The organism is Actinomadura sp. ATCC 39365, from assembly GCF_054392275.1.
The window spans coordinates 5331236-5782721 of sequence record NZ_CP184335.1 but is presented as its reverse complement, the minus strand read 5'-3'; the positions used below and the strand labels follow the sequence as shown (position 1 = coordinate 5782721).

General features: G+C 73.6%; 412 protein-coding genes, 5 pseudogenes and 1 riboswitch (2 of these 418 cut by a window edge). Of the genes and pseudogenes, 203 read left to right on the top strand and 214 right to left on the bottom strand.

The genetic code is table 11. The features are described 5' to 3' along the window. Positions 1 to 1034, top strand: partial view of an FAD-dependent monooxygenase gene (locus ACNF49_RS28235; protein ID WP_482939331.1) — the 3' portion only. 496 nt of this gene lie to the left of the window's left edge; the window shows 1034 of its 1530 coding nt (coding positions 497-1530); its start codon lies off the left edge, out of view; the stop codon is at positions 1032 to 1034. A gap of 163 nt (positions 1035 to 1197) precedes the next feature. Here ACNF49_RS28235 and ACNF49_RS28230 read toward each other — a convergent pair whose 3' ends face one another. Continuing rightward, positions 1198 to 1725 carry a TetR/AcrR family transcriptional regulator gene (locus ACNF49_RS28230; protein ID WP_482939330.1) on the bottom strand — a complete coding sequence of 176 codons (528 nt, stop codon included), beginning with the start codon at positions 1723 to 1725 and terminating at the stop codon, positions 1198 to 1200. Between the two features lie 96 nt (positions 1726 to 1821). Here ACNF49_RS28230 and ACNF49_RS28225 point away from each other — a divergent pair, with 96 nt between their 5' ends. Next, positions 1822 to 2991 (top strand): cytochrome P450, encoded by a 1170-nt coding sequence (locus ACNF49_RS28225; RefSeq protein ID WP_482939329.1) that lies wholly within the window; start codon positions 1822 to 1824, stop codon positions 2989 to 2991. Positions 2992 to 3120: 129 nt separating this feature from the next. Further along, positions 3121 to 4275 carry a serine hydrolase domain-containing protein gene (locus tag ACNF49_RS28220; protein WP_482939328.1) on the top strand — a complete coding sequence of 385 codons (1155 nt, stop codon included), beginning with the start codon at positions 3121 to 3123 and terminating at the stop codon, positions 4273 to 4275. A 44-nt stretch (positions 4276 to 4319) separates the two neighbouring features. On the opposite strand, the gene ACNF49_RS28215 is transcribed toward ACNF49_RS28220, so the two are convergent. Continuing rightward, a complete protein-coding gene (locus tag ACNF49_RS28215) occupies positions 4320 to 5636 on the bottom strand; it encodes a hypothetical protein (RefSeq protein ID WP_482939327.1) in 1317 nt (438 codons plus the stop codon). A gap of 113 nt (positions 5637 to 5749) precedes the next feature. Continuing rightward, positions 5750 to 6655: an RDD family protein gene (locus tag ACNF49_RS28210; RefSeq protein ID WP_357977959.1), complete on the bottom strand. Its 906-nt coding sequence runs from the start codon at positions 6653 to 6655 to the stop codon at positions 5750 to 5752. A 225-nt stretch (positions 6656 to 6880) separates the two neighbouring features. On the opposite strand from ACNF49_RS28210, the gene lgt reads away from it, so the two are divergent. Continuing rightward, on the top strand, positions 6881 to 7717 hold the full coding sequence (lgt, locus tag ACNF49_RS28205; protein WP_482939326.1) for a prolipoprotein diacylglyceryl transferase: 837 nt from the start codon (positions 6881 to 6883) through the stop codon (positions 7715 to 7717). A gap of 14 nt (positions 7718 to 7731) precedes the next feature. On the opposite strand, the gene ACNF49_RS28200 is transcribed toward lgt, so the two are convergent. The 4 genes from ACNF49_RS28200 to ACNF49_RS28185 form a co-directional block, all read right to left on the bottom strand. Beyond that, on the bottom strand, positions 7732 to 8169 hold the full coding sequence (locus ACNF49_RS28200) for a DsbA family oxidoreductase (protein ID WP_482939325.1): 438 nt from the start codon (positions 8167 to 8169) through the stop codon (positions 7732 to 7734). Beyond that, complete coding sequence (locus tag ACNF49_RS28195) at positions 8100 to 8354, bottom strand: DsbA family protein (RefSeq protein ID WP_482939324.1); 255 nt, start codon at positions 8352 to 8354, stop codon at positions 8100 to 8102. Before ACNF49_RS28195 ends, ACNF49_RS28200 begins: the two co-directional genes overlap by 70 nt. A gap of 139 nt (positions 8355 to 8493) precedes the next feature. Continuing rightward, on the bottom strand, positions 8494 to 10479 hold the full coding sequence (locus ACNF49_RS28190; protein WP_482939323.1) for a right-handed parallel beta-helix repeat-containing protein: 1986 nt from the start codon (positions 10477 to 10479) through the stop codon (positions 8494 to 8496). 47 nt (positions 10480 to 10526) lie between these two features. Next, complete coding sequence (locus ACNF49_RS28185; protein ID WP_498703120.1) at positions 10527 to 11642, bottom strand: ROK family transcriptional regulator; 1116 nt, start codon at positions 11640 to 11642, stop codon at positions 10527 to 10529. An 18-nt stretch (positions 11643 to 11660) separates the two neighbouring features. On the opposite strand from ACNF49_RS28185, the pseudogene ACNF49_RS28180 reads away from it, so the two are divergent. From ACNF49_RS28180 to ACNF49_RS28150, 7 genes and pseudogenes are all read left to right on the top strand, one after another. Next, positions 11661 to 12974 (top strand): annotated as a pseudogene (locus tag ACNF49_RS28180) (Gfo/Idh/MocA family protein); the annotation flags it as partial. A 97-nt stretch (positions 12975 to 13071) separates the two neighbouring features. Further along, positions 13072 to 14367 (top strand): ABC transporter substrate-binding protein, encoded by a 1296-nt coding sequence (locus tag ACNF49_RS28175; protein ID WP_482939321.1) that lies wholly within the window; start codon positions 13072 to 13074, stop codon positions 14365 to 14367. 1 nt (position 14368) lies between these two features. After that, the gene (locus ACNF49_RS28170) at positions 14369 to 15319 is read left to right on the top strand and encodes a carbohydrate ABC transporter permease (RefSeq protein WP_357977939.1); all 951 of its coding nucleotides are present in this window, start codon (positions 14369 to 14371) and stop codon (positions 15317 to 15319) included. Next, positions 15316 to 16209, top strand: a complete 894-nt coding sequence (locus ACNF49_RS28165) for a carbohydrate ABC transporter permease (protein ID WP_357977937.1) — start codon at positions 15316 to 15318, stop codon at positions 16207 to 16209. The genes ACNF49_RS28170 and ACNF49_RS28165 overlap by 4 nt, the downstream gene beginning before the upstream one ends. A 20-nt stretch (positions 16210 to 16229) precedes the next feature. After that, complete coding sequence (locus tag ACNF49_RS28160; protein ID WP_498703118.1) at positions 16230 to 18575, top strand: discoidin domain-containing protein; 2346 nt, start codon at positions 16230 to 16232, stop codon at positions 18573 to 18575. 21 nt (positions 18576 to 18596) lie between these two features. Beyond that, complete coding sequence (locus ACNF49_RS28155) at positions 18597 to 20297, top strand: glycoside hydrolase family 35 protein (protein ID WP_482939319.1); 1701 nt, start codon at positions 18597 to 18599, stop codon at positions 20295 to 20297. Beyond that, positions 20290 to 21696 carry a beta-N-acetylhexosaminidase gene (locus tag ACNF49_RS28150; RefSeq protein ID WP_482939318.1) on the top strand — a complete coding sequence of 469 codons (1407 nt, stop codon included), beginning with the start codon at positions 20290 to 20292 and terminating at the stop codon, positions 21694 to 21696. Before ACNF49_RS28155 ends, ACNF49_RS28150 begins: the two co-directional genes overlap by 8 nt. A gap of 5 nt (positions 21697 to 21701) precedes the next feature. Here ACNF49_RS28150 and ACNF49_RS28145 read toward each other — a convergent pair whose 3' ends face one another. The 3 genes from ACNF49_RS28145 to ACNF49_RS28135 are packed head-to-tail and all read right to left on the bottom strand — an operon-like array spanning position 21702 to position 24505. Continuing rightward, positions 21702 to 22190: a hypothetical protein gene (locus ACNF49_RS28145; protein WP_482939317.1), complete on the bottom strand. Its 489-nt coding sequence runs from the start codon at positions 22188 to 22190 to the stop codon at positions 21702 to 21704. Then, positions 22187 to 23032 (bottom strand): alpha/beta hydrolase, encoded by an 846-nt coding sequence (locus tag ACNF49_RS28140; protein WP_482939316.1) that lies wholly within the window; start codon positions 23030 to 23032, stop codon positions 22187 to 22189. Before ACNF49_RS28140 ends, ACNF49_RS28145 begins: the two co-directional genes overlap by 4 nt. Positions 23033 to 23065: 33 nt before the next feature. Then, on the bottom strand, positions 23066 to 24505 hold the full coding sequence (locus ACNF49_RS28135) for an MFS transporter (protein ID WP_482939315.1): 1440 nt from the start codon (positions 24503 to 24505) through the stop codon (positions 23066 to 23068). A 143-nt stretch (positions 24506 to 24648) separates the two neighbouring features. Between ACNF49_RS28135 and ACNF49_RS28130 the strand changes: the two genes are divergently transcribed. Beyond that, the gene (locus ACNF49_RS28130) at positions 24649 to 25251 is read left to right on the top strand and encodes a TetR/AcrR family transcriptional regulator (RefSeq protein ID WP_482939314.1); all 603 of its coding nucleotides are present in this window, start codon (positions 24649 to 24651) and stop codon (positions 25249 to 25251) included. 39 nt (positions 25252 to 25290) lie between these two features. Here ACNF49_RS28130 and ACNF49_RS28125 read toward each other — a convergent pair whose 3' ends face one another. After that, entirely contained in the window at positions 25291 to 26301 is a 1011-nt protein-coding gene (locus tag ACNF49_RS28125; protein ID WP_357977914.1) for a hypothetical protein, read from the bottom strand. Positions 26302 to 26409: 108 nt separating this feature from the next. Between ACNF49_RS28125 and ACNF49_RS28120 the strand changes: the two genes are divergently transcribed. Both ACNF49_RS28120 and ACNF49_RS28115 read left to right on the top strand, forming a co-directional pair. After that, positions 26410 to 28215: a hypothetical protein gene (locus tag ACNF49_RS28120; RefSeq protein WP_482939313.1), complete on the top strand. Its 1806-nt coding sequence runs from the start codon at positions 26410 to 26412 to the stop codon at positions 28213 to 28215. 202 nt (positions 28216 to 28417) lie between these two features. Beyond that, entirely contained in the window at positions 28418 to 31903 is a 3486-nt protein-coding gene (locus ACNF49_RS28115; RefSeq protein WP_482939312.1) for a S8 family peptidase, read from the top strand. A 4-nt stretch (positions 31904 to 31907) separates the two neighbouring features. Here the strand turns inward: ACNF49_RS28115 and ACNF49_RS28110 are convergent, their stop codons facing one another. Both ACNF49_RS28110 and ACNF49_RS28105 read right to left on the bottom strand, forming a co-directional pair. Beyond that, on the bottom strand, positions 31908 to 32879 hold the full coding sequence (locus ACNF49_RS28110) for a helix-turn-helix domain-containing protein (RefSeq protein WP_482939311.1): 972 nt from the start codon (positions 32877 to 32879) through the stop codon (positions 31908 to 31910). Positions 32880 to 32955: 76 nt separating this feature from the next. Then, positions 32956 to 33864, bottom strand: coding sequence for a glycoside hydrolase family protein (locus ACNF49_RS28105; protein WP_482939310.1), 909 nt, complete (start codon positions 33862 to 33864; stop codon positions 32956 to 32958). A 235-nt stretch (positions 33865 to 34099) separates the two neighbouring features. Here ACNF49_RS28105 and ACNF49_RS28100 point away from each other — a divergent pair, with 235 nt between their 5' ends. Next, positions 34100 to 34789 carry an NUDIX domain-containing protein gene (locus ACNF49_RS28100; RefSeq protein ID WP_482939309.1) on the top strand — a complete coding sequence of 230 codons (690 nt, stop codon included), beginning with the start codon at positions 34100 to 34102 and terminating at the stop codon, positions 34787 to 34789. 30 nt (positions 34790 to 34819) lie between these two features. Here the strand turns inward: ACNF49_RS28100 and ACNF49_RS28095 are convergent, their stop codons facing one another. Then, on the bottom strand, positions 34820 to 35773 hold the full coding sequence (locus ACNF49_RS28095; RefSeq protein ID WP_482945598.1) for a helix-turn-helix domain-containing protein: 954 nt from the start codon (positions 35771 to 35773) through the stop codon (positions 34820 to 34822). A 173-nt stretch (positions 35774 to 35946) separates the two neighbouring features. Between ACNF49_RS28095 and ACNF49_RS28090 the strand changes: the two genes are divergently transcribed. Together ACNF49_RS28090 and ACNF49_RS28085 are read left to right on the top strand one after the other, a co-directional pair. After that, on the top strand, positions 35947 to 36168 hold the full coding sequence (locus ACNF49_RS28090; protein WP_482939308.1) for a DUF3072 domain-containing protein: 222 nt from the start codon (positions 35947 to 35949) through the stop codon (positions 36166 to 36168). A 93-nt stretch (positions 36169 to 36261) separates the two neighbouring features. Beyond that, entirely contained in the window at positions 36262 to 37023 is a 762-nt protein-coding gene (locus ACNF49_RS28085; protein ID WP_482939307.1) for a hypothetical protein, read from the top strand. Here the strand turns inward: ACNF49_RS28085 and ACNF49_RS28080 are convergent. Next, on the bottom strand, positions 37010 to 38455 hold the full coding sequence (locus ACNF49_RS28080) for a multicopper oxidase family protein (protein WP_482939306.1): 1446 nt from the start codon (positions 38453 to 38455) through the stop codon (positions 37010 to 37012). The genes ACNF49_RS28085 and ACNF49_RS28080 overlap by 14 nt on opposite strands. 213 nt (positions 38456 to 38668) lie before the next feature. Between ACNF49_RS28080 and ACNF49_RS28075 the strand changes: the two genes are divergently transcribed. Beyond that, positions 38669 to 39781, top strand: a complete 1113-nt coding sequence (locus ACNF49_RS28075) for an ABC transporter substrate-binding protein (protein WP_357977884.1) — start codon at positions 38669 to 38671, stop codon at positions 39779 to 39781. A 15-nt stretch (positions 39782 to 39796) separates the two neighbouring features. On the opposite strand, the gene ACNF49_RS28070 is transcribed toward ACNF49_RS28075, so the two are convergent. The 4 genes from ACNF49_RS28070 to ACNF49_RS28055 all read right to left on the bottom strand — a co-directional run bounded on the left by ACNF49_RS28070 (position 39797) and on the right by ACNF49_RS28055 (position 45549). Next, complete coding sequence (locus ACNF49_RS28070) at positions 39797 to 41533, bottom strand: GNAT family N-acetyltransferase (protein WP_482939305.1); 1737 nt, start codon at positions 41531 to 41533, stop codon at positions 39797 to 39799. Beyond that, positions 41530 to 42570 carry a hypothetical protein gene (locus tag ACNF49_RS28065; protein WP_482939304.1) on the bottom strand — a complete coding sequence of 347 codons (1041 nt, stop codon included), beginning with the start codon at positions 42568 to 42570 and terminating at the stop codon, positions 41530 to 41532. The genes ACNF49_RS28070 and ACNF49_RS28065 overlap by 4 nt, the downstream gene beginning before the upstream one ends. Then, positions 42563 to 42895, bottom strand: a complete 333-nt coding sequence (locus ACNF49_RS28060) for an RNA polymerase sigma factor (RefSeq protein ID WP_482945597.1) — start codon at positions 42893 to 42895, stop codon at positions 42563 to 42565. The genes ACNF49_RS28065 and ACNF49_RS28060 overlap by 8 nt, the downstream gene beginning before the upstream one ends. Before the next feature lie 386 nt (positions 42896 to 43281). Continuing rightward, a complete protein-coding gene (locus tag ACNF49_RS28055; protein WP_482939303.1) occupies positions 43282 to 45549 on the bottom strand; it encodes a catalase in 2268 nt (755 codons plus the stop codon). Between the two features lie 253 nt (positions 45550 to 45802). On the opposite strand from ACNF49_RS28055, the gene ACNF49_RS28050 reads away from it, so the two are divergent. From ACNF49_RS28050 to ACNF49_RS28040, 3 genes are read left to right on the top strand one after another with little or no spacing between them, the layout of a single operon-like run. Then, positions 45803 to 46492: a hypothetical protein gene (locus ACNF49_RS28050; protein ID WP_357977870.1), complete on the top strand. Its 690-nt coding sequence runs from the start codon at positions 45803 to 45805 to the stop codon at positions 46490 to 46492. Further along, on the top strand, positions 46489 to 46881 hold the full coding sequence (locus tag ACNF49_RS28045; protein WP_357977867.1) for a phage holin family protein: 393 nt from the start codon (positions 46489 to 46491) through the stop codon (positions 46879 to 46881). The genes ACNF49_RS28050 and ACNF49_RS28045 overlap by 4 nt, the downstream gene beginning before the upstream one ends. Further along, on the top strand, positions 46857 to 47444 hold the full coding sequence (locus tag ACNF49_RS28040; RefSeq protein ID WP_482939302.1) for a DUF3618 domain-containing protein: 588 nt from the start codon (positions 46857 to 46859) through the stop codon (positions 47442 to 47444). Before ACNF49_RS28045 ends, ACNF49_RS28040 begins: the two co-directional genes overlap by 25 nt. A 71-nt stretch (positions 47445 to 47515) precedes the next feature. Here ACNF49_RS28040 and ACNF49_RS28035 read toward each other — a convergent pair whose 3' ends face one another. From ACNF49_RS28035 to ACNF49_RS28020, 4 genes are all read right to left on the bottom strand, one after another. Further along, positions 47516 to 48001, bottom strand: coding sequence for an ester cyclase (locus ACNF49_RS28035; RefSeq protein WP_482939301.1), 486 nt, complete (start codon positions 47999 to 48001; stop codon positions 47516 to 47518). A gap of 57 nt (positions 48002 to 48058) precedes the next feature. Next, positions 48059 to 48949, bottom strand: a complete 891-nt coding sequence (locus tag ACNF49_RS28030; RefSeq protein ID WP_357977858.1) for a LysR family transcriptional regulator — start codon at positions 48947 to 48949, stop codon at positions 48059 to 48061. Positions 48950 to 49003: 54 nt separating this feature from the next. Then, complete coding sequence (locus ACNF49_RS28025) at positions 49004 to 49750, bottom strand: class I SAM-dependent methyltransferase (protein WP_482939300.1); 747 nt, start codon at positions 49748 to 49750, stop codon at positions 49004 to 49006. Between the two features lie 114 nt (positions 49751 to 49864). Further along, the gene (locus ACNF49_RS28020; protein ID WP_357977852.1) at positions 49865 to 50644 is read right to left on the bottom strand and encodes a class I SAM-dependent methyltransferase; all 780 of its coding nucleotides are present in this window, start codon (positions 50642 to 50644) and stop codon (positions 49865 to 49867) included. Positions 50645 to 50795: 151 nt separating this feature from the next. Between ACNF49_RS28020 and ACNF49_RS28015 the strand changes: the two genes are divergently transcribed. Continuing rightward, positions 50796 to 52538, top strand: a complete 1743-nt coding sequence (locus ACNF49_RS28015; RefSeq protein WP_482939299.1) for a leucine-rich repeat domain-containing protein — start codon at positions 50796 to 50798, stop codon at positions 52536 to 52538. Positions 52539 to 52641: 103 nt separating this feature from the next. Here the strand turns inward: ACNF49_RS28015 and ACNF49_RS28010 are convergent, their stop codons facing one another. From ACNF49_RS28010 to ACNF49_RS27995, 4 genes are all read right to left on the bottom strand, one after another. After that, positions 52642 to 53109 (bottom strand): alpha/beta fold hydrolase, encoded by a 468-nt coding sequence (locus tag ACNF49_RS28010; protein ID WP_482939298.1) that lies wholly within the window; start codon positions 53107 to 53109, stop codon positions 52642 to 52644. Between the two features lie 14 nt (positions 53110 to 53123). After that, positions 53124 to 53900 (bottom strand): alpha/beta hydrolase, encoded by a 777-nt coding sequence (locus ACNF49_RS28005; RefSeq protein WP_482939297.1) that lies wholly within the window; start codon positions 53898 to 53900, stop codon positions 53124 to 53126. 78 nt (positions 53901 to 53978) lie between these two features. Continuing rightward, positions 53979 to 54632, bottom strand: a complete 654-nt coding sequence (locus ACNF49_RS28000) for a response regulator (protein WP_482939296.1) — start codon at positions 54630 to 54632, stop codon at positions 53979 to 53981. Further along, positions 54629 to 56536, bottom strand: coding sequence for a sensor histidine kinase (locus tag ACNF49_RS27995; protein WP_482939295.1), 1908 nt, complete (start codon positions 56534 to 56536; stop codon positions 54629 to 54631). The genes ACNF49_RS28000 and ACNF49_RS27995 overlap by 4 nt, the downstream gene beginning before the upstream one ends. A 65-nt stretch (positions 56537 to 56601) precedes the next feature. Between ACNF49_RS27995 and ACNF49_RS27990 the strand changes: the two genes are divergently transcribed. Then, positions 56602 to 56787 (top strand): hypothetical protein, encoded by a 186-nt coding sequence (locus ACNF49_RS27990; RefSeq protein WP_357977837.1) that lies wholly within the window; start codon positions 56602 to 56604, stop codon positions 56785 to 56787. On the opposite strand, the gene ACNF49_RS27985 is transcribed toward ACNF49_RS27990, so the two are convergent. Together ACNF49_RS27985 and ACNF49_RS27980 are read right to left on the bottom strand one after the other, a co-directional pair. After that, the gene (locus ACNF49_RS27985) at positions 56784 to 56981 is read right to left on the bottom strand and encodes a dihydrofolate reductase family protein (protein ID WP_482939294.1); all 198 of its coding nucleotides are present in this window, start codon (positions 56979 to 56981) and stop codon (positions 56784 to 56786) included. The two genes, ACNF49_RS27990 and ACNF49_RS27985, sit on opposite strands and share 4 nt — an antisense overlap. A gap of 489 nt (positions 56982 to 57470) precedes the next feature. After that, complete coding sequence (locus ACNF49_RS27980; protein ID WP_482939293.1) at positions 57471 to 58313, bottom strand: helix-turn-helix domain-containing protein; 843 nt, start codon at positions 58311 to 58313, stop codon at positions 57471 to 57473. A gap of 91 nt (positions 58314 to 58404) precedes the next feature. On the opposite strand from ACNF49_RS27980, the gene ACNF49_RS27975 reads away from it, so the two are divergent. The 7 genes from ACNF49_RS27975 (at position 58405) to ACNF49_RS27945 (ending at position 66858) form a co-directional block, all read left to right on the top strand. Continuing rightward, positions 58405 to 58662: a hypothetical protein gene (locus ACNF49_RS27975; protein WP_482939292.1), complete on the top strand. Its 258-nt coding sequence runs from the start codon at positions 58405 to 58407 to the stop codon at positions 58660 to 58662. Between the two features lie 52 nt (positions 58663 to 58714). Further along, complete coding sequence (locus ACNF49_RS27970; RefSeq protein ID WP_482939291.1) at positions 58715 to 61456, top strand: helix-turn-helix transcriptional regulator; 2742 nt, start codon at positions 58715 to 58717, stop codon at positions 61454 to 61456. A 3-nt stretch (positions 61457 to 61459) separates the two neighbouring features. Next, positions 61460 to 62347: an alpha/beta fold hydrolase gene (locus tag ACNF49_RS27965; protein ID WP_482939290.1), complete on the top strand. Its 888-nt coding sequence runs from the start codon at positions 61460 to 61462 to the stop codon at positions 62345 to 62347. 36 nt (positions 62348 to 62383) lie between these two features. Continuing rightward, positions 62384 to 62785, top strand: coding sequence for a hypothetical protein (locus ACNF49_RS27960; protein WP_482939289.1), 402 nt, complete (start codon positions 62384 to 62386; stop codon positions 62783 to 62785). A 148-nt stretch (positions 62786 to 62933) separates the two neighbouring features. Next, a complete protein-coding gene (locus tag ACNF49_RS27955; RefSeq protein WP_482939288.1) occupies positions 62934 to 63338 on the top strand; it encodes a YbaB/EbfC family nucleoid-associated protein in 405 nt (134 codons plus the stop codon). A gap of 507 nt (positions 63339 to 63845) precedes the next feature. Beyond that, the gene (locus ACNF49_RS27950; protein ID WP_498703111.1) at positions 63846 to 66434 is read left to right on the top strand and encodes an ADP-ribosyltransferase; all 2589 of its coding nucleotides are present in this window, start codon (positions 63846 to 63848) and stop codon (positions 66432 to 66434) included. Positions 66435 to 66486: 52 nt separating this feature from the next. Beyond that, a complete protein-coding gene (locus ACNF49_RS27945) occupies positions 66487 to 66858 on the top strand; it encodes a hypothetical protein (protein WP_357977808.1) in 372 nt (123 codons plus the stop codon). Between the two features lie 39 nt (positions 66859 to 66897). On the opposite strand, the gene ACNF49_RS27940 is transcribed toward ACNF49_RS27945, so the two are convergent. The 5 genes from ACNF49_RS27940 to ACNF49_RS27920 form a co-directional block, all read right to left on the bottom strand. Next, positions 66898 to 68079 (bottom strand): amidohydrolase, encoded by a 1182-nt coding sequence (locus ACNF49_RS27940; RefSeq protein WP_482939286.1) that lies wholly within the window; start codon positions 68077 to 68079, stop codon positions 66898 to 66900. 56 nt (positions 68080 to 68135) lie between these two features. Continuing rightward, positions 68136 to 69947 (bottom strand): S9 family peptidase, encoded by a 1812-nt coding sequence (locus ACNF49_RS27935; RefSeq protein WP_357977804.1) that lies wholly within the window; start codon positions 69945 to 69947, stop codon positions 68136 to 68138. After that, a complete protein-coding gene (locus tag ACNF49_RS27930; protein WP_482939285.1) occupies positions 69947 to 71734 on the bottom strand; it encodes an N-acetylglutaminylglutamine amidotransferase in 1788 nt (595 codons plus the stop codon). Before ACNF49_RS27930 ends, ACNF49_RS27935 begins: the two co-directional genes overlap by 1 nt. A gap of 31 nt (positions 71735 to 71765) precedes the next feature. Continuing rightward, complete coding sequence (locus ACNF49_RS27925) at positions 71766 to 72932, bottom strand: carboxylate-amine ligase (RefSeq protein WP_482939284.1); 1167 nt, start codon at positions 72930 to 72932, stop codon at positions 71766 to 71768. Between the two features lie 103 nt (positions 72933 to 73035). Then, positions 73036 to 73614 (bottom strand): helix-turn-helix domain-containing protein, encoded by a 579-nt coding sequence (locus tag ACNF49_RS27920; RefSeq protein ID WP_482945596.1) that lies wholly within the window; start codon positions 73612 to 73614, stop codon positions 73036 to 73038. Between the two features lie 100 nt (positions 73615 to 73714). Between ACNF49_RS27920 and ACNF49_RS27915 the strand changes: the two genes are divergently transcribed. Genes ACNF49_RS27915 through ACNF49_RS27900 form a run of 4 tightly spaced genes read left to right on the top strand, consistent with a single transcriptional unit; the run spans position 73715 to position 75901 of the window. Continuing rightward, a complete protein-coding gene (locus tag ACNF49_RS27915; RefSeq protein WP_357977795.1) occupies positions 73715 to 74326 on the top strand; it encodes a class I SAM-dependent methyltransferase in 612 nt (203 codons plus the stop codon). Positions 74327 to 74358: 32 nt separating this feature from the next. Continuing rightward, entirely contained in the window at positions 74359 to 74763 is a 405-nt protein-coding gene (locus ACNF49_RS27910; RefSeq protein WP_482939283.1) for a mycothiol transferase, read from the top strand. Then, the gene (locus tag ACNF49_RS27905) at positions 74760 to 74837 is read left to right on the top strand and encodes a mycothiol transferase (RefSeq protein ID WP_482945595.1); all 78 of its coding nucleotides are present in this window, start codon (positions 74760 to 74762) and stop codon (positions 74835 to 74837) included. The genes ACNF49_RS27910 and ACNF49_RS27905 overlap by 4 nt, the downstream gene beginning before the upstream one ends. 29 nt (positions 74838 to 74866) lie before the next feature. Beyond that, entirely contained in the window at positions 74867 to 75901 is a 1035-nt protein-coding gene (locus ACNF49_RS27900; protein WP_482939282.1) for an alpha/beta fold hydrolase, read from the top strand. Here the strand turns inward: ACNF49_RS27900 and ACNF49_RS27895 are convergent. Together ACNF49_RS27895 and ACNF49_RS27890 are read right to left on the bottom strand one after the other, a co-directional pair. Continuing rightward, the gene (locus ACNF49_RS27895; RefSeq protein ID WP_482939281.1) at positions 75785 to 76690 is read right to left on the bottom strand and encodes a MerR family transcriptional regulator; all 906 of its coding nucleotides are present in this window, start codon (positions 76688 to 76690) and stop codon (positions 75785 to 75787) included. The two genes, ACNF49_RS27900 and ACNF49_RS27895, sit on opposite strands and share 117 nt — an antisense overlap. A 22-nt stretch (positions 76691 to 76712) precedes the next feature. Next, a complete protein-coding gene (locus ACNF49_RS27890; protein ID WP_357977784.1) occupies positions 76713 to 77522 on the bottom strand; it encodes an alpha/beta fold hydrolase in 810 nt (269 codons plus the stop codon). A 172-nt stretch (positions 77523 to 77694) separates the two neighbouring features. Here ACNF49_RS27890 and ACNF49_RS27885 point away from each other — a divergent pair, with 172 nt between their 5' ends. Beyond that, positions 77695 to 78012 (top strand): hypothetical protein, encoded by a 318-nt coding sequence (locus ACNF49_RS27885; protein ID WP_357977782.1) that lies wholly within the window; start codon positions 77695 to 77697, stop codon positions 78010 to 78012. A 13-nt stretch (positions 78013 to 78025) separates the two neighbouring features. Here ACNF49_RS27885 and ACNF49_RS27880 read toward each other — a convergent pair whose 3' ends face one another. From ACNF49_RS27880 to ACNF49_RS27870, 3 genes are all read right to left on the bottom strand, one after another. Then, complete coding sequence (locus tag ACNF49_RS27880) at positions 78026 to 79351, bottom strand: serine/threonine-protein kinase (protein WP_482939280.1); 1326 nt, start codon at positions 79349 to 79351, stop codon at positions 78026 to 78028. A gap of 77 nt (positions 79352 to 79428) precedes the next feature. Continuing rightward, positions 79429 to 80211, bottom strand: a complete 783-nt coding sequence (locus tag ACNF49_RS27875; RefSeq protein ID WP_482939279.1) for a helix-turn-helix transcriptional regulator — start codon at positions 80209 to 80211, stop codon at positions 79429 to 79431. 172 nt (positions 80212 to 80383) lie between these two features. Next, positions 80384 to 80881, bottom strand: a complete 498-nt coding sequence (locus ACNF49_RS27870; RefSeq protein ID WP_357977774.1) for a GyrI-like domain-containing protein — start codon at positions 80879 to 80881, stop codon at positions 80384 to 80386. 129 nt (positions 80882 to 81010) lie between these two features. Here ACNF49_RS27870 and ACNF49_RS27865 point away from each other — a divergent pair, with 129 nt between their 5' ends. Beyond that, positions 81011 to 81436 (top strand): nuclear transport factor 2 family protein, encoded by a 426-nt coding sequence (locus ACNF49_RS27865; RefSeq protein ID WP_357977770.1) that lies wholly within the window; start codon positions 81011 to 81013, stop codon positions 81434 to 81436. A 47-nt stretch (positions 81437 to 81483) separates the two neighbouring features. Here the strand turns inward: ACNF49_RS27865 and ACNF49_RS27860 are convergent, their stop codons facing one another. Further along, positions 81484 to 82557: a DUF2867 domain-containing protein gene (locus ACNF49_RS27860; RefSeq protein ID WP_482939278.1), complete on the bottom strand. Its 1074-nt coding sequence runs from the start codon at positions 82555 to 82557 to the stop codon at positions 81484 to 81486. A gap of 82 nt (positions 82558 to 82639) precedes the next feature. On the opposite strand from ACNF49_RS27860, the gene ACNF49_RS27855 reads away from it, so the two are divergent. Continuing rightward, positions 82640 to 83212, top strand: coding sequence for a TetR/AcrR family transcriptional regulator (locus ACNF49_RS27855; protein WP_482939277.1), 573 nt, complete (start codon positions 82640 to 82642; stop codon positions 83210 to 83212). 74 nt (positions 83213 to 83286) lie between these two features. After that, positions 83287 to 84045: a class I SAM-dependent methyltransferase gene (locus ACNF49_RS27850; protein WP_357977761.1), complete on the top strand. Its 759-nt coding sequence runs from the start codon at positions 83287 to 83289 to the stop codon at positions 84043 to 84045. A gap of 31 nt (positions 84046 to 84076) precedes the next feature. Here the strand turns inward: ACNF49_RS27850 and ACNF49_RS27845 are convergent, their stop codons facing one another. Further along, positions 84077 to 85720 carry a YncE family protein gene (locus ACNF49_RS27845; protein WP_482939276.1) on the bottom strand — a complete coding sequence of 548 codons (1644 nt, stop codon included), beginning with the start codon at positions 85718 to 85720 and terminating at the stop codon, positions 84077 to 84079. A gap of 167 nt (positions 85721 to 85887) precedes the next feature. Here ACNF49_RS27845 and ACNF49_RS27840 point away from each other — a divergent pair, with 167 nt between their 5' ends. Beyond that, positions 85888 to 87114 carry a cytochrome P450 gene (locus ACNF49_RS27840; RefSeq protein WP_482939275.1) on the top strand — a complete coding sequence of 409 codons (1227 nt, stop codon included), beginning with the start codon at positions 85888 to 85890 and terminating at the stop codon, positions 87112 to 87114. Between the two features lie 9 nt (positions 87115 to 87123). Here ACNF49_RS27840 and ACNF49_RS27835 read toward each other — a convergent pair whose 3' ends face one another. Next, positions 87124 to 89397: an alpha/beta fold hydrolase gene (locus tag ACNF49_RS27835; protein ID WP_482939274.1), complete on the bottom strand. Its 2274-nt coding sequence runs from the start codon at positions 89395 to 89397 to the stop codon at positions 87124 to 87126. Beyond that, the gene (locus ACNF49_RS27830) at positions 89394 to 90347 is read right to left on the bottom strand and encodes an ABC transporter ATP-binding protein (protein WP_482939273.1); all 954 of its coding nucleotides are present in this window, start codon (positions 90345 to 90347) and stop codon (positions 89394 to 89396) included. The genes ACNF49_RS27835 and ACNF49_RS27830 overlap by 4 nt, the downstream gene beginning before the upstream one ends. A 155-nt stretch (positions 90348 to 90502) precedes the next feature. Between ACNF49_RS27830 and ACNF49_RS27825 the strand changes: the two genes are divergently transcribed. The 3 genes and pseudogenes from ACNF49_RS27825 (at position 90503) to ACNF49_RS27815 (ending at position 92993) form a co-directional block, all read left to right on the top strand. Next, positions 90503 to 91720 (top strand): sensor histidine kinase, encoded by a 1218-nt coding sequence (locus ACNF49_RS27825; RefSeq protein ID WP_482939272.1) that lies wholly within the window; start codon positions 90503 to 90505, stop codon positions 91718 to 91720. Beyond that, a complete protein-coding gene (locus ACNF49_RS27820; RefSeq protein WP_482939271.1) occupies positions 91705 to 92412 on the top strand; it encodes a response regulator in 708 nt (235 codons plus the stop codon). The genes ACNF49_RS27825 and ACNF49_RS27820 overlap by 16 nt, the downstream gene beginning before the upstream one ends. A 21-nt stretch (positions 92413 to 92433) precedes the next feature. Continuing rightward, positions 92434 to 92993: pseudogene (locus ACNF49_RS27815) on the top strand (GNAT family N-acetyltransferase). Between the two features lie 19 nt (positions 92994 to 93012). Here ACNF49_RS27815 and ACNF49_RS27810 read toward each other — a convergent pair. The 6 genes from ACNF49_RS27810 to ACNF49_RS27785 all read right to left on the bottom strand — a co-directional run bounded on the left by ACNF49_RS27810 (position 93013) and on the right by ACNF49_RS27785 (position 100157). Then, the gene (locus ACNF49_RS27810; RefSeq protein WP_357977739.1) at positions 93013 to 93420 is read right to left on the bottom strand and encodes a nuclear transport factor 2-like protein; all 408 of its coding nucleotides are present in this window, start codon (positions 93418 to 93420) and stop codon (positions 93013 to 93015) included. A gap of 150 nt (positions 93421 to 93570) precedes the next feature. Beyond that, positions 93571 to 94575, bottom strand: coding sequence for a C-terminal binding protein (locus tag ACNF49_RS27805; RefSeq protein ID WP_482939270.1), 1005 nt, complete (start codon positions 94573 to 94575; stop codon positions 93571 to 93573). Then, positions 94562 to 96334, bottom strand: coding sequence for an IlvD/Edd family dehydratase (locus ACNF49_RS27800; RefSeq protein WP_357977733.1), 1773 nt, complete (start codon positions 96332 to 96334; stop codon positions 94562 to 94564). The genes ACNF49_RS27805 and ACNF49_RS27800 overlap by 14 nt, the downstream gene beginning before the upstream one ends. Before the next feature lie 98 nt (positions 96335 to 96432). Next, positions 96433 to 97212 (bottom strand): LLM class flavin-dependent oxidoreductase, encoded by a 780-nt coding sequence (locus ACNF49_RS27795; RefSeq protein ID WP_482939269.1) that lies wholly within the window; start codon positions 97210 to 97212, stop codon positions 96433 to 96435. After that, complete coding sequence (locus ACNF49_RS27790; protein WP_482939268.1) at positions 97212 to 99563, bottom strand: ATP-binding cassette domain-containing protein; 2352 nt, start codon at positions 99561 to 99563, stop codon at positions 97212 to 97214. The genes ACNF49_RS27795 and ACNF49_RS27790 overlap by 1 nt, the downstream gene beginning before the upstream one ends. Positions 99564 to 99602: 39 nt before the next feature. Further along, entirely contained in the window at positions 99603 to 100157 is a 555-nt protein-coding gene (locus tag ACNF49_RS27785; RefSeq protein WP_482939267.1) for an NADPH-dependent FMN reductase, read from the bottom strand. Between the two features lie 116 nt (positions 100158 to 100273). On the opposite strand from ACNF49_RS27785, the gene ACNF49_RS27780 reads away from it, so the two are divergent. Beyond that, positions 100274 to 101191 carry an AraC family transcriptional regulator gene (locus ACNF49_RS27780; protein ID WP_357977722.1) on the top strand — a complete coding sequence of 306 codons (918 nt, stop codon included), beginning with the start codon at positions 100274 to 100276 and terminating at the stop codon, positions 101189 to 101191. 25 nt (positions 101192 to 101216) lie between these two features. Here ACNF49_RS27780 and ACNF49_RS27775 read toward each other — a convergent pair whose 3' ends face one another. Next, positions 101217 to 101735, bottom strand: coding sequence for a hypothetical protein (locus ACNF49_RS27775; RefSeq protein ID WP_357977720.1), 519 nt, complete (start codon positions 101733 to 101735; stop codon positions 101217 to 101219). A gap of 200 nt (positions 101736 to 101935) precedes the next feature. Between ACNF49_RS27775 and ACNF49_RS27770 the strand changes: the two genes are divergently transcribed. Further along, a complete protein-coding gene (locus tag ACNF49_RS27770) occupies positions 101936 to 102520 on the top strand; it encodes a cysteine hydrolase family protein (protein WP_482939266.1) in 585 nt (194 codons plus the stop codon). Between the two features lie 13 nt (positions 102521 to 102533). Next, on the top strand, positions 102534 to 103436 hold the full coding sequence (locus tag ACNF49_RS27765; protein ID WP_482939265.1) for a GlxA family transcriptional regulator: 903 nt from the start codon (positions 102534 to 102536) through the stop codon (positions 103434 to 103436). A gap of 28 nt (positions 103437 to 103464) precedes the next feature. Here the strand turns inward: ACNF49_RS27765 and ACNF49_RS27760 are convergent, their stop codons facing one another. After that, entirely contained in the window at positions 103465 to 103932 is a 468-nt protein-coding gene (locus tag ACNF49_RS27760) for a cupin domain-containing protein (protein WP_357977712.1), read from the bottom strand. A gap of 158 nt (positions 103933 to 104090) precedes the next feature. On the opposite strand from ACNF49_RS27760, the gene ACNF49_RS27755 reads away from it, so the two are divergent. Further along, on the top strand, positions 104091 to 104600 hold the full coding sequence (locus tag ACNF49_RS27755; protein ID WP_482945594.1) for a pyridoxamine 5'-phosphate oxidase family protein: 510 nt from the start codon (positions 104091 to 104093) through the stop codon (positions 104598 to 104600). A 15-nt stretch (positions 104601 to 104615) separates the two neighbouring features. On the opposite strand, the gene ACNF49_RS27750 is transcribed toward ACNF49_RS27755, so the two are convergent. Then, the gene (locus ACNF49_RS27750; protein WP_482939264.1) at positions 104616 to 105452 is read right to left on the bottom strand and encodes an aminoglycoside phosphotransferase family protein; all 837 of its coding nucleotides are present in this window, start codon (positions 105450 to 105452) and stop codon (positions 104616 to 104618) included. Between the two features lie 112 nt (positions 105453 to 105564). On the opposite strand from ACNF49_RS27750, the gene ACNF49_RS27745 reads away from it, so the two are divergent. The 5 genes from ACNF49_RS27745 to ACNF49_RS27725 all read left to right on the top strand — a co-directional run bounded on the left by ACNF49_RS27745 (position 105565) and on the right by ACNF49_RS27725 (position 108970). Beyond that, positions 105565 to 106059, top strand: a complete 495-nt coding sequence (locus tag ACNF49_RS27745; RefSeq protein WP_482939263.1) for a DUF6653 family protein — start codon at positions 105565 to 105567, stop codon at positions 106057 to 106059. A 45-nt stretch (positions 106060 to 106104) separates the two neighbouring features. Continuing rightward, on the top strand, positions 106105 to 106719 hold the full coding sequence (locus tag ACNF49_RS27740; protein WP_482939262.1) for a TetR/AcrR family transcriptional regulator: 615 nt from the start codon (positions 106105 to 106107) through the stop codon (positions 106717 to 106719). Positions 106720 to 106818: 99 nt separating this feature from the next. After that, a complete protein-coding gene (locus ACNF49_RS27735) occupies positions 106819 to 107040 on the top strand; it encodes a hypothetical protein (protein WP_498703103.1) in 222 nt (73 codons plus the stop codon). Between the two features lie 77 nt (positions 107041 to 107117). Next, a complete protein-coding gene (locus ACNF49_RS27730; protein WP_482939260.1) occupies positions 107118 to 108335 on the top strand; it encodes a sensor histidine kinase in 1218 nt (405 codons plus the stop codon). 44 nt (positions 108336 to 108379) lie between these two features. Beyond that, positions 108380 to 108970, top strand: coding sequence for a LuxR C-terminal-related transcriptional regulator (locus tag ACNF49_RS27725; protein ID WP_357978136.1), 591 nt, complete (start codon positions 108380 to 108382; stop codon positions 108968 to 108970). Here the strand turns inward: ACNF49_RS27725 and ACNF49_RS27720 are convergent. Continuing rightward, a complete protein-coding gene (locus ACNF49_RS27720; protein WP_482939259.1) occupies positions 108960 to 109604 on the bottom strand; it encodes a TetR/AcrR family transcriptional regulator in 645 nt (214 codons plus the stop codon). The two genes, ACNF49_RS27725 and ACNF49_RS27720, sit on opposite strands and share 11 nt — an antisense overlap. 99 nt (positions 109605 to 109703) lie before the next feature. Here ACNF49_RS27720 and ACNF49_RS27715 point away from each other — a divergent pair, with 99 nt between their 5' ends. After that, the gene (locus tag ACNF49_RS27715) at positions 109704 to 111122 is read left to right on the top strand and encodes an MDR family MFS transporter (protein ID WP_482939258.1); all 1419 of its coding nucleotides are present in this window, start codon (positions 109704 to 109706) and stop codon (positions 111120 to 111122) included. On the opposite strand, the gene ACNF49_RS27710 is transcribed toward ACNF49_RS27715, so the two are convergent. Beyond that, complete coding sequence (locus tag ACNF49_RS27710) at positions 111061 to 111540, bottom strand: MarR family winged helix-turn-helix transcriptional regulator (protein ID WP_482939257.1); 480 nt, start codon at positions 111538 to 111540, stop codon at positions 111061 to 111063. The genes ACNF49_RS27715 and ACNF49_RS27710 overlap by 62 nt on opposite strands. Before the next feature lie 95 nt (positions 111541 to 111635). Here ACNF49_RS27710 and ACNF49_RS27705 point away from each other — a divergent pair, with 95 nt between their 5' ends. Continuing rightward, entirely contained in the window at positions 111636 to 113048 is a 1413-nt protein-coding gene (locus tag ACNF49_RS27705) for an FAD-binding oxidoreductase (RefSeq protein WP_482939256.1), read from the top strand. A 46-nt stretch (positions 113049 to 113094) separates the two neighbouring features. On the opposite strand, the gene ACNF49_RS27700 is transcribed toward ACNF49_RS27705, so the two are convergent. Next, positions 113095 to 113697, bottom strand: a complete 603-nt coding sequence (locus ACNF49_RS27700; RefSeq protein WP_357977679.1) for an RICIN domain-containing protein — start codon at positions 113695 to 113697, stop codon at positions 113095 to 113097. 138 nt (positions 113698 to 113835) lie between these two features. Here ACNF49_RS27700 and ACNF49_RS27695 point away from each other — a divergent pair, with 138 nt between their 5' ends. Further along, positions 113836 to 114417: a hypothetical protein gene (locus ACNF49_RS27695; RefSeq protein WP_357977677.1), complete on the top strand. Its 582-nt coding sequence runs from the start codon at positions 113836 to 113838 to the stop codon at positions 114415 to 114417. Between the two features lie 13 nt (positions 114418 to 114430). Here the strand turns inward: ACNF49_RS27695 and ACNF49_RS27690 are convergent, their stop codons facing one another. Together ACNF49_RS27690 and ACNF49_RS27685 are read right to left on the bottom strand one after the other, a co-directional pair. Continuing rightward, positions 114431 to 114682, bottom strand: a complete 252-nt coding sequence (locus ACNF49_RS27690; protein WP_498703843.1) for an acetylxylan esterase — start codon at positions 114680 to 114682, stop codon at positions 114431 to 114433. A gap of 60 nt (positions 114683 to 114742) precedes the next feature. Then, positions 114743 to 115540, bottom strand: coding sequence for a class I SAM-dependent methyltransferase (locus ACNF49_RS27685; protein WP_482939254.1), 798 nt, complete (start codon positions 115538 to 115540; stop codon positions 114743 to 114745). Between the two features lie 194 nt (positions 115541 to 115734). Between ACNF49_RS27685 and ACNF49_RS27680 the strand changes: the two genes are divergently transcribed. Beyond that, positions 115735 to 116184 carry a hemerythrin domain-containing protein gene (locus ACNF49_RS27680; protein ID WP_357977640.1) on the top strand — a complete coding sequence of 150 codons (450 nt, stop codon included), beginning with the start codon at positions 115735 to 115737 and terminating at the stop codon, positions 116182 to 116184. A 16-nt stretch (positions 116185 to 116200) separates the two neighbouring features. Here the strand turns inward: ACNF49_RS27680 and ACNF49_RS27675 are convergent, their stop codons facing one another. The 9 genes from ACNF49_RS27675 to ACNF49_RS27635 form a co-directional block, all read right to left on the bottom strand. Further along, entirely contained in the window at positions 116201 to 118858 is a 2658-nt protein-coding gene (locus tag ACNF49_RS27675) for a multicopper oxidase domain-containing protein (RefSeq protein WP_482939253.1), read from the bottom strand. A 57-nt stretch (positions 118859 to 118915) separates the two neighbouring features. Beyond that, a complete protein-coding gene (locus tag ACNF49_RS27670) occupies positions 118916 to 119920 on the bottom strand; it encodes an Acg family FMN-binding oxidoreductase (protein WP_357977635.1) in 1005 nt (334 codons plus the stop codon). 110 nt (positions 119921 to 120030) lie between these two features. After that, complete coding sequence (locus ACNF49_RS27665) at positions 120031 to 120468, bottom strand: hypothetical protein (protein WP_357977632.1); 438 nt, start codon at positions 120466 to 120468, stop codon at positions 120031 to 120033. Beyond that, a complete protein-coding gene (locus tag ACNF49_RS27660) occupies positions 120465 to 120836 on the bottom strand; it encodes a hypothetical protein (protein ID WP_357977629.1) in 372 nt (123 codons plus the stop codon). The genes ACNF49_RS27665 and ACNF49_RS27660 overlap by 4 nt, the downstream gene beginning before the upstream one ends. A 7-nt stretch (positions 120837 to 120843) precedes the next feature. Beyond that, on the bottom strand, positions 120844 to 122034 hold the full coding sequence (locus ACNF49_RS27655) for a TIGR04053 family radical SAM/SPASM domain-containing protein (protein WP_357977626.1): 1191 nt from the start codon (positions 122032 to 122034) through the stop codon (positions 120844 to 120846). Next, a complete protein-coding gene (locus ACNF49_RS27650) occupies positions 122031 to 123452 on the bottom strand; it encodes a nitronate monooxygenase (protein ID WP_482939252.1) in 1422 nt (473 codons plus the stop codon). Before ACNF49_RS27650 ends, ACNF49_RS27655 begins: the two co-directional genes overlap by 4 nt. Further along, positions 123445 to 124002 carry a hemerythrin domain-containing protein gene (locus ACNF49_RS27645; RefSeq protein ID WP_357977620.1) on the bottom strand — a complete coding sequence of 186 codons (558 nt, stop codon included), beginning with the start codon at positions 124000 to 124002 and terminating at the stop codon, positions 123445 to 123447. The genes ACNF49_RS27650 and ACNF49_RS27645 overlap by 8 nt, the downstream gene beginning before the upstream one ends. 14 nt (positions 124003 to 124016) lie before the next feature. Continuing rightward, a complete protein-coding gene (locus ACNF49_RS27640) occupies positions 124017 to 124508 on the bottom strand; it encodes a hypothetical protein (RefSeq protein ID WP_482939251.1) in 492 nt (163 codons plus the stop codon). 71 nt (positions 124509 to 124579) lie between these two features. Next, a complete protein-coding gene (locus ACNF49_RS27635; protein WP_482939250.1) occupies positions 124580 to 125746 on the bottom strand; it encodes a globin domain-containing protein in 1167 nt (388 codons plus the stop codon). Between the two features lie 212 nt (positions 125747 to 125958). On the opposite strand from ACNF49_RS27635, the gene ACNF49_RS27630 reads away from it, so the two are divergent. Then, complete coding sequence (locus ACNF49_RS27630) at positions 125959 to 126384, top strand: pyridoxamine 5'-phosphate oxidase family protein (RefSeq protein WP_357977612.1); 426 nt, start codon at positions 125959 to 125961, stop codon at positions 126382 to 126384. A 51-nt stretch (positions 126385 to 126435) separates the two neighbouring features. Here the strand turns inward: ACNF49_RS27630 and ACNF49_RS27625 are convergent, their stop codons facing one another. From ACNF49_RS27625 to ACNF49_RS27615, 3 genes are all read right to left on the bottom strand, one after another. Then, complete coding sequence (locus tag ACNF49_RS27625) at positions 126436 to 126561, bottom strand: sigma 54 modulation/S30EA ribosomal C-terminal domain-containing protein (protein WP_482945593.1); 126 nt, start codon at positions 126559 to 126561, stop codon at positions 126436 to 126438. After that, positions 126558 to 127202, bottom strand: a complete 645-nt coding sequence (locus tag ACNF49_RS27620; protein WP_482939249.1) for a sigma 54 modulation/S30EA ribosomal C-terminal domain-containing protein — start codon at positions 127200 to 127202, stop codon at positions 126558 to 126560. The genes ACNF49_RS27625 and ACNF49_RS27620 overlap by 4 nt, the downstream gene beginning before the upstream one ends. A gap of 123 nt (positions 127203 to 127325) precedes the next feature. Beyond that, a complete protein-coding gene (locus ACNF49_RS27615) occupies positions 127326 to 127793 on the bottom strand; it encodes a MarR family winged helix-turn-helix transcriptional regulator (protein WP_357977606.1) in 468 nt (155 codons plus the stop codon). A gap of 69 nt (positions 127794 to 127862) precedes the next feature. Here ACNF49_RS27615 and ACNF49_RS27610 point away from each other — a divergent pair, with 69 nt between their 5' ends. The 4 genes from ACNF49_RS27610 (at position 127863) to ACNF49_RS27595 (ending at position 132916) form a co-directional block, all read left to right on the top strand. Continuing rightward, positions 127863 to 128642, top strand: a complete 780-nt coding sequence (locus ACNF49_RS27610; protein ID WP_482939248.1) for an SDR family NAD(P)-dependent oxidoreductase — start codon at positions 127863 to 127865, stop codon at positions 128640 to 128642. Positions 128643 to 128694: 52 nt separating this feature from the next. Further along, complete coding sequence (locus ACNF49_RS27605) at positions 128695 to 129540, top strand: SGNH/GDSL hydrolase family protein (RefSeq protein WP_482939247.1); 846 nt, start codon at positions 128695 to 128697, stop codon at positions 129538 to 129540. Beyond that, positions 129537 to 130178, top strand: coding sequence for an NAD(P)-dependent oxidoreductase (locus ACNF49_RS27600; protein WP_482939246.1), 642 nt, complete (start codon positions 129537 to 129539; stop codon positions 130176 to 130178). The genes ACNF49_RS27605 and ACNF49_RS27600 overlap by 4 nt, the downstream gene beginning before the upstream one ends. Positions 130179 to 130342: 164 nt before the next feature. Continuing rightward, positions 130343 to 132916 carry an AAA family ATPase gene (locus tag ACNF49_RS27595; protein WP_482939245.1) on the top strand — a complete coding sequence of 858 codons (2574 nt, stop codon included), beginning with the start codon at positions 130343 to 130345 and terminating at the stop codon, positions 132914 to 132916. A gap of 509 nt (positions 132917 to 133425) precedes the next feature. Here the strand turns inward: ACNF49_RS27595 and ACNF49_RS27590 are convergent. From ACNF49_RS27590 to ACNF49_RS27575, 4 genes are all read right to left on the bottom strand, one after another. Continuing rightward, positions 133426 to 133752, bottom strand: coding sequence for a hypothetical protein (locus ACNF49_RS27590; protein WP_482939244.1), 327 nt, complete (start codon positions 133750 to 133752; stop codon positions 133426 to 133428). Positions 133753 to 133898: 146 nt separating this feature from the next. Then, positions 133899 to 134615, bottom strand: a complete 717-nt coding sequence (locus tag ACNF49_RS27585) for a dienelactone hydrolase family protein (RefSeq protein ID WP_482939243.1) — start codon at positions 134613 to 134615, stop codon at positions 133899 to 133901. Positions 134616 to 134748: 133 nt separating this feature from the next. After that, the gene (locus ACNF49_RS27580; protein WP_482939242.1) at positions 134749 to 135255 is read right to left on the bottom strand and encodes a GNAT family N-acetyltransferase; all 507 of its coding nucleotides are present in this window, start codon (positions 135253 to 135255) and stop codon (positions 134749 to 134751) included. A gap of 82 nt (positions 135256 to 135337) precedes the next feature. Then, on the bottom strand, positions 135338 to 136183 hold the full coding sequence (locus tag ACNF49_RS27575) for an alpha/beta hydrolase (RefSeq protein ID WP_482939241.1): 846 nt from the start codon (positions 136181 to 136183) through the stop codon (positions 135338 to 135340). Between the two features lie 105 nt (positions 136184 to 136288). On the opposite strand from ACNF49_RS27575, the gene ACNF49_RS27570 reads away from it, so the two are divergent. After that, entirely contained in the window at positions 136289 to 136585 is a 297-nt protein-coding gene (locus tag ACNF49_RS27570) for a DUF4287 domain-containing protein (protein WP_357987925.1), read from the top strand. A 57-nt stretch (positions 136586 to 136642) separates the two neighbouring features. On the opposite strand, the gene ACNF49_RS27565 is transcribed toward ACNF49_RS27570, so the two are convergent. Further along, positions 136643 to 137674: a ribonucleotide-diphosphate reductase subunit beta gene (locus ACNF49_RS27565; protein WP_357987928.1), complete on the bottom strand. Its 1032-nt coding sequence runs from the start codon at positions 137672 to 137674 to the stop codon at positions 136643 to 136645. Further along, the gene (locus ACNF49_RS27560) at positions 137656 to 140061 is read right to left on the bottom strand and encodes a ribonucleoside-diphosphate reductase subunit alpha (protein ID WP_482939240.1); all 2406 of its coding nucleotides are present in this window, start codon (positions 140059 to 140061) and stop codon (positions 137656 to 137658) included. Before ACNF49_RS27560 ends, ACNF49_RS27565 begins: the two co-directional genes overlap by 19 nt. Before the next feature lie 129 nt (positions 140062 to 140190). Further along, positions 140191 to 140395, bottom strand: a riboswitch (cobalamin riboswitch). 209 nt (positions 140396 to 140604) lie between these two features. Here ACNF49_RS27560 and ACNF49_RS27555 point away from each other — a divergent pair. Together ACNF49_RS27555 and ACNF49_RS27550 are read left to right on the top strand one after the other, a co-directional pair. After that, positions 140605 to 141627, top strand: a complete 1023-nt coding sequence (locus tag ACNF49_RS27555; RefSeq protein ID WP_482939239.1) for an alpha/beta hydrolase — start codon at positions 140605 to 140607, stop codon at positions 141625 to 141627. 41 nt (positions 141628 to 141668) lie between these two features. After that, positions 141669 to 142643: a hypothetical protein gene (locus tag ACNF49_RS27550; protein WP_357987938.1), complete on the top strand. Its 975-nt coding sequence runs from the start codon at positions 141669 to 141671 to the stop codon at positions 142641 to 142643. A 16-nt stretch (positions 142644 to 142659) separates the two neighbouring features. Here ACNF49_RS27550 and ACNF49_RS27545 read toward each other — a convergent pair whose 3' ends face one another. Further along, the gene (locus tag ACNF49_RS27545) at positions 142660 to 143280 is read right to left on the bottom strand and encodes a TetR/AcrR family transcriptional regulator (RefSeq protein ID WP_482939238.1); all 621 of its coding nucleotides are present in this window, start codon (positions 143278 to 143280) and stop codon (positions 142660 to 142662) included. A gap of 112 nt (positions 143281 to 143392) precedes the next feature. Between ACNF49_RS27545 and ACNF49_RS27540 the strand changes: the two genes are divergently transcribed. Both ACNF49_RS27540 and ACNF49_RS27535 read left to right on the top strand, forming a co-directional pair. Beyond that, entirely contained in the window at positions 143393 to 144040 is a 648-nt protein-coding gene (locus ACNF49_RS27540; protein WP_357987944.1) for an FMN-dependent NADH-azoreductase, read from the top strand. A gap of 2 nt (positions 144041 to 144042) precedes the next feature. Continuing rightward, the gene (locus tag ACNF49_RS27535) at positions 144043 to 144363 is read left to right on the top strand and encodes a DMT family transporter (protein ID WP_357987947.1); all 321 of its coding nucleotides are present in this window, start codon (positions 144043 to 144045) and stop codon (positions 144361 to 144363) included. A 29-nt stretch (positions 144364 to 144392) separates the two neighbouring features. Here ACNF49_RS27535 and ACNF49_RS27530 read toward each other — a convergent pair whose 3' ends face one another. After that, positions 144393 to 145925: an FAD-dependent monooxygenase gene (locus tag ACNF49_RS27530; RefSeq protein ID WP_482939237.1), complete on the bottom strand. Its 1533-nt coding sequence runs from the start codon at positions 145923 to 145925 to the stop codon at positions 144393 to 144395. Positions 145926 to 145994: 69 nt separating this feature from the next. Here ACNF49_RS27530 and ACNF49_RS27525 point away from each other — a divergent pair, with 69 nt between their 5' ends. Next, positions 145995 to 146600, top strand: coding sequence for a TetR/AcrR family transcriptional regulator (locus ACNF49_RS27525; protein ID WP_482939236.1), 606 nt, complete (start codon positions 145995 to 145997; stop codon positions 146598 to 146600). A gap of 7 nt (positions 146601 to 146607) precedes the next feature. On the opposite strand, the gene ACNF49_RS27520 is transcribed toward ACNF49_RS27525, so the two are convergent. Beyond that, entirely contained in the window at positions 146608 to 147303 is a 696-nt protein-coding gene (locus ACNF49_RS27520) for an SDR family oxidoreductase (RefSeq protein ID WP_482939235.1), read from the bottom strand. Between the two features lie 75 nt (positions 147304 to 147378). Between ACNF49_RS27520 and ACNF49_RS27515 the strand changes: the two genes are divergently transcribed. Further along, positions 147379 to 147978: a TetR/AcrR family transcriptional regulator gene (locus tag ACNF49_RS27515; RefSeq protein WP_482939234.1), complete on the top strand. Its 600-nt coding sequence runs from the start codon at positions 147379 to 147381 to the stop codon at positions 147976 to 147978. Positions 147979 to 148039: 61 nt separating this feature from the next. Here the strand turns inward: ACNF49_RS27515 and ACNF49_RS27510 are convergent, their stop codons facing one another. Beyond that, positions 148040 to 148588 (bottom strand): RICIN domain-containing protein, encoded by a 549-nt coding sequence (locus ACNF49_RS27510; protein ID WP_357987962.1) that lies wholly within the window; start codon positions 148586 to 148588, stop codon positions 148040 to 148042. A 105-nt stretch (positions 148589 to 148693) separates the two neighbouring features. Between ACNF49_RS27510 and ACNF49_RS27505 the strand changes: the two genes are divergently transcribed. Beyond that, positions 148694 to 149470 carry a class I SAM-dependent methyltransferase gene (locus tag ACNF49_RS27505; RefSeq protein ID WP_357987965.1) on the top strand — a complete coding sequence of 259 codons (777 nt, stop codon included), beginning with the start codon at positions 148694 to 148696 and terminating at the stop codon, positions 149468 to 149470. Positions 149471 to 149501: 31 nt separating this feature from the next. On the opposite strand, the gene ACNF49_RS27500 is transcribed toward ACNF49_RS27505, so the two are convergent. Next, positions 149502 to 150131, bottom strand: a complete 630-nt coding sequence (locus ACNF49_RS27500; RefSeq protein WP_357987968.1) for a response regulator — start codon at positions 150129 to 150131, stop codon at positions 149502 to 149504. Next, positions 150128 to 150820, bottom strand: a complete 693-nt coding sequence (locus tag ACNF49_RS27495) for a sensor histidine kinase (protein ID WP_482939233.1) — start codon at positions 150818 to 150820, stop codon at positions 150128 to 150130. The genes ACNF49_RS27500 and ACNF49_RS27495 overlap by 4 nt, the downstream gene beginning before the upstream one ends. Before the next feature lie 30 nt (positions 150821 to 150850). On the opposite strand from ACNF49_RS27495, the gene ACNF49_RS27490 reads away from it, so the two are divergent. Beyond that, complete coding sequence (locus ACNF49_RS27490) at positions 150851 to 152374, top strand: hypothetical protein (protein ID WP_482939232.1); 1524 nt, start codon at positions 150851 to 150853, stop codon at positions 152372 to 152374. Here ACNF49_RS27490 and ACNF49_RS27485 read toward each other — a convergent pair. Further along, positions 152343 to 152723, bottom strand: a complete 381-nt coding sequence (locus tag ACNF49_RS27485; protein ID WP_482939231.1) for a PPOX class F420-dependent oxidoreductase — start codon at positions 152721 to 152723, stop codon at positions 152343 to 152345. The genes ACNF49_RS27490 and ACNF49_RS27485 overlap by 32 nt on opposite strands. A 94-nt stretch (positions 152724 to 152817) precedes the next feature. Between ACNF49_RS27485 and ACNF49_RS27480 the strand changes: the two genes are divergently transcribed. Both ACNF49_RS27480 and ACNF49_RS27475 read left to right on the top strand, forming a co-directional pair. After that, on the top strand, positions 152818 to 153294 hold the full coding sequence (locus ACNF49_RS27480) for a winged helix-turn-helix transcriptional regulator (RefSeq protein ID WP_482939230.1): 477 nt from the start codon (positions 152818 to 152820) through the stop codon (positions 153292 to 153294). A gap of 94 nt (positions 153295 to 153388) precedes the next feature. After that, positions 153389 to 155626, top strand: a complete 2238-nt coding sequence (locus ACNF49_RS27475) for an Orn/Lys/Arg family decarboxylase (RefSeq protein ID WP_482939229.1) — start codon at positions 153389 to 153391, stop codon at positions 155624 to 155626. 60 nt (positions 155627 to 155686) lie between these two features. On the opposite strand, the gene ACNF49_RS27470 is transcribed toward ACNF49_RS27475, so the two are convergent. Further along, positions 155687 to 156586, bottom strand: coding sequence for a hypothetical protein (locus tag ACNF49_RS27470; protein WP_482939228.1), 900 nt, complete (start codon positions 156584 to 156586; stop codon positions 155687 to 155689). 115 nt (positions 156587 to 156701) lie between these two features. Between ACNF49_RS27470 and ACNF49_RS27465 the strand changes: the two genes are divergently transcribed. The 6 genes from ACNF49_RS27465 (at position 156702) to ACNF49_RS27440 (ending at position 161941) form a co-directional block, all read left to right on the top strand. After that, positions 156702 to 157214, top strand: a complete 513-nt coding sequence (locus tag ACNF49_RS27465) for a SigE family RNA polymerase sigma factor (protein WP_357987989.1) — start codon at positions 156702 to 156704, stop codon at positions 157212 to 157214. Further along, positions 157201 to 157929: a hypothetical protein gene (locus ACNF49_RS27460; protein WP_357987992.1), complete on the top strand. Its 729-nt coding sequence runs from the start codon at positions 157201 to 157203 to the stop codon at positions 157927 to 157929. Before ACNF49_RS27465 ends, ACNF49_RS27460 begins: the two co-directional genes overlap by 14 nt. Before the next feature lie 86 nt (positions 157930 to 158015). After that, positions 158016 to 158285, top strand: coding sequence for a metal-sensitive transcriptional regulator (locus ACNF49_RS27455; protein ID WP_357987995.1), 270 nt, complete (start codon positions 158016 to 158018; stop codon positions 158283 to 158285). 149 nt (positions 158286 to 158434) lie between these two features. Beyond that, positions 158435 to 159826 carry an MBL fold metallo-hydrolase gene (locus tag ACNF49_RS27450; RefSeq protein ID WP_482939227.1) on the top strand — a complete coding sequence of 464 codons (1392 nt, stop codon included), beginning with the start codon at positions 158435 to 158437 and terminating at the stop codon, positions 159824 to 159826. Positions 159827 to 160067: 241 nt separating this feature from the next. Continuing rightward, complete coding sequence (locus tag ACNF49_RS27445) at positions 160068 to 161288, top strand: IS110 family RNA-guided transposase (protein ID WP_482945514.1); 1221 nt, start codon at positions 160068 to 160070, stop codon at positions 161286 to 161288. A 59-nt stretch (positions 161289 to 161347) separates the two neighbouring features. Beyond that, positions 161348 to 161941, top strand: coding sequence for a rhodanese-like domain-containing protein (locus tag ACNF49_RS27440; protein WP_482939226.1), 594 nt, complete (start codon positions 161348 to 161350; stop codon positions 161939 to 161941). 22 nt (positions 161942 to 161963) lie between these two features. On the opposite strand, the gene ACNF49_RS27435 is transcribed toward ACNF49_RS27440, so the two are convergent. Both ACNF49_RS27435 and ACNF49_RS27430 read right to left on the bottom strand, forming a co-directional pair. Further along, positions 161964 to 162599, bottom strand: coding sequence for a transcriptional regulator (locus ACNF49_RS27435; RefSeq protein ID WP_482939225.1), 636 nt, complete (start codon positions 162597 to 162599; stop codon positions 161964 to 161966). Continuing rightward, the gene (locus tag ACNF49_RS27430) at positions 162596 to 162991 is read right to left on the bottom strand and encodes a DNA-binding protein (protein WP_357987425.1); all 396 of its coding nucleotides are present in this window, start codon (positions 162989 to 162991) and stop codon (positions 162596 to 162598) included. Before ACNF49_RS27430 ends, ACNF49_RS27435 begins: the two co-directional genes overlap by 4 nt. Before the next feature lie 58 nt (positions 162992 to 163049). On the opposite strand from ACNF49_RS27430, the gene ACNF49_RS27425 reads away from it, so the two are divergent. Next, the gene (locus ACNF49_RS27425) at positions 163050 to 164294 is read left to right on the top strand and encodes a PEP/pyruvate-binding domain-containing protein (protein WP_482939224.1); all 1245 of its coding nucleotides are present in this window, start codon (positions 163050 to 163052) and stop codon (positions 164292 to 164294) included. Positions 164295 to 164346: 52 nt separating this feature from the next. Next, positions 164347 to 164964 carry a histidine phosphatase family protein gene (locus ACNF49_RS27420; RefSeq protein WP_357987431.1) on the top strand — a complete coding sequence of 206 codons (618 nt, stop codon included), beginning with the start codon at positions 164347 to 164349 and terminating at the stop codon, positions 164962 to 164964. A 16-nt stretch (positions 164965 to 164980) separates the two neighbouring features. Here ACNF49_RS27420 and ACNF49_RS27415 read toward each other — a convergent pair whose 3' ends face one another. Genes ACNF49_RS27415 through ACNF49_RS27395 form a run of 5 tightly spaced genes read right to left on the bottom strand, consistent with a single transcriptional unit; the run spans position 164981 to position 174484 of the window. Further along, positions 164981 to 168076: a DUF5722 domain-containing protein gene (locus ACNF49_RS27415; RefSeq protein ID WP_482939223.1), complete on the bottom strand. Its 3096-nt coding sequence runs from the start codon at positions 168074 to 168076 to the stop codon at positions 164981 to 164983. A 10-nt stretch (positions 168077 to 168086) separates the two neighbouring features. Then, on the bottom strand, positions 168087 to 169538 hold the full coding sequence (locus ACNF49_RS27410; RefSeq protein WP_357987437.1) for an ABC transporter substrate-binding protein: 1452 nt from the start codon (positions 169536 to 169538) through the stop codon (positions 168087 to 168089). Positions 169539 to 169587: 49 nt separating this feature from the next. Next, positions 169588 to 170412 carry a carbohydrate ABC transporter permease gene (locus tag ACNF49_RS27405; RefSeq protein ID WP_357987440.1) on the bottom strand — a complete coding sequence of 275 codons (825 nt, stop codon included), beginning with the start codon at positions 170410 to 170412 and terminating at the stop codon, positions 169588 to 169590. Continuing rightward, on the bottom strand, positions 170409 to 171299 hold the full coding sequence (locus tag ACNF49_RS27400; protein WP_482939222.1) for a carbohydrate ABC transporter permease: 891 nt from the start codon (positions 171297 to 171299) through the stop codon (positions 170409 to 170411). Before ACNF49_RS27400 ends, ACNF49_RS27405 begins: the two co-directional genes overlap by 4 nt. Before the next feature lie 5 nt (positions 171300 to 171304). Next, on the bottom strand, positions 171305 to 174484 hold the full coding sequence (locus ACNF49_RS27395) for a family 78 glycoside hydrolase catalytic domain (protein ID WP_482939221.1): 3180 nt from the start codon (positions 174482 to 174484) through the stop codon (positions 171305 to 171307). A 168-nt stretch (positions 174485 to 174652) separates the two neighbouring features. Between ACNF49_RS27395 and ACNF49_RS27390 the strand changes: the two genes are divergently transcribed. After that, positions 174653 to 175690: a LacI family DNA-binding transcriptional regulator gene (locus tag ACNF49_RS27390; protein WP_482939220.1), complete on the top strand. Its 1038-nt coding sequence runs from the start codon at positions 174653 to 174655 to the stop codon at positions 175688 to 175690. An 89-nt stretch (positions 175691 to 175779) separates the two neighbouring features. After that, positions 175780 to 177330 carry a DUF5722 domain-containing protein gene (locus tag ACNF49_RS27385; protein WP_482945483.1) on the top strand — a complete coding sequence of 517 codons (1551 nt, stop codon included), beginning with the start codon at positions 175780 to 175782 and terminating at the stop codon, positions 177328 to 177330. 48 nt (positions 177331 to 177378) lie between these two features. Here ACNF49_RS27385 and ACNF49_RS27380 read toward each other — a convergent pair whose 3' ends face one another. Continuing rightward, positions 177379 to 181833: a ThuA domain-containing protein gene (locus ACNF49_RS27380; RefSeq protein WP_482945482.1), complete on the bottom strand. Its 4455-nt coding sequence runs from the start codon at positions 181831 to 181833 to the stop codon at positions 177379 to 177381. A gap of 295 nt (positions 181834 to 182128) precedes the next feature. On the opposite strand from ACNF49_RS27380, the gene ACNF49_RS27375 reads away from it, so the two are divergent. Beyond that, complete coding sequence (locus tag ACNF49_RS27375; RefSeq protein ID WP_482945592.1) at positions 182129 to 182485, top strand: ester cyclase; 357 nt, start codon at positions 182129 to 182131, stop codon at positions 182483 to 182485. Positions 182486 to 182625: 140 nt separating this feature from the next. Here the strand turns inward: ACNF49_RS27375 and ACNF49_RS27370 are convergent. The 3 genes and pseudogenes from ACNF49_RS27370 to ACNF49_RS27360 form a co-directional block, all read right to left on the bottom strand. Next, a pseudogene (locus ACNF49_RS27370) lies at positions 182626 to 183281 on the bottom strand (transposase); the annotation flags it as partial. A 79-nt stretch (positions 183282 to 183360) separates the two neighbouring features. Continuing rightward, entirely contained in the window at positions 183361 to 184548 is a 1188-nt protein-coding gene (locus ACNF49_RS27365) for an ROK family transcriptional regulator (protein ID WP_357987464.1), read from the bottom strand. A gap of 113 nt (positions 184549 to 184661) precedes the next feature. Then, entirely contained in the window at positions 184662 to 185807 is a 1146-nt protein-coding gene (locus tag ACNF49_RS27360) for a sensor histidine kinase (RefSeq protein WP_498703089.1), read from the bottom strand. A 103-nt stretch (positions 185808 to 185910) separates the two neighbouring features. Between ACNF49_RS27360 and ACNF49_RS27355 the strand changes: the two genes are divergently transcribed. The 5 genes from ACNF49_RS27355 to ACNF49_RS27335 are packed head-to-tail and all read left to right on the top strand — an operon-like array spanning position 185911 to position 189300. Then, complete coding sequence (locus tag ACNF49_RS27355; protein ID WP_482945480.1) at positions 185911 to 186453, top strand: helix-turn-helix domain-containing protein; 543 nt, start codon at positions 185911 to 185913, stop codon at positions 186451 to 186453. Positions 186454 to 186456: 3 nt separating this feature from the next. Then, complete coding sequence (locus ACNF49_RS27350) at positions 186457 to 186819, top strand: hypothetical protein (protein ID WP_357987473.1); 363 nt, start codon at positions 186457 to 186459, stop codon at positions 186817 to 186819. Further along, positions 186816 to 187841, top strand: a complete 1026-nt coding sequence (locus tag ACNF49_RS27345; RefSeq protein ID WP_482945479.1) for an ABC transporter ATP-binding protein — start codon at positions 186816 to 186818, stop codon at positions 187839 to 187841. Before ACNF49_RS27350 ends, ACNF49_RS27345 begins: the two co-directional genes overlap by 4 nt. After that, positions 187838 to 188635, top strand: a complete 798-nt coding sequence (locus ACNF49_RS27340; protein ID WP_482945478.1) for an ABC transporter permease — start codon at positions 187838 to 187840, stop codon at positions 188633 to 188635. Before ACNF49_RS27345 ends, ACNF49_RS27340 begins: the two co-directional genes overlap by 4 nt. 8 nt (positions 188636 to 188643) lie before the next feature. Next, the gene (locus tag ACNF49_RS27335; protein ID WP_498703840.1) at positions 188644 to 189300 is read left to right on the top strand and encodes an alpha/beta fold hydrolase; all 657 of its coding nucleotides are present in this window, start codon (positions 188644 to 188646) and stop codon (positions 189298 to 189300) included. Positions 189301 to 189366: 66 nt separating this feature from the next. On the opposite strand, the gene ACNF49_RS27330 is transcribed toward ACNF49_RS27335, so the two are convergent. The 4 genes from ACNF49_RS27330 to ACNF49_RS27315 all read right to left on the bottom strand — a co-directional run bounded on the left by ACNF49_RS27330 (position 189367) and on the right by ACNF49_RS27315 (position 200290). After that, complete coding sequence (locus tag ACNF49_RS27330; protein ID WP_482945476.1) at positions 189367 to 195606, bottom strand: RHS repeat domain-containing protein; 6240 nt, start codon at positions 195604 to 195606, stop codon at positions 189367 to 189369. 19 nt (positions 195607 to 195625) lie between these two features. Further along, positions 195626 to 195853, bottom strand: a complete 228-nt coding sequence (locus tag ACNF49_RS27325) for a LamG-like jellyroll fold domain-containing protein (RefSeq protein WP_482945475.1) — start codon at positions 195851 to 195853, stop codon at positions 195626 to 195628. After that, entirely contained in the window at positions 195775 to 198894 is a 3120-nt protein-coding gene (locus ACNF49_RS27320; protein WP_482945474.1) for a LamG-like jellyroll fold domain-containing protein, read from the bottom strand. The genes ACNF49_RS27325 and ACNF49_RS27320 overlap by 79 nt, the downstream gene beginning before the upstream one ends. A gap of 163 nt (positions 198895 to 199057) precedes the next feature. Beyond that, positions 199058 to 200290 carry an aminotransferase class V-fold PLP-dependent enzyme gene (locus ACNF49_RS27315; protein ID WP_482945473.1) on the bottom strand — a complete coding sequence of 411 codons (1233 nt, stop codon included), beginning with the start codon at positions 200288 to 200290 and terminating at the stop codon, positions 199058 to 199060. Between ACNF49_RS27315 and ACNF49_RS27310 the strand changes: the two genes are divergently transcribed. Both ACNF49_RS27310 and ACNF49_RS27305 read left to right on the top strand, forming a co-directional pair. Beyond that, positions 200289 to 200708: a winged helix-turn-helix domain-containing protein gene (locus ACNF49_RS27310; protein ID WP_482945472.1), complete on the top strand. Its 420-nt coding sequence runs from the start codon at positions 200289 to 200291 to the stop codon at positions 200706 to 200708. The genes ACNF49_RS27315 and ACNF49_RS27310 overlap by 2 nt on opposite strands. Positions 200709 to 200747: 39 nt before the next feature. Continuing rightward, the gene (locus ACNF49_RS27305; protein WP_482945471.1) at positions 200748 to 201701 is read left to right on the top strand and encodes an aminotransferase-like domain-containing protein; all 954 of its coding nucleotides are present in this window, start codon (positions 200748 to 200750) and stop codon (positions 201699 to 201701) included. Between the two features lie 35 nt (positions 201702 to 201736). On the opposite strand, the gene ACNF49_RS27300 is transcribed toward ACNF49_RS27305, so the two are convergent. Both ACNF49_RS27300 and ACNF49_RS27295 read right to left on the bottom strand, forming a co-directional pair. Further along, a complete protein-coding gene (locus ACNF49_RS27300) occupies positions 201737 to 202093 on the bottom strand; it encodes a hypothetical protein (protein WP_357987494.1) in 357 nt (118 codons plus the stop codon). A 1-nt stretch (position 202094) separates the two neighbouring features. After that, the gene (locus tag ACNF49_RS27295; protein ID WP_482945470.1) at positions 202095 to 202652 is read right to left on the bottom strand and encodes a TetR/AcrR family transcriptional regulator; all 558 of its coding nucleotides are present in this window, start codon (positions 202650 to 202652) and stop codon (positions 202095 to 202097) included. A 6-nt stretch (positions 202653 to 202658) separates the two neighbouring features. Between ACNF49_RS27295 and ACNF49_RS27290 the strand changes: the two genes are divergently transcribed. Then, on the top strand, positions 202659 to 203546 hold the full coding sequence (locus ACNF49_RS27290; RefSeq protein WP_498703839.1) for a serine hydrolase domain-containing protein: 888 nt from the start codon (positions 202659 to 202661) through the stop codon (positions 203544 to 203546). Positions 203547 to 203564: 18 nt separating this feature from the next. Here ACNF49_RS27290 and ACNF49_RS27285 read toward each other — a convergent pair whose 3' ends face one another. Next, positions 203565 to 204026, bottom strand: coding sequence for a winged helix-turn-helix transcriptional regulator (locus tag ACNF49_RS27285; protein WP_357987503.1), 462 nt, complete (start codon positions 204024 to 204026; stop codon positions 203565 to 203567). Between the two features lie 83 nt (positions 204027 to 204109). Between ACNF49_RS27285 and ACNF49_RS27280 the strand changes: the two genes are divergently transcribed. After that, positions 204110 to 205306 (top strand): MFS transporter, encoded by a 1197-nt coding sequence (locus ACNF49_RS27280; RefSeq protein WP_482945468.1) that lies wholly within the window; start codon positions 204110 to 204112, stop codon positions 205304 to 205306. Between the two features lie 6 nt (positions 205307 to 205312). Here the strand turns inward: ACNF49_RS27280 and ACNF49_RS27275 are convergent, their stop codons facing one another. Then, positions 205313 to 206137 (bottom strand): nitroreductase/quinone reductase family protein, encoded by an 825-nt coding sequence (locus ACNF49_RS27275; protein ID WP_482945467.1) that lies wholly within the window; start codon positions 206135 to 206137, stop codon positions 205313 to 205315. Positions 206138 to 206411: 274 nt separating this feature from the next. Further along, positions 206412 to 206825 (bottom strand): VOC family protein, encoded by a 414-nt coding sequence (locus tag ACNF49_RS27270; RefSeq protein ID WP_357987512.1) that lies wholly within the window; start codon positions 206823 to 206825, stop codon positions 206412 to 206414. A gap of 196 nt (positions 206826 to 207021) precedes the next feature. On the opposite strand from ACNF49_RS27270, the gene ACNF49_RS27265 reads away from it, so the two are divergent. Together ACNF49_RS27265 and ACNF49_RS27260 are read left to right on the top strand one after the other, a co-directional pair. After that, the gene (locus tag ACNF49_RS27265; RefSeq protein ID WP_357987515.1) at positions 207022 to 207204 is read left to right on the top strand and encodes a glycine zipper domain-containing protein; all 183 of its coding nucleotides are present in this window, start codon (positions 207022 to 207024) and stop codon (positions 207202 to 207204) included. 166 nt (positions 207205 to 207370) lie between these two features. Continuing rightward, the gene (locus ACNF49_RS27260; RefSeq protein WP_482945466.1) at positions 207371 to 208756 is read left to right on the top strand and encodes an MFS transporter; all 1386 of its coding nucleotides are present in this window, start codon (positions 207371 to 207373) and stop codon (positions 208754 to 208756) included. Between the two features lie 17 nt (positions 208757 to 208773). On the opposite strand, the gene ACNF49_RS27255 is transcribed toward ACNF49_RS27260, so the two are convergent. After that, positions 208774 to 209388, bottom strand: a complete 615-nt coding sequence (locus ACNF49_RS27255) for a dihydrofolate reductase family protein (protein WP_357987520.1) — start codon at positions 209386 to 209388, stop codon at positions 208774 to 208776. 128 nt (positions 209389 to 209516) lie between these two features. Here ACNF49_RS27255 and ACNF49_RS27250 point away from each other — a divergent pair, with 128 nt between their 5' ends. Further along, positions 209517 to 212243 carry a helix-turn-helix transcriptional regulator gene (locus ACNF49_RS27250; protein WP_482945465.1) on the top strand — a complete coding sequence of 909 codons (2727 nt, stop codon included), beginning with the start codon at positions 209517 to 209519 and terminating at the stop codon, positions 212241 to 212243. On the opposite strand, the gene ACNF49_RS27245 is transcribed toward ACNF49_RS27250, so the two are convergent. After that, positions 212227 to 214701 (bottom strand): tetratricopeptide repeat protein, encoded by a 2475-nt coding sequence (locus tag ACNF49_RS27245; protein ID WP_482945464.1) that lies wholly within the window; start codon positions 214699 to 214701, stop codon positions 212227 to 212229. The two genes, ACNF49_RS27250 and ACNF49_RS27245, sit on opposite strands and share 17 nt — an antisense overlap. A 179-nt stretch (positions 214702 to 214880) precedes the next feature. On the opposite strand from ACNF49_RS27245, the gene ACNF49_RS27240 reads away from it, so the two are divergent. Both ACNF49_RS27240 and ACNF49_RS27235 read left to right on the top strand, forming a co-directional pair. After that, positions 214881 to 215336 (top strand): carboxymuconolactone decarboxylase family protein, encoded by a 456-nt coding sequence (locus tag ACNF49_RS27240; protein WP_357987528.1) that lies wholly within the window; start codon positions 214881 to 214883, stop codon positions 215334 to 215336. 62 nt (positions 215337 to 215398) lie between these two features. Continuing rightward, the gene (locus ACNF49_RS27235) at positions 215399 to 215863 is read left to right on the top strand and encodes an iron chaperone (protein WP_482945463.1); all 465 of its coding nucleotides are present in this window, start codon (positions 215399 to 215401) and stop codon (positions 215861 to 215863) included. 85 nt (positions 215864 to 215948) lie between these two features. Here ACNF49_RS27235 and rpoB read toward each other — a convergent pair whose 3' ends face one another. Beyond that, positions 215949 to 219404, bottom strand: a complete 3456-nt coding sequence (gene rpoB / locus ACNF49_RS27230) for a DNA-directed RNA polymerase subunit beta (RefSeq protein WP_498703081.1) — start codon at positions 219402 to 219404, stop codon at positions 215949 to 215951. 262 nt (positions 219405 to 219666) lie between these two features. On the opposite strand from rpoB, the gene ACNF49_RS27225 reads away from it, so the two are divergent. Further along, on the top strand, positions 219667 to 220101 hold the full coding sequence (locus ACNF49_RS27225; RefSeq protein ID WP_482945461.1) for a nuclear transport factor 2 family protein: 435 nt from the start codon (positions 219667 to 219669) through the stop codon (positions 220099 to 220101). A gap of 72 nt (positions 220102 to 220173) precedes the next feature. Here ACNF49_RS27225 and ACNF49_RS27220 read toward each other — a convergent pair whose 3' ends face one another. After that, positions 220174 to 222126, bottom strand: a complete 1953-nt coding sequence (locus ACNF49_RS27220) for an endo-1,3-alpha-glucanase family glycosylhydrolase (protein WP_482945460.1) — start codon at positions 222124 to 222126, stop codon at positions 220174 to 220176. 314 nt (positions 222127 to 222440) lie between these two features. Here ACNF49_RS27220 and ACNF49_RS27215 point away from each other — a divergent pair, with 314 nt between their 5' ends. Then, the gene (locus ACNF49_RS27215) at positions 222441 to 222848 is read left to right on the top strand and encodes an ATP-binding protein (protein ID WP_357980874.1); all 408 of its coding nucleotides are present in this window, start codon (positions 222441 to 222443) and stop codon (positions 222846 to 222848) included. A gap of 130 nt (positions 222849 to 222978) precedes the next feature. On the opposite strand, the gene ACNF49_RS27210 is transcribed toward ACNF49_RS27215, so the two are convergent. Next, positions 222979 to 223500: a hypothetical protein gene (locus tag ACNF49_RS27210; protein WP_482945459.1), complete on the bottom strand. Its 522-nt coding sequence runs from the start codon at positions 223498 to 223500 to the stop codon at positions 222979 to 222981. 73 nt (positions 223501 to 223573) lie between these two features. Here ACNF49_RS27210 and ACNF49_RS27205 point away from each other — a divergent pair, with 73 nt between their 5' ends. Continuing rightward, positions 223574 to 224533, top strand: coding sequence for a YbgA family protein (locus ACNF49_RS27205; RefSeq protein ID WP_357981300.1), 960 nt, complete (start codon positions 223574 to 223576; stop codon positions 224531 to 224533). Positions 224534 to 224574: 41 nt separating this feature from the next. Here ACNF49_RS27205 and ACNF49_RS27200 read toward each other — a convergent pair whose 3' ends face one another. The 4 genes from ACNF49_RS27200 to ACNF49_RS27185 all read right to left on the bottom strand — a co-directional run bounded on the left by ACNF49_RS27200 (position 224575) and on the right by ACNF49_RS27185 (position 229030). Beyond that, on the bottom strand, positions 224575 to 226770 hold the full coding sequence (locus tag ACNF49_RS27200) for a SulP family inorganic anion transporter (RefSeq protein ID WP_482945458.1): 2196 nt from the start codon (positions 226768 to 226770) through the stop codon (positions 224575 to 224577). Positions 226771 to 226905: 135 nt separating this feature from the next. Next, positions 226906 to 227223: a hypothetical protein gene (locus tag ACNF49_RS27195; protein WP_482945457.1), complete on the bottom strand. Its 318-nt coding sequence runs from the start codon at positions 227221 to 227223 to the stop codon at positions 226906 to 226908. 74 nt (positions 227224 to 227297) lie between these two features. After that, a complete protein-coding gene (locus ACNF49_RS27190; protein ID WP_357980919.1) occupies positions 227298 to 227771 on the bottom strand; it encodes a hemerythrin domain-containing protein in 474 nt (157 codons plus the stop codon). Between the two features lie 101 nt (positions 227772 to 227872). Continuing rightward, positions 227873 to 229030: an AI-2E family transporter gene (locus ACNF49_RS27185; protein ID WP_482945456.1), complete on the bottom strand. Its 1158-nt coding sequence runs from the start codon at positions 229028 to 229030 to the stop codon at positions 227873 to 227875. A 258-nt stretch (positions 229031 to 229288) separates the two neighbouring features. Between ACNF49_RS27185 and ACNF49_RS27180 the strand changes: the two genes are divergently transcribed. From ACNF49_RS27180 to ACNF49_RS27170, 3 genes are all read left to right on the top strand, one after another. Continuing rightward, positions 229289 to 229603: a hypothetical protein gene (locus ACNF49_RS27180; RefSeq protein WP_352363572.1), complete on the top strand. Its 315-nt coding sequence runs from the start codon at positions 229289 to 229291 to the stop codon at positions 229601 to 229603. 130 nt (positions 229604 to 229733) lie between these two features. Next, positions 229734 to 230279, top strand: coding sequence for a copper chaperone PCu(A)C (locus tag ACNF49_RS27175; protein WP_482945455.1), 546 nt, complete (start codon positions 229734 to 229736; stop codon positions 230277 to 230279). Between the two features lie 460 nt (positions 230280 to 230739). After that, positions 230740 to 231153, top strand: a complete 414-nt coding sequence (locus ACNF49_RS27170; RefSeq protein WP_357980929.1) for a VOC family protein — start codon at positions 230740 to 230742, stop codon at positions 231151 to 231153. 10 nt (positions 231154 to 231163) lie between these two features. On the opposite strand, the gene ACNF49_RS27165 is transcribed toward ACNF49_RS27170, so the two are convergent. From ACNF49_RS27165 to ACNF49_RS27150, 4 genes are all read right to left on the bottom strand, one after another. After that, positions 231164 to 231994: a sugar nucleotide-binding protein gene (locus tag ACNF49_RS27165; protein WP_482945454.1), complete on the bottom strand. Its 831-nt coding sequence runs from the start codon at positions 231992 to 231994 to the stop codon at positions 231164 to 231166. Then, a complete protein-coding gene (locus ACNF49_RS27160) occupies positions 231991 to 234378 on the bottom strand; it encodes an ATP-binding cassette domain-containing protein (RefSeq protein ID WP_482945453.1) in 2388 nt (795 codons plus the stop codon). Before ACNF49_RS27160 ends, ACNF49_RS27165 begins: the two co-directional genes overlap by 4 nt. A gap of 149 nt (positions 234379 to 234527) precedes the next feature. Next, positions 234528 to 235355: an alpha/beta fold hydrolase gene (locus tag ACNF49_RS27155; RefSeq protein ID WP_482945452.1), complete on the bottom strand. Its 828-nt coding sequence runs from the start codon at positions 235353 to 235355 to the stop codon at positions 234528 to 234530. Positions 235356 to 235443: 88 nt separating this feature from the next. Continuing rightward, complete coding sequence (locus tag ACNF49_RS27150) at positions 235444 to 236064, bottom strand: TetR/AcrR family transcriptional regulator (RefSeq protein ID WP_482945451.1); 621 nt, start codon at positions 236062 to 236064, stop codon at positions 235444 to 235446. A gap of 47 nt (positions 236065 to 236111) precedes the next feature. On the opposite strand from ACNF49_RS27150, the gene ACNF49_RS27145 reads away from it, so the two are divergent. Next, on the top strand, positions 236112 to 237602 hold the full coding sequence (locus ACNF49_RS27145) for an FAD-dependent monooxygenase (protein ID WP_482945450.1): 1491 nt from the start codon (positions 236112 to 236114) through the stop codon (positions 237600 to 237602). 7 nt (positions 237603 to 237609) lie between these two features. On the opposite strand, the gene ACNF49_RS27140 is transcribed toward ACNF49_RS27145, so the two are convergent. Further along, positions 237610 to 238353, bottom strand: a complete 744-nt coding sequence (locus ACNF49_RS27140) for an SDR family oxidoreductase (protein ID WP_482945449.1) — start codon at positions 238351 to 238353, stop codon at positions 237610 to 237612. 157 nt (positions 238354 to 238510) lie between these two features. Next, on the bottom strand, positions 238511 to 239098 hold the full coding sequence (locus ACNF49_RS27135; protein WP_482945448.1) for a TetR/AcrR family transcriptional regulator: 588 nt from the start codon (positions 239096 to 239098) through the stop codon (positions 238511 to 238513). 58 nt (positions 239099 to 239156) lie between these two features. Between ACNF49_RS27135 and ACNF49_RS27130 the strand changes: the two genes are divergently transcribed. Further along, complete coding sequence (locus ACNF49_RS27130; RefSeq protein WP_352363589.1) at positions 239157 to 239435, top strand: antibiotic biosynthesis monooxygenase family protein; 279 nt, start codon at positions 239157 to 239159, stop codon at positions 239433 to 239435. Positions 239436 to 239437: 2 nt separating this feature from the next. Here ACNF49_RS27130 and ACNF49_RS27125 read toward each other — a convergent pair whose 3' ends face one another. From ACNF49_RS27125 to ACNF49_RS27110, 4 genes are all read right to left on the bottom strand, one after another. Then, positions 239438 to 240109 carry a response regulator gene (locus ACNF49_RS27125; protein ID WP_357980950.1) on the bottom strand — a complete coding sequence of 224 codons (672 nt, stop codon included), beginning with the start codon at positions 240107 to 240109 and terminating at the stop codon, positions 239438 to 239440. Continuing rightward, entirely contained in the window at positions 240106 to 241413 is a 1308-nt protein-coding gene (locus ACNF49_RS27120; RefSeq protein WP_357980953.1) for a sensor histidine kinase, read from the bottom strand. The genes ACNF49_RS27125 and ACNF49_RS27120 overlap by 4 nt, the downstream gene beginning before the upstream one ends. A gap of 217 nt (positions 241414 to 241630) precedes the next feature. Beyond that, a complete protein-coding gene (locus tag ACNF49_RS27115; protein ID WP_482945447.1) occupies positions 241631 to 243496 on the bottom strand; it encodes an ABC-F family ATP-binding cassette domain-containing protein in 1866 nt (621 codons plus the stop codon). A gap of 323 nt (positions 243497 to 243819) precedes the next feature. Beyond that, positions 243820 to 244737, bottom strand: a complete 918-nt coding sequence (locus tag ACNF49_RS27110) for an NADP-dependent oxidoreductase (RefSeq protein WP_482945446.1) — start codon at positions 244735 to 244737, stop codon at positions 243820 to 243822. Between the two features lie 156 nt (positions 244738 to 244893). Here ACNF49_RS27110 and ACNF49_RS27105 point away from each other — a divergent pair, with 156 nt between their 5' ends. Then, positions 244894 to 245664 (top strand): methyltransferase domain-containing protein, encoded by a 771-nt coding sequence (locus ACNF49_RS27105; protein ID WP_482945445.1) that lies wholly within the window; start codon positions 244894 to 244896, stop codon positions 245662 to 245664. Here ACNF49_RS27105 and ACNF49_RS27100 read toward each other — a convergent pair. Further along, entirely contained in the window at positions 245661 to 246833 is a 1173-nt protein-coding gene (locus tag ACNF49_RS27100; RefSeq protein ID WP_482945444.1) for an FAD-dependent oxidoreductase, read from the bottom strand. The genes ACNF49_RS27105 and ACNF49_RS27100 overlap by 4 nt on opposite strands. 128 nt (positions 246834 to 246961) lie before the next feature. Between ACNF49_RS27100 and ACNF49_RS27095 the strand changes: the two genes are divergently transcribed. Continuing rightward, complete coding sequence (locus tag ACNF49_RS27095) at positions 246962 to 247543, top strand: TetR/AcrR family transcriptional regulator (RefSeq protein WP_482945443.1); 582 nt, start codon at positions 246962 to 246964, stop codon at positions 247541 to 247543. 22 nt (positions 247544 to 247565) lie between these two features. Here the strand turns inward: ACNF49_RS27095 and ACNF49_RS27090 are convergent, their stop codons facing one another. Then, positions 247566 to 247955 (bottom strand): PPOX class F420-dependent oxidoreductase, encoded by a 390-nt coding sequence (locus ACNF49_RS27090; RefSeq protein WP_482945442.1) that lies wholly within the window; start codon positions 247953 to 247955, stop codon positions 247566 to 247568. Positions 247956 to 248216: 261 nt separating this feature from the next. Between ACNF49_RS27090 and ACNF49_RS27085 the strand changes: the two genes are divergently transcribed. Further along, a complete protein-coding gene (locus ACNF49_RS27085) occupies positions 248217 to 248345 on the top strand; it encodes a hypothetical protein (RefSeq protein WP_482945441.1) in 129 nt (42 codons plus the stop codon). Between the two features lie 72 nt (positions 248346 to 248417). On the opposite strand, the gene ACNF49_RS27080 is transcribed toward ACNF49_RS27085, so the two are convergent. Beyond that, the gene (locus tag ACNF49_RS27080) at positions 248418 to 250217 is read right to left on the bottom strand and encodes a CocE/NonD family hydrolase (protein WP_482945440.1); all 1800 of its coding nucleotides are present in this window, start codon (positions 250215 to 250217) and stop codon (positions 248418 to 248420) included. A gap of 105 nt (positions 250218 to 250322) precedes the next feature. Continuing rightward, positions 250323 to 251609 (bottom strand): cytochrome P450, encoded by a 1287-nt coding sequence (locus ACNF49_RS27075; RefSeq protein ID WP_482945439.1) that lies wholly within the window; start codon positions 251607 to 251609, stop codon positions 250323 to 250325. Between the two features lie 119 nt (positions 251610 to 251728). Between ACNF49_RS27075 and ACNF49_RS27070 the strand changes: the two genes are divergently transcribed. Both ACNF49_RS27070 and ACNF49_RS27065 read left to right on the top strand, forming a co-directional pair. Then, positions 251729 to 252628 (top strand): sigma-70 family RNA polymerase sigma factor, encoded by a 900-nt coding sequence (locus tag ACNF49_RS27070; protein WP_482945437.1) that lies wholly within the window; start codon positions 251729 to 251731, stop codon positions 252626 to 252628. Positions 252629 to 252720: 92 nt separating this feature from the next. Then, on the top strand, positions 252721 to 253617 hold the full coding sequence (locus ACNF49_RS27065; protein WP_482945436.1) for a polysaccharide deacetylase family protein: 897 nt from the start codon (positions 252721 to 252723) through the stop codon (positions 253615 to 253617). Positions 253618 to 253649: 32 nt separating this feature from the next. On the opposite strand, the gene ACNF49_RS27060 is transcribed toward ACNF49_RS27065, so the two are convergent. Genes ACNF49_RS27060 through ACNF49_RS27050 form a run of 3 tightly spaced genes read right to left on the bottom strand, consistent with a single transcriptional unit; the run spans position 253650 to position 255190 of the window. Then, complete coding sequence (locus tag ACNF49_RS27060; RefSeq protein WP_482945435.1) at positions 253650 to 254177, bottom strand: GNAT family N-acetyltransferase; 528 nt, start codon at positions 254175 to 254177, stop codon at positions 253650 to 253652. A 25-nt stretch (positions 254178 to 254202) separates the two neighbouring features. After that, a complete protein-coding gene (locus tag ACNF49_RS27055) occupies positions 254203 to 254799 on the bottom strand; it encodes a TetR/AcrR family transcriptional regulator (protein WP_482945434.1) in 597 nt (198 codons plus the stop codon). 1 nt (position 254800) lies between these two features. Then, complete coding sequence (locus ACNF49_RS27050; protein ID WP_482945433.1) at positions 254801 to 255190, bottom strand: hypothetical protein; 390 nt, start codon at positions 255188 to 255190, stop codon at positions 254801 to 254803. A gap of 82 nt (positions 255191 to 255272) precedes the next feature. Here ACNF49_RS27050 and ACNF49_RS27045 point away from each other — a divergent pair, with 82 nt between their 5' ends. Beyond that, complete coding sequence (locus ACNF49_RS27045) at positions 255273 to 256061, top strand: class I SAM-dependent methyltransferase (protein ID WP_482945432.1); 789 nt, start codon at positions 255273 to 255275, stop codon at positions 256059 to 256061. Positions 256062 to 256110: 49 nt separating this feature from the next. Here ACNF49_RS27045 and ACNF49_RS27040 read toward each other — a convergent pair whose 3' ends face one another. Next, positions 256111 to 256875 (bottom strand): NAD(P)-binding domain-containing protein, encoded by a 765-nt coding sequence (locus ACNF49_RS27040; RefSeq protein ID WP_357981010.1) that lies wholly within the window; start codon positions 256873 to 256875, stop codon positions 256111 to 256113. Between the two features lie 107 nt (positions 256876 to 256982). Here ACNF49_RS27040 and ACNF49_RS27035 point away from each other — a divergent pair, with 107 nt between their 5' ends. The 5 genes from ACNF49_RS27035 to ACNF49_RS27015 are packed head-to-tail and all read left to right on the top strand — an operon-like array spanning position 256983 to position 262215. Then, positions 256983 to 257225: a hypothetical protein gene (locus ACNF49_RS27035; RefSeq protein WP_482945431.1), complete on the top strand. Its 243-nt coding sequence runs from the start codon at positions 256983 to 256985 to the stop codon at positions 257223 to 257225. An 8-nt stretch (positions 257226 to 257233) separates the two neighbouring features. Continuing rightward, positions 257234 to 257959, top strand: a complete 726-nt coding sequence (locus tag ACNF49_RS27030) for an ABC transporter ATP-binding protein (protein ID WP_357981016.1) — start codon at positions 257234 to 257236, stop codon at positions 257957 to 257959. Next, entirely contained in the window at positions 257956 to 260355 is a 2400-nt protein-coding gene (locus tag ACNF49_RS27025) for an FtsX-like permease family protein (protein WP_482945430.1), read from the top strand. The genes ACNF49_RS27030 and ACNF49_RS27025 overlap by 4 nt, the downstream gene beginning before the upstream one ends. A 40-nt stretch (positions 260356 to 260395) precedes the next feature. Further along, complete coding sequence (locus tag ACNF49_RS27020; RefSeq protein WP_482945429.1) at positions 260396 to 261586, top strand: sensor histidine kinase; 1191 nt, start codon at positions 260396 to 260398, stop codon at positions 261584 to 261586. After that, complete coding sequence (locus ACNF49_RS27015) at positions 261574 to 262215, top strand: response regulator transcription factor (protein ID WP_357981025.1); 642 nt, start codon at positions 261574 to 261576, stop codon at positions 262213 to 262215. The genes ACNF49_RS27020 and ACNF49_RS27015 overlap by 13 nt, the downstream gene beginning before the upstream one ends. Before the next feature lie 10 nt (positions 262216 to 262225). On the opposite strand, the gene ACNF49_RS27010 is transcribed toward ACNF49_RS27015, so the two are convergent. Both ACNF49_RS27010 and ACNF49_RS27005 read right to left on the bottom strand, forming a co-directional pair. Continuing rightward, positions 262226 to 263128 carry an aldo/keto reductase gene (locus tag ACNF49_RS27010; RefSeq protein WP_482945428.1) on the bottom strand — a complete coding sequence of 301 codons (903 nt, stop codon included), beginning with the start codon at positions 263126 to 263128 and terminating at the stop codon, positions 262226 to 262228. 1 nt (position 263129) lies between these two features. Then, positions 263130 to 264155, bottom strand: a complete 1026-nt coding sequence (locus ACNF49_RS27005; RefSeq protein WP_482945427.1) for a glycoside hydrolase family 113 protein — start codon at positions 264153 to 264155, stop codon at positions 263130 to 263132. Between the two features lie 85 nt (positions 264156 to 264240). Between ACNF49_RS27005 and ACNF49_RS27000 the strand changes: the two are divergent. Continuing rightward, positions 264241 to 264708: pseudogene (locus ACNF49_RS27000) on the top strand (TetR/AcrR family transcriptional regulator); the annotation flags it as partial. Between the two features lie 135 nt (positions 264709 to 264843). On the opposite strand, the gene ACNF49_RS26995 reads toward ACNF49_RS27000, so the two are convergent. Together ACNF49_RS26995 and ACNF49_RS26990 are read right to left on the bottom strand one after the other, a co-directional pair. Continuing rightward, a complete protein-coding gene (locus ACNF49_RS26995; RefSeq protein WP_482945426.1) occupies positions 264844 to 265425 on the bottom strand; it encodes a GNAT family N-acetyltransferase in 582 nt (193 codons plus the stop codon). Between the two features lie 59 nt (positions 265426 to 265484). Next, positions 265485 to 266669: an FUSC family protein gene (locus ACNF49_RS26990; RefSeq protein WP_357981038.1), complete on the bottom strand. Its 1185-nt coding sequence runs from the start codon at positions 266667 to 266669 to the stop codon at positions 265485 to 265487. A 112-nt stretch (positions 266670 to 266781) separates the two neighbouring features. On the opposite strand from ACNF49_RS26990, the gene ACNF49_RS26985 reads away from it, so the two are divergent. Further along, entirely contained in the window at positions 266782 to 267111 is a 330-nt protein-coding gene (locus ACNF49_RS26985) for a cupin domain-containing protein (RefSeq protein ID WP_357981041.1), read from the top strand. Between the two features lie 171 nt (positions 267112 to 267282). Continuing rightward, positions 267283 to 267759, top strand: a complete 477-nt coding sequence (locus ACNF49_RS26980; RefSeq protein WP_357981043.1) for a hypothetical protein — start codon at positions 267283 to 267285, stop codon at positions 267757 to 267759. On the opposite strand, the gene ACNF49_RS26975 is transcribed toward ACNF49_RS26980, so the two are convergent. Beyond that, entirely contained in the window at positions 267725 to 269521 is a 1797-nt protein-coding gene (locus tag ACNF49_RS26975) for a glycoside hydrolase family 15 protein (RefSeq protein ID WP_482945425.1), read from the bottom strand. The two genes, ACNF49_RS26980 and ACNF49_RS26975, sit on opposite strands and share 35 nt — an antisense overlap. Positions 269522 to 269539: 18 nt before the next feature. Next, positions 269540 to 270637 carry an enolase C-terminal domain-like protein gene (locus ACNF49_RS26970; RefSeq protein ID WP_482945424.1) on the bottom strand — a complete coding sequence of 366 codons (1098 nt, stop codon included), beginning with the start codon at positions 270635 to 270637 and terminating at the stop codon, positions 269540 to 269542. Between the two features lie 101 nt (positions 270638 to 270738). Here ACNF49_RS26970 and ACNF49_RS26965 point away from each other — a divergent pair, with 101 nt between their 5' ends. From ACNF49_RS26965 to ACNF49_RS26955, 3 genes are all read left to right on the top strand, one after another. Next, complete coding sequence (locus ACNF49_RS26965; protein ID WP_357981053.1) at positions 270739 to 270954, top strand: hypothetical protein; 216 nt, start codon at positions 270739 to 270741, stop codon at positions 270952 to 270954. Further along, positions 270951 to 271415: a Clp protease N-terminal domain-containing protein gene (locus ACNF49_RS26960; RefSeq protein ID WP_482945423.1), complete on the top strand. Its 465-nt coding sequence runs from the start codon at positions 270951 to 270953 to the stop codon at positions 271413 to 271415. The genes ACNF49_RS26965 and ACNF49_RS26960 overlap by 4 nt, the downstream gene beginning before the upstream one ends. Positions 271416 to 271494: 79 nt before the next feature. Further along, positions 271495 to 272331, top strand: coding sequence for an SMP-30/gluconolactonase/LRE family protein (locus ACNF49_RS26955; RefSeq protein ID WP_482945422.1), 837 nt, complete (start codon positions 271495 to 271497; stop codon positions 272329 to 272331). 19 nt (positions 272332 to 272350) lie between these two features. Here the strand turns inward: ACNF49_RS26955 and ACNF49_RS26950 are convergent, their stop codons facing one another. After that, positions 272351 to 273352 (bottom strand): serine hydrolase domain-containing protein, encoded by a 1002-nt coding sequence (locus tag ACNF49_RS26950; RefSeq protein WP_482945421.1) that lies wholly within the window; start codon positions 273350 to 273352, stop codon positions 272351 to 272353. 107 nt (positions 273353 to 273459) lie between these two features. Next, entirely contained in the window at positions 273460 to 273912 is a 453-nt protein-coding gene (locus ACNF49_RS26945) for a MarR family winged helix-turn-helix transcriptional regulator (RefSeq protein ID WP_387682213.1), read from the bottom strand. A 114-nt stretch (positions 273913 to 274026) separates the two neighbouring features. Here ACNF49_RS26945 and ACNF49_RS26940 point away from each other — a divergent pair, with 114 nt between their 5' ends. Next, complete coding sequence (locus ACNF49_RS26940) at positions 274027 to 274203, top strand: hypothetical protein (protein WP_357981063.1); 177 nt, start codon at positions 274027 to 274029, stop codon at positions 274201 to 274203. A gap of 220 nt (positions 274204 to 274423) precedes the next feature. Here the strand turns inward: ACNF49_RS26940 and ACNF49_RS26935 are convergent, their stop codons facing one another. Beyond that, positions 274424 to 274843 carry a MarR family winged helix-turn-helix transcriptional regulator gene (locus tag ACNF49_RS26935; RefSeq protein WP_482945420.1) on the bottom strand — a complete coding sequence of 140 codons (420 nt, stop codon included), beginning with the start codon at positions 274841 to 274843 and terminating at the stop codon, positions 274424 to 274426. 98 nt (positions 274844 to 274941) lie between these two features. Between ACNF49_RS26935 and ACNF49_RS26930 the strand changes: the two genes are divergently transcribed. Both ACNF49_RS26930 and ACNF49_RS26925 read left to right on the top strand, forming a co-directional pair. Continuing rightward, positions 274942 to 276396 carry an MFS transporter gene (locus tag ACNF49_RS26930; protein WP_482945419.1) on the top strand — a complete coding sequence of 485 codons (1455 nt, stop codon included), beginning with the start codon at positions 274942 to 274944 and terminating at the stop codon, positions 276394 to 276396. A gap of 80 nt (positions 276397 to 276476) precedes the next feature. After that, positions 276477 to 277427, top strand: coding sequence for a sulfotransferase family protein (locus ACNF49_RS26925; protein ID WP_482945418.1), 951 nt, complete (start codon positions 276477 to 276479; stop codon positions 277425 to 277427). Positions 277428 to 277467: 40 nt separating this feature from the next. Here ACNF49_RS26925 and ACNF49_RS26920 read toward each other — a convergent pair whose 3' ends face one another. After that, entirely contained in the window at positions 277468 to 278373 is a 906-nt protein-coding gene (locus tag ACNF49_RS26920) for a glycoside hydrolase family protein (RefSeq protein ID WP_482945417.1), read from the bottom strand. 197 nt (positions 278374 to 278570) lie between these two features. Here ACNF49_RS26920 and ACNF49_RS26915 point away from each other — a divergent pair, with 197 nt between their 5' ends. The 5 genes from ACNF49_RS26915 (at position 278571) to ACNF49_RS26895 (ending at position 282905) form a co-directional block, all read left to right on the top strand. Further along, positions 278571 to 279047, top strand: coding sequence for an NUDIX hydrolase (locus tag ACNF49_RS26915; protein WP_482945416.1), 477 nt, complete (start codon positions 278571 to 278573; stop codon positions 279045 to 279047). 85 nt (positions 279048 to 279132) lie between these two features. After that, positions 279133 to 279954, top strand: coding sequence for an SDR family NAD(P)-dependent oxidoreductase (locus tag ACNF49_RS26910; protein WP_482945415.1), 822 nt, complete (start codon positions 279133 to 279135; stop codon positions 279952 to 279954). Positions 279955 to 280090: 136 nt separating this feature from the next. Beyond that, positions 280091 to 281242 (top strand): sensor histidine kinase, encoded by a 1152-nt coding sequence (locus ACNF49_RS26905; RefSeq protein ID WP_482945414.1) that lies wholly within the window; start codon positions 280091 to 280093, stop codon positions 281240 to 281242. Continuing rightward, positions 281239 to 281895, top strand: a complete 657-nt coding sequence (locus ACNF49_RS26900; protein WP_482945413.1) for a response regulator transcription factor — start codon at positions 281239 to 281241, stop codon at positions 281893 to 281895. The genes ACNF49_RS26905 and ACNF49_RS26900 overlap by 4 nt, the downstream gene beginning before the upstream one ends. A gap of 221 nt (positions 281896 to 282116) precedes the next feature. After that, positions 282117 to 282905 (top strand): alpha/beta fold hydrolase, encoded by a 789-nt coding sequence (locus ACNF49_RS26895; protein ID WP_482945412.1) that lies wholly within the window; start codon positions 282117 to 282119, stop codon positions 282903 to 282905. 11 nt (positions 282906 to 282916) lie between these two features. Here the strand turns inward: ACNF49_RS26895 and ACNF49_RS26890 are convergent, their stop codons facing one another. After that, the gene (locus ACNF49_RS26890; protein ID WP_482945411.1) at positions 282917 to 283300 is read right to left on the bottom strand and encodes a VOC family protein; all 384 of its coding nucleotides are present in this window, start codon (positions 283298 to 283300) and stop codon (positions 282917 to 282919) included. Between the two features lie 538 nt (positions 283301 to 283838). Between ACNF49_RS26890 and ACNF49_RS26885 the strand changes: the two genes are divergently transcribed. Continuing rightward, positions 283839 to 284483, top strand: a complete 645-nt coding sequence (locus tag ACNF49_RS26885) for a TetR/AcrR family transcriptional regulator (protein ID WP_357981094.1) — start codon at positions 283839 to 283841, stop codon at positions 284481 to 284483. A gap of 627 nt (positions 284484 to 285110) precedes the next feature. Here ACNF49_RS26885 and ACNF49_RS26880 read toward each other — a convergent pair. Together ACNF49_RS26880 and ACNF49_RS26875 are read right to left on the bottom strand one after the other, a co-directional pair. Then, on the bottom strand, positions 285111 to 286169 hold the full coding sequence (locus ACNF49_RS26880) for a Glu/Leu/Phe/Val dehydrogenase dimerization domain-containing protein (protein ID WP_482945410.1): 1059 nt from the start codon (positions 286167 to 286169) through the stop codon (positions 285111 to 285113). Between the two features lie 72 nt (positions 286170 to 286241). Then, entirely contained in the window at positions 286242 to 288101 is a 1860-nt protein-coding gene (locus tag ACNF49_RS26875; protein WP_482945409.1) for a trypsin-like peptidase domain-containing protein, read from the bottom strand. A 332-nt stretch (positions 288102 to 288433) separates the two neighbouring features. On the opposite strand from ACNF49_RS26875, the gene ACNF49_RS26870 reads away from it, so the two are divergent. After that, positions 288434 to 289402, top strand: a complete 969-nt coding sequence (locus ACNF49_RS26870; RefSeq protein ID WP_482945408.1) for an NAD(P)-dependent alcohol dehydrogenase — start codon at positions 288434 to 288436, stop codon at positions 289400 to 289402. 1 nt (position 289403) lies between these two features. On the opposite strand, the gene ACNF49_RS26865 is transcribed toward ACNF49_RS26870, so the two are convergent. Further along, positions 289404 to 290003 (bottom strand): ThuA domain-containing protein, encoded by a 600-nt coding sequence (locus ACNF49_RS26865; protein WP_482945407.1) that lies wholly within the window; start codon positions 290001 to 290003, stop codon positions 289404 to 289406. Positions 290004 to 290276: 273 nt separating this feature from the next. Between ACNF49_RS26865 and ACNF49_RS26860 the strand changes: the two genes are divergently transcribed. Next, on the top strand, positions 290277 to 291362 hold the full coding sequence (locus tag ACNF49_RS26860) for a hypothetical protein (RefSeq protein WP_482945406.1): 1086 nt from the start codon (positions 290277 to 290279) through the stop codon (positions 291360 to 291362). On the opposite strand, the gene ACNF49_RS26855 is transcribed toward ACNF49_RS26860, so the two are convergent. After that, positions 291302 to 291907, bottom strand: coding sequence for a TetR/AcrR family transcriptional regulator (locus tag ACNF49_RS26855; protein WP_482945405.1), 606 nt, complete (start codon positions 291905 to 291907; stop codon positions 291302 to 291304). The genes ACNF49_RS26860 and ACNF49_RS26855 overlap by 61 nt on opposite strands. Positions 291908 to 292022: 115 nt before the next feature. Here ACNF49_RS26855 and manA point away from each other — a divergent pair, with 115 nt between their 5' ends. Next, entirely contained in the window at positions 292023 to 293204 is a 1182-nt protein-coding gene (gene manA, locus ACNF49_RS26850) for a mannose-6-phosphate isomerase, class I (RefSeq protein ID WP_482945404.1), read from the top strand. Between the two features lie 59 nt (positions 293205 to 293263). Continuing rightward, positions 293264 to 293887, top strand: coding sequence for a flavin reductase family protein (locus ACNF49_RS26845; RefSeq protein WP_357981118.1), 624 nt, complete (start codon positions 293264 to 293266; stop codon positions 293885 to 293887). Between the two features lie 13 nt (positions 293888 to 293900). Here the strand turns inward: ACNF49_RS26845 and ACNF49_RS26840 are convergent, their stop codons facing one another. Beyond that, positions 293901 to 294602, bottom strand: coding sequence for a 4'-phosphopantetheinyl transferase family protein (locus ACNF49_RS26840; protein WP_357981121.1), 702 nt, complete (start codon positions 294600 to 294602; stop codon positions 293901 to 293903). Positions 294603 to 294868: 266 nt separating this feature from the next. On the opposite strand from ACNF49_RS26840, the gene ACNF49_RS26835 reads away from it, so the two are divergent. The 4 genes from ACNF49_RS26835 to ACNF49_RS26820 all read left to right on the top strand — a co-directional run bounded on the left by ACNF49_RS26835 (position 294869) and on the right by ACNF49_RS26820 (position 298116). After that, positions 294869 to 295360 (top strand): GNAT family N-acetyltransferase, encoded by a 492-nt coding sequence (locus ACNF49_RS26835; protein ID WP_482945403.1) that lies wholly within the window; start codon positions 294869 to 294871, stop codon positions 295358 to 295360. Between the two features lie 172 nt (positions 295361 to 295532). Then, complete coding sequence (locus ACNF49_RS26830; protein WP_357981127.1) at positions 295533 to 296429, top strand: alpha/beta fold hydrolase; 897 nt, start codon at positions 295533 to 295535, stop codon at positions 296427 to 296429. Positions 296430 to 296454: 25 nt separating this feature from the next. Beyond that, on the top strand, positions 296455 to 296916 hold the full coding sequence (locus ACNF49_RS26825; protein ID WP_357697088.1) for a nuclear transport factor 2 family protein: 462 nt from the start codon (positions 296455 to 296457) through the stop codon (positions 296914 to 296916). A 114-nt stretch (positions 296917 to 297030) separates the two neighbouring features. Beyond that, positions 297031 to 298116, top strand: coding sequence for a ligand-binding sensor domain-containing protein (locus ACNF49_RS26820; RefSeq protein ID WP_357981129.1), 1086 nt, complete (start codon positions 297031 to 297033; stop codon positions 298114 to 298116). A 50-nt stretch (positions 298117 to 298166) separates the two neighbouring features. Here the strand turns inward: ACNF49_RS26820 and ACNF49_RS26815 are convergent, their stop codons facing one another. After that, the gene (locus tag ACNF49_RS26815) at positions 298167 to 299444 is read right to left on the bottom strand and encodes an MFS transporter (protein ID WP_482945402.1); all 1278 of its coding nucleotides are present in this window, start codon (positions 299442 to 299444) and stop codon (positions 298167 to 298169) included. Continuing rightward, on the bottom strand, positions 299441 to 299821 hold the full coding sequence (locus tag ACNF49_RS26810; RefSeq protein ID WP_357981135.1) for a MerR family transcriptional regulator: 381 nt from the start codon (positions 299819 to 299821) through the stop codon (positions 299441 to 299443). Before ACNF49_RS26810 ends, ACNF49_RS26815 begins: the two co-directional genes overlap by 4 nt. 284 nt (positions 299822 to 300105) lie before the next feature. Between ACNF49_RS26810 and ACNF49_RS26805 the strand changes: the two genes are divergently transcribed. From ACNF49_RS26805 to glgB, 17 genes are read left to right on the top strand one after another with little or no spacing between them, the layout of a single operon-like run. Beyond that, positions 300106 to 300351 carry a hypothetical protein gene (locus tag ACNF49_RS26805; protein ID WP_352363715.1) on the top strand — a complete coding sequence of 82 codons (246 nt, stop codon included), beginning with the start codon at positions 300106 to 300108 and terminating at the stop codon, positions 300349 to 300351. Further along, positions 300348 to 300656: a Nif11-like leader peptide family natural product precursor gene (locus tag ACNF49_RS26800; protein ID WP_357981138.1), complete on the top strand. Its 309-nt coding sequence runs from the start codon at positions 300348 to 300350 to the stop codon at positions 300654 to 300656. The genes ACNF49_RS26805 and ACNF49_RS26800 overlap by 4 nt, the downstream gene beginning before the upstream one ends. Next, entirely contained in the window at positions 300653 to 302182 is a 1530-nt protein-coding gene (locus tag ACNF49_RS26795; protein ID WP_482945401.1) for a GMC family oxidoreductase, read from the top strand. The genes ACNF49_RS26800 and ACNF49_RS26795 overlap by 4 nt, the downstream gene beginning before the upstream one ends. 6 nt (positions 302183 to 302188) lie before the next feature. Continuing rightward, positions 302189 to 303796 (top strand): GMC family oxidoreductase, encoded by a 1608-nt coding sequence (locus ACNF49_RS26790; RefSeq protein ID WP_357981144.1) that lies wholly within the window; start codon positions 302189 to 302191, stop codon positions 303794 to 303796. Continuing rightward, on the top strand, positions 303793 to 304494 hold the full coding sequence (locus ACNF49_RS26785; protein WP_357981146.1) for an EthD domain-containing protein: 702 nt from the start codon (positions 303793 to 303795) through the stop codon (positions 304492 to 304494). Before ACNF49_RS26790 ends, ACNF49_RS26785 begins: the two co-directional genes overlap by 4 nt. After that, positions 304491 to 305318 (top strand): type 1 glutamine amidotransferase domain-containing protein, encoded by an 828-nt coding sequence (locus ACNF49_RS26780; protein WP_357981149.1) that lies wholly within the window; start codon positions 304491 to 304493, stop codon positions 305316 to 305318. The genes ACNF49_RS26785 and ACNF49_RS26780 overlap by 4 nt, the downstream gene beginning before the upstream one ends. A 9-nt stretch (positions 305319 to 305327) precedes the next feature. Further along, entirely contained in the window at positions 305328 to 306968 is a 1641-nt protein-coding gene (locus ACNF49_RS26775; RefSeq protein ID WP_357981152.1) for a thiamine pyrophosphate-binding protein, read from the top strand. After that, the gene (locus ACNF49_RS26770; protein WP_357981155.1) at positions 306965 to 307564 is read left to right on the top strand and encodes a DJ-1/PfpI family protein; all 600 of its coding nucleotides are present in this window, start codon (positions 306965 to 306967) and stop codon (positions 307562 to 307564) included. The genes ACNF49_RS26775 and ACNF49_RS26770 overlap by 4 nt, the downstream gene beginning before the upstream one ends. 8 nt (positions 307565 to 307572) lie before the next feature. Further along, entirely contained in the window at positions 307573 to 309375 is a 1803-nt protein-coding gene (locus ACNF49_RS26765; protein WP_357981158.1) for an AGE family epimerase/isomerase, read from the top strand. Positions 309376 to 309386: 11 nt separating this feature from the next. After that, on the top strand, positions 309387 to 309746 hold the full coding sequence (locus ACNF49_RS26760) for an anti-sigma factor antagonist (protein WP_357981161.1): 360 nt from the start codon (positions 309387 to 309389) through the stop codon (positions 309744 to 309746). Then, on the top strand, positions 309743 to 311875 hold the full coding sequence (gene glgX, locus ACNF49_RS26755; protein WP_482945400.1) for a glycogen debranching protein GlgX: 2133 nt from the start codon (positions 309743 to 309745) through the stop codon (positions 311873 to 311875). Before ACNF49_RS26760 ends, glgX begins: the two co-directional genes overlap by 4 nt. Before the next feature lie 20 nt (positions 311876 to 311895). After that, positions 311896 to 312216, top strand: coding sequence for an anti-sigma factor antagonist (locus tag ACNF49_RS26750; protein ID WP_352329001.1), 321 nt, complete (start codon positions 311896 to 311898; stop codon positions 312214 to 312216). Beyond that, positions 312200 to 312631, top strand: coding sequence for an ATP-binding protein (locus ACNF49_RS26745; protein ID WP_357981167.1), 432 nt, complete (start codon positions 312200 to 312202; stop codon positions 312629 to 312631). The genes ACNF49_RS26750 and ACNF49_RS26745 overlap by 17 nt, the downstream gene beginning before the upstream one ends. A 9-nt stretch (positions 312632 to 312640) precedes the next feature. Next, on the top strand, positions 312641 to 313813 hold the full coding sequence (locus ACNF49_RS26740) for a PP2C family protein-serine/threonine phosphatase (RefSeq protein WP_357981170.1): 1173 nt from the start codon (positions 312641 to 312643) through the stop codon (positions 313811 to 313813). Beyond that, positions 313810 to 315117, top strand: a complete 1308-nt coding sequence (locus tag ACNF49_RS26735) for a sugar phosphate nucleotidyltransferase (protein ID WP_357981173.1) — start codon at positions 313810 to 313812, stop codon at positions 315115 to 315117. Before ACNF49_RS26740 ends, ACNF49_RS26735 begins: the two co-directional genes overlap by 4 nt. Before the next feature lie 3 nt (positions 315118 to 315120). Next, positions 315121 to 317103: an alpha-1,4-glucan--maltose-1-phosphate maltosyltransferase gene (locus ACNF49_RS26730; RefSeq protein WP_357981176.1), complete on the top strand. Its 1983-nt coding sequence runs from the start codon at positions 315121 to 315123 to the stop codon at positions 317101 to 317103. Then, positions 317103 to 319004 carry a 1,4-alpha-glucan branching protein GlgB gene (glgB, locus tag ACNF49_RS26725; RefSeq protein WP_482945399.1) on the top strand — a complete coding sequence of 634 codons (1902 nt, stop codon included), beginning with the start codon at positions 317103 to 317105 and terminating at the stop codon, positions 319002 to 319004. The genes ACNF49_RS26730 and glgB overlap by 1 nt, the downstream gene beginning before the upstream one ends. Here glgB and ACNF49_RS26720 read toward each other — a convergent pair. Both ACNF49_RS26720 and ACNF49_RS26715 read right to left on the bottom strand, forming a co-directional pair. Further along, the gene (locus ACNF49_RS26720) at positions 318987 to 319625 is read right to left on the bottom strand and encodes a response regulator (RefSeq protein ID WP_357981182.1); all 639 of its coding nucleotides are present in this window, start codon (positions 319623 to 319625) and stop codon (positions 318987 to 318989) included. The two genes, glgB and ACNF49_RS26720, sit on opposite strands and share 18 nt — an antisense overlap. Continuing rightward, positions 319603 to 320484, bottom strand: a complete 882-nt coding sequence (locus ACNF49_RS26715) for a sensor histidine kinase (RefSeq protein ID WP_357981185.1) — start codon at positions 320482 to 320484, stop codon at positions 319603 to 319605. Before ACNF49_RS26715 ends, ACNF49_RS26720 begins: the two co-directional genes overlap by 23 nt. A gap of 330 nt (positions 320485 to 320814) precedes the next feature. Here ACNF49_RS26715 and ACNF49_RS26710 point away from each other — a divergent pair, with 330 nt between their 5' ends. The 3 genes and pseudogenes from ACNF49_RS26710 (at position 320815) to ACNF49_RS26700 (ending at position 324178) form a co-directional block, all read left to right on the top strand. After that, positions 320815 to 321966, top strand: a complete 1152-nt coding sequence (locus ACNF49_RS26710; protein WP_357981188.1) for an IS701 family transposase — start codon at positions 320815 to 320817, stop codon at positions 321964 to 321966. Between the two features lie 35 nt (positions 321967 to 322001). Next, positions 322002 to 323113, top strand: a pseudogene (locus tag ACNF49_RS26705) (low temperature requirement protein A). Positions 323114 to 323203: 90 nt separating this feature from the next. After that, positions 323204 to 324178 (top strand): hypothetical protein, encoded by a 975-nt coding sequence (locus ACNF49_RS26700; protein WP_482945398.1) that lies wholly within the window; start codon positions 323204 to 323206, stop codon positions 324176 to 324178. A gap of 88 nt (positions 324179 to 324266) precedes the next feature. Here the strand turns inward: ACNF49_RS26700 and ACNF49_RS26695 are convergent, their stop codons facing one another. From ACNF49_RS26695 to ACNF49_RS26685, 3 genes are read right to left on the bottom strand one after another with little or no spacing between them, the layout of a single operon-like run. After that, positions 324267 to 325601 (bottom strand): sensor histidine kinase, encoded by a 1335-nt coding sequence (locus ACNF49_RS26695; protein WP_482945397.1) that lies wholly within the window; start codon positions 325599 to 325601, stop codon positions 324267 to 324269. Further along, a complete protein-coding gene (locus tag ACNF49_RS26690) occupies positions 325598 to 326269 on the bottom strand; it encodes a response regulator transcription factor (protein ID WP_357981200.1) in 672 nt (223 codons plus the stop codon). The genes ACNF49_RS26695 and ACNF49_RS26690 overlap by 4 nt, the downstream gene beginning before the upstream one ends. A 51-nt stretch (positions 326270 to 326320) precedes the next feature. Next, entirely contained in the window at positions 326321 to 326839 is a 519-nt protein-coding gene (locus tag ACNF49_RS26685; RefSeq protein WP_482945396.1) for a hypothetical protein, read from the bottom strand. 228 nt (positions 326840 to 327067) lie between these two features. Between ACNF49_RS26685 and ACNF49_RS26680 the strand changes: the two genes are divergently transcribed. Then, positions 327068 to 327943 (top strand): diacylglycerol/lipid kinase family protein, encoded by an 876-nt coding sequence (locus ACNF49_RS26680; RefSeq protein ID WP_482945395.1) that lies wholly within the window; start codon positions 327068 to 327070, stop codon positions 327941 to 327943. A gap of 5 nt (positions 327944 to 327948) precedes the next feature. Here the strand turns inward: ACNF49_RS26680 and atpB are convergent, their stop codons facing one another. From atpB to ACNF49_RS26655, 5 genes are all read right to left on the bottom strand, one after another. Next, complete coding sequence (gene atpB / locus ACNF49_RS26675) at positions 327949 to 328725, bottom strand: F0F1 ATP synthase subunit A (protein ID WP_357981209.1); 777 nt, start codon at positions 328723 to 328725, stop codon at positions 327949 to 327951. Positions 328726 to 328780: 55 nt separating this feature from the next. Further along, positions 328781 to 329374, bottom strand: coding sequence for a response regulator (locus tag ACNF49_RS26670; RefSeq protein WP_482945394.1), 594 nt, complete (start codon positions 329372 to 329374; stop codon positions 328781 to 328783). Beyond that, positions 329371 to 330570, bottom strand: a complete 1200-nt coding sequence (locus ACNF49_RS26665; RefSeq protein WP_482945393.1) for a sensor histidine kinase — start codon at positions 330568 to 330570, stop codon at positions 329371 to 329373. The genes ACNF49_RS26670 and ACNF49_RS26665 overlap by 4 nt, the downstream gene beginning before the upstream one ends. Positions 330571 to 330708: 138 nt before the next feature. Next, positions 330709 to 331956, bottom strand: a complete 1248-nt coding sequence (locus tag ACNF49_RS26660) for an MFS transporter (RefSeq protein WP_482945392.1) — start codon at positions 331954 to 331956, stop codon at positions 330709 to 330711. Positions 331957 to 332116: 160 nt separating this feature from the next. Continuing rightward, positions 332117 to 332710, bottom strand: coding sequence for a winged helix-turn-helix domain-containing protein (locus ACNF49_RS26655; RefSeq protein WP_482945391.1), 594 nt, complete (start codon positions 332708 to 332710; stop codon positions 332117 to 332119). Positions 332711 to 332823: 113 nt separating this feature from the next. On the opposite strand from ACNF49_RS26655, the gene ACNF49_RS26650 reads away from it, so the two are divergent. From ACNF49_RS26650 to ACNF49_RS26620, 7 genes are all read left to right on the top strand, one after another. Next, a complete protein-coding gene (locus ACNF49_RS26650; RefSeq protein ID WP_357981222.1) occupies positions 332824 to 333246 on the top strand; it encodes a nuclear transport factor 2 family protein in 423 nt (140 codons plus the stop codon). Between the two features lie 386 nt (positions 333247 to 333632). Continuing rightward, entirely contained in the window at positions 333633 to 333977 is a 345-nt protein-coding gene (locus tag ACNF49_RS26645) for a (2Fe-2S)-binding protein (protein ID WP_482945390.1), read from the top strand. After that, positions 333974 to 334981 carry an FAD binding domain-containing protein gene (locus ACNF49_RS26640; RefSeq protein ID WP_357981228.1) on the top strand — a complete coding sequence of 336 codons (1008 nt, stop codon included), beginning with the start codon at positions 333974 to 333976 and terminating at the stop codon, positions 334979 to 334981. The genes ACNF49_RS26645 and ACNF49_RS26640 overlap by 4 nt, the downstream gene beginning before the upstream one ends. Positions 334982 to 335104: 123 nt before the next feature. Next, positions 335105 to 336076 carry a prolyl aminopeptidase gene (gene pip, locus ACNF49_RS26635; protein ID WP_482945591.1) on the top strand — a complete coding sequence of 324 codons (972 nt, stop codon included), beginning with the start codon at positions 335105 to 335107 and terminating at the stop codon, positions 336074 to 336076. A gap of 107 nt (positions 336077 to 336183) precedes the next feature. Next, positions 336184 to 336858, top strand: coding sequence for a LuxR C-terminal-related transcriptional regulator (locus tag ACNF49_RS26630; RefSeq protein WP_357981231.1), 675 nt, complete (start codon positions 336184 to 336186; stop codon positions 336856 to 336858). Continuing rightward, a complete protein-coding gene (locus tag ACNF49_RS26625) occupies positions 336855 to 338039 on the top strand; it encodes a sensor histidine kinase (protein ID WP_357981234.1) in 1185 nt (394 codons plus the stop codon). Before ACNF49_RS26630 ends, ACNF49_RS26625 begins: the two co-directional genes overlap by 4 nt. A 98-nt stretch (positions 338040 to 338137) precedes the next feature. Further along, positions 338138 to 338644: a DUF2690 domain-containing protein gene (locus tag ACNF49_RS26620; RefSeq protein WP_357981237.1), complete on the top strand. Its 507-nt coding sequence runs from the start codon at positions 338138 to 338140 to the stop codon at positions 338642 to 338644. Positions 338645 to 338686: 42 nt separating this feature from the next. Here the strand turns inward: ACNF49_RS26620 and ACNF49_RS26615 are convergent, their stop codons facing one another. The 5 genes from ACNF49_RS26615 to ACNF49_RS26595 form a co-directional block, all read right to left on the bottom strand. Continuing rightward, the gene (locus tag ACNF49_RS26615; RefSeq protein ID WP_482945389.1) at positions 338687 to 340309 is read right to left on the bottom strand and encodes a serine/threonine-protein kinase; all 1623 of its coding nucleotides are present in this window, start codon (positions 340307 to 340309) and stop codon (positions 338687 to 338689) included. A gap of 71 nt (positions 340310 to 340380) precedes the next feature. After that, positions 340381 to 343170 carry an FAD-binding and (Fe-S)-binding domain-containing protein gene (locus ACNF49_RS26610; protein WP_482945388.1) on the bottom strand — a complete coding sequence of 930 codons (2790 nt, stop codon included), beginning with the start codon at positions 343168 to 343170 and terminating at the stop codon, positions 340381 to 340383. Between the two features lie 20 nt (positions 343171 to 343190). Further along, entirely contained in the window at positions 343191 to 344204 is a 1014-nt protein-coding gene (locus ACNF49_RS26605; protein ID WP_482945387.1) for a zinc-dependent alcohol dehydrogenase, read from the bottom strand. Beyond that, positions 344204 to 345052 (bottom strand): fumarylacetoacetate hydrolase family protein, encoded by an 849-nt coding sequence (locus tag ACNF49_RS26600; protein WP_482945386.1) that lies wholly within the window; start codon positions 345050 to 345052, stop codon positions 344204 to 344206. Before ACNF49_RS26600 ends, ACNF49_RS26605 begins: the two co-directional genes overlap by 1 nt. Positions 345053 to 345077: 25 nt before the next feature. Further along, a complete protein-coding gene (locus ACNF49_RS26595; protein ID WP_482945385.1) occupies positions 345078 to 345842 on the bottom strand; it encodes an IclR family transcriptional regulator in 765 nt (254 codons plus the stop codon). A gap of 112 nt (positions 345843 to 345954) precedes the next feature. Between ACNF49_RS26595 and ACNF49_RS26590 the strand changes: the two genes are divergently transcribed. The 3 genes from ACNF49_RS26590 to ACNF49_RS26580 are packed head-to-tail and all read left to right on the top strand — an operon-like array spanning position 345955 to position 348141. Next, positions 345955 to 347331, top strand: a complete 1377-nt coding sequence (locus ACNF49_RS26590; protein ID WP_482945384.1) for an MFS transporter — start codon at positions 345955 to 345957, stop codon at positions 347329 to 347331. 59 nt (positions 347332 to 347390) lie between these two features. After that, a complete protein-coding gene (locus ACNF49_RS26585; RefSeq protein WP_357981257.1) occupies positions 347391 to 347822 on the top strand; it encodes an SRPBCC domain-containing protein in 432 nt (143 codons plus the stop codon). Further along, positions 347809 to 348141, top strand: coding sequence for an ArsR/SmtB family transcription factor (locus tag ACNF49_RS26580; protein ID WP_357981259.1), 333 nt, complete (start codon positions 347809 to 347811; stop codon positions 348139 to 348141). Before ACNF49_RS26585 ends, ACNF49_RS26580 begins: the two co-directional genes overlap by 14 nt. Positions 348142 to 348160: 19 nt before the next feature. Here the strand turns inward: ACNF49_RS26580 and ACNF49_RS26575 are convergent, their stop codons facing one another. After that, positions 348161 to 349345 carry an MFS transporter gene (locus ACNF49_RS26575; RefSeq protein ID WP_482945383.1) on the bottom strand — a complete coding sequence of 395 codons (1185 nt, stop codon included), beginning with the start codon at positions 349343 to 349345 and terminating at the stop codon, positions 348161 to 348163. Between the two features lie 9 nt (positions 349346 to 349354). Further along, complete coding sequence (locus ACNF49_RS26570) at positions 349355 to 351676, bottom strand: arylsulfatase (RefSeq protein ID WP_482945382.1); 2322 nt, start codon at positions 351674 to 351676, stop codon at positions 349355 to 349357. Between the two features lie 110 nt (positions 351677 to 351786). Here ACNF49_RS26570 and ACNF49_RS26565 point away from each other — a divergent pair, with 110 nt between their 5' ends. Continuing rightward, a complete protein-coding gene (locus ACNF49_RS26565) occupies positions 351787 to 352374 on the top strand; it encodes a TetR/AcrR family transcriptional regulator (protein WP_482945381.1) in 588 nt (195 codons plus the stop codon). A gap of 100 nt (positions 352375 to 352474) precedes the next feature. Here the strand turns inward: ACNF49_RS26565 and katG are convergent, their stop codons facing one another. The 6 genes from katG to ACNF49_RS26535 all read right to left on the bottom strand — a co-directional run bounded on the left by katG (position 352475) and on the right by ACNF49_RS26535 (position 358740). Beyond that, a complete protein-coding gene (gene katG, locus ACNF49_RS26560) occupies positions 352475 to 354703 on the bottom strand; it encodes a catalase/peroxidase HPI (RefSeq protein WP_482945380.1) in 2229 nt (742 codons plus the stop codon). A 34-nt stretch (positions 354704 to 354737) separates the two neighbouring features. Next, positions 354738 to 355175 (bottom strand): Fur family transcriptional regulator, encoded by a 438-nt coding sequence (locus tag ACNF49_RS26555; protein ID WP_352327424.1) that lies wholly within the window; start codon positions 355173 to 355175, stop codon positions 354738 to 354740. A gap of 94 nt (positions 355176 to 355269) precedes the next feature. After that, on the bottom strand, positions 355270 to 356895 hold the full coding sequence (locus ACNF49_RS26550) for an ABC-F family ATP-binding cassette domain-containing protein (RefSeq protein WP_482945379.1): 1626 nt from the start codon (positions 356893 to 356895) through the stop codon (positions 355270 to 355272). A gap of 335 nt (positions 356896 to 357230) precedes the next feature. Then, a complete protein-coding gene (locus tag ACNF49_RS26545; protein WP_482945378.1) occupies positions 357231 to 357380 on the bottom strand; it encodes a hypothetical protein in 150 nt (49 codons plus the stop codon). A 78-nt stretch (positions 357381 to 357458) separates the two neighbouring features. After that, complete coding sequence (locus ACNF49_RS26540) at positions 357459 to 358133, bottom strand: ankyrin repeat domain-containing protein (RefSeq protein WP_482945377.1); 675 nt, start codon at positions 358131 to 358133, stop codon at positions 357459 to 357461. Between the two features lie 58 nt (positions 358134 to 358191). Continuing rightward, on the bottom strand, positions 358192 to 358740 hold the full coding sequence (locus ACNF49_RS26535) for a GlcG/HbpS family heme-binding protein (RefSeq protein ID WP_482945376.1): 549 nt from the start codon (positions 358738 to 358740) through the stop codon (positions 358192 to 358194). A gap of 200 nt (positions 358741 to 358940) precedes the next feature. Here ACNF49_RS26535 and ACNF49_RS26530 point away from each other — a divergent pair, with 200 nt between their 5' ends. Both ACNF49_RS26530 and ACNF49_RS26525 read left to right on the top strand, forming a co-directional pair. Next, positions 358941 to 360137, top strand: a complete 1197-nt coding sequence (locus tag ACNF49_RS26530) for a sensor histidine kinase (RefSeq protein ID WP_482945375.1) — start codon at positions 358941 to 358943, stop codon at positions 360135 to 360137. Next, the gene (locus ACNF49_RS26525) at positions 360134 to 360757 is read left to right on the top strand and encodes a response regulator (protein ID WP_482945374.1); all 624 of its coding nucleotides are present in this window, start codon (positions 360134 to 360136) and stop codon (positions 360755 to 360757) included. The genes ACNF49_RS26530 and ACNF49_RS26525 overlap by 4 nt, the downstream gene beginning before the upstream one ends. Before the next feature lie 25 nt (positions 360758 to 360782). Here the strand turns inward: ACNF49_RS26525 and ACNF49_RS26520 are convergent, their stop codons facing one another. From ACNF49_RS26520 to ACNF49_RS26485, 8 genes are all read right to left on the bottom strand, one after another. Next, the gene (locus ACNF49_RS26520) at positions 360783 to 361718 is read right to left on the bottom strand and encodes a TolB family protein (RefSeq protein WP_357981288.1); all 936 of its coding nucleotides are present in this window, start codon (positions 361716 to 361718) and stop codon (positions 360783 to 360785) included. 13 nt (positions 361719 to 361731) lie between these two features. Beyond that, positions 361732 to 362904: an MFS transporter gene (locus ACNF49_RS26515; protein WP_357981291.1), complete on the bottom strand. Its 1173-nt coding sequence runs from the start codon at positions 362902 to 362904 to the stop codon at positions 361732 to 361734. After that, positions 362905 to 364212, bottom strand: a complete 1308-nt coding sequence (locus ACNF49_RS26510; protein ID WP_482945373.1) for a discoidin domain-containing protein — start codon at positions 364210 to 364212, stop codon at positions 362905 to 362907. Between the two features lie 255 nt (positions 364213 to 364467). After that, entirely contained in the window at positions 364468 to 365595 is a 1128-nt protein-coding gene (locus ACNF49_RS26505) for a right-handed parallel beta-helix repeat-containing protein (RefSeq protein ID WP_482945372.1), read from the bottom strand. A gap of 69 nt (positions 365596 to 365664) precedes the next feature. Next, entirely contained in the window at positions 365665 to 367629 is a 1965-nt protein-coding gene (locus tag ACNF49_RS26500) for a glycosyl hydrolase family 8 (RefSeq protein ID WP_482945371.1), read from the bottom strand. A 552-nt stretch (positions 367630 to 368181) separates the two neighbouring features. Continuing rightward, positions 368182 to 368901, bottom strand: coding sequence for a DUF305 domain-containing protein (locus ACNF49_RS26495; RefSeq protein ID WP_482945370.1), 720 nt, complete (start codon positions 368899 to 368901; stop codon positions 368182 to 368184). 86 nt (positions 368902 to 368987) lie between these two features. Continuing rightward, positions 368988 to 369380 carry a DUF6153 family protein gene (locus ACNF49_RS26490; protein ID WP_482945369.1) on the bottom strand — a complete coding sequence of 131 codons (393 nt, stop codon included), beginning with the start codon at positions 369378 to 369380 and terminating at the stop codon, positions 368988 to 368990. Between the two features lie 193 nt (positions 369381 to 369573). Further along, positions 369574 to 370032: a hypothetical protein gene (locus ACNF49_RS26485; RefSeq protein WP_357988995.1), complete on the bottom strand. Its 459-nt coding sequence runs from the start codon at positions 370030 to 370032 to the stop codon at positions 369574 to 369576. A 116-nt stretch (positions 370033 to 370148) separates the two neighbouring features. Between ACNF49_RS26485 and ACNF49_RS26480 the strand changes: the two genes are divergently transcribed. Beyond that, the gene (locus ACNF49_RS26480; RefSeq protein WP_482945368.1) at positions 370149 to 370523 is read left to right on the top strand and encodes a PASTA domain-containing protein; all 375 of its coding nucleotides are present in this window, start codon (positions 370149 to 370151) and stop codon (positions 370521 to 370523) included. A 46-nt stretch (positions 370524 to 370569) separates the two neighbouring features. Here ACNF49_RS26480 and ACNF49_RS26475 read toward each other — a convergent pair whose 3' ends face one another. After that, positions 370570 to 376068: an ATP-binding protein gene (locus ACNF49_RS26475; protein WP_482945367.1), complete on the bottom strand. Its 5499-nt coding sequence runs from the start codon at positions 376066 to 376068 to the stop codon at positions 370570 to 370572. A gap of 348 nt (positions 376069 to 376416) precedes the next feature. Between ACNF49_RS26475 and ACNF49_RS26470 the strand changes: the two genes are divergently transcribed. After that, on the top strand, positions 376417 to 377235 hold the full coding sequence (locus ACNF49_RS26470; protein ID WP_482945366.1) for a glycerophosphodiester phosphodiesterase family protein: 819 nt from the start codon (positions 376417 to 376419) through the stop codon (positions 377233 to 377235). A gap of 60 nt (positions 377236 to 377295) precedes the next feature. On the opposite strand, the gene ACNF49_RS26465 is transcribed toward ACNF49_RS26470, so the two are convergent. Next, positions 377296 to 377712 (bottom strand): CBS domain-containing protein, encoded by a 417-nt coding sequence (locus ACNF49_RS26465; protein ID WP_357982139.1) that lies wholly within the window; start codon positions 377710 to 377712, stop codon positions 377296 to 377298. A gap of 77 nt (positions 377713 to 377789) precedes the next feature. Beyond that, entirely contained in the window at positions 377790 to 379106 is a 1317-nt protein-coding gene (locus ACNF49_RS26460) for a sensor histidine kinase (RefSeq protein WP_357982142.1), read from the bottom strand. A gap of 440 nt (positions 379107 to 379546) precedes the next feature. On the opposite strand from ACNF49_RS26460, the gene ACNF49_RS26455 reads away from it, so the two are divergent. From ACNF49_RS26455 to ACNF49_RS26445, 3 genes are read left to right on the top strand one after another with little or no spacing between them, the layout of a single operon-like run. After that, positions 379547 to 380524 (top strand): ABC transporter substrate-binding protein, encoded by a 978-nt coding sequence (locus tag ACNF49_RS26455; RefSeq protein WP_482945365.1) that lies wholly within the window; start codon positions 379547 to 379549, stop codon positions 380522 to 380524. After that, positions 380521 to 381297: an ABC transporter permease gene (locus ACNF49_RS26450; RefSeq protein WP_482945364.1), complete on the top strand. Its 777-nt coding sequence runs from the start codon at positions 380521 to 380523 to the stop codon at positions 381295 to 381297. The genes ACNF49_RS26455 and ACNF49_RS26450 overlap by 4 nt, the downstream gene beginning before the upstream one ends. Continuing rightward, positions 381294 to 382100, top strand: coding sequence for an ABC transporter permease (locus ACNF49_RS26445; RefSeq protein ID WP_357982151.1), 807 nt, complete (start codon positions 381294 to 381296; stop codon positions 382098 to 382100). Before ACNF49_RS26450 ends, ACNF49_RS26445 begins: the two co-directional genes overlap by 4 nt. 3 nt (positions 382101 to 382103) lie before the next feature. On the opposite strand, the gene ACNF49_RS26440 is transcribed toward ACNF49_RS26445, so the two are convergent. Genes ACNF49_RS26440 through ACNF49_RS26430 form a run of 3 tightly spaced genes read right to left on the bottom strand, consistent with a single transcriptional unit; the run spans position 382104 to position 384954 of the window. Further along, the gene (locus tag ACNF49_RS26440) at positions 382104 to 383096 is read right to left on the bottom strand and encodes a nitrilase-related carbon-nitrogen hydrolase (protein ID WP_482945363.1); all 993 of its coding nucleotides are present in this window, start codon (positions 383094 to 383096) and stop codon (positions 382104 to 382106) included. A gap of 1 nt (position 383097) precedes the next feature. Next, positions 383098 to 383541: a hypothetical protein gene (locus ACNF49_RS26435; protein ID WP_357982157.1), complete on the bottom strand. Its 444-nt coding sequence runs from the start codon at positions 383539 to 383541 to the stop codon at positions 383098 to 383100. Between the two features lie 3 nt (positions 383542 to 383544). After that, on the bottom strand, positions 383545 to 384954 hold the full coding sequence (locus tag ACNF49_RS26430; RefSeq protein WP_482945362.1) for an aldehyde dehydrogenase family protein: 1410 nt from the start codon (positions 384952 to 384954) through the stop codon (positions 383545 to 383547). 55 nt (positions 384955 to 385009) lie between these two features. On the opposite strand from ACNF49_RS26430, the gene ACNF49_RS26425 reads away from it, so the two are divergent. Next, positions 385010 to 385513: a nucleotidyltransferase domain-containing protein gene (locus ACNF49_RS26425; RefSeq protein ID WP_482945361.1), complete on the top strand. Its 504-nt coding sequence runs from the start codon at positions 385010 to 385012 to the stop codon at positions 385511 to 385513. A 19-nt stretch (positions 385514 to 385532) separates the two neighbouring features. On the opposite strand, the gene ACNF49_RS26420 is transcribed toward ACNF49_RS26425, so the two are convergent. Next, positions 385533 to 386987: a serine/threonine-protein kinase gene (locus ACNF49_RS26420; protein WP_357982166.1), complete on the bottom strand. Its 1455-nt coding sequence runs from the start codon at positions 386985 to 386987 to the stop codon at positions 385533 to 385535. A gap of 135 nt (positions 386988 to 387122) precedes the next feature. Then, complete coding sequence (locus tag ACNF49_RS26415) at positions 387123 to 388121, bottom strand: hypothetical protein (RefSeq protein ID WP_482945360.1); 999 nt, start codon at positions 388119 to 388121, stop codon at positions 387123 to 387125. 153 nt (positions 388122 to 388274) lie between these two features. On the opposite strand from ACNF49_RS26415, the gene ACNF49_RS26410 reads away from it, so the two are divergent. Continuing rightward, positions 388275 to 391232 (top strand): S8 family serine peptidase, encoded by a 2958-nt coding sequence (locus ACNF49_RS26410; RefSeq protein WP_482945359.1) that lies wholly within the window; start codon positions 388275 to 388277, stop codon positions 391230 to 391232. Here the strand turns inward: ACNF49_RS26410 and ACNF49_RS26405 are convergent. Then, positions 391225 to 392082 (bottom strand): SDR family NAD(P)-dependent oxidoreductase, encoded by an 858-nt coding sequence (locus tag ACNF49_RS26405; RefSeq protein ID WP_482945358.1) that lies wholly within the window; start codon positions 392080 to 392082, stop codon positions 391225 to 391227. The two genes, ACNF49_RS26410 and ACNF49_RS26405, sit on opposite strands and share 8 nt — an antisense overlap. A gap of 120 nt (positions 392083 to 392202) precedes the next feature. Here ACNF49_RS26405 and ACNF49_RS26400 point away from each other — a divergent pair, with 120 nt between their 5' ends. The 4 genes from ACNF49_RS26400 to ACNF49_RS26385 all read left to right on the top strand — a co-directional run bounded on the left by ACNF49_RS26400 (position 392203) and on the right by ACNF49_RS26385 (position 395286). After that, positions 392203 to 393120: a LysR family transcriptional regulator gene (locus ACNF49_RS26400; protein ID WP_482945357.1), complete on the top strand. Its 918-nt coding sequence runs from the start codon at positions 392203 to 392205 to the stop codon at positions 393118 to 393120. Between the two features lie 26 nt (positions 393121 to 393146). Next, positions 393147 to 393839, top strand: coding sequence for an HAD family hydrolase (locus ACNF49_RS26395; protein ID WP_498703038.1), 693 nt, complete (start codon positions 393147 to 393149; stop codon positions 393837 to 393839). A 166-nt stretch (positions 393840 to 394005) separates the two neighbouring features. Then, positions 394006 to 394881: a hypothetical protein gene (locus ACNF49_RS26390; RefSeq protein WP_482945355.1), complete on the top strand. Its 876-nt coding sequence runs from the start codon at positions 394006 to 394008 to the stop codon at positions 394879 to 394881. 66 nt (positions 394882 to 394947) lie between these two features. Next, positions 394948 to 395286 (top strand): hypothetical protein, encoded by a 339-nt coding sequence (locus tag ACNF49_RS26385; protein ID WP_482945354.1) that lies wholly within the window; start codon positions 394948 to 394950, stop codon positions 395284 to 395286. 9 nt (positions 395287 to 395295) lie between these two features. On the opposite strand, the gene ACNF49_RS26380 is transcribed toward ACNF49_RS26385, so the two are convergent. Next, entirely contained in the window at positions 395296 to 396861 is a 1566-nt protein-coding gene (locus ACNF49_RS26380; protein WP_482945353.1) for an FAD-dependent oxidoreductase, read from the bottom strand. Positions 396862 to 396952: 91 nt separating this feature from the next. Between ACNF49_RS26380 and ACNF49_RS26375 the strand changes: the two genes are divergently transcribed. Then, complete coding sequence (locus ACNF49_RS26375) at positions 396953 to 397543, top strand: helix-turn-helix domain-containing protein (protein ID WP_357982192.1); 591 nt, start codon at positions 396953 to 396955, stop codon at positions 397541 to 397543. A gap of 22 nt (positions 397544 to 397565) precedes the next feature. On the opposite strand, the gene ACNF49_RS26370 is transcribed toward ACNF49_RS26375, so the two are convergent. Both ACNF49_RS26370 and ACNF49_RS26365 read right to left on the bottom strand, forming a co-directional pair. Continuing rightward, positions 397566 to 398021 carry a VOC family protein gene (locus tag ACNF49_RS26370; protein ID WP_357982195.1) on the bottom strand — a complete coding sequence of 152 codons (456 nt, stop codon included), beginning with the start codon at positions 398019 to 398021 and terminating at the stop codon, positions 397566 to 397568. A gap of 86 nt (positions 398022 to 398107) precedes the next feature. Beyond that, positions 398108 to 399064, bottom strand: coding sequence for an ABC transporter substrate-binding protein (locus tag ACNF49_RS26365; RefSeq protein WP_482945352.1), 957 nt, complete (start codon positions 399062 to 399064; stop codon positions 398108 to 398110). A gap of 59 nt (positions 399065 to 399123) precedes the next feature. Here ACNF49_RS26365 and ACNF49_RS26360 point away from each other — a divergent pair, with 59 nt between their 5' ends. From ACNF49_RS26360 to ACNF49_RS26350, 3 genes are all read left to right on the top strand, one after another. Next, a complete protein-coding gene (locus ACNF49_RS26360; RefSeq protein ID WP_482945351.1) occupies positions 399124 to 401208 on the top strand; it encodes an iron chelate uptake ABC transporter family permease subunit in 2085 nt (694 codons plus the stop codon). 1 nt (position 401209) lies between these two features. Beyond that, entirely contained in the window at positions 401210 to 402301 is a 1092-nt protein-coding gene (gene fes, locus ACNF49_RS26355; RefSeq protein WP_357982204.1) for an enterochelin esterase, read from the top strand. A 207-nt stretch (positions 402302 to 402508) separates the two neighbouring features. Next, a complete protein-coding gene (locus ACNF49_RS26350) occupies positions 402509 to 403402 on the top strand; it encodes an amidohydrolase (protein ID WP_482945350.1) in 894 nt (297 codons plus the stop codon). On the opposite strand, the gene ACNF49_RS26345 is transcribed toward ACNF49_RS26350, so the two are convergent. From ACNF49_RS26345 to ACNF49_RS26315, 7 genes are all read right to left on the bottom strand, one after another. Further along, a complete protein-coding gene (locus ACNF49_RS26345; protein ID WP_482945349.1) occupies positions 403392 to 404726 on the bottom strand; it encodes an MFS transporter in 1335 nt (444 codons plus the stop codon). The two genes, ACNF49_RS26350 and ACNF49_RS26345, sit on opposite strands and share 11 nt — an antisense overlap. Then, complete coding sequence (locus tag ACNF49_RS26340) at positions 404723 to 404917, bottom strand: MbtH family protein (RefSeq protein ID WP_482945348.1); 195 nt, start codon at positions 404915 to 404917, stop codon at positions 404723 to 404725. Before ACNF49_RS26340 ends, ACNF49_RS26345 begins: the two co-directional genes overlap by 4 nt. Beyond that, positions 404914 to 411801 (bottom strand): non-ribosomal peptide synthetase, encoded by a 6888-nt coding sequence (locus ACNF49_RS26335; protein ID WP_482945347.1) that lies wholly within the window; start codon positions 411799 to 411801, stop codon positions 404914 to 404916. Before ACNF49_RS26335 ends, ACNF49_RS26340 begins: the two co-directional genes overlap by 4 nt. After that, on the bottom strand, positions 411798 to 412016 hold the full coding sequence (locus ACNF49_RS26330; RefSeq protein WP_357982218.1) for a phosphopantetheine-binding protein: 219 nt from the start codon (positions 412014 to 412016) through the stop codon (positions 411798 to 411800). Before ACNF49_RS26330 ends, ACNF49_RS26335 begins: the two co-directional genes overlap by 4 nt. After that, positions 412009 to 412656 (bottom strand): isochorismatase family protein, encoded by a 648-nt coding sequence (locus ACNF49_RS26325; protein WP_482945346.1) that lies wholly within the window; start codon positions 412654 to 412656, stop codon positions 412009 to 412011. The genes ACNF49_RS26330 and ACNF49_RS26325 overlap by 8 nt, the downstream gene beginning before the upstream one ends. Before the next feature lies 1 nt (position 412657). Continuing rightward, positions 412658 to 414211 carry a (2,3-dihydroxybenzoyl)adenylate synthase gene (locus ACNF49_RS26320; RefSeq protein ID WP_482945345.1) on the bottom strand — a complete coding sequence of 518 codons (1554 nt, stop codon included), beginning with the start codon at positions 414209 to 414211 and terminating at the stop codon, positions 412658 to 412660. A gap of 68 nt (positions 414212 to 414279) precedes the next feature. Further along, positions 414280 to 415095, bottom strand: a complete 816-nt coding sequence (locus ACNF49_RS26315; protein ID WP_482945344.1) for an isochorismate synthase — start codon at positions 415093 to 415095, stop codon at positions 414280 to 414282. Between the two features lie 78 nt (positions 415096 to 415173). Here ACNF49_RS26315 and ACNF49_RS26310 point away from each other — a divergent pair, with 78 nt between their 5' ends. Next, the gene (locus ACNF49_RS26310; RefSeq protein WP_482945343.1) at positions 415174 to 415335 is read left to right on the top strand and encodes a hypothetical protein; all 162 of its coding nucleotides are present in this window, start codon (positions 415174 to 415176) and stop codon (positions 415333 to 415335) included. 128 nt (positions 415336 to 415463) lie between these two features. On the opposite strand, the gene ACNF49_RS26305 is transcribed toward ACNF49_RS26310, so the two are convergent. Together ACNF49_RS26305 and ACNF49_RS26300 are read right to left on the bottom strand one after the other, a co-directional pair. Further along, positions 415464 to 416219: a 2,3-dihydro-2,3-dihydroxybenzoate dehydrogenase gene (locus ACNF49_RS26305; protein ID WP_357982232.1), complete on the bottom strand. Its 756-nt coding sequence runs from the start codon at positions 416217 to 416219 to the stop codon at positions 415464 to 415466. Between the two features lie 220 nt (positions 416220 to 416439). Then, the gene (locus ACNF49_RS26300; protein WP_482945342.1) at positions 416440 to 417540 is read right to left on the bottom strand and encodes an alkene reductase; all 1101 of its coding nucleotides are present in this window, start codon (positions 417538 to 417540) and stop codon (positions 416440 to 416442) included. Positions 417541 to 417665: 125 nt separating this feature from the next. Here ACNF49_RS26300 and ACNF49_RS26295 point away from each other — a divergent pair, with 125 nt between their 5' ends. The 8 genes from ACNF49_RS26295 to ACNF49_RS26260 all read left to right on the top strand — a co-directional run bounded on the left by ACNF49_RS26295 (position 417666) and on the right by ACNF49_RS26260 (position 429088). Then, positions 417666 to 420839, top strand: a complete 3174-nt coding sequence (locus tag ACNF49_RS26295; protein WP_482945341.1) for an AfsR/SARP family transcriptional regulator — start codon at positions 417666 to 417668, stop codon at positions 420837 to 420839. Positions 420840 to 421026: 187 nt separating this feature from the next. Next, positions 421027 to 422136 carry a S1 family peptidase gene (locus ACNF49_RS26290; protein ID WP_357982241.1) on the top strand — a complete coding sequence of 370 codons (1110 nt, stop codon included), beginning with the start codon at positions 421027 to 421029 and terminating at the stop codon, positions 422134 to 422136. Between the two features lie 265 nt (positions 422137 to 422401). Further along, on the top strand, positions 422402 to 423412 hold the full coding sequence (locus ACNF49_RS26285) for a cucumopine synthase-related protein (protein WP_482945340.1): 1011 nt from the start codon (positions 422402 to 422404) through the stop codon (positions 423410 to 423412). Continuing rightward, the gene (locus ACNF49_RS26280) at positions 423409 to 424518 is read left to right on the top strand and encodes an NAD(P)/FAD-dependent oxidoreductase (protein ID WP_482945339.1); all 1110 of its coding nucleotides are present in this window, start codon (positions 423409 to 423411) and stop codon (positions 424516 to 424518) included. The genes ACNF49_RS26285 and ACNF49_RS26280 overlap by 4 nt, the downstream gene beginning before the upstream one ends. A 117-nt stretch (positions 424519 to 424635) precedes the next feature. Continuing rightward, complete coding sequence (locus ACNF49_RS26275) at positions 424636 to 425772, top strand: 2,5-dihydroxypyridine 5,6-dioxygenase NicX family protein (RefSeq protein WP_357982250.1); 1137 nt, start codon at positions 424636 to 424638, stop codon at positions 425770 to 425772. A gap of 32 nt (positions 425773 to 425804) precedes the next feature. Then, on the top strand, positions 425805 to 427022 hold the full coding sequence (locus ACNF49_RS26270; RefSeq protein ID WP_358000856.1) for a cytochrome P450 family protein: 1218 nt from the start codon (positions 425805 to 425807) through the stop codon (positions 427020 to 427022). 163 nt (positions 427023 to 427185) lie between these two features. Next, positions 427186 to 428499 carry a cation:proton antiporter gene (locus ACNF49_RS26265; RefSeq protein WP_482945338.1) on the top strand — a complete coding sequence of 438 codons (1314 nt, stop codon included), beginning with the start codon at positions 427186 to 427188 and terminating at the stop codon, positions 428497 to 428499. A gap of 40 nt (positions 428500 to 428539) precedes the next feature. Beyond that, on the top strand, positions 428540 to 429088 hold the full coding sequence (locus tag ACNF49_RS26260; RefSeq protein WP_482945337.1) for a GNAT family N-acetyltransferase: 549 nt from the start codon (positions 428540 to 428542) through the stop codon (positions 429086 to 429088). Between the two features lie 15 nt (positions 429089 to 429103). Here the strand turns inward: ACNF49_RS26260 and ACNF49_RS26255 are convergent, their stop codons facing one another. Beyond that, on the bottom strand, positions 429104 to 429688 hold the full coding sequence (locus ACNF49_RS26255) for an RDD family protein (RefSeq protein WP_482945336.1): 585 nt from the start codon (positions 429686 to 429688) through the stop codon (positions 429104 to 429106). A 90-nt stretch (positions 429689 to 429778) separates the two neighbouring features. On the opposite strand from ACNF49_RS26255, the gene ACNF49_RS26250 reads away from it, so the two are divergent. After that, positions 429779 to 431221, top strand: coding sequence for a carboxylesterase/lipase family protein (locus tag ACNF49_RS26250; RefSeq protein ID WP_482945335.1), 1443 nt, complete (start codon positions 429779 to 429781; stop codon positions 431219 to 431221). A gap of 46 nt (positions 431222 to 431267) precedes the next feature. Here ACNF49_RS26250 and ACNF49_RS26245 read toward each other — a convergent pair whose 3' ends face one another. After that, positions 431268 to 432302: a trypsin-like serine peptidase gene (locus ACNF49_RS26245; protein WP_357982265.1), complete on the bottom strand. Its 1035-nt coding sequence runs from the start codon at positions 432300 to 432302 to the stop codon at positions 431268 to 431270. A gap of 196 nt (positions 432303 to 432498) precedes the next feature. Next, positions 432499 to 433284 (bottom strand): SAM-dependent methyltransferase, encoded by a 786-nt coding sequence (locus ACNF49_RS26240; RefSeq protein WP_482945334.1) that lies wholly within the window; start codon positions 433282 to 433284, stop codon positions 432499 to 432501. A gap of 47 nt (positions 433285 to 433331) precedes the next feature. On the opposite strand from ACNF49_RS26240, the gene ACNF49_RS26235 reads away from it, so the two are divergent. After that, the gene (locus ACNF49_RS26235; RefSeq protein ID WP_482945333.1) at positions 433332 to 434657 is read left to right on the top strand and encodes an MFS transporter; all 1326 of its coding nucleotides are present in this window, start codon (positions 433332 to 433334) and stop codon (positions 434655 to 434657) included. 41 nt (positions 434658 to 434698) lie between these two features. Here the strand turns inward: ACNF49_RS26235 and ACNF49_RS26230 are convergent, their stop codons facing one another. Genes ACNF49_RS26230 through ACNF49_RS26185 form a run of 10 tightly spaced genes read right to left on the bottom strand, consistent with a single transcriptional unit; the run spans position 434699 to position 445915 of the window. Then, complete coding sequence (locus ACNF49_RS26230; RefSeq protein ID WP_482945332.1) at positions 434699 to 435853, bottom strand: aminotransferase class I/II-fold pyridoxal phosphate-dependent enzyme; 1155 nt, start codon at positions 435851 to 435853, stop codon at positions 434699 to 434701. Next, complete coding sequence (locus ACNF49_RS26225; RefSeq protein WP_357982276.1) at positions 435840 to 436595, bottom strand: class I SAM-dependent methyltransferase; 756 nt, start codon at positions 436593 to 436595, stop codon at positions 435840 to 435842. The genes ACNF49_RS26230 and ACNF49_RS26225 overlap by 14 nt, the downstream gene beginning before the upstream one ends. 11 nt (positions 436596 to 436606) lie before the next feature. Then, positions 436607 to 437878 carry a class I SAM-dependent methyltransferase gene (locus tag ACNF49_RS26220; protein WP_357982279.1) on the bottom strand — a complete coding sequence of 424 codons (1272 nt, stop codon included), beginning with the start codon at positions 437876 to 437878 and terminating at the stop codon, positions 436607 to 436609. A gap of 18 nt (positions 437879 to 437896) precedes the next feature. Further along, the gene (rfbB, locus tag ACNF49_RS26215; protein WP_352327799.1) at positions 437897 to 438880 is read right to left on the bottom strand and encodes a dTDP-glucose 4,6-dehydratase; all 984 of its coding nucleotides are present in this window, start codon (positions 438878 to 438880) and stop codon (positions 437897 to 437899) included. Between the two features lie 30 nt (positions 438881 to 438910). After that, positions 438911 to 440266, bottom strand: a complete 1356-nt coding sequence (locus ACNF49_RS26210; RefSeq protein ID WP_482945331.1) for a nucleotide disphospho-sugar-binding domain-containing protein — start codon at positions 440264 to 440266, stop codon at positions 438911 to 438913. Between the two features lie 5 nt (positions 440267 to 440271). Then, entirely contained in the window at positions 440272 to 441624 is a 1353-nt protein-coding gene (locus tag ACNF49_RS26205) for a condensation domain-containing protein (protein WP_357982285.1), read from the bottom strand. Then, positions 441621 to 442712 (bottom strand): 4-hydroxyphenylpyruvate dioxygenase, encoded by a 1092-nt coding sequence (hppD, locus tag ACNF49_RS26200; protein ID WP_482945330.1) that lies wholly within the window; start codon positions 442710 to 442712, stop codon positions 441621 to 441623. Before hppD ends, ACNF49_RS26205 begins: the two co-directional genes overlap by 4 nt. After that, positions 442709 to 442921, bottom strand: coding sequence for an MbtH family protein (locus ACNF49_RS26195; RefSeq protein ID WP_482945329.1), 213 nt, complete (start codon positions 442919 to 442921; stop codon positions 442709 to 442711). Before ACNF49_RS26195 ends, hppD begins: the two co-directional genes overlap by 4 nt. 10 nt (positions 442922 to 442931) lie before the next feature. Next, a complete protein-coding gene (locus ACNF49_RS26190) occupies positions 442932 to 444686 on the bottom strand; it encodes an amino acid adenylation domain-containing protein (protein WP_482945328.1) in 1755 nt (584 codons plus the stop codon). 11 nt (positions 444687 to 444697) lie between these two features. Continuing rightward, positions 444698 to 445915 carry an NAD(P)/FAD-dependent oxidoreductase gene (locus ACNF49_RS26185; protein ID WP_357982296.1) on the bottom strand — a complete coding sequence of 406 codons (1218 nt, stop codon included), beginning with the start codon at positions 445913 to 445915 and terminating at the stop codon, positions 444698 to 444700. A gap of 148 nt (positions 445916 to 446063) precedes the next feature. Between ACNF49_RS26185 and ACNF49_RS26180 the strand changes: the two genes are divergently transcribed. From ACNF49_RS26180 to ACNF49_RS26165, 4 genes are all read left to right on the top strand, one after another. Next, positions 446064 to 447377 carry an extracellular solute-binding protein gene (locus tag ACNF49_RS26180; RefSeq protein ID WP_357982299.1) on the top strand — a complete coding sequence of 438 codons (1314 nt, stop codon included), beginning with the start codon at positions 446064 to 446066 and terminating at the stop codon, positions 447375 to 447377. A 141-nt stretch (positions 447378 to 447518) separates the two neighbouring features. Continuing rightward, positions 447519 to 448985: a multicopper oxidase family protein gene (locus ACNF49_RS26175; RefSeq protein ID WP_357982302.1), complete on the top strand. Its 1467-nt coding sequence runs from the start codon at positions 447519 to 447521 to the stop codon at positions 448983 to 448985. Positions 448986 to 449003: 18 nt separating this feature from the next. After that, positions 449004 to 449411, top strand: a complete 408-nt coding sequence (locus ACNF49_RS26170; RefSeq protein WP_357982305.1) for a DoxX family protein — start codon at positions 449004 to 449006, stop codon at positions 449409 to 449411. Positions 449412 to 449472: 61 nt separating this feature from the next. Beyond that, complete coding sequence (locus tag ACNF49_RS26165) at positions 449473 to 449925, top strand: DUF1579 family protein (RefSeq protein WP_352359900.1); 453 nt, start codon at positions 449473 to 449475, stop codon at positions 449923 to 449925. Positions 449926 to 449970: 45 nt separating this feature from the next. Here the strand turns inward: ACNF49_RS26165 and ACNF49_RS26160 are convergent, their stop codons facing one another. Beyond that, positions 449971 to 450840, bottom strand: coding sequence for a GlxA family transcriptional regulator (locus ACNF49_RS26160; RefSeq protein WP_482945327.1), 870 nt, complete (start codon positions 450838 to 450840; stop codon positions 449971 to 449973). A gap of 104 nt (positions 450841 to 450944) precedes the next feature. Here ACNF49_RS26160 and ACNF49_RS26155 point away from each other — a divergent pair, with 104 nt between their 5' ends. Beyond that, a protein-coding gene (locus ACNF49_RS26155; protein ID WP_482945326.1) for an MFS transporter crosses the window boundary here: on the top strand, positions 450945 to 451486 show its 5' portion. It continues 16 nt past the right edge of the window; 542 of the gene's 558 nt are visible here — the first part of the coding sequence; it begins with the start codon at positions 450945 to 450947; its stop codon lies beyond the right edge, outside the window.

Sequence of the window (451486 nt, the reverse complement as noted above, 5' to 3'; positions counted from 1 at the left end):
GGGCCGGCATCGGCTTCCCCGGCACCGTCTACCCCGAGGTCAACCGGCTGGCCCAGGTCACCCTGCCCGACGAGGTCACCGTGCTGGACACCGGCGATCTGGACGTCCCCGGATTCGGCACGGTCCGCGCGGGCTTCACCCGCACGGACCAGGGCCTGCTCGGCGTCGGCTCCTCACCCGGCGCCCCGAGCGTCTCCCTCTACACCATCGAGGACGAGACCACCGAGTACGACGACGACGTCCCGATGCCCCTGACCGAACTGCAGGACAGCCTGCGTCGCGTGCTCGGCGTGCACCTGCCACTGGCGGGATCGACCCGGCTGTCGCGCTTCACCTTCAAGGCCCGCCAGGCCGAGCGCTACCGCGCCGGGCGCATCCTGCTGGCCGGGGACGCGGCGCATCTGTTCCCCGCCACCGGCGTGGCGCTCAACGCCGGCCTGCTGGACGCGGTCAACCTGGCCTGGAAACTGGCCGCCGACCTGCACGGCCGGGCGCCGGACGGCCTGCTGGACACCTACCACGCCGAACGCCACCTCGCCGGCGCCCGCACCATGCTGCACACCCGCGCCCAGGTCGCGCTGCGACGCGGGCACGACGCGGCCGCCGAAGCGCTCCGGGAGATGTTCCAGGAGCTGCTCACCGACGAGCAGCCGTTGCGCCGTATGGGATCCATGGTCGCGGGCGCCGACATCCGCTACCCGATGCCCGGCACGAACCCCCACCCCCTGGCCGGGACATTCGCGCCCGACCTCACCCTGAACACCGGCCAGGGAACCACCCGCGTCGCCGAACTCCTGCATCCCGCCCGGCCCGTCCTCCTCGACCTCGCCGACCGCCCCGGCCTTCGCGAGGCCGCCCGTCCCTGGGGACAGCGTGTCGACGTCCACACCGCCAGGACCGACCGGCGACCGTCCGACGCCCTGCTGATCCGGCCGGACGCCCACATCGCCTGGGCCGCATCCGTCGACGAACCCGCCGACACCGCCGTACCGGCGCTGCGCGAAGCGCTCTCCGTCTGGTTCGGCACCCCCTGACGTGGACCGGAAGCCGACCGGGTGCGGGCAGGTTCGTACCCGGTCGGGTAGGCGCCACTGGGACCAGAGGATCAGGAATCCTGTGACCCGCTCGCGGACGCCGGCCGCTCCCGCCCCGCCGCGCCGACGAGCGGGAGGACGACGTCGTCCACGATGGAGGCGATCACGTCGTCGGCGAGCGGCAGGCCGCCCAGGACCACCTCGTTGCGTGCCAGGTCGAAGGGCAGCCGGAGCACCCGCGCGGGAAGGTCGGCGGTGGGGATCTCCCCCGCCCGGCCGCGCGCGCCAGGATGGCGGCCATCGCGGGCCCGGTCGTGGAGCGTGCGATCCACGCGCGCACCGCGGCGGCGGCGTCCGGGTCACGGGCCGTTTCCGCGAGCAACCCGGCCAGCACCTCGCCGCGGACGGCGCCGAACCCGTTGACGGCCTCCCGCAGCAGATCGATCAGGTCCGGGCGCAGGCCGCCGGTGTCCGGCACCGCGGCGACGGGCGGCGCGGCGCGTTCCATGGCCGCGAGCGCGAGCTCGGCCCGGGTGGGCCAGCGCCTGCTGAGCACCGGGCGGCTGGTGCCGGCCACCGCCGCGACCGCTTCGAACGTCAGCCTGGCGTATCCGGCCTCGTGCAGGATCTGCCAGGTCGCGTCGAGGATGGCGTCGTCCAGCCGCTGTCCCCGTCGGCGCGTGGGCGTCATCGAACCAACTCCTTAAGATGCGCTTCGAATCTTATCTGTGCTAGCGTGCGAAGTGGGATTAGATACGTTGTGCATCTTATGGAGGGTGAGAAGATCATGACGGAACCCGCCACCGGCGGCCTGCCCGGCCTGCCGACCGTCAAGTCCTGCCCGTACCTCCCGGCCGACGGCCACGGCCCCGGCACTGTCACGAAGGTCCGGCTGCCCGACGGGCGCCAAGCCTGGGCGGTGACCGGATACGCCGAGGGCCGCGCCCTGCTGGCCGACCCCCGGCTGACCGCCGACCGCGCGCACCCCGGCTCCCCTCTGCCGCTTCCGTTCACACCCGGCCCGCGCACCCGGCCGATGTTGCTCGGCGCCGAAGGGCAGGAGCACCAGCGACAGCGCAGGGCGCTGATCTCCGCGTTCACCGTCAGGCGCGTCACGGCGCTGCGTCCCCGGCTCGAACACCTCGTGCACGAGCGGCTCGACGCCCTGCTGGCCGCCGGGCCGCCCGCCGACCTGGTGGCCGGCTTCGCCCTGCCGGTGCCCTCGCTGGCGATCTGCGAGCTCCTCGGCGTCCCGTACGAGGACCATGCCTTCTTCGAGCGGCAGGCCAGGCTCCGGCACGACGCCGAGCAGGCCCCGGCGGCCATGGCTGAACTCGGCCGCTACCTCGAGGACCTGGTGCGGGCCAAGCAGTCGGCCCCCGGCGACGGCCTGATCGACGCCCTGCTCGCCCATCAGGCCGAGCAGGGCGCGACCGACCTGGACGAGGTCACCGGGCTGGCGCTCGTCCTGCTGATCGCCGGCCACGTCACCACCTCCAGCATGATCTCGCTGGGCACACTCGCGCTGCTCGAACACCCCGAACAGCTCGCCGCCGTACGCGACGGCACGCCCGCGTGGCCCGGCGTCGTGGAGGAGCTCCTGCGGTACGTCGCCGGCGAGGGCACACTCCCCCGGGTCGCGATCGAGGACGTCGAGATCGGCGGGCAGCTCATCCGCGAGGGCGACGGCGTACTGATCGTCACCTCCGTCGCCAACCGCGACGAGGCGCTGCTCGACCGCCCCCTGGAGCTGGACGTGCGGCGGCCAGCCGGACGACACCTCACCTTCGGCCACGGCATCCACCAGTGCCTCGGACAGAACCTGGCCCGCGCCGAACTGGAGACGGCCTTCCGCGCCCTGTTCACCCGCATCCCCACGCTCACCCTGGCCGCACCGGCCGGCGAACTGACCACCACCCGCGGATCGGGCCTGGAGAGGCTGCCGGTCACCTGGTGACGGACTCCGCGGACCGGCTCGGACTACTCCCGGCGTCGTAGCCGGCCGTCCACTGATCCCCCGGCGGTAGCGACAGGTCACTCCGCCGGCAGGACGCCACCGGACGGCGGCGCGGCCATCATGACGGGCATGAGATCAGCAGTGAACGACCGGAAGCGGTCGGAGGTTCTCGATTCCGCGCTGGACGGCGTGCGCCGCGCGGGAGTGCCGGGCGTGTACGCCGAAGTGCGCGACGCCGGCCGGGTGTGGCGGGGTGCCGCCGGGGTCGCCGACGTGGAGACCGGCCGTCCCGTCGAGCCGGGGATGGTGCAGCGTGTGGGCAGCATCACCAAGACCTTCGTCGCGGCCGCCGTCCTGCAGCGGGCCGAGCGGGGCGACATCCAGCTCGACGCCCCGATCGGCCGCTACCTGCCCCGGCTGGTGCCGGGCGGGCGCGGGCAGCGGATCACCGTCCGGATGCTGCTCAACCACACCAGCGGCATCGCCGAGTATCTTCCCGCCGCGTTCCCGTCACTGGGCGGATTCCCCTCCCTGCCGGACATCTCGCCGGCGAGCCTGGACGGCAACCGGTTCACGTACTTCCCCCCGGCCGAGCTGATCAGGATGGGGCTCGCGGCGCCCCCGACCGGCGAGCCCGGCGGCTCGCCCGGCGTCTACTCCAACACCAACTACATGATCCTCGGCCGGCTTCTGGAGCACGTGACCGGTGCCACGGCCGAGGGGTACGTCACCCGGCACGTCATCGAACATGCCGGGCTGCGCAACACCGCCTTCCCCGGCGGGCCGCGGATCGAGGAACCGCACCCGCGGATCTACGAGTCGTTCTTCGGCATGATCGACCCGCCCCGCGACTACAGCGTGTACGACATGTCCTGGGTGCGGACGGCGGCCTCCCTGGTGTCCACCATGGAGGACCTCAACACCTTCTACGGCCTGCTGCTCTGCGGCGAGATCGTGGGCCTGTCCCTCCTCGCGGAGATGCACCGCACGGTCCCGGTCCGCGCCCACACCGGGGAGATGATCGACTATGGCCTCGGCCTGCAGAGGGTCGAGATCCCGGGAGGCGGCACCTGCTGGGGCCACGGCGGCACGGTCTGGGGAGCCACGACGATGTCGCTGACCCGCGACGACGGCAGGCGGCAGATGTCCATCACGACGAACCTCGCGAGATGGAACAGGCCGGACTCGTCGGGCAGGCCCCGGCCCCACCCGATCGATGCCGCCCTGGCCGCCTTCAGCCGGCAGGTCATGGGTCCTCGCACCCGAGGTGGCAGCCGTGCGTGAACGTGCCCGCGCCGTCACCGCCGTGGCCGGACGTGGAGCCGGGCTCAGTCCGCGCGCCGGTACTGGAAGTCGTCGAAGTAGGCACGAAGCCGCTGGTTGTGCCTCTCCACGGCCCCGGGATCGACGATCCAGAACGCGTACGTCTCCGCGAACAGCTCCCCCGCCGAGGTCCGCGCGTACGGGGTGAGGTCCTGGCCCACGTTCTCCTTGCTCACGAACGTGACGAAGTTCCGCAGGCACGGGGTGATGTCGCGACCCTGCGGCGTCCTGTACTTCGCCCGCCAGCGAGCCTCGAGGATCTGCGCGTCGCACCACCGGACGACCTCGTCGCGGTAGGTCTGCCAGGTCGCCTGGGTCACCTTGGCCGTCACGTCGTTCTTGAGCTGCACGAACGCGTTCTCCGGCTGGTAGACGCCCTGCTCGCCCGCCTCGATCCACTCCTGGACCTTCTCGATCGCGTCGAGCAGGGCGTCGTACTCGGCCTTGGCGGTGGCGCCCGAGAGCTTGGCGCCGAGCTTGTTCAGCGCGGTGTTGTCCGTGTTGAGCTGGAGGGCCTCGGTCACCACGTCATCCGGGACGCGCGCGAACGGGCGGTACCGCTGCCCACCGGCGCCCTGGACGACCCGGGCCGCGTTGTTCCAGGAGTCGACCCGGCACGCGGCGCTCTCCACGGCATGGCCGACCTCGTGCAGGATGTCGCGCACGCTCGGCAGGCAGCCACGCGAGGTGACGCCGCCGTAGAAGCCGATCCCGTCCTCCCGGAAGATCGCGTCCGCCAATTTGAGCGTGCCGGGCGATCCGGCCCAGGGGCCTCTTTCGTAGCTGAACTTGCCCTTGTCGTGACCGTCCGCGCCGGCGAGTCCACCCACCCGCTGGATCTCGACGCCCTGCAGCGCGGGACGGTCGGCGACGGGGACGAGCCGCAGCGCTTCGTGCAGCTTGACCAGCTCCTCGACCGTCCACGGGCCGGTGATCCCGGCGAGGCCGTAGGTGTTCGTGAGCGATTGCGCCAGCTGGTTCAGGTCGCGGCTGACAGGCTCGACACCGGCCGGCAGGCCGCGCCCGACCAGGGTCGCGGTCGCGTGGCGGCCCTCGCCGTAGGCGAGGATCACCTGGCCGACGGTGGTGGCCGTGAGGGGCAGGATCTGGTGGTTGGTCTGGGTGCGGTACGGCCGCGGGACGTACGAGGCGAGCAGCCACGTCAGGGCGTGGCGTTCCGGGTCGGTCAGCCGTCCGTCCGGGAAGGCGACGTCCGCCGTGGCGAGGCCGCTCTCCTTGACCATCAGCGCGGCGACGTCGGCGTTCAGCGGCTGCGGCAGCCGCAGATCCTCAAGTCTCACGAACGTGTAGTCGATCGGCATGGGGCTTCTCCTCCTGATCCCCGCACCCGGCGTCGGGTGCCCTGCCCTGTCCCGGAGCGGCCCTGGGCCGGTCCTGATACGACCGGACGCCTTTACAATGTAGATTCCTTCCGTCAGGGCAGATCGCGGACGACCCGGGTGCCGGCCAGGCGGTCACGCAGGGTGCGGGCCGCCGGGTCCGGCACCGCCCACAGGCCGTCCACCAGCAGCACGATCAGCCCGAACTCCGGCAGGCAGACGAGCACGGGGAACACGAGCGCCCGGACGGCCGCCCGGCGCCCGCCCGGCCAGTGTCCCGTGGTGTCGGAGACGACGCGGATGCGCATGAGCTGCTTGCCGAACGTCCGTCCGCTCAGGACGTACAGGAACATGGCGGCCACGGCGATCAGGGGCGTCGGCTCGTCGAGCCGCACCCAGTTCCGCAGCCCGAAGTCCAGACGACTCCACCTCGGTTCGAGGGCGGCCAGGAAGGTCACGAAGAACAGGTAGTCGAACGCGAAGGCCACCGCCCGGCGACCGGTGAGCCCGTCCGGGACGGGCCGCCCACCGGTCCCGGTGGCCGCCAGAACCAGCAGGGCGGAGAGCAGGAGGGCCGACTCGTATGGCCCGTACGCGTTCGCCACGGCCGCGAACCAGTCGTTGGTCAGCACGGGGATGGTCGAGCAGCCGTCGTCGGCGGTGTAGGACGGGCTGAGCGGCCCGGCGACCGCGAGCAGGGTGAGCAGGCCGGCCACGCGGCGGCCGATCATGCCACCGTCGCGCGTGCCGGCCGACATGAGCCATCCCGCCAGGACGGCGAGCGCGGGCACTCCCCACTGAAGGGCCGAGCAGGCCAGGCCGTAGGCGTCCGCCAGCGGCGGCGAGACCAGGTGCGCGAGTTCGCGGCCGTGGCCGGAGAAGGCGCCCACACAGCCGTGAATGGTGTACTCGCCGCCGTCCTCGGGCTGGTGCAGGTCCCACGTGGGGTAAGCGGCGGCGGCCAGGGAGAGCAGCCAGGCGAGCGGAGTGGATCGCGACACGAATGATCTCCGTTTTTCGCGACACCCTAGCGCTGACGGGCCGGAGGACACCCGCGCGGCGGCCGGACGGGTAGGGGCGGGGTGGGGGCGCCGGGCGTGGCGGCCTCGGGGGTGTCGCGGGAGGCGCACGGGCCGTCGGGGAATGTTCGCGGGGTGGTCGCGGATGGCTCGCGATCAGGTCACGGGAACGGCTCCGGGGGGCGTTCGTTGGCTAGCGTCACCGGCATGCCCCTCGCCTCGATTCCCAGCCCTGCCCAAGGGGTCTGGTATCTCGGATTCGTCCCGATCCGGGCCTACGCGTTGTGCTTCATCGTCGCCATCGGGTTCGGCATCTGGCTGAGCGAGCGCCGCTGGCGCGCCCGGGGCGGCGAGCGGGGCACGATCGGCGACATCGCGATGCCCGCGGTGATCTTCGGGCTGGTCGGCGGCCGTCTGTACCACGTCCTCGTCGACTGGCAGACCTACTTCGGCCCGCGCGCGATCAAGGAGCCGTACCAGGCGCTGTTCGTCTGGGAGGGCGGGCTCGGCATCTGGGGCGCGGTCGCCCTGGGCGGCGTGGGCGTGTGGCTGGCCTGCCGCCGCCGGGGGCTGCCCCTCGGGCCGGTGGCCGACACGATCGCGCCCGGCATCGCGTTCGGGCAGGCCATCGCCCGCTGGGGCAACTGGTTCAACCAGGAGCTGTACGGCAGCCCGACCACCCTGCCGTGGGGCCTGGAGATCGACCAGGCGCACGGCGGCCTGCCGGGCACGCTCTACCACCCGACGTTCCTGTACGAGTCCTTGTGGGACGTGGCCCTCGGCTTCGTGCTGATCCTGGCCGGCCGGCGGCTGAGGCCGGACCGCGGCCGGCTGTTCGCCCTCTACGTCGCCGGTTACACCGCCGGACGCTTCTGGATCGAGGGGCTGCGGATCGACCCGGTCGGCGGCGTGGACCACGCGGTGACGCTCCTGGGCCTGCGGATCAACCAGTGGACCTCGATCGTGCTGTTCGCCGGCGCGCTGATCTTCCTCTGGGCGACCCGCCACAAGGAGAACGAACCGGCCCTGGAACACAGCCGCTGACGGCCGGGACGGCGTCAGCCGGCCGGGGCCGGGTCGAGCAGCCGTCGAAGGTCGGCGACCGGCTGGACCCCGGAGACCGGCGGACGGCCGTCGATCACCAGGCTGGGCACGCCGGTGACGCCGTGCTCGGCCGCGCGGCGCCGGTCGGCGCGCACCTGCTCGGCGTGCTCGTCGCCGGCCAGGACGGCGCGCACCTCCGCGTCGTCCAGCCCGGCCTGGCCGGCCAGGCGCCGCAGGACCTCCGCGTCGGCCACGTTGAGCCCTTCGGTGTGGTACGCGTACAGCAGAGCCTCCATCATCTCCTCGGCCCGTCCGCGGCCGGCGGCCAGCTTGACCAGCCGGTGGGCGTCGAAGGTGTTCACCGGCCGGGCCAGGTGCAGGTTCAGCTCCAGGCCCTCGGCCGCGCCCAGCTCCCGGATGTGGGCGACGCGGGCGGGAGCCTGCTCCCCCACCAGCCCGCCATGGCCTCGGCGGCGGTCGGGCCGGGGGTCCGGCCCTCCTCGGGCGCGAGTTCGAGGCTGCGCCAGAGGATCTCGACGCCGTAGCGGGCCGGGTGCCCGGCCAGCGCGCGGGACAGGCGTCTCTTGCCGATGTAGCACCAGGGGCACAGCACGTCGGCATAGATCTCAAGCTTCATGAACGTCCTGTCCGTCGGGAAAGCGGTCGGAAGACGGGGGGTGTCCGGGACATCGTGCAATCTCAACCGCGGTTGAGGTCAACCCGGCGGCGGGGAGGTCGCGCCGGGAGCCCCGGCGCGACCTCGGTGAGGGACGGGCTCAGCGGGTCGTGATCTCGCTGACGGACAGATTGCCCCAGGTGTGGTTGGCGGCCTTGACGACCAGGCGCACCTGGGTGGTCGTGACCGGCGCGGGCAGCGGCACCGACCGGCGTTCCACCGTGGCGGTGCTGCTCGCCCAGCTGATCGCCGCGCCGGCCGTCTGGGTCACCCACGCCGAGCCGTTCCAGGTCTGGACGTCGAGGGAGGTGATGCCCTGGCCCTGGCCGAAGTGGGTGGCCAGCACGACCTCGCCGACCGTCCTGGGGTTGGGGAAGGTGAGCGTGACGGTGCCCGGATAGGTGACGCCGGAGGACGGGCTGGCCCAGGTCGTGTAGTCCCAGCCGTCGGTGAGGGCGGCGGGGGTGGTGCTCTGGCCGTTGCCGAAGGAGGTGGTCACGGTCGCGGCCGGCTCGGACAGGCCGGCGCCCGCCGTCCGCTGGGCGGCGCCGAGGTCGGGCATGCCCGAAGGCAGGGCCGTGCCGGAGACGTCGCGGCCGCCGTCGGAGGCGATCTCCAGGCCCTGCCGCAGGACCGGGGACGACGCCGCCGGGAGGTAGCCGGACAGGTCGGCGAGCGTGGTGGCGGTGCCGGGCGCGGTCAGCAGCGGGTTGCCGGACAGGGCCGCCCTGTCACCGCCGGGGACCGGCCCGGAGTAGTAGAGGTTGCGGTCGTACTGCACGGCGCCGCCGTCGTTGTAGGGCAGGTTGGCGCCGTTGTGGATGACGTTGTTGCGCAGCCGGATGTTGCTCACCGAGCTGCTCCACACCTTCACCAGGCTGAACGAGGCCCGGTCCGGATGGTTCTGGATGAACGGCGTCAGCGGCACCCAGACGGTGTTGTTGTAGGCGTCGATGTTCCTGGTGTTGGTGGAGAAGGCGAAGACCTGGTTGGCGTCGTTCTGGCTGACGTTGTAGCGGATGGTCGCCTCGGCCGGCCCGGTGCCGGTCGAGACGGCGATGAAGAAGCCGCCCTCGTTGTCGTGGCTGAAGTTGTACTGGACCAGGCTGCGGTGGACGGAGGCGTCGGCGTCGAAGGCGTTGCCGTCGCTGGCCAGGCCCCAGTACTTCGTCCCGGACACCTCGTTGAACTGGACGACGGTGTCGTCGGCCCCGGCCCACCAGATGCCGACGTTGCCGTGGTTCTGGGCGGTCCTGGCGACCCGGTTGCGTTCGATGAGCGCGCCCTGGGCCTGCATGACGGTGATGCCGCCCGCCGAGATGTCGTGCACGTCGTTGCCGCGGACGACGACGCCCGCGCTCGGCGTCCAGGGCCGGTAGTCGGCGGCGGGGATGCCCATGAGGTCGCTCCACAGCGACGTCCAGCCTTCGCGCTGCATCCACTGCGACCAGGTGACGATCCCGTACGAGCGGGAGTCGGCCACCTCGTTGCCCTCGATGAGCAGGTCCTGGTAGTAGGTGGCGGTGTTCTTGCCCAGCGCGCTGACGATGATCCCGCCCGCCGACGGGTTGGAGGACTGCGATCCGGAGGTGGCGCCCTGGATGGCGTGCACGTAGTTGCCGCGCACGGTGATCCGGGGGACGGCGCCGAGGTCGGTCGCGGTGACCGCGATGCCGATGCGCGGCGTGCTCCCCGAACCGGTGTTGGTCACCTCGAACCCGTCCAGGACGACGTCGTGCAGGTCAGCGAGCTTGACGGCCGCGTCCACGACGCCGCCGCCGGCGATGGACGGCCGGGCGCCGGTGCCGTAGGAGGTGAAGGTGACCGGGCTGCCGGCCGAGCCCGAGCCGCGCGGCGCGAGCCGGCCGGTCCACTGCCCGCCGGCCTTGAAGCGGACGGTGTCGCCGGGCTGGAAGGTCTGGGCGTTGACCTTGTCCAGGGTCCGCCAGGCGGTGGACGGGGAGTGCCCGTCGGCCGTGTCGTTCCCGGCGGGGTCGACGTAGTAGGAGGTGGCGGCGTAGGCGGGGGCGGGCGCGGCCACGAAGGTCAGGACCAGCGCAGCGCACGGTAAGAGAACTCGGAACACGGCAACTCCTTGGGAGGTGACGGTCGGGCGCCCGAGTTACTAATTAATCAAGGTTTAATATCTTGCCTGAAGAGGGTCAGGTCAAGAGGGAGATCCACGTCGTAGAGAAGCTCGTCCACGTGGTTGAGCGCGTGCCGTACGGCGCCGAGGACGACGGCCTGGTCGGCGAGGGTGGAGATCTCCAGGGCGGGCGGTTCGAGGCAGAGCGGGTCCAGGTGCCGGCGCAGCGGCTCCATGAGCACGTCGCCCGAGCGCGAGACGCCGCCGCCCACCACCACGAGGTCGGGGTCCACGGTCAGCACGATGGCGGCGATGCCCTCGGCCAGGTCGTGCGCGTACTGCTCGACCGCCCACCGGGCGGCGGGGTCGCCGTCCCTGGCCGCGGCGAAGACCAGCCCGGCCACCTCCTCCGGCGCGGCGCCGGGGGCGAAGCGCGCCAGGTGGTCGGGGGCGCGGTGCCAGCCGACCAGGTGCAGCGCGCCGATCTCCCCTGCCATGCCGCGCCCGCCGCGGTGCAGCTCGCCGCGCACCAGGATGCCGGCGCCGGTGCGCACGCCCGACAGCACGAACACCACGTCGTCCACCTCGCGGGCCACCCCGGCCCACCGTTCGGCCAGGGCGGCGAGGTTGCAGTCGTTCTCCACCAGGATCCGGCAGGGGTAGTCGCGGCCCACCTCGGCCGCCAGGTCCAGGCCCGTCCACTCGGGCAGCCCCACGCACAGGCGGACCGTCCCGGACGGGCTCACCACGCCGGTGGTGCCCACGGCCACCGACAACACCTGGTCGGCGGTGACGCCGCCGTCCCGCAGCGCGGCCGCCATCGTCGCGCGGACGGCCGCCAGCCGCTCGGCCCTGCCGTAGTCGGCCTGGACGCGGGTGAAGCCGAGGCCGACGGGGTCGCCCTCCAGGTCGGTCACCTGGGCCCGGACGCTGGAGGAGCCGATGTCGACGCCGACGACATAGCCGGTCGTGGCCCGGAACCGGTAGAGGCGGGCCGGCCTGCCCATCTGGCCGGCCTCGGGGGCGACCTCCTCCAGCCATCCGTGTCCGTGCAGCTCCTCGACCAGGCCCTCAACGGTCGGCCTGGACAGCCCGGCGCGGCGGGCCAGGTCGGTGAGCGGGACGACGCCCGCAGCGCGGATCGCCCGCAGCGTCGCGATCATGTTGATCCGCCGCAAGCGATGTGCGTCGCTTCCTTGGAGCGCGACCTTCCGCATGGACCCCCCTTGACAGTGCTGCCTGGCGACCAATACAAACAGGGACTAATAAAAACAGCTTTAATTACTAAGTGGCAAACCGGAAGGACATCGATGTCGGAACCCGTCGTCACGCTCGCCGTCGCGGGCGCGGGGCTGCGGAGCACGCTGTACGCCCGCCGGGCCCTGACGACCGGCCGCGCGAGGATCGTGGCCGTCGCCGAGCCTGATCCGCGACGCCGCGCCGCCTTCGCCGCCGAGCACGGCATCGCGCCCGGCAACGTCTTCGCCGACTGGGCCGACCTCGTCGCGGCGGGCCGGCTGGCCGACGCCATGATCATCGGCACCCAGGACCGGATGCACGCCGAGCCCGCGGTCGCCGCGGCCGACCTCGGCTACCACATCCTGCTGGAGAAGCCGATGGCCCCGACCGAGGAGGAGGCCGGGCGCATCACCGAGGCCGCCGAGCGCAACGGGGTCATCCTGGCCGTCTGCCACGTCATGCGGTACACCGACTACACGCGGGCCCTCAAGTCGCTCGTCGACCAGGGCGCCGTCGGCCAGATCATGAACATCCAGCATCTGGAGCAGGTCGGCTGGTGGCACCAGGCGCACTCCTTCGTCCGCGGGAACTGGCGCAACGAGGCGGAGTCGGCTCCGCTGCTGCTGGCCAAGGCCTGCCACGACCTCGACTGGATGGCCTACATCAAGGGCAGTCTGCCGCACCGGGTGTCCTCCTTCGGCGATCTCCTCTATTTCCGCGAGGAGCAGGCCCCGGCCGGCGCCACGGCCAACTGCCTCGACTGCCCGGTGGAGGCCAGCTGCCCGTACTCGGCCAAGCGGCTCTACCTGGGCTGCCTGGGCGACCCGGACAAGGAGTGGTGGCCGCTGTCGGCGGTCACCGCCGACCACACGGCGCAGGGCGTGCTGACCGCGCTGCGCGAGGGCCCGTACGGCAGGTGCGTGTTCGCCTGCGACAACGACGTGGTCGACAGCCAGGTGGTGAACCTGGAGTTCGCCGACGGCGCCACCGCCTCGTTCACCGTCACCGCCTTCGCCGCCCTGGAGCACCGCAAGACCCGGATCTTCGGCACGCACGGCTCCATCGAGGGCGACGGCGTGCGCCTGCGCCTGCACGACTTCCTCACCGACCGGATCACCGAGATCGACACCCGGACCGGCGCGGAAGCCTCGATGGCCGGCGGCCACGGAGGCGGCGACGACGGCCTGATGGACGCCTTCCTCGACGCCGTGGCCAGCGGCGACCCGACGATGATCCGTTCCAGCGGTCACGAGAGTTTGGCCACGCACCGCGTGGTCTGGGCGGCCGAGCGCGCCCGCCTGTCCGGCACGGTGATCACTCTCGCCGAGCCCTCCCCCTTGAAAGGTGACAACCATGACCAACGTCCTCTCCCGGACGGCCGCGCTGGTGGCGGTCGGCGCGCTCGCGTTCGGTGTGACCGCGTGCGGCAACAAGAACAGCGGCGGCCCGGCCGGGCAGGCCGAGCAGAAGTCCCTCGTCTACCGCTCCTCCTGGGGCGAGCAGGAGCCGCAGGCCAAGATCTTCAAGGCGATTCTGGACGACTTCGCCAAGCAGAACAACGTCAAGGTGGACGCCAAGTTCGTCGGCCGCAAGGGCACCGAGAACCTGCCCACCGAGATGGCCGCCGGCCAGGGCCCCGACCTGTTCGACGTCGCGACCGACAACCTGCCCGGCTGGCGGGCCCAGAACCTGGCCGCCCCGCTGGACGACCTGCTCACCAAGCAGGTGCCCGGCGAGGGCAAGACCGTCGGCGACGTGCTGCCCGAGTCGGTCAGGCAGGCCGCCTCCGACGACAAGGGGATGGGCTTCCTCCCGCACACCGTGATCTCCACCGCCGTCTGGTACGACGCCGCCAAGCGCCCCGAGCTGGCCGACAACCCGCCGCGCAGCTGGGCGGACCTGATCGCCTTCCTCGACAAGGAGAAGGCCGCGGGCCGGACCGCCATCGGCCAGGACGGCACCATCCCGTTCTACAACGTCTACTGGTTCTACTCGGCCCTGGTCCGCGCCAACGGCGCCGGCAGCCTGCTGGCGCTGTCGAAGGACGCCGCCGCCTGGGACAAGCCCGAGGTGCTCGCCGCCGCCAAGCAGGTCGAGCAGCTCACCAAGGGCGGCTACTTCCAGAAGGACCACATGGCCACGAAGTACCCGGCCGCGCAGGACGACTGGGCGCAGGGCAACTCGGCCCTGAACATCAACGGCACCTGGCTGGCCAGCGAGGTCAAGACGAAGACCCCGGCCGGCGCCAAGATCCGTTCCTTCCAGCTCCCGGCCGGCGGCAAGGACTCCGTCGAGGTCGGCGCGCTCGGCTGGGGCGTCAACGTCAAGGGCAAGAACGTCGGGACGGCCAAGGAGTTCCTGGCCTTCGCGCTGCAGAGCAAGCACCTGAGCCGCATCTCCACCGAGGCGCTCAACATCCCCTCGCGGCCCGACATCCCCGCCCCCGACTTCCTCGCCGACGTGCAGAAGGCGATCGCCGAGGCGCCCGCCGTGCACAAGACCTACGACACCCTGGCCGCCGACAAGGCCTACTGGGTCGACCTCCTGCTGCCCCTGGACGACCAGCTCCTGGCGGGCAAGATCGACGCCGCCGAGTTCGTCGCGCAGGGCAAGAAGAAGACCGCCGACTACCTCGCGAACAAGGGCTGACATGGCATACGGCTCCCTCGTTGCGGAGACGGCGCTCCCGTCGCGGGATCCGTACCGCGGCAAGATCCTGCGGCCGGCGCGGGAACGGGCCTTCTGGCCCTTCCTGCTGCCCGCGCTCGCGCTCTACACGCTGCTGTTCGTGCTGCCCTCCTTCTACGGCGTGTGGGTCAGCCTGTACCGCTGGGCCGGTCCGGGCGCCGAGATGGAGTGGCGCGGCCTGCGCAACTACCAGGCGCTGCTGCGCAACGACGCGTTCCTGCAGTCGTTCGCCAACACGTTCCTCCTGGCGGTCGCCGGCGGCGCGCTGGTCTTCGGGATCACGTTCCTGTCGATGATGGCGCTGCGCCACCTGAAGGGACGGGCCTTCATCCGGTCCGTCGTCTTCCTGCCGATGATCATCTCGGCGATCGCGGTCGGCGCCGCGGTCGGCTTCCTGCTCAACCCCGGCGGCGTCGTCAACCAGGTGCTGGGCTGGGCGGGCATCGACGGGCTCCCCTGGCTCGGCCCCGACCTGGTCTTCCGGTGCGTCATCGGCGGGCTGGTCTGGTCCTCCACCGGCTTCTACATCGCGCTGATGATGTCGGCCGTGGACGGCATCCCGCCCCACCTGTACGAGGACGCGGTGCTCGGCGGCGCGACCAAGTGGGAGCAGTTCCGCCACATCACGCTGCCGCTCACCTGGGACGTGTTCGCGGTCGCCGCCGTGTTGTGGGTGGTCAACAGCCTCAAGGTGTTCGAGATCGTGATCGCCTTCACCACCGGCGGCACGCCCGGCGCCCCGCCGCTGCAGGCCAGGACCGTGGCCGTGCAGCAGTACACGGTGATCACCGGGGGCGGCGTGCCCGATCTGGGGTCCGGCGCCGCGATGGGGGTGGTGGTGACCCTGATCACCATCGTGCTGATCGTCCTGGTTCGCCGCATCACCCGCCGAGAGAGCGTGGAGCTGTCATGACGACCGTCCCGGTGAGGCGTCCCCTGGCCCGGCTGGTGGGCGACCTGCTGCTGCCCCGGCTGACCGCCCTCGCCCTGTGGGCGTGGGTGGCCTTCAACCTGGCCCTGGTCGCCTGGGTCGGCCTGCAGTCGCTGAAGTCCTCCGGCGAGGTGTGGCTGCACCCGTTCGCGCTGCCCGACTCCCCCGCCTGGGAGAACTACGACTCGGCCTGGCAGGCCGGCCAGTTCTCGATCGCCGCGCTCAACAGCGTCGTCCTGACCGCGCTCGGCTCGTTCCTCATCGTCGCGATCGCGGCGCCCGCCGCCTACGCGCTGTCGCGTTCGTCGCGGCGGATCGCCGGGCCGATCACCGGGTTCTTCGCCGTCGGGCTGAGCATCCCGCTGCAGACCATGGCGATCCCGATCGTGGTGGCCAAGCTGTCGGTCTACACGTTCATGGAGGACTGGGTCACCGGCTGGTGGGACAACCGCATCACGCTGCTGGTGTTCGAGGTCGTCCTGTCGCTGCCGTTCGCGGTGTTCGTCCTGACCGGCTACTTCCGGTCGCTGCCCAGGGAGGTCGAGGAGGCCGCCGAGCTCGACGGCGCCGGGCCACTGACGGCCTTCGTCCGCGTGATCGCGCCGCTGGCCCGGCCGGGCCTGACCACCGTGCTCGTGCTCAACGTGATCGGCCTGTGGAACTCCACGCTGCTGGTCCTGCTCATCACCCCGCTGCCCGAGGAACGCACGCTCCCGGCGGCCCTGCTCAACCTGTACTCGACCATGCAGTACAGCTCCGACTGGGGCGGCCTGTTCGCCGGGATCGTGATCCTCATCTATCCGATGGTCATCCTCTACATCTGGCTCGGCCGGCGGGTCGTCGAAGGCATGACGGCCGGTATCGGCAAATGACCTGGAAAGGACGCCCGCTCTTGCGCGTCATCGTCACCGCTTTAACGCTGTTCGCCGGACTCCTGGCCGCCACCCCCGCGCAGGCCGCGACCGGCACCACCTACTACGTCGACGCCTCGGCCGGCGACGACGCCGCCGACGGATCGAGCCCGGACACCGCCTGGCGGAGCCTGGACAAGGCGAGCGAGCTGACGCTCGGCCCCGGCGACCGGCTGCTGTTCCGGGCCGGGCAGCGCTGGACCGGCCGGCTCACCCTGAAGGGCGCAGGCAGGCCCGGCGACCCGGCGACGGTCGGCGCCTACGGCCAGGGCGCCAAGCCGCTGATCGAGGGCGGCGGGCTCGACACCGCCGCCGTCACGATCGCCGACGTGCACGACTTCGTCGTGGACGGCCTCCAGGTGACCAACAGCGACGGCCGGGCCGTCTACCGCACCGGCGTCAACCTGTACGCCAAGGACTCCGGCAAGCTGGCCAACGTCACCCTGCGCAACCTCGACATCCACGACGTGGACGGCGCCGGCGGCCACAGCGTCGCCACGGCCGGGCTGCTGATCTCGATCAGGGGCAACCGGACGCCGACCTGGTTCGACCGGCTGGTCATCGAGGACAACGAGATCTCGAAGATCGGCTCCTACGGGATCATCATGTGGTCCACCTGGTCCCGCCGCAACGGCATGACCAGCCTCTACCCGGTCGAGACCGGCATCCCCGACAGCGAGGTGGTCACCTGGACGCCGAGCACGGGCGTCGTCATCCGCGGCAACCGCGTCCATGACGTGACCGGCGGCGGCATCACCCCGATGCACACCAAGGGCGCGCTCGTCGAGGGCAACAAGGTCGAGCGGGCGGTGACCGGCCGCACCAAGCCGACCGGCGGCAACGTCGGCATCTGGTGGCAGGGCAACGACGACCTCGTCGTCCAGCGCAACGAGGTCAGCGGCACCGGGTTCAACGGTCCGGGCTCGGACGGGCACGGCTTCGACTCCGACGCCGACAACAACCGCAGCATCGTGCAGTACAACTACAGCCACCACAACGACGGCGGGTTCTTCATCGCGGTGTCCTTCGCCGGCGCGCCCACCCGCGACACCGTGGTCCGCTACAACGTCAGCGAGAGCGACGGCTACGAGGTCTTCGGGCTGTCCACCGCCACCCACGGCACCGTCATCCACAACAACACCGTCTACGCCGACGGCCGGGTGGTCGAGGTCAAGCCGCCGCTGGCCGGGGCCGGCAAGTATCCCCTGGGCAAGGTGGTGCGCATCTACAACGACGCCGCGGGCGTCACGGTGCGCGACAACGTGTTCCTCAACGCGGCCGGCGCCGGGTTCGACGGCAAGAACGGCGCGATCTACGACCACAACCTCTACTGGGGCACCCCGCAGCCGCCGACCGGGCCCGACCACAAGGCGATCGTGGCCGACCCCCGGCTGGCCTCGCCCGGCTCCGGCGGCCTGGCCGGTTACCGTCCGCTCGACGGCTCGCCGGTGTTCGACGCGGGCGTGACCCTGCCCGCCGTCTCCGACCTGGCCGGCACGCCCGTCCCGGACGCGGCGCCCGACCTCGGGGCCTACCAGCGGGCCGTCCCGCTGCCCGAGGTGAGCAGCACGTTCACGCCCAGGGGCCACCTGGAGCGGCTGGCCGACCGTGACCCGGCCACCTTCTGGCAGAGCGTGCCCAGGCCGCGCTTCCCCGGCACCGTCGACCTGACCTACGCCCTGTCCCGCACCTTCAGCCGCGTCGAGGTGAGCGGCTCGCCGGACATCGTGTTCGACGTCCAGACCTCCGAGGACGGCCGCACCTGGCAGACCAGGGCGAGCGGCGCGAAGCAGGCGGTGACGCTCGCCGCGGAGGTCACCACGCGCCGGGTGCGGCTGGTCGTCACGGGCGAGGGCCGCCTCCGGATCGGTGAGGTGCGCCTGAGCGTGCCCGCCGCCACCGAGCCGTACCTGCCGCCCGGCGGCGTGCCGGTGGCCACCTCGTCGTTCGTGTCGGCGTCCGCGCTGGAGAACCTGATCGACGGCGACCCCGGCACGCCGTGGGCCTCGGCCTCGACCGGGGTGACCTTCCCCGGCGACATCACCGTCGACTACCGCACGCCGCGGACCGTCTCGGAGGTGACCCTGCACACCGCCTGGGCCAAGGGCCAGGGCATCACGGACGTGTCGCTGCAGACCTGGGACGGCGACTCCTGGGTCACCCGGGTGGACCACCACCTCATCGACTGGCCGTCCAGCAGCGCCACCGTCGAGACCAGCACGATGCGGCTGCCCGCGCCGGTCTCCACCCAGAAGATCCGGCTGATCGTCCACAAGGCGAACCTCGAATGGGGCAACCTCGCCCTCTACGAGATCGTCACCCGCTGACCAGATCAGGAGAATGAAGGCATGACTCAGGTGCTGTCGGGAGCGATGCATTACTTCCGGGTCCTTCCGGAGCAGTGGCGGCAGCGCCTGGCCATGCTGCGGGCCATGGGCCTGGACACCGTCGAGACGTACGTGGCCTGGAACCTGCACGAACCACGGCCCGGCCACTTCGACTTCACCGGCCGGGCCGACCTGGGCCGCTTCCTGGACCTGGCGGCCGAGGAGGGGCTGCGGGCGATCGTGCGGCCGGGGCCCTACATCTGCGCCGAATGGGACAACGGCGGCCTGCCCTGGTGGCTGCTCGCCGACCGGGACGCCCCGCTGCGCTGCCACGACGAGACCTTCCTCGGCCACGTCGGGCGCTTCTTCGACGAGGTGATCCCGGTCGTCGCCGCCCGGCAGGTCACCCGGGGCGGCAACGTGAGCATGGTCCAGGTCGAGAACGAGTACGGCTCCTACGGCTCCGACCGGCGCTACCTGGCCTGGCTGGCCGACGGGCTGCGGGAGCGCGGCCTGGACGTCCCGCTGTTCACCTCCGACGGCGCGATCGACCACATGCTCTCCGGCGGCACCCTGCCGGGCGTGCGGGCGACGGTGAACTTCGGCTCCGACCCCGAAGGCTCCTTCGCCGAGCTGGCCCGCTTCCGGCCCGAGGACCCGCCGGCGTGCATGGAGTTCTGGAACGGCTGGTTCGACCACTGGGGCGACACCCACACCACCCGGGACGCCGCCGAGGTGGCCGGCATCCTGGAACGCATGCTCGCCGCGGGCGCGTCGGTCAACCTCTACATGGCCCACGGCGGCACCAACTTCGGCACCTGGGCCGGCGCCAACCTGGGCGGCGACCTGCAGGACGGGGAGTACCAGCCGACCGTCACCTCCTACGACTACGACGCCCCGATCGACGAGCGGGGCGCGCCGACCGAGAAGTTCTGGGCCTTCAGGAAGGTGCTGGCCGCCCACCGGCAAGGCCCGGTGCCCGAGCCGGAGCCGCTGCCGCCGACGCTGCCGCCCGGCGCCGTCGAGCTGACGCAGTCGTTGCGGCTGTTCGACGCGCTCCCGCCGGTCGCGGGCCGCTCGGCGCGGCCGCCGACGTTCGAGGAGCTCGGGCTGGCCCACGGGCTGGTGCTCTACCGGGCCACCGTGCATGGGCCGCGGGGGCCGTACGAGCTGCACGTCGACGGCCTGGCAGACCGGGCCCACCTGTTCGTGGACGGCGAGCCGGTGGCGGTGCTCGAACGGGACCGGCTGACCGGCGTGCCCGTCGCGGTGCCCGGCCCGTCGGCGGTGGTGGAGCTGCTGGTCGAGTCGATGGGCCGGGTCAACTACGGCCCCCGGCTGGGCGACCGCAAGGGCATCGTCGGCGGCGTGCGGCACGAGCGGCAGTACGTGCACGACTGGGAGGCCGTGCCCATCCCGCTGGACGACGTGTCCGGGCTGCCGTGGGGCCGTACGGGCGCGACGACCGGGCCGGTCTTCCACCGCGGCACGCTCACCGTGGCCGAGCCGCGCGACGCCTACCTCGCCCTGCCGGGCTGGACCAAGGGGTACGTCTGGGTCAACGGGTTCTGCCTGGGCCGCTACTGGGACCGGGGCCCTCAGCGCACCCTCTACCTGCCCTGGCCGCTGCTGCGCGCGGGCGGCAACGAGCTCGTCGTCCTCGAGCTGGACGGCTGCCAGGAGCCGGTCGTGGAGATCCGGGAGGAGGCCGGCCTTGGGTAACGCGTGCCCGGTCGTCGTCCCCCGCCTGCAGCGGTGGGACGGCGGCGCCGGCGTACTCCCCCGGGCCGCGCTGGCCAGGGTCGTGAGCGACGAGGCCGGCCTGCGTGACCGGCTCGTCCAGGAGATCGGGCAGGTCACCGGCCTGACCCTGGCCGCGGCCGGCGGGCCGGCGGGCGCCGGTGACGTCGTGCTGACCCTCGACCCGGCGCTGACGTGCGAGGCGGGCGGCGCCCGCTTCGCCGAGGAGGGTTACCTGCTCGCCGTCACCGGCGAGCAGGTCCGGATCTCCGCGCCCACGGCCACCGGCCTGTTCTACGGCACGCGCAGCCTGCTGCAGATCCTGCGCACCACCGCCGAGCTGCCGGTGGGCGCCGCCGCCGACTGGCCCGACTACCCGGTGCGCGGCTTCATGCTGGACGTGGGCCGCCGCTTCTTCACGCCGGGCTTCGTCCGCGAGCAGCTGGCCGTCATGGGCTGGTTCAAGCTCAACGAGCTGCAGCTCCACCTCAACGACAACGGCTTCCTGGCCCCTGACGGCACGTGGTCGGAGGTGCAGGCGGGCTTCCGGCTGGTGCCCGAGGACCCCGCGCTGGCCGGGCTGGCCTCGGCCGACGGCGCCTACGACCGGGCGGACTGGGACTCCTTCGAGGAGGCGGCGGCGGCCGAAGGCGTCACCCTCGTCCCCGAGATCGACGCGCCCGCCCACGCGCTGGCGTTCGTCCGGTTCCGTCCCTCGCTCGGGCTGGGCGACGATCATCTGGACCTGTCGAAGCCGGAGTCCACGCAGTTCGTCAAGGACCTGTTCACCGAGTTCGTCCCCTGGTTCCGCGGCCCGCATGCGCACTTCGGCGCCGACGAGTACCTGGCCGACGAACCGCGCTACAAGGAGTTCTTCAACGCGATGGCGGCCCACCTGCGGGCGCTGGGCAAACGTCCGCGCGCGTGGGGCAGCCTGACCAGGATGGCGGGCGGCGTCCCCGAGGGCTACGACCCGGACGTGGTGATCAACTGCTGGGCCACCGTCTGGTACGGCCCGCACGAGGCCAGGCGGGACGGCTACTCCTTCGTCAACACCAGCGACTCCCTGCTCTACATCGTCCCGGCCGCCACCTACTACCACCCCGACGGCCTGGACGGTGAGTACCTGTACGACCACTGGGCGCCGCACGTCTTCCCCGACGGCCAGAGCGTCGCCCCCGGCGATCCGCGGCTGCTGGGCGCCATGTCGGCGGTGTGGAACGACATCACCGCGGCGCCCTACACCGAGGACGACGTGCGTGACCTGGTCGAGCCGACCTTCGCCGTCCTGGCCCAGAAGATGTGGAGCGGCGCGGGCGGCATGCCGTACCACGCCTTCATGGACGCCGTACGGGAGGCCGGCGGGCCGGTGGGCCCGTAGTTCCGTCAAGGATGGACGGCCGGCACGATGCGCCAGTCGCGCTGGAAGACGAGGTTGTGCAGGTCGGCGGCGGCGATGGCGCGCAGGACGGGGACGAGCTCCGCCGCCTGCTCCGCGTCCGCGACGTTGAGCGGCCACTCCCCGACGGTGGCGCCCCGCAGGTGCGGATGGTGGAATCCGGCGCCGTAGTGGGCGGTCAGGGTGATCGGCGCGAGGCCCGCCGCCCGCTGCGCCGGCCACGACAGCGACCAGACGGCGAAGCTGCCGCCGGTGGCGTCGGCCCGCGTGCCGGTGGCCTCGACGGCGCCGGTGCCGAGCAGCAGGTGGCGGTCGAACTCGGCCAGCACCTGCCGTGCGGGCGCGTCGAGGAGTTCGACGGCCCGCCGGAAGGCGTCCTGCTTGCCCTGGCGGGTGACGTGCCCGGCGTGGGTGCCGTCGCGCAGGTCGGCGAAGTGGCGGACGAGCGCCTCAAGGGGGGCGGGGGGAACGTTCATCGGTGGTCCTTTCGCTGGTCGGAGGGGGCCTGCTCGCGCAGGGCGCGGGCCAGCAGGCGGAGAAGGGGACGGTCCGGGCGCAGCACGTCGCCGTGGACGGCGCCCGGCGGGCGCAGCAGCCGCACCGGGACGCCGTCCGCGCGCAGCCGTCGCGCGTAGGACTCGACGTCGTCGTGCACGGGGTCGTCGCGGCCGACGGCGAGGACGGCGGGGGCGACCCCGGCCAGGGTGGGCGCCTCCCAGTGCGTCGTGTACAGGCGGGTGCCGTCGGCGTCGCGGACGGCGGCCGGCCGGTCGCCGCGCCAGGCGCGCCAGGCCCGGCGCAGCGGCTCCGCCTGCGGGAACGCCGACGGCGAGCGGCGGTAGGACGCCCCGGCGCAGGCGGGGTCGAACGGCGGATAGGCCAGCACCTGCGCGGCCAGCGGCAGGCCGCGGTCCCGGGCGGCCAGCGCGGCGCCGGCGGCGAGCGTGCCGCCCGCGCTGTCGCCGCCCACCGCGAGCGGGATCCCGGCCGCCTGGCCGTGGGCCCAGGCGAGGGCGGCGAGGACGTCCCGCACGGCGCCGGGGTGGCGGTGGCGCGGCGCGAGCCGGTAGTCGACGCTGATCACCGTCCAGCCGGACCAGGCGGCCAGGGCCGCGGTGGCGTCGTGCCATTCGGCGGCCGAGCCGCGCTGCCAGCTGCCGCCGTGCGCCCACACCAGCAGCCCGGCGGGCGGCAGGCCCTGTGGCCGATGGAGCCGGACCGGCACGGGAGGCGAGCCGGGAAGGACGAGACGTGACCACGACGGTTCCGGGCGTACGCCGGTCTCGGGAATCACCGCGCCGCTGGGCTGAGGATCCATGATGTGCTCCGCGAACGAGAGAGGGATGGCGGGTCAGGCGTGCGCGCGATCGCGCCGGCCGCGCAGGAAGAGCGCCGCGACCAGCACGCCGAGCAGGACGAGGGCGGTGTTGGCGGCGATCGCGACGGTGACGCCGTGCAGGACGGCCGCGCCGGTCACGGCCCCGGCCGTCGCGGCGGTGACGATCGCGGACATGATCGGGGTGCCCATGGTGATGCCGATCTGCTGGGACATCGAGGCCAGGCCGGTGGCCAGGCCCTGCTCCCGGTCGGGCAGGCCGGTGGTGGCGGTGACCATGAAGCCGACGATGACCAGCATGTTCCCCACGCCGCCCAGGAAGGTGGCGGGCAGCAGCAACCCCATCGAGCCCGAGGTGCCGCCGAGGAGCAGCAGGGCGCCGGTGCTGACGGCCTGCAGCAGCCCGCCGCCGACCAGCACGGCCACGGTCGAGGTGCGGGCGATCGCCTTCGGGGCGAGCAGGCCGCCGGCCACGGTGCCGAGACCGAGCACGCCGAACGACAGCCCGGCGGCCAGGGCGGTGAAGCCGAGGGTCTTCTGCAGGTAGAGGGTGAGCAGGTACACCAGGGACGTCTCGGTGACGAAGGCGAGCAGGCCGAGCAGGTTGCCCCAGGCCACGGTCGGCTTGCGCAGGACGTGCAGCGGCACGAGCGGCGCGGCGGCGCGGCGTTCGACCAGGTGGAACAGGCCGAGCAGGACGGCCCCGCCCAGCAGCCCGGTCAGGGCGAGCGGGTGGGTCCAGCCGTGCTCGCCGGCCTGCGTCAGGCCGTAGACGACGCCGAGCAGCCCGAGGGTCACGCTGAGCGCGCCGGGCAGGTCGAGCCGGGGACGGTCGGCGGGCCGGGACTCGGCGATGACGGCGGGCGCGACCAGGAGCACGGCGAGGGCGACGGGCACGTTGACGAAGAACGCCCAGCGCCAGGAGAGCAGGTCGGTCAGGACGCCGCCGAGCACGGCTCCGGCGGTGAACCCGGCGGACATGAGCGCTCCGTTGAGGCCCAGCGCCTTCTGCCGCAGCGGCCCTTCGGGGAAGGACGTGGTGAGCAGGGCGAGCCCGGCCGGGGTGGCGGCGGCGGTGGCCAGGCCCTGGGCGATGCGGGCCACGATGAGGATCTCGGGGGTGGGGGCGAGCCCGCCGGCGAGCGAGGCCACGCCGAGCAGCGCCAGGCTGCCGAGGAAGATGCGCTTGCGGCCGACCAGGTCGCCGATGCGGCCGAAGAAGAGGGTGAAGCCGGCCGCGCACAGGGCGAAGGCGGTGGCGATCCACTGGAGGCCGGACAGGGAGAAGCCGAGGTCGTCGCCGATGGCCGGCAGGGCCACGTTCAGGATCGAGAAGTCGACGGCCAGCATGAACTGGGCGACCAGGAGCACCGCGAGGACGAGACGCAGGCGGCCGGTCAGGTGCCGCGGCGGGGCCTGGGCGGCGGACGTGGGCAGGGGTGTGGTGGTGGTCATGGCAGGGCTTTCTCTCGGGCGTGCCGGTCGGCATGCCGCCATAAACGGTTCTCTAGTTCCGTTAAGATGAGAGAACAGTAGCACCAGAACTGCCACTAAGGGAACTACGGTTCCGATAAGGGTTCGAACGAGGAGGAGTCCGTATGGCCGCCGTCCCACCGCCGGGTGCCGTCCGTCCTGGTGGGCGCACCGCCCGCGTCCGCGAGGCCGTCCTGCGGGCTGCCGGCGACACCCTGGTCGAGAAGGGCTTCGCCGGGCTCGACCTCGCCGACATCGCCCGCCTCGCGGAGGTCGGCAAGACCACCGTCTACCGCCGCTGGGGCACGCCCGGCGCGCTCGCCGCCGACCTGCTCAAGGACATGGCGGAGACCTCGCTGCCCCGCGCCCGCAACGGCGACGTGCACGCGGACCTGCGCGACAACGCCCGCCTGGTCGTGCGGACCCTCACCGACCCCCGCCAGGGCCGCCTGTTCAAGGCGCTGATCGCCGCCTCGCTCTGCGACGGGGAGGCCGCCCGGGCGCTGCACCGTTTCTACGCCGTGCGCATAGAGGAGTGGGCCGGCTGCGTCACCGACGCGATCGGGCGCGGCGAACTGCCGCCGGGCACCGACCCGCGCCGGGTGATCGCCGCCGTGTCCGCGCCCCTGTACTACGCCCTGCTCAACACCGGGGAGGCCCTGGACGAGGCGGCCGCCGACCGGGCCGCCGCGGCGGCGCTGGCGGCGGCCCGCGCCGGGGCCCTCTGAGGCCGGGCTCCGGCCTGATGCCGCCGTCCCGCGAGCCCGTCAGATCTTGAGCTCGGCGTAGACGGTGTCGAGGTAGCCGGCGAAGTCCGCGGTGTACTCCCGGTACCGCCTGCGCCAGCGCTCCAGGTCGGCGGCCGACACCGAGGAGCCGAGGACCTCCGTCAGGTGGGCGATGAGGAAGGTGTCGTCCTGGCCCGCCTCGAACCGCACCCGGCTCTCGACGATCTCGAACCTGCGCATGAGGTCGAGGCGGAGCAGCTGGTAGAGGAAGGACTCGGCGGCGAACCTGAGGGACTCCGGCATCTCCTTCGAGATCGACTGCGGGCCGTGGTACCAGGAGAGGTAGATGGCGTCGTCGAAGATCTCGAACCGGTAGGTCGCGGTGTCCTCGATGTAGGCCAGGTCCACCGGGCAGATGTGCCGGTAGTCGAACAGCGCGACCGTGCTCATGATGAGCTCCTCGCGCAGCTCCTCCGACAGGGTGGAGTTGTCCTTGCCCGCCAGCCTGGCCCAGCTGGTCCGGTCGGTGGCGCGGCGCGAGATGGCCAGCTTGTCGCCGGGGTTGAGCATCGCGACCCGGACCTGGTGGGGGAAGTGGCGGGACCTGGTCAGCCGGGCCGACACGTAGCGGGCGCTCGGGCCGCAGAAGGCGTAGAACCCGGTGGCCTCCAGGCTCGCGGTCACGTCCTTGTTGAAGGCGTCCCCGTACGTGCCGTCCACCGGGTCGAAGGACGGGTAGACGGCCGTCGGCATGAAGCCCTTGTGCATCGAGGCCACCTCGGTGCGCAGCCCCGTGGCCAGGTCGTCCAGGTGCTGGGCGATGTTCTCCTCCATGCTGCGCTGCTGCACCTGGGAGCTCAGGACGGAGAACACGACGGCGAAGGCCACGGACGCGATCAGGTTGAGGCCGATCGAGGAGAGCACCGCCGCCCTGGTGAGGGCCGGGTCGAAGAACAGCATGAGCACCGCGGCGAGCAGCGTCACCGCGCAGGAGAGGCCGAACGCGTACCAGCTGAGGGTGTTGCGCAGCTTGCGAGGAGTCGTACGCATGCAGAGATCTCGCTTCGTCGCCGAGTGTCGCCACGATCCCCGATCCCGTTCCATGCTAACCGCGGCGGCGGCGTGGCGCGGGGCACCGGGGCGGCGCGACGGCCCAATATGATCATTCGCATCGCCGCCTTACTCCGGGCCGTCGCCCGCCACCGCTTCGGGCGTCCGGCCGTCGCCGCCGTCGCGCTCTACCTGACCGCTGCCGCCGTCGCCGCCTGGTACGACGGCGGGCGGTGGTTCGTCGCCGTCGCGGCGGCCGGCGTCCGGCCGGGGGCCGACGGGGCGCGGCTCCTGACCGCCGCGGTCTGCGTGCTCAACGCGTGGGCGTTGTGGCAGATCCTGCGCGGGCCCGTCCGGGCGGGCGCCGGGGCGTTGCCGCGTGACGTGGTGTGGCTGCGGCGCCTGCTCTACGCGGACGTGGCCGGCGACCTGCTGCTCTGGGACCTCCTCGACGACCTCTCCAGCCTCGCGGAGTACGTCGCCCGCTGGGCCGTGTGGGCCGCCACCATGCTGCTGCTGGTGCGGACACTCGCCGGGGTCACGGCCCGGTTCCGGATGATCACGCTCGGGCTCGGCCTGGCCGGGGTCCTGGGCGCGGCGTCGCGGCCGTTCGCCGAGATCCCGCTGCTGGCGCTGTCGTTCCCGCTCGCGCTGGCCACCCTCGCGTGCAAAGCGTTGATCATCACCGGGCAGGGACGCGACAGCCGGTTCGGCGCCGTCACGGTCGCCGTCGGCTGGACGGCCCTGCTGGTCCCGCAGGCCTACTCGCTCCTTCAGGCCGGACGGCTGACGTTCGACGGCCTGTCGCTCGTCGTGCACGCGCTCGACGGGCTGCTCGTCGTCTGGGCGGCGCGCACCGCGCACGAGCTCGCCGTGCCCGTCCCGGACGGCGCGGCGTCCGGGACCGGGCGGGCGCCACGGCTGCTCGCCGCCGCCGCGATCCTGCTCGTGCTGCCGATGGCGGTCGTCGGCGCGGAGCGGGACGCCCGGCTCACCTACACGGCCGCGGACGAGGGCTGCCGAGGCCGGCTCCGGCCCGCGGCCGGCCTCGGCCCGCAGGAGCAGCGGCGGTCGTTCCTCTGCCTGGCCAGGAGCGAGACCTTCGCCGCGGGCACGATGTTCCCCGGACGGCTGGCCGACCAGCGCGTCCTGGCCTACGGCGGGCAGCTGTGCGCGCTGCGCGGCGACCAGGAACGGCTCGCGCTGCACGAGCGGGCCGGCGGCATGGGGGACTCCATCGAGCTGGCCGCGGCCCTGGAGTACCTGTGCCCCGGCATCGTCGCCCGGCAGACCGCCGACGCCGACCGCCGCCAGGCCGAGCGCGACCTTCAGGAGGCCAGGTGGAAGGCCGAGGCGAACGCCCGGTGCGCCGACCCGTGGCCCCGGGTGCGGGCCAGGCGGCAGGGCACCGCCGCGTACATGTTGTTCGAGGGGGGCGGCTACGCCGTCTTCGACGACCGCGACGACAGCGCGGGCGACCCCGGCAACATCTATGACGCCGGCGAGGAGGCCGCCGACATCTTCGACGCCGTCGAGGACGGGTTCATCGACGCCGCGGGCAGCGGCGCCGCCATCGTGACCGCCGAGGAGAACGCGCCGATGTGCCTGACGGTCAAGGCGTTCGACCGCGCCCCGCCGCTGCGGCTCGCCGGCTGGGACCGGGTGGTCGAGGTGGGCATCGCCAGCCGCAGCGGCCGCCTGGTGGTGCCGGCCTACCCCAGGGGCGGCGACAGCGGGGCGGCCGGGCCGCTGCCCAGCCTGGCCGTCGCCGGTCCGGGCCGCTACCGCCTGCGCGTGCACGCCCGCACGATGCCCTGGGACGAGGACGACCCCGACGCGCCGCTGGAGGAGCACCTGATCGTGGTCTATCCCGGCCGCTCGACGGAGAAGGTCGTCCACCGCCCGCGCGGCTGACCTCGCGAGGTCCGGGCGTCCCGGGTGGGCGTCGGCGCCGTGTCGCAATCACGACATGGCAGACAAACGGCACGGGTGACACCTGGCGCGCCGCGCCTCTGATCACTCACTCTCATGTGCACTGGTTGTTGCTACGAGAGGTTTCACCCCCATGCACTGGTCCGCCCATGTGACGGTGGCAGGAGTCACCACCGCCGCCCTGTTGAGCTCCCCGTTATCGGCAGCCTCGGCCGCGGCCGAGCCCGCCGGTGGGAGCGTCCACCGCGTCACGCTGATCACCGGGGACGTGGTGACCGTCAGGCAGGCCGAGCCGGGCAGGCACGCGGTGGAGGTGAAACCGGGGCCGGGCCGTGAGCGGATGGCGTTCACCACCACCGAGGAGAACGGCGAGCTACGGGTCCTGCCCAAGGACGTCGTGCCCTTCCTGGCGGCCAAGCGGCTGGACCCGGCCCTGTTCTCGGTCACCCGGCTGATCGCCCAGGGATACGACGACGCGAAGGCGGACAAGCTGCCGCTGCTGTTCCTCTACGACGGCGCCGCGCCGAAGAGCGCGTCCGCGCCCGAGCTGGAGAGCGTCAACGGCCGGGTGGTCGCCGCCGACAAACGCACGATCGGCGGGTTGTGGAAGTCGCTCGACGGGCAGCGGGCCACGCTGTCGCAGGGCGTGTCGAAGATCTGGCTGGACGCCAAGGTCAAGGCCACCCTCGACCACAGCGTGCCGCAGGTGGGCGCGCCGGAGGCGTGGCAGGCCGGGTTCGACGGCAAGGGCGTCAAGGTCGCCGTCCTGGACACCGGCGTCGACGCCACCCATCCCGACCTGGCCGGACGCGTCAAGCAGAGCAAGGTGTTCACCGGCGAGCCGAGCGTCCAGGACGGCAACGGGCACGGCACCCACGTGGCCGCCACCATCGCCGGCGGCGACGGCAGGAAGGGCGTCGCCCCCGGCGCCGAACTGATGGTCGGCAAGGTGCTCGGCGACGACGGCTCGGGCACCCTGTCCGGCGTCATCGAGGGCATGGAGTGGGCCGCCGCCGAAGGCGCGTCGGTGATCAACATGAGCCTCGGCGGCAGCGCGACCGACGGCACCGACCCGCTCAGCGAGGCCGTGAACACCCTCACCGAGCGCACCGGCGCCCTGTTCGTGGTCGCGGCGGGCAACGACGGCGCGGCCTACTCGATCGGCACGCCCGGCGCGGCGACCTCGGCACTGACCGTCGGCGCGGTCGACGGCAAGGACGTGCTGGCGGACTTCTCCAGCCGCGGCCCGCGCCTGGACGACGCGCCCAAGCCCGACCTCACCGCCCCCGGCGTGGCCATCGTCGCGGCCCGCGCGGCGGGCACCAGCATGGGCGAGCCGGTGGACGAGCGTTACACGGCCGCGTCCGGCACCTCGATGGCCACGCCGCACGTGGCGGGGGCCGCCGCGATCGTCAAGCAGCGCCACCCCGGCTGGACGGCCGGGCAGATCAAGGACGCGCTGGTCGGCTCCGCCAAGCCCATCGCCGGTCAGCAGATCGACGACGCCGGCGCCGGCCGCCTGGACGTGGCCCGCGCGGTGCGCCAGGGCGTGACCGCGACGGGTGTGGTCGACCTCGGCAAGCACCAGCAGGACCAGGGTCCGGCCACGGCCGGGGGCACCATCACCTACGCCAACGGCACGGCCGCCCCCGTCACGCTGGAGCTGGCCACCACCCTCGACAAGGCCGAGCTCAGCGCCAGGACCGTGACGGTCCCGGCGGGCGGCACCGCCGACGTCAAGGTCACGGTGGACCTGCCCGGTCTCACCTTCGGCCGGTACGGCGGGCTGGTCACCGCCACGGCGGGCGCGGAGCAGGTGCACACCACGCTGGCGCTGACCTGGAAGGGGCCGCAGCACAAGGTCCGCTTCACCGCCATCGACGCCGCCGGCAAGCAGACCGGCGCCGACACGCTGTCGATGTTCGGCGCGTCGCAGCAGGACGACCTGTTCACCTGGCTGCCCCAGGAAGGGCTGACCGTGGAGGTGTCCGAGGGCACCTACATGACGCAGTCGCTCAACCTGGGCAGCGGCTGGGGCCGGACGCACCCGCGTGACGGCATGGTCGTCATCCCCGAGCTCAAGGTCGACCGCGACCTGGACGTGGTGCTCGACTTCCGCAAGACCACCCCGGTGACCATCAGAACCAAGGAGCCCGCCGAGCAGGTGGGCATCTACACCTACTTCACCTATCGTGCGTTCGGCTCGCGCAAGATCTCCCAGGGCGTCATGAACTTCGACGTCATCGAGGGGCTCAACGTCTCACCGACCCAGCCCGTGCGGGACGGCTCGTTCGAGTTCGCCTCGCGCTGGCAGCTCGTCGCGCCCAAGCTCACCGCCCGCGTGCCCGGCTCGGGCGAGCCGTACCCGATGGGGTTCCTGGGCCGGTCGCCGGGCGTGGACGGGCGGCACATGTGGCGGCTCGCCGACGGGGCGGCCGGGTCCAAGGGCAAGGCCGCGGTCGTCCGCAGCGAGGACATTGACTGGTCCGACCCGTCCGGGGCCGCGATCAAGGCGGGCGCGGTCGCGGTGATCCTGGTGCTGTCCCCCGACGACGCGTTCGGGCACGGCTGGAAGCCGGTCGGCGCGGACCTGCCGATCCCGGCGCTGGTGGTCGCCAATGACGACGGGCAGCGGATGCTGGAGCGGATGAAGAAGGGCAACGCCAGGCTGGAGGTCACGGGGCAGATGGACTCGCCCTACCTCTACGACGTCATGCAGGTCTCCGACGGCCGGGTGCCGGACAAGATCGTGCACGAGGTGAACGACGGCAACACCGCCCGGGTCGCCACGACCTACGCCGACAACGGGGGCTTCGGCTGGGCCAAGGAGCAGCGCTTCGGCTGGCGTCCCTGGCAGTCGTACTCGCTGGGCCAGCAGATGGAGACCCAGCGGATCGTGAAGACCCCGCTGCGCCGCACCGAGTACGTCAGCGCCAACGGCTCCTACTGGCAGCACCTCGTCAACCACCAGTACGTCTGGGACGAGATGGGCCGGCTGCTCGACGGCATGACCGAGCAGCCGCGCACCTACCAGCCCGGCACGCGGATCAGCGAGAGCTGGCACGCCCCGGTGGTCCGCCCGGCGATCCCCGGCTGGCTCAAGCCGTCCACCCGGGAGGGCGACACGATGGAGATCCGCGTCCCCGAGTTCGTGGACTCCTCCGGGCACGTCTCCCGCGCGGGCGTCGACAACGACACCGCCTCGGCCCGGTTCTTCCGCGACGGCACGCTGGTGGCCGAGCGCGAGGCCGCCTGGGGCGCGTTCCCCGCGGCGCCGCAGGAGGCCGCCTACCGGCTGGAGCTGTCCACCAAGCGCACCTCGGAGGAGTGGACCACGGCCACCGCGACCGAGACGGCCTGGACATTCCGCTCCAAGCCGGGCGACCGGGTGCTGCCGCTGCTGCAGGTCGACTATGACGTACGCCCGGAGCGCCCCGGTCTGGTGGGCTTCGCCGTACGGCATCAGGAGGGCGTGACCGGCGCGCGCCCGAAGGACCTGAAGCTGGAGCTGTCCTACGACGACGGCGCGACGTGGCGCCGGCAGCCGGTGATCCCGCTCGGCGGCGGCCGCTACGACGCGATCGTCCTGCGCCCGCACCCGTCGCTGCGGGTCACCGCCACCGACTCGGCCGGCAACACGGTCCGGCAGACGGTGATCAGGGCCTACTGATCGGTCAGAGCCAGTTCTCGCGGGCGGCGTGCCAGGCCAGTTGCATCCGGGTCTGCGCACCCGCCCGCTCCATCAGGTAGGCGATCCTGCGCTGCACCGTCCGCTGGGAGATCTTGAGCTGGGTGGCGATCGACTTGTCCGGAACGCCGGCGACCAGCAGCGACAGCAGGTAGAGATGGTCGGCGTCGAGCGGGCTGCCGGGGTTGGTGAGGCTGACCGGGGTGGCCCGCTCCCACAGGCTCTCGAACAGGGCCTTGAGGGCGTCGAGCAGGCTGCTGGGCCGGATCAGCGCGGCGGTGAGCTGGGTCAGGCCGTCGGTGTGCTGGATGAGCGGGAGCACCCCGAGCTCGCCGTCCGCGATGATCATCCGTACCGGCAGGACGGGCAGCGCGCGGGCCTGCTCCCCCAGCGTGATGCCGTCGGCGAGGTTGACCAGCATGCCGGGTTCCTCCAGCAACGCCCCTTCGTAGATGACGCGGTAGCCGACGCCGCGCCGCAGGGCCGCGAGCTCCTCGCTGTTCTCCTGCGAGCTCATCGCCACGTGCCCGGCCCGGCAGAGGCTGAGCACCTCGTGGCGGGCGCCGTCCTGCAGCAGCCGGAGCTGCTCGCGCAGCGCCGCCCGGCTGGTGATCACCTCGATGAGCTGCGCGGCCTCGCGCCGCCGGGCGTGCGCCAGGTACTCCCCCGTGAGCTGCTCCATGGCATGCCGCGCGCGGTCGACCTCGGCCTGCCGCCGGTGCAGCCGGGCCGCGAGCGCGACGTCGGGGGCGACCGCCGTGAACCGGCCGGGCTCGCCCGGCACGGCGCGCGCCAGGCCCTTGGCCAGCAGCGAGCCGAGCGCCTGCCGCGCCACCTCGGCCGCCACGCCCAGCTCCTCGGCCAGGGCGTCGGACTCCACCTCGGTGGTCCTGACCAGCAGCCGGTAGGCGGCCTCCTCCTCCGCGCCCAGCCCCGCAGCGCTCAGCACGTGCCGCACACGGCCCGATCCAGATTCACCCGGCCATTGTAGAGAGCGGCCGCCGGGCCGGCGGCCGGGCCGGTGACGGCGCCTGTCAGGTCACCCGTTCGGTGCGCAGTTCGTGGCTGCCGTCGGGGAGCCGGGCCTCGTAGAAGAGCCGGTGGGTGCCGTCGGGGAGCGGGAGCACGTCGAGGTAGCGGACGTCGGCCACCGGCGGCCCGTCCACCGGCGTCAGCAGCGGCGCTTCGCCTGCCCCGGTCGCGCCGGCCGGTGTGGCCAGGCCGGTGCGTTCGCGCCAGTTCTCCGCCGCCGAGGCCCGCCCGTCGTAGCAGGCCCGGCCGTCGGGCAGGACGCTGGTCAGCCGGGCTCCGCGGGCGTCCCACGAGCCGGGCCGGCCGGTGAGGACGGTCCCGTGCCGGCGCCAGCTCAGCCCGTCGCGGCTGGTGGCGTACGCGGTGCTCATCCGGTCCTCCGCGCCGGGCGTCTCCAGCGGGTGGCAGCAGATCCAGGCCCGCCATCCGGTGCCGTCGTACCGGATCACCGGGTCCTTGACGCCGGTCCGGGCGTCGCCGGTGAGCACCGGCCGCACGTCCGCCCCGGCCAGGCCCTCCGGGGACGCGGCCTCGACGACGCCGATCCACCAGTGCCTGGTTCCCGGCGTGGCGCAGCTGACGTACAACCGCCACCGGCCGGAGGGCAGGCGTACCAGGGCGGGGCGCTCCACCATCGCGGCGCCGAAGCGGCCGCGCGGCAGCACGGCGACCGTGGTGAAACGCTCGCCGTCCGTGGAGCGGGCCACCGCGTTGTGGTCCTCGCCGCCGTCGCGTACGCGGTAGGCCAGGACGTACGTGCCGTCGGCGTCGAGCGTGGCGCTCGGCGCGCCGGCCCAGTGCCGCGGCCCGCGGCCGGGCGCCGGAACGGCGACGGCGTGGCGCCCGGTCCCGGAGCCGGGCAGCGGGAAGGACGGCACGAGCGGAGGACGGGGGTACGTGCTTGCGGTCATGGTCCGAGTCTGCGCGGGGGCGGGATCGTGCGGCAGTGGCAGCACTGCTCACATACGGGAATTTCCTGCCATACTCGGTGACCGGGATCCGGCATCCATCACGAAAGGGCGACATGACGCCACGATCGGCACGACAGCCCGCTCCCGTCCGCGCGGGCAGAGCGGCGGAGAGGCCGGTCCCTCCCGGCCGCCACATCCCCGCGGCGGGCGCGTCCGCCGGGCGTGGACGGTCGTCGTGACCGCGGGCGTCGACGTTCCCGACGGGCGTGGCCGTACCGGCCTGGACCAGGCGGGACGCGACCTGACCGGCAACCCCCGGGTGCGGGTGCGCGACGTGCGGCTCCTGGCCTGCAACTGGTACGTGCTGCGCACCACCACCTTCGACTACCAGCACGCCGACGGCCGCTGGAGCACCCAGCAGCGGGAGACCTACGACCGCGGCAACGGCGCCACCGTGCTGCTGTACGACCCCGACCGCCGCACCGTCCTGCTGACCCGGCAGTTCCGCTACCCGGCCTACGTCAACGGCCACCCCGACGGGATGCTCCTGGAGACCGCGGCCGGGCTGCTGGACGACGAGGCGCCGGAGGAGGCGATCCGGCGCGAGGCCGCCGAGGAGACCGGCCACACCGTCGGCGAGGTCGAGCGGGTCTTCTCCGTCTACATGAGCCCGGGGTCGGTGACCGAACGCCTGCACTTCTACGCCGCGCCCTACAGCGCCGCGACCCGCACCTCCGCGGGCGGCGGGGTCGCCGCGGAAGGCGAGGACATCGAGGTCATGGAGCTCGGCTTCGACCACGCCCTCGATCTGGTCGGGCGCGGTGAGATCGCCGACGCCAAGACCATCATGCTGCTGCAGTGGGCGGCGCTGAGCGGCCCCTTCTCCCCCGCCCGTACGCCGGACCGGCCCGTGACGCGGCCGTAGGGGCCGTCGCCGAGCTGTCGCGGCCCGGCGTCACGGAAGGCGGCGGAAGGCCCGGCGGTAGGCGGCGGGGGCGACGCCGCGGCGGGCGGCGAAGTGGTGGCGCAGGGTGTCGGCGCCGCCGAACCCGGCCCGGACGGCCACGGCGTCCACGCCCAGATCGGTGGTCTCCAGCAGCTCCTCGGCGAACTGAAGGCGGCGTTCGAGCAGCCAGCGGTGCGGGGTGGTGCCCGTCAGGGTCTTGAACCGCCGGGCGAACGTGCGCGGCGACATGGCCGCGCGCGCCGCGAGCGCCTCCACCGTCAGCGGCCGGTCGAGGTGCGCCAGGATCCAGTCGAGCAGCTCCGCCAGTTCGTACGGGGTGCGCTGCGGCGGCATGGGCGCCTCGACGTACTGGGCCTGCCCGCCGGCGCGATGGGCCGGTACGACCAGGCGCCGGGCCAGGGCGTTGGCCGTGGCGGCGCCGTACTCCAGCCTGATGAGGTGCAGGCAGGCGTCGATCCCGGCCGCGGCTCCTGCGCTGCTGAGCACGGGGCCGTCCTCGACGTACAGGATGCCGGGCTCGACGGTGATCTCGGGATGACGGCGGGCGAGCAGGTCGGCGAACTGCCAGTGGGTGGTGGCGCGCCTGCCGTCGAGCAGCCCGGCGGCGGCCGGCAGGAACGCGCCCGTGCAGACGGTCAGCACCCTGGCGCCGCGCCCGACCGCGTCCCGCAGCGCCGCCAGCAGCGGGGCGGGGACGGGCGCGTCGAGCCGCGGCCAGGCCGGTACGGCCACCAGATCCGCGTCGGCGAGCCGGTCGAGCCCGTGCTCGACGTGGACGGCGAACCCCGAGGTCGTGGGGATGGCGCCGGGCTCCGCCGCGCAGACCGCGAAGTCGTGGACGGGCAGCCCGTCGTCGGTGCGGTCCAGCCCGAACACCTGGCAGACGATCCCGAGCTCGAACGCGGCGACCATGTCTCCGACCACGGCCGCGACCCTGCGTATCACGCCCGCCAGTATGGCAGGAACTTCCCGAACCATGGCATTTCCGCCACGGTCAGTCGATGGCCCGCACCGGCGGAAGAGCCCGCCGGACCACCGGCGTCTTCGCGTTTGCGGCGCGCTTCTGCGGGCATGGCGTGCTGACCCAGGAGAACGTGAGTTCTAGGAGAGTCGGCATGAGTCACGGACCGGTGGAGAAGGACCCCGACGACTGGACGACCGGGGACGAGTCCATGACCGGCCCGCAGGAGTCCTACCTGCACACCCTGGCCAGGGAGGTGGGCAGGGAGGTGCCCGGCGGGCTGAGCAAGGCCGAGGCGTCCCGGTTGATCGACGAGCTGCAGGAGAACAGCGAGCGCCTGCGCGCGTCCGGCACTCCGCCGGAGGGCACCGGCTGATCCGGCGCGTCCCGGCTCTGCCCCGCGCAGGGGAGGCGTTTCCCTCTCGGGAGGGAGATCGCGGGCGGGCCGCGCGGCCTACCGTGGGCGGCCATGAGATCACTCACACGGCCCGCGCTGCTGGCCGCGGGCTGGGCGGCGGCGGCCGCCCTCGTGCTGGTGGCGCCCGGGAACCTGGTCATGCGGCTGGCGTTCGGCAAGCTCGACGACCCCGCGCTGGCCCGGCAGTCGCTGCTCGCCGCGCTGGGGGTGCTGCTGGCGCTGGCGGCCGTCCGCTTCGGGACGCGTACCGCCGCGCGGCCGCACCGGCGGCGGGCCGACGGGACGGTCCGGCCCGCCCTCTGGGCCAGGACGGCGACCTGGACGGCGGCCGTCCTGCCGGTGCTGGGCTTCTCGGTGCCGCACCTGCTGTGGGGGCTGGGCCTGCCGCTGGGCGTGGCGGAGGGCTCCCGCGCGGGCCTGGCCGAGCTGGGCGGCTCGGCGGTGTTCTGGGTGCTGCTCGTCGCCGGGCCGGTGGCCGGGGGGCTGCTCACCCTGGGGCTGATCGCCCGATGGGGACAGGTCGTCCCGCGCTGGGTGCCCCTGGCGGGGGGACGGCGAGTGCCGCGCGCGCTCGCGGTGGTCCCGGCGGCCGTGGTCGGCATGCTGGTCGGCCAGTACGGCGCGATGATGACGAACTGCCTCGCGTTCGGCGTCACCCGCACGTGCGCGCCCGGCGGCGGCACCGAGGTCCTCGACGGGAGCTGGGGCTTCGCCGGGACCTACCCCGTCTTCCTGCTCTGGGGGGCGTCACTGCTCGCCGCCGTGGCCGGTTACCTGCACACGACCGCGCGGACGCCGGTCAGTGGCTCATGACGTGCCGCCGCTTCGGGGGCTTGCCGTAGCCGAGCAGGCCCATCATGCCCTGCTCCTGGTGGTAGAGGTTGTGGCAGTGGAACATCCACTCGCCGGGGTTGTCGGCGTGCACGTCGATGCTGATCCGCTTGTACGGCATGACGTTCACGGTGTCCTTCCGCGGCCCGCCGCGCTCGGTCGTCCGGACCTGGAAGGTGTGGCCGTGCAGGTGCATCGGGTGCCACATGTGCGTGTCGTTGTGCATGACGATCCGGATCGTCTCGCCCCGGTCGACCCGCAGGCGCAGCGGGTCGTCGGAGAGGTGCCCGTTGAGCGGCCACTCGCTGCCGGCGGTGCCCTGGCGCCAGCCGAGCGTGACGGTGACGGTCCTGGACGGCGGGCGCAGCTGGTCGCGGCGGCGCGCCTGGAGGTCCTGGTAGGCGAGCTGCCGCCGCTGGAGCTCCGGCACGGCGCCGTCCGGTGACGGGGTGCGGGCGCCCGGCGTGGTGCGCACCACCGCGAACGCCCGCCCGGCCTTGCCCTCCGCCATCGCCATCAGCGGGAACGCCCCCGCCTCGAGCGTGACGACGAAGTCGTAGCGCTCCCCCATGCCGATCACGACCGTGTCCACGGTGACCGGCTTGACCGGGAAACCGTCGGTGTGGGTGATGGTCAGGCGGTGGCCGCCGAGCGCCACCCGGAAGGCGGTGTCGGCGGCCGCGTTGATCACCCGGAACCTGGCGCGCACGCGGGGACGGCTCACGAAGGTGGTGGGCTCGTCGGCGGTGCGGCCGTTGACCAGGTAGTACGGGTAGCGCACGTGACCGGACGTGCCGCCGAGGACGTGGCTGCTCAGGGTGTCGTCGTGCGGGGTGGTGTTCAGCGTGCGCAGCGTGTCGTCGGGCGTGCCGTTGACGCCGTCCTGCCAGTCGTCGAGCACGACCGTGAACTCCTGGTCGTACTCGAGCGGCTCCGCCGGGTCCTCCACGATCAGCGGGCCGTACAGGCCGCGGTCGCTCTGCATGCCCACGTGGGAGTGGTAGAAGTAGGTGCCGGGGTCGGGGACGGTGAACACGTAGTCGAACGTCCCGCCGGGCTGGGTCGGCCGCTGCGAGAGGCCGGGCGCGCCGTCCATGTCGGCGGCGATCCTGATGCCGTGCCAGTGCACGGTGGTCGGCGCGGGCAGGTCGTTGACGAGCCTGGTCCGCACGGTGCCGCCGGCCGTGGCCCGGATGGTCGGGCCGGGCAGCAGGCCGTCGTAGGCCCAGGTGGACACGGTCCGCCCGCCGAGGGACACGGTGGCGGGCGCGGCCCGCAACACCCTCCTGCCGGACTCCCAGGCGGCCCCTCCCCCCGGCGGCCGGGCGGACGGCCCGGCGGACGCTCCGGCGGCGGCCGCCGGAACGGTGCCCAGGGCGGCGAACATGCCGCTGACGAACAACCTGCGGGACACGGTCCCACGCGAATCAGTCACTACGGATCCCCCTCATCCATCTCGCAAAATAACGGAGAGTCACCGCGAAACGACGACGCCACGCGCGTCGGGGCGGTTCAAGATCGCCGTACTCGGGCCCGGGGACGATCCGCACCCGGACCCGGCGCCGACGCGACGCCGCGATCCCGGCATACTGGGCCGACAGATCATCACCTGAGGGAGATCATGCGCATGAGCACGCCGTCATCGCAGCCGGGAGCCGAGCGGGCCGGCGGGCCGTCCGTCCGGATCGGCGCGCTCGTCCCGCTCACCCCGCCCGGCTGGGTCGAGGCGGGCCGCCACCTGCTCGCCGGGCTGGAACTGGCGGTGCGGGACGTCAACGACGCCGGCGGCATCGGCGGACGGCCGCTGGAGCTGGTGGTCCGTGACACCGCGGCCGACCCGCGGAAGGCGGAGGCGGCCGTGGACGAGCTGGCCGGGCTCGGGGTGGCCGCGCTGGCCGGCGAGTACCACAGCGTGGTCGCCCGTGCCGCCGCCGCCCGCGCCGACGCCGTCGGCCTGCCGTTCCTCTGCTCCTCGGCGGTCCTCGACGCGCTCACCGACGAGCCCGCGAAGTGGGTCGCGCGCCTGGCCCCGGCGCAGTCGCGCGGCTGGCGGATCTACGCGGACTTCCTCCTCGGCGCGGGCCACGAGCGCGTCGCGGTGGCGACGCAGCCGAGCGTCTACTGGGCGTCGGGGCTCGGCATCCTGCGCGACCACCTCGCCGCCCGCGGCGGCACGGTCACCGAACTCGACATGACCGCCCGCACCCCCGAGGCCGTGTGCGACGAGCTCGCCCGCGACGGCGCGACGGCCCTGCTTCTCCTGGTCGGCCACCCGGAGCCGGCGGTGCCGATCGTCAGGGCCGTGCGCCGCGACCCGCGGCTGGCCGGGACCCTGATCGGCGCGCCGGCCGGGCAGCCGGAGTTCCCGGGGTGGGCCGAGTCGCTGGGCGACGACGGCGCCGCGATCCCGTTCCTGCGCTACCTGCCCGAAAGCCTGAGCCCCCTCGGCGTGCGGGCCGGGACGGCCCTTCGCGAGCGGCTGGCCGGAACGCCGTCGTTCGTCGCCTTCGAGGGCTACGACACGGTCACCGTCCTGGCCGAGGCGCTGCGTTCGCACGGGGTGGACCGGGCGGCCGTCGCCGGATCCTGGCCGCAGGTCGCGGTCGAGGGCACCCGGGGGCCGATCCGGTTCTCCCGCGCGCCGGGCATCAGCGTCTGGCAGTGGGCCTGGCCCCCGATCCAGGTGGCCGACCGCGACCCGGCGAACCCGGAACACTTCCGCACCCTGCACACCGCCTGACCCCCACCCGGCGCCTCAGGAGGGGTGGCGGGACACGTCGAGTCTCTCCGCCAGCCGCTCGAGGCCGGCCGACCGGTAGGTGGCGACGGCACCGGCGTTGGAGCTCGGGCAGCACACCAGCACGCTGGACGAACCCGCCTCCCGCAGCGCGCGCGCCGCGGCGACCGTGATCGCCCGGCCGTGCCCGCGCCCCCGGTGGGCCGGGTGCACCCCCATCGGCTCGATCAGCCCCGGCCTGCCCTCACCGGCCGACCACACCGCCACGGCCGCCACGGCCTCGCCCTGGTCGTCGCGGGCGAGCAGGCACCGCGCGCCGGTGTACGGGACGCCCGCCGCCATCGCGTGCCAGCGCTCCTCGGTGAAGGTCGAGCCGTCGAACGACGCCCGCAGGACCGCGGCCCACTCGTGCGCCTGCCCCGGCCCGACCGCCTCGACGTGCACGCCGGGATCCGGGACGGGTGCGCCGAGGTCGCGCCCGAGCACCGTCCACGGGTCGTCGGCCACCCAGCCGTCCTTCAGCAACAGCTCCCGGACCAGCGCGCCCGGCGGCGACTCGACGTACACCCGCCCCTCGGGCAGCACCCCGCGGCCGGGGACCGACACGTCGCCGGCCACCCGCCGGGCCAGCTCCTCGTCCTGCGACGCCCCCGGCGCGAACGCCAGCCGCAGCAGGTCGGCGCCGTCCAGCAGCCCGGCGGCGACGATCTGCCCGGCCCGGCTCCAGGTCACGGTGGCCTCCGCCGTGCGCCGCGCGCCGAACCGCCAGAACCATCCCACGTCACCCGGATGCAGTTGCACGGGCTCTCCGTCGTGCTGCCACTCCCCCAGCAGCCGCACCACGTCGCCGAGCCCGTCGATCCCCGGCCTGCCCGTCTCGATCGTCATCCCCCGATCACACACCATCCCGCCCGCGCACCGCACCTGGATTTCCCGCGGGTGAGGAGGACGGCTAGGGAACCCGCGGGGCCGCGAGCCGGTCGTCGGTCCAGGCCGCCGTGATCGTCGTGACGCCGGACTTGCCGAGTCCGGCAGCGCCAGCTTCCGGCCGGAGCGCCCGAGCGGGTCCTTGGCGGCGCCGAGGTCGTCCACGCCCTTGGTGGTCCTGAGCACCTGGTAGGCGGCGGCCCTGAGCTTGTCCGGCGCCGGGACCGCGTACAGCAGGGTGACGGCCTCCTCGGCGACGTACCGGTCGCGCTGGTCCAGCCAGTCCTGCTTGCGCGCCTTCGGGTCCGTGGTCGTGGCCTCCTGCGACGCCTTGTCGATCCAGGCGTCGACGTCGGCGGCCAGGCGCGTCCGCAGCCCCTCGGCGTCCGCGGGCAGGGACTGCAGCTGCTGGAGGCTCACGTACTTCCCGTCGCCGAGCCGGAAGCCGGGCGGGCGCTTCTCGGCCACGAGGGTGCCCTTGCCGGGGCCGGTGGACAGGCGGATCTTCATGCCCTCCGTCCGGTACGCCCAGCTCGACGGCGAGCCGTCGGCGCGCCAGGCCGCCTCGTCCTTCGCGGTCGCGGGCCTGGCGCCCAGGTCGCGGTACCCGTTCCAGCTCCTGCCCTCGGGCGACGACCAGTGGGTGCTGACGCTGCGCTGGGTCACGTGATAGCCGCTGCCGACCGTGCGGGGATGGACGCTGGTGCGGATCGACTCGACCCGCCAGTACGCCCCCTTGGGCGCGTCGGCCGAGGCGGGGGTCGCGGTGGCTGCGAGGCCGGCGGCCAGCACCAGAGCGGCGGCGGCGAGGGCATGGGTGTGTCTCATCGGTTCTCCTTCAAGGGGTTGACGTCCGCCCAGCGGCTGTCCTTGATCGCGACGTACGTCAGGAGCAGGCCGTCGGCGACGGAACGGGTTTCGACGGAAAGCGGGCTGCCGGAGACCGGGTCGATCACCAGCCGGGTCCTGGCCGCGCCTGGAAGGGCGGACGGGGCGAACTCGCCGGCGTCGTACTCGACCGCCTGACCGGCGCGGCCCAGCACGTCGGTCACCGGCCCGGCGGCGGTGACCCCGGGCAGGGAGGCGAGCAGCCGGTACGCGGCCGCCCTGGTCCGGCTCGTCACCGGCGCGAACAGCAGCAGCCGCGCCGCCGCGTCGACGGTCGCGCGGTCGTCGGAGCCGAGGTACGCCTTCAGCCCTTCCGGCGTGTCGGGCACCTCGCCGGCCTTGGTCAGCGGCTTGCCCGCGGTCAGCACGCGGAAGTCCCGGTCCTCGGTGGACCAGGTCCGCGGCGGGCCGGGCCGGGCCCGCACGACCCCGGTCCGGCCGTCCGCCGCCGGCTGGTCGAAGGTCCAGGACGTGGGCGAGCCGTCGGCGGCCCAGGCGGCCTCGTCCTGCGGTGTCGCCGGCACGATCCCCTGCGGGACCTTCCGGTACCAGGTCAGGCCCTCGGGGTCGGCCGGGATCCAGGTCTCGACCGACTCGCTCTCCCGAAGGACGTACCGGCCGCCGGGTTCGCGGAACTGCCGGCCGCGCACCTCCGTGCCGCCCCACCAGGCGCCCGCGTCCGGCTGCGCGGCCACCGAGTCCGCCGCGACCAGCAGGAAGCGTTTGCCGTCCGCCTGGGTGGGCGCGGCCGGGCGGGCGGGCCCGTCCGGCGGGGGCGTGAGCCGCGGGACGGCGATCGCGGCGGCGGCGGCCGCGGCCAGCAGCACCGACCACGCGCGCCGCCTCGCGGTCCGGCCCGCCGGTCGGCGGCGTTCGCGGGCGACGGCGGCGTCCAGCCGTTCCCGGCCGGCCCGCTCGATCTCCGGTCGCAGCGGCGGTGCGGGCAGCAGATCCCGGACCGCCCGGTAGTCATCCATCCGAGCCTCCATGCAAGGGGTTGACGCCGCCGAGGGCGGCCCGAAGTTTCCTGCGCACCCGCGACAGGCGTGAGCCGACGGTGCCGTACGGGATGTCGAGGGCCTGCGCGACCTCTTCATGGCTCAGCTCGCCCAGCGCGCTGAGCAGCAGCACGTCCCGGTCGCCGTCGGGCAGCGCGCGCAGCTCGGCGGCGAGCCGGCCCTGCTCGCTCTGGGCGTCCACGCGGATGACGACGCGCTCCTCGTGGCCGTGCTCGGGCTCCTCGTGCGCGCCGGCGCTGCGCTGCAACGCCGCCAGCCGCCGGGCCTCGGTGCGCCGGTGCAGGGCGATCAGGTTGCCGGCGAAGCCGTACAGCCAGGAAGACCTCGGCGGTCAGGTCGTCGGCGGCCTGCTGGTCGAGCCGGCGGCCCAGGTAGGCGTGGATCTCGCCGACGTACCGGTCGTAGAGCTCGCCGAACCGCTCGGGGCGGCGGCGCGAGAGTTCCAGCAGGGCCTCGTCGCTGATCGCCGCCGGCGGGCCGGTGCGGTTCCGAACCGTCGGATGAGCCGTCGAATGGGCAGTCACACCCCTTACTCCACCGGTGGGGCGATCTTCTTTCACGGCCGGGGTGGAGGCATCGCGCTCAGGGGCGGCCGGAACACGCGTCGCGCGCCGCGACATGGCGTCGCGGCGCGCGAATGGAGAGGTGGCGGAGGGCCGTTCTGCCGGCTCAGGCCACGTCGGGGTGGACGCGGAAGCGGTCCCAGACCCGGTGCAGGGGCAGCAGGGCCAGCACGTCGCGGAGCACGCCCTCGCCGTCCTGCCCGGTGACGACGCCCGGCGCCTGCGCCGGGATCCCCGCGGCCTGCAGCGCCTGCGCGGCCGCGCCCCAGCCGCCCACCGCCTTGGCGTGCCGGTACGCCTCGCCGACCAGGAGCAGCACGCGCGGGTCGACCGGGGTGCCGCCGTCGCCGGCCTTGGCGTCGCGGGCGCCGTACGCGTCGTCGCCCGGGGCCGGCGCCCCGGCCAGCAGCACGGCGTCGAACTCGACCGAGCGGGCCGTGGCGAAGGTGCGCTGGACGGCCAGCGTGCCGCCCAGTTTGCCGCCCTTGGGCGCGATGACGAGCGGCGTCATCCCGCCGTCGAGCACGGCCTGGCGGACGGCGCCCACGACGCCGAGGTCGCTGGTCTCGTCCGCGACGATGCCGATGATCCGGCCGTCCAGCGGCCACTGCCGGCCGACCTGCGACAGCGCCGGGCTCGGCGCCGGGTCGGCGAGCGGCACGGTGGGCTCGGGCACGGGCAGCCCGAGGCCGTCGGCGACCTGCCGGCACAGGACCGGGTCGATGTTGGCCAGCACCCGGAGCTGGCGCTCCTTGACCGCCTGCTCGTAACACTTGCCCAGCTCGAAGGTGTAGGCGCTGATGAGGTGCTCGCGCTCGACCGGGGACAGGCTCAGCCAGAACAGCCGCGGCTGGCTGTAGTGGTCGGAGAAGGTCGCGGGCGCCTCGCGCACCTTGCGTCCGGCGACCTCCAGCGGCACCTCGACGTAGGCGCCCTGCCCGGCCCCGGCCTGGAAGGGGCAGCCGCCGTCCAGGGAGTTCGGCCGGTACGGCGCCACCCCGCGATGGACGGCCGTCTGGTGGAAGCCGTCACGCAGCATGTCGTTGACCGGCGCGTGCGGCCGGTTGATGGGGATCTGCGCGAAGTTCGGGCCGCCCAGGCGGGTGATCTGCGTGTCGAGGTAGGAGAACAGCCGCGCCGCCAGCAGCGGGTCGTCGGTGATGTCGATGCCCGGCACGAGGTGCCCGACGTGGAAGGCGACCTGCTCGGTCTCGGCGAAGAAGTTCGACGGGTTGGCGTTGAGCGTCATCAGGCCGACCGGATGGACGGGGGCCAGTTCCTCGGGCACGATCTTCGTCGGGTCCAGCAGGTCGATGCCCTCGAACATCTGCTCGGGCGTGTCCGGGAAGACCTGGATGCCCAGCTCCCACTGCGGGTGCGCGCCGGCCTCGATGGCGTCGGCGAGGTCGCGCCGGTGGAAGTCGGGGTCGACGCCGCCGGCGATCTGGGCCTCCTCCCAGGTCAGGGAGTGCACGCCGAGCTTGGGCTTCCAGTGCCACTTGGCCAGCGTCGTCTCCCCCGCCGCGCTGACCAGGCGGAAGGTGTGCACGCCGAAGCCTTCCATCATGCGGAACGAGCGCGGGATGCCGCGGTCGGACATGTTCCACATCGTGTGGAAGGTGGCCTCGGTGTGCAGGGAGACGAAGTCCCAGAACGTGTCGTGCGCGCTCTGTGCCTGCGGGATCTCCCGGTCGGGATGCGGCTTGCCGGCGTGGATGACGTCGGGGAACTTGATGCCGTCCTGGATGAAGAAGACCGGGATGTTGTTGCCGACCAGGTCGAACACGCCCTCGGCGGTGTAGAACTTGGTGGCGAAGCCGCGGGTGTCGCGGACGGTGTCGGCCGAGCCGCGCGAGCCGAGCACGGTGGAGAAGCGGACGAAGACGTCGGTCTTGACGCCCTCGGCGAGGAAGGCCGCCTTGGTGATGTTCGAGGCGGTGCCGTACGCCTGGAAGACGCCGTGGGCGGCGGCGCCGCGGGCGTGCACCACCCGCTCGGGGATGCGCTCGTGGTCGAAGTGCATGACCTTCTCGCGCAGGTGGTGGTCCTGCAGCAGCACCGGGCCGCGCGGCCCGGCCTTCAGCGAGTGGTCGGTGTCGCGCAGCCGCACCCCCTGGGCGGTGGTCAGGTACTCGCCGGCCTGTGCCATCTGGTCCTGCGAGGCGCCGGTGGGCTGCCCGGTGGGCGAGACGGTCTCGGGCCCGGTCTGGTCCGGCTTGGGCGGCAGCGGTTCCCGCGGCTCGGTCGGCTCCTCAAGCTCGGGCGGCAGGCTGTTCGGCACGCCGGGGATCTCGGCCGGCTGCACGGCGTCACGGTCGGTGACGGCGCCGACGACCTTGTCCACGGCGGACTTGAGCGGGTGCGACTCGTTCATGCTCGGTTCCTTAGGAAGGGCCACAACGGATTGACCAGGTGTGGCGCCTCCCTACCCATGCCCAGCCTCATCACGCGAATAATCGCACTTCAGGGCGGTTCGTGACCGGGACGAGCATGGTTGGAGCGCTTCTGGAGCAGCGCAGGACACCGATCCCCTTTAGGCGCTCTTTGCCCTGCGTTGGGGTGTTTTTGGTTTGGCCGGGGCCGTCCGGGTAGCCGCAGGCGGCATCAATCCCACGAGGAGGGCACCCATGAGTGAATACCCGACGGGGACCGGACGGCCGGCGCCCGGCCAGGAGGGAACGCTCCATCAAGGCAAGGCCGCCGCGCAGGAGGTCGCCGGGACCGCCAGGGACGCCACCGTCCAGGTGGCCGGCGAGGCCAGGGCGCAGACCCGCCGCGCCGTCGACGAGCTGCGCGACCGGGTGCGCGCCCAGTCCGACCAGCAGAGCCGGCGTGCCGCGCAGAGCCTGCGCGAGTGGTCGGAGGACCTGGCGGCCATGCACGAGCAGGCCAAGCCCGACTCGCCGGTGACCAACGTCGTACGCCAGGCCGCCGACCAGGGCCGGCGCGCGGCCGACTACCTCGACAGGAACGGCCTGACCGGGGTGGTCAGCGAGGTGCAGAGCTTCGCCCGCCGCCGCCCGGCCGCGTTCCTGGCCGGCGCCCTGGCCGCCGGTTTCCTGGTGGGCCGCATCATCAAGGCCTCCGGCGACAGCTCCGGGACGGCGTCCCAGCCCGCGACCCCGGCGCCGCCCGCCGACCCCACCCTGCCGAGCGCCGCCCAGCCCGGCACGGCGCCGCCGCAACCGCTCCACCGGCCGCTCGGCGACCCACTCGGGCAGGACGACACCCGCCCGGTGCCGCCGCTCACCACGCCACCGGCCGCTCCCGCCGCCCCCGCGGCGCCCGCCTACGGCACCGGGAGTGACCTGCCATGACCGCGCAACCCGAGGAACCGACGCTCGGCCAGCTGGTCGGCGAGATCGGCGAGGACATCTCCAAACTGTTCCGCCAGGAGGTGGAGCTGGCCAAGATCGAGCTCCGCCAGGAGGCCACCAAGGCGGGCAAGGCGGCCGGGATGCTCGGCGGCGCCGGCTTCGCCGGCTACATGATCGCGCTGCTGGTGACCCTGGCCGTCATGTTCGGCCTGGGCGAGGTCATGGGCCTGGGCTGGGCCGCGCTCGTTCTCGCGGTCGTCTGGGCGGCCATCGGCGGCGTCCTGTACGTCAACGGCCGCAACCGGCTGCGCGAGATCAACCCGAGACCCGAGCAGACCATCGAGACGCTCAAGGAGGACGCGCAATGGGCACGCGACCTGAGGAAGTGAGAAACGAGATCGCCGTCACGAGGGCCGAACTCGCGGCCGACGTGGACCGGCTGGCCGACCGGACGAGCCCGGCGCGGATCGCGCGCCGCCGTACCGAACGGGTGCGGGAGGCGGCACGATCGTGGCGGGAGCGGGTGATGGGGACCCCCTCCCATGGCGTGTCCCACACGGCGTCCCATGCCGCCGACCGGGCGCGGCACGGCGCCCACGTGGCGGCCGAGACCGTCCGGGCCGCGCCGGAGCAGGCCAGGCGGGGCACCCAGGGCAACCCCCTGGCGGCCGGCCTGATCGCCTTCGGCGCCGGTCTGCTGGCCGCCACGCTCATCCCCGCCACCGAGGCGGAGGAGCAGGCCGTCGGCCAGCTCCGCGAGCAGGTCGGCGACGTGCTGGAACCGGTCGTGGAAGCCGGCCGCGAGTCGGCGCAGCAGCTCGGCCAGGACGCCAAGGAGCTGGCGGGGCAGGCCGTCCAGCAGGTCAAGGACAGCGCGTCGGAGGCGGCCGCCGCCACCGCCGACCAGGCCCGCGAGCAGGCCCGCCAGGTGGGCGGTCACCACTCCGGCTGACGCGCGACCGCACGCGCCCGGGCCCTCACAGCCGCGTCAGGCCGTGAGGGCCTGCGCCGTTGTCGGGCGAGTCACCCCGGGTCCGCGGTGTCCCCGGCCTCCCCGGTGTCCGGGGGCTCGAAGGACAGCGGCAGGCACAGGCCGATCTGCGCGTAGATCTCCAGCTGGTCGTAGTAGAGGCGCTGGCTGGCGACGAGCCCGTCGCGCAGGTCCCAGAACCAGCAGGCCCGCACGGTGATCTGGCGGCCGGTCGCGGCCAGCACCTCGCCCCCGACCGTCAGGTAGGGGCCGGCGTGCGTCCCGGTCGCCGTCAGCTCGGTGGCGATCGTGTCCCCCAGGGCGACGGTGTCCCACAGCGTGAAGTGCAGGTCGGGAAAGCCATCCCAGATCTGGGTGAAATAGGAGGCGATCTCCTCAGGGTCGCCCGCCTCCATCTCGGGGCTCACCACGACCGCGTCCGGCGCGTAACACCGCGACACCGCCTCGACGTCGTGCGCGTTGGCCGCGCCGAGCAGCCGGTGCACGATGTCGTCCGTCGGCGGCGGCACCTCTTCCATGCCAGGGACCGTACCCAGAGCAGGGCAGCGCACGGCCAAACGGTCGTCAGCAGCGGCTCATGGATGGGTGGCCGCCATCGGGCCCGCGGGCGGGCGGAGGGTGCGCAGCTCGCCGAGGAGGTCGCGGATCAGCGCGGAGCCGGCCAGCTCGCGGGTGGTCACGTAGCCCACCCGGCGGCGGGGGGCGCCCTCGCCGAGTTCGGCCATGGCGACCTTGGCCGGGGCGTCCACCGTGGACAGGCGGGGCACGATCGCCGCGCCGAGCCCGTGCCCGACCATCGACATGACGACGCCGTCGTCCTCGACCGTGATGTCGCCGGGCGGGATCCACTCCTGCGCGGCCAGCCAGCGGCGGGTCTCGCCCGAGCAGTTCTCGTGCCAGTCGATCATGGGGAGCGACCGCGGGTCCGGATGCCCCAGCGGATGGGCCAGCACGTACGGCTCCTCGTACAGCTCCTTGCAGACCAGGCCGTCCACGTACATCGGCAGGGTGAGGACGCCCACGTCGGCCCGGCCGTCGGCCACCTCGCCGGCGATGCCCCTGCCCAGGTCCGGCACGATGCGCACGTCCACGGTGACCTTGGGGTGCCGCTGCCCGAACCGGACCAGCACGCGCGGCAGCAGGTGGAAGGCGGCGCTGCGGAAGGCGGCCAGCCGGATGGTCCCGATGGCCTCGCCGCGGGCGGCGGTGCGCGTGTCGGCCCGCATGACGTCCATGAGCCGCAGGATGTGCCGGGCGTGCCCGACCGCGGCCTGCCCCGCCGCGGTGGCCCGCGCGCCGGCGCGGCCCCGCTGGAACAGCACGGCTCCCATCTTCCGCTCGGCGGCGCGCAGGGCGTGCGAGACGGCCGACTGGGTCAGCCCCAGCCGTACGCCGGCCGCCGTGACGCTGCCCTCGCCGTCGACGGCGACCAGGACGCGGAGTTCCGCGGGGGTGAGATCGTCCACGGCGACGACAACGCATGAAGACCCTTCATGCGTTCCGCGTCGGCCGGATCCGGGCTACGCGATCAGCAGGCGGAGGCCCAGCTCCGCCTCGTCGAGATCGAGCAGGTCCCCGTTGCGTCCGGCCCACCGGCCGGAGGCGAGGTCGTCACGCAGGTCGCGCACCGCGCGCCGCTCGACGTCCGGCCCGAGCCTGGCCCAGACCGACATCCCGCGACGGACGTCTTCCTCCAGGTACGCCTCCGGCCGGCGCCAGAAGGCCTCGAAGAGGCCGTCGGCGCAGTCCCACGGGACGGGCACCGGTTCCAGCCGGGCCCCGATCGCCGCCGCCAGCTCGGTCACCGAGGGCCGGCCCGCCACGAGGCCGGCCACCTCGGGCAGGTAGTCGCGGGAGAGCCAGAACCGGTCGCGCCAGCCGGCGTCGCTGGTGTCGTGGGTGAACACCACCACGCGCCGGGCGACCCGCCGCATCTCGCGCAGGCCGGCGAGCACGTCCGGCCAGTGGTGGACGGAGGAGACGGCCATCGCGGCGTCGAAGGACCCGTCGTCGAACGGCAGGCGCTCGGCGGACCCCGGCAGGCACGGCGCCGCCCCCGCGGGGCGCTGCGAGCGCATGAGCGCCGACGGCTCCACCGCCAGGACGTAACGGTCGGGCGGCTCGTAGGACCCGGTGCCCGCGCCGACGTTCAGCACGGTCCCGGCGTCGCCGAGCGCGGCCGAGATCCGCGCGGCGATGCGCGGGTCGGTGCGCCGCGTCGTGGTGTAGGCCGCTCCGATGGTGTCGTACAACGGCGCTCCGGACATGCGGCACCGCCTTCCCGGCCGTCACCCGTCCGAGGGGAGGCCGCTTGATCGTTGTCTTCGGATCGATCGGCAGGTGAAACCTCTTCACGGCCGCGGTATGACCGGTCGTGCCCCTCACAAGCGCCGGACGCGCAACACGGCGGTCAGCATCGGCAGGGTGAACTCGCCCTCGGCGGTCTCGGGCCGGCCGGCGAGGTAGGCGCGGATCCGGCCGAGCCGGTCCGCGCGTTCCCGTTCGGGCATGACCAGCATGCCCGCCCTGGTCGCGAGCGTCTCGGCGAGGGAGTCCGCGGTGCGGCGCTGGCCGTGCGGGAACTGCGCCTGCTCCGGCGTCCCGAACCGGGCGGGCGCACCCGACCTGGGCAGGTGCATCCCGGCCGTCGCGGCGCGCCAGGCGGCGGGCGTGTCACGCGGGCCGACCGCCTCGCCGCCGCCGGCCCGCGCGAGCCCGGCCACCCAGTCGACGCCGTCGTCGAGCACGTTCCACAGGCCGGCCAGCACGCCGCCGGGCGCCAGGACCCTGGCGATCTCGGGCCCCGCGACGGCCATGTCGAACCAGTGCATGGCGTTGCCGGCCAGCACCGCGTCGACGGACGCGGCCGGCAGCGGGATCGCCTCGGCGCTGCCCGGCAGGGCGCGGACGTCCGGCAGCGAGCGGCGCAGCTCGGCCAGCATCGCCGGGTCGGGCTCGACCGCGACGACCTCGACGCCCAGCTCGACCAGCGTCGCGGTCAGCTTGCCGGTGCCGGCGCCGAGGTCGAGCACCCGCCGCCCCGGCGCCGCCTCCAGCGCCCAGCGCGCCGCGGCGTGCGCGTAGTCCGGCCGGTGCTCGGCGTACGCGGCCGCCGCGGCTCCGAATGACGAGCTGTGACGCAGCCGTTCGTCCCGCTCCATGCGATCTTCCCTCCCGCCCCGCCGCCCGGCGGGGCCCTGAGTCACCCGCATCCTAAGATCACGGATCCCGGGACGCGCGGCGGCCGGCAGCCTCACGACGGCGCTGGACTTTCCCGTAGGGCCGTCACAGCGCGGACCTATGCTCGTCGCCATGTCGATATCCGCCACCCCCGCATCCCTGTCCCATGCCGACGCCGACGCCCGTCTGAGCGGCGCGTTGTCCGCCGCGTTCGAGAGTGACGCAGAGTCGTCCGACTATGACAGCGTGCTGTTCTTCGACGGCGATCTCGCGGTCGACGGGGACTTCCTGGACGCCGTCAGTGCCCTGCGAAGCGGGGACGACGAGGACGACGTCGAGCTGATCGTGATCACCGGCGATCTGACGGTCAACGGCCCGATCGCGCTCTATGAGGACCAGCCCGGACTCTACGTCGGCGGTCGCACCGAGGCCGAGACCCTGGAGGCCGGCGACTGCGAGATCTACATCCACGACGGCGCCTTCACGCACCTCGTCTACGGCTGTTACAACCACGGCCGGCTACGGACCGGGACCGTCGAGACCCCTTGGGTGATCGACTTCGGACACGCCATGGACGTGCACGCCGTCGGCGGGCGCTGGGTGGACAACTTCGGCGACGCCAAGAACGCCGACTACACCAGGCCGGGCATCGTCGAGGCGTTCGTGCCCGAGGTCGTCGACGCGGAGGACCGCTGTCTGGACATCGATGCGTTCCTGGACCGGCTGCGGGCCGGGCTGCCGGTCCTGCGGCCCGGAGCCCGGACGGCGGCCGAGTCGGCCGAAGCCGACGTGTCCCGGTCCCGGGCCGACCGGGTGGAGCACCTCGACCTGACCGGTCGCAACCTCAAGGAGTTTCCCGCCGAGGTGCTCCGGATGCCGTGGCTTCGTACCCTGATCCTGGACGGCAACCCGATCGGCGAGCTGCCCGAGGCGCTCGGGACGCTCACCCGGCTGGAGCACCTGTCGGTGCGCAATTGCGAGCTGACCGCCCTGCCGGAATCGATCGGCGACCTGGCCGCGCTCCGGGTACTGTGCGTCGCCGGCAACCGGGACACGGACCTGGACACGGTCGAGTTCACGCTGCCGGCCGCCATCGGCCGGCTCACCGCTCTGGAGGAACTCGACATCTCCTACCTGTCCGCCTCCGTCGACACGGAGTCGGGGTCGGATTGGGACCTGCCGGAGGTGACGCGGTTCGTCCTGCCGGACGCCTTCGGCGACCTGGTCGCGCTGCGCAAGCTGGTCGCCGAAGGGACCGACGTCGTGTTCCCCGACTCCGCGCACGGGCTGGCCGCCGTCGAGGAGGTGTCCATGACCGGCGGGAGCCATTACTTCCTGCGGACCTTCCCCGAGGCCGTCACCACCTTCCCGAACCTGCGCCGGCTCGACCTGAGCGGCAACTTCTTCGACACCGTCCCCGACAGCCTGCTGCGGTTGACCCGCCTCGAAGAGCTCGACCTCGGCGACAGCCTCGGTCTGCTGCGCGACCCGCTGCCCGACCTCGGCCGCCTGCCCGCGCTGCGGGTCCTCGGCTTCGGCGGAGACAGCCGCCGCGCCAGCACACCCCTGCCGTCGCACGATTTCCTGCGGGAGCTGTTCGCCATGGAGCTGCCCGGGCTGGAGGAGCTCCGGATCAGCCGGTGGCAGCGGAACACCAAGCGCCTCAAGCTCAAGCCCGAGCACTTCGCCGGGATCGGGACGTTTCGTCGGCTGCGGATCGTCGACCTGAGGTTCAATCAGCTCAACGACCTGCCGGCGGATTTCGACACGCTCCCCGATCTGGCGGTGGCCAACTTGTACGGCAACCTGTTCCCAAGGGCGGTCCGCGACCGGATCACCGCCGCACACCCGACCGCCCAGATCGACTTCGAGTAGGCGTTCGAGGTCGGCGTGGCCGCCGTGACAGCGGAGCCGGTCGCCGGGGATCACAGCCACTCACCGATCGCCGCGATCTGCAAGGGGACCTAACAAAGTACTACTAGGACCGGGCGGGATCGGTGGTGCCGGTGTAGGCGGCGACGGGGAGCGGGCGGTCGAGGAGGAAGGCGCGGATCAGGCCGCGGTAGAGGTCGGGACGGCCGTTGGCGATCGAGTGCCCGGCGCCGGGGACGTACACCAGGGTCGAGTCCGGCAGGGTGCGCCGGTAGTCGTAGGTGACCTCCCACTTCAGGTAGTCGCACTGCCCGCGCATGATGAGCACCGGCACCCGTACCCCGCGCAACCTGGGCCGCGGGTCGGCGACGGCGGCGGCGTCCTCGGCGGTGACCTGGTTGCTGTAGAAGCCGGGCAGGTTCCCGTGCACGGGGGCGGGTTTCGCGTCCGCGCAGCCCGTGGCGTCCTTGGCCACCAGCAGCAGCGCGCGCATCCGGGCGTCGGCCTCGGCGTCGGGCACCAGCGCCCGCGCCGCGGCCGGGTTCACCCCCAGGAGCAGCGACTGGACCAGCATGCGAGGGGAGCTCGTCAGCGCGTCGGCGCGGGCCTGGAGGGGGCGGGCAGGCCGTCCCACGGGCTGCCGACGCCGCCGGGGAAGGCGGGCTCCCAGATCGCGCCCGGCGAGGTGAGCACGGCCTTGGCCACCCGGTCGGGGTGGGCGGCGAGGTAGGCGGCCGACAGGGTGCCGCCCCACGACCTGCCGACCAGGACGATCTTCGGGGCGCCGATGGCCTGCCGGACGGCCTCCAGGTCGGCGACGTGGCGGGCGACCGTGTACCCGGCCGGGTCGGCCAGCCGGGTCGAGCGGCCGGCGCCGACCTGGTCGTAGGCGTAGACGTCGAACCCGGCGGCGGCCAGTTCCTCGCTGCCCTCCGGCAGCCCCTCCCCGGGCGTGCCCGGCCCGCCGTGCAGGAAGATCACGGGTGGGCGGCCGGCCGTGCCGGATCCGGCGAGCTTGACGTAGGCGAGCCGCGAGCCCGTCGGGAGCTGCCAGTACGCGACCCCGGCGGGCGTCGCGGCCGGCGGCGGGACCGGAAAGGGCCGGAAGGCCGCCAGTCCGGCGAGGGCGGTGACCGCCACGGTGTTCACCACCACGTAGGCGAGGACCAGCCGGGGCAGCCCCAGCAGCCGGAGCACGGGACGTCCGAGCAACCAGGTGACGCCCGCGACGGCGAGCACCCCCGCCCCCGCGAACAGCGGCACGGCGGCCGTCACGGCCGCCACGAGCAGGAAGACCAGAGCCCCGGCGGCGACCGCGGCGATCTCCGCGCCCACCAGCAGGATCGCGCCTGACACACGTTTCATGTGCCACAACGTTAGGAAGGCGCGGGCCGCGTCTCCTCCTGCCGGCGATCGAACCGTGCCCCCGCCGCGCGGCGGGGGTCATCCGGCCCCGGGGCGGATCAGGCCGGACTCGTAGGCGTGGATGGTCGCGTGCAGCCGGTCGCGCACGCCCAGCTTGGCCAGGATCGCCGCCACGTGGTCCTTGACCGTGGCGGGGCTGAGCGCCAGGACGGCGGCGATCTCGGCGTTGGACAGCCCGCGCGCGACGTGCCCGAGCACCTCGCGCTCGCGGGCGGTGAGCCCGTCGGGCCGCGCGGGCGGGCCGGGGTCGGCCGCCGCGGCGAAGCGTTCGAGCAGCCGCCGGGTGATCACCGGGTCGAGCAGCGCGTCGCCGCGCGCGATCACCCGCACCGCGTCGACGACCCGCGCGGGCTCGGCGTCCTTGAGCAGGAACCCGGACGCGCCCGCGCGCAGCGCGCCGAACACGTACTCCTCCAGGCCGAACGTGGTCAGCACGACGATCCGCGTGCCCGGCGTGCCGGCGGTGATCCGGGCGGTGGCGGCGAGCCCGTCGACGCCGGGCATCCTGACGTCCATGAGCGCCACGTCGGGGCGCAGCTCGGCGGCGAGCGCCACGGCGGACTCACCGTCGGCGGCCTGCCCGACCACGTCGAGGTCGGGTTCGGCGGCCAGCACCGCGGCGATCCCGACCCGGACCACCGCCTGGTCGTCGACGACGATCACCCTGATCATCCGGGCAACCATACCCGCACGTCGTCCGGGCCGCCGGTGGCGAGCGTCCCGCCGTACCCGTCGGCCAGGGTGTGCAGCCTCCGGTGGGCGCGCCGGGCCGCCGTCCCCTCGACGAGCACGCCGTCGGGCAGGTAGGACACGGTGATCCGGTCCCCGGCCAGTTCCTCGACGGCCCTGAACACGCCCACCTCCAGCTCGGGGGCCAGGCCGTCCGGGTCGCCGACGTGGCGCACGCCCGCCTGCCGCCGGGCGGCCAGCACCTCCATCCCGGCGAGGGTCGGCGGCGGGCCGTCGGCTCCGGCGGGGCGGCGCAGCTCGTCCAGCAGCCGCCGGAGCGTGTCGATCCCGGCGCGGGCGGCGTCGCGCACCGCCGCCAGATCGCCCTTGCCGGCCGCCGTGACCACCGCGTCCGCGTGCCGGGCCGCCGTGCGGCGCAGCCCCTCGACGATCCGTTCGCGTTCGCCGCGCGCCACGTCCGCCAGCCGGCCGGCCAGCAGGTCGCGTTCGGCCGTCGCGGCCGCCCGTCGGCGCGCCCGCGCCCGCGCGACCAGGACGCCCGCCGCCCACGCCGGAGCCGACAGGAGCGCCACGGCCGTCGCGAGCACCGCCCACGCGGCCGTCCGGTCGCCGGTGATGCCCGGTCCGAGGGCCAGCGCGAGGCCGCCCACCAGGCCGACGGCGAGGACTGCGAGCACACCCCGGCGTCTGGGGTGATGGGCGCCGAAGGCGTAGAGCTGGGCCAGCTCCACCCACCACGCCCAGAGGAACAGGTCGCCCGCGGGGGTCGGGGTCAGGCCCGCCATCGCCACCGGATGAATCGACAGCATCGCGGCGAGGCTCCACGCGGGCCGCCGCACCCGCCACCACAGGGGCAGGGCGTGCAGGACGAAGAGGGGGCCGAGCACGAGGAACTCCCGCGGCGCCGGCGTGCCCCCCGGCAGTAGGCCGGCCCCCATTGTCAACGCGATGGCGAGCCCGGCCAGCGCCGCGTCCCACGCCCGCCGCCCGCGCCACCACGCCCGCCGGAACGGGGGCGGCCCGGCGGGGGCGGGGAAGGCGGCCCGGACGGTCCAGCCGCCGGCGTCCGGGCCCGTCGTGAGCGTGCCGCCGCACGCCGCCACGGTCGTGGCCAGCCCGGACAGGCCGTGGCCGGTGCCCAGGTCGTCGTGCTCGCGCGTGCCTCCGGTGTCGCGCACCTCGACGGTCAGCCGGCCAGGTTCGGCGAGGACGGCGACGTCCAGCCGGGCTCCGCCCGCGTACCGTGCGGCGTTGGTGAGGCCCTCCCGGACCACCCGGTAGGCGGCCGCCGCGACCTCGGGCGGCGCGGCGGCGGCCGTCCTGCGGTAGCCGACCCGGCCGGGGTCTGCGCCGGGCACGGGCCAGCCGGCGACCAGGGCGTCGATCGCCGGCAGGTCGCAGACGGCGTCCCGCGCGCCCGCCAGTTCCGCGCGGGCCAGCCGGGCGGCGTCACCGGCGTGGCGCAGGGCGGACTCCCGCATCGCCGGATCGGCCACGTGCAGCGCGGACGCCGCGGCCACCGCGATGCCGGTGAGGCGGTGGGCGGCGGTGTCGTGCAGCTCGGCGGCCATCCTCAGGCGCACGGCGTCCGCCACGGCCGCGGCCGCCTGCGAGCGCGCCGCCCGGTGCGCGGCCAGGGCGGCCCGCCGCGTCCGGCCCCGCCGGTGCGCCCGCCCGAACGCCCAGACGACCGCGCCCACGCCGCCCGCCAGCAGCGCCACGCCCGCCAGCGCCCGCGGCGGCCATCCGCGGGCGGCCGCGACGACCGTCGCCGCCGTCACCAGGACCGCGGCGACCGTGATCGTGATCCCGGCGGTGCTCCGGACGGCCGCGCCGTACAGGAGGGCGACGCCGACGAGCACGCACCACGGCAGAACGGAGCTCACGGCGTCAGGCTAGCTTCCGTGCACCGGCCGCGCCCACGCCCGCCTTCGTTGGCTACCGTCGGGACATGACCCTCTACTGCCTGGCCTGCCTGCAGCAGAAACGCTCCACCGAGGCGTACACGATCATGCGTGGCTACGCCCTCTGCTTCGACCACGTCGAGCAGATCCTGGCCGACCGGCGGATGAGCCACCCGTCGCTGGACGGGTCGGCGTTCCGCCGGGACCTCGCGCGGATCATCGGCCGCGATTAGCGGCTCACCTTGTAACGCAGGTGCAGCACCCCTTCCCCCTGGACGACCATGTGGGGGTCCGCCAGGAGGTGCTGCCCGGCGACGCGGCCGAAGTAGGGCTTGCCCGAGCCGAACACCACCGGCACGACGTCCATCGCCACCTCGTCCACCAGACCCGCCGCGAGCAGCTGGCCGCCGACGTCGCCGGCGTTCACGCTGACGACCCGGTCCCCGGCGAGCTCCTCGGGCCCGGGCGACCGCGGCCGTCACGTCGGCGGCGAAATGGTAGGACGCCTCGGGGTGCCAGCCCTCGGGCTTGGGCCGGTGGGACACCACGACCACATGGTCACCCGCGGGCGGCCGCCCTTCCCAGCCGTTCACCAGGTCGAACAGGGTGCGGCCCATGATGATCACGCCGACCGACTCCCAGATCGGCCGGACGTACTCCGCCGACGCCTTGGAGACCCTGAAGCGGCCGCCGGCGCCGGAATGGTCGTAGTCCTGGTCGTCGCCCGGCGTGATCGGGGTGTCGCCGTTCCAGTACCAGTCGTGCAGGGGACCGACGTCGTCGTTGCCGTCGGCGATGAAGCCGTCCACCGACACCGCGCTGTTCATGATCACTGCGCCCACAGGGTCTCCTCGGTCCTCGTCAGAAGCTCGCCTGTGATCCTGCCGCCCCGGAGGGCTGCCGGGCTTGTAGAAAATCAATCGGCGGGCATCGGGCCGTCGTCCGGCGGGAAGCCCGGCTCGGCCGGGAACCGGCGCCGCAGGGCCAGGTACTCGGTCGGGGTGTGGCCGGTGAAGTCCTTGAACTCCCTGCTGAAGTGGGCCTGGTCGAAGTAGCCCGCCGTGTGGGCGAGCGCCGGCCAGTCGACCGGGCGCAGCGCGTCCACGGACAGGATCAGCCGGGCGAAGCGGTAGATCCGGGCCACCCGCTTGGGGGTGACGCCGACATGGGACTTGAACTGGGCGGCCAGGTGGTTGCCGCTCACCCCGGCGTCGTCGGCCAGCGCGCCGACCGGGACCGCGCCGTACGTGGCCGCCAGGCGCCCGCCCGCGTGCCGGACCAGGTCGAGGTTGCGCGAGCCCGTCCCCGCGAACCGCGCCCGCAGCTCCTCCTCCACCACCCGCAGGACGCCGGCGGCCGAGGTGAGCTCGCCGGCCCGGTCGCGGATCCGGTCCAGGGACCGCTGCCAGAGGGCGTCGGCCGGCACCCATCGGTCGCGCAGCTCGCCCGCCGGCACGCCGACGAACGGCGACATCCCCCACGGCTTGAAGTGCACCCCGACCAGCCGCACCCGCTCGGGGTACTCGTAGCGGAACCGCCTGGTCCACATCCCCATGAACCAGCCGTCGGCGAACACCGCCGGCGGCACGGAAGGGTCGGAGTCCCACAGGCGGGCGGGGTCGCCCAGGTTGACGAACAGGTGCCCCGACGGCATCGGCGGGACGTTCATCAGCCGGTGCCGCGGCACCCCGGTCAGGCAGTAGATGTCGTCGATGAACCGGTCGAGCGGCGGCGCGGGCACCCGTCCGACGTACTCCATGGGACCAGTGTGGCCGAGGTGATCGTGTCCCTGCACCGGATCTTCACCTCGGGTGCGCATCGGCCGCACACCGGTCTGCTTCGATGTCGGCGTGACCGATCGGAGCAGGCCCACGACCGGGCCCGGGGACGTCCGCTGGGCCGGGTCGGCGCTGCTCTCCTTGCCCGTCCAGTTGCTCGCGCGGTTGCCGTGGGTGGCCGGGCGGCTGTGGCCGCAGCTGCTCCTGACGGTGCTCGCCCTCGCCGTCACGGTCGCCGGGCCGGTCGCGCTGACCCTGTACGACCTGGCCACCCAGGGCACCCCTGACGACTGCGTCCTGCCCTGGTGGCCTGCGTGGCTGCCCTCGTAGGGACGGCCGCCGGGGCTCGCCGGGCCGGGCCGCGCGCCTACAGTAGGGGCTTGTGCTCTACGGCAGATCTGCGGAAATCAGCGTTCTCGACGAGGTGATCGCGCGCGCCCGCGACGGCGCCGGCGGCGCGGTGGTGTTGCGCGGCGAGGCGGGGGCGGGCAAGACGGCCCTGCTCGACGCGGCGGCCGCGCGCGGCGGCGCGATGCGGGTGTTGCGGCTCACCGGCGTCGAGTCGGAGTCCGATCTGGCGTTCGCGGCGCTGCACCAGCTTCTGTGGCCGGTGACCGGCTCGCCCGACACGCTCGACGCGCTGCCCGAGCCGCAGCGCCTCGCCGTCCGCGCGGCCCTGGGGCTGGCGGCCGGGGGCGCCGGTGACCGGTTCCTGCTGGCGGCCGGCGTGCTCTCGCTGCTGGTCGAGGCCGCCGCGCCGGACGGGCTGGTCTGCGTGGTGGACGACTTCCAGTGGGTCGACCGGGCCTCGGCCGACGCGCTGCTGTTCGCCGCCAGGCGGCTCTCCACGGAACGCATCGCGATGCTGCTCGCTGTGCGCGGGGACGCCGCGGTCAAGGGCGTGCCGCTGACGGTGGAGGTGCGCGGCCTGGCCGAGACCGCCGCCGACGAGCTGCTGGAGTCCCGCCACGGCGCGCTGCCCGTCCGGGTGCGGCGCGAGCTCGTCACGCTGACCGGCGCGAACCCGCTCGCCCTGCGCGAGATCGCCGCCCGCCTGACGCCCGCCCAGCTCGCCGGACGCGAACCGCTGCCCGACCCGCTGCCCGGGGGCGCCCGGCTGTTCGGCGACCGGGTGGCCGCGTTGTCCGCCGCCGCCCGGCTGGCCGCCCTGGTCGCCGCCGTGGAGGGCGACCTCGACGTGGCCCTGCGCGCCACCGCCCGGCTGCTCGCCGAACGCGCGGCGCCGGCCTCCGCGGAGGCGGGGGCTTCCGCGGAGGCGGGGGCCGAGGTGACGGCGGAGGCCGGGCGGGTGGCGCTGGCCGAGCTGGAGGAGGGTGGGCTGGTGGAGGTGTCGGGCACCGGCGTGCGCTTCCGCCATCCGCTGATCCGTTCGGCGGTGCACGAGGCGGCCGCTGCGGCCGAGGTGCGCCGGGTGCACGCCGTCCTGGCGGAGCTGACCGCCGACGACCGCCGCGCCTGGCACCTGGCCGGGGCCGCCCTGGGCCAGGACGAGGAGGTCGCCGCCGCCCTGGTGGCCGCCGCCGGACGGGCCCGCGACCGCGGCGGGTACGGCGCCGCCGCCACCGCCCTGGCCAGAGCCGCCGAGCTGACCCCCGAGCCACGCGCACGGGCCGTCCGGCTGAAGGACGCCGCCGTAGCGGCCTGGCTCGGCGGCCGTCCGGGGCTGGCGGAGTCGCTGCTGGCCGAGGCGCGCGAACGGGCCGGCGGCGACGTCGCCGTGACCATGGAGATCGCCCAGCTCCGCGGCCGGTTCGAGCTGAACTCGGGCAACGCCGCCGAGGCCGTGCGGATCCTGGCGGCGGGCGAGAGCCTGGACATGCTGGCCGACGCCTCCGAGGCGGCCGCGTACGTCGGCGACACCGCGATGATCGTCGAGCTCGGCCGGCGGGCCGCCGCGCATCCGGAGGGTTTCCTGCGGGACACGGTGGCCGGCATCGGCCTGACCCTGGGCGGCGACGCCGCCGGGCCCGGCCTGCTGCGCCGGGCGCTGGCGCGGGCCGGTGAGCTGGAGGACCCGGCGGGCCACCTGTGGGCGGCGGCCGCGGCCAGCCAGCTCGGCGAGACGGACCTGGCCGCCGAGCTGAGCGACCGGGCCGGGCAGGTGGCCAGGGTGTCGGGGATGGCGGGCCAGCTGCCGGTCGTGCTGGAGTTCGTGGCGACCGCCGAACGCCTGGCCGGGCGGCTGGCGCGCAGCCAGGCCCTCTCGGAGGAGGGCCTGGAGCTGGCCCGCGAGGCCGGCTACGAGAACACGGTGGCCGCGCACCTGGCCAACCTGGCCGTGGTGGCGGCGCTGCGCGGCGAGGAGGAGGACTGCGAGCGGCAGGCCCGCGCGGCGCTGGCCATCGCCGTCCCCCACCGGGTGGGGCTGCGCGCGGGGGTGGCGGCGTACGCGCGGGCGATGCTCGACCTGTGCCTGGGCCGGTACGCGGCGGCACGCGACCGGTTCGCGGCCATCGCCGCGGCCGGACCGGGCACCGGGCATCCGGCGGTCGTCTGGCGGACGACCCCCGACCGCGTCGAGGCCGCCGTCGGAGCGGGCGACGAGGCGGGCGCGCGGGCGGCGCTGGAGACGTACGAACGCTGGTCGCGGCACGCGGCGACGCCGGAGTCACGCGCGTTGCTGGCACGCTGCCGGGGCCTGGCCGAATCGCGCGAGGACGCCTTCGACGAGGCGCTGCGGCTGCACACCAACCCCTTCGAGGCGGCCAGGACGGCCCTGCTGCTGGGCGAGCGGTTGCGCCGCGGGCAACGTCCTGGCGAGGCTCGGGCGCATCTGCGGATGGCGTGGGAGACGTTCGAACGGGCGGGCGCGCGGCCGTGGGCGCGGCGCGCGCAGGAGGAGCTGCGGGCGGCGGGCGAGAGCGGGCAGGCGCCGGCCGAGGCCGTGCTCGACGCGCTGACCCCGCAGGAGTTGCGCATCGCGGGCCTGGTCGCCGACGGGTTGTCGAGCAAGCAGATCGCCGCCCAGCTCTTCCTGAGCCCGCGGACGGTCGAGTACCACCTGTACAAGATCTATCCGAAGCTGGGTATCGGCTCCCGTACGGATCTGGCGCGGCTAGTAGTTCTACAGAAGGCGCCCGTGGCCGGGCCGGGCAAGCTGTGAGGCATGCAAAACGTGAACATCTGGAGTGAAGAGTTCGGCGCCGCCACCGACGAGCCGATCCTGTTGATCATGGGTTCGATGTCGCAGGGCGTCCTGTGGCCGGACGAGTTCGTCGGGCTGCTGACCGCGGGCGGCCGCCGGGTGGTCCGGTACGACCACCGTGACACCGGCATGTCGGACACGGTCGACTTCGCGGCGCACCCGTACACGTGGGACGACATCAAGGACGACGTCTACCGGGTGATGGACGCGCACGGCCTGGACAGCGCGCATCTGGTCTGTCACTCGGCGGGCGGGCTGCTGGGGCAGTTCGTCGCGGTGGAGCGGCCGGAGCGGGTGCGCTCCCTGACGGTCATCGGCTCCTCGCCGCTGGGCGGGGGCGAGGGGCAGGTCATCATGCGGGCGCTGCTGGGGCAGCCGCAGCCGGAGGGCAGCCTGCCGGTGCCCGCGCCGGAGTTCGTGGCCTTCTACCAGGCCCTGATCGCGGCGCCGGCGCCGCGGGACCGGCGGGAGGCGATCGAGGGCATGATCGCCGAGCAGCGCCTGCTGCACGGGACCGGGCTGCCGTTCGACGAGGACGCGGCGCGCCGGTTGCAGGAGCGCATCTACGACCGGGCGCGCGACCTGTCGGCGACGGTCAACCACCGGCTGGCGGCGGGCGCCAAGCCGGATTTCGAGCCGATGGGCGTGCTGCACCAGGTCAAGGCGCCGACGCTGGTGATCGAGGGCACGCACGAGGTGGCCAAGCCGGGTCATGGCGTGCTCATCGCCGAGGAGGTGCCGGGGGCCCGGTTGATGATCGTGGAGGGCATGGGGCACACGCTGCCGCCGGAGGTGCACGAGGAGCTGGCCGCCGCCGTCCTCGCGCACACGGCCCCTCGCGATCGCTGACTGGCGGGCTCGTCGATCATGCCCGATGCTGGGCCGGTGATCAGCATCCCGCCGCGTACGGCCACCGACGTGGTGGCCCGCGGGCTGGAGCTGTCGGGGGCCGGCGGGGTGCTGCACTACGAGTTCGTCCCGGGGGTGCGGGATGAGGAGACGGACGGCAAGGGGCCGTTCTGGTACTGGCGGCTGTCCGCCGAGGACGACCTCGGCACCGAGTACTCCGGCGACAACATCGGCGGCTTCGACCGCAAGGGCGGCAGGGCCGCGCACGGGAGCCGCTACCTCGGCGGGGTGGTCCCGCGCTCGGCCCGCCGGTTGAGCATCGGCTTGGAACCGGCCTGGGGGTGGACGCCGCCGGGGCCGTGGTGCCGGCGGCTGGATGTCGCGCTGCCGGACGGTCCCGTCACGGAGGTGTGGACCGGCCCGTACGAGGGCGATTGACGACCGTTCCGCGGCCCGCCGGCCCGTCGGCGGACGGGTTTCGGATGCCCTGAACTGCTCGTTTTCCGTCCGTAAAGAGATTTAGTACGGTAGGCCTCCACCTTACAGCTGTGGCAGGAATCGGCCGCCGGTACGAGAGGTACGCCGTTTGAGCGACGAGTTCGGGCTGACCGTCGAAGCGTTGGCCAAGGAGTACAACCGGCAGGCCCGCGAGCTGCGCACGGCGTACGGCAAGTTGTCGGAGCTGGTGGCGACCGCGGAGAGCCGCGACGGCCTGGTCAGCGTGACGGTGGGGCCGCGCGGTCAGGTGCAGGACATCGCGCTGGACCCCCGGGTGTACCGCAAGCTCGCGCCGTCGCAGCTGGCCCGCTCGATCATGGAGCAGATCGGCGCCGCCACCGAGCAGGTGGCCGACCGGACGAAGGAGCTCATGACGCCGTTCATGCCGAAGGGGCTGCCTCTGGAGGAGGTGCTGGGCGAGGGGGCGGGCATCGAGTCGTTCCTGCCGAAGCCCGTGCGGCTTGCGCCGGAGGACGGCGCGGCGCATGAGTGACGCCCGCGGCCAGGGATACAAGGCGGTCTTCAGCGGTCTGCGGCAGCGTTCGGCGCAGGCCGACTCCAGCGCCGACGCCCTGTGGGACCTGCGCACCGCGTTGGGCACCGTCTTCTACCGCGAGGGCAACCCGCTGGGCGACGACCAGTACGGCATCGAGCTGGAGAAGAACCGGTACAGGATCGAGGACGGCATCTTCACCGCCTTCGACGCCTACATCCAGGCGGTGGAGGACGTGCGGGACGGCCTCCGGGACAACGCGAGGAACTACGAGGACGCCGAAGGCTACGGCGACCCCGGCGGCGAGGACTACCGGTATCCGGACCCGGACGGCGGGAACGCTGGGTATCCGCCGCTCGACGGCCAGGTCCCGCCTCCCGCGGACGCTCCGCCCGGGGGGTCCCCCCGCAGACCGACGTCCCGCCTCCCGCGGACGCGCCGCGCGGGGACATGCCGCCGCCGGGCGACGACCCGTCCCAGCCGATGCCGCCGGGGGTGTGAGCTTCCTTGGGGTTCGACGGTTTCCTCGTCCCTGACTGGGCGAAGCCCTTCATCGGCTACGCCGTCGGCATGGACTGGCCCGAAGGCGACGAGGACGGCTGTTTCCGGCTCGCCGACGCGTGCGTGGCCACCGCGAAGGGCGTGCTGGAGGCGCGGGGCGTGGCGGTCTACACCGGGCTGGGCGACGACTGGGACGGCGACGCGCTGCGCGAGTTCCTCAAGCACGTCCAGGAGGGGCCCGATCAGCTGCTGGCCGAGCTCATCAAGGAGCTCGTCACGGCCGCCCTCCACTACAACGATCTCGGCGTCCAGGTCCAGTACACCAAACGGATGATCGAGGTCTCGGTCTGGTTCCTGATCCTGCAGCTCATCTGGCTGCTGGCGGCGGCGGCCGGCCCCTGGGGACCGGCCGCCATGGCCGTGGCCGGCTCCCGCATCCAGCTGACCCGGCTGGTCATCGGCCAGCTCGGCAAGCGGCTGCTGATCAACATCGGGCTGTTCGGCGGCCTGATGGGCGGCATGGACTTCGGGGTGCAGGCCACGCAGTCCCGGCGCGACGACATCGACTGGGAGCAGGTCTGGACGTCCGCCGGCACGGGCGCCCTCCTGGGCGCCTTCCTGACGGGCTTCACCGGGATCCTGCCCGCCCGGTCGATGCTCGGGCTGATGGGCCGTTCGGGCCTGGCCAGCATGGCCACGGACGGGATCGCGCAGTACGCCGGCGGGCAGCCGTTCGACCTGGAGAGGCTGCTCAAGAGCTTCACCTCCGGCGTGGTGGGCGGCGCGGACGCGCACTGGGCGAGCTGGAGCCCGGGAGCGCACGTCAAGCCCGACGCCGGCCCGCCGGTGAACTCCGGTGTGAAGTCCGGCGTGGACTCCGGGGTGAAGCCCGGCGCGCACTCCGGTTCGGCCGCCACGCCTCCTCCCGAGTGGATGGGCGGCCTGTACCAGTCCTACGAGTACCAGTCCCACTCGTCGTCGCACTCGTCCTCTTCGTACAACTCCTCGCACGCCTCCTCCCTGGACGACATCTCCTCGTCGTCGTACACCTCCTCGTACTACGGGGACGGTTCGGCGGGGCTTCCTTCCGGGCACTTCCCGGAGAACACCACGCTGGCCGGCGCGGGCGCCAAGCAGGACCCGTCCTTCGGTAGCGGGCACAACTTCGACGCCCTCCTCAACGACGCGCGGACCGGGGATGGGCCAGCCGCCTCCCACGCGGGCGAGGGCGTCCCACCCGCCGGCGCCAAGCCGCAGGGACCGTTCCGGATCCTGGAGAACCCCGGCAAGTCGGGTGACGGTCACGCGAGCGGGGGTCAGTGGGGCAAGTACGGCGCGGCAGGCGTGCTGATCCGGGGCATCGACCAGCACGGCGAGCCGCGCTACCTGCTCACGCGGCAGAGCGAGTTCGGCTCCAGCCCCGGCAAGTGGCAGTTGCCCGGCGGCGCGCTGGGCAGCCTGGAGAGCCCCGCGCACGGAGCCGCCCGGCAGATCAGCGAGGGCCTGGGCGTCAACCAGGTCTACCTGGACAGGCTGCAGCTCAAGGGCGAGCACGCCGTGCACGCAGGGGACAGCGGCTGGGCGTACACCAACCTGGCCGCCGACGGGCCGATGTTCGCGCCGAAGCTCAGCACGTTCGAGACCGGCGGCGCCAAGTGGTTCACGTTGAACGAGCTCACCTCGATGGCGAACGGCGACCAGCTGCACCCCGCCCTGGCCAGGGCCCTGCCGGACGTCCTCGGCCTCTACCACCAGGACGCCGGCCCGGCCGCCGGCCCGCCGAAGGACCACTACACCGCGCCGGACACGGCCGGCCGGATCAAGCCCCCGGTGGACTTCGGCGCGCACTCCGGCGACCTGCCCTCCTCCGCTCTGGCCCACGGCAAGGGCAGCGCGCCGCCCGCGTACTCGGGGCTGGTCGGCGACGGGCCGAACCCGTCGCTGGGGCAGACGATCCGGCGTACCGAATCGGGCCTGTACTACACCGCGCCCGCGCCGCACGTCCCCTTGGACGCGCCCTTCGGCTCCCGCTTGGTCTCGCCCACGTTCGGCCAGGCCGTCTGGTCGGACGTCTCGGCCGGGCTGTCCGAAGCCGAGCGCGCGGCGGGGCAGTCCTACTCCGGCATCGGCTACATCGGGATGAACGATTACCTGCGGAACGGCGACTCGTCCGTCGAGGGCGTGACGGCCGAGGACATCGCCGCGAACAAGGCACGTCTCATCGAACAGATCGAGACGCTCCAGGCGGTGACGAAACGCCGGACGGTCCCCGAGGCGATCGACGTGTTCCGGACGCTGCGGCTGACCCCGAATCTGTTCACCGTGCCCGTCCACGAGCTGCCGGGAACCGTGCAACGCGACCCCGCCTTCTTCTCGACGAACCTCGGCGACAGCAATATCTTCTCCGGGGACGTGCTGCTGCACCTGCGCGTCGCCGAGGGCACCCCCGCCTTCTACCTGGACCTGATCAGCCATCACCGCGAGAACGAGCTGCTCCTCGGCCCCGGCACGTCCTGGTTCGCCGAGGACGTGCAGCGGAAGGACGGCCGATGGCTCGTCTACGGCTGGGTGCTGCCGCCGGAGGCCGACGGATGACGGGACGGATGACGGGACGGATGACGGGACGGATGACGGGAAGGACGAAGAAGTGTCGCTGAAGGACCAGCCCGAGTTCCGGACCCTCCACGCCCCGGACGCCTACCCCCGCACGACGACGTCCGCGGTCCGCTACGTCCCGGTGCTCAAGGACGACACCGTGATCGGCTACCTGTGGGCCGCCGCCACGGACGACGCGGCCCAGTACGTGCCGCGCGAGCAGGCCGGCGACGCCGCCTTCGACGCCGCCGTGGTCTGGACCCGGCGTCTGCGCTGGGCCAAGGCCAACGACGTCACCCCGCTGCGGGCGCTGCGGCACTGGGCGGGCGAGGCCGAGGACGCGCGCGCCGGCCAGGTTCCGGTGCGTCAGCCGTTCGAGCTGCCTTCCCTGCGCGCGCTGGAGGAGTTGGCCGCGGCCGCGTGACGCCCGGCGTCCCGCCGTGCCGCCGCCCGTGGGCTGGGGTCACCGGGTGGGCGCCTCCGCGGGAGCGCCGACGGCCAGGACGCGGCGCGCCAGCGTCACGTAGAAGTCCGTCCCCGTCCGCAGGACGGCGTCGTTGAAGTCGTACTCCCTGCTGTGCAGCGGGTCGCCGCCCCGGCCGGGTTCGGTGCCGTTGCCGAGGAAGGCGAAGCAGGCCGGTACGGCCGCGGCGAGGACGCCGAAGTCCTCGCTCGGCATGACGGGCGCGCAGTCGGGGTCGACGCCGTCCTCGCCGGCGACCGCGACGGCCGCCTCGACCGCCGCGGCGACGCACGCGGGGTCGTTGACGGTGGGGGCGAACTCGTGGGTGTAGGTGACGGCGCACGTCGCGCCGTGGGCGGCGCCGATGCCCTCGCAGAGCCGCCGCACGCGGTCCTCGATCAGCTCGGCGACGGCGGGGTCGAAGCTGCGTGTGTCCCCTCTGATGACGACCTCGCCGGGGATGGCGTTGCGCGCGCCGTCGGTGCTGATGTCGGTGCAGGACACCACGGCGGGCAGCGCGGGGTCGACGTTGCGGGCGACGACCGTCTGCAGGGCCAGGACGATCTCCGCGCCCACCACGATCGGGTCGACCACCATGTGCGGGCGGGCGGCGTGCCCGCCGCGGCCCCGGATGCGGATCTCGAAGTTGTCCTCGCCGGCCATGATGCTCCCGGCTCGGGTCAGGAAGTGGCCGGCGGGGGCGCCGGGCCAGTTGTGCAGGCCGTACATGGCCTGGACCGGGAAGCGGACGAGCAGGTCGTCGTCGAGCATGGCCCGCGCGCCGCGGCCGGGCTCCTCGGCCGGCTGGAAGACGAACCGGACGGTCCCCTCGAAGCCGCCCTCGGCGGCCAGGACGGCGGCGGCGCCGAGCAGCATCGCCATGTGCCCGTCGTGGCCACAGGCGTGCATGAAGCCGGGGTTGCGGGAGACGTGGGCGTGCGTGCCCGGCTCGTCGAGCGGCAGGCAGTCCATGTCGGCCCGCAGCCCGATGGCCCGGCCGGTGCCGCCCCTGGTCAGGGAGGCGACGACGCCGGTGCCGCCGACGCCGGTGACGACGTCGAGGCCGGCCGCCGCCAGCGCCTCGGCCAGGTAGGCGCTCGTCGCGTGCTCGGCGAAGGCCGGCTCGGGCCGCCGGTGCAGGTCGTGCCGCCAGGCGCGCAGCCGGGTGTCGAGGTCGGTCACGAGCGGGTCCTTCCGTGCCGGTGGAGGCACCATGATGGACGCGTCCGGCCGCCCGATCAATGCGGGAAGGGCCGCAGGTGCTCGTCGAGCCAGTGCAGCACCTTGGAGACGAGGCTGACGCGGTTGGCGCGGTTGCGGATCTCGTGGCCTTCGTCCTCGAAGAGCAGCAGGTCGCAGGGCACCCCGCGGGCGCGGGCCGCCCCGAACGCCTGCCGGGCCTCGTGCACCGGCACGTTGGTGTCCTGCGTCCCGTGCACGACCAGCAGCGGCGCGGCCAGCCGGTCGAAGGCGCGCAGCGGGGACAGGGCGTGCAGCAGGTCGCGGTCGGCCTCCGGGTGCCCGTACTCCGACACCGCCGCGGCGGCGATCCACGGTTCGGTACGGGCGTAGAAGGTCGCGAAATCGGCGATGCCGCTCATGTTCACGCCCGCGCGGAACAGGCGGGGATGGGTGACGAGGGCGGCCAGGGTCAGGTAGCCGCCGTACGACCAGCCCATGCAGGCGAGCCTGGACGGGTCCGCCGCGCCCGTCCGCACCAGCTCGGCGGCGCAGTCGGCGACGTCCTCGACGGCCCGGAAGCGCAGCGCCAGGTCGTCGGCCTGGCGGAAGGCCCGCCCGTACCCGCCCGAACCGCGCACGTTGGGCGCGAGCACCCCGATCCCGGCGGCCAGGAGGTTCTGGTAGAGCGGGTTGAAGGTGGGGCGTTCCTGGTCCTCCGGCCCTCCGTGCAGCGACACCACGAACGGCGCGGGCCCATGGACGTGCGCGGGCCGGTAGAGCCACGCGGCCAGCTCCAGCCCGTCGCGGGCCGGGAAGCGCAGCAGCTCGGCGCCGGTCGCGGCCGGCAGCCGCCCGGCCCCGGCGGCGTACCGGTACGTCCCTGTGGTCAGGTCGCACAGCAGCACGTGCGAGGGCTCCTCGGGGCTCTCGGCGGCGAGCACCGCCGTGCCGCCGTCCCAGGCGACGCGGACCGAGGTGACCACGTCGGCGGGTGGCGGCGGAAGCGACCGGACGTGCGCGGCGGGGAGCTCCACGACGTCCAGCGCCGAGCGGCCGTGCTCGTTCCACAGCAGGACGCCGCGGCGGCCGTCGGCGCTGAGCGCGAACCGGTCCAGCTCGGCGTCCGGCCGCTCGGCCAGCACGACGGGATAGGCGTTGCGCCGCACCGCCAGCAGCGCGGCCCGGTCGCGGCCCGCGTCCGACACCAGGTACGCGACCTCGCCGTCGGGCGACAGGGCCCCCTGGTCGGTCGAGCCGGGCAGGCCGGGCAGCAGGTCGCGCTCGCCGCCCGGCGGATGACCGGGGACGGCGTCGGCCGCGTACATCCGGCGCAGGCCGCGCGGCCCGCGCCGGAGCAGCATGCGCGCGTGGTCGCGGCTGACCGCGGCCGGCCACAGCAGCTCGCCCGCGGCGATGACCTGGCGCGCGCCGGTGACGGCGTCGGCCAGCTCGGCCCGGGTCAGGCCGGCGGCGGAGGTCTCGGCCACCAGGACCGACTCGCCCCGGCCGGTCCAGCGCACGAGCGCGGCCGACCCGTGCGGCGGGACGGCGAGCGGCCGCAGCTCGCCGCCGTGCGGGCGCACGGTCCACACCTGCGTGTGCTCGCCGCCGCCCGGCGCCACCAGGACCGCCAGGTGCTCCCCCGTGGGCGCCCAGCTCACGTCCACGACCGGGTGATGGCCGGTGTCGACCGGCCACGCGTCGAGGTCCGCGCCGAGCGGCTGGACCCACACCCGGGGCACGCCGTCCTGGTCGCTGACGAAGGCCACGGCGCTGTTGTCGGGCGCCAGCGCGGGCCGGCGGCAGCTCCAGGCGCGCAGTGCGGCGCCCGACGGCAGGTGCGACAGGTCGCCGAGGATGTCCGGCATCACATCTGGTGGGCCTGGAGCCACAGTTCGAGCAGGCCGATCTGCCAGAGGGTGTTGACGCCGGTCGTCGCCCTGTCGGACTCGGGGTCGGCCAGCAGCCGCCGCACGAACTCCGGCCGGAACAGGCCCCGCGCGCGGGCGGCCCGGCTGGTGAGGGCGTCCCGGACGAGGTCGAGCAGGGCCCCTTCGACGTGCCGGACGGCGGGCACCGGGAAGTAGCCCTTGGGCCGGTCGATGATCTGCGCGGGCAGCAACCGGCGGGCGGCGTCCTTGAGCACGCCCTTGCCGCCGTGGGCCAGCTTGAGCCCGTCGGGGCAGGCGGCGGCCAGCTCGACCAGGTCGTGGTCGAGGAACGGCGTGCGGGCCTCCAGCCCGTGGGCCATGGTCATGTTGTCGACGCGTTTGACCGGGTCGTCGATGAGCATGGCCGTGGTCTCCAGGCGCAGCACGGCGTCGAGCGCGGTGTCGGCGCCGGGACGCGCCACGTGCTCCCGGACGAAGTCGCCGCTGACGTCCCGCTCCAGCAGGTAGCCGGGCGCCAGGACGCCGGACAGCTCGTGGTGCGGGCGGTCGGCGAACTCCCTGAGGTAGACCTCGGCCGCCCGCTCGCGCGGCACGCCCGCCAGCGGCGGGAACCAGCTGTAACCGGCGAACACCTCGTCGGCGCCCTGGCCCGACTGCACGACCTTCACGTGCCGGGCGACCTCCTGCGACAGCAGGTAGAAGGCGACGCAGTCGTGGCTGGCCATCGGCTCGCTCATGGCGCCCACCGCCCGTTCCAGCCCGTCGAGCAGGCGCTCGTCGGGGATCCGGATGCGGTGGTGGTCGGTGCCGAACCGGCCGGCGACCAGGTCGGAGTAGGCGAACTCGTCCCCCTTCTCGCCGCCGGCCGGCTCGAAGCCGATGCTGAACGTGGTCAGGCCGCTCTGCCCCTCCTCGGCCAGCAGCGCCACGATGAGGCTGGAGTCGAGACCGCCGGAGAGCAGCACGCCGACCGGCACGTCGGAGACCATCCGGCGGCGCACCGCCGTGCGCAGGGCGTCCAGGGTGGCCCGGCGCCACTCCTGCTCGCTCAGCCCCGCGTGCTCGGGCAGGGCGGAGCGGGTGTAGGGCGGCTCCCAGTAGCGGTGGTCGGTGCTCGTGCCGTCCGCCTCGACGACCCGGACGGTGGCCGCCGGCAGCTTGCGCGCGCCGGCGAGGATCGTGCGCTCGCCGGGCACGAGCGAGTGGAAGGTCATGTAGTGGTGCAGCGCCACCCGGTCGATGCCGGTGTCCAGGCCCCCGCCCGCGGCCAGCGCGGGCAGGGTCGAGGCGAAGCGCAGGCGGCGGGCGTCGTGGCTGACGTACATGGGCTTGATGCCGAGCCGGTCGCGGCCGAGCACCAGGCGGCCGCTGTCACGCTCGTGGATCGCGAAGGCGAACATGCCCTTGAAGTGGCCGACGCAGTCGGCGCCCCACCGGTGGTACGCCTTGAGCAGCACCTCGGTGTCGGAGGTGGAGTAGAACCGGTAGCCCGCGCCGCGCAACTCCTCGCGCAGCTCGCGATAGTTGTACAGGCAGCCGTTGAACACCACCGCCAGGCCGAGCCCGGCGTCCACCATCGGCTGGGCCGCCTTCTCCGACAGGTCGATGATCTTGAGCCGCCGGTGGCCCATCGCGACGGCCCCCTGCGCCCACAGGCCGGAGCCGTCCGGCCCGCGGTCGTGCATCGCGTCGGTCATCCGGCCCACCGCGCCGATGTCGGCTTCCTCGCCGTCGAACCTGAACTCGCCGCTCAGCCCGCACATGTCGCCACCCCCGCCTCGCGACCGCCGGCCATCAGGCCGCCGGCCGGTACGAAGGGAGGTCGTGGTCCCCCGTCGGCCGGTCCCACTCGCACGTGCGGGTCTCGCTGAGCACCAGGTCGACCACGTCCGCCAGACTGCCCCGCTCGGCGTACGCCGCCCGCTGGCGGGCCGCCGACGTGCCCGTCTGCAGGACCTGCCGGGTCAGCCTCGTCACCAGTTCCCAGTCACCGGCCGCCTCCAGTTGCGGGCGCAGGCTCGTCACCAGGTTCTCGACCACCTCCTTGGCCGGGCGCGGCACGCCCTCCACCGGATCGACCAGGTCACCCTCCAGCCCCCACCGGGCCGCCTGCCAGGTCGCCGCGCGCGCCGCCTCCACCTGCACCTCCGGCCCAGGACCGCGACGCGCCGCGGCCACCTCCCTGGCCACCAGCGCCCGGAACAGCCCGGCGATCAGCACGACGTCCTCCACCCGAGGGCAGGCGTCACAGATCCGCAGCTCCACCGTCGGCACGTGTTGCGAGGGCCGGACGTCGAAATAGAGCATCCCCGCGTCGCTGATCACCCCGGACCGGATCAGGCCCCGCACCATTTCCTGGTACTCGGCCGCCGAGTCGAACTTGCCGATCGGCCCCGTCGTCGGCCACCGCTGCCAGACCAGCGTGCGATAGCTGGCATAACCGGTGTCGGCGCCGTCCCAGAACGGCGAGCTGGCGCTGAGTGCCAGCAACGGCGCCAGCCAGGGCGTCAGCCGGTGCGCCACCGCGACCGCCAGGTCCGGGTCGGGCACCTCCGCGTGCACGTGCGTGCCGCAGATGAGCTGCTCACGGGTCAGCACCTGGAAGTCGCTGAGCATCTTCTCGTAACGCTGGTCGGGGAACACCTTCACCTCGTCGAGGTCGGCGAGCTGCGGCGTGCCGACCGCCGCGATCCCCAGCCCCAGCTCGTCGGCGGTGGAGATCAGCTTGCGCCGCAGGCGGCACACGTCGCGGGCCAGGTCGTCCAGGGCCAGGAACGGCGCGCTGTTGGCCTCGACCATCGACCGCTGCAGCTCGTGCGTGAAGCTCTCCTCGGGCAGCGCGCTCAGCAGCGCCCCCGCCCGCGCGGTCACCCGGCGTGTGGTCGCGTCGACGATGTGGTACTCCTCCTCCACACCGACCCGGATCGCTCCCCCGGACCCCTCCACGGTCACCACTCCCATCACTAGGCACTCGAAGCCACCCCCTTCTCCCCCGAAAACGGGCTTCAGCACCTGTTGACCTCCACAAATGAAGGTCAGGCCGCGAATGCGGCCCGTCGGATGCTCAGTGGGCGGGCCGGTGCGGGTCGGCGTGGATGTGGGTGCGCATGCCCTGGGGGTCGAACAGGATGAGCAGCTCGACGGTGCCGCCGTCGGCGCTGCCCAGCCAGTGGGGCATGGACGTGTCGAACTCGGCCGCCTCGCCGACCGGCAGCGTGAGGTCGCGGTCGCCGAGGACGAGCCGCAGGCGCCCGGTGAGGACGTAGAGCCATTCGAAGCCGTCGTGGGTCTGCGGGGTCGGTTCGAGCGGTCCTGGCCGCGCGGGGATGATCATCTTGAACGCGTGGACCCCGCCCGGCCGCCGGGACAGCGGCACGAAGGTCATCCCGAACCGGGTGATCGGCTTGAGGTGGATCCGGGGGTCGCCGGTGCGCGGGGCGCCGACCAGGTCGTCGAGCGGGACGTCGTAGACGCGGGCCAGCGGGAGCAGCAGCTCCAGCGTCGCCCGGCGCTGACCGCTCTCCAGCCGGGACAGCGTGCTCTCCGAGACGCCGGTCGTGGTCGCGAGCTCGGCGAGGGTGATGCCGCGGTGACGGCGCAGGGCCCGAAGGCGCGGGCCCACCGCGCCCAGCACCTCGTCCATGTCGTCGTGCACGACGGCCATCTTGCCATAACCGCAAGTTTTCGTGCCAGATCGGCGGGCGGCTGGTCGGATTGCTCCCACACCCACGGAAGGAGCACCTATGAGCACGTTCTGGGACGACGTGTACGCCGCCCGTCCCCCGGCGGCCGATCCGCGGCCGAACGTCCGCCTCACCGAGGTGGTCGCGGACCTCCCGCCGGGCGACGCGCTGGACCTGGGATGCGGCGCGGGCGGCGACGCCCTGTGGCTGGCCCGGCGGGGCTGGCGGGTCACCGCCGCCGACGTCTCGGCCGTGGCGGTCGAGCGGCTGGCCGCCCTGGCCCGCGGGCACGGGCTGGCCGACCGGCTCACCCCCGTACGGCATGACCTGGGCACGTCCTTCCCCGCCGGGGAGTTCGACCTGATCTGCGCCCACTACCTGCACACCCCGGGCGACCTGGACCGGGCGAGCGTCCTGCGCGCGGCCGCCCGCGCCGTGCGCCCCGGCGGCCGGTTGCTGGTGGTCGACCACGGCTCGACCGCGCCCTGGTCGTGGAACCAGGACCCCGGCGTACGGCACCCGGGCCCGCGCGAGGTGGCCGCGGACCTCGCGCTGGACGCGGCGGCCTGGACGACCGAGCGCGCCGACGCACCCCGCCGGACCGCCACCGGGCCGGACGGGCGCACCGCCGAGGTCACCGACCACGTCCTCGTGCTCCGCCGCACCGCCTGACCACCACGACACGACCACGAAAGGAGACGACCGTGCGCCGCCGCGACACCCCGCCGCCCCGCACCGGAGGCAGCGAGATCGAGACCCTGCGCGGCTTCCTCGACCACCTGCGCTCCTCGATCGCCGCGAAGGTCGAGGACGCCCCCGAACCGCAGGTGAGGACCGCCGCCGTGCCCTCGGGCACGAACCTGCTCGGCCTGCTCAACCACGTCACCCACGTCGAACGAGCGATCTTCCTCGGCGCGGAGGTCACCGCCTGGCCCGCGACCTTCCACGCCGACCCGGCGGACGGCGTGGCCGAGGTCGTCGCCCGCTACCGGGAGGCGGTCGAGCAGGCGAACGCCGTGCTCGACACCTGCTCCGACCTCGGTGCGCCGGTCCCCCGCCCACGGCCGGGCCGGCCCGCCCCAGCGTGCGCTGGGCGCTCACCCACATGATCGAGGAGACCGGCCGGCACGCGGGCCACGCCGACATCCTCCGCGAACTCATCGACGGCAGCACCGGCCGTTGACGCCGCCACTCTTCTCAGGACGGGACCACATGACCACCGCTCCACGGCCGTCGCCGGGCCGCCTCGCCCGATCCGCGCGCACGGCGGCGACCGTCGCGCTCGCCCTCCTGCTCCCGCTGGCCGCCGCCTGCTCGACGTCGGCCGCCGCTCCCCCGCCCGCCGCCGCCTCCCACACCACGGCCACCCAGGACGACCCGCGGTTCAGCAAGACGTTCCGGCACGAGTTCGCCGAGGTGGACGGCGTGCGCATGCACTACGTGAAGGGCGGGACCGGCACGCCGGTGGTGCTGATCCACGGCTGGCCCCAGACCTGGTACGGCTGGTGGCCGATCATGCCGGACCTGGCCCGGCACCACACCGTCTACGCCGTGGACCTGCCGGGGCTGGGCGACAGCGAAGGCTCGCCCACCGGCTACGACAAGGCCACGCTGGCGCGGTACGTGCACCAGCTGATCGCCGGGCGGCTCGGGATCCGGGACGCCGCCGTCGTCGGCCACGACTTCGGCGCCGCGGTGGCGTTCCAGTACGCGAGCCGGTTCCCCGCCGACACCGCCCGCCTCGGCTACCTGGACCTGCCGCTGCCCGGCCCGGCCGTCGACGCGGCCACCTACCGGTCGCTGAGCTGGCACATCGCCTTCCACTCCCAGCGCCGGGTGCCCGAGGCGGTGGTGGGCGACGACGTCCGCGAGTACCTGGCGCTGTTCTACCCCCAGGTCTCCTACGGCGGAACGGCGTTCGGCGGCACCTCGGAGCGCTCCCCGTTCACCGACGCCGAGATCACCGAGTACGCCCGGACCTACAGCCGGCCGCAGGCCCTGTCGGGCGGCTTCGAGCTCTACCGCACCCTGGACCAGGACGTGCGCGACACGACGGCGGCGCCGCCGGTACGCGTCCCGGCGCTGCTCATGACCGCCCAGGGGCAGCTCGACGCGATCCGGGCCACGGTGTCACCGCGCCTGACCAGGATCGTCCGCGCGGTGGACGTCCCGCGCGCCGGGCACTGGCTCGTCGAGGAGAATCCCGGTTTCGTCACCGCGGAGCTGGAGCGGTTCCTCGACGGCTGACCCGGCCGACGACCAGGACGGCGGGTCCACCCGCGCCAGCTTGGACCAGCCGGACCAGCCTTGCCGGCGCAGCAGCTCGATCAGCCGGCGGGCGGGCGGGACGGCGTCGAACGCCAGGGCGTCCATCAGGCGGACGAACTGCGGCTCCACGTCGAGGTCGTCGACGTACCCCTCACCCTGCTCGCCGGTCAGCCGGGTGAGGCAGGCGGCCAGCTCGCCGGCCAGCTCGGCCAGCCGCGGGTCGTCGGCGGACAGCGTGAGCGCCTTGCCCAGGATGCGGAAGAAGCCGACGAAGTCGGGGTCGGCGAGCTGCTCCCGTTTGCGGGCCATCCATTCCGGCACGCGTCCGGGCGAGTGCGCGGCCAGCAGGATCCAGCCGTCGCGTTCGGCCTGGACGATGTGGTCGTCCACGCCGAGGGCCCGCAGCCGGTCGAGGTAGCCGACCACCTCCGGCGGCAGCGCCAGGCCGTCCCCGGCGGCCAGCCGGGCGATGCGCTCCCGGTGGCGCTGCTGCCGCCGGATCTCGGCGCGCAGCTGCCGGTCGATGTCGGCGAGCGCGGCGGCGAACTCCTCCTCGCCGGCGCGCAGCAGCTCCCGCACCCGCGCGAGCGGCACCCCGGCCTCGGCGAGGGTCCGGATCCTGATCAGCTCGACCACGGCGGCGGCGTCGTACCTGCGGTAGCCGTGGCGGTCGCGCCCGGGCTCCGGCAGCAGCCCCTTGGCGTGGTAGTGCCGCACCGCCCGCACGGTCACCCCCGCGTACGAGGCCAGTTCGCCGATCGTCAGCATGGGTCCAGCCTTCCAGGGGTCGTCAAGAAGCCGCCGTCCGGATGATCCGGGCGATCTCGGGGGCGTGCGTGAAGACCAGCCCGTGGTCGGCGTCGAGCCAGGTCGTGGCGATGCGCGGCTGCCGCCGGACGAGCCGCTCGATCCCGGCCCGCCAGTTCCGGTTGAACCGCGCGGCCGGCTCGCCGCCCTCGCCCGCCATCGAGGTGGACATGATCATGCTGATCGGCCGGTCGATCATGCCGTACCGGGACAGGATCCCGGACCGGACCACGTCGATCTCGACGTTCAGGTCGAGGATCTGCCGCGCGGTGAGCAGCACCTGGCGCGGGGTGCCGCGCCGGCTCAGCTGCTGCGCCGCCAGCTGCTCCCACATCGCGCGGAACTCCGGCAGGACGTCCTCGGTGAGGAACGGCTCGGGCACCGGGTTCGCCCCGTCGATCAGCACGAGCCCGGCGACGCTCCCGGGATGCCCGGCGGCGTGGTGCACGGCCAGGTCGGCCCCCAGCGAGTACCCCACGAGCACGGGGGCCTCGTCGAGGCCGAGCCGGCCCACCCGGGCCATCACGGCGTCCAGGTCGCCGAGGAACGCCTCGAAGGAGTACCGGTCCGCGGCCGGGGTGCGGCCGTGGCCGCGCAGGTCGAAGGTCACCACGTCGTGGTCGCGCCGCAACAGCCCGATCAGCTCGCGCAGGTCGGCCTGGGTCGAGTTCAGCCCGGGGCACAACACCAGCGGGCGTCCCCGTCCGCCGCGGGACAGCGGGATCGCGAGGCCGTCGTGGTGGGCCGTCAGCTCGCCGGACGGCGGGCGGTTCGTACTGGTGGGAGAGGTCATGCCCCCATGCTGGGACATTGACCCTGCGTCAGGGGAAGAGCGCCGGACGCGGCCCGGGGGCGCGAGTTCTCCCGGTTCGGCATGATCCTGCTAACCTGATCGCCGTTTCTGCCGGAGTGCGGGAGCCGAGCCGCTCGGCCTGCGCCGCCATGGAGTCTGGGGCCGACTGACGATGAGCGCGGAAGAGGATTTCCTTCAGGTCGGCGCCGAGCTGGCCGACCTGGGGGTGCAGGTCTCCAGGATGATGGGGAGGCCGGCGCTCAAGGATCAGGCGGGCAAGGTGTTCGCCAGCCTGCAGCGTGACGGCGCGATGGTGTTCCGGCTGGTCAGGGACACCTCTGAGCACGCGGCCGCGCTGGAGCTGGCCGGGGCGTGCCTGTTCGATCCCTCGGGAAAGGGCAGGGTGGTCAAGGACTGGGTGGTCGTGCCGCACTCCTCGGCCGAGAAGTGGACGGATCTGGCCGAGGCCGCCCTCAGCCGGCCCCGCTGACCGGCGGGCGCCCCTACGACGGGTGCGTCCGGCGCCTCGACTCCCAGGCCCAACCGGCCGTGAGCACCAGGACGGACGTGATCACGATCAACGGGATCACCCAGATCCGGTCGCCACGCTCGACGCCGGCCATGGCCAGGAACACGGCGATGCCGTCGAAGGCGAGCGCCACGGCTGCGGCCCCGGCGAGGAACCCCGCGGCTCCTCCGGCGACCGCGACGGTCGTACCGGTGACCGGCGCCAGGAACCGGGCGACCCGGGCGCACAGCAGGCCGGCCAGGCCGGCGTCGACGACGAGGACGGCGGCGAGGGCGGCGCCCCAACGGTGTCCCGTCGCCAGCGAGCTCATGTAATGCCAGGGGTCGCCGGCTTCGACGAGGCCGAGCACCTTCGTGAGACCGAGCACCGCCAGTACGGCGACGGCCGCCGTCATCACCGTGACAGCCCTGCGCTGCCACCCCCGCCGGGGGACCTCGGCGGGCGGCAGGACCTTGGTGCGGTCCCCGGCGTCGACCCGGCCCGGCTGCTGCCCGCCGAGCAGGGCCGGCGCCTCCTCGGCGGTCGGCCGGCCGTGCGGCTCCTTGTCGAGCAGCCGGGTGATGAGCGGCGTGAGCCGGCCGGCCCGACGTGGCGGCGGGGGCTCCTCCAGCAGGACGGCGGTCAGCGTCGCCGGCTGGGTGTCGCGGCGGAACGGCGAGACGCCCTCGACGGCCTGGTAGAGGGTCACGCCGAGGGAGAACAGGTCACCGGCCGGGAGCCCGTCGGCGCCGCGCAGCCGTTCGGGGGCCGTGTACTCGGGTGAGCCGACGAGCATCCCGGCGGTCGTCAGGGCGGTGTCGGCGGTGTGGACGGCGATGCCGAAGTCGGTGAGCAGCACCTTGCCGTCCGTGGCGAGCATGACGTTGGCCGGTTTGACGTCGCGGTGCACGATCCCGGCCCGGTGCGCCGCGCCGAGCGCCGCCAGCAGCCCGGCGGCCAGCTGTGCGACGCGGTCCACCGGCAACGGCCCGTGCGTGTCGAGGTGCTCCTGCAGTGACCGGCCCTCGACCAGCTCCATCACGATCCAGGGCAGCCCGTCCTGGACGACGTCGTGGACGGCGACGACGTTCTCGTGCGCCCGCAGCCGGACGGCGTTGCGCGCCTCGCGCGCGGTGCGCTCCAGCCGCCTGTCCTGCTCCGCCTGCGGCAGGCCGGGCGGCAGCCGCAGTTCCTTGATCGCCACCGCGACGTCCAGGACCTGGTCGTGGGCGCGCCAGACCTGCCCGAACCCGCCGGCGCCAAGAAGGGCGACCAGCCGGTAACGTCCGCCGACCAGGTGACCAGGCTGCGCCGATGTCATGACCATCCGCCCTCTTGCCCTGTATGACGGTGATCACAATAGCCACTGGACGGGGTGGCCGGCGGGTCACCTGACGATCAGAGTTCGCCGGGGTCGAGGCGGGCGCGCAGGGCGCTGGGCGTCTCGGCGAGATGCTTGCGGACCGTCCGGGTCAGGTGCGCGTGGTCGGCGAAGCCGTACATGGTGGCCAGCTCGGCGAGCTGGGCGCCGCCGTCGGCCAGGTGCTCCAGCACGGCCCGCACCCTCAGCTCGTTGCGGTACTCGCTGATCGTGCGCCCGGTGACGTGGCGGAAGATCCGGCCGACATGCTTGGGCGAGGCGCCGACCAGCCGCGCCAGGTCCTCGACTCCGTCGTTGAGATGACCGCAGGAGAGCGCTTCCTGCACGGCGACGGTCATGCGGCGGTGGATCACCCGCGTCGTGGGCGGCATGCCGGGGCCGGGCCGCTCGGTCCGGGGCGGGAGGGCCGCCAGCAGGCTCTGCACCCGTTCACCCACCTCCAGGCGGTCGGCGCCCTTCCTGCAGGCGGACAGCAGCTCGCGATGGCGCAGGTCGAGCAGGGCGGTGATCGCCAGCATCCAGCCCGGGGCGCCCTGGACGCCCGCGACGTGCTCGTCGTAGGCGTCGGGGGTCAACGCGATCCAGGTGTAGCGGATCTCGCCCGCCGACGGATAGGCGAAGCGTTCCTCCAGCCCCTCGCTGGTCACGTAGCCGCCGGCCGCGTCGAGGAAGGAGTCCTGCCCCGACGCGTGCCGGCGGAAGCCGCCCATCCGCATCAGCACCACGGCGTGGCCGACGTCCGGAGCCCACGGCGACCAGCCCTTGACCTGCCCTCCACTGCGCATGTCATGGACGGACACGCCCAAGCCTGGATCCTTGCCGAGCTCCTGTCGCCACATGACATCCAGACTCGCCGCCCGATCGCCCTCACCGGCGTCGAGATCATCGCGATTCGGCAACACCTGGGCCGGTCGCGCGATCGCCTGCGGAGCGCGACGCCGGCGGTGGGGCTCCGGCGGCGGACGACCGGCGTCAGCGAATCGGCTGGATCAGCTGGGTGCGCCAGGTCTCGGGGGCCGGCCAGCTCGCCGGATCGGGCTGCGTGTCGAGGTCGAACCAGTGGTAGATCTCCCACGCCCCGCCGTCGGGCTCGCGGTCGTGCTCCTTCAGCCATGCGTCCAGCAGGGCGTAGGTCTCGCCCAGACTGTCGTGCGATCCGAGGTGCCAGGTGGCGACGGCCGTGCCGCCCGGCAGTTCGGCGGCGGCGACACGTCCCGCGCTGACCGGACGTCCGGCCACGGGCACGCCGACCTCCACGTCCGTCTCGCCGTCGGTGAAGGTGTGGTACCTGACGAAAGGCTGTCCATCCACTCTCACGCCGGACTCCTGGGTGTACTTCCACAGTTCCGCGAACCCCTCACCCTGAGCCTCCGCCAGGCGGGCGATCGCGACCGTCGTCCTGATGCTCACCGTGGTCCGGGGACCGCGGTGGAGGATCTCGAACGTGGGCCCGTGCGGCTGTTGCGTCATCGTCGTCCTTTCCTGGCCGGCTGGTCGCGTCTCATCCTGTCCGAACCGGTCGGGGCGAGGCTTGAACATCGGTGCGCGACTAGTTTCCGTATACTGTACGGTACGTTGTACGACTTGGGGAGGAGCAGCATGTACCAGCCGAGCGCCGAGGAATTGAAGAACATCGACGACTGGTTCGCCGCCTACGACGCGCTGGCCGAGGAGGGCGCGATCGAGCGGCTCGCCGACCTGGCGGTCTTCCCGATGAACGTGGCCACCGACGTGCCCGACGGCCACGCGAGCGTCCGCCAGTGGACGCGGGCCGAGTACGTCGAGGGCATGAAGCAGGCCATGGGCGGCGGCACCGCCGGGCTCGACCTGCGCTCGACGCGCACCCCGCGCTTCGTCAGCCGGAACCTGGTGGTCGTGGAGACCGAGGCGACGATGACGATCGAGGGCGAGGAGCACCGCATGCACTACGCCGACCTGCTGGTGCGCACCGAGGACGGGTGGGCGTTCCAGACCATGGTCCAGGGCGGCTGGGGGCACGGCTGGCCGTCCGCCAGGCGCGGCTGACCCCGCCGTCCCCGGTCAGGGTGCGGCTCCGGCGGCCTGACCGGGCGCTACCGGACGCCGCCGCGGGTCATCCTCGCGGCGGCGTCGCGGAGCACCCCGGGGGCCAGCCGGCGATGGATCGCCGACAGGGGCGGCCACACGACGCGCCCGAGGCGCCGGTCGTAGCGCAGGAGGGTGGTCAGCGACACCCGGCCGTCCGCCGCCCGTACGACGAGGTTGGCGGTCAGGAACCAGGACGCGGTCTCCAGCCGGATCCAGTCGTCACCACGTGCCGTGATCCGCCACCCGGCCACGGTGGCGGGCGATCGGCCGGGGACGAGCCGGAGCCCCAGGAGACCCCGCCAGATGAACTGTTCCGCCGCGCTGGGCACGTCGCCGAACATCGCCCGCGCCCACCGCTCCGCCGTCGCCCCGGCATCCGCGGCGTCCGTGGCGAGGGCGTCCGTGGCGAGGGCGAAGTGGTCGGCGTAGTCAATGACGGGCAAGGAGCTCAGCGCGCGGGCGGACGGCGGGAGGTCGCCCGTCCCGACGGCGGACTCCAGGACGCCCGTGCCGCGCTCCCGCCAGGCGCGCTCCAGCCGCCGGACGAAGGCCGGCAGGACGAGGGTCCGCCGGAACGGCGTGATGGCGGCCATGTAGCACCGTCCCAGCAGGCCGTTGGGGCGCACGAGGACCGCCATGCGGAGCTCGCGCCCGCCGCCGGCGGCCGGCGCCCACGCCAGGTGCATCACCGCGTGCACGGTGCGGTTCGCCAGCTCCAGCGCGCATTCGTCGTCCAGCGCGTAGACCGGGGAGAAGGGCGCCAGGCCGGCGTCGGAGCCGCGCGGGGCCCGGCGCAGGTCGGCGGGCAGGCGGTCGCACAACGACGGGACGCGCCTTCCGACGCCCGCCGACGGCCTGTCCCAGCCGAGCAGGGCGCCCAGCTTCCAGCGCGCCGCGAGCAGCAGCCGCAGCGGCAAGGGACCGCCGCTGGAGTCGCGCAGCGCGGCGAGCACGGCGGAGAAGTCCTCCCGTCCGGCGCCGGGGGTGCGGATCAGCCAGACGTCCTCCAGCTCGAAACCCGCGGCGATGTCGTGGATGCGCCAGGGCCGGCCGGTGTGGGCGGCGTTCGCCAGCCTCATGATCCCTCCAGATCTATACGCTGCCGTATATACTGAGGTTAACCACGGTTATACGGTGGCGTATATATGTATTCCGAGTGAGGTGGCACACACTGTGGGCGCGGTCCGTACGACACGTGAGGGGTGGATCGAGGAGGGGTTGCGGGCGCTGGCCGCCGGCGGCCCCGACGCGGTGCGCGTGGAGGCGCTGGCCAAGCGGCTCGGCGTCACCAAGGGCGGGTTCTATGGATACTTCGCCGACCGGGAGGCGCTGCTCAATGCGATGCTGGACACCTGGGAGCGGGAGAGCACCGACGAGGTGATCGAGCGCGTCGAACGCGAGGGCGGCGACCCGAAGACCAAGATCAGGCGCGCGGGCGTGCTCACCTTCTCCGACGACCGCCTGCTGCCCATCGACCTCGCCGTCCGCAACTGGGCCAGGCGCGACGAGGCGGTCGCCGAACGCCTGCGGCGGGTGGACAACCGGCGCATGGCGCTGCTGCGCGAGATGATCGGCAGCTTCTGCTCCGACCCCGAGGAGGTCGAGGCACGCAGCCTGCTCGCCTTCTGCGTGGCGATCGGCGAACACTTCCTGGCCGCCGACCACGGTGGCCGCACCCGGGCGCAGGTGCTCGCCCGGGCGGCCGGTCTGCTGCTCGACAAGGCGGGAGACTAGCCAGGCCCCGCGGACGTGCGCTCGGCCACGGCAAAGGGCCGAATCTCTGCGCACCTTGTGACAGGCGGGCCAAAATGGCCCATATGACGACCATGCCCGAGAACCGCGTCGCGGACTCACCCGAGAGCAACGCCTACGACGCGATCGCCGAAGGTTACACGGCCGAGAACGAGACCAGCCTCGTGAACGCGTACTACGAGCGGCCCGCGATGCTGGAGCTCGCCGGGGAGGTGACCGGCCGGCGCATCCTCGACGCCGGCTGCGGCTCGGGCCCCCTGTTCGCCGAGCTGCGCGATCGAGGCGCCGTCGTCACCGGCTTCGACGCGAGCGCCGGGATGCTGGAGATGGCCCGGCGGAGGCTGGGCGCCGACGCGGACCTGCGGGTCGCCGACCTGGCCGGCCCGCTGCCCTTCCCCGACGACACCTTCGACGACGTCATCGCGTCGCTGGTGCTGCACTACCTGAAGGACTGGGGGCCGGCGCTGGCCGAACTGCGCCGCGTGCTGCGGCCCGGCGGCCGGCTCCTCGTCTCGGTCGATCACCCCTTCGCCATCACCCTCACGCAGCACAAGGCCGGGGAGAGGCCCGGTTACTTCGGGATCCGCAACCGGGTCGAGGAATGGACCATGGGCGGGCAGACCGGCCGGCTCAGCTTCTGGGACCGGCCGCTGCACGCGATGACCGAGGCCTTCACCACGGCGGGCTTCCGCATCAGCGTCATCAGCGAACCGCCGTACGCGCCGGAGGCCCGCGAGCTGTTCCCCGAGGAGCTCCGCGAGATCACCGGCGCGCGGTTCCTGAGCTTCCTGTTCTTCGTGCTGGAAGCCGGCTGAAGCGGCCCGGCCGTCCGCCCGCTTCAGGACGTCACGCGGGCGCCTGGTGGACGGTGACCACGTGGGTGGTGCGCGCCGACTCCACGGTCGAGTTGCCCACCAGGTTGACGGTGTAGGTGTGTTCACCGGCCGTGGTCGGCGTGTCGGCGAAGCTGAACGACCCGTCGGCGGCGGGGACCGGCTTCGCCACGTTCCTCGAGGTGACGGTGCCGTCCGGGCCGACGACCCGCAGCGAGACGGTCATGATCGTCCGCGGGAAGGTGATGCCGTCGGCGCCGAAGGTGCCGCTGAACGCCAGGCGCGTGCCGACGTCGCCCGTCGCCGGTCCGGTCACGGTGAGCGTCGGCTCGTACAGGCCCGCCGTGACGGTCGCCGAGGAGCCGCTCCCCCGGAACCATGAGTTGCCCGGCCAGTACAGCTGGTACTTGAGCGCCCCGGTGGACGGCGGCGCGTCGGTGAACCGGTAGGTCCCGTCCGCCGCCGTGGTGACCTCCGTGAACGGCCTGGAGGTGCCGTCGGGGAGCCAGCGGTACAGCTCGAGCGTCTGCACGCCGGGCGGCAGCCCGCTGCTCAGCGTGAGCCGTCCGGTGAAGGCCGACTCCTTGAGCGCGGTCACCTTGGCGGGAGCGGTCAGGGTGAGCGTGGAGGAGTGGTAGGGCGAGGGCGGCAGCCGCCAGAGGTGCATGCGGCCGGTGCCGGGCTCCTTCAGGACCGCGAAGGTGACCGTGCCGTAGAACTCGACGCTGCCCGCCACCACGGCCTTCCCCTGGTGGGCGGCCGTGTAGATGACCTCCGCGGTGGTCGCGTCGTACACCACGAGCTCGGCCGCGTCGCCCGCCGGGGAGTTCCAGCCGCCCACGACGTAGGCGTCGTCCGGGCTGGCCCCGACGGTGGCGGGGATCCCCTGGTCGCCGAATCCGTTGCGGTCGTAGGCGCGGCCCCGCGTCAGGGCCGTCGTGTCCCAGGCGTCGAACCGGCGGGTGTCGTCCAGCGCCGACAGCGCCGTCGCCCCGTGCTCGGCGAGTGCGAGGTCCCGCAGGGCCGGCAGCCCGTTCGCGTCCCCGGTGATCTTCCCGCGCGACGTCGGGGGCGTGGTGCCGATGTCGTACACCTCGACCGTGGCGGGGCTGACCCCGGACTCCCCGGCCACCAGCGTGTTCCCGGCGACGGCGACGAGCGGAGCGCGGGTCGTGGCCGGTCCGACCCGGACGAGCACAGGCGTCGCCGCCGACGTGACGAGGCCGAGGACGCCTCCCCCGCCCGCTCCGCCGCACCCGAACCCGATCCACAGCCGGTCGTACTCCTGCGCCAGGCTCGACGGACACGGGTAGGCGGCGAGGTCGATGCGCCTGATGACGGCGAGCGTGGTGCTGTCGATCTCGATCACTTCGTTCGAGTCGCGCAGCGCCGCGTACACCCTCTTGCCGTCCTCCGGCGAGGCCAGGGCGACGGCGCCGGACAGGCCGGGGATCGTGCCGACGACCTTGCCGTCGGTGGAGGTGACCACGATCCGGTCGCCGGCGGCGACGAAGACCTTCCTGTTGCGCGCCACCACGTCGCCGCCCTCCCCGGCGACGCCGAGGTCGGAGACGGTCGCGGCGGTCGCGGCGGCGGGCGTCTGGGTGACGAGCAGGGCCGCCGCCACGATCTTCGCTAATCGAACACATATTCGCATAGCGGGGTGGTGCCGTCCAGCGCACCGGGCCATGGAGGCCGTCCAGGCAGTCGCTTGACTTACGGGAGCGCGCGTCGGTTACTGGACATGACCGAGGAGAGCGCTGGTGCGTCAGGCCGGAAGTCGATGAGCGCCGTCGTGCCCCGACGAGCGGAAGGAACACCGTCATGTCGGCCATCCCGGATCAGGACATGTCCGGCGCATTGCCCGAGTTCCCCGGTGTCAGGGCGGCGGCGTGCCCGTTCGACCCGCCGCCGGCCCTGCAGGCGCTCCGGCAGGACACGCCGCTGACCCGGGCACGGCTGCGCGACGGCGGCACCGTGTGGCTGGTCACCGGCTACGCCGAGCAGAAGGCGGTGCTCAGCCATCCGCAGGTCAGCTCCGACGTCACCCGGCCCGGCTACCCGCTGCCGATCACGGCGCCCGACCGGCCCGACAACACGATCAGCTTCGTCTTCATGGACGACCCCGAGCACCACCGGCTGCGCCGCATGGTGCAGGGGGCGTTCACCGTCAAACGGGTCGAGACCATGCGCCCGGCCGTGCAGCGCATCGTCGACCGCCTCATCGACGACCTGCTGGCCGGGCCGAGACCGGTGGACCTGGTGGAGGCGTTCGCGCTGCCGGTGCCGTCGCTGGTGATCTGCGAGCTGCTCGGCGTCCCGTACGCCGACCACGGCTTCTTCCAGGACAACAGCCAGATCATCGTCAGGCGGGACGTGTCGGTCGAGGACCGGACGGCCGCGGGCGGGCGTCTGAGGCAGTACCTGGACGGGCTGGTCGGCGACAAGCTCGTCCGCCCCGGCGACGACCTGCTGTCCCAGGTGGCCGCCCGGGTCACGGCGGGCGAGCTGACCAGGCAGGAGGCGGCCCAGATGGGCGTGCTGCTGCTGGTGGCCGGCCACGAGACCACCGCCAACATGATCGCCCTCGGCACCCTCGCGCTGCTCCGCCATCCCGGCCAGCTCGCCCTGCTGCGCGGGAGCGACGACCCGGCGCTGATCGCGGGCGCGGTGGAGGAGCTGCTGCGCTACCTGAACATCACCCACGGCGGACGCCGCCGGGTGGCCAAGGAGGACATCGAGGTCGGCGGCCAGATCATCCGCGCGGGCGAGGGCATCATCGTGGCCAACGACATCGGCAACCGCGACCCCGAGATCTTCCCCGCCCCGGACGAGCTGGACGTGCGCCGCGACGCCCGCCGGCACGTGGCCTTCGGCTTCGGCGTCCACCAGTGCCTGGGCCAGCCCCTGGCCCGGCTGGAGCTGCAGGTCGCCTACGGCACGCTCTACAGGCGCGTCCCCACCCTCGCCCTGGCCACCGAGTTCGAGAAGATCCCCTTCAAGCACGACGGCCAGGTGTACGGGGTGTACGAGCTCCCCGTGACCTGGTGAGGCCGGCGGTCATCCGGTGGCCTGGCAGGTGGTGCCGGGCGGCGGGAGCCGCAGGCTCGTCAGGTAGCGGTTGACGTGGGCGGTGACGCAGCCGGTCCTGCCGTAGAGGTAGAGCATGTGGCCGTGCCCCTCGTACCGGACGCTGGACGAGCCCGGCACGGGGCGGATGACCTCCGCCACCTCGTCGTGGTCCGTCCAGCTGCCGACCCCCAGGAACGGCGTCAGGCCGCGGACGGGCAGCGGCGCCGGCGGATTGGTGACCGGCGCCGGCCAGCCGGCACAGGCCAGCGGCCACCACGCCCGCTGCCCGGCGAAGTCCGGCGACAGCTCCTGCGCCCTGCGGAGCGCCTCGCGGTAGGCGGCGTAGCTGCCGTATCCCGCGCCGTCCAGGCACTGGGTCATGTTCTGCCCGGCGAGCGAGGGAACCTTCGGGCTGCCCGACGCCTGCCGCACGTAGTCGGCGAACCCCGAGGCGTCGCCGTCGGCGGCCTTGTCGATCGCGGCGGCGAGCTGCACCCAGCGCGGCACGTCGGGTTCCTGGCCCGGTGAGGTGAAGCTGGGGGCGGCGGCGACCTTCAGGTCGAACCCGGTGTAGGCGGCCCCGGACGGATCGTTCCGCACCGGCACCGGTGAGCGGTCCGCGCCGGTCACCAGGCCGCGCCACACCTCGCCCGCGTCCCGGCCGTGCAGGGCGCAGGCCGTGGCCGTGCGGCACCAGGCGGCGAAGCGCCGCAGCTGCCGCTCGGCCCGCGCGTACATGCGGGGCTCGCCGGCCGTGGTGTCCTCGGCGTGGCCGGCGGCGCCGTCCATGACCATGGCGCGGACGCGGGAGGGGAACAGGCGGGCGTAGGCCGCCGCGGGGCGTCCGCCGTAGGAGTTGGCGAGGAAGCTCAGCCGGTCCTCGCCCAGGGCGACGCGGACCGCCTCGATGTCCCGGGCGACGGAGGCCGAGTCCATGTGGTCGAAGAGCCCCGGGTCGGCGGCGCGGCACCGCTGCGCGTGTTCCCGGTTCGTCCGGGCGAGAGCGGCGTACTCGGCGCGGTCGCGCGGCAGGGTGATCCACGGGCCGGTGGCCAGGCACTCGTACGGCAGTGCGCCGCCGGGCTTGACCGTGTTGCGCGGGGCGAAGCTGACCACGTCGAAGCGGTCACGCAACGCCGCGAACTTCCCCTGGAACTGCTTCAGGTCGTCGATGCCCGACGCGCCGGGGCCACCGGGGACGGAGAAGACCGTGCCGATCCGGCGTCGGCTGCCGGAGGCGGGCAGGAGGCCGAGCGGGACGACGATCTTCCGTCCGCCCGGCCTGCTCCAGTCGACGGGCACCTGGACGGAGGCGCACCGCATGTCCCGGGGTGCGTCCTTGTCCGCGCACGGCCGCCAGACCGGCGCGGACGGTCCGGCGTGCGTCGAGTCGCCGGCGGCGGGCACCGCCACCAGGCCCGTCAGGAGCGTCGCGGCGGCGCCCACGGCCAGGACCCTGCCCTTGCCCCCCTTCGACGCGGTGACCGCCGCGCCCGCCGTCAGCGCGGCGGCGAGGTAGGCCAGGAGCAGCGCGGCCGCCGCCGCCGGGGGCAGCAGGCCGCCGCCCACCCCGGCGATCTGGGCGGGCAGGTTCTCGATCATGTACGACCCGGCCCGCGCCCGCAGCGGCGACGGCAGGGCCTGGGCGACGACCGGGAGCACCAGGAAGATCATGACAAGTGCGACCAGGCTCCCGGGGGTGGACCGCAGCGCCGCGCCCACCCCCAGCCCGATCAGCGCCGCGGCCGCCATGGACAGCCCGGCGGCCACCACCGAGGTGAGCACCCCGGGGTCGGAGAGCGGTGTGCCCAGGGTCTGCCCGTCGAGCAGCACCTGACCGGCGCGCTCGCCGAGCACGGCCTGGGCGGCCAGGTGCATGGCGAACGCCAGCAGCTGACCGGCGACCAGGGTGACGGCGGCCAGTCCGGGGACCTTGGCGAACAGGAACAGCTGCCGCCGCGGCACCGCCACCAGGCTCGTCCTGATCATCCCGGTGGCGTACTCGGAGGTGATGGTGAGGGCGCCCAGCGTGCCGAACACGAAGTAGGCGACCGGCAGTCCGGTGCCCAGGCCGTTGCCGGTGCCGGTGAAGCGCAGCCGCTCCTCGGCCGTCTGGTGGTCGAACCCCCGTGCCATCAGGTACGCCACCCCGGCGCAGGCCAGCACGGCGAGCAGGGAGACGGCCAGCAGGTAGGCGTTCGAGCGCAGGGAGCGCAGCTTGAGCCACTCGGCGGCGACGGCGTCCGTCGTCCGGGCCGTCATCGGGCCGCCTCCGCGGTGACGGGGCGGGCGCCGTACTCGACGCTGTCCTCGGTGAGCTCCAGGAACGCCTCCTCCAGCGACGCGCTGCGCGGGGTCAGCTCCCGCAGCGCGATCCCGGCCCGCAGCGCCAGGTCGCCGATCCCGGCAACGTCCAGCCCCCGTACGGACAGGCCGCCGGTCCCGGGCGGGTCGTCCGCGGGCGGGTCCGCGGGCTGGGCGGTGACGGTCGCGCCGTGCGCGCGCAGGATCTCCGTCAGCCGTTCCGGCTGTGTCGCGCGCACCAGGACGTCGCGCTGGAAACGGGCGGCGAGGGCGTCCGTGGTCGTGTCGGCGATCAGTCGGCCGCGTCCGACGACGACGACGTGGTCCGCGGTGAGCGCCAGCTCGTTCATCAGGTGGCTGGACAGCAGGACGGCGCGGTCCTGGGCGGCGAGCGAGCGCAGCAGGTCGCGGATCCAGCGGATGCCCTCGGGGTCCAGCCCGTTCAGCGGCTCGTCGAACATCAGCGCCTTGGGATCGCCCAGCAGCGCCGCCGCGATGCCCAGCCGCTGCTTCATGCCGAGGGAGAACCCGCCGATCCGCCGGTCCGCGACGTCCTCCAGCCCGACCTGGCCGAGGACCGCGGCCACCCGCCGCGGGCCGATGCCGTTGCTGCGTGCCAGGCAGCCGAGATGGGCGCGGGCCGTGCGGCCGCCGTGCACCGCTCCGGCGTCGAGCAGCGCCCCCAGCGTGTGCATGGGCCGGCGCAGCGACGCGTAGGGGCGCCCGTCCACCAGCGCCGCGCCGGCGGCGGGCACCTCCAGCCCGAGCACCGCCCGCATGGTCGTGGACTTCCCGGCGCCGTTCGGGCCCAGGAATCCGGTCACCAGGCCCGGTCTCACGGTGAAGCTCAGGTCGTCCACGGCGAGTGTGCGGCCGTAGCGCATGGTCAGTCCTCTTACCTCGATCACGTCTCCCCCTCGTCGGCTGGTCTCGTCGAGCCTCGCGGGCCGCGGCCTCGGCCTCCATGGGGGCGCGCCCACCGGCGGGGTGGGAGAACGCCACCCCGGGTGGTGGGGCCGGCCCCACCGCCTTCTCCTCGCCGACCGGGCAGACTGCATCTGTGATGGGGAGACGACCCCGGCCCGGCGGGCCGGCGTGGCGGGCGGTGACCGGCCTGGCGGCGTACGCGCTGAACGCGGTGACCGGCCTGGCGCTGAACGCCGTCACCGGCGTGGCCGCGCTGGCGCTGCTCGTCCTGGTGCCGGTCTGTGCCGTCCTGGTGCCGGTGGCCGGTCTCGGGCGGGCGCCGCTCGGCCGGCTGCTCGGGGCCGCCCGCCGCCTGGCCGGGTTCCAGCGCCGCTGGGCGGGCCGGACGCTCGGCCTGGACGGCGACGCGAACGGCGACAGGAACAGCGACGGGAACAGCGCCGTGGACGGCTCCGGCGATCCGGGCAGGTGGCGGGAGCTGGCCTGGCTGGCCGTGCACGGCGTCACCGGGCCCGCCCCCGTGGTGGCGGTGTGGGCGATGTTGTCCGCCCTGGACTACGTCTTCCTCCGGCTGCGGCCGGCCGAGACGAGCCTGCTCAACACGTTCGCCCTGAGCATGTCCACCGTGGCCATCGCCGTGGTGGTCCTCATGGCCGTCCCGCTGTTCCGTACCGGCCAGGCGCGGCTGGCGCGGCGGCTGCTGGACGCCCGGCCCACGCCGGACACGCGGATCCGGGAGCTGACCGTGTCCCGGGCCGCGCTGGTCGACGCGCGCGCGGCCGAGCTGCGCCGCATCGAACGCGACCTGCACGACGGCGCGCAGGCCAAGCTGATCGCCATCCGCATGCACCTGGGGCTGGCCCGCGGCTCCGGCGACCCGGACGAGACCCTGCGGATGATCGACGAGGCGCGGGAGATCGCCGGCCAGGCGCTGAGCGACCTGCGCGACCTGGTGCGCGGCATCCATCCCCCCGTGCTGACCGATCGCGGCCTGTCCGGCGCCATCGAGGCGTCCGCGCTGCTCTGCCCGATGCCGGTCGAGATCGACATCGACCTGCCCGGCCGCCCGCAGCCGCCGGTGGAGTCCGCCGTGTACTTCGCCGCGGCCGAGGCGCTGACCAACGTGGCCAAGCACAGCGGCGCCTCCCGTGCCTGGGTGCGGCTGCGGCACACGGCCGGCGTGCTCCGGCTGACCGTGGGCGACGACGGCCGGGGCCCGGTCCGGCGCGACCGGGGCACCGGCGTGCGCGGCATCGAGGAGCGGCTGTCGGCCTTCGACGGCTCGCTCACCGTCAGCAGCCTTCCCGGCGGCCCGACCGAACTGACCATGGAGGTCCCGTGCGCGTTGTCATAGCCGAAGATCTCGCGCTGCTGCGGGACGGGCTGGTCCGCCTGCTGTCGGCGCACGGCTGCACCGTCGTGGAGGCGGTGGACAACGGGCCCATGCTGCTGGCGGCGCTGGTCCGGCACCGTCCTGACGTGTCCGTGATCGACGTGCGGCTGCCGCCCGGCTTCACCGACGAGGGCCTGCGCGCCGCGCTGGAGGCACGCGCCCGGGTGCCGGGGCTGCCCGTGCTGATCCTGTCGCAGTACGTGGAGCAGCTGTACGCCAGGGAGTTGTTGTCCGACCGCTCCGGCGGGGTCGGTTACCTGCTGAAGGACCGGGTGGGCGACGTCGACCGGTTCGTCGACGCGGTGCGCCAGGTCGCCGCGGGCGGCACCGCGATGGACCCGGAGGTCGTCGCCCAGTTGCTGACCCGCCGCGACCGGGACGAACCGCTGGCCGCGCTGACGCCCCGCGAGCGTGAGGTGCTGACGCTCATGGCGGAGGGCCTGTCCAACCTGGCCATCGCCGCGCACTTCCAGGTCACCGACAAGGCGGTCGGCAAGCACACGAACAACATCTTCGCCAAGCTCGGCCTTCCTCCGTCCGACGACCACAACCGGCGCGTCATGGCGGTGCTGACCTACCTGCAGGCCGTGCCCGTCCCGCCGGGATCAACGCCGCGGACTGCCGGTGAGAGGATTTCCCCGCAAGACGGGTGAATTTGGGACGGAAAGGCAGTAATGTTCGCGATCTCCCTGGGCGATGACGGCGCGGAGCTGCGTCCGCTGGAGCCCTGGCGGGCCGAGGAGTTCCTGAGCCACATGGACCGCGGACGCGAGTTCATCGGCCGGTTCATCTCCCTGCCCGACCTCGTCACCGACGTGGGGTCCGCCAGGTCGGTGCTGCAGGCGTACGCGGACAAGGCCGCGGCCGACACCGGTCGGATCTACGGCATCTGGGCCGGCGGCAGGCTGGTCGGCGGCGTGCTGTTCCGGACGATGGACGTCCGGCACGGCACCGCCGAGGCGGGCTGCTGGCTGGAGCCGTCGGCGGCGGGCAGGGGCCTGGTGACCAGGGCCGTCCGCGTGATCATCGACTGGGCCGTCGAGGAACGCGGCATCCACCGCGTGGAGTGGCAGGCCGCGGCGGGCAACACCGCCAGCATCGCCGTGGCCCGGCGGCTCGGGATGAGCAAGGACGGCGTCCTGCGCGAGAGCTACCCCTCCGGGGCGTACGGCACGACGTCGAGGTCTGGTCCGTGCTCGCCCCGGAATGGCGGGCCGGCCGCCGGAAGGACTGAACCGCGTCCGGATCCGCGGCTACCCGGCTTCGTCCAGTTGCCTGGTGGTCTGGTCGATCCGGCGGATGCGGCCGTCCGGGGCCAGGCGCCCGAACATGAAGATCTCCGCCGCGAAGGTCCTGCCCTTGCGCAGCTTGGTGCGCAGGGTCCAGCGGGCGGCGATCCGGTCGCCCGAGACCAGCGTCTCGTGGATCTCGACACCGGCCCGGTCGCCGGCGGCCATCGCCTCTGTGTCGACGTTCCGCCGGACGGGGCGGACATGGTCGATCATGCGCTGCCGGTCGATCACCAGCCCGTCGTTGCAGTACTCGAAGTCCGGCACGAAGTAGCGGTCGATGATCGTGGCGGGCTCCTCGGCGGAGACGGCCATGTCCCGGGTGTAGGTGGTCAGGAAGTCGGCGAGGTCGCGCTCGCAGGTGATGCCCATGAAGCGTCCTTGAGTGAGTGGGGGTGGCTGCCGTCCCGATCCTCGCCGCCCGCGCCCGCCGCCGTCGTCGTACGGCCGGAGACGGTCGGCGCTACTCCCGCCGTCGTACGTCCCCGCGCGGCTACGGCGCCGGGACCACACGACCGCCCGTCAGGGCCGGGCCGTCACGTCGTTCACGGGGCTGCGGGGCGCCTGCCCGGTCAGCACCCGTACGGCCTCCTCCGCGGCGAACCGCCGCACCGTCTCGACCGCCTGCTCGGAGTAGTAGGCGGCGTGCGGGGTGACGATCACGCCGGGCAGCGTGAACAGCGGGTTGTCCGGACGCCAGTCACGCTGCTTGGCCGGCTCCTCCTCCAGGTCGTCCAGGGCCGCGCCGGCGATCCACCCCTCGGCGATCGCCTGGTAGAGCGCCTCGTCCTGCACGATCGGGCCGCGCGCGGTGTTGACGAGGACCGCGCCCGGCTTCATCCTGCGCAGCGTCGTGCGGTCGAAGGCGTGGTGCGTCCCCGAGGTGAGCGGCGCCTGGATCACCAGGTAGTCGGCGCCCGCCACGAGCTCGTCGAACGACACCGGCCGCACGTGGTGCGGCAGGAGCTCGGCGTCGTCCATGAAGGGGTCGTGCGCCCAGACCTCGACGCCGAAGGGCCGCGCGCGGGCGGCGATGAGCTGGGCGATGGCGCCGAAGGACAGCAGCCCGAACACCCGCCCCCGCAGCCGCCGGATCGGCTCGCCGGTCTGCCAGCGCCACACGCCGCGCCGGGTGGCGCGGTCGTACTCGCAGATCTTGCGGGCGGCGGCCAGCCAGAGCGCGACGGCGTGGTCGGCGACCTCCTCGGCGCACCACTCGTTCGGCGCGTTGGTGACCTGGATGCCGCGCCTGGTCGCGGCCTCGACGTCGACGATGTCCACGCCCGTGCCGTAGCGGGCGATCACCCGGCAGCGGGTGAGGGCGTCGACGGCTCGGGAGCCGATCCGGGCGTACTGGGTCAGGACGCCGTCGGCGTCCCGGCCCTTCTCGATCACCTCGTCCTCGCTCTTGCACTGCTCGGCGCGGAGCTCGAACCCGGCGCTCTCGACGATCGCGCGTTCGATGTCCACGTCGCCGAAGTCGGAGTCGGCGATCATGATGGTGCCTCTGGCGTCAGTGCGAGTCACGGGGAATCCCCTTGGTGTGTACGAGGTCCTGGTACGACAGGGCCAGCTCCAGGCATCCCCCGCCGTCGAGCTGCCCGACCGTGGCGCGGTAGATCTCCTGCCACGGCGTCTGGTTCTCCAGCGCCGGCGGCGTGTGGCGGGCCCACCGGTCGGCGATCTCCTCCTCCGTGAGCAGCACGTCGACGCGCGCGTTGTCCACGTCGACGCGCACGAGGTCGCCGGTGCGCAGGATGGCGAGGTTGCCCCCGGCGGCGGCCTCGGGGCTGGCGTTGAGGATGGACGGCGCGTCGGAGGTGCCGCTCTGGCGGCCGTCGCCGAGCGTGGGCACCGTGGTGACGCCCAGCCGCAACAGCGCGGACGGCACCTCCATGTTCACCACCTCGGCCGACCCCGGGTAGCCGATCGGCCCGGTGTAGCGGATGACGAGGATGCAGCTCTCGTCCACGCCGAGCTCCGGATCCTGGATGCGGGCGTGGTAGTCCTCGGGCCCCTCGAAGACGATCGCGCGGTAGTCGCGGGCCGTGCGGAACTCCTCGCCGAGTACCGAGGTCTTCATGACCGCGGAGTCGAACAGGTTGCCCGTCATGATGAGCAGCCCGCCACGCGCGGCGAGCGGGTCGTCGTAGGGGCGGATGACCTCAGGGTCGGCGGGCGGGGCGTCGGCCAGGTTCTCGGCCACGGTACGGCCGGAGACGGTCATGGCCTCGCCGTGCAGCCGCCCGGCCGCCAGCAGCGACCGCATGACGGCGGGCACGCCGCCCGCGCGGTAGAAGTCCTCCCCCAGGAACTCGCCGGCGGGGGCGACGTCGGCCAGCACCGGGACGTCGGCTCCGACGCGCTGCCAGTCGTGGATCGTCAGCGGCACCCCGGCGTGCCGGGCGATGGCGTTGACGTGGATGGGCACGTTGGTGGAGGCGGCGATGGCCGAGGCGACGACGATCGCGTTCTCGAAGGCCCGCATGGTCATGATCTTGCGCGGGGTGAGGTCCTCGTGTACCAGCTGCACCGCCCGCAGGCCCGTGTCGTAGGCCATCTGCGCCCGGCGGCGGTAGGGCGCCGGGATCGCCGCGCAGCACGGCAGCGACATGCCGAGCGCCTCGGCCAGGCTGTTCATCGACAGGGCGGTGCCCATGGTGTTGCAGTGGCCGATGCTGGGCGCGGAGGCGGCCACGCGCGCCATGAACTCGTCGTAGTCGATCTCGCCGGTGGCCAGCAGCCGCTTCGACTGCCAGATCACCAGCCCCGACCCCGACGCGGCCATGCGCCTGCCCTGGTGGTAGCCGTTGAGCATCGGCCCGCCGGACAGGACGATCGCCGGGAGGTTCACCGTCGCCGCCGCGGCCAGGCACGCGGGCGTGGTCTTGTCGCAGCCCGTCGTCAGGACGACACCGTCGAGCGGATATCCGTAGAGCACCTCGACCAGCCCGAGGTAGGCGAGGTTGCGGTCGAGGGCGGCGGTCGGGCGTTTGCCGGTCTCCTGCAGCGGATGGACGGGGAACTCCAGCGGGATGCCGCCGCCGTCGCGGATGCCGTCCCTGACCCGGTCGGCCAAGGCGAGGTGGTGGCGGTTGCAGGGCACGAGGTCGCTGCCCGTCTGGGCGATGCCGATGATCGGCCGGCCGGACTGGAGCTCCTTCGGGGTCAGCCCGAAGTTGAGGAAACGTTCGAGGTAGAGAGCCGTCATCTCCGGATTGCCGGCGTTGTCCCACCAGGCCTGGCTGCGCAGGCCGCCGCTCTCGGGATGCCCGGTCGGACGCATCAGCTCGCTCCTCACTCGCGCGGGCCGCCGGCCGGGTGTCGGTGCACCTCGGGCAGGCGATGACTGGCCTACCCTGCCGCCGCCACCGCCCAAACGCCTCAGATCATCGCCGCCATCACCTGCTCGACGCTGCTGACCTCGGGAAACTCGGTGAGCCACCAGGTCGCGCCCGCGTCCTCGTACGGGCCGGGATGCACCCCCGGCGGCACTCCGACCGCGACCTCGAAGCCCTCGAGCCCGCCCCGGTGCTCGGCGACGACGGCCAGCATCTCCCGCAGCCCGATCGGGGTGGTCTCGGGACAGAGACCGTCGAAGCGGGCGGCGCGGCGGAGCGGGCCCTGCTTGACCGACTGGGCGGCGACCCAGACGGGGATCCGCGGCCGCTGCACGGGCTGCGGCTGGAACGCCAGGTCGTCGATGCGGTAGTGGCGGCCCCGGTGGCGGACGGGCAGGCCGGTCCAGAGCCGGCAGATGACGTCGAGGCCCTCGTCGAGCATCTCCGCCCGGACGCGCGGGCCGCCGGTCTCCCCGAGCCTGCTCAGCTCCCCGCCGTTGTCCGAACCCAGCCCGACGCCGAGCACCATCCGCCCGCCGCTGAGGTGGTCGAGGGCGGCGGCCTGCCTGGCCACCTCGTACGGCCTGCGCCGCGACAGCGGCGTGACCCTGGTGCCGATCCGGATGCGCTCGGTGGCGGCGGCGATCGCGGCCAGGGCGATCCAGGCGTCGCAGACGGCCAGCCCGGGGCTCAGCGGGCGCACGACGTGGTCCCACAGGAAGACGCCGTCGAACCCGGCGTCCTCGGCGCGGGCGGCCAGGTCGGCGAGCACCCGCGGATCGGCCAGCTCCCCGAACGGCGGCAGGTACAACGCGCGGCGCATCACAGCAGGCCCTTCAGGTGCGGCGCGGTACGGCTGCGCGGGCTGGCGGCGACCTGGGCCGGCGTGCCCGCGGCCACCACCGTGCCGCCGGCCGAGCCGCCGCCCGGCCCGAGGTCGATGACGTGGTCGGCGGTCGCCACCACCCGCATGTCGTGCTCGGCGACCACGACCGTGCCGCCGCCGCCGACCAGGTCGTGCAGCCGGTCCATGAGCACGTCGGTGTCGTGCGGGTGCAGGCCGGTGGACGGCTCGTCGAGCAGGTAGATCGTGGACTCGGCGCGGCGGCCCTGCAACTCGGCGGCGAGCTTGATGCGCTGGGCCTCGCCGCCCGACAGCGCGGTGGCGGGCTGCCCGAGCCGCAGGTAGCCGAGCCCGACCTCGTGCAGCGTCTCCAGCGGGCGGCGTACGGCGGGGACGTCGCTGAAGAAGCCGGTGGCCTCGTCGACCGTCGTCTCCAGGATCTGGGCGATCGTGCGGTCGCGGTAGGTCACCCGCAGCGTGTCGGGGTTGTAGCGGGCGCCGCCGCAGTCGGGGCAGGGCGCGTACGTCGTGGGCAGGAACAGCAGCTCGACCGCGACGTAGCCCTCGCCCTGGCAGGTCTCGCAGCGTCCGCCGGGCACGTTGAAGGAGAACCGGGCCGGGCCGTAGCCGTGGGAACGCGCGCCGTCGGTGGCGGCGAACAGCTTGCGCACCGTGTCGAACAGGCCGGTGTAGGTGGCCAGGTTGGAGCGCGGGGTACGGCCGATGGGCTGCTGGTTCACCCAGACCACCCGCCGCTCCCCGGCGGCGGCCTCGGCGACGGCCGCCAGCAGGCTGCTCTTGCCCGCCCCCGACACCCCGGTGACGGCGGTGAACACGCCCAGCGCCACGTCGACGTCCACGTCCCGCAGGTTGTTGCGGGTGAGCCCGCGCAGCTCCAGCCGGCCCGCCGGCCGGTGCGCCGGTCGTTCCGGCACGACGGTGTGGAACAGGTAGCGGCGGGTCACCGACCCGGCGACCTCGCGCAGCCCGGGAACCGGCCCGCTGTACAGGACGCGCCCGCCGTCGCCGCCCGCGCCGGGGCCGACGTCCACCACCCAGTCGGCCTGGCGCACGACGTCCATGTCGTGCTCGACCAGGCAGACGGTGTTGCCGGTGTCGCGCAGGCGGCGCAGGAGGTCCGACAGCGCGGCGGAGTCGGCGGGGTGCAGGCCGGCCGAGGGCTCGTCCAGCACGTACACGACGCCGAACAGCCCGGCGCGCAGCTGGGTGGCCAGCCGGATGCGCTGCAGCTCGCCGCTGGACAGGGTCGGCGCGGGCCGGGCGACGCTCAGGTAGCCCAGCCCCAGCTCGTCCAGCACGTCGATGCGGTCGAGGATGTCGCGGGTGAGCGCCCCCGCCGGTCCTGGTTCGTCCCGGTGCGGGCCGAGCACGCCGGCCAGTTCGCCCATCGGCATCGCGGCCAGCTCGACGACGGTGCGGCCCGCGTACGTGACCGCCAGCGCCTCGGGACGCAGCCGCCGCCCGCCGCAGAGCGGGCAGGTGCGGGCGGTCATGAACCGTTCGGCGCGCAGGCGGCTCTTCTCGCTGGCCGAGGACGCGTACGCCTTGAGCACCAGCCGCCGGGCGCTGGCGTACTTGCCCTGGTAGGGGCGGTGGATCCGGCCCGCCTCGCGTACGGGATGGACGGTGACCACCGGCTCCTCGTCGGTGAACAGGATCCAGTCGCGCTGCTCCCGCGGCAGGCTGCGCCAGGGCGCGTGGATGTCGTAGCCGAGCGTCGCCAGGATGTCGCGCTGGTTCTTGCCCTGCCAGGCGCCCGGCCACGAGGCGATCGCGCCCTCCGCGATGCTCAGCGACGGGTCGGGCACCAGCGACTCCTCGGTGACCTCGTGCAACACCCCCTGCCCCTGGCACTGCGGGCAGGCGCCGGCGACGGTGTTGGGCGAGAACGCGTCCGAGTCCAGGCGCGGCGCGCCCGCCGGGTAGGCGCCAGCGCGGGACATCAGCATGCGCAGCGAGTTGGAGACCCGGCTCAGCGTGCCGACCGTGGACCGCGCGGACGGCGTGGAACGCCGCTGGCCGAGCGCGACCGCGGGCGGCAGGCCGGTGATGTCGTCGACGTCGGGCATCGGCAGTTGCTGCAGCAGCCGCCGCGCGTAGGGCGCGACCGACTCCAGGTACCGGTGCTGCGACTCGGCGAAGATCGTGCCGAACGCCAGCGACGACTTGCCCGACCCGGAGACCCCCGTGAACGCCACGAGCGCGTCGCGCGGGATCGCCACGTCGACGTCCCGCAGGTTGTGCACGCGCGCGCCGCGCACCCGGATGCCGCTGACCGCCTCATCTTCCACTCTGCGCAATCTACCCATCGCCCGCCGTGCGACCGCCGGACGGCTGCCGTAGGCCGGTCAGGCCGCCCGCAGCGGGCGCAGTGCCGAGCCCCAGGCGAGGACCTGGTCGAGGACGGCGTTCAGCCGGTCCTCGTGGGCGGCGGCGGGACGGAAGCCCTCGGCGAAGTCGGTGTGGATCGACAGCCCGACCTGGTTGGCCACGGTGGCCACCCTGAGCAGGCCCAGCACGTGCCGCAGGTGGGCGATGGCCCGGGGCGCGCCGTCCACACCGTAACCGACGAACCCCGCCGCCTTGTCGGCCCACTCCGCGTACAGGAAGTCGAGGGCGTTCTTGAGCGCGCCCGGGTAGGAGTTGTTGTACTCCGGGGTCACGATCACGAACGCGTCCAGCGCCGACACCGTGGCCGACCAGCGCCTGGTGTGCTCGTGCCGGTAGTTGCCCATGGCGGGGTGCTCGGGTTCGTCCAGGTTGCCCAGGTCGTAGTCCTTCAGGTCGATGAGCTGGTACTCGGCGTCGCCCCGCTTGGCCGCCAGATCGCGGACCCAGTGGGCCACCGCCTCGCCGTTGCGGCCAGGACGGGTGCTGCCGAGGATGATGCCTACCTTGAGCATGTCCCTCTCCCTCAGTTCGGTTACGGAAACCAACCGTAGGGAGAGCGGCTGAGATACTGAATGCGCTGCTATCCACCATTTATACGCGAGCGTCTCAGCCTTTAGACTCAGCTCCCATGGACGTGCTGAGCGACGTGATGGCCTTCATGCGGTGCGGGCGCCCCACCTCCTCCCGCATCTCCTGGCGGGCGCCCTGGGGGGTGGCGTTCCGCTCGGTGCCGGGGTCGGCGGGTTTCCAGGTGGTGCTGCGCGGCTCGTGCTGGCTGATCCCGCCGGACGGCGAGCCCGTTCCGCTCAGCGTGGGCGACGTGGTGTTCCTGCCGCACGGCGACGACTTCGGGCTGGCCGACGATCCCGCCCGCCCGCTGGCCGAGGCCGACTGCGAGCCGCACTCGGAGCTGTTCGCGTCGGCCGGCTTCGGCGGCACGGGGGCCGAGACGGTGGTCCTGTCCTGCGGCTACCGGCTCGACCTCGACCGGACCCACCCGATCCTGGGCTCGCTGCCCGGCGTGATCCACCTGCCCGCGACGCTCGGCAGCCGTCCGGAGCTGCGGGCCGCCGTCGAGCTGCTGGCCGCCGAGATCGACGGCCCGCGGCCCGGCACCGACACCGTCGTGTCGTCCCTGCTCGACATGTTGCAGCTGTACGTCCTGCGGGCCTACTTCGAGACCCAGGACGAGCCCTGCACGGTCTCCGGCTGGGCCGCCGCGCTGGCCGACCCCGTCGTCGGCCGCGCGCTCGACGCGATCCACCGCGACCCGGCCCGCCGCTGGACCGTCGAGTCGCTCGGCGCGCACGCGGGCATGTCCAGGGCCGGCTTCGCCCGCCGCTTCACGGGGCTGGTGGGGCAGCCGCCGCTGGCGTACCTGACGTGGTGGCGGCTGATGAGCGCCGCCCGCCTGCTGCGCGAGTCCGACGCGCCGGTGGCGCGGGTGGCCGAGCAGGTGGGGTACGGGTCGGAGTTCGCCTTCGGCAACGCCTTCAAGCGCGAGTTCGGCGTCGCCCCCGGCCGCTACCGCCGGTCGGCGGCCTGATCCCCGGCCCCCGCGAGCCGGCCGGTCAGGGCCCCCACCGTTCCTGGGCGTACTGCCGGCGGACGCCGGCCGACTCCCCGATCCGGGTCCAGGAACGGCCGTCCTTGCGGGCCGCGCGCACGGCGGCGTCCAGGTGGCCCTGGGCCCGGCGCACGGCCTCGGCGGCCTGGCGGACGGCGACCAGGCTCGGCGGGTCGAGGTGGGTCTCCCACTCCGCGCGGATCGCGACGGCCACGTCGTCGGGGGCGGCGCCGGACAGCAGGCACTCGCTCAGCGCGTAGATGCGCCGGGCCGCGAAGTCGTGGCGCATCTGGGCCACGCGTTCCCACAGCGGCCCCTGCCATCCGCAGGCGCAGTGGCCGCGCCAGCCGATCGCGGTGCGGCCGTCCACGACGTCGCCGCGGCCGTAGCCGATGCGGCCGTCGGAGCCGATCGGGTGCACCCTCGCCCCGCCGTCGGCCGGGCCGGTGGAGACCCGGCCGTCCGGGAAGACGGCGGCATCCCAGCCTTCATGGCGTCCGTCGTCGCCCTCCCACCACCTCATGGCACGCCCCCTCCAGAGATCGTCCGGATCAGTCGGCGCCTCCATGGTGGCAGGCGGCACCGGCCCTTGCGAGGGCCCGCGGATTACGGTGTCACGCTGGGGGAATATCGGCCCGGCACGGGAGCGCCGACTGGATCGGTCCACACGCTGACCAGGTCGTGCCTTCCGCCGGGGGCCCTCGTCCGGCCAGCCTGAATGGCATGATCAGCGCCCTCGTCGTCATCGACGTCCAGAACTCCTTCCTGCAGCTTCCCGACTGGCGGCACACCTCCAGGCCGGACATCGTCCCGCAGGTCAACCGCCTGGCCGCGGCCGCCAGGCAGGCCGGGGACGCGGTCGTGTGGGTGCTCGGGTCGCGGCCCGGCTCGGGCTCGGTCTTCGATCCGGCCCGCGGGTTCGTCCAGCTGATGGACGGCCTGGAGCCCCTTCCGGACGAGCCCGTCCTCACCAAGTCGGCGCACAACGCCTTCACCACCACCAACCTCCACCAGTTCCTCACCCGGCGCGGCGTCAGGCGGCTGACCGTCTGCGGCATCCGGACCGAGCAGTGCTGCGAGACCACTGCGCGCCTGGCCTCCGACCTGGGCTTCGAGGTCGACTTCGCCATCGACGCCACCGCCACCACGCCGCTCCCCCACCGCGACGCGCCCGAGGACGTCCCCTTCGACGAGCTCGTGCGGGACCCGCGCACGCTCGGCGTGGACGAGATCCTCGCCCGTACCGAATACGCTCTGTCGGGCCGTTTCGCCACGATCAGGACCGTGGACGAGCTCACCGGGAGCTGAAGAGGAGCTGGTCATGTCCCGAGTCGTCTTCCTGCTCATCCCGCGGGTGCACCTCCTCGACGTGGCCGGGCCGGCCCAGGTGTTCTCCACCGCCGCCGACCTCGGCCGGCCGTACACCATCGACTACGTCGCCGAGGAGCGCGAGGTGGCCAGCGTGCAGGGGCTGACGCTGCACGCGCGGACCTCGTGGCCGTCCCTGACGCCCGACGACCTGATCGTCGTGCCGGGCTGGCGGGGGCCGGCCCGGCCGGCGAGCGGCGAGACGTTGCGCCGGCTGCGCGAACACCACGCGGCGGGCGGCACGGTGGCCAGCGTGTGCGCGGGGGCCGACGCGCTGGGCCGGGCCGGGCTGCTCGACGGCCGCCGGTGCACGACCCACCACACCGTCCAGGACGAGCTGGCCCGCCTCTACCCGCGGGCGAGCGTCGCCAGGGACGCGCTGTACGTCGAGGACGACCGGATCGTCACCTCGGCGGGCGTGGCCAGCGGCATCGACGTGGCGCTGCACCTGGTGACCACCCGGCACGGGCCGTACGCCGCGGGGCAGGTGGCCCGCGCGATGCTCGTGCACGCCCACCGCGACGGCACGGCGGAGCAGGTCAGCCCGCTGCTGCGGCGGCGGTCGCACGTGGACGAGACGGTCCACCGCCTCCAGGACCTGATCGAGACCAGGTTCACCGAACGGCTGCCGCTGAGCCTGCTGGCCGAAGCCGTGGGATGCAGCGAGCGCACGGTGACCCGGCTGTTCCGGCGGGCGACCGGGCTCACCCCGCTGGCCTACCAGACCGCGCTGCGGCTGGAGCGGGCCGGACACCTGCTCGGCCGCGGCGCGACGGCCGAGGTCGCCGCGCGCGAGGTGGGCTTCGCCGACGCCCGGATGCTGCGCCGGCTGCGCACCCGCGTGACGGCGTCCTGACCGTCGGCGCGGCAGGTCAGGCGGCGGGTCAGAGCGAGGTGGTGCGGTAGCGGGAGCGGAACTCCGCCAGCAGCTCGTCGGTGATCCGCGCGCCCGCGGCGACGGCCGCGTGCACCTCGCGGAAGTACCCCTCGTAGCCCGAGGGCGTGTAGAGGCAGAGCGCGCGCACGGTGTCGTCACCGGCGTTCCTGAAGCCGTGCGGGGTGCCGCGCGTCGCCGCCAGCAGGTGGCCGGGGCCGACGGTCACCTCGCCCGCGCCGTCGTGCAGGGTCAGCTCGCCGTCGAGGACGTAGAAGTACTCGTCGTGGCCGTGGTGGACGTGCGGGCGCGCCCCGACGACGCCCGGGTCCAGCGTGAACTCCTCGAACGCGAACCGGTCCCCCGTGTGCTCCCCGGTCAGCCGGAAGAAGTGCCGGACGCCGGCGACGTCGATGAGCTCGCCCTCGGCGGGACGCCGGAGCAGAGGACGCGGTTCGGAGCTCTCGTTCGCGATCATGCCGGGCATTCTGCCATCCGAGGCAACGACGGCCCCCGCCCCTACGCGAAACGGCGAAAGGGGATAATCCGGATCATGGGAAAGACCTACGACCGGATCGACGGCCGGTTGCGCACGTTCATCGAGTCACAGCCCATCTTCTTCACGGCGACCGCCCCCTGGCCGGCGACGGCACGGTCAACCTCTCGCCCAAGGGCCTGAAGGGCTCGTTCGCCGTCCTGGACGACCACACCGTGGCCTACCTCGACTTCGCCGGCAGCAACGCCGAGACCATCGCCCACCTGCGCGAGAACGGCCGCGTCACGCTGATGTGGTGCGCCTTCGACGGCCCGCCGAACATCGTGCGCGTGCACGGCCACGGCGAGCCGGTCTTCCGCGACGACCCTCGCTGGGCCGGGCTGCTGCGGCACTTCCCGGACATCGACCCGGCCCCGCACGGCCTGCGCGCGATCATCGTCGTGACCGCCCGGCTGATCCGCGACACCTGCGGGTACGCCGTCCCGTTCATGACCTACGACGCCGACCGCCCGCTGCACGGCTCCCGCTTCGCCCGCGAGGACGACGAGTCGCTCGACGCGTACTTCCACAAGAAGGAGCACGTGGCGACCAGCATCGACGGCCTTCCCGGGCTGCCGCTCCCGCTGCCCCCGCTCCCCCTCGACGACTGACCGGACGGACCGGCGTCACAGGACGGCGAGGGCCTTGGCGATGTTCCACTCGGCCAGGTCCAGCATCCAGCGCCGGTCGGGGAAGTCGGTCTCGGCGATGCGCAGCGGACCCTCGATCAGCGAGAGCACCTGCGCGTACCGGTAGAGCTCCAGCCGGTGGGGGTCGAGGGCGACCGGTCGCAGCGCCGGGTAGGCGTCCTCGAAGCGCATGTGCAGCCAGGCGTGCTCCCACTCGACGTCGAAGTAGGTCAGGCCCTCGAAGTCGATCATGACGGGTTCGCCCGCGGGCGTGACGAGCACGTGGTCCGGCCCGAGTTCGCCGTGCACGAGCCCGTACCGTTCGCGGGGGGCGACCGCGTCGCGCAGACGGCGTACGTGGGCGGCGATCCGGTCGTGCGCCCGGCCCATCCGGGCGTCGCGGGTGGCGACGGCGGCGAGATGGGCGAGCGCGCGGTCCATGATGACGTCCTCGGCGGGCCGGGACGGCCGGGCCTGACCGTCGGCCAGGTGGGCGAGCTTGCCGTAGGACGGGCCGAGGGTGGCGTGCATGCGGCGCAGGGCGTCGCCGAGCGCGGCCAGCGGCCCGGCGGCGGCGGCGGCCGGGTCGCGTTCCATCAGGGCCTCCAGCGTCGTGGCGCCCGCGTCCTCGACCGCCGGGGACGGCGGCCAGTAGTTCTCGCCGGCCGCCCAGACGTAGAGGATCACGCTGGTCGCGTCGTCCAGCCGGAGCCGGTAGACGCCCTTCTTGCTGCCGCCGGTCAGCCGGTCGAGCGCGGCCGGCCGCCGGTCGGCGCCGAACTGCTCGGCGACCAGATCGCGTACGTCGTCGGGCCGCAGGAACGTTCTGGTCATGATCGTTTTTCTATCACTCCCCGGGTTCGCCCGTTGAAAACAAAACTCCAAATTGGTTTTATAGATCCAGACCGCCGGGGAGGTCCCGACGGTTCCCCCTCAAGGAGCGACGATGAAGCTCACCCAGGCCGCGGCGGCCACGTTCGGACTCGACGACGAGGCATGGAAGCGGCACGCCAACCCGTGGAGCGTGTGGACCCGGATGGCCGGGCTGGCGCCCATCCTGCTGCCGATCTACTTCCGCGAGGCGCTCGGCTGGTGGGCCCTGGCCCCGATCGCGGCGGGCGTGATCTGGATGTGGCTCAACCCCCACGCGTTCCGGCCGGTCCACGAGCCGCGCAGCTGGGCCTCGAAGGGCATCTACGGCGAGAAGCTGTACGCCGCCGACCACTCGCCGGCCGCCGCGGCGCACCGCCAGATGATCCGCCGGCTGCTCGCCATGGCCGCCGTCGGCCTGGGCGTCATGGCGTACGGGCTCGTCCGCGTCGAGCCGTGGCCGTCCGTCTTCGGCCTGACGCTCATCATCGTCTCCCAGCTGTGGCAGATCGACCGTTTCGTGGCCATCTACGAGGAGGGCCTGCGCCGCGCCGCCGTCGCGGGTTCGTGAAAACATCTGATCGGCATAACTGGTCGTGCAGGAAGGTTGTCCCCGATGCCGCCCGCGTTCACCGCAGAGGAGAAGGCCCGCATCACCGCCCTGTTGCTGGCGAACGGCGAGAAGCTGTTCACCGGCCAGGGGCTGCGCAAGACCTCCCTGGAGGAGCTGATGGCCCCCACGGGGGTGGCCAAGAGCAGCTTCTACGTCTTCTTCGACTCCAAGGAGGCGCTGTACCTGGAGCTGATGCTGCGCCAGACCGGTGAGGTGCGGCGCCGGGTCATCGACGGCGCGCTGATGAGCGCCGACGACCCGCGCGAGGCGCTGCGCCGGTTCCTGCACGCCACCGTCGAGGAGTTGTCGGTCAACCCCCTGTGGCGCCGGCTGATGACCCATCCGGAGGAGATGCAGGCGGTGGCCCGCAAGCTCGACCCCGAACGGGTCGCCGCGATGTCCGGCAGCCCGGCCGCCGCCCTCACCGAGTACGTCACCGCCCGCCGGGCCGCGGGCGAGCTGGTCGACGCGGAGCCCGCCGTCATCATCGGCGTGCTGCAGTGCGTGCTGCTGGTGCCGATGTTCGCCGAGCGGCTCGGCGACCCGGCCCTGCACTCCGGGATCATCGACCTGCTCATCGACATCGTCGCCGCGGGGCTGGCCCGTCCCGGCAGCTGACCTCCCGGCGGACGGCCTCCCGGGGGTGGAGATATCTACAGGGAGAGTCGAGAGTCAGCCGCAATGGCGGCCGCCGCGCGATCGGCGAGGCTCCTGGGCATGGCAAACACCGCAACCACGGCAATCCCCCACCTGGCCGGCGGCCGTCGAAGATACGCCTGGCCGGCGGCGGGGATCGTGCTCGGACTGTTCGGCACGAACAGCGAGTGGTCGATCCCGCCGGCCGGGTGGCTGTTCTCCATCGGGCTCAAGCGCTTCACCCGGAGCTCGGGCGGGCCGGCCGGGCTGGCCGTGCTGCGGCGGGCCGCGTACCGGGGCTGACCATGGGATATCCGGAGGAAGGTGCGATGATGCCACGGGCTCGGAACGGGAAGACGCGGACGACAGGGAGACGAGGAGTGAAGGCGAGACTCGCGACGCCGGTGCTGGCGCTGGCCATGATCGGGCTGTCGGTGGCCGGCGTCGTCGCGGCCGTCCTGGTCGTCATCAGCGCGCTGCCGGCGGTGGCCGGCCTGGGCCGGTGGGTGTTCCCGCCGGCGGTGTCGCTGCTGTGCGCGGTCGCCGGCGCGGCCCGGCGGCTGGCGGGCCGGCTCGGCGTGCGCGTCGAGCGTCCCTACGGCCCGGGGACGGACGCGTCCGCGCTGCTGAAGGATCCGGCGACCTGGCGGGACGTGCTGTGGGGCGTCCTCGACCCGCTCATGGGCACGTGGGCGTCCGCGCTGGCGCTCGGCATGCCGCTCTACGGCCTGTACGGCGTGGCGGTGCAGCCGTTCGTGTGGCGGGCCAACCTGCGGGCCGGCGGTGCGAACGCCTACGGCGTCATCCACGTCACCTCGACGGCCGCCGCGCTGGCGGCGATCCCGGTCGGGCTCGCGCTCATCGCGCTCGGCCTGTACATCGGCCCCGCGCTGCTGCGCCTGCGCGCCCGGTGGGCCGGCGCGCTGCTCGGGCCGTCGCGCACGGCCGCGCTGGAGCAGCGGGTCGAGACGCTGGTGGAGACGCGCGCCGGCAGCGTGGACGCCCAGGCCGCCGAGCTGCGCAGGATCGAGCGCGACCTGCACGACGGCGCGCAGGCCCGGCTGGTCGCCCTGGGCATGGGCCTGGGCCACGCCGAGCGGCTGTTCGACGAGGACCCGGAGACGGCCCGCGCCCTGCTGGCCACGGCCCGAGAGTCCTCCTCCAAGGCCCTGGACGAGCTGCGCGACCTGGTACGCGGCGTCCATCCGCCGGTCCTGGCCGACCGCGGCCTCGCCGACGCGATCCGGGCCCTGGCGCTGGACTGCCTGCTCGACGTCGAGGTCACCACCGACCTGGCCGGACGGCCCGCGCCGCCGGTGGAGTCGGCCGTCTACTTCGCCGTCAACGAGCTGCTCGCCAACACCAGCAAGCACGCCGGCGCCGCGACGGTCCAGATCACGCTGGGCTACCGGCACGGGATACTGAGCTGCGACGTCGTGGACGACGGCGGCGGCGGCGTCGATCCGGCCGACGGCACCGGGCTGCGCGGCATCCAGAGCCGGCTGGCCGTCTTCGACGGGACGATCGCCGTCGACAGCCCGCCCGGCGGGCCCACCCGGGTGCGTCTGGAGGTGCCGTGCGCGATCAGGTCCGAGTAGTCGTCGCCGAGGACCTGTTCCTCATCCGGGACGCGCTGGTCCGCATGCTGACCGAGCACGGCTTCACGGTCGTGGCCGCCGTCGACAACGGGCCGTCGCTGCGCAAGGCGCTGGCCGAGGAGCGGCCGGACGTGGCGGTCGTCGACGTGCGGCTGCCGCCGTCGTTCACCGACGAGGGGCTGCAGGCCGCGATCCAGGCGCGCCGCGACCGGCCCGGCTTCCCGGTGCTGGTGCTGTCGCAGTACGTGGAGCAGCTCTACGCCCGCGAGCTGCTGGCCGACGGCGCGGGGGCGGTCGGCTACCTGCTGAAGGACAGGGTGGCCAACACCGGGCAGTTCATCGACGCGGTCACCTCGGTGAGCCGGGGCGGCACGGCGATGGACGCGCAGGTCATCGCCAAGCTGCTGACCCGCGGCGACGCGCGTGGCCGCACCGGCGAGCTGAGCCCGCGCGAGCGGGAGGTGCTGAGCCTGATCGCCGCCGGGCGGTCCAACACGGCGATCGCGCACCAGCTCGTGATCTCCGCCAGCGCGGTCAACAAGCACATCTCCAGCATCTTCGGCAAGCTCCAGCTGCCCGAGTCCGAGGACGACAACCGCCGGGTCCTGGCCGTCCTCGCCTATCTCAACCGCTGACCGCGCCGCGGCGGGCGTAGTCGCCGATGGCGGGCCGCAGCAGGTCGTAGGCCTGCCGCGCGGTGCGGGCGAGGGCCGCGAAGATCTGCTCGGACTCCTCTCCCGCGAGGACCCGGCGCTGGGCCTCGTCGAACAGCAGCCGCTCCACCCCGGCGAGCGCGGCGGCCACCAGGCGGGGCGTGAGGCCGGGGTCGCCGGTCTCCTCGGCCAGGAGGGCGGCGAGCTTGGCCTCGGCCTGGTCGTGCAGCTGGCGCAGGCGGGCCCGCAGCACCGGCGTGTCGCGTACCATCCGCTGCCAGTCGGCGCCCGCGTCGGGGATCGCGCCGTCGCGGCGGCGCAGCCGTTCGTCGTAGTCGCGGTGGGCGGCCTCCAGGGCCGACTCGCCGGGCTCGCGCCGCGACACGGCCCCGGCCAGGCCGTCGACCACCTCCTCGTGCCGGTCGAGGATGAGGTCCTCCTTCAGCGGGAAGTGGTTGGTGACGGTCATCTTGGCCACGCCGGCGGCGGCCGCGACGTCGGCGATGGTGACGTCGTCGTAGCCGCGCTCCAGGAACAGGCCGGTCGCGACATCGGAGATGAGCTGCCGGGTCTGGTGTTTCTGGCGTTCCCGCAAGCCCTTGGATCGTTCGGTCACGAGCTGCCGCCCTTCCGCGCGTTCATTAGGTTTGACCTAGCGAATAGGTCGGACCTAGTGTTTGGAGTCGTCCTAGTCAATCGATCCTAAGGGTGTTCGATGACCACCACCTCTGCGGCCGGGGCCGCGCGCGACCGGCTCGATCCGCACCTGCTGCGCATGGGGATCGTCCTGATCGCGGCCCCGATCCTGGCCACCATCGACGCCACCGCCGTGGGCATCGCGGCCGACGCGATGGCGGCGCACTTCCGCACGTCGCTGACCGACGTGCAGTGGGTGGCGGCCGGCTACCTGCTCGCGATCGCGGTGGTCATGCCCCTGTCGGGCTGGCTGAGCCGGCGGTTCGGGGCCAAGCGCACGTGGATGGCCGCCGTGGCGGTCTTCACGGCCGGTTCGGCCCTGTGCGGCCTGGCCTGGTCACTGCCGGCCCTCATCGCCTTCCGGCTCGTGCAGGCCGTCGGCGGCGGGCTGATGAACCCCGTCGGCCAGGCGATCCTGGCCCAGGCGGCCGGGCCGTCCAGGATCGGCCGGGCCATGAGCGTGCTGACGATCCCCGTCATGTTCGCCCCGGTGCTCGGGCCGATCGTGGGCGGCCTGGTCGTCCAGCAGCTCGACTGGCGCTGGATCTTCTACCTCAACCTGCCCGTCTGCCTGCTCGTCCTGCCGGTGGCGGCCCGCGTCCTGAACCGGGACGAGGCCGGGCCCGACAACGCGCCCGGGCTCGACCTCCTCGGCCTGGCGCTGCTCTCACCCGGCCTGGCGGCGGTGGTCTACGGGCTGACCACGGCGGGCGGGCGCGAGGGGGCGTGGACGCCGGCCGTGCTGATCGGCGTGGGGCTGGCGCTGGTCGCGGGCTACCTCGTGCACGCGCTGCGCACCCGCCATCAGCCGCTGATCGACGTACGGCTGTTCGCCAGGGGCGGCTTCACCGCGGCCTGCGTGGCGTTGTTCCTGCTCGGGGCCTCGCTCTACAGCTCCATGATCCTGCTGCCGCTGTTCTTCCAGCACGACCGGCACGCCGACACGCTCTCCACGGGCCTGCTGCTCACCCCGCAGGCGCTCGGGGCCGCCGTCGGCTCGTTCGCCGCCGGACGGCTGGCCGACCGCCACGGCCCGCGCGCCGTCGTGACCGGCGGGCTCGTGCTCTCGCTGGCCGGGCTGCTCGCCTTCACCCAGGCCCCCGCCCGTCCGGACACCTGGCTGCTGACCCTCTGCCTGGTCCTGTACGGCCTGGGCATCGGCGGCGTCTCCGCGCCCACCATGGCCGCGGCCTACGCCTCGGTCGACAGGGAGCAGACGCCGGGCGCCGCCGGCGCGCTGAACGTCGTCAACCGGCTCGGCGGCTCGCTGGGCACCGCCATCCTCACGACCGTCCTGGACAGCGGGCTGCGCCAGGGCGCGGGCCCGGCGCACGCCTACGGCACCGCGTTCTGGTGGGCCTTCGGACTGTGCCTGGTCACTCTGCTCCCGGTGGCCTTCTTCCGCCCGGCGCACCGTGGTGGTCGGCCAGCCGGGTGAGCAGGTCGACCAGGCGCTCGCGGTCGGTGGGGGGCAGCGGGGCGAGGAACTCGTCCTGGGCGCGGGCCAGCAGGCGGTCGAGCTCGGCCAGCCGGCGGCGGCCCTCCGCCGTGATGGTGACGATGTTGCGGCGGCGGTCCCCCGGGTCGGGCGCACGTTCGACGAGGGCGCGCCCGGCCAGGTCGTTGACGGTCGCCACCATGTCGCTGCGGTCGATGCCGGTACGCCGGCCGAGCGCCGCCTGGCTCGCGGGGCCGTACTCCTCCAGCGCGGCGAGCAGCGCGTAGTGGTAGCGCCGGACCTCGGCCTGGGCGAACGCCTGGTCCACGATCCGGTTGGCGGTCAGCGCCGCGTGGTTGGTCAGCCTGCTCGGCAGCGCGCGCAGCCGCTCCGGCAGCTTCCCCTCTGGGGTGTTCACAGAGGCAATCTAACAAGTCATTGGCACCACCCACGATTGTCTGTATTGTTGGCCAAACCAACGTTGGCCCAACCAACTATCAGGTGAGGTGCAACATGTCTGAGACCGATGTCCGGACCGGCCTGCCGCACGACGTGGCGGCACTGGCCGCGCTGATCCGGGGCCGCACGCTCCAGCCGGGCGACGAGGGCTTCGCGGACGCCTGCTCCGGCTGGCTGCTGACGGTCGAGCACCGGCCCGCGGTGGTCGTGGTCGCCGCCGACGCCGGCGACGTGGTCACCGCCGTCACGTACGCGGCCCGGACGGGACGCGCGGTCTCGGTGCAGTCGACCGGGCACGGCAAGTCGCTGCCCGCCGACGGAGCCGTCCTCATCGCCACCGGCGAGCTGCGCGAGCTGTCGGTGGACCCGGACGCCGGCACCGCGCGGATCGGCGCGGGCCTGCGCTGGGGCGAGGTGGTCGCCGCGGCGGCCCCCCACGGGCTTGCGCCGCTGTGCGGGTCGTCCGCCGAGGTCGGGGTGATGGGCTTCCTGACCGGGGGCGGGCTCCCGCTGGCCGCCCGCACGTACGGGTTCGCCGCCGACCGCGTCCGCTCGCTCGACGTCGTCACCGCCGACGGCCGGCTGCGGACCGTCTCGCCCGGCGCGGAGCCCGACCTGTTCTGGGCGGTACGCGGCGGCAAGGGCAACTTCGGCGTCGTCGTCGCGGCCGAGATCGAGCTGCTGCCGCTGCGTACGGTCTACGGCGGCGAGCTGTACTACCCGGGCGAGGACCCCGGGCACACCGCCCACGTCCTGCGCTCCTATCTGGCCTGGGCGAAGGAGCAGCCGGAGGAGATGTCGTCCTCCGTGACGCTGGTGCGTTTCCCCGACGCGCCGCAGTTGCCGCGGGAGTTCCGCGGCCGCTCGATGGTGCAGGTCCGGACGGTGTACGTCGGGGACGAGGAGCGGGGCGCCCGGCTGGTGCAGCCGTTGCGCGAGCTCGGCCCGGAGAAGGACACCTGCGCGGCCATGCCGTACACCCGGATCACCGAGATCTACCAGGACCCCCGTCACCCGGTCTCGGCGCACCTGCGCAGCGCGCTGCTGCGCGAGCTGGACGACGACGCCGCCGCGGAGCTGGCCTCGTTCATCTACCCCGCGCGGACGCGGGGCCCGTTCCCCGGCATCCAGCTGCGTCACCTGGGCGGGGCGCTGGACCGGCCGCCCGCCCGCCCGCACGCGGCCGGCACTCAGGGCGCGGCCTTCCTGCTGTGGATGCGGCTGCCGGCCCCGCCCGGCCAGGCCGAGACGGCGCGCGCGGCCGCCGACGAGGTGCTGGACCGGCTGCGGCGCTGGGACACCGGCGCCATGCTGCCGGGGTTCATGTTCGACCACGACGCGACCCCGGACCGGGTCAGGCGCGCCTACTCCGAGGCGGACCACCGGCGGCTGTCCGCGCTCAAGGCCCGGTACGACCCGGACCGGCTGTTCCGCGTCAACCACAACATCGCCCCGGCCGCGCGGTGAGGCGGCGCCGGCCCGGAGGGGGCCGGGCCGGCGCCGTCCGGCCGGGTCACACCGGCCGGAAGTACCACAACTGCTGGCCCGCGTACTCGTCGCAGGTCCACTGCTGGATGTTGGCGCCGTTGTGCGTCCAGCCGTGGTCGACGTCGAGGCACTTGCCGCTCTTCTGGTTCTCCAGGAAGTAGAAGGTGTTCCACCACGCGTCGGTGTAGGCGTACTTCCAGCGCCACATCTGCTGCGGGACGTTCACGCACTCCCACTGCTTCACGTTCGCGCCGTCGAAGGTGTAGCCGTTGTCGACGTCCAGGCACTTGCCGCTGTGCTGGGCGCGCAGGAAGAACCACTCGCTCCCGGGAGCCACCCGCTGGTACTGCCAGTGCTGCTGCGGGACGTTGACGCACTCCCACTGCTTCACGTTGGCGCCGTCGAAGGTGTAGCCGTTGTCGACGTCCACGCATTTCTCCGGCGCGGGGAAGCGCCGGCGGATCTCGAACAGGTAGGACCAGGGCTCGGCGAGCGTTCGCCCGCGGGCCGCCACGGCCCCGGAGGCCGGGGCCGCCGCCGACCACAGGGGCACGGCGACCGACACGACCATGATCACGGCCAGCAGCCCCCGGCGGCCGATCCGTCGAAGATGTACGCCCTTGCGCACCGCATGCTCCTTTCCGCCGTTCCGTCCCTTGCAGGGTGCGCCGCCGGCGGCCGGAGGGCATGAGTACCGCCCTACTCAGGTGAGCGGGAAGCGGCGGCGGGCTGGCCATCGAGGGGTGGGAGCGTCCATGATCGGCTCATGCTCAGCACCAGTGAGGGCGCGCCGATGAGCGCCTACGTGACCCGCCGGCCACTGCTCGCCGGCGCCAACCCGTACGTCACCCTCTACGACGGCGACGTCCCCACCGGGTACGCCTCCCTGTGGCAGGTCGACTGGTCCACGCACGGCGCCGGCGCGGTGATGGTGGTGTGGACGCCCGCCGGCCTGCGCGTCGTGAGCGACGACCCCGAGCTCGGGACGTGGATCGAGGAGCACTTCGTCCGGCACTTCGACGAGGCCGCCGCGCTGCCGTCCTGGCCCGTCGCGCGGGTGCAGCAGGCCGCCGTGGACCTGCGCGTGGACCCCGTCACGGGCGCCCACGCCAGCGCGGCCGGCCTGGCGGTCAGCATCACCGGGCCGCTGGACGCCAGGCCGTTCTCGATGGCCGACTTCCCGCTGCTGGGCGTCAGCCACGGGCTGTCGATGCAGATCATCCCGTGCGAGCACGCCTCGATCACCGTGGACGGCGTCCCCGTGCCGGGCCGGCCGGCCGTCACGCGGCCCGGCGGCCGGCCCGTCTCCTCGGCCATCACCACCGTCCACGAGGCGTGGAGCAGGTGAGACCGGACGCCACCTAGGGCAGGGGGATGCCCGCGGTGACCTTCTCCGCCCAGGCGAGCTGGCCGCGCAGCCGGGTGGAGGCGCCGCCCTCGTGCCCGTTGAACGGGTGCACGACGATCTCGGCGGGCCCGGCGTAGGCGTTGAACGCGGCGTAGACCGTCGAGGGCGGGCACGTCTGGTCCATCAGGCCGACGGAGAACAGCGCGGAGGCCGTGGCCCTGGCTGCCGCCGGCCACCAGGATCCGGGCCGGGACGATCGTCGGATGGGCCCGAACCACGCGCCGGGCGACGACGCGGCGGCGGCGGTCGCCCTGGTCGAGGCCGCCTACGAGTCAGCCGGGACGGGCCGCCCTGTCACCGTCCCCCGCGCCCCCGCTCCGGGTGAGCGGCGGGCCAGCAGGGCGAAGCGGTGGGCGTGGGCGGTCAGCGGCCGGCCGCCCGCCATCCGCTCGTGCAGGGCGCGCAGGCGGCGGTCGTACCGGACGGCGTCGAAATCGGGGACCTGCCACGGCACCATCCGCAGGAACAGCACGAGCGCCCCGACATCGTGGAACGTCGTCCGCACCCGCGCCTGCGCGCTCCACGTCACGGTGAGCCCCGCCCCGGCCAGCCCGGCGGCGGCACGTGCGAGGTCCCAGCCGCGGTACGCGAGCGGCGGCGCGCCCAGGGCCAGGTTGACCTCTTCGAGGTCGCGGCCGCCCACCTGCTGGGTGACGAAGACCCCGTCGTCGGCCAGCACGCGGCGCACCTCGCGCGGGTCGTACGATTCGTGCCGGTTCGCCACCACGGCGAACGCCTGGGCGGGGAACGGCAGCACGTCGTCCTCCCGGATCGCGGCCACCTCGACCCCGAGCGGCTCCAGGCGGCGGCGGGCGAGCGGCAGGTTGGGCGGGTGGCCCTCCGTGGCGGCGGTGCGCGGCGGCAGCGGCGCCAGGCCGGACAGGAACTCGCCGCCGCCGGTCCCCATGTCGAGCAGGGAGGCCGCGCCGGGCAGCCGGTCGCGCAGGAGGCGCTCGTAGCTCCAGGGCAGCGGCTCCTCGACGACCCGGCCGTGAAGGGCGGCGAAGTCCCAGCCCTCGATCGCCGCCGCCGACGCCCGCGTGACCAGTTCGCCGTACTCCATGGCCGTGATCGTCCCTGACGACGCCGCCGCCCGTCACGCGGTTTTCCGACGGAGGTCGGTGGCGATCAGGGACTTTCGGCCCTGACCGGCGCGTCGTCCCGGCGGAAAGGGTGGAGGCAAGGGGCGGCCCGGGGAGCGGTACGCGTGCCCCGGCCGCCGCCGTCGAGAAGCGACCCTGCTGCAAGGACGTGACCATGTGCAATTACTGCGGCTGCCGGGAGTTCCCACTGATCGGCCGCCTGTCCCAGGAGCATTGGGACATCCAGGAGTGCGCGGGGGCGCTGCGCCGCGCCGTCGGGGAGCTGCGCCACGGTGACGCCGTCACGCTGCTGGCGGACCTGATGGCCCGGCTCGTCCCGCACACCGACACCGAGGAGGGCGGGCTGTTCGCCGAGCTGCGCGCCGAGGGGTCGCTGGCCGAGGAGGTGGAACGGCTGTGCGCCGAGCACGCCGACATCCACGGCGTCCTCGGCGCGATCGACCCGGCCGCGCCCGACTGGCCCGCCGTGCTGGACGCCCTCGACCGCCTCCACCGGCACATCGACCACGAGGAGCACGGCCTGTTCCCCGCGGCCGTCATCATGCTGCCGCTGGCCGCCTGGGACCGCATCACGCCCGGCCAGTCCCCGGCGCCGACCGGCTGACCGGCCGGGCGGCGGGTCAGTCCTCCGGCGGGGCGCCGACCTTGAACAGGCCGTGCGCGCCCGCCTCCGCCTGCCGCATCGTGTGGTCCACGATCGGGTACGTGCCCGCCTCCGGGAAGACCAGTTCGGCGAAGCCGCCCTGCGCCGGGGCCAGGTCGAGCGCCTGCGCGCCGCCCGCGTCCGCGGTGCGCAGCCGATAGGCGCCCTCCTTGTAGACCGTGTCGAACGGCGCGCCCACCACGTGCAGGGACGTGCCCGAGCTGGGGCCGGCGGCCACCGCCCAGATGCGGACCCGCTCCCCCGCCGTGGCCGGCAGCGGGGCGTGGTCGTAGCCGGCGGCGGTGCCGTTGAACATCCAGCCGTCCGGGGCGCCCTGCCGGATCTTGGCGACCTGCGCCTCGCCGCCCGGCTCGCCGAGATACAGCTCGCCCTGGACCAGCAGGTACTCGCGGTCGACCTCGGGCAGGTCCGGCGGGTCGATGACGACGGCGCCGTACATGCCGTTGGCGATGTGCTGGCTCATCGGCATGGTCGAGCAGTGGTAGAGCCACGCCCCGGCGTAGTCGGCGCGGAAGCGGTAGGTCAGCCGCTCGCCCGGCTGGATCGTGCGCATCGGCCCGTCCGGTGCGGTGGCGCCGGCGTGGAAGTCGATGCCGTGGCCCATGGTGGCGGCGTTGACGAACGTCACGACGAACACGTCCCCGACCTTGCCGCGCAGCACCGGGCCCGGCATGGTGCCGTTGAACGTCCAGACGCGCTGCCGCACCCCGGGCGCGACCTCCTGGACGAGCCGGTCGTCGGCGCGGATCTCGACGTGGTGCTCGGTGCCGCCGGGCGCGGGCCGGAGCGTGGCGTCGTGGGGTCGCCAGCCGGACGACATGGGCGCCGCCAGGTCGAGCGCCCCTGGCACGGCGGGCGCGGCGGGGGCGGCTTCCGTCGTCGTGTGACCGGTGTGGCCGGTGGCGTCCCGGGGCCGGGATGCCGCCGCCGAGGAGCCGGTCGGCGCCAGGCGCATGGTCATGCCCGCGGCGCGGTGCCCGGCGACCGTGCACCAGCCGTCCACCGGCCCGCCCAGCGGCGCCAGGCGCAGCGTCGCGCTCTGGCCGGGGGCCAGCATCGGGGTGCGTTCGCCGGTCGCCAGGCGCAGGTCGTGCCGCTGGGCGTCGGCGTTGGTGACCCGCAACGTCAGCACGGTCCCCACGGGGGCCTCGATCACGGCGGGGCGGATCCGCATCCCGGACAGCGTCACCTCGACCGTCCGGGAGCCGGTAGCGGTCACCGCCGCCGGTCCCGACCCGCCGGACGTGGCGACGACGACCGCGGCGGCCGTCAGCAGGCAGCCGGCGACCACCCCGGCGAGGGCGGGCAGCGACCGCCGCCACCCCGCGCCGCCCCCGGCGGCCGGGAAGGCGGCGGGCGGGGAGGCGGCGGGCGGGCGGGTGCGGGTCAGGGCGGTCGCCGCCAGGGCGACGAAGGCCAGCGCGGCGGCCAGCACCGACGCCCATCCCAGCAGCACGACCGGCCGCGGCACCGGCAGGACCAGCAGCGGCACCCCCACGTTGAGCGCCACCAGCCGCGCCGGCCGGCCGCGCTCCAGCAGCGCCGCGTTCTGCTTGAACCGGGCCGGGCCGCCGCCCAGCACCGCGGGCAGCAGGTGCAGCAGCGACCCGAGCAGCACCTGCGCCACGAACCCGACCAGCACCAGCGGCAGCAGCGGGGCCAGCGCGGCGGCGACCTGGTGCGCCGGCCTGGTGGCCACCACCACCAGATCGGCGGCCAGCGCCACCTCGAACCAGACGATCGCCGCTCCCAGCATCCACGCCGCGCCGGTGTGCGGCCGCCTGCGCCGCAGCGCGTCGCCGAGGGGGACGAGCACCGCCAGCCCGCCGGCCGCGTACGCCGCCAGCCCGGCCAGGGCCACCCACCGCCAGCCCGCCAGCAGCCCGGCGACGGCCACCGCCAGTCCCGGCGCGGCCAGCCACAACCCCACGCGCGAGGCCCGGCGGGTCCGGTCCGACATGCGGGTGCGCAGGACCGTCGGCCACAGGGTGAACAGGGTGCCGAGCACGGTGAGCCCGATCCAGCCGAAGACGTTCACCTGGGAGTGGGCGGCGCTCATGCGCTCGTGGAGCGTGCCCTGGACGGTCCGGGCGGCCATCAGCCCGCCGAGGACGCCGCCGGCGGCGAGCGCGCAGGCGGCGGTGACGTACCAGCCGATGACGTGGCCGAACCGGCCGGGCAGCGCGCCGCGGACGAGCCGGACCAGGACGGCCGCGTGCCACAGCACCACGCCCGTCAGCAGCGCCGCGCCGGCCGCCGCCAGGTGCCACGGCCCGTACGCCACCCCGGCCAGCACCGCGACCGCGGCCGTGTTGAGCAGGGCCAGCCGGGTCAGGCTCCCCCGCTCGGACGGGCCGCGGACGCGCAGCAGCGCCACCGTGAAGTGCTCGCTCCAGATGAGCACGGCCGTGCTGACCGCGCCGAGCAGGAACACGTGGATCAGCAGCCACGACGGCGCCGGCAGCACGTCGCCCGCCAGGGCGGCCACGACGGTCAGCGCCAGCCAGGCGACGACGATCGCGTTCGCCCGCAGGTGCCAGGACGCGCGGGCCCGCCTCGGCGGCGGCGGCAGGTCGATCGGCCTGCCGCTCTCTATACGGATGTCGACCGGCATCCCGGGCACCTTCCTGTCCGTGGCCGGCGAGGCCGGGTGATTCGGGGGCCGCGCCGCTCAGGCACGCCGCGCCGCCGTCCGGTCGAGCACCTCGTACACCGGGCGCCGGGGGACGCGCGGGACCGGCGGGCCGTACCCGAGCCTGATCAGCATCTGCACGTGCCCGAACGGTCCGGGCCGGTCGCCGCGGTGCTGCGGTGGGCGCAGGTCGAGCGGCTGGCTGAACATCGAGGCAGCCACGCCGTGCGCGGTGGCGGTCAGCAGGACGCGTTGCAGGGCCTGCCCGGCGCGCAGCCAGTCGTGCGGGCCGTCACCCCGGGTGAACAGGGCGACGAGCTGCGGCTCCGCCTCGAAGTCGGCGACCTCGCCGCCGCCGAAGCCGCGCATGGGCAGCTCGCCGGAGCGCGGGCGCGGGCCGAAGGCGTGGGCGGGCACGCCGTCGGGGCCCGCCGCCCCGGGACGGGTCCAGCGGGCCAGCTCGGCCCGGTAGGCGGCGTCGGCCGTCAGCGTGTCGTCGGCCAGGGCCACCATGTCCAGCACCCGCCTGGCCGTCCCGCCCTTGACGAGGAGCAGCGTGGCGTCCTCGTCGTGGGCGGCGTTGACCAGGTCGAGCAGGACGTCCCTGGGCAGCGGGCGGCGCTCGAAGGGGAAGCGGTTGGTGCGCCGGTGCGGGATCATGTCGTGCAGCAGCCGCTCGTCCGGGGTGGGCGGCCCGCCGGGCGTGGCCCGTACGGTCGCCAGCAGGTCGGGCCGGCCGGTCGGGTCGGGCAGCGCCAGGACGCCGGGGTCGTGCCCGGTCATCCGGACCGCCAGCCGCAGGTTGAACAGCGCGGCCCCGCAGCTGATGCCGAGCCCGCGCCCCAGGGGGTCGGTGACGGCGAGCAGCCGGTCGAGGTCGGCGTACAGCTCCATGGTGGTGTCGTCGAGGCGGCGGAAGCGCCAGGGCTGGGTGTTGTGCACCGAGGGCGCCGCGACGGCGGAGGCGACGATCCGGCGCACGCCGGCATGTGAGGCGAAGGGTCCGTCCCAGGGGCGGGCGCCGGGGACGCCGGCGTCGGTCATCGCGGGGCTCCCGGCACGACGGTAACTGCGGGCATGTCTCCACGATGTCGCGGCCGGCGGTGCTCCCGTCAGGGACCAAAGTCCCTTTCCGCGCCTCCGATCGGCCATGCTCAGGTGGCGGGCAGCGCGGCGGCCAGCAGCACGACGCCGATCGACCCCACCAGGGCGCTGACGGCCATGGCGCGGGCCAGGCGGGGGCGGGCGCCGGCGGCGGCCCAGCCGTGCAGGGCGGCGGCGGCCATGACGGCGCAGAACAGCAGGAGTTTGGCGGCCAGGATGCGGCCGTAGCCGGGTTCGGCGAGCGAGGCCCAGGTGACGCCCTTGTGCCAGGCGATGGCCACGCCGGTGGCGAGCTGGAGCGGCAGGAACAGGGCGGCGGTGAGCAGCCCGAAGCGGCGGCCGACGGCGCCGAGCACCTGGGCGCGGCGCTCGTCGTCCAGCAGGCGCCGGGCCAGGGGCAGCAGGACGAGGGAGACGGCGAGCTGGCCGCCGACCCACAGCGCGGCCCCGAGCACGTGCAGGAAGCGCACCACCGACCACCAGGTCATCGCGCGCCCACCCGGTCGCCGGGCGCCGGCCGGCGGGGGATGCCGGTCGCGCCGAGGTGCAGCCGGGCGTAGAAGTCCTCCAGCGCGGCCAGGGTGCTGTTGATCGTGCTGGCGGCGTAGCGGCCGTCCAGCTCACCGTGGTAGGCGTGGGCGGTGCGGACGGCCACGGTCGTGTCGGCCAGCGGCTCGCCCGCCAGCAGGCCGCCGGCCGAGGCGGCGGCGACCCAGGTCAGGTAGCGGCCGACGCGGCGCAGGTAGCTGGCCTTGCTGGAGGCGGCCAGCGGCGAGCCGGCCAGCGCGGCGGCGTAGGCGGCCAGCATCGTGTCGTAGGGCGCGGCCAGCCCGCCGGCCCTTCTCCTGTCATGCACGGGCGGCTCATACATGGGCGGCCAGTTCCTTCTGGTAGGGGAAGCTGCCGGGCTCGTAGGAGCACCACGGCTCCTCGCCGAGGACGTCTCCTGAGCAAGCGTAGGCGCGGGAGCGGGAGCCGCCGCAGATCGTCCGGAACTCGCACGCGCCGCACCGGCCGGTCAGCCGGTCGGGGTCGCGCAGCGCGGTGAACAGCGGCGAGGAGCGGTAGATCTCGGTCAGGGGCCGGTCGCGCACGTTCCCGGCGTCCAGCGGGAGGAAGCCCGAGGGGTGCACGGTCCCGGTGTGGGAGACGAAGACGAACCCGCGTCCGGCGTTGACGTCGACGGGCGGGCGGCGGGTGCGCCGCTCCTCGATCAGCCCGGCCTGCTCGGCGCGTCGCCGCAGGGTGCGGTAGAGCGGGCCGAGCCGGAGCGCCTCGGCGTGGTCCACGCCCTGCCCGGCCAGGACGAGCCGTTGCACGGCGACCCGGCGGAAGTGGTGGGCCTCGGTGGTCTTGACCGGGATCGCGGTGCCGACGTCGTGCACGAAGTGCAGCACGTCCTCGGTCTCCTGCGGGGTCAGGGCCGACAGGTCGCGGCCCCGGCCGGTGGGCACGAGGAAGAACACGCTCCACAGCAGCGCGCCCTCCTGGCGTACCAGGGCGGCGATGTCCGGCAGGCTCGCCAGGTTGTGGCGGGTCACGGTGGTGTTGATCTGCACCTTGAGCCCGGCTTCGCGGGCCGCCCGCCAGGCGCGCAGGGTGCGGGTGAACACGCCGTCGTAGCCGCGGAAGGCGTCGTGGACGGGCGCGGTCGCGCCGTCGAGGCTGAGCGAGACGGCGGCGGCCCCGGCCTCGCGCAGCCGGGCGAGGTTGGCCGGGTCGAGGGCGGGGGTGGCCGACGGGGACACGGCCGGGGCCAGGCCGCGGGCGCGGGCGTGGCGGACCAGGTCGAGAAGGTCGGGCCGCTCGAACGGGTCGCCGCCGGTGATCACGAACAGCGGCGGTGGCGTGCCGAAGTCCGCCACCTGGCCGATGAGCCGGTACGCCTCCTCGGTGGCCAGCTCCTCCGGGTGCCGGTCGGGCACGGCTTCGGCGCGGCAGTGCAGGCAGGCCAGCGGGCAGGCGCGGGTGGCCTCCCAGATCACGATGAACGGGCTGGCGGCGACGTCGCGCCGGACGCGGCGCAGCGGCCGCCCGCCGGGTGGTGCGGTCATGCGGGTGCTCCTCGCAGGAGGTGGTCCACGACGTCGGCGGCCGAGTGGTCGTCGGGCAGGCCGTCCAGGAAGCCGAGGTCCTGGCCCAGGGTGAGCAGGGCGGGCTCCTGGTAGCCGTCGGCGCGGTGCTGGCCCAGGCCGATGGCGGCGGTCAGCCCGTTGCACAGGCACTGGCGGCCCTCGGCCTCCTCGGCGGGCCGGCCCTTGCGGACGTAGGCGTCCACGGGTTCGGCGGGGCAGCGGTAGCCGATCGCGCCGCCGGGCCTGACGTACGGGGTGCGCAGGTAGCCCAGGTCGCACAGCCGGGGACGCCGGTCGAACACCTCGGGCTCCGACAGGGTGCCGGGCAAGCTCGCGACCTTGAACGGGAAGCCGGTGGGCGAGGCGCGGGGGTCGTTGCGCACCTCCAGCGCGCCCCGGCGGGCCCGGCTCAGCATGCGCCGCCGCAGGCCGTCGTCTAGGCCCGACTCCCGGCACAGCGCGAAGGCCGTCCCGACCTGGATGCCGGCGGCGCCGGTGGCCCGCGCGCCGGCCGCCCCGCCGGGGGTGGCGTAGCCGCCGGCCAGCCAGAACGGCAGCCCGATCGCGGCGACCTTGGCGGTGTCGGCCTCGTCGCGCGGCCCGTAGACGGGTTCGCCGCGCTCGTCGAGCACCAGCCGGCCGCGCGGCGGCGCGCTGTGCCCGCCGGCCGCCGGCGTCTCCAGGACGAACCCGTCGGGCCTGGTCACCGGCGAGCGGGCCAGGTAGGCGGCCAGCACGTGGGAGGAGACGATCGCCAGCAGCTTGGGGCGCCGTAGCGGCTCGGCGGGCGCGGGCCACAGCGCCGCCGGGTCGAGGCCGACCGTGTGGCGGGCGTCGCCGGCCTCGGCCACGGCGACGGTGAGCTCGGCCGGGCGGTGGGCGGCGAAGGCGTCGAGCAGCGCCGGGATCTCCGCCGGGATGCCGGCGCCCATCAGCACGTAGTCGACGCCGGCCAGCATCGCGCCGTAGGCGGCGGCGGGCGTGGCGAGCTGGATCTTCTCCAGGTAGTTGACGCCGACCGGCCCGTCGTGGCCCTGCTTGGCCAGGAAGACCTCGGCGAAGTTGGCGACCACGGCCAGCTCGTCGCGGGCCCGGCTGGGCCGCAGCCCGAGCCGGGGCACCGGCCGGTACGGCGTGCCGGGCGCGATCCCGCCGGGCACGAAGTAGCGTCCGAGCACCCGTCCGGCGATCTCGGGGATCGGGAAGCAGGCCAGCGCCCGGCGCAGGTCGCCGCCGGGGTCGCCGCGCTGCAGGCGGCGGGCCAGGGCGACGTCGAGGGCGGTGCCCGACACCACGCCGAGCTGCCCGGTACGGGCGACCGCGCGCGCCAGCCGCCACCCGGACACCGCGACGCCCATGCCGCCCTGGATCAGGACGGGGAACCCGGCCTCAGACACGCCGCGCCCGCAGCGTGCCGGCCCAGGTGAGCACGTCGGCGTTGATCTCCCTGGCCACCTCGCGGGTGGCCAGGATGTGCACGACGTCGTCCTCGGGCAGCGTCTCGACCATGAGCGACAGGCCGTCGCAGTCGCTGACGTGCGGCAGGATCTCCCGTGCCAGGGCGATGCCCCAGGCCGCCTGGTTCTCGTCGATCTCGCCCAGGCCGTCGAGCGCGGCCAGGTCGGCCAGCTCGGCCAGCTCGCGGATGTTGCGGATCGTGTCGTCGTGGTCGCTGAGCAGCTTGTCCACGTAGTGCGCGCCGAGGACGGGCTTCAGGCCGGGGTACATGGCTTCCTCCTCGTAGCGGAAGTGCGGCCCGACGGCCGCCGACAGGGCAGCCACGAGTTTCCCGGCCCGCGCCGCGTCGCCGGTGCCGAAGGCGTCGATCAGCGCGAGCAGCAGGTCCCTGACCTCGCGGTGCTCGGCGTGGAAGGTCTCGGTGAAGTGATGGCCGATGGACAGCACACAGTCCTCCAGCTGGATGGTTCCGGACGTCGCCGGTCGCATGGTTCCCGTCCCCGTCACCGGTCGGCGGCGAGGGTGGCGCCGCAGGTCAGCAGGGCGGCGCCGGTGAGCGTCAGCAGCCCGCCCAGGCCGATGGCCAGGTTGCCGAGCTGCCAGGCCTGGTAGGCGTTGAGCAGGGAGGCGCGCAGCATCTGGCCGGTGAAGGCGGTCTGCCGCAGGCTCTCCAGCTCGGCGTCCGCGCCGCCCGCCTCGAACAGCTCGGCGCTGACCTGCGCGTACGTCCGGCCGCCGGTGGCGGTCAGCACGTTGCGGCCGATCACCTGGGCGTAGGCCCTGGCCTGCGGGCCGGTCAGGACGGCGCGGCCCTGGTGGGCGGCGAGCTCGGCGGGCAGCCCCTTGCCGGGGAAGCTGATGGCCTGCCGGCGCAGCTCGCCGCGGATCTCGCCGCGCGCCTGGACGCCCCGGGCGGCCATGACGGGACCGGCGGCCACCATCGCGGCGCCGGCGGCGCCCAGAAGCGCCCTCGCCGCGCCTCGGACAACGCTCATCTCATACTCCTGGTCACGTGGATCGCCGGTGGATCGGCAGGTGGGTCAGCGGGTGATCGGCATGCGGGCGGTCAGCCGGCGGCGAGCCACAGGTCGGGCCCGAAGACCTCGTAGTGCACGTCGCGCGCCGCGACGCCGGCCTTCAGCAGCGCGGCGCGCGCCTCGCGCATGAACGGCAGCGGCCCGCACAGGTAGGCGACCGCGCCCTGCGGGATCGGCACGCCGCCGAGGTCCATCAGGCCGTCGCGGTCGGGGGCCTGGGCGCCGTGCTCGTACCAGAAGACGTGCTCGGGGGCCAGGCGGGTCATGTCCTCGCGCAGCGCGTGCCGGTCGGGCGAGCGGTCGGCGTGCAGGGCCAGGACGCGGCGGCGGGCGCCGGTGGCGGCGAGGTGGTCGAGCATGGCCACCATGGGGGTTCCGCCGATGCCGGCGCTCACCAGCACCAGCGGCGCCTCGGAGTCGTCCAGGGTGACGTCGCCGAAGGGCGCCGACAGGGTGAGCTCGTCGCCCTGGCGGACGGTGGCGTGCAGCAGGGTGGACACCTCGCCGGCGGGGTCGTCGTCCACGCGCTTGACGGTGATCCTGCGCAGGCCGTCGCCGGCGTTGGACAGCGTGTACTGGCGGAGCTGGCGCACGCCGTCGGGCATCTCGACCTGGACGCTGACGTACTGGCCGGGGCGGGCGGGCGGCGGGGGCTCCTCGCCGAGCGGGGTGAGCAGGAAGGAGACGACGTCGGGCGTCTCCTCGCGGCGGCCCGCGACCCGCCAGCGCCGCCACGTGCGGCCCTCGACGGCGCCGGCCTCGGCGTAGAGGCGGGCCTCCATCGCGATCAGGGCGCCGGCCATCAGCCAGTACACCTCGTCCCAGGCGGCGGCGACCTGCGGGGTGACGGCCTCGCCCAGCACCTCGGCGATCGCGCCGAACAGGTACTTGTGCACGATCACGTACTGGTCGTCGGTGACGCCGACCGCGGTGTGCTTGTGCGCGATCCGCCCGAGCAGGTGGTCGGGCCGCTGGTCGGGGTGGTCCAGGAGCATGGTGGCGAAGGCGGCGACGGAGGCCGCCAGCGCCTTGCGCTGCTCGCCGCTGGCCTGGTTGCCGCGGTTGAACAGGCCGTCCAGCAGCTCGGGCCGGTCGGCGAACATCGTCGCGTAGAACCGCTCGGTGATCGCGTCGAGCGAGGCGCCCACGACGGGCAGCGTGGCGCGGACGACGGCGGCGGATTCCGCGGACAACATTGTGACCTCCACAGTCCCAGGGGTGAGACCCGCGACCGCGGGCCGGTTCTCAGGCTAGGGAGCGCGGCCTGCCTGCTGACCGGGGCGAACGTCCGCACTTGAAGGGCCGAAGGTCCCGGACGGGACATCCGGCCACCCGCGGGCCGGTCGCCGGGGAAGAGGGGACTTTCGTCCCTGCCGCGGGCGGCGGCGGACCGGGGATCCTGGAGACCATGCAGCTCGACTCGTCCGGACTTCAGGTGCTCTCCGAGGAGGAGTGCTTCCTGCTGCTGTCCTCGATGCCGATCGGGCGGATCGTGTTCACCGATCGCGCCCTGCCCGCCGTCCAGCCGGTGAACTTCTGTCTCGACGGGCGGTCCATCGTGATCCGCACCGCGGCCGGGTCGAAGCTGGCGGCGGCCACCCGGCGGACCGTGGTGGCCTTCGAGGCCGACGACTTCGACGCCGGGCCGCGTACCGGCTGGTCGGTCACGGCGGTGGGGCACGCCCGCGAGGTGACCGACGCCGCCGAGCTGGCCCGGCTGGCGGAGCTGCCGCTGACGACGTGGGCGCCGGGCGACCGGGACCACTACATCGTGGTCGAGGCCGAGCACATCTCCGGCCGCCGTATCGCCCCCGCCCGCGCGCCCGTCCTGTGACGGGTCTTCGAGAGGTCGGCGCCGCCCCCGTTCCGGGGGCGGCGCCGGTCCTCAGCCTTCGTGCCGGTCCTCGTGCGCGGTGGTCACCAGGCCGTAGTCCCCGTCGTCGCGGCGGTACAGGAGGCAGCCCGCTCCGGTGCCGGAGTCGGCGAAGAAGACGAACGGGAAACCGGTCAGCTCCAGCCGGTCGAGGGCCTGCCCGGCGGTGAGGCGGGGGCGGGCAGCGGGCTGACCGAGATCGCCGCGCAGGTCGGCGCCGGCAGGTCGGGACGGGGGGCGAGCTGGGCGAGGCGGTAGCCGTCGCCGGTGCGGTAGATCACGCTGTCCTGGCCGGTCGCGGTCTCGGTGAACAGCAGGAAGTCGTAGTCGAGTTCGTCCATGTCCACCGCCGCCTCGTCGGGCACGGCGCGGGCGGCCGTGCAGGTCCGGACGATCCGGCGTTCCCCGGCGGGCGGGGCGGGGTGAGGCGGCCGGGGGTGGCGGCCGCGCCGGTTCTCCCAGTCCCGGGTGCTCTCCAGCAGCCGCGCCCGCAGCCGGTCGCCGAGCAGGTGGATGGCCGCGCGGGTGGAGGCGGCGCCGGCCCGTGCCCTGATGAGCCGGCCCTGGACGTCCACCACGGCCTCGGCCGTCCGCTGCTCCCCCGCGACCTGCGGTGTGGCGGCGAGCTTGACCGTCGCGCCGAGCACCGGCTCGTGGGCGAGCCGGGTCAGGTCGGCCACGGTGTGGCGGGCGCGCCGCACGTCGGCCGCGCGCACGCCGCCGCCGCGGATCCTGACCTGCACGTCGTCGGCGTCAAGGGCGATGGGCCTGTGCCTCATTCGTGAACACCTTCTTCGCATCCGGTGGTGATGATCCAAGCCTCTGGCCTGGGCGGATGCGGCTGCCAGAGCCGTAGGTCCCACCGCGCGGTGACCTACGGCCCGCGGGGGCGGCGGGCGGCCTCAGGAGCGGCGGTAGCCGGGATGCACGCCCGGCGTCAGGCCCTGGTCGGCGGCGACCAGCTCCAGCAGGGCGAACAGCTGGCCGCGCTGGTCGGGGCTGAGGCACGAGGTCAGGTCGGCCTCGTGCGCCATCGCGGTGCGCTTGATGTCCTCCATCACCTTCGCGCCCTGCTCGGTCAGGTGCAGCTCGTGGTTGCGGCGGTCGCCGGCCGAGCGGCGCCGCTCCACGAGGCCGGCCCGGTCGAGCGGGTCGAGCAGCGCGGTGACCCGGCTGGGCACGACGCCGAGGTCGGCGGCGAGCGACTGCTGGCTGCGGCCGGGCTGGAAGGCGATCATCCGCAGCAGCCCGACGTCGGACGGCGACAAACCGAGCTCGGCGACCCGCGCGGCGAACCGGCCGGCGGCGTGCGCGCCGAGCTGCGCGAGCAGGAAGGCGACGCCCATCGGGCGGTTGCGGGACGCGGACACAGCGCATACTGTACTCCGCACAGAACCATTCACAAGAGTGAACCTTTCTCTAGAGAGAAGCAATATGTGATGACCACCGACCGGCCTGACTGGCCCAGACATCCAGGACTGGAGGGCAAGGTCGCCCTCGTCACCGGCGGTTCCCGCGGCATCGGCGCGGCCACCTGCCACGCGCTGGCCGCCAACGGCGTCCAGGTCGCGGTCACCGGCCGCGACACCGAGGCGGTGGACCGCGTCGTCGCCTCGATCACCGCCGAGGGCGGCCGGGCGCTGGCCGCGCCCGGCGACGTGACCGACGCCGGCGCCCTGGCCCGCATCCGCGCCGAGGTGGAGGCCGCGCTCGGGCCGGTGGAGATCCTGGCCCCGTTCGCCGGCGGGCAGGGCGCGCCCGCGCCGACCGCGGGGCTCGACCCCGGCCGCTGGCGCGCCGTGCTGGAGTCCGACCTGACCTCGGTGTTCCTCACCGTCCACGAGTTCCTGCCCGGCATGCTGGAGCGGCGCGCCGGGTCGATCATCCTGATGTCGTCCACCGCGGGCCGGCAGCCCGGAGGCGCCAACGCCGCCTACGCCGCCGCCAAGGCCGGCGTGGTCATGTTCGCCCGGCACCTGGCCGCGGAGGTGGGCGGCGACGGCGTGCGGGTCAACTGCCTGGCGCCCTCGGCCGTGCTCAACGACAAGCTCGCCGCCCTGCCCGCCGAGCGGCTCGCCCAGCTCGCCGCGGCGTTCCCGCTCGGGCGCGTCGGCCGTCCCGCCGACGTCGCCCGGGCCGTCCTCTATCTCGCCTCGCCCGCCGCCTCCTGGGTGACCGGGGCGACCCTCGACCTCACCGGCGGACGGGTCTCCGGATGAACGCCGTGCTCCGCCCGTCCCTCGCACCCACCGTCCCGACGGAGGCCATGTCATGACCGAACCGATGATCGACCCGATGACCGTGCGGCTCGTGCGGTCCCAGCGGCCCGGATCCCTGCCGTACCTGATCGGCGCGGACGAGGCCCGCGTCGCCGCCCTGTTCGGCCTCGACGCCGGCGCCTACCGCGCGCTGCTGGACGACTTCGACCGCCAGACCCGGCAGGCCGCCGAGACGCTGCTGGCCCGTCCCGGCCTCGCCGACGCCGTCGACCGGCTGCCCCTGCACCCCGAGGACGCCCGCGACGCCCGCGACGCCTTCCACGTCGTCGCCGTCGGGGAGAGCACCACCGCCGACCGCCTGTCCTGGTTCGAGATCCTGCGCCAGTTGGTCGCGCTGCGCCGTCCCGGCGACGCCGTCCGCTTCACCAACCTGGCGATCTCCGGCAGCACCACCACGCAGGCGCTCACCCAGCTGCCCGCCCTCGGCTTCCAGCGGCCCGACCTGGTGCTGTGCATGATCGGCGCCAACGACGCCCAGCACCTGGCCCCCGACGCGCCGACCCTGGTCAGCGCCGCCGAGACCGAGCGCAACCTGGCCATGCTGCACGACCTGGCCCAGCAGCGGGGGCCCGCGCGCTGGGTCTGGCTCACCCCCAGCCCCTTCGACGAGCCGCGCGCCGCCGCCTACCCGCACTTCCGGCGCGCCGGCATCACCTGGGCCAACAAGGACGTCGACGCCACCGCCGACCACCTGCTGAGCCGTCCCGAGCCGACCGTGGACACCAGGCTCGCCGTCCGCGAGGACCACCACTTCGTCGACGACGGCGTGCACCTGAGCATCGAGGGCCAGAGCGAGATCGCCGAGGCCGTCGTACGGACCCTGGCCGGTGCGGCATGAAGCTGATGGTCCTCGGCGCGACCGGCGGAACCGGACGCCAGGTGGTCGAGCAGGCGGTCGCCGCCGGGCACGACGTCACCGTCCTGGCCCGCGACCCCGCCCGCGTCCCGGCGGGCGAGCGGGTGAGCGTGATCGGCGGCGACGTGCTGACCCCCGGCCCCTGGCGGGACGCCGTCGCCGGGCACGAGGCCGTGCTGTCGTGCCTGGGCAGCACCGACCGCGGCCACCCCACCACCGTCTACTCCCAGGGCACTGCGAATGTCATCGCCGCCATGCGCGACAGCGGGGTGCGCCGCCTGCTGTGCTTGTCATCGGCTGGCCTGGACATCCCGCCGGGCACGCCGCTGGGCCGCCGCCTGGTCACCCGCTTCGTGATCCAGCGCCTCTACCGGCACGGCTACGCCGACATGAGACGCATGGAGACCGCCGTCACCGCCGCCCACGACATCGGCTGGACGATCGTGCGCCCGCCGATGCTGACCGACGGCCCGCTGACCGGCCGCTACCGCACCGCCGAGAACGCGCCCCTGGCCAAGGCGGGCTCGATCTCCCGCGCCGACCTGGCCCACTACCTGCTCGACCACCTCACCGACGAGCACAACCGCCACGCCGTCGTGGAGATCGCCGGCGGCTCCTGACCCCGGCCGTCGTCGAGAGCGCGGGCGATTCCTGACCCCGGCGGTCCTCGCGATCAAGGGCGGCTCCTGACCCGGCACGCGAACGCCGGCGAAGGACACACTCCGGCTGACTCGTGCGCGTCCGGCGTGTCAGACTGCGGCAGACGACGCAGCGGGAGGCGGGCATGTGGCCGTTCGTGGGCAGGCGGTCCGATCTGGGCCGCGTCACGGCCGCCCTGCGCGATCCCGCGGCCGGCGCGCTGGCGATCACCGGCCCGCCGGGCGTCGGCAAGAGCCGGCTGGTGTACGAGGCGCTCGCCACGCTCGACCCGTCCCGGTTCGTCGTGCACTCCGTGCCGGCCACCTCGGGCAACTCCGACGTGCCGCTCGGCCCGCTCGGCGTGCTCGTGCCCGACGGCGTCGTGGGCGTGGCCAGCCGCGGCGTGCTGGTGCGGGCCATGGTCGCGGCGCTGACGGCCGGGTCGCGGCGCGCGGTGGTCGTCGTGGACGACGCCCACCTGCTCGACGACGAGTCGGCGGCCGTGCTGCGCCACCTGGCGCGGACGCGGGCCGCGTTCGTGCTGGTGGTGCTGCGCGCCGGTGAGCCGTTCTCGGAGTGGCTGGCCGCGCTGTGGACCGAAGGGCTGGCCGAGCGGATCGAGCCGGCCGCGCTGTCGCCGTCGGAGGTCGGCCAGGTGCTGCACGAGGTGCTCGGCGGCCAGGCGGGCCCCTGGCTGGTCGCCCCCCGGCTGACCGAGCTGGTGGCCAGGCGGCTCGGCGCGCTCGCCGACCAGGAACGGAGGGCGCTCGAACTGCTCGCCCTGGCCGATCCGGTCTCCGTCGGCGTGGTGACCCGGGCCGTCCCCGAAGACCTGCTCACCCGCCTGGAGGCGCGCGGCCTGCTGTGGATCCAGCGCGACGGCCGCCGCTCCCTGCTCCGCCTGGCCCACCCCCTGTACGGCGAGGCGCTCCGCGACGGCTGCCCGGAGCTGCGCACCCGCCGGGCCAAACGCGTGCTGGCCGAGGCCATCGCCGCCACGGGAGCCCGCCGCCGCTCCGACGCGCTGCGCATCGTCCGCTGGAGCCTCGACGCCGGTGTCCAGCCGCCCCCCGGCATGCTGCTGACCGCCACCCGGCGCGCCTGGACGCTGCTCGACCTGCCGCTGGCCGAACAGCTCGCGCGTGCCGCCACCGAGTCGGCCCTGCGCGACGGCGACGTCGAGCAGGGCGTCGGCGCGGCGCAGGTCCTGTGGCGGGTGCTCATCTCGGGCGAGCGCACCGGCGAGCTCATGGCCATGCTCGACGTCATGGACGCCGTCGCCACCGCCGGCCACCACCACGACAAGATCGCGTTCGGCCGCGCCGAGACGCTGTTCTGGGGGCTCGGCGACCCCGCCGCCCACCGCGCGCTCCCCTCCCGCGGCGCGGCCCTGACCTCGGAGCACACCGAGGAGCTGGCGGCCCTGAGCTCGGTGTTCGCGGCGTTCTCCGGCGACCTGCGCCCGGCGCTGTCCGAGCTGCCGCCGCTGTTCCGGGCGGGGATGCGCAACAAGGAGGCCGAGGTCAAGGCCCGCCTGGCACACGAGCTGGCCGGCGCCTACGGCGGCCGCACGCCGGCCACGCCGCACGACGCGCGCGATCCCGTGCTGGCCGAGGCGGTGGAGAACATGCCGTGGCTGCCGCCGACCACCGCGCTGGTCCAGGTGCAGGGCGCGCTGCTGGCCTGCCGTACGGACCTGGCCGCGCGGCTGGCCGGACGCGAGCACGAGGCCGCCCTCGCCCACGGCTGGGAGTACGCGCTCATGGTGGCGGCGATCGCGATGGCCCAGGTCGCCCGCTTCACCGGCGACGTGGCAGAGGCCCGGCGCAGGCTGCGCGAGGCCGTCGTCCTCCACCGGCCCGACACCGTCACCGGCCGCCTGCTCCACCGTCTGCTCTACGGCGAGGTGGCCGACGCCGAGGCGCTGGCCGGCGAGGCCGACGCCGCGCGGGACGCGCTGCGCACCGCCGACCGCCTGGAGTGGCCGCCCGCGACGATGTTCGGGCTGTGGGCCGACCTGGCCCGGCCGTGGGTGGCCGCCGCCCGGGGCGACACCCGCGCCGCGGCCGGCCTGGCCCGCGCGACCGCCGTCCGGGCGGAGGCCATGGGCGCCGCGGCGGCGCACGCCCTCGCCCTGACCGACGCCGTACGACTCGGCGCGGACGTACCGACGCCTGCCCCCGCCACGGACGGCGGCGAGTCCCCCTACCTGCGATACGCCGCGGCGATCACCACCGGCGACCCCGCCGCGCTGGAGGCGGCGGCCGGCGACTTCGCCCGCCTCGGCCTGCACCCCCTGGCCGCCGAGGCGTTCGGCCGCGCCGCGCGCCGTCACCAGGAGCCTGACCCACCGGCAGATCGCCGAACGGCTGGGCATCTCCAAACGCACCGTCGACAACCACGTCGCCCGCGCCTACGCCAAGCTCGGCGTCACCAGCCGCGACGAACTGCGCGACGTCCTGCGCCCCTGACGGTCACGCCCGGACCGCCCGCCCCGGCCATCAGACGCGGTCGTCAGGCCCGGTCGGCGGCGCGGGCGGGTGGCGCGGTCGTCTCGCGGGTCCACGACGACGGCGCCGCTCCCTGCAACGGCGTGAAGTACCACAGGAAGGAGAGCGTGGGGGCGACGACGCCGGCGATCAGGTCGGCCCCCGACCCGCCGCTCCCGCCGAACCCCGCGCCGCTGACGCGGGCGTGCAGGTCGATCCAGGCCCGGTAGTCGTGGCGGGCGGCGCAGGCGAAGTCGCCGCTGACCGCCGCCGACCCGCCCGGCGCCGGGTTGCTGAACAGCAGCTTGTTCTCCCCCACGTTGAACCCCGAGTCCCGGGCGATGACGAACTCCGGCCCGGTGACGACGGTGCCCGCCGTGAGGTCCTCCAGGCTGATGGCGAGGGTCACCGACAGCTCGGAGGAGTTCCACGACCTCTCGACGTGGTAGCGGGAGTCGGGGTCCAGCCGGAACGTCGCCCCGACCTGGGCCACCGAGGGCCCGTCGATGCGCCCGTTCTCGTTGCGTGGGACGCCGATCGACGCGCCCAGCGAGGTGATCTGGTCCGCGGTGGAAGGCGCGCCGCGGTTGGTCGCCATCCGCAGCGCCAGGTGACCGGTGGTCAGGTCGTGCACGGCGGGGGCGAGTGTGGGGGCGCCCAGGACCGCGCCACCGGTCTCCCACGTCCAGCCGACCCTTGCGAAAAACGTCATGGTCCGTCCTCCTTTTGTCGGCTGTGGTCAGCGGGGTGGTCCGGCCGGGATGCGCAGGGCCGTCTGGCCGGCCAGGCTCTGCCTGGTCAGCTCGGCGCTGCGCTGGAGGCTGTCGCCGTTGGCGCGGAGCTGCTCGGCGCGCAACCGCCAGTCCCGGTCCCGCGCCTCGGAGCCGGCGGCCCCCTGGCCCTGTCCCGGCGCTGCCTGCCCTTCTCCGGCCGGCGTCGCCGCCGCGGCCCGCCCGGACGGCAGGACCATCGCCGCCGTCGTGACCACCGCGGCCGCCCCGGTCAGCCGCAGCAGCCCTCTCCTGCCGACGGACGGCTCCCGGCCGCCGTTCTGCTCGTCGTGCATCGCCCACCTCCATGCCGTGGTCTTCCTGCACCACGATGGTGGCCGCGCCGCGGGCCCCCTGTCGTGAGCACGCACGTGCTCAGCCGCGCGCCCCCGTACTCACCGGCGGCGGGCCGGCCGGGACGACCTCCCGGCCGGCGGCGGCCTCAGCCCAGCCGGTCGGCGAGGAAACGCAGGGCGCTGTCGATCTCGAAGTCCGGCACGTCGGCGTGCTTGCCGGGGTTGGCGTGCAGGGTCTTCTCGGCCGAGGCCAGGGCGTCGAACAGGGCCAGGGCCTCGGCCCGCGGCACCCGTTCGTCGTCCCACTGCAGCAGGAACCGCACCGGGACGGTGATCCCGGCGGCGGCCTGGGCCGAGTCCGGCGAGGTGCCGCTCAGCCCCAGCACCGCCGCGCCGATCCGCGGCTCGGCGGCCACCAGCGGGATCCCCAGGGCACAGCCCAGCGACACACCCCAGTAACCCACGGGCCCCTGGTCGCCGAGCGCGTCCAGGACCGACCGCCACTCCGGCACGGTCTGGGCGGCCAGCAGCGTGTGCAGCTCGGCCAGCAGCGGGGTGGGGTCACCCGCGCCGGCCATCCGCTCCCGCATCGCGGCGATGATCCGCTCGTGTTCGGCGCTGCGGGGCCGGTCGCCGTGGGCCGGCGCGTCGATGGCCGCCGCCGCGAAGCCGCGTTCGGCCGCCAGCCGGTGCGCGCGTCCCACGACGCCCGGGGCCTGCTTGTGCTGCCCGCCGCCGTGCCCGATCAGGACCAGGCCGCGGGGCTCGGCGTCCTGCGGGGTCCACAGGACGCCGGGGATCTCGCCGAGGGTGAAGGATCGTTCGATGACGCCGCCGGCCGACGTCCGGGAGATGAAACGCATGCGCGTCTTGTGCCTTTCGGGATGCCTTGTGCGGGCGCTCCCTAGGCGATGCGCGTGAGGGAGCCCCGACCTGCCACAACGTTGATCGGTCTCACCTCCTCAGTTCGATGCGTTGCAGAAACGTACCACACCATCAGATTTCGGCTGCGGTGAAGGAGATCCACACGTCCGGCGTGACGTCCGGGCGGTTCGGGACGGGAAGGCGCTCCTCCGTCCACGCGTCACCGGCGAACTCCGTGGCGACGCGCCGCCAGAAGGCCACGCCCGCCGTGTTGGCGTCCTGGAAGGCGATCCGCCACGGCCCGGGATGCCGGGAGATCACCTCCCGGACGACGCGCAGCCCGATCCCGGACCGGCGTGCCCCGCGTACGACGAAGAAGCTGTTCAGCACCCGGACCGGGCCCGACGCGGCGCGCACGAACGCGAACCCGGCCGGCCGGTCGCCGCTGGTGAACAGGTAGGCCGCCCAGTCGTCGTCCTCAAGAGCGGTACGCAGGCGGTCGCCGTGGTAGCTGCCGTCGGGGTCGGGCAGCCCGCCCTGGAAGTCCGCCATGTCGTGGCGGAACATGAGCCAGAGGCGTTCGACGGTGGGATGGTCCGCGGCCTCGACGGGCCGCACGCTTGCCTGAGAGATGGTCATACAAGCACTCTCGGCCGGATGCAACATCCGGCCGGAAGGTAGAAACTAGCACAAGACGATCACTGTTTGGGACCCGCGGGCGTCAGCCGTGCAGCAGGTCGAGGATGTGCGGCCAGGCGTCGGCTCCGAGCCTGGCGTCGGCGACCGGGTCGCCCCCGTAGAGGAAGTCCGGCGACTCGGGGGCGGGCCCCTCCCCCGGCAGGCGCGGACGATGACCGGCCTCGGCCCGGCTGACCACCCGGACCGTGCGGCCGGCGGTACGACGGCGGGCGGCCAGCCGCCCGGCGAACGGCACGGACGGCCACATGGCGTCGTCCCCGCCCGCCACCAGCAGCACGTCGGCCGCCGCCGCCTCGATGGGGATCTCCGCGGCCGGCAACAGGCCGGCGAACGTGCGCTCGCTGAGCTCGTACAGTTCGCGCAGTGCCAGCGGGCCGTGCTCGGGCTCGGCCTCGGCCCAGTCGTCGTCGTACGGGACGAACGGCAGCGGCCGCCCCTTCCACGTCCAGGACGACCGGTAGGGACGTTTCTCCCCGTCCGGCCCCGGCCCGACGTTGCCCCACACGACCGAGGTCGGCGACAGCGCCACCACCCCGCCGATCCGCCGATCCCGGACGGCGGTCAGCAGCGCGGCCTCGGCCCCCTTCGACATGCCCAGCACGCAGATCCGCCGGACGCCGGTGGACTCCAGCAGGTCGACGGCCGACACGAAGGTCTCCAGCGGGATCTCGCAGATGCCGGGCGACTGCCCAGGACCGCCGAACCACCGGATCGACAGCGCGGTCACCCCCTCCGCGGCCAGCAGGCGGGCCCTGTCCCGTTCGATCCGCCCGCTCGACCCCGCCAGCACGAGCACCCCCGTACGGACGGCCGGGCCCGGTGTGACCAGGACGCCTTCCCACGGGGAGGTCAGTTCGCGCTCGTCCATCACCGTCACCCCTCGGCACTCGGCGGAACGGCATTCTACTGAGACGGTGCGCCCATCGAAATGGTGCATCATGGCGGCAACACCCCATGAGAAGCGGAGAACACCATGTCCTTCCAGGCCTACCTGGACAACATCGAAGGCAAGACCGGGCTGACCCCCCGTGAGTTCATCGCCCTGGCCGAGGAACGCGGCTTCGACGCCCCGTCCACCAAGGCCGGGACGATCATCGACTGGCTCAAGCAGGACTACGACCTCGGACGCGGCCACGCCATGGCCCTCGTCCACGTGATCAAGAAAGGTGCGCAGATCGACGCCAAGCACGTCGGCACCACCGGTTCCCACCGCGACGAGTCCGACGTCCTCTGGCTGGACGGCAAGGACAACCGCCCCGAGCCCGCCTGACCGGGCCGGCGGGGGTTCGCCCCCGCCGGGCGGCTTTACATTGTAGATCTGTAAGGGTCAGAAGTCGGCGTCGAAGCTGACCGAGCCGGTCACCCCCACCTGGTACGCCGACACCCGCCGCTCGAAGAAGTTCGACAACTCCTGCACGTCCTGCAGCTCCATGAACGCGAACGGGTTCTTCGACCCGTACAGCGGCTCGATGCCGAGCTGGGCCAGCCGCCGGTCGGCCACGTGCTCCAGGTACGAGCGCATGTCCGTGGTCGACATGCCCGGCACGCCCTGCCCGAGCAGGTCCTCGGCGAACTGCGCCTCGCAGTCGACCGCCTCGGCCAGCATCTCCCTGACCTGGCGGGCCATCTCCTCGTCGAAGAGGTCCGGCTCCTCCTGCCGGACGACGTCCACCACGTCGAAGGCGAAGGCCATGTGCATGGACTCGTCGCGGAAGACCCAGTTGGTGCCCGAGGCCAGCCCGTTCAGCAGGCCGCGCGAGCGCAGGAAGTAGACGTAGGCGAACGCGCCGTAGAAGAACAGGCCCTCGATGCAGGCGGCGAAGCAGATGAGGTTGAGCAGGAACGCCCGCCGGTCGTCGCGGGTCTCCAGCCGCTGGAGGCTGCCGATGGAGTCGATCCAGCGGAAGCAGAACTCGGCCTTGCGCCGGATGGAGGGGATGTTCTCCACCGCCGCGAACGCCGCGAACCGCTCCTCCTCGTCCGGCACGTACGTGTCCAGCAGGTTCAGGTAGAACTGGACGTGCACCGCCTCCTCGAACAGCTGCCTGCTCAGGTACAGGCGCGCCTCGGGGGCGTTGACGTGCTGGTAGAGGTTGAGCACCAGGTTGTTGGCCACGATCGTGTCGCCGGTGGCGAAGAAGGCGACCAGGCGGCTGACCAGGTGGCGCTCGGCCGCCGACAGCCTGGACAGGTCCTTCAGGTCGGAGTGCAGGTCCACCTCCTCGACCGTCCAGGTGTTCTTGATCGCGTCACGGTAGCGGTCGAAGAACAGGGGGTAGCGCATGGGCCGCAGGGTCAGGCTCATGCCCGGGTCGAGCAACATCGGGTTCTCCTCGGGGGTCACTGGCAGGCTTCGCACGACTCGGGGTTCTCCAGGGAGCAGACCAGGGCTTCCTCGGACTTGTTCACCAGGGGCACGGTGGCCTGCTGGATGCGGGTGGCCGGTCGCGAGCGCAGGTAGTAGGTGGTCTTCAGGCCGGACTTCCAGGCGTACAGGTACATCGAGGAGAGCTTGTCGATCGTCGGCGCGCTCATGAACAGGTTGAGCGACTGGCTCTGGTCGATGAACGGCGACCGCGCGGCGGCCATGTCGATCAGGGCGCGCTGCGGCAGCTCCCACGCGGTGCGGAACAGCCGGCGCACGTCCTCCGGCAGCTCGGCGATGCCCTGCACCGAGCCCTCGGCCTGCTTGATGGCCGCCCGGACGCGCTCGTCCCACAGGCCGCGCGACTTCAGCTCGGCCACCAGCGCGTTGTTGATCTGCAGGAACTCCCCGCTCAGGGTCTCGCGCTTGAACAGGTTGGACACCTGCGGCTCGATGCACTCGTAGCAGCCGACGATCGAGGCGATGGTGGCGGTCGGCGCGATCGCGATCAGCAGCGAGTTGCGCAGGCCGTGGGCGGCGATGCGCTCGCGGACCGCGTCCCAGCGCTCGGCCTGGGTGCCGCTCTCGCCCCACAGGTCGTGCTGGAGCCGGCCGCGCGCCGCCCACGTCTGGTCGTAGGCGGGGTGGGCGCCGAAGCGCTCGGCCAGGCCGGCGGAGGTCTCCAGCGCCGACAGGTAGATCTCCTCGGCGATCCGGGTGGACAGCTCCTTGGCCTCGGCCGAGTCGAACGGCAGGCGCAGGGCGAAGAAGACGTCCTGCAGCCCCATCACGCCGAGGCCGACCGGGCGCCAGCGCGGGTTGCTGGCCGCGGCCTGCTCGCTCGGGTAGTAGTTGATGTCGATCACCCGGTCGAGGAAGGTGACCGCGGTGCGGACGGTGGCGCGCAGCCGCTCCCAGTCGATGCCGCCGTCGGGCCCGGCGCCCGTCAGATGGGCGGCGAGGTTGACCGAGCCCAGGTTGCAGACCGCGGTCTCGGCGTCGCTGGACACCTCGACGATCTCGGTGCACAGGTTGGACAGGTGCACCACGTTGCCGGGCTCGGCCGCCTGGTTGCACAGGCGGTTGGCGGCGTCCTTGAAGGTCATCCAGCCGTTGCCGGTCTGGGCGAGGGTGCGCATCATCTTGGCGTACAGGTCGCGGGCCTTGACCTGCCGGACGTACCGGCCGTCGCGCTCGGCGGCGCGGTAGGCCTCCTCGAACGCCTCGCCCCACAGGTCGGGCAGCTCCGGGACCTGGTCGGGGTCGAACAGCGACCAGGTGCCGTCGGCCTCGACGCGGCGCATGAACTCGTCGGGGATCCAGTTGGCCAGGTTGAGGTTGTGGGTGCGGCGGGCGTCCTCGCCGGTGTTGTCGCGCAGCTCCAGGAACTCCTCGACGTCCGGATGCCAGGGCTCCAGGTAGACGCAGGCGGCGCCCTTGCGCCGGCCGCCCTGGTTGACGGCGGCCACCGACGCGTCGAGCGTGCGCAGCCACGGGACGATGCCGTTGGAGTGCCCGTTCGTGCCGCGGATCAGCGCGCCCCGGGAGCGCACCCGTGACCAGGAGATGCCGATCCCGCCGGCGAACTTCGACAGCTGCGCCACCTGGGCGTAACGGTCGTAGATGGAGCCGATCTCGTCACGGGGCGAGTCGACCAGGTAGCAGGAGGACATCTGGGTGTGCCGGGTGCCGGAGTTGAACAGCGTCGGCGAGCTGGGCAGATAGGCCAGCGACGACATGAGCCGGTAGAAGCCGACGGCCTCGGCGGGCGTCTCGGCCAGCCCGCAGGCCACGCGCAGCAGCCAGTACTGCGGCGTCTCCACCACCAGCCGGGTGGACGGGTGGCGCAGCAGGTAACGGTCATAGACCGTGCGCAGCCCGAAGTACTCGAACCGCAGGTCGGCGGTGACGTCGACGGCGTCGTCGAGCTTGCGGGCGTTGGCGTTGACGAACTCGGCGGTCTCGTCGCCGACGAGCCCCTCGGCGTGGCCCAGCCGGATCGCCTGGCTGAAGGAGGCCACGCCCTGCCCGCGGACCTCCTTGTCGATGTAGCCCGACAGCAGCCGCGCGGCCAGGCGCGAGTACTGCGGCTCCTCGCCGATCATCTCGGCGGCCGTCTGGATGGACAGCCGGTCCAGCTCGGCGGTGGTGGCCCCGTCGTAGAGGCCGCTGATCGTCTTGGTGGCCACCCGCATCGGGTCGATGTCCGTCAGATCGGTCGCCCAGTGCTCCACCGCACGTACGATCTTGTTGACGTCGACCGGCTCGGCGGTGCCGTTGCGCTTGCGCACCTGCATCTGGACGCGTCGCGGCGCGGACCTGTCGGCGTCCGCCCGCGCCGTCTCGGCCAGGTCCGTCATCGGGTCCCCTGTGACCGTCACTGCGCTCTCCCCTCGTGAACTCGGTCAGTCGCCGAGAACGCGCGCAGGAGGCGGACGGCGAGGCGCCACAGCCCTCTCGCCAGTGCCGTCCACCGTCCCGCGCGGCCTCGGAGCAGCCGCGCACGCATGATCGCGCGCGGCGCGCCGGCAGGTCTTCGGACTCATGGGCATGCTGTCGCTGCCTACTGGCCGTCGCTTCCCGGGCCTTCGGCCCAGTGCGTCTGACGGCGGTCGTTCCCACTCACCGCTGCGGGGCAGTCCCGGATTTCCACCGGGTTCCCTCTTGCCTCGGCCGCCCTGGCGGGGCGACCGAACCGGCTGCGGGAGACACCATATATAGGGCGGATCAAAAAGTCACACCCAACATGTCGTGTTACGAAGAACCCACACTCCGACCCCCTCGCCCGCCGCGAGGCCGGCCAGGCCGTCCTGTTCGCATGCCCGCGGGCGGACGGATGTGATCGACGTCACAAGCCCGTGATGCCACGTTTTCGCTACCTTAGGTATCGAAACTTCAAGTAGCGAAAACCTGAGGGGACGACCATGAGCGAGACCTCCACCGGCCTGCGTCCGGTCACGCCGGACTGGGACAACGTCACCGCCGCCGAACTGGCCGCCTACGTCGAGGCGGAGAACCGGCTGCGCGCCTCCGTCGAGGCGCAGGCGATCACCGGCCGGCCGGACCCCGGCGCCACCATCGACTGGCGGACGGTGGCGCTGCCCGGCCGCGACGTCCCCGTCCGGGTCCACCGGCCGCGAGCCGTGGCCGAGCCGGGCGGCGGGGACGCGCTGCCGCTCGTGCTCCACGTGCACGGCGGCGGCTTCGTCGGCACGGCGCCGCAGAGCGACTGGGTCAACAGCCACCTCGCCGCCCACCTGCCCGCCGTCGTCGTCTCGGTGGACCACCGCCTCCTCGACTGGCGCACGCCGCTGGCCGCCGCCGCCGACGACGGCTGGGACGTGCTCCGGCACGTGCTGGACAACGCCGCGCAGTGGGGCGTCGACCCGGCGCGGGCCGTCCTGTTCGGCGAGAGCTGCGGCGGCCTGATCTGCGCCCTGGCGGCGATCAGGGCACGCGACGCCGGCCTGCCCCTGAAGGCCCAGGTGCTGGTCAACCCCGCCGTGGAGGTGGCCGGGACGATGTTCGACCATCCCTCGATGACCCAGTACGCCGACACCCCGACGCTCAGCGTGCCGGTGTTGCGGTTGTTCCACCGGCTCGCCGTGCCCGAGGGAACGGACGCCCGCGCGCTCTCCCCGCTGCACGCCGACGACCTGGGTGGGCTGGCCCCGGCGCTCGTGGCGGTGCCGACCCACGACCCGATCGCCGACCACGGCCGCCGCTACGCCGAGGCGCTGCGGGCCGCCGGCACCCCCGCCCGCCTGGCCGAGTACCCGGGGGCCGGGCACGCCTTCCTCAGCATGCCGGTCCTGGCCCCCAGGCCGAGGACGCGCGGGCGGACATCCGCCGCTTCCTCCACGACGCCCTCACCGCGTAACCCCGCGACCGGAGCGGGCCGGCGGGACGGGCCGGCCCCTCGCGTGCCGCCGGGTTCTGCTTCATGATTCGGGGTGTCACCCCGTGGCCCCTCGTGATGGGACGGTCAGTGAAGCGCATCCTCGCCTGGATCGGCGTCAACGTCGACATCCTCGTCGCCCTGTCGGTGGCGGTCGTCGTGAGCGTCCTGGACGTCGCGGGCATCGCCACCGCGGAGGCCGTCAGCAACGCCACCGTGGCCACGCTGGCGGTGCTCGCGTTCGTCATGTTGCGCAGCCGGACGCGGGCGCAGTCGGCGGAGAACGCCGTGGAGCGGGCCGTGCTCGCCGCCGATCGCAAGCTCGACCTGCTGCCGTCCCTGCTCCAGGAGCAGTCGGCGGTCCGGCTGGTGAGGGGCGAGGAGTTCAACCGAGTGCTGGCGGAGGCCCGCGGGGACACCGACCGGTGGATCTTCAAGGGCTCGACCGGCGCGTACGTGCGGGCGGTGACGCTGCCGGAATGCCTGGCCAAGGCCCGTCAGGGACGCCGGGCGCTGCTGGTCCGGCTGGAGATCCTGGACCCGGACGACCTCGCGCTGTGCGAGCGGTTCGTCCGCCTGCACCGGAGCCTGGCGCTGGACGACGACAGCCCGGAGCTGACCTGGACCGGCGACGGCACCCGCAGGGAGCTTTACGCGACCGTGCTGTCCGCCTGCTGGCATCACCAGCGTTACGAGCTCCTGGACATCGAGATCGGGTTCTCCTCGATCGCCTCGACGTTCCGCTACGAGCTGTCCTCCCGCCACATGTTCATCACACAGCGGGGGCCCGGCTTCCCCGCCACCGTCATCACCGGGAACGCGCTCGCCCTCGACTGCTGGGCCACCGAGCTGCACGCCAGCCTCCGCCAGGCGCGCCCGCTGAACCTCAGGGACGCCGAGGACGTGACGTTGTCGTTCTCGCCCACGGTCGAGGAGGTGCGGGCGCTGTTCGAACGCCTCGGCCTCGCCCTGCCCGGCGCCTACGGCGACGACGACGTCGAGGAGATCGTCGGGATGGCCTTCAGGAACGTCGACCCGTACGACAAGGCGGCGGCCTGGGGGTGAGCCGCCGCCGGTGCGGTCAGCGCCCGGCCTCCCGGTCGACGATGCCGTGCGCCAGCCGGGCCAGGGCGGCGGTGATCTGCTCGGGGGTGAGCCCGCGCCTGCGCTGCTCGGCGTAGACCTCGGGGCCCAGCGGGGCGAGCAGGATGTCGGCCAGCGCCTCGGCCTCGGAGACGCCCGCCTGCGCCAGCAGCACCCGCACGTGCGCCCGCCAGAACCCGTAGGCGCCGGTGGCGTACCGCAGCGCGCCCTGCTCGGCGCCCAGGACGAGTGAGATGTGCTCGTCCAGCAGGTCGACCATCGCGGCGTAGAAGGCGGCGAGCCGGTCGGCGGGGGGCGCGCCGGGGCCGAGCGGCGGGTCGCCGCGCAGCAGGCGTTCCTGCAGCACGCGCTCGTGCTCGTCCAGCAGGGCCTGCGCGATCGAGACGGTGTCGGGATAACGGCGGTAGAGCGTGCCGCGCCCGACGCCCGCGGCCTTGGCGATGTCGTCCATCGTCACGCCGCGCGGGTCGCGCGTGGCGAACAGCTCGGCCGCCGCGGCGAGCACCTTGGCACGGTTGCGGGCGGCGTCGGCGCGCTCGCGCGGGCGGCCCGCCTCCGCCACGGGACGTCCGGTCAGCAACTCGGTACGGGACTCCATGGCGGCGACTCTAACCCACCACGACATAAGTGGACAACGTGCCCGCTTAGTTGCTACGGTCACCTCGACCGCAAACCGGACGTGATGTCCACTTATTTCGAGGAGCCCCTCCATGGCCGTTCTGCTGCACCTGGACGCCAGCGCCCGACGCCGTTCGATCAGCCGCGAGCTCGGCGACACCTTCGCCGAGGCGTGGCGGTCCGCCCACCCCGAGGGCACCTACGTCCACCGCGACCTGGCCGCCGAGCCGGTGCCGCACATCGGGGAGGCGTGGACCGAGCTGTGCGACTACGTCATGGCCAACCAGATCACCGACATCTCTCGCTACCACGAGGCCGCCCGCACCCCGGAGCAGGCGGCCGCGTGGGCGATCGTCGAGCCGCTGCTGTCGCAGCTGGTGGCCGCGGACGTGGTGCTGATCGCCACCCCGATGTACAACTACTCGATCCCGTCGGCGCTCAAGGCCTGGCTCGACCAGGTGACCTTCCCCAAGATGTCGCTCGCCGGGCGGCGTTTCGTGGTCACCACCGCGCGCGGCGGGGCCTACTCCCCCGGCGCCCCCAAGGCCAGGTTCGACTACCAGGAGCGCTACCTGCGTGACTTCTTCGCCGGCCACTTCGCCGTCGAGGACACCACCGTCGTCGCCGCCGAGCTGGCCAACTCCCGCGTCGACCCCGGCCTCTTCCACCTGCGCGCCCAGCACGACGAGCTGTACGCCGCCGCGCTGCGCAACGCCCACGACCTGGGGAAGGAGTTCTGACGATGAACTGGCTCATCCTCGGGCTGGCCGGGCTGGTGGAGATCGCCTGGGCGCAGAGCATCAAGCCCACCCAGGGTTTCACCAAGCCGCTGCCCACCCTGCTCTGCTTCGTCCTCATGGTGGCCGCGGTCTGGCTGCTGTCGTACTCGATGAAGACCCTCCCGGTCGGCACCGCGTACGCGGTCTTCACCGGCATCGGGGCGGTCGGCGCGATCGCCCTGGGCGTCGTCGTGCACAAGGACCCGATGTCGATCGGCCGGATGGCGGCGCTGGCGCTGATCGTGGGCGGCATCGTGCTGGCCCGCGTCACCAGCCCGGAGTGACCCCTCCCGGTCAGGACGGGCGGCCGGGCTCAGCTCGGGCCGAACCAGCGGGCGAGCGCGGCCCGGAGGCCGTCGGGATCGGCGCCCGCCCAGGCGACGTAGCCGTCCGGCCGGACGAGCAGCGCCGGGGCGGGGGCGTCGGCGGCGGTCGCGGCCACGTGCCGCACCCGGTCGAGCCAGGGCGCGGCGGCGGCGGCCAGGGCGTCGCCGCCGGTCAGGTCCAGGAGCAGGGGGCGGGCGTCGCGCATGAGCTCGGCCAGGCGCCATGGCCGCCCGTCGCCGGTGGTCAGCGCCAGGGACGGCGCGAACCAGCCGGTGGGCCCGGCGGGCCGCTCCTCCCCCATGTCGTGGCGGACGTCGCCGCCCGCCATCAGCTCGGCGATCACGCGCAGGTTCTCCGTACGGCCCAGGAGCTCGGCGAACAGCCGTCGTAGCGCGGTGACCTCGGCGCCGGGGGCCAGCAGGGCGGTCGCGGCCAGCGTCTGGGTGACCACGCGTCCGGCGCACGCGCGGCGCTCGGTCTCGTAGCTGTCCAGGAGCCCTTCCGGAGCCCGTCCGCGCAGCGTGGCGGCGAGTTTCCAGGCCAGGTTGGCGGCGTCATGAAGCGCCAGGTTCAGGGTGGGCCCGTGGCTCACCTGGGCGGCGTCGCCGGCGATGAAGACCCGTCCGGCGCGGTAGCGGTCGGCGAGCCGGGTGTTGCGCCCGCACAGCCGGCGCAGCATGACCGGCGCCCCCTCGGGCGGCGGGCTCAGCGGCAGTCGCACGCCGAGGACGCGTTCGACGCTCTTCTCCATCTCGGCCAGCGTCATCGGGACGCCCGGCCCGGGGAAGCCGCCCGCCGGGTGGTCCTCCCACTCGGCCGTGTTGATCAGCGGCCGCCGCGGGTCGTGGGCCAGGAGCGTGAAGACGCCGCGATCGGTGCGGTGGAAGTGGGCGGGGATCTCGCCGAGCCCCTCGATCAGGACGCGCCCGCCGGGCAGGATCCGGAAGTGCTCGCTCGGGCCGATGAGGGCCGAGCGGTCCACGACGTGGTCGTCGCTGACGCCGGGGAAGCCGATGCCCGCCGCCTTCCTGACCGTGCTGTGGCCGCCGTCGCAGCCGACCAGGTAGCGGGCGGTCAGGGTGGTCTCGGCGCCGCCGGGGCCACGGGTCACGACCTCGACCCGGTCGTCGTCCTGGCCGAAGGAGATCACCTCCTGGCCGCGCCGCACCTCCGCGCCGAGTTCGGCCGCGCGCGCGGCGAGCACCCGTTCGAGGTCGCGCTGGTCGCAGGGCAGGAGGTACATCGGGTTCGCCGCGCCGAGCGTGTGCAGCGGCAGCGGCAGCCCGCCGAAGAAGTGGCCCGGCGCGGGCGCCGGGACGCCCCGGCCGCCGCAGCGTTCGAACAGGCCGCGGTGGTCAAGGAGCCGGACGACCTGCCCGGCCAGGCCGTGGGCCTTGTCCGACAGGTCGGGCTCCGGACGTCGTTCCAGCACCAGCGGCCGGACGCCGGCGAGGCGCAGCTCACAGGCGAGGAAGAGGCCGGCGGGCCCGGCGCCGACGACGATGACGTCGAACATCATGGACGGTCCTTTGGGTACAGGGCTGTATCTAATTCCGGTCACCGTAGGGCGCCGCGATAAGATACGCAAGTGAATCTCAAGCACCGTGCCCCCGGCGGCGCGTCCCGCCGTCGCGGCCCCGCGCTGGAGGACGCCATCCTCGACGCCGCCTGGCACGTGCTGGTCGAGCACGGCTACCACGGCTTCACCTTCGAGGCCGTCGCCGCCCGCGCCGGCACCAGCCGCCCGGTGCTCTACCGGCGCTGGCCCCGGCGCGACGACCTGCTGCTGGCCACCCTCGCCAAGTTCTGGCGGCTGATCGACGTGCCCGACACCGGCAGCCTGCGCGACGACGCCGTCGGGTTCCTGCGCAACGCCGGCGACGACCGCGCGGGCATGCTGACGCTGATGAGCGTGCAGCTCGCCGACTACTTCCGGGAGACCGGCACCAGCCTCACCGAGCTGCGCGACACCCTGCTGCCGCCCGGCCAGGCGACCGCGTTCGAGACGATCGTGGGCCGGGCGGTCGAGCGCGGCGAGCTGCCCGACGTGCCGCGTTCGTCCAGGGTGGTGAACCTGCCGCTCGACCTGCTCCGGCACGACATGCTCGTCACGATGAGCCGGGTGCCGGAGGAGTCGATCGCCGAGATCGTGGACGAGGTGTGGCTGCCCCTGCTGGGCGCGCCCACCGGCTGACCGGCGGCTACCAGGGGACGGTCTCCCCGTGGCGGTCCACGAACCGCAGGCCGGGCACGCCCGCCTGCGCCTCCAGGACATCCACCACGGCCGGGACGCTCTCCTCCGGCACGAGCGGCGCGCCGGGCCCGCCCAGCCGGGTGCGGTTGTGGCCCGGGTCGAGGAGCAGCTTGGTGTGGCCGTCGTCCCCGTGGCGGGTGGCGTAGCTGCGCATGAGCTGGTTGAGCGCGGCCTTGCTGGCCTTGTAGAGCTCGTAGCCGGGCTCGTCGTTGCGCGAGACGCTGCCCTGCTCGGACGACATGACCGCGACCGTCCCGCCGGGCACCACGAGCCCGCGCAGCGACTCCAGGACGCGCATCGGGCTCAGCGCGTTGGTGATCATCACTTCGGTGAACATGCCGGTCGGGACCTCGCCGATCGGCAGGTCGCCGCGGTCGATCGCGGCGTTGACGAACAGCAGGTCGAACCGGCGTCCGGTCAGGCGCTCGCGCAGGGCGGCCAGTTGCCCGGGGTCGGTCATCTCCAGCCGCTCGATCTCCAGGCGCCCGTTCCAGGCGCCGGCGCGCGCCCGTAGCTCGCGGTCGTCCGCCCGGGTCGTGGCGACGACGCGCCGGCCGCGCCGGGCCAGCTCGCCGGCGAGGACGAGCCCGAGCCCGCGGGAGGCGCCGATGACGAGGACCTGCCGGTCGGCCGTGAGGGACATGGCCACTCCATTTGTCTAGACGCGACGTTGCGTCTAGACAGTAGCACGGCGTCCGGGGCCGGTATCGTGTCCCGCATGCCAGCCGTGAACCCCGAGCAGCGCCGCGCGCGCTCCGGCAACCGGCGTGACGAGGCCGCGCGCCTGGCCGTGCTGCACGCCGCCGACGACCTGCTCGTCGAGCACGGCTTCGCCGCCCTGACGATGGAGGCCATCGCGCGCCGCGCGGGCGTCGCCAAGCAGACGATCTACCGCTGGTGGCCGTCGAAGGTCGAGATCCTGCTCGACACGCTCATCGAGGACAGCGGCAAGCGGCTGCCCGTCCCCGTCGAGCGGCCCACGGCGGAGAACATCCGCGGCTACCTGCACGACTTCGCGCGGTTCGTCACCGGCGATCCGGCCGGCAAGGTCCTGCTCACCCTCATCGCCGAGGCCCAGCACCATCCCGCCACGGCCGCCACCTTCCACGAGCGCTACCTCGGCCCCCGTCGCGCGCGCGAACGCGACCTGCTCGCCCGCGCGACCGCGGCCGGCGAGGTCTCCCCCGCCCTCGCCCCCGGGCCGGCCCTCGACGCCCTGCTGGGCCCGGTCGTCTACTGCGCCCTGACCGGGTCGGGCATCCCCCGCGACCTGCTGGACACCCTCTTCGACACCCTGCTCAGGCCCCGCTCCCGGTGAGCGGCCCGGTGCCGGGCGCCGGATCTCGCCGTCCCCGGCGCCACCGGGGACGGCGCCCTGGTCAGCTCCCGTAGTAGTCGCGGATCTCCCAGAACCGGGACGGGTGCCCGTCACAGGTGTACTGGACGGCCTCCAGGTTGTTGGCGGTGCTCACCCCGCCGGCGATGGTCAGGCACTTGGCGGTCTGCACGTTGCGGAACTCGACGTACTGGCCGACGCGGTTGCCGAGCGCCCAGTAGCGCGAGGGGTGGGTGTCGCAGGTGTACTGGAGGGCGACGACGTTGTTCTCGGTGCTGACGCCTCCGGCGATGGTCAGGCACTTGCCGGTCTGGCGGTTCCTGACCTGCAGGGCCGCGCTGGAGTAGCCCCAGACGTCCCAGCGGCGGGAGGGGTGGCTGTCGCAGTCGTACTGGACGGCGTGCACGTTGTTCTCCGTGCTGACGCCTCCGGCGATGGTCAGGCACTTGCCGGTCTGCCGGTTGACGAGCTGGACGTTGGAGGCGGCCCAGACGGACGACGCCGAGGCCGACGCGGGCGCCGGGGCGGTGGTGAGCCCGAGGACGAGCAGCGGGGCGACGACGGCCGCCGGGCGAAGGATGTGTGTCTTCATGCGACCAAGCGTGCGACCGCGGGGCCCGTACGGCCTGAGTAGCGCGTACTCAATGTGCGCCGGCGGGGTTGCGCCCCGGGACGATCATGAATCAGGATCGGGCACATGACAACACAACGCATTCAAGGAAGGGTCTTCGGCGAAGTCGCTGACGAGTACGACAGGGTCCGGCCCGGCTACCCGGCGGAGCTGGCCGCGGACGTGCTGGCCTACGCCGGCGGGCCCGCGCTGGAGGTGGGCGCGGGCACGGGGAAGGCGACGGAGCTGTTCGCGGCGAGCGGCATCGACGTCGTGGCCACCGAGCCGGATCCGGCCATGGCCGCCGTGCTGGCCCGGCGGACCGCCGACCGGCCGAACGTGACGGTCACCGTCTCCACGTTCGAGGAGTACGTCCCGGAGCGGGCGTTCGGCCTGCTGTACTGCGCCCAGGCGTGGCACTGGGTCGACAAGGAGGTGCGCTGGCAGCGGGCCGCGGCGGCGCTGGCCCCGGGCGGCGGGCTCGCGCTGTTCTGGAACGTCGACTGGCCCGCCGACGAGGGGGTCACCGCGAGGCTGCTGGCCGCGCACGAGCGGTTCGCCCCGCACATCAGGCCCAACACCGGCCCGATCGGCAGGCCCATCGGCGAGGCGGCCGGGGCACGTGAGTGGGCCGGGGAGATGGGGCTGCCGCCCGAGTTCGGCGACCTCGGCACCCGGCTCTACCGGTCGGGACGCACGGTTTCGACCGCCGACTACGTCGCCCTGCTGTCCACCCAGTCGTCCTACCGCATCCTGGCCGACGACGTGCGCGAGAACCTGTTCGGCACGCTCCTCGACACGCTCGGCGAGCAGGTCGCCCTGAACGTCGAGACGGCCCTCTACCTGGCCCGCCACCTCCCCTGACCGGCGGCACGGCACGGACGGGCACACCCCGTCACGGCTGGGCCCTGCCGGTCGCCCACGCCCATCCCGCGATCATCACGCGGTTCCTCGCGCCGATCTTGCGCTGGACCGCGGCGACATGGTTCTTCACCGTCCCCGGGGACAGGAAGAGCTCGGCGGCGATCTCCGCGTTGGTCCATCCCTGAGCCACCAGGGCCACGATCTCGTCCTCCCGCTCCGTCAGCACCACGTCCGAGACCTCCCGTTCCGGGCCGCTCCCCCGCAGCAGCCGGACGGTGAGCTGGGGGCTGATGAGCATGTCGCCGCGCACGGCCGCCCGGACGGCCTCGACGAGCAGCGCGGGGCCCGAGCGTTTCAGCACGAACCCGGCCGCGCCGTGCCTGAGCGCCGCCCGGACGTACTCCTCCAGCCCGAACGTGGTGACGACCACCACGTGGATGCCGGTGCCGGACAGGGCGCGGGTCACCTCGATGCCGTCGGCGCCGGGCATGCGGATGTCGGCGAGCACCACGTCCGGCCGGACGGCGAGGGCGGTGTCGATCGCGGTGCGGCCGTCGGCCGCCTCGGCCACCACGGTCAGGTCGGGCTGGGCGTCGAGGATCAGGCGGAAGGCGTCGCGGATGCCCTCCTGGTCGTCGGCGACGAGGATGCGGATGCTCACCCGGGAGATTGTCGCAGCGGCAGCCGCGCCGCCAGCGACCACCCGTCCGGCACGGCCCCCGCGACCAGCTCGCCCCCTTGTTCCGCGACGAGCGCGGCCAGGCCGGGCAGGCCCGAGCCGCGGCGGCGGCCCGCCGCGCCGGCCGTCCCGTCGTTGGTCAGCGTGATCTCCAGGACGTCGCCCGGCGTCGTGACGGACAGCTCGACGCGGCCGGCCCGCGGCGCGTGCCGCCGGATGTTGGTCAGCCCTTCGATCACGATCCGGTAGGCCAGCGCCGCCGTCTCCGCCGGGACCGCCGCCGCGCGGTCGATCCGCACGCCGACGTGCGCCGGTCCGGCGGCGGAGAAGCGCGCGGCGGCCTCGGCGACGCCGTCCAGGTCGCCGGACGGGCCGAGGGGCCGGTCGTGGTGGAGCATGTCGAGCGTGCGGTCGAGCGTGGACAGGGCCCGCTGACCGGCCGCCTCGACGCGTTCCAGCGCCCGCAGCGGATCGCCCGCGACGGTGCCCGCCTGGGCGTGCGCGACCATCTCGCTGATGTCGTGGGCGAGGAAGTCGTGCAGGTCGCCGGCCAGCCGCAGCCGCAGGACGGTGCTGGTGTCGGCCACCGCCCGCCGCTGCCGTACGTCGAGCAGGCGCAGGTAGGCGCCCACGGCGGCGCCCGCCAGCACGCCCGCCCCCAGAACGCGCACGCCCCCAGCGCCTCCAGCGGCGAGGCGGGCGTGAAGACGCGCGGCAACCAGGTGGCCGCGGCGAGCCCCGCGAGCAGCGCGGCGGGCACGGCCCGGCGGACCGGCGCGTACCGGACGACCAGGCCGGCCGCGACCGTCAGCCCCGCGCTCTCGGCCATGCCCAGCGCGCCGACGCCCGGCGTGGACGGCCCCCCGGCGGCCAGCCACAGGGCCGTGACCGCCAGGGACCCGCCCGCGGCCGGCAGGGTCATCCGGGGAAGCCACCTGGCCCTGCTCCCGGACAGGAACAACCCGGTCGCCGCCACGGCGACGGCGACCGCCGCCGGCAGCGAGGCGGCGACCATCCACAACACGTTCACCCGGGACACGATAGGCGCACGCGCCGGCGCGCCCCCACGTGCCGAACGGCACTGCCGCGACCGGCAGGAGGTGCCGAACGGCATCTGCCCGCCGTGCGCCCGCGCTGGAAGGCTCGTCGGCATGACGATCTTCACTTCCGGCCGGTACGGGTACGCGGCGGCACTGTGGGCGGTCGCCTACGGCCTGCTCGGCGCGGCGTGGGCGCTCGGGGCGCCCGGTTATCCGTGGGGGGCCGACGATCCCGACCCCGACGGCGCGCTGTCGATCCTGGCCGGCACGGCGCCGCCGTTCGGCTGGTGGATCGCGGCGTTCGCGGCCCTGGTGGCCGCCACAGCACTGGCCCTGACCCGCCGCGACGGCCCCCGCCCGGCCCACGAACCCGGGCCGCTCCCCCGGGGCGGTGAGCGCCCGCCGAAGGGGGCATGGGGGCGGGTGCCGGTCCTTCTGGCCTGGCCGATCGCCGCGCTGCTGGTGCTGGTGGTGCCCGACTCGCGGCTGATGATGGGCGTCGCCTACACGCCGCTGCTCCTGGCCGCGCCCCTCTTCGGCTGGGGGCTGGGCGGCGCGACGTTCGCCGACGCCTGGCCGTGGCCGGTGCTGAACCAGCTCGTGTGCGTGCTGGGCGGCCTGCTGCTGGCCGCCGCCGCGCGGGACCACGGGCGCGGGCGCGGGAACTGGTTCACCCCGGCGCGCGGGCGGATCGCGGTGTACGTGGCGGTCGCGGTGCCGCTGGTCTACTGCGCCACCCGGTGGGCGTGGGCGCTGGGCATCCCGCTCGGCGTGAGCGCGCAGTTCCTGGCCGAGGGCGAGGACGGGCTGTGGCTGGCGGGGGCGTACCTGGCGACGTTCGGGGCGCTGGGCGGCGTGCTGACCCTCGGGCTGGTCCAGCGGTGGGGCGAGGTGTTCCCGCGCTGGATCCCGGGGCTGCGCGGCCGGCGGGTGCCGCCGCTGCTGGCGGTCGTCCCGGCCGGGTTCGTCTCGATCATCATCACGGTGGCCGGGCTCACCTACATCCGCTGGACCGTGGCCGGCCGGTTCGCCCTGGAGGAGTGGGGAGCCTGGCTGCCGGAGTGCTTCTGGCCGGTGTGGGGCGCCGCGCTGGCCACCGCCGCCGTCAGCTACCACCGGCGCCGCCGGGAGACCCCGCACCCGGCGGCGGGGGTCACCCCACGCTCTGCCGGTCGGGCTCGATGAGCACGACGACCCGTTCCTCCGCGCGCGAGTAGGGACCGCCGATGTACTTCGCGGCGATCCGGTCGACGATCTCCCAGCCCGCCTCGCCCTCGACCCACTCCACGACCCTGCCCCGGACGAGCACCGGCCGGAACGGGTCGCCGGGCGGCGTCAGGGAGAGCGCGACCCGCGGGTCGCGCCGCAGGTTGAGCGCCTTGCGGGAGCGCGGGCCGGTGAGGATGGCGACATGGTCGCCGTGCGTGCCGATCCAGACCGGGACGGAATGGGGAGCGCCGTCGGGCAGCATGGTGGCGAGGTGGGCGATCGGGGTGCCGTCGAGCACGCCGCGGACGTCGGGGTCGAGTTTCATGGGTTCTCTCCGGGCTTCTGGAGTTCCTTGAGGAGACTCTGTAACCGTAGCATCGAGAGTTCCTTCAGGGAACCCCGAAAGGTAGGGTGGGCCCATGCAGCGCACGAACTTCGCGGAGATGGCCTGCTCCATCGCCCGTACCCTCGACGTGATCGGCGAGCCGTGGTCGCCGCTGATCCTGCGGGACGTCTGGGCCGGGGTGCGGCGGTTCGACCAGCTCCAGGCCGATCTCGGCATCTCCCGCAAGGTGCTGACCGAACGCCTCACCCACCTCATCGACCACGGCGTCCTCGAACGCCGCCCCTACGACCGGCGGCCGCGCCACGAATACCACCTGACGGCCAAGGGCACCGAGCTCGTCGACCTGCTCATGGTCATGGCCGGATGGGGTGACAGGTGGCTCGCGGGCGAGGCCGGGCCGCCCGTGCTCTACCGCCACCACGCCTGCGGCGAGATCGGCGCCGTGGAGCTGCGCTGCGCCCACTGCGGCGCCCCGATGCACGCCGACGACGTCGACCTGCTACCCGGCCCGGGCGCGACCGCTCGGCCCGGCGGCGACCTGTCCGACTGAGCATCCGGCAGGCTTTCGTCACTTACCGTGTCTTTGCCATTCCTTGGAGTTACGATCAGGGAGTTCCCGTCCCTGATCGACCACGGAGTGCCGTATGGAGCGAACGGTTCTGGCCGCCGTCACCGAACACCCCGACGCCGACTCGGCGCTCGCCGAGCAGATCCGCCGGGTGTGCGCCGAGATGGGCGAGCTCGGCCTGCAGGTGCGCTGGACCCGCCGCACGGCCGACGCCCTGGCGGTGGTCGGGTCCGACGCCTCGCTCACGGCGATCCTGGCCGCCTGGGACGCGCCCGGCGCCGAAGACCTGCTGGCCGCCGTGGCCAAGCGCTTCCGCGGCCTGCCGGTCTTCCTGATCACCCAGGACCAGGAGCTCCCGCTGTGGGTGTACGAGGTCATCCAGGGCTACGTCTTCCCGCTGGAGGACACCCCGCAGTTCATCGCCGGGCGCATCGCGCACGCCGCCGACCAGTACGCCGACCAGATCCTCCCGCCGTTCTTCCGCGCGCTGCTGCACCTGGAGGACCACCACCCCTACTCCTGGCACACCCCGGCGCACGCGGGCGGCGTGGCGTTCCTGAAGTCGCCCGTGGGCCGGGCGTTCTTCGACTTCTACGGCGAGCGGCTGCTGCGCACCGACCTGTCGATCTCCGTCGGGGAGCTGGGCTCACCGCTCGACCACACCGGCCCGATCGGCGAGGCCGAGCACAACGCGGCCCGCGTCTTCGGCGCCGAGCGCACGTTCTTCGTGGTCAACGGCAACTCCACCGCCAACCGCATCGTCGGGCACCACGCGATCGCCCGCGGCGACACCGTCCTGGTCGACCGCAACTGCCACAAGTCGATCCAGCACGCGCTGGCGATCAGCGGCGCCCGGCCGGTCTACATGGTTCCCGAGCGCAACGGGCTGGGCCTGGCCGGGCCGATCCCGGCCGCCGCGCTGGAGGCGTCCGCCGTCCGGGCGCGGGTGGCCGCCCATCCGCTCGCGGCGGGCGACCCGGCGTACGCGGTCGTCACCAACTCCACCTACGACGGCGTCTGCTACGACGCGGTCCGGGTCGCCGAGCTGCTGGGGGCCTCCGTGCCGCGGCTGCACTTCGACGAGGCGTGGTTCGCCTACGGCCGGTTCAACCCGCTCTACTCCCGCCGGTACGCCATGTCGGTCGACGAGCGCACGCTGCCCGGCCCGGAGCGGCCCACCGTGTTCGCCACGCAGTCCACGCATAAGCTGCTGGCCGCGTTGTCGCAGGCGGCGATGTTGCACGTCCGGCCCTCGCCGCGGGCGCCGGTCGACTACGACGCGTTCAACGAGACGTACCTGATGCACGCCTCGACCTCGCCGCTGTACCCGATGATCGCCTCCCTCGACGTGGCCGCGGCGATGATGGACGGCCCCTCGGGCTCGTTCCTGACCGGCGAGGCGATCGTCGAGGCGGTCCGGTTCCGGCAGGCGATGACCCGGCTGGCCGCCCGCATCCGCGAGGACGGCCGCCGGCCCGGCTGGTTCTTCGGCCTCTGGCAGCCGCCCTCGGTGCTCGACCCGCACACCGGCCGGGCCGTGCCCTTCGCCGACGCCGACCCGGCGCTGCTGTGCTCGGAGCCGCGCTGCTGGGTGCTGGAGCCCGGCGCCGCCTGGCACGGCTTCGACGGCATGCGCGACGACTACGCCCTGCTCGACCCCGTCAAGGTGACGATCACCTGCCCCGGCGCGGACGCGGCCGGGGGCACGCTGGAGTGGGGCATCCCGGCCAAGGTCGTGGCCGCCTACCTGCAGCGGCGCGGCATCGTGGTGGAGAAGACCGGCGACCACACGCTGCTGGTGCTGTTCTCGATGGGCATCACCAAGGGCAAGTGGGGCACGCTGATCGACGCGCTCACCGACTTCAAGAACGCCTACGACGACGACAGGGCGCTGGCGGACGTGCTGCCCGGGTTCGGGCCGTCCGGGGCGTCGTTGCGGGCGTTCTGCGCCGAGGTGCACGCCGAGCTGCGCGACTCGGGCGTGGGCGGGCTGCTCGACCAGGTCTTCACCGCGCTGCCCGAGCCCGTTGCGACGCCCGCCGACGTCTACCAGGCCATGATCCGCTCCCGTACCGAGCGGGTCCCGCTGGCCCGGCTGGCCGGGCGGGTGGTGGCGGCGACCGTGGTGGTCACCCCGCCCGGGATCCCCATGCTGATGCCCGGCGAGGCGACCGGCGCGGCCGACGGCCCGCTGATGAGCTACCTGCGCGCCCTGGAGGACTTCGACCGGGCCTTCCCCGACCTGGCCACCGACATCCACGGCGCCCACCGCGACGGCGAGGGCCGCTACTGGGTGGAGGTCCTCCGCGACTGACGACCGCCCCCGCCGTGCCGTCAGCCGCGAGGCCGGCCCCTCAGGGCAGGGGCCGGACCGTCAGGGCAGGGCCGGTACGGCGGGCCGGGCGTCGGTCCAGCCGACCTCGGCCAGGGTCGTGACGGACGACTTCCCGGGCCCCTTCCCGCCACGACCGCCGGTGTACTCCTGTGACAGCAGCACCATCCTGCCGGTGTCGACGATCAGCCGGACACTCGTCCGCATGGCCGTCTCGCCCGTCCCGTTCACCGTGTCGATCACGACGACGGCGCCCGGCCTGCCCAGCTCGTCCTTGGCGTCGCCGTCCGCGCGCACGCCCGGCATGGTGAGCATCGCCTGGTAGGCGGCGTTGCGGACCTCCTTCGGCGCGGGCAGGACGTGCAGGAGCTGAGGCAGCGTCCCGGCCACCCAGCCGGGCAGGGCGCTCTCGGGGATGCGGCTGACCCGGCCGGCCCTGGTGAGCCAGTCCTTGAGCAGGGCGGGGTCGGCGGGCAGGCGCTGGACCTCGTCGTAGGTCAGCAACTGCCCGGCCAGCTCGAACTGCACGCGCTCCCGCACCGTCCCCAGGTGGCCCTTGGTCGGCTCGGCGGACAGCCGCACGGTCTTCCCGTCGACCGACTCGCTCCACTTGGCGGGTGAGCCGTCACGCTGCCAGGCCTTCTTGTCGGCCGGGGTCGGCGGCGTCGTCCCGAGTTCGCGGTAGGCGTACCAGGCCCTGCCGTCGGGGGTGGTCCACCGTTCCGTGATCTGCCTCTTGACCAGCGAGTACGGGTGCGCCCTGGTGCCGAACCGCTCCTGCTGCCGCATGCTGAGCAGCTCCTTGACGTGCCAGTAGGCGCCTTCCGGCGGGGCCGCCGCGGCGGGCGCCGGCGTGCCCAGGGCGGCGCCCACCGCCAGCCCGGCGCCCATGGCGATCAGGCGGCGGAAGGTCGCCGCCGCGGTCCATGAATACGAAGTCATGACCCTCCATACGCCTGAGCCCCCCGAAGGGTTGCCCGCCATCTTCGCTCGCGGCCGCGGGCAACCGCCGCCGACGCCCAGGCGTATAAGGAAGCGTGAAATCGGACAGACAGCCGTGAGCGCCACGGAACACGACTTCGGCGCATTCGTGGCCGCACGCGCCACGAGCCTGCTACGGGTCGCCTACCTCGCCTGCGGCGACGAGGCGGAGGCCGAGGACCTGCTGCAGACCGCGCTGGAGCGCACCTACCGGAACTGGGACCGGGTCCGCCACGACAGCCCCGAGCCGTACGTGCGCCGCGCCATCGTCAACGCCGCCATCAGCCGGGCCCGCCGCCGGGCGATCCTCAGGATCATCCCGATGCACAGCCCGCCGGACACACCGGACCGGGCGACGGACACCGACCTGCGCCAGGTGCTCATGGACGCGCTGCGCGCCCTGCCGCCCCGGCAGCGGGCGGTGATCGTCCTGCGGTACTGGGAGGACCTCAGCGAGGCGCAGACCGCCGAAGTGCTCGGTTGCTCGGTCGGCACGGTCAAGAGCCAGGCGTCGAAGGCGACGGCCAAACTCCGTTCGGCCCTCGGACGGGAGACAGTGGAAGGAGTGATCAGGAATGCCCACGCTTGAGGAGGAGCTCCTCCGGCTCATGACGGAGGAGACCGCCCGGCTGCACGCCGCGCCCGACCTGGTGGAACGGGTGGTGCGCGGGTCCCGGCGCAGGCGGGTGAGGGGGCGGATCGCGGCGTTGTCGGCGTCCGTGGCGGTCGTGGCCGCGCCCGTGGCGTACCTGGGCGCGAGCACGACGACCGCGACGGGCGGCCAGGTCACGATCTCCGTGACGCCGGAGCCGCCCGCCATCGACGACACCCCGCCCCAGCCGTCGGAACCGCCGAGCCTCGGCGACCTGGGCGACGGGAAGAAGTTCGGGCACGTCCAGGTGGGATACCTGCCCGAGCGGCTCAAGTGGTCAGGCTGGTCGCTGGACTTCGGCGACAAGTACACCACCGCCTACATCTACGAGGGCGACGGCCCGGGCTCCTACCGGGTGCAGATCTACATGTACGAGGAAGGGGCCGTCCAGGAGGTCGGCGACCGGATCGCGGCCTACCGCGACGAGGAGGACGGCGAGGAGGTGACCGTCGGCGACCGCGGCGGCTACCTGGTCGTCCAGAACGTCGGTGAGGACGGCATGAAGGGCACCCCCACCCTCTTCCTCCGCATGGGCGACCGGCAGTGGGCCGAGATCATGTTCAGCCCGGTGTACGCCAAGGAGTTCCGCGACGCCGCAGCCGTGTCCGCCGAGCTGAAGAAGATCGCCGAAGGGCTCACCCCCAACCCGTGACCGCCTCCGCCTCCATCGCGGCCGGACGCGCGCGACGTGCGCGGCACAATACCTCGGGGGGTATATTGGCGATGGAGGTGGAGCGAATGGACATGAACGCGGCCGTCCTGGCCGAGGCGCTCACCCGGCTCAAGCGGGCCCACGGCCAGCTCGGCGGGGTGATCGCCATGATCGAGAACGGCGACGACTGCGAGCGGGTGCTGACCCAGCTCGCGGCGGTGTCCAAGGCCCTGGACCGGGCCGGCTTCAAAATCATCTCCACCGGGCTGCAACAGTGCCAGGCGGCGCGCGAGCGCGGCGAGGAGCCCCCCATCACGCCGGAGCGGCTGGAGAAGTTGTTCCTGGCCCTGTCCTGAACTCCCCACGGGCATCCGAAGGCGACGACTGAACACGTACGCCGGAGTATGCCCGTCTTTTTGCCTCCGCTATACCCCCCTGGGTATCAGTGGGTAGGACCGTCCCCGACCGGAAACCGACCGCGAACGACACGAAGGCGGCGAAGAAGATGAGCACGATCCACATCGAGGTGGTGGAGACCTCTTCCCTGGGCGACCGCAGCTACCTCGCCCACGACGGGCAGGTCGCCCTGGTCGTCGACCCGCAGCGGGACATCGACCGGATCCTCGCCCTGGCCGGACGGCTCGGCGTGCGCATCACCCACGTGGCCGAGACCCACCTGCACAACGACTACGTCTCGGGCGGCCTGGCCCTGGCCCGGGTGACCGGCGCCGCCTACCTGGTCGCCGCCGACGAGAGCGTGCGGTTCGACCGCCGGCCGATCTCCGACGGCGACGAGGTCACGCTGTCCGGCGCCATGAGCGTCCAGGCGGTGGCCACGCCCGGCCACACCTTCCACCACCTGTCGTACATCCTGACCGGCCCGGACGGCCCCGAGGGCGTCTTCACCGGCGGCTCCCTGCTCTTCGGCACCACCGGCCGCACCGACCTGCTCGGCGCCGAGCACGCCCACGACCTGGCCCACCGCCAGCACACCTCGGCGCACCGCCTGGCCGACCTGCTGCCCGACGGCGCCCACGTGTGGCCCACCCACGGCTTCGGCAGCTTCTGCTCGGCGACGCAGGCCGACGCCCCGGCCTCCACGATCGGCCGCGAGCGGCAGGCCAACCCGGCGCTGCGCCTGGAGGCCGACGACTTCGTCGCCCAGACCCTCGCCGGTCTCGACGCCTACCCCGCCTACTACGCCCACATGGGCCCGCGCAACTCCGCGGGCGGCGGCCCGATCGACCTCACCCCCGTAAGGACCGCCGACCCCGAGGAGCTCAGGAAGCGGATCGCGGCCGGGGAATGGGTGGTGGACCTGCGCTCCCGCAAGGCGTTCGCCAGCCGCCACCTGACCGGCACCCTCAGCTTCGGCCTCGACGGCCCCATGTCCACCTGGCTCGCCTGGATGGCTCCCTGGGGCGCGCCGATCACCCTGCTGGGCGAGGACGCCGGGCAGGTCGCCGCCGCCCAGCGCGAGCTGGCCCGCATCGGCGTCGACCGCCCGGCCGCCGCCGCGACCGGCGACCCCGGCGGATGGGCCGGCGGCGACGACGACCGGCTGGGCGAGCTGGCGGTGGCCACGTTCGCCGACCTGGCCGCCGTCCGCGCCGGGCGCGCGCCCGCGCACCTGCCCGCCCCGGACGTCGTGCTGGACGTGCGCATGACCAACGAATGGCGGGCCGGCCACGTCGCGGGCGCCACCCATATCTCGCTGCCCGACCTGCCGCACCGCCTGGCCGACGTCCCGGCCGGCACGGTGTGGACGCACTGCGGCTCCGGCTACCGGGCAGCCGCCGCCACCAGCCTGCTCGCCCGCGCCGGACGCCGCGTGGTGCACATCGACGACGCCTATGCCGCGGCCGCCGAGGCGGGCCTGACCATCACCGACGACTAATGGGACCTACCGGGTCGGCCTCGCTGGCAGACTCGGTGCCTGGTAGCCGCTGGTGAGTGAGCACTCTCGTCGACCGGACTTCGAGTCCTGGGGTCAGATCGTGCCCTCACCGGTGGTCAGGAGTCTTTGATCGCTGATGGGATGTCGTGCCCGCCGATCGTCTGGCGTGAGCACTGGTCCATTAGTCCGCCGACCGGCTCCTGCGGGCTTCCGTGTCCTGTTGTCGATGGTGGAGGTCGTGGTGTTGTTCGTTGGAGATGACTGGGCCGAGGACCACCACGACGTCGAGGTCCAGGACGAGACCGGCAAGGTGCTGAAGCGGTTGCGGCTGCCCGAGGGCATGGCTGGGATCACCCGGTTCCACGACCTCGTCGGCCGGTTCGTCGCCGAGGACGCCGACCCGTCCCAGGTGCTGGTGTGTATCGAGGTCGACCGGGGCCCGTGGGTGCGAGCGCTGGTCGCAGCCGGATACCGGGTGTTCGGGGTCGATCCCAAGCAGGCTGCTCGGCATCGCGAGATCCTTGGCTCCTCGGGCGCCAAGAGCGACAAGGGTGACGCCCACGCGCTCGCGGACATGATCCGCACCCGACGGCATCAGCTCCGCCAGGTGGCCGGGGACTCCGAGATCGCCGAGGCGGTCAAGGTCGTCACCCGTGCTCATCAGGCGCTGCTGTGGGAACGGACCCGCCACATGCTGCGCCTGCGGGTGGCGCTGCGGGATTACTTCCCTGCCGCGCTGGAGGCCTACAGGCCCCTCGGCCTCACCTCGGACGCGGTCTTGAAACTGCTGGCCAAGGCCCCTTCCCCCGAGGCTGCGGTGAAGCTGACGCTCAGTCAGATCTCGGGAACGCTGAAGGGCCGCCGCGACATCCCCGCCAAGGCACAGGCGATCCAGGACGTCCTACGCAGCGAGCACCTGGGCCAGGCGCCGCTCGTCACGACCGCCTACGCCTCTACCGTGAAGTCGCTGGTCGCGATCATCGCTGTCCTCAACCAGGAGATCAAGACCCTCGAAGGGCAGGTCGAGGCCCATTTTGGCCGGCACCCGGACGCTGAGGTCATCCTCAGCCAGCCCGGCATCGGCGTCGTTCTCGGCGCCCGGGTGCTCGCCGAGTTCGGAGATGCCAAGGACCGCTACGCCTCCGCCAAGGCACGCAAGAACTATGCCGGAACCTCACCCATCACCCGGCAATCGGGCAAGACACGAGTGGTCCAGGCACGGTTCGTCCACAACGACCGGCTCGTGGACGCCCTCCACCTCCAGGCGTCCTGCGCCCTCTTGCACGACTCTGCCGTCCGCGCCTACTACGACCAGATCAAAGCCCGCGAGATCAGCCACAATGCCGCCCTCCGCCAGGTCGCCAACCGCTTGGTGGGCATCCTCCACGGCTGCCTCAAAACCCACAGCCCCTACGACCAGGCAACCGCCTGGTCGCACCGATCAAACGACCTCGCTGCTTGACAACAAACGTCCAGGGATGTCTGACCCGACCGATCCCGGACCTTCGACAAGGACATCGCATGACCACCGCCGACACCCCGCCGGCCCCCGCCACCGTCGACGCCGCCGCCCTGCGACGGCTGCTGGACGGCGCCGCCCCGCCCCAGATCATCGACGTGCGCACCCCCGGCGAGTTCGCCGCCGCGCACATCCCGGGCTCCCGCAACGTGCCGCTCGACCTGCTGCGCGCGCACCACACCACCCTGCGCCCCCTGCTGGACGAGCGCGCGGTGCTCGTCTGCCACGGCGGGCAGCGTGCCGGCCAGGCCGAACGCGTGCTGGCCGGGGCGGGCCTGCCCGGCCTGCGGGTGCTCACGGGCGGGATCAGCGGCTGGCATGCCGCCGGAGCCCCGGTCGTCACGGGGACGCCGCGCTGGTCGCTGGAACGCCAGGTGCGGCTGGTGGCGGGCTCGATCGTGCTCGGCTCGGTGCTGATCAGCATGCGTCTTCCGCGGGCCAGGTGGATCGCCGCCGGCATCGGGGCCGGGCTGACCTTCGCCGCCGTGTCGGACACCTGCGCCATGGGCATGCTGCTGTCCAGGCTGCCCTACAACCGGGGCCCGCGCACCGACCTGCCCACAGTCCTGGACTCCCTGGGCGGCGGCCGGGGCTGACCTGACGGGACGCGCGCCGCGGTCAGGGGTGGGCGTGGCGGTCGAGGCCGAGGGTGGAGATCAGGTCCTCGTGCAGCTCGAACCAGACGCGGTGGCAGGAGTCGACGTCGGTGCGGTCGACCCAGGCGCCCTCCCCGTTGCGGGCGCGGGCCAGGGCCGCGGCGAAGCGCGTGTCGTACCCGCCGAACCGGGCCAGGACGCCGGTCAGCCGGTCGGCGAGCGGCTGGAGGGCGCGGCCCACGACGGTGAGCTCGTGCAGGATCCGGGCGTCCCAGGCGGGGTCGGAGTGGTCGTTGACGGCGAGCCGGTCGCGGCCGTCCGGGCGCAGCTGCCAGTCGGTGCACGCCTTGAGCAGCAGGGCGTTCAGCGGGAGGAACTCGCGGTAGACGTCGTGCACCTCCTCGACGCCGCCGGCCCGGTCGAGCTCGGCGGCCAGGCGCCGCTCGTCCTCGGCCCGGCCCGCCTCGGTGAGCGACCAGCCGCCGGTGCCGGCGAACTCCGAGCGGCTCACCCAGCCGCGCGCCTCGGCGTCGAGCAGCTCCTCCTCCGTCTCGGCCAGGCCGAGCGCGTACCGGCGGGCGAGCACCGGGGTGTCGGCGAAGCCGGTGACGCGTACGGCGTGCAGCACCAGCAGGTCCGGCGCGGAGCTCCTGGTCATGAGCCGGCCTCCTGACGGGTGGTCAGGCGGGTGAAGTGCTGCTGGCACGCCTGCGGTGAGTTGAACCCCATCGCCTCCGCCATCTGCGCCCAGGTCAGCCCGGCACTGCGGGCGGTGAACAGCAGGGCGGACTCGATCGCCTCGACCTCGGCGCGCGCGGCGGGCAGCAGGGCCAGCGCGCCCAGGATGTCCTCCGGCTCCAGGCCGGCGTTGCGCCAGACGGCGAACCGTGTCAGGTCGACCGCCGACGGCGGGACGGGCGGGGGCTGCCACGGGCGCGGGTCGAGCAGGTCGGCGCCCAGGGCCAGGAGCCGCCGCCGGGCCTCCTTCTCGCGCTGGGCCTGGAGCTGGTCCGCGTTCGTGGCCCGGACGGGGTCGTGGTTGCGTTGCATGCGGCACATGATTCACAATCGGCGGGACATCGTCAACATTTTGTTGAAGGGCGGGCGGATGATCGTACCCCTCGAGGACGCCGCGGCCGACACCTGCGGGGGCAAGGGCGGCGCGCTCGGCGCGCTGCTGCGGGCGGGGCTGCCGGTCCCCGACGGCTTCGTGGTGCCGTTCGCCGCCTGCCTCGCCGCGGTCCGCGGCGAGGCAGGCGGCGAGGCAGGCGGCCTCGACCTCGGGCGGCGCACCGCGGAACCGGACGACCCGGCCGCGGCTCGGCGGGCGATCGAGGCCCTCACGATCGACGCCGGGCTGGCCGCGGCGCTGGCGCTGGGGCTCGGCGCGCTCGGCGACCCGCCCGTGGCCGTGCGGTCGTCGGCGGCCGACGAGGACACCGGCCTGAGCTCGGCGGCCGGCCGGTACGAGAGCTTCCTCGCCGTGCGCGGGGCGGACGAGGTGGCCGAGGCCGTGCGCGCCTGCTGGGCGTCGCTGTTCTCGCCGCGCGCCGCCGTCGGCCCCCGGTCCGGCGAGGGCCCGGCGATGGCCGTGGTCGTCCAGCGCCACCTGGACGCCGAGGTGTCCGGGGTCATGTTCACCCCCGGCGGGCCGGGCGAGCCCACCGGGATCGAGGCATCGTGGGGGCTCGGGCCCAGCGTCGTGGGCGGCACGGTCACCCCCGACTCCTACCGGGTCGCCGCGGACGGATCGGTCGTGCGCGCCGTGGCCGACAAACGCACCCGGCTCGACCGGGAGGGCGCGCGGCTCGTCGTGCGGAACGTGCCCGACGACGTCCGGGGGCGGCCGGCGATCGACGACGCGACCGCCGTGCGGCTCGCCGGGCTGGGCGCGCGGATCGCGGCCCTGCGCGGCGGCCCGCAGGACGTCGAGTGGGCCGTCGCGGGCGGCCGCGTCTGGATCCTGCAGGCCCGCCCGATCACCGCCGCTCCCCCGCCCGCCGGCGCGCCCGCCCCGGCCGCGGACGTGCCGGCCGGGGCGCTCGTCGGGACGCCGGGCAGCCGCGGAGCCGTGACCGGCACCGCGCGGATCGTGCGCGGGCCGGGCGACTTCGCCCGCGTGCTCCCGGGCGACGTGCTCGTCTGCCCCTTCACCGATCCGGCCTGGACGCCGCTGCTGCGCATCGCCGCCGGCGTCGTCACCGAGACCGGCGGCGTGCTCTCCCACGCCGCGATCGTGGCCCGCGAGCACGCCATCCCCGCCGTCCTCGGCGTCCCTGACGTGACCAGCAGGCTCCGGGACGGCGCGCTCGTCACCGTCGACGGCACCGCCGGTACCGTCACCACCACCTGACCGATGGAAAGGAGAGGGGAGCGGTCGCTGACCCGCCGCTCCCCGGCCACCCATGGCGATGCGACGCCTCTACCTGGCCCGCCACGGCGCGGCCGACGCGTTCGGACGACTCACCGACGCCGGGCGGCAGCAGGCGGCCCTGCTGGGCGAACGGCTGGCCGGGATGCCGATCGGCGCGGTGTGGCACTCCCCGCTGCCGCGTGCCGCCGAGAGCGCGCGCGAGCTCGCCCGGCATCTGCCCGGCGTGCCCGTGGCCGCGGCCGATGAGCTCGTCGACCACGTGCCGCACGTGCCCGCCCCCGCCGAGACGCCCGCGTCCTGGGCCGGCTACTTCGACGGCTTCGACCAGGCGGAGGCGGCGGCGGGCCACACGCTCGCCGAGGCCCTGGTCGCCCGGTTCGCCCAGGCCCCCGGCCGGCCGCCCTCCGGCGGTCCTCCGTCCGACGCGCACGAGGTGCTGGTGACGCACGCCGGTCAGATCGCGTGGCTGGTGCGGCACGCGCTGGACGCGCCGCCGCCCCGGTGGCTCGGCCTGAACAGCGCCAACACCGGCCTGACGATCATCGAGTACCGCACCGGCCTGCCGCCCACGATGGTGATGTTCAACGACCTGAGCCACCTCCCGTCCGGCCTGCGCTGGACCGGGTTCCCGCAGGACATGTGGCCGTGAGCGGCGGGCCGGGGCGTCAGGAGATGCTGCGTCCTTCCACCGCGTCGAGCACCAGCGGGCTGGGGCCGGGGTCGCCGCGTACGCCGAAGCCGTAGCGGTAGCCGGCCCTGACCTCCGGGTCCGACAACGCCGGGAGGTGTTCCAGCGTGGCCGCGGTCACCAGCTCCCAGCCGGAGCCGGTGTCGGCGTACATGGCGGCCCGCTCGCCCACCAGCGACAGCGCGAAGCGGCCGCCGTCGGGGACGGTGACGCCCTGCTTGACGCCGAAGACCGCGATCCCGCCCGGCACCTGCGGGCCGCGCACCTCGAACCCGGCGAACCCGTGGCTGTTGACGTAGAACGCCGCCACGTCCGTGCTGCCGTCCTTGACCAGGCCCGTGTAGACGGTGTCCATGTCGGTGGAGTCGCCCTGGAACTTCCTGATCGTGATCGCCGTGGCGAACGCCGGGTTGCGCGGCGAGACGCCCGACGACATCAGCCCGAACCAGGACGCCGACGGATGCCCGGCCGACAGCGCGCCGCCCGCGTACGTCACCTGCGGCAGCTCCTTGTCCTCCGGCTGGACCCGGTGGACCTGGTGGTCGCCGGCCTGGTCGAAGCCGTCGGCCAGCTCCTGGTTGGCGAAGGCGTCGGGGGCGGGCGGCACGTACGCGGCCTGCGGCGGCAGCCGGAACGTCACCCGCTCCGTGTGCCCCAGGTAGGACGCGCACACGACCGGATACTCCTGGTTCGCGGGCGCGTACGCCGTCAGCGTGGTCCCGTACGCGCGGCTCGCGCCCGTGCGCAGGCCGGTCACCGGCAGCGCGGGCGGATCGACGGCCACGCCGTCGCAGGCGGACAGGGTGACCCGGCCGGCCATCGGCAGCACGTCCCGGTTGGTGACGGTGAAGGTGACCTTCGAGCCGATCCGGCCGCGCTCGGCGGTGGACGCGCTCACCTCGACGTTGCGCCGGGCCAGGCCGGGCAGCGCCGCCGTGGCCAGGCTCAGCCGGTCGATGTCGTACGAGCCCGCCCAGTCGGAGCCGGCCGAGCCGCGGACCCACACCTTGACCCGGGAGATCGCGGCGCGCGCGGCCCAGCGGGACAGGTCCAGCGAGAGCCGGTTCCAGCCGAGCTCGGGGTCGATCGTGCCGACGCCCTCCGCGACCGCGCCGCCGCGCCCGTAGACGCGGACCTTGGCGGTGAAGACGTTGCCCGGCTTGAAACCGTCGTCGGCCTCGGCCGGCACCCGGATCGACACCGACAGCGACGGCGTGCGCGAGGCGTCGAGCGGCTTGCCGAACAGCACGTCGGCGCCCTTGTAGGACTTGGCGTACCGCGACCAGCCGGGCAGGTCGCGGTCGAAGCGCACGCGCAGCGCGTGCCCGCCGTCCACGGCCACCGGCTCCACGGCGGCGGCGTTGTCGGAGGGCCGCCAGCCGTCGGCGCCGGTCTCGAAGCCGGAGATCACCCGCTCGGCCACCGGCCTGGCGTCGAGCTGCGTGCCCACCACGGCGGGCGGCTTCCGGACGGCCAGCTTGCCCGGGTCGAAGCCGGGGATGACGTCCTTCCAGTCGGAGATGCCGATGATCTTCTTGGCGAACTCGGTCGCCTCCAGCGACCGGTCGGTGTCGATGGCGGCGAACACCTCGTGCAGGGGCTTGCGCTCCCCGGCGTTGGAGGGCGCGCTGTGCTCCTCGTCCCACGTCCACAGGCCGAGCCGCAGGCCGCCCTCCTGCTTGTGGTCGACGTGCCGGTGCAGGATGAAGGAGTCGATGCCGTCGGCGAAGGCGATCTTGTAGTACGCGTAGGCGTAGGCCGCGGCCTGCAGCTCCAGCTCCTTGGCGGAGTAGTCCTGGGAGTTCAGGCCCTGTTCGGAGAGGATCACCCGCCGCCGTTGACCGTTGTAGGTGAGGTCGTCCTGGGCGAGGTAGCGCGGCAGCAGCTCGATGTTCTTGAACGTGATCCGCAGGGTGTCGAAGCCGTCCGTGGCGGTCTTGTCGTTCCAGAACGCCGGGTTGAACAGGTTCTCCGGGTAGGGGTGGTAGGCGATGTTCCAGTCGAAGTCGCCCTGGCGCTTGGTGAGGGCGTTGAGCCCGTCCACCACGTCGCGGCCCTTGTAGGTGTACTTCGGGTCGTCGTTGGCCGAGCCCGTCCAGAAGTGCGTCAGCGAGGTGTAGACGCGGGCGGCGGCGTCGGCCTTGCGCACGGCCTGCCAGGTCAGCCGCATGGCGCGGGAGTACTGGTCGAGGAAGACGTCGCGGTCCTGGCGGCCCATGTTGTACCAGAACTGCTGGGCGTCGATCTCGTTGCCGACGATCCAGCCCCACGCCCGGCCGTACCGGCCGTCAGGCCGGCTGTAGCGCTGGGCGAAGAACTCCATCGCGGCGGTGAAGTGCGCCTCGCCCTCGGCCGTCTTGGTGTTGAACGCGTACACCGTGCCCTTGCCCAGCTCGGCGTCGGGGTGGATGAGCGTGCGCGCGGCGGAGTTGGCTGCGCCGCTGTTGTAGACCAGCACGATCATGTTGACCAGGACGCCGTTGTCCGACAGCGGCTTGACCTGGGCGTCGAGCCCGGCGACGGCGCCGCGGTCGAAGTAGTACGTTCTGCCCTGCGAGACGAACTCGATGGTGTTGCCCGGGGCGCCCGGCCCGGCCGTCATGACCGAGTCGAGTGCCAGGTTGATGCCGGCGTGCTGGACGCCGATCTCCTCGGCGTCGTCCGTCATCTGGACTTGTAACCCCTTTTTGCCCGACATTTCGGGATAAGGGGTTTGGTTGGCCGACGCGAAGCTCAGCTCGTCGGCGTAGTGCACCTCTCCCAGCGGGCCGTCCGCGCCCACCGCGAGGAACTTGTCGTAGAGCCGGTCCTGGTCACCGTCCATCCGGGGCACCTCGACGCGGAACGGGCCCGCCTCGACGGTCGCGACCGGCTGCTCCCCCGCGGGCGAGTCCTGCCAGGTGTCCAGCGCGTACAACTCGGCCCGGCCCGGGGCGACGCCGGTGACGGTGATCGTGTCCCCGCCGACCTCGACGCCGCTCACCCCGCCGGCCGCCGCCGCGCGTGCGGGCAGGGCCTGCGCCGGGACGGCCAGCATCGGGACGGCCAGCGCCAGAGCCATCAACAACCGCATGTCATTCCTCCTACTTGGCCCAGTCCTCGTCGCCCCAGGCGTTCTTCTTGATGCCGGCCTCGATGCCGCGCTTCCACCACTTGTCCAGGTCGGTCAGTTCCTCCTCCAGGGAGCGCCGGCCGAGCAGGTACCCGTCGAAGACGTCGCGGAAGGAGGTCCCCTCCGGGCCGCCCGGCAGGGCCACCACCCGGAACGGCTTGCCCCACTCGCCCTCCAGCAGCCCGGCGGTCTCGGCCGACGGCTCGACGCCCTCGACGGCGGGCAGGCCGCCGGTCGCGTCCAGCCAGGGCTTGATCGCCGGCGAGCTCATGTACTGCAGGAACTTGACCGCCGCCGCGTACTTCTCGCCCTTGACGGTGGAGGGGATCATGTAGCTGGTGCCGCCGATCGAGGCGCCGTAGCGGGCCGGGGCCTCCGACGACAGCGGCGTGCTGGCCTTGGTGATGGTCGGGAACGGCATCGTGCCGAGGGCGAACTTCGCGTCCGCCTTCAGCGCCTCGACGGCGAAGTCGGTGCCCCACGACATGGCGGCCTTGCCCGAGACGAAGTCGCGGTAGCCCACGGTCGCGCCGCCGTCGGCGACGCCCGTCCAGTTGGGGGTGCCGCAGTCGAAGAACTCCTTGTAGATCTTCAGGGACTCGGCGACCTCGGGCGTCCTGGTGGTGAGCGTGCCCTCCTTGATGACCCTGCTCATCGACTTCTCGGTCACGGTCGGCGCCTTGCCCGGCTTGCCGGTGGCGTCGAAGAGGTTCCAGTCGTCGTGGTACTTGTCGATGAGCTGGGTGCTGACCGCCTCCCACGTCCAGCCGGCGGCCAGGCCGCCCTTGTCGAGGGCGACGGGGTCGAAGCCGGCCGCCTTGAGCTTCCCGCAGGCGCTCCTGAAGTCCTCCCAGGTGGCGGGGGGCTGGTCGATGCCCGCCTTGGCGAAGGCGTCCTTGTTGTAGAACAGGCCGATGGCGACCAGGTTGAAGGGGATGTACTCCAGCTTGCCGCTCTCCTTGCTCAGCGCCTTGGAGACGGCGGGGCCGTAGTACTCCTTCCTGAACACGTCGATCCAGCGCTGGTTGCCCGGCACGTACGGGTTGGGCTTCTGCAGCTCGGCGTCGAGCGCGTGCACCTCGTGCGCCTTGTGCGGCGGCTGGTTGAAGACCAGTTCGGGCGCGGTGCCGGCGGCGAGCTGGGTGGTGATCGTCTGCATGAAGCCGTCGAGGGGCAGCACCTGCGTCCTGACCTCGATGCCGGGCTCGCGCTTCTCGAAGGCGCCGACCAGCGCCTCCCAGGCCGGTCCGAAGCTGCTGCCGCTGGCGTTCCACTGGTTGGGGCCGGCCAGCGTGATCGTCACCTTGCCGCCGCCGTCCTGGGCGGACGTGCCGCCGGTGCCGAGCAGGCCGCAGCCTGTCAGCGCGAGCAGCGCGGCCAGTGCGGCCGGGGCCGCGAGCCCGCTCTTGGGGGGTGTTCTCATCGGGGTACGGGTCCTTTCCTTATTGATACGTTTCAATCGCGGCGCCGGCTCACTTGCCGGACACGATGCCGCCCTGGATGCCCGCCAGGAACCACTTGGACAGGAACGTGAACAGCACCACCAGCGGCAGGCTGGCCAGGACGTAGCCGGCGAACAGCGGGCCCCACTGCTGCGCGTTCTGGTTGGCGAAGAAGGCCAGCCCCGCGGGGATGGTCCGGTAGGCATCGGTCTGCACGGTGAGCAGCGGCCAGAAGTAGTCGTTCCACACGCCCAGCACCGTCATCAGCGCCACCGTGCCGATGACCGGCCGGGCCAGCGGCAGCATGAAGGCCAGGAACAGCCGGACGCCGCCCGCCCCGTCCACCCGCGCCGCCTCGAAGATCTCCTCGGGGATCTGCGCCATGTACGTGCGCATGACGACGATCCCGAAGACCGTGTTCGCCGTGACGTGCGGGATGATCAGCACCAGCCGGCTGTCCAGGATGCCGAGGTCGCGCATCAGCACGAACAGCGGGATCAGGCTGGTGATCGAGGGCACCATGAGCAGCGCCGCGACCAGCCCGAACAGCGCGTTGCGCCCCGGGAAGCGGTAGCGGGCGAACACGAACGCCGCCGCCGGGGCCAGCAGCATCGTGCCGCCGATGGCCAGCGCCGCCACCACGAACGAGGTGAACAGGTACGGGCTGACCTGCTCCCAGGCCGCCGCGTAGTTGTCCAGGTGCACCGGCCAGGCCGGGGACCAGTAGCTGCCGAAGAACTGCTCGTTGTCCTTGACCGACGCGGCCAGCATGAACAGGTAAGGGAACAGCCCGGCGAAGGCCAGCACCGCCAGCACGCCGCCGGCCACCAGGTCGGTCCTGCGGGTCCGGCTCACGATGCCGACCTCCTGCCGAGCGCCAGCGCGACCAGGCTCACCCCGAGCGTCAGGGCGAACAGCACGGTGCCGAGCGCGGCCGCGTACCCCCAGCTCGTGTCCACGAAGGCGGCGTCGAGCATGCGCAGCACCGGCACCTGCGTGGCGTTGTCGGGGCCGCCCTTGGTCATGATGTGGGCCTGCATGCCGTACTGGAGCACCGAGATCACCGCCAGCACCAGCAGCAGCTTGACGTCGCGGAACATCATCGGCAGGTCGATGCTCCAGAAGCGGCGCAGCCGGCCGGCGCCGTCCACCTCGGCGGCCTGGTAGATCTCGGCCGGCACGTTCTGCAGCGCCGACAGGAAGACCAGGAACGGCAAACTGGCCACCCACGGGAAGCCGATCGTCATCAGCGCGGCGAGCGCCGTGGCGGGGTCGCCGATCCAGTTGCCCGCCAGCCCGTCCAGGCCGAGCGCGCGCAGCAGGCTGTTGACGACGCCGTCGCGCGGGTCGTACATGAACTGCCACAGCAGCACGTTGACCACGGCGGGGAAGGCCAGCGGCAGGATGAGCAGGGTGCGGAAGACGAACCGCAGCCGCTCGCTGGACAGCGACATCACCAGCTCGGCGGCCAGCAGCGGGAACACCCACATGAGCGTGACGGCCCAGACGAAGATGATCCCGGCGTTGCGGAAGGAGGCCCACCACAGGTCGTCGCCGAGCATCGTGAGGTAGTTGTCCAGGCCGACGAACGGCGAGCCGAAGCCGGGCCGCCACTCGTACAGCGAGTGCAGCATGCCGTTGAGCGCCGGGTAGTAGGCGAACGCCGCGAGCAGGGCGAAGGTGGGAAGGAGGACGAGGTAGACGCCCCACGGGATCCGGCGGCGCGCTTTTGTGCTGGTCACGATCGTCAATGCCTCTCAGCGGTGGTGCGGAACGCGTACGAGCCCGAGCCGACCCGGTAGACCGCGGCCCCGTCGTCGAGGCGGTCGAAGGTCACGCCCTCCGCCTCGGCCGCCGGCCGGCCGCCCTCGGTCACCCGCTCCGGCGGCGCGGGCACGTGCACCTCGGCGCGGGTGTTGGGCGGCACGACGACGTCCAGGGCGAGGCCGCCGTCCGTCAGCCGCCAGGAGATCTCCACCTGGCCGTGCCGGGTGCGGTGGGCGGTCCGCGCCCAGCCGATCCCGCCGCCGGGGCGGGGGCGAACGACGATGTCGGCGTAGCCGGGTGAGCCGGGGGCCAGGCCGCCGACCGTCCGGTACATCCAGTCGCCGACGGCGCCGTAGGCGTAGTGGTTGAAGGAGTTCATGCCGGGGTCCTGCAGCCCGCGGTGGTGGCTCCAGGAGTCCCAGCGCTCCCACATGGTCGTCGCGTCGCCGTGCACGACCGGGTAGAGCCAGGACGGGAAGGTGTCCTGCGTCAGCAGCCGGTAGGCCACGTCCAGCCGTCCGGTCGAGGTGAGCGCGTCCAGCAGGTACGGCGTGCCGAGGAACCCGGTCGACAGGTGGCCGCCGCGCGCCTCGACGTCGCCGGCCAGCCGGGCCGCGGCCCTGGGCAGCTCGTGCTCCTCCAGCAGCCCGGCGGTGACGGCCAGCACGTACGCGGTCTGCGTGCCGCTCGTCACCACGCCGGGGCCCTCGACGAAGGCCGCGCGGAAGGCCCGGCGCACCCGTTCGTACAGCTCCAGGCAGGAGCGCTCGTCGGCGTCGCGGCCGAGCGCGGCGGCGAGCCCGGCCAGCTGCCGGGCCGACAGCGCGAAGATCGCGGTGCCGACGAGCCGTTTGGGGGTCTCGGCGCCGATCGACAACCAGTCGCCGAACCCCTCGTCGGGGAAGATCCCGTTCTCCGAGCGCCGGTCCAGGTAGGCCAGCCAGCGCAGCATCGGCTCGAAGCAGGCGGCGACCACGCGGGCGTCGCCGCGCAGGCGGTGCAGCGCCCACGGCAGCATGACCAGCGCGTCGCCCCAGCCGGGCGAGCCGGCCTCCTTGGGGTTGGGCGACAGGCCGCGGCCCGACAGCACGTCGGGCACCACGTGCGTGACCGCGCCGTCGTCGCCCTGGGCGTCGACCACGTCGGTCAGCCAGCTCCGCAGGAACGCGGCGGCGTCGTAGTTGAACAGGGCGGTCGGGGCGAAGGCCCAGATGTCGCCGGTCCAGCCGAGCCGCTCGTCCCGCTGCGGGCAGTCGGTGGGGACGGCCAGGAAGTTGCCGCGCTGTCCCCACACGATGTTGCGCTGCAACCGGTCGAGCCGCTCGTCGGAGCAGGTGAACTCGCCGGCCGGCTCCATCGCGGCGTGGGCCACCCTGGCCGTGATCGACTCGGGGGCCGCGCGCAGGCCCGACACCTCGGCGTACCGGAAGCCGTGGAAGGTGAACCTCGGCTCGAACGTCTCGGCCTGCTCGCCGCGGGGCAGGAACTCGTCCGTGGCGCGGGCCGAGCGCAGGTTGGCCAGGTGCAGCCCGCCCTCGTGGTCGAGGACCTCGGCGTGCCGCAGCACCACCGGGCGGTCGCGGCCGGCGCGGCCGGTGAGTCGGACCCAGCCGACCAGGTTCTGGCCGAAGTCGGCGATCCACACGCCGGGCCGGTGCTCCCACACCCGCACCGGCTCCACCTCCTCGTGCACCCGGATCGGCGGCGCGACGGAGGCGGTCACCCGGCCCGCGGGCGGGCTCACCGGCACCACGGGCGCCCAGCCGGAGTCGTCGAACCCGGCGGCCGTCCAGCCGAGCGGCTCGGCCGCCAGGTCCTGCCGCTCGCCGTTCTGCAGGTCGGCGTAGCGGATCGCGCCGGAGCCGGCGCGCCAGTCGGCGTCGGTGCGCAGCCGGGTGCGGGCGCCGTCCTCGTGCAGGATCTCCAGCTCGGCGCGGAAGGCCAGGCGGCGGCCGTACTGGAAGGAGCCGAACCAGCTGATGTTGCCGGCGTACCAGCCGTCGGCCAGGACCGCGCCGATCGTGTTGCGCCCCTCCGACACCAGCGCCGTCACGTCGTAGGTCTGGTACGTGACGCGGTGGCGGTAGTCGGTCCAGCCGGGGGCCAGGTGGTCGGCGCCGACCCGGGCGCCGTTGAGGTGGATCTCGTAGACGCCGAGCGCGGTGGCGTACAGCCTGGCCCGGCGCACCGGCGACGGCACGCCGAACTCGCGCCGCAGGTACGGGCTGGGCCGGTCGCCGACCGGCTCGCGGCCCAGCGGCGGGTCGCCGTGCAGCCCGACCTCCTCGGCCAGCCGCCAGCCCGAGTCGTCGAAGCCGGGCTGCTCGAAGCCCTCGCCCGGCCGGTCCTCGGCCCGCCACCGGCCGCCGGAGGTGACGGTCACCGTGCTCTCGCCCGCGACCGGGACGAGCTGCGGCAGCGCGGGCCGCCCCTCGACCACGACCTCCAGCCGCACGCACAGCCCCGGCCCGGCGGCCCTGATCGCGAGCACGTTCTCGCCCGAGGCCACCAGGTCGCCCGCGTCGGCCACGAACGCGCCCTCCCGCCGCTCCCCCGCGACCCGCACCCCGTTGACGTACGCCTCGACCGCCTCGACCGCCTCGGTCTCGCCTCCGCCGCCGATCACCAGCCACGCCGACAGCGGCCTGGCCCCGCCCGGCACCGAGAACCGCGTCCGGAACGCCCCGGTCGGCGACCCGGACGGGCCGAGCGGGCCGGCGACCCAGATGCGCGGCACGTTCTCCAGCGACGGCAGCCGCTCGGAGCCGGGCACCATGGGGGTGCCGATCCAGCCCGCCATCCAGCCGCCGGCCTCGCCGAGCCCGGTCTCGAACCAGTGCGCGGGGCTCCAGCCGGACCATTCGCCGTGCTCGTCGGCCACCTGGACCCGCCACTGGTAGCGCGTCCTCGGCCGCAGCCCGGCGCCGCCGTACCGGACGTCGAAGGTCGCGGCCGAGGTCACCACGCCGCTGTCCCAGACGGTTTCGGCCCCCTCGTCGGCCGGATCGCCCTCCCGGGCCACGACCAGCCGGTACGCGCTCTGCGCCCGTCCACGCCCGGCCCCGGTGATCCGCCAGGAGAACTCCGGCGCGTCCACGTCGAGGCCCAGTGGTTCGGCCAGTCCTTCGACGCGCAGGTCGGTCACGGCGAGATGCGACAAGGGAGCTCCCGGCTAGTTGAAACATTTCAAACAATGCGCACCGTAGGCATCACGAGGTACTTCCGTCAATGCCCCGGATCCAGATGTACAGCGCGGGATCGTTTGGCTGAAACATTTCAACAAGTAGACTGGCCCTCTCTGCCAGGTGACCAGAAGGGCTGTCCACCGGTGACCGACATCCACAAGCCGGCCGAGCGCCGCCGACTCAGCATGGTCGACGTCGCGGCTCATGCCGGCGTGTCCGTGGGAACGGTCTCCAACGTGCTCAACCGGCCCGAGCTGGTGGCCGAGCGCACGTTGCGCCGGGTGCGCGCCTCCATCAAGGCGCTCGGCTTCGTGCCCAGCGCGCCGGCCCGGCAGCTTCGCAGCGGCTCCGGCCGCTCGGTGGGCGTCATGGTGCGCGACATCGGCAACCCGTTCTTCAGCGAGGTGCTGCCGGGCATCGAGACCCGGCTGTCGCAGGAGCAGCTGCTCCTGGTGCTGTGCAGCTCCGGCGACTCGGCCGAGAAGGAGGCCCACTACCTGCAGATCCTGGAGCAGCACCGGGTGCCGGGCATCCTCATCACGCCCGCCGGGCCCGACATCTCCCACCTGGTGGAGCTGCGCAGGCGCGGCGTCGGCATGGTGCTGCTCGACCGGCCGGGCGCCGACGCCCAGCTCTGCGCGGTGGCGGTCGACAACGTCAGGGGCGGCGAGCTGGCCGGCGCCCACCTGCTCGCGCTCGGCCACCGGCGCATCGCCTTCCTCAACGGGCCGCCGATCGTGCGCCAGTGCGCCGACCGGCGCGAGGGGCTGGCCAGGGCGGTGCGGGCCGCCGGGCTCGATCCCGACGAGGTGATCAGCGAGGTCACGCTGCCCGCGCTGACGCCGCGCGAGGGCGAGGCGGCGCTGGAGCGGCTGCCCGCGCGCAAGGGACCGACGGCGCTGTTCTGCGTCAACGACACGGTGGCGCTGGGCGCGCTGCGCGGGCTGGAGCGGCGCGGCGTGCGCGTCCCGCACGACATGGCGGTCATGGGCTACGACGACGTCGAGTTCGCCGAGCTGCTGTCGCCGTCGCTGACCTCGGTCCGCCAGCCCAAGCACCAGCTCGGCCAGGCGGCCGCGGAGCTGCTGCTCACCGACGCCCGGGGCGATGCCAACCACTGGCACCAGGAGATCGTCTTCCAGCCGGAACTCATGGTCAGGGGGTCGACCGTTCCTCAGTGACGTTTCAAGTCGACCCGCCGCAGGAAATCGGGTCTTGCCTGGCCGCCTTCTGGGCCTCATTGTTGAGACGTTTAAATCCAGGAGGTCCCATGGGTTGGGTTGCCCGTATCGCCGCCATCCTCTTACTTCTCCTTCCCGCGGCGCCGGCCGTCGCGGCCGCCGCTCTGCCGTACCCGGTCAGGTCCGACTACCGCATCAAGGGCCTGCAACCGGACTTCTGGCCCGACAAGAACGAGATCGCCGGCAACAACGCCGGCGGCGTCGCCATGAACCTCATCTGGGCCGACTGGGAGCCCAGCGTGAAGACGCCGCCGTGCGCGGCGGGCGCGCAGGAGTTCGGCGGGCGCTGCTTCACCGTCGCCTCGGCCGTCGACGCCGCCGTCAAGGACTGGACCGCCCGCGGTCTCGTCGTCACCGCCGTCGTCTACGGCACCCCGGCCTGGGCCCGCGGGGCACGTCCCTGCACGCCCGCCGCCCCCGGCTTCGAGAAGTTCTGCGTCCCCGACGACCCCGCCGACTACGGCCGCTTCGCCGGCATGCTGGCCCAGCGCTACGACGGGCAGCACGGCAACGGCCGCATCGCGGACTTCGTCGTCATGAACGAGGTCAACAGCAACACCTGGTTCGACATCGGCTGCGGCCAGGGCACGGCCTGCGGCACGACCGCCTGGCTGGACGCGATCGCCGCGAACTACAACGCCGCCTACGACGCCGTCATGGCCCAGCAGCCCACCGCGAAGGTGCTCACCTCGCTCGACCACCACTTCGGCACCGCCTACGACCAGCCGGCCGCCTCCGACGCGCTGTTGTCGGGGATGACCGTGCTCAAGGGCCTGGCGGCGCGGGCCGGCAACCGGGCCTGGCGGGTCGCCTACCACCCCTACCCGCCGAATCTGCTGGCGCCGCAGTTCTCCGCCGACGACTTCCCGAAGGTCACCTACGGCAACATCGGCGTGCTGGTCGGCTGGCTGCGCCAGCAGTTCCCGAACACGCCGTCGGCCTGGCAGGTGCAGCTCACCGAGAGCGGCGTGAACTCGCTGTCGCCCTCGTCGGAGGCCGCGCAGGCGTCGCAGTTGTGCAACTCCTTCCGCAACGTCCTCGGCACGCCGGGCATCGAGAGCTACGTCTGGCACCGCATGAGCGACCATCCGGACGAGACGGCCGCCGGCCTGGGCGTAGGGCTGCGCCGTACCGACGGCTCGGCCAAGCCGGCCTGGGCCACGTGGGCGCTGGCCAACCGGAACGACCTGTCGCCCCCGCAGTTGTCGTGCGGCTTCGAGCTGCTGCCCCACACCCAGCTCCGCCGCGGCTACCAGTCGAGCAAGGGGCACGTGGCCAGCTCCCGGCTGCTGCCGCCCGGCTTCACCCAGGAACGCGTGTGGAAGCTGCTGCGCAACCAGGCGGCCGGCACCGTGCCCCTGTACGAGTGCAAGGTCGGCGCGCACACCATGCTCACCCGCGATCCCGGCTGCGAGGGGCAGTTCCCGATGGGCCCGGTCGGGCACGTCTACACCAGCCAGGTGCCCGGATCGGTCGCGCTGCACCGATGCCGGGCCGCGAGCGGCGACCACCTGGTCACGGACCAGGCGGGCTGCGAGGGCCTGATCCACGAGCAGGTCCTCGGCTACGCGCTGCCCTGACCCCGGCCGGGCCGGCGGCCGTCCGCGTGGCGGCCACCGGCCCGGCGGCTACCGGGCCCGCTTCGCCGGCGTCCTGGCCGCGCCGCGGACCAGGGTGAAGTCGTCGACGTCGAAGTTCGCGCCGGTGAACACCAGGTACAGCCGGGCCGGGCCGGAGGGCACGCCGGTCAGCGCCGTGGAGACGTCGGCGTAGGACTCCCAGCCGCCGGTGTTCGGCACGGTGACGGCGCCGAGCACCGGCCCGGCCGGCGAGCCGGTGCGGATCTCGAAGCCGCCCGACGGCCCCGGCGAGGCCACCCGCGCCCGGAACGCGGTGACCCCGGTGAGGTCCACGTCGTAGGCCGCCCAGTCACCCGGGTTGACGTAGCCGAGCACGGTGCCGCCGTGCGCGGGCGCGTGCGGGTAGGTGGCCACGCCGGACGCCTGCGCCCAGGTCTCGGCCTGGACGACGGAGTCCCCGGCGGGCGGCCCGAGCTCCTTGATCCGGATGTTGCGGAAGGACACCTCGTCACCGTCGCCGTGGTTCTGGATGCCGATGTGCCCGTTCTTCAGGGAGCGGGCCGGGTCGGTGTTGGTGAAGTCGTTGATCTTCACGCCGTTGAGCAGGACCTGGAGCCGTTCGCCCTCGACCCGGATCTCGTAGGTGTTCCACTCCCCCGGCGGGTTCAGCGCGGCGTCGCGGGCGGCGATGTCGGCGGCCTTGAAGCCGTAGACCGAGCCGGTGGTCCGGTCCGGGGAGTCGGTGGCGTCGATCTGGATCTCGTAGCCGTTGTTCACCGCCGAGGCCGGGTCGGTCGAGGGCGGGAAGCCGACGAAGACGCCGGAGTTGTCGTCACCGGCCGGCTTCCAGTCCAGCTTGAGCGAGTAGGAGGTGGTGTACTCCTTGGCCTTGTACCAGAGCAGGCCCATCCCGCCCTGCGAGGTCAGCGTGCCGCCGGCGTTGGCGAACCCGCCCGGCCCCGCCTGCTCCCAGCCGGTGGTCGAGCCGTTGTAGAGGGTGGTGTAGCCGGTCTCGGGTCGGCAGTCCGCCTTCGCCTGGCCGGTGGCGTAGGCCAGGCCGCCGCGCAGGTGCTGCCGGAAGGCGGGCTCGGCGAAGGACTCCGCGGTGTGCCCGCCGCCGGTGTAGAAGGAACGCCCCCCGTCGTACGGCTTGCACCAGGCGATCGGGTGGTCGGCGCCCATCGTGCCGCCCGAGTACGTCGACTCGTCCAGGGCGGCCAGCACGTGGGCGCCGGTCCTGGCGTTGGTCCGGTAGTCGTACCACTCGTCCGTCCGCGGCCAGGTGGCGTCGAGGTGGGCGGTCGCCGGGTGGGCGCGGTCCTCGACCTTGACCGTCGCCTTCTGCACCGCCGGGTGGGCGGCGAACCAGGCGCCGACGAGGCCGCCGTACCACGGCCAGTCGTACTCGGTGTCGGCCGCCGCGTGGACCCCGGCGTAGCCGCCGCCCGCCTTGACGTAGCCCTCGAACGCGGCCTGCTGCGCGGCGTCGAGCACGTCACCGGTGGTGTTGAGGAAGACGACCGCCTTGTACGCGGCCAGGTTCGCCGTGGTGAACGCGGCCGGGTCCTCGGTGGCGGTCACGCCGAAGCCGAGATCCCTGATCGCCTGGACGCCCGCCGCGATCGAGTCGTGCCGGAACCCCGCCGTACGGGAGAAGACCAGGACGGCGGGGCCGCCGGCGGAGGGGGTCGCCGTGGTGAACCTCTGGGCCGTGCCGCCGTTGCACGTCCTGATGACGAGCTGGGCCGGGTCGATGGCGTCGAGGCACTTGCCGAGCGCCTTGAGCGCGCCGCCCTCGGCGGTCCACTTCTGCGCGCCCGTGCCGTTGCAGGTCCAGATCTGCACCTTGGTGCCGTCGGCGCTGTTGGCCCCGGCCACGTCGAGGCACTTGCCGAGCGCCTTGACGGTCTGGCCGTCGATGGCCCAGTTCTGGGCGTTCGTGCCATTGCAGGAGTAGAGCTGCACCTTGGTGCCGTCGGCGCTGTTGGCGCCCGCGACGTCCACGCACCTGCCGTCGGCGGCGCGGATCGGGCCGACCGCCATCGCCTCCTTGGCCAGGGTGAAGTCGTCGAGGTCGAACAGCGCCCCGGCGCCCCCGGTGAAGACCAGGTAGAGCGTGGTGGACGCGGCGGTCGCGCCGGTCAGCGGGGCCTGCACGTCGGTGAAGGTCTCCCAGCCGCCCGTCACCGGGACGGCGGCCTTGCCGAGCAGCGGTCCGGTGGGCGAGCCCGTGCGCACCTCGATGGAGCCGCCGGCGCCGCCCGAGGAGACCCGCGCCCGGAACGTCCTGGCGTCGTCGAGCCGGTAGGGGGTGAAGGCGATCCAGTCGCCGTTGTGCACGTCGCCGACCGTCCTGCCGCCGTGCGCGGCCGCCTTGGAGATCTGCGAGACGCCGGACATCGTCGCGTAGTGCTCGGCCTGGCGGTGGCGTGGCTGCAGGACGTGCTGGGTGTGGGTGGTCAGCCCGCCCTTGTCGGTGTACTCGGCGTCGAAGACGGCGAAGATGTTGGCCGCGTCGTCGTGCTCGCCGTCGGCCGGGATCGTCAGCTCGCCCGCGCAGCCGTTCTTCGAGGTGATCTGGTGGCCGTGGCTGTCGTGGCCGAGCACGTACGTCATCCGCACCTTGGCGCAGTCGATCTGGGTGTCCTCGGGGTCGGTCACCCCGATGGTGAAGGGCACGGTGTCGCCCCAGGTGAACAGCGTCCCGGGGGCGGGCGTGCCGATGGTCACGGTGGGAGCGGTGTTGCCGGCCGTGATGACCACGCCGGCTGTTCCGGCGTTGCCCTGGGGGTCGCGCACGGTGAGCGTGGCGGTGAACTCGCCCTCCGTGGTGTAGGTCTTGGTGGGGTTCGGGGCGGTGGAGGTGGTGCCGTCGCCGAAGTTCCAGGCGTAGGTCAGCGTGCCGCCCTCGGGGTCGGCGGAGCCGGCGCTGGAGAAGGCCACGGTGAGCGGGAGTTTCCCGGACGTCCTGTCGGCCTTGGCGACCGCGACCGGCGAGCGGTTCCGGTCCTTGATGTACTCGACGCGGTAGAGGGCGGAGTTGGCGTCGCCGCCGAAGTAGCCCGAGCCGTAGTCGAGGACGTAGAGCGCGCCGTCGGGTCCGAAGGCCAGGTCCATCACCTGCGTGCCGGTCCAGGGGAAGGCGGCGATCTCGCCGCGCGTGCCGTCGGCGGCCACGTCGATCGCCTTGATCCACTTGCGGCCGAACTCGCCGGCGAAGAAGTGCCCGTCGAGGTCCTGGGGGAACTTGACGGCGGAGTCGAGTGCGGCGTCGTAGCGGTAGATCGGGCCGCCCATCGGCGACTCCGAGCCGCTGCCGAACTCGGGCGGCGAGCCGGCGTCGCCGCCGTACCTGATCCAGGCGGGCTTGGCGGGCGGGAGCTTGGCCAGGCCGGTGTTGCGCGGCGAGTCGTTGGCCGGGCCGCCCGTGGCGCAGTCGTACTTCTGGCCCGAGGGGCCCGAGGGGAAGGTGTAGTCGTTGTAGGTCTCGGCCAGGGTGTTGGTCCCGGTGCAGTACGGCCAGCCGTAGTTGCCGGGGCCGGTGACGCGGTCGAACTCGACCTGTCCGGCGGGCCCGCGGGCCGGGTCGGTGCTGCCGGCGTCGGGGCCGTAGTCGCCGACGTAGACCACGCCGGTGGCCTTGTCCACGGTCATCCTGAACGGGTTGCGGAAGCCCATGGCGTAGATCTCGGGCCTGGTCCGCGCGGTGCCCGGCGGGAAGAGGTTGCCCGCGGGGATCGTGTAGGTGCCGTCCGCGGGGTTCACCTTGATGCGCAGGATCTTGCCGCGCAGGTCGTTGGTGTTGCCGGCGCTGCGCTGGGCGTCGTAGACGGGGTTGCGGTCGGGGCGCTCGTCGATGGGGGCGTAGCCGGCCGAGTCGAAGGGGTTGGAGTCGTCGCCGGTGGACAGGTAGAGGTTGCCCTGGGCGTCGAAGTCCATGTCGCCGCCGACGTGGCAGCACATGCCGCGGTCGGCGGCCACGTCGAGCACCGTCCGCTGCGAGGCGGTGTCGAGCGTCCAGTCGGGCCTGAGGGTGAACCGGGCCAGGCGGTTGACGCCCTGCCAGGCCGACCAGTCGGCGCCGGTCGCGGGCGCGTCGCCGGACGGCGTGCTCAGGCGGGGGGCGTAGTAGAGGTAGATGGTCCGGTTGGCGGCGAAGCCGGGGTCCACGGCGACGCCCTGGAGGCCCTCCTCGTCGTGGGTGTAGACGGGCAGCGCCCCGACCACGGTGGTCAGCCCCTGGGCGTCGGTGCGGCGCAGCGTCCCGTCGCGCGCGGTGTGCAGCACCGACAGGTCGGGCAGCACGGCCATGGTCATCGGCTCGCCCATCTCGGCGACGCCCTTGGCCAGCTCGACGCGCTGGTAGTCGGCGGGGTCGATGGCGGCGTGGGCGCGGGCGGGCGGGGCGGCCACGGTGAGCACGACCGCGCTCGACATGGCCAGGAGGACGGCGCCGGCGCGCGCCGTCCATCGGGAGACACGGGTGGACCTGCTGGGGGGCATCGCGGAGGTTCCCTTTCCGTGGGGGGTGGACCGGGAAGGAGGGTTCCATTGGCGGGCGATCGAAGAACCTTCGTAGATCGCGACAGTAGATCTGACTTTTGATGATTGTCAACGAAAGTCTGTTAAGACCTAGACGAAACGGATTCGGTCCGTGGCCGGAACGCCCGCGATCGGCAAGAGGCGCAGCGCTGCACTCCGGCGGACGGTCGAGTCGGCGACCAGGCGATCATCGCGGACATGTCCGCCGTAGGGTGGGCGCAACATCACAGCGGAACCGGATGGGAGCACAACGGTGATGAAAGAAGCCGTCGCCACAACTTCCAAGCAGGTTGTGGAACGCTATTTCGACATGTGGAACACCGGCGATGTCTCCGCCGCCCCCGACATCCTCAGCGAAGGCTGGATCGACCACGCCCACCCCGAGGTGGTCGGCCCAGCAGGTGTGCAACGGGCGATTGAGCAGATCAAGGCGGCGCAGCCAGACCTTCACTTCCACATTGAACGCATCCTTGCTGACGCTGATCGGATCGCAGCCATTGGCAGCGTTCATCAAGGACAGGACCTCAATACGCCGGGGACGGATCTGATCTGGCTGGTTCGGGTGGCGAATGGACAGATGGCCGAAATGTGGACATATCGCAACACCACCTGACGATCTAACCGTCGCGAGTCCGGAAAGCGATCTTTGAATCGTCCCGATCCCGCAGGTCAGCATCACTCGTGGACACCTCAGCCACGACGGCGAGCAGCATGGCCGACCGCTCGGCTGGGGTGTCCCAGTCGAGCGTCCATCTCGTTGGAGCCGCGCTGCCACGGGCCGGCCGGGTCGCAGAAGTGGACGGGCATGTCGGCGGCGACGGAGAACTCGGAGCGGCGGCCCATCTCGCTGCCCTGATCCCAGGTCAGGCAGCGCCTGAGATGCACCGGCAGCCTCGCGACGGAGTCCAGCAGGGCATCGCGCATACTGAGCCCAGTGTGGTCGTGCGGCAGATGGACCTCGGCGGGCCGCTCACTGATCATGACCATCGGGGTGCTGTAGCGGCGCCGGCGCTGGTGGTCCTGGACGTAGGTCCGAACTCTGGGTTCTGCCCGATCTTGCTGGGATTGGGGCGGGGCCGGCGCGCGTCAGCTCGGGCCTGAGCCGCTGCGGCCGGTACTGGCCGGTGGTGGGGTGCCGGTTGTGGCGGATCTCCCGGCTGAGGGTGGAGGGCGCACGGCCCGGTTCCCGGGCAATCTCGCGGATCGAGACCTTCTCCCGCACCCGGTCGGCGATATGGACGCGTTCGTCTTCCCGCAGGTAGCGGGACACCTCCAGACGGAGGGCCCGCCGGTCGTCTGACCGGCGGGATCTTCCGGCACGCTTCCATGCTGCTGAAGCCTTGATCCATAAGGCGGGAGCATGCCTCCCGCTCACGGGTCGGCTTCCTGCGGCCCTGTGGCGTTCGGATCTTGCGGACCTCGAACTCCTCCGTCGCACTCCCCAGGCTGGGATGTTGCGCGCGCCGGCGGGGCGCTTCGCGGACGAGGTCAGCCGGCCAGGGCGCTGTCGACCGCCTCCGGGGCCAGGACGTGCTCCAGCACCATGACGGCCGCCCCGATGACGCCCGCCCGGTCGCCCAGCTCGCTGACCTGGATGCGCAGGTGCTGGGTGGCCAGCGGCAGCGAGCGCTTGTAGATGGCCTCGCGCACGCCCGCGAGCAGGTGTTCACCGGCGTCGGCCAGGTCGCCGCCGATCACGATCGCGGCCGGGTTGAAGAAGTTCACGATGGTGGCCAGCACGTCGCCGATCTCGCGCCCGGCCTGGCGGACGAGCTGGGCCGCGTCGCGGTTGCCGGCGCGCAGCAGCGCGACGACGTCCCGGCCGCCCGCGGCGGGCACGCCGGTCGCCGAGATGCGGGCCGCCAGCGCCGCCCCGCCCGCCAGGGCCTCCAGGCAGCCCACGTTGCCGCAGTGGCACAGCACGCCGTCGTCGGCGGTGGCGACGCGGATGTGGCCGATGTCGCCGGCCGCGCCCTGCGCGCCCCGGTGGAGGCGGCCGTCGGAGATCACGCCGCAGCCGATGCCGGTGCCGATCTTGACGAAGACGAGCTGGCCGGTCGCCTGCCGCCCGGCACGCTGCTCGCCGAGCGCCATGATGTTGACGTCGTTGTCCACGAAGACCGGCACGCCCAGCCGCTCCCCCAGCCACTCCGGCACCGGGAAGCGGTCCCAGCCCGGCATGAGGGGCGGGTTGACCGGGCGCCCCGTCGGGTACTCGACCGGGCCCGGCAGGCCGATGCCCGCCCCGCACACGTCGGCCAGGTCGCGCCCGCTCTCGTCGAGCAGGTCGGTGAACGTGTGCGCGAGCCGCCCGAGCGCCGCCTCGGGGCCCTGGCCGATCGGCGCGTCGGCGGTGCGTTCGGCCAGCACCGTGCCGCCGAGGTCGGTGATCGCGACCCGTTCGTGCGTGACGCCCAGGTCGGCGGCCAGGACGAGCCGGGCGGTGCGGTTGAAGGCGAACATGGCCGCGGGCCGCCCGCCCGAGGAGATGGCCTCGTCGGCGGGCAGCACCCAGCGGTGGCGGAGCAGCGCGTCGAGGCGCAGGGACACGGTGGACCGGGCCAGGCCGGTGAGCTGGACCAGCTCGGTCCGGGTGCGCGGAGGCCCTTCCCGCAGCAGGGAGAGCAGCGCGCCGGCCCCCGCCGTCGCGCCGTTGAGCGTGTCCAGAGTCAACACCAGCCTCTCCGCCGATGACGGCAGCCACTTCAGAGGAGCCCAAGTCTATCTTCGCCGACTGGCGCACGACTTATGGCTGAGCATCGACATAAGCCCGTCGATCCCGAGGACGATCACGTCGCCAGCGGGAGCCTCAGGACGAAGCGGGCGCCGCCCGGGTGGTCGGCCACGAAGAGGTCGCCCCCGTAGGCGTGGGCGATCTCGCGGGCGATCGGCAGGCCGAAGCCGGAGCCGCCCGCGTCCAGTGAACGTGCCTGCTCCTGCCGGTACAGCCGGTGGAAGATGCGCTCCCGCTCCTCGGCCGGGATGCCGGGCCCGTCGTCGATGACCTCCAGGACCGCGTACGGCGGCGCGGCGGCGACCACGAACTCGATCCTGCTGCTGGTGTGCCGCTCGGCGTTGGCCACCAGGTTGGACAGCAGCCGGGCCAGCCGCACCCGCGAGGCGCGGACCACCACGTCCTCCTCCAGCCGGGTGAGGACGGACGCGCTCGGCGGATGGGCGTCCAGCTCCTCCACCACCAGGCGGGCCAGATCGACGAGGTCGGCGCCCGGCGGCGGGGCCGTGTAGAGGCGGGCCAGGGCGAGCAGGTCGCCGACGATGTCGTTGAGCCGCTCGGCGTCCCGGTGCAGGCTGCGCAGGGTCCGGCGGAGGTCGGCGCCGGGGTCGGACAGGGCCTCCTCCAGCTCGGTCAGCAGGCCGGTGATGGGGTTGCGCAAGTCGTGGGCGGCGTCGAAGACGAACCGCTGCTGGTGCTCGATCGTCTCGTGCAGCATGGAGACCTTCTGCTGCTCCTGGCGGTAGGCCTGGTGGAGCAGCGCGTCCGGCTTCAGGGGTCCGGAGACGCGGCCGTCGGGACGGGTGGCGAGCCGGGGTTCGAGCGACCCGGTGACGTCCCCGAAGACGACGACGATCTCCTTCACCTCGCCCGACGGGTCGAGCACCGGGGCGTTCGCCAGACGCCAGTGGCGCCGGCCGGGCGGATCCCAGTCCTCCCGCAGCAGCGGCACGACGTCGCCGGTGGCGGTGGCGGCCACCCGCTCCAGCGAGGCGCGCACCTTCGCCGCCCCTGACCCGCTCAGATCGGCGAGCACCGGGGCCGCGCCGAGCAGGGCCCGGCCGACGACCTCCGCCCGGTCCTGGCCGGTCATCCGCAGGTAGGCGTCGTTGACGGCGAGCACGACCTGGCCCCGGGTGAGCAGCATGCAGGGACACGGCAGCGCCTCGAACGCCGCCTGATATCCGACCGCCGCTCCCATCACCGGGTCCCCCTCAGGCGCCACATACCCCCGCAAGGCCGCTGACATGCGGAAATGCCCCGTTCTTGTCATTCTCATTCTCAATAGTGATAACGTGTGACGTGTGACGACCTCGACAGAGCGCTGGGCCGAGCTGGCGCTGCATCCCGTGCGCATCCGCATCCTGCGCGCCGTCGCGGGGGGCCGCCGTACGCCCTCCGACCTGGCGGGCCTGCTGCCCGACGTGCCGCAGGCGACGCTCTACCGGCAGATCGCGACGCTGGCCAAGGCCGGGATGCTGGAGGTGGTCGAGGAGCACAAGGTCGGCGGCGCGACCGAACGGGTCTACGCGGTGCCCGAGGGCGGCCTGACGCCGTCCCCCGAGGCGTTGGCGGCGGCGTCGGCGGAGGACCACGCGCGGTACTTCACCGCGTTCGCCGGCAGCCTGCTGTCGGAGTTCGCGCGCTACCTCGACCGGGAGCGCGTCGATCTGGCCGCCGACGGCGCCGGATACCAGCAGGTGGTCCTGCACCTGGACGACGAGGAGTTCGTCGCCTTCGCCACGGGGTTCGCCGAGCTGGTGCGGCCCCTGCTGGCGAACGAGCCGGGAGGGGGGCGTACGCCGCGCTTGCTGGCGACGGTCCTGCTCCCCCTGAAGGAAGGCTGAACTGTGGCAACGGTAAGGGTCGACGAGGGCATGGTCACGATCGAGTTCGGCCGCTGGGAGCGGTTCCTCACCGGTCACGGCCGGTACACGTGCCCGCTCGCGTCCGTGCGGGAGGCGCGGGTCGCGGGCGACCCGTTGCGCGTCCCGCGCGGCGCGCGCAAGGGGCTGAGCGTGGCGGGGCACGTCAAGATCGGCGTGTGGGGCCTGTTCGGCGGACGGCGGCAGCTGGTGTCGGTGACCGGTGACACGCCGGCGGTGCACCTGCTGCTCGACCGCGCCGCGTCCGGCGGCGAGTTCGACGAGGTGGTGGTCTCGGTCCCCGACGCGGGCCGGGTCGCCGCCGCGGTACGGGCGGTGGTCGCGTGACCGGCGTCGAGGTCAGCGGCCTGACCAAGCGGTACGGCTCGCTGACCGCCGTCGACGACCTCAGCTTCACGGTCCGGCCCGGGGCGGTCACCGCGTTCCTCGGCCTCAACGGCGCCGGGAAGACCACGACGATGCGCATGATGGTCGGCCACGTCACCCCCACCCGCGGCGCCGTGACGATCGGCGGGCGCCACTACCGTGACCTGCCGCGCCCGACCACCGTGGTGGGCGCGACCTTCGACGCCGCCTCCTTCCATCCCCGCCATTCGGTCCGCGACCATCTGCGCGTCTACGCCGCGATGGGCGGCCATCCCGATCGCCGGGTCGGCGACCTGCTGGGCCTGGTGGGCCTGGCCGGAGCCGCCGGGCGGGCGACCGGGGCCCTGTCCACCGGGATGCGGCAGCGGCTCAACCTGGCCACCGCCCTGCTCGGCGACCCCCGGGTGCTGCTGCTGGACGAGCCGGGCAACGGCCTGGACCCCGAGGGGGCGGCGTGGCTGCGCTCGTTCCTGCGCGACATGGCCGCGCAGGGGCGTGCGGTGCTGGTCTCCAGCCACGTGCTGGCCGAGGTGGAGCAGGTCGCCGACGACGTGGTGGTCATCGGGCGGGGGCGGCTGCTGGCCGCCGGCCCCCTGCGCGAGCTGTGCGGCGCGGAGCCGGACGTGCTGGTGCGCACCCCCGACGCCGCCACCCTGCGCGCGGTGCTGGCCGCCGAGGCGGAGCTGGTGGACGTGGCCGAGCTGGTGGACGTGGCCGAGCTGGTGGACGTGGCCGAGCTGGTGGACGTGGCCGAGCTGGTGGACGTGGCCGGCCCGCACGACCTGCGGGTCCGCGGCCTCGATCCGGCGCGGGTCGCCGCCCTGGCCGCGGCGCATGGGCTGCCGGTCCACGGCCTGACCACCGAACGCCCGACCCTGGAACGGCTCTTCCTCGGGCTCACCGGCGAGGCGGCGGGCGCGCGGGAACGGCCGGGCACGGGCGCGCGGGAACGCGCCGGCACGGGCGGGGAGGCGGCGGCATGACCGGGTTCGTGCGCGCGGAGTTCCGGCGGCTGCTGGCCACCAGGATGTGGTGGGGCCTGCCGCTGACGGCCGTCCTGCTCGGGGGCGGTCTGATCGGGCTGCTGGCCCTGGTCGGGCCGGAGAACTTCGAGCCGCCCATGCCGGGGCTGGACACCGAGGCGGGGGTGCGGGCCGTCCTGGGGTTCCTCGGGTTCACCGCCTTCGTGCCGGCCGCCGTCGGGACGCTCGCCGTCACGTCGGAGTACCGGCACCGCACGGTGAACTTCACCTTCCTGTTCGCGCCGGACCGGTGGCGGGTGCTGGTGGCCAAACTGCTCGCCTACGCCGTGGCGGGCCTGGCGTACGGGCTGGTGCTGGCCGGCGCGGCCGGGGCGGCGCTGTTCGGCGTGGCCGCGGCCCGCGGCGCGGAGCTCGGCCTGCCCGCCGGGACGATCGTGGCGCTGCTGGCCCGCCAAGGGGTGGCGATGGCGGTCTACGTGGTGCTCGGCGTGGGCATGGGCGCGCTGATCCGCAACCAGGTCGCGGCGCTGTGCGTGGTGATCGGCTACCTGTACGGCGGCGAGCTGGCGCTGATCATGATCCCCGGCGTGCGGGAGCTGTACCCGTGGCTGCCCGGCGGCGCGACCTCGGCGCTGACCGACTTCACCGCCGTGGCCGACGCGCTGGCCGCCCAGCTGTCCAGCGAGCCGGTCCGGCTGCTGTCACCGGCCGCCGGGGCGCTGGTCCTGCTGGCGTACGCGGCGCTGGCGAGCGCGGCCGCCGTCCTGCGGCCGCTGCGCCGGGACGTGGCCTGAACCGGTGACTGCCTGACCGGGGGCAGCCGGGAACATTCGTACAAGCCGGCGGGGCGGGCGACCCGCGACAGTGTCGCCATGATGACTTCCCAACAGGTCCGGACCCCGGCCCGCCCGGCGGCTCGGTCGCCACCGCGCTCGCCGAGCAGCGAGGCGACCTGGTGACCACGCTCGCCCTCGTCGACTCCGGGCCCCGCCTGGACGCCTTCATCTCCCACGGGTTCGTCGGCGAGTTGCTGTTCGTTCCCGTCGCCGGGCAGTTGTTGTGGCGGTTCCGCACCGACGGCCTCCTCCTGCGGGGCCTGGCGACCGCGTTCAGCCGCCCCGGCTACCGGATCCCGCCCGAGCTCGTCGAGGACGTGCGCGGCCTCACCTACCACTCGCTCACCACGACCTCGAAGGCCGCCGACGCGTACCTGCGGCAGCGCACGCTGCCCGACCGGCTGGCCGTCCTCGGCAAGCCGCTGCTGGTGATCTTCGGCCAGGACGACCGGAGATGGCGCTCGGCCTCGGCCGCCGGCTACCGGACGGTCCCGGGCGCGACCGTCGAGCTGCTGCCCGGGGCCGGGCACTCCCCCATGCTGGAGGACCCGGCCCGGACGGCGGCGTCCCTGCTGGCCTTCGCCACGGCCCACGACGTGCCGCCGGACGCGGCGGCCGGGTGACCACCGCGTCCGGCGGGTGAGCCCCGGGCGCGGGAACCGGGTTCGGTCCGCGCCCGGGGCGGGGGATCAGAAGAAGCCGCCGAGGAAGTCGTCCAGGCCGCTCTGGTCGATCCATCGGGTGACGCGGGCGCCGGTCTCGGCGATCGTGCCCGTCCGGGTGTTCTCCGGCTCGATCTTCTCCGGTTTGAAGATCTGCTTCTCCGCCTGCCCGGAGCCCTGGGGCCTGGTCAGGCTGGGTGGCGGCGGGCCGTCCGGGTACATCTTGCCGTCGCGGTAGACGGTGTAGGACTGGGTCGGCTGCGTGGTGCCGTCGTTCCGGTAGACCTGGCTCGGTCTCGGCTGCGCCGGCTGCCTGGCGGCCTTCGGCGGCGACTGCCGTTGCACCGCCCGGTGACTGGTCGGACGCTGTGCCGGGCGCCGCGCCGCCTGGGCGCGCCGGGCCTGGGCCGCCCGGTAGCGGTTACGCGCCCTGGCCGCCTGCGTGGCCCGCCGCTTGGCGGCCGCCTCTGCGGCCTTCCTGCGTGCCTCCCTCTTGGCCGCCGCCGCGGCCCGTCTCTTGGCCGCCGCCGCGGCCGCCTTCCTGGCCTTCTCCGCCGCCTTCTTCCTGGCCGCGGCCAATGCTCTGCGCTTGGCCGCGGCAGCGGCCTTCTTCTTGGCCGCCTCCAGCGCCTTCTTCCTGGCCAGCGCCGCCGCCCGCCGCTTGGCCGCCGCGATGGCCGCGCGCCGCGCCGCCGCCCGGGCCGCCGCGAGCGCCGCCCGCCGGGCCGCCGCCTGCGCCAGCTTCCTGGCGATGATCCGCGCCGCGATGCGGGCCGCGATGCCGACGGCGATCCAGAACAGCTGGCCGTCGGGGTCGCTCATGCTGACGGGGCTGTTGTTGGCGTAGGCGTAGGCGTTGAGCTGCTGCGGGTCCTCCTCGTCGATGATGGGGTCGACCGACAGGAAGCGGCCGTTCTTCGGGTCGTACTCGCGGGCGCCCAGGTGGACGAGCCCGGTCGTCGGGTCCTTGGTGCCCCCGACGAAGGACCGCTGCCCCGGCCACCATGGCGGTGGCGACCCCCGGTCCTCGCCGAACGGCGTCGTCCGCCGGACGGCCAGCTCCCCGGTGCCGCCGTTCACCGCGGCCTGCGCGGTGCCCTGGTGGTCGGCGGCCAGGAAGTAGACCTGGTTGTCGGGCGTGCGGACCGCGATCGGCTCGCCGTTGACGGTGTAGTAGCGGGTCTGCTCGACGGCGTCCTTGGCGAAGTCGAAGCGCAGCTCCATGTCGTCCACGTACAGGGTGGCGTCCGTGGCGGTCTTGCGCAGCAGCCGGTCGCCGTCGGCGTCGTAGACGAACGACGTCGTCTTGCCCGCTTCCGTGACCGACTCCAGGTTGCCCTCGGCGTCCCAGACGAGGGCCTGGTCGGACGTGCCGACCTTGCGCCGGGTGGTGTTGCCGGCCTCGTCGTAGGTGAACAGGTCGGCGCCGATGCTCTGCACCGCGTGCGGCTGCTTGCCGCCGGCCGCCGGGTAGACCGAGGTGCGCACGGCCTCGGGCGCGCCGCCCCAGGCGTGCTTGGTCTCCTTGACCCGGTTGCCGGTGGAGTCGTAGGCGTAGCTGACCGCGTACGGCGCCACGCCGCCGATCTTGTCCGAGGCCGGCGTGCCGCTCGCGCAGTCGTCGGTGGCCGTCCACGCCGAGGTCATCCGGCGCAGGTGGTCGTAGGTGAAGCACTGCGTGTCCTGGCCGCCCGCCCGTTCGGCGATCTTGGTGATGTTGCCGGCGGCGTCGTAGGCGTAGTCGAGGTCGAGGTCGGTGGCGGCGGCGCCCTCCCGATCCAGCCGCATCCTGGTCAGCCTGCGGGTGGACTCGTCGTGGGTGTAGGTGAGCCAGGTCTTCTTGCCGCCGGAGCCCAGCTCGTACTGCAGGGTCTCGCCGAGCTTGGAGTAGCGGGTCGCGGTCACGTACGACGACAGCCCGCTGACCTTGGTCGGCTGGCTGAGCTCGTCGTAGGAGTAGACCACCGACTCGGCCTCCAGCCCGCCCCCGGCCGGGAAGCTGACCGACTGCACCTGGTCGTCGAGGGTGTAGCGGGTGTTGAGCACGTACGAGCCGGCCAGCTTGCCCTCCCGCTCGGGGACGGTCACCGTCTCGCGCAGCGTGCGGTAGTCGGCGTCGATGGCGTTGATCTCCGCCTTGTACGCCTGCCCGCCCGCGTACCGGATGCTGGCGTTCATGTGGCCCTTGGCCAGCGCGTCGTACTTCCACTCGGCCAGCAGCGTGCCGGTGGCCGAGCCGTCGCGCAGCTCCTTCTTGCGTCCGAGCTCGTCGTAGACGTACCAGAGGGTCCTGCCGCGGGCGTCGGTGGTGCTCACCAGCTCGTCGGCGTCGTTGTACGTCATCGTGGTGACGCCCTTGTCCGGGTCCTCCGTCCTGATCTCCCGGCCGCGCACGTCGTAGTGGTGGCGCCACACGTTGCCCGCGGCGTCGGTCACCGTGGACAGGCGGCCGGCGGGGTCGTAGGTGTACCTGGTGGACTCGTACGGGCCCGTCGGGGTGGCGCCCTTGTACTGGCGCAGCTCGACGAGCCGGTCGTCGGCGTCGCCGATGCGGGTCGTCGCGGTGCCGCCCGTCGGCGGCGTGATGTTGACGCGGTCGCCCTGCTGGGTGGCCGAGACGCGGTACTTCTCCACGCCCTTGGCCTTCAGGATCTGGGCGTTGACCTCGCCGGCGCCGTCGAAGACCGACACGACCTGCGTGGGCACGTCGGTGTCGGCGACCGCGAGCAGCTGGGTGGCGGGCGTGCCGGTGGCGAAGTAGCCGGTGTTGGACTTGCTCACCTCGCCTAGCGAGTTGTAGAAGGTGTCGGTGATCGTGCGCCCGTCGCGCAGCGCCGGGTCCTGCGTCTGGTCGTCGCGGGGGGCGGGTTCCTGGGTCTGGCGCTCGCGCATCAGGCCGTCGTACAGCTCGTGGCTGACGGTGTAGCCGCCGTCGGCGCGCAGCGTCTTGGTGGTGACGACGCTGGGGCCGTCGGTGCGCATGGTGTAGGCGTACTCGGTGCTGGGCGACTGGCCGGCGGCCTTGCTGCGGTCCGGCTGCCAGACCTTGACCAGGCGGCCGAGCGCGTCGTGCTCCATGTCGGTACGCCGGCCGTTGGCGTCGACCTCGGCGACCGGCTCGCCCCAGGCGGGCTCGACGAGGGTGCGCTCGACGTGTCCGAGCTGGTTGGTCTCGACGATCTCCGTGGCCGGGGCGCCGGTGGCCGGGCTGTAGGTGATGGTGGACTTCGTCCCGACCGGGCCGGTCTCGCTGGTCTCGCGGCCGTAGACGTCGTAGGTGTGAATGCTGTCGGTGACGGTCGACCCGTCGGCCGCGCCGAGCTGCTGGACGGTGGTCACGTCGCCCTTGGTGGGCGCCTGGCCGTAGGCCCTGTTGTCGTACTGGACCCGTTCGTCGGAGATCACCTCGCCGGCGGCCAGGGCCGAGACGGCGGTGCCGCAGCTCGCGGCGACCTTCTGGATCCTGCTGGCGTAGTCGAGCATCCAGGCGGTGTCGTTGCGGGCGTAGGTGTACCGGGTGCACTGGTCGTCGTCGGTCTTGGCCAGGTCGCCCTTCTCCTCCACCTGGGTGAGCAGGCCCTTGGCGTCGTACGAGCGCTCCTCGCCGGTACGCCGCCACGCCCCGCCCGCCAGCGCCGTGCGGGTCACCATCGACTTGGGCTCGACCACGTAGGCGGTCTTGGTGACGCCGCCCTGGGTGGACTCGGCGGTCTTGAGCGACCACGGCTCCTCGGCGGTCGCGGTGAGCACCGTCGCGCTGTCGCCGTCGAAGAGGATCTCCTCGCGTTCGAAGCCGGACAGCTGGTCGAGGTCGTCCAGCTTGCCGCCCTCGGTGTCGACGACCTGCGCGGTGCGCTTGGAGCCGTCGGCCTGCTTGTCGCCGTGCATGCCGCGGAAGTACCTGAACTCGGTGAGCGTGCGCCGGGTGTCCTGCCCGTCGCCCTCGCGCACCCGCACGCGGCCGAACCCGCGCCAGTCCGACCAGGTGCGCTGCTCGGGCTTGACGAGGATGTTGTCGGCGTAGTGCCAGGCCCCGCCGTCGAGGTACTCGTAGTCGGTGACCACGTTCGGCGAGCCGGCGACGCGGTCCACCTCGACGGTCTGGGTGACGACGTACTTGTGGAACCAGTCGGTCACCTCGCCCTCGTCGGGCGGCGCCCAGCGCTGCGGGAAGCACAGCCGGTTGTTCTTGTCGGCCGCGGCGGGCACGTCGCCGGGCTTGCAGTCGGCCGCGGCGTAGTTGACCCGCAGCTCACCGCCGGTCTCGTTGTTCACGGCCTGGACCCGCCACTTGACCAGCGGCGCGCGTCCCTCGTTGGCGTCCACCCGGTTGGGCAGTTGCACGCCGCTGAAGGTGATCTTCGGCATGGTGAGGGTGCCGCCCACGTGGCCGCTCTGCTGGACCGAGGCCAGCCACAACGACGGGCTGAGGCCGTCGCCCGTGGCGGGGAACTGGTGGGTCAGCGTCCAGGAGTCGACCGGGCTGTACTGGCCGGAGGCGTCGAGCACCTGCGTGGTGACCTTGGCCAGCCGCTTGCGCGAGAAGAACGTCGGCGACAGCCGGTCGGTGCACTTGACCCCGGCGTCGCAGATCTGGTCGAACGGCACGTCCGGCCAGGACGCCGCGGTCTCCTTCTTGAGCTGGTCGGCGGCGCAGGTGACGGTTCCGGAGGGCAGGCAGCGCTCGGCCACGTCGAAGACCACCCGGGCGGCCGGGGCCTTGGTGAACAGCTCGTTGCTCAGGTAGCCGTAGTCGACGCGGGTGAGGTACGCGCCGCGCACGTACACGGTGCCCAGCTCGGGCTTCATGTTGCGGCCGTAGTAGTTCTTCTCGCTCTCGTACCAGTACGTGGTGGCGTTGCCGTGCGTGTCGACCGCGTAGTCGAGGTTCCACCGGTAGGCCTGCTGGCACCAGGCGTTGGCGGGGGTGCTGGAGTAGCACGGCTCGCCGCTGTTGTTGCCGAACACCGGCACGGTCTGCACCGACTTGGTCTCCGGCTTGCCGGTGACCCAGCCGGGCAGGCGGTTCAGGCCGAAGCTGTACTGGGTGCCGTCGGCGGTGGTGACCCGCCAGTACTCGCCGTTGTTGTCGCCGTTGGTGGCGCCGGTGAGGTACTCGATGCGGGTGCCGTCGTCGCGCTTGGGCCGCCACTGCTTGGTGGTGGCGTCCTTGACCAGCTCGACGGCGGAGTTGCCGAGCGACAGGGTGGCGTTGTCCTGGTCCCAGCACAGGTCGCCGGTCTTCTTGCCGTCGATCATGCACGCCTTGTAGCGGCGTTCGACGTAGCCGCTGGGGTTCAGCTCGAAGCCCTCCCCCACCCAGGACGGCTGGTTGTTGGTGGAGACGGTGCGGCCGTCCACGCTTTGGGAGGAGTAGTCGAGCGACAGGTCGGGCTCGTCGCCGCCCAGGGCGGGCGGGGTGCGCAGGTCGTAGCTCCAGGAGAAGTCGCCGGACTGGTTGCCGACGCTCCAGCTCGCCGAGGCGGCCAGCGAGGTGGCGGCGTGGTCGCCCGACGGGCCGGAGGCGGCGGCGGTCACGGCGTACAGGCCGGTGGTCTCGACCTCGGCGGTCAGCTTGCCCGCCTTGGCGTCGTTGTCGCTCCTGACCGGCCGCGGCGCGGCGCAGGTGGCGGCGGCCTTGGCGTCGAGCGCGCACTCGTCGAGCTCGACCATGCGCAGCCGGGCGCCGTAGTCGCCGCCGAAGGCGTACCGGAAGCCGGAGTAGTCGATCTCCAGCCGGGTCTTCCCGGCCGCCTTGGCCGCCGTGACGCCCTGGCCGGGCGACACGCGCATCGCGACGCCGAGCAGGTCGGTCCTGAGCAGCTCCACCTTGACCGGGACGGCCTCGGCCGCGGCCACGCCCTTGGCGGCCGGGGCGAGCCGCACCGGGAACCCGGCGGCCAGTGTGGCGGCGCTACCGCCCAGCTCGGCGGTGCCGGCGGCGGGCCAGGCGACCTTGGGCGGGGCCTTCCACGCCTGCTTGGAGGCGGGATCGGCGAGCGGCGGCAGGACGGGCACCTTCCCGCCCTTGACCGGCGTCTCCTTCTGCACCGTCGGCGCCTTGCGGGGCGCGGCGGAGGCGGGCATCGCGTACGCCATGGGCGCCAGGAGCACGACCGTGAGCACGGTCGCCAGCCTGCGCGGCCAGGCGGTCTCGGGCTTGACGCCCTGGAAGCGGTTCCAGCGGGGGTCGGGGGCGTCGGGTTCGGCGGCGGGTTGCTGAAAACGATTCCAGTTGGGCTCTGGCAGCTCTAACTCACTGTCCACGGATTCTCCCAGGGAGGGGCTACTGGGCTGCTAGCTGGGCTATCTGCTCGGCGCTGAGCACGCCGTCGTACGTGCGGACGTCGTCGACGGTCCCCGGCCAGTAGCCGGTGAAGACGCCCGCTGTTCTGGTCCGGCCCAGTTGCAGGGGGCCGGTGGCGGTCCAGGTGCTCACGTGGGGGGTGACGGTGGTGGCCGACAGGCGGCCGTTGACGTAGACGCGCAGCTCGCCGGCGAGGGCGTCGTACACGCCGGCGACGTGCGTCCATTCCAGGGGGCGGGGACGGCGTCCGAGCGGGTGCGGACGAGGGCGGCGGTGTCGGTGTCGGCGGCGGCCATGCCGAGGGCCCACCGCCCCTGTTCCTTGTCGAAGCCGAGCTGGAACCCGGCCGCTCTGGTGCCCGGCTGGGCGACGGCGGCGGTGTCCTTGGCGGGCAGGTAGTCGAGCTGGGTCCAGACGGCGACGGTGAACCCGGAGCCGGTGGCGACGGCGGGCGCGGCGGTCTGGGCGTAGCCGGTCGCGCCGTCGAGCGCGAGGGCGCCGTCCAGCCAGCCGTCGGTCCAGGTGGCGGCGCCGGCCAGCGCGGCGGGCGTGGCCCGGCCGGAGGAGTCGGCGGCCGACAGGCCGCCGTCCTCGTCCAGCTTCCAGTGACCGACCAGCGTGGCGGCGCTGTTGACCAGGTCGGCGACCTCGTCGGCGAACATGGCGCGGCCGTAGAGCCGCACGTCGTCCACGTCGCCGGGCCAGAAGTCGGCCGCCGCGCCGGTCGCCTTGCCGCGGCCGATGGTCAGCGGGCCGGTGGCGTTCCACGGCGCGGGGACGGCGACCGAGGACTCCGGCCGGCCGTTGACGTAGAGGGAGATCTGACCGGCCGCCGAGTCGTAGACGCCGGTCAGGTGGGTCCACTCGTTCAGCCGGGGCGCGGCTGCCGACAGCGCGCGCACGGCCGTGGCGGCGTCGGCGTCGGCGCCCGTGACGGCCAGCGCCCAGCGGTTGTCGGCCTTGCTGTACTGCAGGGAGAACGCGCCGGTCCGGCCGCCCTCCTGGGTGACGGCGGTGGCGGAGGCGGCGGTGCCGGTCAGCCGGACCCAGGCGGTGACGGCGAAGTTGCGTCCGGTGTCGGCGACCGGGCCGCCGGTCTGGGCGTAGGCGTTGGCCAGCCGCACCGCGCCGCCGGTCCGGCCCGAGGTCCAGGTGGCGCCGTACAGGGTGGCCGGGTGAGTGCCGGCGGCGTCGGCGGCGGTGCCGCCCCGGCCCTCGTCCATGGGCCAGTGGCCGGCCGGTCCCCGTCCGGCGTTGACGTTGAAGACGTACGTGCGGATCGGGCCGAGTTGCCCGGCGCGGTCCTTGCTGCGCACCGACAGGACGTTCGGGCCGTCGTGGCGCGGGGTGAGGGTGATCGCGGCCGTGCCGTCCTGGGCGGGCGGGACCTCGGTCTTGGGGGCGGTGTCCAGGCCGTAGACGTAGGCGGCGACGTCGGTGACGCCGTTGGGGGCGAAGGTGAACCCGCCCGCCAGGCCGACGCCGTCGCTCCAGCCGTTCTCGGTGAACCGGTCGGAGGACACCTCGGGCTCCCGGCCGGGGGCGGTGGCGTCCACGGTGGCCTCGCACCAGGGGCTCCAGGCGCTGTTGGCCTTGCCGTCCTCGGCGCGGACCCGCCAGCGGACCAGCGCGCCGTCGGCGTACAGGCTCTGCGGGACGAGGGCGGAGAAGGCCGTGCCGGTCGAGCCCAAGGGGGTCAGGTACTCCCCGGCCTTGGTGCCGTCGGCCCGGTACCACTCGAAGCGGCCCCTGACGGAATTGTCGGCGTCCTTGAGCCGGGCCCAGAGCTTGGGCGTGGGCGTGCTGATGACCGGCCGGTCGTCGCCGGAGACGCACGGGCCGCCCGGGTCGGACCAGGCGTCGGCCGCCACCGGGTCGGTCGGCAGCGAGTTGTACTCGATGACCAGGCTCGGGTTGTTGCGGAACTTCTTCCAGGCGTACTGGTCGGTCTCGCTGGTGGCGCGGAGGCCGACGGTGATGTTGGGCCACTTGTTGGCGGCGGCGTCGGCGACCTGGGAGGTGACGTCGAACTCGACGCCGCCGGGCAGGCAGGCCGAGCCCCAGCCCTTGGCCACGTTCACCGTGGAGAGCTTCTTGACCCACTTGGGCTGGTTGCTCCAGGTGGTGCTCTTGCTGATCGTGTTGGTGGACCACGCCTCGACCGCGCGGGCGCTGCACGAGTACGACCATGTCTCGTACGTGCGCAGCGTTCCCTTGATGATCTGCTTGCCGTGGATCGTGGCGCCGGTGTTCATCTGGAAGAACGAGCGGTTGGTCTGCGAGTTGACGTGCCCGACGCGGGCGACGTCGCTGGAGTTGAGGTAGTTGGAGCTGGGCCAGTTGCTCCACACGGCGGTCCAGGCGCCGCGGGCGGCCGAGAAGTACGGGTCCAGGAACACCGGGTACCGCGTCTTCGGGTCGCTCATCATCGCGCGGTCCGGCCGCAGCCGCAGTTTCCTGCCTTCGAGCGAGACGCCCATGGTGGCCTGGCGGGCCTCGGGCGCGCGGCCCTCCTTGACCGCGGCCTGGCCGGCGCCCGTCGAGTCCCACATCGTGGGGGTGGGCGCGATGAAGATCGTGCCGCCGGTGCGGTCGACCGCCTCCAGGTTGCCCGCCTTGTCGGCGGTGAGCGACAGGCCGCTGACCGACAGCGGGAAGTCCAGGTCGGGCAGGGCTCGCGCGGCGGCCCGCGTCTTGACCACCAGGACGTGGGAGAACCCGTCCACGTCGGCGGTGACCCGCAGGTCCACGCCGGGCAGCACCTCGGGGTAGGTGGCGGTGTCGCCGTCCAGCGAGGGCCTGGGCAGCGTGCCCGGCCAGCTCAGCTCCAGGGCCTTGCCGCTGCGGTACAGGCGGGCGAGGGGGCCGCCGCCCCCGCCGGAGAAGGTCAGCCCGGCCGCCGTCGCCGCCGGCTCCACCGCGCCGTCGGGACGCAGGCGGAGCGTGGTGTCCACGGGCACCCAGCCGGTGGCCTGGCGGACGCGGACGGGGCGGGCGTGTTGTTCGAGGGTGAAGGTGCCGTCCGGGCGGGCGAAGACCTGACGGGTCTCGCTGCGCATCGACTCGATCTCGACCGGCCGGCCGGTACGCCTGGCCGCGGCGGTCGCGGCCGCCTCCGGCGCGAGGGACGCGAGGGGCGCGCTCGCCGCCGGAGGCGCGCCTGCCTCCGGCGGCTCCGCGCCGGCGGGCGGCACCGCCGGGATCGTGAACGCCAAGACGGCCGCGACCAGCCCACGCACAACCCGCATCGGTCCTCGCATGTCGACCAGAGGTCCGCGCGGGACCAGGCGATCTTCGATTGACGAACGGATTGTCACCCGCGTAATGCCGTACGTCTAGATCTTCTGGCGAAATTCGCCATAAGTTGGGACATGCGTGGAAGGAACCGCCGTCAGCCGCTCGCGGCACCCGTCACCGAGGCGTGGCGGCGAGCTCGGCGACCGCCGCGACGACCAGGTCCACCTCCTGCTCGGTGTTGTAGTAGTGCGGCGACAGGCGCAGGCACCAGTCGACGTCCTTGTCCCCGAAATCGAACTGGGCGAAGTGCCGGAAGCTGAGCGCCGAGTTGACGCCGCGCGCGTCCAGCGCCGCCTTGAACGGCTCCGCCCGCCAGCCCCCGACGGCGAAGGTGACCAGGGCGCCCAGCCGCCGTCCCCGGTCGAGCACGCGCACCCCGGGCAGCGCGGCGAGCCCGTCGCGCAGGCCGGCGGCCAGGGCCGGGGTGCGCCGGGCGACGGCGTCCACGCCCACCCGGCGGGCGTAGCGGGCGGCGGCCGCGCAGCCGAGCACGACGGAGTAGGGGAACTCCCAGTCCTCGAACCTGGCCGCCGTCGCGACCGGCTCGTAGCGGCCCGGCTCGGTCCAGCGCGCGCCGTGCATGTCGATGAACAGCGGCTCGTAGCCGGCGTCCAGGACGTGGTCGGCGACGTACAGGAAGCCGGAGCCGCGCGGGCCGCGCAGGAACTTGCGGCACGTGGCCGTGAGCAGGTCGCAGCCGATCTCCTCGACGTCGATCGGGTACTGGCCGACCGACTGGCAGGCGTCCACCAGGTAGAGCAGGTCCAGCTCGCGGCAGTGCCGGCCGATCTCGGCGACCGGCTGGACCAGGCCGGAGTTGGTGGGGATGTGGGTGGCGGCCACCAGGCGCGGGCGGTGCCGGCGCATCAGCGCGGCCATGGCGGGCACGTCCACGCCGCCCTCGGGCAGGTCGGGCGCGTGCACGACCCGTACCCCGAACCTCCTGGCCAGCGACAGGAAGGCGATCTGGTTGGAGATGAAGTCGTTGCGGGTGGTCAGGACGACGTCCCCGGCCGCGAACGGGATCGCCGACAGCGCGGTGGAGAAGGCGTGGGTGGCGCTGCCGGCGAAGGCGATGTTGCGCGGAGCGCAGTTGATCAGGGCGGCGGTCTCGGCGTAGAACTCGGCGACCTGCGCCGCGCGGGCGGCGGCCGCCTCGTAGCCGCCGAGGTGCGCCTCCAGCCGCAGGTGGTCGACCATCGCGGCCAGCACCGGAGCGGGCAGCAGGCCGCACCCGGCGTTGTTGAAGTGCACGACCTCGGCGGCTCCCGGGGTGTCGGCGCGCAGGGCCGCGACGTCCAGAAGCGATTCTGGCGAAGTGCTGGAAGCGCTATCATCGATTCTCATGTCCGACAGTAGCAGTTCGGCCGAGCTGGCGACCAGGATGCGCACGATGATCGACCGGCTCTCGCCGGGCGACCGGCTGCCGAGCAGCAGGGAGCTGATCCGGCGCTACAAGGTCGGCCCCGCCACCGTGTCGCAGGCGATCGCCGCGCTGGCCGCCGAGGGCGTGGTGGTCACCCGTCCCGGCAGCGGCACGTACGTCGCGGCCCCGTCCCGGCGGCGGGCCGGCGTCCCCGACACCGCGTGGCAGTCCGTCACCCTCGCCGACCGGGCCGTGGACACCCGCAGCCTGGCCGGCGCGGTCGGCGCGCTCCCCGAGGGCACGATCCTGCTGGACGGCGGCTACCTGCACCGCTCGCTCCAGCCCACCCGCGCCCTGACCGCCGCGCTGGCCCGCGCGGCCCGACGTCCCGACGCCTGAGACCGTGCCCCGGCCGCCGGTCTGGCCTCCCTGCGCGGCGTGTTCGCCACGATGGCGGGCGGCGGTGTGAACGCCGAGGACGTTCTGATCACGGCCGGCGGGCAGAGCGCCCTTTCCATGGCGTTCCGGGCCATCGCCGGGCCGGGCGATCCCGTCCTGATGGAGTCGCCCACCTACCCCGGGGCCATCGCCGCCGCCCGGGCGGCCGGCCTGCGCCCGGTGCCGGTGCCGACGGACGCCGACGGCCTCAAGCCCGACCTGCTGGCCGACGCCTTCGCCCTGACCCGCGCCCGCCTGCTCTACTGCCAGCCGACCTACCACAACCCGACCGGTGCGGTGCTGGCCCCGGGCCGCCGCCGGCAGGTCCTCGACACCGCCCGCGCGGCCGGCGCCTTCGTGATCGAGGACGACTTCGCGCGCCACCTCGGCCACGGCGCGCCGGTGCCGCCGCCGCTGCTGGCCGACGACCGCGACGGCACGGTCGTGCACCTGACCTCCCTCACCAAGCCGGCCGCGCCCAGCCTGCGCATCGGCGCCCTGACCGCCCGGGGCCCGGTCATGGAACGCCTGCGCGCCGTGCGGCTGGTCGACGACTTCTTCGTCAGCCGCCCGCTGCAGGAGGCGGCGCTCGAACTGCTCACCTCGCCCGCCTGGGAACGGCACGTCCGGTCGCTGGGCGCGGCGCTGCGGGAGCGGTGCGCGACGCTGGCCGCCGCCGTCCTGGCCGAGCTGCCCGGCTGGACCCTCGACCGCGTGCCCGCCGGCGGCCTCCACCTGTGGGTGCGCCTGCCCGGCGGCGCCGACGACGCCGTGGTCGCCGACGCGGCCCGCCGCGACGGTGTGGCCGTCAGCGCCGGAAACCGCTACTTCGCCACCGAGCTCCCGGCGGCCTGCCTGCGCCTCGGCTTCGCCGCGACCGCCGGGCACACCGAGCTGGCCGAGGCCGTGCGACGGCTCGCGCGGGTGGACCGCACGCTCGGAGTGTCCCGGTAGCGCTTCTGCTCCAGCCCTTGATCCAGGATCGGCCGTCAGCGGACGGTGATGGCCTCCTCGACGAGCGCCACGGCGGCGCGCGGGTCGGCGACCTCGATCACCAGCCGGGCGTAACGTTCGTCGGCCAGCTCGATGACCACGGCCTTGGCGGCGTCGTGCACGTCCCAGAAGACCTTCTCGCCGTTGAGATGGAACGTTCCGGCGGTGATGACGCCGGGCAGGTGGGCGCCGGGCGCGCGCACCCCCTTGGGGTCGCCGACGATCCCCGGGTCGGCGGTGGCGCCGCGGACGTTGGCCAGCGGGATGACCAGCCGGCTCTTCAACGCCCACAGCTTGTCCAGGCCCTCGATCTCCACGACCAGCGCCTGTCCGTCAATGCTGATCCTCGCCATGTCATGCTCCTTGGTGGTGGTGGTGGGTGAGCCGGCGGGCCAGAGCGGCGCCGGCCTGGTCTATATCGGTGTTCGCGGTCCCCGCCCTGGCCCGCATCCGCAGGCCGAGGACGGCCGCGGTGAGCGCGAAGGCCAGGTCGTCCTCCGTGCCCTCGCTCTCGGACGCCGCCCTGGCGGCCTGGTCGAACGCGGCCAGCACGGCGGCGAGCCGGTCGGCGACCTCGCGGTCCACCGGCGCGCGTTCGACCGCGGCCAGCAGCAGCAGGTTGAGGCCCACCTCGGCGGCCGGCTCGGCGGCGGCCACGCGCAACGCCTCGGCCAGGTCGCCGGCGGCGGCGATCCGGTCGATCAGGGGGTTGACGTCGTGCTCCAGGGACCAGCTCAGCGCGGCCTGGTAGAGACCGCGCTTGCTGCCGAAGGTCTTGTACAGGCTGTTGCGGTGTACGCCGAGGTGGGTCACCAGCTCGTCCATGGAGATGCCGTCGTATGACCGGGTCGAGAACAGCTCCGCCGCCGCCCGTACCACGGTGACCTCGTCGAATCCTCTTGGTCGTCCCATGCCTCGATCCTAGACAGTAAAGGAACGTTCAGTCAAGAACGCCCATTCCTAAACTCCGGGACGTGCGACCGGACCCCCACAACCGTCCTCTACGCCGCGTCGCTGTCGAAGCAGATGACCGCGGCGTGCGCGGCGCTGCTGGTCCGGGACGGGGCGCTGGACATGGAGTCGCCCCTGTCGCGCTGGTTGCCCGAGTTGCCGGGGTGGGCCGGCGCCGTACGGATCCGGCACCTCGTCCACCACACGGCCGCCCTTCCGGCGGATGCCGAGATCGACGCACTCCAGGGCGCCGCCGACCGCACCACGCCGGGCGTTCTCGCGGCCCTCACCCGCTTCCCGGCTCTGGACCGCCCGCCGGGCACCGCGCACGCCTACTCCAACGCCGGGTACGTCTGCCTGGCGGCGGTGCTGGAACGAGCGTCCGGCCTGCCCTTGCCCGACCTCGCCCACCGCCGGCTCTTCGCCCCCCTGGGGATGACCGGCACCCGCTGCTGGCCGGGGCCCGAACCCATGCCGGAGGGCGCCGCACCGCTCGTCCGCCCCCGCCCCGCACCCCTGTCACTCGGCGACGGGGGTGTGTGGACGCCCCTCGCCGACCTGCTGCGCTGGAGCCAGGCACTGAACGCGGACGAGCTCGGCGTCTCACCGCTCATGCAGACCCCGGGACGGCTCGACGACGGGACGCCGATCGACTACGCCTGGGGCATGGGCGTACGGTCATATGCCGGACATGTCGTCTATCGCCACGGCGGAGGCTGGACGGGGCTGCGCGCCCTGCAGGCCCGGATCCCCGCTCTCGACATCAGCATCGCGCTCACCGCGACCCGCGACGACACCGACCGCCGGATACCGCTCCTCGACGCCCTCCTCGACGCGGCGCTCAAAGCCCCCTGAACCGGGGACCATCGCCGGCTAGCCGGACGCGGAGGTCTTCCTGACGCGTGAGGTCTCGGCGGAGAGCGGTGTGCCGTCCTGGCCGAGCGGGTGGAGCCGGGGCAGCTCCCGACCCTGGCCGTCGACCAGGACGGAGTGCGGCTCGTCCGGGGTGAAGGCGTGGCGCTCGCCCCATTGGCGCAGGGCGACGACGGCCGTGAAGAGGTCCTGCCCGGCGTCGGTGAGCCGGTAGGCGTGCCGCCTGCCGTCGGCGGCGGCCCGCCTGTCCAGGATGCCGTGCTCGACCAGCTTGCGGAGCCGGTCGGTCAGGATGTTGCGGGCGATCCCCAGCCGCTGGTGGAACTCGGTGAAGGTGGTGGCGCCGTCCATCGCGTCACGGACGATCAGCAGGCTCCACCGGTCGCCGACCAGGTCGACGGCGCGCGCGACCGGGCAGGCCGGGTCGGTCCAGGCGCTTCCCGCGGCGAGTGTGACGTCCACTGGGCCCTCCGATCAGTTGCAATTCAAAACCATTATGCCCTAGCCTCCGATCGGTTGCATATTGAAACTGATTGAGGAGTGACATGTCGCCAGGACTGACCGGAAGGCAACGGATCGTGCTCGCACTGGTGTGCGCGGTGGCCGTGTCGCCCGTCTACGGCATCCAGCCGGTCCTCCAGGCCGCGGGCCGGGACCTCGGGCTGGCGGACGGATCACTGGGATGGCTGGTCGCCGCCGGCCAGATCGGCTATCTGGCGGGACTGGTGCTGCTCGTCCCGCTCGGCGACCTGTTCGACCGGCGCCGGCTCATCACGGCCCACCTGCTGCTGACGGCGGTGGGCGCCGCGGTGGCCGCCGTCGCACCCGGCGGCGGCCTGGCGATCGCGGGCCTGGCGCTGGCCGGGCTGTTCGCCGTGGTCGTCCAGGTCACGGTGGCCTACGTCGCCGCCGTCTCACCGCCCGGCGAGCGCGGCCGCAACATCGGCACGGTCACCTCGGGCGTGGTGGCCGGGATCCTCGGGGTCCGGATGGTCGCGGGCCTGCTGGGCGAGCTGGCCGACTGGCGGGCGGTCTACCTGGTCATCGCCGCGTTGTGCGTGCTGCTGGCGATCACCGCCCGCCTCGTCCTCGACGCCGACGTCCGGCGCCCCCGGGTCTCCTACGGCCGGTCGCTGTCGTCGCTGGGGCGGCTGGTCGCCGGCGACCGGCTCCTGCTCAGCCGGGGGCTGATCGCGTTCTTCCTGTTCGCCTCCTTCGGCACGTTGTGGAGCGGGCTGGCGCTGCCCCTCGGCGCCGCGCCGTGGCACCTCGGCACCACCGAGATCGGGCTGTTCGGGCTCGCCGGTCTCACCGGGGCGCTGGGCGCGGCCCGGGCCGGCCGTTGGGCCGACCGGGGTCTGGCGTCCTCGGTCACCGGGTGGTCGCTGGCGCTGCTCGCCGGCTCGTGGCTGCTGACCGCCCAGGCGGGCTGGTCGTTGTGGCTGCTGATCGCCGGCGTCATCGTGCTCGACTTCGCCGTGCAGGCCGTGCACGTCAGCAGCCAGCACCTGCTCACCACCGCGCGTCCCGACCGGAGCAGCGGGGTCATCGGCGCGTACATGGCCTGCTACTCCCTCGGCTCCGCGCTCGGCGCGATCACCACCACCTGGGCCTACAGCCTCGCGGGATGGGCGGCCGCCTGCCTGCTCGGCGCGGCCTACGCCGCGCTCGGGCTCGTCGTCGCCGTCTCGACCCGGCGGCTCAGCGCCGCGCCGCCGGCACCCGCGTCCGTCTCGGCCTGAACGGGCTCAGGCGAGGTCGAGGATCGGCACGAGGTGCTCCTCCTCGTACGTCAGATGCGCTTCGAGCTCGTCGGTCAGCCGCTCGATCTCCGCGCGCACCCGCACCGGGTCGTCACCGGACAGGGCCTCCTTCAGCTCCGCCACCAGCACGCTCACGCGCTCGTGCTCCACGGCCAGCCGCTCGATGACCGGGGCGAGCGAGGGGTGCCGCTCGGCCAGCGCCGGGAACATCATCGTGTCCTCGCCGGTGTGATGGTGATGCAGCCCCTGGCACATGGTCAGGCAGTTGATGCGCAGCTGCACGCCCAGGCCGGGGCGTCCGGTGTCGGCCAGCTCCTTGCGGATCAGCGCGAGCTCGCGGCGGAAGCCGTCGTGCACCAGCTTGAGGTACGCCCCGCCGGAGGGCGCGGTCGACCGGGGCGGCCCCGGCACCACCTTCAGCGCGACGACGGGGATGATCCGGGTCGTCTTGGCCTGGTAGTCGGCCCAGCCGGGGTCGCTCTCCACGGCGCGGGCGAAGGCGGCGTCCCGTTCGGCCCCTTGCAGGACCTCCGCCTCGACGTCGAAGACGAAGACGCCGCTCTCGACGGTGGCACGGGGGTTGGCGCGCAGGTTGTGGTACCAGGCGGGGTTCCTCGGCGCCCCGCCGGCGGAGGCGATGACCAGCATGCGCTCACCGCCGTCCGGCAGGTAGCCGAGCGGGGTGGTGTGCGGCTTGCCCGAACGGGCGCCGGTCGTGGTGAGCAGGAGCAGTCTCGCTCCCTCGAAATAGCCGCCGACCTGGCCGTTGTTGGCGCGGAACTCGTCGATGACCTGCTTGTTGAAATCCACTCTTCTCCATGGGTGATGGTCTCTGCTCTGACGTGCTGAGGAGGAGAAGAGGAAGCGGCGGGCCGCGCGCCCGCCGGGCGATCACGCCAGGGCCGGGCTGCTCTCTGGTGCGTGGCCCAAGGCCGACCCGGCAGTCACGGGGGTGACGCTACTTCATCAAGATATTTTTCGCAAAGCCGACAAGACATCCAGGTCCGTCCACGGTGGTCCGGCGTCGGCACGATCACGCGCCGGCGCCGGACCTCACCACCTCCCGTGGAGGCGCCCGCCGCGGCTACTCGGCGTACGGCTGGTCCTTGCCCTGGTCGCTGTAGCCCAGGCTCCAGACGTAGCCGTCAGGGTCGGCGAAGGTGCCGCCGTACCCGCCCCACGGCAGGGCGCCGGCGGGCTTGAGGATGGTGGCGCCGGCCTTCTCGGCCTCCTCCATGATCTCGTCCACCCGCGCCTCGCTGCGGACGACATAGGTGAGCACGACCCCGCTGAACCCGCTGCCTTCCGGGCTCAGCCCGATCTGGTCGGCCAGGCCCTCGCGGCCGTAGAAGCCGACGGGCGAGGCGCCGTCGGACTCGAAGAACACCGAGATGCCGTAGTCGTTCTGGATCTTCCAGCCGAGGCCCTCCGTGTAGAACCGCTTGGCCGCGTCCATGTCGCGGACGGCGAGGAGGATAGAGCTGACGTGCGCTTTCATGCCGTGTCTCCTTGGTGCTTCAGACGTTTCCGACGATGAGAGCAACGCTACGGAGGACGCCCACCCGGGCGCTTCTCGAATCCTGACCGGTTGGGCCGGCCTTGAGAAACGTACGGCGAGAGCCATGACTTCTGTCATCGCCCACCTGTGACTGCGGCGTCTACGCCGGATCCGCCGGCTCCGACAGGATCGGACCATGACGAACAACGCGCAGCGCACCACCCCCAACTGGACCATCGGCCTGGCCTCCGGCATCGCGATCGGCATGGGCCTCGGCGTCACCCTGCACAACATCCTGCTGGGGCTCGCGCTGTCGCTCTGCCTCGGCGCGGCCCTCGCCTACGCCCTCCCCGCGAAGAAGGCGCAGGACCAGCAGTAATCCCCCGCGCCGGTCGAATCCGCGCACGAAGAAACGGGCCCAGCGATCTCGCGAGGGCCCTTTCTCGTTCCCGCCTCTTCACCGGACGGTGATTTGACGAGCGTCCCCCAATTGTACGAGGATCCCGAACTGTACGTATTTCCCGGACATTCGTATGAAGGTGGACATGAGACGCCGACCCGGCCTGATCCTCGCCCTGCTGGCCCTTTCCCAGCTCATCACCTCCCTCGACTTCAACATCGTCTTCGTCGCCCTGCCCAGGATCGGCGCCGACCTGGACTTCTCCCCGCAGACCCTGCAGTGGGTGGCCAGCGCCTACGCCGTCGCGTACGGCGGCTTCCTGCTGCTCGGTGGCCGGGCGGCCGACCTGCTCGGCCACCGCCGGATGTTCGTCGGCGCGCTGGCGCTGTTCGCGCTCGCCTCCCTGGCCGGCGGCATGGCGCAGAGCCCCGGGGCGCTGGTCGCCGCGCGGGCCGCGCAGGGACTGGGCGGCGCGCTGCTGTTCCCTGCCACGTTGGCACTGGTCAACACCGGTTTCGCCGAGGGGACGGCGCGCAACAGGGCGCTGGCGGTGTGGAGCGGCGCCGGAGCCGGCGGGCTGGCGCTCGGGTCCCTGCTCGGCGGCCTGCTCACCGGCGCCTGGGGCTGGGAGGCGGTCTTCTACGTCAACGTGCCGCTGGCCGTCGTCGCGATCGCCGGAGCGTGGCTGCTGCTGCCCGCCGACCGGGCCCGCGCGCGGGGCCGCCGGTTCGACGTCCCGGGCGCGGTGCTGGCCACCGGCGGCGTCAGCCTGCTCGCCTACGCGCTCATCCAGGGGCCCGAGTCCGGGTGGAGCTCACCGCTCATCACCGGCGGGTTCGTGCTGGCCGCCGTGCTGCTGGGCGCCTTCGTCGCGGTCGAGAAGGCGGGCGCCGACCCGCTCATGCCGCTGCGGCTGTTCGGCAACCGCAGCCTCAGCTCGGCCGTCGCGCTCATCCTGGTCTTCGGCGCCACGTTCAACGCGCTGCCGTACTTCCTGACCATCTACTTCCAGACCGTGCTCGGGTACGGCGCCGTGGCGACCGGGCTGGCGTTCCTGGTGCCGTCCCTGCTGATCGCGCTGGGCACCCAGCTCGGCGGGCGGCTGGCCGGGCGGATCGGGATGCGGGTGACGCTGCTCGTCGGAACCGTCGGCGGGGCGGCGGGCACCGCGCTGCTGGCGATGGGGATCAGCGCCGACGGCTCGTACTGGGCTGTGCTGCCCGGCATCGTCGTGTCGGGCGTCAGCCAGGGCCTCACCTGGACCGGGATGTGGATCGCCTCGGCCACCGGCGTGGCGGCGGGCGAGCAGGGGATCGCGTCCGGCATGGCCTCCACCGCGCTCCAGGTCGGCGCGGCGCTCGGGCTGGCGGTGCTGGTCGCGGCCGGCGGGGTGGGCGAGGCCACCGGCCCCGCGCTCGCCTCGGGGATGCGCACGGCGGTGCTCGTCGCGGCCGCGGGCATGCTGCTCGGGACGGTCGTCGCGCTCACCTTCGCCCGGCACCGCGCCACCACGGCCCCGCTCCCCGCCTGACCTGCGGGTGTGGCCGCTCAGCCCTGGCGCAGGCGGTCGTAGAGCAGGCAGATCGCGCCCGAGTCGGTGGTCGTCAGGTCGGTCAGCGACCAGTGCGCGGCGGGCAGGCCGTCCTCGAACAGCCGGGCGCCGCCGCCGGCCACCTCCGGGCAGAGCGTGATGCTGAGCCGGTCCAGCGCGTCGGCCTCCAGCAGGGCCCTGATGACGCTGCCGCTGGCCAGGACGACGACGTCCCCGCCGGCCTGCTTCCTGAGCCGCTCGACCTCCTCGGCGGGGCCGGCCTCGGCCAGGCGGGAGTTCCGCCACGGCGCGTCCGTCAGGGTCGAGGAGAAGACGATCTTCTCGGTCTCGTCGAGCCATTGGGCGAAGGCCCGGTCGCGGGGGTCGGCGTCCTCGTCCCCGGCGACCGCCGGCCAGAAGGAGCCGAAGCCCTCGTAGTTCCTGCGGCCGAGCAGGACGGTGGTGGCCGCGCCGGTCACCCGGATCATGTGGTCGCGGGCGCCGTCGCTGAGGGCGTGCGGGACGATCCAGCTCATGTCGTACTCGCCGCCCGGCCCGCTGACCCGGCCGTCGAGGGACAGCGAGATGTTGCCGACGACCCTGCGGCCCTGGATGTTGTCGTGCTGCGTCATGTCCGGATCTCCTGGTGAGGTGCTTGTTCCGATGGGCACGATCCTTCCGTCCGGGCGGGCCGGGAACATCGGCCACCTGGCAGAGATGCCGCCGAATCCCTGGCTGATTTGCTGGCATACTTCGGGCGATGTCTGATGTCCGTCATGTTCCGGCAGAGTTGTCGTCGTTCGTGGGCCGGGCCGAGGAGCTGGCCGCGGCAGGCGCGGCGGTGGCGGCCGGGCGGGTCCTGACCCTGACCGGTCCCGGCGGGTGCGGCAAGACCCGGCTGGCGATGCGCCTGTGCCGGACGGCGTCCGGGGCGTGGCCGGACGGCGTGTTCTGGGTCGGCCTGGAGCAGGAGACCGACGGCGGCCAGGTCGGCCGCCGGATGGCCGCCGCGCTGGACGTCCCGCTGCCCGCCGACCGGGACCCGGTGCCGGTGCTGGCCGCCGCGCTGCGCGAGCGCGACCTCCTCCTCGTGGTGGACAACTGCGAGCACGTGCTGGACGACGCGGCCGGGGTCGTCGCGGCCGTCCTGGCCGAGTGCCCGCGGGTGGCGGTGGTCGCCACCAGCCGGTCCAGGCTCGGCGTGCCCGGCGAGCGGGTGTGGCCGGTGCCGCCGATGAGGCTGGCCGACGCGCTGGAGCTGTTCCTCGAACGCGTCCGCGCCGGCGCCCCGGACGCGGCCGGCCCCGCCGCGGCACGGGTGGCCGGGTCGCAGGCCAGGCGGATCTGCGACCGGCTCGACCGGCTGCCCCTCGCGCTGGAGCTGGCGGCCGGCTGGGCGGGCGCGCTGTCGCTGGCGCAGATCGCCGACTCCCTGAGCGCCCCCTACGCCCTCCTGGACGGCGGCGCGCGGACCACCCCCTTCCGCCAGCGCACCCTGCAGGCGTCGATGAGCTGGAGCCACGACCTGCTGGACGACGACGAGCGGGTGCTGTTCCGGCGCGCCGGGGTGTTCGAGCCCGGCTTCACCGCCGACGCCGTCACCCGCCTGGCCGAGCTCGGCGGGCCCGGCGCCGGACGCCTGCTCAGGGCGCTGCGGGGGCTGATCGACAAGTCGCTGGTCGTGGCCGACACGACCGGCCCGGTGGCCCGGTACCGGATGCTCGGGGTGGTGCGGGCGTACGCGCTGGACCGCCTGGCGGCGGCGCGGGAGGAGACCGCCGCGCGCGACCTGCACCTGGACGTCCACGCGTCGTTGCCGGCGGAGCTGGCGCCGCTGCTGGAGACCGACAAGGACGCCTGGCGGGCGCGGCTGGGCGCCGCCTACCCCAACGTGCGGGCCGCGATCGAGTGGGGGTTGTCGCGTCCGGACCCGGCGCGGGGGCGGCGCCTGGCCGCGGACTGCGCGTGGCTGTGGCACCTGGAGGGACGCGGCGCCGAGGGGGCCGCGCTGCTGCGCCGGGCCGCGGCGCTCGGCGCGGACGAGCCGAGCCCGCTCCAGGCCCGGGTCCTGGCGGCGCTGGCGCTCGTGCTCAACACCGCCGAGCCGGGGATCGAGGCGTTCGAGGTGGCGCGGGCGGCGCGGGAGCTGGCCGAGGCGACCGGCGCCCCGGAGTCCGCCCGGCCGGCCGGGCCGCTGATCGCGCTCGGCCTGCTGGCGACGGGCCTGCCCGAGGCGCTGGCCGAGGCCCGCGCGGTGCGGGAGGAGGCCGTCCGGGCCGGGGACGGGTTCGTCGCCGACAGCGCCGAGGCGATCGTCGGCCTGGTGCACGTGCTCGGCGACGACTACCGGCAGGCGACCGAGTGCTTCGAGCGGGCCGTGGAGCGGCTGGTCGCGCGCGGCGACCGCGGCGTGGCCTCCTTCGCGCTGGGCTGGTGGGCGCTGGCCGCCGCCCGGTCGGGCGCGCTGGAGCGGGCCGCCGAGCTGGCCGGGCGGGCCGTCGTGACCGCGGAACCGCTACGTGACCTGCACTGGACCGGCTCGGCCCGGGTCGTCCTGGCGGAGATCCGCATCCTGCAGGGCCGCCTGGACGAGGCCGCCGCCGCTCTGGAGCCCGTGGACCGGCTGATCGACGGGCTCGGACGGCTGCCGTTCATCACCGGGTGGGAGCGTTGCCAGGCGATGCTCGCGCTCGGGCACGACCGCCCGCGCGAGGCGGTGGAGTGGTGCTGGCGGGAGGGCCGCTGGCAGGAGGAGCCGGACGCGGCGTGGCTGGCGCCCGACACCCAGCTCGTGCTGGCGGCGGCGCTGCGCCGGTCGGGCGCGGAGGCGGCGGCGGCGCGGCTGCTGGAGGCCCTGTCGCGGTCGCCGGTCACCGGGCGCATGCCGCGCGTGCGCGCCGGGGTGCTGGACGAGCTGGCGCTGCTGTCCCACGAGAACGACCCCGAACGCGCGCTGCGGCTGCACCACGAGGCCCTGCGGATCAACGTCGACCACGACCTCGTGCTCGGCCTGGTGGCCGGCCTGGAGTCGCTGGCGCTGCTCGACCTGCGTCGCGGGGCCGTCAGGACGGCCGGGGTGCTGGCCGGCGCCGCCGAGCGGGCGCGCGCCGGCCTCGGGGCCGCGCCCTGCCCCCTCCCGGCCGCGGACGGCGAGGAGGGCCGCGAACTGCTCGCGGCCATCGAGCGGGGACGCGGCATGGACCTGGACACGGCGGTCGCCCACGCCACCCGCGCGCGGGGGCCGCGCCGCCGGCCCGAGTCCGGTTGGGAGAGCCTGACCCCGGCCGAGCGGTCGGTGGCCGGGCTCGCCGCCGAAGGGCTGTCCAACCCGGAGATCGCCGCCCGGCTGTTCGTCAGCCGGGGCACGGTCAAGACCCACCTGGCGCACGTCTACGCCAAGCTCCAGGTCGCCAACCGCACCGAGCTGGCCCGCGCGACCGCCGCCCGGCCCGTCCGCGAGGAGGACGGGGTCAGGCGTCCGGGTTGAGTTCGCGGCGGATGGCCTGGCTCGCCGCGCGGTGCTCGGCCGCGGCGGCCGGGTCGCTCTCGTCGAGCACGGCCGCGATGCCCTCGTGGGCCAGGGCCTCCTTGTGCCGCGCGCCCACCTTGGGTGCCAGTTCGAGGGCCTGGCGGTGCAGGCGCAGCGCCTCCTCCGGCAGGCCGGCCAGGCGGCAGGTCTCGGCGTAGCCGTAGAGGAAGTGCACCTTCCAGTGCTCCTCGAACAGCTCGTCCAGGAGGGCGAACGCCTGCCGGTGGCTCTCCAGCGCCTCCTCGTGGCGGCCCATCTGGCGCAGGGCGACGCCCAGGCAGTTGAGGCACCACGCCTCGTTGTGCTTGTGGCCGTCCTCGCGGGCCAGATCCAGGGCCTGGCTCAGGTGCTGGGCGGCCTCTGCGGGCTCCTCGTGGACGATTGCCATGCCGAGGGTGATCCGGGCGGTCAGCGTGGCCGGCCAGCCGGGCTCGCCGTGCGTCTGCTCCAGCGCGTCGCGGGCCAGCCGGGCCGCCTCCTCCCGGCGTCCCAGTTGCAGCATCGCCCACGCCTCGTCGGCGGCGGCGTGGGCCACGCCCGTCGGGCAGCCGGCGTCGGCGTACAGCCGGGCCGCCTGCCTGAACAGGTCGAGCGGCTCCTCGACGTGGCCCTCGTCCCAGCTCAGGTAGCCGCGGCGCATCATCAGGTCCGCCGCGGAGCGGGCGTCGCCGGCCTGGGACACCAGGGGGGCCGCCGCCTCGTACGCGGCCCCCGCCTCGGCCATGCGGCCCGCGTTGTAGCGGGCGAAGCCCAGGTCGCTGTGCGCCTCGGCGAGCTGCCACGGGTCGCCCAGGCGTTCGGCCGCCGCCAGCGACCGTTCGAAGAGCACGTTGAGGTGGGTGGTGCCGCAGCGCCGGGCGAAGAACGCGCGCATGAAGCGGGGCAGCTCGCACGCGTGCGCGTCGGCGCCGGTGGCGACCGCCACCTCGAAGGCGCCCATGAGGTTGGTGTACTCCGTGACGAACCAGCCCAGCGCCGCGTGCTTGCTGCCGAACGCCGGCAGAGCGGCCGGCGGGCTGCCCGCCGACGCGGCACGGCTGCCCGACTCGTACGGCATCGCGGCGTCGGCGGCGGCCGCCGCGTGCACGTAGTAGTCGAGCACCCGGCCCAGCGCCTGCTCCCGCTCGGCCGGCGAGTCCTGCTCCTCGGCGGCCCGGCGCGCGTGCTGGTGGACGAGGTCGTGCAGCGTGTACCGGCCGGGCGAGGGCTGCTGGACGAGGTGGGCGTCGAGCAGGTCCTCCAGCATCGTCCGCGCCTCGCGCAGCGGCACCCCGGCCAGCGCGGCGGCCACGTAGTCGTCGAAGGAGGACCCGGACAGCAGGCCCAGCAGCCGGAACAGGCGGCGCTGGGCGCGGTCGAGCTGCCGTACGGACATGGCGAAGGCGGTGTCGAACTCGCTCGGCCCCTCGGCCATGCGCTCGACCAGGATGCCGACGGTCCAGCCGGGCCGGTGGCGCAGCCGGGCCCCGGCCAGCCGCAGGGCCAGCGGCAGGTGGCCGCACAGCCGCAGCACCTCGGCCGCCGCATCCGGGTCCTGGGCCAGCCGCCCGTCGGGCCCGCTGGGGTCGCCGCTGGCGCGGGCCAGCAGCTGGGCGCTCTCCTGCGGGGTGAGCACGTCCAGCGAGACGGGCGGCACCTCCTCCAGGCCCAGCAGCCGGTTGCGGCTGGTGATCAGGGCGACGGACTCGCCCGCGCCGGGCAGCAGCATGCGGACCTGCTCGGCGCCGGCGGCGTTGTCGAGGACCACGACGGCCCGCCGCCCGGCCAGCTCGGCCCGCCAGCAGGCGGCCAGCGGCTCGATGCCGCCCTCCTGCGGGATCTTCTCCGAGGGCACGTCGAGCGCGGCGAGCAGCGAGCGCAGCGCGGGGTCGGGGTCGAGCGGTTCACGTCCGTCGGTGAACCCGTGCAGGTCCAGGTAGAGCTGGGCGTCGGGGTAGTCGGCAGCGAGCCGGTGCGCGGCGTGCACGGCCAGGCACGTCTTGCCGACGCCCGCCATGCCGTCGACGGCGACCACCCGGCTCTGCGCGACCGCGGCGAGCACGGCGTCGAGATGGGCCTCGCGCCCGGTGAAGTCCGGCACGTCACGCGGCAGGTCGTTGCGCGGCGGACGGGGAGCGCCGGCGGGCGGCGCGGGCGGCTGGACCTGGCGGCTGGCCTTGGGCGGCGCCGGAAGGGGGTTGGCCGCCCGGTCCCACAGCGGACGCAGCGGGCGCGGGTCGCGCTTGACCAGGCGGCACAGCTCGATCACCGCGGCCCACGGCGGCACCGACTGGCCGCTGAGGTAGCGCGACAACGACGACGAGCTGAGGCCCGTCTCGCGGGCGAGCGCCCGTACGCCGTGCCCGGAGAGCTCCTGGAGCAGGCGCAGCCGGGTGGCCAGCTCGTCCTGGGGGTCCGCCGTCTGCTGTCGTGTCACGCGTTCCTGCCTCTCTGTCCCGTCGGTGAAGAAACTTACCGGGACGAATCATCGCAGGCCAGAGGCATCCCGGCTGTCCCACGGTGTCCCACGGGCATCGTCGCGGCGGGCCCGCTGCGCTGAGATGGAGTCACGCCCCGGGGGACGGGGCGCCGACCAGGAAAAAGGGAGAAACCACCATGCAGTCCCGGATGAAGAACCCGGCCTTCGTTCTGCCCGGCGCGATGCAGTCGATCCAGGACCTGTTCAAGGCGGTGCACGCCGGCGGGGTGGACGCCACGACGCTGGAGCTGGTGCACCTGCGGGTCAGCCAGATCAACGGGTGCAGCGCGTGCGTGGACGCGGGCGTCAAGAGCGGCCGCAAGGCCGGGGTGAGCGAGGAGCGGCTGGCCACGGTGACCGCCTGGCGGGAGGCCCCGTACTTCACCGAGGAGGAGCGGGCGGCGCTGGAGCTGGCCGAGTCCGCCACGCGGCTGGCCGACCGGGCCGACGCGGTCAGCGACGAGGTCTGGGACCGGGCCGCCACCTACTACGACGAGAAGCAGCTCGCCGCGATCGTGCTGATGATCGGCGTGACGAACCTGTTCAACCGGCTCAACGCCACCACCCGGCAGATCGCCGGCGCGTGGGGCTGAGCGACACCACCCCACAAAACGGTCAGTACTAGCATTCACCCCACAGAGAAGGAGATTTCACCATGAGCACCACCAACAACACCGCCGCGGCCGGCAAGGGTTTCGAGGGCTTCAGCGAGGACGAGCGCGCCGCGATGAAGGCGCACGCCAGCGAGCTGAAGAAGGCCGCGCGGCGCGGCGGGAAGGCGTCGGCGGCCGACGGCGAGCGCGACGTGCTGGAGAAGATCGCCGAGATGGCCGAGGACGACCGGGTGCTGGCCGAGGCGGTGCACGCCCTCATCAGGGCCGTCGCACCGGACCTGACGCCGAGGACCTGGTACGGCATGCCGGCCTACGCCAAGGACGGCAACATCGTGTGCTCCTTCAAGCCCGCCGCGAAGTTCAAGTCCCGCTTCGCCATCCTCGACTTCAACGACGGGGCGGCCCTCGAGGACGGCGCCATGTGGCCGTGCGCCTTCGCGCTCAAGGAGCTGACCCCCGACGCCGAGGCGCGCATCGCCGCCCTCGTGCGGCAGGCCGCGGGCTGAGCCTCCGGGACCCCTCCGGTCCTGCTCCACCGCGGCGCGCCGGACCCTTCTCCGGCCCGGCGCGCCGCAGTGGAGCATGGGACCGTCAGACCTCTTCCACGCTGCTCGGCTCACGCCGGGACAGATCGATACCGAGTTCCTCCGCCGCGCGGAAGACGTCCTCGTCGGTGTCGCGCATCTCGATGGACATGCCGTCGCTGGAGAGCACCTCGACGTTGAGGCACAGCGACTGCATCTCCTTGATGAGGACCTTGAAGGACTCCGGAATGCCCGGCTCGGGGATGTTCTCGCCCTTGACGATCGCCTCGTAGACCTTCACCCGGCCCAGCACGTCGTCGGACTTGATGGTCAGCAGTTCCTGCAGGGCGTAGGCGGCGCCGTAGGCCTCCAGCGCCCACACCTCCATCTCACCGAAGCGCTGACCGCCGAACTGGGCCTTACCGCCCAGCGGCTGCTGCGTGATCATGGAGTACGGGCCGGTCGACCGGGCGTGGATCTTGTCATCGACCAGGTGCAGCAGCTTGAGGATGTAGATGTAGCCGACCGAGATCGGGTACGGGAACGGCTCACCGGAACGGCCGTCGAACAGCCGCGCCTTGCCGCTCTGCTGCACCATGCGGTCACCGTCACGGTTGGCGATGGTGTTGCCCAGCAGCCCGACGATCTCCTCCTCGTGCGCGCCGTCGAAGACCGGGGTGGCCATGTTGGTACGCGGGGCGACCTTCTCGAAGCCCTTGTCCTTCAGCCGCTCGGCCCACGCCTCGGCGATGCCCGAGATGTCCCAGCCACGCGCGGCGATCCACCCCAGGTGGGTCTCCAGCACCTGACCGACGTTCATCCGGCCGGGCACGCCCAGCGGGTTGAGGATGATGTCGACCGGGGTGCCGTCCTCCAGGAACGGCATGTCCTCGACCGGCAGGATCTTGGAGATGACGCCCTTGTTGCCGTGACGGCCGGCCAGCTTGTCACCGTCGGTGATCTTACGCTTCTGCGCGATGTACACCCTGACCAGCTCGTTCACTCCGGGCGGCAGCTCGTCACCGTGCTCCCTGGAGAAGGTGCGCACGTCGATGACCGTGCCGCGCTCCCCATGGGGCACCTTCAGCGACGTGTCGCGGACCTCGCGGGCCTTCTCCCCGAAGATGGCGCGCAGCAGCCGCTCCTCCGGGGTCAGCTCGGTCTCGCCCTTCGGGGTGACCTTGCCGACCAGGATGTCGCCGGGGACGACCTCGGCGCCGATCCGGATGATGCCGCGCTCGTCGAGGTCGGCCAGGATGTCCTCGGAGACGTTGGGGATGTCCCGGGTGATCTCCTCCGGGCCCAGCTTGGTGTCGCGGGCGTCGACCTCGTGCTCCTCGATGTGGATCGAGGACAGCACGTCGTCCTCGACCAGGCGCTGGGACAGGACGATCGCGTCCTCGTAGTTGTGGCCCTCCCACGGCATGAACGCCACCAGCAGGTTCTTGCCGAGCGCCATCTCACCGTCGTCGGTGCAGGGGCCGTCGGCGATGACCTGGCCGGCCTCGACCCGGTCGCCCTCGGCGACGATGGGCTTCTGGTTGAAGGAGGTGCCCTGGTTGGAGCGCCTGAACTTGGCGACCCGGTAGGTGGTGCGCGAGCCGTCGTCGTTCATGACGGTGACGTAGTCGGCGGAGACCTCCTCCACCACACCGGCCTTGTCGGCGCTGATGACGTCGCCGGCGTCGGTCGCGGCACGGTACTCCATGCCGGTGCCGACCAGCGGCGCCTCGCTGCGGATCAGCGGCACCGACTGGCGCTGCATGTTCGCGCCCATCAGGGCCCGGTTGGCGTCGTCGTGCTCCAGGAACGGGATCATCGCGGTGGCCACCGACACCATCTGGCGCGGCGACACGTCGATGTAGTCGACCTCGCGGGAGGCCACGTAATCGGTCTCGCCGCCCTTGGTGCGGACCAGGACGCGGGCGTCGGTCAGCTCGCCGTCCTCGCCGAGTGAGGAGTTCGCCTGGGCGACGACGAACCGGTCCTCCTCGTCGGCCGTCAGGTAGTCGATCCGGTCGGTGACCCTGCCGTCGACGACCTTGCGGTAGGGCGTCTCGATGAAGCCGAAGGCGTTGAGGCGGCCGTAGCAGGCGAGGTAGCCGATGAGGCCGATGTTCGGGCCCTCGGGGGTCTCGATCGGGCACATCCGGCCGTAGTGGGACGGGTGCACGTCACGGACCTCCATCCCGGCCCGCTCACGGGACAGGCCGCCGGGGCCCAGGGCGTTCAGCCGCCGTTTGTGGGTCAGGCCGGCCAGCGGGTTGATCTGGTCCATGAACTGCGACAGCTGCGAGGTGCCGAAGAACTCCTTCATCGACGCCACCACCGGCCGGATGTTGATCAGGGTCTGCGGCGTGATCGCCTCGACGTCCTGGGTGGTCATCCGCTCGCGGACGACACGCTCCATGCGGGCCAGCCCCAGCCGGACCTGGTTCTGGACGAGCTCGCCGACGCTGCGGATGCGCCGGTTGCCGAAATGGTCGATGTCGTCGAGCTCCACGACGGCCTCGCCCATGGACGTCTCCCCCGCGTGCAGCCGCACCAGGTACTCGATCATCGAGACGACGTCGTCCTCGGTCAGCGTGCCCCGCGTGATCTCGGAGTCGACCCCGAGCTTCTTGTTGACCTTGTAGCGGCCCACCTTGGCCAGGTCGTACCGCTTGGGGTTGAAGTACAGGTTCTCCAGCAGGGTCTGCGCCGACTCCTTGGTCGGCGGCTCACCCGGCCGCAGCTTGCGGTAGATGTCCAGCAGGGCGTCATCCTGGCCGGCCGTGTGGTCCTTCTCCAGCGTCGCCCGCATCGACTCGTACTGGCCGAACCGCTCGAGGATCTGGTCGTTGGTCCATCCCAGTGCCTTGAGAAGCACGGTGACGGCCTGCTTGCGCTTACGGTCGATGCGCACACCGACGCTGTCGCGCTTGTCGATCTCGAACTCCAGCCAGGCACCCCGCGACGGGATGACCTTGCAGCCGTACAGGTCCTTGTCCGAGGTCTTGTCGACGTTACGTTCGAAGTAGACACCGGGCGAACGGACCAGCTGCGAGACCACGACACGCTCGGTGCCGTTGATGATGAACGTGCCCTTCGGCGTCATGAGCGGGAAATCACCCATGAACACCGTCTGGCTCTTGATCTCACCGGTGGTGTTATTGATGAACTCCGCCGTCACGAACATCGGGGCGGAGAAGGTCATGTCCTTGTCTTTGCACTCATCGACTGAGTACTTGGGCGGCTCGAACCGGTGGTCGCGGAACGACAAGGACATGGTCCCCGAGAAGTCCTCGATGGGACTGATCTCTTCGAAGATCTCTTCGAGGCCCGACTGGGTCGGGACGTCCCTGCGCCCGGCCTGACGAGCCGCCTCTACCCGGCCCTTCCACTTCTCGTTGCCCAGCAACCAGTCGAACGACTCGGTCTGCAGAGCGAGAAGATCAGGAACTTCGAGGGGCTCCTGGATGCGCGCGAAAGAGACGCGACGGGGACCAGCGGGAACGGCGGAAATGCTGCGCGAGGCTGCCAACAGTTGTCCTTCCGGAGGGCACGGATGGAATCGAACTGCGCGCACGCCAAACGCCCGGACCGGAATCCGGGGCGTCGAAAGGCGGCGCGAGGCAGCAGCATAACTCAATCGAGAAACGAATGTCCACACTTACTATAAGTGTCAACCTCGGTGCCGCCTTCAGCTTTTCACAGCAGGGCGAACTCGTCAACTCCAGACGCCGTTGGACGTCCGATTGGCGCCAGCGGCCGGGCCGGGCGCGCGGGATGCTCCCCTCATGAACATGACGAGGACGTCCGACGCGTGGTCGGTCATGGAGCGGTTCTACGCGGCCGAGGCGGCGTACGTGGCCGCGGGCGGTTTCGGCAGGGCGGACTACGCGCCCGTCGCCGCCCTGCTGGACCCGGAGGTCGTGCTGCACCAGGCTCCTGGGCTGCCGTTCACCGGGACCGGGGAGTGGCGCGGGCACGCCGGGATGGAGCGGTTCCTGGCCGCCTTCAGCCGGACCTGGGAGTCGATGGAGTTCCTGGAGCAGCGGCACTGGGGGGACGAGGACACGGTCGTCGTCCGCAACCGCGTGCGTTTCCGTGCCCGCGCCACCGGGCGGGAGGTCGAGACCCTGATCGTGCAACTGATCACCGTACGGGACGGCCGCATGCTGGAGTGCCGCCCCTTCTACTGGGACCCCAGGGCCGTCGCCGCCGCCTGCGACACCTGACCGCCCGGCCGGAGGGGCCGGTGGCCGGAGGATCCGGGCCCGCGCGGTTGGCGCGGGCCCGGATCCGCGCGGTCAGCGTTCGCTGGAGGACGCGCGGTAGTGCAGGTCCTGCACGTACGGCGCCGCGGTGATCGAGTACGGCGAGACCACCTTGGCCGCCGTCGCCGACCCCCTGGTGACCGTCGCCGACGCGGTCCCCGCCTTCAGCGGGAACGTCCTGGCCGACACGCCGGCGGGCGCGTCGTAGCTCTGCGTCGTGCCGCCGACGGTCACCGACACCTTGGCCGGCGCCGTCAGCATGGTGAGCACCTCGACCGTGTCACGCGCGGCCGTGCTGCCGCCGCGCAGCTTCATCAGCTTGGTCTGCGCGAAGGAGGGCTGGGCCGCGACCGGCTGGACCCGGTGGGTCAGGTACGCCGCGTCGTTCGTGATCTTCGGGCAGCCGAGCTTGTGGCAGGTCAGGTAGTAGGCGTTGATGTCCAGGTACGTCCAGCCGGCGTTCCTGGACGGCGCGAACTGGGTGTTCTCGGAGTAGTCGTTCCAGGTGGTGAGCTGGACCCAGTCGGCCTTGCCGTCGATCGCGCCCTTCCACGTCGCCCGCAGGTTCTCGGTGTTGCCCGCCTCGTCGAAGATGCCCTGGTTGGGGCGTTCGTCCTGGATCGACACCGGCTGCATCCAGATCTTGCCCATGCCGTGCGCGCGGTCGATGTTGCCGCCCAGGGCGGCGTTGGCGGCGGGGTTGCGGTTGCCCCAGTTGGAGAAGCCGTAACTGATCGAGGCGAACGCGTCCCGGTACTTGTTGAAGTCGAGGAAGCAGGGCACCAGCGCCACCTTGACGCCGTGCTCGGTCTCCATCGTCTTCATCCAGGCCGCCCACCAGGCGGCGGTGCGCCCCTCGGCCTTGAACGGCGCCACCACCAGGCGGTCGTCGGCGAGCCGGTAGACCGACTTCGAGGCGGCCAGCTTCGCCATCGCGGTGGCGAACGCGGCGCTGTCCATCGAGGCCAGGCCGTTCGTGTCCGGCATCAGCACGATCTTGAACCCGGGGTCCACGGCCTCGGCGGCCTTGATCAGGTTCTGCACCCGCGTCCAGTGGGCGCTGGTGATCGACAGGATGTCGACGGTGAAACCGTCCAGGCCGGCCGCGATGGCCTGCTTGACTTCGGTCTTGAAGTCGGCCAGCGCGTAGTCGCCGCTGATGGGGTCGCGCCCGGTCGGCCGGTCGCGCAGCAGCCCGCCGTAGGCGGCGTGCTTGCCGCTCTCGCCGTCCGGCTTGAGATAGTTCCTGGCGTAGTAGTCGTTGGCCGGGGCCTGGTTGTCCAGCGACACCGGATACGGCGTGAAGTAGTGCGCGAACACCTTCTTGGCCGACCCGCGCAGAGCCGTCTTCCCCGGCAGCACGAACGGCAGCGGCCCGTCGGTCTGGCCGCTGCCCTCGGTGTAGGTGACCGTGAGCTTCGGGCCGCGGTTGCCGGTCTCGCGCGAGGACATCAGCACTGTGGCGGTGGCGTCGCCGCCGGTGAGGGCGAAGGCGTACGTGCCGTCGCCCTTGACGGCGGCGGACACGTCCAGCTTGACCGCCGTCCCGGCGGTGAAACCGGTGTGCGAGGCCACGGCCGCGGCGCCGAACTCGGGGCGGGTGTTCCAGGTCGTGGCCGCCTCGGTCCAGGAACCCGTCACGGGACGGACCGACACGGTGGTGTCCGTCGTCCTGGCCGGGACGACGTCCAGGGTGACCTTGACGTCCTCGGCGTCCTCCGGGATCCCGGCGACCTTGAAGCGGGTCAGGCCGACCCGCTGGCCCGCGGCGGCGCTGCCGCACGCGGCGCCGCAGACGCTCATCCAGGTCGCGGTCGCGAAGCTCTTCGCCGGCTCGGCCTGGCTGATGAACACGTCCTCCGTGGCGGCGAACGTCACGGTGAGGGGTGCGACGGCGGACGCCTGCGCGGGCGCGGCGACGGCCGCGCCCGCCAGCGCGGTGAGCATCGCCACCGCGACCGGCAGGGCCCGATATCGGTTGAGCATGGAACTCCCTTGGCTTTCGGTACGCCTCCGCAGCGGCGGAGCCGCGTTGCATCGCCAACGATGGAGCAAGATCGAGTCACCGGCCAGGACTTCCGGATAAATCCCCCATTTGGAACGATGCTATTTTTCGTCCCCTCGGTACGTCATTGCGGTCAGGCGGCCCGCCTCCGGAAGGTTCCCTGGTCGGGCATGGCGCCGAAGCCGCAACTCGGGCAAGATGGACCAGCCCTTTTCTGTCTCCGCTTGGCCTGCGCGCACGACCGAGTCAATGTCATCATGGGCACACGGTGTGTGATTTCGGGTAGGAGGGACCGATGTCCGAGCCTTCCCCCGGTGCGGCCGCAAGCTGGCCGATCAGCCGAGACCTCGCGGGGCTGCGGGAGCTCGTCCGCCGGCACGCGCTCCAGGCCGGGCTCGCCTCCCAGCGCGGTGACGACCTCGCGCTCGCCGCCAACGAGGCCGTCACGAACGTTCTCGACCACGCGGGCGGGGCCGGCTGGGTGCACATCTGGGCCGACGACCACTTCCTCACGGTCGACGTCGGCGACCACGCGGGCCGCCTGCGGCCCGACGCCTGCCCCGACGCCCGTCCCCAGGTCGGGCCGGGCGGTTACGGCCTGTGGGTGATGCGCCGCCTCTGCGACGAGTTCGTCATCACCCAGACCAGCGCCTCCTCCCAGGTCCGCCTCCGTATGGCCCGCACCCACCCCTCCAACCCCTGACCCACCCCCGGCAATCGGCCGACCGGGGACGCCCCCGCTCGTGTCCCCATCAGCCACAGGGACGGCCCTCTCCCCCGCTCGCGACCTCGCCGCCCGTGAACCCATGGCGGCGGCGGGGGCCGAGTGTCGGTCAGGCGGATTCGCCCACGCTGCGCCGGTGCCATTCGGCCAGCTCGACGAGCAGCCCGTCGGCCGCGCCGCCGAACATCGCGGCCAGCTCCTCCGCGTCGTCGACCACCACCACGTGGTCCAGCAGGTCCGCGCGCAGCCGGGCCGCCCTCGGGTCGCCGGCGCCGTCCGGGTCGAAGGCGGTGGCGGCCAGGAACAGGCCGCCGACGCCGGCCAGCGCCGCGGTCTGCCGGGCCTGCGTGCCGAGCACCGTCGCCGCGTCCGCCGGTACGGCGGGCAGCGCCGGCCGCCCGTCGCGGAGCAGCAACGTCAGCGGACGGGCGGGCACCTGCTCCCCCACCTCGCCCGCCGGCACGTGGGGGCTCCCGTCGGCGTGCCGCGCCGCGTGCCGGGGACGCCCCCAGGGCACGCCATCGGCCTCGTCCTGCGCACTCGCGCGCGTGAACAGGCCGCCGTCGGCGTCGACGACGAGGTCCCCAGGCTGCCACTGCTCGCCATCAAGCGGAATGTGCGCATTCGTCATGCCTGAACGCTACGCCCTGGTTGCGACAAATCTTCGTGGCGTGCGGAGGCGCGAGCTGGGCATCTGTCAGGACATGGCGCAGGCGCAGGATTGGGGCAGGCCGCGGGTGGCGGTGTCGAGCTGCCTGCTCGGCGAGCCGGTACGGCACAACGGCGGGCACAGCCGCGCCCGTTTCCTGACGCAGGAGCTGGCGCCGTTCGTCGACTGGGTGCCGATCTGCCCCGAGATGGAGATCGGCCTCGGCGCGCCCCGCGAGACGCTGCGCCTGGAGCGTTCGCCCGCCGGTCCCCGCCTGATGACCCGGCAGAGCCGCCGCGACCTCACCTCCGCCATGGACGAGCTGGCCGCCGAACGTTCCCCGAGCCTGGCGGCCGACGGTTACGTGTTCAAGGCCAAGAGCCCGAGCTGCGGCATCCACGGCATCCCGCTCTACGCCGGTGACCACGCGGTGACCCGCGACAACCGGGGCCTGTTCGCCGACGCGGTGATCGAGGGCCACCCGCTGCTGCCCGTCGAGGACGAGGGGCGGCTCAACGACGCCGTCCTGCGGGAGGCGTTCGTCGAGCGCATCTTCGCCCACGCGCGGCTGCGCGAGCTGCTGGAGGGCGACTGGCGGCCGCGCGACCTGGTCGCCTTCCAGGCCCGGCACAAGATGCAGCTGCTGGCCCACTCCACCGAGGGCTACCGCGAGACCGGCCGCCTGGTCGCCGCCGCGGGCATCCGGCCGCGCGAGGAGCTGGCCGCGGAGTACGGCACGGCGTTCCGGCGGGCGATGGCGGTCAAGGCGTCGATCGGGCGCAACGTCAACGTGCTGCAGCACTGCCTCGGCATGCTCGGCGACGAGCTCGACCCGGTGCGCCGCGCCGACCTGGTCGAGGTCATCGGCTCGTACGCGGCGCACCGGGTGGCGCTGAGCGTGCCGCTGACGTTGCTGCGCCACCACGCCCGGGGCGAGGCGGCCACCTACGTCCAGGACCAGACGTACTTCTCCCCCTACCCGGAGGAGCTGGGCCTGCGGAACCACGTGGTGTGACCCCGCCGCGCCGGGCGGACCGGCGCGGCGGGGAGGGGCGCCTAAGTGGGGCTGGGCTCGGTCGGCAGCGGGCCGTCCGGCTCGGGGGCGGCGGACGTGCGCGGCGGCACATGGTGCACCCGCGCCGAGCCGATCTCGAAGTACAGCCCGACCAGCGTCAGCTGCCCGGCCCTGACCTGCTCGTCGACCTTGCGGTAGGTCCGCAGGTTCTCCAGCTGCTGCTGGATGTTGAGCCGGCACAGCGCGTCGAGGGCGGTGTCCTCGGCGGAGGTGTCGTGGCCGTCCTCGCCGAGCCGGTCGAGGCTGGGACGGCCGTGCCGGAGCCAGCGGCTGAGCTGCGGCAGGCCCTCGGTGGTCGCCGGGCCCTTCAGCAGCGCCGCCATCGCGCCGCAGCCGGAGTGGCCGCAGACGGTGATGGTGTGCACGTTCAGCACGCCGGTGGCGTACTCGATGGCGGCGGCCACCGAGTCGTCGTGCGGCTCGGAGCCGGCGCACGGCACGAGGTTGCCGATGTTGCGGACCGTGAACAGGTCGCCGGGCCCGCTGGAGGTGATCAGGCTGGGCACGACCCGGGAGTCGGCGCAGGTGATGAACAGGTGCGAGGGACGCTGCTGGGTGGCGAGCTGGGTGAAGATGGGCCGCAACAGCGGGGCCGTGCGCTTGTGGAACTCGTCCGCGCCCTGGGCCAGGCGGCAGTCGATCGCCGCCGTGGCCGACAGCGGACGGCCGCGGTGGGTCCACGGCAGCCACCAGCGGCCGGGCGCCTTGGGCGGGCTCTTGGCCGGGAACATGCGTCCGCCGCTGGCCGCCATCGTGTACCACTCGTCGTGCAGCTCGTCGATGGTGACGGTGCCGCCCAGGCGCTCGTGGTCCAGCCGCCAGGAGTGGATCGCGTCGAAGGCGGCGTTGTCCATGAAGTCGATGTTCAGGTCGAGGTCGACGGCGACGCCGGGTGGGATGGCGCGCAGTTCCTGGGTCAGCCGGGGCACGCCCAGGAAGGTGAGCGAGCCGGAGACCGTGGCGTGCATGACCCCGCCGGGTTCCTGCCGCTTGTCCACGGTCACCCGGGTCAGCCGCCGCAGCGCCAGCAGCGCGGCCAGCGCCAGCCCGGCCAGGACGCCCTCGGCCAGCCCGACCAGGATCACGCCGGACATGGTCATGACGTAGACGGGCACCTCGTTGTGGCCGTGGACCTTCCTGAGGTGGCCGAGGCTGATGGTCTTGATGCCGATGAAGACGAGCAGCGCGGCCAGCGCCTCCATCGGGATCAGCTTGATCGTCCAGCCCAGGCAGAGGGCGAACAGCAGCACCCAGACGCCGTGCAGGATCGCCGACCAGCGGGTGCGGGCGCCCGCCTGGATGTTGGTGGTGCTGCGCACGATCACGCCGGCGACCGGGAGCCCGCCGAGCACGCCGCTCACCATGTTGGCCACGCCCTGGCCGGTCAGCTCGCGGTCGAGGTCGGAGCGGGGGCCGGTGTGCATGCTGTCGGTGGCCACGCAGCACAGCAGCGACTCCGCCCCGGCCACCAGCGCCACCAGCAGCACGCCCATGGCGATGTGCTGCCAGTCGCCGGCCGGCAGCACCGGAGGCGCCCACGCGGTGATCGCGCCGGACAGGTCGATGCGGGTGACGTTCCAGCCGAACACCGCGGCGGTGACGGCGGCGGCGAGCAGCGCGGCCAGCGGCGCGGGGATCGCCCGGACGTGCTTGGGCATCCGGCTCCAGGCCAGCAGGACCGTGATGGTGAGGATGCCGACCATGACCTTGTGGCCGTGCAGGTCCATGATCTGGCTGGGCAGCTCGGCCAGGTTGGCCCACGGCGACTGCTCTGGGCTGCCGCCGAGGACGACGTGCAGCTGGGCGAGCGCGATGATGATGCCGACGCCGGCCAGCATGCCGTGGACGACCGCGGGCGAGACCGCGAGGGCGGCCCGGGCCGCCTTGAACGCGCCGAGCAGCACCTGCAGGCCGCCGGCCATGATCGTGATCAGGCAGGTGGCGCGCCAGCCGTAGGTCTGCACCAGACCGGCGATCACCACCGTCAGGCTCGCGGTCGGGCCGCTGACCTGCACCACCGAGCCGCCCAGCCGCCCGGCGACGATGCCGCCCACCGCGGCGGCGACGAGCCCGGCGGCCAGCGGCGCCCCCGCGGCCAGGGCGACGCCGAGCGAGAGGGGCACCGCGACGAGGAACACCACCAGCGATGCCGGCACATCGTGTCTGAGAGTACGCATGATGCTACTCTCCGTAGTTATATTCATGCGGCACACCTTAGTGCCAGATCAACCCCACGTCGGACGACGGTAAAACGCGCCGGACATGTCCCCTCTGTCCGGCGCGTCGCCCTTCCGTGTCGCCCTGCCGCGCCCCTACTGGGCCGCGTCCTCGCAACTCACCGTGACCAGGGCGAAGAACACGTGGGTGCGGGCGTCCTGGGAGACCACCGACTCGAACACCTCGCACGCCGTGAACCCGTGACGCAGCGCGTCGCGGCGGGCGTCGGACTCGGCGTCGGCGAGCGCGACGTTCTCGGCGAGGTCACGGCCGAAGCCGTCGAACAGCGTGCCCGTCGCGGCGGTGGCGGGCGCCGCGACGCCCGCCACGACGCCCGCCACGACGGCGGCCCCGGAACCGGCCAGGACCGCCGCGCCCAGCGCCGCCGGCAGCTTTCTTCTCAGGTACGTCATGGTCTCCCCCTGGATCGGGATGGGTGGGCCTGCACCCGTTGGGGCGTTCCAAGCCGTTCCATCCCGCGCCGTGGCTAGGAGGAGGCGCTGGGGATCTTCAAGGGGTCACGCGGGGCCTCGGCCTTGGCCTTGGCCATCTGCTCACCCAGCTCCTGCAGCCGGTTGCGTCCCATGGACTCGCGCACCTGCGGGAACCACTCCTTCTCCTCCTCCTCGACGTGGTGGCGGACGTTCTCCATGAGCACCGTCATCTTGGCGTCGTAGCGCTCGTCGGCCGGGTCGAGGTCCTTCAGCTCCGACAACATCCAGACGACGACGTGGTGCTCCTCGACGCTCTCCAGGATGTGGTCGGTGGTGTCGGGGGTGCCCGAGCGGGCGGCCGGGTAGAAGATCTTCTCCTCGATGTAGGTGTGCGCGGTCAGCTCCTCGATGACCTGCGCGACGATCTTCTGCTTGGTCTTGTGGGCGTCCTGGCCCGCCTTCTCGAACTCCTTGAACAGCTTCTCCACGGTCTTGTGGTCCTCTTTGAGCAGCACGATCGCGTCCATGGACGGCCTCCTTGGGGTCGGGACGCCCGGCGGGATCGAGGGATGCCGGGCGTCGGGTCCGCCCCAGGTACCCCGAGGTCAGGCGCTCACACCCGGCGCCTTCAGTGACGTTCCTGACGCGGCAGCACCACGTGGTTGACGATCACCTGGATGGCGGCGGCGACCGGGATCGCCAGCAGGGCGCCGACCACGCCGAGCAGGGCGCCGCCGATGAGGGCGGCCACGATGGTGGCGGCGGCCGGCACGTCCACGGACGACTTCATCACCTTGGGCGCGATCAGGTAGTTCTCGATCTGCTGGTAGACGATGAAGAAGATCAGGGTGGCGATGGCCACCGGGAGCGAGGCGAACAGCGCGACCAGCGTGGCGATGCCCGCGCCGATGAACGCGCCGATGAGCGGGATGAGGTCGGTGAGGGCCACGATGATCGCCAGGGCCAGCGCGTACGGCACCCCCGCGATCGACAGGAAGACGAACGTGGTCACGCCCGCGATCAGGGAGATGATCAGGTTGCCGGCCACGTAGCCGCCGACCCGGTTGAGTATCTCGTCGCCGAGCAGCCGGGCCCGGTCCCTGCGGCTCCGCGGGATCAGCCGGTAGCCGGTGCGCGTGATGGAGCGCAGCGCGCCCAGGAAGTACAGGGTGAGGATGAGCACGGTCAGCGTGGAGAACACGGCGCTGACCACGATCGAGGCGATGCCGAGCAGCCCGCCGAACACCTGCCGGCCGAGGTCGCCGCTGGTCAGGTACGCCTGCAGCCGCTCCAGGAGCTGGTAGCGCTGGTCCAGGTCGCGGATCTGCGGGTTGTTCTGCAACTGCTGGATGTAGGTGGGCAACTGCTCGGCGAACTGTCCCGCCTGCTCCGACAGCGCCGGGACGATCGCCATGGCGAACCCGGCGAACAGCACGATCACCGCCGTGAACACCGCGGTGATCGCCGCCCAGCGCGGCAGGCCGTGCTCCTCCAGCCATCGCACGGCGGGATCCAGGCCGACGGCCAGGAACAGCGACACGACGATCAGCAGGAGCATCGAGGCGCTGGCGGTGAGCGCCTGGACCAGCAGCCAGGCGGTCAGCACGCCGAGCGCGGCGGTGAACCCGAAGACGAAGGGCGTGCTGCCGAACGGCCGTCCGGGCCTGCCGAAGGGCAGGGCCGTCGTCTCCGGCCGGGGGCCGGAGACGTGGCCGTCGCGGCCGGCCGCGGACGCCGCGCCGGGTTCGCCCGGCGGGGCGGAGGAAGTGAACTGATCACCAGACATGGGGGCTCCTGAACCTGAGAAACCCCCTTCTCTGCCCGGCCGCGGCGGGGTCTATCGTCGCCGCCGCCGCCGGTGACGCCCCTCGCGGCCCGGACGGGGCCGCCGGGCTGCGCCCGTCCGGCGATCAGGGCGCTGACCTGCGCCGTTTCGCCGTACCGGGCAGGGGGTAGGCCGCTCATCCCGGGGCCGGCGGCCTCACCGGCCGGCCGGTGCCCCCGTCGCGGGGGCCGGGCAGCACACGAGCCAAGGAAGAACGGCATGGGGGAACCGCAGCAGGTGCAGGTCGAGATCCTCGACCAGGTCGCCATCGAGGACCTGATCGGGAAGGTGGAGGACGTCGCCAGGCAACCGGGCGCGGCCGACCGGGTGGCCCGGTGGCGGGCCGAGCACGGCACCGAGCACGCCACGCCCAAGGCCCGCTCGTTCGTCGTCGTGGGTCCGACGTTGATGTTCCTGCACCCGTGCCCCGACGGCGTCGTCCTGCCGTTCGCCGCCTACCCGGACGGGACGGTGAAGGTCTACACCGATCCCGAGCACGCCGGGCTGAGCTTCTACCGCGACTCCGGCGGATAGGCGTGTCCGGCATGGGGCCCGGCCAAAGGGGTACATCGTGGTTGCGGTCAACCCCCCGCAGGCGGCGCTCGTGCGAGCGGGCCCGCGCTGTGGCCTCGTCACCGGCCTCACACCACACGAAGGCACGAACATGAGGACATCACCACGGGGCCCGCGAGCGCTGCTGCCCCTCCTGTCGGCCCTGTGCGTGCTGGCGCTGCTGCCGGCCTGCAACCCGGGGCAGCGGGAGTCGCCCCTTCCGCAGGGCACGGCGCGTGAGGGGCTGGTCGACGGGCAGGTGGGGGCGATGCGGCTGTTGCACGTCCACATCCTGGCCCCGTCCATGGAACAGCAGAAGGCGGGCGACGATCTCGGCCTCTACCTGACGTTGGTCAACGAGAGCGACCAGCCCCAGAAGCTCGACGGCGTCAGCACCGTGCACGCCAGGAAGGTCGTCTACCGCGCGGGGCCGGGCGCGGCGCAGGAGGAGGTCAACGTGACCGTCCCGGCTCGCTCGACCGTCTCGCTCCAGGAGGGGCAGAGCCGCCCGCACCTGGAGATCCTCGACATCGACCGCCCGCTCGGCGCCACGCCGATCGACGTCACCTTCCGCCTGACCACCGGCACGACCACCCTGCGCATCCCGGTGCTGCCGCTGGAGCGGGGCGCCGGCACACCCCTCCCTGGCCACAGCTGACCCGGACCGGGACGGACGCTACCGGTAGTGGGTCCTCGCGTACTCGTCCTTCCTGGCCTCGCCTTCGATGACCGACGACCTGCGCCTGCACGTCTACGGCAGGCGGCGTACACAGGAGCGGCGTCCTTGCAGTGCTTCCCCCTGAGGCCGGAGGACTCGCAGGACCGGTAGGGGGCCCGCGACACGCCCGGCACGCCGGCGGCCCTGCCGCTCTCGCTCCTTGCCGGCCCGTCCGCCACGGCCGCGGCGGAGCCGGCGTACCGGGCGTCGCGTAGAGGAAGGCGATGCCCAGCAGGGCCGTCAGCGCGACGCGGGCCAGCCCTGCCCGGATCGATGTCCGGCGTTCGATCCGCCTCAACGAGGGCCCCATCGCCCGCCTCCGCCTCCCGTTCCCCCGTGCCGGGACGGCGGTCAGGAATCGAGAAGCGTCGTCCGGGCCGGCGGAACTAGCGTGACCGGCATGGACATCACCATCCACTCCAGCTACCTCCCCCACGACGACCCGGACGCCTCCCTCGCCTTCTACCGCGACGCCCTCGGCTTCGAGGTGCGCAGCGACGTCGGCTACGACGGGAAACGCTGGATCACGGTCGGCCCCGCGGGCCAGCCCGGCACGTCGATCGTGCTGCAGCCACCCGTCCCCGACGGTTGCGGCATCACCGAGGACGAGCGCCGCACCATCGTCGAGATGATGGCCAAGGGCACCTTCGCCGGCATCAACCTGTCGACCGACGACCTCGACGCCGTCTTCGACCGGCTCGCGGCGAACGGCGCGGAGATCGTCCAGGAGCCGGCCGAGCAGCCGTACGGGGTGCGCGACTGCGCCGTGCGGGACCCGGCGGGCAACCTGATCCGCATCAACCAGCGGCTCTGAGGCGGCGAGGTCAGGGGCCGGCCGGGTCGAGGAACCGGCGCGCGCCGCGCAGCCTGGTCCGCAGCAGCCGCTGGGTGGCGGCGCAGTCGAGGCGCACGTCCAGCGGGCCGGGCACGCCCGACTCCGCGCGCCGGCCCGCCGGGAGCAGGGCCGGGTCGAGCCCGTCGCGGCGGGCGATGAGCAGGCCCAGCTCGTACCGGCTCACCGCGTCGGCCCCGGCGACGTGGCGGACGCCGGGCGGGCCGGCGGCGGCCAGTTCGAGCAGGGCCGCGGCGAGGTCGGCGACGTGCACCGGGCATCGCACGTCGTCGGTGAACAGCACGCCCTTCGTCGCGCCGGTGGCCAGGGCGTGCACCAGGGCCTCGTGCGACGAGCCGCCGCCGCCGACGATCAGCGACGTCCTGGCGATCACCGCGTCCGGCGCGACCGCGGCCACGACGGTCTCGGCGGCCGCCTTGGCCGCGCCGTACGGGGTGATCGGGTCGGGGAGGCACGTCTCGTCGTAGCGGACCGCCGCGCCGGAGAAGACCGTGTCGCTGGAGACGTGCACCAGGCGGCTGCCCGCCGCGGCGGCGGCCAGGGCGACGTTCGCGGCCCCGGTGGCCGTGGTCGCCCAGTCGTGCTGCCGGAAGGCGGCGTTGACGACCGCCTCCGGCCGGACCGCGGCGACCAGCGCCTCGACGTCGGCGCGGCGGCGCACGTCGAGCGGCGCCCAGGCGACGCCGGCCGTCTTCCCAGGACGGGTGTGGCAGGTCGCGGTCACCTCGTGCCCGGCCGCCGCGCCCCGCCGGACGAGTTCGGCGCCCAGGAAGCCGCTGCCGCCGACGACGAGCAGCCTCATGCGGACGTGGCGCCGACGTAGGCCGCCAGGTGCTCGCCCGTCAGGGTGGAGCGGGCGGCGACGAGGTCGGCGGGGGTGCCCTCGAAGACGACCCGGCCGCCGTCGTGACCGGCGCCGGGGCCGAGGTCGACGATCCAGTCGGCGTGCGCCATGACCGCCTGGTGGTGCTCGATGACGATCACCGACTTGCCGCCGTCGACGAGCCGGTCGAGCAGGCCGAGCAGCTGCTCGACGTCGGCGAGGTGCAGGCCGGTGGTGGGCTCGTCGAGCACGTAGACGTCGCCGCTCTTCTCGGCCATCTGGGTGGCCAGCTTGAGCCGCTGCCGCTCGCCGCCGGACAGCGTGGTGAGCGGCTGGCCGAGGCTGAGGTAGCCGAGCCCGACGTCGGCGAGCCGGCCGAGGATGGCGTGCGCTGGCGGGGTGCGCGCCTCGCCCGTGCCGAAGAACTCCTCGGCCTCGGTCACCGGCATCGCCAGCACCTCGCTGATGTTCCGGCCGCCGAAGCGGTACTCCAGCACCTCGGCCTGGAAGCGCCTGCCCTCGCACTCGTCGCACACGGTGGCGACGCCGGCCATCACGCCCAGGTCGGTGTAGAGGACGCCGGTGCCGTTGCAGTTGGGGCAGGCGCCCTCGGAGTTGGCGCTGAACAGGGCCGGCTTGACGCCGTTGGCCTTGGCGAACGCCTTGCGGATCGGGTCGAGCAGGCCGGTGTAGGTCGCCGGGTTGCTCCGCCGCGAGCCGCGGATCGGGCTCTGGTCGATCGACACCACGCCCGCGCCGGCCGGGACGGACCCGTGCACGAGCGAGCTCTTGCCGGAGCCGGCCACGCCGGTGACGACGACCAGCACCCCGAGCGGGATGTCGACGTCGACGTCGCGCAGGTTGTGCTTGTTCGCCCCGCGGATCTCCAGGGCGCCGGTGGGCTTGCGCACCTCCTCCTTCAGGGCGGCCCGGTCGTCGAGGTGCCGGCCGGTGACGGTGCCGCTGGCCCGCAGCCCCTCGACGGTGCCCTCGAAGCAGACGGTGCCGCCCTCGGTGCCGGCGCCGGGGCCGAGGTCGACGACGTGGTCGGCGATGGCGATGGCCTCCGGCTTGTGCTCGACGACGAGCACGGTGTTGCCCTTGTCGCGCAGCCTGGCCAGCAGGCCGTTCATCCGCTGGATGTCGTGGGGGTGCAGGCCGATGGTGGGCTCGTCGAAGACGTAGGTGGTGTCGGTGAGGGACGAGCCGAGGTGGCGGATCATCTTGACGCGCTGCGCCTCGCCGCCCGACAGCGTGCCGGCCGGCCGGTCGAGCGACAGGTAGCCCAGCCCGATCTCGACGAAGGAGTCGAGCGTACGGCCGAGCGTGGCCAGCAGCGGCGCCACGGACGGCTGGTCGAGGCCGCGGATCCACTCGGCCAGGTCGGTGATCTGCATCCGGCACGCGTCGGCGATGCTGACGCCGTCGATCTTCGAGGACCGGGCCTCCGGGCTGAGCCGGGTGCCGTCGCACTCGGGGCAGGTGGTGAAGGTGACCGCCCGTTCGACGAAGGCGCGGATGTGCGGCTGCATGCCCTCCTTGTCCTTCGACAGGAACGTCTTCTGGATCTTCGGGATCAGGCCCTCGTAGGTGAGGTTGACGCCCTCGACCTTGACCTTGGTCGGCTCCCGGTAGAGGAAGTCCCGCATCTCCTGCTCGGTGAAGTCGCGGATCGGCTTGTCGGGGTCGAGCAGCCCCGACTCGGCGTAGACGCGCACGGTCCAGAAGCTGTCGGACTTCCAGCCGGGGATGGTGAAGGCGCCGCCGGCCAGCGACTTGGAGTCGTCGTAGAGCTGGGTGAGGTCGATGTCGGAGACCGTGCCGCGGCCCTCGCAGCGGGGGCACATGCCGCCCAGGCGGGTGAAGCTCTGCCGGACCGTCTTGCTGGAGCCGCGCTCGACGGTGATCGCGCCGCTCGCGCGGACCGAGGGCACGTTGAAGGAGTAGGCGTTGGGCGAGCCGATGTGCGGCCGGCCGAGCCGGCTGAACAGGATGCGCAGCATGGCGTTGGCGTCGGTGGCGGTGCCGACCGTGGAGCGGGGGTCGGCGCCCATCCGCTGCTGGTCGACGATGATCGCGGTGGTCAGCCCCTCCAGGACGTCGACCTCGGGCCGGGCCAGCGTCGGCATGAACCCCTGGACGAACGTGCTGTAGGTCTCGTTGATCAGCCGCTGCGACTCGGCGGCGATCGTGGCGAACACCAGCGAGCTCTTGCCCGAGCCGGACACGCCGGTGAACACGGTCAGCCGGCGCTTGGGGATCTCGACGCTGATGTCCTTGAGGTTGTTCTCGCGCGCGCCGTGGACGCGGATCAGATCGTGGCTGTCGGCGATCTGCCGCTCGGGCGGCGTGTGCGTGCTCATCGTTTCTCCATCTCTCGCGCGAGCCCCCGTAGGCGTCGCCCGGCCGCATCCGGCCAGGTACGAGGGTATGGCCTCACGATATCGGCGGGCGCGGGGCGGGCGCTTCTCCGATCCTGACCGGTGGGCCCGTCCCGCCGCGGAGAGACGGTTCAGGAGCGGGCGCCGTCGATGAAGTCGAGCAGGTCCCGGTTGAGGCGGTCGGCGTGGGTGATGAAGACGCCGTGCCCGGCCCCGGCGTACTCGTGGTAGACGTTGCCCGGCACCAGCTTCGCCAGCCGCCGCCCGCACAACCAGACGGGGGCCGAGGCGTCGGCGTCGCCGTGGATGATCAGGGTCGGCACCCTGATGGCGGCGCTCTCCTCGCGCAGGTCGGTGCAGACGCCCGTCCTGACGACCTCGTGGGCGGCCTTGGCCGAGCAGTCGAGGCAGCGCTGCACGGTCCACTCGACGAGCTCGCTGGAGATCTGGTTGCCCAGGTGCGTGGCGAAGAACGCCTGCGCGTTCTGGGCCAGCCACCTCGGGCGGTCCTTGGCGCGGACGGCCGCCACTGCGTCGAAACGGTCCTGGTCGATGCCGTCGGGGTTGTCGGGCGTCCTGACGGCCAGCGGCGCGGTGGGCGAGATCAGCACGATCCGGCTCACCCGGTCGTCCCCGTGGCGGGTCAGGTAGCGGATCACCTCACCGCAGCCCATCGAGTGCGCCACCAGCGTCACCCCGCGCAGGTCGAGGTGGTCGAGCAGCGCCGCCAGGTCGTCGGCGAGGTTGTCGTAGTCGTATCCGTGGCCGGCCCAGTCGGAGCGGCCGTGCCCGCGCTTGTCGAAGGCGACGCAGCGCAGCCCCCGCTCCGACAGCGGCATCATCTGGAACTCCCACGAGCTGCTGCTGAGCCAGGCGCCGGCCACGAACACGACGGGCTCGCCCTGCCCCCAGTCGGTGTAGAACAGGCTCGTCCCGTCGTGGCTGTCGAAGTACGGCATGTGGTCCTCCCGGACGTCTCTCGCTTACGGGAGAACTCTCGCGCGGCGCGGGTCATGCCGTCGATTACGTGCCAGGTAATGCCACGGCCTACGCGGCGGGCGCCAGCCCCCGCGCCAGCACGTCGAACGCCTGGTCCACGGCCGCGACGTGATCGGCGAGCACGTCGGCGGCCCCCTCCCCGGCCAGCTGCCGGGCCGCGGTGGCCAGGAAGGCCGAGCGGAAGGCGCCGACGACCAGCGCCGCGGTCAACCGGCCGGGCAGCCCTTCGCCGCACTCGTCGACCAGGGCCGCGAGCACGGCCTCCAGCTCGTCGGCGATCTCCCTGGCGCGCGCCCGCAGCGCCGCGGAGCCGATCACCACCCGGAAGAAGTGCACGAACCGGTCGTCGACCCCGCCGAGCGGGTGGCCCGCGCGCGCGTGCCGGACGAGCATGTCCCGCAGCGCCGACAGCACCGGCTCGCCCGGCCGGCGGCCCCGGACGGTGTCGGTGACCAGGTCGACCAGCTCGGGGACGCGGTCGAAGAAGATGTCCTCCTTGCGGGGGAAGTAGTTGAACACCGTCACCTTGGAGACGTCCGCCGCCTCGGCGATCTCGCCGATGGTCACCTCATCGAAGCCGCGTTCGTAGAACAACATCGAGCCGTGGTCGGAGATGCGCCTGCGGGTCTCGGCCTTCTTGCGTTCGCGGAGCGATGGAGTCTCTTTCACGAGAAAAGTATATCGCACTCAAACTTTAGTCGGGTATAGTTTTCGCCATGGACTACGACGTGATCATTTCCGGTGGCGGTCCCGTTGGCCTGATGCTCGCCTGCGAGCTGCGGCTGCACGACGTGCGCGTGGCGGTGCTGGAGCGGCTGACCGACATCGACCAGACGGTCAAGGCCGGCTCGGTCAACACGCCCACCGCCGAAGCCTTCTACCGGCGCGGGCTGCTCCCGGTGCTGGAGGAGGCCCAGGCCGAGACGATGAAGGCATTCCAGGCGTTCATGGCCCAGCGGGGCGGCGCGGCGGCGGCCGGGCAGCCCAAGATCTCCGCCTTCGCCGGGCACTTCGCCGGCTTGTGGCTGCTGACCGACCTGGTGGACGAGAGCGACCCCGACTTCGCCGACCGCGGGCCGGCCGCCCGCCTCAGCGGCATCCGGCAGCAGGACATCGAGCGGGTGCTCGGCGAACGGGCCGCCGAGCTCGGCGCGGACGTGCTGCGCGGCGTTGAGCTGACCGGCTTCGAGCCCTCCGCCGACGGGGTCGTCGTGCGGGCGGGCGCGCGGGAGTTCCGCTGCGGGTGGCTGGTGGGCTGCGACGGCGGCCGCAGCACCGTGCGCCGCCTGGCCGGCTTCGACTTCCCCGGCACGCCCCCGCTGATCACCGGCCACCAGGCCGTCGTGACCATGGAGGGCGGCGAGAGGCTCGGCACCGGCTGGACGCACACCGACACCGGCACCTACGCCAACGGGCCGACCCCCGGCCGCATCCTGACCGTGGAGTTCGACGGGCCGCCGGAAGACCGCACCACGCCGGTCACCGCCGAGGAGCTGCAGGCCAGTCTGCGGGCCGTCTCCGGCGTGGACGTCACCATCACCGGCGTCAGGACGGCCACCCGCTTCACCGACAACGCCCGCCAGGCCACCACCTACCGGCTCGGCCGGGTCCTGCTGGCCGGCGACGCGGCGCACGTCCACTCGCCCTTCGGTGGCCAGGGGCTCAACCTGGGCATCGGCGACGCCGTCAACCTCGGCTGGAAGCTCGCCGCCGTCGTCCGGGGCCGCTCGGCCGAGGCGCTGCTGGACACCTACACCGCCGAACGGCACCCCATCGGCGCGTGGGTGCTCGACTGGACCCGCGCCCAGGTGGAGCTCATGCGGCCCGAGGCCCGCTCCCGGGCGTTGCGGGCCGTCGTGTCCGACCTGATCGGCACCACCGAGGGCACCACGTACTTCGTCAAGCGGCTCTCCGGCGTCTGGCACCGCTACGAGCTGCCCGGCGACCACCCGCTGGTCGGCCGGAGCGTCCCCGACCTGGAGCTGGCCGACGGCACCCGGGTCGGCGACCACCTGCACGATGGGCGCGGGCTGCTGCTGGACCTCGGGGCCGGTCTGGCGGCCGACCCGCGGGTGCCGGTGCTGGCCGCCAAGCCGGTGGACGTCCGCGACTTCGGCGGCCTGCTGGTCCGGCCGGACGGAGTCGTCGCCTGGGCGGGCGACGCACCGGACGCCGCGCTGGAGGAGGCCCTGGCCGCCTGGTTCTGACGGCGCCCTACTCGCCGGCCGCCCACTCCTGGTACGTGGTCCGGCCCAGCGTGGCGTCGTCGTCGGGCACCAGCGAGCGCTCGGTCAGCTCGCTGCCGAAGTAGCGGGCGTGCTCGTCGGCGACCACCTCGCGCGGGTCGCCGAGGCCGGCCAGCGCGTCGCGGAAGAACTCGTCCATCCGGAACTGCTCGGGGCCGGCGACCTCGGTCCGGCCGTTCAGGGGCGCCCCGAGCGCGACCCGGGCGACCGCCGCCGCGACGTCGTCGCCCGCGATGGGCCGGAACAGCACGGGCGCGATGTGCACCTCGCCGTCGACGGCCGACTCGTCGGCGATGCCCCGCACGAACTCGAAGAACTGCGTCGCGTGTACCAGCGAGTACGGCAGGCCCGACTTCTCGATCAGCCGCTCCTGGGCGATCTTCGCGGCGAAGTAGCCGTTGTCGGGCATGCGCTCGGTGCCCACGACCGACAGCGCGACGTGGTGGCCGACGCCCGCCGCCGCCCCGGCGGCCAGCAGGTTGCGGGTGGAGGTCTCGAAGAACTCCAGCACCGCGGCCCGCTCGAACGACGGCGAGTTGGAGACGTCCACCACGACCTGCGCGCCCTCCAGGACCTCGGCCAGCCCCTCCCCCGTGAGGGTGTCGACGCCGGTACTCGGGGACGCGGCGACCGCCTCGTGCCCCTGTCCGGCCAGCCTGCGCACGAGCTTCGACCCGATCAGGCCGGTCCCGCCGATCACGACAACCTTCATGACGACCTCCCTCTCGCCCGGGGCACCTCGTGTGCCGTCCGGTCGCCGGCTGATGTCATGTCCAGCCGGCGGCCCGGCGGCACCCGTTGTGACGCCTCCATTACCCGGCGATGTCCTGTCATGCCCGTACGGCCGGGGCGGCGGCAGGGCGCGACCGTCAGTCGTGCGCGGGCGGCAGCACCGCGGCGACCAGGGCGCGCAGGGCGGCCAGGGCCTCGGCGGCGTCGACGCGCTCGGGGGCGACCAGCCACTGCTGGTGGATGCCGATGCCGGCGCCGATGAGCGCGACGGCCAGCGGCTCCACCGGCAGGCCCGGTGGCAGCGGCAGGCGTTCGAGCCAGCGCCTGCAGTGGTCGCGCAGCGTGTCGTGGATCTCGACGTAGCGGTCGCGGATGGGCGAGCCGGGCTCCAGCGCCTCGACCAGCAGGGTGACGAAGAGCTTGGTGGTGGGCAGGGCGAACATCGCGCCGACGCCCTGGTCGAACGGCCCGAAGTCCGGCTCGCCGGCCCCGGGGGCGTTGGCGAGGCCGTCGCGCACCCGGGCCACCGAACGTTCGAGCACGGCCAGCAGCAGGCCCTCCTTGCCGCCGAAGTGCCACGGGATGGACCCGCGGCTGATGCCCGAACGGGCGGCCACGTCGTGGAACGTGGTCTGCCGGTAGCCCTTCTCGGCGAACAACTCGGCCGCCGCGTTGAGGATGAGCTCGCGGCTCTCGTTGCTGGTCTGTTCCCGTCGCGTTGTCACGCCACCTCCTCTGTGCTATCAATCGTATTCTATGTTGACCAACACAGAGGAGAGTCCCGTGCACGTCGCCATGATCGCCACGCACTACCCGCACGCCGCCCACCGCGAGGAGTTCGTCGGACGGGTGCGCAAGGTGGCCGAAGCGTTCCGGAGCATGCCCGGCTGCCTGTCGGCGGAGTGCTGGCTGTCGGAGGAGGCGGTGGTCTCCATCGTGCGCTGGGAGTCGGACGAGGCGTTCGCCGCGTCGCTGGCCGCGCTCGGCGCCGCCGACGTCGACGTGGCCTTCGACGAGCGCGAGGCCCGGCCGCGCGAGATCGTCCGGCTGGCCGCCGCCTGAGGCTAGTAGCCCGAGGGGCGGACCAGCCCCGTCTCGTACGCGAAGACCGCCGCCTGGGTGCGGTCGCGCAGCCCGAGCTTGACCAGGATCCGGCTCACGTGGGTCTTGACCGTCTGCTCGGCGATCACCAGGCGCTCGGCGATCTCGGCGTTCGACAGGCCCTGCGCGATCAGCGCCAGCACCTCGGTCTCGCGCTCGGTCAGGTCGCCCACGCGCTCCTTCAGCGGCGCCCGCGGCGCGCGGCTCACCCGGGTGAACTCGGCGATCAGGCGCTTGGTGACGTTCGGGGCCAGCAGCGCGTCGCCGGTCGCCACCACCCGCACCGCGTGGGCCAGCTCGGCCGCCGAGGCGTCCTTGAGCAGGAAGCCGGACGCCCCGGCGCGCAGCGCCTCGTAGACGTAGTCGTCGAGGTCGAACGTGGTCAGGACGAGCACCTTCGCCGACGCGTCCGGACGGGCGGCGATCCTGCGGGTGGCCTCGATGCCGCCGAGCTCGGGCATGCGCACGTCCATGAGGACGACGTCGGGGTCCAGCTCGGCGACCTTGGCGACGGCGTCGAGCCCGTTGACGGCCTGGCCCACGACCTCGATGCCGGGCTCGGCGTTGAGCAGCACGGTGAAGCCCTGGCGGACCATGACCTGGTCGTCGGCGATGAGCACGCGGATGCTCGTCATGAGGTGGCCTGGACGCCTTTCTGCGAGTCGACCGGCAGGAACACGCTGACCTCGTAACCGCCGTCCGGTGTGGGCCCGGCGGCGAGGTCGCCGCCCAGCATGGCGGCGCGCTCGCGCATGCCGAGCAGCCCGTGCCCGGCGCCGGGCGAGGGCCGCGCCGGCCTGGCGGGCGGCTCGTTGACGACCCGGATCGCCAGGGCGCCGGGCCGGTACGTCAGCCGGACCGCCACCGCCGCGCCGGGAGCGTGCCGCATGGCGTTGCTGAGCGCCTCCTGCACGATCCGGTACGCCGACAGCTCCACGCCCGGCGACAGCGGGCGCGCCTGCCCGGCGATCTCGGCGGTGAGCGTGACGCCCGCGCCGCGCACGTTGGCCACCAGCTCCTCCAGCCGGTCGAGCGTGGGCTGCGGCGCGTCGCCCGGCTGGTCCTGCGCGCGCAGCACGCCCAGGACCCGGCGCAGCTCGGTCAGCGCCTCGACGGCGTTCTCCCGGATGCCGGCCAGGTTCTCCCGCAGCTCCTGCGGCGGGTCCTCCACCAGGTGCGGCGCGACCTGGGCCTGGATGGAGATCACCGACATGTGGTGGGCGACGACGTCGTGCAGCTCGCGGGCGATCCTGCTGCGCTCCTCCAGCAGCGTGCGGCGGGCCCGTTCCTCGGCCGTCAGCTCCTCCTGGGCCTCCAGCCGGGTACGGGTCGTCCTGAGCTGGCGCACCCCGGCCCCGACGGCGACCGCGACCGCGTCGGCCATCAGGGCAGTCGCGCCCAGCCCGCCCCCGTTGGCCTCCGGCATGAGCACCACGATCGCCACCGCGGTCAGCGCGGTGATCGCCAGCGCCTTGACGGCGATGCCGGGGCGTACCCGCAGCGCCAGCAGGAACAGCACGCCGGCCTGCAGGGCGACGCCCGAGCCCGTCCACGGGAAGGCGGTCGGGTCGGCGCGTGGGAACGGCCCCCTCTCGAACGTCTCGGGATGCACCGTCCAGGGGAAGCTCAGGTGCTGCGACACGTAGACCATGCCCGACCGCGCCCCGGCGACCATGAGGGCGATCGTCGCCCACCAGGCGGCCAGCGGGCGCCACATCGCCAGCACCATGGCCGCCGCCATGGCCATGGCCAGCAGCGGGACGGTCGGGTCGATGCCGATCCCGCCCGGGTACAGGCCCATGGCCAGCGCGTACAGGGCGACGGCGACGTGCGGGAGCCGGGACAGTGCGCGCGGCCCGCCCATGCGGGGCAGGGGGTCGGGGGCCATGGTCCACAGGTCCGCGCCCAGCGCGGCGAGGGCCTTCCGCAGCCTGCTCATCCGCCCTCGCCCACGTTCCTTCTGTCCCGGCTTGCACCCTTGGCCCAGCTTACGGGTGAGCCGGTCACCATCCGCGCGAGGAGGCGGCTGCCGCGATCGCCCATGGGAGCCCTTCCGGTGGGGGACGGTTCCTCCGACGCTACGCACCGCCCCGGCCGCGCGCCTCCCGCTGCGGAGCTCACTTCTCGCCTGGCTCCCAGGTACTACGGGACGTACCTCAGCCCGCCCCGGGCAGGTGCAGACGGCGTCCCTGCCAGCGGGCGCGCAGCCAGCGGTCATGGCTGGCCACCACGACCGCGCCGGGGCCGTGCTCGGCCATGGCGGCCTCCAGCTCGTCGGCGAGGCCCGGCGACAGGTGGTTGGTGGGCTCGTCGAGCAGCAGCACGTCGGGAGGATCGGCGATCAGCAGCGCCAGCGCGAGGCGGCGGCGCTGGCCGACGGACAGCTCCCCCACCCGCAGGTTCGTGTCCCGGGCGCGGATCAGGCCGAGCGAGCGCAGCGGCACGGCCTCGGCGCGCTCCGGCCCGAGAACCCGCTCGTAGGTCTCCCGCACCGTGCGGCCGGGGTGCTCGAACGTCGTGTCCTGGGGCAGCAGGCCGACGGTCAGCCCCGGTCGCCGCCGTACCGGCCCGGCCGGCTCCAGGTCGCCGGACAGGACGGCGAGGAGGGTGGACTTGCCCGCGCCGTTCGGGCCGGTGACCAGCAGCCGGTCCCCTTGGTGGAGGTCGAGCCGGTCGAGCGCGAGCCGCCCCGCCACCCGGACGTCCCGCGCCGCCACCAACAGCCCGCCGCCAGGGCTCTCCCCGCTCCCGGCACCACCACGATCCCCCTCGGGACCTTCGGAAGGAAGGAGGGCCGCGTCGCCACGGTCCCCCTCCGGACCTGCAGAAGAAGAGAGGGCCGCGTCGCGCCTCCCTCCTTCCGGACCTTCAGTTGGAGAGAGGGCCGCGTCGCGCCTCCCTCCTTCCGGACCTTCAGTTGGAGAGAGGGCCGCGTCGCGCCTCCCTCCTTTCCGAGCTTCAGTGGGCGGGAGGGGGGCGGTGAGGCGGGGGCGTAGGCGCAGTGGGGGTGGCGGGGCGGGGACCTGGTCGCGTTCCAGCTCGGCGAGCCGGCGGGCGGCGTCGCGCACCCGCCGGGAGATCTGCTGCTGCACCCGTCCGGCGCGGTGGCCGTAGCCCATCTTCTCGTTGTCGCGGCGCAACCCGTCCTGCGCCACCCGCCGCGCGGTCACCGCGACTGCGCGGCGCAGCTCGTCCAGTTCCTCCTGCTCGGCCGCGTGACGCCGCTCCCAGCGTTCGCGCTCGGCGCGTTTCCCGGTCAGGTACGCGCTGTAGCCGCCACCGTACCGGACGGGACCGTCCACGGCGGGGTCGAGGTCGAGCAGGTCCGTGCAGACCGCGTCGAGGAAGGCCCGGTCGTGGCTGGCCACGACCACCACGCCGGTCATGCCGCGCAGTTCCTCCTCGACGAAGACGGCGGCGTCGTCGTCGAGGTGGTTGGTGGGCTCGTCGAGCAGCAGCGCGGCGGGCCGCCTGATCAGCAGCGCCGCCAGGGCGAGCCGGCCGCGCTGCCCGCCGGACAACGACCCGAGCACGCGCGTGCCCGGCACACCGCCCAGGCCCAGCCGGTCGAGGACGATCTCCGCCCGCCGGTCGGCGTCCCAGGACTCGTGCTGCTGCGCCTGGTCGAGCCGGGCCCCGTACGCCTCGAGCAGCGCGGCGTCGTCCGGCGACCCGGCCAGCTCGCGGGTGAGCCGGTCGAGCTCGGCCAGGTCCGTCCGCGCCTCGCGCAGGGCGTCGTCGAGCACGTCAGCGAGCGTGTCGCCGGCCGCGAACGGCAGCTCCTGGCGCAGGAAGCCCAGGTCGGCGGGCCGGACGACGGTGCCGGAGTCGGGTTCGTCCACGCCGGCCAGCAGGCGCAGCAGCGTGGACTTTCCCGCGCCGTTCTCGCCGATGAGCCCGATCCGGCGGCCCGGGGCGGCGGTGAGCGAGAGGCCGTCGAGCACGCGCCGCGTGCCCAGCGTCCGGACGAGATCGTGGGCCAGCAGCGCGTCGCCGGCCGGCGGGCAGGGGTTGGAGACCATGTGAACCTCGGAGGAGGACGCGGGCGCGCCGAAGCCGCCCGGTGAAGGGGACAGGGGTTTCGGGGAACGACGAAAAGGCCCACGTCGGCGGCGCTCACGCGCTCACGCCGGGGCCGATCACCCTCCGGCGTCACCCGGAGATGTCGTCGTCACCTGCCATGTCCGGTCTCCTGACCGTAGATCACAAACGTTCCCACCGTAGCCTACGCGCTCCACCCCGCGGGCAGGCCCAGGGCGGCCCGGACGCCCGGGGTGACCGCCGCGCGGAAGGCGGCGTCGAGCTCGGCGGGCGACCAGGGCGCGCACCCGGCCGTAACCCGCCGCTACGGCCTGAGCACGATCTTGCCGTGGGTGTGCCGCCGTTCCAGCTCGCCGAACGCGTCCCTGACCTGCTCCAGCGGGTACACGCGGGCGATCGGCACCTCCAGCTCCCCCCGCGCGGCGAGCCGGGCCAGCTCCCCCACCACGACCGCGCACGCGGCCGAACCTTCCCCGTACGTCCGCGCGCCGACCCGGGCCGCGCCCGCCCAGTCGCAGATCGTGTCGATCCGCTCGGGCCGCACGCCCAGCTCGACCGCCAGATCGACGTAGCCGTCCCCATAGGTGTCGATGAACGCGTGCACCTTCCCGCCGGAGGCCGACCGGATCCGCTCGGCCGCGCCCTCCCCGTACGCGACCGGCACGACGCCGTGCCCGGTCAACCAGGCGTGGTTGGCCTCGCTCGCCAGCCCGATCACCGTCGCGCCCCGCCGCCGCGCGAGCTGCACGGCGAGGGACCCGACGCCGCCCGCCGCCCCGGACACCACCACGGTCTCCCCCGGCCCCGGATCGACCGCGAACACCGTGGCGTACGCCGTCGTGCCGGCCACGTACAACGACCCGGCCACCTCCCAGGGCAGCCCCGCGGGCCGCAGGGTCAGAGCCACGTCGTCGGCCACGACGAACTCCGCGTGGCTCGCCCGGCGATGGGTGAAGCCGAGCACCTCGTCGCCCACCGCGAACCCGCGCACCTCCGGACCGGCCGCCACCACCACACCGGCCAGATCGCTGCCCTGCCCGGACGGGAACGTCGCCGGCCAGCGCCCGTGCCGCGCCCCCTGGCGGATCATCGTCTCGCCGGGCTGGATCCCGGCCGCCCGCACCTCGACCAGCACCTGCCCGGGGCCGGGCGCCGGACGCTCGACCTCCTCCACCCGCAGGACGTCGATCCCGCCGTACTCGTGGAACCGCACAGCCTTCATCGCGTGATCACCCTCCTCGTCCGGACCGGCCCTCGCACGGCCGCAACCCACCCTGCCCCTCCCGCGTCGGCGGCGGAACGGACCGCTCTTCCCAGGACCGCCGATCCCAGGAAGCGGCTTGACTTCAAGTGCGCTTGAAGCCGCAGGATCCCGCACATGACCAAGAACCAGACGACAGGCCGTACCGGCCAGGAGACCGACGCGCTCATCGCCCTGCTCGACCTCGGGGACAACCTGCCCGGGGCGGCCGAGCTGCGAGCGCGTTCCTACGAGTTGCTCGGCCTCGCCCCGCGGGCGGCGGTGGCCGACGTCGGCTGCGGATCGGGCCGCGCGGTGGCGGAGATGGCCGGGCTCGGCGCGCGGGCGATCGGGGTCGACCCCGACGAGCGGATGATCGGCGTGGCGGCCGGGCGGTGGCCCGCCGGCGAGTTCCGGGTGGCGAAGGCGTACGCGTTGCCGTTCGACGACGGCGAGCTGCGCGGCTATCGGGCCGAGAAGGTGTACCACGTCCTGGACGACCCGGCCCGCGCCGTGGCCGAGGCGCGGCGCGTGCTCGCCCCCGGCGGGCGGATCGTGCTGCTCGGGCAGGACTGGGACACCTTCGTCATCGACTCCGGCGACGCCGCGCTCACCCGCCGGATCGTGCACGCCCGTGCCGACCTCGTCAGGTCGCCCCGCGTCGTCCGCCGCACCCGCGACCTGCTGCTGGACGCCGGTTTCTCCGACGTCACCGTCGAGGTGCACACCAGGGTCTTCACCGACGCGACGATGGTGCCCGTACTGGCCGACCTCGCGGGGAAGGCGTGTTCGGCCGGGGCGGTCGGCGCGGCCGAGGCCGAGGGCTGGCTCGCCGAGCAGCGTGCGCGGGGGCGGGCCGGGCGGCTGTTCCTCGCCCTGCCGCTGTTCGTGACCGCGGCCACGCGTTAGCCGGCCGGGGCCGGGTCGGCGGCGGGGCGGGGCGGGGCGAAGGCGGCCAGTTCGCCGCTCTCGTGCCGTTCGAGCAGGGCCTCGGCGCCGTGCTCCAGGGCGCGGGCCGTGTCCGCCGCGCGCGGGAGCATCGTGCTCTCGTACGCGGCCACGGCCTCGGCCACCGTGGCGGAGCCGGCCAGCGCGAGGGCGAGCTCGCAGGCGTCGAGCATGGCCAGGTTGGCGCCGACGCCGAGCGGCGGCATGAGGTGGGCCGCGTCGCCGAGCAGGGTCACGCTGGAGGACCGCGCCCACACGTGCGGGACGGGCAACGCGAACAGCGGACGGTCGACGTACGGCCCGTCGTTGCCGGTGATCATCCGGAGCAGGTCCGGCGACCAGTCGGAGAACGCGTCGAGCAGCCGGGCGCGGATCCCGGCGGTGTCGCCGGCGCTCAGGCCGCTCGCGGCGATCCACCCGGCGGGCAGGCGCTGGATGACGTAGACGCGGATGTGGTCGCCGCCGTTGCGCTGGGCGAACAGGGCGCGGTCGCCGTCGGCCGCGGTGGCGCCGCCCTGGCCGACCAGCGCGGCGAGGCCGGGGTGGGCGTTCTCGACGTCGTGGAACCACGCCTCCAGGAAGGTCACCCCGGTGTAGCGCGGCGCCGCGGGCGAGACCGCCGGCCGCACCCGGGAGAACGCGCCGTCGGCCCCGACGACCAGGTCCGCCTCGACGGACGTGCCGTCGCGGAAGTGCACCCGGCGCGGGCCGCCGGGCGGGCCGGTGACCTTCTCGACGGCCGCGCCCCACCGCACCGTCCCGGGCTCCAGCGAGCCGAGCAGCAGGTCGCGCAGCACGCCCCGGTCGATCTCCGGCTTGAAGAGCTCGCCCGCGGCCGGGACGTGGTGGTCGAGCAGCCGTCCGGACGGGTCGAGCAGCCGCATCTCCTGCCCTTCCGGGCGGGCCAGCCGGAGGAAGTCGTCGAGCAGGCCGGCCTCGCGCAGGGCGGCCTGCCCGTCGTCGGCGTGCAGGTCGAGGGTGCCGCCCTGGTCGCGGGCCCGCGGGTGGGCGTCGCGGTCGTGGACGGTCACGGGGATGCCGTGCCGTTGCAGGACGCGGGCGCAGGTGAGCCCGCCGGGGCCTGCTCCGACGATGTGGATCCGCGCGGCGGCGGGTGCGGGTGAGCGCATGACTGGACCTCTCGTTCGCGATCAGGGGTGGGTACGGCGAGCGCCGCCGTTCCAGAGAAGCAGAACGAGTACAAAAGTGCAACCGGTCAACTAATTCACTCGTGCCACCTTTTGGTAGGGTGGGCGGCATGGACACGCCACCCGTCGCCGGCCGCCGCGAACGCAAGAAGGCCGCCACCCGCAGAGCCATCGCCGACGCCGCCCTGCGCCTGTTCATCGAACACGGCTACGACCGGGTGAGCGTCAGGGACGTCGCCGAGGCGGCCGACGTGTCGACCACCACGCTGTTCAAGCACTTCCCGAGCAAGGAGGCGCTGGTCTTCGACGAGGAGGCCGACCGGGAGGCGGAGCTGGTCGCGGCGGTGCGCGGGCGTCCGGAGGGGCAGAGCGTCGTCGAGGCGCTGCGCGGGCACGTGCTGGCGTCCTGGCCGCAGGTCGCGGCCCATCCGCTGCGGGCGGAGTTCACCGAGCTGGTGGAGTCCACGCCGGCGCTGCTGGCGTACTCCGAACGGATGTGGACCCGGCACACCGCCGCTCTCGGCGCGGCCATCGCCGAGGACGCGGGTGTGGCCCCCGACGACGTCGCCTGCCACGCGCTCGCCCGGTTCGTCCTGGAGACGCCGGCGCTCACGCGGGGGCGGCCGGATCTTCGCGGGGCCGTCGAGCAGGTCTTCGACCTCCTCGCGCACGGCTGGCGCCCGCCGCGCTAGCGGCCGGCGCCGGCCCGCGCCCTCAGACGGTCCGGGACGACCGCCCGCCGTCGAGCCCCCACGAGACGATCCGGACGGGGGTGATCACGATGACCTCCCGCGAGAAGTACGGCACCGGCGGCTCGTGGTCGGCCAGGGCCACCGCCGTGCCCCGGATCTCGATGCCGCGCACCACCCACGGGTCGGTCGAGGCCAGGTCGTCCACGACGAAGGCGACCGTGCTGCCCCCCTGGACGTTCCTGAACTTCTTGGAGGCGCCCATCGCGTGCCCGCCGATGGTGATCGTGCCCGTGGCGGCGTCCACGAAGAAGCCCACGGGGTTGTTCTGCACGTCTCCGGAGGGGGAGACGGTGGCCAGCCGGCCGAGGTGCTGCCCGGCCAGGTAGTCGAGCTCTGCCTGCGTGAAAATCATGCGGGGAGTATGCAACCTTGACACCGGCGTCACCCCAAATCCACCCATTCCGCCAGTTCGACTCCAGGACGATGTGCCGGCATTCGGCCATGAGCGACGACGACCTGATCGAGTTACGGCGCGAGCTCCACCGCCACCCCGAACCGGCCAGGAGCGGCGCACCGCGGCCCTGGTGGCGGTCCTGGACGCTCTGCTGCTGCACGCGTCCTATCCGTTCAACGGGGAGGATTTCGGGCTGTTCCTGGAGCGGGCGCCGGGGCGATGTTCTTCTTCGGCGTGGGCGAGCGGGGCGTGCCGCACGCCCCGGACTTCGTGCCGGACGAGCGGGCGATCGCCCTCGGCGTCGAGGCGATGGCCGGGTTCCTGCGCGCCCGCGGCGCCGCGCTCTGACGTCCCCGGCCCGTCTCCCGGCCCGGCGGATCGGGCGTGGGACGGGCCGCGGACGGGCCGAGGACGGGCAGGTCAGCGGCGGGTCAGCCGCAGCGGGAAGGTGCCAGGGCCCACGCCGCCGAGCGTGGTGGTGTAGGCCGCGAGGTACCGGTCCAGGTACGGCGAGCGGTCACCCTGGGTGGGCACGTCGTGCCGCGTGGACAGCAGGTCCAGGCTCAGCCGCGCGCCGGAGACCTTGATCGTGTTGCCCGAGGGCACGTCCAGCCAGCCGTTGGACTCGATGGTGCCGATCTGGACGCCCAGGCGGTGGCCCGGCTCGAAGGTCCAGTCGGCCGACTTCAGGTCGAACGCGATCGGGCCGCCGCGCGCCAGCAGGGCGACGTTCTCGTCGAACATCGTCGCCCGGCCGTCGGGGGCGACGTCCCACAGGCGGACCATGACGTTGCCGTAGGTGCTCGCGTCGAGCCTGATCCGCGGCGTGCCGGTGAGCCTGAGCTTCTCGGCGGCGGGCGTGGACCAGGTCCAGTAGCTGCCCGCGGCGGCCGCGCTCTGTCTGGCCGAGCTCTTCTCGGCGGTGGAGAGCGGTTCGAGCGGCGGCGCGTGCTCCATGTCCCAGCGGCCGGAGGGGGCCGTGGTGGCCGTGGCCGCGGCGCCGCCGCCGTCGTCCAGGTACGCGCCGGCCGACAGCCGGGCCTCGTACGACGTCGTGACCACCGGCCAGGTCGGCTGCGCGCGCCACACGCCGAGGCTGTCCTCGATCGCGTACGCCGGGTCGCCCACCGAGGGGCGCACGCCGCGCAGGTACTGGTCGTAGAACCGCATCACCTCGTCGAACCAGCCGGCCCGTCCCTGCAGCAGCCGGCCCTGGGCGTCGGTGTCGTTGCCGCGCACGTGCTCCCACTGGCCGAGCCAGCCGCGTTCGCGCCCGCGGTGGTTGTCCAGGTAGACCTCCATGTCCTCGGGCTTGGTGTTGGGCTCGATGAAGCCCTGGGTGACCAGCAACGGCGTGCTGGTGCCGGCCGCCCGGTCGGCCAGGTTGCGCGCCCGCCAGTACGCCGAGCGCAGGTCGGGATTGTTGTTGTTGGTGATGTTGTCGGACAGGCAGGCGGGATGGGCGGTCTCGTACTGGGCGTTCGCCTTGTACCGGTCGCTGTCGCCGGCCATCGGCGCCATCGTCGCGATCGAGTTGTACGCCTCCGGCGTGCCCGTGACGTTGGGCCGCGGGACCTTGTTGCTGAACAGGTAGTTGTACATGTTCCAGACCGGCTCCTGGGCGACGACCGCCTTCAGGCTCGGCAGCCTGAGGTTGTTGCCGACCAGGCCGGTGACCGCGTCGTACGACTTGCCGTACATGCCGACCTTGCCGGTCGACCAGGGCTGGGCCGCCGACCACTCGACGGCGGCCCGCACGTCGGCCTGCTCGCCCGGCCCGACCCAGTCGAGGCAGCCGGTGCTGCCGCCGAAGCCGCGCAGGTCGACCATCACGAAGGTGTAGCCGCGGGCCATCAGCCCGGCGCCGTCGACGAAGTCCCGGAACCGCGCCGACGGCCCGACCTGGTCCCATCCCTCCGGGCCGGTCTGCCCGGCGTGGGCGAAGTAGGGGCCGACCGAGACGATGACCGGCGTGCGCGCGCCGGCCGGCAGGTGCGCCGGGCGCAGCACGTCGGCGTGGAGCTCGACGCCGCTGCCGTCGGCGGAGGGGAAGTACGCCTCCGCCCAGGCGGCGCCCGCGGGGACCCGGGGGTTCTCCTCGTGCGTCACCCCCGGCGCCGTGGTGCGGGCCGAGGCCGGCGGGCCGCCGGCGGCGAGAGTGGTGATCGTGACCAGGACGCCGGCCGCCACAGTGGCCGTCGCCTTCCCGCGGATGTTCATCGACTCTCCCCGTGCATAGGTGTGCCGGCGGCGTCCGAACGAGCGTGCATCACTCATATGCCAGCGGGCACGCCCAGGCAAGCCCCGCCACACCCGTCCGGGAAGTCAGCGGGGGACGCGGCGGGTCAGGCGCATGCGGATGTCGTGCTCGGCCCACAGCACGAAGCGTTCGACGGGCGTCACCGGATGGTCCTCGACCGGCTCGAAGGCGAACCTCCTGAGCAGCACGGCGAGCACCAGCTCGGCCTCCACCACGGCCAGGCTCGCGCCCTCGCAGCCGCGCGGCCCGAGGCCGAAGGGGAGGTAGGCGTAGCGGTGGCGGGCGGCCTGCTGCTCGGGGGTGAACCGGGCCGGCCGGAACGCGTGCGGGTCCGGCCAGTGGCGGGGGTCGAGGTGGACGGCCCAGAAGGGGTAGAAGATCGTGGTGCCCGCCGGGACGTGGTGGCCGCCGAGGGAGAGGTCCTCGGTGGTCTCGCGGGCGCCGTACGGGCCCGGCGGGTAGAGCCGCATCGACTCCTTGAGCGCCATCCCCAGGTACGGCAGGCGCCGCAGGTCGGCGTACTCGGGGGCGGCCCGGTCGCCCAGCACGTCGTCCAGCTCGGCGGTCACCCGCGCGGCCGGGCCGGGGTTGCGCGCGAGCAGGTGCAGGGTCCAGGAGACGGCCACGCCGGTGGTGTGGTGGGCGGCCAGCATGATCATGAGCACGGTGTCCCTGATCCGGGCGGGCGACATGTCCGCCTGCGCCAGGGCGGTCACCAGTTCGCTGCCGCCGCGGGCCAGCACCCCGTCCACGACCTCGCGCAGGTACGCCAGCGCCCGGTCGCCGCGCGCGAGGTCGTCGTCGCGCTCGTACAGGCGGCCCAGGTGGACGGTCAGCACGGTCTCGAACGCGCTCACCACCCGCGCCGGGTCGGCGAGGCCGCCGCCCAGGGCGTACTGGGCGATCATGCGCAGGGACAGCTCGCTCAGGTCCTGCTGGAGCGCCACCGGGCCGTCGGCGGCGCGGCGCTCCCAGCGGTCGGCCAGCTCGGTGGCCAGGGTGACGAAGCCGGCGAAGTGCGCCTCGTGCGAGCGGCGGCCGGCGAGCACCGAGAGCAGCACCCGGCGGAAGGGGCCGTGCTCGTCGGCGGGGAGCGTCTGCAGGTTGCCGGCCTCGCACAGGGGGGCCAGGAACTCGAAGAGCTTGTCGGGGCGTTTGTCGATCGCGGCCGTGGCCTCCAGCAGCACGGGGTCGGCCACCGAGATCGCGGCCGGCGCGCCGGGAAGCTGGAAGCGCACCAGCGGGCCGTACCGCTCGTGCAGTCGGAGCTGGTAGGTGTGCAGGCCGCCGGCGGCCGCGATGGCGCTCAGCCCGCCGTCCGCCGCGGGAGGAGGGCCGGGGATGTCACGCATCCGGCCACCGTCTCGCGTGCGCGCCCACCCGGCAAGTGCCCCCGGACCGGCGGCGGTCACCTTTCTCCGGTTCGATGCGTCAGCAGAGTGAGAACGCCACCTTGATAGGAAATATCGCCATGACTCACCATGACCTGCTGGCCGACCGGTTCGAGGGGCATCGTCCCCGTCTTAAGGCGGTCGCCTACCGCATGCTCGGCTCGCTGTCCGAGGCCGAGGACGCGGTCCAGGAGGCGTGGCTGCGGCTGGCGCGCTCGGACTCGGGCGACATCGCCGACCTGGGCGCCTGGCTGACCACCGTGGTGAGCCGGCTCTGCCTGGACATCCTGCGCGCCCGCAAGGCCCTGCGGGAGGAGCCGCTGGAGGCGCGGCTGCCGGACCCGGTGGTCGGACGGGCCGAGGCCGCCGACCCGGCCGCCGACCCCGAGCAGGAGGTGCTGCTGGCCGACTCGGTGGGCCTGGCGCTGCTGGTCGTGCTGGAGTCGTTGTCGCCGGCCGAGCGGCTGGCGTTCGTGCTGCACGACATGTTCGGCCTGCCGTTCGAGCAGATCGCGCCCATCGTGGAGCGCACGCCGGTGGCGGCCAAGAAGCTGGCCAGCCGGGCGCGTCAGCGGGTGCGCGGCGCGGCCCCGACCCCCGATCCCGACCTCGCCGCTCAGCGCCGGGTGGTGGAGGCGTTCCTGGCCGCGGCCCGCGAGGGCGACTTCGACACGCTGCTGGCCGTCCTCGATCCGGACGTGGTGCTGCGCGCCGACCGCGGCCTGCTCACCGGCGGCATGAAGGTCGTCCGCGGCGCCGCGGACGTGGCCGGGCAGGCCACCGCCTTCCGCCGCTCGCCCATCGGCGCGGTCGCCCACCCGGCGCTCGTCAACGGCCTGGCGGGCCTGGTCAACACCGTGGAAGGCAGGCTGTACTCGGTCATGAGCTTCACCGTCAGCGACGGCCGGATCGCCACGATCGACATCCTGGCCGACCCCGACCGGCTGGCCGCGCTCGACCTCACGCCCCTGGAGCACTGATCGCCGGGCGGTGATTGACGAAGGTCGTCGCGGTGCTGGACGATCGGTCGCGCGGAGTCGTCCACCGGCCGCCGCCTACGAAGGGTTCCCTGATGACGCTCGCCTCCCGGCTCGGCCACGCCCCCGACGACCGGCTGCTCATCGTCAACGCCGACGACTACGGCATGAGCCGGTCGGCCAACCTCGGCATCACCTCCCTCCTGCGGGCCGGGGCGATCAGCTCGGCCACGGTGATGACGCCCTGCCCGTGGGCGCCGCAGGCCGTCGCCGCGGCCGCGGGCTTCGACGTCGGGGTGCACCTGACGCTGACCAGCGAGTGGGAGGGCTACCGCTGGGGCCCGGTCACCCGCGACCGGCCGGTCCCCACGCTGGTGGACGAGACCGGCTACTTCTTCCGCGACTGCGCCTCCTTCGAACGGTCCGCCGACCCCGGCGAGGTCCGCGTCGAGATCGTCAACCAGATCCGCAGGGCCGTCGCGCTCGGCCTGGACCCCTCGCACGCCGACAACCACATGGGCAGCCTGTACGGCCTGGCCACCGGCCGCCACTTCCTGGACGTCGTCCTGCCGGTGTGCGCCGAGTTCGGCCTGCCCTTCCGCCTGCCGCGCTCGCTGGCCGGCACCGGCGCGCCGGAGGAGCTGGAGCCCGTGGCGCGGGCCCCGGCCGCGATGGCCGACGAGGCCGGGGTGGTCATCCTCGACCACCTGTGGTCGCTGCCCTTCCAGCAGTCCGACGGCGAGGACTACGACTCGCTCAAGAAGGACATGATCGGGCTGCTGCGCTCGCTGCGGCCGGGCGTGACGGAGATCTACATCCATCCCTTCGAGGACACCGACGAGCTGCGCGCCATCATGCCGGGCGCGGCCAAGCGCGGCTGGGAGCTCGCCCTGTTCACCGACCCCGACGTCCGGGAGATCCTGGACGCCGAGGACGTCAAGCTGATCGGCTGGCTGGACCTGCGGGCCGCGCAACGCGGGGAACGTCCGTGACCTCGGGCGGGTCCCGGTCCGCCGGGTAGCCGCTATTCGGGGCCGGTGGGCACCAGGTAGCGGCGTTTGCGCTCGGTGAGGTCGAGGAGCCGGCCGCCGCTGGCCTCGATGACCCGCCGGGAGGCGGTGTTCGTCCGGTCGCACATGACCAGGGCGGGGTCGACGCCCAGCCGCCGCGCGATCGGCAGCGCCGCGGCCAGCATCGCCGTCGCGTGGCCCAGGCGGCGGGCCCCCGGGCGCACGTCGTAGCCGATGTGGCCGCCGAACCGTTCCAGCTGCGGGGTGAGCCGGTGGCGGACGGCCAGCCTGCCGAGGAACCGGTCGCCGTCGGCCCACCACAGCGTGGTCATCGGCACGAACCCCGTGCGCACGCCCGCCTCGGTGCGCTCGCCCAGCACCCGCCGGACGTAGGCCGCGAAGGCCGCCGGATCGGTCAGCGCCCCGGGATCGACGTCCTGGACGAACCACGGGACCGGGAAGTCACGGTCGGCCCGGAACTCGGCCACCGCCGCCAGGAACGACGTCCGCAACCCGGGCGTGGGATCGACGAGAGCCGGCATGCCGACCATGATGCCCGACGGCCGGTCAGGACGGGCGAGGTGTCCTGGCGGTGGCGCGGTCGAAGAGGACGGCGAGCTCGGCGGCGCAGTGGTCGGGGTCGAGGCCGCCGGCGACCCGGTCGGCCACCGCGTCGATGCCGGCGCGCAGGGACGTGGCCATCAGGACGCTGTCGAACGGCCGGAACGCGCCGCTGCGCTGGCCGTCCTCGAACAGGGCGACCAGCCTGGCGATGGCGGCGTCCCGCTCGTCGCCGCCCACGGGCGCGCGGTTGAACGCGATCTGCTGGACCGCGCGCACGTGGGCCGGATGGGCCGCGATGAAGGCGATGTTCGCCCTGATGAACGCCTCCAGCTGGGCCCGGGCTCCGGTGGCGGCCTCGATCACCGGCCGCATGAAGGCGGCCGCGTCGGAGACGACCTGCCGGACGACGGCCTCGAAGAGCTGCTCCTTGGTGGAGAAGTGGTAGGAGATCAGCCTCTTGCTGCTGAGCCCGGCATGGTGACAGATGGCCTCGAACGTGGTCTCCGCGTAACCCCGCTCGGCGAGCACGGCGATCGCGGCCGAGGCGATCTGGGCCTTGCGTGCCTCGGTGGCCGCCTGACGGGTTCCGGAGCTCTCCATGTCAGCCCAGCTTGCCACGCTTCGGGAACGCCGCACGCACGGCACTGCGGTTGACGACGACCGCGACGGCGGCGACCAGGACGCCGACCACGGCCTGCTCGGCCTTCATCCACAGCGGGTAGCCGCTGTCCGGCGCGATGAGGATGAGCACGACGCCGATGGGCGCGGCGACGGAGACGAAGCGGATGCGCACGTAGGCGGCCCGTCTGCCCCGGGCGGCCTGCCCGGCGAGGGATACGAGCCAGGCGGAGGCGGCGGCGACGGCGGCGGCGCGCAGCCACACCACCCAGCTGCCGCCGACGACGGCGGCCACGCCGAGCGTGGCGATCGACAGGAGCAGCACGGCGGCGAAGAGGATCCGGACGAGCCGCCAGACCTGATTGTTATCCATGAGGATAAATTTACACGCCCGGATAACGAAGTGCGAGGGAAAATCCGTTGCCGCCGTCCCGGCGGAGCGGCCACGATCGATCATGACCGTGACCCGAGAGGTACTCGCCTACTACGCACAGGACCTGGAGCACGACCGGCTGCGCGAGGGGCGCGGCCGCCTGGAGTTCTGGCGCACCCAGGACGTGCTCCGCCGCACGCTGCCGCCGGCCCCCGCCCGGGTCCTCGACGTGGGCGGCGGCACCGGCGTACACGCCGAATGGCTGCTGGCCGACGGCTACGAGGTGGAGTTGCTGGACCCCGTGCCGCTGCACGTGGAGCGGGCGGCGAGGGTGCCGGGGCTGCGCGCCCGGGTCGGTGACGCGCGGCGGCTGCCCGTGCCGGACGGCGGCGCGGACGCCGTCCTGCTGCTGGGCCCGCTCTACCACCTCGCCGACCGCGCCGACCGGCTGCGGGTCCTGAGCGAGGCCCGGCGCGCCGTGCGGCCCGGCGGGCTGGTGGCCGCGGCCACCATCAACCGGTACGCGGCCGTGCTCGACACCGTCAACCTGGGCACCTACCTGGAGGAACGGCAGCGGGAGGCGGCCCATGCCGCCGCGGCGGACGGCGTCATGCTGTCCCCCAGGCGCGGCTTCTCCGCCTACTTCCACCACCCGGACGAGGTGGCCGCCGAGTTCGCCGACGCCGGGCTGCCCGGCACCGCCCGCTACGGCCTGGAGGGCACCTTCTGGCTGCACGGCGACGTCAACGACTGGCTCGACGACCCGGAACGCCGGGCCCTGCTCCTGGACGCACAGCGCTCGATGGAGTCGGAGCCCTCGCTCCTGGGCGCCAGCGGACACCTGCTGACCGTCGCCCACCGGCCCGGCTGAGGTGCGGTTCTGCGCGCCCGCCGGCGAATGACTGTCCCGGGAGCCCCGGTCAGGTGAGGCGGTCGAGCAGGTCGTCGAGCGTGTCGGCCAGGGCCTGCGAACTGGCCGGGGTGAACCAGGTGGTGCGGACGCGTTCGTTGCTGCCGTTCGGGGTCTCGTGGTCGGCCGCGAGCCGCGCCAGCGAACGGCTCTCGTCGCCCAGGGCCCGCCCGAGCCCCTGGAACAGGCCGCGGACGTAGCCCTCCGCCACCTCCGGCGGCACGCCGTGCCCGGCGGCCCACGTGCTGAGCGTGGCCAGGTAGGACAGGTGGGTGGTGAGCGTCGCGGTCAGCGCGGAGAAGACGTTGAAGGCCGCCTCGTCCTCGGCCACGAGCACGCCGCCCAGCCGTCCGAACAGGGCGTCGGTCACCGGGTGGGCGGGCCAGGTCACCGTGACCGAGTCGCGTTCGCGGACGGCGGGCAGGGGGATGGCGCGTACCAGGGTGGCGCCGGTGTCCAGGAGCTTGCGCAGCTCGTCGACGGCGACGCCGGCCATCACGTTGACCACGATCGTGTCGTCGGCCACGCGCAGGCCGGCCAGCGCGTCGTGCCGGTCCGGCGGGCGTACGGCGATGACGACCAGGTCGGCGCGGTCCACCACCTCCTGGTTGGAGGCGCACACGTGCACGTCCTCGTAGCGCTGCGACAACTCCGCCGCCGCACGCGCACCCCGCGGGGAGAGGAACACCTCGGGACGCTCGCCGGGGCCCTCGCACAGGCCCGTCACGATGGCCCGGCCGATCTCGCCCACCCCGATGACCCCGATCCGCTTCACCGTGTCTTCCTCCCGATCCGTGGTCGTACGTACTACAGCAGTCTGTACCGTCGCTTCGGTTGCTGGCGGGATTCAGCGCGGAGGCCGGTGTCCCTAGCGTTGTCCTCATGAGCGATCCGTACAGAATTGACACATATGAGCGGCCGGCGCACAGCCCGCGGACCCGGCCGCGGCGATCGGCCTCGCGTGCCCTGCTGTGGGTCCTGGCGGTGGGCGGAGCCTCGGTGAACGTGGCGGCCGGCATCGTCACGCAGGGAGATCCGAACCTCCTGGGGCTGTTGTCGGGCGTGGTGGGCGTGGCCGGCATCGCCGGCCTGCTGATCCTGCGCTTCGCCGGCGGCCGGTCGTGAGGCCCGTCATGGAGGCGGTCGTCACGCTGGAGCGGGTGAGCAAGACCTACGGGGACCTGGTCGCCCTCGACGACGTCTCGCTGGCCTTCCCGCGCGGCCGGTTCGTGGCCGTGATGGGGCCGTCGGGCTCGGGGAAGAGCACCCTCCTGCAGGCCGCCGCGGCCCTGGAGCCGCCGACCTCCGGCGCGATCACCATCTGCGGCGTCGAGGTCACCCGCATGTCGGAGACCCGGCGCACGGAGTGGCGCAGGAAGCACCTGGGCTACGTGTTCCAGTCCTACAACCTGCTGCCCACCGTGACCGTCGAGGACAACATCACCTTGCCGTTGCGGATGGCCGGGGTGCGCCCGGACCGGGCCTGGCTCGGCGAGCTGGTCGACCGGATGGGCCTGCGCGACCGCATGCGGCACCTGCCCACGGAGTTGTCGGGCGGCCAGCAGCAGCGGGCGGCGATCATCCGGGCCCTGTCCGCGCGCCCGGACGTGGTGTTCGCCGACGAGCCCACCGGGGCCCTCGACCTGCGCAGCGCCGCCCACGTGCTGGACCTGCTGCGCGAGCTGGTCGACGACCTGGGCCAGACCGTCGTCATGGTCACCCACGACCCGGCCGCCGCGGCCCGCGCGCACGACACCGTGGTCATGGCCGACGGGCGCGTCCTCGACGTCCTGCCCGCCCCGACCGCCGAGGACCTGGCCGTACGACTGGCACGGCTGAGCGAGGAGCGGGTCGCATGATCAGGCTCGCGCTGGCGCTCGCCAAGGCGGGCGGGCTGGTCGTGGTGTTCGCGGCGGTGCTGGGCGGAATGGCGCTGGTGACCGGGACCGGCGTGCTGGTGGACTCGGCCTTCCGCGCGCAGCCGCCCCTGCGGCTGTCGGGCGCGGACGTGGTCGTCTCGGCACGGCAGACGATCCCGATCAAGGAGGAGCCGGACATCGCGCTGCCAGAACGCGCCAGGATCCCCGGCTCGCTGGTCGCCGCGGCGTCCGGGGTGCCCGGCGTCGCGGCCGTGGCCGGTGACGTCGCCTTCCCCGCTGCCGTCGGGTCCGGGACGGCCGGGCGTACCGCCGACCCCGCCACCGCCGGGCACGGGTGGTCGTCCCTCGCGCTGAGCGGCCGGATCACCGCCGGGCGGGCGCCCCGCGCCGCCGACGAGATCGCGGTGAGCGGCGCACGGGTCGGCGACCGGCTGCGGCTGACGGCGGCCGGCACGCCGGGCACCTACCGGGTGAGCGCCGTGGTGGACGCCCCGGGCGTGTACTTCCCCGACGCCGTCGCCACCGCCCTGGCCGCCCGGACGGCGGGCCGGGCGCGGACGGTGGACCTCGTCGCGGTCCGCGCGGAGCCCGGCGTCTCCCCCGAGACGCTGGCCGCCCGGCTGAAGGACCGCCTGGGCGACGGCTACACGTACGCCACGGGCCTGGACAGGGCCGACGCGGAGTCGCCGGGCGCGGCGGCCGGTCGCGGGCTGCTGCTGGTCCTGCCCTCCTCGATCGGCGGGATCAGCCTGCTGGTGGTCGGGTTCGTGGTGGGCGGCGGCCTGGCGCTGTCGGTCAACCGGCAGCGCCGCGACCTCGCCCTGCTGCGCGCGGCCGGCGCGACCCCGCGCCAGGTGCGCAGGCTGGTGGCCGTCCAGGCCGCGGCGGCGGCGCTTCCGGCGGTGCCGTTCGGGGCCGCGCTCGGCTACTTCCTGGCCGCCCGCTTCGGCGAGCTGCTGGCCGGGATCGGGCTGGTGCGCGCGGACCAGCCGCTGGTGTACGGGCCGCTGCCGGCCGTGGCCGCGGCGCTGCTGCTGCTCGGCGTCACGCGGGTGGCCGCGTGGGCGGGGTCGTTGCGGGTCTCGCGCATGCCGGTGGTCTCCGGGCTGCCCGAGCCGCGCACGCCGTCGCCGGGGCGGACCCGGGCGGGGCTGCTGCTCATGCTCGCCGCGCTGGCGCTGTCGGTGACGCCGCTGTTCGTGCGGAGCGAGGCGGGCATGATCGGTCCGGGCATCGCGTCGATCGTCGCGGTGATCGGCCTGGCGCTGGCCGGTCCGCGGCTGGTGCAGGGGGTGGCCAGGGCGGTGGCCGGATCGCGGCTCATGACGCGGCTGCCCGGCCCGCTGTGGCTGGCGGTGCACAACTCCCACGGGTACGCGCTGCGGACCGCCGGAGCCGTGGCCGCCCTCGGCATGGTCGTCACGCTCGGCCTCAGCGTGGTGCTCACCCAGACCACGATGGCCAAGGCGCGCGCCGACGAGGTCGCCCCGGGCCTGCGCGGCCTCGTCACGATCACCGCTCCGGACCTCGGCGGCGTCCCGCGCGACCTGCTGGCCGACGTACGGTCGCGCACGAAGGCGGCGGGCATGTCGATGACGACCGTGGTGACCGAGCCGCTGCTGACCGGCGACAGCCCCGCCCTGATGGCCAGGCCCGCCATGGCGCTCGGCCCGGACGCCGAGGGCCTGGTCGACCTGGACCTCGCCGACGGCAGCCTGTCCGGGCTCAAGGGCGCGGCCGTCGCGGTGGAAGAGGGCGTGGGCCGGGTCGGCCGGAGCATGGACGTGATCATGGGTGACGGCGCGCGGGTGCGGGCGCGGGTGGCCGCCACCTACCGGCGCGGCCTCGGGTTCGGCCCGATCGTGGTCTCCCGCGACCTGGCCGCCGCGCACACGACGACCGGCCTGGACAGCGCGGTGCTGGCCCGTCCGGCCGACTTCGGCGACCTCGCGCGCCGCCCCGGGCTGCGCTTCGACAACCATGCCGCCGGACCGCAGGCCGCCATGGCCTCGGCCCAGACGCTGGTGAACGTGGCCGTGCTCGCCGTGCTGCTGGGCTACGTGCTGGTGGCGGTCGCCAACCGGCTGGTGGCGACGACGACCGCGCGCCGGGAGGAGTTCGCCGGGCTGCGCGCGATCGGCCTGACCCGGCGTCAGCTCAGGCGCGTGGTGCGGTGGGAGGCGCTGCTCGTGGGCGCCGGGGCGTCGGTGTCGGGGCTGGTGTTGTCGGCGGTGCCGCTGGTGCTGCTGAGCGTGGGCTTCCTGGCCCGCCCGCTGCCGGCCGGGCCGTTGTGGCTGGTGCCCGCCTCTATCCTGGCGGTGATGACGATTGTGTCCCTCGCCATGGAGCTACCCGCCCGGAAGATCATGACTTGACGTGAAAGCTCTGTGGCGGTTCGTTCGGTATCACCTGATCGTGTTCGCGTCGGCCCTGGCGGCGATGGTCTGGCTGGCGCTGCTCGTCGCGGGCGTCGTGCTCGTCCCCGTGGCCGGGGTGGGGCTCGTGCTGGTGCCGCGGATGATGGCGGTGCTCCACCGGTGGACCGAGTGGCAGCGCGTCCAGGCCGGCGCGGTGCTGGAGGTCGACGTGCCGGCGCGCCCGGCACCGCCCGCCCGGGCCGGGGTGCGCGACCAGTGGCGGCAGCTCCTCATGGGCACGCGGGCCAGGCGTGACCTGCGCTGGACGGCGCTGCACGTCGTCGTGGGCCTGCCCGCCGCGCTGGCCGCGCTCGGGGTGGCCGGGCTGCTGGTGAACCCCGTGCTGGAGGCCCCGCTGTGGTGGCTGTTCCCGGCGGACGACCCGCTGCGGCTGCTGGTGGCCATCCCGGTCACCGGGTGGGAGCAGGCGATCGGCATGGGCGTGGCGCAGATCGTCCTGGCCGCGCCGCTGGCCTGGTGGGCGCTGCCGAGGCTGGCCCGGCTGCACGCCCGCGCCTGCCTGGCCGCGCTCGCCCCCTCGGAGGCCGACCGGCTGGCCGAGCGGGTCGGCGAGCTGACCGAGAGCAGGTCGAACGTCCTCGACGCGCACGCCGCCGAGCTGCGCCGCATCGAGCGCGACCTGCACGACGGCACCCAGGCGCGGCTGGTCGCCATCGCGATGCGGCTGGCCATGGCCCGCGAGGCGCTCGACGACGACGGCGGGCCCGTCGGCCGGCTGCTGAAGGACGCGCACGAGGGCACCGAGGAGGCGATGACCGAGTTGCGGCAGGTGATCCGGACGATGTACCCGCCCGTCCTGGCCGACCGGGGGCTGGCCGGCGCGGTGGCCGCCGTGACGGCGAAGGCCGGCCTGCCCGTCGAGACGGACGTGAGCGGCCTCGGCGCCGTGCCCGCCGCGGTCGAGACGGCGGCCTACTTCATCGTGGCCGAGGCGGTCACGAACGCCACCAAGCACAGCGGCGCCGGCCACGTCACCGTACGGCTGGCGTCCGGAGGCGTGCTGCGCATCGAGGTCTGCGACGACGGCAAGGGCGGCGTGGACGAGAGCCGCGGCACCGGCGTCACCGGCATCCGCAGGAGGGCCGCCGCGCTCGACGGTACCTTGTCCATCGACAGCCCTCCCGGAGGGCCCACCCGTCTCGTCGTGGAGCTGCCGTGCGCGTCGTGATCGCCGAGGACAACGTTCTGCTGTCCACGGGGCTGGAACTGCTCCTGACCAGCAAGGACATCGAGGTGGCCGCGGTCGTGCCGGACGCCGGCGGCCTGCTGGACGCCGTCACCGAGCACCGGCCCGACCTGGTGATCGCCGACGTGCGGCTGCCGCCGTCGTTCCGCGACGAGGGCATCAGGGCCGCCGTCGCCCTCCGGCGCGCCGACCCCGCCCTGCCCATCCTGGTCCTGTCCCAGTACGTCGAGCGCATCTACGCCCGCGAGCTGCTGGCGCACGGCTCCGGCGGCGTCGGTTACCTGCTGAAGGACCGGGTCAGCCGGGTGAGCCAGTTCGTCGAGGACGTCCGCCGGGTCGCCGCGGGCGGCACGGTCATGGACCCCGAGGTCATCGCCCAGCTCATGGTCGGGCGGGGCCACGGCCTGGACAGCCTCACCGGCCGGGAGCGGGAGGTGTTGTCCTGGATGGCCCAGGGCCTGAGCAACACCGAGATCGGCGAGCGGCTGACGATCACCGACAACGCGGTGCACAAGCACATCGGCAGCATCTTCGCCAAGCTCGGCCTGGCCGTCTCGGACGGCGGCCACCGCCGGGTGATGGCCGTGCTCACCTTCCTCGACGACCAGTGACCCGCGTCCCCTACGCCGGGCCCAGGCGGGCGCGGACGGCCGCCTCCACGTCCGGCGGCAGGGGGCCCTTGCGGGCGGCGGCGACGTTGGCCCGCAGGTGTTCCGGCCGGGCCGAGCCGACGATCACCGAGTGCAGCTCCGGATGGCCCAGGATGAACCGGAGCAGCAGTTCGGTCACCGGCGCGCCGTCCGCCAGCTCCTCCAGGCGGGCGGCGGCGAGCCGGGCGTGGCGCTCGGCCAGCGGCCGGCGCACCGGCTCGGGCACGGCCTCGGGCGGCGGCACGAGGGAGCGTGCCACCGCCCCGCGGGCGACCGTGCCCGCCCCGCTCGCCGCGGCGGCCCCGACGAGCCGTTCGTGGGAGCGGTCGAGCGCCGAGTAGGGCAGCAGGAACACGTCGAACGCGCCCGTCGCGATGTGCTCCGGCAGGTGCGGCAGCTCCCCCGACATGCCGGTGAAGCGGATCAGGCCCTCGTCCCGCAGGGCCCGCATCCCGGCGATGGTGTCCTCGGCCTCCATCACCGAGACGCTCGGGCTGAGGTGCACCATCAGGACGTCGAGATGGCCGGTGCGCATCCGGCGCAGGCTCCGCTCGACGCCCGCGCGCACGTTCGCCCTCGTGTAGTCGTGCGCGGGGTCGCCGTCGGCGAGGGGGCAGCCGCACTTGCCGGCCAGGACGAACTCGTCGCGGCGGTGTGCGATCCAGCGGCCGATGTGCTCCTCGGCGTCGCCGTAGTCGGGTGCGGTGTCGATGAGGTTCACCCCGGCGTCGAGGGCCTCGTTCAGCACGGCGCGGGCCGCGTCGTCGGACACCGGCGGGCCCCAGGCGCGCGGGCCGCGCAGCTCCATGGCTCCGTAGCCGAGGCGGCTCACGCGCAGGCCGGTGCGGCCGAGAGTGGTGGTGGGGAGGGTCATGTCAGTGCTTCGCGTAGTGGCCGGCGACGGCGGCGAAGGCGGCCTTGGGGTCCCAGGGCAGGCCGGGGTAGGCGGTGCCGGAGCGGTCCTCGTGGACCTTGACGATGCCGTAGCTGGCCAGGTCCAGGTCGTCGCGGGGGTCGCCGTCGGGGCGGTACGGGTGGTCGCGCAGCGCGAAGGTGAACACGAAGGCGCCGTCCACGCCGGCCGAGTCGAAGATCTCCAGCAGCTCGCGCACGTACGCGGCCTGGCCCTCCTCGTCGCGGACGTGCTCGCCGGTCAGCCGGACGGGCTCGCGGGTGCCCGGGGCGTACTCGACGATCTCCAGGCCGAGCGCGCCCCGGTCGCCCGCGCCGCGGTAGGTCGCCGAGCCGAACTCGGTGATCGCGACCGGCCTGCCCTCCGCGACGAGGGCGCGCACGCCCTGCTCGAACACGCCCGCGATCTCGGCCGACCGGTAGAGGTCCACGGAGACCAGGTCGAACGGCGTCCAGTCGACGCCCTCGAGCGGCACGGAGGCGTAGGTCACCCGGCCGCCGAACCGCTCGCGCACGACGGCCACCGCCCGCCCGAGGAAGTCGTTGACCCGCGCGCGGACGCCGCCGACCAGCTCGCGCACCCGTTCCGGACGGCTCAGCAGGGCGACCCGCTCGTCGATGTCGTCCCCGGGCAGGAAGCCCTTGCTCATCAGGCACAGCTCGGCGCCGGTGACGAAGACCACCTCGGCGCCGCGCCGCCTGAGCCGTTCGGCGCGCTCGGCGCAGTCGGCGAACAGCGCCAGCATCTCCTCCTCGGTGAGCTCCAGCGGATAGGGCGAGAACCAGACCTCCAGCCCGAGGTCGGCGGCGAGACCGGCGGCGACCTCCAGGCGGTCGGGGTCGCCGCCCATGACGCGGACGGCCGTGCAGTGCAGGTCGTCCCGGATGACGCGCATCTCGCGCGCCACCACGTCGGGGTCGAACCCCGGGTGGCCGATCGTCCCGTTGACGACGAAACCGGTGTCGTAGCTGATGCCCTTGGCTCGCATGGGTGTTCCCTTCATCCTTACGGTACTGCCCGTACCTTAACCTATGTGAGGTACGGTCGGTACCCTCAGACCGAGGAGGGTGGCGATGGCCGAGGCAGGCGGGCGGACACGGCGGCGCGGGGCCGCACTGGAGGAGGCGATCCTGAGCGCGGCGGCCGACGAGCTCACCGCGTCCGGGTACGCCGGGCTGACCATGGACAAGGTCGCCGCCCGCGCCGGCACCAACAAGAACGCCATCTACCGCCGCTGGCCGGGCCGCCCGGCCCTCGGCGTCGCCGCCTACAAGCGGCTGGCCACGACGGTCTCGCCGCCCGACACCGGCGAGCTGCGCGGCGACGCCCTGGAGCTGCTGCGCCGGGCCAACCGCTACTGGAGCTCGCCGCTCGGCGCGATCCTGCGCGACCTGATGGCCGCCGCCGGCGGCGCAGCCGAGCTCCTGGACCAGCTCCAGGAGCAGTCGGACGACGCGGTGGCCGCCCCCTGGCTGGCCGTGCTCGAACGGGCGGTGGCCCGCGGCGAGGCCGCCCCCGAGTCGCTGCGCCCGAGGGTCGCCACGGTGGCCATCGTGCTGCTGCGCAACGAGTTCGTGGTCCGGGGGCGCCCAGCGCGCCGGACGACGTCCTGGTGGAGATCGTGGACGAGGTCTTCCTGCCGCTGGTCCGGCGGGGTCAGGACGCCTGAGGAGGGCTCACCAGAGCCGGTCGATCTCCCCAGGGTGGAGCTCGACGCGCGCGTGGTGGAACGACAGCCGGTGCGCCCGGCCGTGAGCCGAGGGGAAGTCGCCCATCGTGACCTTGTCGAACCCGGGCCGGTCGCTGGGGAAGGGCGCCTGCGGGGTGCCGCCGACCAGCACCGCGCCGGGGATCGCCGACCAGCCGGCGCTCTCGTAGAAGCCCTGGAGCGGCCGGTCGCAGGTGAACAGGGCGACGTCGAAGCCCGCGTCGGCGATGGCCGCGCGCGCGGCGCCCACCAGGTGGCGGCCGTGCCCCCGGCCGCGGGCCGCCTTCCTGGTCACCACGGTGCTCAGGCCCGCGGCGCGGAACCGGTGGCCGGCGTGGGTGAGGGTCTTGGACAGGATGTCCAGGGCGGCCACGACCGTGCCCTCGTCGAGGAGGAGCATGGAGCGGGGGGCGAGGGCGGGGTCGTGCGCGGGGCCGCCGCCGTCGGGCGCGGGGAAGCCGTGGCCGGGCCAGGCTTCGCGTTGCAGGTCGCGCACCTGGGCCAGCAGGTCCGTGGGCACGTCCGGCTCGGGGAACGACCTGATGAGCATGGCTCCCGAGTGTGCCGCGCGCCGGCTCCTCAGGCAAACAGAAGAGCCGGCCGGACGGGTCAGGGCCGGGTGGCCGGCGAGGAGGGGCGGTTGTCGTCGTCCTGGCCGCCGGGCGTGGCCGCCAGGATGTCGGTCAGGACCGTCAGGATGCGTTCGGCGTCGGTGAGCAGGCTGCCGCTCAGGGCCCAGCCGGCCGGGTGGGCGACCTCGCCCTTCTGGATCTCCGTCGTCATCTGGTCGTGGATGCGGCTCGCCTGCGCCTCCGCCCGGCCGAGCAGGGTGCGGGCCCTTCCGTGGTCGGGGTCGCGCCGTACGGTGGCGGTCAGGGCGTCGCCCAGCAGGTCCAGGAGGTCGGCGTAGTCGCGGGCGTAGTCGGGGCTGACGTCGGTCGAGGGCCCGTCGTGGTGTTCCAGGTGGGCCAGGGCGTGCACGATCGTGTGCACGTGCGCGGCCAGCGTGGTCAGCCGGCGCAGGACCTGCTCGTGGTCCTGCGCGGCCGTGACCGGGTGGAGGCTCTGCCGCAGGTTGTAGCGGCGGCTCTCGGCGCCGTCGGCCACGGCGGCGGCCGCGTCGGCCAGGTGCTCGTCCAGCCGGACGGCCTGGCGTTCCCAGTCGGGCAGCGCCGAGAGGTTCCACTCGTCCCGTAAGCCCTCGGCGACGGAGGTCAGCAGCGCGGCCGTCTCGCGGGCCAGGCGGCGGACGGCCGCGTCGGGCCGGTCGCGGTACAGCGGCGGCCACAGCACGCTGTTGACCACCGCCCCGCTCAGCGCGCCGATGGCCGTGGCCAGCACGTAAGCCAGCAGGTAACGCTCCTGGGAGCCGGCGGCGAAGGAGAGCAGCAGCACGGCGGTGGTGGCGACGTCGGAGCCGTGGTTGCCCATGCGGTGCCAGCGGGCGGCGACCAGCGCGGGCGGCACGACCAGCACCAGGCTGAGCACGCCCAGGCCGAGCAGGTGCCCGATGCTGCCGGCCAGGATGACCCCGGCGCCGACCGCGGCGACCCGGCGCAGGCCGTTGGTGAGCGTGCGGTACACGGTGGCGTGGACCATGATCACCGCGGTGGCGGGGGCGATCCAGGTGGCGCCGAGCGCCAGCAGCCGGCTGGCCGTCAGCCAGGCCAGCACCGCCGCCAGCGTCGCCTTGGCGATCTGCAGCGCCTGCAGCCGCTGGTACGACCCCGGCTTGGCCAGCCCGGCGGCCTGCCCGCGCACGTACGACAGCTCACGCTTGACGGCCGCGGTCAACCGGCCACTCCAGCCACGCCACATGACGTGACATTTACTCACATTTAGGGCAAGCCGCAAGCATCTCCCCGCCGAAGGCCCGGCCCGTGGCGGCGTGAGAGGATCACGGGCCATGGAGATCATCGACAGCGGCCGGTTCGAGCCCGCCCCCGACGGTTCCGCCAACTTCGCCGAGCACCTGAGCGTGCCCGCGCTCAGCTTCGGCACGTACTCCATCCCGGCCGGCGCCGTCGACGGCCAGTCGCCGCACGCCGAGGACGAGATCTACGTCGTGACCAGCGGGCGCGCCTCCTTCACCTCGGGCGGCGTCACCATCGAGGTCGGCCCCGGCACCACCCTGTTCGTCCCGGCCCGCGAGGAGCACCGCTTCCACGATGTCACCGAGGACCTGGTGACGCTGGTGTTCTTCGGGCCCGCCTACAGCGGCGTCCCCACGTCCTGACGCACCGCGGCCGACCTGCGCCAGGAGCGGGGGCGCGAACTCGTGGGCCGCGACCGCGCCACGAGCGCGCCGGGCTGACGAGACTGGAGGGCGGGAGCGGCCGGCCGGCCGTTCCCGCCGCGTGACCGTCGCACACCGTTGCCGCCCGGCCCTGACGAGATGAGAGCCCTCATGACTGTCACCCCCGCCCAGCTGCGCGACCTCGCGCGCCGTGCCCAGGACCTCGCCGCCGAGGTCCGCTCGCTGTGCGACACCGAGCCCGCCGGATCCCCCGAGGGCGACCAGCTCCGCGCCGCGCGGCACGCCGCCGACTGGCTGGACCGGGGCGGCGAGGACCTGCAACGGGCGGCCGGCGACCTGGCCAGGCTGCGGGCGCAGCGCGAGCAGGTCTGCGGCATGCCGTGGGGCGTCTGCCCCGAGCACGGCAACACCCTGTCCTACCGGGCGAACATCACCGAGTGCCGGGTCTGCCACCGCACCTGGCCGCAGGACCGGGCCGGCCGGCCCTGCGCGGAGCTGGTCCGGTGGAAGGTGACCGACCAGGCCGGGACGGTGACCAGGATGTGCGACGGGCACGTGCTCGGCGCTCGCGCCGTGCTGCGCGGAGCCACCTTCACCCGTCTTGATGCCGAGGGCGCCCAGGCCTGAACCTGCCCGACAGGACGGTCGCGCTGTTGATCACCGAGACGTGGCTGTAGGCCTGCGGGAAGTTGCCGACCTGCCGGTGGTGCACGGTGTCGTACTCCTCCGACAGCAGGCCGACGTCGTTGCGCAGGCCGAGCAGCCGTTCGAACAGCTCGGTGGCCCGGCGCCGGCGGCCGGTCGCGGCCAGGGCGTCGGCCAGCCAGAAGGAGCAGGCCAGGAAGGTGCCCTCGCCGCCGGGCAGGCCGTCGATGTTCTCGGCCTCGGACCGGTAGCGCAGGACCAGACCGTCGTGGACGAGGTCGCGGGCGACCGCGTCCACGGTGCCGACGACGCGCGGGTCGCCGGGCGGCAGGAAGCCGAGGCGCGGGATGAGCAGCAGGGCCGCGTCCAGGCCGGTCGAGCCGTAGTACTGGGTGAAGGTGTTGCGTTCGGCGTCGTAGCCGTGGGCGCAGACGTCCTGGTGGACGCGTTCGCGCAGGGCGCGCCAGCGGTCGACGGGGCCGTCGCGGCCGAACGCCTCGACGGCCTGGATCATGCGGTCGGCCGCGACCCAGGCCAGCACCTTGGAGTGCACGAACTGGCGGCGCGGCCCCCTGGTCTCCCACAGCCCGTTGTCGGGCTGGTCCCAGATGCCTTCGAGGTAGTTCATCAGGGCGTTCTGAAGGTCCCATGCCTCGTCGTCGATGGCCAGGCCGGACCGGCGGGCCAGGTGCAGGCAGTCGAGGGTCTCGCCGTAGACGTCGAGCTGGAGCTGGCCGGAGGCGGCGTTGCCGACGCGCACCGGCTCGGACGCCTCGTAGCCCGACAACCAGTCGGCGGTCCACTCGGGGATGCGCCGGCTCCCCTCGACGGTGTACATGATCTGCAGGTCGGCGGGGTGCCCGGCGACGGCCCGCAGCAGCCATTCGCGCCAGGCGCGCGCCTCGGCCTCGTAGCCCGCGGTCATCATGGCCTGGAGGGTGAAGCTGGCGTCGCGCAGCCAGCAGTAGCGGTAGTCCCAGTTGCGCGCGCCGCCCAGCCGCTCGGGCAGCGAGGTGGTGGCGGCGGCGACGAGCCCGCCGGTGGGGGCGTAGGTGAGGGCCTTGAGGGTGAGCAGGCTCGTGCGGACGGCTTCGTCGTAGTCCCCCTGGTAGCCGCACCGGCGGGCCCACTCGCGCCACAGCCGTTCGGTGTCGGCCAGGGCCTCGGGCGGGTCGACCGGTTCTGGGCGCGGCAGCCACGACTGCTGCCAGGTCAGCGCGAACGGCACCCGCTGCCCCTCCCCCACCGTGAACGAGGCGGTGGTGCGGTGCCGGTCGGCGTCCGGGAACAGCTCGACGGGGGTGCGCAGCCAGGTGGCGTCGCCGCCGGCGACCGCGGCCAGCACGCCGGGCTCGTAGCGCAGCCAGGGGACGTCGCGGCCGTAGTCGAAGCGCAGCACCAGTTCCATGGTCATCTCGACCCGGCCGCGCACCCCTTCGACGATCCGCACGACGTCGGGGGCCTCGCCCCGGGGCGGCATGAAGTCCACCACCCGGACGCTGCCGCCGGGGCCGTCCCAGGTGGTCTCCAGGATGAGGGTGCCCTGGCGGTAGCCGCGGGAGGTGGCCCGGCCGCCGCCGGCGGGGGCCAGCAGCCAGCGTCCGGCGGACGGGCCGTCGAGCAGCGCGGCGAAGCAGGCGGGCGAGTCGAAGCGGGGCAGGCACAGCCAGTCGATCGAGCCGTCGCGGCCGACGAGCGCGGCGGTGTGCATGTCACCGATCAGGGCGTAGTCCTCGATCCGCATCGGCGCCCGCTCCTTCCGTCAGGACACGCGGTGGGGTTCGGCGGCGGCGGCGCGCAGCTCCAGCCCGTGGCCGGGGGCGTCGGGGCGGGGGCGGGCCAGGCCGCCGGAGGGGTCGGCGGCGCCGTCGAACAGCTCGGCCTCGATGCGCTGGTGGTCGTGGAACCATTCGACGTGGCGCAGGTTGGCGGTGCTCGCCGCGGCCGGGAGGTGCAGGTTGGGCGCGCAGTGGGCGGACACCTGCAGGTTGTGGCCCGCGGCGATCGCGGCGGCGGCGAACCAGCCGGTGTAGCCGCCGCAGCGGGTGGCGTCGACCTGGAGGCAGTCGACGGCCTGGGCCTGGCACATGCGGGTGAAGTAGGCGGGGTCGCAGCCGTACTCGCCGGCGGTGACGTCGGGCGCGGCCCGCTCGCGTACGAGTCGCAGGCCCGGCAGGTCGTCGGAGGAGACGGGCTCCTCGAACCAGGTCACGTCGTGCTCGCGCAGGCGTGCGGCCAGGCGGACGGCCTGTTTGGCGGTGTAGCCGCCGTTGGCGTCGACGTACAGCTCGGCCCGGTCGCCGATGACGCGGCGGGCCAGGGCCACGCGGTGCAGGTCACGGTCGGGGCGGGTGCCGGACGACTCGCCGATCTTGATCTTGACGCGGCCGATGCCCTGCTCGTGGACCCAGCGGGCGAGCTGGGCCGTGGTGGCCTCGTCGTCGTAGGTGGTGAAGCCGCCCGAGCCGTACAGGGGGACCTCGGGCCGGGCGGCGCCGAACAGACGGGTCAGCGGCAGGCCGAGCAGGCGCGCCTTGAGGTCCCACAGCGCCACGTCGGCGGCCGAGACGGCGTAGCCGGCGACGCCGGGACGGCCCGCGTTGCGCACCTGCCGGACCATCGCGGCGTGCGCGGCGGGGATGTCGGCGGCGTCCGCGCCGGTCAGGACGCCGGCCAGCAGCTCGGTGACGACCGAGGCGGCGGCGGCCGGGGCGTAGGTCCAGCCGGTGCCGGTGACGCCCGCGGCGGTCAGGGTGACCACGACCATGGTGGTGGACCGCCAGGCCAGCGTGCCGTCGCCTTCCGGCTGGTCGGTGGGAATGCGGTAGGCGGCGGCCCCGGCGTTCTCGATCGTGCTCATGACATCCCTGGCCCTACCCGGTGGCTCCCGGTATGACGCATCGGCCCCCGTTTAAGCAACCTGAATTGCCTGTTCCGGGGCGGACGCCTAGGGTGGCTGGAATGTCAGTCAAGGAGCCCGCGGACGCGCTCGCGTCCGTGGTCGCGCTGCGCCGCCTGGCCGACCAGCTGGAGGACGCCGCCGTGGAGCAGGCGATGCGGGCGGGCTGGAGCTGGCCGCAGGTGGCCGAGGCGCTCGGCGTCACCCGCCAGGCGGTCCACAAGAAGCACGCCAGGCGGCTCATCGCGGCCGGGGTCGAGCTGAGGAGGCGGGCATGAGCGGCGCGTTCGACCTCTACCTGCACGACGTGCTGCTCCGGGGCCAGGCCGAGGCGCGCGCGGAGAGCTCCCCCACGATCGAGGCCCACCACGTGCTGCTGGCCATGGCGGCGCCGGAGGACACCGCGGCGCGGGCGGTCCTGGCCGAGGCCGGGCTCGACCAGGCGGGGGTGCGGGCGGCGTTGCGGCGGGAGTTCGAGCACAGCCTCGCCGCGGCCGGGGTGTCGGCGGCCGCCTTCGACCTGCGTTCGACGCCCGACCCCGAGCGGCGCCCGCAGCTCGGGGCGTCGGTCAAGCTGGCGATCGAGCGGCTGGCCGCCACCCATCGCAAGAAGGACCTGCGGCCGGTCCACGTGCTGCTCGGCGTCCTCCAGGCCGAGGTGGGCACGGTCCCGCGGGCGCTGGCCCTGGCCGGGGTCGACCGCGCCGCGCTGGCCGAGCGCGCCCGCGCCGCCCTGTAGATCCGGCGCGGTTCTCTTCCCGGCGGTGTCGATGTGGGTCTCCGCCCTTCGTGTAGAGGGCAGAAGGAGGCATGACGACATGACCGAGACGAAGACATTGGTGACCGGACTGTGCGTGGGCGAGTCGCCGCGCTGGCACGAGGGCAGGCTGTGGTTCTCCCACTGGGGGGCGCAGGAGATCGTCGCCGTCACCCCGGACGGCGGGTGCGAGGTGGTCGCCCGCGGCCCGAAACCCGCCGGGTTCTGCCTCGGCTGGCTGCCCGACGGCCGCCTGCTGGTGACCGGCGAGCGCGAGCTGCTGCGCGTGGAGCCGGACGGGACGACGTCCGTCCACGCCGACCTGGGCAAGCTGCCCGCCGGGCCGAACGAGGTCGTCGTGGACGGCCGCGGCCGGGTCTACGTGAACTGCGTCGGCTTCGACTTCGGCCGGGCCGACTTCGCGCCCGGCGTGATCGCCCTGGTCGGCCCCGGCGGCGAGGCCCGGGTGGTCGCCGAGGACCTGCACTTCCCCAACGGGATGGCGGTGACCCCGGACGGCTCCACGCTGGTCGTCGCCGAGTCCTGGACACGGCGGCTGACGGCGTTCGACATCGGCGCGGACGGCGGGCTGTCCGGCCGGCGGGTGTGGGCGCCCATCGGCGGCGACGGCATCTGCATGGACGCCGAGGGCGCGATCTGGACCCAGGTGGACGACGAACAGGGCGCCGCCTGCGTACGGGTGCGCGAGGGCGGCGAGGTGACCGACCGGATCGAGCTCGACCGGGCCTGTTTCGCCGCCGCGCTCGGCGGCCCGGACGGCCGGACGTTGTTCATGACGGTCGCGGTGTTCCCGGGCGTCGAGCGGATGGCGGAGATGTTCGCCGGCCGGACGGGCGAGGTCAGGACGGCCGCGGTGGCCGTCCCCGGGCTCGGCTGAGCCGGTGGGGCCGGCGCCGTCAGCCGAAGTCGGCCCGGAACAGGTCGGCGCAGGTCGCCAGGAAGTCGCCCCAGTCGCCGTTCACGTTGGCGACCAGGGTGTGGCTGCCCTGCCGGTCGCCCATCGCGTACGTCATCGACCCCTGGATGTAGCCGCCCCCGCCCCAGAGTGTGACCCCGGACGGGAAACGCTGGGAGTAGACGCCGAGCCCGTACCGGGCGCCGGGCACCCAGCCGGCGCCTTCGGTGGACACGGTGGTGAACATCTCCTCCTGCTGCGCGGGCGGGAGCAGGCGCCCGCCCAGCAGGGCGGCCAGGAAACGGTGGAGATCGGCCGTGGTCGAGACCATGCCGCCGGCGGCCCAGGCCCATGACAGGTCGGCGTCGGTCACGTCGTGGCGGCCGGTGTCCTGGCCGGTCTCGTCCTGGCCGGAGTAGTGGCGGGCGTGCGGGTCACGCGGCCCTTCGCCGGCCGCGGGCAGGTACGTCCCGGTCAGCCCCAGCGGGCCCGCGACGCGGCGGTCGATCTGCTCGGCGAGCGTCGAGCCGGACACCGCCTCGACGATCATCCCGGCGAGGTTGTAGTTGACCTTGGAGTAGACGAACCGCCTCCCCGGCTCCCCGGCGGGCGGGGTCTCCTGGCCGGGGATCGCGTCCGGCAGGCCGCTGGTGTGGTTGAGCAGCAGCCGCGGGGTGATGCGGGCGGCGTCGGCGCCGGGGAAGTACTCCTCGACGACGCCGGGCAGCCAGGTGGTCACCGGGGCGTCCAGGGCCAGGGCGCCGTCGGCCGCCAGGCCCAGCACGACGGTCCCGACGAACGCCTTGGTGAAGCTGCCGATGCGGAAGTGCTCCCCGGGTCCGCGGGGGCGGCCGGTCTCCAGGTCGGCCACGCCCGCGGCGCCGAACCACGGCGGGTCGTCGCCGTCCCGGACCTCGGCCACGATGCCGGGCCCGCGGTCGTCGGCCACCAGCCGGTCGAGCGTCTGCCGCAACCTCGGACGACCGGCCTGAACCATGGACATGCTGCCTCCAGCGACACGAAGGGGACTCGCGAACGCAAGCAACCGTAGTTGACTATTTGCGACATAGTCAACCACAGTTGCTTATCGGCGGCCGGTGCCGAGCGGGATCAGGCGTCGCGGCGGGCCGAGGCGATCAGCCGCATCAGCGCGGCGTGCAGGTCCTGGAGCTCGTCGAGGTCCATGCCGAGCCGGGCGACGATGGCCGGCGGGATCTTCTCCGCCTCGGCCCTGAGCTGCCGGCCGGCCGGCGTCAGGGTGACGGCCAGGGCCCGCTCGTCCTTGCTGTTGCGCTCTCGGTGGACGTAGCCCAGCGCCTCCAGCCGCTTCAGCAGCGGGGACAACGTGCCGGGGTCGAGCTGGAGGAGCTCGCCCAGCTCCTTGACCGACAGCGGCTCGTGCTGCCAGAGGGCCAGCATCACCAGATATTGGGGGTGGGTCAGCCCGAAGGGTTGCAGGAGCGGCCGGTAGAGGCCGATCACGCTGCGCGAGGCGATGCTGAGGGCGAAGCACACCTGCCGGTCGAGCGCCAGCAGGTCTGTCGCCTCTGTCACAGGCTCCATGCGTGTACGCCTCCGATGCCGTCTGGTAACTTACTTTGTGTACAAACTAATAGCCTGCAAATCGATGCCACACAAATCGTACCCGTGGCCGGGCCGCCGAAAGAGGGACACCTCATGTTTCACCGCAAGCCGCTGGAGGAGCGCATCGCCGAGCGCCAGGCCAAGCTGCCTCCGCTGAAGGAGGGCAAGCACTTCGAGCACGGCCCGGCCAAGTTCGTGTTCGTCACGCTGCTGGTCGTGGTGGTGGTCACGCACATCGTCGGCCTGGCCATCGTCATGCACTTCGCCTGATCTGCCGGGAACATCCCGGAGGCGGCTGCCGTTACATCCCTCGTGGCCGGTGTGCCCAGTGTCCCCGGGCCTCACCTATCGCCTTCGCGGACTACCGTTCGGCTGGAGCCGCGTTGTGCACCTCGCCGAGAGGCGACACGCACACCGGTACGCACGCGTTGAGGGCCCCCGCCCGTCCCGGCGGGGGCCCTCGCGCGCGTCCAGGGCTGCTCGGCCCGGCTCAGGTACGCGGCCAGGGGCGGCCGGCCAGGCGTTCGATGTCGGTGTTGAAGCGCCTGAGGTAGGCGGCGAAGGCGGCGACGTCCTCCGGCGACCAGTCGGCCATCACCTTCTCCAGGCCGCGCACGTTCCTCTCGCGCTCCTCGGCGAGGTTGCGCTCGCCCTCCGGGGTGAGGCGGAACTTGCGGGCGATGCCGCCCTCGGGGTCGGGGATGCGTTCGACCAGGCCGGCGCGCAGCAGTGCCGAGGTGTGCCGGTTGAGGGTGGAGACGTCCAGGCCGAAGGCGTCGCTGAGCTGCCCGATGGACATCGGGCCCGAGCCGTGCAGCCGCCGCAGCAGGAGGTGGGCACTGCGGTCGTAGTGCCGGTGCCGGCCGAGCAGCATCGTCTCGAACTCGATGAGATGTGTGGGCTTTTCCATCCCAATCCACCCTTTCGCGAGATATGTGCACCTTACATGAATTGTGTACGTAACACATGATGTGTAGCGTGCACATCCTTCGACGACGGGAGAACAACGTGGGGGGCTCCACATCCACCGCCCGCCCCGGCGGCATCGTCAGCGTGATGGCGGTGGCCGGCATCGTCGCCTCGCTCATGCAGACCCTGGTCGTGCCGCTGATCGGCGAGCTGCCGCGACTGCTGCGCAGCACCGCCTCCGACGCCTCCTGGGTGATCACCGCCACCCTGCTGGCCGGCGCGGTCGCCACGCCGGTCACCGGACGCCTCGGCGACCTGTACGGCAAGCGCCGCATGATGCTCGTCTGCACCGTGCCGCTGATCGCGGGGTCGGTGATCTGCTCGCTGGCCGGGTCGCTCGCGCCCATGATCGTCGGGCGCGGGTTACAGGGCATGGGCATGGGCCTGATCCCGCTGGGCATCAGCGCCCTGCGCGACCTGCTGCCGCCCGACCGGCTCGGCCCCTCGATCGCGCTGATGAGCTCGTCCATGGGCATCGGCGGGGCCCTCGGCCTGCCGGTCTCGGCCGCGGTCGCCGAGTACGCGAGCTGGCGGGTGCTGTTCTGGGGCTCGGCCGTGCTGAGCGTGCTGATCGCGGTGCTGATCCGGGTGCTGGTGCCGCCCACTCCCCCGCTGCCCCGCGAGGGCGCGGCCGGGCGGCTGGACGTGCCGGGCGCGCTCGGCCTCGGCGCGGGGCTGGTGTGCCTGCTGCTGGGGGTCTCCAAGGGCGCCGACTGGGGCTGGGCGAGCGGCGCCACGCTCGGGCTGCTCGGCGCGGCCGCGCTGGTCCTGCCGGCATGGGCCTTGTGGGAGCTGCGGGCCGCGGAGCCGCTGGTGGACCTGCGGGTGACCGCCCGGCGGCAGGTGCTGCTGACCAACCTGGCCTCCATCATGGTCGGCTTCTCGATGTACGCCCAGGCGCTGATCGTCATGCAGGTCCTCCAGCTGCCCGCGGCCACCGGCTACGGGCTGGGCCAGTCGATGCTGGCCGCCGGCCTGTGGATGGCCCCCTCGGGCCTGATGATGATGGTGGTCTCGCCGCTCGGCGCCCGGCTGTCGGCCGCCCGCGGCCCGAAGGTCACCCTGATCGCCGGGAGCCTGGTCATGGCGCTCGGCTACGGCTCCTCGACGGGCCTGCTGGGCTCGGCCTGGGGCATGCTGGTCGTCACCTGCGTGTGCAGCCTCGGCGTCGGCCTGGCCTACGGGGCGATGCCCGCCCTCATCATGGGCGCGGTGCCCCGGTCGGAGACGGCCGCGGCCAACAGCTTCAACACGCTGATGCGCTCGATCGGGACGACGGTCTCGGCGGCGGTCGTCGGCGTGATCCTGTCGCAGCTGACGATCCGGCTGGGCGCGCACACGCTGCCGTCGGAGGCCGGCTTCCTTACCGGGATGCTGGTGGGCTGCGGGGCGGCGCTGGCCGCGGCGGCCGTCACCATGGCGCTGCCCGGCCGTCCCGGCGGCCGGACGGCCGGGGACGAGGCCGCCGCGTCCGTCTCGCCCGCCCGCCGGTGACGTCGCGGAAGCCTCTTGGCTTCCTACACTTTTGGTAGGAAAATCAGGCAATATCGATTCTCGTCACTGGGAGGACGACGGTGCCCTTGCCTGATTTCCTGATCGCGGGAGTGCCCAAAGCGGGGACGACGGCGCTGCACACCGCGCTGCACCCGCACCCCGACCTGTTCCTGTCGCCCATCAAGGAGCCGAAGTTCTTCCTCACCGACGGGCCACCGCCCGGACGAGGCGGACCGGGCGACGCCGAGACCTACCGGGAACACGTCTGGCGGCGCACGGACTACGAGGCGCTGTTCGCCGCCGCTCCCCCCGGCACCCTCGCCGGCGAGTCCACCCCCTTCTACCTGTACGACCTGGACGCCCAGCGCCGCATCCGGGAGGCGATCCCGCACGTCCGGATCATCGTGAGCCTGCGTGACCCGGTCGAGCGCGCCCACTCCAACTGGACCCACCTGTGGTCGGCCGGCCTGGAGCCGATCGGCGACCTCGTCCGCGCCTGCGAGGCCGAGCCGGAGCGCGTCGCGGCCGGATGGGCGCACTTCTGGCACTACACCGGTCTCGGCCGGTACGGCGGGCAGCTGGCCCACCTGTTCACCCTGTTCCCCCGCGACCAGGTGCTGATCTTCCGCTACCGGGACATCGTGGACCGCCCGGCCGAGACCCTGGACCGCATCTGCGGCTTCCTCGGCGTGCGGCAGGGCCTGCTCACCGGCGTCCCGAGGGAGAACGTGACCGCGCACCCGGACCCCGGCGCGCGGCACGCGTTGCTGTCCACCCTGCGCCGCACCCTTCCCGCATCCCTGTCCGGGCCGCTGGAGCAGCTGCTCCAGCGGCGCGGCCGGGCCCGCCGGCCGCTGGAGTGGGAGCAGCGGCAGCGGCTGATCCCCTACTTCGCGGCGGACGTCGAGCTGCTCCAGCAGGTCACCGGCGAGGACTTCAGCGACTGGCTGCGGCCGCGGGAACGTTCGGGCGGGCTGGTCGGCAGCCGGCCGCCCGGCCAGCGCCAGGCCAGGAACGGCCGCGCCCCCTGACCGGGACGGCGATCCGGCAGCGCCCCGGTCAGCGGGCGGGTCAGGGGGCCGGGCGGAGTTCCGTGCGCAGGTCGTGGGCGCCGTCGGCGCGCGTGTACTCGTAGTAGAGCCGCAGGCCGCCGTCCGGCAGGTCGACGAAGGTGAGGTAGCGCAGGCCGCCGCCGTGGTGCGGCGACATCGCGGCGGGCCGGTCGCCCAGGGCGGTCAGCGCGTCGGGGTCGGCGCCCACGGCCACGCCGGTGCGCTCCTCGTAGTTCTCCTCCGCGCTGCCGCGGCCGTCGTAGAAGGCCACGACCCGGTCACCGTCGAAGCGCACGGCGCTGATCCGGACGCCGCGGGCGTCCCACAGGCCGGGGCGGCCGGTCAGGGCGGTGCCGTGCCAGGTCCAGTCCAGGCCGTCGGCGCTGGTGGCGTAGTCGGTCACCATCCGGTCGGCCTCGTCGGGGTCGGTCAGCGGGTGGCAGGAGGCCCACAGGTGCCACACGTCGCCGCGCCGGACGATCACGGTGTCCTTGACCCCGGTCTTGGGGTCGCCGGGCAGCACAGTGGTACGGGTGCGCGGGTCGAACGCGGCGGGGTCGGCGGCCTCGACGACCTCCACCCGCCAGTGCTTGGTGCCGGGCGTGGCGCAGCTCAGGTACAGCCGCCAGCGTCCCTGCGGGGTGCGGACCAGGGCGGGCCGCTCCAGCGACTCGGCGTCCATCTCCTCGCGGGTGATCGTGGTCAGCGGCTCGAAACGCTCGCCGTCGGACGAGCGGGCGACCACGACCGCGTACCCGCGGCCCTCGCCGACCGGGCGGCGCAGGCGGTAGGCGAGATAGATCAGCCCGTCCGCGGCGACGACGCTCGGCGCCCCGGCCCAATGGCCGTGCGCCGGGACCGGCGGCTCGACCGCCACGACGGCGCGGCCGGGATCGGGGAGCAGGGCGTTCTCGTCGATCGACATGGAACCGAGGCTAGGCCAGGACGTGGAACCGGACATGGCTGCTTACCTCTCCTTGGGATTATCCTTATTACCTATAGACTTTATGGGGTTATGGCCGTCCGCCGCATGCCCGGCACGCCGGAAACGCGGGCGCGTCCCGCGGTCCCCGGCGCACAGCGGCCCTCCGACGGCCGGCGTCCGGTGCATATGCTGGGCGGATGCCAACCCCTGAGTTCGTCCTCGCGCTGCGCGAGAAGATCGGCACCGAGCCGCTGTGGTTGTCCGGGGTGACCGCGGTCGTGCTGCGCGAGGACCAGGTGCTGCTGGTCCGCCGGAGCGACACCGGCGCCTGGACGCCCGTGACCGGCATCATCGACCCGGGCGAGCAGCCCGCCGACGCCGCGTTGCGCGAGGTGGCCGAGGAGACCGGCGTACGCGCCGTCGCGGAACGGCTGGCCCTCGTGCACGTGACGCGTGAGGTCACCTACCCCAACGGCGACCGGGCCCGCTATCTCGACCTGGTGTTCCGCTGCCACTGGCGGTCCGGCGACCCCTACCCGGCCGACGGCGAGAACAGCGAGGCCCGCTGGTTCCCCCTGCGTGAGCTGCCGGACCTGAGCCCCGACATGCGCGCCCGCCTCGACGCCGCCCTCGGCGACGACCCGGCCGCCCGCTTCCTCACCACCGGCCCCTGACTGCGCGACCACGGGCCGCCCCCGGCGTGGCGGGTACGCCGCCCCGCGATCTATGGTGGTGGCTGGATGCGGAAGGATCGGGCCCATGGCGGGAAAGACCATCGTCCTGACCGGCGCCAGCGACGGCATCGGCCGCGCCGCGGCACGCGCCCTGCGGCAGCGGGGCGACGAGGTCGTCCTCGTCGGCCGGTCGGCCGGCAAGACCGCGGCGCTGGCCGAGGAGCTGGCGGCCGACCACCACGTGGCCGACTTCGCGCGCCTGTCGGAGGTACGCGACCTGGCCGCCACCCTGCTCGACCGCCACCCGGCCATCGACGTGCTGGCCAACAACGCCGGGGCCATCATGGGCTCGCGCACCACCACGCCCGACGGCCACGAGGCGACCTTCCAGGTCAACCATCTGGCGCCGTTCCTGCTGACCACGCTGCTGCTGCCCCGGCTGCTGGCCTGCGGCGGCACGGTCGTCACGACCTCCAGCCTGCTCAACACCCGTGCCCGGCTCGACCTCGACGACCTCGACGCGGTGCGCCGCTACTCGGGCAGCCGGGCGTACGCCAACTCCAAGCTGGCCAACATCCTGTTCACCCGCGAGCTCCAGCGCCGCCACGGCGCGGACGGCCTGGCCGCGGCCTCCTTCCATCCCGGCGTGGTGGCCACCAACTTCTCCGGCGGCGGCGACAGCGCGGCACGGCTGCTCTACCACACGCCGCTGAAGCGGTTCCTGCTCACGCCCGAGCAGGGCGCCGACACCCTGGTCTGGCTGGCCACCTCGCGGCCGGGCGCCGACTGGGCTCCCGGCGGCCACTTCGAGAAGCGCCGCCCCTCGGCCGTCCACCGCATGGCGGACGACCCCGTCCTGGCCCGCCGCCTGTGGGACCGCAGCCAGGCCCTGGTCGAACCCGCCTGACCCGTGGGACGCGGTCAGGCGTTCGCTGAGCCCGACTGACCGGTCCCGCGGTCCCCGGCGGGAGCGGCGGCGCGCTGACCCCGTCATGCCGGTGTTAGGTCGGTGGCGGCATCCTGGAGTTCCCGAAAGGAGACAGATGCCGTCACGTCCCAGGCTGCCCGCACGCACGGTCCGGCTGCGCTTCACCCTCCTGTACGGCGGGCTGTTCCTGGCCTCAGGGGCGGCCCTGCTGGTCCTGGTCAACCTCGCCGGCATGCCGCTGTCGCGGAGCGAGCCAGTGCCGGGACGGCCCGGCGGCCGGCCGGCCCTGGCCGCCGCCGAGGAGCACATCGCCCTGCTCCGGGCGCAGCTCGCCGACGTGCACGCCACGCAGTCGCGCCAGCTCCTGGCCGGGTCGGTGCTCGCGCTGGCCGTCATGGCCGTGGTGTCGATCGTGCTCGGCCGGGTGGTCGCGGGCCGGGTGCTGCGCCCGCTGCGCACGATCACCGCCGCCACCCGCCGCATCTCCGCCGACAACCTGCACGAACGCCTGGCCGTGCCAGGCCCGGCCGACGAGGTCAAGGACCTGGCCGACACCGTCGACGGCCTGCTCGCCCGCCTGGAGGGCGCCTTCGCCGCGCAACGCCGGTTCGTCGCCGACGCCTCGCACGAGTTGCGCACCCCGCTGGCCACCATGCGGGCCCGGCTGGACGTGGCCGTGGCCAAGCCGGAGCCCGTACCGGCGCAGACGCTGGCGCTGGCCGACCGAATGCGTACCGACCTCGACCAGGTCGACCGGCTCCTGGAGGGCCTGCTCGCGCTGGCCCGCGCCCAGCACGGCAGCCTGCCCGACGCCGCCGCGATCACGCTCGGCGACCTGGTGCGGCACACCCTGGACGCCCGCGCCGCCGACCTCGCGGCCCGGCGCCTCACCCTGGACGACGAGGGCGTCGCGGAGGGGGTGCGGACGCGGGGCAGCGTCGCGCTGGTCACCCGTATGGTGCACAACCTCGTCGACAACGCGATCGTCCACAACCAGGACGGCGGCTGGATCAAGGTCGAGGCCGCGGCCGACGGCCGGTGGGCGCTGCTGGTCGTGGAGTCCGGCGGGAACCGGCTCGACCCCGAACAGGTGGCGGGGCTGGGGCGGCCGTTCCAGCGGCTCGGCGCGGACCGCACCGGGTCGGGGGACGGCTCGGGGCTCGGCCTGTCGATCGTCGCGGCCGTCGCGCAGGCGCACGGCGGCGGCCTCGACCTCGCGGCCCGCCCCGAGGGCGGGCTGCGCGCCACCGTCCGGCTGCCGGCATGAGGGTGCTGGTGGTGGAGGACGCACGGCCGCTGGCCGCCGTGCTCGCCGAGGGCCTGCGCGACCAGGGCATGGCGGTGGACGTCGCCCACGACGGGCTGGAGGCGGCGGCCAAGCTCGACCTCACCCCCTACGACGTGGTGCTGCTCGACCGCGACCTGCCGGGCATCCACGGCGACACCCTCTGCCAGATGCTCACCGACCAGGACGAACGTCCCATGGTCCTGATGCTGACCGCGGCCGGCTCGCCCGGCGACCGGGTGAGCGGGCTGGCCCTGGGCGCCGACGACTACCTGGCCAAGCCCTTCCACTTCCCGGAGCTGGTGCTGCGGGTGAGGGCGCTGGCGCGCCGCCGTCCCGGCGCCCGGCCGCGTACGTTGCGCGGTGGCGGGATCGAGCTCGACCCGCTGCGGCACGCCGTCACCCGGGACGGCCGTCCGGTGGAGCTGTCGGTCAGGGAGTTCGCCGTGCTGGAGGCGCTGCTGCGCGCGTCGCCCGGCTTCCTGAGCGCCGAGGCCCTGCTCGAACAGGTCTGGGACGAGCACGCCGACCCGTTCACCAACACCGTGACCGTCACCGTCGGCCGCCTGCGCCGCAAGCTGGGCGAACCGCCGGTGATCAGCACCCGGCCGGGCGTCGGGTACCGGATCGGGTAGCGGGGTCGTCCGGCGCTCGCCGGAGTCGTTCACCGGCGGCGTTCCGATGGGGGGTGCGGCGGCTGCCCGATGAGGGGTGAGAGGTCAGACCAGGGGCTGATGCGCGGCGGGGTCTCGTCTGCGATCGTGAGGACGTGAGGCCGGCCGGGGGCGCGCCCCGGCCGGGATCGTCCGCGAGACGGGGCCGGCCCGCCCCTGGTGAGCAGGCAGGAGGAGACGCCGTGATCAGATTCGGCTATGCCGACACCCCGTTCGGCCAGATCCACCACGCCTCGTGCGGCACGGGCGAACCGGTGCTCCTGCTGCACCAGACCCCCCGCTCATGGGACGAATACCGCGAGGTGCTCCCCCTGCTCGGCCGCACCCGGCAGGCCATCGCCATGGACACGCTCGGCTTCGGCAACTCCGCTCCCCCACCCGAGCACTCGATCGAGACCTACGCCGCCGGCGTGCTGGCCCTGATGGACGCCCTCGGCCTGCCGCGAGCCGCCGTGGCCGGGCACCACACGGGCGGCGTCATCGCGGTCGAGACGGCGGCGCGCGCGCCCGAACGCGTCACCGCCCTGGTGCTGTCGTCCACGCCGATGGTCGACCCCGAAGGGCGGCGTCGTCGTGCGGGCCATCCCTCCATCGACGCCGTGCGCGAGCAGTCCGACGGCTCCCATCTGGGCGAGTTGTGGAGCCGGCGGGCCCCTTACTACCCGTGGGCGCTGCTGACCCGTTTCGTCCGCGACGCGCTGACGGTCCTGCCGGAGGTGGAGCGCGGGCACGAGGCGGTGGCCGCGTACCGGATGGAGGAGCGGGTCGGGCTGGTCCGCTGCCCGGTGCTGGTCGTCGGCGCCACCGACGACCCCTTCGCATTCCCCGAGCTGGAACGCCTGGCCGCCGCCCTTCCCCACAGCACCCGGGCCGTGGTCAAGGGCGGCGTGATCCCGCTGGAGCACCAGGCGGCGGAGTTCGCGGCGCTCGTGGCGGACTTCCTCGACGGCCAGGCCCGCGAGACCGGCTGAGACGGCCCCGGTCAGGCGGGAGCCACCCACTCGACGAACTGGATGACGACCCCGTTGGGGTCCGTCACCTGGAACAGGCGCTCGCCCCAGGGCTCCTCGCGCAGCGGCATGGTGATCTCGACGCCTGCGTCACGCAGCAGCTTCTCCTGCCCGTCCAGGCCGCCGTCCAGGGTGAAGGCCAGGATGAGGCCGGAGGCGTGCTGGTCGCGCTGCTCCGGCGGCAGGACCTCGATGCCGCGGGCGAGCAGCACGATGTCCATCGCGTCGGCGCGGGTGAGCGAGGCGAAGCCGTCCGCGGCGACCCGGACGGTGTAGCCCAGGTGTTCGGTGAGGAACGCCTGGGAGGCGGCGACGTCGGCAACAGTGAGCGAGACGGTGGACGTGGTGATCTGCAAGAAGGTCTCCGTAAGGGATGAAAAACGGCTGAGCGAAACACGAGCGGCCGGTTCGGACGGCCTGCCCGACGTCGACCACGAGGGCCGACGACCCCGGCGGACGTGGGCCGCTGTGGACGTGGGCCGCTGCGGATCTGGACCGCCGTGGAGGTGGGCGCAGCGGGCGTGGTCGGCAGCGGGCGTCGTCAGCGGTCGACGTGGTCGGTGGGGCGAGGGGCGATCGTCGCGGGGAGGGCGGGGATCAGTGGGCGCGGCGGCGGGGGAGGTTGCGGGCCACTTGGGGGTCCCGCCATCCCCGTGCGCCATGGTCGGCGGACGGTCTGCGGAGTCCGCCGCCCGGGAGGGAGGCGCCCGGCGACTTGCGGTCGCGGCCGTCCGACCCCCCGAGGTCGATCTTGAAAGCTACAGCCGGGAAGAGGTTGAGTTCCAAGCAGGTTCTCCTTTTCGTTCATCGGTCGCAAACTTACGACGGACGTAAATATAGCCCGAGGGTCTGCGGGGTGTCAACGTAAAAATACAACAAGGGTAAGATTTCCTCATGGCTCACGAGACCTCGCCCGCACCCGGCCTCCGCGAATCCAAGAAGCAGGAGACCCGGCAGCTCATCTCCGACCACGCCACCAGGCTGTTCATCGCCCAAGGGTTCGAGCAGACCACCATCGCCGAGATCGCCACCGCCGCCCGCATCGCCAAGAAGACGGTCACCAACTACTTCCCGCGCAAGGAGGACCTGGCCCTCGACCATCAGGAGGCGTTCACGTCCGCCCTGGCCGACGCCGTCGCCGCCCGCGGCCCCGGTGAGTCGGCCCTGTCCGCTCTACGACGTGCCTTCCTGGCCTCCGTCGCGGCCCAGGATCCGGTGGCCGGGTTCTCCGGACCGGAGTTCGCCCGCATGATCGCCGACAGCCCCACCCTGACGTCCTGCCTGCGCGGCCTGCACGACCAGCGCGAACAGCGTCTCGCCCAGGCCCTCGCCGACGCCACGGGCGCGACGGCCGGCGACATCACCGTCCAGACCGCCGCCGGGCTGCTGGGAACCGTGCACCGGGTGCTGTTCCAGCGCATCCAGGAGCTCACCCTGGCGGGCCTCCCCAACGACCGCATCGCCGACACGACCGCCACCGACGCCACCCGCGCCTTCGACCTCCTCGAACCCGCACTCTCCGACTACGCATCCGCATGAAGAGCCGCCCGAGTCCCAGGCCCCTGGCCTCAGAAGGCCGCCCCTAGTTTCAGAAGCCGTTAAGTCTCAGGAGCCCTCCAAGGCTCAAGAGCGGCCGAGGCTCAAGAGCCGCCTCCGTCTCAGGAACCGTCCGGGTTGGGGCCACCGGCGGGCCGGACGGAGGCTGCCAGATCGCCAGAATCCCAGGCACCTCCGCCCGAGTCCGGGGCACCCAAGCTCAGGGACAACGCCGGGCTCTGGGCCGCCTGAGTTCCAGAGGCCGCCGCCCGAGGCCAAGCTGGCCCAGCCCCAGGAACCGTCCGGGTCGAGGGCCGGGCGGGCCGCCCGGGGCTGCCAGGCCACCAGAATCCCAGGCCGCCCGATTCCCGGCCGCCCGAGCCTCAAGGACCGGCGCCGGCGTAAGGACGCCGAGCTTAGGGGGCACGAGCGACACCGGGTTCCGGGCCGCCCGAGTTCCGGAGGCCTCTGGAACTCGGGCAGCCCGGAGCCGTCCCGGTCTCAGGAGTCGAGTGGATCGGGGGCGGCGACAGGCCCGGCAGGGGGCGCCAGGTCGCTGAAGTCCCAGGCAGCATCGCCGGGTCGGAGCCCGACCACGCCTCAGGGGCCGTTGCTCGCTCAGGAGTCGGCTCAGTGTCGGGAGTCGGCTGGGTCCGGGGCCAGGGGTGGGGTGGGTGGGGGCTGCCAGGTTGACAGGAAGTCTTCGGCCAGGGTGCAGGCGCCGGCGTACGGGCCTTCGGCATGGTGCAGGGCGGCGGCGGTGATCTCCGCGACGCGGTTCTCGACCAGGTGGCCGACCTCGTCCGCGGTGGAGACCGTTCCCGCCCGTTCGGCGAGGTAGCCGATCGTGGCGCCCGCGCCGCAGACGAAGTCCGCCAGCGTCACCACGCCCCGCTCCCCCAGCGTCCGCAGCCCCTGGGGGGTGTAGGGCACGTTCGCGGCCGGCGCGACCAGGCCGGCCCGCACCGTCGCCGCCCGCCGCGCCGACAGGGTGCCGGTCCGCGCCCCGGGGACCAGCACGTCGGCGGCGACCTCGTACAGCGCCTCCGGCGGCAGCACGGGCAGGCCGAGCCGGGTCACGCACGCGTCACCATGCTCGGCGCGCAGTTCCTCCAGGGCCGCGACGTCCAGCCCGGCGGGGTCGCTGACGCACCCGTGCAGGGTGGACAGAGCGACCAGGCGCGCGCCGCGCCGGGCCGCCTCGCGCACGACGGCGCTGCCGACCTTGCCGAAGCCCTCCACCGCCAGCGTCCGCCCGGCCAGCCCGCCGAGCGCCGTCCCGGCGGCCACGACCACGCCCAGCCCGGTCACGACGGTGTCCACCAGCTCGCCGCCGGCCTCCCCGTGCATGATCGAGTCGGCCCGGTACCCGGGCAGCGGCGCGAAGTCCTGCGTCCGCGTGCCCAGGTCCGAGGAGGTGAGGAAGGTGCCCTTCTCGACCAGCGGCGCGACCTCCCGGCAGAAGCGCGCCACCGTGCCCGCCCGGTCGGCCGGCGAGGCCCGCAGCACCGCCTTGGCCCCGCCGATCCGCTCGCCGAGCACGGCCAGCTTGTACGTCATCGCCCGCGCCAGCAGCCCCGCCTCCGCGCGGGTGACGTCCGGCGCCAGCCGGGTGCCGCCCGCGCTGACCGGGCAGTCCAGGTCGAAGGCGATGCAGCCGTCCACCGAGACGAGTTCCATGATCCTCATCCGCGCTCCCCGCGTCCGTGCGAACCGTGCCTGCCGCCCAATCTCGGCGCCGCTCGGCCGCCTGTCCATGGGTCAGGGAGCGTTGTATCCCAAGGTGTACGAACCGGTCCCGGAGTAGGAGTGCACCCGGTAGCGGTAGTACCCGGCCGCGCCGGTGTAGTTGAGTGTCTCGTCGGCTCCCGACCCGGCGCTCTGGGCGACCGTCGCCCACGTGGACCCGTTCCAGCGCTGCAGGTACAGGTCGAAGTCGGCGCCGGACGGGCCGTCCAGGCACGCCTGGTGCGGGCCGGTGACGGTGGTCTGCAGATACCCGCCGTCGGGCTGGTACTGCTCCGCCCCAGAGGCCAGCGTCCCGGACTTGGTGGTCTCGTAGCCGGAGCAGCCGCCCGCGACGGCCACGGACAGGACGAAGGCGGCCGTGTGGGTGACGGCCGGGCCGGTGGCGGTGACCGTGATCGTGTACACGCCGCCGGGCGTCTGCGCGGAGGTGGAGACCGTCATGACGGACGTCCCGCCCGACTGGACGGTGGGCGGCGCGAACGTCGCGGTAGCCCCCGCCGGCAGCCCGGCGGCCGAGAACTGCATCTGCTGGGGCCCGCCGCGCGTGACGGAGGTGGAGATGGTGCTCGTGGCCGACCCGCCCGGCGTGACGCCGCCGCTCGTGGGCGAGAGCGACATCGCGAAGTCGTCGCCGCCGCCGTTCGGCGGGGTGTTGTCGATCATCCCGGAGATCTCGTTGTACACCTCGGTGATCCGGGTCCCCCAGTTGGGGCAGCCGCCGAGGTGGTGCAGCGCGATCACCTTGTGGCTGGAGGCGGCGATCACCGGGGAGCCGGAGTTCCCGCCGGAGGTGTCGCAGCGGTAGCCGGTGTTGACGCCCGACGACACCACGTCGATCTTGCAGGCCGCGCCGCCCTGCGTGTCCTCGTACAGGGACAGGCGCTTGGGCAAGGTGTCGCCGTGGCCGGGGATGTAGATGCGCTCGCCCGCCACCGGGGGGCGCGGATCGAGGTACAGGGTGCCGAACTGCTGGATCGCGGCGAAGTCGGCGACGCTGAAGAGCGTGTAGTCGAGCGCTTCGAGTGCGCTGGTCTTCAGGAACTGGCCGCCGCCGACCTTCGTCCCGGCGCCCGGGTTGTCGCCGCCGCAGGTGGCGCAGTCGTAGTCGAACTGGAACTCACTGGCGCTCAGGTCGGCGGCGCTCTCCATGCAGTGGTGGTTGGTCAGCATGCGGTTGGTGTTGCCGACCCGCCAGGCCGTGCAGTAGCCGAGGCCGTTGAGCAACTGGCGGGCCACGGCGCGGCTGCGGGCGTACTCGGTGGGGTTGCTGTCCTTGTAGCAGACCACGTCCCGCCGCGCGTCGGTGCCGCAGACGCTGAACGTCCTCGGCGTCAGGGCCGCGGCCTCCTGGGTGGTGTAGCCGCGGAAGTACCGGTCGATGCGCACGCCGAAGCCCTGACGGGCCAGCCGGACGGCGTTGCGCGGCCCGGACGCGTGCAGGGTGACCACCGCCGTGTCCCCGTCCACGGAGAGCGCGGCGAAGCCGGGGACGCCGTGCAGCGTGTACCCCGAGCCGGCCGGGTAGCGGCCGCGGGTGGGGTCGCCGTAGTAGGTGTGGATCTCGCGGCCGTCCGGCGAGGCGACGGTGACGTAGTCGCCGGGCACGAGGGTGAGCGCGGCGAAGTGCACCTTGACGTAGCGGGAGCCGGGTCGGGTGACGCGTGTGCTCCAGCTCCGTCCGGCCGCGCCGTAGGGCAGGGACAGGTCGGCGAGCACCTCCTCGCCGGCCGGGGAGACCCGGCTGTCGAGCTGCGCCCGCAGGGGTGCGGCGGCGGGGACCTGCGCGAGGGCGGGGGCCGGGGTCGCCGGCGCGACGACGGCCAGCGCGGCGATCAACGCCGTGGCCGCCGCTCTCCATCGGGAAGGATTCATGCGGGGGACACCTCCACGTGAGGGGTGACCGAAGCAGGCCGCCGGTCGCCGGGAGCCAGGGCCCGGTCCGGGCACGTAGGCCGCGCCGGCCAGAGGCCGGCGGAGCCGGCGAACAGGCGGCCCGCCGTGGTGGGGGGTGGGCAGAGGGTAACTCCGCCTCCCATCCGTACCGTTATCGGTAGCGATACCGATATTTCGGGTTATCGGGCCGAAAATCCCAGCGCGTCACTCCGGGCAGCCCTCCCAGGCAGGGCGATGTACAAAATCATTGACATGATGTCCGCCTTCTTTTACGTTCATCATGTCTACTTTCTTTGACATGGAGACCCGCCTTGAAGGCCATCACCCGGCACGTCTACGGCCCCCCGGCCCTCACCGACCTCGACCGCCCCGCCCCCGGCCCCGGCGAAGCGCTCCTGCGCGTGCACGCCGCCTGCCTCGACCACGGCGTCTGGCACCTCGGCGCCGGGCTGCCCTACCCCGTCCGCCTCGCCACCGGGCTGCGCCGCCCCCGCTCGCCCCTCCTCGGCCGCGACGTCGCCGGGACCGTGGCGGCCGTCGGACCGGGAGTCACCGGCCTCGCCCTCGGCGACGAGGTCTTCGGGGTCTGCGACGGCGCGCTCGCCGAGCACGCCGTCGCCCGCGCGGACCGTCTCGTCCCCACACCGGCCGGCCTGTCGTCCGAGGCCGCCGCCGCCGTCCCGACCAGCGGCCTGACCGCCCTCCAGGCGCTGCGCGACCACGCCCGCCTCCGCCCGGGGCAGCGCGTGCTGGTCATCGGCGCGGGCGGCGGGGTGGGGACGTTCGCCGTCCAGCTCGCCAAGGCACACGGCGCGCACGTCACCGCCGTCTGCGGCCCCGGCAAGGGCGACCTCGTCCGCTCACTCGGCGCGGACGAGGTCGTCGACCACACCCGCGAGGAGCCGGCCGCCGGCCGCCACGACGTCGTCCTCGACACCGCGGGCAACCGTCCCCTGCGGGACCTGCGGCGGATGCTCACCCGCCGGGGCACGCTCGTGATCGTCGGCGGCGAGAACGCCTCCGGCCGCTGGCTGCACGGCACCGGCCGCCAGCTCCGGGCGACGGCGCTGTCGCCGTTCGTCCGGCACACCCTGCGCGCCCCGATCACCCGGACCGATCCGGCGGACCTGCGCCACCTGGCCGGCCTCGCCGCGACCGGCGAGCTCACCCCCGTGGTCGGCAGGACCTTCCCGCTCGCCGGCTTCTCCGACGCGATGGATCACCTGCGGTCGGGCCACGTGACCGGCAAGGTCGTCATCGTCATGCCCGGCCCGAGGTAGGTCACCAGTCGCCCACGGCGACGCGGGTGTTGCGCAGCGGTTCGCCCGCGCCCTCGGCGGGCGCCGCCCACACCACCGCGTTGGCCAGGATCCGCCGCACGCCCGGCTGGTGGAAGACCGGGTAGTTCTGGTCGCCGGGGCTGAAGTAGAAGACGCGCCCCTTGCCGCGCCGGTAGCAGCAGCCGCTGCGGAACACCTCGCCCCCGGAGAAGGAGCTGACGAACACCAGCTCGTCGGGCGCCGGGACGCCGAACGGCTCGCCGTAGGTCTCCTGCTCGGGGATGACCAGCGGCTGGGGCACGCCCGCGGCGATCGGGTGGGCCGGCTCCACCGTCCAGACCAGCTCGCGGTCGGCGGTGTCGCGCCAGTTGACCGTGCAGGTGGTGCCCATGAGGGCGCGGAAGACCTTGGAGTAGTGGCCCGAGTGCAGCACCAGCAGGCCCATCCCGGCCCAGACGCGCTCGCACACCCGCGCCACGACCTCGTCGTCCACCTCCTCGTGCGCCGCGTGCCCCCACCAGGTGAGCACGTCGGTGCCGGCCAGCGTCGCGGCGTCGAGACCGTGCTCGGGGTCCTGCAACGTCGCGGTGCGCACGCGCACCCGCTCCCCAGGTGCTCGCGCAGGCCGCCGGCGACCGCGCCGTGCATGCCCTCGGGGTAGCGGCGGCGCACCTCCTCCTCCCGCTGCTCGTGTACGTTCTCGCCCCAGACGGTCACGTTGATGCTCACGCGCGCTGTTCTCCCTCCGGACCTGCCGCACCTACCGTCCGGTCCTTACCCGTCCGCCCGCCGGTTCCGCCTCCGGTGGGCGGGCGGAAAATGTCTCGCGGGAGGAAGGACGGTTTGGGTAGGTTCGCCAGTGACCATGGAAGTCATGCAGAGCCGCGCGCAGGCAGGCCTCCCGCCGGACGGCCACCCTGTCGAGATCGCCTGCGACGAGTCCGGCGCGGAGGGCGAGAAGCTCGTCGGCGGCAACACCGACGTGTTCGCCCACGCCGGCGTCTCCCTCGACGTGACCGCCGCGGCCGACTGCGTACGCGAGCTGCGCCTCAGGGCGCCCTCCCCGGTCACCGAGTACAAGGCCGGGCACGTGCTGCGCGAGAAGAACCGGGCCACCCTGGTCTGGCTGCTCGGCCCGTCTGGCCCCATCCTCGGCCGGGCCCGCGTGCACCTGACCGACAAGGCGTACTTCGCCGTGAGCAAGGTGACCGACCTGCTCACCGGCCACCACTCCAGCCTCGGCCTCGACCAGGACGAACGCTCGGCCGCCATGGCGGCCACCCTCTACCAGGAGGGCCGCCACGCCTTCGGCCCCGCACGCTGGACGGCCTTCCTCGACGCCTTCAACCACCTGCTGCGGGCCAGGAACGGCCGCGGCCCCGAGATCTCCGCCGAGTCGGCCTTCGAGCTGGTCGCCGACCTGCGCACCACCCCCGGCCCGGCCGGCGAGATCATGGACGAGCTGTGGGCCGCCCGGCCGCTCGTGGACGCCTTCACCGCGCGCCTGCTCGACGACCCGCACGTCTTCCCCGCGCTCGACCCGCTGATCCCGGCCATCGCGCACGCGGTCGCCCACTGGGGCGCGGGCGGCCGGCCCGTCTCCGTCGTGCACGACCGGCAGACGACGCTGACCGAGGAGCGCATCGAGCGGCTGCGGCTGCTGCTGGCCCGCCCGGACGGCCCCGCGGGCCCGCTGGTGCTGACCGGCCTGACGCTGGTCGCCTCGCACCTGGACCCCCGCGTCCAGGTGGCCGACATCGTCGCCGGAGTGGCGCGCAAGATCGCCTCCGAGGAGCTCAACGGCCGCGGCGACCCCGAGCTGACCGGCCTGCTCCGCCCGTACGTGGACCTCGCGTCGGTCTGGCCGGACGAGCGCAGCCGGGCCGCGCTGATCGCGGGTCAGCCGAGCCAGGCGCGCGCCTCGGCGGCGGCCTCCGGGCCGAGCACCGGGTGGGAGTAGACCTCGATCAGCGTGCGCATCAGCAGGCGCTCGCCCTCCGGCGTGGACAGGTCGGCGCCCATGCCGCGGCAGACGTGCGGGTACAGGACCGTGACCGACAGCGCCATCGCGGCCATCACCGCCGCCCGCGCCCGCGCCGGCACGTCCGGCGGATCTGACCGGTCCTGGTCGGCGGCGGCCAGCCAGCGCTCGCCGAGCCGGGTCATCTCGTCGAACAGCGGCGCGGCCCAGCCCTCGGTCAGCGCCCGCGCCAGGTAGGCGCGGTAGGGGCCGAGCGCGGCCACCGGGTTGAAGCCGGCCGGCGGGCTGCCGGCGGCCTCGGCGTTGAGCCGGCGCACCATCCTCATCAGGTGCTCGTCGCACGCCTCGCGCAGCGCCTGCTTGGCGCCGAAGTGGTGGCGGACCAGGCCGAGCGAGACCCCCGCCGACTCGGCGATGTCGCGGATCGTGGCCCGCTCGAACCCGTGCTCGCCGATGTGCCGGATCGCCGCGTCGCGGATGCGGGCCCGCGCGGTGAGGTCCTCCGGGTCCTGGACGGTTGTCATCGCACCACCGATTCGTACAGCGGACTGTTCACTGGGAAAGCATCCTATACCGGCGTGCAGCCCCGTCCGGCCCCGGCCGCACGGGAGGGGCCGCCGGCGACTACGCTCCTGCCCTGTGCCGACGTTCGAACTGCCCCTGCGCCTGGACACCACGATCCGGCCCTACGACTGGGGTTCCGTCACCGCCATGCCCGAGCTGTTCGGCACCGAGCCGACCGGCCGCCCGCAGGCCGAGCTCTGGATGGGCGCCCATCCCGCCGACCCGTCGATCGCCGGCGGCGTGCCCCTCGACCGGCTCATCGCCGGCGACCCCGTCGCCGCACTCGGCGCGCCGGCGGTCGCCAGGTTCGGGCCCGCGCTGCCGTACCTGCTGAAGGTGCTCGCGGTCGCCCGGCCGCTGTCGCTCCAGGTCCACCCCACGATCGCGCAGGCCGAGGCCGGGTTCGCCGCCGAGGAGGCGCGCGGCGTGCCGATCGGCGACCCGGCCCGCACCTACAAGGACCGCTCGCACAAGCCCGAGATGGTCTGCGCGATCACGCCCTTCCACGGGCTGTGCGGCTTCCGCTCCCCCGTCGTCACCGCCGGGCTGCTCGCCCGGCTCGGCGTGCCGGGCCTGCAGCCCTGGATCGATGCGCTCGCCGTCCGGCCCGCCGGTCAGGCCCTGCGCGCGGTCTTCGCGCAGATGCTGGACGACGCCTCCGCGCCGCTGCGCGCCCAGGTCGAGGACGCGCTCGCCGGCAGCTCCGACCCGGACCTGGCCCCGTACGCCGACATCGCCGCAGCCTGCCCCGGCGACCCCGGAGTCGTGGCCGCGCTGCTGCTCAACCACGTCGATCTGCGGCCCGGCCAGGCCCTCTACCTCGGCGCCGGCGTGCCGCACGCCTACCTGGGCGGCGTCGGCGTGGAGATCATGGCCAGCTCCGACAACGTCCTGCGCTGCGGGCTGACCACCAAGCACGTCGACGCGCCCGAGCTGATGCGGGTGGTCGACTTCACGCCCGCCGAGCCGCACCTGGTCGAGCCCGAGTGCCCGGCCGACGGGGAGCGGCGTTACGTCCCGCCGGCTCCCGAGTTCGCCCTCACGCGTTACGACCTGGCCGAGGCCGCCTCCTTCGAGCTGCCCGGCGGGCTGCCCCGGATCGTGTTGTGCCTGGAGGGCGAGGCCCGCCTCGTTCCGGATCGGGGCGAGCTGACGCTGCGGCCGGGCGAGTCGGCGTTCGTCCCGGCCGTCGCGGGCGCAGGCCTGTCCGGCAAGGGCGTGGCGTACGTGGCCCAGCCGGGCGCCTTTACGATGTAGATCAGCACGACGGGGACATTTCGGCCGGCGGTTGAACGTCGTGTTCCTAGGCTCCTGCCATGAACACGGCAACCCTCGGCCACCTCGCCATCGAGCCCAGCATCCTCTACTTCGGCACCCCGGTCGTGCTGCTGAGCACGGAGAACCCCGACGGGTCGGCCAACCTGGCCCCGATGTCGTCGGCCTGGGCGCTCGGCCGGACCGTCGTGCTCGGCCTCGGCGCCGACGGGCAGACCGCGCGCAACCTGGCCGACCGGCCCGAACTGGTCGTCAACCTGCCGGCCCCGCACCTGTGGCCGCAGGTGGAACGGCTCGCGCCGCTCACCGGCCGCGACCCGGTGCCCGACACCAAGGCGGCCGGCTGCCGCTTCGAGCCCGACAAGTTCGGCGCGGCGGGCCTGCGCCCCGAGCCCTCCGAGACCGTCCGGCCGCCACGCGTGGCCGAGTGCCCCCTCCAGCTGGAGGCGGCCGCCGCGCGGATCCTGCCGGACGTGTCCGAGGACTTCGTCATCGTCGAGGCCGTCGTGCGCAGGGTGCACGCCGACCCGCGGATCGTCGTCCCCGGCACCCACCACGTGGACCCGTCCGCGTGGAGCCCGCTGCTGTACAACTTCCGTCACTACTTCGGCCTCGGCCCGGAGCTCGGCCACTCCTACCGGTCGCAGACGCCGGGCCCGGCCTGAGCGCCGCGGCGGGTCAGCCGGCCCGCGAGGCGCACCCGGCGTACGACTCGGCCGGCGACGGGACAACGGGCTGACCCGACCCCAGCACCGACGCCGAGGCCAGCGCCGACGGCTCCTCCAGCCCGCGCGGCGGCGGCGTGGGACGGTCGGCCGCCACGGTCAGCACGAGCGGCCCGAACCGGCGCCACCACCCGTGCGCCACCCCGCGCCCGCCCGCGCGCACGGTCAGCCCGCTCCACCCGTCGGAGGGCCGGCCGCAGCCCAGCGACACCTCCAGCGCCCGGCTCTCGGCGCGGCGCAGCACCTGCGCCGCGCTCTCCTTGGCCGACCACAGCAGGCTGCCCAGCAGCGGGTCGTCGCCGGCGATGCGCTGCTCCTGGCGGGTGAACCGGTCGGCGACGAACCCCGGGCCGCGCGGCTCGACCAGTTGCAGGTCGCAGCCGACGGCCCCCGGCTCCAGGCCGAGCAGGCACACCGCCCATCCGGCGCGGCTGGTGATCGAGATGCCCACCGGCAGCGGGCGGCCGTCCCGCCACGCCTGCGCCGCGCCGTCGGGACGCCGCCGCACGTCGGGGTCACCGGCGGGGCCGGGACAGACCAGGTGCAGGGCCTGACCGACGGTCCAGCGGGCGAGCGGGTGCTCGGCGGGCCGCCCGTCGCCCGTCCGGTCCTCCCCCGCCGGGAGTTGCCCCTCCCCGCGAGCCAGCCACCTCATCGAGCCTCCATTCCGCGCTCCCGCGCTACGGATGACCTCCGGCCGCGGCACGGCGGCCGGGATCGCATGATCGACCGACCCGGCCGCCACGCCCGGACGGCCGTCTCGCGCAGCTTCTCCGCCCGCACCTCCTCGAACGCCTCGTGCGGCGGCGGACGCGCCGAGCGCCGCCCCGCGTGCGTGCATACCCGTACGTGCCCGCGCTCCGCCGCCGGACACCCGCGGAACCTCTCGACTAGTGTGATCTTGTGACCGGAATTTTCACAGTGTTCCCAGCCTCGCCGGGCGACGGTGAGACGCTGGGAGAGATCCACGCCGAATCCTGGAAGGCCGCCTACGCCGGCTTCTTCTCCCCCGCCTTCTTCGACCAGGCCGTGCGCCACCGGCGCGGCAAATGGCACGACGTGCTCGCCGAGACCCGGGTGGGCCTGGTGCTGGCCGCGCTCGACGGGCGCCGGCTGGCCTTCTCCTACTTCGGGCCCTCGCCGTCCAGGGCGGGCGCGGCGGAGATCTTCGGCTTCTACGGCCATCCCGACGGCTGGGGCACGGGCGTGGCCGCCGCGCTGATGACCGACACCCTGCGCCGCATCCGCGACGAGGGCTTCACCCGGGTGCACCTGTGGACGCTGCGCGACACGCCGCAGGCGCGCCGGTTCTACGCCAAGAGCGGCTTCACCGAGTCCGGCGCCGCCCGCACCCACGACTACGGCGACGGCAACCCCGTCGAGCAGGTCGAGTACGAGCTGTCCTTCCCCTGACCGCAGGTCCCTTCCCACGCGTGCCGACTTGACAGAGTTCCCCGGCGTATTTCGCGGTGAATACTCCGGCGCGGGCTCTCTCGTTGACCGTCTCCATGGCCCATGGCAACCATTCTTGAGTATGGCCAAGCGGGCACGAGAAACGGTCGAGTGATCGCGTGAGAGGAATGGCATGAGCGCGAATGCTTTGTACGCCGGTCGAGACTGGAAACTCGACCACGACAAGCGAGTCAAGGTCAGCAACGCGGAACTTCGTTACACGGTCGTGGGGCGTGGCGAGCCCGTCCTGTGCATCCACTGCACCTCCATTTCGGACGGTCTCATCACGCCGCTCCTGAAGTACAACCCGGAGCTGCTGGACAAGTACCAGTTCATCAGCTATTACCGCGCCGGTTACAACGGCAGCACGCTGGAGAAGGACAGCCTCAGCATCGAGGAGGGCGCCGAGCACGCCAAGCAGCTCCTCGACCACCTCGGCATCGACAAGGCGCACGTCATGTCGTACTCCTTCGGCGGGGTGATCGGCTTCCAGTTCATGCTCTCCTACCCCGAGCGCACGCACTCGGCGGTGCTGCTGGAGCCGTACCTGCCGCGTGAGGGCGCCGAGGCCGAGAAGGCCAACAACGACGCCGTGATGACGGCCATCGAGCTGGTGCAGAAGGGCGACAAGCTCACCGCCGCCTGCGACTTCATGGCCGCCGTCTGCGGCCCGAGCTACCTCGGCTCCGTGGACATGACCTGCCCCCTCGACGTGTGGGAGCGGGTCGAGGAGTGCGCGGACGTCACGTTCAAGGTCGACTTCCCGGCGCTGGGCGGCTGGGGCTTCCGCATGTCCAAGGCCGACCAGCTCGTGCCGGACAAGCCGCAGATGCCGGTGCTGGCCGTGATGGGCCTGGACAGCGAGGCGGCCATGCCCGGCTTCCGCGAGGCGCAGCACTTCCTCATGAACTGGCTGCCCCAGGCCGAGCGCTGCGGCATCGTCGGCGCCACCCACGGCCTGCAGATCATGAACCCGAGAGCGGTCGGCGAAGGCGTCTCGGCCTTCCTCGCCAAGCACCCGATGCAGTAGCACCCGATGCAGTGAGAGGAGAGCGATGTCGGATCTGACGGCTGAGCGACTGGCGGCGGCACACCAGGCGCTGCGGTCCGGCGACCGCGAGCGCGCGCTGGAGTACTGGCACCCCGACGTGCGGTTCCAGTCCCCCGGCAACCACCCGTACGCCGGATGGCACGACGGCCTGGACGCGTTCATGGGCTTCATCAAGACCTGGCAGCGGCTGGCCGGCGGCACCCTGCGCATGGAGCAGATCGCCTGCCTGGTCAACCCGGTGGACGGCTACACCATCGACGTCAACCGGTGCACCGCCGTGCGCAAGCGCACCGGCTCGGACGGTACCTCCTTCTACGAGCACCTGCAGATGGAGGGGGTGGACCTGATGCGGTGGGAGAACGGCCGCGTCGTGGAGGGCCGCGGCGGCATCTTCGGCGACGGGACCGCCAACTTCAGCTCGTTCTTCGGCCCGATCGGCCCCGACGGGCGCAGATCCGACGACTGAGCGGGCAATCCCGGGCGGGCCGGTCGGTACCGGCCCGCTTTCTCGTGCCCGCGGCCCGTCCCGGCCCTTCTTCGTGACCCTTTTTTCCGCAGGAACGCGCCCACAGGAGAAGACATGACCCGTTTGCGTGGCGTCCTCCGCGCCTCCGCCGCCGCCCTGGCCGTCACCGCCGCGCTGGCGGCGGCGACGCCGGCCCAGGCGCTCCTGGCCCCGTCCTTCCGGGCCGTGGACCCGCCCGGCGACCCCACCACCCTCTGGAACGTCGACGTGCTGGACGCCTCCCATGCCTACGCCGTCGGCTGGCGCGGCTACGACGGCTCGCCGGACACCTCCGTGCTGCGCTGGGACGGCTCGTCCTGGAGCAGGCTGCCGCTCACCGCCGGGTACGACGTGCCGAGCCCGTGCTGCGTCGCGGCCGTCGCGCCGGACCAGATCTACGTGACCGGCAGCAAGAGCATCGCCGACGTCTCCTGGCCGCGCTCGGCGTACTGGAACGGCTCGGCCTGGTCGGAGATCCCGCCACCGCCCGGCTGGACGCCCCCGCTGCCCGGCGACGAGTGGACCGGCCCGATCGCCGCCACCAAGGACGGCTCGCTCTGGTCGATCAGGTACAAGAACACCGGCGGCACCGACATCCTGCGCCTGCGCCAGGGCTCCTGGACCGTCTACCCGCGCACCGAGAACCTGGGCCTGCTGCGCGCCGTCGACGGCGGCGACCAGATCGTCTTCGCCGCCGAGAACGGCGTCGTCCTGTGGGACGGCACGGCCCTGCGCTCGCTGGGCAGGCCCGGCGTCAGCCCCCGTGGCGTGTACGTCGAGGGCCCCGGCAGGATCTGGGTCAGCGGCTACCAGCCCCGTCCCAACCGGCCCGCCACCCCGGCGATCGCCCGCTACGACGGCGCCCGCTGGACCGTCTCGGCGCTGCCCGGCGACCCGGGCAACGGCTCGGCCAGCATCAGCGGCGACGGCGCGGGCCACCTGGTCATCCCGACCGGCGGCGGCACCACCTCACCCGCCTACCTCTACTTCGACGGCACCTCGTGGACCCGGGTCAGCGGCCCGGCCCGCCCGTCGGCCGGGTACGCGGGCGCGTACGCGGTGGACCGCGTGCCCGGCACGTCCACGATCCTGTCGGTGGGCGGCGCCAACGTGACCAATCTGACCGGGTTCGCGATCAGTGAGCTGATCAGCCCCCGCTGAGCGGGCGGCGCGGACCCGTGAGCGGGGAGGGGCGGCAGGCCCCTCCCCGCTCACGCGCGCCCGCCGCCGGCGCGATCCGGGCGATCCGCGCGGGCCGCACCGCCCGCGCGGATCGCCGTGACGAGCGTGCCGGCCAGCAGCAGCGCCGAGGTGACCGTCAGGACCACGCCCAGCCGGTGCAGCCCCTCGTCGGTGGCGCGCTCGCCGTAGGTCACGCTGATGAGCACCGCCGAGCAGATGGCCCCGGCGTACTGCGAGGTGCGCAGCAGGCCGGCGGCCATGCCGATCTGGCCGGGCGGCGCCTGGGCGTACATGGCGGCCTGGTTGCCCACGATGTTCAGCCCGTTCTGCACTCCGAAGACCATGCTGAGCAGGCACAACGACAGGATGGACGCGCCGCCGTCGAGCGCCGGCAGCCAGGCGCAGCCCGCCAGCAGGGCCGCGGCGCCAGCCGGCAACATCCAGCGTGCCCTGCCCGACGTGCCGTCGGCCCGCGCGGCCAGCCCTGAGACCACCGCCCCTACGGCCGAGGTGGGCATCAGCAGCAGCCCGGCGATCGCCGCCGTCAGTCCTCTGCCCTGCTCCAGCCACTGCGTCCAGCCGTACAGGAAGCCGTAGGTGGCCATGAAGGTCACCGCGTTGCGCAGGTAGGTGACCAGCAGCGGCCGGTTGCCGGCCAGGTCGCGCAGGCTGCCGCCGCCGCCTGCGCCGGAGCGCTCGTACGGCTCGTCGCGCGGCAGCCACAGCAGCGCCGAGACCACCCCGGCCACGGCCATCGGCAGGTTGACCAGGAAGATCCAGCGCCAGCCGCCGAGCGCGTCGAGCAGCCCGCCGAGCGGCGGCCCGAGCACCATGCTGACCTGCCCGGCCATGGCCAGCGCGCCCATCACCGAGGCGGGCGCGGCGCCGCCGGACCGCTGCGACCTGCGGCGGACCATGCTCATGGCGGCCGGGTAGGCGGCCGAGGTGCCGAGGCCGATCACCACGCGGGCGGCCACGAGCAGGCCGAGGGTCGGCGCCCAGTAGCCGAGCAGCCCGCCGGCCGCGACCGTGACCAAGCCGGCCAGGTAGACGCGGCGCGGGCCGAGCCGGTCGGCCAGCCGGCCCAGCACCGGCTGGCCGATCGCGGTGGCCAGGTACAGGGCCGACACCAGCCAGGAGGTGGCGTCGGCGCCCACGCCGAAGTGGTGGGCGATGGGCACGAGCGCGATGGCGATGATCGAGGAGTTGATCGGGTTGAGCAGCGAGCCGACGGAGACCGCCGTGACGAAGCGGGGGCCGAAGGCGGCCTGGCCGGGCTCGCTGTCCGGCCGCGGCGGCGCGGTCACAGCTGGTACTTCTCCTCGAGCTTCTCGTAGATGTCGATCTTGTAGTCGATGGCGGCCAGGTCGTCCTTGAGCTGGTCGATGCGCTTGGCCACCTCCTCGCGGTGGGTGAGCAGGATCTGCTTGCGCTCGGCGGCCGTGCTCTCGCCGGCGCGGACCAGCTCGGCGTAGCGGCGGACGTCGGCGATGGACATCCCGGTGCCGCGCAGCCTGGTCAGGAAGCGGATCCAGGCCAGATCACGTTCGGTGTAGCGGCGGTGCCCGTTCCCCCCGCGCGGCGGCGTCTCCCGCATCAGGCCGGCTTTCTCGTAATAGCGCAGCGCGTGGGCGCTGAGGCCGGTCTCGGCTGCGACTTCCGCGATCGTCAGGCTCTGACTCATACCGATCATTGTCGCCCTTCGAGCGCGATCCAAGTCAAGTGCATTCGCCGGAATTCCGGTGAATGCGGGTTCGGACTTGACGGAATGGGACCGGCTACCTCCATACCGCCCGGTCACCGCCGGGCGGCGCGTTGACGCGTTTTCCGGCGGCTGAACATGATTCATCCGTAGCGCCGGACGAAATGGTGGTGCCAATGGCGAAGAGCGAATTCGTGAGATTCCTCGGCGACCTCCGGGAGAATCCGCAAAGACGCGCTGAGTATAGCGCGAGAAATCTCAGTCAATTGTTGTTCCACGCCTCCGACGAGGGCTTCCGGTTCACCGCCGAGGAGCTGGTGTCGGTGGTCGGTGCCCTGGAGATCGAGGTCATCGTCGCCAAGGACGGCGAGTCCGTCGACGGCGGCAGCACGCTCTGGCGGCACATGTGGGGCAGGCGTTACCTGGACTACCTGCTCGATCACGTGGTGGCCAGGTTCGGCGAGCAGGAGCTGCGCGGGTTCGCGGCCGACGAGAGGCGGCCGGTCGCATGAGCGGGACGAACCTGATCGCGTTCCTGCGCCTGGCGGGCTCGCGCGCCGACGTGCTGGAGTCGCTGAAGGCCAAGAGCAAGGCGGAGGTCATCGCCGCCGCGGCCGAGCACGGGCTGCCGTTCTCCGAGGCCGACTTCAACGGCGTGGTGTGGGAGCTGGAGGAGCGTCTGGCCGACCTGCGCGGCGACGCCTTCGACGCCACCTTCCCGCTCTGGCGGACGATGTGGGGCCAGCACTACCTGGAGTTCCTGGTCGGCGACCTGCTGCCCGCGCTGGAGCGGGCCCGGCTGCTGGAGCCGTCGTGAGCGCCTACGACTACATCGTGGTGGGCGCGGGCAGCGCCGGGTGCGTCCTGGCCAGGCGGCTGCTGGACGCGCTGGGCTGCCGGGTGCTGCTGCTGGAGGCCGGCGGCCCGGACGACGCCGAGTGCGTGCACCGGACCGACGTCCCGTCGATGACGTCGATGTGGGGCTCGCCGGAGTTCGTCTGGGACTACGCGAGCACCCCGCAGCGGGAGCTGGGCGGCCGGGTCGTGCCCATCCCGCAGGGCCGCCTGACGGGCGGCGGCAGCTCGGTCAACGCCATGATGTACGTGCGGGGCAACCGCCGCGACTTCGACGGCTGGGCCGCGCTGGGCAACGACGGCTGGTCCTACGACGAGGTGCTGCCCTACTTCAGGCGCTCGGAGGACTACCCGGGCGGCTCGCCGGAGTACCGGGGCGGCGGCGGCCCGCTGAAGGTCGTCGACTACGGCTCGCCGTCGGACGCCTCGCGCGCCTTCGTCCGGGCGGCGATCGCCCGCGGCCGCGCCGACGGCACGGGCGACTACAACGGCCCCCGGCAGGAGGGCCTGGCCTTCTTCTACCAGTCCACCCGCGACAAGGACGGCCGCCGCTCCAGCACGTCGGAGGCGTTCCTGACGCCGGTGCTCGGCGAGCCCGGCCTCACGCTGGAGACCGGCGCCGTGGCCACCCGCCTCACCGTCGAGGGCGGCCGGGCCACCGGCGTGGAGTACGTCAAGGACGGGCGCGCGAGCACGGCCACGGCGGCGCAGGAGGTCATCGTGGCCTGCGGCGCGCTGGGCTCGCCGGCGCTGCTGCTGCGCTCGGGCCTCGGCCCGGCCGCGCACCTGCGCGAGCACGGCGTCGAGGTGGTCGCCGACCTGCCGGGCGTGGGCCGCAACCTGCAGGACCACGTGCTGTTCGGCATCGGCTACGAGAGCCTGCGCGAGCTGCCCTTCCCCGAGCTGCTGGCCGAGGCGGGGCTGTTCACCAACGTCCTGGGCGGCGACGGGCCGGACCTGCAGTTCTTCTTCGGTCCGGTGCAGTTCATCGACGACCGGTACAAGACGGACGGCCCGGGGTTCACCTTCGCGCCGATCCTGCTGCAGCCGGAGAGCAGGGGCGAGGTGCGGCTGCGTCCCGGCGACCCGCTGCGTCCCGTCGTCGACCCGAACTACCTGGCGGCCGCCGCCGATCTGCGGCTGCTGACCGAGGCCGTCGTCCTGGCCAGGGAGCTGGTCTCGGACGCGGCCTTCGACTCCCTGCGCGGCCGGGAGCTGGCCCCCGGTCCCGGCGTGACCAGCCCGGCCGCCCTGGCCGAGTACGTGCGGGCCAGCGCCTCGACCGTCTGGCACCCGGCCGGCACCTGCCGGATGGGCCGCGACGGCGAGGCGGTCGTCGAGCCCGACCTGCGGGTGCGCGGTGTGGACGGGCTGCGCGTGGCCGACGCCTCGGTCATGCCGGTCATCACCCGGGGCAACACCAACGCGGCCACGATCATGATCGCCGAGAAGGCCGCCGACCTGGTCGCCGCATCGGCACGGAGGTGAGCTGAGATGACACAGAGCTTCGACTTCGTCGTCGTCGGCGGCGGCACGGCCGGGTCGGTCATCGCCGCCCGGCTGAGCGAGCTGCCCGGGGCCAGCGTGCTGGTCCTGGAGGCGGGCGACACGAAGATCACGGACGCGGTCGAGGACCCGAGCCGGTGGAACGAGGTGCTGCTGACCGAGCTGGACTGGGCGTACATGAGCGAGCCGCAGCCGGGGCTCGGCGGGCGCCAGGTCTACTCGGCGGCGGGCCGCGGCCTGGGCGGGACCTCGAACGTCTACCACATGATCCACACGCGCGGCCGTCCGGCGGACTTCGACGCCTGGGCCTACGACGGCTGCCCCGGCTGGTCCTTCGCCGACGTCCTGCCCTACTTCCAGCGACTGGAGGGCCAGCGGGACGCGACCAACCCCACGGCGGGCCACGACGGCCCCATCAAGATCGTCAACGCCCGGGACATGGGCAACCCGGTCTCCCAGACGTTCGTCGACGCCTGCGTGGAGCTGGGTTACCCGCAGGTCGAGGACTTCAACGCCGACAGCTTCGGCGTGAGCTGGCACCACGTCGACATCGACGTCGACAAGGGCACCCGCTGCGGGGTGCGCGCCTCCTACCTGGAGCCGGCGCTGGAGCGGCTGAGCGTCGAGGTGGGCGCGCTGGCCACCCGGCTGCTGTTCGAGGGCGAGCGCTGCGTGGGCGTGGAGTACCTCAAGGACGGCGAGCTGCGGACCGTCAGGGCCGCGCACGAGGTGATCGTCAGCGCGGGCGCGATCCAGTCGCCCAAGCTGCTGCAGCTGTCCGGCATCGGCGAGGCCGGGGCGCTGGCCGCGCTCGGCATCCCGGTGGTCGCCGACCTGCCCGGCGTGGGCGCCAACTTCCACGACCACCCGCTGGTCATCGGCCCGATCGGGTACATGGAGGAGGCCGCGCCCGACCCGCGCGGGCAGGTGACCGAGGTCGGCCTGTTCTGGGGGTCGGAGCCGGGGCTGCCGGTGCCCGACATGGAGATCTGCCTGGTGCACCGGGCGCCGTTCGGCGACCAGTTCTTCGCCAACGTCATCAAGCGGGTGGAGACCGGGCAGCCGCTCACGCCGGTGCGCGAGCTGGTCGACCCGAAGATCGTGCTCACCCTGCCGGGGCTGGTCCGCCCGCTGTCACGGGGCAGCGTACGGCTGGCCGGCACCGACCCGACGGCCTACCCGCGGGTCAGCGCGAACTACTTCGCCGAGCGCTCGGACCTGGAGCGCACGGTGACGATGGTGCAGATCGCCCGCGACATCTACGCCAGCTCGGCCTTCCGGCGCGACTGGGGGCTGACCGAGGTCGCCCCCGGCCCGGACGTGCGCACCCGGGAGCAGCTCAGCGCCTGGGTGATGGAGAACGTCGGCTCGTACTACCACTTCGCCGGCTCCTGCAAGATGGGCTCCGACAGCCTCGCCGTGGTGGACACCCGGCTGCGGGTGCGCGGCGTCGAGGGGCTGCGCGTCGCCGACGCCTCGATCATGCCGACGATCGTCTCGGCCAACCCCCACACCACCACCGTGATGATCGGCGAGCGCGCGGCCGAGTTCGTCGCGGCGGACTTCCTCCCGGCCCGACAGGAGGCCACGCGATGATCCACCAGTTCATCTTCGGCGCCCCCAAGCCCGGCTTCACCGCCCAGCAGTTCCAGGACTACTGGGTCAACGTGCACGCGGTGAAGTTCGCCAGCAAGATCAAGCAGATCAGGCAGTACCTGGTCGACACCCGCATCCCCTTCGACGGCGACGTGGGCCGGCCGGCGCTGCCGCACCAGGGCATCGCCGAGATCTGGCTGGCCAACGCCGAGGAGCAGCTCGCCTCGCTGCAGAGTGAGGAGTTCCTCCAGGGCGCCCGGCTGGACGAGCCCAACTGGGCGGCGTTCTGGTCGACGATCGTGGTCGACACCGTCGCCCACGAGCTGGTGCCCGGCCCCAAGCCGCGGCCGGAGAGCTGGGTGAAGGTCACCACGCTGATCAAGCGGCGGCCCGGCATGCCGCTGGACACCTACCGCAAGCAGTCCCTGGAGTCCTACGCCGCCGCGGTGGCCGGGCTGCCGGGCCTGCGCAGGCACCTGCACTGCCACACCGTGGACGGCGCGTACACCTTCGGCGAGGCCGGCTTCGACGCCGTGGACCAGCTCTGGTTCGACGACGTGGACGCGCTGCGCGCCGCGCTGGCCTCGGCCCACCACGCCCGCCGGGTCAAGCCGGAGCTGGAGGCGATCGCCGACCCGGCCCACGTGTTCTCCATGACCTGCAAGGAAAACTGGATCATCCCTGGGGAGTCGGCATGACCAAGCGTGTACTCGTGATCCTCTCGGAGTTCGGCTACTGGGGGGAGGAGCTCGTCGGCCCGCTGTCGGCCTTCGACGAGCGCGGCTACGACGTCGTGTTCGCCACGCCGACCGGCAAGCAGCCGCACGCCCTGCCGCCCAGCATGGACCCCGACTACGTCGACCCGCCGCTCGGCCGCTCGGTCACCACGCCCGAGGTGGCCAAGCTGACCCGCGACCTGGACGAGTCGGGCCGCCTGGCCAACCCGCTCAACCTGTCGGCCTGGGCCCCCGAGCGCCCCTACACCAGCAGCCCCGACTACCTGCGCCGGCTGGAGTCCTACCACCGGGCGGTGGCCAAGCTGGAGGCCGAGCTGGTGCCCTACGACGCGGTGCTGATCGTGGGCGGCAGCGGGCCGATCGTGGACCTGGCCAACAACGAGCGGGTGCACGAGATCGTGCTCGCGTTCGTGCGGGCGGGCAAGCCGGTGGCGGCCGAGTGCTACGGCGTGGCCTGCCTGGCCTTCGCCCGCGACTGGGAGGACCGCAAGAGCATCATCTGGGGCAAGCGCGTCACCGGCCACTGCAAGGAGTACGACTACAAGGACGGCACCGGGTTCCTCGGCGTGCCCGACTTCAACATGGGGCCGCCGCCGTACCCGCTGGAGTACATCCTGCGGGACGCCACCGGGCCGGAGGGTCGCTACATCGGCAACTTCGGCAGGGAGACCTCGGTCATCGTGGACTTCCCGTTCGTCACCGGACGGTCCACGCCCGACTCGTTCCTGACCGGGCAGAAGATCGTCGAAGTGCTCGAGGGCGGCCTGCGCCGCTTCGGCTGGTGATGGCGGGCCATGGCCAGGGACGGCAACACCGCGATCATCGAGCAGTTCCTCAGCGACGGCATCACGTACATGTTCGGCAACCCGGGGACGGTCGAGCAGGGCTTCCTCGACGCGCTGGAGGGCTTCGAGGACTTCCACTACATCCTCACCCTGCAGGAGACGGTGGCGGCCGGCATCGCCGACGGCTACGCCCGCGCCACGGGCGGTCCCGCGCTCCTGCAGCTCCACAGCGGTGTGGGGCTGGGCAACGCGATCGGCATGCTGTACCAGGCCAAGCGGGGGCACTCCCCGCTGGTGGTCGTCGCCGGTGAGGCCGGGGTCGGCTACGACGCGATGGACGCCCAGATGGCCGCCGATCTCGTGGCCATGGCCCGGCCCGTCACCAAGCACGCCATGCGCGTGATCGACCCGGGCTCGGTGCTGCGGGTGCTGCGCCGGGCGGTGAAGCTGGCGATGACGCCGCCGCGCGGCCCGGTGTTCGTGGCGCTCCCGCTCGACGTGCTGGACCAGCCCAACCACGAGCCGGTCCAGCCGTCGGTGGTGCCGCACTCGGCCGCGCTGCCCGCCCCCGAGCTGGTCCGCCGGGCCGCCGAGCTGCTGTCCGGCGCCCGGTCCCCGATCATCCTGGCCGGCGACGGCGTGTCGGTCTCCGGCGCGCAGGCGGAGCTGACCCGGGTGGCCGAGCAGCTCGGCGCGGACGTGTGGGGCGTGGAGTTCTCCGAGGCGAACATGGACGGCCGGCACCCGCTCTTCCGCGGCCAGCTCGGCCACATGTTCGGCCAGGTCAGCGCGGACGCCGTCAAGGACGCCGACGCCGTGCTGGTGGTGGGCACGTACCTGTTCCCCGAGGTGTTCCCCTCGCTGAGCAGCCCGTTCGGCAAGGACGCGCGGATCGTGCACATCGACCTGGACTCGTACGAGATCGCCAAGAACCACCCGGTCACGCTGGGCCTGGTGGCCGACCCCCGGCTCACGCTGGCGGCGCTGTCGGCGGAGCTGGAGGGCACGCTGAGCCGGGCCGACCAGCAGGCGGCGGCGGCGCGGCTGGCCCGGCGGACGGCCGCGCCGCGCCCGGCGCCGGCCGAGGACTCGATACTCAACACGTTCATGCGCGAGCTGGCGGCGCGGGCCCCCGAGGACGTGATCGTCTTCGACGAGGGGCTGACCGCCTCCGGCGTGATCGGCTCCTACTTCCCGCCGCGCGGGCCGGGGAGCTGGTTCCTGACCCGCGGCGGCTCGCTCGGCGTGGGCATCCCGGGAGCGATCGGCGCCAAGCTCGCCCATCCGGACCGCACGGTGATCGGCTTCACCGGCGACGGCGGCAGCATGTACACCTTCCAGGCGCTGGCCACCGCCGTCCGGTACGACATCGCCGCCAAGTTCGTGATCTGCAACAACCACAGCTACCGGCTGCTGGACAACAACATCGAGGAGTACTGGCGCGGCCGGGGCATCCCCGGTCACCGCTTTCCTCGCTCCTTCGACCTCTCCTATCCCGATCTCCAGTTCACCGACCTGGCCAGGGGCTGCGGCGTGGACGGGCTGCGGGTGGAGAAGGCCGACCAGATCGAGGAGGCCGTCGAGCGGCTGCTCGGCCACGACGGCCCCTTCCTCATCGACCTCGTCACCGAACCGGGGAGGCCATTGTGAGCGGCATCGAGCCACGGGCCGGCGCGGCGCTGAACGGCCGCAAGATCGCCGTCCTGATGGAGAGCGACTACGTCGAGCCGGAGATCTTCTACTACGAGCGGCGCTTCGCCGAGGCCGGCGCCGAGGTGCACTTCATGACCCGCCTGTGGGGGCAGTCGTCGATCACCTTCACCGGCCACGAGTGGCGGGTGCCGTTCACCGTGGACCGCGGGTTCGAGGGCATCAGCGACCGTGAGCTGCGCTCCTACGCCGCGGTGATCGTGCCCTCGGGGATCGTCTCGGACCGGCTGCGCTACACCGACGACGTCAACCGGCTGGCGCCGGCCACCGCGTTCGTGCGGCGCGCGCTGGAGGAGCCGTCGATCATCACGGGCGTGATCTGCCACGGCCTGTGGCTGATGGCCGCCGCCCCCGAGACGATGCGCGGGCGCAAGGTCGTCGCGCACAACAACCTCGTGGGCGACGTGCGCAACATGGGCGCCGAGTACGTGGACCAGGACGTGGTCATCGACGGCAACCTGATCACCGGGCGCAGCGTGTACCACTGCCATCTGTTCGCCCACACCATCATCGGCCAGCTCGCCGAGACGCTGTAGGAGCAACGATGAACTTCACCTTCATGGACACCGTGGCCGGGCGGGTCGAACGGTTCGACGCCGGCTCCGGCTCCTTCCGGCTGGCGACCATCGACGGCCGTACGGTCGAGGTGCGCCTGGACGGCGAGGTCTCGGCCGAGCTGCTGCGCAACCTGGGCGAGCCGTACGTGGACGCGGGCGACCACGTGCGCGACATGCTGACGCCGGGCCGCCACCTGTTCGTCTACGGGATCTTCTACCCCGAGGGCGAGGAGCCGGTCTTCTCGGCCAAGCGGCTGATCTTCCTGGGCCGCGGGGCCGGCGAGTACCGGTTCGAGCAGCCCGACTGGTGGATCAACCAGCTCGACGAGATCGCCGCGTTCTACCGCCGCGCCCAGTTCGGGCAGGGGCCGGTCGACTTCCGCGACTACCGGACGATCCTGCGCCTGGGCGGCGACAAGACCGCCAGCCACGTGCAGGAGACCGACACGATCTCGCGGCTGGTGTACGGCATGGCCTCGGCGTACATGCTGACCGGCGACGACGCCTACCTGGAGGTCGCCGAGCGCGGCACCCGCTACCTGCGCGAGCACATGCGCTTCGTGGACCCCGAGAACGACGTCGTGTACTGGTACCACGGCATCAAGGTGGACGGCGAGCACGAGAAGAAGCTGTTCACCTCGGAGTTCGGCGACGACTACGACGCCATCCCGATGTACGAGCAGATCTACGCCCTGGCCGGCCCGACGCAGACGTACCGGGTCACCGGCGACAAGCGCATCGCCTCCGACGTCGACGCCACGCTGCGGCTGTTCGAGAAGTTCTTCCGCGACCACCGGCGCGGCGGCTACTACTCGCACGTCGACCCGATCCTGCTCAGCCCGCACCACGAGTCGCTCGGGCCGAACCAGTCGCGCAAGAACTGGAACTCCATCGGCGACCACGCCCCGGCCTACCTGATCAACTACTACCTGGCCACCGGCGACGAGCGCCACCTGGAGATGCTGGAGCGCACCTTCGACACGATCGTCGAGCACTTCCCCGAGCCGTCGAGCCCGTTCGTCAACGAGCGTTTCCACGACGACTGGAGCCACGACCTGACGCACGGCTGGCAGCAGGACCGCGCGGTCGTCGGGCACAACCTGAAGATCGCCTGGAACCTCATGCGCATGCACGGCGCCCGCCCCAAGGACGCCTACCGGGACCTGGCCGAGCACCTGGCCCGCACCATGCCGGCGGTCGGCAGCGACCAGCAGCGCGGCGGCTGGTACGACGTCGTCGAGCGGCACCGGGCCGAGGGCCAGCAGTGGCACCGCTTCGCCTGGCACGACCGCAAGGCGTGGTGGCAGCAGGAGCAGGCGATCCTGGCGTACCTGATCGTCGCCGGCGAGCTGGGCGGTGACGACCACCTGGAGCAGGCGCGTCAGGCGGCGGGCTTCTACAACGCCTTCTTCCTCGACCACGACGAGGGCGCGGTCTACTTCAACGTGCTGGCCAACGGCCTGCCGTACCTGCTCGGGACCGAGCGGTTCAAGGGCAGCCACTCGATGAGCATGTACCACTCCTCCGAGCTGTGCTTCCTGGCGACCGTCTACACGCGGCTGCTGGTCACGCGGCAGCCGCTCACCCTGCACTTCAAGCCGGGCCCGGACGCCGAGCGCATCCTGCGCGTCGCGCCCGACCTGCTGCCGGCCGGGCGGGTGCTGCTCACCGAGGCCGAGGTGGACGGCAAGCCGTACGAGGTGCTGGACCCGGTGGCGATGACCGTGGAGCTGCCGGTCTCGGCCGAGGCGCTGCGCGTCAAGGTGACCCTGACCCCGGTGCAGGAGTGAGCGTGCCGGCCATGGAGATCACGACGGACACGATCGGCCCGGTCACCGTGATCGGGCTCACCGGCCAGCTCGACAGCAGGTCGGCCCCGGCCGCGCAGGAGCGCATCCTGTCGCTGCTGCCGGACAGCCGCCCGGTGCTGCTCGACCTGACCGGCGTCAGCTACCTGTCCAGCGCGGGCCTGCGCACGATGCTGCTGGTCTACCGGCAGGCGCGGACCGTGGACAGCTTCATCGCCCTGGTGGGCCTGTCGGCCGAGCTGCGCGGGGTGATGGCGGCGACCGGGTTCCTGCGCTTCTTCGTCGTCGCCGACTGCGTGGCGGACGCGCTGGAGATCGTCCGGGCCGCCGAGCCGCGGGAGGAGGCCACATGAGCGTCGAGACGCAGGGCGTGCCGGGCCGGATCGACTCCTTCCCGACGGCCGAGCTGGCCGGGTTCGGGGTGCGGGCGGGCCATCCGATGCCGTTCGGCGCCACGCTGGTGCCCGGCGGGGTGAACTTCTCGGTCTACTCCAGCGGCGCGAGCGCGGTGTCGCTGGTGCTGTTCCGGCGCGGCGAGCGGGAGCCGTTCGCCGAGCTGCCCTTCCCGGGCGAGTACCGGATCGGCGGCGTGTGGGCCATGACCGTGTTCGGCCTCGACCACGAGGGCGTCGAGTACGGCTACCGCGTCACCGGCCCGGAGACGCCGGCCCCCGGCGACCGGTTCGACCCGGCCAGGATCCTGGCCGACCCGTACGCCAGGGTCATGTCGGGCCGGGACGTGTGGGGCGCCGAGGTGGACTGGGACGACCCCTACCCCTACCGGTCGGTGCTGGTCTCCGACGACTTCGACTGGGAGGAGGACCGGCCGCTGCGCGTCGCGCCGGAGGACCTGGTCGTCTACGAGCTGCACGTGCGCGGCTTCACGGCGGACCCGTCCTCGGGGGTGTCGGCGCCGGGCACGTACGCGGGGCTGATCGAGAAGATCCCCTACCTGAAGGCGCTCGGCGTGAACTGCGTGGAGCTGATGCCGGTCTTCGAGTTCGACGAGTTCGACATGAGCCGGGTCAACCCGGTCACCGGCGAGCGCCTGTACAACTACTGGGGCTACTCGACGCTGGGCTTCTTCGCGCCCAAGGCCGGCTACGCGGCCACCGGCCGGTACGGCATGCAGTCCGACGAGTTCAAGAACCTGGTCAAGGAGCTGCACCGGGCCGGGATCGCGGTGGTGCTGGACGTGGTCTTCAACCACACGGCCGAGGGCAACGAGAACGGCCCGACGATCCACTTCCGCGGCCTGGACAACGGCACCTACTACATGCTCACGCCGGAGGGTTACTACTACAACTTCAGCGGCACCGGGAACACCTTCAACTGCAACCACCCGGTGGTGCGTGACTACGTGCTCGACTGCCTGCGCTACTGGGCCGGCGAGTACCACATCGACGGCTTCCGCTTCGACCTGGCCGCGATCCTGGACCGCGGCCAGGACGGCGCGCCGCTGGCGAACCCGCCGCTGATCGAGACGCTGGCCCACGACCCGCTGCTGCGCGACTGCCTGCTGATCGCCGAGGCGTGGGACGCGGGCGGCCTGTACCAGGTGGGCTCCTTCCCCGGGTACCAGCGCTGGTCGGAGTGGAACGGCCGCTACCGCGACGCGCTGCGCCGCTTCCTCAAGGCCGACCCCGGCTCGGCCGGCGAGCTGGCCACCCGGCTGGTCGGCTCGCCCGACCTGTACGCCTCCCGCGGCACGCTCGCCTCGGTCAACTTCGTCACCTGCCACGACGGGTTCACGCTGGCGGACCTGTTCGCCTACAACGGCAAGCACAACGAGGCCAACGGCGAGGACAACCGCGACGGCAACGACGACAACCAGAGCTGGAACTGCGGCGCCGAGGGCCCGACGCAGGACGCCGAGGTGCTGGCGCTGCGCGGGCGGCAGGCCAGGAACGCGATGCTGCTGCTCCTGATCAGCCAGGGCATCCCGATGATCCTGGCCGGCGACGAGGTCGGCCGCAGCCAGCAGGGCAACAACAACGCCTACTGCCACGACGGCCCGCTGTCGTGGTTCGACTGGGGCCTGACCGAGCGCAACGGCGACCTGCTGCGGTTCGTGCGCGAGTGCGTCGCCTTCCGCGCCGCGCACCCGATGGTGCGCGACCGCCGCCACCCGTGCGGCGACGAGGGCGCCGGCGGGCTGCCGCAGGTGTCCTGGCACGGCGAGCGGGCCGGCGAGCCCGACTGGTCGCCGGACAGCACGCTGGTGGCGATGCTGCGCAGCGGCCCGGCGGCCGGCGGTGGCGAGGAGCACCTGTACCTGGCCGCCAACACCCACTGGCAGGCGCGGGAGCTGGAGCTGCCCGCCCTGCCGGACGGCGCGGTGTGGCACCTGTTCGCCGACACCGCGGCCGCCGCCCCCGGCGACGTCCACCCGCCGGGCCAGGAGCCGCCGCTGGCCGACCAGCGGCGGATCGTCGTCGGCCCGCGGGCCGCGGTCGCGCTGGTCGGCCGCGCCCATCCCTGAAATTCCGTGAAGGAGATCCCATGTCGTTCAACGCGATCCTGACCCACGACGGCAGCACCGCCCTGATCACCCTGGAGGGCGAGCTGGACGCCCTGACCGCCGAGACCTTCAGGAGGGAGGTGGAGCGCGCGGCCGAGGCCGCGGCCGAGCTGCTGGTGCTGGAGATGTCGCAGCTCAGCTACATGTCCTCGGCGGGGCTGCGCGGGCTGGTGTTCGCCCGGCAGAAGCTGGCCGACGACGTGCGCATCGTGCTGGTCGGCGCCAACGACGCCATCGAGCAGACCATCCGGCTGGTCGGCTTCCACCACAGCGTGGACTTCAGCGATGCGATCCCCGAGTAGGCAGTCGATGGAGCGGCTCAGGCTCCCCGCCGAGCCCGAGTCGCTGGACGAGCTGATGGCCTACGTGCAGACGCTGAGCGCGCTCGGCGGGCTGACCCGCACGCGCGCCCACTGGCTGCGGCTGGCCGCCGAGGAGCTCATCGTCAACATCATCACCCACGGCCACCGCGACCGGCCGGGCGAGCTGGAGCTGACCGGCGGGGTGGAGCCGGGCCGGGTCTGGCTGCGCCTGACCGACTCGGCGCCGCCGTTCGACCCGACCGCCTACGAGGCCGTTCCCGACCTGGAACGGCCGCTGGGCGAGCGCCGGCCGGGCGGGCTGGGCGTCTACCTGGCCCGTACGGTCGCCGACCAGGTCCGCTACGAGTACAGCTCGGGTCGTAACCAGACGACCATCATCATGAACCGCGTCTAGGAGGTACCGATGGATGCGGAGGTGACCCTCGTCGTCAGTGGCCCATCACCAGCAGCGGAAGAGCTGTGCCTGCTGCTGGCCGCCGACGGCGCTCCCGTGGCCAGGCGCACCCCCGAGCAACTGCTGGCCGAGGCGCCTCCGCCCACCGGTCTGCTGCTGGTGAACGCGAGCCTCGACGTGGAGGTCGTGCGTGAGGTGACGCAGGTCGTCCAGGCCGGCGCGCGGCCGCCCGTCGTGGTCGCGTTCACCGACGGCGACCTGCGCCAGCTCGAACCGCACGTGCTGGCCGGGCTGGACTACATCGTCCCGCCCTTCGTGCCGGAGCTGCTGCACCGCAGGTTGCGGGCGGGCCAGGTGTTCGGCCGCTTCCCGGGCGCCGAGGAGGAGGCGCTGCTGAAGTACGAGCGCGAGCTGCAGATCGGGCGGGAGATCCAGGCGGGCTTCCTGCCCGACGCGCTGCCGGCCCGCGCGGGCTGGCAGCTCACCGTCCGGTTCCAGCCGGCCAGGGAGGTCGCGGGGGACTTCTACGACGCCCTGGAGCTGCTGGGCGGTTCGCGGATCGGGCTGGTGGTGGCCGACGTGTGCGACAAGGGCGTCGGCGCCGCCCTGTTCATGGCCCTGATCAGGACCCTGCTGCGGCACACGGCCGCGCACGTGGGGACCGGCGAGGCCGACCTCGACCAGGACGACACCACGCCGCTGCTGCGCGCGGTGATCGCGACCAACGACTACCTGACCGCCAACCACCTGCGCCAGGGCTACTTCGCCACGCTGTTCTTCGGCGTGCTCGACCCGGTCACCGGCGCGCTGGTCTACATCAACTGCGGGCACAACCCGCCCATCATCCGCCACGCGGGCGGCGGCCACACCCTGCTGCGTCCCACCGGGCCGGCGCTGGGGCTGGTGCCCGACTCCGTCTTCGAGGTCGGCAGGGCCCACCTGGACCAGGGGGACCTGCTGTTCGCCTACACCGACGGCGTGCCCGAGGCCAGGGACGAGTCCGGCCGCTTCTTCAGCGAGGAGCTCATGCTGACCCTCGTCTCGCAGCCCGCCACGGGGGCGGACGACCTGCTGGACAGGCTCGAACGGGAGATCAGCGCGCACATCGGGTCCGCCGAGCAGTTCGACGACATCACCATGATCGCTCTACGTAGGACACCCACGGGGAAGTACGGACAATGAATGAGATCGCCGGAATCGCATTGGCGGGCGGACAGGGTCTCAGGGCCCGGCCGCTCACCCTGGAGGCCCCCGGCCACCTGCGGAGCAAGGCCACGGTCTGCTTCGCCGGACGGCCGGTCATCGAATGGCAGATCATGGCCCTGCGCGACCAGGGGGTCAGCGACTTCTACCTGATCGCCAACGGCCGGGAGAACCGTTACCAGGCCAAGGACGTGCTCGGGCACGGCGAGGGGCTGGGCGTGCACGTGCGCTACTCGCGGCCACGGATGGACTGGACCAACACCGGTTCCGGCGAGGCGACGCTGAGCAGCCTGGACTACTGGGAGCTCGACGGGCTGGCGCTGGTCTTCCCGACCGACTCGCTGTTCGAGTTCGACCTGGAGGAGCTGGTCCGCCGCCACCGCGACAGCGACGCGGTGGTCACCGTGGCCGTGGTCGAGCGGCCGGCCGAGGAGGTGGCGGGCAAGTACGGCACGATGGTCACGGACGCCTCCGGGCAGATCCGGCGTTTCGTGGAGAAACCACCGCTGGCCGAGGTGCACGCCCTGGCCGCCGACCCGGCCCGGGTGCCCGTCAACGCCGGGCTCTACCTGGTCGACTGCGGGCGGCTGCGGAAGCTGGCCGGGGAGCCGGCGCTGGCCGAGCTGGCCCGCCACCGGCTCGACTGGGGGCACGACCTGCTCCCGTGGCTGGTGGAGGCCGGGCACCGGGTCGGCATCGCGCCCATCGCCAAGCTGGGCGACCTGGGCAACCTGCGCGACTATCTCGACACGCTGACCGACGCGCTGAGCGGCGGCTACCCGCACGTGCTCAAGGGCATGCTGCGGGCCTACCCCGGCAACGTGCGCATCCACGAGTCCTCGCTGCGCCAGCGGGACGCGACGTCGGGCATGACGCTGGCCGAGAAGATCAGCGCGGGCCTGGTCAGGATCGGGCCGAACGTGCACATCGGCCGGGACGTCGAGATCGGCCCCGGCGTGGTCGTCTCCGACTCCGCGATCGGCGACGGCGTCGACCTGCACACCGGGTGCCGGCTGCAGCGGGTGGCCTGCCTGGACGGCGCGATCATCGGGCCCTGGGCGCGGCTCACCGACACGCACGTGGGGACGATGGTCACGGTGGAGTCGTTCGTGGACTGCGTGACCGTGCTGAGCGGCTACAGCGCGCTGGGCAACGGAGTGACGGTTCAGGCCGGCGTGCGGCTGTCCGGGGTGACGGTGTACCCGGGGCTGACCGTGCCGGCGCACTGCGAGGCCGCCGCCGGCACCTCGTTCGAGACCATCGCCGACCTGCAGGACGCGTGACACATGACTGAGACGCTGGTGTTGACCGAGATCTCCGAGATCGCCGCGGGGCGCGTGCCCGTCGTCGGCGTCCGGCCCGTCGTGGCGGGCGGGTGCCGGCCCGCGCGCGCGGTGCCGGGCGAGCCGTTCGAGGTGTCGGCGACCCTGTTCAGGGAGGGGCACGGCGTGGTGGGCGCGAACGTCGTGCTCACCGACCCCGACGGCAAGCAGGCCGCCTGGATCCCGATGGCGGCCGTGTCCCAGGGCTCCGACCGGTACGCGGCCGAGGTGGCCGCCCACCGGGAGGGCGAGTGGACGTTCCGGGTGGAGGCGTGGAGCGATCCCGTGGCGACCTGGCTGCACGTGGCCGAGGTGAAGATCCCCGCCGCGATCGACGTGGCCGTGACGATGGAGGCGGGCGCCCGGCTGCTGACCAGGGCCGCCGCCCAGCCCGAGGTGCCGCCCGCCGACGCCCGGCTGCTGCGCGTGGCCGCCGCGACGCTGCGCGACGGCGAGCTGGACCCCGAGGCGCGGCTGGCGATCGCGCTGGCCGAGCCGGTGCTGCGGACGCTGGCCCGCCGGCCGCTGCGCGACCACGTGACGGCCGGGGAGGACCTGCCGCTGCTGGTGGAGCGCGAACGGGCGCTGTACGGGGCCTGGTACGAGTTCTTCCCCCGCTCCGAGGGCGCCGTGGTGGACCCCACGGGGTGTCACCCGCCGCGCTCGGGCACCTTCCGGACCGCGGCCGAGCGGCTGCCCGCCGTCGCGGCGATGGGCTTCGACGTGGTCTACCTGCCGCCGATCCACCCGATCGGCCGGACCAACCGCAAGGGGCCGGGCAACTCGCCGATCGCCGGGCCGCACGACCCCGGCTCGCCGTGGGCGATCGGCTCGGCCGCCGGCGGGCACGACGCCGTCCATCCCGACCTGGGGACGATCGACGACTTCGACTTCTTCGTGGCCAGGGCCGGCGAGCTGGGCCTGGAGGTGGCGCTGGACTTCGCGTTGCAGTGCTCGCCCGACCACCCGTGGGTACGGGAGCACCCGCGGTGGTTCGAGCACCGGCCCGACGGCAGCATCGCCTACGCCGAGAACCCGCCCAAGAAGTACCAGGACATCTACCCGATCTCCTTCGACGCCGATCCCGGCGGCATCCTGGCCGAGTCGCTGCGGGTGCTGCGCCACTGGATGGGCCACGGGGTGCGGATCTTCCGGGTGGACAACCCGCACACCAAGCCGGTGTTCTTCTGGGAACGCCTGATCGCCGAGATCAACCGCACCGACCCGGACGTCGTCTTCCTGGCCGAGGCGTTCACCCGCCCGGCGATCATGCACACGCTGGCCGCCGTCGGCTTCCAGCAGTCCTACACCTACTTCACCTGGCGCAACGCCAAGCCGGAGCTGGAGAGCTACCTGGGCGAGCTGGCCGGGGAGGCGGCGGCGTACATGCGGCCGAACCTGTTCGTCAACACGCCCGACATCCTGCACGCCTACCTCCAGGAGGGCGGCCCCGCCGCGTTCCGGGTGCGGGCCGCGCTGGCCGCGACGGCCTCTCCCACGTGGGGCGTGTACGCCGGGTTCGAGCTGTGCGAGCGCGAGCCGGCCGCGCCGGGCAGCGAGGAGTACAAGGACTCGGAGAAGTACCAGTACCGGCCGCGCGACTGGTCGGCGGGCGGCACGCTGGCGCCCTTCCTGGCCACGCTGAACCGGGTCCGCCGCCGCCATCCGGCCCTGCGCCTGCTGCGCAACCTGCGTTTCCAGCACGCCGACGACGACGCCGTGCTCTGCTTCGCCAAGCAGGCGGGCGAGGACACCGTGATCGTCGTGGTCAACCTCGATCCGCACCACGTGCGGCAGGCCACGGTGACGCTGGACCTGCCCGACCTCGGGCCGTCCTTCCGGGTGCGCGACGAGCTGACCGGCGAGGTCTACCAGTGGGGGGCGCGCAACTTCGTGCGGCTGGACCCGTCCAGGCAGCCGGCGCACATCCTGACGGTGGAGCGGTGATGGACGTCCTGACCGGCGGTGTCCCGTCCGTGCTGGGCGAGCTGGACCTGCACCTCATCGGCGAGGGCAGGCACGAGGAGCTGTGGCGGGCGCTGGGCGGGCGCACCCGGACGGTGGGCGGCGTGGCTGGCGTCTCGTTCGCGGTGTGGGCGCCGGGCGCGCGCGAGGTGCGGCTGGTGGGCGACCTTAACGGCTGGGACGGCGCCGGGCACGCGCTGCGCCGGGCGCCCGGCGGCGGCCTGTGGGAGCTGTTCGTGCCCGGGGCCGGCGACGGCTGCCGGTACATGTACGAGATCACCGGCGCGGACGGCCGTGCCCGGCGCAAGGCCGACCCGCTGGCCCTGGCGGCCGAGCACCCGCCGCGCACCGCGTCGGTGGTGTTCACCTCGCGGCACCGCTGGCGCGACGGCGCGTGGCTGGCGGCCCGCGGCGACGGCCCGGCCCGCGAGGCGCCCATGAGCGTGTACGAGCTGCACCTGGGCTCCTGGCGCCGCGGCCTGACCTACCGCGACCTGGCCGAGCAGCTGCCCGGGTACCTGCGCGGCATGGGCTTCACCCACGTGGAGCTCATGCCGGTGGCCGAGCATCCCTTCGGCGGCTCCTGGGGCTACCAGATCTCCTCCTACTACGCGCCGAGCTCCCGCTACGGCACCCCCGACGACTTCCGCGCCCTGGTCGAGGCGCTGCACCTGGCCGGGATCGGGGTGATACTCGACTGGGTGCCGGCGCACTTCCCGCGCGACGACTGGGCGCTGGCCCGCTTCGACGGCGGCCCCCTGTACGAGCACCCCGACCCGCTGCGCGGCGAGCATCCCGACTGGGGCACGCTCACCTTCGACCTGGGCCGCCCGGAGGTGCGCAACTTCCTCATCGCCAACGCCCTCTACTGGTGCGAGGAGTTCCACGTCGACGCCCTGCGCGTGGACGCCGTCGCCTCGATGTTGTACCTGGACTACTCCCGCCCGGACGGCGCCTGGCGGCCCAACGCGCACGGCGGCAGGGAGCACCTGGAGGCGATCGCGTTCCTGCGGGAGCTGAACGACACCGTCCACCGGCGTTGCCCCGGGGTGCTGACGATCGCCGAGGAGTCCACGGCGTGGGAGGGGGTGACCCGGCCGACGGCCGCCGGCGGGCTGGGGTTCGACTTCAAGTGGAACATGGGCTGGATGCACGACACGCTCGGCTACATGCGGCGCGACCCGGTGCACCGGCCGTACCACCATCACGCGCTGACGTTCGGGCTGACGTACGCGTACGCGGAGGACTTCGTGCTGCCGCTCAGCCACGACGAGCTGGTGCACGGCAAGGGCTCGCTGGCCGGGAAGATGCCGGGCGACGAGTGGCAGCGGCTGGCGAACCTGCGCGCGTACCTGGCCTTCATGTGGGCGCATCCGGGCAAGAAGCTGCTGTTCATGGGCCAGGAGTTCGCGCAGCGGAGCGAGTGGTCCCATGATCGCGAGCTGGACTGGGCGCTGCTGCGCGACCCGCGGCACAAGGGCGTGCGCGACCTGGTCAGGGACCTGAACCGGCGCTACGCCGCCACCCCGGCGCTGTGGCGGCTGGACTGCTCCCCCGGCGGCTTCAGCTGGATCGACGCCGACGACGCCGGTTCCAGCGTCTACTCCTTCGTGCGCTGGGACCGGTGGGGGGCGCCGCTGGTGTGCGTGAGCAACCTGTCGCCGGTGCCGCGTCACGGGCACCGGCTGGCGCTGCCCTCCGGCGGGCGCTGGCACGAGGTGCTCAACACCGACGCCGCCTGTTACGGCGGCGGGAACCTCGGCAACCTGGGCTCGGTCACGGGCACGAGCTCGGACGGGGGTGCGGTCGCCGAGGTGCTGCTGCCGCCGCTGGCGACGCTCTGGCTGGTCCCCGGGGAGGAGGCGTCAGAGCGTCAGCAGTGAGGCGGCCATGGCCTTGTTCACCGCGTCGAGGCGGGAGGTGGCGTCGAGCTTGGTGAAGATGTTGCGCAGGTGACGCTTGACCGTGCCTTCGGCGATCATCAGCCGGGTGGCGATCTGGGCGTTGCTGAGGCCCTGGGCGGCCAGGGACAGCACGCTCAGCTCCCGCTCGGACAGCTTGCCGGCGCGCGGCCGGCCGGCCATCATCAGGCTCTCGCGCGAGACCGACAGGACCACGCGCTCGGCGTCCGCGCAGACGCCGCGGATGGCCTGCACCAGCTCCTCCCGGCCGACGCTCTTGAGCAGGTAGCCGCGCACGCCGTGGGCGATGAGCTCCTGCACCAGCACCGGGTCGTCGTACATGCTCAGCACGATGACGCGGGACCGGGGCGAGACCCGGTGGATGTGGGTGGTGGTGCGCACGACGCCGTCGCCGGGCATCTCCACGTCGAGCACCACGACGTCCGGCCGCAGCGCCTCGGCCGACTTCACCGCCGCGCGCGCGTCCCCCGCGGTGGCGACGACACGAAGGTCGGGTTCGAGCTCCAGCGTCTGCTTGAGCGTCTCCCGCAGGATCGTGTGGTCGTCGGCGATGAGGACGTCAATGCTGCCTTCTCTTTGCATCCGATGTTTCCTTCGGCCGCTCGTCCCGGACAGCCCGGACAGGGGCACGGAAGACGACCTCGGTGCCCTTCCCGGGGGAGCTCTCTATGGTCACCAGGCCGCCCATGGCGACCCCGCGCTCGCGCATGGAGGTCAGGCCGTTCCCATGTTTCGCGCGCCAGCCCGAGAAACCCCGGCCGTTGTCCCGCACAATTGCTGTGATCCGGTCGTGCGCAATCTTGACGCACACTTCGAGCAGGTCGGCGCCCGCGTGGGAGATGCTGTTGGTAATGGCTTCGCGTAATATCAGGAATAACTCGTCCCGAATACGCGGAGGTAGGCCGTCGACATCGCCGATAAGGGTGATTCGATGCTCCAGCCGAGGGTCCACAATGGTGGTCATCAGCCGTACCAGCGCTTGCTCCATTCCCGGCCAATGGGCGTGAACGCGCAGGTCGGATATGACGTCGCGGATTTCCTGGTGGGCTCGGAGCAGCGCGGCCTTCGCCTCCTTCACATGCACCGGGAAACCGTCCGTACCGCGTGCGTGACCGATTTCGGCGAGCTCCAGCTGCCGGCTCGCCACGCTGATCTCGTGGCCCACCCGGTCGTGCAGGTCGCGGGAAATTCGCCGCCATTCCCGGGCGTCGCCGCGACCGCCGTCCATTGCCCCGGCCAGGGCTCCGGAAGAGCGGTCCGTACTGGCCTTGAGCCGGGCCACCATCAGGTCGAGGAGCTCTTCCGCCAACTCCGCGCACTCGCCCGGAGCGGCTCCGGAAGTTGATTCTTCAATTTCGCCGCACAGCTGTGCCAAGATCGCAGCCTTATGGGCCTCGATCCGTTCGGCTATCACAACCGTGGGCTGGATGTTGCACTGCACTGGTCATCCCCCGTAGTGTGTGTCGCCTTACTCAGTCACCGGCGCAGATCCCCGCATCATATGATCACATGATTCCGGTGGATGCAAGAGTGCACTCCAGACTCATCGGGCGGCAAGTCCATTACCCGCACACCTGACTGAGGGCACGTGTGATGTAATACCGGGTTATCGATGAGCACCCGGTAGATGCCTCCGGGAGTACTCCCTTTAATACTCCCGGACAGCCCCGCTGCCACCTTGGTGTTACTCTCTTGTGCGAACCAAAACTTAACTGCGATCCTGACCGCGTTCGCCATTACGGATCTTCTCTAATGCAGGTGAGGGGCGGTCATGAGAGAACTCGCGGTGAACGAGCGCGAAGAGTTCGCAGAATTCTTCGGTACGATATTCGGTTCGCTGCCGCGCTCCGACCAGCGTAGCGCGGCCGAGTCGTACGTGCTGGGGCTGCTGCACGCGGGCGGGCGCAAGTCCATCCAGCGCATCGCCGACGAGGTGGGCGGTCCGCACAACGGCCAGTCGCTGCAGCAGTTCGTCAACCAGAGCCGCTGGGACCCGCGCCCGGTCCGCCGCACCGTCGCCGACGTGCTGGCGGCCGGCGCGCCCCCGGCCGCGTGGCTGGTGGAGGAGGTGGCCTTCACCAAGCACGGCCGCTGGTCGGCGGGCGTCGAGCGCCAGTACGTGCGCGGCCTCGGCCGCACGGTCAACTGCCAGGTGGGCGCGGCCGTGCTGATGAGCTCGGGCGAGGCGGCCGTGCCGGTCAACTGGCGGCTGTGCCTGCCGCAGTCGTGGGAGGCCGACCACGACCGGCGGGCCCGGGCGCACGTGCCCGACCAGGAACGGCACCGGCCCTTCGGCGAGCACGTGATCGACCTGGTCGACGACCTGACGCTCGACTGGGGCACGCCCGTCGCGCCGCTGGTCGCCGACCTCACCCACGTCCGAGGCGTCGCCGACCTGCTGCGCGGCCTGGAGGACCGCGGCCTCGACTACGTCGTCGAGGTCGACGCCCGCCACCGGGTCAGGGCCTCGATGAGCGTGGTGCGCGGGGGCGGCCCGCGGGCCCGCGTCGCGCTGGCCGAGGCGGCGCAGGCCGCGGCCGGGCTGGAGCGGCGCACGGTGGCCTGGTGGGAGGGGCCGCGGGGGCGGTCGCTGCGTTCGCAGTTCGTCCTCCTGCCGGTCTCCGACGAGCAGGCGCGCTCGCGCAGGCTGCTGGTGGAGTGGCCGCTCGGCCGGCCGCGGCCGCGCGCGTTCTGGCTGACGAACATGTCCGTGCCGGCGCAGGAGCTGGTCGCGCTGGCCAAGTCCCGCTGGCGGGCCGCCCACGCCATCGGCGAGCTGGCCGGGGGCTTCGGGCTGTTCGACTACGAGGGCCGTTCCTTCCACGGCTGGCACCACCACGTCACGCTGGCCTCGGCCGCCTACGCCTACGACGTGCGCTGGCGGCTGGCCGCCGGCGACGAGCCGGCGCTGCTGCCCGCGTGAGCACCCGCACGACGCACGAGGAGTCACACCGCTCGATGAAACCGAAAGCAGACAAGCAAGTCACCTGGGTCGAGCTCTTCTTCGACCTGGTCTTCGTGTTCGCCGTCACCCAGCTGTCCGACCTGCTCCACCGCGGCCACGGCTGGGGCAGCGTGGGGCAGGCCGTCGTCGTGCTGGTGCCGACGTACTGGGCCTGGGTGGGCATGGCGGTGCACGCCAACACCCGCGACGTCAACAACACCCCCGACCGGCTGGGCATCCTGGCGCTCAGCCTGTGCGGCCTGTTCATGGCGCTGGCCACCCCCTCGCCTACGAGGAGCGCGGCCTGATGTTCGGCGCCGCCTACTTCGCCCAGCGCTCGCTGCTGGCCGCCCTGTACTTCCGCGGCCGGCCGTTCGAGCTGGTCAACCCCTTCACGCTCTCGGTGTGCGTGACCGGGCCGCTGCTGCTGGCCGGGGGCCTGCTGGACAGCGGCACCCGGGTGTGGGTCTGGGCCGCGGCCGCCGCCATCGACCTGGCCGCGCCGGTGCTGACCCGCAGCCACCTGGTGCGGGTCAACTTCCACCCCCATCACTTACCCGAGCGGTTCGGCCTGTTGCTGATCATCGCGATGGGCGAGCCGATCCTGGCCATCGGCGCGCAGGCGTCGGCGGCGCGCCCGCTCGCCGTGGGCTCGATCAGCGCGGTCGCCGCGACGTTCGTGCTGGCCTGCGCGCTGTGGTGGGTGTACTTCATCTTCGCCGCCGAGTCGCTGCCCAAGGCCCTGGACGAGGCCGTGATCCGCACCGACCTGATCCGGCGCGTCTTCTCCTACGGCCACCTGGCCTTCATCGGGTCGATCATGGCGATGGCGGTGGGCATGGCCGAGGTCGTCTCCCATCCGGGCCAGGTCTTCGCCGCCCCCGTGACCGCGCTGCTGTTCGGCGGCTGCGCCCTGTACTTCGCGACGTTCTGCTACGCCCGCTGGCACATCTTCGCCAAGTGGTCGGGGCCGCAGCTCGCCATGCCCGTGGCCATCCTGGCGATCATCCCGGTCTCGTTGCAGGCGCCGGCGCTGCTGTCCGTGGCCGCTCTGGTGCTGGTGGTGATGACGTTCAACTTCCTGGAACATTCGCGGGCCAGATCCGAGTCCGACGCCTTGACTTAGCGCGCGCTCTAACCGGCAAGGTGAAGGCGGCGGCGCCGGTCGTGCGGGCCGCCACCAGGACCTGAACCGGGTGGACAACTGAGGAGCGTCATGAAGAATCCCGCTGTTCGAGTCGCGGTCGCCTACCTGGTGTCCGCGGTCGTCGGCGTCGTGATCATCGGTTCGTTCGTCGGAGCGCTGCACCACCCGGTTCCGCACGGGGTGCCGCTCGCCGTGGTGGGCCCCGACGCCGCCCGGCTGGAGCAGGCCGCGGGCGGGGCCGTGGACGCGCGCCCGTACGCCGACGCGGCCGGCGCGCGGGCGGCGGTGCTCCGGCGCGAGGTCGAGGCCGCCTACCTGGCGGGCGAGGGCCGCCTGCTGGTGGCCAGCGCGGGCGGCGACACGGCGGCCCCGCACTTCACCGCCCTGATGCAGCGCGCCGCCGGACGGCAGCTCGCGGTCGAGGACGTGCGGCCGCTGGCCGAGGGCGACTCCTCCGGTGTGTCCGGCATGTTCTACGTGCTGGGCCTGCTGCTGACCGCGCTGGCGACGACCGTGCTCACCATGCGGATGCAGCCGATGATGCACCGGGGGCTGCGGCTGGCGGTGCTCGCGCTCGGCGCGGTGACCGGCGGCCTGGCGCTCACCTGGGTCGTCGACGGCCTGCTCGGCGCGCTCACCGGCGCCCCGCTCGGGCTCCTGGCCGCCTCCAGCGCGGTGATCTTCCTGGTCTCGGTGGCGGTGAACGGCCTGATGCGCCGCTTCGGGCCGCGCGGCGTGATCGCGGCGGCCGTGCTGTTCATCCCGATCGGCCTGCCGGCCAGCGGCGGGCCGTTCGGCGCCGCGTTCATCGAGCCCTGGTACGCGGCGCTCGGCTACGTGCTGCCCACCCGGTCGGCGCTCGAACTGGTGCGCAGCGTGGTCTACTTCGACGGTGCGGCCCTGGCCGTCCCGCTGACGGTGCTCGGCCTGTGGGCGGTGCTCGGCCTGGTGCTGATGGCGCTGCCGCCGCGCCCGATGCCCCGGCCGGCCGCGCCCGCCGCGCCGGCGGTCCCCGTCGCCGGGGCCGCCCCCGGCGCCCACTGAACACTGGACAGGCCACCGGCCCCCGGACCGGCGCGGCCGCGGGTGCGGGGGTCCGCGCCCGTGGTCGCGCCCTCATCTCCGGCGGCGGTCAGGTGGCCGGGGGCAGCGCGAGGACCAGCCGTACGCCGGGCCGCAGCGGCTCGGCGCGCACCGACCCGGCGTGCGCCTCGGCGATCTGGCGGACGATGGCCAGGCCGAGCCCAGAACCCGGCAGGGAACGGGCCGACTCGGCGCGGTAGAACCGGTCGAACACGAACGGCAGGTCGTGGGCCGCGATGCCGGGGCCCTGGTCGGCCACCGACAACGAGCCCGCCGCGTCCACCCGTACCAGCACCACGCCACCGGGCGGGCTCCACTTGATCGCGTTGTCCACCAGGTTGGCGACCGCCCGTTCGATCGCGTCGGCGTCGGCCGTCACCAGGCACTCGGCCAGCTCGCCGCGCAGCCGTACGTGCGGGGCGCGGGCCGTGGCCCTGGCCAGCACGCGCCCGGCCACCAGGTCGAGCCGCACGTCCTCCAGGTGCAGCTCGACGTCGCCGTGCCTGGCCAGCTCGACCAGGTCGTTGACCAGCGCCCGCAGCTCCTCGGCCTGGACGCGGGCCTCGTGCACCAGGGCCGGGGCCTGCGGGTCGGCCGTGCCGCGCCCCTCCTCCAGCAGCTCCAGGTTCGTGGTGAGGCTGGTCAGCGGCGTGCGCAGCTCGTGCGAGGCGTCGGCGACCAGGCGCCGCTGGGCCAGCACCGACTCGCGCAGCGCGTGCGTCATCGTGGTGAACGAGCCGGCCAGGCGGGCCACCTCGTCCCGTCCGGCGCCCATGCCGTCCAGCCCGTCGGCGGTGAGGGTGCCGGTGGCGGTGACCCGCTCCACCACGGCCGTCAGCCGGGCGACGGGCCGCAGCGCCCGGCCGGCGAGGAAACGCGCGCCGGCCGCCGCGACCAGCGCGCCGCCCAGGGTCAGCGCGGCCAGCAGCAGCTTCAGCGCGTTCAGGGTCTGCTCGTCGCGGTTCAGCGGGAACGCCGTGCGCACCAGGATGCCCTTGCCCAGGTTGAGCGGGGCGGTGTAGAGCCGGTAGCGCACGCCGTCGTAGGCGACGTCCCGGAAGTAGGGGGGCAGCTTGCCGTACGCGACCGCCTGGTCCTGCTCGGCCAGCGGCACGAACCCGTCGGTCGGGCCGGACAGCAGCGGGTCGGGGCAGAACTGCAGCAGCGTGTTGCCCACCGGGAGGGGCGTGGCCGGCAGCGGCGAGTCGGCGGTCTTCAGCGACTCCAGCAGCCGCGGCGCCTGCCCGGCGGCCAGCACCAGCTCCCCGTCGTGCTGGCCGGCCAGCCCCGCCGCGGCCGCCGGGTAGACCACCAGTGAGACCGCCAGCAGCGCGGCGGCCACCACGGCGGCGACCGTCAGCGCGACCCTGGTACGCAGCCTCACGGCTCCTCCCGCAGCACGTACCCCAGGCCGCGGACGGTCTGGATCAGCCGCGGCTCTCCCCCGGCCTCCAGCTTGGCCCGCAGGTAGCTGATGTAGACCCACAACGCGTTCGAGGACGGCCCGAAGTCGTACCCCCAGACCGAGTCGAAGATGACCTCGCGGCTGAGCACCCGGCCCGGGTTGCGCAGGAACACCTTCAGCAGGGTGTACTCCGTCCTGGTCAGGTCGAGCGGCCGGCCGCCCCGGGTGGCCCGGCAGGCGGCCGGGTCCAGCTCCAGGTCGGCGTGGCGGAGCAGCCCCTGCGCGGGCGCGCTGCGGCGCAGCAGCGCGCGCAGCCTGGCCCGCAGCTCCTCCAGCGCGAACGGCTTGACCAGGTAGTCGTCGGCGCCCGCGTCCAGGCCCGCGACCCGGTCGCCGACCAGGTCGCGGGCGGTGAGCATCAGGATCGGGGTGCGGTCGCCCGCGGCCCGCAGGCGACGGCACACCTCCAGGCCGTCCAGGCCGGGCATCATGATGTCCAGCACCACCGCGTCCTGACGTCCGCCGCCGGCCGCCTCCAGGGCGCGCAGGCCGTCGGCGGCGACGCTGACGTCGTAGCCCTCGCGGGTGAGCGCGTGGGTCAGGGAGCGGCGGACCGCCTCGTCGTCGTCGGCAACAAGGACGTGCATGGTGCCACTCTCCCCTCCGCACCCCCGGCTGAGGAAGATCGGTGCCGGTCCCTACGCGGGCTCGGCACCGGCCAGCGCGCGCTTGACGTTCCGCAGCGCCCGCTCCAGCCGGTCCGGCGTGACGCCCAGGTGCTCGGCCACCGTGCCGAACCCGGCCGAGCCCGGGTCCACGCGGCCCTTCTTCGTCAGCGCGTCCAGTTCCTTGACGGCTCGCAGGGCGCGGTCGTACCCGATGCCCAGCTCGGCCGCGAGCGCCTTGGCGAACGCCTCCTGGGAGACGCCGTGATCCTTGTCGCCGGGCTTGCCAGGCTTGTCGAACCTGTCAGGCCCGCAGCCGGGCCTGCCGTCGCGCGGCTTCCCGCCGCCGGGGTCCTTCCGCACGTCGGGCCGCACGCCGGACTGCACGTCGGCGCTCTTCTCGCCCGTGTGGTCCTTGGCCACGTCGGCGGGCGAGCAGGTCGACGAGACCCGGGCACACGGGCCGGCCGCCGTGGCCGGCACCGCCCCGGCGGCGGCCAGCGTCAGGGCCGCCGCCGTCCCGAGGGCCAGCGCGGTCTTTCGTGGGTACATGTCGGTGCCCTTCTGGCGGCCGGTCCCCAGTGGCCCGGCCCGCTGCGGCCACTCAACCGCGGCCACCTTCACCCCACCGTCGGGGAACCTTAGAAACGCCACAGAAGCGCGCCGCCGCATCCCGCGCGCCGGACCTCCGCCCTCCTGAAAGGGTCCCGGCGGCGGGGCATTGTGGCGGGCGCCCGGGGAAGAGACCCATCCGCCCAGCGGAAGGGAAGGCGAGGACCCGTGAGACTTCTGGTGATCTGCAACCGGCAGGCCGGCGGCGTCGGCGACGACAGCACGCGGGAGGTGCTGCGGCTGCTGCGGGCGGAGGCCGACGTGCGGGTCTGCGACGGCGGCGCGCGGGAGGCCGCGCGGTCGCACGACGACCGGGTCCCGGTGGTGCTGGGCGGCGACGGGAGCGTGCACGCGCTGGTCGCCGCGCTGCTGGAGCACGGCCGTCTGGACGCCGGCCCGGTCGGGCTGATCCCCATGGGCACCGGCAACGACCTGGCCCGCACGCTGGGCATTCCGCTCGACCCGGCCGAGGCGGCCCGCGTCGTGCTGGCGGGGCACGAGCGGCCCGTGGACCTGCTGATCGACGACGACGGCGGCATCGTGGTCAACGCCGCGCATCTCGGCGTGGGCGCGCACGCCGCCGAGCGGGCCGCGCCGCTGAAGCCGCTGCTCAGCCGGGCCGCGTACGCGGTGGGCGCGGTGCTGGCGGGCGCGGGGACGAGCGGATGGCGGCTGCGGATCAGGGTGGACGGCGCCCAGGTGTGCACCGGCCGCCGCCGGGTGCTCATGGCCGGCGTCGGGAACGGCGCCACGATCGGCGGCGGCACGCCGCTGGCCCCGGCGGCCCGGCCCGACGACGGGCTGGCCGAGGTGGTGGTGTCCTACGCCACGGGACCGCTGGCCCGGCTGGCCTTCGCCACCGGGCTGCGCCGCGGCCGGCACCCCGCCCGCCCCGACGTGCAGACCTTCCGGGGCAGGCGGATCACCGTCGCGGGCGGGCCCGTCCCGGCCAGCGTGGACGGCGAGCTGGAGCAGGTGGCGGAGCGGCGCACCTGGATCGTGCGGCCGGCCGCCTGGCGGGTCCTGGCGCCGCCCGCGTCCTGACCGGGTCAGTGCTCGGGGTGCAGGGACTGGCCGAGGTACATGGCGGTGAGCATGGTGAACAGGTACGCCTGCAGGAACATCACGAAGATCTCGAACGCGGTCAGCACGCACGTCATGAACACCCCCAGCACGCCCACCGCCACGCCGCCCACGGTCGGCCGCTCCACCAGGAACCAGTAGCCGACCGCGCTGAAGAAGGCCAGCAGCGTGTGCCCGGCGAACATGTTCGCGAACAGCCGCACGGCATGGGTGAACGGCGCGGTGACGAAGATGTAGAACAGCTCCAGCGGCGCGTACAGGGTGATCGCCAGGGCCTTCGGCAGGCCCTCCGGGAACATCGCGTTCCTGAGGTAGCCGGCCAGGCCCTGGTGCCTGAAGCCGAGGTAGAGCTTGAGCAGGTAGACCACCCCGGCCAGCACCCAGGGGAAGGCGACGTGGGCGGTGACCGGGAACTGGAGCAGCGGGATCACGCCCATCACGTTCCAGAGCAGGGTCAGCAGGAAGAGCGTGAGCAGCAGCGGCATCCAGCGGTCGGCGTCCGCGCCCAGCGACGGGCGGGCGATCTGGTCGCGGACGAACAGGTAGGCGTACTCGCCCGCGTTCTGCAGGCCGCGCGGCACCAGCCTGGGCCGGGAGAAGGCGCCCCAGGCCAGCGCGCACACCACGAGCACGCCGGCGACGGCCAGCAGCACCGGCTTGGTGAGCCAGAGCGGCGCGCCGTCCCACAGCGCGGGGTAGTCGAACAACTCCGGTCCGGGCGGGCGGAAGTCGTCGGAGGGCATGGCGAAGCTCCTCTTGAGAATTGAGGGGTTGAGGGGTCGAGGGGTGGCCGGGGGTTCAGAGCCAGCCGCGGGACTCGGCCACGCGGACGGCCTCGGCGCGGTTGCGCGCCCCGGTCTTGGTGATCGCCGAGGACAGGTAGTTGCGTACGGTGCCCTCGGTCAGGAACAGGGTGCGGGCGATGTCGGCCACGGTCGCGCCGCCGGAGGCGGTCCGCAGCACCTCGGCCTCGCGCTGGGTGAGCGGGCTCGGCCCGACGGTCAGGGCGGACACCGCCAGCTTGGGGTCGATCACCGTCTCGCCGGCCATCACCCGGCGCACGGCCGCGGTCAGCTCGGCCACCGGCGCGTCCTTGACCACGAACCCGGACACGCCCGCGTCGAGGGCACGGCTGAGGTAGCCGGGCCGGCCGAACGTGGTGACGATGACCACCCGGTGGCCGCGCAGGCGTTCGGCGACCTCCAGGCCGGACATGCCGGGCATCTCGATGTCGAGCAGGACCACGTCGGGGCGGTGCTCGGCCACCGCGGGCTCGACCAGGTCGCCCCGGCCGACCTCGGCCACCACCTCGATGCCGTCCTCCAGGGCGAGCAGCGCGGCCGTGCCGCCGCGGACGAGGTCCTGGTCGTCGGCGATGAGGACGCGGATCACGGCAGCTCCAGGGGCACTCGGGCGTGCAGCCGGTAGCCGCCGCCGGGCAGCGGACCGGCCTCCAGACGGCCGCCGGCGGCCGCGATCCGCTCAGCCAGCCCGGTCAGCCCATTGCCCCCGACGCCCGCAGCCACCGCTCCCCCGGCCCCTTCGGCTCCCGGGTCGGTGGCGTCGTCGGCGTCGGCCTTGCGCCCGTGTGCCTCGGTGCCGGGGCCGTCGTCGCGGATCTCGACGGTGGCGGTGTGGTCGTCGACGGCGAGGTCGATGCGGCAGTGGCGGGCGCGGCTGTGGCGCACGACGTTCGTGGCGGCCTCCCGTACGGTCCAGGCCAGCAGCGTCTCGGCGGCGGCCGGGACCGGCCCGCCGGCGGGCGAGACCGCCAGCCGGATCCCGGCCAGGTCCAGACTGTGGGCCGCCGTGCGCAGCTCGCCCGACAGGGAGGGCGCGCGGTAGCCGGCGACGGCGTGGCGCACCTCGTCGAGCGCCTGGCGGGCGGCGCGTTCCACGTCGGCCATCTCGCGGGCGGCCCGTTCAGGGTCGGTACGGGCCAGCCGGGCGGCGAGCTGGCTCCTGATGGTTATCGAGGTGAGCGTGTGGCCGAGCGTGTCGTGCAGGTCGCGGGCGAAGCGCAGGCGTTCGTTGTCCACGGCGAGCCGGGCGACGTGGGCGCGGGCGGCGTCGAGCCGGGCGACCATCTCGCCCAGGTGCTTCAGGCTCGCCACCGTCACCGCCTCGACCAGGATCGCCGGCGGCACCCACCAGACCTGCCCGAACGGCCGCCCGTACGCCACCAGCGCGGCCACCACCACGACCGTCGTCACCGCCACCGACCCCACGAAGGCGGCCCGCGGCAGGCAGGCCGACAGGGCGCTGACCACGAACACGAACGCGACGTACGCCCACGGCGCCCGCAGCACCGGCAGCAGCGCCAGCGCGGCGGCCACCAGCCCCACCGGCGTCCAGGTCAGCGCCGCCGCGCCCAGGGCGCTGAGCGCCCGCCACATGATCCGCAGCCAGCACGCCGCGAACACCGCGACCGCCGCGACCACCCCCACCACCGCGAGCACGCCGGGACGCGTGGAGAGGAACGACCACAGCGGCCACCCCACCAGCAGCAGCCACACGCACGCCCCGGCGCGCGCCGCCGTCCGGCCCCGGCTGAACTCCACCTCCCGCACCGCCGCGTCACCCGTCACAGGGCCCGACGGTAACGCCCGGCGGCCGGCGGGGGCCGCCGGGGGTCGCCGTCCTTGAGTTTCAGCATGGGACCAGCCTGCTGGGAGTGGTGGCGCCGGGTGTAGTGCCAGCCGTCAGAGACGCCTCCATGACAAACGTCATGGCCGGATCCGGTCGGAAGCGGCGCGTCGGGGGTGCGGGGTTTGTGCTTCTCGGGTGGGTGTGCGGTTCGTCAGCACGAGCACGCCCGCGGTGACGAGGCCCGCGGCGTGCAGGCACAACGCCGGGACGATGCCGACGACCTCCCCCAGCACCCCGGCCGTCGCCATGCCGAGCAGCGAGGTGACGGCCTGGGCGCTCGCGAGCAGGCCGATGACGCCGCCCCGGCGCTCGTCGGTGGTGGCCGTCTGGGCCAGCGTCGCGAACCCGGCCATCGCCGCCGCCGCGGGGAGCCTGGCCAGCGCGATCAGCACGAGGGCCGGCCACAACGCGTCGAGGGCGAGGGGGTAGGCGAACAACGCCAGGTCGAGCAGGCCGAACGCGACCGTGCCCCAGCCGAGCAGCGCCCGTGGCGCGGGGTCGCGCCGGTGCAGGGCCACGGCCAGCGCGCCGGCCAGCCCGCCGACCGCCTGCACCGACAGGAACAGCCCGTACGCGTCGCCCTGGCCGCCCAGCACGTCGGCCACGAAAGGGGCGGCGAGCGTGGCGAAGATGCCTTCGCCCAGCCCCGTGATCACCATGTACGCGGCCAGCAGCCGGATGCCGGGGTTCCCCATGGCCAGCCGCAGCCCGGAGGCCCACTGGGCGCGGACGGACGGCGCCCGCGCCACGACCGGCGACCTGGCCGGGACGCGCAGGGTCGCCTGCAGGACCGCGGAGATCATGAAGCTGGCCACGTCGAGCAGGACGATCGCGGGCAGCCCGCCCGCCGTGACGGCGACGCCGCCCAGCATCGCCCCCAGCAGCCGGGCGAGCTGGCCGCTCTGGCCGTGCAGGGCGTTGGCCCGGACCAGCCCGGACGCGGGCACGAGCTGCGGGACGAGCGCCCGCTGCGCCGGGGCGAGCAGGGTGCCGAGCACGCCGGTCCACAGGGCGACCGCGTAGACGATCCAGACCTGGGCGGGGCCGCGTACCGCCAGCAGGGGCAGCAACCCGAGCCCGAGCAGCACGTCGGTGACGACCAGCACCCGGCGGCGGTCCCAGCGGTCGGCCAGCACCCCGGCCACGGACCCGAGCAGGACGTCGGGCAGCCGGGAGACCAGCAGCATGATCGCGGTGGACAGGGTGGAGCCGGTCAGGCGGTAGACGTGGAAGGCCAGCCCGGTGCTGATCACCCAGTCGCCCGTCTGGGACACGACGGACGCGGCCAGCAACCGCCCGAACCCCCGCCCACCGCCGGGCGACACCCACCCGCCTCCGCCCCGCGCCGGCCACCGCCGCGCACCGGACCGCCGCGTCGGCCACCACCGCACCCCGGTCGCCCGGCGAGCCACACCCTCCCGGTCCGCCGGCTTCTCGGCCGTGCGCCCGCCGGCCCGGCCGGTCTCCCCGGCCGGGGTGCGTGGCTCAGTCACCGGAGGCCGTCGGGGCGAGCGGGATCACCATCTGCGTCACCAGCACGGGCCGGGCCCCCTCGGGACGGGCCGCCGCGTCGTCCACGCGGGCCATCAGCGGCCGCAGCAGGTCGGCGACGGCCTCGCCGAGCGCCGTGATCTCCTGCGGGGTGACGTAGAGGTAGGTGTTGCCGATGCCGCCGACGCCCCGCCAGGGCTCCTCCTCGCCCCGCCGCGCCTCCTGCCACTCCACCAACCGCGACAACGCCCGCTCGGCCAGCACCTGCTCCAGCAGGCTGCGGGCGGCCGACCGCTCGGACCCGGCCACGTCGTCATCCCACACCTGGACGCTCGCGGTCACCTTCCACGGCCGCTCCCGCTCGTCGCGCGCCTCGGCCTGCTCAACCAGGCCGTACTTGGCCAGCTGCCGCAGGTGGTAGGAGGCCAGCGCCTGGCTGATCCCGACCTCGCGGGCGGCGTCGGCGGCGGTGGTCGCCCCCGACCGCAACAGCAGCTCGTGCAACGCCAGCCGGACCGGATGGGCGAACGCCCGCATCGCGGCCGGATCGTCGAGCACCAGCCGCCGCCCCGAGGATTCCAAAGACATGCTTGGAATGTTCCGCCACCGGCACCGGCGATGTCAAGGATTCCTTTGGAATAGCGCCGGCGGTTACCTCCGAGGTAATCGACGGCGTTCGGGCGGGCCGGAAGACTGGGGGCATGGAGAGGGACACGCGGGGCATCGTGCAGGAGTTGTTGCGGCGGATCGGCGAGGGTGATCCCGAGCGGATAGCGGAGCTGTTCGCCGAGCCGATCGACTGGCAGCTCAGCTGGCCCGCCGAGGGGCATCCGGCGGTGCCGTGGATCCGGCCCCGGTCGGGGCGGGCCGAGGTGGCCGAGCACTACCGGTCGCTGGGGGCGCATCACGTGCCGGAGCTGAACGGCACCACGGTGCGGCAGATCCTGGTCGACGGGGCGGACGCCGTGGTGCTGGGGCAGATCGTGCAGACCGTGCGCGCGACCGGCGTCTCCTACGCCACGCCGTTCGCGCTGCACCTGACCGTCGAGGACGGGCTGATCACGCGCAGCCACATCTACGAGGACAGCCTGACGGTCGCGGAGGCCCTGAGCGCCAAGGGATGATCTCCCGGGGAAGCCGGTGGCGGGCGCGGCGTGCCCGTCGCCGCCCCGGGAAGACCGGTGGCGGGCATGGACGACGGCGGGACCCTCGCCGTCCCCGATGATCCGGATTCGGCAATGCCCGCCACCGTTTTGCCCCTCGGCCGGCGCACGGGCCACGGCGCCCGGCCCGGCGCGGGTTACGGTGATCGCCACAGTCCGTACGGCCGGAGGGATGGGATGGACGGCCGCGCCCCGCTCCCCCTGCGCGTCAACGGCCGGCCGCACGAGCCGCCGGCGGACCCGCGCGTGTCCCTGCTCGACTTCCTGCGCGACCACCTCCGGCTGACCGGCACGAAGAAGGGCTGCGACCAGGGGCCTGCGGCACCTGCACCGTCCTGGTCGACGGAATGCGGGTCTACGCGTGCCTGCTGCTGGCCGTCCAGTGCGAGGGGATGGAGATCGTCACCGTCGAGGGCCTGGCGAACGACGAGGTGGGCGCGCGGGTGCAGGAGGCGTTCGTCCGGCACGACGCCCTGCAGTGCGGATACTGCACGCCCGGCCAGGTCTGCTCGGTCGCCGGCCTGCTGGCCGAGCTGCGGGACGGCGTGCCCAGCGCCGCGACGCCCGACCTGGCCGCTCGCCCGCGCGAGCTGACCGACGCCGAGCTCGGCGAGCGCATGGCGGGCAACCTGTGCCGGTGCGGGACGTACCACCACATCGCCGCCGCCGTCCGGGAGGTCGCCGCGACGTGAGGGAGTTCGCCTACCTGCGGGCGGCCGGCGTGGCGGAGGCCGTCGCGATGATGGCCGCGATGATGGCCGCGACGCCGCCGGACGGCGGCCCGGCCCGCTACCTGGCCGGCGGGACGAACCTCGTCGACCTCATGCGGGAGGAGGTCGAGCGGCCGGGCCGGATCGTGGACATCTCGCGCCTGCCGCTGTCGGCCGTCGAGGACCTGCCCGGCGGCGGGCTGCGGCTCGGCGCGCTGGCCGGCAACACCAAGGTCGCGGCCGACCTCCGGGTGCGGCGGCGCTATCCGGTGCTCGCCCGCGCCATCCTGGCGGGCGCCTCGCCGCAGCTGCGCAACCGCGCGACCGTGGGCGGCAACCTGCTGCAGCGTACGCGCTGCCGCTACTTCTACGACACCGCCGCCGCCTGCAACAAGCGCGCGCCCGGCGCGGGGTGCGACGCGCTGGACGGCTTCAACCGCGCGCACGCCGTCCTGGGGGCGAGCCCGAGCTGCGTCGCCGTCCACCCCTCGGACATGTGCGTGGCCCTGGCCGCCCTCGACGCGACCGTCAACCTGACGGGGCCCAAGGGGACGCGGAGCGTGCCGTTCACCGGGTTCCACGTCCTGCCCGGCCTTACGCCGCAGGTGGAGACCGTGCTGCGGGACGGCGAACTGGTCACGAGCGTGGACCTGCCGCCCGCCCCGCCGGGACGCGGGGCGTACGCGAAGGTCAGGGACCGGGCCGGGTTCGCGTTCGCGCTGGTGAGCACGGCCGTGCTGCTGCACGTCGAGGACGGCAGGATCGTGTTCGCGCGGGTCGCGCTCGGCGGGGTGGCGCACAAGCCGTGGCGCGCCCACGCCGCCGAGGACCTGCTGACCGGCGCCGTCCCGGACGCGTCCGCCTTCGCGCGGGCCGCCGGCGTGGCGCTGGCCGAGGCCCGCCCGCTGCGGCACAACGCCTTCAAGCCGGTGCTGGCCGCACGACTGCTCCGCCACACACTCACCGAACTCGCGCACCCGTCGTAGAACCGGGCGCCCACCGAACCCGCGCACCCGTCGGGGAGCCGGGCGCCCACCGAACTCGCGCACCCGTCGGGGAGCCGGGCGCGCGCCGGGCGGCCGGGGCGAGTAGGTCTGGTAGCCATGACGCTGATGACGTTCTACCCGCCCGTCGAGCCCTACGAGACCGGCCTGCTCGACGTCGGCGACGGCCAGGAGATCTACTGGGAGACCTGCGGTGACCCCGGCGGCAAACCGGTCGTCCTCCTCCACGGCGGCCCCGGCGGCGGGCTGCTGCCCGTGCAGCGCCGGTTCTTCGACCCCGGCGCCTACCGGATCGTCCTGTTCGACCAGCGCAACTGCGGGCGCAGCCGCCCGCACGCCGCCGACCCCGGGGTGTCGCTGGCCGCCAACACCACCTGGCACCTGGTCGCCGACATGGAGCTGCTCAGGCGGCGGCTCGGCATCGACCGCTGGCAGGTGTTCGGCGGTTCGTGGGGGGCGACCCTGGCCCTGGCGTACGCGCGCCGCCACCCGAGCCGGGTGACCGAGCTGGTGCTGCGCGGCGTCTACCTGGCGAGCGCGGCCGACGAGGCGTGGGCGTTCACCGCTTCAGGGGCGGCCCGGCTGTTCCCGGCGGAGTGGGCGGCCTTCCGCGACGCGATCCCGCAGGCCGAGCGGGACGACCTGCTCGGCGCCTACCACCGCCGCCTGTTCGACCCGGACCCGGAGGTGCACCTGCCGGCGGCGCGGGCGTGGGCGGCGTGGGAGCTGGCGGCCAACACGCTGCTGCCCGCGCCCGCCCCTCCGCTGACGGACCGGGAGGTGCTGGGCTTCGCCCGGATCGAGGCGCACTACTTCACCCGGCGCTGCTTCCTGCGGGAGGGCGAGCTGCTCGACGTGGCGGCGATCCGGGACGTCCCCTGCGTCATCGTCAACGGCCGCTACGACATGAAGACGCCGCCCGACGCCGCGTGGGAGCTGCACCGCGCCTGGCCGGAGGCCGAGCTGCGGATCGTCGAGGACGCCGGCCACGGCGGCGCCGAACCCGGCACGCTGCACGAGCTCGTCAGGGCCACCGACGGCTACCGTCCGAACGCCCGTGCACCACAGGATTCATGATCTACAATACGAACTTGTAGTGGTTTTGCAGGACTTGCTGGTCTTGCACACTTCTGCTCACCGTTGTTGACATGTCACCTCGTTCGCAGCCTGCCGCGGAGCAAGACGTGATCCGGATCGCCGTGATCGACGACCACGAGCTGATCCGCCATGGGCTGGAGTACCTCCTGCACCGGCACGAGGACCTGCAGGTGGTGCTGCGGGGCTCGTCCGTCGGGGACCTGCGCGGCTTCGACGCCGGTTACGACGTGCTGATCCTCGACCTCTACCTGGCCGAGGACCGGCCGTGCCTGGCCGCGGTCAAGGAGCTGTCGGCCGTCACGCGGGTCCTCATCGTGTCGGCGTCCGGACGGCCCGCCGACGTGCTGGCGGCGATCCGCTGCGGAGCCAACGGGTACGTCACCAAGGACGCCCCCTCCGAGCTCATCGTCGCCGCCGTGCGCACGGTGGCCGCGGGCGGCTTCTACCTGTCGGCGGGCCTGGCCGACATCCTGCAGAGCGAGCTGGACGACAACACCCGCCCGCCCGCCGGTGCCGACGGCTCCGAGGCGGGCGGGGACGGCGGCGGCGACGCCCGGCCCCGGCTGTCGGCCCGGGAGGAGGAGACCCTCTCCTACATCGCCCAGGGTTTCACCCACGCCCAGGTGGGCCGCCGGATGGGCGTCAGCAAGGCCACGGTCGACACCTACGTCGAGCGCATCAGGGCCAAGCTGCAGGTCGGCAACAAGGCCGAGCTCACCCGCGCGGCGCTCAACCGGCTCGAACGCCGCGACCGGCCGTGAGCCCCCCGCGTCCGCCGCGTCCGCCCGGGACGGCGGTCGCCGGCATGGAGCGCAGCCGGGCCCTCACCATGGTGGTCGTCCGGGTGGGCGCGCTGGTGTTGTGCGGGTCGCTGGAGGTGCTGGGCGACGGGCGGTGGCTGACGCTGGGGCCGCTGCCGTACCTGCTGGGGGCGATGGGTGCGGTCAGCCTGCTGGTGTGCGTGGTCACGGCGGCCCGCGCCGCGCTCGCGCCGCGCGCGCTGCTCTGCGTGGACCTCGCCCTGGTGACGGCGGCGGTGCTCGCCGCCGGTCACTACGCGGGCTCGCGGGTGACCGACGGCTGGCCCGGCACGATCCTGCCGTACGTGCTGCTCGTCGGCATCATGGCGGGCATCTCCTTCCGCACGTTCCCCGTCGTGCTGGCGTGGACGGCGGCGCTGGGCGGCGCGCTGGTCCTCGGCTACGTCCAGGCGGACCTGGCGTGGTGGGCCGGGCTGCCGCACGTCGCCGGGCTGACGACGAACGCCATGATGGCCGCGTACGTCATGCGCATCCTGTTCAGGACCGCCGGCGACCTGGACCGGGCCAGGGCCGAGGAGCTGCGCCGCTCGGCGCAGCTGTCGCAGGAGCGCGAGCGCGGCAGGACGGCCCGCGTGCTGCACGACCGGATCCTGCAGACCATGGAGGCGCTGACCCGCGACGGCTGGATCGCCGACGCCTCGGTCAGGGCGCGGGTGGCGGAGGAGTCGCAGTGGCTGCGCGCCTTCCTGCGCGGCGACGACGGCGATCCGGCCGAGGACGTCGTGGCCGCCCTGGAGGAGGTCGTGCGGCAGGCGGTCGGCAGCGGGCTGCGGGTGGAGTTCAACGCGGGCCGGCTGCGTTCGGCGCCAGAACGCGACGGCATGCCGGCCGAGGTCGTCGAGGCGCTGAGCGGCATCCTGCGCGAGGCGCTGACGAACGTGCGCAAGCACGCGGGCGTGCGGCACGCCGTGGTGCGGGCCGAATGCCGGTCCGGGACGCTGGCGCTGAGCGTGCTCGACCACGGCAGCGGCTTCGACCTGGACGCGCCCACGACCGGCCTCGGGATCGCCCGTTCCATCCGGGAGAGCGCCCGCGCGGTGGGCGGCAGCGCCGACGTCGAGGCCGCTCCCGGCGAGGGGACGCTGGTGTCGGTGCGCATCCCGCTCCCGTCGGGCGAATGACGTCCCGCCAACGCACCACAGTCCGCATGACAGATCCGGGCAGGCCGGCCGGTCCACAATCGTGCCGACGAACCTGATCTCTCCCCGGAGGTGGCGGCATGCGATCACACCGGACGGCGGTCGTGCTGGCGGTGGCGGCTCTGGCCCTGTTCCCGGTCACGGGGGCGCACGCGGACGACGGCCCCGCGACCGGCCGCCCGGCCGCCCGGACCTGCTCGGGCACCGCCTGCGACGGCAAGGACCCGGCGCTGACGGGCTGCACGACAGGGTCCTCCACCGTGGCCTCCAGGTGGGTCCGGGCGTTCGGCGGCTACCTCGAACTGCGGTACGGCCCCGGCAAGGGCGGCACCTGCCAGGTCAACTGGGCCAGGTTCACCAAGCAGGGGCAGGGCGCCGACTACAACGTGTGGGTGGAGCGCAGGCCGGGCGTGCGCGCGGCCGCGGGCGACGACAAGCGCCTGACCCAGTACTCCGGGGGCGACGAGGGCACCGGGGTCGTCTACTCCGGCCAGGTCTACGCGCCCGAGGTCCCGGCACGGGCCTGCGTCGAGCCGGCCCACGCCCGCCGCGCCGCGAGCTCCGCCGTCTGCACGGACGCCGTCTGACCCGGCCCGCGCGCCTCCCGCCGGTGGGGGGAAGCGTGCGGATCAGCCGAAACCGTTGGGGCACAGGAAGCTCTTGATCGAGTCGGGCGCGCTCGCCAGCAGCGCCGGCCGGTCCTCCTGGGAGCAGAAATTGCTGCCGATATCAGCGTCGAGGAACCGGGACGCGTTCCGCCGGGCGATCAGGTCGATGCCGCCGACACTCGGGGAGGAGAGCTCGGCGGCCACCCAGGAGCCGACGCATCGTTTGCGGGCCACCACGGCGTCCTGCGGCAGGCTGCCGCCGTTGAGCGCGGCGGCCTGGCGCAGGATCGAGCCCGCGGACGCGCACGGCAGCGTGCGGGGCCTGCTCGCGGTGGGCGTGTCCGCGGGCTTCTCCTCGGGCGTCTCCTCCGGCGTGCCGGTCTCGGACGGGGTGTCCTGCGGGGTGTGGGTCTCGCTCGGGGTCTCGCTCTCCTCGGAGGTGTCCGGCGGGTCCGGCTGCGCGGAGGTGGCGGGCGGGTCGGTGTAGGAGGAGGTCCGGTCGTCCGTGGCCGGCAGCGCCTCCGGCGTGCCGGCCGCGTTCAGCGCGAACGCCACGCCGGCCCCCACGACCGCCACGACCACGGCCACGGCGACCGCCACGGGCCACAACCGCGCCGCCCCACCCGGCGGCGGGACCGGCGCTTCGTACTCGCCCGCCGACGCCCCTCGCCCACCCGGCGAGGGCACCGGCCCGCCGGACGGATGCGGGCCACCGGGCGCGGGCGGCCCGCCGGACGAGGGCGGCGGGGTCAGGGGGAGCGTGCCCGGCGGCGGGGGCGGTGGCGTGAGGAGGAGTGTGCCGGACGGGGGCGGCGGCATGGGGATCGTGCCCGAGTGGAGCGCGGCGAGCAGTTCGCCCGCCCCGGGCCGCGCCGCCCTGGACTTGGCCAGCGCCCCGCGGACCAGCTCCCGCACCCCCTCGGGCACCTGCGACAGGTCGGGATCGACGCTCATGACCCGGTAGGCGAGCACGTCGGGCGCCCCCATGCCGAACGGCGGCCGCCCGGTCGCGGCGTAGACCATCAGCGCGCCCCAGGCGAAGACGTCGGCGGCGGCGTCGGCCTGGTCGCCCCGGTACTGCTCGGGACTGATCCAGCCGGGCGAGCCGATGAGCGCGCCGGTGCCGGTCAGCCCGCTCTCGTCGAGGGCGCGGGCGATCCCGAAGTCCAGCACCTTCGCCCCGGACGCGGCCAGGATCACGTTGCCGGGCTTGAGGTCGCGGTGGACGATCCCGGCCCGGTGGATGTCGGTGAGCGCCTCGGCGATGTCCACCCCGAACGCGACCAGCTCGTCCGGCGGCAGCGGCCCGTGGTCGCGTACGTGCTCGGTCAGCGTGGGGCCGGGCACGAACTCGGTGGCCAGCCACGGCGGCGAGACGTCGGTGTCGGCGGACAGGACCGCCACCGTGCACCGCCCGCGCACCCGCGACAACACCTCGACCTCGCGCACGAACCGGTCGTGGAAGTGCGGGTCGGCGGCCAGCCCCGGATGGATGACCTTGACCGCGACCCGCCCGCCCTCGGGCGCGACCCCGGCGTAGACCACGCCCATGCCGCCGGCGCCCATGCGGCCCACGATCCGGTAGGGACCGATGCGCTCGCGTTCGTCCATCTCCAGGGGGCCGAAGCCGCCGGGGTCGCTCATCGTGCTCCCGATCGCCGGATCTTCGCAACAGCGACGATCTTATTGACCATCGGTGTGAAGCGCGCCCCCTCTCAGGCGGTCACCTCGTCGAGGAGCTCCAGGAGATGCCGGTAGGTCCGGCCGGTGGCGCGGGTCAGTCCCAGCTCGCAGGTGCGGTTGACCGAGGCGTGCGCGGCGCAGCCCGCCTCGGCCACGGAGGCGGCCTCGGCGCGGGTGGCCGAGGCGGTCAGCTCGGGGTGCAGCAGGCCGCGGTCGCCGGCGAAGCCGCAGCACTGCCATCCGTCCGGGATCACGACCTGCTCGGCGACCGCCTCGGCCAGGCGGGTGACGGCGGCGTCCAGGCCGAGCCGGGTGGAGGAGCAGGTCGGGTGGAGCGCCAGCGACGGCAGGCGGCGCGGCTGCGGCAGGCGGGGCAGGACGTGCTCGGCGGTGAAGGCGACCGCGTCGACCACCTGGAGGCCGGGCACCAGGTGGGCGTAACCCTCGGTGCAGGAGGCGGCGTCGCTCACCACGGGCAGCCGGCCGCCGTCGGTGGCCCGCGCGAGCACGTCCCGGACGCGCTCGCCCATGGCCTCGTGACCGCCCGTGAAGCCCTTGGAGGACCACGGGGTGCCGCAGCACAGGCTCGCGATCCTCTCCGGGACGTGCAGCCTCAGCCCGGCGCGGGCGGCCAGGCGCTGGAAGGCGGTCATCACGCCGGGGCCGCCGTCGGCGGGGGCGAACAGCGTGTTCAGGCAGGACGGCAGGTAGACGGCGTCGGCGCCGTCCGCCGGGGACGGGCGGCGCCTGGTGCCGCCGCGCGGCAGGTCGCGGCTCCACCGCGGGACGTCGTCCGCCCCGGCCACGGCGCGGGCGGCGCGCGAGGCGGCCTCCGGGAGCGCGGGCGGGACGGCGGCGGCGGTGTCGAGGGCCAGGTTCATCGCGCGGGTGACGCCGTCCCAGTGGCGGGCGGCGCTCGTCCAGGCGCGCCGGGCGGCGCGGCCGTGGCGCTCGGCGCGCAGGCGTTTGGTCAGGTCGCCGGTGTTGATGAGGACGGGGCAGGCGGTGGCGCACATGCCGTCCACGGCGCAGGTGTCCACGGCGTCGTAGGCGTAGGCGTCCGCCAGCTCGCGGGCCAGGGCGTGGTCGCCGGCCGCCTGCGCCGCGGCCAGCTCGCGGCGCAGCACGATGCGCTGGCGCGGGGTGGTGGTCAGGTCGCGGCTGGGGCAGACGGGCTCGCAGTAGCCGCACTCGACGCAGCGGTCGACCTCGGGCTCGACGGTCACGACGGTCTTGAGGTCGCGCAGGTGGGCCTCGGGGTCGTCGGTGAGGACGACGCCGGGGTTGAGCGTGCCGGCCGGGTCGCACAGGCGCTTGACCTCGCGCATCACCTCGTACAGCTCGTCGCCGTACTGGCGGCGCACGAACGGGGCCATGACGCGGCCGGTGCCGTGCTCGGCCTTCAGCGTGCCGCCCCTGGCCAGGACGGCCGCCACCATGTCCTCGGTGAACTCGGCGTAGCGGTCGAGGTCGGTGGCGAACCGCTCGTTGAGCATGAAGTGCAGGTTGCCGTCCTTGGCGTGGCCGAAGACGACGCTGCGCTCGTAGCGGTGCTCGGCGAACAGGGCGGTCAGGTCGTCGCACAGGTCGGCCAGCGCGGGCACGGGGACGGCGACGTCCTCCAGCAGGGCGGTCGTGCCGCTGGGGCGGGCGCCGGCGACGGTGGCGTACAGGCCCTTGCGGATGTGCCACAGCGCGGCCCGGCCGCCGGCCTCCCTGCTCAGCCGGGCGGGGGCGGCCAGGTGCAGCCCGGCGAAGACCCGCTCGGCGGTCCGCTCCCGCTCGGTGAGCAGCCCGGCGTCGGACTCCTGCCATTCGACCAGCAGCGCGGCGTGCTCGGCGACGGCCATCGCGCGCAGCGTCTCGTCGGCCTTGGGGTCGGTCTGGGCCACGCGCAGGGACTCGGCGTCCAGCAGCTCGACGGCGGCGGGCCCGGCGGCGACCAGCTCCGGCACCGTGGCCATCGCCTCCCGCAGCGTCGGGAAGACGAGCAGCCCGGTGGCGGCCAGGCGGTGGGCGGGGACGGTGCGGAAGACGGCCTCGGCGACGAAGCCGAGGGTGCCCTCGCTGCCGATGACCAGGTGAGCGAGGATCTGCGCCGGGCTGTCGTGGTCGAGGAAGCTGTTCAGGCCGTAGCCCATGGTGTTCTTCAGCGAGAACTGGTCCCGGACGCGCCGCACCGAGCCGGGGTTGCCGCGGACGCGGTCGCGCAGCCGTTCCAGGCCGGCCGCGAGGTCGGGTTCCAGGGCGCGCAGCCGCTCGTCGGCGTCGGTGGCGCCGGTGTCGAGGACGGTGCCGCTCGGCAGCACCAGCGTCATCGACTCCAGCGTCTGGTAGGTGTTGGCGTGCGTGCCGCAGGTCATGCCGCTGGAGTTGTTGGCCACGACGCCGCCGATCGTGCAGGCCGACTCGCTGGCCGGGTCGGGGCCGAGCTTGCGCCCGTACGGGGCCAGGCGGGCGTTGACCTGCCGCAGCACCGCGCCGGGCTGGACCCGTACCCGGGCGCCGTCGTCGAGCACCTCGATCGAGCGGAAGTGCCGGCGGGTGTCCACGAGCAGGTGCTCGCTGACGCCCTGGCCGCTCAGGCTGGTGCCGCCGGAGCGGAAGGTCAGCGGCAGGCCGGTGCGCAGCAGCGCGGCGACCTGGCCGGCGCTCTCGGCCACCAGCACGGCCTGCGGGGTCAGCAGGTAGTGGGAGGCGTCGTGGGCCATGCCGAGCCGGTCGCTCGCGCGGGCGCGGGTGATCCCCGGGACGGCCGTCTCGACCGCCGCCAGGACGGCGGCGTCCGGCGCGTTGAGCCGTCGCGGTTCACGGTGGGTCATGCTCGTGCTCTCTTCCAGGTTCATTGCCGGGGATCGATGTGGATCTTGGGCCCCGGGCCGGCGCCGGGCGGTCGCCGTCCGGCCAGGACGCCGGCCGTCTCGGCCAGCCCGACCGTGGCGGCGACCAGCGGACGGGCGTCCACCGAGCCGCCGGCGTAGGCGTCGATGGCCCCGGCCAGCCCCGCCGAGCCGCCCAGGACGCCGACCGCGGTGACGTCCTTGAGCACCAGCTCGCGGGTGTCGAGCGTGGACGGCGTGCCGGCCAGGCCGATGTAGACGACGCGGCGGCCGGGTTCGGCCAGGCCGAGGGCGAGCGCGGGCATCGCGGCGGCGTTGGTGGCGTCGATGACGGCGTGCCAGGGCAGGCCGGGCAGCGTCGCGCGGGTCCAGGCGTGCCGGAACCCGAGGCCCGCGGCCAGCCGCAGGTCGGGCTCGGCGCGGCCCATGAGGTGCACCTCGGCGCCGCCTGCGCGCGCGAACAGCGCGGCCAGCAGGCCGATCGTGCCCGTGCCCAGAACCAGCAACCGCTCCCCCGCCTCCAGCCCCGCCGCGCGGACGGCGCGTAAGGCGTTGCCACCGGGCTCGACCAGCGCGCCCGAGGTAGCGTCCACCGTATCGGGCAGCCGATGGAGCGCCGCGACCGGGACGGCGAGCCGCTCGGCCAGGGCTCCCGCGGCGCCCCGGCTGATGCCGAGCTCGGCCAGGTCGGGGCACACGTGGTGGCGGCCCTGGCGGCAGCGGTCGCAGCGCCCGCAGCCGAGCATGGTGTCGCCGACGACCCGCCGCCCCACCCACGACGGGTCCACGCCCGCGCCCAGCTCCGCGACGCGCCCGCACCACTCGTGGCCGGGGCGCAGCGGGTAGCGGGAGCGGCCGGTGCGCAGGTAGCTCATCTCGCCGCTGAACAGCTCCATGTCGGTGCCGCACACGCCGGCGCGCTCGACGTCCACGACCACCTGGCCGGGCCCCGCCGCGGGGGGCTCGACCTCCCGGACCTCGGCCGCGCCCGGCCCGGTCAGGACGAGCGCCCGCACTACCGGGGCTCCACGACCCGCTGGCGCTGGCTGCCGAGCCCGTCGATGCCGAGCTCCATCACGTCGCCCGGCCGGAGCCAGATCTGCGGGTCGTGGCCCATGCCGACGCCGGGCGGGGTGCCGGTGTTGATCAGGTCGCCGGGCTCCAGCACCATGAACTGGCTCAGGTGGTGCACGATGACGTACGGGTCGAAGATCATCGTCTTGGTGCTGCCGGTCTGGCGGCGTACGCCGTTGACGTCCAGCCACATGCCCAGGTTCCGGACGTCGGCGAGCTCGTCGGGGGTGACCAGCCAGGGGCCGGCCGGGTTGAACGTCTCGGCCGACTTGCCCTTGCTCCACTGGCCGCCGCGTTCCATCTGGAAGGCGCGCTCGCTGACGTCGTTGACCACGCAGTAGCCGGCGATCGCGGCCGCGGCCTCCTCGGGCGAGTCCAGGTAGGAGGTGCGGCGGCCGATCACGATGCCGAGCTCCACCTCCCAGTCGGTCTTGGTGGCGCCGCGCGGGATGCGCACGTCGTCGTCCGGGCCGACCAGGGTGTTGGGCGACTTGGTGAACAGGATCGGCTCGGCGGGCACGGCCTGGCCGGTCTCGGCGGCGTGGTCGCTGTAGTTCAGGCCGATGCACAGGATCTGGTGCGGGCGGGCGATCGGCGCGCCGACGCGCTCGCCGGCGAACGCCTGCCGCGGGCCCGTGGCGACCCGCTCGGCGAGCAGGGCGGGGCCGCCCGCGGCGAAGAAGCGCTCGTCGAAGTCGGGGGTGAGGTCGGAGACGTCGACGTAGTGGTCGTCGTCCACGCGGACGACCGGCTTCTCGGCGCCGGGCGCGCCGATGCGCATGAGGTACAAGGGGATCTCTCCGGTTCTGGGCGGGTCAGGGAAGGTGGTGCCCGGCGACGACGGCGCGGATGGCCGGCACGTCCTCGACGAGCACGCTCAAGGGGGTGCGGTAGGCCAGGCCGCTGATGCTGACCGCGCCGCTCGGCACGGTGGGCGAGGTCAGGTACGCCGGGACCGCCACGCAGTTGACGCCCGGCTCGTTCTCCTGGTCGTCGGCCGCGTAGCCCTGCGCGCGGACGCGTACCAGCTCGGCGTGCAGCTCCTCGGCGGTGCCGACCGAGCGTTCGGTGGGCCGCTCCAGCCGTCGGTCGCCCACCCAGGCGCGCACCGCGGCCTCGTCCCGCAGCGTCCCGGCCAGCAGCATCTTGCCGACGGCGGTGCAGTGGGCCGGGTTGCGTCCGCCGACGACCGAGGTCAGCCGGACCGCGCCGGACGGCGGGTCGAGCTTGGACCGGTAGACCACGGACGTGCCCTCCAGCACCGCGTAGTGCACGGTCTCGCCGTAGCGGTCGCACAGCGCCTTGAGCATCGGGGTGACCCGGACGTGGTCGGGCCGGGCTTCATGGTGGGCGAAGGCCATGCGCAGGAACTCGTCGCCGAGCACGTACCGGCCGTGGCCGTTCTGGACGGCGAGCCCGGCGCGGCGCAGCGCGGCCAGGGCGCGGTGGGCGGTCGGCTTCGGGCTGGACACGGCGCGGGCCATCTCCTCCAGGCCGATCCCGTCGGGGTGCCGGGCGAGCTCGGCCAGCACGGCCAGCACGCGGTCGGCCCCCACCAGCTTGGCGTCACCGTCGGACATGTTCCGAAGGTTAGACCACCGTTCCGGGAAACGGAAGTTTGCCCAGCATTGACGCAACCCAGCGGTTGCCATAATGTGGCAACTACTGGGTTGCTACTACTTGGAGGCCGCAATGAGTGTTCCTGTCGCGACCGTTGAGGCCGCCCCGCCGCGCCTCGACGGCAGACAACGGCTGATCGCGTTCGTCCTGCTCGGCGCCGGTTTCATGCTGGCGGTCGACTTCTCGATCCTGAACGTCGCCCTTCCCCAGACCGGCGCGGGCGTCGGGCTGAACCCGGCCCAGTGGCCCTGGATCACCTCGGCGTACGCGCTGCCGGCGGCCGGGTTCACCCTGGTGTTCGGCCGGACGGCCGACCTGTTCGGCCGGCGGAGGCTGTTCCTCGCCGGCATGGTCGTGCTGGCCGGGGCCTCCCTCCTCGGCGGCTTCGCCGGCGGGCCCGCGACGCTCCTGACCGCCCGGGTGCTGCAGGGCCTGGCCACGGCGATGACGGTTCCCGCCGCGTTGTCGCTGCTCACCACCACCTTCAAGGAGGGCCCGCTGCGCGCCCGCGTCCTCGGGCTGAACGGCGCCCTGCTGTCCGGCGGCTTCACCGTCGGCGCGCTGCTCGGCGGCGCCCTGGTCAGCCTGCTGAGCTGGCGGGCGGCGTTCCTGTTCAACGTGCCGGTCGCGGTGGCGATCCTGGTGCTGGCGCCGCTCCTGATCCGGGAGAGCGTGCTGCCGGAGCGGGTGCGGCTCGACCTGCCCGGCGCGGTCACCGTGACCGGCGGCCTGCTGGCGGTGATCTACGCGGCCGTCGAGACGAACCTCCTGGCGGCCGTCGCGGGCGTGGTGCTGCTGGGCGCGTTCTGGATGATCGAGCTGCGCGCGCCCGCGCCGCTCGCGCCGGTGCGCATCCTGCGGCGGCCCACGGTGAAGTGGGGCAACTTCGCCGGGTTCGTGATCTTCACGATGGAGCCGGCCATGATCTTCCTGGTGACGGTCTACCTCCAGCGGGTGCTGGGCCTGTCGCCGCTGGTCACCGGCCTGGTGTTCGGCATCCCCGGGCTGGCCTCGGTGGTCGCCGGGGTGATCGCCGGGCGGTTCGTCGGGCGCTACGGCAGCCGCCGCGTCCTGGTCGCCGGCATGACGGTCCAGGCCCTCGCGACGCTACCCGCCGTCTTCCTCGGCACCGGCTGGACGGTGCCGGCGATCCTGGTCCCCGCGCTGTTCGTCGGCTTCTTCGGGCACGTCACCGCGATCGTCGCCTACACCGTCACCGGCACCTCCGGCCTGCCGGACGAGGAGCAAGGGCTGGCCACCGGGCTGACCTCGATGACGCAGCAGGTCGCCGTCACCGTCGGCATCCCGCTTCTCGGCGCGGTCGCCGCCACGCGCGCCGGGGAACCGGCCGGCATCCGCCTGGCCCTGCTCGTGGACGTCGCGGTGACGCTGGCCGCCGTCGTCCTCGTCTCCTACGGCCTGCGCCGCCACCCGCGGCCGGAGCGGTGACCGTCAACCTGTCGCCACAAGGTGTGGCAACCTTTTCCCTGCTGCATATGGAGGTCGTCATGGGATTTCCCGACCGGGTCGAGCGCACCGTCGAGCTCGCCCATCCGCCCGGCAAGGTGTGGGCGGCGCTCACCACCCCCGAGGGGCTGGCCGCCTGGTTCGGCCAGGAGGCGGCGATCGAGCTGCGTCCCGGCGGGCCGGCGCGGATGAGCTGGAGCGACGGGCACACCGTCGACCTGCGCGTGGAGCGCGTGGAGGAGCCGTCGGTGTTCGGCTTCACCTGGCCGGTCTTCGGCATGCCGGAGGGCGATCCGCGCCGCACGTACGTCGAGTTCACCCTCGAACCGGCCGGCACGGGCACCCGGCTGACCGTCGTCGAGACCGGCTTCGCCCAGTTGCCGGACGACCACCACCGCAAGGCCCACGACGCCCACACCGAGGGATGGGCGAGCGAGCTGGGCGAGCTGGCCGGGCACCTTGACGCCGCCTGACATCGAGGCGGTGGCCGAGCAGGTCTTCGTCGCCCTGGCCGACCCGAGCCGGCGTGCCATCCTGGCCGCGCTGGCCTCCCGGGGCCCGGCCACGGCGACCGACCTGGCCGCCCGCCTGCCGATCACCCGGCAGGCGATCGCCAAGCACCTGACGCTGCTGGCCGAGGCCGGTCTGGTGACGGCCGAGCCCGGTGAGCGCCGCCGCGTCCGCTACCGGCTGCGCTCGGCTCCGATGCGGGTGGCCCAGCAGTTCCTGGCCGCGCTGGCGAACGACTGGGACGGCCGCCTCGACGCCCTGCGCGACCACCTCGGCGGCTGACCGCCCGTCCCCGCCCCGCTCAGACGGCCCGGCGCGGACGGGTGAGCCAGGAGAACGACCCGGCCATCACGAGCGCGACCAGCCCGCCCGCGACCATCGCGGCCGAGACCGAGAAGGCGTCGACGATCGTGCCGCCCAGGAGCGCGCCCAGGGCGAAGGTCGCCTGGAACGACGAGGTGAACACGACGGTCGCCGCCTCCGGCGTGCCGGGCGCGGCCCGCAGGAACCACGCCTGGGAGCAGACCGGCACTCCCCCGTAGGCCAGCCCCCACAACACCAGCAGCACGACCGCGCCCGCCTGCGACGTGCCGGCCAGGGGCAGCAGCGCGGTGGCCGCCGCGATCAGGCCGCCGCAGACGGCGAAGGTCAGACGGGGGGCGGTGGCCACGGCCCGGCCGGCCAGGAAGTTGCCCGCGACGCCCGCCGCCCCGTAGGCCAGCAGGACGGCGCTGACGACGGCCGGGGGCAGGTGGGTGACGTGCTCCAGGAACGGCGTGACGTAGGTGTAGGTGCCGAAGTGCGCCAGCACGACGAGGAACGTGCCCAGCAGGGCGATCCCGGTGCCGCGCAGCCGCAGCAGGTCCAGCAGGACGCGCGCGCCGGTGACCTGGCGGGCGGGCAGCGGCGGCAGCACGCACAGCAGCGTGACCAGCACGAGCACCGAGAGCCCGGCCAGGACCAGGAACGCCGTCCGCCAGCCCGCCAGGTGACCGATGAAGGTCCCGGCCGGCACCCCGAGCACCGAGCCCAGCGGCACGGCCGAGAAGATCAGCGCCGTGGCGGTGCCCACGGCGGCCGGCGGCACCAGCCGGGACGCCAGCCCGGCCGCGATCGACCAGAAGCCGCCGATGGTGAGCCCGACGAGCACCCGCGAGACCAGCACCACCCAGTAGGCCCCGGCCACGGCCGCCAGGACGTCGGCGGCGGCCAGCACCGCCATCAGGACGCAGAGCATCACCCGGCGGTCCAGGCGGGCGGTGGCCACGGTCAGGACGGGCGCAGCGACGGCGGCCACGAAGCCGGGCAGCGTCATGGTCAGCCCCGCGGTGCCGTCGGTGACGCGGAAGTCGGCGCCTATGGTCGTCAGCAGGCCGATGGGCAGGATCTCGCTGGTGACGATGGCGAAGATGCCCAGGGTGATCGAGGTGACCGCGAGCCAGGAGATCAGCGGCGGGCGCGGCGGGGCGAGCGTGGTGGTTGACATGGTTCCGTTTCAGGACAGGGGTTGATCTACGGCGAACCAGCCAACCAGCCACGACGTCCCCGGTACCGGCCGATTTCGGACCACACCGTCAGTCGGCGTGGAGTGCGGTCCGCAGGCCGGCGAGCAGGTCGGGGGTCGCGGCGCCCGGCGTCCTGAGCCGGACCGAGAACAGCCGCCCGTTCCACCGGGCCGGGACGCGGTACCGGCCGGAGACGGGCAGCCCCATGTCATGGCCGAGCCGCAGCCCAGCCCCTCCGTGCTGGAGCGCGACCGGCAGCAGGCCGTCGAACGCCAGGGTGCCCACCACGACCCCGCCCTGCGACAGGTGGAACGCCGAACCCGCGGGGCCCGTCGTGTGGACGACGTCCACGGACTGGCGGCCGGCGGGCAGCGGGCGGTCGGCGGTGAGCTCCAGCGGCTCCCCTGCGCGGGAGAAGGTGAAGGCCAGGCGGCCTGCGGTGACGTACAGGGCGAAGCCGCCGTTCCAGTCGCCCAGCGCGAACAGCACGCCTTCGGGCTCGCGCGCCGCCTCGATCTCGGCCGTCCAGCGGAAGCCGCCGAACAGCAGCGGCAGCGACTCGTCGCACACGGGCGAGGCCCCGGGCCGGAACGTGCGGTCGTCGCCGGGGGCCAGGCCGGCCCGATGAGCGCGCCGAAGCGGGCCACGAGGTCGTCGTACAGCGGCAGGACGTTGTTGCGCCCGGCCTCCCGCGCCCACAACCGCCGCAGCTCGGCGACCACCTCCGGATGCCCGGCGGACACGTCGGCCGCCTCGGAGAAGTCGGCCGCCAGGTCGAACAGCGCCCAGTGGTCGGCGTCGAGGTCGCGGCTGCCGGTGAGCAGTTCCTCCTCGTCCAGGACGCCCGTGGACACGTGGTCGGTGGTGACCCTCCAGCGGCCGTGGATGAGCGAGCGCGAGCCCAGCATCTCGAAGTACTGGGTCGTGCGCGGCGCGGGCGCCGCGGGGTCGGCGAAGGTGGCCAGGAAGCTGGCCCCGTCGACCGGCTGCTGCTCGATCCCGTCCACGACGTCCGGCGCCCGGATGCCGATCGCGTCCAGGAGGGTCGGGAACAGGTCGTTGACGTGCACGATCTGGTCGCGCACCGCGCCGCCGCCGCCGATCCCGGCCGGCCAGTGCACGATGAGCGGCGTGCGGGTGCCGCCGAGCCAGGTGTAGCGCTTCCACAGCCGGAACGGCGTGTTCCCGGCCCACGCCCAGCCCCACGCGTAGTGGTTGTAGGTGCGCGGCCCGCCCCAGTCGTCGTGGTGGGCCAGGTTGTCCTGCGGGGACTCGCGGATGCCGGCGGAGAAGCGGTGCTCGTTGACGCTGCCGTCCACGCCGCCCTCGGCGCTGGCGCCGTTGTCGGAGAAGACCACGATGATGGTGTCGTCGAGCCGCCCGGTCTCCGCCAGGTGGGCGAGCAGGCGGCCGAGCTGGGCGTCGGCGTGGGTGAGGAAGCCCGCGAAGACCTCCTGCTGGCGGGCGTACAGGCGGCGCCGGTCGGCGGTGAGGCCGCCCCAGGCGGGCACCCAGTCCGGGCGCGGGGTGAGCACGGTGCCGGGCGGGACGACGCCCGTCTCCGTCTGGCGCCGGAAGATCTCCGCCCGCCAGGCGTCCCATCCCCGGTCGAAGCGGCCGCGGTAGGGCTCGCTCCACTCGGGCGCGACGTGGTGCGGGGAGTGCGTGGCGCCGAGGCCGAGGTAGAGGAAGAAGGGTTTGCCGGGGGCGGCGTGGCGCTGGTCGTCGAGGTGGCGGACGGCCTCCGTGACGAGGTCCTCGGTGAGGTGGTAGCCCTCCTCGGGGGTGGCGGGCGGGTCCACGTGATGGTTGTCCCGGACGAGGTTGGGCGCGTAGTGGTTGGTGTCGCCCTGCAGGAAGCCGTAGTAGCGCTCGAAGCCCTGGCCGAGCGGCCAGTGGCCGAACGGGCCGGCGGCCGAGCGCTCGTAGCGCGGCGTGAGGTGCCACTTGCCGATGGCGATGGTGGAGTAGCCGTGGTCGCGCAGGATCCGCGGCAGGGTCGCGGCCGAGCGCGGGATGCGGGCGGTGTAGCCGGGGTGGTCGAGCGGGATGTCGGCGAGGAAGCCCATGCCGACGGCGTGGTGGTTGCGCCCGGTGAGGAAGCAGGCGCGCGACGGCGAGCACAGGGCCGTCACGTGGAACCGGTTGTAGCGCAGGCCGCCGGCCGCGAGCCGGTCGATGTGCGGCGTGGCGATGCCGGAGCCGAAGCAGCCGAGCTGGGCGAAGCCGGTGTCGTCCAGGACGACGGCGAGCACGTTCGGAGCGTGTTCCGGCGGGCGGCCGGCCCGGCGGAAGATCGGTTCTGCGGTCACGGCGAGGCTCCTGCCAGGAGAGGCGTACGGTCTTGGACAGCAGACGGCACGAGAGTAAGACAGGTTGTCTTAATCCGCGACGATACCTCGGTGATCCGGAAAAGGTGGGAATGCAGGCCAAAGAAAAGATCCTCCTGGCGGCCGAACGGCTCTTCGCCGAGCGCGGCCTCGACGTCTCGCTCCGGGAGATCGCCGTCGCGGCCGGGCAGGGCAACCACTCGGCCGTCCAGTACCACTTCGACGGCAAGGCCGGCCTGATCGACGCCCTGTACGCCCACCGCATGACCCCCCTCAACGAGCGCCGCCGCGAGCTGATCGGCGACCTGCGCGCCCGCGGCCTGGAGGAGGACCTTCCCGCCCTGGTCGGGGCCTACCTGGCCCCGCTGGCCGAGCACGTGCTCGGCCACCCGGGCGCGAGCTGGTACCTGCGCTTCACCAGCCGTTACGTGCTGTCCGGCGGCTACCGGTCCTGGCCCTACTCCAGCGACCACCACCCCGGGGTCGCCGAGCTGGCCACCCTGCTGCGGCGGCGGCTGCCCGGCCTGACGCGGGAGCGCCTGCGGGTGCTCAACCTGCACGTCGTCGTGGTGCTGGCCGACCTGGAACAGCGCCTGGGCGACCCCGCCTTCGACGCCGCACGGGCCGCGGCGGCCGTCGCCGACCTGCACGTCACCGCCCGGGCCCTGCTCACCGCCTGACGTCCGGGGTCCATGCCCGCCGCGGCCATCCCCCACCACCGCGCAAGTCTCCGGGCACGCGGAACGCCCGGGGCGGCCGCCCCGGGCGTTCCGGTCACGCTCAGGCCAGGTCGAACCGGTCGAGGTTCATGACCTTGTCCCAGGCCGCGACGAAGTCACGGACGAACTTCTCCTTGGCGTCGTCGCTGGCGTAGACCTCGGCGACCGCGCGCAGCTCGGAGTTCGCCCCGAAGACGAGGTCGGCGCGGGTGCCGGTCCACCGCACCTCGCCGGTGGCGGTGTCGCGGCCCTCGAAGACGTTGGCGTCCTCGGTCGAGTGCCACGTCGTGCCCAGGTCGAGCAGGTTGGCGAAGAAGTCGTTGGTCAGCGTCCCCGGGGTCGTGGTGAGGACGCCGAGCGTCGACTGCCGGTGGTTGGCGCCCAGCACCCGCAGGCCGCCCACGAGGACGGTCATCTCCGGCGCGCTCAGCGTCAGCAGGTTGGCCCGGTCGAGCAGCAGGTACTCGGCCGGCAGGCGGTTGCCCTTGCCGAGGTAGTTGCGGAACCCGTCGGCGACCGGCTCCAGCGCGGCGAACGACTCCACGTCGGTCTGCTCCTGCGTGGCGTCCGCGCGTCCCGGCGTGAAGGGCACCTGGACGTCGAAGCCGGCCTCCTTGGCGGCCCGCTCGACACCCGCACACCCGGCCAGCACGATCAGGTCGGCCAGCGAGACCTGCTTGCCGCCGGTCTGGGCGCCGTTGAACGCCTTCTGGACGCCCTCCAGGGTGCCCAGCACGGTCGCCAGCCGGTCGGGGTCGTTGACCTCCCACGCGCTCTGCGGCTGCAGGCGGATGCGCGCGCCGTCGGCGCCGCCGCGCTTGTCGCTGCCGCGGAAGGAGGAGGCCGAGGCCCACGCGGTGGACACCAGCTCGGACACCGACAGCCCCGTGGCGAGGATCTGCTCCTTGAGCGCGGCGACGTCGGCCGCGTCGACGAGCTCGTGCGTCACCGCGGGCAGCGGGTCCTGCCACAGCAGCGTCTCGGCCGGGACCTCCGGGCCGAGGTAGCGCGCGAGCGGGCCCATGTCGCGGTGGGTCAGCTTGAACCAGGCGCGGGCGAAGGCGTCGGCGAGCTCGTCGGGGTGCTCCAGCCAGCGGCGGGTGATCTGCTCGTAGATCGGGTCCACGCGCAGCGACAGGTCGGTCGTCAGCATCGTCGGGGCGTGCCGCTTGGCCGGGTCGTGCGCGTCGGGCACGGTGCCGGCGCCGGCGCCGTCCTTCGGCCGCCACTGGTTGGCGCCCGCGGGGCTCTTGAACAGCTCCCACTCGTAGCCGTAGAGGATCTCCAGGAAGCTGTTGTCCCAGGTCGTGGGGGTGTTCGTCCAGATGCCCTCAAGGCCGCTGGTGATGGCGTCGCCGCCCTTGCCGGTACCGAAGCTGTTGCTCCAGCCGAGGCCCATCTGCTCGATCGGGGCGGCCTCGGGGTCGGGGCCGACGTGGTCGGCCGGGCCGGCGCCGTGGGTCTTGCCGAAGGTGTGACCGCCCACGATGAGGGCCGCGGTCTCCTCGTCGTTCATCGCCATGCGGCGGAAGGTCTCGCGGATGTCGCGGGCCGCCGCCAGCGGGTCGGGGTTGCCGTTGGGGCCCTCGGGGTTGACGTAGATGAGGCCCATCTGGACCGCGGCCAGCGGGTTCTCCAGCTCGCGGTCGCCGGTGTAGCGCTGGTCGCCGAGCCAGGTGGACTCGGGGCCCCAGTAGACGTCCTCGTCGGGCTCCCAGGCGTCCTCGCGGCCGCCGGCGTAGCCGAAGGTCTTGAAGCCCATCGACTCCAGGGCCACGTTGCCGGTGAGGATCAGCAGGTCGGCCCAGGAGATCTTGCGGCCGTACTTCTTCTTGACCGGCCACAGCAGGCGGCGGGCCTTGTCCAGGTTGCCGTTGTCCGGCCAGCTGTTGAGCGGCGCGAAGCGCTGCTGACCGGCCCCGGCGCCGCCGCGTCCGTCGCTGATGCGGTACGTGCCCGCGCTGTGCCAGGCCATCCGGATCATGAACGGGCCGTAGTGGCCGAAGTCGGCCGGCCACCAGTCCTGCGAGGTCGTCAGCACCTCGGCGATGTCCCGCTTGACGGCCGCGAGGTCCAGGGTCCTGAACTCCGCGGCGTAGTCGAAGCCCTCGCCGAACGGGTTCGCCACGGCCGGGTTCTTGGCCAGGATCTTGACGTTGAGCCGCTCCGGCCACCACTGGCGGTTGCCGCCGCCCTGGGTCGGGTGCGGGGCGCGCTCGTGCGCGACCGGACAGCCGCCCGAGTCCTCCGACTTGGCGTCTGTGACGATCGCATCATGGTTCTCAGACATGGGAATCCTTCCGGACGAGGCGGAATCTGGGTGCTCAGGAACTGCTGCCGGTGGAACAGGCGGGGCACAGGCCCCAATAGATGACCTCGGCCTCGTCGATGGCGAAGCCGCGGTCGTCGGAGGCGGTCAGGCAGGGCGCGTGGCCGACGGCGCAGTCGACGTCGGCCACGGCGCCGCACGACCGGCACACGAGATGGTGGTGGTTGTCCCCGACGCGGCCCTCGTACAGGGCCGAGCTGCCAGGGGGGTCGAGGCGGCGGACGAGCCCCGCGGCGGCGAGCGCGTGGAGGGCGTCGTACACGGCCTGCAACGAGATATGACCCACGCGCTCGCGCACCCCGGAGGCGATCGCCTCGACCCCGAGGTGGTCACCCTCCCGGACGGTCTCCAGCAGCGCGACCCGGGCGGCGGTCACCCGCAGCCCGGCGCCGCGCAGCTCCTCGGCGGTCGTCGGAGCCTTCGATGCGGTCATAGCCGCCAAACCTACCTATACAAACCTGAATGACACAAGAGAACGAACCATCCAAGTTTAGTAATATGTCCGGAAATAGCCGCCTAGAAGGGCGTCACCCCAGGTCAGGCCCCCCGCCCTCCAGCAGCCGCCCCTCGGACAGCTCCAGCCTGCGCTCCACCCGGATCTCCTCCAGGAACCGCTCGTCGTGGCTGACCACCACGAACGCCCCCTCGTACGCGCCGAGCGCGCTCTCCAGCTGGCCCACGCTGACCAGGTCGAGGTTGTTGGTCGGCTCGTCCAGCAGCAGCAGCTGGGGCGCCGGCTCCGCGCACAACACGCAGGCCAGCGTGGCGCGCAGCCGTTCGCCGCCCGACAGCACCCCTACCCGCAGATGGGCACGCGCGCCCCGGAACAGGAAGCGGGCCAGCAGGTTCATCCGCTCGGCGGCCGGCATCGCGGGGGCGAAGGCGGCCAGGTTCTCGGCGACGGTGAGCTCGTCGTCGAGCAGGTCGAGCCGCTGCGACAGGTAGGCCACCCGGCCGTCGGCCCGTCTGGCGGTGCCGCCGTCGGGCGTCAGCTCGCCGGTGATCAGGCGTAGCAGCGTGGACTTGCCGGCGCCGTTGGGGCCGGTGAGCGCGATGCGCTCGGGCCCGCGGACGACCAGGTCGATGCCGGGCTCGGCGAACAGGCCGCGGGCCATGAGGTGCTCGCCCTGGAAGACCGTGCGCCCGGCGGGCACGTTGGTGCCCGGCAGTTGCAGGGAGATGCGCTGGTCGTCGCGCAGGGCGCGGCCCGCCTCGTCGAGCCGGGCCTTGGCGTCGCTGACGCGGGCGGCGTGCGTCTGGCCCGCCCGGCCGGCCGACTCCTGGGCACCGCGCTTCATGTTCCCGGCGAAGATGCGCGGCAGGCCGGCGTTCTTGAGATTGCGGGCGGCGTTGCCGGCCCTGCGCTCGGCGCGCTCGCGGGCCTGCTGCATCTCCCGCTTCTCGCGCTTGAGCTCCTGCTCGGCCGTGCGCACGTTGCGCTCGGCGGCCTCCTGCTCGGTGCGTACGGCCTCCTCGTAGGCGGTGTAGTCGCCGCCGTAGAAGCGCACCTCGCCCCGTTCGAGCTCGGCGATGCGGTCCATGCGGTCGAGCAGCGCGCGGTCGTGGCTGACCACGAGCAGGCAGCCCTTCCAGTCGCCGAGCACGGCGTGCAGCCGGTGGCGGGCGTCGAGGTCGAGGTTGTTCGTGGGCTCGTCGAGCAGCAGCACGTCGGGCCGTCTGAGCAGCTGCGCGGCCAGGCCGAGCGAGACGATCTGCCCGCCGCTCAGCGTGCGCAGGGTGCGGGCGAAGTCGAGGTGGCCGAGCCCGAGCCGGTCGAGCTGGGCACGGGTGCGCTCCTCGATGTCCCAGTCGTTGCCGATGGTGGTGAAGTGCTCCTCGGCGGTGTCGCCCGCCTCGATGGCGTTGAGCGCGGCGATCACCGGGGCGATGCCCAGGACCTCGGCCACGGTCAGGTCGCCGGCCAGCGGCAGGCTCTGTGGCAGGTAACCGAGCACGCCGTTGACGGACACGCCGCCCGAGCGCGGCCGGTACTCCCCGGCGATCAGCTTGAGCAGCGTGCTCTTTCCGGCGCCGTTGGGGGCGACCAGGCCGGTACGGCCGCCGGGCACGCTGAAGGACAGGTCGCTGAAGACGGGGGTGTCGTCAGGCCAGGAGAAGGACAGGTTGGAGCAGACGATGAACGCGTCGGACATGTGAAGAAGACCTCAACGGAGAACGCGGGCACGCCGAAGCCGCCCGGTGAAGAAGGACAGGGATTCGGGAACGACGAACAGGGCCACACCGGCGGCGCTCAAGCGCTCACGCCGGGGCCGATCAACCTCCGGTATCACCCGGAGATGTCGTCGTCACCTGCCATGTCTGGTCTCCTAGCTGAGAATCACAAGCATTTCACACCATAGCAGCCGTCCACCGTTCTCCGGACGCCTGCCGGCCTCCTGCGCGCCACCGAGGCCGCCCGGCCAGCATGGACCGCCCGGTCCAGTCCGGAGGCTGATCGTGCGTACGCTGACCCGCATGGGAGCCTCCACTACTCCCCGGCGGCCGGGAGGAGCTGCTGCCGGCCGTGGCCCGCCTGGAGGCCGACCGGGTGCTGGCGGACCAGCGTCCCCAGCTCGACGCCCTCACCTCCTGGGACGCCTGGCAGGCCGAGATCGCCGCCGGCGTGCGACAGCGGCACCGGCAGTTCCTGAGCACGGCGGCCAGGCTCGCCGTCGTTCGGGGTCGGCTCGACGGTGCCGGCGCGGCCTTAGTCGCGTCAGTGGGCTCCGGCCGCGCGGAGCAGGGCGGCCACTTCCTTCTGGCCCTTGGACACGGCGTGGGCGAGCGGGGTGACGCCGTCGCGGTCGGCCAGGTCGACGTCGGCGCCCGCGGCGATGAGCAGCCGCACGACCTCCTGGTGGCGCTCGCCGCCGTCGCCCAGGATGACCGCCTCCAGCAGGCCCGTCCAGCCCAGGTCGTTGACGTGGTCGACGTCGATGCCGGTCTTCAGCACCTCACGCACGTACTCGACGTGCCCGCGCTCGCAGGCGGGGATGAGGGAGACGCCTCCGTACCGGTTGCGCCTGGTCAGGTCGGGCCCGGCGGGCAGCAGCGCCCTGAGCATCGCCACGCTGCCGGTGACGCCGGTGACCAGCCAGGGGGTGTCGTTCCTGGCGTCCTGGGCATCGGGGTCGGCGCCCGCCGCGACGAGCACCTTGGCCACCTCGACGTGGTCGGCCGCCGCCGCGAGCAGCAGGGCCGTACGGCGTTGCCCGTCGCGGGCCTCGACGTCGGCCCCGGCGCCGAGCGCGTCCCGGACGGCGGCGGCGTCCCCGCGCGCGGCTCCCGCCAGCAGTTCCTCGTCGGCCATTCCCGCTCCCTTCACCTCGCGCCCGCCGCAGGCCGCGAGCATCAGACCGAGTCCCCAGGTCAGGACGGCTCGGCGGTTCATCCCCTCATCCTTCCGTCCGCCCGCCCCCGGCGGCGCGCCGGGGGGCAGGTCCGGCCGGTCAGCGAAGCTGCCCGGCGACCGCCTTGAGGGCCGCCTGGGCGATGGACTCGTCGATGTCGCCGCTGGGCGCGCCGCCGACGCCGATGCCCGCGACGGGGGCGCCGCCCGAGGCGACCGGCACGCCGCCGCCGAGGAAGAGGGTGCCCGGGATGTCGGCGATGGACGGCCCGCCGCCGTTGATGCCCTTGCCCAGCTCGGACGTCGTCCGGCCGAAGGAGACCGCGGTGAACGCCTTGCGCCGGGCCGACTCCTCGGTCTGCGGGCCCGCGCCGTCGCCCTTCAGCACCAGCCGGGTCGCGCCGGACCGGTCGACGATCACGACGGTGACGCGCTGCTTCTGCTTGACGGCCTCCTTCAGCGCGGCGTCGGCGATCTTCAGCGCGGCGTCGGCGGAGAGCGTGCCGGTCTGCACGACGGGCTCGGCCGCGGCGACGCGGGCGGTGTGGGCGGCGTCGGCGACGGCGGCGGGCGAGGTGGCGGCGACGGCGCCGGCCAGCACGGCCAGCCCCGACAGCGAGCCGGCGACCAGGCGAGTACGGATGTTCATGGTTTCTCCAGTTCGTCAGGGCGAAGTCGGACATCTCTAGGTTTCCGGGCGGACCGCCGCGGGCCATCGGAAGCACGGGCGATCCCCGCGCGCCGAGCGGTCGAGGGCCGGGTCAACCGATCGGTTGATGCGCCGCCGCCCTGGTGGGGGCCACTCTCGGGCAGGGGATAGTGTCGAAGGGCGCGGCGACGGGGAGGGCCATGAGGGAGCGCACCTGGCTCAACTGGGCCATGCACGTCGGCTTCTACCTGCTGCTCGCCGCCTCGGCCCTGCGGCTGGTGTCCCGTCACGGCATGGGTGCCCAGACGGTGACGTCGCTGGCCGTCTGCGGCCTGCTCGCGCTGGCGTACGCGGCCGGGATCGTCTGGTGGAACCGGCTGGGCCGGCAGGGGCGGCTCGTCTGGCTGGGCGGCGTGGCGGCGGTGTGGCTGGCGCTGGTGGTGCTGGCGCCGTCGTTCAGCTGGTGCGCGGTCCCCCTGCTCTTCCTGTGCCTGCGGCTCCTCAACGCGCACGGTTTCGCGGTGGCCGCCGCGGCGCTGACCCTGGTGGTGATCGTGGCCCAGCTGGAGATCGCCCGTGAGCTCGACGTCAGCCTGATCCTCGCGCCGGTCGGCATCGCGGCCATGACGGCGCTGATCTTCGGGGAGCTGCAGCGCGAGAGCGCCGCCCGGCAGCTGCTCATCGACGACCTGATCAGCACCCGCGGCACGCTGGCCGACTCCCGCCACCGCACCGGCGTCCTGGAGGAGCGCGAGCGGCTGGCCAGGGAGATCCACGACACCCTCGCCCAGGGCCTGACCAGCATGGGCATCCTGCTCCAGGCCGCCGACCGCATGTGGGCCACCGACCCCGCCCAGGCCCGTGCCCACGTACGGCGGGCCGCCGCGGCCGCCGCCGACAACCTGGCCGAGGCGCGGCGGTTCGTCCGCGACCTCCAGCCGCCCGGCCTGGTGGACGTCACGCTGCCCGAGGCCCTGGCCCGGCTCTGCGCGGACGCCGGCGAGACCGGGCCGCGGGTGCGCTTCCGGCTGGCGGGCGAGGAGTACCCGCTGGCGCCGGAGGTGCAGGCGGCGCTGCTGCGGGTGGCGCAGGCGGCGCTGGCCAACGTACGCGACCACGCCGCCCCGGCGGCGGACCCGGCGGCCAGGGTGACGGTCACGGTGACGCTGTCCTACCTCGACGGCGAGGTGACGCTCGACGTGTTCGACGACGGCGTCGGCTTCGCCGAGCCGGCCCCCGCTCCCGGCCGCGGCTACGGGTTGCGGGCGATGCGCGACCGGCTGGCGGAGGTGCACGGCGTCCTGGTCGTCGAGAGCGCGCCCGGCGAGGGCACGGCGGTCGCGGCCCGGGTGCCCGCCGCGTGGCCGCCGCGGGTCCTGGACGGCGGTGCGGCATGAGGTTGTTCCTGGTCGACGACCACCCGGTGGTCCGGGCGGGGCTGGTGGCGCTGCTCGGCGGCGAGCCCGACATGGAGATCGTCGGCGAGGCGGCCGACGGGGCCGAGGCGCTGCGCGGCATCGCCGCTCGCTCCCCCGACGTCGTCCTCATGGATTTGCAGCTCGGCGAGGGCGTCGACGGCGTGGAGGTCACCCGGCGGGTGTGCGAGCTGCCCGCGCCGCCGCAGGTGCTGGTGCTGACGACGTACGAGAGCGACGCCGACATCATGCGGGCCGTCGACGCGGGGGCCATCGGCTACCTGCTCAAGGCGTGCCCGCCGGAGGAGCTGTTCCAGGGCATCCGGGCCGCGGCCAGGGGCGAGAGCGTGTTGTCGGCCAAGGTGGCGACCCGGATGATGCGGCGCATGCGCGAGCCTGGCCCGGCGCTGAGCGCCCGCGAGGTCGAGCTGCTGGAGCTGCTGGCCAGCGGGGCGAGCAACCGGGAGATCGCCCGCCGGCTCTACATCACCGAGGCCACCGTCAAGACCCACCTGGTGCACATCTACGACAAGCTCGGCGTGGACACGCGCACGGCCGCGGTCACGGCCGCGGTCGAGCGACGCCTCATCCGGCTCCCCTGACCACCCCGGGACAGGGGGCCGCGTGTCAGCGGACGGCGGCGGGGGAGCTCGCGCCGGGGATCAGCCGGCGGGGCGGGCCGCCGCCGACGTCGGCCGCCCACACGTCGCCGTCCTTGGCGTACATGACCGTGCGGTCGTCCAGCCAGGCGGCCTGGTCGTCGATGCTGGCCCGCTCCCCCAGCGGGCTCTCCCGCATCGTGGCAAGGTCCAGCAGGTGCAGCCGCCACGGGCCCGGCGAGACGCGCTTCTTGAACACCAGCCGGGTGCCGTCCGGCGACAGGGACGGGCACTCGGCGTTCTCCCGGAGCACGCGCGCCCGCCAGGCCCCGAAGTCGCCCTCCACCAGGTACGTCCTGCCCTTGGTCGAGACGGTCGCGTAGAAGCGGTTGTCGTCGGCGGCGAACGTGACCCCCCAGTAGTTGACGTCGGCCGAGTGGTAGCGGCGGCCGTCGAGGGAGAGCGGGATGTCCTCCATGTTGGTGATGAGGTAGCCGGTCCGGGTGTCGAGGATGCCGGTCCAGGTGGAGAAGCCGCCGGTGCTGTAGGAGTCGCCGGTGACGAACACCGTCCAGGAGGCCATCCGGCCGCTGGCCGACACGCGGGCCCGGCTCGGCACGCCGGCCAGGTTGATCCGGCGGGTCTCCTTCAGCGACCGGTCCAGGACGAGCGCCTCGGTCTTCGGCAGCGGGCCGGGCCGGGTGACCAGGCAGAGCGTGGTGCCGTTCGCCGTGTAGAAGCGGTCGCAGGCCCGGGAGCTGACGCGCGGCGGCGCGCCGGGGTCGGCGAGCGGCACGGAGGCGACGCGTCCGCCGCTGCGCACCAGCACCCGGCCCGGCTCGCCGGTGTCGAAGCCCGCGACGGCGGGCCCGGCCTGGCGCGAGGACGCCGCCCAGGTGGCGTACGCGGTCGCGCCGCCCGCCAGCAGGACCACCGCGGCGAGGAGTACGAGCACCCGTCTCATGACGACCTCCTTGTCATCGCAGCGCCCGCCAGGCGATCGCGGACGCCGTCACCAGCCCGGCGGCCATCACCGCCAGCGCCGGGCCCTCCCCCGTCCCCGCCCACAGCAGGCCGAACAGGATGGACGACACCATCCGGGCCGTGGCCTGCCCGGTCTGCAGCAGCGCCAGCCCGCCGGTCCGCGCGCTCTCGGGCAGCATCGGCCCGGTCAGGGCCATCAGCACCCCGTCGGTGGCGGCGTAGAACAGGCCGTGCAGCAGCAGCGCGGGCAGCAGCCAGGCCGGGCCCATCAGCACCAGGTAGACCGCGAGCAGCGCCACGTGCCCGGCGACGAACACCACCGCGCGCCCGAACCGGTCCGCCAGCCTGCCGAGCGGCACCGCGAGCAGCAGGTACGCGCCCGCCGTGCCGAGCGGCAGCAGCGGGAACAGCTCGGGCGCGATCGCCAGCCGCCGCTGCAGCACCAGGTAGACGAACGAGTCGCTGACCGTGACCAGGCCGAGCGCCACCGCCACCAGGCAGGCCCGGCGGAACCCGGGCTCCCGCGTGACCGCCGCCCGCAGCCGGACGCGGACGGTCAGCGGGCCGCGCCGGTCCCGGACGTACAGGGCCAGCAGCAGCACGGCCAGCGCGGCCACGCAGAAGCTGGTCACGAACACCGCGTCGTAGGCGCCGGCCGTCGCCGTCAGCACGGCGAAGGCGGCCAGCGGCCCGAGGAAGGCGCCCACTGTGTCCATCGCCCGGTGCACCCCGAACGCGCCGCCCAGTCGTTCGGGCGGGGCGCTCAGCGTGATGAGGGCGTCCCGGGGCGCGGTGCGCAGGCCCTTGCCGGTGCGGTCGGCGGCCAGCACCAGGCCGAGCGCGACGGCCGACCCGCCGGCCGCGAGCAGGCCCAGCTTGCACACGGCCGAGAGCCCGTACCCGAGCCCGGCGACCAGCTTGCGGCGGCTCCACCGGTCGGCGGCGTGCCCGCCGGCCAGCCTGACCAGCGCGGTGACGCCGAAGTACAGGCCGTCCAGCAGCCCGAACTGCACCAGGCTGAGCCCGAGCGTGCCCACCAGGTACAGCGGCAGCACCGCGGTGACCATCTCCGACGAGACGTCCGTGACCAGGCTGACCAGGCCGAGCGCCACCACGTTGGCGGGCACCGCCCTGGTCAGCCGGGTACCGAGAAGCGAGATGTACATCTAGTGGCAGGAGTAGGTCGGGCTGCTGTCCTTGACCGAGCCGTCGGTCCCGATCAGCTGCCAGCCGAACGTGCTGCCGGTGAAGGTCAGCTTCAGCACCCCGAACGTGCCGCTCAGCCGCTTCTGGCTGTTCGGCTGCACGTTCTCGATCTGGTACGGCGACGCGCCGCCCATCCCGCCGAGCACCTCGACGATGCCCTTCGCGGTGTCGGCCTGGGCGCTGGGGTTCTGCGGCCCGAACCGCTCGTAGTGGTGGTCGTGCCCGTTGAGCACGAATTCGGCGCCGGCCGCGTACAGGGCCTGCCACACGGGCTTGGAGACGGGGTCGTTGCCGTGCTCGCCGGAGCTGAACAGCGGGTGGTGCCAGTACGCGGCCACGCACGGCTTGGTGGTCGCGGCGAGGTCGTTCTTGAGCCAGGTGATCTGGGCGGACTGGTCGAAGTGGTTGGAGTCGAGCGCGACGAAGTGCCAGTTGCCCCGGTCGTAGCTGTAGTAGCTCTTGCCCTGCGGGAAGGCGATGGCGCCGAAGTACGACTTGTACCCGGCCTCCGACCCGGCCGGGTCGTAGGTCTCGTGGTTGCCGGGGACCGGGTGGGTCTTGGCCTTGAACCTGCCCCACGTCTTGTCGTAGTAGTTGCGGAAGTCCGACAGCAGGGCGTCGTCGTACTGGTTGTCGCCCATGGTGATGACGAACTCGGGGTTCATCGACTCGACCAGGGCGGCCGTCTTCGGGTGCACGCAGGAGGAGGAGCTGGCGGTGCACTGCTCGGCGATGTCACCGGCGGCGGCCACCACGAACGTGTCGCCCGGCGGGTCGGTGGGCTGGGTGCCGCCGCCGTAGACCTGCATCTCCCACAGCGAGTAGCCGTATTCGGTGCCGCGCACGGTCCCGTACATGCGGACGTAGCGGCCGGTGGCGGTCACGGTGAGGTCGTCCACGTCGCCGTCGCCGGTGGTGGTGGAGTAGACGTCGGTCCAGGTGCTCCCGTCGGCGGAGGTCTGGATCTTGTACGACTTGCCGTAGGCGTCCTCCCAGGTCAGCTTGACCCGGCTGATCTGCTGGGACGCGCCGAGGTCGACCCGCAGCCATTCGGGGTCGTGGCCTTCGGCCGAGGCCCACCGGGTGCCGGTGAGGTCGCCGTCGAAGGCCTTGGCGGCGGCGTAGGAGGTGGCTTCCTTGGAGGAGGAGGTGGCGGGTTTGCCCTGTGACAGCAGCGTCTCGGCGGTGACGGCCGAGGCGTTGGCGGCCACGAGCAGGCCGGCCAGCAGGCCGATCACGGCCATGACGGCCAGGCGGACTCTGGACATGGCGATTCTCCTGGGGGTGAGAGATCGGAGCACGGTCCCGTGGGCGGCCGGGGCAGGAGTCTTTCGCTGAGCGCGTCACATCCTGGGGAAGGAAGCCGCGCCGAGCCGCTTACCGGGATCGTGGCGTAGTGCGTTGAGGACTGTCAATGAAGTTAGGAAGGTTTCTTAACCCTGTTGCGCGGGGTTCACCCGGGCGGCGCGCGGCACGGCGAGGGCGCCGCCCGCAAGGCCGGGCGGCTGGTCCCGAGCGGGCCGTCAGCCCGGGGTCACCGGGACGTTCGTCAGCCCGCGGGTGGCGCCGGTGACGGTGTTGGAGGAGCGGACGACGTTGGGGTCGGCCGCGCACTTCGACGTCGAGGTGATCTTGATGGCGTACGCGCCGACGCCGCCGAGATCGGACCTGTTGCCGCGCCAGACGTTCCCGCAGCCGTTGAGGAAGGACGGCGTCGTGGTCGGATTGTGCGTCTCGTAGCCGTTGGCGAGGGTGCCGGGCGGGGCGAACGTGCCGGTGTTGTTCTCGATCGTGTAGCCGGAGCCCTTGACGTCCACCCAGGAGTCGGCGGAGTTCTGGCCGCTGACGCCGGTGCCGTCGAAGGTGTTGCCGCTGATCAGGCCGCCGCTGGTGCCCTCCTTGACGTCGATGTGCTCGGCGGCGACGTACGGGCCGATCGTGTTCCCGGTGACCTGGACGCGGTCCGAGCGGTCCGCGCCGCCGGTGTTTCCGTGGCAGCCCCAGTTGGAGCCGGCCGAGCCGAGGTAGACGCCCTCGCCGTAACCGGGCTGAACGAGGCCGGTGTGGGTGATGCGGGAGTCGCGCAGCACGCCGTCGGACGAGCTGCGCCGGAAATGCACGCCCTCGTCCTCGACGTGGTGCACGTACACGCCGTCGATCACCACGTGGGGGGAGGCGTCCAGGACGAGGCCCTTCTTGGCGTCCTTGACGGTGAACCCGGCGAGCCGCCAGTACGGCGCTCCGTACAGCCACAGCCCGTAGCCGGAGTCCCAGCCGCCACCGGGCACGGGGCAGGACGGCGCGGTGCCGGAGGGACCGTCGTTGACCAGGACGGCGTCCGCCGGCCCGGTCAGCGTGATCGGGGCGGCGGACGTTCCGGGGCGCCGGGCGACGAAGGCGCCATGGTACTCGCCGGGAGCGAGCCTGATGGTCTGCCCGGGAACCGCCGCGGCCAGCGCGCCGGTGAGCTGGGCCGCGGTGGACACCTCGACCACCTCGGCCCCTTCGACCACCTCGGCACCGGTCGCTGCGGCGGGCACGGCCGCCCCGGCGGACGGCATCTCCGTGGCCGACATCTCCGTGGCCGGCGTCGCGGCGGCCGGGGTGGCGAGCAGGAGTGGCAGCAGGCCGGTCAGCAGGGCCCGTCTCATGGGGTTCCTCCCTTCGGGGGCCGTGCCCGCGGACGCCGTCCGCGGGCACGGCTCTGATTCCGCCGCCGGTCAGGGCACCCAGTGGTTGCCGGTCACCGTGATCATGACCTGGAGCTGGATGCTGGACGAGTAGTAGCTGCTCGCGTCGATCGGGGTGCCGAGCATCTTGTTCCACAGCGCGTCGAGCCAGGCCTGGCTGCCGGAGTCCGTCATCGCCGCCACCGCGAACGGGGCGAAGAAGGCGGCCTCGCTGCCGCTGGAGATCTGCGTGCCGTTCAGCTTGTAACCGATGGCGATCTTGCCGGGGTCGCCGCCGGTCTTGCTCTTGATCCAGGAGTTGAGCTTCCTGGCCGAGGCGAGCGACTTGGCGTCGCCGCTGGTCACGGCGTCGTCGGCGATGCGCCACGGGGTGCGGCAGGCGTTCCACCAGTACTGGCCGTCGTTCGGGTCCTCCAGCACCTGGCCGGGGGCCGGCTTGGCGGTGGAGTTGGTGTTGACCACGAAGTCCGGCAGCAGGCCGGTGGCGGAGGCGTAGTTGGCCTGGAGGGTGGTGATCAGGTTCTGGTGGGCGGTCCTGATCGTGTCCCAGGCGCTGTTGCCGGTCGCCTTCCTGAAGGCCCTGAAGTGGTCGACCATCCAGTCGGAGGTGCGGGTGATGTAGTAGTACTGGTCGCCCGAGCTGCTCCAGTCGCCCAGCTTGAGCAGGTTCGTGGACGGGTTGATCTCGTCCTTCTTGATGGCGTTGATGTGCTTGATCGCCAGGTCGAGGTAGTTGTACGTGCCCGAGCTGCCCCACTGCCGGTGGGCCGGGAGCAGGCCGTAGGCGACGTCCATGTCGCCGTCGGTGGCGCCGTCGCTGCCGTCGACGCTCTTGCAGGCGGTGTCCTGCTCGGCGGCCAGCAGGTCGGGGTTGACCGACGACGGGTGGGCGATCATCCACTTGACCATGCCGTCGAAGATCTTCTTGGCGTCGGGGTCGGCCCCGGCCATGGTCGCGACGACCACCATGCCGTAGCCCTGGGCCTCGGCCACGTACGGGTGGTCGGCGTCCGGGGAGATGACCTCGTACCAGCCGTTCCCGCAGTTCTGCCGGACGAAGGCGGCCTTCCACCGCTTGTAGTAGTCGACCACCCGCGCGTCCAGCGTGGCCTGGTCGCCGGAGGGACGCAGCATGCCCGCCGCGTACGGGATGGTGTGGCTGCCGAAGGGCACCGCGGGACCGCCCCCGCCGCCCGGCTGGGTGGTCGCCGTGACGGCGCCGCCGGCCGCCGACTGGTTGCCCGCCGCGTCGCGCGCCTTGACCGTGTAGCTGTAGGCGGTGGCGGGGGTCAGGCCGGTGTCGGTGTACGTGGTGCCCGTCACGGTGGCCACCAGGGTCGAGCCCCGGTGGACGAGGTAGCCGGTGACGCCCACGTTGTCGGTGGCGGCGTCCCAGGCCAGGGAGACGCTGGTGGAGGTGGTGCCGGTCGCGCGCAGGTTGCCCGGGACGGAGGGCGGGGTGGTGTCGGTTCCGCCGCCGCCGCCGCTGCCGTAGACCTCCAGCTCGTAGAGCGAGTAGCCGTACGTGGTGCCGCGGGCGGTGCCGTACATGCGCACGTACCGGCCGCTGCCGCTGACCGTCAGGTCGTCGGTCGCGCCGTTGCCGGAGGTGGTGGAGTAGACGTCGGTCCAGGTGGCGCCGTCCGGAGAGGTCTGGATCTTGTACGACTTGCCGTAGGCCGCCTCCCAGGTCAGCTTCACCCTGGAGACGTTGTACGTGTCGCCGAGGTCGACCCTGATCCATTCGGGGTCGTGGCCCTCGACGCTGGCCCAGCGGGTGGAGGCGTTGCCGTCCACCGCCTTGGCCGCCTCGAAGCCACTGCCCTCGACCGACGACGAGGTGACCGGTTTGCCGCCTGACAGGAGCGTGTCGGCGCTGGAACCGGCCGCGGCGGTGGCGGGCGGCGCCAGGGTCGCGGCCGCCATCAGGGCCGCGACCAGGGCCGTGACGAGCAGCGACGACCGCCGGGGGCGCCGCTCAGAACGTCTGATCATGCGTTGATCCTTCGGATAGGGGGTGCCATAGGGCCATCCGCAGGTGGACCGTGATCGGTGAAGAGCGTTAGGAAACTTTCCTAACCCTCATAGCGGACGGTAAACAAGAACACCCCCATCCGCAACCCTTCCCCTCAAACCAACCCCACCGTTCACCTCCCCGACACGAACACACCACCCAAAAACCAGACAAACCCCACGCTGGACGGACCACCTCTTCAGGTGACGACGGAGACCGCCAGGCGTCCGGCCGGCCCGGCCGCCGTTGCGCGCACCCTCCGGGTGACGGCGGAGAAGGGCCGCCCCGTTGATATCGGTGTGGCTGCGCCCTTCCGCCGGCCTTCGGCGATGCTCCGCCGGGCCGCCCGCCTCCAGGCATCGCTTCCGTCACACGTCCACGACGCCGACCCCTGATGCCCGTCGCCGGCGTCGGCCTCTACGCCGGGCGGCCGGCGACCCGGCCGCACAAGGGGCGGCTGCGCGGTGGCGGTGGCTGGGCACGACCCGCCCGGTGCCGCCCGGACGGCGCATGCGTCCGGGCGGCGGGTCGGGTCAGAGGCGCTCGAGGAGCTTGCGGAGCTGGGCCACCTCGGCCTGCTGCGTGCTCTCGATGGCCTTGGCCAGCTCCTTGGCCTGCGGGTTCACCCCGCTCGCCTGCTCGGTGCGGGCCATCTCGATCGCTCCCTCGTGATGGGCGATCATCTGCTCGGCGAACAGCCGGTCGAAGGCGGCCCCCTTGGCCCCTTCGAGCTTCTTCATGTCCTCGGCGGACATGATCCCGGGCATGTCATGCCCCATGCCCCCGGACGGCACGGGCTTGCCCCACTCGGTCAGCCAGCCCTTCATGGTCTGGATCTCCGGGTCCTGGGCCGCCTTGATGTCGGCCGCGAGCTTCTTGATCTCGGAGTCCTTCGCCCGCTGCGGAGCGAGGTCGGCCATCTCGACCGCCTGCTGGTGGTGCGGGATCATCATCTGGGCGAACATGACGTCCGCGTCGTTGAACGACTGCTGCGACGACGGCGCACCGGCGGTGGCGCTTTCGGTGGCGCTTTCGGTGGCGCTTTCGGTGGCGCTTTCGGTGGCGCTTTCGGTGGCGCTTTCGGTGGCGCTTTCGGTGGCGCTTTCGGTGGCGCTTTCGGTGGCGCTTTCGGTGGCGCCGGCGGTCGTGGCCTCGGGCGCGGCCGTGGAGGCGGTGTCGTTCGCGCCGCACGCGGTGAGCAGGACGAGCGCGGCCGCTGCGGCCGCGAGGCCGATCTTACGGTTGATGGACATGCTGATGTGCTCTCTCGTTCGCTGGAACTGCGGGTAGGCCGATGCGCGCGGATCGCCGTCGAGGGCGTCCGCGCGAACAGGCCGGCCTATATGCGCAGGATCGAGAGACGAGCCAGCCGCAGGGACGTGGGCCGCGGCGGTGGCCGCGCGACGGGCCGGAAGGCCGGCCCCGGGTCGGCGCCGCCGACGGCCCGCCGCCGCACCCCGACCCAGAGGGCCAGCAGCACCACGACGAGCAGCGAGGTCAGGACGGCCAGGCACACCCCGGCCGGATCGAGCCCCGGCATCTCGTGGCCGGGAGCGAGCCCCGCCAGGGCGGCGGCGGGGGCGACGGGGAGCTCGTGGGCGACCGCCGGGCCGTGCCGGGCGTTCGCCATGTCGTGCCGGGCGTTCACATGGCCGAGCGTGTGCATCCCGCACACGCCGAGGGTGAGGACGACGAGCAGGAGTGCACGCGCACCCCGCCGCAGGTTCCCCACCGGCCCTCCCCCGTCGCTCCGGCTCTTACGAACGTGCAGGATACGGGAGCCGTCCACCTCCGGCAACCTGAACCCGGTACGGGTATGTGAGACCTGAGTCACCATAAGGGGATGCCGTTCCCTGCATTTCCGGCTTAACCAGAATCTCGCCCTCGGGGCAAGCAAACGCTCCGGGCAGCCGGGCTTCAGTGCGTCAAAAGAACTGGCCGAGGCGGAACGGACGTACCACGAGCGGGACCTCGGACCGGCTGATGACCTTGACCTTCCTGAGGCCGGTCAGCCAGTCGGCCGTCACCTTGACGCATTTCAGGAGCACCTCGTGCTCCCCCGGCGGCGCGTACCGGGAGATGACGACGCCCTTCTTGCCGAACCCCATCCCACCCAGCCCGATCCCCACCTCGCGGAACATCCGCCACGACCCCTTGACGGGGAACGCCGTGGACCCGACGACGGCGTGGTTGGCCTGGGTGGGGCAGTGGATGAGCAGCCGGATGGCGTCGTTCTGGTGCGGCGCCGCCGGCGAGACCCGGAAGGACGTGAGCTTCTTCCAGGACGTGTCCCCGCCCGGCGCGGAGTCCGCCGCGGCGAGGGTGGCGGGTCCCGCGGCGACGACCGCGACGGCGACCGCCGCCGCCCATGTGATCGACCGCATCTTTCCCCTCACGCTGAGTGACCAGATGCTTCCCATTCTGGCCACTTCGCCCCAGCAAGGGAGGACGCCACGCCGGGCAGGCCGACGACGTGATCCCGATGGCGTACAAAGGAGGCGTGAACCGGCCGGAGGCACGTCTGATCGCCACGTTCGTCGTCATGGGGCTCGCGTTGAGCGGGACGTTCACCGCCCTGCTGCTGGAGGGGGCCGGCGACCGGGCCGCCCCTCCCCCTCGGAAGCCGCTCCCGGCGACGGCGACGGCCGCGCCCTCCCCCACCTACATCGGCTCCATGCCCGAGCTGTGGGGCATGGAGCTGGACGCGGCGAACGGGCAGCTCGCCGCGCTGGGGATCACCGCGCGGGTGCAGCGGACCAACCCCGACGGCGGTCCCGAGACGGGGGAATGGGTGGTGACCGCCCGGGCGCCGGCGCCCGGCGCGCTGCTCATGATCACCATGCCCGTGTTCCTGATCGTCGAGCCGCGCGACTGAGGCCCGGCCCCCGCCCCCGAACCGGTGGCCCGGGGGCGGTGCGGGGTCAGGAGTCCTGGTGCAGGCGGGCGATGCCGCGTTCGATGGCCTCGATGATCCGCGGACGCAGCTCGGCGGCGCTGATGATCGCGTCGACCGAGCCGACCTCGACCGCGCGCTGGATGTTGTGCACCCGGTCGAACTCCGCGGCCACCTCGCCGAGCTTCTCCGCCCGTACGGCCGGCTGGACCTCGGCCAGGCGGGCGTTGAGCGCGGCCCGCTCGGCGCCGCTGGCCGCCGCGACCTGCCGCTGCAGCTCGCTCACGCGCGGGTCGGTGGCGGTGCGGTTGTTCACCTCGCCGGAGAAGACCACCGCCGCGGCCGGGGCGCCGCCGAGCACCGAGGCGAACGAGCCCTCCAGCGCCAGCACGGTCATGTTCGGGTTGAGCGCCTTGGAGAACACCACGAACGCGCCGCCGTGGTAGCGGGAGATGACGCAGAACACGATCGGCCCGTCGAAGTTGACGATCGCCCGGCCGATCTCCGCGCCGTACTCCAGCTGGAGCTTGCGCATCGACTCGGGCGAGCCGTCGAAGCCGGACAGGTTCGCCAGCACCACCAGCGGCCGGTTGCCGGAGGCCGCGTTGATCGCCCGCGCGGTCTTCTTCGACGAGCGCGGGAACAACGTGCCGGCCGTGTACGAGTCGGGCCCGTCGGCGGGCGGGAAGCCGCGCCGCGGCACCGGCCGTGACTCGATGCCGATCAGGCAGACCGGCCGGCCGCCGATGTGCACGTCCTGGACGGCCGAGGTGTCGGCGTCGGCCATGCCCGCCCAGCGTTCCAGCACCGGGTGGTCCTGGTCGGACAGGGCGCGCATCACGGTGCGGATGTCGAAGGGCTTCTTGCGGTCGGGGTTGTGCTCGGCGGAGAAGATCTGGCCGACGGTGGAGAAGTCGCTGCCCGCCACGGTGTGCGGGTAGTCGCGGACGTCCCGGTCGGCCGGGTCGGCGGTGGGGGCCCGCCGGGGGCCGCGCTCGCCGGGCACGACGTAGGTGTGGTCGTAGTGGGCCATCAGCACGTCGCGGGCGGCCGGCAGGTTGGGCGCCCAGTACTGGGCCTGGCCGTTGGGCCCCATGACGCGGTCGTAGCCGCCGATGCCGAAGTTGTCCTCGGCCGACACGCCGCCGGAGAAGTCGAGCGACTGCTTGCCGGTGAGCACCATCGCCGAGTCGGGGGTCATCACCAGGATGCCCTTGGTGTGCATGAGCATCGTCGCCTCGGCGTTCCAGTACGGCTGCGCTCCCACGGTGATCCCCGCGACCACGATGTTGATCTCGCCGCCGGCCTGGGTGAAGGTGACGATGCGCTTGAGCGCCGCCGCCACCCAGTCCATGTTCTCGGTGCCGGAGGTCATCGAGATCCGGGCGCCGGCCGACAGCGCGAACCACTCCAGGGGCACGCGCATGCGCTCGGCCAGATCGAGCGCGGCGATCACCCGCGAGCACTCCGGCTCCGACAGCGCGCCCAGCGCCTTGGTCGGGTCGCCGAGCAGCACCACCCGGGTGACGCCTTCGGGGTGGCGCGCGGTCGGCGTGGTGACCACGCCCGCCACGATCGCCGCGGAGTTGTTGCCCTTGGGCCGGTCGACCGGGACGAGCACGCCGTCGGCGTCGAGGTCGTGCTCGACGAAGCGGCCCTGGGGGCCGGTGAGCAGGCCGGTCAGCTCGTAGGGGTAGGCGTTGCCGCGCCGGGCGGCGCGCAGCACCTTCTGGCGGTAGTCGTCCAGCGGCTGGACCGGCTCGTCGGACGGCTTGCCGACGTGCAGGCTGGCGCCGTGGCCGGGGCCGAGGGTGATGCGCACGGCGACCTCGCTCAGCTCGCCCGAGGGGGTGCGCTGGCGGGCCACGAACTGGACCTCCTCCAGCCCGGCGCCCGCCGTGGTCGGCAGGATGCGCTGGACCAGCATGTTGAGCTCGTCGGTGGTCAGCTCGGTCGAGGGCCAGACGTACATCATGATGCGGTTGGTGTCGAACCGCTTGTTCTGGGGGCGCTGGGCCTGGATGTTGCGGATCGCGTCGAGGCCGGCGTTGAGTGCGTCCTCGACGGCGGGCAGCGCGACCAGGCGGCCGTCGGCCTCGCGCAGCGGCGTCAGGTCGCGGACCTGGCCCATGGCGATGAGCCGCTCGTCGGCCGGGTTGCTCTTGGCGACGGCCTTGAACAGGTAGAGCTCCTCGTCGACCGACGGCAGCCGGGTGAGGTCGAACTCCTGGAGCCGGTGCAGTTGCAGGCGCTGGGCGATCTGCGGGTGCAGGCCGCGGATCAGGCGGTCTTCGGCGAAGCCCGCGCCGTCGGGGCGGAAGGTGAAGTGGTGGTGCATGACCGCGCCGCTGGTGCCCACGACGGTGGTGGTGATCCGCCGGATGCCCGCGGTCTGCGGGCGCTCGGCCAGGACCTGCCCGAGGCGTACGGCCATCTCCTCGGCGTCGGGCTGGTCGTCCCAGGTGAGGTAGAGGTCGGCGACGAGCCCGCGCCCGCCCACCCCGTCGGCCAGCGCGCCGACGGCGTCGATGGCATCGGGCAGGGCGGCGATGTCGACGGCGGTGGTGACCAGGCGGGTCACGCCGCGCGGGCCGGTGTGCTCGGCGGTGACGAACCGGCAGCCCGCGCTGTCGCGGGTGGCGACCTGCGACAGCCCGCGGTTGCCGTAGTAGCGGCGGGTCAGGACCTCCAGCAGCGGCGCGAGGTCGCGTTCCGGCCGGCCGATGCGCTGGCCGAGCAGCCGGACGAGCGGCTCGGAGCTGGCCACCATGGCCTGGATGCGCTCGGCGCGGTCGGGCGCGTTCGGGTCACGGTCGAGGTGGCGCAGCTCGTCGCGGACGGCGGCATAGACCTTGGCGCGGTTGCGGCGCAGCAGCGGCTGGGCGAACCAGCGGAACACGACGCCGCGGGCCAGGTCGGCGACCACGGGGAAGCGCACCTGCGTGGCCTCGACCAGGTGCTCCAGGGCGAGCCCGGCCCGCTCGCCGAGCGGCTCGCGCGGCGGCGCGCCGGCCAGCCAGGTGCGCAGCAGCTCCGACACGACGGCGAGGCCGGCGGTCATCCGCTGCTGGGCCAGGAAGATCCGGAAGACCGCGGCCTCCAGCTCCGGGGTGCGGTCGAGCTCCTCGACGCCGTAGTGCCTGAGCATGCGCCGCAGCTTGGCCTGGAACGCCTCGGGCAGGCCGGCGCGCTCGACGTCGAGGCTCTGCAGATAGCTGTGGAAGTACTCGCGCGGGCTGTGCACCGGGCTGCCCGGCTCGACGTCGAGCTCGCCGCCCGGCTTGTTGCGGCTCAGCTCGGACAGGTCGGCGAAGACGGTGAGCAGGTCGAGCTCGCCCTCGATCACGCGGTCGTCGAGCTCGGCCCGCGCGGCCAGGTAGCCCGACAACATGCGGGCGCGCTCGTGGCGGTCGGCGTCGAAGCCGAGCAGCAGCTCGCGCAGGTCCTGGAGGCCGCGCTCGGCCTGCTGGGCGGCGGAGGCCCGCGGCGGGGCGGCGGGCAGGTCGATCGCGGGGGCGCCCGTCGCGGCGGCGGCCTGCTCGGCCTCGGCGCCGGCGAGGGGCTCCAGGCGCATCAGCGGCGCGCCGGCCTCGACCTGGCTGCCGACCGAGACGCCGCACTCGCGGACGCGGGCGCGGAACGGCGCGCGCAGCACCGTCTCCATCTTCATGCTCTCCAGCACCAGGATCGGCGCGCCCGCCTCGACCTCGTCGCCGGCCGACAGGGGCGTCGCCACCACCAGCGCGGGCGCGGGCGAGCGGACGACGCCGCCCTCGTCGCGGCTGATGCGGTGGGTGACGCCGTCGACCTCGACCAGGTGGATCGGGCCGTGGGTGGCCGACATCAGGCGGAAGCGGCGGCCGTTGACGGTGATGCGGCCGCTGTGCTCGTCGAAGCGGTCGATCTCGACGTCGAGCGGGTGGGAGAGGTCGCCGTCGGAGATGCCGACGCGGAAGCGCCGCTGCCCGGCCCTGGCCACCGTGAGCCGGTAGCCGGCGCCGCGGAGCTTGAGGGTCAGCGGGCGGCCGGTCTCGTGCTGCACCTGCGGGCGCCCGCCGTGGGCGGTGGCCAGCAGCCGGTTGCGGCTGACCTCCTCCTCGTCCTGGTACGCCTCGATCGCGGCGGCGGCCGGGGCGACCGCGGAGTGGCGGTGGCTGACCAGGCGGCCCTCGGCGCGTACGCGGTCGATCCAGCCGGTGTCGGCGACGGCGTCGACGACCTCGGGCTGGTCGAGCAGGTCGAGCACGAAGCTCTTGTTGGTGGCGCCGCCCTCGATGATGACGGTGGTGGCGGCCATCGCGCGGCGCAGGCGGGCCAGGGCCTGCTCGCGGTCGCGGCCGTAGGCGATGATCTTGGCGATCATCGAGTCGAAGTCGGCGGGGATGGTGTCGCCCTCGCTGACGCCGGTGTCGACGCGGATGCCGGGCCCGGCGGGCAGCACCAGGCGGGCGATGCGGCCCGGCGCGGGGGCGAAGTCGCGGTCGGGGTCCTCGGCGTTGAGCCGGGCCTCCACGGCGTGGCCGCTCTCGCGCGGCTGGGGGCCGTCCAGGCGCCCGCCGGCCGCGACGTGCAGCTGCAGCCGGACCAGGTCGGTGCCGGTGGTCAGCTCGGTGATCGGGTGCTCGACCTGGAGCCGGGTGTTGACCTCCAGGAAGGCGAACATCTTGTCGCCCGGGTGGTAGAGGAACTCGACGGTGCAGGCGCCGCGGTAGCCGACGGCCACGGCGAGCCGCGCGGCCGACGCCTTCAGCTCGTCGGCCTGGTCGCCGGTCAGCACCGGGGAGGCGGACTCCTCGATGATCTTCTGGTTGCGCCGCTGCACCGAGCAGTCACGCACGCCCAGCGCCCACGCGGTGCCCTGGCCGTCGGCGATGACCTGCACCTCGACGTGGCGGGCGCCGGTGACCAGGCGCTCCAGGAAGACCACGCCCGAGCCGAACGCCCGCTCGGCCTCCTGGCTGGTGCGCTCGTAGGCGTCGGCCAGCTCGTCGGCCGAGGCGACCATGCGGATGCCGCGCCCGCCGCCGCCCGCGGTCGCCTTGAGCATCAGGGGATAGCCGATCTCGTCGCCGGCGCGCAGGGCGTCGGCGAGCGTGGCCACCTCGCCGCGGCTCCACGGCGCGACGGGGACGCCGACCTCCTCGGCGATGAGCTTGGCGCCGATCTTGTCGCCGAGCCGGCGCATCGCCTCCGCGCTCGGCCCGACGAAGGTGACGCCGATCTTCTCGCACAGCTCGGCGAAGGACGGGTCCTCGGCGACGAACCCCCAGCCGACCCACGCGGCGTCGGCCCCGGTCTCGGTCAGCGCCCGCTCCAGCACGGCGTGGTCGAGGTACGGGCGCGCGGAGGCGGGCCCCAGCGGGTAGGCGACGTCCGCCTCCCGGACGAAGGTCGCGTCGCGATCGGCGTCGGTGTAGAGCGCGATCGTCTCGATCCGCTTGCCGGTCTCCGCCGAAAGATCCCGGACGGCGTGGATGAGCCGCATCGCGGCCTCTCCGCGGTTGACGATGGCGACACGATTGAACACCGGTTGAGCCTCCCACGTACCCCGTACAAGTAGGCGAAGTCCGGGGTGGTCCCCGGAGCCTCGCCTGTCACTGTCTCTACCGTGCTCGATGACCACCGCGTGCACCAATGTCCGCATAGTGCACGCCGGGGCTCCTGCTTTGTGTGGATCCCACAAAAACAGGCCCCGCCACAGGGTTCGAGCGCCGGTTCCCGTGGCAGCCTGCCACAAGCCGTCACGGTACCGACGACTGTACCGGCGACCCGGGTCACGCCTGCGCAGCCCTCGCCCTCCGAGCCGCTCCCCCAGGACGGAACGTCCATGAATGTGGCAGAGTGCGGGCAACTACAAGATCGAAAGGTGTGTGCCTTGGCTGTCCCCCTCGCCGCCTCCCTCGCCGCCTTGACGCTGGCCTCCTCGCTCACCTCGCCGTTCGCGGCCCAGGCCGCCGCCCTGCATGCCACACTGCCCGCCTGCCCGCAGATCTTCGGGCACGGCGGCTACCCGACCGGCGCCAACGCCTGGGAGCGGGACCAGGTGCGCCAGCCCAACAACCCCACCGCCGTACGGCGTTACAAGGGCTGGGGCGCCTCCGGCGTCGAGGCCGACCTCCAGCTCACCAAGGACGGCACCAAGGCCGTCATGTGGCACAACACCTCGACCTGGGGCCTGTCGGGCACGAAGAAGAACATCACCGAGATCTGGTGGGCGGCGGGCGACACCGCGCTCAAGGGCCGGACCATCGTGCGCGGCCTGTTCAAGGGCGAGACGGTCTACACCTTCCGCGAGTGGCTGGCCGCGATGAGGTCGGCCGGCATGATCGGGCTGGTCGAGATCAAGCCCGAGGCCCGCCAGTCGCTGCTCAGCTCGAACGCCACCATCAAGGCGCAGGCGTGGAACGAGGTGCTCGGGCCGGTCAAGGAGAACCACCGGTCGCAGGAGATCATCCTGTACTCCCACGACAGCGCGATCGCCGCCGAGCTCAGGAGCCGCGTGACCGCCGCGGGCCTGAGCCAGGTGCTGACCGGCGGCCCGATCTGGCCGGAGGTGACCAAGTGGGAGGAGCCGCCGCCCTCCTGGACCCTGAACGAGAACGCGTGGAAGTCGGCGCTCGCCAGCGGGGCCAAGCGGGTGGCCACCGACTACACGCCGGAGTTCAGCGCGTGGCTGAAGGGCAAGTGCCAGTGACCGCGTCCTGAGGACGCGGCGAGGGCCGGGCGGTCCGTGGCGCCCGGCCCGTGAGGCGGGTCAGTCCGTGGTGAGGGCGTCGAGCAGGTCGCCCACCTTGGCGTCGGGCACGGACCTGGCCACCTCGGCGAGCGCGACGATCCCGACGAGCCGGTGCCCGTCGATGACCGGCAGGCGCCGCACGCGGTGGCCGGCCATCGTCCGCAGGATCTCGCGGGCGTCGTCGTCGGCGCCGATGGTGACGGCCTCGCCCTGGGCCAGCTCGCCCGCCCGGCACTGAGCCGGGTCCTTGCCCGCGGCCAGCACCTTCACCACGATGTCGCGGTCGGTGAGCATGCCCTTGAGCCGGTCGTCGGAGCCGCAGATGGGCAGCGACCCGACGTCCATGCGGGCCATCTTCTCGGCGGCCACCAGCACGGACTCCTCGGCGCTCACGCACTCCGCGTGCGGGGTCATGATCTCTCGTGCGGTCGGCACGATGGTCCTCCTCGTCTCGGGGTCCCGCCCGACTGCCCGCCGCCCGGCGCCTGAAACTGTGTTCTCGGCGGCGGTCCCTAGCGTGGCGGGGCGTCCGGCCCGGGGGCGGGCAGCGGGAGGCGCAGGACGAAGCAGGGGCCCTCCGGGGTGTCCTCGATCTCCAGGTCGCCCTGGTGGGCGCGGGCTATGGCGCGGGAGATGGCCAGGCCGAGCCCGCTGCCCTCGGGGTCGCGCCGGCGTCCCTCCGACAGGCGGACGAAGGGGTCGAACACCCGCTCGCGGTCGTCGGGCGCGACGCCCGCGCCGTCGTCGCGGACCGAGACCACCGCCTGGCCGTCGCGGCGCTCCAGCCGGACCTCGACCACCGTACGGGTGTGCCGCTGGGCGTTGACCAGCAGGTTCGTCAGCACCTCGCCGAGCTGGACGCGGTTGCCGAGCACCTGGAGCTCCTCCTCGACGTGCACGCGGATCAGCAGCCCCGCCCGCCGGCTCGCGACCTCCTCCCGGACCAGCTCGCCGAGCCGCACCGGCTCCCGGTCGTGCGGCGAGGCCGTGCGGACGCGGGCCAGCAGCAACATCTCCTCGATGATCGCCTGGAACCGGTCGGCGGTGGACAGCGCGTCGCTGAGGGCGGCGCGGGCGTCCACGTCGGGGTAGGTCAGCGCCTCCTCCAGCCGGGCGCGCAGGCCGGTCAGCGGGGTGCGCAGCTCGTGGGAGACCATGGAGGAGAAGTTGCGCTGCTGCTCGACCGCCTCCTCCAGGCGGGCCAGCGTCCTGTTGGCGGTGCGCGCGAGCTCGGCGACCGCGTCGCCGCCGGGCGGCTCGGGCACCCGCTTGCTCAGGTCGGTGACGGTGATCTCGGCCATCCTGGCCCGCATCGCCTCGACCGGCCGCAGCGTGCGCCCGATCAGGAACGCCGCGATCCAGGTCAGCAACGCGCTGACGGCCAGGCCCCCGGCGACGATGATCATCTCCAGGCGGTGGGTGGACAGCAGCCGCGGCTCCACCCGGGCGGCGTAGACGACGTGGGGCGCGCCACGCCACAGGAACTGCTCCTCCTGCGGCGAGGGCCGGGTGGCGGTGAACATCAGGCACTCGTCCTCCCGGCAGGCCACGCCGTGCCGGATGCGGTCGTCGGAGGGCGGCCAGAGCGTGCTGATGGGCGGCCTGCCCAGCGCGGCGCGGCTGGCGGCGACCACGCGGCCGCGGGCGTCCACGAGCTGGATGAGGTCGACGTAGGACGTGGTGACCGGGGGCGGGAAGGTGGTGCCCATCGAGCCGATCCACTCGGTGGTGGCCCGCTGGGTGTCGGCGAAGACGTCCTGCCGCACCCTGTCGCGGATCAGCAGGTCGAGGGCGACGCCGATCGCCGTGCAGACGATGAGCGACAACACGGCGGTCGCCAGGATGAGACGCGCCTGGACCGAGAGCCGAAGCGGCCGCAGGGCCCCCACCCCCTCACCGGTCTCGCCCGGGTCCTGCCGCCCACATGCTCTCAACCCGGCTCTCATGGCACGCCCAAGGAGCGGCAATGACCACGTCGGCGGCGATACGCAGTTCAGCAATTGATCCCGCAATGGCCAGGGATATACACGAATAACCGATTTACCGCGACTTATACCGACCGTTAGGGGCGTCAATACAAATGCCCGGTTTGTTTCATGGCGGTGGCCGCGACTCCTGCTGTACGATCGCCATTCGTGGCAGCGGGGCTTTCCGGTGACGCCGAACGGTCGGGGGGTTCGGGCGATTCGGGCCCGCGTCCGTCCGTGCGCGCGCCGCGATTCTCCCATTGCCCGGCCAGGAACCGCGCCGGCAGTCAGGAGAGAGCATCGTGAAGATCGCACACGCCGCCGCCGCGCTGGCCCTCGTCGCGGGCCTCGCGGCCTGCGGCGGCGGCGCGGCCCCCACCCCCACCAGCGGCTCCGGAAGTTCCGGCGGGCCGGAGAAGACACAGCTCCTCGTCGGCGTGGTGCCGGTGCCGTCGGCGGCGCCGCTGTTCATCGCCGAGAAACGCGGTTTCTTCAAGGCCGAGGGCCTGACGGTCAAGACCGAGATCATCCAGGCCCCTCAGGCGGTCATGCCGAAAATACTCAACGGCAGCATGGACGCGTTCCTGACCTCCTACGTCTCGCTGCTGTCCATCAACGATTCCGGCGCGGCCAAGCTCAAACTGTTCCAGCACAGCCAGGAGTCGGCGCCCGGAATCGCGGGCGTGGTCGTGCCCAAGGGGTCGCCGGTCCGCTCCGCCACCGACCTCAAGGGCAAGACGGTCGCGGTCAACGTGCTCAAGGCGCTGGGCCAGACGGTCACCAACGCCCACCTCCAGCAGGCCGGGCTCGCCCCCGACGACGTCAAGTACGTGGCGATGCCGTTCAACGAGCAGCTCGGCGCGCTGGCCTCGGGCAAGGTCGACGCCGCCTGGCTGGTCGAGCCGTTCCTGACCGCCGCCAGGAAGGCGGGCGGCACGCAGGTGATCGACACGATGTCGGGCCCGACCGCGGGCATCCCGATCGACGGCTGGGGCGTGTCCGAGTCCTGGCTGGCCGCCAACCCCCGCACCGCCGCCGCCTTCCACCGCGCGCTGGCCAAGGCCCAGGGCGTCGCCGCCGCCGACCGCAAGGCGATCGACGCGGTCATCCCGACGTACACGCAGATCGACGCGGCGAGCGCGGCGGCCATGAAGCTCGGCGTCTTCTCGATGGAGCCGCCCCGGGAGGGCTTCCAGAAACTGGCCGACCTGCTCGTCGGCTACGGCTACCTGAAGAGCAGGCCCGACGTCGGCACGCAGATCGCGACCGGCCTGGAATGATCACGCGGGGCGGGCGGCTGGTCCTCGGGGCGGCGGGGGTCGCCGGGGCGCTGGTCCTGACCGAGGCCGCGGGGCGGGCCGGGCTCATCGACCCCGGGGTGCTGCCGTACGCCTCCGACGTCCTGGCCGCCGCGGCCGGGCTGGCGACCGACGGCGCCTTCCACGCGCAGGTGCTGGCCACGCTCGGCGCGTGCGCGGCGGGCCTGCTGATCGCGCTCGCGGTGGCGGTGCCGGCCGGGCTGCTGCTCGGCACGGTGCCGGTGGTGGAGCGCTCGGCGCGGCCGCTGGTGGAGTTCCTGCGGCCGATCCCGTCGGTGTCGCTGATCCCGCTGGCCATGTTCCTGTTCCCCGACAGCGCCGACGCCAAGACCTCGCTGATCGTCTACACCTGCTGCTGGCCGCTGCTCGTCAACACCATGTACGGCCTGTCCGACGTCGACCCGCAGGCCAAGGAGACGCTGCGCAGCTTCGGCTTCGGCCCGCTGGCGGTCGTGCTGCGGGTCTCGCTGCCGAGCGCCGCGCCGTTCGTCGCCACCGGCGTGCGCATCTCTGTCGGGGTCACCCTCATCGTCGCCGTCAGCGTGGAGCTCATCGCGGGCGGCGACGGCATCGGCACGTTCCTGCTCCAGGCCGGCAGCGCCAACCACGTCGACCGGGTGCTGGCCGGCACGCTGTGGGCGGGCCTGCTCGGGCTGGCGGCCAACCTGCTGGTCACCTCGGCCGAGCGGTGGCTGTTCCGCTGGCACCACGCCCGCGCGCAGGCCGCCGCGTGACCCGGCCGGGGCCGGGCGGGCCCGGGGCGACCGTCCGGCGGTGGGCGCGCCGCCACTGGCTGCTGCCCGTGGTGGCGGTGTTGTGGGAGCTGGTCGCCCGGCGGGCGGCGGCCGTCTACTTCCCGCCGCCCAGCACGATCCTGGCGCGGCTGCGCGAGATGTGGTTCTCCGGCTCGCCGGGCCGGCTGTTCCTGACCGACGAGGCGGTCGCCGACCTGCTGCCCAGCCTCGGGCGGCTGGTGGCGGGCTGGGCGCTGGCCGCGCTGGCCGGGGTGGCGCTGGGCCTGGCCCTGGGCCGCCTGGAGTGGCTGGCGGCGCTGGCCGAGCCGCTGCTGCACCTCGGCCGCTCGGTGCCGCCCGCGGCGCTGCTGCCGGTGTTCCTGCTGCTGTTCAAGATCGGCACCCCGATGCAGCTCGCCTCGATCGTGTACGGGGTCGTGTGGCCCGTACTGATCAACTCGATGGACGGCGGCCGCCACGTCGACCGCGGCTACCTCGACACCGGCCGGGTCTTCCGCCTGTCGGCGGCCACCCGCCTGTTCCACGTCGTGCTGCCCGCGGCCGCGCCGAAGATCCTGGCCGGTCTGCGGCTCAGCGTGTCGCTGGCGCTGATCATGATGGTGATCTCCGAGCTGTACGGCAGCAGCGAGGGCATCGGCCACCGCCTGCTGGAGGCGCAGAGCCAGTTCGACATCCCGGCCATGTGGGCCGGCATCGTGCTGCTGGGCGTGCTCGGCGTGGCGCTCAACTCGATCTTCCTGGCGGCCGAGCGGAGGCTGCTGCGCCGCTACGCCCGCGCCTGACGCTCAGCCCCGGCCGTGCAGGCGCTCGATGACCTCGCGCTGCCGGGCGACGTGGAAGCCGCGGTCAGGGGCGGTGTCCAGGTCGGCGGGCCGCTCGACGTCGTGCGCGGCGTACTCCTGCGCCCACAGCGCCGTCTTGACCCGGCTGGGCAGGTTCGCCATGCCGGGCCTGCGCCGGACGCGGCGCAGCGCGGCCAGGTCCAGCTCGGCGGCGGCGACCAGCGTCTCCCCCGGCCCGGCCTGGGCCAGCGCGCGGCCCTCGTGGTCGATCACCTCCGAGCCGCCGTTGACCGAGTCGCCCGGGATCGCGATGCCGGACAGCCCGGCGGTGTTGGCCGAGACGACGAAGGCCAGGTTCTCCACCGCGCGGGCGCGGCGGGCGACGGCCTTGGGGGTCAGGGCGGGCGAGTACGCCTCGGAGGTCGGGTTGCAGAACACCTCCGCGCCGCGCAGCGCCAGCGCCCTGGCCAGCTCGGGCACCAGGATCTCCTCCGAGGCGAGCGCGGCCAGGTTGCCGATCTCGGTGCGCGCGACCGGCAGCACGCCGTCGAGCCCGTACCGGTCGAGGTACCGCTCCCACACGTCGTACGGCGTGGGCGTGAACAGCGAGTGCAGCCGCCGGTAGCGCAGCACCGCCTCCCCCGCCGGGGAGAGGATCACGCACGCCTGGAAGTACAGGCCGGGGAAGTGCTCGTCGCGCTCGTAGGCGTTGACGCACAGGAACACGTCGTTGTCGGCGGCGATCGCGGCCAGCGCCCGGTACTCGGGCCCGTCCACGTCGAGGGCGGCCTTCTCGCGCCACTCGGCCGGGCCCTGCCCGGCGGGGAAGCCGGTCAGGACGTACTCCGGCAGCACCACCAGCCGCAGGGCGGGGCCGAGCCACGCCTTGCTGCCGCCGACGCGCTCCGCGACGCGCCCGACGGCGGCGGCCAGGTCGGCGCGGTCGGTGACGGCCCTGGCCGCGACCTGGAGCGCCAGGGCGGTGTAGGCGGTCATGTCAGGCGGTCCTGTGCTCGTCGATCAGCGTGCGCCGGACGCACTCGCCGTTCCTGATCCACTGCCAGGTGCGGCTGCGGGAGGCGCCGTCCGGGCTCAGCACGATCAGCTCGAACAGCCGCAGGTCGTCGCCCTCGGCCTTGAAGCGCCAGGTCAGGTAGATGGTGCTGTCGTCGAGCTCCCAGAACTGGCCGGTCAGCCGGTCGGTGTCGAACGCGCACCGGCCGCCGCCCAGGTACGTGCCGGGGAACTCGTGCACCTCGGTGCGGCCGTCGTCCCAGCGGTAGCGGTTGGTCTGGTGGTAGCCGGCGTCGTCGACGATCGCGCAGGTCATCTCGACGTGGTGGCGGTCGATCACGGCGCCGTCCTTGTCGACGTGCACGTACTCGCCGGCCCACTCGCCCTCGTGGCGGGCCAGCAGCGGCATCTCGGCACGCAGTCCCATGCTCTATCCCTCCCTGGGGTGCCACCACGGGTCGGCGGCCCCGGACCGGTTGATCAGGTACGCCCTGCGGCGCAGGAACCGGCCGATCGAGGCGGCGCCCATGCGCGAGCCGCCGAGCCCCGACAGGCCGAAGGAGTTCTTCTCGCCCTCGTGGACGAGCGCGGTCAACGCGGCGTCGTTGACGCTGACCGCGCCGGCGTTCAGCCGGGCCGCGACGGCCAGCGCCTCCTCCTCGGTGGCGGCGAACACGGCGGCCGACAGCCCGTACGCGCTGTCGTTGGCCAGCGCCACCGCCTCCTCCGCCCCGGACACGGCCATGACCGGCAGCACCGGCCCGAACGTCTCCTCCGTCATGACCAGCATGTCGTGCCCCACCCGCGACAACACGGTGGGGCGGCACCACAGCCCGCCGCCGTGCCGCTCGATCGCGCCGCCCGTGTGGGTCAGCGCGCCCTTGGCGGCGGCGTCGGCCAGGTGGGCCGCGATCACGCCGGCCTGCGCGGGGTCGATGATCGGCCCGATGGGGCCGCCCTCGCAGGTCAGCCGGGTCCGCGCGGCCCGGTCGGCGAGCAGGCCGAGGAAGGCGTCGCAGGCGCCGCGCTCGACGTAGACGCGCTCCACCGACTGGCACGACTGCCCGGCGTTGGCCGTGCCGCCCCACAGGACGGCCTCGGCCGCCCGTTCCAGGTCGGCGCCGGCCAGCACGATCGCCGCGTCCTTGCCGCCCAGCTCCAGGTGGGCGGGGACGAACGCGCGCGCCGCGGCCTCGGCCACCCGGCGGCCCGTCGGCACGCTGCCGGTGAACACGACGGTGTCGACCAGTCCGACGAGCCGTTCGCCGGTCTCGGCGGCCCCCTCGACCAGCCGCAACGGCAGCTCGGCGGGGACCAGCCGCATCAGCGGCTCGATGAAGCGCGGCGTCACCTCGCTCGGCTTGACCAGCACCGCGCAACCGGCCGCCAGCGCGGGCACCGCGTCGATCAGGGCGAGCAGCAGCGGGAAGTTCCAGGGGCTGATCACCCCGGCCAGCTCGTACGGCACCGCGTCGCCGCCCACGACGATCCCCGGCAGCGCGGCCGGCCGTTCTGGCGGGGGCGCGAGCAGGGCTGGGGCCTGGCGCGCCCATCGTTCGGCGAGCCCGGCCGTGAGCTGCCGTTCCAGCCTGGACTCGGCCTCCCGGCCCGTGTCGGCCACCAGCGCGGCCAGCAGCTCGTCGTCGGCCGCCAGCGCCCGGCCGAACGCGGCCAGCACCTCGCCCCGGTCGGCGGCCCGGTCGGGGGCCCGCCAGGCGGGGGCCATCGCGCGCAGCCCGGCCGCGATCTCCGCCAGCCGGTCGGGGCCGACGGGCGCGAGCGGCCGCTCGGCCCGCCCGGTGAGCGGGTTCCTGACGACGTGCCCGGTCGAAGGCGTCACGAGGCCCATTCTGAGCACGTTGACCATCGCGGTGTCCAGCCGTACGCTACCCCGAATGATCTTCGACGCCGGAGAGCTGCTACGGGTGCGCGCGGCGCTGCGCGCGGCCGGCTGCCAGGTGTGGATCGCCGGCGGCTGGGGCGTCGACGCCCTCGTCGGCCGGGCCACCCGCGACCACCTCGACCTCGACCTGTTGCACCGGGCCGAGCAGGAGCCACGCGTCATCGGGGCGCTGGAGGCGCTCGGCTACACCGAGCGGGACGGCGTGGTGCCCGGCCGGCCGGCCCGTTTCGTCATGGCCGACGACCTCGGCCGCGAGCTGGACCTGCACCCGCTCCGCTTCGCCGCGGACGGCTCGGCCGTGCAGGACCTCGACGACCGGGGCGGCGCGCTCTTCTACCCGGCGGCCGCCTTCACCTCGGGCACGGTCGCCGGGCGGCGCGTGCCGTGCCTGTCGGCGGCCCAGCAGCTCGCCTTCCACCAGGGGTACGAGCCGAGGGAGCGCGACCTGCACGACCTGGCGCTGCTGGGCGAGCTGCCCGGGACCACCGGCGGCTGAAGCCGGTCAGCCGGGCCGGTCAGCCCTGGAGCAGCGCCGCGATCGTGGCCAGCAGCGCGATCGGCCCCATGACGGCCACCGTCACCACGGTCGCGCTGCGGCCGGGCAGGAGGCGGGCCAGCACGCGCGCGGCCCTGCGCCGCGCGGGCGCCGCGCCGGGCAGCACGAACAGCCCCAGCGTGAACCCGCCGGCGGCCAGGGCCTCGGCGTGGCTGGTGCTCGATCCGGCCGCCTCCAGCAGGCCGGCCACGCCCAGGCCGACGGCCAGCGACAGCAGCAGGTTGCCCATGGCCACGAGCGCGGCGCGGGCCGGCGTCGGCCGCTCCTCGGACAGGAAGTGGTCGGCGACGCGCAGCGCCAGCGAGAGCGCCACCGCCAGCAGACCGCCGACGACCGGCGTGACGACGGTGGTGGCCGACAGCGTCACCAGCGCCAGCACGCCGACGAACGCGCTGCTGGTCACGAACCGCCGCAGGTCGAAGGGCTCGGCGGGGGCGGCGGGCGCGGGAGCGGGACGCGGGCGTTCCCACTGCCGGTCCGCGTGGACGGTGGGGGCGGGCGGCGCCGGCTGCTCGTGGTGGCCGCGCGGCGCGTACTCGACCGGCGGGAGCAGGGCGGAGACGGCGTCCATGGTGAGCGTGCTGGCGCCGGGCCGTTCGGCCATGAGCGGGCGGCCGCCGGGGTCGAGCGCCCCGGCCTGCCGCAGCAGCTCCCGGGCGACGGGCCGGGCCGCCGGGTCGACGCGCAGCGCGCCGGCCAGCCAGCCGCGCAGCCACGCGGGCGCCTCGTCGAGCCGCGCCCGTCCCTCCATGGTGTTGAAGCAGACGGCCTCGAACGACCCGGTGCCGAACGGTGGCAGCCCCGTGGCGGCGAAGAACACCGTCGAGGCCAGCGCGTGCACGTCGGCCGCCGGGGTGACCTGCGAGGCCCGGATGATCTCCGGCGCCAGGTAGCCGGGCGTGCCGACGAACATGCCCGACTGCGTCAGCCGGGCCGCGTCGACCAGGTGGGCGATGCCGAAGTCGATGACCAGCGGCTCACCGCCGACCAGCATGACGTTGGCCGGTTTGAGGTCACGGTGGATCACGCCGGCCGCGTGGATGTCGACCAGCGCCTGGCACAACCCCTGCGCGAGCCTGACCACCGCGCCGGCCTCCAGCGGGCCGTCGGTCAGGACGGCCTGCTCCAGCGTGCGACCGTCGGCGAAGCGCGTCACGACGTAGGGCCGCTGGGCGTCGAACTCGGCGTCGACGACCTCGGCGACGTACCGGCTGCGCACCCGGCGCATGGTCTCCACCTCGCGCACCAGGCGGTCGCGCGCCTTGAGGTCGGCGGCGACGTGCGGATGCAGCACCTTGATCGCGACCTGGCGACCCGCGCCGTCGAGACCGAGGTGGGCGACCCCCATGCCGCCCTCGCCGATCTTCCTGATCACCCGGTAAGGGCCGAGATGCTCCTGCGTCTGAGCACTCATCCTCGACGTCATCCTCCGTGTTCCCCCGTTGTTCCCCGCTGGCCGTGCACCGGCGCGCGGCGAGGAACATTCTCCCGCAGCGCACCCCCGAGATGCACAGTAAGCGAAGATCGACCGAAGTGCGGCGATATGGAATCAGAGCCAGCCGCGGGCGGCCGCCTCCGCGCCCGCCTGGAAGCGGCTGGTCACGCCGAGGCTCTCCACCACGGCGGCGATCTTGCGGGTGGCCGTCCTGGGGCTGACGCCGAGGTGGCGGCCGATGGCCTCGTCCTTGAGCCCGGCGTTGAGCAGGCGCAGCACGAGCAGGTCCGCCTCCGCCGGGCGTTCCTGCGCCGCCGGCGGCAGCCCGGTCAGCGGCCGGCCGCGCTCCCAGTAGACGTCGAACAGCTCGACCAGCGCGTCCAGCAGCCGCGAGGGGTGCAGCAGGGCGATGTTGTCGTAGACGCCGTCCACCAGCGGGAACAGGCCGATCCTGCGGTCGGCGATGCGCAGCTTGAACGGCAGGTGCGCGACGAACCGGGACCGCTCGCCCTCCTCGGCCAGCCGGATCAGGGTCTCCAGGCGGCCGGGCCGGTCCAGGGACTCGGCGCAGTAGACCACCCGGATGTCCACGCCGCGTGCCAGCAGTTGCCGGGTGCCGTCCAGCTCCGACTCGTTGGTGTCGTGGGAGTCGTCGGGGCGTCCCACGTAGGGAGGGCGGTCGAAGCCGAGCAGTTCCACGCCGACCGTCCGCTGCAGCTCGGTGATCACCCGCTTGACGGCCTCCTCGCCGGCCAGGACCTCCACGACGCCGGCGGGCCCGGAGCCCATCCGGCCGGAGTGGTAGAGCTGGGCGAAGTCCGACACGACCGTCCGGACCGCCGCGAGCCGCGCCTCGGTCTCCAGGCGCCGGCGGTCCACCAGCCACTCGATCGCCGCCTCCGGCGGCACGGCCTCGTACCGGCCGGGTCCGGTGCGGCGCAGCAGCCCGGCGTCGGCCAGGCGGGCCAGCGCGGCGCGCACCCGGGCGGGGCCGGTCCCCAGCTCGGCCGCGGCCCGGGCCGTGGGCAGGCCGGGCCCGCGCAGCAGCAGCCGGTACAGCCGCTCGTCGAAGTCCGACAGGCCCACCGCGCCGAGCACAGAGCCGTCCGCCACAAAACACCTTCCGAAAATGTCGTTTTTGGTCACGTGGCCGAAAATGTCAGCACTATATCTCGACACTGATCTCCACTGGACGCTTGACTCCATGGCGGCCCTCCGGTGATCCTCCCCGGACGGGTGACCAGGCTCGTCCCCCCTTGAGGAGCAATGTCCCGCAACACCCGCGTTCATCGCGCACTGGCACTGGCCGCCGCGCTGGCGGTCACCGCCGCCGTCCCGGCCGTGGCCCGGCCCGCAGCGGCCTCCACAGCGGCCGCCGCCCCGCCCGCCGCCCCCTCCCCCTACGTCGTCACCCTGACCGAGTCGCCCCTGGCCACCTACGACGGCGGCGTCACCGGCATCGCGCCCACCAGGGGCGGCAAGGGCAGGAAGGTGGACACCACCAGCCCCCACGCCAGGCGTTACCGCGACCGCCTGACGACCCGGCAGGACGAGGTGGCCCGCAGCGTCGGCGCGTCCGCCACCGCCCACCACGTGGTGGCCTCCAACAGCTTCACCGCCGACCTCACCCCCGCCCAGGCCCTGCGGCTGCACGCCACCCGGGGCGTGCTCTCGGTCACCCCGGACGTCCTGCACAAGGCCCTGGACGACCGGAACTCCACCGACTTCCTGCGCCTGTCCGGCGACCGCGGCCTGTGGGCCGCACTCGGCGGCACGGGCAAGGCGGGCAAGGGCGTGGTCGTCGGCGTCGTCGACACCGGCATCTGGCCGGAGAACCCGTCCTTCGCCGGCCCGGCCCTCGGCACGGAGCCGCCCGCCGACGCCGACCCGTACCGTCCCTATCTCAAGGATGGCGCCACGGTCATGCGGAAGGCCGACGGCTCCACGTTCACCGGCCTCTGCCGGACCGGCGAGCGCTTCACCGCCGACCTGTGCAACGGCAAGCTGGTCAGCGCCCGCTACTTCGGCGAGCAGTGGCTCCGGCAGACCCCGCCGCAGCAGCGCGACGACTTCGCCTCACCGCGCGACGCCCAGGGCCACGGCTCGCACACCGCCGGGACCGCGGCGGGCAACCACGGCGTCCCGGCCGCCGCGAACGGCATCGACTTCGGCACGGTCTCCGGCGTCGCGCCGGGCGCGGCGATCGCCGTCTACAAGGCGCTGTGGCAGGGCAAGGACGGCGGCACGACGGGCGGCTTCAGCTCCGACCTCATCGCGGCCATCGACCAGGCGGTGGCCGACGGCGTGGACGTGATCAACTACTCGATCGGCAGCGCGATGTCGGAATCGGCCGCCGACGACCCGATCCAGCTCGCCTTCCTGGCCGCCGCCCAGGCCGGCGTCTTCGTCGCGACGGCCGGCGGCAACTCCGGCCCCGACGCCTCCACGCTGGACAACACCGCGCCCTGGACGACGACCGTCGCCGCCGGCACGATCGCGCCCCGCCGGGGCGAGGTCCGGCTCGGCGACGGCGCCGCCTACCGGGGCATCAGCACCTCGGTCGTCGCGCCGCTCGGCCCCGTCCCGCTGGTCACCGCCGTGTCGGTGAAGACCGGCCAGGCGGCCGACGCCGACGCCGAGGTGTGCGCGGCCGGCTCGCTCGACCCGGCCGAGGCGGCCGGGAAGATCGTCTACTGCGCGCGCGGGACGACACCCCGCGTGGACAAGTCGGCCGAGGTCAGGCGGGCCGGCGGCGTGGGCATGGTGCTGGGCAACCCGACCCCCCAGTCCACCGACGCCGACCTGCACGCCGTGCCGACCGTGCACGTGGACGCGCCCGACGCGGGGAGGATCGCGGCGTACGCGGCCACGCCGGGCGCGACGGCCACCCTGCTCCCGGCCCCCGCCGACGGCGTGGCCTATCCCGAGGTGACCAGCTTCTCCTCGCGCGGCCCCGCCCTGTCCGCCAAGGGCGACCTGCTCAAGCCGGACGTCACCGCCCCCGGCGCGGCGATCCTGGCCGCCGTGGCGCCGCCGGGCAACGACGGCAAGGACTTCGACTTCTACTCCGGCACCTCGATGGCCACCCCGCACATCGCCGGCCTGGCCGCCCTTTACCTCGGCCGGCATCCCCTGATGTCGCCGATGGCGATCAAGTCGGCCATGATGACCACCGCCTACGACACCAGGACCCCGGACGTCTTCGCCCAGGGCGCCGGGCACGTGGACCCGTCCCGCATGTTCACCCCCGGCCTGGTCTACGACGCCGGGCCGAAGGACTGGTACGGGTTCCTGGAGGGCCTCGGCGTGGCCACCGGCACCGGCGTCGCGCCGCTGGCCGCCTCCGACCTGAACTACCCGACGATCGCGGTGGCCGCGCTGTTCGGCTCGCGCACGGTCACCCGCCGGGTGACGGCGCTCATGCCGGGCGTCTACCACGCCTCGATCGAGGTGCCCGGGTTCAGGGCGAAGGTCAAGCCGTCCACGCTGGTGTTCAAGGAGGCCGGGCAGACCAGGGAGTTCACCGTCACGCTGGAGACCCTGCCCGAGGCCACCGGCGAGACCGCCACCGGCCGGCTCACCTGGAGCGGGGCGGGCACCACCGTGCGCAGCGCGATCGTGGCCACGCCGCTGAGCGCCAGGGCGCCCGCCGAGGTGCGCGGCGCGGGCGCGACCGGCTCGCTCTCCTTCGAGGTGACGCCGGGGCTGAAGAAGTTCCAGGTCACCCCGTACGGGCCGGTCTCGGGAGCCGAGACGCCCGGCACGGTCGGCCAGGACGAGGTGTGGGGTCGCGAGATCCCGGTCACGGTGCCCGAGGGCGCCAGGGCCGCCGCGTTCCGCATCAAGGCGGTGAACCCGGAGGCCCAGGTGGGCGGCCTGCTCGTCTACGAGGGCGCCGGCGGGCGCGAGTTCGAGACATGGGTGTCCAGCCCGGACGGCGACCACCGCGCCGTGCTGTCCCGCCCGCGGCCCGGCAGGCACACCCTGATCGTGCTCAGCCTCGGCGACCTGCCGGGGACGACGTCCACGGCGTTCACCACCCAGGCCGACATCGTGGCGGCGAGCCACGCGCGTGGCGCGCTCACGGTGACGCCGGCCCGCCCGAAGGTGACCGCCGGCACGCCGTTCACGCTGACCGCGTCCTGGACGGGCGCGACGCCGCGCGTCAACACCGGCTACGTCGAGTACCCCAACGGCGCCGGGACGATCGTCACGATCAACTAGCCGCCCGCCACTCCGGCCGCCACGGCAGAACCCGTCCGAACCGGACGAGTTCCCCGTAGTGGCCGGGGTCCACCGGGCCGAGGGCCAGGTCGAGCAGGGGGACGGCGGCCTGCTCCGATGAAGGGGCGCCGCTGACGTCCCACCACAGGCCGGACGTCGGCGTGTTGATCATCCCCGGGCAGACGGCGGCCAGCAGGATCCCGCGGCGGGCGTCGTCCTCCCGCCGCCGTCCGGCCAGCGCCCGTACCGCGGCGACCTGCCAGACCTTGGACGGGATGTTGACGAACCCCGGCCAGGACTGGGCGCGGGCGCTGCCGTCCTTGACCGCGTCGCGCCAGGCGGCCACCTGCGCGTCCACCTCCTCCAGGGTGGTCACCCCGTCGAAGCGGTCGTGCAGGACGGGGGCCAGGTGGTGCAGCGTGCCCAGCGAGCTGCCGACCACCAGGAACCTGCCGCCGTCCCGGACCAGCGGGGCGAAGGCGCGCAGGAGCCGGGTGGTGCCGAAGTTGTTCACCTCGGTGTAGGCGTCGATGAGGGCGCGCATGTCGTCGTCCGGGCCGACGCGCATGACGGCGTTGCCGGCGACGACGTCCACGCCGCCGTGCCGCTCACGCAACAGGCCGGCGAGCTCGGCGGCGGCCCGCGGGTCGGCCACGTCGAGCAGCTCGCCGCGGACGCGGGCGCCGGTCGCCGGCATCGCCGCCGCGGCCTCGGCCACGCGGGCGGCGTCGCGCCCGGTGAGGTAGACGGTGTCGTCCGGCGTCATCCGGCGGGCCAGCCCTTCGACGAGGGCCAGCCCGAGCCCCTGCGTCGCGCCGGTCACCAGGGCGACCTTCGGGGTGGTGCTCATTGTCGCTCCTTCGGGAAGTGCTTCTGCGGGCCGGTGCGCGCTCCCGGCACCGGTCAGGTTAGAAGCGGCCGGAGGTATTCGGGTAGCGAAAGTTCCTCGAGTCCGGTATGCGTGATCGGCATGGCCTTCACCGACGCGTCGCTCACCGCCCTGCGGGTCTTCCGCGAGGTCGCCGAGCGGGGCACGCTCACCGCGGCGGCCACCGCCCTCGGCTACACGCAGTCCGCCGTGTCCCGGCAGGTCGCCGCGCTCGAACGCGCCGCCGGGGCCCGCCTGCTGGAGCGGCGGCACGACGGCGTGCGCCTGACCGCCGCCGGACGGCTCGTGCTGCGCCGCGCCGCGGCCGTCGTGGACGAGGTCGACGCCGCGGCCAGGGAGCTGGCCGGGCTGCCCGGCGAGCCGGCGACCGTCCGGTTCGGCTGGTTCGCCGCGGCGGGGGCCGTGCTGGTGCCCCGCGCGCTGGCCGAGCTGCGCCGCACGCGTCCGTCCATCGCGGTCACCGGGCGGGAGGACGGCAGCTCGGCCCTGGTGCGCGCGTTGCGGGCCGGCACGCTGGACGTGGCCCTGCTCAGCTCGGCCCCGCCGTTCCGCGCCCCGGACACCGAGACGCCGCCGCTGGAGATCGAGATCCTCACCGAGCGCGGCCTGCGGGTGGCCGTCCCCGCCGAGCACCCGCTGGCCAGGGGCGAGTACGTGGACGTCGCCGACCTGCACGGCCGCCCCTGGATCGCCAGTCCGGCCGCCCCGGCGGGCGAGAGCCCCACCCTGGGCGTGTGGCCTGGCCTGGACGAGCGGCCGGAGACGGTGTTCGTCGTCCGCGACTGGCTGGCCAAGCTCGCCCTCGTGGCGGCCGGCTGCGGGCTGACCACGGTGCCGGCGTCGATGGGCCCGGCCGTGCCGGAGGGCGTACGGGTGCTGCCGGTGCGGGGCGGGCCGCGCGAGCAGCGGCGGCTGCTGCTGGCCCGCCTCCCCGGCCCCGTCCCCGGGCCGGTCGCGGACCTGGCGGGCGTGCTGCGCGCCGTCGCCGTCGGCTCCTGACCGGGCCACCGGTTATGGTGTGGCCTGTGATCCGTGCCGTGGTGGTTGATGTCGACGACACCCTGTGCCTCACCGAGGCCGCGTGCTTCGAGCTGGAGAACGAGGTCCTGGCGCGCCTCGGCCACGGGCCCATGTCCAGGGCGGTGCACGTGGCGACCTGGGGCCGGCCGCTGCACGAGGCCATGCCGCTCCGCTCGCCCGGCCTCGACCTGACCACCTATCTGCCGCTGCATCACGCCGTGCTGCGCGAGTACGTGGCGGCCGGGCTGGTCGACGTCGTCCCGGGGGCGAACCTGCGCGCGATCGACGAGCTCAACGCGGCCGGGCGCGAGGTCATGCTGCTGACCTCGCGCGACGAGGCCGAGATGGAGCACCTGATGGCGCCGGGCCACGCGCTGGACGGCCGGATCGCGGCGGTCTACCACGCCGGCAACACGCGCTTCGGCAAGCCCGACCCGCGCGCCTTCGACGAGCTGCTGGCCGCCACCGGCCTCGACCCCGCCGAGTGCCTCTACGTGGGCGACTCCCCCACCGACGCCGAGGCGGCCACCGGCGCGGGCCTGCGGTTCGTCGCCTGCATGCAGAGCGGGCTGCGCCGGCCCGCCGACTTCGCCCCGCACCCGGTCGACGCCTTCATCGACGCCTTCCCCGCCCTGGCCGGCACCGTCGCCCTGCTGGAGGAGGCCGCCCGCGGCCCGCTGACGACGGCCCTCGACTAGGAACGTCCTGGACCTGCTCGGCAGAGCCTCAAGCGGCAAAAACCCAAATAACCTACTTTTAGCTTTCTGTCCGATATGTGCTACGTGTAGTGATTATCAGCCCCGGGGATGACAAAGCAAGCAAATCGCGGCTCATTCACCATGAGTCCGATCGGGGGGATATTCAATGCAGGCAACCAGGGCCTACCGGGTCATCGGAGGCGCCGTTCTCTCGGCCGCCGCATTCACGGCCGGAACGCCGGCGGCCGGCGCGGCGGTCGCCAATGTACCGTGCTCAGGGGCCGCGCTGGTGAACGCGATCGACAACGCCGCACCGGGCGCCACGCTCAATCTTTCACCTGGCCGTACATACGTCCTGAACAACTCGACCGGGCCGCTCCCGTCGATTGACACGCCCCTCACCGTCCACGGGCAGAACAGCACGATCGTGCGGGACGCGGCAGCGAGCCCGTTCCGCCTGTTCACCGTCAACAGCAACTTCAACCTGGACCGGGTCAGGCTCACGGGCGGCGACGCGACGACCTCCCCGGGAGGATTCGGCGGGGCCGTCGCGGTCAACAGCGGAACCACGAACCTCGACAGGGTGCTCGTCCAGAACAACACCGGCACCTTCTCCGGCGGCCTCGGCGGCGTCGGCGGAACTGTCGTCAGCGTGTCGAACAGCAATATCCAGTACAACTCCGCGACCAGGAACGGCGGGGGCGCGACCAATAACGGGAGAATGTCCTTCACCAACAGCGTGCTCGACAACAACCGCGCCGGAGAAAGAGGCGGGGCGATTGCGAGCGACGGAATTCTCACCATCATTCGCAGCACCATCTACGACAATGCGGCCGGCATTGTCGGCGGGGGTGTGGCGAACATCGGTCCCGGCACCGCGGTGATCAGCCGTAGCGTGATCAACGACAACAGGGCCGGCACCGCCCCGGGAGGGATCGACAACGAGGGCGCCCCCGGCTCCGTGACGCTGACGGCCTCGGTCGTGCGGGGCAACGTCCCGACCAACTGCGCACCCACCCCCGTCCCCGGCTGCGTCAACTAGGCGGCGCCCTCGTCCTGGCGTCCCGGTGTCTGGACAAGGGGGCCGGAGGGGCGTAGAGCCGATGGTATGAGCGCCTCGGAACTGCCGAACGACGAGCTGCGCGCCGCCGTCGCCGCGCGCCGGGAGCTGGGTCCCGACTACGAGCAGGCCCTGGTCGACTCGTTCCTGGAGCGGGTCGGCCACGAGATCGACCGGAAGGTCGAGGAGCGGCTCGCCCAGCGCACGCCCCAGGACAGCGGCCACCGGGGGATGTCCGCGGGCCTGGCGTGCTTCTCGGTGATCTTCGGTGTGGGCGGGACGATCGCGCTGGTGGGCCAGCCGGACGGGCTGATCGCCGCGATCGTCATGCTGGTCGCCCTCACCGTGATCAACGTGGCCGTCGCCCTGCGCGAGCGCCGCCGCTGACCTCGCGGGTCAGCCGCGCCGCCGGATCCTCAGCACGTTGTCGACGCGGACGGCCGGCGTGCCGCCGGGGGCGGTCTGGGCACGTTCGAACTCCTCGGCCCGCAGCACCTCCCACTCCCCCTCGGCCAGCTCCAGCGCGTCGAGCACCTGGTCGGGGGTGGGCAGCGCGACGCGGGCGTCAGGCTCCCACGGCGGGGGGCCGGCGTGCCCGAGCACCAGGAGCTGGCCGCCGGGCGCGACGGCCGCGGCGGCGGCGCGCAGGACCTTCTCCCGCGACAGTTCGGCGGGCGAGTGCAGGTAGCTCGCGGTGACCAGGTCGTACTCGCCCTCGGGGAAGGACTCGGCCAGGTCGTGGCGCTGCCATTCGACGCGCTCGCCCACACCCGCGTCCGCGGCGTGGGCGGCGGCGCGGGCCAGGGCCACGCCGGAGATGTCGGCGGCGGTGACCCGCCAGCCGCGGCGGGCCAGCCACACGGCGTCGGCGCCCTCGCCGCAGCCCAGTTCCAGCGCGGTGCCGGGTTCCAGGTCCGCGACCTCCTCGACCAGGCGCGCGTTGGGGTTGCCGCTCCAGATCCGTTCGGACTGCCCGTAGCGGTCGTCCCAGAACCGTTCGCCGGAGACCGGCGCGCCGGCGGCCGCCACCGCGCGGCGGGTCTCCTCCTCGATCAGGTCGGCGTTGATCGCCGCCGCCGCCCTGACCCCCGCGGCGGCCGCGCCGATGACGTTCTCGCCCAGGTTGGCCACGTTCCCGGCCACCCACACGCCCGGGACGCCGGTCGCCCCGGCCGGGTCGGCGGGCACGTGGGCGCCCATGACGTGCCCGTTCATGAGCTGCTCGGCCGTCTCGACGCCGAGCCCGGCGAGCAGGGCCGAGCGGGCGGTGAAGCGCGGGGCGACCACGAAGGCCCGGCACGGGACGACGTCGCCGTTCTCCAGGGTGACGCCGGTGAGCGGGCCGGAGTCCGGCGACAGGCCGGCGACCCGCCCTTCGACGACGGTGACGCCGCGCGCGGCCAGCCTGGCCCGGTCCTCCGCGCCGAGCGGCGGGGCGGTGTGCATGAAGAGCGTCACGTCGTCGCTCCACTGCCGCCACAACAGCGCCTGGTGGGCGGCGATCGAGCCGGCGGCCAGCACGCCGATCGGCTGGTCGCGCACCTCCCACCCGTGGCAGTACGGGCAGTGCAGCACCTCCCGGCCCCAGCGCTCGGCCAGGCCGGGCAGCTCGGGCAGCTCGTCCACCAGGCCCGTGGTGACCAGCAGCCGGTCCGCCACGACCGCGGACCCGTCGGCCAGCCGCACGCGGAAACCGCCGGCGTCCAGGCGTTCGGCCGCCACGGCGGAGCCGATGACGAGCTCGCCGCCGTACCCGGCCACCTCCGCGCGGCCGGCGGCCAGCAGGTCGAGCGGCGAGGTGCCCTCCCGGCCCAGGTAGGTGTGCACGCCGTCGGCCGGGGCGTTGCGCGGCCGGCCCTCGTCGATCACCAGCACCCTGCGGCGGGCCCGGCCCAGGGTCAGGGCGCCGCTGAGCCCGGCGGCCCCGCCGCCGACGACCACCACGTCGTACTTGTCGTCCATCGCGTTCCTCCAGAGATGTGCCGATGGCACACTGTGCGTCCTGCGCGACGAGGTTGACAAATGTCGTTGCCGAAATGGCAAGCTGGGGCGCATGGACGAGACACCGGATCTCGACGAGGTCCTGCGGGCGGTGGGGCCGCGGCTGCGCGCGTTGCGGCAGCGGCGGGGCGTGACGCTGGCCCAGCTCGCCGAGGCGACGGGAATCTCGGTCAGCACGCTGTCGCGGCTGGAGTCGGGCGGGCGCAGGCCCACGCTGGAGCTGCTGCTGTCGCTGGCGCGCGCCCACCAGGTGCCGCTGGACGAGCTGATCGACGTGCCGCCGACCGGCGATCCGCGGGTGCACCTGCGGCCGGTGTCGCGGCACGGCATGACGTACATCCAGCTGAGCCGGCGTCCCGGCGGGATCCAGGCGTACAAGCAGATCTACCCGCCGGGCTGGCCCCACGGCGAGTACGAGCAGCGGGCCCACGAGGGCTACGAGTGGCTCTACGTCCTGTCCGGGCGGCTGCGCCTGCTGCTCGGCGAGCACGACGTGGTGCTGACGGCGGGCGAGGTGGCCGAGTTCGACACCCGCGTGCCGCACGCGTTCGCCAATCCCGGCCCCGATCCCACGGAGGTGCTGGCCCTGTTCGGCCGGCAGGGCGAGCGCCTGCACGTGCGCGCCCGCCCCACCGCCGGATGAGCCGCCGCCCGGGACGTGCCGGTCAGGAGGTGCCGAAGCCGTCCAGCTGCTCGCGCTCCTCGGGGGTGGCGAGCTCCTGGAAGACGGTGATGTGCAGGCCGCCGGGCGCGTCGAGGCGGGCGTTGAGCGACTGCCAGGGGGTGAGCGTGGGCGGGGCCACCTCGTCCGCGCCGGCCGACACCAGGCGGGCGGTGGTCTCGCGGGAGTCGGCCACCTCGAAGGCGACCCTGAGCTTGGGCGCCACCTGCCGCCCCACCTCGACGTCGTCGATCATCTTCTTCTGGGCCGGGTTCGCGATCTCCAGGGTGGCCCGGCCCGCGTCGAGGATGGCCACGCGGGCGCCGTCGCCGGAGGAGTAGGCGGCCTCCTCGGGCAGGCCGAGCACGTCGCGGTAGAAGGTCAGCGCCGCCTCGTAGTCCTCCGCCTCGACGACCAGCCGGAGCTGTCGGACGGCCGGGGCGTCGGGGTGGTCGTTCATGGGTTCTCCTCATCGGATGCGGACGATCACCCCCGCCAACCCGCGCCCCGGCCGGAAATTCCGTCACCTGGCCCTTCCGGGCTCGTTCAGGCCGCGCTGAGGGCCTTGACCAGGTCGTCGAGGACGACGCCGGCGGCCAGCGGGGCGCCGCGGGTGCTCCAGACCGAGCCGTTCACCGGCACCACGTGCCCCGCCTTGACCGCTTTCAGCTCCTTGAACGCGGGCGTCCGCCGCACCTCGTCGAGCGTCTTCTCGCCGTCGGCGGTCAGCGTGGAGACGAACAGCCATTCGCCGTCGATGTCGGACAGCGCCTCCAGGCTGAGCGGCATGGAGTGGGCGGTGCCGTCCTTGTCCTGGGCGGCGGGACGGGTCAGGCCGAGGTCGGTGGCGACGAAACCGGCGAACTGCCGCTTCTCCATCCAGCTCGGGCCCTGCGGGTTCCACCGCACGATGCTCACCTCGGCCGGCTTGATCCTGGCCTTGGCGGCGGCGACGCGGGCGTCGTAGTCGGCCATGACCTTCTTGGCCGCGTCCAGCTTGTTGAGCGCGTTGCCGACGCCCATGAACGACAGTTTCCAGTCGTCGGTGGGGGCCATCGTCACCACGGTGGCCGGGGTGACCTTGCGGAGCTGGTCGAGCACCTGCTGGTCCTGGAGGTCGCCGGCGAGGATCAGGTCCGGCCGCGCCTCGACGACCTTGTCGATGACCGGCTGCAGCAGGTTGCCCACGACCGGGACGCCCTTCACCTTGTCGGCCAGGTACGCCGGCGGCGTGGCGATGCCCTGGCCGTTGGTGATGCCCACGGGGGTCACGCCGAGGGCCAGGACGGCGTCCAGGTCCTCCTGGGTGAGGGTGACCACGCGCTTGGGCTCGGCCGGGACCTTGATCAGGGTGCCGGTGGCGTCCTTGACCTCCCGGACGGCCGGCGCGGCGGCGGCGGACGCGCCCGGCGAGGCGGGTGCGGAGGACGCGCCGCACGCCACGGCGGTCAGGACGGCGGCGGCGGCGACGAGCAGTCCGCCGACCCTGCGGAGAGGGGCCATACGAGCTCCCGAGCTAAGAAATTAGGAAAGGCTTACCTTTTTTAGGTTAGCCTTACCTTATGTTTACGCAAGTCCGCGCCTTCGGACTCGGCGCCGCCGCACTGCTGGCCCTGTGCGCGGCGTCCATGCTCACCGGCGCGGGCCGGGTCGCCCCCGGGCAGGTCCTCGACTACCTGCTCGGCGGCGGCGGGGACGGCCACCTGCGGATGGTGGTGGACACGCTGCGGCTGCCCCGCACGCTGGCCGCCCTCGTCGTCGGCGCCGCGCTCGGGGTCTCGGGCATGCTGCTGCAGTCGGTCACCCGCAACCCGCTGGCCGAGACCGGGCTGCTCGGCGTGAACGCGGGCGCCGCCCTCGGCGTCGTGACCGGGATCGTCACCGCGGGGGCGCAGACCGGGGGCGCGTACCTGGGATGGGCGCTCGGCGGCGCGCTCCTGGCCACCGGGGCCGTGCTCGCGATCGGGGCCCGGCTCTCGCCGCTGAAGCTGGTGCTGGCCGGGGCCGCCCTGTCGGCCACGCTCACCGGGATCACCACGGCCGTGCTGGTGGCCGACCCGGTGACGTTCGACCAGTACCGGTACTGGATCCTCGGCTCGCTGGCCGGGATCCCCATGGACCGGGTGCTGGCGATCGCGCCGGCGGTCGCGGCGGGGCTGGTCATGGCGGCGGTCGCGGCCCGGCCGCTGGCGGCGCTGGCGCTCGGCGACGACCTCGCCGTCGCGCTCGGGCACCGGCCGGGGCGCACCCGGCTGTGGGTGACGGTGGCGGTGACGCTGCTCAGCGCCGCGGCGGTCGCGGTGGCCGGGCCGATCGGCTTCCTCGGCCTGCTGGCCGGTTACCTGTCCAGGACACTGCTCGGAGGCCGGGTCGGGCCGCGGATCGTGCTGTCGGGGCTGGCCGGGGCGGTGGTGCTGCTGGGGGCCGACGTGCTGGCCCGGGTGGTCATGCGGCCCTACGAGGCGCCCGTGGCGCTGCTGGTCGCCGTGCTGGGGGCGCCGGTGCTGGTCGTGGTGGCCAGGTCGCGGGCGGTGGCCGCCGGGCCCGGCGACCTCGTCCCGTCCCGCGCGCCGCGGCGGCGGCTCGCCCGCAGGACCGCGCGGGCGGGTGGGATGTCGCCTTCCGACGCGCGGGTCGTGCGGGGGCGGGGCTGGTCGGTGCTGGTGCCCGTACGGTCGTCCGTGGCGGCGGCGGCGCTGCTGGCGGTCACCGCGGTGGCCGTCGTGGCGGCGGTCGCAGCCGGGCAGTCGGGCATGACGGCCGGGCAGGCGCTGGGCGCTCTGGCGGGGGCGGGCGAGGGCGGGCACGTGCTGCTCGTCCAGGAGATCAGGCTGCCGCGCGTGGTGGCGGGGCTGGTGGCCGGGGCGGCGCTCGGGCTGTCCGGCTGCCTGACCCAGGCGCTGGCGCGCAACCGGCTGGCCACCCCCGACATGCTCGGCATCAACCAGGGCGCGGTCATCGCCATCATGGTCGCCGGCATGGTGTCCGCCTCGGGCACGCTGTTCGCCCACTGGTGGATCGGCCCCGCGGGCGCGCTGGCCGCCGCCGTGGCGGTGTTCGCCGTCTCGGGCGGCGTCGGCCGGCAGGGCTACCGGTTCATCGTGACGGGGCTGGCGCTGACCACGCTGGCCGGCGCGCTCACCCAGTCGCTGCTGGCCTGGCAGGGGCTCGGCTCGGCCACGGCCGTGCACTCCTGGAGCGTGGGCAGCCTGGCCGGGCGCGGCTACTCCGTCGCCCTGCCCGTGGCCGCCGGGCTGGCGGTGCTGGTCCCGGCCGCGCTCGCGCTGGCCCGCCGGGTGGCCGTGCTGCGCTTCGACGAGGACGTCAGCGCCGGGCTCGGCGTCGCGCCCGGCCGTACCAGGATCGCCCTGCTGGCGCTGGCCGTCGTGCTGGCCGGGCTGGCGGCGGGCGTGGCCGGGCCCGTCGCGTTCGTGGCCCTGGCCGCGCCCGTCGTCGCCGCCCGGCTGGCAGGACCGGCCCGGCTCCCCCTGGTCGGCGCGCCGCTCACCGGCGCGGCGCTGGTCGTGATCGCCGACACGGCCGGGCGCGTGGCCGCCGACGGCGCCGAGATCCCCGTGGGCGTCGTGACCAGCATCCTGGGCGGCCCCTTCCTGCTGTGGACCCTGCTGTCGGACCGGAGGTCGTGACATGACACCCGCAACCACCCCGATCGTCGAGCCCGCCGGCACGCCCGGCCGGTGCAAGGTGACGTTCCTCTGGCGGCCCAGGTCGCGCGGCGAGCAGGCGGTCGTGCTGATCAACACGATGACCGACCGGGACCGGCACGCGGGCGACATCAGCAGGCATGTCATGACCCGCCGTCCGGGCAGCGACCTGCTCCACCTGACCTACGAGCTCGACGCCGACCTGCGTGCCGGCTACCAGATCCTGCCCTGCGACCGGCTGCCCGGCACCGACCGGGACTCCTGGCTCCAGGTCATGCGCACGGCCGTGCCGGATCCGGGCAACCCGCTCACCGTGCCCGGACCGCCGGACCGGCGTCCCTCCTCGTTGCTGGAGCTGCCGCAGGCGCCGCCGCAGCCGTACCGGGAGCACCGGCCGGGCGTGCCGCGCGGCCGGGTCGTCGAGGCGCGGTCGGGCGGGCGGCGGGTGTGGGTCTACACGCCGCCCGGCCCCGCCGCCGGCCCCCTTCCCGTGGTGGTGCTGCTGGACGGCGAGGTGTGGGCCGGGCGCGTCGCGGCCACCCTGGACAACCTGGTGAACGAGGGCCGCCTCCCGCCCCTCGTCGTGCTGATGCCCGACTCGGTGGACCGGCCGACCCGGCTGCGGGAGCTGGCCTGCCACGAGCCGTTCGTCCGCTACCTGGCCGACGACCTGCTGCCGTGGGCCGGGCGCACGTGGCGGGCGACGAGCGATCCGGGGCTGACCGTGATCGCGGGGCAGAGCCTCGGCGGGCTGACCGCCTCCTACGCCGCGCTCCTCGCGCCCGGACGGTTCGGCAACGTCCTGTCGCAGTCGGGGTCGTACTGGTGGCCCGACGAGGATCCGGAACGGCTGACCCGCCGGTACGCCGCCGTCCCAAGGCTGCCGGTGCGCTTCCACGTCGAGGCCGGCCGGCTGGAGTGGATGCTGCTGGAGGAGAACCGCCGCTTCGCCCGCACCCTCGCCGCCCAGGGGTACGAGGTGAGCTACACCGAGTACAACGGCGGCCACGACCCGGCCTGCTGGCTCGGCGGCCTGGCCGACGGCCTCACCGACCTCGCGGCGGGCTGGCTGTGAACGTCAGGGACGCGATCCGCCGCCGCGCCGAGGCCCACGCCCCCGAGCTGGTCGCGCTCAGCCACCGGATCCACGCCCATCCCGAGACCGCGTTCGAGGAGCACCGGGCGGCCGCCTGGACCGCGGGCCTGCTCCAGGAGGGCGGCTTCGCGGTGACGGCGGGCGCGGGCGGCCTGCTCCGCCTCCCGTGGCACCGGCCCGCTGACCGTGGCCTTCTGCGCCGAGTACGACGCGCTGCCCGGCCTCGGCCACGCCTGCGGCCACAACGTCATCGCCGCCGCCTCGACCGGCGCGGGCCTGGCGCTGGCCCCGTTCGCCGACGAGCTCGGGCTGACCGTGAAGGTCGTCGGCACCCCGGCGGAGGAACGCGGCGGCGGCAAGGCGCTGCTGCTGGAGGCGGGGGTGTTCGACGGCGTGGACGCCGCCATGATGGTGCATCCCGGGCCGTTCGAGACCGTCCGGTTCCGCTCGTTCGCGCTCGGCACCCTGGACGCCGAGTACACCGGACGGGCCGCCCACGCGACCCTCGCCCCGCACGAGGGCCGCAACGCGGCCGACGCGGTGACGCTGGCCCAGGTGGCGATCGGCCTGCTGCGCCAGCAGCTCCCGCGCGACCTGCGCGTGCACGGCGTGGTCACCTCGGCGGGCGAGGCGCCCAACGTCATCCCGGCCAGGTCCACGGCCTCCTACGAGATCAGGGCCGCCGCCTCGGGGGACCTGGCGGAGCTGCGGGCGCGGGTGGAGGCCTGCTTCCGCGGCGCGGCGACGGCGACCGGCTGCGAGCTGCGGCTGACCCGGCCGGAGCCCGACTACCTGGACTTCCGCGACGACGCCGCGCTGGCCGGTCTGTACGCGGCCAACGCCGCCGCGCTCGGCCGTCCGGCGCCGGTGGAGCGTGAGCCGTTCGCGATGACGGACATGGGGAACGTGTCGCACGTCGTGCCGGCCGTCCATCCCATGCTGGACATCGGGGCGGGCGGGGCCGCGCCGCACGAGCCGGGGTTCGCGGCCGCGGCGGCGGCGCCGGCGGCCGACCGCGCGCTGGTGCAGGCGGCCGTCCTGCTCGCGCTGACGGCCGCCGACCTGGCGCTCACCCGGTAGTCCCCGCCTCCCGCGCGACGGCGGCGGGCCGCAGCAGGACCGCGGCGCCGTACGCCGCCAGCAGGAACGCCGCCGCGGCCAGCAGCGCGGCTGGGTACCCGGCCAGGGCCGCCGCCGCCGCGCACACGCCCACGCCGAGCCCGCCGCCGAGCATGCGCAGCGACTGGAACAGGGTCATGGCCCGGCCCATCACCTGCGGCCCGACCGTCGTGAACGCCGACACCTGCACCGCCGTCACGGCCTGCCCGAGCACCAGTCCCACGGCGAACATGACGGCCCGCAGCGTCCAGGGCCCCGGCTCGGCCAGCGCGAGGAACGCGAACAGCGCCGCGCCGCCGAGCAGCCCGGCGGCCACCACCCGCCGCTCGCCCCAGCGGGCGCAGGCGCGGTCCACCAGGAACCCGGCGGCCATGAGCCCCAGCGCCTCGGGGAAGACCACGAGGCCGGCGTCGGTGGCCGTGGCGGCCAGCGCGTCCTGGTACATCACGGGGAAGGCGAACAGCATGCCGAGCAGGCCCGCGGCCGACAGCGTGGCAGTGGCCGCGCCGCGCAGGAAACCGCGGTCGGCCAGCAGCCCCAGGTCCAGCAGCGGCAGCTCGGTGCCGCGCGCCGACCTGGCCAGCGCCCACACCAGGGCGGCTCCGGCGGGCAGCGCCGCCCAGGCGAGCGGCGACATGCCGGCGGCGGCCTGGTTCAGCCCGTACATCAGCAGGCCGGAGCCGGCGCCGGCGAGCAGCAGGCCGCGCACGTCCAGCCGGCCGCCGCCGCCCGTCCCGGGGGCGGGCCGTGGCGCGGCGGCCCCGGCGAGCAGGGCCGCCGCGCCGAGCGGCAGGTTGACCAGGAACGCCCAGCGCCACGAGAGCGTGTCGGCCAGCAGGCCGCCGAGCACCGGGCCGAGCGCGGGCGCGAGCGCGGTCGGCACCACGATGTGCCGGGACAGCCGCATGCGCTCCTCGGGGGCGTAGGCGGCGAACAACATGGCCATCCCGGCGGGCGTCAGCACGCCGCCCGCCGCGCCCTGCAGCACCCGGAAGCACACCAGCGACCCCAGGTCCCAGGACAGCGCGCACAGCCCGGAGGCCGCCGTGAACGCGGCGAGCGCGGCCAGGAAGACGCGGGACGCGCCGTACCGGTCGCACAGCCGGCCGGCGATCGGCATGGCGATCGCGAGGCTGGCCAGGAACGCCGACTCCACGGCGTTCGCCGCGGCGGGCGGCACGCCGAGGTCGGCCGCGATGGCGAACAGCGCCGGGTTGACGATCGTCGCGTCCAGGCCGCTCACGCACATCGCCGTGACGTAGGCGGCCAGTACGCGGCCCCTCACCGGCGCAGGCTGCGGGGGCGCAGGTCGGTCCAGGACGCCTGGACGTAGGCCAGGCAGGCGGCCCGGCCGTCCGGCCCGAACCGCACCGACCAGCCGTCGGGGACGTCGGCGAAGAAGGGCCACAGGGAGTGCTGGTCCTCGTCGTTGGCCAGGACGAGGAACCGGCCGTCCGGGTCGTCGAAGGGGTTCACGGGGTGTGCTCCTGGGTCTTGGCGGCGGCGCCGAGGGGGTCGGGGCCGCCGGGCCGGTCGAGATGGTCGAGGCGGGCGGCGACGATCGCGGCGATCTCGGCGATCGGGCCCGGCTGTGTCATGTCCTTGTGGCTGCAGGCCACGTCGTGCGTCTCGATCGTGCCGCCGACGTGCGGGCGCCAGGCGTCCGCGGTCAGGGTGTCGTCCACCGTGTCGACGGTGGCGCGGAAGAACAGCACGTCGCCGTCGAAGCGGCGGGTGTCGAGGGCGCGTACGAGGCGGTTGGTGTTGAGATAGAGGTCCTTGAGCTCGGCCAGCGTCCCGGCCGACAACCCGGCCAGGGGGCTGGACTCGCGGCGCAGGATCTCCGCCACCCGCTCCAGCGTGAGGGCGGCGTCGGGGGCGAAGCCGCCCATCGTGAGCAGCGCCTCCAGCGCCTCCGACTCGTCGGAGGGCGGCAGGCCGCGCATGCCCTCGGCGGGGTAGGCGTCCAGGACGGCCAGCAGCGCGACCTCCTGCCCGGCCAGCCGGAGCTGCACGGCCATCTCCTGGGCGATGATCCCGCCGGTGGACCAGCCCAGCAGGTGGTACGGCCCGCGCGGGCGCACCAGCCTGAGCTGGGCCACGTAGTCGGCGGCCAGGCGGCGCAGCGAGGTGGGCAGGTGGTCGCGGCGGGCCTGCAGCCCGTAGATCGGGCGGTCCGGCACGTGCCGGATGAGGCCGCCGTAGCACCAGCTCAGCCCGCCCGCCGGGTGCACGCAGAACAGCGGCGGCCGGGATCCGGACTCGCGCAGCGGCAGCAGCATCCGCAGCGGGTCGGTGCGCGCGCCGCCCTCGGCCAGGGCGGTGAGCGCGGCGGCGGTCGGCGCCTCGAACAGCGCGCCGATGGACACCTCGGCGCCGAACACCTCCTTGACCCTGGCCACCAGCCGGACCGCGAGCAGCGAGTGGCCGCCGAGGTCGAAGAAGCCGTCGTCCACGCCGACCCGGGGCAGGCCGAGCACCTCGGCGAACAGCGCGCACATCGCCTCCTCGCGCGGCCCGTCCGGCAGCCGGCCGCCGCCGGTGGGCGCCTCGGGGGCGGGCAGGGCGGCGCGGTCGAGCTTGCCGTTCACGGTGAGCGGCAGCGCGGGCACCCGGACGACGGCGGCCGGCACCATGTAGCCGGGCAGCGCCCGCGCCACGAACGCCCGCATCTCCCCCGCGTCGGCGTCCCCTTCGGGGGCGGCCCCGGCGGGCGGGACGACGTAGGCGGTGAGGCGCTGATCGCCGGGCCGGTCCTCGCGGACGATCACGGCGGCCTGGGCGACCGACGGGTGCCGCAGCAGGGCCGCCTCGACCTCGCCCGGCTCGATGCGGAAGCCGCGCACCTTGACCTGCTGGTCGGCGCGGCCCGCGTAGTCGAGCGTGCCGTCGGCGCGCCATCTGGCCAGGTCCCCGGAGCGGTACATGCGGGTGCCGGGCCGGCCGAAGGGGTCGGCGACGAACCGTTCGGCGGTCAGGCCGGGCCGGCCGAGGTAGCCGCGGGCGGGGCCGTCCCCGGCGACGTACATCTCGCCGACCACGCCGGGAGGCACCGGCCGCAGGCGGTTGTCCAGGACGTAGACCCGCAGGTCGGGGATGCCGCGCCCGATGGGGCTGCCGTGCTGCTCGCCGGGCGGCAGCACGTGGTGGGTGACGTGCACGGTCGTCTCGGTGATGCCGTACATGTTGACCAGGCGCGGCAGGTCCGGGCGGCGGGCCCGCCAGGGGGCCAGCCGGGCCGGCTCCAGCGCCTCGCCGCCGAAGATGACGTACCGCAGGGCCAGGTCGCGGCCGTCGTCGGCGGCGATGAGCTGGTAGAACGCCGACGGCGTCTGGTTGAGCACGGTGACGCGCTCGCGTTCCAGCAGGGCAAGCAGGTCGCCCGGGGACCGGCTGGTCTCGTACGGCACCACGACCAGGCGGCCGCCGTGCAGCAGCGCGCCCCACAGCTCCCACACCGAGAAGTCGAAGGCGTAGGAGTGGAACAGCGTCCACACGTCGCCGGGGCCGAACCCGAACCACGCGTCGGTGGCCGACAGCAGCCGGACGACGTTGTGGTGGGTGACGACCACGCCCTTGGGCCGCCCGGTGGAGCCGGAGGTGTAGATGACGTACGCGGCGTCGCCCGGACGCAGGTCGCGCTCGGGGTCGTGGTCCAGCCAGTCGCCGAGGTCGCCCAGCCAGGACGCGTCCACGACGCACACCGGCCCGGCGTCGGCGATCATGTAGTCCGTCCTGGCGGCCGGGTGGGACGGGTCGAGCGGCAGGTAGGCCGCGCCCGTCTTGACCACCGCGAGCAGCGCCGCCACCAGGTCGGGCGAGCGGGGCAGCGACAGCGCGACGACGGCACCGGGCCGGGCGCCGTGGGCGATGAGCTTGTGCGCCAGCCGGTTGGCGCGCGCGTTCAGCTCGGCGTACGTCCACGTGTCCACGGCGACGGCGTCCGGGGTGCGGCGGGCCTGGGCCTCGAACAGGCCGGGCAGGGTGCCGCCGGGCTCGCTGACCAGGTCGCCGTTCCACTCCTCGACCAGGGTGCGGCGTTCGGCGGCGTCGAGCAGGTCGTGCGCGCCGAGTGGCCGGTCCGGGTCGGCCACGGCCTGTTCCAGCAGGCGGGTCAGCCGGCCGGCGAGGGATCGGGCGGTGGCCCGGTCGAACAGGTCGCGGTTGTACTCCAGGAAGCCGGCGCCGGACGGGCCGACGTTCAGGGTGAGGTCGAACTTCGCCGTCCCGGTGTGGACGACCTCGACGCCGGGCGGTTCGGCGGCGTCCTGGTAGACGAGCATGACCTGGAACAGCGGGTGCCGGTCGCGCGACCTGGGCGGGTTGAGCGCCTCGACGAGCCGGTCGAAGGGCAGCCCGGCGTGGTCGAACGCGGCCAGGTCGGCGGCCTTGACCCGGTCCAGCAGCTCGGCGAACGACGGGTCACCAGAGGTGTCGGCGCGCAGCACGAGGGTGTTGACGTAGAAGCCGACGCTGCCGTCCAGGGCGCTGTCGCCGCGGCCCGCGACGGGCGTGCCGATCGGGATGTCGGTGCCCGCGCCGAGCCGGGTGAGCAGGGCGGCCAGGGCGGCGTGCAGCACCATGAAGACGCTGGCGCGGGCGCGGCGGGCGAGCGCCTCGACCTCGGCCATGAGGGCGGGCGGGAACGCCACGGGGACCGTGCCGCCCTCGCCGCCCAGCACGGCGGGCCGTGGCCGGTCGAAGGGCAGTTCGAGCCGGTCCGGCAGGCCGGCGAGCGTGGCCCGCCAGTGTTCCAGCCCGGTCAGTGGCAGGTCGCGCTGCCACAGGGTGTAGTCGGCGTACTGGACGGGCGGCGGCCCGAACGCCGGCGCCAGTCCGCTCCGGCGGGCCTCGTAGGCCGCCCGCAGGTCACCGACCAGCGGCCCCGCCGACCAGCCGTCGCCCGCGATGTGGTGCAGGACGAGCATCAGCACGTGCTCGTCGGGGCCGAGCCGCAGCAGGTGGGCGCGGAAGGGCGGCTCGGCGGCCAGGTCGAAGCCGCGGCGGGCGATCCGCCGCATGGCCGCGGCGGGCTCGTCCGGCTGCCAGACGGGCATCGGGACGCTGTACCGGTCCAGGACCCGCTGGCAGGGGACGCCGTCGCGTTCGGGGAAGACCGTGCGCAGGATCTCGTGCCGGGCCACGACGTCGTCGAGCGCGGCCCGCAGCGCGGCGCGGTCCACGTCGCCGCCGAGCCGGAGCGCCAGCGGGATGTTGTACGTCGGGTTGGGGCCCTCGATCCGGTACAGGAACCAGAGCCTGGCCTGCGCGGACGACAGCGGCACGGGGTCGGGCCGCATCGCCGCCGGCCCGGTCCGCGGGGACGGGACCGGGGACGGCCGGGCGGCGGTGACGCCGAGCATGGCCGCGAGCCCGGCCGGGGTGGGAGCGTCGAACACGGCCCTGATCGGCACGGCGGCGCCGCAGGTCTCCCTGATCCGCACGGTGAGGCGGGCGGCCAGCAGCGAGTGGCCCCCCAGGTCGAAGAAGCCGTCCTCGGGGCCCGCCGCCGGAAGGTTCAGCACCTCGGCGAACAGGGCGCACATGGTCTCCTCGGCGGCGTTCGCGGGCCCGCGGCCGGTGGCGGCCCTGGCCTCGGGGGCGGGGAGCGCGGCCCGGTCGAGCTTGCCGTTGGGCGTGCGCGGCAGCGCCTCCAGGGTGACGACCTGGGCGGGCGTCATCCCGGCGGGCAGCCGCGCGGCGGCGAACCGCAGCAGCTCCACGCCCGTCGGGACGCCCTCGCCTGCAGGGGTGGGGACGACGTAGGCGATCAGGCGGCCGGCGTGGGCGGCGACCGCGGCCGCGGCCACCGACGGGTGCTCCTCCAGCACCGCCTCGACCTCGGCCGGCTCGATCCGCACGCCGCGCACCTTCACCTGGTCGTCGGCCCGGCCCAGCAGTTCCAGCCGTCCGGGGGCGGCCCAGCGGGCGCGGTCGCCCGTCCGGTACAGCCGCGACCCGCCGGGACCGGCGACGAACCGCTCGGCCGTCAGGTCGGGACGTCCCAGGTAACCGCGGGCCAGCCCCTCCCCCGCCAGGTACAGCTCGCCCGCGGCGCCCGGCGGCGCCGGTTGCAGCGCGTCGTCGAGCACGTGCGCCGACGAGCCCGCGGTGGGCCCTTCCGAGCCGTCGCCGAGCCAGGTGTAGGCGTCCACGGTGGCCTCGGTCGGGCCGTAGTGGTTGACGGCGAACGTGCGCTCGCGCAGCGTCCGCCACAGCGGGCCGGGCACGGCCTCGCCGCCGACCACGACGACGCGCGGCGGCTCGGCCAGCAGGCCGGGCAGCTCCTTCAGGTGGGAGGGGGTCAGGTCGAGGTGGTCGACGCCGTGCTCGCGGACGTAGGCGGTCAGGGCCTCGGGGTCGCGGTAGCGGTCGTCGCCGAGCAGGTGCAGCTCGTGGCCGCCGATCATCCACAGCAGCGGGTCCAGCGAGGCGTCGAACGAGAACGACGCGGTGTGCGCGACACGCAGCCTCCCGCCGTCCGGGAACAGGCGCTCGCGGTGGGAGTCCAGGAGGGCGGCGAGCCCTCCGTGGGTGCCCACGACGCCCTTGGGCCGGCCGGTGGAGCCGGAGGTGTAGATGACGTACGCGGCGTCGCCGAGCCCGGGGAGGGGCAGCGGGTCCGGCGTGCCGGGCGCGTCCTCGGCCCAGCCGGGGGTGAGCACGACGGACGGGCCGGCGTCGGCCAGCATGAGGGCGCGCCGCTCCGCCGGGTAGGAGGGGTCGACCGGCAGGAAGGCGGCGCCGCTCCGCAGCACCGCCAGCAGCGCCACCACCAGCTCGGCCGAGCGCGGCAGGACGACGGCCACGACCCGCTCCGGGCCCGCGCCGCCGGCGGCCAGCCGCCGGGCCAGCCGGTCCACCCGCGCGCCCAGCTCCTCGTAGGTGAGCCTGTCGCCGTCGCACACCAGGGCCGTCTCGGCGGGCGTCAGCCGGACCCGTTCCAGGAAGGCGTCCACCACGGTCCGCCCGGCGGTCCGCCCGGCGGTCCGCCCGGCGGTCCGCCCGGCGGTCCGCCCGGTGCGGCCGGTCCGCGGCGCGGACCCGGCGGGAAGGGCCGCGCGGTCCTCGCCGGTGAGGAGGGGGAGGCGGCCGAGCGGGGTGTCCGGGGAGGCGCCGGTCAGGGTGGTGAGGAAACCGGCCAGGCGCCGGGTGTGGGCGGCCAGGGCGTCGGTGTCGTAGCGGGCGGCGTTGCCGTCGAGTTCCAGGGTGAGGCGGTCGCCGTCGGGCAGGAGGGCCACGGCCAGGTCGTCCACCGGGCCCGCGGCCAGATTGGTGACGGTGCCGGTCGCGTTGCCGAACTTCGTCTCCGCCGGGAACGGCTTGATGTTGAGCAGCGGGCCGAACAGGGCCCGCGACGTGCCGCCGAGGCCCAGGTCGCGGCGCAGGTCCTCGATGCGGTAGCGGCCGTGGCGGCGGGCCTCGGCGATCCGGCGGGCGGCCTGGCCGACCAGGTCGCCGACCGTGCGGCCGGGCCGTACGTCGAGCCGGACCGGCAGCACGTTGACCGTCAGGCACGGCACGCGGACGGCGGCCCCCGCGCGGTTCATCAGCGGCAGCCCGAGCAGCACGTCGGTGCCGCCGGTGAGCCGTCCCACGTAGCAGGCCAGGCCAGCGGCGGCGACGTCGGCCCAGGTGGCGCGGGCGGCGCGGGCGAGGTCGTCCCACCGGGGCAGGGGCGGCAGGGGGGCGCGCCGCCGGACGACCTCGCGGGCCGACAAGGCGGGCGTCCCGGCCGGCCCGGCGGGTTCCGGGGCGCCGGCCAGCTGCTCCAGCCAGTACGCCCGGTCGCGGTCCCGCCGTTCCGAGGCCAGGTACGCCTGCTCCTCGGCCAGCACCGCCGCCATCGACCCGAACGGCCCCGCCCCGGGCGCCAGCCCGTCGGCCAGCGCCGTGTAGATGTCGGCGGTCCGGCCGACCAGCATCGACAGGGCGTAGGCGTCGATGAGGATGTGGTGGGCCCGCAGGTACCAGACGTGGTGGTCGCCGGCCAGGCGCAGCAGCGCGTGCCGCGACAGGGGGCCGGTGACGACGTCCACCGGCGTGGCCAGGTCGGCCCGCATCCAGGCGTCCGCCGCGGCCGCCGGGTCGGGCTCGCCGCGCAGGTCCAGCACGGTCAGGCAGCCGCGCAGCGAGTCGTAGTCGGGCAGGTACTGGGCGGGTTCGGCGGTGAAGCGCAGGCGCAGCGGCTCGGCCTCGGCCAGGCAGCGTTCCAGCGCCCGCGCGAAGAGGGCGGGGTCGAGCGGGCCGCGCAGGTCGATGCGGTCCGCGGCGTTGTAGATGGGGTTGGCGGGGTCCAGGCGCTGGGCGAGCCAGATCCCGGCCTGGGCGCCCGTGAGCGGCATGGTCTGCAGGGTCACGCGAGCAGCTCCGCCCAGGCCGCGATGGTGGGCCGGTCCACGAGGTCGGGGAAGCCGAGGTCGCGGCCCTCCCGCTTCCACGCCTCGATGAGCGTCATCACCCTGATGGAGTCCAGGCCGGCGTCCAGCAGGTCGTCGTGCAGGCCGAGCTCGGCGGGTTCGACGTACAGCAGGCCGGCGATCTGGGCGCGCAGGCGCTCCTCGGCCTCAGACACCGGCCACCGCCCCCGACAGGGCGCGGCTGACGCGCGTGGTCGTGGTGGTGACGGCGCACCGCTCGGCGGCGTAGGTGAGGGCCATCTCGTGGTGCTGCCGGGAGAAGTCGGCGACGGCGTCGGCGACCACGAACGCCTGCACGTCCCGCATGAACGCCTCGCAGGCGGTCATCAGCACGCCGATGTGGGCGTACACGCCGCAGATGACGAGCTGGTCGCGGCCCTGCGCGGCCATCAGCTCGGCGAGCCCGGTGCGCTGGTAGGCGCTGTAGCGCCACTTGGTGAGCAGCACGTCGGCGTCGCCGGGCGTCAGCTCGTCGGCGATCGCGGCCTCGCGCGGGTCGGCGCCGATGCCGGTGCCCCAGAAGTCCAGCAGCAGGCCGCGCTGCTCGGCGCTCTGGGCGCCGGGCTGGGCGGAGTAGACGACGGGCACGCCCAGCTCGGCGCACCGCTCGCGCAGCGCCAGCACGTTGGCCATCAGCTCGACCATCGGCGAGCGGCCGGGGGTGAAGGCGCGCAGGAAGTAGTTCTGCATGTCGTGCACGAGCAGCACGGCCCGGCGCGGGTCGGGCCGCCAGTCCACCCGGTTGGCCGGGAGCTCGGACGGCATGGCGTACGGTTCGATCCTGGGGATCGGCATGTCATGTCCTTTCGCGGAGGTGGCGCTTGCTGACCTTGCCGACCGCGGTCTGCGGGAAGGCGTCGACGAACTCGAACCGGTCAGGGATCTTGAAGGCGGCGATGCCGCGCCCGCGCAGGAACGCGCGCAGCTCGGCCCTGCTGGGCGGGTCGCCGTGGCAGATGAGGTAGGCGCAGGCCCGCTCCCCCAGGTAGGGGTCGGGCACGGCGACCACGCTGGCGTCGTGGACCGCCGGGTGGGCCAGCAGGTGGTTCTCGACCTCCTCGCCCGCGATCTTCTCGCCGCCCCGGTTGATCTGGTCCTTGGCGCGTCCCTCGACGACCAGGTGGCCGCTGGGGGTGCGCCGGACGATGTCGCCGGTGCGGTAGAAGCCGTCGTCGGTGAAGGCGGTCCTGTTGTGCTCCTCGGCCCGCCAGTAGCCGCGGATGGTGTACGGGCCGCGGGTCAGCAGGTGGCCGTGGTCGCTGTCGCGGCCGTCGTCGTCCAGGACGCGGATCTCGTCGTCGGGTGAGATGGGACGTCCCTGGGTGGCGACGATGGTCTCCTCGTCGTCGTCCAGCCGGGTGTAGTTGACCAGGCCCTCGGCCATGCCGAACACCTGCTGGAGCGTGCAGCCGAGCTCGGGCCGCACCCGTTTGGCCGCCTCCCGGCTGAACTTGGCGCCGCCGACCTGGAGCACCTCCAGGCTGGACAGGTCGTGGCCGGTGGTGGCGGCGGCGTCCAGCCAGACCAGGGCGAGCGGCGGGACGAGGGCCGCGATCGTGACGCGCTCGCGCTCGACGAGCGGGAAGCAGGTGCCGGGGCTGGGGTCGGGGGCCAGCACGGACGCGGCCCCGGCGCTCAGCGCCCCGAACACGCCGGGCGAGCTCATCGGGAAGTTGTGCGCGGCGGGCAGCGCGCACAGGTAGACGCTGTCCGGCCGCAGCGCGCAGATCTCCGCGCTGGCGCGGAAGCTGTAGATGTAGTCGTCGTGGGTGCGCGGGATGAGCTTGGGCAGGCCGGTGCTGCCGCCCGACAACTGCAGGAACGCGACGTCGCCGGGCGCGGGGCGGTGCCGGCCGCTCTCGCTCGGGCCGCCTTCGTCCGTGCCGTCCTCCGGGCCGTCCTCGTCCGGGTCGGCCTCGGGGAGCTCGCCGAGGACGTGGGCGGGCGTGCCGGGGGCGAAGGCCCGGTGCTCGTCGTCGGGGCAGATGTAGGCGGCGGCCTCGGTGAAGGAGCAGAAGTAGGAGATCTCGGCCGAGCGGTGGGCGGGCAGCGCGAACACCGGCCAGGCGCCGATCCGGAACAGCGCGAAGCACACCTGGTGGAACTCGGGCACGTTGGGGAGCTGGACCACGACGCGGTCGCCGCGGCCGATGCCGCTCGCGCGCAGCCCGGCGGCCAGGCGGTCGGCGCGCTCGTCCAGGTCGCGGAAGGTCCAGCGGGTCGTGGGCGAGATCAGGGCGGGGCGGGGGCCGTACGCGGCGGCCAGGTCGCGCAGCAGGCCGCCGAACGTCTCGCCCCGCCAGTAGCCCGCCGCCCGGTACCGCGCGGCCTCCTCCTCAGACCAGTGCACGCCGCACCTCCCCGGCCCGCGGCTGGTGGAACGGCGCGCGCGGCCGCCTTCCGCCCTGTCGGGGGTGGTCAGGCCAGCGCATCGGAGACCCCCAGGGCGCGCAGCATGGTGCGGAACTTGGCGGCGGTCTCGGCCAGCTCGGCCTCGGGGTCGGAGCCGGTGACGATGCCGGCGCCGGCGTACAGGCGCAGGGTGTGCTCGGCCACCTCGGCGCAGCGGATCGCCACGGCCCACTCGCCGTCGCCGGCGGCGTCGGTCCAGCCGGCCAGCCCGGCGTAGAAGCCGCGGTCGAACGGCTCCAGCTCCTCGATCATCCGCCGCGCCCCCGACTCGGGCGTGCCGCAGACGGCGGGCGTCGGGTGCAGGGCGGCGGCCAGCGCGAGCACGCGGGTGTCGGGGTCGCGCAGCGTGCCGGTGACGCGGGTGGACAGGTGCCACATGGTCTCGGTGGAGGTCAGCTCGGGCGTGACGGGCACCTGCAGCCCCGCGCAGTACGGCGCGAGCGCGTCGGCGACGGCCTCCACGACCAGCCGGTGCTCGCGCAGGTCCTTGACGGAGGCGGCCAGCGCGGCGGCCCTGCGCCGGTCCTCGGCGGGGTCGGCGCAGCGGGCCGCCGAGCCGGCCAGCGGGTTGCTGACCACCGCGCGCCCGTGGCGGGAGACCAGCAGCTCGGGGCTGGCGCCGGTGAGCGTGCGGCCGCCCGGCAGCGGCGCGGCGAAGGAGTAGCCGTGCCCGAGCAGCGGACGCAGCAGCCCCGGCAGGTCGATCGGCTCGTCCGAGCGCAGCTCCACGGTCCTGGCGAGCACCACCTTGGCCAGGCCGCCGCGCTCCAGCTCGGCCAGCGCCCTGCGCACCGCGGCGGCGTACGCGGCCGGCTCGGGCACCCGCCTGCTCCACCAGCCGCCGCTGACCAGGGGGCGGCGCCCGGCGGCAGCGGCGGCGACCAGGTCTCGGACTCGGGCATGATCAGGTGGGCCGCGCCGTCGAAGCCGATGGCCCCGGCTGCCGGGCCGTCCACCCTGCCGGCCAGCGTGGCCAGGTCGCCGGCGGCGACGCCGCGCACCCCGCGGGTGAGCAGCGTGCCGCGGGCGGAGGCGAACAGCACCGACTCCGCGCGGTCGTAGCCCGCGAGCGGATCCGCCGCGGTTGTCAGCAGATGCAATGGAGGTCCAATCTCGATCGGTCCGATCTGGTTCGCCCGATGCGGGGTCCGGGCTCGCAGGGGGTGGGCTCGGGGGCGGTCCGGGCCGGGTCAGGCGCGGAGGGTGGCGCCGCCGTCCACGAGGAGGTCGTGCATGGTGATGTGCCTGGCCCGTTCCGAGCAGAGGAACAGCACCGCGTCGGCCACGTCGGCCGGGTCGGCCACCCGGCCGAGCGGGATGCCGACGCGGAAGGCGGCCGGGTCGCCGTGCAGGGTGGCCGACAGCGCCTCGTCGGGGTCGGCGCCGTCCCACAGGGCGCGCAGCATGGCGGTGTCGGTCGAGCCGGGTGAGACGACGTTGCACCTGATGCCGTGCCTGGCGACCTCCAGGCCGAGGCAGCGGGTGAACATCCGGGCCGCCGCCTTGGAGGCCGCGTAGGCGGCCATGCCGACGCGCGGCACGCCGGCCGCGTTGGAGCCGACGGTGACGATCACGCCCCGCCGCCGGGGCGTCATGCGGCGGGCGACGGCGCGGGAGACGTGGAAGACGCCGTCGGCGTTGACGGCGAAGCTCTGCCTCCAGTGGTCGTCGCCGGTGTCGTCCACCTCGCCGGGAAGCAGCACGCCGGCGGTGTTGACGAGGATCGCGATCGGGCCGAGGTCCCGCTCGACCGCCGCGACGACGCGCTCGACGTCGTGGGGGTCGCGCACGTCCACGCGGTACGGCCGCCCGTCGCCGCCGGTCACCGGTCGCAGGTCGGCAGCGGCGACCACGGCGCCGGCCCCGGCCAGGGCGGCGCAGACGGCCGCCCCGATGCCGCGGGCCGCGCCGGTCACCAAGGCGATCCCGCCGTCGATCCCGTCCATTGCGGCACGTCCTCCCCGAGTGCTTTAGTTAGGTAAGCCTTGCCTAATTTGACCGTAAAGAGAGCGTCTGTCAAGACCGCCTTCCGGACCCGGCGACAGCCGTCCGCAAGGCCGCGTGAGGAGCGAGATCGGGGATGTCACCGCAGGTCGGAGACGCGAAAAAGGCGGCGTGGCCACGGCTGGGAGCCGCGGCGCACGCCGCCGGTACGAGAAGGTGGTTTCAGGCCAGCGCGGGCTGGCGCAGTGTCGGGTAGTCGGTATAGCCGGTGTGGTCGCCGCCGTACCAGTGCTCGATGCGGACGGGGTTGAGCGGGGCGCCCGCGGCGAGCCTGTCGGGCAGGTCGGGGTTGGCCAGGAAGGCCCGTCCCAGCGAGACCAGGTCGGCGCCCGCGTCGAGCAGCCGCTCCCCCTCGCCCCGGCCGCCGTCGGCGGGCAGCGGGCCCGGCCAGGGCTGGGCCGGGTTGGCGATCAGGGCGCCCGGCCAGGCGGCGCGCAGCCGCCGGTAGAGCGGCTGGTCCGGCTTGGCCCACACCAGGTGCAGGTAGGCCAGCCCGAGGCCGGACAGCTCCTCGACGAGCGCCGGGTAGAGCACGTCGGTGTCGCTCTCGCTCATCCCCTGTCCGGGGAACCCCGGGGACAGCCGCAGCCCCACCCGCTCCGGCCCGACGGCGGCGGCGACCGCGCGCACCACCTCGACGGCGAAGCGCATGCGCCGGGCCGTCGAGCCGCCGTAGGCGTCGGTGCGGTGGTTGGTGCCGTCGGCCAGGAACTGGTGGATGAGGTAGCCGTTGGCGCCGTGCACCTCCACCCCGGCGAAGCCGGCGTCCACGGCCCGGCGGGCGGCGGCGGCGAAGTCGGCCACGGTGGACTCGATCTCGTCCAGGCTCATCGTCCTCGGCACGACGGCCGGGCGGTTGCCGTCCGGGGTGGCGACCGGCTCGGGCAGGGCCACCGGGGACGGCGCGACGGGCCGCAGGCCGCTGGTGGCGGGGTGGCCGATCCGGCCGCCGTGCTGCAGCTGCACGAACATCCGGCCGCCGGCCTCGGCGACCGCCTCGGTGACCCGCCGCCAGCCGGCCACGTGCCTGGGCAGGTGCAGGGCGGGGATGTTCGGGTAGGTCTGGCCGACGGCGTTGGGCGTGGTGGCCTCGGCGATGATCAGCCCGGCGGCCGACCGCTGGGCGTAGTACTCGGCCATGAGGTCGGTCGGCGTGCCGTCGGCGGCGGCGCGGTTGCGCGTCATCGGCGCCATCACCAGGCGGTTGGGCAGGCTCAGCGAGCCGAGAGTCGTGGGCTGGAACAGGGGTGACGTGCCGGACATGTCAGTGCTTCCGATCTGTGCGAGGTGGATCGCCGTGATCCGTGACTGAACTCTGCACCCGGGCGCTGCGGGGATCCTGACGGTCTGCTGACGGTCCTCCTCCGGCGCGTGTGTACGGTTCTCACATGCGGTTCGCAGTACTCGGCCCGCTCGCCGTGTGGGACGACGAGGGGAGGCCCGTCAAGATCGTCGAGAGCAAGGTCCGGGCCCTGCTCGCCGACCTGCTCGTCCACGAGGGGCGGCCGGTGTCGGCCGACCGGCTCATCGACGACCTGTGGGGCGACGAGCCGCCGGGCCGGGCCGGCAACGCGTTGCAGGCCAAGGTGTCGCGGCTGCGCGCGGCTCTGGGGCGCGACCGGGTGCCCTACCAGGCGGCCGGCTACCGGCTGCGGCTGGAGGCGTCCGACGAGGTGGACGCGGCGCGGTTCCGGTCCCTGGTCACCCGGGCCCGCCCGGCCGGCGACCCGCGCGAGCGCGCCGCGCTGCTGACCGAGGCGCTCGGGCTGTGGCGCGGGCCCGCGTTCGCGGACGTCGCCGACGAGGAGTTCGCGCGGGTCGCGGCGCGGCGGCTGGCCGAGCAGCGGCTGTCCGTGCTGGAGGAGCAGGCGGAGGCGCGGCTGGCCGCGGGCGACCACCTGCTGCTGGCCGGCGAGCTGGCGGGGCTGGTGGCCCGCCATCCGCTGCGGGAGCGGCTGCGCGCCGTCCAGCTCCGCGCCCTGTACGTGGCGGGGCGCCAGAGCGAGGCCATCGCCTCCTACGGCGACCTGCGCGACCGGCTCGCCGACGAGCTCGGCGTCGACCCGTCCCCCGCCCTGACCGCCCTGTTCGAGGCCATCCTCCGCCAGGACCCCGCCCTCCTCCCCGCCGCCGCCGCGAGCGTCCCGGCCCCCGCCGCCGTGGAGCCCCGCCGCGCGGTCGCCGCCGCAGTGGAGCCCGGCCGGGAGGCGCGGACGAACCTGCCCGCGCCTCTGGGCGACCTCGTGGGACGGGACGCGGCGGTCGCCGAGGTGGGCCGGCTGCTCGGAGACGTCCGGCTGGTGACGCTGACCGGCCCCGGCGGGGTCGGCAAGACACGCCTGGCGCTCGAGGCCGCCCGCCGGGCCGTCCGCACGACCGGCGACGGGGTGTGGCTGGTGGAGCTGGCCGGGTGGCGCGGTGCCGCCGGTGACCTGGCTCAGCACGTCGCCGCCGTCCTCGACGTCCGCGACGACACCCCCGCGTTCGGCGCGGGCCCGGCGGCCGGGACGCCCGGGGCGCGGCTGGCCGCCGCCCTGCGGGAGCGCGAGATCCTGCTGGTGCTGGACAACTGCGAGCACGTCGTCGAGGCCGCCGCCGACCTGGCCGCCGGGCTGCTGGCCGCCGCGCCCCGGCTGCGGATCCTGGCCACCAGCCGCGAGCCGCTCGACCTGGCCGGTGAGCGGGTGTTCCTGGTCGAGCCGCTGCGGCAGGCCGACGCGGTCCGGCTGTTCGTCGAGCGCGCCGCCGCGTCCGCGCCCGGCTTCTCCCCCGACGACGAGACCCGCGAGCTGGTGGCCGACCTCTGCCGCCGCCTCGACGGCCTGCCGCTCGCGCTCGAACTGGCCGCGACCCGGATCCGCGGGCTCGGCGTGCGGGAGCTGGCGGTGCGGCTGGAGGACAGGTTCGCGCTGCTCACCCGCGGACGCCGCGGCGCGCCCGAGCGGCAGCGGACGCTGCGCGCGGTGATCGACTGGAGCTGGGAGCTGCTCAGCACGCCCGAACGCGTCGTGCTGCGCCGCCTGGCCGTCCACCGCGACGGCTGCACGCTGGAGGCCGCCGAGGCGGTGTGCCCGGGTGACGGCGTGGTCGCCGAGGAGGTCCTCGACCTGGTGACCAGGTTGGTCGACCGTTCGCTCGCGGTGATGACCGACGGCCCCGCGGGCCCCCGGTACGGGTTGCTGGAGTCGGTCGCCGCGTACGCCACCGAACGTCTGAGCGAGGCCGACGACCTCGCCGAGGCGCGCGGCCGGCACCTGCGCCACTACACGGACCTGGCCGAGCGCGCCGAGCCCGAGCTGCGCGGCCCCGGGCAGCGGGAGTGGCTGGCCCGGCTCGACGCCGAGGCCGCCAACCTGCGCGCGGCGCTGGAGGAGGCGGTCGGGACCGGCGACGCCGCCCTGGCCGGGCGCCTGGCCGCCGCCCTGTCGTGGTGGTGGCTGCTGCGCGGCCGGCTGCACGAGGGCCGCCGCAGCCTGGCGCGGGTGTGCGCCCTGGCCCCCGAGGCGGCCGGCGCGCGGCTGGCCCACGCCGCGTTCCGGCTGCTGACCGGGGAGCGCCCCGGCCCGGCGTCCTGCGACGTTCCCGCGCCGGGCGACGCGGCCGTGCCGGGACCGCCGGCCTGGCTGTACGCCTACGCCCTGTTCAGCGCCGGCGACCCCGGCACGGGAGCGCTCGACGTGGCCGCCGCGTCCGGCGACCGGTGGACCGCCGCCGCCACGCTCGCCCTGCGCGCCATGCACGCGATGCTCCGCGACGACCTGGCCGGGGCCGACCGGGACGCCCGGCGCGCCGCGCAGCTCTTCCGCGAGCTCGGCGACCGCTGGGGCGAGCTGCAGACCGTGCCGCCGCTGTCGTCCGTCGCCGAGATCAAGGGCGACTACGCCGAGGCCGCCCGGCTCCAGGAGGAGGGGCTGCGCATCGCCGAGGAGCTGGGCCTGGCGGGCGAGCTGTCGGTCCGCCACTCCGGGCTCGGCCGCCTGGCGCTGCTGGCCGGCGACTGGGACCGCGCCCGCGACCTGCACGAACGCGCGCGGGACCTGGCCGCGCGGCAGGGCCACCTCTACGGCGAGGTGCACGCGGTGATGGGCCTGGCCCTGGGCGCCCGGCGGTCGGGGGATCTCGACGCCGCCGAGTCCTTCCTGGCCCGCCTGCGCGACGTCTATCCCTCCTCACCCGCGGGCGAGCACCTGGTCCACGCCGAGCTGGGGTTCGTGGCCGAGCTGCGCGGCGATCACGAGTCGGCCGCGGCCCGCCACCGGCGCGGCCTGGAGATCGCCCGCTCGACCGGTGAGCCGCGGACCCTGGCGCTCTCCCTGGAAGGGCTGGCCGGAGCGGCGGCGCTGGCCGGGACGCCGGAACGGGCCGCGCTGCTGCTCGGCGCGGCCGACGGGTTGCGCGGCAGCGTGGGCGCCCCGCTGCCGGCCGCCGAACGCGGCGACGTGGAGCGGATCACCGCGGCCGCCGTCGCCGTGCTGGGCCGGGACGTCTTCGCCGCGACGTTCCTACTGGGCACAAACAACTTTCTTGACATCGCCGAAAATGCCGGGTCGAACTTTTCATGAGTCCTGCTCGGGCCGATGCGATCTCATTAACCGGGACGTAAGGCCAGGTCAGCGGCGCGCCTGAGGCGGCGGCACCCCTTCCTTGATCTATTACTGCGGGTCAAAAAATCAGTATGACAGCCTCTTGCTCTCCTTGGGGATTTTGTTCATATTTGCGGGCAAGTCACCCCACCCTCAGGAGGCTCCAGTGAGCATCCATGGCTTACGGATCCGGCGCGCCGCACTGATCGTCGCCACCGCCGGACTCCTCACCGGCGCGGTCACGGGCGTACCCGCCCAGGCGTCGCCCGCGCCGGCCCAGCCCGCCGCAGACCCGGCCGCCGCCGCGGCCCGGATGGAGGGGCAGCTCGGCGCCCGCACCGCCGGCTCCTACTTCGACCAGGCACAGGGCAAGATGGTGGTCACCACCACCGATCCGGCCGACGCCGAGGCCATCACCGCCTCGGGCGCCGTGCCGCGTGTCGTGTCCCGCAGCGGCCCCGCACTCGAGGCCATCATGTCCTTCCTCGACCGCACGGCCGCCGTCCCCGGCACCGCGTGGGCCGTCGACCCGGCCTCCAACCAGGTCGTCGTCTGGGTGGACAGCACCGTCGCGAGCAGCGCGCGCACCAAGGTCCAGATCGCGGTCCAGCAGGCCAACACCCAGGCGGCCGCCGCCCAGGGCCAGAGCGCCGAGGCGGCCACGCCCGCGGTGCGCGTCGAGAACGAGCCCGGCAGGTTCAGCCTCTTCATCCAGGGCGGCGACGCGATCTACGGCGGCCAGTACCGCTGCTCACTGGGCTTCAACGTGGTCAGCGGCTCGACCTACTACTTCCTGACCGCCGGCCACTGCGGCAACATCGCCTCCACGTGGTACGCCAACTCCGCCAAGACCACGACCCTGGGCACCAGGACCGGAACCAGCTTCCCGGGCAACGACTACGCGATCGTCCGCTACACCAACACCAGCATCGCCCACCCGGGCGGCGTCGACCTCTACAGCGGCTCGCGTGACATCACCAGCGCGGGCAACGCCTACGTCGGCCAGTCCGTGCAGCGCAGCGGCAGCACGACGCACGTGCACAGCGGCTCGGTGACGGCGCTCAACGCCACCGTGAACTACGCCGAGGGCACCGTACGCCAGATGATCAAGACCAACGTCTGCGCCGAGGGCGGCGACAGCGGCGGCGCGCTGTTCTCCGGCGGCGTCGCGCTCGGCCTGACCTCCGGCGGCAGCGGCAACTGCTCCAGCGGCGGGACGACGTTCTTCCAGCCGGTCACCGAGGCGCTGAGCGCCTACGGGGTGAACGTCTTCTGATCGTCCGCCGGCGGCGGGTGAGACGAACTCCCGTGCGGGCCGCGTCCAGGCGTGGCCCGCACGTTCGCGTAATAGAACCTATACAAAACAGACAAAACGCCCTAATGTGGGCATCGCCCCAGTCGGCAACGACTGGGGCGCCAAACTTCCTCCGCCGGCGTGCGCGACGACCGCCCACGGCGCCCTCTTCCCGGACAATTCCCCTTCCGGCCGAGGTGCGACCCCCTCAATTACGGTTCGTAACGGCTGTGTTACTGTCCGCGTTATGAACAAATCGGCCACCGAGCGGCAGATCGAAATTCTCTGGCCCACCATCGGCGTATCGGTCACAGCAGACCTTGACGGACGCAACCGCGACCTAGCCGACGCGTTGTGGCAGACCCTGCCCTACCGCAGCCTGCAAGGCCACGCCCTCGTGGCGGGTCACCACCTCTACCATCTGGCCCCGATGCCCGAGTTGCTGCACGTCCCGGGCGTCCACAAGATCGACCGGCGGATCGCACCCGACGGATCGGTGTTCTGCTCCCGTCTCCAGCACCTCGGCATCAAGTACGGCCCGCTGAGCGAGCCCATGCCCGCCACGCCCATCGGCACCGTCCGCGAGGAGGACCTCGACGCGCTCGCCGAGGCCGGGCAGGCGGTGTGGCAGTCGGTGTACTCCGGCGGCGAGCCGGTCATCGTCGAGGTGCGCAGGGCCGGCGACGGCGGCGGCCACCAGCTGCGGCGCCCGACGGCCCGGCACACCGAGGCCGACCAGCTCCTCGCCGAGCTGCACGACGAGATCGAGCGCATCTGGCTCGACCCGCCCCAAGAGCTGGTCGACCTGCACGAGGGCCGGATCGCCTCGGGCGCGGGCAGCTTCGGCACCACGCTGACCACGATGCTGTTCGTCAACGGCGAGACCCGCCCGCTCGGCTACTGCTGCTACTCCGGCCTGGTCAGGGCCGCCCAGCAGCAGCAGCTCCCGCTGGAGTTCCTGCAGCAGATGGCGCGCATCATGGCCGCCACCCCGGCCGAGTTCCTCGGCTACTGCGGGCTGAACAAGCTGCACCAGTTCACCGAGCGCGCGCTGGAGGTCGCCGACCAGCTCCAGGACCGCGAGGACTTCGTCGCGCTCATGGCCCACATGGCCCTGTACGTCAACTGCCTGGGCGCCTGGAACCTCCAGCTCTTCCCGTGGCAGGTCGACGAGCACCTGCGCGCGGACGGCTCGGTGGCCCCGGTCTCCGGCTCGATGCTGGCGCCCTTCACGAGCGGGACGGTGGCCCCGGCATGAGCCAGGCCGACCGGGCCGAGGTGGTGGTCATCGGCGGCGGGGTGATCGGCCTGTCGATCGCGGCCCACCTGGCCGAGGCGGGGGTCGAGACCGTCGTCCTGGAACGCGACGACCTGGCCTCCGGCGCCTCGCGGGCCACCGCGGACGTGCTGCGCGCCTACTTCTCCGGCGACCCGGTCAGCTCCGCGATGGCGGTCCGCAGCCTGTCGGCGTATCAGTCGTTCCCGCGCTGGCCCGGCGCCGAGCTGCCGATGCGGCAGGTCGGCTACCTCGTGCTGTTCACCGAACGGGAGCAGGTGAACAGGTTCGAGGCCGAGCTGCCGGCGCAGCGGGCCGCGGGCGTGGACGTGTCGCTGATCGGCGCGGAGGCGGCCCGGCGGCTCAACCCGCTGGTCGAGGAGCCGTCGCTGCTGGCGGCCGCGTGGTCGCCGCAGGCGTTCGTGAGCGACACGGCCGCCATCGTGGAGGCGTACGCCGAGGGCGCGGCGCGGGCGGGGGCCTCGCTGCGCACCGGCTGCCCGGTCACCGCCGTCGATCCGGCCACCGGACGGGTCGAGACCGCGGACGGCACGCTCACCGCGCAGGCGATCGTGTGCGCGGCCGGGGCCTGGTCGGGCTGGATCGCGTCGGCGGCGGGCGTGGACCTGCCGCTGACCGGGCCGGCGGTGCAGGAGTTGCTCACCACCGGCCCGCTGCCCGAGGTGCCGGACATGCCGGTCACCCTGCACGCCGCCAGCGGGCTGCTGATCCGCCGGCGCGGCGACCGGATCCTGATCGGCATGGGCAACCCCGGCACCGACCGGGACGCCTGGTTCGTCAAGGCCAGGGCGCAGCTCGCCACCACCTATCCCGGCCTGGACCTGTCCGGGCTGGAGACGGCGGTGCGCGGCCCCAGGGACGCCAGCCCCGACCGGTCGGCCTTCATCGGCCGGCTGCCCGGATCGCCGGCGTTCCTGTACGCCACCGGGTTCTCCGGCCACGGGCTGTGCAACGCCCCGGCGGCCGGCGAGCTGGTCCGTGACCTGTACCTGGGCCACGACCCGGCGGACGCGTTCGGCTTCGACCCGATCGAGCTGTCGGCCGGGTCGCGACGACGCTCGCGCTGAAACCGTGCCGGAAACCGTGCCGCCCGCGCCGGCGCCGCATCCTTTCCGTGATCGAGGTGTGGCGTTTGCCGCGGGTTGGCACGGCAGCGGGTACGACCGGCACCGGGGGAGACAACGATGACCACGAATCCGTACGCCACTGCGCCCTTCGGCTACGCGGCCGAGCCGACGGCCGCGCCGTACTCGATCGTCGAGCTCATGCCCGGCGCCCGCAACCTGGTCCACTACCTGCGGGTGGCGCCGGGCGAGCGGGTGCTGGTGCTGGCCGAGCACACCGTCGACCCGGTGGTCGTGCAGGCCATCGCGGCCGCGGCGGCCTACCGTGACGCCGACGTGCACATCCTGTCGGTCGCGCCGTTCAGCCCGGGCGGCTGGGACAGCGGGGCCGGGCACCACGTCGAGCGGGCCGCCGTCGGGGCGTCCGACGTCGTCATCGCCTGCACCTGGTGGGGCGAGGTGCACACCGCGCCGCTGTTCTTCGACGAGATCGCGGCCCTGCCGGTCAGGTTCGCGTCCCTGCACATGAGCGCCACGGCGGGCGCGCTGCTCACCGGCGCCCGCCTGCCCAACGAGGTCTTCTACGCCCTGGCGCACCGCACGCTGGAGAAGCTGGCCGCGACCACCAGGATCCGGGTCACCTCGACGGCCGGCACGGACCTGACGCTGTCCGGGCTGACCCTCATGCCGGACGCCGAGCCGCCGGGCCCCGGCCAGTGGCGGCCCTTCCCGTACGGGGGCGTCAACTTCTGGCCCGCCGACACCGAGGGCGTGCTCGTCGTCGAGGACTGCACGGTGACCGGCGTGCCCGAGGAGCCGCTGAGCGTGCACCTGGCCGGCAACGTCGTGCAGAAGATCGAGGGCGGGACGGCCGCCGACCGGCTGCGCCGCTTCTCCCCCGGCGGCTTCTACCTGCGGCACGCCCTGATCGGGCTGAACCCGAAGGTGCGGGTGGCCGGCGGCAGCCAGTTCGAGCGGGAGAAGCACGCCGGCGCGTTCTACTGCGGGCTCGACGCGCTCACCGACGGCGTGGCCGTCACCACCGCGCCCGGCTTCGCCCACTGCGACTGCCAGGTCGACCGGCCCACCCTGTACGCCGACGACGAGCCGCTCGTCCTCGACGGCCGGCTGCTGCTGCTCGACGACCCCGAGATCCGCCGGGTGGCCGAACGTTTCGGGCCGCCGGACGTGATCCTCGACGACAACCCGGTCATGGTCCTCCCCCGCCGCTACAGCGGGGCGACGTCGAGCCGATGACCGCCCGACCGCACCAGACAGACAGGATGACCATGGAACCCGAGTTCGTCCTCGACCCGGCCACCCTCGACCTGCACGACAGCGACGAGCGGCTGCGCCGGGCCGGCCCGCTCGTCCCGGTGCGGGTCGAGGGGGTGCTGGCCTGGGCCGCCACCAGCCACGCGACGCTGGAGGCGGTGCTGTCGCACCCGGCGATGACGCGCGACATCCGGTACTGGGACCCCGAGGCCCGCGCCGCGGCCCCCCAGGGCACCTCGCTGATGCGGCTCGTCACCGACGCGTCCATGCTCAACGCCGACGGCGAGGAGCACCGGCGGCTGCGCGGCCCGCTGGTCAAGCTGTTCAGCGCGCGCCAGGTGCAGCGGATGGAGCCGTGGATCACCTCCATCGTCGGCGACCTGCTGGAGGAGCTGGCGGCCCGGCCGCCGGGCGAGCCGGTCGATCTGCGCGCCGAGTACGCCTACCCGCTGCCGTTGCGCGTCATCGTCGAGATGCTGGGCGTGCCCGACTCCCACCGCGAGCGCCTGCGTGCGCTCACCGACGAGGTGGTGCAGCTCGACCAGAGCCCGCCGGACAGCCCGCAGGGCCGCAGGGCGCTGTTCGAGCTGGTCGGCGAGATCATCGAACTGCGGCGCGACACGCCCGGCGAGGACCTGACGAGCGAGCTGATCGCGCTGCACGCCCAGGGCCGGCTGGACGACGCCGAGCTGCGGGACACCGTGCAGGTGCTGCTGATCGCCGGTCACGTCACGACGATCAACCTCATCGCGCACGCCGTGCGCGCCCTGCTGGGCCGGCCCGAGCAGCTCGAACTGCTGCGCTCGGGGGCCGTGCCGTGGAGCGCGGCGGTGGAGGAGGCGCTGCGCTGGGAGTCGCCCAACGCCTACTTCCCGATGCGTTACGCCATGGAGGACCTGGAGATCGAGGGCGTCCGGCTGCGGGCGGGCGAGGCGGTGCTGGCCTGTTTCTCCGCCGCCGGGCGCGACCCCGAGCGGTTCGGCGAGAACGCCGCCGACTTCGACGTGACCAGGCCGGCCGTGCCGCATCTGGCGTTCGGGCACGGGCCGCACTTCTGCCTGGGCGCGCCGCTGGCCCGGCTGCAGGCCGAGGTCGCGCTGCCGGCCCTGTTCGCGACGTTCCCCGGCATGCGGGCCGCCGGGCCGCTCGACGACCTGCCCCGGCTCACCTCGCTGCTGGACAACGGCGTGCGCGCCCTGCCGGTGCTGCTCGGCCCGCGCGCCTCCGGCTGAGCTCCGTGGTGCGGGGGTGGCCGGTTTCTCCGTGATTGCGGATCTTCATGGGCTGCCTTCTCGGAGAGTGCCGCATACGAACGGGTCCGTTGCGGCGGCCGCGCCGGGCGTTCTTTGCTGAATATCCAGGTTCGGAAACCGGGATCGACCTCCAGGGGTATTCATGCAGACGCCCATCGCCCCCATCGGCGCGCACGGCATGCTCGTGTTCCTGTTGCAGATCGGAGTGCTGCTCGCCCTCGCCCTGGGGCTCGGGGCGCTGGCGGCCCGGTTCCGGCTGCCCGCCGTGGTGGGCGAGCTGTTCGCCGGAGTCGTGCTCGGGCCGTCGATCCTGGCGCACGTCGCGCCGGACCTCCACCGCTGGCTCTTCCCCGCCGACCCCGGCCAGTTCCACCTCCTGGACGCCGTCGGGCAGGTCGGCGTGCTGCTGCTGGTCGGGTTGACCGGCATCCACATGGACCTCGGCCTGGTGCGCCGGCGGGCGGCCACCGCGGCCGGGATCAGCGTGGGCGGTCTGGTCATCCCGCTCGGGCTCGGCATCGCCACAGGGTTCCTGCTGCCCCGGATGATCGTGCCCGACGGCACCGACGAGACGGTGTTCGCGCTGTTCATGGGCGTGGCGATGTGCGTGAGCGCGATCCCCGTGCTGGCCAAGACGTTGATGGACATGCGGCTGCTGCACCGCAACATCGGCCAGCTCACGCTCACCGCCGGGATGATCGACGACGCGTTCGGCTGGTTCATGCTCTCGATCGTCAGCGCCATGGCCGTCAACGCGGTCAGCACCGGCACCGTGCTCACCTCGCTGGCCTACCTCGTGGCCATCGTCGTGGTGGCCCTGACCGTCGGGCGTCCGCTGGTGCGCGGCGCGATGCGGCTGGCGGCCCGGTCGCCCGAGGCGGGCCCGACGGTCGGCGTGGCGATCGTCCTCCTCGTCCTGGCCTCGGCCGGGACGCACGCGCTCGGCCTGGAGTCGGTCTTCGGCGCGTTCGTGATGGGCATGCTCATCGGCGGCGCGGGACGGGTGGACCCGGCCCGGCTGGCGCCGCTGCGCACGGTGACGCTGTACGGCTTCGCCCCCGTCTTCTTCGCCACCGCCGGACTGCGGATGGACCTGACCGCGCTGACCCGCCCGCCGGTGCTGCTGGCCGGGCTCGCGGTGCTGGCCGTCGCGATCGTCGGCAAGTTCGTCGGCGCGTACGCCGGCGCCCGGCTGAGCCGGCTCAACCGCTGGGAGGCCCTGGCCCTGGGCGCCGGGCTCAACGCGCGCGGCGTGATCGAGGTCGTGGTCGCCATGGTCGGCCTGCGGCTGGGCATCCTCAGCGTCGAGGCGTACACGCTGGTGGTGCTGGTCGCGATCGTCACGTCGCTGATGACGCCGCCCATCCTCCGCGCGGCGATGGCCAGGGTGGAGCAGACCGCCGACGAGGAGATCCGCGAGACGGCCCACCGGGCCTGGACCACCACGGCGAGCTGACAGAGACGACGCCTCTCGCGACACGCCCTAAAGTTGCCCCATGTCCGAAATGCCGTCACGGGTGGAGCTGCACCCGCTCACCCTCTCCGACCAGGACGAGTTCTGCTCGCTCGTCCTGGCCAGCGCCGAACTGCACGGGCCGTGGATGCAACTGCCCTCGACCGCCGAGGAGTTCCGGACCTGGATGCGCCGCTTCGACGACGGCAGCAACCTGGGCTTCCTGATCCGCGTCCGGGAGAGCGGCGCCGCCGCGGGCATGGTCAACATCAACTCGATCATCCGGGGCCGCTACCAGGGCGCCTCCCTCGGCTACGCGGCCTTCGCCCCGTCGGCCGGGCGCGGCTACATGACCGACGGGCTCACCCTCGCCCTGCGGCACGCGTTCGGCGTTCTGCGGCTCCACCGCCTGGAGGCCAACATCCAGCCGGAGAACAAGGCGTCCCTGGCCCTGGCCCGGCGCCTGGGCTTCCGTCACGAGGGGCTGTCGCCCGACTACCTCTACATCGACGGCGCCTGGCGCGACCACGAACGCTGGTCCATCACCGCGCCGAGCCCCTGGCAGCCCGATCCGTCCCTGCCGGAGGTGTGATCGGCGGCCGGGGCGTCAGGGCGACGGCACCACCCGCGTGGCCGTCACGAGGTCGTGCAGGGCGGCCCGGTCGCGGCGGGTCAGCACCAGCACGACCGAGGCCCCGGCCAGGGCGTACGCCGCGACCAGAAGGGGCATGGCGACGGCCGAATCCGGGTCGCGGACCAGCCGGGAGACCGCCATGTGCGCGCACTGCCACGGAAGCAGCTTCACCAGGGCGCGCGCCACGATCCGCGCCGCGCCGGGCCGCCCTCCGCCGCCGAGTGCCACGACGAGCCCGGCCCGCCGCTTGCCCCACGTGGCCCGCCGCCGCCCCGCCTCCCCCACGACCAGGTACGCCCCGACGGGCAGCACGCTCAGCGCGGTGATCAGCAGGTCGGTGCCCAGGGTGCCGAGCCCGCCGAACCCCGCTCCCGCGCGACTCAGCGGGACGAACACCGCGGCCAGCAGGGCCAGCCAGGCGGCGATCACGAGATAGTCCCAGCCGGCCGCCACCAGCCTCGGACGTAACGCCGTCCGGCCACCTCGCGTCCGCTCCCGCTCGTTCAGCACGGCCTGATCCTCGCACGGCGGCGACCAGGCGGCGGACGAGGGGGCCACCCCTCGAGTCTATGCCGACCGACACAGGCTCTATCGTTCACCATCGACACCGCCGACGGGCACAGGCCCGCGGGAAGGAGATGGTCAGTGGTGACGACGACGACCGCCGGCAAGGTACGCGGGACCGACGAGGGCGGCATCGCCGTCTTCAGGGGCATTCCGTTCGCGAAGAGCCCCTTCGGGCCGCTCAGGATGGCCGCACCGGCGCCCGCCGACCCCTGGGACGGCACCCGTGACGCCACCGGCTTCGGTTCCCGGCCGCCCCAGCAGGCGGTGCTGCCCGGGATGCCGGCGTGGAGCTCCGCCGGCGGGCTCGACTGCCTGACCGTCAACGTGTGGTCGCCCGACCCCGGCGGTTCCGGCCTGCCGGTGATGGTGTGGATCTACGGCGGCGCGTACGTCACCGGCTCCTCCGACCTGCCGGAGTACGACGGGCGGCGGCTGGCGGGCGAGGGCGTGGTCGTGGTCTCGTTCAACTACCGGATCGGCATGGAGGGCTTCGGCCGGATCGACGGCGCCCCGCCGAACCGGGGGCTGCTCGACCAGGTCGCGGCGTTGCGCTGGGTCCAGGAGAACATCACCGCGTTCGGCGGCGACCCGGGAAACGTCACGATCTTCGGCGAGTCGGCCGGCGCGGGCTCGATCGCCTGCCTGCTGACGATGCCCTCGGCGGCCGGCCTGTTCCGGCGCGCGATCGCGCAGAGCGTGCCGGGCCTGTTCCTCACCCCCGAGCGGGCCGCCCGCGTCACCGCGGCCGTCGTCGAGCGGCTGGGCGGCGCGTCGCCGTCCGAGAGCGCGCCGGAGGAGCTGCTCGCGGCGGGGAGCGCGGTGGTCGCCGAGGACTTCACGGCCTTCCCCGGGCGATGGGGACGGCTGGCCTTCGCGTCGGTCCCGTTCATGCCGGTCGTGGACGGCGAGGTCCTGCCCTCGCTGCCGTGGCCGGCCCTGGCCGGGGGCGCCGCCCGGGACGTCGACCTGGTCGTGGGGTTCACCAGGGACGAGTTCGACCTCTTCCTCTCGATGGACCCGAGGCCGGACGACGACCTGGCCTCCCGGCTCGACGCGGCCCTCGCGGCGCTCGCCCCGCCCGGCGCGGACGCGGCCTACCGCGCCGCCCTCCCCGGGGCGTCCGCGCGGCGGCTGTACGGCACGCTCATGTCCGACTGGCTGTTCAGGATGCCGAGCGCGCTGCTGGCCGACGCGCATCGCGGGCGCACCTTCGCCTACGAGCTGGCCTGGTCGCCCACCCCGCTCGGCGCCTGTCACGGCCTGGACGTGCCGCTGACCTTCGGCACCCTGGACACGCCACTGGCCGCGATGCTGACCGGGGGCGCCCCCGAGGGCGAGGCGCTCTCGCGGCAGTTCCGCACCGCCTGGACCCGGTTCGCGGCCACGGGCGACCCCGGCTGGCCCGGCCACGAACCGGAGAAGGCCGTCACCCACGTCTTCGACGTGGGCAGCTCGGACGTGGCCGACCCCAAGGCGTCGTCCAGGGCGCTGTGGTCCGGCACCGGCGTCGGCGTCATCGACTGAACGACGCCCCGGCCCGGCGCCTCGGGGGTGCCCGCCGCGTCCCGGGTCAGCCGGAGACGTACGTGATGGAGCCGGTCCAGCGGTTGGCCGCGTCCCGGTAGACCTGGAACAGCCCGGTGTCGAAGTACGGGGAGATGCCGGTGTCGTACCGTCCGTCGGCGTCGGTGTCGGCGACGCTGATCGTCAGGCCGGTCAGGTAGCCGGCCCGGGTCTCGGCGTCGTACCCGGTCACCCACGCCGCCCCTGGCGAGACCGTGAACGGCGACTCCACGCCGACGGGCCGGTCCGCGCGCAGGATGGAGGGCTTCACCGCGAACGTCGGCCCGGTCGAGCGTTCGAGGCTCTGGCCGGCGTACGGGCCGGTGCCGTCGGGGTGGAGCCCGGAGGGGTGGCCGAAGACGTCGGCCGCCGGCGGGAGCGGCTGGTTGGCCGCGATCCCGAGGCCGCCGACGTTGTCGCCGAGGCGGCCGACGGTGGTCAGCGTGTCCGGGGCGGACAGGACGACGCCGCTGTGGACGGTGGCGAAGGCGTAGTCCCGGTCGAAGTCGTGCAGGTCCTCGAAGTCGTAGTGGGTGATGCCCTGCTTCCCGACGTACAGGCCGTAGGGGGTGGCGCCGTCGGAGTAGGCCGGGACGAAGACCCACTTGCCGAGCGCGCCCATCGGGGCCTCGATGTCGAACACGCAGTGGCCCGCGGTGGCGACCAGGTTGCGGTACTTCGACTGCACCGAGGTGCCGGTGCACCAGTGGGGCAGGCCGTCGCTGCCGATGAAGAACACCTTGCCGGACGTGACGACCTCGTCGCCGGGCGGCGGGTTCTCGGCCCCGATCGGCGGGGTGCTGACCGCGGGCCCGTCCGGGACGACGCCGGTGGACAGGCGTTCGCCCCCCGCCACGGCCAGCACGGTGTACGGCGTGGCGGCCCGCAGGTTGGCGGCGTCGCCGTCGAGCCAGAACCTGGCCACCTCCCGGGCCTTGTCCACGACGGTGGCCAGCGAGACCGTCGCGACGGTGGCCGCCCCGGCGGGCCCGGCCACGACGACGGGGGCCAGCAGGCTCAGCGCGGCGGCTGACGCGATCATTGCACGCCTCAAGGACATCTCTCCGTCCGGTAGAGCCGGCCGGACGACCCGGCCGGCGAACACCAAGATCGTAAGCACCACCGGCAGCAGATGCCCACACGTTTTAGATCACATGTTCGAAACGGTGCCGAGCCCGGAAACACGTACGGCCCATCACCTGGAGGTGATGGGCCGTGTCCGAGGGGAGCCGCGCGGGTCAGGACCGCTTGCGGCCCACCGCGCACAGGTGGTAGTCGCCGTCGATCGGGGACGGGTCGGTGTCGGGGTCGGGGCGCCACTCGCGGGTGTTGACGATGCCCGGCTCCAGGAGGTCGAAGCCGTCCAGCATGGAGGCGAACACCGACCGCCTGCGGGCCGTGAACGGCGAGGTCGCGTTGCGGTAGACGGCACTGACGTCGTCGGCCTTGCTCGGCATGGTGTCCGGGGCGACGTGCGTCAGCACGAGGTGGCTGCCCGCCGGTAGCAGGTCGCGGTAGCGGTGGACGACGCCGACCGGGTCCTCGTCGTCGGTGACGAAGTGCAGCAGCGAGACCACCAGCAGCGCGATCGGCCGGGAGAAGTCCAGCACCTCCGCGGCCCGCTCCATGACGGCCTCCGGCCGCCGCAGGTCGCCCTCCTGGACGGTGACGTCGGGCGAGTGGCCGAGCAGGGCGCGGGAGTGGGTGAGCACGACCGAGTCGTTGTCCACGTAGACGATCTTCGCGCCCTCGATCACCTCGTGGACGTGGCCCGCGGTCGGCAGCCCCGACCCGATGTCGAGGAACTGGTCGACGCCCGTCTGCCGCAGGTGGCGCACGGCGCGCTGCAGGAAGGCCCGGCTGTTGCGGGCGTCGCCCCTGATCTCGGGGATGATCGACAGCACCTTCTCCGCGGCGGCCCGGTCGGACGCGAAGTTGTCCTTCCCGCCGAGGTAGTAGTCGTACATCCGCGCCACGTTGGGCACCGCGGCGCTGACGCCCGGCGGGACTCGGTCACTCATCATGTGCCAAACCTAGACGATCTAGGGCTGACGTTGGGATGATCTCTGCCATGTTAGGTCTCGACGCCGCGACGGGCATCAGCAGGACCAACCTCTGGGCATGCATGGGGCTCGGGCTCCTCGGCACGGCGGTCATCACGTTCCTGCCGGCCGCCCAGCCGTACCTGCTCACCGACGCGCTGGGGCTGTCCGGCGACGATCTGGGCCGCACGACCGGCTACCTCCAGGTCGCCGCGGAGGCGGCGCTCATCCTGAGCCTGGCCTGGTACGGCGCGCTCGCCGACCGGATCGGCCGGCGGCCGGTCGCCGTGGCGGGGCTGCTGCTGTGCGCCCTCGGCGCGGCGCTCTACCCGTTCGCGGGCAACGTCGCCGTCCTGGTCGCCCTGCGGGTCGTGTTCGCCCTCGGGATCGCCGCCCTGAACGTCACCATGTCCGCGATCACCGCCGACTACGTGCGCGACCGCGCGCGCGGCAGGGCCTACGGCTGGCTCGGCCTGTTCAGCGGCATCGGCGCGGTGATCGCGGTGCTGGTGCTGGTACGCCTGCCGAACATGCTGGAGGACGGCGGCATGGCCCCGGCCACGGCGGCCAGGGTGGGCTTCCTGGTGGTCGCCGGGCTGGTGCTGCTGGGCGCGCTGGCCCTGCGCGGCACGCTGGCCCCCGGCCTGGCCACGTCCGTCGAGCCGCCCGCCGGGCAACCGGCCGGTGAGCGGGCCGGGCTGGCGCGGCTGGTCGTCGAGGGCGTGCGGCTGGCCCGCGACCCCGGCGTGGCGCTGTCGTACGCGGCGTCGTTCGTGGCCAGGGCCGACCTGGCGCTGGTGGCGAGCTTCCTGTCGTTGTGGATCGTGGACTACGCCAAGGCCGTGCGCGGCATGTCCGCCACCGAGGCCCTGGCCAAGAGCGGCGCGATCGTGGGCATCGCGTACATGGTGATCGTGGTGGGCGCGCCGCTGTTCGGCTGGCTCGGCGACCGGATGCGGCGGCAGGACGTGGTGATCCTGGCCCAGGCGCTGGCCGGGGCCGCGTACCTGTCGACGCTGCTGGTCAGCGACCCGCTCGGGCCGGGGATGATGCTGGTGGCGGCGGCCGTCGGGCTGGGCGAGATCGGTGTCATCACCACGGCGGGCCCGCTGCTGGCCCAGCAGGTGCCGGCCCGCTACCGGGGCTCCAGCTTCGGCGTCCAGACGCTCTGCGGCGCGATCGGCATCTTCGTCATCTCCGGCGTCGGCGGCTGGCTCTACGACCTGTGGCGGCCCGCGGCCCCCTTCGCGCTGGCGGGCGCGTGCGGCCTGCTGGTCGCCCTGTTCGGCCTGGCCGTACGCCGCCGGGTGACCCCGGTCCCCGAGGCCGTCCAGGGGACGGTGCCCGCGGCCTGACAGACGAGGGCGCCCCTTCAAGCAGGCGCCCTCGTCGCAGGTCAGGCGACCAGCCGACGGTCGGCCGCCCGCACGGTCTCCCGCACGACGCGGCAGATGCCGGCGATGTGCTCCGCGTCCACCGTGGGCCCGGTCGGCAGGGACAGGACGCGGGCGGCCAGCCCCTCGGCCCGGGGCAGGGGCAGCGGGAAGTGCCTGCCCGGGTCCGACCGGTACGGCTCGACCTGGTGGCAGATCGGGGAGAAGTAGCGGCGCGCGTGCACGTTCTCCACCAGCAGCGCCGCCAGCACCGCGTCCCGCGACACGCCGGCGACGGCCTCGTCCACCTCGATGACCAGGTACTGGAAGTTGGCCCGTTCGCCGGGCGCCTGGCCGCGCACCACGACGCCCGGCAGCCCTGCCAGCAGTTCCTCGTAGACCCGCTGGTTGCGCCGGTTGGCCTCGACGATGGTGTCGATGGCCTCCAGCGAGGTCAGCCCCATGGCCGCGTGGAACTCGCTCATCCGGGCCACCGTGCCGGCCCCGGAGATCTGCCCGGCCGCGTCGATGCCCTGGTTGCGCAGCTCCCTGACCCGCGCGGCCAGGTCGTCGTCGTCGGTGACGATCGCGCCGCCCTCGACGCTGTTGACGAACTTGGTGGCGTGGAAGCTGAAGATCTCGGCGTCCCCGGACGTCCCGATCGGCCTGCCCCGGTAGGTGCAGCCGAGCGCGTGCGCCGCGTCGAACAGCAGGACGAGCCCGTGCTCGCGGGCCAGGCGCTCCAGCGCGTCCACGTCGCACGGGTAGCCGAAGACGTGCACGCCGAGGATGCCGCGGGTGCGCGGGCCGATCAGGCGCTCGACGTGGTCGGGGTCGGCGTTGCCGGTGATCTCGTCGGAGTCGCAGAAGACCGGGACGATGCCGATCCACTCCAGCGCGTGGGCGGTGGCCACCCACGTGAAGGAGGGGACGATCACCTCGTCGCCCGGCCGCAGCCCGGCGGCCCTGGCCGCGATCTGGATGCCGGTGGTGGCGTTGCAGGTCGCCACGGCGTGCCGGGCGCCGGTCAGGTCGGCCAGGCGTGCCTCGAACTCGCGCACCAGCGGGCCGTTGTTGGTCAGCCAGAGCCGGTCGAGCACGCCGCCGAGCCGCTCCAGCAGGCGCGCGCGCTCCCCCGCGTTCGGCCGGCCGACGACGAGGGGCTCACCGAAGGCCATCGCCGGCCCCCTCCTCGCGCACGCCGACGAACAGCCCGGGGCTGTTGGGCCGGCCGTCGGCCAGCTTGAACGCGGGCCGGAACTCGGCCCGGCAGCCCGCCTTGGCGAACGCCTCCAGGTACTGGTCGCAGGTGAACAGGCTGGAGTACAGGACCTCGGCGAACTCCTTGAAGCCCGAGGCGTCGGCGACCCTGAACCGCACCTCCAGCCGGCTCTTGCCGCCCTCCCTGCGCGAGTGCGTCATGCGGGAGATGACGAGCCCGTCCTCCACCAGCGTGTGGCCGCCGACGTGCCCGTCGAGGAAGTTCTCCGGGAAGTACCAGGGCTCGACGACGAGGACGCCGCCGGGCGCCAGGTGGGCCGCCATCCGGCCGACGGCCTCCACCAGCTCGTCGTAGGAGCCCAGCTCGCCGACGGCGTTGCCCATGCAGGTCACGGCGTCGAAGGTGCGTCCGAGGTCGAAGGTGCGCATGTCGCCGGGGTGCAGCGGCACGCCGGGCAGCCGCCGTCCGGCGACCTCCCGCATGTCGGGCGACAGCTCGACCCCTTCGACGTGGTCGAAGAGCTTGGCGAAGGTCTCCAGGTGCGCGCCGGTGCCGCAGGCGACGTCGAGCAGCGAGGCCGCGTGCGGCGACCGTTCCCTGATGATCCTGTCGAGCTCCTGGGCCTCGCCCTCGAAGCTCTTGCCGCGGCTGCGGAAGACGCGGTCGTAGTACTCGGCGTGGTCGGATCCGTATTCCATGCAGATCTCCTTCAGGCCACCGCCGGGACGGGCTCGGCCGTCACGACCCTCGGCTGCGGGATGGGGATGATGAACTTGCCGCCGCGGCGCAGGAAGTCCCGCTCCTTGGAGATGATCTCGTCGGCGTAGTTCCAGGCGAGCAGCAGGTAGTAGTCGGGCTGCTGGTCGCGGGCCTGCTCGGGCGAGCGGCACGGGATGCGGGTGCCGGGCAGCAGCCTGCCGTGCTTGAGGCTGGTGGTGTCGCTGCAGAAGCGCACCTCGGCGGGGCCGAGCTCGCAGAACTGCAGCAGGGTGGTGCCCTTGGAGGGCGCGCCGTACCCGGCGACGGTCAGGCCGCGGCCGGCCAGGTCGCGCACGAGGTCGCCGATCTCCTTGATCACCTGGTGGGCGCGCTCGGCGAAGGCCAGGTAGGCGTCGTCGGAGTCGAGGCCGCTCTGCCGCTCCAGCGACAGCAGCCGGTCGACGGAGGGGCGGGTGGGGTGGGCCGAGCCCTCCCTGGCGGCGAAGACGACGATCGAGCCGCCGTGCACGGCCGCCCGCTCGACGTCCACGATGCGCAGGCCGTGCCGCCGGAACAGGTGGCCGAGGGTGGTGACCGAGTAGTACGACAGGTGCTCGTGGTAGATCGTGTCGAACTGGTTCTCCTCCAGCAGGTCCAGCAGGTACGGGACCTCGATCGCGACCAGCCCGTCGGGGGCCAGCACGGCGGTGGCGCCGTCCAGCACGTTGTGCACGTCGTCGATGTGGGCGAAGCACTGGCGGCCGAGCACCAGCTTGGCCTCGCCCTGCTCGGCGTGGATGCGGCGGCCCTGGTCGGCGCCGAAGAACTCGGGCAGCGTGCGCACGCCGCGGGCGTTGGCGATCTCGGCCAGGTTCTCGGCCGGGTCCACGCCGACGACGCGCTGCCCCTGCTCCTGGAAGAGCGCGAGCTGCAGGCCGATGTTGCTGCCCAGCTCGACGACCAGCTCGCCCGGCGCGAGCCCGGCCCGGCGGGTGCACCAGCCGGCGATGCGCCGCATGTGGCCGGTCATCTGGTCGGACTCGGAGGTGACGTACACATAGTGCCGGAACAGCACGTCGGGCCTGATCACGTGCCGGATGGCCATCAGCCGGCAGTTGCGGCACACGATGACGTCCACGGGGTAGGCGGGCTCCTCGGCCGGAAGGTCGGCGGGGTCGAGGAAGCCGTTGGCCAGCGGCACGGACCCGAAGGAGGTGACCTCCAGCCAGTCGTCGCGCCCGCAGACCCGGCACGTGTCAAGACGTCGGACAATGTCCTGCATGGCTTCTCCTCATGATCTTCAGTGGGCGGCCACGGCGAGCTCGCGGTGCTTGAGCGGTTCCCACCAGGACCGGTTGTCCCGGTACCACGCGACGGTCGCGGCCAGCCCGGTCTCGAAGTCGACCGACGGCGCGTAGCCCAGCTCCCGCTCGATCTTGGAGATGTCGAGGGAGTAGCGCAGGTCGTGCCCCGGCCGGTCGGGGACGTGCTCGACCATGTCCCAGCCCGCGCCGCACGCCTCCAGCAGGCGGGCGGTCAGCTCCAGGTTGCTCAGCTCGCTGCCGCCGCCGATGTGGTAGACCTCGCCGGCCCGGCCGCGGTCGAGGACCATGCGGATGGCCCGGCAGTGGTCGGAGACGTGCAGCCAGTCGCGCCGGTTGCCGCCGTCGCCGTACAGGGGCACCCGGCGGCCTTCGAGCAGGTTGGTGACGAACAGCGGGATGACCTTCTCGGGGAACTGGTAGTGGCCGTAGTTGTTGGTGCAGCGGGTGATCACGACGTCCAGGCCGAGCGTGCGGTGGAAGGCCAGCGCGAGCAGGTCGGAGCCGGCCTTGGAGGCCGCGTACGGCACGTTCGGCGCGAGCGGCGTCTCCTCGGTCCACGAGCCCTCGGCGATGGAGCCGTACACCTCGTCGGTGGAGACGTGCACGAAGCGGCCGACGCCGTGCCGCAGGGCCGCCTCCAGCAGGGTCTGGGTGCCCAGCACGTTGGAGCGCACGAAGCCGGTCGCGCTGACGATCGACCGGTCGACGTGCGTCTCGGCGGCGAAGTGCACGATCGCGTCCTGCCCGGCCACCACCTCGTCGGCCACGAGCGGGTCGGCGGTGTCGCCCTGCACGAAGCGCAGCCCCGGGTGGCCGGCCACCGGGTCGAGGTTCTCCAGGTTGCCGGAATAGGTGAGCTTGTCCAGGACGGTGACCCGCGTGCCCGGCGAGTCGCGCAACGTGGCTCTGACGAACTCCGAGCCGATGAAACCGGCGCCGCCGGTGACCAGGATCCGCAACTGTCCGCCTCCTGTCTGAGGGGTCGACGGCTACCGGGCGGCGGCGGTCAGCCGCTCCAGCTCCGCGACGATGTCGGTCGGGCTCGGCGTGGCCAGCCAGTCCTCGTGGATGGCGGCCGCGCCCTTGGTGAACGAGGGGTCCTTCAGCACGCGCAGCAGCTCGTCGCGGATCTCGGCCGCGGACTGCGTCTGGTGGTTGATCCGCACGCCGGCGCCGCGCGTGGTGACGTACCGGGAGGTTCGGGTCGAGGTGAGCTGCTTCTGGCACTGGAGCTGCCAGTCGATGCCGTTCTCGACGGGGGTGCCGACGAGCCGGTTGTGCTCGTCGGTGTCGCAGACGACCTGCGGGACGTTCATGGCCGAGGCGGCCGCGAAGGTGCCGATCGAGCCGTGGTGGATGATCGCCGAGCAGGTCGGCAGGAGCTGGTCGAGCGGCACGTAGTCGAACACGCGCACGTTGGCGGGCAGCGGGCGGTCCAGGTCGAGCAGCTGGTTGGCGTCCAGGGTGGCGACGACCTCGGCGTCCAGGCCGTCCACGGCCTCCATCAGCTTGGCGGTGCGGCCCCAGTCTCCCTTGAAGAACGTGCGCATCGACACGCCCAGCGAGATCGCCACCCGCGGCCGGTCCGGCGGTCGCCGCAGCCACTCGGGGACGACGCTCGCCCCGGTGTAGGGGACGTACCGGACGGGCAGGCGGCGCACGCCCGGGGTGGGCAGGCTCATCCCGGGCGGGAACGGGTCCACCGTCCAGTCGCCGAGCAGCAGGTTGTCGTCGACGGTCACGCCGTACCTGTCGGCCAGCGGGCCGATCACCCCGGTCATGGGGTTCCGCTCGCCGCTGCCGGCGAACTTGTCCGTGGCCCAGGCGGTGTAGTCGGGGGCCAGCAGCGTACGGGCGTGGGCGGCGCCGCAGACCCGGGCCGCCACCGCGCCGCACGGGAACCACGGGTCCCACAGGACGAGGTCGGGCCGCCACTCGCGGGCGAACTCGACGACGGCCTGCACGTCCTGGCGGGGCTCCGGCGGATGGTAGTTGCGCATGGTCAGCAGCGCGAAGTGGTAGAAGACATCCCAGGGCGGCCGTTCCGCCTCGGTGATGCCGAGCGCGGCGACCAGGCGCTCCGACTCCTCGATCGTCGGGATCAGGCCGGCGAACCCGGGGTAGCCGCGGTCGTGCACCGACAGCGGCTCCGGCGCGCCGCAGGAGACCGCGGTCAGCCCGGCCGCGTTCACCGACCGGTGGAAGTCGGGCACCGAGACCCCGGTGTCGACGCCCGGCGGGGCCGCCACCACCACCTGGTGCCCGGCCGCCTGCAACGCCCACGCGTAGGGCACGATCGGCAGGAAGTGCGCCGTCGCGGGGAAGACGGTGAACATCACGCGCATGGCGATCACTCCAGAGGCGAGTCGGGGGCGGCCAGGCCGGCGCGCAGGATCTCGCCGAAGTCGGCCACCATCGTCGCGATCGTGCTCTCGGTGAACAGGTTGCTGTTGTAGGCGAAGTTGCCGAAGATCTCGCCGGAGGGCGCGATGTCGAAGGTGAGCAGCGCGCCGTCGGGGATGTCGGTGCCGTTGGGCTGGTCCAGCAGGCGTTCGCGGACCTCGGCGATCTCCAGGTCGCCGACGCGCTCGCCGTCCATCCCGGTGGCGAACTGCCAGACCTGCAGCGCGCACAGCGCCTTGCTCTCCAGCGCGGCGTCGGCCATCAGCTCGGGCGCCTCGGCGACGATCTGCAGGAACGGGATCTCGTTGGCGTAGGAGTCCATGCAGGTCCGGCGGGAGCGCTCGACGACCTGCCGGAAGGTGGCGCAGCCGTCCAGGCCGGTGCGCAGCGGCAGGAAGTTGAAGAACGGCCCCACGGTCTCCTGGAACTCCGGCTGCCCGCGTCCGGAGCTGATCACCGGGACGACCAGGTCGGTGGCCCCGGTGATCCGGCTGAGCAGCACGTTGTAGGCCGCCAGCAGCACCATGAACGGCGAGCTGCGCATCGTCCTGGCGTAGCTGATCACCCGGGTGGAGACGTCCTTGGGCAGGGAGAACCGGTGGACCGGGCAGACCTTGGCCAGCCCGGCCGACCTGGCGTGGTCGGTGGGGACGGCCAGCATGCGCGCCCCGCGCAGCCGCTCGCCCCAGAAGTCGCGGGCGGCCTGGGTCTCGGCGCTGCCGGCCTGCTCCTGCTGCTGTCCGGCGTACTCGTGGTAGGGCCGGGGCTCCGGCAGCGGCGGCACGGCGTGACCGCGGCGCTCGGCGTAGCGGGTGACGATGTCGCGGATGAGCAGCTGCATGGACCAGCCGTCGCCCGCGGTGTGGTGCACGATCAGCGCGAGCACGGCGTCCTCGTCGTCGAACCGGCCGAGTATGCCGCGCAGGTGCGGCAGCTCCTGAAGGCTGTAGGAGCCGGCCTCGACCTCGGTGAGCAGCTCCTCGGCCCGCAGCGTGCGCTCCTCGGGGGCGGCGGCCGGCAGGTCGACCACGAGCAGCCGGGCCGGCGCGGACGGCTGCCGCACCTGGTACGCCTCCCCCTCCCCCCGGGTGATCGTCATGTTGAGCGCGTCGTGCCGGTCGGCGACGTCGTCCATGGCGAGCTGGAGGGTGTCGACGTCGATGCGGCCGCGCAGGCGCCAGCCGACCACGATGTTGTAGCGGGCGCTGAAGGGCCCCTGGGCGTCGCCCTGGTCGAACAGGCGCAGGAAGTGCTGGGTGTAGGACAGGGGGTACCGGATCGCCGGCGGGGAAATGGTCATGCTGCCGCCTCCGTGCGGGCATCGCGTCGGCCGCTGCGCTGGAGCTCCACGGCCCGGTAGAGGGCGCTGATGTTGCCGCTGCCGAAGCTGCGGGCGCCCAGTCGCTCGATGAGTTCGAAGAAGAAGGTGTCGCGGGGGTGGGTGGAGCGGGCGAAGATCTGGTAGAGCTGCCCGTCGTGGTCCTCGTCGACGAGGATGTCGAGCCGGGCCAGGTCCTCCAGCCGGTACTTCACCGGCCGGACCCGTTCGGCGAGCAGGCTGTAGTAGACGTCGGGGGCGGTCAGGAACTCCACCCCGCGGGCCGCGGTGCCCTCCACCGCGGCCACGATGTCGGCGGCGGCCAGCGCCAGGTGCTGCACGCCCGCGCCGCCGTGGTCGCGCAGGAACTCGTCGATGTGGCCGGGCGTCCTGGTCACGTCCGGCTCGATCAGCGTGAACGTCACCTCGCCGCCGCGGCTGCGGACGACCTTGGTGGTCATGGCCTGTGAGCCGACGGCGATGCGCTCGGCGAAGGTGAGGTCGAAGCCGAGCACCCGCCGGTACCACTCGACGGTGGCGTCGAGCTCCCCGGCCGGGACGCACACGGCCAGGTGGTCCACCTCCTGCAGCCCGAGTGCTGAGCCGGCCGGCCGCGGCCCGGTGTCGCGGAAGCCGGGCAGCGCGCGTTCCTCCGCCCCGGCCGGGCGCTGCACGAACGTGTGCAGCACGTCGCCGAAGCCGTGGATGGCGGCCGTGACGAAGCCGTCGCGCCCGGCGGGGGCCGAGACCGGACGGGCGCCGCGCCGCACCGCCTCGTGGTAGGCGGCCGCGGCGTCGGGCACGCCCAGCGCGATGTCGGACACGCCGTCGCCGTGCCGGTCGAGGTAGCCGGCGCCGGGGTGGTCGGCGGCCAGCGGCTGGGTGAGCACGAATCTGATCCGGTTCGCGCCCAGGGCGGCCGCGCGGGCCCCGCCGTCCTGGGCCGTGGCGTAGGCCGCCAGGCCCAGGGAGCCGGTCAGCCGGGCGGTCTCGCTCTCCAGGTCGCCGACGTAGAAGCCGATGTGGTCCAGGCGCAGGTCGTCGAAGATCGTCGTGGCGGCCATGGTCATCCGGCGTCCGTCCGGACGGCGAGCCCGCGCGGGCGCAGGTCCGTCCAGTGGGCGGTGACGTACTCGGTGCAGGCGTCGCGGACGGCGGGGCCGAAGGCGACCTCCCACCCCGCGGGCACGTCGGCGAAGGCGGGCCACAGGCAGTGCCGGCCCTCGTGGTTCACCAGCACGCGGAAGGCCGCGTCCCGGTCGTCGAATGGGTTGCTCATCTCGTCCCTCTCACTGGGTGCGTGCGCCGGCCTCTAGCCACTCGTCCAGGCCGGCCACGGTCGCCGCGTCGAACAGGTCGCCGATGGACAGGTTCACGCCCAGCGCCGCGCGGATCCGGCTGACCAGCCGCATCGCCAGCAGCGACTGGACGTCCAGGTCGAAGATGCTGTCGTCCACGCCGACCCGTTCGACGCCGAACACCTCGGCGAACACGGTGCACAGGACCTCCTGGCGGGGGTTCTGCGGCGCGCGGTAGGCCGAGCCGGGCTCGGTGTCGGGGTCGGGCAGGGCCGCGCGGTCCACCTTGCCGTTGGCGGTCAGGGGCAGCGCGTCCAGCACGACGAACGCCGTGGGCACCATGTAGTCCGGCAGCGACGTGCGCACGTGGGCGCGCAGCGCGGCGGGGTCGGGGGCCGCGGCGGCCGGCACGACGTAGGCGACCAGGCGTTTGTCGCCCTGCCGCGACTGCCCGGCCACGACGGCGACGTGCGCCAGCCCGGGATAGGCGGCCAGCACGGCCTCCACCTCGGCCAGCTCCACCCGGAAGCCCAGGATCTTGACCTGGTCGCCGGCCCGCCCGATGAACTCGATCTGCCCGTCGTCGTTCCGCCGGACCAGGTCGCCGGTGCGGTACATGCGCTCGCCCGGCCCGCCGAACGGGTCGGCGACGAAGCGCTCAGCGGTCAGGTCGGGACGGCCGTAGTAGCCCCGGGCCACTCCCCTGCCCGCGATGTACAGCTCGCCCTCCAGGTCGCCGGGGACCGGGCTGAGGCGGTCGTCGAGCACGTAGAGCCGCACGTCCCGCATCGGCCCGCCGACCGGCACGCTCGTGCCCAGCTCGGTCCCGGCGGTCAGGGGCGCGTGGGTGGAGAACAGGGTCACCTCGGTCGCGCCGTACATGGCCCGCACCGTCGTCCCCGGGCAGGCGGCCAGCACCCGGCGGACGGCGGCCGGGACGATCACGTCGCCGCCGGTGAGCACCTCGCGCACCCCGGCCAGGCAGTCCGCCCCCTCCTCGGCCACGACGCGGAACAGCCCGGCGGTCAGGTGCAGCCCGGTGATCCGCTCCTCGCGGATCAGCCGGCGCAGGGTGTCGAGGTCCGGCTCGCCGGGCGGCGCCACGACGATCGTGCCGCCGTGCAGCAGCGGCACCCACAGCTCGTAGGTCGAGACGTTGAACGCGTACGGCGCGACCATCAGGACGCGCTCGTGGGCGCCGGTGTCCCAGCAGGGGTCGAGGGCCGGGCCGAGCACGTCCCAGTGGGTGACCGCGACGCCCTTGGGGTGCCCGGTCGAGCCCGAGGTGTAGATGACGTAGGCCAGGTCGTCCGGGGCGGTGGCGACGCCGGGGTCCGTGGCCGGCTGCGCGGCGGTGGCGGGGTCGTCGTCGGCCAGCAGGGTCGCGGGGGCGGCCGGCAGGCCCGCGGCGGCCTTGGCGCGGTCGGCGACCAGGACGGGCGTCCCGGACGAGTCGACGATCCACTGCCGGCGGTCGGCCGGGTAGGCGCTGTGGACGGGCAGGTAGCAGCCGCCCGTCTTGAGGATCGCGAGGAGCGTGACGACCAGCTCGGCCGAGCGCTCCATCAGCACCGCGACCGGCGTCTCGGGGCCGGCGCCGAGCCCGCGCAGGCGGTGGGCGAGGCGGTTGGCCCGCTCGTCGAGCTCCCGGTAGGTCAGCCGCACCGGGCCCGCCGACACCGCGACCGCGTCGGGCGTGCGCCTGGCCTGCTCGGCGACGTGTCCGTGCACAGTTGTAGGCGACATCAGCGCGTTCCTCAGTCGTCGTGGAAGATGGCGTGGATGCCGGAGACGCCCGAGAGCATCGTGGCGAAGTCGATCTTGCGGGGGCGGAGCTTGCTGGGGTCGAGGGTCTTCTGCGCCCGGTCCCAGTACTCCTCCTTGTGCTTGGTGCGGTCGTAGAAGAAGCGCACGAAGTCCAGCAGGGAGTCCAGGAACTCGCGGTAGTCCTTCTCGTAGCGGGCCAGCACGGCCTCCTCCGAGGCCGGGTCGTTCAGGATCTCGTCCACCGCGCCGGCCAGCCCGTGGGCGCCGCGCAGCGCCAGGCCGACGCCGGTGGACAGCAGCGGGTCGATGAAGGCCGCCGCGTCGCCCACCAGGGCCCAGCCGGGGCCGTGGAAGCGGGTGCAGGTGTAGGACCAGTCGCGGATGCTGCGGAAGCCGCTGACCCGGGTGGCGCCCTCGGTCAGGGCCCGCACCTCCTCGGCGGCGGCCAGCTCCGAGGCGTACAGGTCCTCCAGGCTCTTGCCGGACTTCTTGTACTCGTCGATGGGGGTGACGTAGCCGACGCTCACCGTGCCGTCGTGCAGGGGGATGAACCAGAACCAGCCCGCCGGGCGGTTCTCGGTGACGGTGTCGCCGAAGCGCGTGCCGCCGTAGCGCTTGCAGCCCTGCCAGTACGACCAGACCGCGATGTTGCGCAGGTCGTCGTGGTACTCGATGAGGTCGAAGCGGCGGGCCAGCAGGTGCTGCTGCCCGGTGGCGTCGATCAGCAGGCGGCAGCGGGCGGTGCGCTGCTCGGCGTCACCCTTCACCGTGTACGTCACGCCGGTGACGCGGTCGCCGTCGAACACCAGGTCCTTGACCGTGGCCTCCTCGAACACCGTCGCGCCCAGCTCCCTGGCCCTGGCCAGCAGAAGGGAGTCGAAGTCGGCGCGGCGCACCTGGTAGGCGTACTCGTAGTTGGACGCCTCGGCGAAGCGGAAGTCCCAGGTGCCCTGGTTCCTGCCCCACAACAGGGTGCCGCCGTACTTCTTGACGAACCCCATCTGGTCGAGCCTGTCCTTCAGTCCCAGCTCCTCCAACGTGGGCATGGACCCCGTGATCAGCGACTCGCCGATGTGGTAACGCGGGAACTTCTCCCGCTCCAGCACCAGAACCCGGTGCCCGCGCTGGGCCAGCAGTCCCGCCGTACCCGAGCCGCCAGGGCCTCCGCCGATCACGACAACGTCGAACTCGTCATGAGTATTGATCACCGTGCTCCTCCGTTTCGCCGCTCTGCGACTCGCAGTCAGGGTCACATTCACGTCGCGGGGCCCACATCCTTTGAATTGCTGTCTGAGCTGACGAAACACCGCATTTCACAAGATGTACGGCGGGGTGGCCGCGTTCATCATGAGGCGAATGAGAACGGTCATCAGCGTCTGGATCGCCGAGCATCCCCTGCCGGACTACCTGGGCCCGATCAGGAGGATGGCCGCCGACTTCGAGGCCGCGCACCCGGACCTCCGGATCGAGATCACCGGGCACGGCTTCCGCGAGCTGCCCGCCGAGGTGGCCCGCGCGGCCGGCCGGGGCGAGCCGCCGGACCTGGCGGAGTACTACGCCACGGCCACCAGGCTCGCGCTGGACACCCGGTCGCGCTCCGGCGCGCCGCTGTTCACGCCGATCGAGCGCGCCGTCGGGGGGCGCGCGGAGATCCTCGGCGAGCCGGTCGTGCTCGCCGACCTCGAACCGGCCGTACGCGGCCACTACACCTACCGCGGCGAGCTCGTCGCCGCGCCCGCGACGGCGACCACGGCGGTGCTGCTCACCAACGCCACCCTGCTCCGCGCGGCCGGGATCGACGCGCCGCCGCGGACCTGGGAGGAGCTGGAGAACGCCTGCGCCGCCGTACGGGCGCTGCCCGGCGGCCCGCCGCACGGCGTCTCCTGGGCCAACCACGGCTGGCTGTTCCAGCAGGCCCTGGCCGGGCAGGGCGGCCTGCTGGCCGACCACGACAACGGCCGCGCCGGCCGCGCCGGACGGGTGGACCTGGCCTCCAAGGAGCTGCTGGCCTACGCCGCCTGGTGGCGGCGCCTGCACGCCGAGGGCCACTACCTGCGCGCGGGCGAGCCCGGTGACTGGGGCCCGGCGCTGGGGGCGTTCCTGGGGCAGCGGGTGGCGTTCACGATCGCGTCCTCGGTGGTGACCGGCATGATCGCCGAGCGCGGGCGGGAGTCCGGGTTCGAGGTGACGGCGAGCCCGCTGCCGCACAACGAGAGCCTGCCGCGCGCCGGGCACCTGGTCTCCGGCCAGGCGCTCTGGCTGACCGACGGGCTGCCGCCGGAGCGGCGGGACGGCGCGCTGGCGTTCGTCCAGCACCTGCTGAGCGCGGGCAACGCGGCGCGGTGGCACCGGGAGGCCGGTTTCCTGCCGGTCACCCGGGGCGCGGCCGGCCTGCTGGAGGAGGAGGGCTGGTTCGAGCGGCACCCGGTGCACCGGGCCGCGACCGCCCAGCTCCGCGCGGCCGACGGCTCCCCCGCCGCGCTGGGCGCGGTGCTCGGGGACTTCGCCGGGATCCAGGACGTGATGACGGAGGCCATGGCCCGGGTGCTGGACGGCGCCGACCCCGACGACTGCTTCGCCGAGGCGTCGGAGCGGGCTCAGCGCCTGCTCGACGCCTACAACGCCGACTGCCTGGACGGGCGCACCCCGCGGCGCCTGTCCGTGGGCTGAACCACCGCCGCCTTCCGGGCGGCGGCACCGCTCCCACGGCATCCGCCCGTGAAGTGAGCACTTCAGAAGAAGACCGTGCCGGCTGGCGATGCCACGCTCGGACATGGCGATGGGAGTTCCCGTATGTTAAGCCGACGGCGCTTGATCGTTCTCGGTGGCCTGGCAGGAGGCGCCGCGCTGACCCCGGTGTCCCGCGGGCTGTTCGGCGAGCCGGAACAGCAGGCGCAGCAGCAGCACATGATGCGCATGCACGACCACGGGGGCCGGGTCCCCGCGGTCCGTACCGGCGCCACCGCGGCGCCCTTCAGCGTCGCGATGCCGGTGCCCCCGGTGCTGGCCCCCGTGGCCACCCTGCCGGGCATCGACTTCTACCGGCTGTCCATCCAGCAGGCGGCCACCGAGATCCTGCCGGGCGTGAGCACGCCCGTGCTGACGTACGGCGGCCAGTTCACCGCCCCCACCATCCGCGCCCGGCAGGGCCGCAGGGCGCTGGTCACCTTCGACAACAGGCTCGGCCACGAGGCGAACGTGCACCTGCACGGCGGCCGCGTGCCGGCGGCCAGCGACGGGTACCCGATGGACCTGATCGCCGACGGCAAGTCGAAGACCTACGACTACCCGAACGCCCAGGCCGGCGCCACGCTGTGGTACCACGACCACACCCATCACATGGAGGCCGAGCACGTCTACCGCGGCATGCACGGCTTCTACCTGGTCGAGGGCGCCGACGAGCAGCAGCTCGGCCTGCCGTCCGGGGCCTACGACGTGCCCATCCTGCTGCGCGACGCGCTCTTCGACGACCAGGGCGGGCTGGTCTTCGACCCGGCCGACCCCTACAACCGGCCGACGCTGATCGCCAACGGCAAGGCCCAGCCGTACTTCAGGGTCGCGGCCCGCAAGTACCGGCTGCGCCTGCTCAACGGCTCCACGCACCGGATCTTCGAGCTGTCGCTGAGCAACGGCGCCCAGATGACGCAGATCGCCACCGACTGCGGCCTGCTGGCGGCGCCGGTGCCGACGTCCAAGCTGGTGCTCTCCTCGGGCGAGCGGGCCGAGGTCGTGATCGACTTCGGCGCGTTCCCGCTGGGCACGCAGGTGACGCTGGAGGACGTGAGCGGGTCCGTGCTCCGCTTCGACGTCGTACGGCGGGCCATCGACCGCAGCCGCGTGCCCAGCCAGTTGCGCGCGATGGTCCCGCTGGCCGCGGCCACGCAGACCCGGCAGCTCACCCTCAGCCTGGACCCGGTCAACATCCAGGCCCTGATCAACAATCAGGCGTTCGACGCCAATCGGGTGGACATGCAGGTCAAGCGGGGAACCAGCGAGGTCTGGGAGGTCACCAACTCCGACACCAACGTCGGGGGCTCGGGCTTCGGCGTCCCGCACAACTTCCACACCCACCTCGCCCAGTTCCGGATCCTGGACCGCGACGGCACGCCGCCGCAGCCGGGCGAGGCGGGGTGGAAGGACACGGTGCTCATCCAGCCGGGCGAGACCGTGCGCTTCCAGGCCAGCTTCGGCGACTACCTGGGGCGATACGTCTACCACTGTCACATGTTGGAGCACTCGGCCATCGGGATGATGGGCCAGATGGAGATCGTCAACTAGTTCCTCAAGGAGGACTGCATGAGCACCACGAACAGCACGACCGCCGTCGGCCGGTCCACCGGCCGCGGCGTCAACATCGCCCTCTGGGTCGCCCAGGTCCTTCTGGCGTTCCAGGTCGGCTTGGGCGGCGTGCTCAAGCTCGCCGGCGACCCGACCATGGTCGCCATGTTCGAGGACATCGGCGCCGGCCAGTGGTTCCGCTACGCGGTCGGCGTCCTGGAGATCGCCGGCGCGATCGGGCTGCTGATCCCGCGCCTGAGCGGCGTGGCCGCACTGGCGCTGATCGGCCTGATGATCGGCGCGGCCGGCACCAACGCGATCGTGCTGGGCGGCGTCCCCGTGATCGAGGCCGTCCTGCTGGTCGTCCTGGCACTGGTCGTCTGGGGCCGCTGGTCCCGGGTCAAGGCGTTCTTCGGCGCCAAGTGAGCTCACCCCCGCCCGGTACGCGATCGGCGTACCGGGCATCGACCTGTCCCGTGGAGGGAACATGACAGAGACAGCCAACCCGCAGAACCAGCTCCCCACCCCCGATCCCTCGCTGCAGACCCTGCAACCGCTGGTCGGTACGTGGGAGATGACGGGCAAGGACTTCGGCACCGGCGAGGCGACCGGCGGCCGGCTCGTCTTCGAGTGGATGGACGGCGGCTTCTTCCTCGTCCAGCGCGTCGAGATGAGCCACGGCGGCGGCACGATGACCGGCGTGGAGTACATCGGCCACGACCCCGAGAGCGGCGCGCTGCGCTCCCACTACTTCGACAGCACCGGCAACAACTTCGTTTACGTGTGGAAGCTCGACGGGCGCGACCTCAACATCTGGTTCGGCGCGGAGGGCTCGCCGGCCGGGTTCAGCGGCGCCTTCAGCGAGGACGGCCGGACCATCAGCGGCCGGTGGGAGTGGCCGGGCGGCGGCTACGAGGCCACCATGACCCGGGCCGGCTGACCGTACCGATCCCGTGACGGCCGGGGCCGGTCCTCGCCGGCTCGGCTACCTCGCCGACCTGCTCCGCTCCGCCTCGGGTCGCCTGCCGAAGGCCAGGCGGTAGTCGCGGGGCGGCAGGCCGACGTGGCGGGTGAAGTGGTGGCGCAGGGTCAGCGGGGTGCTGAACCCGCAGCGGCGGGCGAAGCTACGTTCCGACATGCGGGCCAGGTTCGCCAGCTCCGGGACGGTCCACGGGTGGGCCAGGTCGTCGAGCATGCGTTCGCGCAGGCCGGTCAGGCTGTCGGACGGCCCCCCGCCGGCGGGGACGGGGCGGGTGATGAACTGCGCCTGGCCGCCCGGCCGGAAGGGTGCGGTGACCATGGTGCGGGCGATCTCGGCCGCGGCGGCGGCGCCGTGGTCGCGGCGGACCAGGTGCAGGCACAGGTCGATGCCCGCGGCCACGCCCGCCGAGGTCCACACGGTGCCGTCCCCGACGAACAGGACGCCGGGGTCGACGCTCACGTCGGGGTGGCGCTGTGCGAGCTGGTCGACGTCGAGCCAGTGGGCGGTGGCCTTGCGGCCGTCCAGCAGGCCCGCGGCGGCCAGCACGAACGCCCCCGAGCACAGGGACGCGACGGTCGCGCCACGGTCGTGCGCGGCGCGAAGCGCGGTGACCACGTCCGGATGGGCGGCCCTGGCCGGGTTCTGAACGCCGGGCACGATGACCAGGTCGCACTCGTCCAGGCCGTCCAGGCCGTGATCGGGGACACAGGTCACGCCCGTGCTCATGGTCAGCGCGTGACCGCGCGGCCCGCAGGTGCGCAGGTCGAACGCCGGGACGCCGCGATCGGTGCGGTCCAGGCCCCAGACCTCGCTGGCCACGGCGTAGTCGAAGACGCGGACCTGCTCGGTGACCACGATCCCCACACAGCGCATGGCGGAAATCTATCCCACGTGTGCGTTTCTGCCACTCACGGCTCCACAGGCCCGGCGGCCAGGCTCGGAGGCGATCGTCCGCGTGAGATGAGGAGCGCAATGCCATGCCGCTGGCTCTGTTGGCCCTGGCCGTCGCAGGTTTCGCCGTCGGAACCTCCGAGTTCGCCGTCATGGGCCTGCTGCCGCAGGTCGCCGAGGGGGGCGGAGTGTCGATTCCGGCCGCCGGCGCGCTGATCAGCGGGTACGCCGTCGGCGTGATCGTGGGGGCGCCGTTGCTGACCGCGGTCTCGGCCCGCCTGCCGCGCCGCACGACTCTGCTGATCGTCGCGGCGCTGCTGACGGCGGGCAGCGTCCTGTCGGCGGTCGCGTCCGGCTACGGCCTGCTGATGGCGGCCAGGGTGGTCGCGGGGGTGCCGCAGGGGGCGCTGTTCGGGGTCGGGTCGGTGGTGGCGGCCGAGCTCGTCCCGCCGGAACGGCGCGGACGGGCGATGTCGATCATGTTCGGCGGGTTCACCCTGGCGAACGTGGCCGGGGTGCCGCTGGTGACCTGGCTGGGGCAGGCCGCCGGCCGGCGGGCCACGTTCTGGGCCGCCGCCGGGCTCGTCCTCGCCGTCCGCTCGGGAACGATCGACGCGCGTGCCGAGAA

Coding starts and splice junctions, on each gene's coding strand:
- ACNF49_RS28230 (WP_482939330.1), bottom strand. CDS start 1,725: ATGACGCCCACGCGCCGACGGGGACAGCGGCTGGACGACGCCATCCTC.
- ACNF49_RS28225 (WP_482939329.1), top strand. CDS start 1,822: ATGACGGAACCCGCCACCGGCGGCCTGCCCGGCCTGCCGACCGTCAAG.
- ACNF49_RS28220 (WP_482939328.1), top strand. CDS start 3,121: ATGAGATCAGCAGTGAACGACCGGAAGCGGTCGGAGGTTCTCGATTCC.
- ACNF49_RS28215 (WP_482939327.1), bottom strand. CDS start 5,636: ATGCCGATCGACTACACGTTCGTGAGACTTGAGGATCTGCGGCTGCCG.
- lgt (WP_482939326.1), top strand. CDS start 6,881: ATGCCCCTCGCCTCGATTCCCAGCCCTGCCCAAGGGGTCTGGTATCTC.
- ACNF49_RS28195 (WP_482939324.1), bottom strand. CDS start 8,354: ATGAAGCTTGAGATCTATGCCGACGTGCTGTGCCCCTGGTGCTACATC.
- ACNF49_RS28185 (WP_498703120.1), bottom strand. CDS start 11,642: ATGATCGCGACGCTGCGGGCGATCCGCGCTGCGGGCGTCGTCCCGCTC.
- ACNF49_RS28175 (WP_482939321.1), top strand. CDS start 13,072: ATGACCAACGTCCTCTCCCGGACGGCCGCGCTGGTGGCGGTCGGCGCG.
- ACNF49_RS28170 (WP_357977939.1), top strand. CDS start 14,369: ATGGCATACGGCTCCCTCGTTGCGGAGACGGCGCTCCCGTCGCGGGAT.
- ACNF49_RS28165 (WP_357977937.1), top strand. CDS start 15,316: ATGACGACCGTCCCGGTGAGGCGTCCCCTGGCCCGGCTGGTGGGCGAC.
- ACNF49_RS28155 (WP_482939319.1), top strand. CDS start 18,597: ATGACTCAGGTGCTGTCGGGAGCGATGCATTACTTCCGGGTCCTTCCG.
- ACNF49_RS28145 (WP_482939317.1), bottom strand. CDS start 22,190: ATGAACGTTCCCCCCGCCCCCCTTGAGGCGCTCGTCCGCCACTTCGCC.
- ACNF49_RS28140 (WP_482939316.1), bottom strand. CDS start 23,032: ATGGATCCTCAGCCCAGCGGCGCGGTGATTCCCGAGACCGGCGTACGC.
- ACNF49_RS28135 (WP_482939315.1), bottom strand. CDS start 24,505: ATGACCACCACCACACCCCTGCCCACGTCCGCCGCCCAGGCCCCGCCG.
- ACNF49_RS28130 (WP_482939314.1), top strand. CDS start 24,649: ATGGCCGCCGTCCCACCGCCGGGTGCCGTCCGTCCTGGTGGGCGCACC.
- ACNF49_RS28125 (WP_357977914.1), bottom strand. CDS start 26,301: ATGCGTACGACTCCTCGCAAGCTGCGCAACACCCTCAGCTGGTACGCG.
- ACNF49_RS28120 (WP_482939313.1), top strand. CDS start 26,410: ATGATCATTCGCATCGCCGCCTTACTCCGGGCCGTCGCCCGCCACCGC.
- ACNF49_RS28105 (WP_482939310.1), bottom strand. CDS start 33,864: ATGACCGCAAGCACGTACCCCCGTCCTCCGCTCGTGCCGTCCTTCCCG.
- ACNF49_RS28090 (WP_482939308.1), top strand. CDS start 35,947: ATGAGTCACGGACCGGTGGAGAAGGACCCCGACGACTGGACGACCGGG.
- ACNF49_RS28085 (WP_482939307.1), top strand. CDS start 36,262: ATGAGATCACTCACACGGCCCGCGCTGCTGGCCGCGGGCTGGGCGGCG.
- ACNF49_RS28075 (WP_357977884.1), top strand. CDS start 38,669: ATGAGCACGCCGTCATCGCAGCCGGGAGCCGAGCGGGCCGGCGGGCCG.
- ACNF49_RS28070 (WP_482939305.1), bottom strand. CDS start 41,533: ATGAGACACACCCATGCCCTCGCCGCCGCCGCTCTGGTGCTGGCCGCC.
- ACNF49_RS28065 (WP_482939304.1), bottom strand. CDS start 42,570: ATGGATGACTACCGGGCGGTCCGGGATCTGCTGCCCGCACCGCCGCTG.
- ACNF49_RS28055 (WP_482939303.1), bottom strand. CDS start 45,549: ATGAACGAGTCGCACCCGCTCAAGTCCGCCGTGGACAAGGTCGTCGGC.
- ACNF49_RS28050 (WP_357977870.1), top strand. CDS start 45,803: ATGAGTGAATACCCGACGGGGACCGGACGGCCGGCGCCCGGCCAGGAG.
- ACNF49_RS28045 (WP_357977867.1), top strand. CDS start 46,489: ATGACCGCGCAACCCGAGGAACCGACGCTCGGCCAGCTGGTCGGCGAG.
- ACNF49_RS28040 (WP_482939302.1), top strand. CDS start 46,857: ATGGGCACGCGACCTGAGGAAGTGAGAAACGAGATCGCCGTCACGAGG.
- ACNF49_RS28035 (WP_482939301.1), bottom strand. CDS start 48,001: ATGGAAGAGGTGCCGCCGCCGACGGACGACATCGTGCACCGGCTGCTC.
- ACNF49_RS28025 (WP_482939300.1), bottom strand. CDS start 49,750: ATGTCCGGAGCGCCGTTGTACGACACCATCGGAGCGGCCTACACCACG.
- ACNF49_RS28020 (WP_357977852.1), bottom strand. CDS start 50,644: ATGGAGCGGGACGAACGGCTGCGTCACAGCTCGTCATTCGGAGCCGCG.
- ACNF49_RS28015 (WP_482939299.1), top strand. CDS start 50,796: ATGTCGATATCCGCCACCCCCGCATCCCTGTCCCATGCCGACGCCGAC.
- ACNF49_RS28010 (WP_482939298.1), bottom strand. CDS start 53,109: ATGCTGGTCCAGTCGCTGCTCCTGGGGGTGAACCCGGCCGCGGCGCGG.
- ACNF49_RS28005 (WP_482939297.1), bottom strand. CDS start 53,900: ATGAAACGTGTGTCAGGCGCGATCCTGCTGGTGGGCGCGGAGATCGCC.
- ACNF49_RS28000 (WP_482939296.1), bottom strand. CDS start 54,632: ATGATCAGGGTGATCGTCGTCGACGACCAGGCGGTGGTCCGGGTCGGG.
- ACNF49_RS27990 (WP_357977837.1), top strand. CDS start 56,602: ATGACCCTCTACTGCCTGGCCTGCCTGCAGCAGAAACGCTCCACCGAG.
- ACNF49_RS27980 (WP_482939293.1), bottom strand. CDS start 58,313: ATGGAGTACGTCGGACGGGTGCCCGCGCCGCCGCTCGACCGGTTCATC.
- ACNF49_RS27965 (WP_482939290.1), top strand. CDS start 61,460: ATGCAAAACGTGAACATCTGGAGTGAAGAGTTCGGCGCCGCCACCGAC.
- ACNF49_RS27935 (WP_357977804.1), bottom strand. CDS start 69,947: ATGCCGGACATCCTCGGCGACCTGTCGCACCTGCCGTCGGGCGCCGCA.
- ACNF49_RS27930 (WP_482939285.1), bottom strand. CDS start 71,734: ATGTGCGGGCTGAGCGGCGAGTTCAGGTTCGACGGCGAGGAAGCCGAC.
- ACNF49_RS27925 (WP_482939284.1), bottom strand. CDS start 72,932: ATGGGAGTGGTGACCGTGGAGGGGTCCGGGGGAGCGATCCGGGTCGGT.
- ACNF49_RS27920 (WP_482945596.1), bottom strand. CDS start 73,614: ATGGACGAGGTGCTGGGCGCGGTGGGCCCGCGCCTTCGGGCCCTGCGC.
- ACNF49_RS27915 (WP_357977795.1), top strand. CDS start 73,715: ATGAGCACGTTCTGGGACGACGTGTACGCCGCCCGTCCCCCGGCGGCC.
- ACNF49_RS27905 (WP_482945595.1), top strand. CDS start 74,760: ATGATCGAGGAGACCGGCCGGCACGCGGGCCACGCCGACATCCTCCGC.
- ACNF49_RS27900 (WP_482939282.1), top strand. CDS start 74,867: ATGACCACCGCTCCACGGCCGTCGCCGGGCCGCCTCGCCCGATCCGCG.
- ACNF49_RS27895 (WP_482939281.1), bottom strand. CDS start 76,690: ATGCTGACGATCGGCGAACTGGCCTCGTACGCGGGGGTGACCGTGCGG.
- ACNF49_RS27890 (WP_357977784.1), bottom strand. CDS start 77,522: ATGACCTCTCCCACCAGTACGAACCGCCCGCCGTCCGGCGAGCTGACG.
- ACNF49_RS27885 (WP_357977782.1), top strand. CDS start 77,695: ATGAGCGCGGAAGAGGATTTCCTTCAGGTCGGCGCCGAGCTGGCCGAC.
- ACNF49_RS27880 (WP_482939280.1), bottom strand. CDS start 79,351: ATGACATCGGCGCAGCCTGGTCACCTGGTCGGCGGACGTTACCGGCTG.
- ACNF49_RS27870 (WP_357977774.1), bottom strand. CDS start 80,881: ATGACGCAACAGCCGCACGGGCCCACGTTCGAGATCCTCCACCGCGGT.
- ACNF49_RS27865 (WP_357977770.1), top strand. CDS start 81,011: ATGTACCAGCCGAGCGCCGAGGAATTGAAGAACATCGACGACTGGTTC.
- ACNF49_RS27860 (WP_482939278.1), bottom strand. CDS start 82,557: ATGAGGCTGGCGAACGCCGCCCACACCGGCCGGCCCTGGCGCATCCAC.
- ACNF49_RS27850 (WP_357977761.1), top strand. CDS start 83,287: ATGGCCCATATGACGACCATGCCCGAGAACCGCGTCGCGGACTCACCC.
- ACNF49_RS27845 (WP_482939276.1), bottom strand. CDS start 85,720: ATGCGAATATGTGTTCGATTAGCGAAGATCGTGGCGGCGGCCCTGCTC.
- ACNF49_RS27840 (WP_482939275.1), top strand. CDS start 85,888: ATGTCGGCCATCCCGGATCAGGACATGTCCGGCGCATTGCCCGAGTTC.
- ACNF49_RS27835 (WP_482939274.1), bottom strand. CDS start 89,397: ATGACGGCCCGGACGACGGACGCCGTCGCCGCCGAGTGGCTCAAGCTG.
- ACNF49_RS27825 (WP_482939272.1), top strand. CDS start 90,503: ATGGGGAGACGACCCCGGCCCGGCGGGCCGGCGTGGCGGGCGGTGACC.
- ACNF49_RS27810 (WP_357977739.1), bottom strand. CDS start 93,420: ATGGGCATCACCTGCGAGCGCGACCTCGCCGACTTCCTGACCACCTAC.
- ACNF49_RS27800 (WP_357977733.1), bottom strand. CDS start 96,334: ATGCGTCCGACCGGGCATCCCGAGAGCGGCGGCCTGCGCAGCCAGGCC.
- ACNF49_RS27795 (WP_482939269.1), bottom strand. CDS start 97,212: ATGCGCCGCGCGTTGTACCTGCCGCCGTTCGGGGAGCTGGCCGATCCG.
- ACNF49_RS27790 (WP_482939268.1), bottom strand. CDS start 99,563: ATGGGTAGATTGCGCAGAGTGGAAGATGAGGCGGTCAGCGGCATCCGG.
- ACNF49_RS27785 (WP_482939267.1), bottom strand. CDS start 100,157: ATGCTCAAGGTAGGCATCATCCTCGGCAGCACCCGTCCTGGCCGCAAC.
- ACNF49_RS27780 (WP_357977722.1), top strand. CDS start 100,274: ATGGACGTGCTGAGCGACGTGATGGCCTTCATGCGGTGCGGGCGCCCC.
- ACNF49_RS27775 (WP_357977720.1), bottom strand. CDS start 101,735: ATGAGGTGGTGGGAGGGCGACGACGGACGCCATGAAGGCTGGGATGCC.
- ACNF49_RS27770 (WP_482939266.1), top strand. CDS start 101,936: ATGATCAGCGCCCTCGTCGTCATCGACGTCCAGAACTCCTTCCTGCAG.
- ACNF49_RS27765 (WP_482939265.1), top strand. CDS start 102,534: ATGTCCCGAGTCGTCTTCCTGCTCATCCCGCGGGTGCACCTCCTCGAC.
- ACNF49_RS27760 (WP_357977712.1), bottom strand. CDS start 103,932: ATGATCGCGAACGAGAGCTCCGAACCGCGTCCTCTGCTCCGGCGTCCC.
- ACNF49_RS27750 (WP_482939264.1), bottom strand. CDS start 105,452: ATGACCAGAACGTTCCTGCGGCCCGACGACGTACGCGATCTGGTCGCC.
- ACNF49_RS27745 (WP_482939263.1), top strand. CDS start 105,565: ATGAAGCTCACCCAGGCCGCGGCGGCCACGTTCGGACTCGACGACGAG.
- ACNF49_RS27740 (WP_482939262.1), top strand. CDS start 106,105: ATGCCGCCCGCGTTCACCGCAGAGGAGAAGGCCCGCATCACCGCCCTG.
- ACNF49_RS27735 (WP_498703103.1), top strand. CDS start 106,819: ATGGCAAACACCGCAACCACGGCAATCCCCCACCTGGCCGGCGGCCGT.
- ACNF49_RS27725 (WP_357978136.1), top strand. CDS start 108,380: ATGCTGACCGAGCACGGCTTCACGGTCGTGGCCGCCGTCGACAACGGG.
- ACNF49_RS27715 (WP_482939258.1), top strand. CDS start 109,704: ATGACCACCACCTCTGCGGCCGGGGCCGCGCGCGACCGGCTCGATCCG.
- ACNF49_RS27705 (WP_482939256.1), top strand. CDS start 111,636: ATGTCTGAGACCGATGTCCGGACCGGCCTGCCGCACGACGTGGCGGCA.
- ACNF49_RS27695 (WP_357977677.1), top strand. CDS start 113,836: ATGCTCAGCACCAGTGAGGGCGCGCCGATGAGCGCCTACGTGACCCGC.
- ACNF49_RS27685 (WP_482939254.1), bottom strand. CDS start 115,540: ATGGAGTACGGCGAACTGGTCACGCGGGCGTCGGCGGCGGCGATCGAG.
- ACNF49_RS27680 (WP_357977640.1), top strand. CDS start 115,735: ATGTGCAATTACTGCGGCTGCCGGGAGTTCCCACTGATCGGCCGCCTG.
- ACNF49_RS27675 (WP_482939253.1), bottom strand. CDS start 118,858: ATGCCGGTCGACATCCGTATAGAGAGCGGCAGGCCGATCGACCTGCCG.
- ACNF49_RS27670 (WP_357977635.1), bottom strand. CDS start 119,920: ATGACCGACGCCGGCGTCCCCGGCGCCCGCCCCTGGGACGGACCCTTC.
- ACNF49_RS27665 (WP_357977632.1), bottom strand. CDS start 120,468: ATGACCTGGTGGTCGGTGGTGCGCTTCCTGCACGTGCTCGGGGCCGCG.
- ACNF49_RS27655 (WP_357977626.1), bottom strand. CDS start 122,034: ATGACCGCACCACCCGGCGGGCGGCCGCTGCGCCGCGTCCGGCGCGAC.
- ACNF49_RS27645 (WP_357977620.1), bottom strand. CDS start 124,002: ATGCGACCGGCGACGTCCGGAACCATCCAGCTGGAGGACTGTGTGCTG.
- ACNF49_RS27640 (WP_482939251.1), bottom strand. CDS start 124,508: ATGAGCGTTGTCCGAGGCGCGGCGAGGGCGCTTCTGGGCGCCGCCGGC.
- ACNF49_RS27635 (WP_482939250.1), bottom strand. CDS start 125,746: ATGTTGTCCGCGGAATCCGCCGCCGTCGTCCGCGCCACGCTGCCCGTC.
- ACNF49_RS27630 (WP_357977612.1), top strand. CDS start 125,959: ATGCAGCTCGACTCGTCCGGACTTCAGGTGCTCTCCGAGGAGGAGTGC.
- ACNF49_RS27620 (WP_482939249.1), bottom strand. CDS start 127,202: ATGAGGCACAGGCCCATCGCCCTTGACGCCGACGACGTGCAGGTCAGG.
- ACNF49_RS27610 (WP_482939248.1), top strand. CDS start 127,863: ATGACCACCGACCGGCCTGACTGGCCCAGACATCCAGGACTGGAGGGC.
- ACNF49_RS27605 (WP_482939247.1), top strand. CDS start 128,695: ATGACCGAACCGATGATCGACCCGATGACCGTGCGGCTCGTGCGGTCC.
- ACNF49_RS27600 (WP_482939246.1), top strand. CDS start 129,537: ATGAAGCTGATGGTCCTCGGCGCGACCGGCGGAACCGGACGCCAGGTG.
- ACNF49_RS27595 (WP_482939245.1), top strand. CDS start 130,343: ATGTGGCCGTTCGTGGGCAGGCGGTCCGATCTGGGCCGCGTCACGGCC.
- ACNF49_RS27590 (WP_482939244.1), bottom strand. CDS start 133,752: ATGCACGACGAGCAGAACGGCGGCCGGGAGCCGTCCGTCGGCAGGAGA.
- ACNF49_RS27585 (WP_482939243.1), bottom strand. CDS start 134,615: ATGCGTTTCATCTCCCGGACGTCGGCCGGCGGCGTCATCGAACGATCC.
- ACNF49_RS27580 (WP_482939242.1), bottom strand. CDS start 135,255: ATGACCATCTCTCAGGCAAGCGTGCGGCCCGTCGAGGCCGCGGACCAT.
- ACNF49_RS27575 (WP_482939241.1), bottom strand. CDS start 136,183: ATGGACGAGCGCGAACTGACCTCCCCGTGGGAAGGCGTCCTGGTCACA.
- ACNF49_RS27570 (WP_357987925.1), top strand. CDS start 136,289: ATGTCCTTCCAGGCCTACCTGGACAACATCGAAGGCAAGACCGGGCTG.
- ACNF49_RS27555 (WP_482939239.1), top strand. CDS start 140,605: ATGAGCGAGACCTCCACCGGCCTGCGTCCGGTCACGCCGGACTGGGAC.
- ACNF49_RS27545 (WP_482939238.1), bottom strand. CDS start 143,280: ATGGAGTCCCGTACCGAGTTGCTGACCGGACGTCCCGTGGCGGAGGCG.
- ACNF49_RS27540 (WP_357987944.1), top strand. CDS start 143,393: ATGGCCGTTCTGCTGCACCTGGACGCCAGCGCCCGACGCCGTTCGATC.
- ACNF49_RS27535 (WP_357987947.1), top strand. CDS start 144,043: ATGAACTGGCTCATCCTCGGGCTGGCCGGGCTGGTGGAGATCGCCTGG.
- ACNF49_RS27530 (WP_482939237.1), bottom strand. CDS start 145,925: ATGATGTTCGACGTCATCGTCGTCGGCGCCGGGCCCGCCGGCCTCTTC.
- ACNF49_RS27520 (WP_482939235.1), bottom strand. CDS start 147,303: ATGTCCCTCACGGCCGACCGGCAGGTCCTCGTCATCGGCGCCTCCCGC.
- ACNF49_RS27515 (WP_482939234.1), top strand. CDS start 147,379: ATGCCAGCCGTGAACCCCGAGCAGCGCCGCGCGCGCTCCGGCAACCGG.
- ACNF49_RS27510 (WP_357987962.1), bottom strand. CDS start 148,588: ATGAAGACACACATCCTTCGCCCGGCGGCCGTCGTCGCCCCGCTGCTC.
- ACNF49_RS27505 (WP_357987965.1), top strand. CDS start 148,694: ATGACAACACAACGCATTCAAGGAAGGGTCTTCGGCGAAGTCGCTGAC.
- ACNF49_RS27485 (WP_482939231.1), bottom strand. CDS start 152,723: ATGAAACTCGACCCCGACGTCCGCGGCGTGCTCGACGGCACCCCGATC.
- ACNF49_RS27480 (WP_482939230.1), top strand. CDS start 152,818: ATGCAGCGCACGAACTTCGCGGAGATGGCCTGCTCCATCGCCCGTACC.
- ACNF49_RS27475 (WP_482939229.1), top strand. CDS start 153,389: ATGGAGCGAACGGTTCTGGCCGCCGTCACCGAACACCCCGACGCCGAC.
- ACNF49_RS27470 (WP_482939228.1), bottom strand. CDS start 156,586: ATGACTTCGTATTCATGGACCGCGGCGGCGACCTTCCGCCGCCTGATC.
- ACNF49_RS27460 (WP_357987992.1), top strand. CDS start 157,201: ATGCCCACGCTTGAGGAGGAGCTCCTCCGGCTCATGACGGAGGAGACC.
- ACNF49_RS27455 (WP_357987995.1), top strand. CDS start 158,016: ATGGACATGAACGCGGCCGTCCTGGCCGAGGCGCTCACCCGGCTCAAG.
- ACNF49_RS27450 (WP_482939227.1), top strand. CDS start 158,435: ATGAGCACGATCCACATCGAGGTGGTGGAGACCTCTTCCCTGGGCGAC.
- ACNF49_RS27440 (WP_482939226.1), top strand. CDS start 161,348: ATGACCACCGCCGACACCCCGCCGGCCCCCGCCACCGTCGACGCCGCC.
- ACNF49_RS27435 (WP_482939225.1), bottom strand. CDS start 162,599: ATGACCAGGAGCTCCGCGCCGGACCTGCTGGTGCTGCACGCCGTACGC.
- ACNF49_RS27430 (WP_357987425.1), bottom strand. CDS start 162,991: ATGCAACGCAACCACGACCCCGTCCGGGCCACGAACGCGGACCAGCTC.
- ACNF49_RS27425 (WP_482939224.1), top strand. CDS start 163,050: ATGATCGTACCCCTCGAGGACGCCGCGGCCGACACCTGCGGGGGCAAG.
- ACNF49_RS27420 (WP_357987431.1), top strand. CDS start 164,347: ATGGCGATGCGACGCCTCTACCTGGCCCGCCACGGCGCGGCCGACGCG.
- ACNF49_RS27415 (WP_482939223.1), bottom strand. CDS start 168,076: ATGCGGTTGTTGATGGCTCTGGCGCTGGCCGTCCCGATGCTGGCCGTC.
- ACNF49_RS27410 (WP_357987437.1), bottom strand. CDS start 169,538: ATGAGAACACCCCCCAAGAGCGGGCTCGCGGCCCCGGCCGCACTGGCC.
- ACNF49_RS27385 (WP_482945483.1), top strand. CDS start 175,780: ATGGGTTGGGTTGCCCGTATCGCCGCCATCCTCTTACTTCTCCTTCCC.
- ACNF49_RS27380 (WP_482945482.1), bottom strand. CDS start 181,833: ATGCCCCCCAGCAGGTCCACCCGTGTCTCCCGATGGACGGCGCGCGCC.
- ACNF49_RS27375 (WP_482945592.1), top strand. CDS start 182,129: ATGAAAGAAGCCGTCGCCACAACTTCCAAGCAGGTTGTGGAACGCTAT.
- ACNF49_RS27360 (WP_498703089.1), bottom strand. CDS start 185,807: ATGGGAGCGGCGGTCGGATATCAGGCGGCGTTCGAGGCGCTGCCGTGT.
- ACNF49_RS27340 (WP_482945478.1), top strand. CDS start 187,838: ATGACCGGGTTCGTGCGCGCGGAGTTCCGGCGGCTGCTGGCCACCAGG.
- ACNF49_RS27320 (WP_482945474.1), bottom strand. CDS start 198,894: ATGCGGGTTGTGCGTGGGCTGGTCGCGGCCGTCTTGGCGTTCACGATC.
- ACNF49_RS27310 (WP_482945472.1), top strand. CDS start 200,289: ATGTCCGACAGTAGCAGTTCGGCCGAGCTGGCGACCAGGATGCGCACG.
- ACNF49_RS27315 (WP_482945473.1), bottom strand. CDS start 200,290: ATGAGAATCGATGATAGCGCTTCCAGCACTTCGCCAGAATCGCTTCTG.
- ACNF49_RS27300 (WP_357987494.1), bottom strand. CDS start 202,093: ATGGCGAGGATCAGCATTGACGGACAGGCGCTGGTCGTGGAGATCGAG.
- ACNF49_RS27295 (WP_482945470.1), bottom strand. CDS start 202,652: ATGGGACGACCAAGAGGATTCGACGAGGTCACCGTGGTACGGGCGGCG.
- ACNF49_RS27280 (WP_482945468.1), top strand. CDS start 204,110: ATGTCGCCAGGACTGACCGGAAGGCAACGGATCGTGCTCGCACTGGTG.
- ACNF49_RS27270 (WP_357987512.1), bottom strand. CDS start 206,825: ATGAAAGCGCACGTCAGCTCTATCCTCCTCGCCGTCCGCGACATGGAC.
- ACNF49_RS27265 (WP_357987515.1), top strand. CDS start 207,022: ATGACGAACAACGCGCAGCGCACCACCCCCAACTGGACCATCGGCCTG.
- ACNF49_RS27260 (WP_482945466.1), top strand. CDS start 207,371: ATGAGACGCCGACCCGGCCTGATCCTCGCCCTGCTGGCCCTTTCCCAG.
- ACNF49_RS27255 (WP_357987520.1), bottom strand. CDS start 209,388: ATGACGCAGCACGACAACATCCAGGGCCGCAGGGTCGTCGGCAACATC.
- ACNF49_RS27250 (WP_482945465.1), top strand. CDS start 209,517: ATGTCTGATGTCCGTCATGTTCCGGCAGAGTTGTCGTCGTTCGTGGGC.
- ACNF49_RS27240 (WP_357987528.1), top strand. CDS start 214,881: ATGCAGTCCCGGATGAAGAACCCGGCCTTCGTTCTGCCCGGCGCGATG.
- ACNF49_RS27235 (WP_482945463.1), top strand. CDS start 215,399: ATGAGCACCACCAACAACACCGCCGCGGCCGGCAAGGGTTTCGAGGGC.
- ACNF49_RS27225 (WP_482945461.1), top strand. CDS start 219,667: ATGACGAGGACGTCCGACGCGTGGTCGGTCATGGAGCGGTTCTACGCG.
- ACNF49_RS27220 (WP_482945460.1), bottom strand. CDS start 222,126: ATGCTCAACCGATATCGGGCCCTGCCGGTCGCGGTGGCGATGCTCACC.
- ACNF49_RS27215 (WP_357980874.1), top strand. CDS start 222,441: ATGTCCGAGCCTTCCCCCGGTGCGGCCGCAAGCTGGCCGATCAGCCGA.
- ACNF49_RS27210 (WP_482945459.1), bottom strand. CDS start 223,500: ATGACGAATGCGCACATTCCGCTTGATGGCGAGCAGTGGCAGCCTGGG.
- ACNF49_RS27205 (WP_357981300.1), top strand. CDS start 223,574: ATGGCGCAGGCGCAGGATTGGGGCAGGCCGCGGGTGGCGGTGTCGAGC.
- ACNF49_RS27200 (WP_482945458.1), bottom strand. CDS start 226,770: ATGCGTACTCTCAGACACGATGTGCCGGCATCGCTGGTGGTGTTCCTC.
- ACNF49_RS27195 (WP_482945457.1), bottom strand. CDS start 227,223: ATGACGTACCTGAGAAGAAAGCTGCCGGCGGCGCTGGGCGCGGCGGTC.
- ACNF49_RS27190 (WP_357980919.1), bottom strand. CDS start 227,771: ATGGACGCGATCGTGCTGCTCAAAGAGGACCACAAGACCGTGGAGAAG.
- ACNF49_RS27185 (WP_482945456.1), bottom strand. CDS start 229,030: ATGTCTGGTGATCAGTTCACTTCCTCCGCCCCGCCGGGCGAACCCGGC.
- ACNF49_RS27180 (WP_352363572.1), top strand. CDS start 229,289: ATGGGGGAACCGCAGCAGGTGCAGGTCGAGATCCTCGACCAGGTCGCC.
- ACNF49_RS27175 (WP_482945455.1), top strand. CDS start 229,734: ATGAGGACATCACCACGGGGCCCGCGAGCGCTGCTGCCCCTCCTGTCG.
- ACNF49_RS27170 (WP_357980929.1), top strand. CDS start 230,740: ATGGACATCACCATCCACTCCAGCTACCTCCCCCACGACGACCCGGAC.
- ACNF49_RS27165 (WP_482945454.1), bottom strand. CDS start 231,994: ATGAGGCTGCTCGTCGTCGGCGGCAGCGGCTTCCTGGGCGCCGAACTC.
- ACNF49_RS27160 (WP_482945453.1), bottom strand. CDS start 234,378: ATGAGCACGCACACGCCGCCCGAGCGGCAGATCGCCGACAGCCACGAT.
- ACNF49_RS27155 (WP_482945452.1), bottom strand. CDS start 235,355: ATGCCGTACTTCGACAGCCACGACGGGACGAGCCTGTTCTACACCGAC.
- ACNF49_RS27145 (WP_482945450.1), top strand. CDS start 236,112: ATGGACTACGACGTGATCATTTCCGGTGGCGGTCCCGTTGGCCTGATG.
- ACNF49_RS27140 (WP_482945449.1), bottom strand. CDS start 238,353: ATGAAGGTTGTCGTGATCGGCGGGACCGGCCTGATCGGGTCGAAGCTC.
- ACNF49_RS27125 (WP_357980950.1), bottom strand. CDS start 240,109: ATGACGAGCATCCGCGTGCTCATCGCCGACGACCAGGTCATGGTCCGC.
- ACNF49_RS27120 (WP_357980953.1), bottom strand. CDS start 241,413: ATGAGCAGGCTGCGGAAGGCCCTCGCCGCGCTGGGCGCGGACCTGTGG.
- ACNF49_RS27115 (WP_482945447.1), bottom strand. CDS start 243,496: ATGGTCTCCAACCCCTGCCCGCCGGCCGGCGACGCGCTGCTGGCCCAC.
- ACNF49_RS27110 (WP_482945446.1), bottom strand. CDS start 244,737: ATGAAGGCTGTGCGGTTCCACGAGTACGGCGGGATCGACGTCCTGCGG.
- ACNF49_RS27105 (WP_482945445.1), top strand. CDS start 244,894: ATGACCAAGAACCAGACGACAGGCCGTACCGGCCAGGAGACCGACGCG.
- ACNF49_RS27100 (WP_482945444.1), bottom strand. CDS start 246,833: ATGCGCTCACCCGCACCCGCCGCCGCGCGGATCCACATCGTCGGAGCA.
- ACNF49_RS27095 (WP_482945443.1), top strand. CDS start 246,962: ATGGACACGCCACCCGTCGCCGGCCGCCGCGAACGCAAGAAGGCCGCC.
- ACNF49_RS27090 (WP_482945442.1), bottom strand. CDS start 247,955: ATGATTTTCACGCAGGCAGAGCTCGACTACCTGGCCGGGCAGCACCTC.
- ACNF49_RS27085 (WP_482945441.1), top strand. CDS start 248,217: ATGTTCTTCTTCGGCGTGGGCGAGCGGGGCGTGCCGCACGCCCCGGAC.
- ACNF49_RS27080 (WP_482945440.1), bottom strand. CDS start 250,217: ATGAACATCCGCGGGAAGGCGACGGCCACTGTGGCGGCCGGCGTCCTG.
- ACNF49_RS27075 (WP_482945439.1), bottom strand. CDS start 251,609: ATGCGTGACATCCCCGGCCCTCCTCCCGCGGCGGACGGCGGGCTGAGC.
- ACNF49_RS27070 (WP_482945437.1), top strand. CDS start 251,729: ATGACTCACCATGACCTGCTGGCCGACCGGTTCGAGGGGCATCGTCCC.
- ACNF49_RS27065 (WP_482945436.1), top strand. CDS start 252,721: ATGACGCTCGCCTCCCGGCTCGGCCACGCCCCCGACGACCGGCTGCTC.
- ACNF49_RS27060 (WP_482945435.1), bottom strand. CDS start 254,177: ATGCCGGCTCTCGTCGATCCCACGCCCGGGTTGCGGACGTCGTTCCTG.
- ACNF49_RS27055 (WP_482945434.1), bottom strand. CDS start 254,799: ATGGAGAGCTCCGGAACCCGTCAGGCGGCCACCGAGGCACGCAAGGCC.
- ACNF49_RS27050 (WP_482945433.1), bottom strand. CDS start 255,190: ATGGATAACAATCAGGTCTGGCGGCTCGTCCGGATCCTCTTCGCCGCC.
- ACNF49_RS27045 (WP_482945432.1), top strand. CDS start 255,273: ATGACCGTGACCCGAGAGGTACTCGCCTACTACGCACAGGACCTGGAG.
- ACNF49_RS27035 (WP_482945431.1), top strand. CDS start 256,983: ATGAGCGATCCGTACAGAATTGACACATATGAGCGGCCGGCGCACAGC.
- ACNF49_RS27030 (WP_357981016.1), top strand. CDS start 257,234: ATGGAGGCGGTCGTCACGCTGGAGCGGGTGAGCAAGACCTACGGGGAC.
- ACNF49_RS27025 (WP_482945430.1), top strand. CDS start 257,956: ATGATCAGGCTCGCGCTGGCGCTCGCCAAGGCGGGCGGGCTGGTCGTG.
- ACNF49_RS27010 (WP_482945428.1), bottom strand. CDS start 263,128: ATGACCCTCCCCACCACCACTCTCGGCCGCACCGGCCTGCGCGTGAGC.
- ACNF49_RS27005 (WP_482945427.1), bottom strand. CDS start 264,155: ATGCGAGCCAAGGGCATCAGCTACGACACCGGTTTCGTCGTCAACGGG.
- ACNF49_RS26995 (WP_482945426.1), bottom strand. CDS start 265,425: ATGCTCATCAGGTCGTTCCCCGAGCCGGACGTGCCCACGGACCTGCTG.
- ACNF49_RS26985 (WP_357981041.1), top strand. CDS start 266,782: ATGGAGATCATCGACAGCGGCCGGTTCGAGCCCGCCCCCGACGGTTCC.
- ACNF49_RS26980 (WP_357981043.1), top strand. CDS start 267,283: ATGACTGTCACCCCCGCCCAGCTGCGCGACCTCGCGCGCCGTGCCCAG.
- ACNF49_RS26975 (WP_482945425.1), bottom strand. CDS start 269,521: ATGCGGATCGAGGACTACGCCCTGATCGGTGACATGCACACCGCCGCG.
- ACNF49_RS26970 (WP_482945424.1), bottom strand. CDS start 270,637: ATGAGCACGATCGAGAACGCCGGGGCCGCCGCCTACCGCATTCCCACC.
- ACNF49_RS26965 (WP_357981053.1), top strand. CDS start 270,739: ATGTCAGTCAAGGAGCCCGCGGACGCGCTCGCGTCCGTGGTCGCGCTG.
- ACNF49_RS26960 (WP_482945423.1), top strand. CDS start 270,951: ATGAGCGGCGCGTTCGACCTCTACCTGCACGACGTGCTGCTCCGGGGC.
- ACNF49_RS26955 (WP_482945422.1), top strand. CDS start 271,495: ATGACCGAGACGAAGACATTGGTGACCGGACTGTGCGTGGGCGAGTCG.
- ACNF49_RS26950 (WP_482945421.1), bottom strand. CDS start 273,352: ATGTCCATGGTTCAGGCCGGTCGTCCGAGGTTGCGGCAGACGCTCGAC.
- ACNF49_RS26945 (WP_387682213.1), bottom strand. CDS start 273,912: ATGGAGCCTGTGACAGAGGCGACAGACCTGCTGGCGCTCGACCGGCAG.
- ACNF49_RS26940 (WP_357981063.1), top strand. CDS start 274,027: ATGTTTCACCGCAAGCCGCTGGAGGAGCGCATCGCCGAGCGCCAGGCC.
- ACNF49_RS26935 (WP_482945420.1), bottom strand. CDS start 274,843: ATGGAAAAGCCCACACATCTCATCGAGTTCGAGACGATGCTGCTCGGC.
- ACNF49_RS26920 (WP_482945417.1), bottom strand. CDS start 278,373: ATGTCGATCGACGAGAACGCCCTGCTCCCCGATCCCGGCCGCGCCGTC.
- ACNF49_RS26915 (WP_482945416.1), top strand. CDS start 278,571: ATGCCAACCCCTGAGTTCGTCCTCGCGCTGCGCGAGAAGATCGGCACC.
- ACNF49_RS26910 (WP_482945415.1), top strand. CDS start 279,133: ATGGCGGGAAAGACCATCGTCCTGACCGGCGCCAGCGACGGCATCGGC.
- ACNF49_RS26905 (WP_482945414.1), top strand. CDS start 280,091: ATGCCGTCACGTCCCAGGCTGCCCGCACGCACGGTCCGGCTGCGCTTC.
- ACNF49_RS26900 (WP_482945413.1), top strand. CDS start 281,239: ATGAGGGTGCTGGTGGTGGAGGACGCACGGCCGCTGGCCGCCGTGCTC.
- ACNF49_RS26885 (WP_357981094.1), top strand. CDS start 283,839: ATGGCTCACGAGACCTCGCCCGCACCCGGCCTCCGCGAATCCAAGAAG.
- ACNF49_RS26880 (WP_482945410.1), bottom strand. CDS start 286,169: ATGAGGATCATGGAACTCGTCTCGGTGGACGGCTGCATCGCCTTCGAC.
- ACNF49_RS26875 (WP_482945409.1), bottom strand. CDS start 288,101: ATGAATCCTTCCCGATGGAGAGCGGCGGCCACGGCGTTGATCGCCGCG.
- ACNF49_RS26860 (WP_482945406.1), top strand. CDS start 290,277: ATGCAGAGCCGCGCGCAGGCAGGCCTCCCGCCGGACGGCCACCCTGTC.
- ACNF49_RS26855 (WP_482945405.1), bottom strand. CDS start 291,907: ATGACAACCGTCCAGGACCCGGAGGACCTCACCGCGCGGGCCCGCATC.
- ACNF49_RS26845 (WP_357981118.1), top strand. CDS start 293,264: ATGAACACGGCAACCCTCGGCCACCTCGCCATCGAGCCCAGCATCCTC.
- ACNF49_RS26840 (WP_357981121.1), bottom strand. CDS start 294,602: ATGAGGTGGCTGGCTCGCGGGGAGGGGCAACTCCCGGCGGGGGAGGAC.
- ACNF49_RS26830 (WP_357981127.1), top strand. CDS start 295,533: ATGAGCGCGAATGCTTTGTACGCCGGTCGAGACTGGAAACTCGACCAC.
- ACNF49_RS26825 (WP_357697088.1), top strand. CDS start 296,455: ATGTCGGATCTGACGGCTGAGCGACTGGCGGCGGCACACCAGGCGCTG.
- ACNF49_RS26820 (WP_357981129.1), top strand. CDS start 297,031: ATGACCCGTTTGCGTGGCGTCCTCCGCGCCTCCGCCGCCGCCCTGGCC.
- ACNF49_RS26810 (WP_357981135.1), bottom strand. CDS start 299,821: ATGAGTCAGAGCCTGACGATCGCGGAAGTCGCAGCCGAGACCGGCCTC.
- ACNF49_RS26800 (WP_357981138.1), top strand. CDS start 300,348: ATGAGCGGGACGAACCTGATCGCGTTCCTGCGCCTGGCGGGCTCGCGC.
- ACNF49_RS26790 (WP_357981144.1), top strand. CDS start 302,189: ATGACACAGAGCTTCGACTTCGTCGTCGTCGGCGGCGGCACGGCCGGG.
- ACNF49_RS26785 (WP_357981146.1), top strand. CDS start 303,793: ATGATCCACCAGTTCATCTTCGGCGCCCCCAAGCCCGGCTTCACCGCC.
- ACNF49_RS26780 (WP_357981149.1), top strand. CDS start 304,491: ATGACCAAGCGTGTACTCGTGATCCTCTCGGAGTTCGGCTACTGGGGG.
- ACNF49_RS26775 (WP_357981152.1), top strand. CDS start 305,328: ATGGCCAGGGACGGCAACACCGCGATCATCGAGCAGTTCCTCAGCGAC.
- ACNF49_RS26765 (WP_357981158.1), top strand. CDS start 307,573: ATGAACTTCACCTTCATGGACACCGTGGCCGGGCGGGTCGAACGGTTC.
- ACNF49_RS26760 (WP_357981161.1), top strand. CDS start 309,387: ATGGAGATCACGACGGACACGATCGGCCCGGTCACCGTGATCGGGCTC.
- glgX (WP_482945400.1), top strand. CDS start 309,743: ATGAGCGTCGAGACGCAGGGCGTGCCGGGCCGGATCGACTCCTTCCCG.
- ACNF49_RS26750 (WP_352329001.1), top strand. CDS start 311,896: ATGTCGTTCAACGCGATCCTGACCCACGACGGCAGCACCGCCCTGATC.
- ACNF49_RS26745 (WP_357981167.1), top strand. CDS start 312,200: ATGCGATCCCCGAGTAGGCAGTCGATGGAGCGGCTCAGGCTCCCCGCC.
- ACNF49_RS26740 (WP_357981170.1), top strand. CDS start 312,641: ATGGATGCGGAGGTGACCCTCGTCGTCAGTGGCCCATCACCAGCAGCG.
- ACNF49_RS26735 (WP_357981173.1), top strand. CDS start 313,810: ATGAATGAGATCGCCGGAATCGCATTGGCGGGCGGACAGGGTCTCAGG.
- ACNF49_RS26730 (WP_357981176.1), top strand. CDS start 315,121: ATGACTGAGACGCTGGTGTTGACCGAGATCTCCGAGATCGCCGCGGGG.
- glgB (WP_482945399.1), top strand. CDS start 317,103: ATGGACGTCCTGACCGGCGGTGTCCCGTCCGTGCTGGGCGAGCTGGAC.
- ACNF49_RS26720 (WP_357981182.1), bottom strand. CDS start 319,625: ATGCAAAGAGAAGGCAGCATTGACGTCCTCATCGCCGACGACCACACG.
- ACNF49_RS26710 (WP_357981188.1), top strand. CDS start 320,815: ATGAGAGAACTCGCGGTGAACGAGCGCGAAGAGTTCGCAGAATTCTTC.
- ACNF49_RS26700 (WP_482945398.1), top strand. CDS start 323,204: ATGAAGAATCCCGCTGTTCGAGTCGCGGTCGCCTACCTGGTGTCCGCG.
- ACNF49_RS26690 (WP_357981200.1), bottom strand. CDS start 326,269: ATGCACGTCCTTGTTGCCGACGACGACGAGGCGGTCCGCCGCTCCCTG.
- ACNF49_RS26685 (WP_482945396.1), bottom strand. CDS start 326,839: ATGTACCCACGAAAGACCGCGCTGGCCCTCGGGACGGCGGCGGCCCTG.
- atpB (WP_357981209.1), bottom strand. CDS start 328,725: ATGCCCTCCGACGACTTCCGCCCGCCCGGACCGGAGTTGTTCGACTAC.
- ACNF49_RS26655 (WP_482945391.1), bottom strand. CDS start 332,710: ATGTCTTTGGAATCCTCGGGGCGGCGGCTGGTGCTCGACGATCCGGCC.
- ACNF49_RS26650 (WP_357981222.1), top strand. CDS start 332,824: ATGGAGAGGGACACGCGGGGCATCGTGCAGGAGTTGTTGCGGCGGATC.
- ACNF49_RS26645 (WP_482945390.1), top strand. CDS start 333,633: ATGCGGGTCTACGCGTGCCTGCTGCTGGCCGTCCAGTGCGAGGGGATG.
- ACNF49_RS26620 (WP_357981237.1), top strand. CDS start 338,138: ATGCGATCACACCGGACGGCGGTCGTGCTGGCGGTGGCGGCTCTGGCC.
- ACNF49_RS26615 (WP_482945389.1), bottom strand. CDS start 340,309: ATGAGCGACCCCGGCGGCTTCGGCCCCCTGGAGATGGACGAACGCGAG.
- ACNF49_RS26610 (WP_482945388.1), bottom strand. CDS start 343,170: ATGACCCACCGTGAACCGCGACGGCTCAACGCGCCGGACGCCGCCGTC.
- ACNF49_RS26595 (WP_482945385.1), bottom strand. CDS start 345,842: ATGTCCGACGGTGACGCCAAGCTGGTGGGGGCCGACCGCGTGCTGGCC.
- ACNF49_RS26590 (WP_482945384.1), top strand. CDS start 345,955: ATGAGTGTTCCTGTCGCGACCGTTGAGGCCGCCCCGCCGCGCCTCGAC.
- ACNF49_RS26585 (WP_357981257.1), top strand. CDS start 347,391: ATGGGATTTCCCGACCGGGTCGAGCGCACCGTCGAGCTCGCCCATCCG.
- ACNF49_RS26575 (WP_482945383.1), bottom strand. CDS start 349,345: ATGTCAACCACCACGCTCGCCCCGCCGCGCCCGCCGCTGATCTCCTGG.
- ACNF49_RS26565 (WP_482945381.1), top strand. CDS start 351,787: ATGCAGGCCAAAGAAAAGATCCTCCTGGCGGCCGAACGGCTCTTCGCC.
- katG (WP_482945380.1), bottom strand. CDS start 354,703: ATGTCTGAGAACCATGATGCGATCGTCACAGACGCCAAGTCGGAGGAC.
- ACNF49_RS26555 (WP_352327424.1), bottom strand. CDS start 355,175: ATGACCGCATCGAAGGCTCCGACGACCGCCGAGGAGCTGCGCGGCGCC.
- ACNF49_RS26550 (WP_482945379.1), bottom strand. CDS start 356,895: ATGTCCGACGCGTTCATCGTCTGCTCCAACCTGTCCTTCTCCTGGCCT.
- ACNF49_RS26540 (WP_482945377.1), bottom strand. CDS start 358,133: ATGAACCGCCGAGCCGTCCTGACCTGGGGACTCGGTCTGATGCTCGCG.
- ACNF49_RS26535 (WP_482945376.1), bottom strand. CDS start 358,740: ATGAACATCCGTACTCGCCTGGTCGCCGGCTCGCTGTCGGGGCTGGCC.
- ACNF49_RS26530 (WP_482945375.1), top strand. CDS start 358,941: ATGAGGGAGCGCACCTGGCTCAACTGGGCCATGCACGTCGGCTTCTAC.
- ACNF49_RS26525 (WP_482945374.1), top strand. CDS start 360,134: ATGAGGTTGTTCCTGGTCGACGACCACCCGGTGGTCCGGGCGGGGCTG.
- ACNF49_RS26520 (WP_357981288.1), bottom strand. CDS start 361,718: ATGAGACGGGTGCTCGTACTCCTCGCCGCGGTGGTCCTGCTGGCGGGC.
- ACNF49_RS26515 (WP_357981291.1), bottom strand. CDS start 362,904: ATGTACATCTCGCTTCTCGGTACCCGGCTGACCAGGGCGGTGCCCGCC.
- ACNF49_RS26510 (WP_482945373.1), bottom strand. CDS start 364,212: ATGTCCAGAGTCCGCCTGGCCGTCATGGCCGTGATCGGCCTGCTGGCC.
- ACNF49_RS26505 (WP_482945372.1), bottom strand. CDS start 365,595: ATGAGACGGGCCCTGCTGACCGGCCTGCTGCCACTCCTGCTCGCCACC.
- ACNF49_RS26500 (WP_482945371.1), bottom strand. CDS start 367,629: ATGATCAGACGTTCTGAGCGGCGCCCCCGGCGGTCGTCGCTGCTCGTC.
- ACNF49_RS26495 (WP_482945370.1), bottom strand. CDS start 368,901: ATGTCCATCAACCGTAAGATCGGCCTCGCGGCCGCAGCGGCCGCGCTC.
- ACNF49_RS26485 (WP_357988995.1), bottom strand. CDS start 370,032: ATGCGGTCGATCACATGGGCGGCGGCGGTCGCCGTCGCGGTCGTCGCC.
- ACNF49_RS26450 (WP_482945364.1), top strand. CDS start 380,521: ATGATCACGCGGGGCGGGCGGCTGGTCCTCGGGGCGGCGGGGGTCGCC.
- ACNF49_RS26440 (WP_482945363.1), bottom strand. CDS start 383,096: ATGACCGCCTACACCGCCCTGGCGCTCCAGGTCGCGGCCAGGGCCGTC.
- ACNF49_RS26435 (WP_357982157.1), bottom strand. CDS start 383,541: ATGGGACTGCGTGCCGAGATGCCGCTGCTGGCCCGCCACGAGGGCGAG.
- ACNF49_RS26425 (WP_482945361.1), top strand. CDS start 385,010: ATGATCTTCGACGCCGGAGAGCTGCTACGGGTGCGCGCGGCGCTGCGC.
- ACNF49_RS26420 (WP_357982166.1), bottom strand. CDS start 386,987: ATGAGTGCTCAGACGCAGGAGCATCTCGGCCCTTACCGGGTGATCAGG.
- ACNF49_RS26410 (WP_482945359.1), top strand. CDS start 388,275: ATGTCCCGCAACACCCGCGTTCATCGCGCACTGGCACTGGCCGCCGCG.
- ACNF49_RS26405 (WP_482945358.1), bottom strand. CDS start 392,082: ATGAGCACCACCCCGAAGGTCGCCCTGGTGACCGGCGCGACGCAGGGG.
- ACNF49_RS26400 (WP_482945357.1), top strand. CDS start 392,203: ATGGCCTTCACCGACGCGTCGCTCACCGCCCTGCGGGTCTTCCGCGAG.
- ACNF49_RS26390 (WP_482945355.1), top strand. CDS start 394,006: ATGCAGGCAACCAGGGCCTACCGGGTCATCGGAGGCGCCGTTCTCTCG.
- ACNF49_RS26385 (WP_482945354.1), top strand. CDS start 394,948: ATGAGCGCCTCGGAACTGCCGAACGACGAGCTGCGCGCCGCCGTCGCC.
- ACNF49_RS26380 (WP_482945353.1), bottom strand. CDS start 396,861: ATGGACGACAAGTACGACGTGGTGGTCGTCGGCGGCGGGGCCGCCGGG.
- ACNF49_RS26375 (WP_357982192.1), top strand. CDS start 396,953: ATGGACGAGACACCGGATCTCGACGAGGTCCTGCGGGCGGTGGGGCCG.
- ACNF49_RS26370 (WP_357982195.1), bottom strand. CDS start 398,021: ATGAACGACCACCCCGACGCCCCGGCCGTCCGACAGCTCCGGCTGGTC.
- ACNF49_RS26365 (WP_482945352.1), bottom strand. CDS start 399,064: ATGGCCCCTCTCCGCAGGGTCGGCGGACTGCTCGTCGCCGCCGCCGCC.
- ACNF49_RS26360 (WP_482945351.1), top strand. CDS start 399,124: ATGTTTACGCAAGTCCGCGCCTTCGGACTCGGCGCCGCCGCACTGCTG.
- fes (WP_357982204.1), top strand. CDS start 401,210: ATGACACCCGCAACCACCCCGATCGTCGAGCCCGCCGGCACGCCCGGC.
- ACNF49_RS26325 (WP_482945346.1), bottom strand. CDS start 412,656: ATGCCGATCCCCAGGATCGAACCGTACGCCATGCCGTCCGAGCTCCCG.
- ACNF49_RS26310 (WP_482945343.1), top strand. CDS start 415,174: ATGATCAGGTGGGCCGCGCCGTCGAAGCCGATGGCCCCGGCTGCCGGG.
- ACNF49_RS26305 (WP_357982232.1), bottom strand. CDS start 416,219: ATGGACGGGATCGACGGCGGGATCGCCTTGGTGACCGGCGCGGCCCGC.
- ACNF49_RS26300 (WP_482945342.1), bottom strand. CDS start 417,540: ATGTCCGGCACGTCACCCCTGTTCCAGCCCACGACTCTCGGCTCGCTG.
- ACNF49_RS26295 (WP_482945341.1), top strand. CDS start 417,666: ATGCGGTTCGCAGTACTCGGCCCGCTCGCCGTGTGGGACGACGAGGGG.
- ACNF49_RS26285 (WP_482945340.1), top strand. CDS start 422,402: ATGAACAAATCGGCCACCGAGCGGCAGATCGAAATTCTCTGGCCCACC.
- ACNF49_RS26280 (WP_482945339.1), top strand. CDS start 423,409: ATGAGCCAGGCCGACCGGGCCGAGGTGGTGGTCATCGGCGGCGGGGTG.
- ACNF49_RS26275 (WP_357982250.1), top strand. CDS start 424,636: ATGACCACGAATCCGTACGCCACTGCGCCCTTCGGCTACGCGGCCGAG.
- ACNF49_RS26270 (WP_358000856.1), top strand. CDS start 425,805: ATGGAACCCGAGTTCGTCCTCGACCCGGCCACCCTCGACCTGCACGAC.
- ACNF49_RS26265 (WP_482945338.1), top strand. CDS start 427,186: ATGCAGACGCCCATCGCCCCCATCGGCGCGCACGGCATGCTCGTGTTC.
- ACNF49_RS26260 (WP_482945337.1), top strand. CDS start 428,540: ATGTCCGAAATGCCGTCACGGGTGGAGCTGCACCCGCTCACCCTCTCC.
- ACNF49_RS26245 (WP_357982265.1), bottom strand. CDS start 432,302: ATGATCGCGTCAGCCGCCGCGCTGAGCCTGCTGGCCCCCGTCGTCGTG.
- ACNF49_RS26240 (WP_482945334.1), bottom strand. CDS start 433,284: ATGATGAGTGACCGAGTCCCGCCGGGCGTCAGCGCCGCGGTGCCCAAC.
- ACNF49_RS26235 (WP_482945333.1), top strand. CDS start 433,332: ATGTTAGGTCTCGACGCCGCGACGGGCATCAGCAGGACCAACCTCTGG.
- ACNF49_RS26230 (WP_482945332.1), bottom strand. CDS start 435,853: ATGGCCTTCGGTGAGCCCCTCGTCGTCGGCCGGCCGAACGCGGGGGAG.
- ACNF49_RS26225 (WP_357982276.1), bottom strand. CDS start 436,595: ATGGAATACGGATCCGACCACGCCGAGTACTACGACCGCGTCTTCCGC.
- ACNF49_RS26220 (WP_357982279.1), bottom strand. CDS start 437,878: ATGCAGGACATTGTCCGACGTCTTGACACGTGCCGGGTCTGCGGGCGC.
- ACNF49_RS26210 (WP_482945331.1), bottom strand. CDS start 440,266: ATGCGCGTGATGTTCACCGTCTTCCCCGCGACGGCGCACTTCCTGCCG.
- ACNF49_RS26205 (WP_357982285.1), bottom strand. CDS start 441,624: ATGACCATTTCCCCGCCGGCGATCCGGTACCCCCTGTCCTACACCCAG.
- hppD (WP_482945330.1), bottom strand. CDS start 442,712: ATGACCATGGCCGCCACGACGATCTTCGACGACCTGCGCCTGGACCAC.
- ACNF49_RS26195 (WP_482945329.1), bottom strand. CDS start 442,921: ATGAGCAACCCATTCGACGACCGGGACGCGGCCTTCCGCGTGCTGGTG.
- ACNF49_RS26190 (WP_482945328.1), bottom strand. CDS start 444,686: ATGTCGCCTACAACTGTGCACGGACACGTCGCCGAGCAGGCCAGGCGC.
- ACNF49_RS26180 (WP_357982299.1), top strand. CDS start 446,064: ATGAGAACGGTCATCAGCGTCTGGATCGCCGAGCATCCCCTGCCGGAC.
- ACNF49_RS26170 (WP_357982305.1), top strand. CDS start 449,004: ATGAGCACCACGAACAGCACGACCGCCGTCGGCCGGTCCACCGGCCGC.
- ACNF49_RS26165 (WP_352359900.1), top strand. CDS start 449,473: ATGACAGAGACAGCCAACCCGCAGAACCAGCTCCCCACCCCCGATCCC.
- ACNF49_RS26160 (WP_482945327.1), bottom strand. CDS start 450,840: ATGCGCTGTGTGGGGATCGTGGTCACCGAGCAGGTCCGCGTCTTCGAC.